Origin of the sequence: Streptomyces sp. S186 (genome assembly GCF_051603415.1) — a bacterium.
Taxonomy (GTDB): domain Bacteria; phylum Actinomycetota; class Actinomycetes; order Streptomycetales; family Streptomycetaceae; genus Streptomyces.
In genome coordinates this window covers 4,960,977-5,422,349 of record NZ_CP193932.1, presented here as the reverse complement: position 1 = coordinate 5,422,349, position 461,373 = coordinate 4,960,977, and the positions used below count along the sequence as shown (strand labels likewise).

The following is a 461,373-nucleotide window of genomic DNA, read 5'->3' as shown; positions in this document are numbered from 1 at the left end:
GAGATCACCGTCGAGGACGCGGCCACCGCGGACTACTCCGGCCTGGACATCGTGCTCTTCTCGGCCGGTGGCGCGACCTCCCGGGCGCTGGCGGAGAAGGTCGCCGACGCCGGCCCGGTCGTGATCGACAACTCCTCGGCCTGGCGCCGCGACCCGCAGGTCCCGCTGGTCGTCGCCGAGGTCAACCCGCAGGCCATCACCGACCGGCCCAAGGGCATCATCGCCAACCCGAACTGCACCACCATGGCCGCCATGCCGGTGCTGCGCCCGCTGCACGAGGAGGCCGGACTGGTCTCCCTGGTGGTCGCCACCTACCAGGCGGTCTCCGGCAGCGGCCTGGCCGGCGTCGCCGAGCTGGACGGACAGGCCCGCAAGGTCATCGAGCAGGACGCCACCAAGCTGACGCACGACGGGTCGGCCGTGGAGTTCCCGGCCCCGGACACCTACGTCCGCCCCATCGCCTTCAACGTCCTCCCCATGGCCGGCTCGATCGTCGACGACGGACTGAACGAGACCGACGAGGAGCAGAAGCTCCGCCACGAGAGCCGCAAGATCCTGGACATCCCGGAGCTGAAGGTCTCCGGCACCTGCGTCCGCGTCCCGGTCTTCACCGGCCACTCCCTCCAGGTCAACGCCCGCTTCGCGCGCCCGATCGCGCCCGAGCGCGCCCAGGAGTTGCTGGCCGCCGCCCCCGGCGTGGCGCTCTCCGACGTCCCCACCCCGCTCCAGGCCGCCGGCCAGGACGCCTCCTTCGTGGGCCGGATCCGCCGCGACGAAACCGTCGACAACGGCCTCGCGCTGTTCGTCTCCAACGACAACCTCCGCAAGGGCGCGGCCCTCAACGCCGTCCAGATCGCCGAACTGGTCGCCGCGGAACTGCGCGACTGACCGGACCGCGCCCCGACGCGCGGCGGCCGGTGCCGGTACGGACCAGATCCGTACCGGCACCGGCCGCTGATCTCGAAGCCGGCCGCAGCGTCCTCACGGCATCTTCGTTCTCACGGCGCCTTCGGCGGGTAGAGCAGGAACGCCGACGTGTCGACGGAGAAACCGAAGGGCTCCGGCAGCTGAATCGGCTCGCCGAACCGGAACGGGGCGACCCGGCGGTAGGTCAGCTGCTCCGGATCGGAGTGCAACTCGATGACGCCGTCGTTCGGATCGACGAGCAGGTAGAGCGGGATCCCGTTCATCGCATACCAGAAGCGCTTCTTGACGTAGTCGCTGTCCCGGTCGGAAGAGACCACCTCGACAACCAGGTCGACCCGGTCTACGGGGAGCGGGTTGCGGTTGTCCTGGATCGCCTCGGTGGTGGTGACGGTGAGATCCGGCTTAGGCTCAAAGCCGGACATATCGGAGATGAGCGCTTGTTCAGACAACGCCTCCCAGCCACGTGCGTCGAACTGCGTGGCGGTCTTGATGACGATGCGATTGTGAAACGGTGCGGCCGATGCCTGCATCACGATCTTTCCATCGATGAGCTCGATCTTGAGCTGATCGAGCTCGGGGAGCCCCTCCAGAAAGCGCAGCAGGTCGTGCCCGGTCTTGCCTCGCACGGCGTCCTCGGCAGTGTCGTGATGGGTCAGCAGTGTCATCGCGGCGCCTCCTCTCCTGTCGGCCTCAGCCTGGTGGAAAGCGCCGCCCTGCACAGCACGATAGTCAGCGCCGCCCACGATCGGGTGACACACGCCGTGGAAGGATGGCCCGACGCTGCGACAACCGTTGACTGTGAAGGAGAGGCACGGGTGCCTGGTACGAATCTGACCCGGGAAGAGGCCCAGGAGCGGGCGCGTCTGCTGACCGTGGACGCGTACGAGATCGAGCTGGATCTGAGCGGGGCGCAGGAGGGGGGCACGTTCCGGTCGGTGACGACGGTGCGGTTCGATGCCGCGGAGGAGGGCGCGGGGTCGTTCATCGATCTGGTGGCGCCGAGCGTGCGCGAGGTGGTGCTCAACGGTACGGCGCTCGACGTGGCGGCGGTGTTCGCGGACTCGCGGATCGCGCTGTCCGGGCTGCGGGCCGGGCGCAACGAGCTGAGGGTCGTTGCCGACTGTGCGTACACCAACACCGGTGAGGGGCTGCACCGGTTCGTCGATCCGGTGGACCAACAGGCGTATCTCTACACGCAGTTCGAGGTGCCGGATGCCCGGCGGGTGTTCGCGTCGTTCGAGCAGCCGGATTTGAAGGCGACGTTCCGGTTCACCGTGAAGGCCCCGGCGGGCTGGACGGTGATCTCCAATTCCCCGACGCCGGAGCCGGCGGACAACGTCTGGCGCTTCGAGCCGACGCCGCGGATCTCGACGTACGTCACCGCGTTGATCGCCGGCCCATACCACAGCGTGCACAGCAGCTGGGAGGGCGCGGATGGCCGGTCGGTGCCGCTGGGGATCTACTGCCGGCCGTCGCTGGCCGAGCACCTGGACGCGGACGAGATCTTCGCGGTGACCCGGCAGGGCTTCGACTGGTTCCAGGAGAAGTTCGACTACGCCTACCCGTTCGCCAAGTACGACCAGCTCTTCGTGCCGGAGTTCAACGCCGGCGCCATGGAGAACGCGGGCGCGGTGACCATCCGCGACCAGTACGTCTTCCGCTCGAAGGTGACGGACGCGGCCTACGAGGTGCGTGCCGAGACGATCCTGCACGAGCTGGCGCACATGTGGTTCGGCGACCTGGTCACCATGGAGTGGTGGAACGACCTGTGGCTGAACGAGTCGTTCGCCACCTACACCTCGATCGCCTGCCAGGCGTACGCGCCGGGCAGCAAGTGGCCGCACTCGTGGACCACCTTCGCCAACTCCATGAAGACCTGGGCCTACCGGCAGGACCAGCTGCCGTCCACCCACCCGATCATGGCGGAGATCCGCGACCTGGACGACGTCCTGGTCAACTTCGACGGGATCACCTACGCCAAGGGCGCCAGCGTCCTCAAGCAGCTGGTGGCGTATGTCGGCATGGACGAGTTCTTCACCGGTGTGCAGGCGTACTTCAAGGCGCACGCCTTCGGCAACACCCGGCTGTCGGACCTGCTGGGCGCGCTGGAGGCGACCAGCGGCCGGGACCTGGCGACCTGGTCGAAGAAGTGGCTGGAGACGGCCGGCATCAACGTCCTGCGCCCGGAGATCGAGGTGGCCGGGGACGGCACCGTCACCGCGTTCGCGGTGCGGCAGGAAGCCCCCGCACTGCCCGCCGGGGCGACCGGCGAGCCGGTGCTGCGCCCGCACCGCATCGCGATCGGCTACTACGACCTGACCGACGGCAAGCTGGTCCGCACCGGCGGCATCGAGCTGGACGTGGACGGCGAGCGCACCGAGGTGCCCTTCCCGGAAGGCTTCCGCCGCCCGGACGTGATCCTGCTCAACGACGGCGACCTGTCCTACGCCAAGGTCCGCCTCGACGAGGAGTCGCTGAAGGTCGTCACCGCGCACCTCGGCGACTTCACCGACTCCCTGCCGCGGGCCCTGTGCTGGGCCTCGGCCTGGGACATGACCCGCGACGGCGAACTGCCCACCCGCGACTACCTCGCACTGGTCCTGTCCGGCATCGGCAAGGAATCCGACATCGGCGTCGTGCAGTCGCTGCACCGCCAGGTGAAGCTGGCGCTGGACCTGTACGCGGCGCCCGAGTGGCGCGAGAGCGGCCTGGCGCAGTGGACCGAGGCGGCGCTGGCACATCTGCGGGCGGCCGAGCCGGGCAGCGACCACCAGCTGGCCTGGGCGCGGGCGTTCGCCGCGTCGGCCCGCACCGGCGAGCAGCTGGACCTCCTCGCCGGCCTGCTGGACGGTACCGAGGAGATCCCCGGACTGGCCGTGGACACCGAGCTGCGCTGGACGCTGCTGGAGCGGCTGGCGGCCACCGGCCGGGCCGACGAGCCGGAGATCGCCGCCGAGCTGGAGCGGGACGCGACCTCGGCGGGCGAACGGCACGCGGCGACCGCACGCGCCGCGCGACCCACCGCGGAGGCGAAGGCCGCGGCCTGGGCCTCGGTCGTGGAGTCCGACAAGCTCCCCAACGCCGTCCAGGAAGCGGTGATCGCCGGCTTCGTCCAGCCCGACCAGCGGGAGCTGCTGGCGCCCTACACCGCGAAGTACTTCGAGGCGGTCAAGGGCGTCTGGGACAGCCGCAGCCACGAGATGGCGCAGCAGATCGTGGTGGGCCACTACCCGGCCCTCCAGGTCTCCCAGGAGACCCTGGACGCCACCGACGCGTGGCTGGCCTCCGCCGACCCGAGCCCGGCGCTGCGCCGGCTGGTCACGGAGTCCCGGGCCGGCGTCGAGCGGGCACTGAGGGCCCGCGCGGCGGACGCGGCCGCCGGGGCCTGACCGGCCGCGGCACCACCAAGGGGCGTGCCCCGGAACGGATGTGGTTCCGGGGCACGCCCCTTGTCACGGGTACTGACCCGCGTCAGCCGCTCAACTCGTCGAAGCGGCGGACCAGTTCGGCCCGGCCGGCCTCGGTGAGCTCGCCGTGCACCCGCATACGGGCCAGGCCGCCGTCGGGGTAGACATCCAGGCGGACGTGGGTGGCGGTGACCCGGCGGGGCAGCACGAAGCGGTGCGGGGTGTCGGGCTGGAGCCGGGTCCTGGGCAGGATCTCGAACCACGCGGACGCGTCGTCCGGGTTCCCGTCGCAGCCCGAAAGCCGGGCCCAGCCGGCCGAGTTGCCCTTGAGGTAGGCGGTGTCGATCTCGACGGCGCGGATCTCGCCCTGCGCGGCGAGCCGGAAGCGCACCCAGTCGTTGGTGCCGCGGACCCGGCGGCGGCGGTTCTCCCAGCCGTCGTCCATCTTGCGCGAGAGGTCCGGCCGGATGATCTGGGTGGGCGAGGAGTAGAAGCGGTCCGAGGTGTCCTCGACGGTGCCGCCGTGCATCACCGACGCCAGGTCGAGGGTGCCGAGCACGTCCAGCCACGCGGGGTCGGGGACCACCTCGCCGTGGACCCGGAGGCGGGCTATGCCGCCGTCGGGGTGCTGCTTGAGGCGGAGGTGGGTGAAGCGGCGCTCGGCGGTGACCTCGAAGCCGTTGGCGGCGTGGCCGCGTACGGGGGTGCGGGGGACGATCTCCTCCCACTTCACGTCGTCGGCGAGCAGCTCCTCGGGGCCGGGGCTGCCGGGCAGCGCGGTGGCCTCGACGGTGACCTGCTGCGGGTAGTTGCCGCGGAAGTGGGCGGTGTCGACGACGACGCCGCGGATCACGCCGGGGGCGGCGAGGCGGATCAGCGCCCAGTCGTGCTCGTCCTCGGAGGGGAAGGGGTGGTCGCCGTCGGCGCCCCGGCGGCGCCGGGTCTCCCAGCCGTCCATGATCTTGCCCTTGTGCCCGAAGTGCTCGGGGTCGAAGACCGCCGGGCCCGGCTTCAGCAGGTTCTCCCGCTCGGCGAAGAACTCGTCGTTGGCCGCGATCACACCGGCCCCGAAGCGGCGGTCGGCCAGGTCGACGAGGGCGGTGAAGGGGAAGTCTCCGCCGCGGTAGTCGGCGTACGGATCGCCGCCGGTGTAGGGCTGGGCGTCGTTGGCGTGCGGATCGGTGGCATCGGCGGCCGGGGTGGCGGACATGCGTTTCCCTTCTGCTCCTGTGCGCGGTGCTGGGGACCGGTCCACCGTCGCAGCGGGACACCTCACAGGTCCATCGAAAGTTCGTGAGGAATATCTTCAGCAGGGCTGAAAGGTCCGACGGACTTGAAAGGTCAGTCGGACTGAAAGGTCAGCCGTCGTCGCCGGTGCGGCCCGTGGACGCCTGGGCGGCGGCCGCCTGGCGGAGCGCGGCCAGTACCCGGGCCAGGCCGGGCGCCGCCTCGGAGCCGCGTCGGGCGGCGGCGATCACATGGCGGCGCGGCTGGTCGGCGTGGAGCACCCGCAGTGCCACCCCGCCGCCGTGCCCGGGGGCCCGCAGCCCGCCCGCCCGCGCCATCCGGGGCACCAGCGCCACGCCCATACCGGCCGCGACCATCGCCCAGATCGCGTTCCAGTCGGCGGCGGAGTGCGCCTGTTCCGGGACGAACCCGGCGCTCTCGCAGGCGGCGCGGGTGATCTGCGACCACGGGCCGCTGCTGCCGAAGATCCACGGCTCGCCGGCCAGGTCGGCCAGCCGCAGGCCCGGCTCGGCGGCCAGCGGATGGCCGGCCGGCAGCGCCACGTCCAGCGGGTCGGCGAGCAGCGCGACCCGGCTGAACTTCGGGTCGCGCGGGGTGGGCGCGTGCGCCGCCAGCGACAGCGCCAGATCGACGCTGCCCTCGGCCAGCAGCTCGTACGCGGCCTCCGCCTCGGCCTCCCGTACCGTCACCGCCAGCCCCGGGTGACTGCGGCGCAACTCCTGGACGGCGGGCACCACCAGCGCCGGGATGGCGGTGGAGAACGCCCCGACCCGCACCGTGCCGGCCTCCCCCTGGAGGTAGCCGAGGAGGTCCGCGTCGGCCCGCTCCAGCTGCGCGAAGACCGCCTCGGCGTGCCGCAGCACCAGTTGGGCGGCGCCGGTGAGCCGGACCCGCCGGCCGTGCGCCTCCAGCAGCGTCACGCCGAGGGACCTGGCCAGCCCGGACAGCTGCTGCGAGACCGCCGAGGGCGTCATGTGCAGCGCCTCGGCGGTCGCGGTGACCGTGCCCCGCTCCTGGAGGGTGCGCAGGATGCGGAGCTTCTTGATGTCCCAGTCGGCCATGCGGGCAGCGTACGCACCCGGCGTGGCCGGCTCGTTCACCGTAGGCCGCATTCCTTTCAGGAAACCTGAAAGGAACTCTTCGCCCCGGTCAGCCCTGGGACGCCGCCCGGCGGGCCAGGATCGTGGCCTGTCGCTCGTCGAAGCGGCGGGCCTGCGCGTCCAGGCCGTCCAGGAAGGCGCCCAGCTCCTCCTGGGCGGCGAGCCCCTCGGGGCCCAGGCCGCCGCGCTCCAGCACCTTCAGGTGGCGCAGCACCGGCTGGAGCACCTCGTCGTGGTGGATGCGGAGGTTGTAGATCCCGCCGAGGGCCATCCGGGCGGCGGCCCGCTCGAAGCCGGGCATGCCGTGGCCGGGCATCCGGAAGCCGGTGACCACGTCCCGCACGGCGCACATCGTCCGGTCGGGGGCCAGCTCGAAGGCGGCACCGAGGAGGTTGCGGTAGAAGACCATGTGGAGGTTCTCGTCGGTGGCGATCCGGGCCAGCATCCGGTCGCACACCGGGTCGCCGGAGTGCCGGCCGGTGTTGCGGTGCGAGATCCGGGTGGCCAGCTCCTGGAAGGCGACGTACGCCACCGAGTGCAGCATGCCGTGCGCGTTGTCGGACTCGAAGCCCTCGGACATGTGGGCCATCCGGAACCGCTCCAGCTCGACCGGGTCCACCGCGCGGCTGGTGAGCAGGTAGTCGCGCATGACGATGCCGTGCCGGCCCTCCTCCGCCGTCCAGCGGTGGACCCAGGTGCCCCAGGCGCCGTCCCGGCCGAAGAGGGTGGCGATCTCGTGGTGGTAGCTGGGGAGGTTGTCCTCGGTGAGGAGGTTGACCACCAGCGCGGTGCGGCCGATGGGCGTGACCTTGGACTGGTCGGGGGCCCAGGGCTCGCCGTCCAGCACCCCGTCGAAGTTCCGTCCGTCGCTCCACGGCACGTACTCGTGCGGCATCCACTCCTTGGCGACCTTCAGATGCCGGTTGAGCTCCCGCTCCACGACCTCTTCGAGGGCGTAGAGCAGGCGGGTGTCGGTCCAGGCGGCGTGGCCGCGCGCTCCGTCGAGGCGGTCGGGGGCGATGGTCACGGGAACTCCTGGGGACGACGAACCTACGGGGCCGTAGGTGTGGACTTACGGCCCCGTAGGTTACGTCATCGTAGGTACGCTCCGGTTAAACATCTCCCCAAGGGGCATTTGCCCGGAAAGTCCCAACTGGCGCCCTGTGTCCGGCCTTTCGTGATCGTTTGCTCGTCGGCCCGCGCATGCGAACTCGTCGGCCCGCGCAGACGACCTCGTTGGCCCGTGCATGCGAAAAGGGGCGCCCACCGGTCCGGGAAGAACCGGTGGGCGCCCCTGTGAAGGCGTCCGCGTCGTGGTCGCGGGCAGCGGGCGGGCGGGCCCGCGCAGGGCTGGGGTCAGCCCTTGGACCGGGCCTGCTTGCGGGACTTGTCCGCCGCGATGACCAGTCCGGCGATGACCAGGAAGAGCACGATCGGCGCGGCGACGTAGAGGCCGAGCGTCTGGATCACGCTCAGGCCCGGACCCGGGTCGTCACCGTCGTCGCGGGTGAGCGCAAACGCGGGGGACGACATCAGCAGCATCAGCGCGGTGCCGGCGGTGACGGTTCCGGCGCGCAGGGCGGTGTTCTTGACCTTGTTGCTCACCCGTTCAACGTAGCGGACGGTGCTCCGCCCCGCGCGTCCGGGGTGGGGCGAGCGGCATACCGGCAGGCCGGACGGCCCGCCGCGGTCGGCCGCGGTCAGTCCGCCAGGGCCGCCACCTCGCGCATCAGGGCGTGCAGCCGGGGCGAGGCGGTCAGTTCCTCCAGGGTGTGCGGGCGGCCGTCGGGGCCGGCGATGGGCAGGCGCCAGTTGGGGTATTCCTGCCAGGTGCCGGGGAGGTTCTGCGGGCGGCGGTCGCCGATGGCGTCCGGGAGCCAGATGCCGACCATCCGCGCCGGGGTGCGCAGCAGGAAGCGGTGGACGGCCTTGATCACCGCCTCCTCGTCGCCGGCGCCCTCCGGCAGCAGGCCGTGGTGGGACAGCGCGCCGAGCCATTCGCGGAGCTCGTGGGCGGCCCGGGAGCGCTCCTGTGCCGCCGGGCCGGTGAGCAGGCCGAGGCGGGCGCGCAGGGCGACGTCGGCGCCGCTGAACCGGGCGGCGGTGGGCGGCAGGTCATGGGTGGTGACGGTGGCGAGGCAGCCGGCGCGCCACTCGGCGGGGGCCAGGATCCGGGCCTCCTCGGCGACGGCCGCCGCCGGCCCCGGGCCGTCCCCGTCCGCCGCCGTTCCCGCGTCGCCCGGCCCGTCCCCGTCGGCCCCGGAGCCGTTGCCGTAGTCCCGTTCGAACCACAGGACGGAGGTGCCGAGGACGCCGCGCTCCGCGAGGGCCTCGCGGACGCCGGGCTCGACGGTGCCCAGATCCTCGCCGATCACGGCGGCGCCGGCCCGGTGGGCCTCCAGGGCGAGCACCGAGAGCATCGCCTCGCCGTCGTAGCGGACGTAGGCGCCCTCGGTCGGCGGCCGGCCCTCGGGGACCCACCAGAGCCGGAACAGGCCCATCACGTGGTCGATGCGGAGCGCGCCGGCGTGCCGGAGCAGGCCGCGCAGCAGGTCGCGGTAGGGGGCGTAGCCGGCGGCGGCCAGGGCGTCCGGGCGCCAGGGCGGCAGACCCCAGTCCTGGCCGCGGGAGTTGAAGGCGTCCGGCGGCGCCCCGACGGACATCCCGGCGGCGAAAGCGCCCTGCTGGGCCCAGGTGTCGGCGCCGGAGGGGTGGACGCCGACGGCGAGGTCGTGGACGAGGCCGACGGCCATCCCGGCCTCGCGGGCGGCGCGTTGGGCGGCGGCGAGCTGCTGGTCGGTGAACCACGCGAGGCGGGAGTGGAAGTCGATGCGGTCCAGCAGGCGGTGGCGGACCCGGGCGGTCTCCGGGGAGCGGGGGTCGCGCAGGCCGGCCGGCCAGCCGCGCCAGTCGGGGCCGTGCCGTTCGGCGAGCGCGCACCAGGTGGCGTGGTCGTCCAGGGCCGAGCCCTGCTCGGCGAGGAAGTCGCAGTACGCGGCGCGGCGGCCGGGGCCGAGCGGGACGGCGCAGAGCAGCTCCAGGGCGCGGCGCTTGAGGTCCCAGACGGCGTCCCGGTCGATCAGTCCGCCGCGGTCGAGGACGTCGTCGCGCAACTCCCGTGCTCGGGCGGCCAGTTCGCCGGCCCGGGCGCGGGCGTCGCCGGCCAGGTGGGCGTACTCGGGGATCAGCTCGATCCGCAGGTGGACGGGGTCGGGGAAGCGGCGCGAGGAGGGGCGGTAGGGGGAGGGGTCGGTGGGCGGGCCGGGGACCGCCGCGTGCAGGGGGTTGAGCTGGACGAAGCCGGTGCCCAGGGTGCGGCCGGACCAGGCGGCGAGGTCGGCGAGGTCCCCGAGGTCGCCCATGCCCCAGGAGTGGCGGGAGAGCAGGGAGTAGAGCTGGACGAGGAAGCCGTGGCTGCGGCCGGGCGGGGCGGGCACGGTGCCGGGCGCGACGATCAGGTGGGCCCGGCCGGTGCGGCCGTCGGGGGCGGCGGCGCGGAGGTCGTGGACACCGAGGGGGAGGCCGGCGAGCGCGGCCGGGTCCCGGGCGCCGCCGTGCGGGGTGCCGTCCCGTACTTCCGCGCCGACGCGTGCGCCGTCCTCGGTGCGGACGCTCAGGACGGTGCCGTCGGGAAGGCCGTGCAGGCGCGGCGGGCGGCCGGCGCGGGCGGTGACGGTGGGCGGCAGCAGGGCGCGGCCGGTCTCCTCATGGGCGGCCAGGGCGGCGCGGACGGCCTCGGGGGTGGAGGCGTCGACGCCCAGTGCGGCGAGCACGGCGACGACGGTGCCCTCGGGGACGTGGACGGTGCGGCCCGGTGCGGGCTCGTAGGACGTGGCGACGCCGTGGAGCCGGGCGAGCCGGGCGCGGCCCATGGCGGCTCAGACCTCCATCGACTCCGTGCCCAGTCCGGTGGCCGTCGGTTCGCTGGTCAGCGGGAGTTCGGCGGTGATGGGGACCTCGCTGGTGAGCGGGGCGCTGTCGGCGAGCGGGGGCTCGCTGGTGAGCGGCGGCTCGGTGAAGCTGAACGAGCCGGAGCCCTCCAGGCCGGAGTCGGGGCCGGAGACCCCGTCGAAGAGCCCGGACTCGCCGCCGGGTTTCGCGGCCAGGGCGTCGAGGAGCAACTGAGCGGATGCGGCCACGAGGGGCCTCCCGTTCATCGGTAGTGGGACACGTCTGCCCTACCCAGTCGACACGGCCGCAGACGTCTTCACCCAGCAAACGTGAGTCACGTCACAATACGACCCGGACCGGCGATTTCGCGGCGGGGAGCGCCGCACGGCGCAGAGAACGGCGCGCGACGGGCCTCCGCGACGCAATTCCTGCGGTCACGAAGCGGTCGCCACCCGGCCGGACTTGGGGACGAAAGGGACGTTCCGACGGGGGGCCGGGGGCGCGCCCGAGGCCCGGTTGACACCCTCACCGCGACAATGGTGGGCTCACGGCCGAAGGTCTGTCCGAACTGGACCGAGGGGTGGCGACACCCCCGGTTCCGCACCGCGCGCATCACGACCACCACCCGCACCGCGGCTCCCGTCCGCCGGTCGGGCCCCCTGGCGCGCGGGGCGGGCGCGACGGCCGGACGACGGGACACACAGGGGGAGCCGGCGGAAGCCGGTGAGCACGAGAGACGGGGACGAGGAGCGACCGTGCGAATCCGGGGCGTATGGAGCGGAAGAGCCGGTACGGGCAGGGGCGGCGGCCGGGCGCGGGTGGCGGGCACCACCGCGCTGGCCGCGGCCGTCATAGGAGGACTGCTCGGCGGCGCACCGGCCGCCCAGGCGGCCCCCGCGGAGCCCGCCGCCGGCACTCCCGACCAGCCCGGCCGGCCGGCCGACGCGGGCACCCCGCCCGCGGTCTGGCCGCGCCCCCAGTCGATGCGGCAGCTCGGCGCGGCGGTGCCGCTCGGCCCGACGGCGGTACTGGTGGCCGCGCCCGACACCGACCCGTACACGCTCGACGTGCTGCGCGGGCTGCTGCGGGAGGCCGGGGTGCGCACCGTGCGGCAGGCCGCGCCCGGCGACCGGCTGCCCGCGGACGGGCCGGTGCTGCTGGCCGGCGGGCCGCCCGCGGACGACGCCCTGCGGGCGCTGCGGGTGCCGGCCCGCGGCGATCTGCCGTCCGGCGGCTACCGCCTGGCCGTGGGCCAGGTCGCCGGCCGGGACACCGTCGCGCTGGACGGCGTCGGCCCGGACGGTCTCTTCCACGCCGCGCAGACCCTGCGCCAGCTGGTCACCGAAGACCAGGACGGGGGCCGGCAGCTGGCCTCCGTGGCCGTCCGGGACTGGCCGGCCACCGGGGTGCGCGGCACCACCGAGGGCTTCTACGGGCAGCCGTGGAGCCGCGCGCAGCGGCTGGCCCAGCTGGACTTCATGGGCCGCACCAAGCAGAACCAGTACCTCTACGCCCCGGGCGACGACCCGTACCGGCAGGCGCGGTGGCGCGAACCGTACCCGGCCGAACAGCGGGCGGACTTCCGGGCGCTGGCCGAACGGGCCCGCGCCAACCACGTCACCCTCGGCTGGGCGGTGGCGCCCGGCCAGGCGATGTGCCTGTCCTCCGAGGACGACCTGCGGGCGCTGCGCCGCAAGGTGGACGCGATGTGGGCGCTGGGGGTGCGCTCCTTCCAGCTGCAGTTCCAGGACGTCAGCTACAGCGAGTGGCACTGCGCGGCCGACGCGGAGACCTTCGGGACCGGGCCGCAGGCCGCCGCCAAGGCGCAGGCCGGGGTCGCCAACGCGCTGGCCCGGCACCTCGCCGAGCGGTACCCAGGCGCCGCGCCGCTGTCCCTGATGCCGACCGAGTACTACCAGGACGGGGCCACCGCCTACCGCGGCGCGCTGGCCGCGGCGCTCAACGACCGGGTGACGGTGGCCTGGACGGGCGTCGGGGTGGTGCCGCGGACCATCACCGGCGGCGAACTGGCCGCCGCCCGCGCGGCGTTCCGCCACCCGCTGGTCACCATGGACAACTACCCCGTCAACGACTACGCCCGGGACCGGATCTTCCTCGGCCCCTACACCGGCCGCGAACCGGCCGTCGCCACCGGCTCGGCGGCACTGCTCGCCAACGCCATGGCGCAGCCGCTGGCGTCCCGGATCCCGCTGTTCACCGCCGCCGACTACGCCTGGAACCCACGCGACTACCGCCCCGCGCAGTCCTGGGCGGCGGCCGTCGACGACCTCGCCGGCGCCGACCCCGGGGCCCGTGCGGCGCTGCGCACGCTGGCCGGGAACACCGCGTCGTCACTGCTCGACGGCGAGGAGTCGGGGTACCTCCGGCCGCTGATCGACCGCTTCTGGCAGACCCGCGCGGCGGCCGTCAACGGCGGCCGGCCCGGGGACGACCCGGACTTCGCCAAGGCCGCGCAGGCGCTGCGGGCCGCGTTCCGCACCATGAGCGCCGCACCCCGGGGCCTGGCCTCCGACCTGCGGGCCGAAGTGGGGCCGTGGGCCGAGCAGTTGGCCCGCTTCGGCGACGCCGGGGCGCAGGCCGTGGACACCCTGCTGGCGCAGGCCCGGGACGACGGCGACGCGGCCTGGTCGGCACAGCGCGCGGTGCTGCGGCTGCGGACGCAGCTCGACGGCAGCCCGGCGACGGTCGGCAAGGGCGTCCTGGCGCCGTTCCTGGACCGTGCGATGACCGAGGCGGACGCCTGGACGGGGGCCCACGGCAAGGCCCCGGCACCGGACCGCGGCGACGGCCGCACGGCGCTGACCGTGCCCTTCCCGCGCGTGCGCCCGCTGGCCGCGGTCGGCGCGCTCACCGATCCGGGCCCGGCGGCCGGCGCGGTGTCCCTGGAGGCGCATGTGCCGGGGTCCGGCTGGCAGCGCCTGGGCCCGCTGTCGGCGACCGGCTGGACGGAGACCCGCACGGCCGGGCTGCGCGCCGACGCGGTGCGGCTGACCTGGGACGGCGGCACCCCGGCACCGTCCGTGCACGCGCTCACGCCGTGGTTCGACGACACCCCGCCGGCCGGCCTGGAACTGTCCCGGACCGAGACCGACGCCCAGACCGGCGGCCGGGCCGTGGTGGAGGCCCGGATCTCCTCCCGCCGCCCCGGCGAGGTGCACGGCCCGCTGACGGTCACCGCCCCCAAGGGCTTCACCGTCCACGCGCCGAAGGAGGTGACCGCCCCGCGGGGCGGCACCGCGCTCGTCCCGGTGACCGTGGACATCCCCAAGGACACCCCCTCCGGGACGTACGAGGTCCCGGTCGCCTTCGCCGGCCGGCAGCAGAAGCTGACCCTGCGGGTCTTCCCGCCCACCGGCGGCCCCGATCTGGCGCGCGGCGCCAACGCCTCCTCGTCAGGCGACGAGACCGACGACTTCCCGGCATCCGCGGCCACCGACGGCGACCCCAGGACCCGCTGGTCCTCCCCCGCCGAGGACGCCGCCTGGCTGCAGTTCACGCTGCCCCGCCCGACCCGGCTCGGCCTGGTGGTCCTGCACTGGCAGGACGCCTACGCGGCCGCCTACCGCGTCCAGGTCTCGTCCGACGGGCACACCTGGCGCACCGCCGCCACCGTCCGCGACGGCAAGGGCGGCAAGGAGGCGGTGCGGATGGACGCGAAGGACGCCCGCTACGTCCGTATCCAGGGCGACAAGCGGGCGACGCGGTTCGGCTACTCACTGTGGGGCGTGGAGGCGTACGCGGTGGCGGGCGGGTGACACGCCGTGGCGGGGGCCCCTCGGAACCCCCGCCACACCGGGACCGCCGTCCCGCATGACGCAGCAAAAACCCGGATCTACGCCGATACGGCATCGATCCGGGCCAACGCGTCGTCCGCGCCGTACGGCTGCAAGTAGGGCAGCCAGCGCGGGTCCCTATGCCCCGTGCCGATGATGCGCCAGGCCAGTCCGGACGGCGGGGCGGGCTGATGGCGCAGCCGCCAGCCGATCTCCGCGACATGGCGGTCGGCCTTGACGTGGTTGCAGCGCCGGCACGCGGCGACGACGTTCTCCCAGGTGTGCTGGCCGCCGCGGCTGCGCGGGATGACGTGGTCGACGCTGGTTGCGACGCCACCGCAGTACATACAACGCCCGCCGTCCCGGGCGAACAGCGCCCGTCGGGTCAGCGGGACGGGGCCCCGAAAGGGCACTCTCACAAACCGCTTCAAGCGAACCACGCTCGGAGCCGGTATGACACGGGTCGCGCTGTGCATCAGGGCGCCGGATTCCTCAAGGCTGACGGCCTTCTCATTGAGGACGAGGATGAGCGCGCGGCGGAGCGGTACGACGCCGAGCGGCTCGTACGACGCGTTGAGGACCAGGACATGCGGCACGGGTGCCTCCTTGTACGCCGGCGGCGCGTGGCTCGCGCCGGGACGATCTCCCCACAGTGTCCCCCGGTGCCTGGTCGGAGCGCCACCATGACCGGGTAACGGGCCGGAGGTGTTTTCGAGCACAGGGTCGCAGATCCCTCCAGATCCGGCTCATTCCACCCTTCCCGGAAGCTCCTTGATCGAACACAGGGGCGGACCGCCCGCGTTGCCCCGTTAGTGTGGTACGTCAGCCCGGCTTTCTCGGGTCCCAGAGCGGGCCGGGCCTGCTGTCCCTCACGGAAGGTTCCGCTGTGTACTGGTCCGCCCCGCCGGCCGCCGCCGCGCCCCTGCGCACCGCCGCGTCCGGCTCCACCGGTCCTAGCTCCCTCGACGAGGCCACCCAGAAGGCCACCAACGCCGCCGACTGGATACAGGCGAACTGGGGGACGTGGCTCACGTCCGGCCTGCAGATCGTCCTGATCATCGTGATCGCGGTGGTCCTGCGGCATGTGATACGCCGCACCATCACCAAGCTGATCGAGCGGATGAACCGCACCGCCGCTGCGGCCCAGCACACCGCGCTGGGCGGACTGCTGGTCAACGCCGAGCGGCGGCGGCAGCGTTCGGAGGCGATCGGCTCGGTGCTGCGCAGCGTCGCCTCGTTCGTGATCATGGGCACCGCCGCGCTGACCGTGCTCTCGGTGCTCCAGATCAACCTGGCGCCGCTGCTGGCCAGCGCCGGTGTGGCCGGTGTCGCGATCGGTTTCGGCGCCCGCAACCTCGTCACCGACTTCCTCTCCGGCGTCTTCATGATCCTGGAGGACCAGTACGGCGTCGGCGACGAGATCGACGCGGGCGTGGCCACCGGCACCGTCATCGAGGTCGGCCTGCGGGTCACCAAGCTGCGCGGCGCCAACGGCGCGATCTGGTACATCCGCAACGGCGAGGTCAAGCGGATCGGCAACCTCAGCCAGGGCTGGTCCACCGCGAGCGTGGACGTGCTGGTCGCCGCGGACCAGGACCTGGAGCGGGCCCGCACGGTGATCACCGACGCCGGCGAGGCGATGTCCAAGGCCGAGCCGTGGAACGAGCAGCTGTGGGAGCCGGTGCAGGTGCTGGGCCTGAGCGAGGTGTCGCTGGACACCGTCACGGTCAGCGTGTCGGCCAAGACCATGCCGGGCAAGGCGGCCGGCGTCGAGCGGGAACTGCGCTGGCGCATCAAGCACGCGCTGGACGCGGCGGGCATCCACCTCGCGCCGCGCCCGGCCGAGGAGGAGGACGAGACGGCGCCGGCCGACCCGTCCGCGGGGATCGCCGCCCCCTCGGTGCTCGGCAACCCGTCGTCGCCGCAGACCCAGGCGGCGACACCGATCCCGCCGCCACAGCTGGACAAGCAGTAGGGCCGCGCCCCCAGTGGGGCCACGGAGACGGACGACGAGGCGCATGTGACCCAGATCACATGCGCCTCTGTCATACGGGGCGCGGTCCCGCTTCGTGTCCTCGGTGTCGGCACCAACGACACCAAGGACGGAGAAGGAGACTTCACCATGAAGATCCGCAATCGCGTGGCCACGGGGGCCGTCGCTTCGGTTCTGATGCTCGGCAGCGCGGGGGTTCTGACCGCCGCGGCCCCCGCGTCCGCCGCGGCGCGGCCGCAGATCAAGAACGACCTCAACTGCACCACGACCACCGACGGACGCCGCGGCACCGCGGACTGCACCAACAACACCAACCGCACCATCGCCTTCCGGGCGACCGTGGTCTGCGGCTGGTGGCCCGACCAGACCGGCCCGTGGCGGACCCTGAACCCGGGCGCCCGGGACCACTCCGAGGCCACCTGCGACGGCGGCACCGGCGTCGGCAGCGTGGGCTGGGAAGAGGGCTGAGGCCCGGCGAAACACAGGACGGGGGATCGAAGAACCCAGAGAACACGGGGGACACGGGGGACACGGGGGACCACTGAGGGGCGCACCGGCCGACCGCCGGGCGCCCCTCTTTGCCTGCCCGGCCGCACCCGGCCCACCCCCGGGCGAGCGAAACCTCCGCCCGGCCCATTGACGCGCGCCCGACGGCCGCCCTACCTTCCTTCCAACAATTGGAAGGTTTCCTAACAGACGCCTTCCGGTTGGCTTCAGGCCGCTTCCGGTCGACGTCCGACCGGCTTCCGCACGGAACACGGGGTGGGCAGCAGTCATGGCCGCAGCAGGACCAGGACAGGGAACGCCGGGCACACCGAGGGTGCTGCGGGCGATGAACGACCGGGCCGCACTGGACCTGCTGGTCTCCCAGGGCCCCCTGACCCGCACCCAGATCGGCGAACTGACGGGGCTGTCCAAGCCGACCGCCTCCCAGCTGCTCGCCCGGCTCACCGCGGCCGGACTCGTCCGGACCACCGGCAACGTCACCGGCCGGCCGGGCCCCAACGCCCAGCTGTACGAGGTGAATCCGGCCGCCGCACACGTCGCCGCGCTCGCCGTGGACCAGCTGGGCATCACCGCGGCCGTCGCCGACATCACCGGACGGGTGCTCGGCGAGGAACGGATCAGCACCGAGGAACGGATCGGCACCGAGGCGGCCCCCGAGGACACGGCCGCCGAGGACGCCACCGCACGGACCGCCCGGCTGGTGGCGCGGGCCGTCGACGGGGCGCTGGCCAAGGCCGGACTGACGCGTGCGGCGCTGCACCGCGCGGTGATCGGCACCCCCGGCGCCCTGGACCCGCAGACCGGCCTGCTCCGGTACGCCCCCCACCTGCCCGGCTGGCAGTCGCGGACGCTGAAGGAGGAACTGGCCGAGGCCCTCGGCGTCCCCCTCGTCATCGAGAACGACGTGAACCTGGCCGCCGTGGCCGAGCAACACGACGGCGCCGCCCAGGACTTCGACGACTTCGTGCTGGTGTGGGTCGACGAGGGCGTGGGCGCCGCGATCGTGCTGGACGGGCGGCTGCTGCGCGGGGCCACCGGCGGCGCCGGCGAGATCGGCTACATGCCGCTGCCCGGCGCCCCGCCGGCCCGGGACGGTGACCGCGGCGCCGCCCGGCCGGACGCGGGCGGCGGCTTCCAACGGCTGGTCGGCGCGCCCAGCGTGCTCGCCCTCGCCCGGGCCGTCGGCGCCCCGGAGGTCCGCACCGTCGCCGAGGCGCTGGCCCGGGACGCCGTACGGACCGAGGTCGCACGGCGGCTGGCGACCGGCCTGGCCGCGGTGGTCGCGGTGGTCGACCCCCGGCTCGTGGTGCTCTCCGGCGAGGTGCCGCAGGCCGGCGGGGAGGCGCTGCGGGCCCTGGTCGAGGCGGAGTTCACCGGGCTCGCGCTGCCCCGCCCGGAGATCCGCATCAGCGACATCGCGGGCAACCCCATCCTCACCGGCGCGCTGCGCACGGCACTGGCCGAGGCCCGCGACGTGGTCTTCGACACCGGGTGAGCCCGCCGGCCCGGGCCCGTCCGGTGCGTCCGACCGGCCCGGCGGCCGCCACGGCCGGGAGCCCGCCCGGGCGCCCGGGAACCCCCGCGACGTAAGGAAGTCCGCATGCCGCTCGTGCCGTTCATGCCGCTCCCCCGCCCGGGTGCCCGACCGCGACCGCACGGCCGCCCGCGTCCCCGCGCCCGCCGCCGTGGCCGGACCGGCCGGCCGGCGGCGCTGCCCGTGGCGCTGGCCGCCGCCGGGCTGCTCGCCGCCGGCTGCGCCCACCCCGCCGTCGGCAGCGACCGCGACGACCCCACCCGGCCGGTCACCCTCACCTTCTGGCACGGCTGGTCCGACCCCGGCGAGGTCAAGGCCATCGACGACAGCATCGCGCGGTTCGAGAAACGCCACCCCAACATCACCGTGAAGGCCGTCGGGAACGTCACCGACGCCACCATGAACCAGGCGCTGCGGGCCGGCGGCAGCGACGCACCCGACGTGGTGTCGTCGTTCACCACCCACAACGTCGGCCAGTACTGCTCCTCCGGAATGTGGGCGGACCTCGACCCCTTTCTGCGCAAGAGCGGCGTGGTGAAGGAAAAGGTCTTCCCCCGACCCCTGCTCTCCTACACGCAGTACCGCGGCCGGCAGTGCGCACTGCCGCTGCTCGCCGACACCTACGGGCTGTACTACAACAAGGACGCCTTCCGGAAAGCCGGCATCACCCGGCCGCCGCGCACCATGTCGGAGCTGAAACGGGACGCCGGGAAACTCACCCGGCGCACCGAGGACGGCGGATACCGACAGGTCGGCTTCATGCCGGACTTCCGGCTCTACCAGAACAGCCCGGACCGGCTGTTCGCACAGTGGGGCCCACGCTATTTCGACCGGAACGGAAAGGCGCGGCTCGCCGCAGAACCGTCGACCCGGGACTTCTTCACCACCCAGCGCGAACTCCTCGACGCCCAGGGCGGATACGGCCCGCTGGAAAGGTTCCGCACCACGTTCGGCGACGAGATGTCGGCACAGAACGCCTTTCTGCGGCAGAAGGTGGCCATGCACATGGACGGTGAATGGCGCGGCCTGATGCTCAGGAAGGCGAAGGCGCCGTTCGACTGGGGCGTGGCGCCGATGCCGGTGCCCGACGACCGCGCCGGCACCTACGGCCGGGGCTATCTCACCGGCACCGTCGCCGGTATCGCGCACAGCAGCCGGCACCAGAACGCGGCCTGGGAACTGGTGAAATTCCTGACCGTCGACACCGACCAGGTGGTCGCCTTCGCCAACGCCCTCCACAACGTCCCGTCCACCAACGCCGCCCTCGTTTCCCCCCGGTTGGACGCCGATCCGGAATTCCGTACCTTCCTCGGCATCGTCCGCAATCCGCACAGCACCGCACTGCCCCCGTCCGACAACGGCGACATGTACGTCACCTCGCTCCAGGACTTCTCCTACGCCGTGGAAGCCGGAAAGGTCCCCGATCTCGACGCCGGACTGCGCGCACTCGACGCCCGGATCGACGCCGACAACCTCCAGTCCGAGAACTGACGGAGCCCCATGGCAGCCACCGCCTCCCGCACGCCGGCGCTGCGGCGCAAACACCTCCGCGCACGCCTGCGCATCCTGGGATTCCTCTCCCCCTGGCTCGTCGGATTCTCGGTCTTCTTCGGCTACCCGCTGATCGCCACCGGCTACTTCTCCTTCATGCACTACAACCAGATCGAGCAGCCCGCTTTCGTGGGCCTGCGGAACTGGAAATACGTACTGACCCAGATGCCGCTGTTCGGGCCGGCGCTGTGGAACACGCTCTGGCTGGTCGTGGTGATGGTGGCGCTGCGCGTCGTCTTCGGACTGGGCATCGGGCTGCTCGTCACCAAGGTGAAAGCCGGTGCCGGATTCTTCCGCACCGCGTTCTATCTGCCGTATCTGGCACCGCCGGTGGCCGCCACCGTCGCCTTCGTCTTCCTGCTCAACCCGGCCACCGGGCCCGTCAACGAGATCCTCGGTGCGGCCGGCATCCCCGGCCCGCAGTGGTTCAACGACCCGGCCTGGGCCAAGCCGTCGCTGGTCCTGCTGTCCCTGTGGGGCATCGGCGACCTGATGGTGATCTTCATGGCGGCGCTGCTGGACGTCCCGAAGGAGCAGTACGAGGCCGCCGAGCTGGACGGGGCCGGCGCCTGGGCGAGGTTCCGCTATGTGACCTGGCCGTCGATCACCCCGATCGTGCTGTTCGCGGTGGTCACCGGCGTCGTGCAGACCATGCAGTACTACACCCAGGCACTGGTCGCCGGGAAGCTCGCCTCCGGCGTCTCCCTCGGCCCCGGCACCGTCATCCAGCCCGGCTACCCGGACCACTCCACCCTGACCGTGCCGCAGCTCATCTACTCGCTGGGTTTCCAGAACTTCAACACCGGCGCCGCCTGCGCCCTGTCGCTGGTGCTGTTCGCCCTCGCCATGGCCGTCACCACCCTGCTGCTGCGCAAGCGCACCGGCCTGCTCCCGGCGGAGGACTGACCGTCGCCATGACGGAGGACCGAACCGAGGGCCGAACCGACGTGACGGAGGACCGAACCGACATGACCACCACGACGCTCACCCGGCGCCCCGCCCGCGCCCGCACACCCGGCACCACCGGCGCCCCGGCCGCCCGCGCCCGCCGCAGACGGCTGCTGCACTGGATCGCCGTGCACGCGGTGGCCGTCGCCGCCGCCCTGTTCTTCCTCCTCCCCTTCGTCTTCGTCTTCCTGACCTCCGTCATGAACGACGACCAGGCGATGAGCGGCGAACTGTGGCCGCACGAATGGAACTGGTCCAACTACGCCGCCGTGTTCACCACCCCCGGCTTCCTCGGCTGGTGGCGGAACTCGCTGCTCTACGCGGGCCTGGGCACCCTCTTCACGGTCTGCTCGGCGATCCCGGTCGCCTATGCGCTGGCCCGCTTCCGCTTCCGCGGCCGCCGCACGGCGATGCTGCTCGTCCTCGCCACGATGATGCTGCCGCCCCAGGTCGTCGTCATCCCGATGTACCTGGTGTGGGCGCAGCAGCTGCATCTGACCGGATCGGTCTGGCCGCTGATCATCCCGATGGCGTTCGGCGACGCCTACTCGATCTTCCTGCTCCGCCAGTTCCTGCTGACGATCCCTCAGGAATATGTGGAGTCCGCGAAGGTCGACGGCTGCGGCGAACTCCGCACCCTGCTGCGGATCATCGTCCCGATGGCCCGCCCCGGCATCGCCGCCGTCGCCCTCTTCCAGTTCTTCTTCTGCTGGAACGACTACTTCGGGCCGCAGATCTACACCGCGCAGAACCCGGCCGCCTGGACCCTCTCCTACGGCCTGGAGTCCTTCAAGAGCGCGCACAACGTCAACTGGAACCTCACCATGGCCGCGACGGTACTGGTCATGGCCCCCGTCATTCTCGTCTTCTTCTTCGCACAGAGGGCCTTCGTCGAAGGCGTCACACTCACCGGAGTGAAGGGCTGAAATCGCTCATGCTGGCAACGTCCGGGGGCCGCCCCCCGCACTCCCCCGTCAAGATCGCCGTGGTCGGCGGCGGCTCGACCTACACCCCCGAACTCATCGACGGCTTCGCGCGGTTGCGGAACGTGCTGCCGGTCGGCGAACTCGTCCTGATCGACCCGGCCACCGAGCGGCTGGAGCTGATCGGCGGACTGGCCCGCCGGATCTTCGCCCGGCAGGGCCACCCGGGCCGGATCACCTGGACCGACGACCTGGACGCCGGCCTCGACGGCGCGGACGCCGTCCTCCTCCAGCTCCGGGTCGGCGGGCAGGCGGCCCGCAACCAGGACGAGACCTGGCCGCTGGAGTGCGGCTGCGTGGGCCAGGAGACCACCGGCGCGGGCGGCCTCGCCAAGGCACTGCGCACCGTCCCGGTCGTCCTGGACATCGCCGAACGGGTCCGCCGCCGCTGCCCGGACGCCTGGATCGTGGACTTCACCAACCCGGTGGGCATCGTCACCCGGGCCCTGCTCACCCACGGGCACAAGGCCGTCGGGCTGTGCAACGTGGCCATCGGCTTCCAGCGGAAGTTCGCCGGGCTGCTCGGCGTGGCCCCCGGACGCGTCGAGCTGGAGCACATCGGCCTCAACCACCTCACCTGGGAACGGGCCGTCCGCGTCGACGGCCAGGACGTCCTGCCCCGCCTCCTCGCCGAGCACGGCGACGCCCTCGCCGCGGACCTCCGCATGCCCCGCGCGCTCCTCGACCACCTGGGCGTCGTCCCCTCGTACTACCTGCGCTACTACTACCAGCACGACGCGGTGGTGGCGGAGCTGCGCACCAAGCCCTCCCGCGCCGCCGAGGTCGCCGCCCTCGAACGCCAACTCCTCGACCTCTACGCCGACCCGGCCCTGGCCGAGAAACCCACCCTCCTCTCCCGCCGCGGCGGCGCCTACTACTCCGAGGCAGCGGCCGCCCTGACGTCGTCGTTGCTGGGGGGCGGGGGCGGGGGCGGCGTGACGGCTGCGGGCGGTGGCGAGCAGACGGCCGGCGACGTGCAGTCGTTCGCTGACGTGCAGCCGGTCGGTGACGTGCAGGTCGTCAACACCCTCAACAACGGGACGCTGCCGTTCCTGCCGGACGATGCGGTGATCGAGGTGCCGGCGGCGGTCGGCTCCCGGGGGGCCTCCCCCCTCCCCCTCCGCCCCCTCGCCCCCCTCTTCGCCGGGCTCGTCGCCCATGTCACGGCCTACGAGCACCTGGCGCTGGACGCGGCCCTCAAAGGCGGCCGCGACCGGGTCTTCTCCGCACTCCTCGCACACCCCCTCATCGGCCAGATCGACCACGCGGACCGGCTCGCCGACGCACTGATCGCACACAACCGGGAGCACCTCACGTGGGCCTGACCGGCACGGCGCTCGCCGTCGACGCGGGCAACAGCAAGACCGACGTGGTGCTCGTCGCCACCGACGGCAGGGTCCTCGGCCGGGCCCGCGGCGGCGGCTTCCCGCCGCATGTGGTCGGCCCCGCCCGGGCCGTGGACGTGCTCGCCCCCCTGATCGCCGAGGCCCGGCGCCAGGCCGGACTGCCCGCCGACGGCCCGGCCGCCCATCTCTCCGCCTTCCTCGCCAACGCCGACCTCCCCGTCGAAGTGACCCGCCTGACCACAGAGATCGCCACCCGCGGCTGGGCGGACACCGTCACCGTCCGCAACGACACCTTCGCTCTGCTCCGCACCGGACTCCCGGACGGCGCCGAGCAGTTGGGCGTCGCCGTGGTCTGCGGCGCCGGCATCAACTGCGTCGGCGTCGGCCGCGACGGTGCCACCGCCCGCTTCCCGGCCGTCGGACGGATCTCCGGCGACTGGGGCGGCGGCTCCTTCCTCGCCGACGAGGCCCTGTGGCACGCGGCCCGCGCCGAGGACGGCCGCGGCGCACCGAGCGAACTCGCCCGCGCGCTACCGGCCCACTTCGGCCTGACGACCATGGCGGAACTGATCGAAGCCCTGCACCTGCACCGGATCCCGGTCGACCGCCGGCACGAACTGTCCCCCCTTCTCTTCGCCGTCGCGGCGGACGGCGACACCGTCGCCCGCTCCCTCGTGGCCCGTCAGGCGGAGGAGATCGCCCTGATGGCCTCCGTCGCCCTCCAGCGCCTCGGCCTCCTCACCGAACCGACCCCGGTCATCCTCGGCGGCGGCATCCTCGCCGCCCGGCACCCCCTTCTCCAGGACCACGTCACCGAACTCCTCGCCGCCCGGGCGCCGAAGGCCGTCCCGCACCTCGTCACCGCGCCCCCGGTCCTCGGCGCCGCCCTGGACGCCCTGGACCGGGCAACCCCCAGACCGCCCCACCGGGCCTACGCACGCCTGCGGGCTGCATGGACGTAAGGGACGAAGGTGTCCGCCTCCGCCCGGACCGCGACCAGCGGCCCAGGGCCTGTCCAACGGATCTTTGATCAGTATGGTCGTGGGACCATGAAGGCTCTGATCTTGCTGTTCGCTGCGGTTGTCGTTTTCGTCATGCCAACCTCCCTGGTTTGGCTGCTGGGGCGGCGAGCGAGAGTCCCTCCCTGGATGCTGATCGTGTTCTTGCTGGCCGGGTGGCTGACAGTGTTCGTCGGCTGGACCCTCTCGCAGCGCGCGCAGCCGGGCCTGTTCCCCGAGACGTCGCCCTGCTACGGCATGCGCGGCACTCCCGTCTCGCAGTATTTCCCGCCCGACTCGTTCTGCCGCCACGCAGACGGGGAGTTGCGGACGGTCAATGGGCCGAACGCCAAGCTCGTGTTCTGGACCACCGCCAACACCACCTTGGCCATGGCGATTGCCGCCGCCTTTGCCCGGCGTCGTCAACGAACTTGATCGCGCTCGCCTCGTCAAAGGCGACCCGGGCCCCGACCGCCCCTATGGTCAGGTAGCCGGGTCACGCCGATGCGATCCGGCTACCGTCGCTCGGAGGTCGAGCCGGGCGAAGCCAGAGGCGGATCGAGGCGACGGTGACGGTGAGGGTGCCGTGGAAGACGTAGGCGCGCTTGTCGAACCTCATGGCCACGGCCCGGAAGTTCTTCAACGCGTTTATCGTCCGCTCCACTTCGTTCCTGCGCTTGTAGATCGTCTCGTCGAAGCCGGCGGGCGGCCGCAGCTGCGGGGGCGTCGCCCCATTGGCCCGGGTTGATCAGCAGGGCCAGGGGACGGCATCCGCCCTCACCGGAGATCCGCCGGACAGGCCCTGGCGGCCTCCGCCGCTCGGTCCGCGCGCGCCCGGTCACCGACCCGGCCACCGCCCGTCCGAGCCCCCGGCCGCAGGCGGCTCACCCCACCTGTACGCAGTTGCCTCTGCGGGTCTCGGTGCGTTCGCCCGGGGCGAGGACGAGGGCGGGCGGGGGCGGGGAATGGTCGCTTTCCGTGATGATGGTGATGGGTCGGTCGGTGTCGTTGACGATGGGAGTGAGGGCTCCGTCGGGTGCGTGGAGGAGGGGGTAGGTGCCGGTCGGATTGATGTAGGTCGTGCTGCCGATGGTGAGGAATCCGCTGGCCGGGGCGGCGGGAACGGGGGTGCTGGAGGCCCTGGTGGTGGCCTTGGCGAGAGGGGACAGGAGTTGGTTGATGCGGCGCATGACGTCGTTACCTCCGTTGGTTTCGTTGCTTCCGTTGGTTTCGTTGGTTTCGTTGGTTCTGTCGCGTCTATTGCGTCTGTTGCTTCTTGCTTCTGTTGCTTCGAGGGTTGGCTGGAGGGCCGACCTTTCGTCACTCAGCGTAGTCGGAGAGGGGTGGGGTCGTCAGCGGCGCGCAGGAGTGCGGCGGGGGTGCGAGGGGGAGAGTGCGCGCCCTGGGCGGCCGGCGGGGAACCAGGGGCGGCGGGCGGGCGTGATGACGGGTGGTGGGGCGCCGACGGGAGGCCGTGGGAGGGCCGCGGAGGGTTTGGCGTTCCGAACAAGATCGGGTCAAGTCCGGTGTGCTGACCGGGCGATGCGGACATACTGACGGCCGTGCGCCTCGTGCCCGCGGGCGCCGGGCGCCGGGCGCGGGACCGGCCCGCAGTCAGCGACCCAGGGGGTGGTTCGTCGGTGTCCTCGGTGTCGTCAATGTCCTCGGTTTCCTCTGTGCCGTCCGCCGCGCGCCGGCGCACCGCGTGGGCCGAGGGCGTGGACCGGCTGCGGGCGGCCGCGACGACCGAGCCGGGGCGGCTGCGCGCCCTCGGTGCGGTGCTGGCGCTGCTGGTCGTGGTGTTCGGGGCGGCCACCGCCTGGCAGGTGACGGACCGGTCGCGGGCCGCCGACGACGTGGTGCTGCGCAGTCAGCCGCTGACCGCGGACGCGGCGAGCGTCTACCGCTCGCTGGCGGACGCCGACACCACGGCCGCCGGCGGGTTCCTGGCGGGCGGCACGGAGTCCCCGGCGACCCGGACGCGCTACGAGCAGGACCTGGCGACCGCGTCGCGACTGCTGGTGAAGGCGGCGGCGCAGGCGCGGGTGCCGGGCCCGGAGGGCGGGCGGGCGGATCCGGCCGGGAGGCAGATCGCCCGGCTGAACACCCTGCTGCCGCGGTACACCGGGCTGATCGAGACGGCCCGTACCAACAACCGGCAGGGGCTGCCCCTGGGCGGCGCCTATCTGCGGTACGCCAACGAGCGGATGCGGACGGAACTCCTCCCGGCGGCCCGGGCGTTGTACGACGCGGAGCGACAGCGGCTCGCCGTCGACCTGCGGCGGGCCACCGCGCGGCCGTGGTGGGCGCTGGCCGCGGCGGTGGCGGCGCTGGCCGCTCTGGTGTGGGCGCAGTTCCGGCACTACCGCCGCACCAACCGGGTGTTCAGCCGCGGTCTGCTGGCGGCGACGGCGGCCTCGGTGGCGGTGCTGCTGTGGCTGGTGGCGGCGCACGTCGTGGCGCGGGCCGGGCTGACCGACGCGTATGCGCACGGCGCCCGGTCGCTGCAGGTGCTCAACACCGCCCGGATCGACGCCCTGCGGGCGCGGGCGGACGAGAATCTGACGCTGGTGGCGCGCGGCGCGGTGCTGACCGCCGACCAGAAGGACTTCTACGAGGTCGACTTCCAGGCGAAGATGGGGCGGCTGGCGGGCCCGGCGGACGGTCCGGGCCCGGTGGGCGGCGCGGGGGAGCTGGGGCGGGCGCTGGTGCTGGCGGGCGACGAGGCGGGGCGGCGGCCGGTGCGGGACGCGGTGGCGGCCCTGGGGCAGTGGCGGGTCCGGCACGCCGCGGCGCGGGCGGCGGACGACCGGGGCGACTACCACCGGGCGCTGGCGCAGGTGATCGGCGGGGACGGCTCGACGGGCGCGTCGTTCGACCGGGTCGACACGGGGCTGGGGCGGGCGCTCGTCCATGAGCAGGCGCGGTTCCGGTCGGCGGCGGAGCGCGGGCGGGCGGCGTTCGGCCTGCTGGCCGTGGGCGCCGGGGTGTTGGCCGTCGTGGCCGCGGTCGCGGCGGTGCTGGGGATCGGGCGCAGGCTGTCGGAGTACCGGTGAGGAGGTCAGGGGAGATGGGGACGCGCGGGCGGGGGCTGCGGAATCTGCGGGCCGTCCTGGCGCCGGTCGTGACGGGCATGGCCGTGATGGCGGCGACCGCGACGGTGCTGGTGCCCGCGCTGGGCCATGGGGCGCGTCCGGAGGGCCCGGGCCCGGTGGCGACGCACCGCGCGTACGGGCCCGGGACGCCGCACGCGACGCCGGCCGCGGCGCGGTGCACGCCGGGCACCGCGGCGGAGAGCCTGCGGCCCTCGCCCGTCGACGGTCCGGCGGTGGAGAGGATCAAGGAGAAGGGCCAACTGGTCGTCGGGGTGGACCAGAACACCTACCGGTGGGGGTACCGCGACCGGGACACCGGCCGGCTGGAGGGCTTCGACATCGACCTGGCGCGGGCGATCGCCCGGGACATCCTGGGGCCGGACGCCAAGGTCGTCTTCCAGGCGGTGCCGACCAACCAGCGGATCCCGGCGGTGCGGCAGCGCACGGTGGACATGGTGGTGCGGACGATGACGATCAACTGCGCGCGCAAGGAGCGGGTGGCGTTCTCGACGGCGTACTTCCAGGCGGGGCAGCAGGTGCTGGCGCCGAAGGAGTCGCCGATCACGGCGTTCGACGACTCGCTGCGCGGCAGGCGGGTGTGCACCGCGGCGGGTTCGACGGGCGAGGCGGAGCTGGCGCGGCGCAACCACGGCGCGCGGGTGCTGACCGCGCCCAACCAGCTGGACTGCCTGGTGCGGCTCCAGTTGGGCGAGGCGGACGCGGTGGTCACCGACAGTGCGCTGGCGGCGGCGCAGGCGGCGCAGGACCCGACGGTGGAGCTGAAGGGCCGGCCGTTCACCGACGAGTCGTACGGGGTGGCGATGAACAGGGACGACCCGGATCTGGTGCGCCGGGTCAACAAGGTCCTGGACGACTACCGCAGCGGCGGGGACGGCAGTGCCTGGATGCGGGCGTACCGCAAGTGGCTGCAGGCCGATCTGCCCGGCATATCGGGGCCGCCCGCGCCGGAGTACGGCGACTGAGGGCGGCCGGGCGAGCGGGGTCTCGTCTCACGGGGTGCCCCGCTCGAAGGGGAGGGGTACGGAGCCGGGAGCCTGTGGACAGTGCGCCACGGGGCGCCGGATGGGTTCACTATGGAGGGGCTGGAGCGGGGGACGAGGGAGCCGAAAGACCCGGCAGGCGACGCCGGGAGCGCCAACCGCCGTGCATGGTACGCGTATTGGAGAGGTGATATGGGGGTCCCTGGACCCTTCCCCGGCTCGGCGGGAAGGCCCGATGTCCCGGCTCTGGACCGGGAGGAGGTGGACCGCGCGCTGGCGCGGCTCGGCGCGGAGTACGAGGCGATCGAGACGTCGCTGCTGGCGTTGCAGGACCATGCCGGCCGCCGGCTTCTGGAGGGCGCCGAGCTGTCGGGCGTCAGCAAGGAGCGGTGGGCCGAGACGGAGCGGTCCCTGGCGGTGCTGTGGTCGCTGTTCGACGCCTATACGGACGTGTTGACGGCCGCCCGGGAGCTGCGGGCGCGGCGCCGCTGGCCGTCCGCCGAGGAGCTGGCGGAACTGTCCGGACTGCTGCACGGCTGCGAGGTGACGGTCCCGGCCGCGGCGGGCGGCGCCCCGGAGCGGATCGGGCTGGCGGAGCTGGTGGACCGGCTGAACGGGCTGTACGCGCGGTCGCTGGACGTCATCGTGGCGGCGGACGCGGTGTGGTCGGCGCTGCCAGCCCGGATAGACCTGCTGGCCGAGGAGTTGCGGCGGACGCGCTCCCTGGCGCATTCGGTGGGGGTGCGTCCGGGGGAGCATCCGGCCGGTGACGATCTGGAGCGGATCACCGAGGAGCTGACGCGGCTGCGGGCCCGGGTGATCGCCGATCCGCTGGCGTTCTGGGTGTCGTCGGGGGCGGGCAGCGCGGCGCCGGGCGGGGGCCGGCCGGACACCGCCCGCTACGACCGGGCGGCGCGGGCGCTGGAGGACATCCGGCGCGAGGTGGCGGCGGTGCTGGACGTGCGACAGGACGCGGAGCGGCGGCTGATGCTGCTGCGCGACGTGCTGTCGCGGGCGGACCGGACGCTGACCGAGGCGCGGCAGGCGCGGGGCGAGGTGCTGGCGAAGATCGCCGCGTCGGAGGTGCCGGCGGTCAGCGGCCCGTCGACGGCGCTGCACGAGCAGTTGGCGGCGGCCGCGGAGTACCGCCGCCGGTCGCAGTGGCACCGCTTGTCGCCGCTGCTGGACAGCCTGGAGGAGCGGGCGGAGGACGAACTCCAGCGGGCCCGGGCGTCGTTGACGGCGGTGACCGCGCCGCTGGCCGTCCGCGCCGAGCTGCGCGGCCGGCTGGACGCGTACCGGGCGCGGGTGGCGCGGCACGGTCTGGCGGAGGATCCGGTGCTGATGGAGCGCTATGACGTGGCGCGCCGGATGCTGTGGAGCGCGCCGTGCGATCTGCGGGCGGCGGAGCAGGCGGTGTGGCGCTATCAGGAGGCGGCGGCGGAGGCGATGGTTCCGCAGCCGCGGGACGGCAGGGCGGAGCCGTGACGGAGCGGGACGGGGGGCGCTGCCAGCGCCGGGAGTGCGACGGGCGATACGAAGACGTCAGCGACGCCGGCGACGGGGAGTTGTACTGCGACGCGTGCGGGCTGGCGCCGGTGGTGTCGGCCGAGGGGCTGCTGTCGGCGACCGCGACGGTGCTGACGCGACGGGTGGACGCGGACGCGGGCGGTGCGACGGTCGCGGCGCCGCCGCCGACCGGTGCCCGCGGGCGGCGGACGGCCGGGACGCACGTCCCGGGGCAGCGGGCCGGCGGCCGGTCCGGGAGCGGGCCGGACGGCCGGACGCCGCCGGTGGTGCGCGGCAGCGGCCGGGGAGCCGGCGACCCGGCCCCGGGGCCCGGGGGCGGTTCCGGTGCGTCGCGGGGGCGGCTGGGCGCCGGGCTGGTGGCGGTGCCGCAGGTGCCGGGGCGCGATCCGAGGTCGGCGGTGCTGGCGCGTCCGGAGGTGCCGGAACGGAAGCGGTTCTGCAGCCGGGGCGAGTGCGGGGCGCCGGTGGGGCGGGGCCGGGACGGCCGGCCGGGCCCTGCGGAGGGCTTCTGCACCAAGTGCGGCCATCCGTACAGCTTCGTACCGAAGTTGCGGGCCGGGGAGCTGGTGCACGGCCAGTACGAGGTCGCGGGATGCCTGGCGCACGGCGGGCTGGGCTGGATCTATCTGGCGCGGGACCGGGCGGTCGACGACCGGTGGGTGGTGCTCAAGGGCCTGCTGGACACCGGCGACGAGGAGGCGCTGGCGGCGGCGGTGTCCGAGCGGCGGTTCCTCGCCGCGATCGAGCACCCCAACATCGTGCGGATCTACAACTTCGTGGAGCATCTGGACCGTTCGACGGGCAGCCGGGACGGCTACATCGTCATGGAGTACGTCGACGGCACCTCCCTGAAGGACCTCGCCAACGAGCGGCGCACGCCCCAGGGGCGGCGCGACCCGATGCCGGTGGAGCAGGCGTGCGCGTACGGCATCGAGGCGCTGGAGGCGCTCGGCCATCTGCACGGCCGGGGGTTGCTCTACTGCGACTTCAAGGTCGACAACGCCCTCCAGCAGCACGACCGGCTGAAGCTGATCGACCTGGGCGCGGTACGGCGCATGGACGACCACGAGAGCCCCCTGTACGGCACGATCGGCTACCAGGCGCCGGAGGTCGCCGAGGTGGGCCCGTCGGTCGCCTCCGACCTCTACACCGTCGCCCGCACCCTCGCCGTCCTCACCTTCGACTTCCAGGGCTTCACCAACGTCTTCGCGGACTGCCTGCCGGATCCGGAGCACATCGAGGTGTTCCGCGCCTACGAGTCGTTCTACCGGCTGCTGGTGCGGGCCACCGATCCGGATCCGGGCCGGCGCTTCGGGTCGGCGGAGGAGATGGCCGAGCAGCTGACGGGGGTGCTGCGGGAGGTGGCGGCGCTCCGTACGGGCGAGCCGCGGCCGGCGCACTCCACCCTGTTCGGGCCCGAACTGCGGGTGGTGGGCACGGAGTTGCTGGGGCCGCCGGCCGGTGACGCCTCGCTGCTGGGCGGGCGGCACAGCGGCCGGCGGGCGGCGGCACCGGGGCCGGTGCGGGCGGGCGGCGGCCCGGAGCTGCGGCCCCTGGACGTGACCGCGGCGGCGCTGGCGCTGCCGGTGCCGCAGGCGGACCCGGGCGACCCCAACGCCGGGTTCCTGGCGGGTCTGCACGCCGCGACGCCGGCGGAGCTGCTGGCCGCCCTGCGCGCGGCGCCCGCCGACTCCCCGGAGCTGCGGCTGCGGACGCTGCGCGCCCGGCTGGAACTGGGCGAGACCGCGGCCGCCTTAGAGGACGACGGGACGGGACGGCCGGTATCCGGGCGGAGGCCGGACGGGGAACCCGGCGGCGGATGGGCGACGGACAGGGCCCCGGACGACTGGCGGGTGGTCTGGCACCGCGGACTGGCGGCGCTGGCGGCCGGCGACCGGGAGGGCGCCGCGCTGGCCTTCGACGCGGTCTACGACGCCTTCCCCGGTGAGCCCGCGCCGAAGCTGGCGCTGGGCATCAGCGCCGAACTCCTCGGCCAGTGGGAGAACGCCGCGGAGTACTACCGCCTCGTCTGGGCGACCGACCGCGGGTATGTGAGCGCCGCGTTCGGGCTGGCCCGGGTGCGGCTGGCGGCCGGCGACCGGGCGGGTGCGGTGGCGGCGCTGGAATCCGTACCGGAGGCATCCATTCACCACACCGCGGCCCGGATCGCGGCGGTCCGGGCCCGGCTGCGGCAGCGCTCGCCCCGGGAGCCGCTGCTGCCGGAGCTGCGGGCCGCCGCCCAACAGGTCGAGGCGCTGGCCGACTTCGGCCTGGACGACCGGCGCCGGGAGCTCCTGGCCACCGAAGTACTGGGCACCGCCCTGGACTGGGTACTCTCCGGGAGCCACGGCGACGGGCCCGGGGCGCCGGGCGGCGGGGAGCCGGCCGGTGCGGCGGGGGCGATGCTGCTCGGCAGTCCGCTGGACGAGCGCGGGCTGCGGTTCGGGCTGGAGCGCTCGTACCGCCTGCTGGCGCGGCTCGCGCGGCGTGGCGAGGAAAGGATCGAGCTGGTGGAGCGGGCCAACCGCTTCCGCCCCAGGACATGGGTGTGACATGGGTGTGACTGGGCCGTCCCGCTGCCGGAACTGCGGTGAGCCGCTCGCCGCGAGGGACAACTACTGCGGGCGGTGCGGCGCCGATCCCCTGATGTCGGGCGGCCACGGCCTGCCCTCGGGACTCGCGGCGCCCCCGGCGGTGTACGGGGCGGCGCCGGCGGGGCCGCCGCCGCCCGACCCCACGACCCGTCTCGCGTACGGGGATCACGGGGACGCGGTGGTGCCGTCGGCCGGGTCCGCCGTCCGGCCGGCCGACCCGCGGGTGGTCGGCTACGAGGCGGTCGCCGACGCCGCCGCCGGCGCCGGGGCGCGGCCCGAAGCGGAAGCCCCGGCAGCCGCGCAGGACGAGGCCGCCGCCGGCACGGAAGCGGAGCCCGCGGCGGGCACCGTGACGGACGCCGGGACGGCCGTCCTTCCGGGGCCCGCCGCGGACGCCGGGGAGCCGGGCGGAACGGTCTTCGACGCGCCCGCGGGGTCCACCACCACACCCCCCGTGACCGGAAGCGGAACCTCCCCGGACACCCCCGTCCGACCCGAACGCGACCATCTGGAGCGGGAGTTGCCGGGCGTCGCCGCGGTCAGCGACATCGGCCACCGGCACCACCGCAACGAGGACTTCTTCGCGCTGGCCGGCACCGCCCTGCCGGACGGCGCGCCGGCGGTGATCGCGGTGGTCTGCGACGGGGTCTCCTCGGCCACCCGCCCGGACGACGCCTCCCGGATCGCCGCCGAACGGGCCGCCGGGGCGCTGCGGATGGCGCTGCCGCGCGGCGCCCACCCGCAGCAGGCCATGCACGACGCGGTGCTGGCGGCCTCGACGGCGGTCGACGCGCTGGCCGCCGACCCGTCGCTGGCGCACGACGAGTTCCGCCAGCAGAACGCCCCGGCCTGCACCTTCGTCGGCGCCCTGGTCGGCGGGGGGCTGCTGACCATCGGCTGGGTCGGCGACAGCCGGGCGTACTGGATCCCCGACGACCGCACCGCGCCACCGGTCCGGCTCACCGAGGACGACTCCTGGGCGGCCCAGATGGTCGCCAACAACCTGATGACGGAGGCCGAGGCCAACGCCGACGAGCGGGCGCACGCCATCACCGGCTGGCTCGGCGCGGACGCGTACGAGGTCGAACCGCACATCGCGGCATTCCGGCCGGACGGGCCGGGCACGGTGGTGGTGTGCACCGACGGGCTGTGGAACTACGCCGAGCGGGCCGAGGCGATGGCCGCGGTGCTGCCGCCGGACGCGCCGGCCCGGCCGCTGGACGCCGCGCGGGAGCTGGTCGGCCACGCCCTGGCCGGCGGCGGGCACGACAACGTAACGGTCGCGGTGGTCCGTTTCCCGGCGCCCGCGGACGGGGCAGGATCGGTCTGAGCCCGCAACCGCACGCGCCGGACCCGGCCACCACCCACCGGGCCGTCCGACCCGCCGGTGGACCGGCCGGCGACGGCCGCAAGGAGCGGACGTAACCCATGGCCAACCTCGCCAAGTCGCGCGTGCCGCGCTTCACCGCCGAGGTGCACCACAACCCCTTCCTCCCCGAGGGCGGGCGCGGGCTGCACGCCGTCGTCACCGTCACCGCGACCGGGGGCGGTTCGACCGGCGGGCGGCCGGTGCCCGGGCCGCGGCCGGAGGGAAGCGTTCCGGTGGCGGGCGCCGCGGGCCCCGGCCCGGCGGCCGGCGTCGTCCTGCGGGTGCGGACGCCGCTGGGCGCCGAGGTCGGGTTCCTGCGCCAAGTGGCGCCCACCGCCGAGGACCTGACCGGGCACCGAAGAGCGTCGGGGCCGCGCTCGGGCGACTACCCGACCGGCCCCTGGGGCGACGAGTCCCGCGACTACCACCTCTTCCTCCGCGTCCCGGATCCCGGGCTCGGCCGGGAGATGCTGGCCGCGCGGCTCTCGGTGCTGCTGCCGGCACCGGACGGGGCCGCGCCCCGGGTCGTCGCGCAGGGCCTCGTCCGCGCCGTGTGGACGGACGATCCGGCCGCCGCCGTACGGATCGACCCACACGTGGCGCACCACACAGGACGGTCCGAACTGGCACAGGTCATCCAGCGGGGACTGGATGCGGCGAAGTGGGGAGATGCCGCCCGCGCGGTGTCCGAACTGCGCCGCGCGACCGGGCTCGCCGCCGGCCTGGGAAGCGGGGACACTGCGAAACTCCTTGCGAAGGTGGTGGGCGACGCCGATCCCGCGACCGGTACTGTGCGACAGGCGGCGCGGGCGGCCGAGGCCGGACGGGAGAACTCCCGGACGGCGCCCGGACCCCGCGCGACGCCCGGAGAAACCGCAATGAACGAGCACGTTCAGAACTGATCAGTACCACCCGGAAGTAACGGTACGGAGGGGGAAGAACCGACATGCCGACCTGCCCGAGCGGCCACCAGTCGGTGGCCGAAGACTGGTGCGAGGTGTGCGGCCAGCGCATGGCGGGTGCCGTCCCCCCGCCGCCCTCCCTGCCGGCGGGATTCCTGAACACGCCGCCGCCCGCCGAGCCGAACGGCCCCGCGGGCCCGCCGCCCGGCCAGCCCGGTCCGCCGCCCGGAGCACCGGGTCCCGGTCCGGCCGGTCAGCCCGGTCCGCCGCCGCCCGGCATGCCCGGCCCGGGTGGCCCCGGCGGCCAGGCCCCGCAGGGTGGTTACGGTTTTCCGCCGCCCGGCATGCCCGGCCCTGGGGGGCCGGGTAGTTCCGGCGGTCCGGGCGGTCCTGGTACGCCGGGTCCCGGCGCTCCCGGTATGGCGCCGCACGGTGCGCCCGCGGGCGGTCCCGGTGGTCCGGGCGGTCCCGGCAGTCCCGGTGGCCAGCCGCCACAGGGCGGCTACGGCTTCCCCCCACCGGCGCCCGGCCCGGGCGGTCCCGGCGGCCCGGGCGCCCCCGGCATGCCGGCCCCCGCTCCCGGCACGCCCCCGCACGGCACCCCGCCGCCCGGCGCGCCCGCACCCGGGATGCCCGCGCCCGGTGCCCCGGCTCCGGCGCCCGGTCCCGAGCAGTCCACCGAGTTCTGCCCGCAGTGCCGCACGCCGCGCGAGGGCATGGCGCCGTTCTGCACGGAGTGCCAGTACAACTTCCTCACCAACTCGCCGGCGTCGTTCGCCCCGCCGCCCGGCGCCCCCGCGCCCGGCCCCGGCGGCCAGCCGCCACAGGGCGGCTACGGCTTCCCCCCGCCGGCACCCGGCCCCGGTGGTCCCGGCGGCCCCGGTGCGCCCATGCCCGGCCCCGGCGGCCAGCCGCCGCAGGGCGGTTACGGATTCCCGCCGCCGCAGGCCCCGTTCGAGCAGCCGGCGCCCTACGAGCAGCAGGCACCGTTCGAGCAGCAGGCGCCCTACGAGCAGCAGGCACCGTTCGAGCAGCAGGCACCGCAGCAGTCGGGCCCGCCGCCCGGGATGCCCGGCCCCGGCGGCTACCCGGGCCAGCCCGGCCCGCCTCCCGGCATGCCCGGCCCCGGCCCGGCCGGCCGGCCCGGTCCGCCGCCCCCGCAGCAGGGCGGCGACGACTGGACGCTGACCCCGCCGCAGCAGGCGCAGGCCGCCCCCGCCGCCCCGCCGATGGCGCCCCCGCCGCCCGGACCCGGCCCGCAGGCCCCCTTCGAGCAGCAGCAGCCGCCGGCGCCGTTCCCGCCGCAGCAGCCCCAGCCGGGTCCCGACGGCCAGTGGGGCGGCGGCCCCGGCCAGGCTCCGGCGGCGCCGGAGCAGGGCCCGCCACCGGTGGTCGGTGACGGCTGGGTGGTGGCCATCGGGCCGGACCGCGAGTACTTCATGGCGATGATGAGCCGCAGCGGCCCGGAGGCCGCGGGGCTCAACCTCCCCGCGTACTCCCCCGAGCAGGTGCTGCCGCTCGCCGGCGGCCAGGTCTCGGTCGGCCGCCGCCGGAACAGCACCGGCGAGGCCCCGGACGTCGACCTGGGCCGGACCCCGGAGGACCCGGGCGTCTCGCACCAGCACGCCCTGCTCGTCCAGCAGCAGGACGGCAGCTGGGCCGTGGTGGACCAGAACTCCACCAACGGCACGACGGTCAACCTCGCCGAGGAGCCGATCCAGCCGTACGTCCCGGTGCCGCTCCACGAGGGCGACCGGGTGCACGTCGGCGCCTGGACGACCCTGACCGTCCGCCGCGGCTGACCGCCGCACGACACTCGCCAACTCCGGGGCGCGATCAGCCGATCACGCCCCGGAGTTGCGCCGGTTACGCCCCGGAGTCGCATCCAGCGGCAGCCGCCCGGGGAGACGTTCCAAGTCCGCCATCCCCGCTCGCGACGTCTGCCACCATGGACGGGTGAACGACATTCCGCACGGCACCCTTCAGGAGCAGACCTTCTACGAGCAGGTCGGTGGCGAGGACACCTTCCGCCGTCTGGTGCGCCGCTTCTACGAGGGCGTGGCCGAGGACCCGCTGCTGCGGCCGATGTACCCGGAGGAGGATCTGGGGCCGGCCGAGGAACGCCTCGCCCTCTTCCTCATGCAGTACTGGGGCGGCCCCCGCACCTACAGCGAGAACCGCGGCCACCCCCGGCTGCGGATGCGGCACGCTCCATTCACCGTCGACCGGGCCGCGCACGACGCCTGGCTCCGGCACATGCGGGACGCCGTGGACTCCCTCGGCCTGGCCGAGGACCACCGCACACAGCTGTGGAACTACCTCACGTACGCCGCCGCATCAATGATCAACACCGCGGGCTGAGAAACCGGCCGGCGAGCAACCACCGGTGAGAGAACGGTCACACCGCCCGGAACCCCACGGCCGGCCGCCTCCAAATCAATATCCAGCCCGCAATATCCAGCCCGTCCGGCGTTTGAGGACGAGCCCGCAGGGCGATACCGAGCCCGCAGGGCGAGAAGCGCAGGCGCGCGACCCGAGCGTCGCCACGGCACCCGCTCACACCGGCGTAACCGTAAGCCCCGACAACCCGGCCACCCCCGCCGCACGCGGCACCCGCACGGCAACCGACCCATACGGCGTGCTCAGCCGCAGCCATCCCCCGGCAGCCAGCAGCGCCGGCTCCGGCGCGGCACCCGACGCCCCGGCCGAACCCGCCGAGCCGGCCGAACCAACGGCCCCCGCCGCACCAACCCCGGCCCCCGCCGGCACCGCCCCCCGCAGAAACCCGAGCGCCTGCGCGGCATGCACCGCCCGCAACGGCAGCTCCGTGTCGCCCAGCGTCCGCGACCAGATCTCCCGGCCGATCCGGTCCCGCTCGTCCCGGGTGCGCCGCTGCGGCGGCAACGCCTCGTCCCGGGCACGGAACTCGGCGACCGCGGCGGCCACCGCACGCCGCAACGCGTCCGGGGACGGCAACCCGCGCACCCGCGTCCAGCCGCCCCGCGGCGGCAACACCCCGGCCCACGGCGGCCCGGTGACCGCGGCGGGCACGGTGACACTGCCCGCCGCCTCCGCGATGCCCTCAAGAAGCTCCCCGGCGGAAACGGTCACATCGAGGGCCGGACCACCGACGCGCCCCCGGCCGACCCCACCGCCGGCCACTGCCTCAGCACCGGCACCGCCGTCCCCCACCAGCCGCGCGGTGCGAATCGCCAGCACCTCGAAGGACGGCGGGCGGCCGAAGACGGCCAGCACCCCGCCGCCCGCCTGGAGCCGTACCGCCGCCCCGCGGTCGTAGTGGATCAGCCGGCCGAGGAAGGCCGCGAGATCCGCTGCCTCCCCGGCGTCGGCCAGCCGCAGCACCGTCATGCGCCGACGGCCCCTTCCTGATGCGCGGCTTGCTGATGCGCGGCGTCGTCCAGGTACTCCTTGAGGATCGCCTTCTCCTCCGCCGTGAGGCGGCGCGGCCGCTCCGCGGCGAAGTCGAACGGCACGACCACGGTCCGTGCCCGCAGGTAGACCCTGTCCTCGTCCTTCACCTCGAACGCCACCGTCACCGACGCCGCCCTGATCTCCGTCACCCACACCTCGACGGTCACCGGCTCGGGCCGGTACACCAACTGCCGCAGGTAGTCGACCTCGTGCCGGGCGACGACCGAGCCGCCCGTGAACGACGGGCTGCCGCCCCCCGGCGCCAGCCGGCGCATGAAGTCGATCCGCGCCTCTTCGAGGTAGCGGACGAACACCACGTTGTTGACATGGCCGTTCGCGTCCATGTCCGACCAGCGCAGGGGGCAGGAGTAGAGGTGCCGCACGGCGTCAGCCCCGGGTGAGCTTCTTGTACGTCGCACGGTGCGGACGGGCCGCGTCCGCGCCCAGCCGCTCGACCTTGTTCTTCTCGTACGACTCGAAGTTGCCCTCGAACCAGAACCACTTGGAGTTGCCCTCGTACGCCAGGATGTGCGTGGCGACGCGGTCGAGGAACCAGCGGTCGTGGGAGACGACCACGGCGCAGCCGGGGAACTCCAGCAGCGCGTTCTCCAGGGAAGACAGCGTCTCGACGTCGAGGTCGTTGGTCGGCTCGTCGAGGAGCAGGAGGTTGCCGCCCTGCTTGAGGGTGAGCGCGAGGTTCAGCCGGTTGCGCTCACCACCGGACAGGACACCCGCCGGCTTCTGCTGGTCCGGGCCCTTGAAGCCGAACGCGGAGACGTAGGCACGCGAGGGCATCTCGACGTGGCCGACGTTGATGTAGTCGAGCTCGTCGGAGACCACGGCCCACAGGGTCTTCTTGGGGTCGATGTTCTCGCGGCTCTGGTCGACGTAGGAGATCCGGACGGTCTCGCCGACCTTGATGTCGCCGGAGTCCGGGGTCTCCAGGCCCTGGATCATCTTGAACAGCGTGGTCTTGCCGGCGCCGTTCGGGCCGATGACGCCGACGATGCCGTTGCGCGGCAGCGTGAAGCTGAGGTCGTCGATGAGGACCTTCTCGCCGAACGCCTTACTGAGGTTGTTGACCTCGACGACGACGTTGCCCAGACGGGGGCCCGGCGGGATCTGGATCTCCTCGAAGTCCAGCTTCCGCATCCGGTCGGCCTCGGCGGCCATCTCCTCGTAACGCGCCAGACGGGCCTTGGACTTGGCCTGCCGCCCCTTGGCGTTGGAGCGGACCCACTCCAACTCTTCCTTCAGGCGCTTGGCGCGCTTGGCGTCCTTCTGGCCCTCGACCTTCAGACGGGTCTGCTTGGTCTCCAGGTACTTGGAGTAGTTGCCCTCGTAGCCGTGGAGGCGGCCGCGGTCGACCTCGCAGATCCAGCCGGCGACGTTGTCGAGGAAGTACCGGTCGTGGGTGACGGCGACGACGGTGCCGGGGTACTTCGCCAGGTGCTGCTCCAGCCACTGCACCGACTCGGCATCGAGGTGGTTGGTGGGCTCGTCGAGGAGCAGCAGGTCGGGGGCCTCCAGCAGCAGCTTGCACAGCGCGACGCGGCGGCGCTCACCACCGGAGAGGTTGGTGACCGGCCAGTCGCCGGGCGGGCAGCCGAGGGCGTCCATGGCCTGTTCGAGCTGGGTGTCGAGGTCCCAGGCGTTGGCGTGGTCCAGGTCCTCCTGGAGCTTGCCCATCTCCTCCATCAGCGCGTCGGAGTAGTCGGTCGCCATCAGCTCGGCGACCTCGTTGAAGCGCTTGAGCTTGTCCATGGTCTCGCGGGCGCCGTCCTGGACGTTCTCCAGGACCGTCTTGGACTCGTCCAGCGGCGGCTCCTGCATGAGCATGCCGACGGTGTAGCCCGGCGAGAGGAAGGCGTCACCGTTCGACGGCTGCTCAAGACCGGCCATGATCTTCAGCACCGTGGACTTACCGGCGCCGTTGGGACCCACGACGCCGATCTTCGCGCCGGGCAGGAAGGCGAGCGTCACGTCATCGAGGATGACCTTGTCGCCGTGCGCCTTGCGCGCCTTGCGCATCGTGTAGATGTACTCAGCCAAGAGAAACCGTCCGGCAGTTTGGATCTATCAGGTGGTCTGGGTGGCTCCGCCGCGTGGGCCGTGGTGCGGCGTGGCCGCGCGAGGGCAGATACACCCCATCTTGCCGTACGTCCATCCCAGGACGGAAACGGGTTCCGGAGGACGGACGGCGACGGACGGCGAAGGCCCCGGAGCGGACAGTACGCTCCGGGGCCTTCGACTTCTGGTGTCCGGTGACCGACTTCGGTGTCCGGTGACCGTCCGCTCACTGCGTGCCGACGGCACGCTCACCGGTGGTCACGGGGACCGCCTGCGGCCGGGACGACCGGCCCGCCTGCTCAGGCGGACTGCCCGGTCTTCTTCTTGCGCAGGAAGAACACCGCTCCGCCGCCGACCAGAACGAGGACGACCGCGATGCCCGCGATCACCGGGGTGGCGCTGCTGGAACCGGTCTCGGCGAGGTCGGTGCCGTGACCGCCGGTGGTGCTGCCGCCGGTGGTGCCGCCGGCCGAGGCCGGGCTCGGGTGCGGCGAAGGCTGGCCACCGTTGCCGGTGGTCTTGCAGTCCAGAACGCCGGAGAAGGTCTTCTTGAAGCCGCCGGCACCGGTGATCGTGATCTGGTACGGCTGGTCCTCGCCGACCGGAACGGTCACGGTCTTGGACGCGCCCGGCGCGACCTCGTAGTCCTTGCCGGACAGCTGGAAGCGGAACGCCTCATCGCCCTTGTTGCTCGCGGTGACGTCCACGCCGCCCTTGGCGCAGTTCTTCTCCGCGGTGATCGCCGGGATCGCGCCCTGCTTCTTCCAGGAGGCCGTGGCGGCCGCCGAGACCGTGGACTCGCTGGAGCCGGCCAGGATCTGGGTCTGGCTCCTGGCGTGCACGCCGATGCCGGTGAAGGCGCGGCCGACCGGGACCTTGGTCGCGGCCTGCGCGGTCAGCGAGGTGGTGCCGTCGGCGGCGCCCTTGGGGACGTCGAAGAACAGCTGGCTGCCGTCGTGGGCGCTCTTGACCGGCTTGCCGTCCTTGCCCACGATCTTCACACCGGCCGGCGTGCCCGCCGCCGGGGAGACGGTGACGCTGTCGGCGTTGGTGTGCACGGTGACCGGGCCGATCTTGCCGCCGGACTTGCCGGAGACCGCGGGCGGGTCGAGGGTCAGCGACGCCTTGGGCTCGGCGACACTCTGCGCGTTCTTCTCCAGGAAGTCGGCGAGCTTCTCGGCTGCCGGGTCGACCGCGTCCACCTTGACGTGGTCGGAGAAGCGCCAGATCGCGACCTGGGTGCCGGCCGCGGCGGTCTTCTCGCTCAGCTGCCCGGCACCGGCCTTGGCGGAGAGCGCGGCCAGGTCGTTCACCTGCGGGTAGGAGTTCTGCAGGATCCAGCGGATCTTGCCGGCGTCCGCGTTGTTGTGCAGCGACGAGGCGCTCCAGGGCACTTCCTGGTAGCGGGCCTGCTGCTGCGTCGGGTTGTGGATGTCGATGCAGTACGTCTGGAGCGTGCCGCCGTTGTCCACCGACATCTCGAAGAGGCCGGCGCCGACGCGCTGGTCCCCTCCGTCACCGTGCACCACGGCCTGGTCGAAGGTCTTCAGACCGCCGAGGGTCGCGGTGGCGCCCCCGTGCGATGCGGCCGGGTCGTCCGCCACGGCGGTCCCCGCGGTGGCTATCGTGCCCGCCGCGATGAGGCCGGAGGCCAAGACCGCGGCGGCAAGGCGGGCTGCGCCCCGCCCCTTCATCGAAAGCATGATTTCCCCTCTGGGCGAGGCGGTCGGCTGGAGAGCTCGCCTCACCGGAAAGATCCCAAGAACTCAACGGCCGAACTGGTCAGCCTGGTCGGCCCCCGTGAGTACTCGTCGGATCTTATGGAGCGGGCGCATCAAGGTCCCCGGCAATGGCGCCCCATAAGCGATCCGAATCGCAATCGTTACCGAATACGCGCAGGGTGTACCGACATTATCGATAAATCGCCGGGCGTTTTCAGGGCACAGATACCTTCTGGGGCGAATTGCCGGTCGGGGCCGCACTCCCCTCCGGAACACCCGTCGGCCGTTCCGACGCGCCCGCCAATACCACGGTCGTACCCGATTCAACTTCCTCCAACGTGCGCGGCTCCCCGCCCACTTCCCCCTCCGCCCGACTTCCCTCTCCCGCTTTCCGCACCTTCGCCACCCGGCGGAATGCCGAGGTGCCGCGCGCGAGATCGTGACCGATCGCAAGGGCGTCGACCTCCGCCGCGAACCAGCGCTGGCCGCCCTTCTCCGGCGACTGCTCCCCCTCCCGCAGACGCAACCGCCCCTGGACGACCAGGGGTTCCCCGACCGCCACCGAGGCCGCGACATTGTCCGCGAGCGCCCGCCAGGACCGCACCGTGTAGAAACTCGTCTCCCCGTCGGTCCAGCACTCCCGCGCCCTGTCCCACCGCCGCGAGGTCGCCGCCATACGGAACCGCGCCACCGACACCCCCGCCGCGGTCTCCCGGTGCTCCACCGCCGTGGCCACGTTCCCCACCAGCGTCACCATCGTGTCGTTCATGATTGACTCCCCCGTTCCCCTCTTTATGACGTCGCTTCAGTTCAGTACGTCGCCACGTTCACGTCTTGCGTCTTGCGTCTTCCGCCTTGCACGGTGCTTCGCCTCTTCGGCGCTTCACCTTCCGCGCTTCGGTATTCCGGCACTCCGGCCTTGCTTCTCCTCCGGTGCTTCTTTGTCATTACGCGACTTCGGTGCGTAACTTCCCGTGCGCGCCTTCCGCGCACGTCACGCGTGTCCTCCTATCGAGCCTTCATGGCGTCAATCTCCTTGCCACACATGACTGTTGATTCCGATCGCTTTACGCGGCATTGCGTCGGTCGGGCCCTTCCGCGCCGCGCCTCGCAGAACCCATCGTGCAGGGCCGCGGCGCCGGCCGCGGCGGGCTGTGGACGAAACAGCCGCCTACGGCCACCTGTGGAAAACTCCGTCACCCGGACGAGGGGCGGACGGCGTTCCGTCCGCCGCCCGCCCCTCCCGCTCCCGCCCGCCCCGGCTCACACGCCGGACGCCACCGCGTACCGCTCCCGCACCTCGCGGTACCGCAGCAGTTCGGCGGCCACCGGCTCCAGCACCCGCGCCCGGCCGCACCCGGCCGCCGCGCCCCGCAGCCGGCGCTCGGCCTCCTGCCCGTACCGCCGGGCCGGGCCGCGGGCCACCAGTCCGCACAACCAGGTCAGCACCGGGCCGCCCACCGAGCCCACGACCGCCGGCAACACCCCGGACAGCCACTCCGCCGCATCCGTCACTCCCGTCACGGCACCCAGCAGCCACAACACGCCGACCACCTGAAGGATGAACAGCAGCCCCTGCACCGCGGCCGCCACCGTCCACCACCGCGGTCTCGCGTCCGGCCCGTGCCGCAGCGCCTCCTCGGCCTCGGCCGCCACCGCGTCCAGCGCCTCCGGCAGCCCCTCGGCACCCCGCCCCGCAGCCTCCCGCACCGCCTGCGCCCAAGGCACCGGCAGCCCCAGCGCAGCCGCGCCCGCCACGGTCCGGACCGCCTGCTCCACCACCGGCCGCGCGGCCGCCCGCCCGTCCCCGCCCCGCACGGATCCGGCGGCCACCGAGCGTACGGGCACGGCCCCGGCGGCCTCGTCCCCGGAGCGGCCACGCCCGGAACGGGTGCGTCCGGAACGCATGCGTCCGGATTCGTCCGATCCTGATCCACCTTGCCCTGATCCATCCGGTCCTGCGCCCGCGGGCCCGGCCCCAACTCCCGTCCGCGGTGCGGCGATCCGGACCGCCCCCGGCCCCGCCCCGAGGCCGCCTCCGCCGGTCATCGCCGTCGTGCCCCGCCGCCGCGCCCGACGGGCCTTCCGCCGGGATCGCAGCCGCGACCACGGCGAGCCGCACGCCCGCGCGGCGTGCCGCAGCCAGTCCCGTTCCGCCGCCCGCCCGATGGCCGCCGCCCCCACCGCCTCGGCGAGCCGGTCGTCGAACTCCTCCCGGGCCCGTTCGGTCAGGCCCACCCGGCTGTCCGCGACATACGCCGTCCGCAGGCGCTCCGCCGCGGTGTCCACGTCCGCCGTCAGCCTGCGGTCCGCCGCGCCCCGTTCCGCGACGAACTGGCCCAGCGCCTCGCGCAGTTCCGCCACCCCCTCGCCGGTCGCCGCGGAGAGCGCCAGGACCGCCGCCCCCGGTTCCCCGTGCTCGCCCAGCGCCAGCCCGTCCTCGTCCAGCAGCCGGCGCAGGTCGTCCACCACCTGGTCGGCGGCGTCGCCGGGCAGCCGGTCCACCTGGTTGAGCACCACGAACGTGACCTCGGCGTAGCCCGCCAGGGGCCGCAGATAGCGCTCGTGGAGCACCGCGTCCGCGTACTTCTCCGGGTCGACCACCCAGATGACCGCGTCCACCAGCTTCAGCAGCCGGTCGACCTGTTCACGGTTCTCGACGGCCGACGAGTCGTGGTCGGGCAGGTCGAGCAGGACCAGCCCGGCCAGTTCGGGGCTGCCCTGCGCGGGGGTGTGGCGGCGGTGCACCGGGACCCCGAGGCGGCGCAGCAGCCCCTCCGCGCCCGGCCGGCCGCCCGACCAGACGCAGGCCACCGGTTCGGCGGTGGTGGGGCGGCGCGCACCGGCCTCCGAACAGGGCGCGCCGACAAGGGCGTTGAACAGCGAGGACTTGCCGCTGCCGGTCGCGCCCGCGAGGGCGACGACGGTGTGCTCCCCCGACAGCCGGTACCGCTCGTCGGCCGCCTCCAGCACCCGCCCGGCCTCGTCCAGCACCGTCCCGTCCAGTCGGCTCCGGGACAGCGCGATCAGCTCCCGCAACGCCTCCAACCGGGGACGCAGCCCCACCTCCGCGGCCCGCCGCGCCTCACCGGGCACCCACTTGTACCCGGGCCGGCACCCCATGATCTCGTCCTCGACGCCTACGACCGCCCCGGCTCGGTCCCCGGCCCCGCCGTCCCGCCCCGTCCCGGCAACCGCTCCCCCACCCGCCCCACGGGTCACTCGCCCACGGGCACCCCCGCCCGCCCCACTCATCCCACGGACGCCGCCCACCCCAGCACCAGCCACATCGCCCCCAACGACGTCAACACCATCAGCGCCAACCGTGCCCTCCGCACCAGCAGACGCACCGGCCTCGGCCATGACCATGGCCGTCAGCACAGCGTCCACCTCATCCACCTCGTCGATCTCGTCGCCCTCATCGACCTCCCCCGCCGCCGGCACACCGTCCTCCCGCACCCCCCTCTCCGATCCACCGCTCTCCCGCGCGTCATCCGTCCACTCCTCGCTCCGCACCCGCCGCGCGATCACCCCGTCATCCCAGGCCCCGTTGACGCGCACCACCCCCTCCCCGCCCTCATCGGTCCCCATCTCCACCCGTCGCCGCTCGGACTCCGTCACCCGGTCACTGCCTCTCTCCCACACCGATCCGCCTCCGCGCGCCCACGCGCGCGTTCCGTCTCCCACTCCGTCACCGGCTGTCGCCGGCGCTGCTCCCGCTGCACCACGGACAGCGCGGCGATCAGTTCCGCCTGCTGGTCCGGCGGCACCGTCAGCCGGTCCAACGGGGCCAGCCGGCGCTCCCGTTCACCGTCCAGGGCGTACCGCAGGTACCTGGTCAGCAACCGGGCGCCCTGGTCGCACAGCCGCAGCGCGCTCTGCGCCCCCAACAGGTCGGCGAGGTTCTCCCCGGCCGTACGGGCCCGGCGCCCGCCGAGCAGCGCGGTGGCCAGCAGGGCCGCCGGTTCCTCCACGTCCACCGGGTCGGCCCGTTCACCGGCCTGGCCGCCGCGCGTTTCCCGGGCCTCCTCCTCGGCGAGTTCCTCCAGGCAGCGCCGCCAGCGCCGGACGATCACACCGATCCGGCCGGCGGCGCCGGCGGCCCCGTCCGCCGCGTTCGCCGCCACGTCGGCCGCCGCGGGGTCCCGCCGCCAGGCGCCCGCGGCCCGCTCGTCCGCCTCCTCGACGGCGCAGGCCAGCAGCGCGGTGAGCCCGCGGGTGAGCGCGTCCAGCAGTTCGTCGGGGCGGCCGCCGAGCCCGTGCGCGTGCCAGTGGGCGCGCGCGTCGCCGGCCAGGACCTCGCCCGCCGCGACCTCGCGCCGCACCCGTTCCGCCGCCTCCTCGTACGCCTCCTCGACCCGGCCGGCCAGCCGCAGCGCCGCGGCGTGCTGTGCGGCGGCGGCGCCGGCCAGCGAGGGCATCCGGCTGCGGAGCGAGGCGATCACGCCCGTGGCGGTCCGGTCCGCGGCGGCGCTACGGGCGGCGGGGTCCTGGGCGTGCCGTTCGAGCCACTCGCGCAGGCCGGCGACGGCGGTGGCGGGCAGCAGTCCGCGGCCTCCGCCGGCGGACTCGGGCAGCTCGGGGATGGTGAAACGGGGTACGTGGCCGAGCCCGGCCCGGTGCAGGAGTTCCGCGTACCGCCCCGAGATCTCGGCGGCGATCGGGTGCGGTACCCGGTCCAGGACGGTGACCAGCGTGACGTCGTACTCCTTGGCGGTGCGCAGCAGGTGCCAGGGCACCGCGTCCGCGTACCGGGCGGCGGTGGTGACGAGTACCCAGACGTCGGCCGCGCAGATCAGCTCGGCGGCCAGTTCGCGGTTGCCGGCCACCAGGGAGTCGATGTCGGGGGCGTCGAGCAGTGCCAGCCCGCTGGGCAGCGCGGGCTCCGTCTCGATCCGCACGGTCGGCGCCGCCCCGGGCTCGTCCGCCGCCGGTCCGCGCCCCCCGCAGCACCCGTTCTCCCCGCCGTCGTCCCGCTCGCCGTCATCGCCGCCGTCCTGTTCGGGCACCCACACCCGGCTGAGGCCGGGCAGCACCCGCTGCCCGGCGAACCAGCGGTGGTCGTCGGGGTGGCACACCAGCACCGGCGTACGCGTGGTGGGCCGCAGCACCCCCGCCTCGGAGACCCGCCGCCCCACCAGCGAATTGACCAGGGTGGACTTGCCCGCCCCGGTGGAGCCGCCGACGACCGCGAGAAGAGGGGCCTTAGGGGTGCGCAGGCGGGGCATCACATAGTCGTCGAGCTGGGAGAGCAGCTCGGCCCGGTCCCGCCGGGCGCGGGCGGCACCCCCGAGCGGCAGGGGGAATCGGGCGGCATCGACGCGGTCACGCAGTACGGACAGTGCGTCGATCAGCCGGGGTCCTACATCCAAGGTCACCACATGTGAAGAATGCCCAATTTCGTTAGGTTTTTGAAGCGTATAGACCCTTGTGTGCGCCACAGGGATCTCCACAGGACAACAGAGGTGACATTTTGGATTTTCGTAACATCCAAGACGCAGGCATAACGAGTGCACAACACCCGCCTCACGAGGCGCCAAAAGCCGTGCAGGATTCGTACCTGCCTGCGATTATCGGGATCGCTTCACCGAACCTCCACAACGTGCCACGGAGGTGAAGCAACCGGGACGAGGCACCCGGACCTCTATCCTGGTCCGCGGTCCGTGATCCACACCCACCGGCCCCCGTAGCTCAGTGGATAGAGCAGGCGCCTTCTAAGCGCTTGGCCGCAGGTTCGAGTCCTGCCGGGGGCGCCAGAGCAGACCCTCCTTCGGGAGGGTCTTTTTGCTGGCCAGACTGCATGCTGACCAGCAAAAGGAAGCGCCGGACCTTCCCCCGACGTTCGAGGGAAGGTCCGGCGCTGTCCGGCTGTCACCGGGGGCCGACGGGTGGCCGTGTCGAATACGTGTCGAAGACGTCCGGCGCCCTCAGTGCTGGCCCTACATGAGGTGGGTCAGCTCGTGGTTGCCAGGGATGCAGACCTCCCGCAGCGGCTCGCACAGGTGCCAGGCCCGGTGCAGCGCCTCGCCTTTCTCGCCGTCGACCAACTCGATCTCCCAAGCGGCGGCAATCAGAGATCGGGTACTACCGCCGCCACGCTCCCCCACCCCACCCGGTGAAGAAGTCCCGGAGCCGGCGGCGGGGCGCCTCGTCCGCTGGGTAGTTGCCGTCGTCCTCGTCACGGTGGCTGATCACCGTCCAGCTCGCCGTGGGGACCGCGGGATCCAACGACAGTCGGCTGAAGGCCACTTCGAGAAGAGAGTCATCACGACGCTCGGTGGTGAGGTCCGCGGCGACGGTGGCGTTCCTCTCCTCGGCGTCGCGGCTGAACACGAGCGCAGTCGGAAGTCAGGCCGGGTGACGGCCTGGTCGAGCAAAGCCCTGATGTGTGCCTTCTCCGGCTCGGTGCAACCGCCTGGGCGTCGGCCGCTGGACGAGGTCGGCGAGGCGGTAGCCGTCCCTCTGGGCGGATTTGGCGTCGGGGGCCGGGGCGTCCTCGGTGGTCGGGCCCGTGGCTTTCGGTCCTGTGGGGGCGCGGTGGGGTGGGGAAGCCATGCGAGCCGTGCGAGGAGGGGCGCGTCAGCTCGTCCGTGCCTCGGTGTCGAACCGTGTGGGAGGCGGCCGTCGGGTCGAGCGTGACCGTCACGACCGTCTGTCCCAACTCGCGTACGGATTCCCGCAGGGAGCAGGGGGGAAGGGGGCAGGGAGACCAGGATCTTCGTGTGGAACGGGAGTCGGGGGTGCCGGGCAGCTCGTCCGCGGGGGCGGCCTCCGGTCGCCGAGGCCAGACGGCTCGGTGTTGCCGATCCGGGCCGAGCCCGTGGAGACGGAGTCGAGCCCTTGGCCGCGCCCGAACTCCATGAGTGCTCCTGGAAGGGATGCTTGGCCTCCCGACCAGCGTGGCCGCGGAGCACCGCGTCTTCGTCGCTCTCAGGGCGGGTGTTGGCGCCTGCCCATCGACGGACCCGCCTCGGACGTGTCCCTCTTACGGGCTGCCGCTCCTCTGCCTGAAGTCCCGAAGGCAGAGGAGCGGCACATAGCGGACCAGTGGCCGGCGTACACGGGGGTCGATGCCGCCACCCGGGCCAGGGGCCAGAACGCCGGCGGGCCTGCGGATGTGCGGCTGTCAGTCCGTGGCGCCGGGCTTCAGCGGCGTCACGTCGAACTGTCCGCCGCACACCCGCAGGCCGTCGGTGCCGGTGGTCAGCGCGTCCTTGGAGCCGGGCGGGTAGGCGCGGACCAGCTGCGCCGTGGACCAGCACGGTGTGTCCGAGACTCCGTCGTTGACGGTGTGCAGCACGGCGTGGGCGCTCTGTCCGGGCTTCAGGCGGACGGTGCCGCCCGCGGCGCCCGAGCGGGTGGCGGGCTTGCCGACGGGCGTGCCCTCCTTGAGGGTCAGCGAGACGCCGGGGAAGCCGCGCAGCGAACAGGTCTTCTTGCCGTTGTTGGTGAAGACCAGTGGTATGTGGATGTTGCCCGCGCCGATGTCCGTGCGGCCCAGGCGCAGCGACAGGTTGTCGGCGGTGCAGCGGTCCGGGGCGGTCATCGTCGAGGTGTGGGCCTGGAGCGCGCTCGGTGCGTGGGCCGCCTTGCCGTTGGCTGCTGTCTTGCCGTTGGCGGATTTCGCTCCGGCGCCGGACGGGGAGCCGTCGGCGTCGGTGGAATCCCCCTGAGTGGGGTTCCCCTGAGTGCCGGCCGCGGTTGCGGGCGTGGAGGCCGGTGAGGAGTGGGACGCGGAGTTCTTCCCGGTCTGGCAGGCGGACAGCGTGAGCGCCGTGACGGCGATCAGCGATCCGGCGGCGATCCGGCGGCCGCGGCGGAGGGTCTTGGCGGCGAGCGACATCTTTCCGTCTCTTTCTCGTCTGCTGGGGAGGGTCTTTCTCGTCTGCTGGGGCGAGCCCATCCCGGGGTGGGGCGTGCACGGTCGGTCCGTTGTGCTGCTTCCAGCGTGATCCGAGGCGCTGCCGGATCACTAACGAGGAGCTAATGCACCGCTAGCGCCCCAGCCCCATCCGGTCGGGGTCGCTGCATGGTGGACGGTCGACGGTTGCACCGTCGCCGCGCCGGCGGGTGTCCCTCTGCCTTCCGGTAGAGGGACAGTCCCCCGTAGGTCGCAGGATCCGGGTGCTGGCGGCCCTGACAATCGGGGGTATGTCGTTCAGTGCTCCACCAGCCTCCACCTCCGCACCGCGTCCGTCTGTCCGGGGTCCCTTCGCCGGGCCGGGGGAAGAGGGGTGGCGGCTGAGGCGGGCGGTGGGTGAGGGGATCCTCGGCGGGCTGATGGTGCTGCTCACCTACCTGGTGCTGGACTGGTACCGGGGTGTGCCGGCGATGCTCGGCATGACGCTCGACGGCTGGGTCATGGTGGTGCTGGCGCTCGCCGGGGTCGGGCTGGTGGTGGTGCGGCGCCGGTTCCCGGCGGCCGGCGTGCTCGGGCTGTCGGCGCTGATGGGCGTGCTGCCCGCCACGGGGCTGCTGACCGCGGTGGCCTCGTACACCGCGGCCCGGATGATGGAGGCGCGGCGGCGGCGGGCCGCGCTGCTGCTGGCGGGGCTTGCGCCGGCCATGCTGGTCTGCTTCGCGTCGGCTCCCGTCACCGGGCTCGGCAGCAGCCTGTACGGGCTCGCGCTCGGTGCGGTGCTCGCCGCGACCACGGTCCTGGTACCGGGCCTGGTCGGCACCGCGCGCGGGCAGCAGGACCAGCTGGTGCGGGCACTGCGGGAGCGTACGGCCGCCGCCGAGGAGGCGCGGCGGCTCGCCGACAGCGAGTCGCGGATACACGAGCGGTCGCGGATCGCGGCCGAGATGCACGATCTGGTCGGGCACCGGCTGAGTCTGATCTCGCTGCACGCGGGCGGCCTGGAGATGGCGCTGCAGGAGCAGGCCCCCGAGCTGCGGGAGGAGGCGTCGCTGGTGCGCGGCGCCACCCGTGACGCGATGCGCGAACTGCGCGAGGCGCTGGGGGTGTTGGGCCCGCTGGGGCGGGACACCGGCACGGACGCGCTGACCGACGCGACGGGTACTCGTTCGGACATCGAGGCGCTGGTGGCGGAGTCGCGTGGGGTCGGCGTTCCCGTCGAGTTCTCCTGGGAGGGGGACGACCTCGATGCGCTGCCGGCCCGGGTGCGGCGGGCGGTGCACCGGGTGGTGCGCGAGTCGCTCACCAACGTGCACCGGTACGCGGCCGGGGCCCATGTGAGCGTCAGCGTCCACCACGCCGGGGAGCGGGTGGAGGTGCGGGTGCGCAACGGCGCTCCGCCCGTACCGCCCACCGCCGCCACGGGGCTGGGCTCCGGGCGCGGGCTGACCGGCCTGCGGGAGCGGGTGGCCCTGCTCGGCGGCACCTTCGAGGCGGGCGCGACACCGGGCGGCGGGTTCAGCGTGACGGCCGGCATCCCCGCCGCCCCGGCAGACACCGCGGGCCCGGCTCCGGGGGCGCGGGCGGCGGACGCGGCGCCGGACGAGGAAGGGATGCCGGGCGCGGCCGGCCGGCCCTGGCCGGGGCGACGACTGTGGCACGTTCAGCGGGGCCTGACGCGGGCGGCCACCGGGCTGCTCGGCGTGGTGGGTGTGGGGGCGATGATGCTGTTCGGGGTCATCCTCGTCGACAAGGCAAAGCCACCATCCGAATACTCTCGCTTCGAGCCCCGGGTGGGGATGACGCGGGAGCAGCTGCAGAGCAACTGGATCATCGACAACGACCTGGTGCGGGCGGCCGCCGCCGGCCGGGAACCGCGGCGCCCTCGGTCCGCCCAGGACTGCATCTATCCGTCTGTCGACGAGAGCGCCAAGGGCGGGCGGCTGGCGATCGTCCGCTACTGCTTCCGCTCCGACATCCTGATCTCGATCACCCACTTCACCGTGCCTGTGGCCACCGAACCGCAACCGTAACCGCAACCGCCCCACGGGAGCAGGACACATGACTGACGAGCCCGACTCCACCGCCTCCGCGGCCGCCTCCGAGGCCGGCTCCGCGATCCGGGTGCTGCTCGCCGACGACGAGCAGATGATCCGGCACGGCGTCCGGCTGATCCTCCGGCACGCCGAAGGCATCGACGTGGTCGGCGAAGCCGCCAACGGCGCCGAGGCCGTCCGGCTCGCCGCCGAGCACCGGCCCGACGTGGTGCTCCTCGACATCCGCATGCCGGTACTCGACGGGCTCGCCGCCATCGAACGGCTGCGGGTGCTCGACCCTGCCCCGCAGGTCGTCATGCTCACCACGTTCGGCGACGAGGAGAACGTCCTGCGCGCTCTGGCGGCCGGCGCCACCGGCTTCCTGCTCAAGGACGAGGGTCCGCAGGAGCTGATCAGCGCGGTACGGGCGGCCGCCGCCGGGGACGCGGTCCTCTCGCCCGGAGTCACCGGGACCGTCATCCAGCGGATGCTGCGCGGCGGCGCAGCGGGTATCACGAACCGCACAAAGAGCCTGGACAGCCTGGGCAACCTGGAGGGCCCGGAGAGTCCGAACAGCCCAACGGGCCGGCGGCTGGCGGGACTTACCGCCCGGGAGCGCGAGGTGCTGACCATGCTGGGTGAGGGACTGTCCAACCTCGACATCGGCAAGCGGCTGGGCATCGGCGTCGGGACGGTCAAGACGCACGTCCGGTCCATCCTGGACAAGACCGGGTCGGACAGCCGCGTCCAGGCGGCGCTGCTCGCACACCAGGCGGGCTTGATGGGCTAGGGGACACCGCTGTGGCTCGACGAGGACAAGCTCTGTAGCTCGGCCGTGGCCGCCCACACGAAACCGACGGGGCCCGCCGGCATGCTGACGGGCCCCCGGCCGGTTCGCGGCTGACGAGCGGTGGAGCAGTAGCTCTTCGTCCACGTCTTCCTTTCGGCAGAGGCGCTGTCTCCCCAGGGGCATACGCACGTCCGGCGGCTCTGCCCTTCGGCAGGCCGCCGATTCAGGACCTGAGGGCGACGGATCCGGGCCACCTGCGCGACCACGATGGAAGCGAGTCGAGCACCCCTTCCAGGAGTCCCCGGAGTCCCCATGTCGCAGCCCTCCATGTCGCAGCCCTCCATGTCGTACGCAGCCGCCGCCCAGGCACCCCGGCACGCCCCGGTACCCCCGCACGCCCCGGCATCCGCCCCGGCCGCCGCACGCGCCGGCGGACTGAGCAAGGTCTACGGCGAGGGCGAGACCCGCGTCGTGGCGTTGGACTCGGTCTCCGTGGAGTTCGGGCGCGGCCGGTTCACCGCGATCATGGGCCCGTCCGGCTCGGGCAAGTCGACCCTGATGCACTGCATGGCGGGGCTCGACTCGCTCTCCGCGGGCTCCGCCCGGATCGGTGACACCGAGCTCTCCCACCTGGGCGACCGGCAGCTCACCAGGCTCCGCCGGGACAAGATCGGATTCATCTTCCAGGCGTTCAACCTGCTGCCCACGCTGACCGCCATCGAGAACATCACGCTGCCGATGGACATCGCCGGCCGCAAGCCCGACCAGCAGTGGCTGGACCTGGTCGTGGGGACCGTCGGCCTGGCCGAACGGCTCCAGCACCGCCCCTCGCAGCTCTCCGGCGGCCAGCAGCAGCGGGTCGCCGTGGCCCGCGCGCTGGCGAGCCGGCCGGAGATCATCTTCGCGGACGAGCCGACCGGCAACCTCGACTCCCGCTCCGGCGCCGAAGTCCTGGGCTTCCTGCGGGACTCCGTACGGGAGTTGGGGCAGACCATCGTCATGGTGACCCACGACCCGGTGGCCGCCTCCTATGCCGACCGCGTCATCTTCCTCGCCGACGGACGTCTCATCGACGAGCTGCCCGCCCCCACCGCCGAAGCCGTCCTCGACCGGATGCGGCGCTTCGAGGCCAAGGGCCGGACGAGCTGACGCCCCGCCCCACGCCCAACCGCCCGCATCCGTCTCGCGATTCCACCGGCGCGAACCTCCACCGCGCACTTCCCACCGCGTCCCACCCGCCCGCGTACCTCCAGGACTGACACCACCATGCTGCGTACCGCCCTGCGCAACGTCCTTGCGCACAAAGCCCGATTGATGATGACCGCGCTCGCGGTCCTGCTCGGCGTCGCCTTCGTCTCCGGCACCCTCGTCTTCGGCGACACCACCGCGAACGCCTTCCGCAACGCCTCCGCCCAGAGCCTCAAGGGCGTCGCCGTCGCCGTCCAGGCGGGGGAGTCGCCCGGCGACGGGGCACAGACATCCCCCGGCGCCGGCGGCGAGGACGGCGGGAGCACCTCTGTCCTCGACGCCGCGCTGGCACAGAAGATCCGCGCGCTGCCGGGCGTCGATTCGGTACGTCCCACCGTCGACGGCCAGGCCACACTGGCCGGCAAGGACGGCCGCCCGGTCAACGGCGACAGCGCCTCGCAGAACCTGGCCACCAACTACCTGCCCGGCAAGGACGGCAAGGACAGCCACTTCCCGCTGAAGGAGGGCCGCGCCCCCACCGCCGGGGGTGAGCTGGCCCTGGACGCCAAGACCGCCGAGAAGGCCGGCTACCACGTCGGTGACACCGTCCGCTTCGCCACCGACGGGCCCGCGCTGACCAAGAAGCTGGTCGGCATCGTCACCACCGACGACCCGCGCGTCACCGCCGGCGGCACCCTCACCCTCTTCGACACCGCCACCGCGCAGAAGCTGTTCCACATCCCCGGCCACTTCCACAAGATCGACATCGCCGCACGGCCCGGCACCGACGACCGCGCGCTGACCGCCCGGGTGCAGTCCCTGCTGCCCGCCAAGGGCGCCCACGCCACCAGCGGCGCCCAACTGGCCGCCGAACAGGCCCAGCAGATCGACGAAAGCACCACACGGATCACCAAGACGCTGCTGGCCTTCGCGGGCATCGCACTGTTCGTCGGGGTGTTCATCATCGTCAACACCTTCACCATGCTGATCGCCCAGCGCAGCCGTGAGATCGCCCTGCTGCGGGCGGTGGGTGCCTCGCGCCGCCAGGTCGTCCGCTCCGTCCTCATCGAGGCCGCCCTCGTCGGACTCGGCGCCTCCGCCGCCGGCTTCGCGCTCGGCCTCGGCATCGCCACCGCCCTGCACCCCCTGCTCAGCACCGGCGGCGCCGAGCTGCCCGACGGCCCCCTGGTCATCTCGCCCACCGCCCCGCTGGCCTCGCTGGCGGTCGGCGTCGCCGTGACCGTCCTGGCCGCCTGGCTCCCGTCCCGCAAGGCCGCCAGGATCGCCCCGGTCGCGGCACTCAGCAGCGCCGGCCTGGCGCCGCCCGCCCGCACCCTGAGGGTCCGCAACGTCCTCGGCACCCTCCTGGCCGGGCTCGGTGTCGCGGTCATGCTGTACGTCTCCACGCTGAAGACCAGCAAGGAGTCGAACCTGATGACCGCCATGCTCGGCGGCGCCCTGACCCTGTGCGGCATGATCGTCCTGGCCCCGCTGCTCTCCCGCCCCCTGATCACGCTGGCCGGCAAGGTCACCGCGCGCTTCTTCGGCGTCAGCGGCAAGCTGGCCAAGGAGAACGCCCTGCGCAACCCGCGGCGCACCGCCGCCACCGCCTCGGCCCTGATGATCGGCCTCACCCTCATCACCGGCCTCACCGTGGGCGGATACTCCACCCAGCAGGCCCTCGACAAGCAGGCGACCCAGGGCCTGGCCGCCGACTACAAGGTTTCCAACAGCGCCTCCCGCGGCCTCGACACCACCGCGGCCGACGACCTCGCCAAGCTGCCGGGCGTCGCGGCGTCCGCCCCCGTCACCTCCGCGAATTTCGACGCCAACGGCGTCTTCGCCAGGATCACGGGCACGGACCCGAAGGCGTTCGGTAAGGCAGCGGACCTGACATTCCAGACCGGCTCGCTGCGTGACATAGGCCCCGGGAGGATCGCGGTCTCCGACGAGTTCGCACGGCAGGCCGGACTGCACGTAGGCGACACGCTCGACGCCGGCATGAACGCCGGCATGAACGCCGGCGAGGGCGACCCGAACGCCAAGGGCGCGGGGAGCGCAAAGAACACGAAGAGCACGAAGAAGCTGAAGGTCGTCGCCGTCTACGCCAAGTCCCGTGCCGCGTCCGACGCGCTGGGCACCGTGGCCGACGTCCTCCCCTACGCCGACGCCCACAAGCTCGACAACGTCCTGGTCAAGGCCGAGCCCGGCAAGGCCGCAGGACTGGAGCAGCAGATCCGCCAGGCGCTCGACAACAGCCCGCTGCTGAAGGTCCAGACCAAGGAGCAGGTCATCAAGGACAAGAGCGGCTCCCTCACCGTCGTCCTCAACATGCTGTACGGGCTGCTCGCCATGGCCGTCGTCATCGCCGTACTCGGCGTCATCAACACCCTCGCCATGTCGGTCTTCGAACGCACCCGGGAGATCGGAATGCTGCGGGCCATCGGCCTGGACCGCTCCGGGATCAGGCAGATGGTCCGGCTCGAATCGGTGGTCATCTCCCTCTTCGGCGCCCTCCTCGGGATCGGCACGGGCACCTTCCTCGCGTGGGCCGCGGGCGGCCTGACAACGGCGTCGATGCCGATGTACGAGACGGTCCTGCCCTGGGCCAAGCTCGGGCTCTTCCTCGCGCTGGCCGTGCCGATCGGAGTGCTCGCGGCCATCTGGCCGGCCGCCAGGGCCGCCCGGCTGAACATGCTCCGCGCGATCCAGGCGCACTAGGGACCCGCAACGCCATGGCCTACCCGCACCTGCCTGCACACGCCCGCCCGGCGGATACGAAACCGACTGAGACCACATGAACTCCACGTACCTTCTGCCGGTCCGTACGGCCGCACTGCTCTTCCCCGCACTGGCCCTGCTGATGTTCATGCCGACGGCGATCGTCCTCTACCGCCGGCACGGCGTGCTGACCCGCTGGCGGGCGCTCTCGCTGTACGGCGGCGTGTACTACGCGCTCACCGCCTTCTGCATGACGATCGTGCCCCTGCCGAAACCCTCGGTGGACGTCTGCACGGCGTATCCGGCCTTCGCCCACCCCCAGCTCACACCGGGCGTCGCCTTCGCCGACATCTGGAAGGAGGCACACCACCACGCCACCTTCGACGCACTGGTACTGCACAACCCGGCCTTCTGGTCGAACTTCTACAACGTGCTCCTGCTGCTGCCGCTCGGGGTCTTCGTACGGATCCACTTCCGGCGTGGCCTCACCGCCGCCACGGCGGCCGGGTTCCTCGCCTCACTCTTCTTCGAGCTGACCCAGTACACCGGGCTCTGGGGTCTCTACGCCTGCCCCTACCGCCTCTTCGCCGTCGACGACCTCATCGCCAACACGGCGGGCGCCGCACTCGGCTGGGCCGTCGCCGCACCGCTCGCCCGTGCACTGCCCGCGCTGGACACCCTCGACGACCGGGCCCTCGCCTCCGGCCCAGTCCCCTTCGGCCGCCGTCTGGTCGCCCTCCTCCTGGACACGACGGGCGTCACCATACTGAGCTGGCTGACCGCAGGCATCACGTACCACGAACTCGGCGGGGGCGCGGTGCTGTTCGCGCCGCCGTTCGCCTTCGCGCTCTGGTTCGTCGTCATCCCCTGGCTGACGGGCGCGACACCGGGCAAACACGTACTGCTGCTCCGGCTGGTCACGCCGGACGGCGGACGGCCGAGCCCGGCCAGGCTCGCCCTGCGCGCCCTGGTGCTGAGCCCTCCCCTCGTGCTCGCATGTCTCGCCACGGGCGCGGCTCTCGCCGTCGCCGCCGATCCCTCCCTGCTGATCAAGATCGCCGACGGGATCGTCCATCGAGCCCTCTCGGCAGACCCGGCGTCAGCGTTCGTCCTGCTGCTGCCCCCGGCCGTCTGCCTGCTCCTGATCGCCGCATACGTGAAATCCGTCCGCCGTCACCCGCAGGGCCTGGGTCCGCACGAAACCCGCTCCGGCGTCCGCAACCACGCCCTCCCCCACAGCCGAGCACGCACCCCTGCCACACCGTCCACGCCGTCCACACCGTCCACGCCGCCGCGCGCAGGAGCCCGTACGCAGGTCGGGTAACGGCGGTCGATGGACGACTGTTACATGGCCGACAGGCCACCGAGAGCCGTCGCTCCTAACTTCAGTAGCCGACCGGTCCCCACAAAACGGGATCCACACGAAACGGGAGCGAAAGCTATGCAGCGCACCACGAACGCGCCTCGGCGCCGCATGACGACCGTCATGGCGACCGCGCTGGCCGGAGTCGCCGCCGTCGGCATGCTCGCCACCGCCCAGGCGGCCCACGCCTCCACGGGCCCCGGGCACACCGCGGGCGTCGCTCGTACCGGCGCCACGCCCTACGTGATCAACCACTACGGCGAGGAGAACGCCGACAAGGGCCGCGCCGAGCGCAGCCCCAAGCACCTGGTGCTCTCCGAGTTCACCTCGATACACGGTCTGCAGTGGAAGGAGTGGGGCGCGAAGAAGGCGGTCGCCACCGGGAAGGTCACCGGCACCTGGTGCCTCGACACCTGCCTGGACAAGCCGCTGAAGGCGACCGTCACGCTCTCGGACCCCAAGACCGTGAACGGCAGGAAGGTCTTCTCCGCCTTTACCCTGAAGCTGGCGAAGGACAGCGGAGCGTACGATTCCGAGGACCTGAAGGGCAAGCGTCCGCTCGCCACCAGCTGACGAGAAGGGCCGCCTCGCCGATGAACAAGTCCACGGCCGTGGCCGCCATAGCCATCGCGGCCCTGGCGGCCGTGGGCACCGTCGGATGCGGCGGCCCCGCCAAACCCCACGTCGAGGGCGCCGCCCCCAGCTGCGCAGGACCGTCACCGAGCAGCCCGTGCGCGCCACCCTCCTCCAAGAACACGACCGCTCCGGAAAGCCGGTGATGTGGGCGGCCACCCGCAGCGGCGGCGACATCCTCGCGGTGCGGCGCTCCTACGCCCCACAGGCCCGCACCCTGGCCGATCTCGACCGGGTGCTGCTCCTCTCCGGCGGGTTGGTGACCGCGCTCAGCTGTGTGCTGGGCATCGTCGCGGCGGCCGGTGCGGGACGGCGGATCGCCGCGTCCGCGGACACCGCTCAGCGCATCGCGGACGGCGACCTGACAAACCGGGTGCGGCCCAGGGGCAAGGACGAGATCGCCCGGCTCGGCGCCGCGGTCAACACCATGGCCGACGCCCTCAGCGCCCGGCTGGAGGCCGAACGGCGGGTCACCGCCGACATCGCCCACGAGCTCCGCACCCCGGTGGCCGGCCTCGTGACCGCCGTCGGACTGCTGCCGCCCGGCCGCCCGACCGAACTGGTCCGCGGAGGTGTGGACGCCCTGCGCAACCTGGTCGAGGACGTCCTGGAAGTGGCCCGGCTGGACGTGCCGGGCGTCGAGCGGGCACAGCGCGAAGCGGTACTGCTGAGCGAACTGGCCCGCCAGTCCGTGGCCCGCACCGGCGTGGACGTCCACCTGCGGGTACACCGCGATGCGGAGGTGTCGACCGACCCCCGCCGCGTCGAACGGATCCTGGCCAACCTGATCACCAACGCCCGCCGGCACGGCGCCCCGCCCGTGGCCGTCGACATCGACGGGACGGTGATCCGCGTACGCGACCACGGCTCCGGCTTCCCCGCCGAACTGCTGGCACAGGGACCGCAGCGGTTCCGTACCGGGGCCCGCGAGCGGGGCGGCGGCACCGGCCTGGGCCTGACCATCGTCGACGGCCAGGCACGCGTCCTGGGCGCACGGGTGCGCTACGAAAACCCACCGGACGGCGGCGCCCAGGCCACCCTCGACCTCACGCCGGACCACGGCAACGAGCAGCGCGACCGCTGAGAGGAGCACCGCATCGCCCCTGTCCCGGGCCTTGTCTCGGAAGCTCTGTGGCCTGACGGCTCCTCTGCGCCCTCGTGGAACCGGTGGAACCATCCGGCCGGTCGGTCGCCTCCTTTAAGATCAGTTGACCAAGGGGGGTGCGTTTTCGCATGGGTGTGGTGCTGCCTGGGTGGGCGGACGAAATTCTCGACATCATCGGCGTCTCATGGCCGAACGTGGACGAGGACGACTACCGCGACATGGCGGATGCCATGCGGGAGTTCGCGGACGACATCGACAGCGGCGCGAACGAAGCACACACCGCCATCCAGGGCTTGGTGGGGTCGGCCGGCGGCTCACTGGCCGTGGAGGCGCTGAACGCCCACTGGGGAAAGATCAACGGCACCCATCTGAAGAACCTGGGCGAGTGCGGTCGACTGGCGGCCACGGCCCTGGACGGCGTCGCCGTCCTGATCGAAGGCGCCAAGATCGGCGCCATCGTCCAACTCGGCATCCTGGCCGCGGAAGTGATCGCCGCTCAGGCTGCCGCCCCCTTCACCTTCGGCCTGTCCGAACTGGGCGCGCTTGCCGGTACCCAGGCAACGCGGCTGGCGGTCCGGCGGATCTTCAAGGAGGTCTGTCAGCAGGTCGCCGAGCAGGTCATCAGCATCGCGCTGACCCCCGTCGAAGAGGCGCTCGGCGCGATGGTCGGCGACCTCGTGGTCCAGCTGGGGGCCAACGCCCTGGGAGTGCAGCACGGTGTGGACCTCGGGCATGCCGCCCAGGCCGGCAAGGACGGCTTCAGGCAGGGCGTGCAGGACGCCAAGGACTCGGCGAAGTCGGCGGCCGGCAGTCCCATGCAGCTCCTGAGTGCCGGCGGCGGTAGCGGAGGTGGGGGCGGCGGAGGGGCCGGTGGCTTCAGCTTCGACCCGAACGAGCACGACCGGGTGGTGACCGGCCTGCAGAGCGCCGGCGGAACCTTCCGCAACAAGGCCGGCGGCAAAATCGGGCGGGCCAGGAGCCACCACGGCCGTACCCGCGGCAAGGACGCCATCGCCGACGCGGCCAACGCGCTCCTGGACAAGGTCATCGACGGCATCGAGGACGGCGTCAGGAAGACCGCCAGGCACCTCGACGAGAACATGACCCGCGGCGTCAAGCAGATGGCCAAGAACCATCACGAGAACGACAAGGGTCTGGCCGACCACTTCAAGGGCCTCGGCAAGGACGGCAAGAAGGACCCCAAGGCCCTCGGCGGCAGCGGTGGAAGCGGCCTGCGGAGCATGCACGGCAAGGGCGGCAGGCCCGTCGGCAAGGGCCGTCAGCAGCTCGGCAAGGACCATCCCAACAACAGCACGCGGCCCGGCGACAGCGTGTGTTCCGGCGGCAGTGACCCGGTCGACATGGCGAGCGGCAAGATGTATCTGCCGCAGACCGATGTCTCGCTGCCCGGCAGGCTTCCGCTGGACTTCTCACGCCGAGCCGAATCGGGTTACCGCATCGGCCGGTGGCTGGGCCCCTCATGGTCGAGCACCGCCGATCAGCGGCTGGAGATCGACGACCAGGGCATCGTCTTCGTGACGCACGACGGTCTGTTGCTCTCCTATCCCCACCCCGCCGGCGACACACCGGTGTTGCCCGAGTACGGCCCACGCCGGCCCCTGAGCCGGGACGGGAACGGCGACTACGCCGTCTCCGATCCGGCCACCGGGCTCGTATGGCACTTCACCGCGCACGACGACGCTCTCGCACTGCTCGATGAGATCTCGGACCGTAACGGCCAGTGGATCGGCTTCGATTACGACGAGGCCGGCACCCCGACGGACATCCGCCACGGTGCGGGCTACCACCTCAAACTGACGACGACCGACGGGCGCATCACCGAGCTGCACTTGGCCGGTGCCGGACCCGAAGGATCCGACCAGCTGTTGGTGCGCTACGGCTACACCGACGGCAACCTCACCGAGGTCGCCGACTCCGCCGGTCGCGCCACCCGCTTCGGGTACGACGAGGCCGGCCGGATCGTCTCCTGGACCGACAGCAACGGCAGCCGGTACGACTACTCCTACGACGACCGGAACCGGTGCGTCGCGCAGGGCGGCGTCGACGGCCACGTCAGTATGCGGCTGTCCTACGACCAGACCGACCCCGCCACCGGTCTGCGCGTCACCACGGCCATCGACTCGCTCGGGCACGCGAGCCGCTACCTGGTCAACGACGCCCTTCAAGTGGTCGCCGAGATCGACCCGTTGGGCGGCACCGTCCGTACGGAACGCGATCGCTACGACCGCGTGCTCGCGACCACCGACGCGCTGGGACGCGTCACCCGCTTCGCCTACGACGAGGCGGGGAACGTCGTCTCGCTCATACGCCCTGACGGCCTGGTGACCACCGCCACCTACAACGCCCTCAACCTCCCGGTCGAAATCACCGACCCGGACGGGGGCATCTGCCGGCAGACGTACGACGAGCGCGGTAACCGCACCTCGGTGACGGATCCCGGTGGTGCCACGACTCACTACCGTTATGACAGCCGTGGTTTTCTCACGAGCGTCACGAACGCCATGGGCCAAACGGCCTTCTTCGAGAACGATCCGGCCGGATTGCCCACCGCCGTCACCGGTCCGCAGGGTGTGCTCACCCGGTGCCGGCGCGATGCTTTCGGCAACGTCGTCGAGGCGACCGATGCGCTGGGCCGCACGACACGATTCTCCTGGACCGTCGAAGGCCACCTTTCCTCCCGGACCGAGGCCGACGGCACCAGCGAGTCGTGGACATACGACGGGGAAGGCAACTGCCTCACCTCTACCGACGCCATGGGCAGGACGACGGAGTACGAGTACACGCACTTCGACCGGATGACCGCCCGGACCGACCCTTCGGGAGTACGTTACGAGTTCACCCACGACACCAATCTCCAGCTCACCAAGGTCGCCAACCCACAGGGCCTGGAGTGGAGTTATGTGTACAACCCGGCCGGCCGCCTGATATCCGAGACCGACTTCGACGGCCGGACGCTCACCTATGCGCGGGACGCCGCGGGCCGGCTGGTCGGCCGGACGAATGCCCTCGGCGAGGAAATCCGCTTCCAGCACGACCTTCTCGGCCGGGTCATCGGAAAGACAACGCCGGAAGGACGAACCTCCTTCACCTACGACGTGTCAGGAAGACTCCTTCAGGCCGCCGGCCCCGATGCGACCGTCACCCTGGAACGCGACGCACTTGGCCGCGTCCTGTCCGAGACCGTCAACGGCCGTACGCTCACGCACACATACGACGTGCTCGGCCGCCGCACCCACCGGCGTACACCCAGCGGCGCCGAATCGGCACAGGTATATGACGCCGCGGGAAACCGCGCCAAGTTGCTCGCATTCGGCCATGACATCGACTTCACCCATGACATGACCGGCCGCGAAGTTCTGCGGTCCTTGGGGGACGACGTTGCCCTCTCCCACACCTGGGACGCCGTCGGCAATCTGACGGACCAGTCGCTGACGACCGCCGGCCGCACCGTCCAGCGCAGGACCTTCACCTATCGCCCCGACGGCCATCTCGTGGGAATCGACGACCAGCTCAACGGGCCCCGCAGCTTCGCACTCGATGCCACCGGGCGGATCACCACGGTGCGCGCCCACAACTGGGCCGAGGAATACGCGTACGACGCCGCCGGAAACCAAACGTCCGCCGGCTGGCCCGCTCGGCACGCCGGGGCGGAAGCACTCGGGCCCCGCACCTACAACGGAACCCGCATCGTCGGCGCGGGTCGTATCAGGTACGAACACGACGCCCAAGGCCGCATCACCCTCCGCCAGAAGGCCCATCTTTCGCGGAAACCCGAAACCTGGCGCTTTTCCTGGAACTCCGAAGACCGTCTCACCGCCGTCACCACTCCTGACGGCCAGCTCTGGCGCTACCTCTACGACCCCCTCGGCCGCCGCATCGCCAAGCAGAAGACCGCCGATGACGGCACCATCCTGGAACAGGTCGACTTCACCTGGGACGGCACGAACCTCGCGGAACAGACCACCCGTTCCGGCGGCCCGACCCACGCCCTCACTCTCACCTGGGAGCACGACGGGCTGCAGCCGATAGCCCAGTACGAACAGAAAACGGCGGCGGCCGACGCACCGCAACAGGAAACAGACCGGCGATTCTTCGCGATCGTCACCGATCTGGTCGGCACCCCCACCGAACTCGTGGACACGGCGGGCGACATCGCCTGGCGGACCCGCGCCACCGTCTGGGGCACCACCACCTGGGCCGCCGACAGCACGGCGTACACCCCGCTGCGGTTCCCCGGACAGTACTTCGACCCGGAAACGGGCCTGCACTACAACTTCCATCGCTATTACGACCCGGAGACGGCCCGTTACGCGAGTTGCGACCCGCTCGGTCTTGCCGCTGCCCCCAACCCGGTCGCCTACGTCGGCAACCCGCATTCATGGACGGACCCACTCGGACTTGCGCCCAAGTGCAAGCCGCGACCACGAGACGGATACTCGTCCGCCCCGTTCGTGGAGGACGACCCCTATTCACCGGAATCGGTCAACAAGCGCAGCGACGCCAACCGCGCGTATTATGAGACGCCGCAGGACATTCATGACCTGGTGGGCAGAATCGTCGCGGATCCCAACTATCCGCAGCGGGAAACCGGGCCGCGCCATGACCGGCGACCCGACTTCTACGAAGCATCCGGGGGCATTCGAGGCACCCATCGATGGCGGGGGGCGCCGATTTACGACAACGGTGACCCGTTCAGCCAGGCGCGAGTCGTCGTCCATCCCAATACCGGCGAAATAGCCTACTTCGGCAGACACAAAAAAACCGGCGAGCACAACTACAACCAACTTGTTCCTTACCCCTGGGCGAGGAGAAGGTAGGGTATAAAACATGGATGAATCCAGACTGGCCGATGCACTCGCCGAAGCAGGGCTGAAGTACTCGAGCCTGATCGACTCGACAACTCCCCTCATCCCCCCGAATCTCGCCGGATTCGCCAATAGCTGCCCTGCCGAGGGCGTAGCCGATGTCGAATATCTGATGTCCGACGATCCGCAGCTCTTGGAAAAGGCGAATTCCGGATGGTATCGCCTGGCGAGGGAGGGTGGGCTCTTCGCGGCGGAGGATCCAGAATTCCTCATGGCGGTCAATTGCGCAGAACCCGACGAGCCACGCGTCTGGCGCTGGGCGAGGGTTTCACTTTCGGAACAGTGGGACATCGCGGGCACCGGTGCGGCCACCGGAATCCTCGGAAACGGGTTCGGCCATCCGGCATTTGTCATGCTGTCTCTCGACGGAAACGCGATTGTACGAGCGCAACAAGGGGAAAAATCCACCGAGTTCGTGCTCGTGCGCGAGCCGCACCACGTCCAGTTCTTCCGGAATCTCGCTGTGCAGATGTCCCGATGGCCTGACACCACGGAGCCGACCAAGACCGCCATCGAACGCTGGCTGACCGCCACTGCGGAATGACGCTCACCGGAAACGTCCGCCCCATGGGGAGTGCCCGGGTCACGACATGCCCCCGGAGAACGCTCGGAGATACCCCAGGAGGAACGCCGCTCATAGGCCGGAGGGGGCGCCAACCCGTGGTCAGCTCTGCCTGGGCAACGTCGCAGGTCAGCGTCGTGTTGCAGCCGTCAGCGGCATGTGTGGTCGGGTGCCCTTGGGGAGCGGGAAAGAGCCGAGTCGGCGGGGCTGCGTCCAGGGCGAGAAGGAATCACAGGTTGCGGCCCCTCATCCACGTTTGGAGGGTGAGCGGGCAGCCGCCGGTTCGAGCGCTGCGGGGGCGCCCGAAGCGGCATTCTCGACCTTCCGTTGCCGGATCCGGGGCCCGGAGGGGCTGAGTGAGTCGAGGTCTACTGGCGCTGGGGCCGTGAGGCACGCCGGTCAGTGGTCGCCCGGCGGCGCCGACCGGTAGCCCTGATCGGCGAGCCAGGCCCGAGCCCGGCCGTACTGCCGCTCCGCGGCGAACAGCCGGTACCGCCACAGCTGCGCCGGTGAGGTGGCCAGCATGTCCTTGCAGCGGCGGAACGCTCCTGGGCCCTGGAGCGCGATACCGAGGGAACGGGCAAGGTCATGGTCATGGTCATGGTCATCGACGGTGGTGATGAAGTCCTCCATGTCGCGGTAGGCGTCGCGCGATCCGGCACACGGGACGTGGAGCCACCGCTCGGTACCGTCCGGTTCGTCTTCGTCCCATGGCTCCTCGGCATCCGCGAGGGCGGGCCGGCACTCGCCGGTGTCCAGGCCCATGCGGCCGCCGCCCCAGGCCGCGTCGCCTTCGAGCAGGCCGGAAAGCTCCTCCAGATCAACCGGCAGTGGCCGCAACCCGCGGACGGCACCGCTGCCCGCCGTATCGAGCTGTTCGGCGAGGAGTTCGTCTCCGGGCCAGCGCCGTTTGCGCAGGGCGGACGTGCACACCATCGACGTCTCCCGGGCGCCGGGCACACCCCGAAAGACAGCTGCGGCGAGTGCGTCTCCGCACTGCTGCAGCACGCCGGCGGGGTGATGTGTACGCAGCAGGGCGAGCAGGGACGGGCCGTCCGCGGTGCGGCAGGCGGCGCGGAGCGTCTTCAGCGCGTGGTCAGTCCATGCCTCGGTCATGGCCGCGAGGCTACTCCCCGCATGTTCTCCGGCCGCGCTCGAACGGGAGACCTCCGTGGCGCGCAGCGAGCGCCGTCGTCCCCGGTGCGCACCGGGTGTAGCGATGCGTTCGTGAGCACAGCGGACAAGGTCACTGGCCTCGCGTATCGCGAGCGCCGCCGCTCCGTCCTCTCCCGCACCTCCCCCGGCCGTGCGCCGTCCTCATCGCGCTCCGCGTACCTGCCCACGTCACGCGGACCACTCCCTGGGCGTGGCCCTCCCGCTCAGAGCCGGACTCAGAGCCGAGCGGGCAGTACGCAACCGAGCTTCAGCAGCGCGGCGCGGAAGGCCGGCAGGTCGCCGGGGCCGTCATGAGGTGCCTGGGGCCGATCCGGGAGCACAGCGCACCCGCCCTGCGGCCCTTCGCGATCACCACGGCCTGCGCCTCGTCCACGCACTCCAACAGGTGGCACGGTCCCCGATCCCGTACCTTCTCGGTGCGGGAGGCCGCGTCCGCCAGCAAAACCGCGACAGTCTGCGGCAGTCCCTCCCCTGTGCCCCTCCCGGCGAGGAAGGGGAGGGCAGCGTCCGTCATGAGGAAGCTCACCACGGCCGAACTCGGCGCCATGGTCGACGAGACAACCATGGACGCCGTCGCGAAGGAGACCGTCCTCGACTCCCTGGGTGGGCGATCCCCTTGCGGGCCCGGCGGATGGTCGGGGTGGGGGGCTTCGGAGGGTGGGCGGCTGGCTAGGGTGATCGGGAAGTGTGGTGGAGGTCGTCCGGGCAGCAGGAGGTGACAGGTGGGGCCGTCTGGTTCCCCCGTGATACGTGTGCCGGTCGGGGAGGGGGCCGATCGCTGGGTCAGCCGGGCGGTGCGGCGCCGGGTCCTGCTCGTGGTGCACAACGTGACTTCCGCCGGGCGGCTGCTGGACGTGCTGCCGCTGTTCCATGACGACTTCCGGGTGCAACTGCTGGTCACCGCCACGGAGTCGTCGGCGTTCCAGGGCGGGATACGGGAGCTGTTCGAGGAGTTGGGGCTGCCCGTGGTGCCGTGGGAGCAGGCACTGAGGACGCCGGTGGACCTTGCGATATCTGCCAGTTTTGGCGGGGAACTGCACCTGATTGATGGCAAATTGGCCATCTTGTCGCATGGGGTTGGCTACACTAAGAGGCTGGCCACGCCGGGAGCCGGGAGCCGGGAGCCGGGAGCCGGGAGCCGGGAGCCGGGAGCCGGGAGCCGGGAGCCGGGAGCCGGGAGCCGGGAGCCGGGAGCCGGGAGCCGGGAGCCGGGAGCCGGGAGCCGGGAGCCGGGAGCCGGGAGCCGGGAGCCGGGAGCCGGGAGCCGGGAGCCGGGAGCCGGGAGCCGGGAGCCGGGAGCCGGGAGCCGGGAGCCGGGAGCCGGGAGCCGGGAGCCGGGAGCCGGGAGCCGGGAGCCGACGTTCGGGTTGTCGCGGGAGTGGCTGCTGGCCGGGGGCCGGCCGTTCGTGGACGGGCTGGTGCTGTCCCACCCGGAGCAGTTGGCCCGGCTGCGCCGCGCGTGCCCGGAGGCCGAGAAGGCCGCGGTACTCGCCGGCGACCCGTGTTTCGACCGCATGGTGGCCGCCCAGCCCTATCGGGAACGGTTCCGGCGCGCCCTGGGGGTGCGCCGGGGTCAGCGGCTCGTTGTCCTGAACTCGACCTGGAATCCAGAAGGGCTGTTCGGCAACGGCGGCGACCATGACCTGCTGCCGGGTCTGCTGCCCCGGCTCGCCGCCGAACTTCCGGCCGACGACTACAGGTTGGCGGCCGTTCTGCACCCGAACATCTGGTACGGGCACGGCCCGGGCCAGATCCGGGTGTGGCTGGACCGGGCCCGCCGCGCCGGGCTGACCCTCATCGACCCGGTGCACGCGTGGCGGCAGGCACTCCTGGCGGCGGACGCCGTCGTGGGGGACTTCGGTGCGGTCTCCTACTATGCCGCGGCGCTGGGCACACCCGTGCTGCTGGCGGCCGCCGGGGAGGAGAAGCTGGATCCGGAGGCGCCGCTCGCGGCGTTCGTCCGGCGGGCTCCGCGGCTCGACCCGTACGGACCGCTGCCCGGTCAGCTGGCGGAACTGCTGGCGCGGCACCGGCCGTTCACCGGGCCCGCGGAGTTCACCACCTCGGCGCCGGGTGCCTCGGCGGAACTGCTGCGGCGGCACTTCTACGCGCTGATGGATCTCGCCGAGCCCACCGCCCCCGCGCGGCTGGAGCCACTGCCGCTGCCACCGTACGAGCCGCCGCGGCGGACCGGGCCACTGGACGTCCGTGCGTGTGTCCGCGGTGCGGAGGTCACGATCGAGCGCTCCGTGGGGCATCCGTACGGCGCGGACGGCGAGACGCATCGCGCCGTGCACGAGGACACCGTGCACCCCGCGGACCTGGCGACGGCCGATGTGATCCTGCGCGACGGGCCGCCGGACGACCCACGATTCGGCAGCCCGGAGGAGTGGGCCGCGGAGGTACTCGACCGGTATCCGCACTGTTCGGTCGCTGCTTATGTGAGTGGACCGGACCGCTGCACCGTGCGTACCCGGGACCTTGGCGTGCTATGGCTGTCGGCGGGGCCGGGCGCGGATGCCGACCCGGCGGTCTACGCGTCGGCGTTGCACGCGTGGCTGGTGTGGGGCGGCGCCACCCCGTCCCGGGGCGGGCCGGTGGCCCGGGGTGAGGTGGTGCCCGAGGTTCTTCGGGTGCGGGTGGCTGGTGGCGTGCATCCGGTGGAGGTGGCACGCCCCGGCCACGGCGCTGCTCCCGTTCCCCAGGCCGTCTCCTAGGCCGTTCCCTAAGCCGTTCCCCAGGCGCTTTCTGCCCCGGCCGCGGCCGTTGCTCCGGCTATGGCGCTTACATCGGCCGGGGCTCTGCCCTCGGTGGGGCTCTTGCCTCGGCCGGGGCGCTGGCCTCGGTGGGGGCTCTTGGTTTCGGTTGTTGGGGGCCGGTGTTGTTACTGGTTCTGGTGTTGTTGGTGGTTTCGGTGTCGTCACTGGGTCCGGTGTTGCTATGGGTTCCAGCGTTGGTACTGGTTGCGGTGTCGTTACTGGTTCTGGTGCGGGGGCTCGTAGCGTTGGCGGAGGTGGGTGAGGTACTCCAGGTGGGGAGTGGCTCCCTCGGGGCGGAGGAGGCGTTCGGCCTCGGTGATCGCGGCCAGTGCCGCGTCGGCCTCGCCCGCGTCGTGCAGTGTCTCGGCGAGGTCGGTGAGGACCCGGCCCTGGTTGTACGCCTCGCCCTGTGCCGCGAAGAAGTCCCGCGCGTGCTCCAGGCTGGTGCGGGATTCCGCCAGCCGACCCATACCGCGCAGGGCCCGGCCCTGGTGGCGCTCGGCCAGGGCGAGGGCGCGCGGGAGATCGTCCGCGCCGTCCTGTCCGGGTGAGATCCGCCGGTACAGCCGCTCGGCCTCGACGAACCGCTCGTACGCCTCGTCGTAGCGCCACCGTTGAAGCTCCAGCAGGCCCAGGAGTTCCACGGATGACGCCTCACCCAGGAGGTGGCCCGCCGCGCGCTCGGCGGTGACGGCGAGGTGGGCCTGGCGCCCGGCCTCTTCTTCTTGCCTCAACTCTCCCAGGCAGTGGGCGAGTTGAAAGTGGAGGGCGGCTGCCGTGCGGGCGTCCGTGTGGTGTTCGGCGGCGCAACGGGCCGCGAGCTGGAGCGTGGGCAGCACCTCGTCCCAGTAGCCGGCCTTCAGCTGGAGGGGCCACAGTGCGCGGGCCAGGTGCAGCGCCCGGTCGATGTGCCCGTATTCCTGGGCCAACGAGACCGCCCGGATGACATTGGCGGCCTCGGCCCGCAGGGCCGCCATGCCCGCGGCTTCGTCGCCGTACGGCGTCCCGTCGGCCGGAGCCGGCTCGACCCGCCAACTCCGCGGCAGTGCCGCATGGGCGGCGTGCCGCGCGCGGTTCAGGACGCAGTCGAGCGCGCGGGACACCGCCGCGGCAGACTCCGCTATTCCGTGCTCCGGCCCCGCGGCGTCGGCCAGGAAGCGTTGCACCTCGGGGCGGAAGCGGTAGCGGTCGTCGTGCAGCGGCTCCAGCAGTCGTGCCTCCACCGCTTCGGCCAGCATCCGGGATGCGTCCTCCGGCGTGACGTCCGCGGTGGCGCCGGCCAGGCCCGCGTCCAGTGCGGGCCAGCCGCCCACGGCGGCCAGCCGGCACAGCCGGGCCGTCGCCGGGTCCAGCCGACGGCAGGCGGCCTGGGCCATGCCGTGCACCGGTGAGGGCACTATCGGCCCGTCCGCCGACTCCAGTGCGGGCGGTTCCGTCGTCAGCAGCCGGTACGCCGCCGCCTTCAGGGCGAAGGCGTTGCCCGCGCAGTGGCCCAGCAGTGTCGGCAGCTCCGCCCTGACCCGCGAGATCTTCTCCGGCCCGGCGATCTTCCGCAGCATCTTGACCGCGTCCCGGTCCTTGAGCGGGGGCACGGCGATCCGCTCCGCCTCCAGCGCGAAGACCGGGCCGGGCGCGATCACCAGGAGGAAGACCTCCGGGGTGGCGGGAACGAGAGTGCGGACCTGTGCGACGGACGTGGCGTGGTCGATCACGATCAGCGCCCGGAGACCGGCCGTCAGGCGCCGGTAGCGCTCTTCGCGCCCGGCCTCCGTGGGCGGGATCTTCTCCCGTGGGACTCCCATCGCGAGCAACAGATGCAGCAGAACGGCCGACGGGCCCGGGCCGTTCTCCGCGGTGACGTTGCGGAGGTCGACATAGAACTGCCCGTCGGGGTACCGCGCGAGCTGGTTGGCACCCCAGTGCAGGCCGACGGCGGTGGTGCCGATGCCCGGCGGGCCGTGGAGCAGAGCGACCCGCGGGCGCCCGGCCGCCGGTCGCGTCGCCTCGCGTGTGAGCTGCTTCAGTACCCGCTCGCGGTCGGTGAACTCCCGGGTGGCGGGCGGCAGTCCGACCCCGGGGCGCAGGAACTCGCCCGGTTCCGGCAGGCTGCGCAGGAGCTGGGCCCAGGCGCCGTTCCGCTCCCGATCACCGGCCATGCGCGCGTACAGCTCGCGTGCCAGCGCCTCCCGACCCTCAGGAGTGGCAGGCAGCGGTGTCTCGCGCCCCAGGGTCCGCCTCACCAGCGCGCCCGTCGACAGCAGCGCCTGCTTGCCCATCTCGCCGCCGGCGCCGTTCCCCACCGCGCTGAGGAACGCGGTGAGCGCTCCCGCGGTCACGATCTCGAACACGCCAACCCCCTCCCCTGGTCCGTTGCTCCGTTGGTCCGTTGCTTCGTCCGCTCCCTGGCCGGACTGTATCCCTGCCCCGGCTGCCCGGGGAAACGATCTGGCCTTCGTTGTGGACGGCTTGGCCTTCGTTGTGTGCGGCGGGGCCGTGTCGGGCGGGGCACGGAGGTGGCGCCCCGTCGGTGCCCGGCTGCGGCGCCACGTCCGTGCCCGCCGCAGGGCCGCGGCGCCGCGGCCCTGCGGCTCTGCGGACCCGTGTCGCTCGTGGTGCTGTGGTGCGCTGCGGCGCTGCGACTAGGCCGCCGCGGTGGCGATGAGTGACGGGTAGTCGTCGAGGGTTATGTCTGCGGAGATGTCGTGGCCCTCCTGGAGCATGGCGGTGAGGACGGCCGGGTCGTTGAGGGCGGAGTTGCGGGCGGTGAGTGCCTCCTGGGTGGGCGGGGCCAGGAATTCACCGGTGCCCCGGCCGCCTTCCTGGCAGCGGGAGACATACGGGCGCAGCTTCTCCTCGTAGCGGGCGAAGGCACGGCGGTGGTCGCCGGCCGCGACGGCCAGTTCGCCGGCGAGGACATAGGCGCCGACGATCGCCGAGCCCGTGCCCATCCCGCCGACGGTGGCACCGTAGGCGGCGTCGCCGAGCAGTGCTATCCGGCCCGTCGACCACGTCGGTACGTCGACGCGGCTGATGGAGTCGAAGTAGAGGTCGTCGGCGTCCCAGACGGTGTCGATGAGTTCCGCGGTGCGCCAGCCCGCGCCCTCGAAGGCCGCGGCGAGGGCCCTTCTCTGGGCGTGCGGGTCCCGGCGGTCGTAGCGCAGCGGCTCGGAGGCGAAGACACAGAAGGTCTCGCCGCCGTAGGACGGGTCGTCGGCGCGGCGGGGGACGCGGCCGACCGTCACCAGCCGGCCGGGCTCGTTGTAGCCGACCGCGCGGGCGGTGAGGTCCGGGGGCGCGCTCTTCGGCAGGTCCCAGCCGGCCACGTAGTAGCCGAGGTGGCTGATGAAGTCCTCTTCGGGGCCGAAGGCGAGCCGGCGCACCGTGGAGTGCAGGCCGTCGGCACCGATGACGAGGTCGAAGCTGCGTGGCGCGCCGCGCTCGAAGGTGACCTGGACGCCGTCGGCGGTTTCGGTGAGGGAGGTGATGGAGTCACCGAAGAGGTATTCGGTGGAGGGCGGAGCGGCGGTGGTGATGGCGGTCGCGGTGGTCGCGGTGGTGACCGCGTCGTCGTGGGGTGTGGGGCCGGGGTGGCTGTGCTCGTAGAGGATGCGGGAGAGTTCGGAGCGGAGGATCTCCACATCGCCGCCGGCGAACTCGGGTGGCAGAGCGGCCACTTGCTCCCCCTGGGCGTCGATGAAGGTCATCGGGCTGCCACCTGTGTGGCGCCGCCTGATCCTTTCCAGGAGGCCCATCCGCTGGAGCACCGCCAGATGCGCGGCACCGCGGAAGTCGACCGCGAAGCCGCCGCCCCGGAGGGCCGGAGCCAGCTCGATCACGGTGGGGCGGTAGCCGTAGCGGGCGAGCCAGTAGGCGAGGGCGGGGCCGGCGACGCTGGCGCCGGAGATCAGCACCGTCCGCGCCGTCCCTGCCTCCTGCGATGCCTGCGTGGTCGATGTCAACGCTGATGCCGGTGCCAATGCTGATGTCGACGCCGATGCGTGCGTCATGGGACCCCCCTTATGTCGATCCAGTCAGTCCAGTACATCCGGTCGGTCCAGTGATCCGGATGTAGCGACAGAGCAACTGTATCCCCCGGACACAGAAATGTATACCTCGGGACACAGTTTTAAAATGCGGACGTGGCTGGAGACGAGAAGAACCGTGCGTTCGGGGATCAGGCAGGCAGTGTCGAGCTGCTGTGGGGCGGGCGCGAGCGGCGGAGCCGTGGCCCCAAGCCGGCGTTGAGCCTGGAGCGGATCACGCGGACGGCCATCGCCCTCGCCGACGCCGGCGGGCTCGGCGCGGTCTCCATGCAGCGGGTCGCGGCGGAGCTGGACTTCACCAAGATGTCCCTCTACCGCTATGTGCCCGGCAAGTCGGAGCTGGTCGCGCTGATGATCGACAGCGCGATGGGCGAACCGCCGGAGCCGGCGGGCACCGCGGCCGGCGACTGGCGGGGCGCGCTGCGGGAGTGGGCGGAGCGGCTCGCTGCGGTCTTCGAACGACATCCGTGGCTGCTGAACGCCCTCGTCGGGCCGCGGGTCATGGGCCCCAACGAACTCGGCTGGACGGAGCGGGCGCTGGCCGCGCTCGCGGACACCGGGCTGACCGGGGGCGAGCAGCTGGACGCCGTCGTGGTGGTGAGCGGGCACATCCGGGCCATCGCGCAGGTGTCGGCGTCCATGGGGCTGGGCAGCGCCCACGCGAAGGAGCCGGAGGCGGTGATGAGCGCCGCACTCAACGAGCTGCTCGTCGGGCGGTCCGAGCGGTTCCCCGCGGTGGCGGCGGCGGTGGCGGACGCCGCCGAGGGCCAATCCCGGGACCAGGCGTGGGAGTTCGGGCTGGAGCGGATCCTGGATGGGCTGGAGGCGTACGTAGGACGACGGGCGTGAGCACGACGAGGGCGGCGCCGCCGACGGACCGATGATGCCGCGGCGGCCGCCCTCCGGGCTGCCAGGCCCGCCCTGCGTACCCCGGGGGCCGGAGCCCCCGTCGTAGCGCTACAGCCCCAGGCGCACCGTCTTGCGCGGCTGTTCCTTCGCGCCCGTCAGCAGGCCGTGCAGGGTGGCGAACTCGTCGACGCACTTGGCGGTGCCGTTGACCACACAGTCCAGCGGGTCCTCGGCGACCACGACGGGCACGCCCATCTCCTGACGGAGCCGGCGGTCCAGGCCGCGCAGCAGGGCGCCACCGCCGGTGAGGGCGATACCGCGCTCGATGATGTCGCCGGAGAGCTCCGGCGGGCACTCGTCGAGGGTGCGGTGGACGGCGCGGACGATCGCCTCGACGGGTTCGGCGAGGGCGGAGCGGATCTCCTCGGCGGTGATCTCCTGGAGGCGGGGGAGGCCGCTGAGGTGGTCGCGGCCGCGGACGGTGTAGGAGTACGGGGAGGTGCGGTCGGCGAGCCCGTCGGTGTCGGATGCCTCGGCGTCGGACGCGTCGGCCTCCGCGGCGGAGCCGGCGCGGGCGCCCAGGGAGCGCGCGTCGAGGCCGTCCTCCTCCGGGGTCCAGACCGCCGAGCCGATGGCGATCTTGATCTCCTCGGCGGTGCGTTCGCCGATGGCCAGGCCGTGTTCCTTCTTGATGTACGTGGAGATGGCGACGTCCATCGCGTCGCCGGCGACCCGTACGGAGTGGGCGGTGACCAGGCCGCCCATGGAGACGACGGCGACCTCTGTGGTGCCGCCGCCGATGTCGACGACCATGCAGCCGACCGGTTCGGCAACCGGGAGACCGGCGCCGATCGCGGCGGCCATCGGCTCTTCGATGAGGTGCACCTCGCGGGCGCCGGCGCCGCGCGCGGAGTCGATGACGGCGCGGCGTTCGACGCCGGTGATGCCGGAGGGGACACAGATGACGACCCGGGGGCGGGCGAAGCGGCGGCTGGGGAGGGCCTTCTTCATCAGGGCGCGGAGCATCTGCTCGGCGGCGTCGAAGTCGGCGATGACGCCCTCCCGCAGGGGGCGCATCGCGGTGATCCCGGAGGGCGTGCGGCCGATGGTGCGTTTGGCCTCCGAGCCGACGGCGACGACCTCGCCGGCGGCGTTGACGGCGACCACGGACGGCTCGTTCAGCACCACGCCTTTGCCGCGGGCGTAGACGAGGGTGTTGGCGGTGCCGAGGTCGATGCCTATGTCGTACGTTCCGGACGAAGTGCTGGACGCCATGGGGAGTTCGCTTGCTCTCTCTCGGGAGGACATTGCGCCGCAGAGAGCGTCATTGGCCGACCAATGACGGTAATTGCGGGCAATTATCTAGACTACTGGGGCTGCTGAATGGTTCCTGCGGGGCGGGGACGGTCACGGTGACGGAGCGGTGGAGGGCCGGTCGTCAGGGGTCGGGGGGCAACGCCTCGGCGAGGTCGTCGAGGGCGTCCAGGAGGAGTTCGGCGGCGCGGACGGCGACGCCGGCGGGCTCGCCCTCACCGTGCCAGCGTTCCCAGGCCGCGCGGGGTGCGCTCCAGTCCAGGCGGGTCCCGTCGCGGACGGCCCGGCCCGCGCCGTCCAGGGCGGGGCGCAGGGCGTCCGCGAACGCGGCGGCACCGGGGGTGGGTTGGGCGTCCTTGCCGGGCAGGTGGGCCTCCAGGATCATCGTGACCCGGCCCATGGTGGCGAGCACCGTACTGGCGGAGTGGGCGGCGTGGAGCGAGAGGCCGCGGTGGCGGACCGGTTCCTTCTCGGCGCGGGCCTCGCTGACCTCCCAGGCGGCGCGGGCCGCGCGGGCGTCCAGCAGGGCCTCGCGGACCTGCCGGGGGCGGCGTTCGGCGGGCCGGGCGTAGCCGTCGAGGACGGCGAGGGCGTAGCGGCCGTTGGCGGTGAGCCAGTCGGCGAGGCGGTCGCGGAGCCGGGGCGTCTCCCAGGCGGGGAACAGCGCGTAGGACAGCATCGCGAGGACCCCGCCGACGAGGGTGAGGACGAGGCGTTCCTGAACGGTCTGTTCCCAGCCGGCGCCGGCGATGCCGAGCAGGAAGACGACATAGCCGGTGACGCAGGCCGAGGTGACGGAGAAGCCGGTGCGCATCGACAGGTACATCAGGAAGACGCAGAAGAGCGCGAGGGCGGCGCTGATGTAGGCGCCGGGGTGGGCCAGGGCCATCAGGGCGCCGGCGAGGGTGACGCCGACGACGGTGCCGGCGAAGCGGGCGACGCCGCGGGAGTAGGTCTGGGCGAAGTCGGGGCGCATCACCATGACGGAGGCGAGCGGCGCCCAGTAGCCGTGGCCGAAGTGGAGCGCGTGGCCCAGCAAATAGCCGGCGTCGGCGACCGCGGTGACGCGCAGCGCGTGCCGGAAGATGTGGGAGGACCAGCGGGCCTCACGGCGCAGCGCGCGCACGGCGACCGGGACGAGTCTGGGGACGCTGGGGCGCAGCAGGTGTCCGCGTTCGGCCGCGGTGGTGGGGCGGGTGGCCTCGACGGGCTCGTCGGTGAGCTCGACGGCGTCGGCGAGGAGCGAGATCAGGCGGTAGGCGGCGCGGCGGGCGGGGCCGGTGAGCATGGGGCCGGTGGCCGGGACCTCCAGGGCGGCCATCGCCTCCGGGGGCAGCCGGACCGGCCTGGCGTGCCGTACGGCGTGGGCGACGGCGTCCAGGACGGTGGCGGCGGCGCCCAGCAGTTCACGGGCGCGGTCGCGTTCGGGTCCTTCCAGGGGGGCGCCGACGACCGGGTCGGCCAGGGAGGCGAGGACCGGGCGGACGCGCTCGGCGAGGCCGCGCGGGCCGTGCAGCTGTACGGGGCGGCGCCTGGCCTGGCGGGCCGTCACGGTGGAGGCGAGCCGGGCGTCCATCAGGGGCGCGGGGTCGAAGGGGGCCACCGGGTCGTGCCGCAGCCGGCGGGCGTAGTCGGCCTCGGCGGCCAGGGCGTCGGCGAGGGCGTCGCGCTGGACGCCCCAGGGGCGCACCGGGAAGACGACGATGAGAACGGCCTGGACGAGGCCGCCGAAGGCGATCAGCGCGGCGTGCTCCAGGGCGCCCGGGACGGACGTCGGCAGGGTGACGGTGATCAGCATGATCGCCACGGTCTGGGTGCCGATGAGGCCGGAGACCGGGCCGATCGCCCAGGCCATGCCGGCGACGAAGGTCCAGCCGGTGAGCAGCAGCACGAACCCGAGAAGATGGGCGGCGGCCAGATAGCCGAGGAAGGTGGAGACCGCCAGGGCGCCGGCGACGGCCAGCGCGAGGACGGGGCGGGGCCGCATGCTGCGCTGGAAGGTGACGATGCCGGCGGAGAAGGCGCCGAAGGCGGAGGAGACCGCGAGGGCCGGGCTGCCGCGCCACAGGCACAGGCCGATGACGAGGGCCACGCCGGCGGTGCCGCGGATCGCGATCACCGGGGTGAGCTTGGCCCGTTCGATGGTCAGCCCGGAGCGAGCGGCCTCCTTCAGCGCACGCGACCAGGTCATAGCGAGAGGATACGGGCCGGGTGCCGGGTGACGCGGTGTCGGAAGGCGGGTGCGGGAGGGCCGACCCGGATGCCGCCGCGGCGGGTTCCGGAGGGGATCGTTCCGGCGTGGTGGGGCGCGGCGGGGGCGTCGGGCCCGCGGCGGGGCGCCGGGCGCGGACGTGTACGGAAGGTGGCGGGGCGGGGGCGTGCGGGGGGCCATCTGGCGCCGACGTTGCGCCCCCACCAGGAAAATCACGGTAAACCAGATCCCCGTTGACCGTAAACACCACAGGTCAGAGCAGGTCAGGGGCATTTCGATGGGAGCGCTGCGAGCAAGCTGACACCGCGGGAGGGAAACCTGTCCCCGCCCCGTCCCCTCTTGCTGGCCGGCCGGGACAACTCCCGGCCGCTTCGCCAAGGAGAAGGTCCCGTGCGCAAATCCCTTTTCAAACCGGTGGTCGCGTTGATCGCCCTGACCGTCCTCGGTGCCACGGCCGGCTGCGGCACGAGCGACGACTCCCAGGGCGCCCCCGTACGGTTCAGCGGCCCCAAGTCGGGTGCCGCCATGCAGACCGCACCGGCCAACCCGAACTCGCTGGTGCAGATGCCCACCCACCCGATCAACTTCCAGGAGACCAGCAAGGTCGGCGGGGCAGGGGAGAACACTCCGATAGCCGTGACCACCTACCACGGGAAGAAGTCCGGCTTCACGGGGAAGGTGTGGGTCTGGGCGCCGCCGGAGTACTACGAGAAAAAGAACGCGAACAAGGGCTTCCCGGTGATGGAGGCGCTGCCCGGCGCCTACGGCTATCCGGTGAACTACTGGATCGGCTCCGACCTCAAGCTGGAGGAGAGCCTCGCCACCTGGTCGAAGGCCGGCAAGAGCCTGCCCTTCATCGTGGTGATGCCGGTGCTCAACCCCAACGACAAGCAGTACTACGACGGCAGTGACATCCCGGGCCAGCCGAAGATCGGCACCTGGCTGAGCAAGGACGTCCCCGACCTCGTCCGGGAGAACTTCCGCACCCTGAAGACCCGCAACGCCTGGTGCATCATGGGCTCCTCGTCCGGTGGCTTCTCGGCGCTGAAGAACGTGCTGCAGAACCCGAACGACTTCAAGGTGGCGATCCCCAACGGGCCGGACATCGTGCCGGACTCGCCGCTGTGGCGGGGCCACCTCAAGGAGATGCGGGAGAACAACCCGGAGGTGCTGGCGCGCCGGCTGAACGCCCGCGGCGGGCCGGACGTCTACCTGGCTTTCCAGGACGGTTCCAAGGAGTACACCGTGCTGCCGAAGGTCCGGAAGTTCCTCGCGAAGTACGGCCACGGGCACGTGAAGACGCGGCTGCAGATCGTGCCGAACGGCACACACAGCGGCGACACCTACGTCAAGGGCATGAGCATGGGCACGATGCAGTGGGTCAGCGCCCATATGCAGGGGCCGACCGGCTGAGGCCGGAGCGGGGCGGAGGGCGGCCGCGGCGGACACCGGTCCGTCGCGGCCGCCCTTGTCGTGTGCCGACCCGGGGCGGAACCGCGCGGCCTCCCTGGGCAGTAGAACGCCTTCGGGCCCGTACCGCGTGCGTGGTACGGGCCCGAAGGCGTTTGTCGCGCTCAGTACTGCGGCGGGCCGAAGCCGCCGTGCGGGGCCTGCGGCGGGCCGGGCGGCATGGGCGGGCCGCCGGCCGGGGGCATGGGCGGCGGGCCGGGCTGCTGCCAGCCGGCCGGCGGCGGCATTACGGGGCCCGGCACGAAGCCGGGGCCGGCGAAGGCGACGGCCGGGGGCTGCGGCGGCTGCCAGGCGGGCGCGACCGGCTCGCCACGGACCATCAGCGCCGCCAGCGTCAGCGAACCGAACAGGTCGAGCGCCAGCTGGACGTAGACGAGGACGCTCAGGCCCGGCATCTCCTTGCTCATCTGCAGGAACGAACCGGAGCCGAGGAGCGAGACGACCGTCAGCACGGCGTTGGGCAGCAGGGCGACGGCCAGGCCGAGGGCAAGGCCGCGGGCGGCACAGCCGCGCATCAGGGAGTTCAGGGCGGCGATCGCGGTCAGCGCGAGGAAGACCGACGCGTACCAGCCCGGTGCGAGCCCCAGCAGCGAGGTCAGCACGCCCTTGCCGAGGTAGAGCGCGGTGAAGACGCCGGAACCGCCCTGCACCAGCATGTAGAGCTGGTAGGCGACGTAGCACAGTGCCATCGCGCCGAGCACCAGTCCGCCGACGACGCCGGCGGCCCTGGCGGGACGGGCCGGCGGCCCGCTGGGCGCCGGGCGCGGCCAGGAGCGCATCCCGGCCAGCAGCACCACGCCGGCGACCAGGGTCAGCAGGAACAGCGGCAGCGCGCTGAGGAAGACCCCGTCGAAGGTGGCGGTGCCGGTCTCGGCGCTGCGGAACCAGCGCTCGTCGCTGGTGTGGTTGCCGACGCTGATCAGCGCCTGGAGGGCGGTGGCGAAGGTGACGGTGGTGGCCACGGCCAGCAGCCCGCCGGCCGAGCGGCGGCCCGCGAACGCCGCGCCGGCGGCGGTGAGTTGGACGAGGGCGAAGCCCAGCTGGACGGGGTTGGTGACCTCGTTGACGCCCGGTGGACGGCTGCCGGTCCAGCTGTCCCAGACGCCGGCGATGCCGAACGCGCCGATGTCGACGGCCAGCCAGTACGCCGTCCACAAGAAGAACAGCAGAGACAGGACGCCCCCGGTGATCCGGGCGCCCTTGGCCAGCGCCATGCCGTGTGCCATCTCATCCCCCGTGTGCTCGATGCCGCAACGCCCGCGTCGTGCGGCGCGACCAGCACCGTAGCAACGCCCGCCCGCGGGGTCTCCCCCTGGGCCGCACCCCGTCGCCCCGCCCGCGGGCGGACGGGCTCCCTGCCGGCGGGGGTCCGGCAGGGAGCCCGGACGGAAGCGCCCGTGAGGGGAGCGCCCCGTCGGCCCCGGGCGTGGCTCAGTGGTTGCTCGGGAAGCCGAGGTTGATGCCGCCGTCGGCCGGGTCGGGCCAGCGGGTGGTGACGACCTTGCCGCGGGTGTAGAAGTGCACGCCGTCGTTGCCGTAGATGTGGTGGTCGCCGAAGAGCGAGTCCTTCCAGCCGCCGAAGGAGTGGTAGCCCACCGGGACCGGGATCGGGACGTTCACCCCGACCATGCCGGCCTCGACCTCCAGCTGGAAGCGGCGGGCCGCGCCGCCGTCCCGGGTGAAGATCGCGGTGCCGTTGCCCCACGGCGAGGAGTTCATCAGCTCGATGGCCTGCTCGTAGGTCTCGACGCGGACGACCGACAGCACCGGGCCGAAGATCTCGTCGCGATAGGCGTCCATCTCCGGGGTGACGTGGTCCAGCAGCGAGACGCCGAGCCAGTGGCCGTCCTCGTAGCCCTCGACGGTGTAGCCGGTGCCGTCGATGACGACGTCGGCGCCCTGGGCGGCGGCACCGCTGACGTAGGAGGCGACCTTGTCGCGGTGGGCCTTGGTGATCAGCGGGCCCATCTCGGAGGCCGGGTCGTCGCCGGGGCCGATGCGCAGCCGGTCGGCGCGCTCCTTGATCTTGCCGATCAGCGGGTCGGCGGTGTCGCCGACGGCGACGACCACGGAGATCGCCATGCAGCGCTCGCCGGCCGAGCCGTACGCGGCGTTGATCGCGGAGTCGGCGGCCAGGTCGAGGTCGGCGTCCGGGAGGACCAGCATGTGGTTCTTGGCGCCGCCCAGCGCCTGCACCCGCTTGCCGTTGGCGGTGCCGGTGGTGTGGATGTAGCGGGCGATGGGGGTGGAGCCGACGAAGGAGACGGCGGCGACGTCCGGGTGCGCGAGGAGGGCGTCGACGGCCACCTTGTCGCCGTTGACGACGTTCAGCACGCCGTCGGGCAGGCCCGCCTCGGCGGCCAACTCGGCCAGCTTCAGGGCGGCGCCGGGGTCCTTCTCGCTCGGCTTCAGCACGAAGGTGTTGCCGCAGGCGATGGCGAGCGGGAACATCCACATCGGCACCATGGCAGGGAAGTTGAACGGCGTGATGCCGGCGACCACGCCCAGCGACTGGCGGATCGAGGCCACGTCCACCCGCGTCGACACCTGGGTGGACAGCTCGCCCTTGAGCTTCTCCGGGATGCCGCAGGCCAGCTCGACGATCTCCAGGCCGCGGGCGACCTCGCCGAGCGCGTCGGAGTGCACCTTGCCGTGCTCGGCGGTGATCAGCCGGGCCAGCTCTTCACGGTGCGCGTCGACCAGCGCGCGGTACTTGAAGAGCACCGCGGTGCGCGTCGCCAGCGAGCTGGTGCCCCAGCTGCGGTACGCCTCCTTGGCCGCGGCGACCGCGGCGTCCACCTCCTCGACGGAGGCGAAGGCGACCTGCTTCTCCTGGGCGCCGGTGGCCGGGTTGTAGACCGGGCCGTAGTTGCCGGAGACGCCCTCGACGGGCTTCCCGCCGATCCAGTGGTTGATGGTCTTCATGCCAGGGGCCTTTCGTGTGGTGCGGGCGGAGGTCAGAGGTGGCGGCGGCGGGCGGCGGCGTGCTCCTCGTACGCCTTGCGGGCGGCGCGGGCCGCCGGACGCGTCGCGGTCTCGGCAACGGGTACATCCCACCAGGCCTGGGCGGGTGGCGCGCCCGGCACAGTGTCAGTCGTTGTGGTCTCCACGTAGACACATGTGGGCGTTTTCGCCCCGCGCGCCTCGGCGAGCGCGGTGCGCAGTTCGGCGACGGTCGCGGCGCGCAGCACCCGCATGCCCAGCGAGGCGGCGTTGGCGGCGAGGTCGACGGGCAGCGGGGCGCCGGTGTACGTGCCGTCGGCGGCGCGGAAGCGGTAGTCGGTACCGAAGCGCTCGCCGCCGGTCTGCTGGGAGAGGCCGCCGATGGAGGCGTAGCCGTGGTTCTGGACGAGGACGAGGGTGATGTTGATGCCCTCCTGCACCGCGGTGACGATTTCGGTGGGGTTCATCAGGTATGTACCGTCGCCGACGAGCGCCCACACCGGCCGGTCCGGGGCGGCCATCCGGACCCCGATCGCGGCCGGGATCTCATAGCCCATGCAGGAGTAGCCGTATTCGAGGTGGTACTGCCTGCGGGATCGGGCGCGCCAGAGTTTGTGCAGGTCACCGGGGAGGGAACCGGCGGCGTTGAGGATGATGTCGGAGTCGTCGACGAGGGCGTCCAGCGCCCCGAGGACCTGGGTCTGGGACGGCCGCGCGGCGGGGTCGCCGGCCGCGTAGGCGGCGTCCACCCGCCGCTCCCACTCCTCCTTGGCGGCGGCGTACCCGGCCTCGTAGGCCGCGTCGACCCGGTGGCCGGCGAGCGCCTCGCGGAGCGCGTCGAGTCCGGCGCGGGCGTCCGCGACCAGGGCGAGCGCGCCGAGCTTGTGGGAGTCGAAGGCGGCGATGTTGAGGTTGACGAAGCGGACCCCGGGCTCGGCGAAGAGGGTGGCGGAGGCCGTGGTGAAGTCGGTGTAGCGGGTGCCGACGCCGAGCACCAGATCGGCCCGCCGGGCCAGTTCGTCGGCGGTGGCGGTGCCGGTGTGGCCGATGCCGCCGACGTCCGCCGGGTGGTCGTACGCCAGCGAGCCCTTGCCCGCCTGGGTGGACGCCACGGGGATGCCGGTGGCCTCGGCGAAGGCCCGCAGCGACTCCTCCGCCTCGCTGTGGTGGACGCCGCCGCCCGCGACGATCAGCGGCCGGCGGGCCGCCCGGACGGCGCGGACGGCCTCGGCCAGGGCCTCGGCGTCGGGCGCGGGCCGCGGCACCCGCCACACCCGGTCGGCGAAGAACTCCGCCGGCCAGTCGTACGCCTCGGCCTGCACGTCCTGCGGCAGGGCGAGGGTGACCGCGCCGGTCTCGACCGGGTCGGCGAGCACCCGCATGGCCTGGAGGGCGGCCGGGATCAGCGCCTCGGGCCGGGTGATCCGGTCGAAGTAGCGGGAGACCGGGCGCAGCGCGTCGTTGACCGACACATCGCCCGCGGTGGGGACTTCGAGCTGCTGGAGCACCGGGTCGGCGGGGCGGGTGGCGAAGACGTCGCCGGGCAGCAGCAGCACCGGGATGCGGTTGACGGTGGCAAGCGCGGCGCCGGTGACGAGGTTGGTGGCGCCCGGCCCGATGGACGTCGTCACCGCCTGCGCGGAGAGCCGGTCGCACTGCCGGGCGTAGCCCACCGCGGCGTGCACCATGGCCTGCTCGTTGCGCCCCTGGAGGTAGGGGAGCCGCGGCGGCCCGTCGGCCGGGCCCAGGGGGGCCGCGCTGCCGGACTCCAGCAGCGCCTGCCCGATGCCGGCGACGTTGCCGTGCCCGAAGATGCCCCAGCAGGCGGTGATCAGGCGGTGCCGGCGGCCGTCCCGCTCGGTGTACTGGTGGGCGAGGAACTCCACCAGGGCCTGCGCCACGGTGAGCCGGCGGGTGCCGGTCGCCCCGCGCGTCACGTCGGTCGTCGGTTCGTGGGTGGGCGCGGTCATCGCGGGTCTCCTGCCGGTGCTTGGTACAGAGGGAGTCGGGGGTCGACCGGCTGCTGCGGCCAGGTCGTGCGGATCCAGCCGTGGTCGGGGTGGTCGCAGATCAGCCACTCGCGCTTCTCGCCCGGCCCCGCCATGACGTTGAGGTAGTACATGTCGTGCCCGGGCGCGGCGATGGACGGGCCGTGCCAGCCGTCGGGGATCAGCACCGCGTCGCCGGTGCGGACCTCGGCGAGGACATCCGTGCCGCGCCCGTGCCCGGAGGGCGTCACCCGCTGGTAGCCCAGCCCCTCCGTGCCGTGCGCGTCGGCGATCTCGAAGTAGTAGATCTCCTCCAGCTCGGACTCCTCCCCGGGGCGGCACTCGTCGTGCTTGTGCGGCGGATACGACGACCAGTTGCCGCCGGGGGTGAGCACTTCCACCGCGATCAGCCGGTCGCAGGCGAACACGCCTGCCGCGCCGAAGTTGTTGACCTGCCGGGAGCAGGTGCCGGTGCCGCGCAGCTCCACGGGCACGTCGGAGGCGGCGCCGTAACGGGCCGGCAGCCGGCGCTCGCAGCGCGCCCCGGTGAGCGCGAACCGCCCGCCGGCCGGGCTGTCGATCCGGACCCGGGCGTCCCGCGGCACATACGCGAAGTCCGTCACTCCGCTGAACACGCTCTCCCGCCCGGCCAGTTCGAACGTCCCGCCGCCGTCCGCGGCTCCTTCGACGGCCTCTTCTACGGCCTCTGCGTCGGCGTCCGTCCGGACCGTGCAGCCGCCGGAGAGCGGCAGCACGATCCACTCGCTGTCGCCGGTGGCGAAGGAGTGGTGGCCGCCCGGCGGGAGTTCGAGGATCCGCAGCGAGGAGTGGGCCCAGCCGGCCTTCTCGGGCGAGATGTCGAGGGCGTACGGTCCGTCGGCGGCCCGGCCGGCCGCGAGGTGGAAGCCGCCGGCGGACGCGGGACCGGCGGGCCGGCCGGCGCCCCCGCGGGCGGTGCGGGCGTCCGCGGCGACCGCGGTGTCTGCAAACTCAGCACTCATGACTGCAAGTCTCCTACTCACCACTGACAGTGAAGTTCTCCGGCGGTGCGGCGCCCGGGCCGGAGCGGCCGCGGCACGTGCCCGTGCGGGCCGCGCCGGCGCCGCGGCGCGCCGGCGCTACAGCAGCCCCACGGCCGTGTCGACCGCGGCCGCCACATCGCCGTCCGCCGGGTAGAGCAGCGAACGGCCGACGACCAGGCCGTGCACGGTCGGCAGCCGGAGCGCCTTGCGCCACTTCTCGTAGGCGGCCTCCTGCTCCTCCACCGTGCCACCGACCTCGCCGCCGAGGAGAACGGTGGGCAGCGTGGAGGTCTCGCAGACCCGGGCCATCGCGTCGGGGTCGTCGGTGACCGGGAGCTTCAGCCAGGTGTAGGCGGAGGTGCCGCCGAGGCCGGAGGCGATGGCGACGGAGCGGGTGACGGCCTCCGGACCGAGGTCGTTGCGGACCACCCCGTCTATCCGCCGGGAGAGGAACGGCTCGACGAACGTGGGCAGTTCGCGCTCCGCCATCGCGTCGATGGCCCGGGCGGTGGACTCCAGGGTGGTCAGCGACCCGGGGTCGTCGTAGTCGATGCGCAGCAGGAGCTTGCCCGCGTCGAAGCGGAGCCGGGCGATGTCCTGGGGGCGGTGGCCGGTGAACCGGTCGTCCATCTCGAAGGCGGCGCCCGCGAGGCCGCCCCGGTTCATCGAGCCCATGACGACCTTGCCTTCGAGGGCGCCGAGCAGCAGCAGGTCCTCCAGGATGTCGGCGGTGGCCAGCACCCCGTCGACGCCGGGCCGGGACAGCGCCAGGACCAGCCGTTCGAGCAGGTCGAGGCGGTTGGCCATGGCCATCCGGCGGTCGCCGACGGCGAGCGCGCCCCGGGCCGGATGGTCGGCGGCGACGATCATCAGCCGGCCGCTCTCGCCGAGCAGCGGGCGCCGCGCGCGGCGGGCGGCGGCCTCCGCGACGGCTTCGGGATGCCGGGCCCGCAGCGCCGGGAGGTCACTGATCCGAGGGGTCAAGGCTCAACTCACCTTCTTGAGGACACGAGTGGGGGTGGTGGGGCGGGACGGGCGGGCGGCGGGGTCGCGGACGCGCTCCGGGCCCGCCCCGCCGCAGGCCGCTCAGCGCTCAGCGCTCAGCGCTCAGCGAGGAACGCCTCGACCTCGCCGGCCGTCGGCATCGCGGACGAACACGCCAGCCGGGAGGCGACGATCGCCCCGGCGGCGTTGGCGTACCGCATCATCGGCTCCAACTCCCGGCCGGCCAGCAGCCCGTGGCACAGCGCCCCGCCGAACGCGTCGCCGGCCCCCAGCCCGTTGACGACCTCGACGGGGGTCGGCGGCACCTCGGCGGTGCGCCCGTCCCGGTGGACGGCGAGCACCCCCTTCGGCCCCTGTTTGACGACGGCCAGTTCGACGCCCATGTCGAGCAGCGCCTCGGCGCACGCCTTCGGGTCGCGCAGGCCGGTGGCGACCTCGGCCTCGTCGACGTTGCCGACCGCGACCGTCGCGTGCCGCAGCGCGGCCTCGTAGTACGGCCGGGCGGCGGCCCGCGCGGCGGCACCGGTCGCCCCGCCGTCCCCGGAGGCGCCGCCCTCCCCGCCCCAGAACATCGGCCGCCAGTCCAGGTCGAAGACGGTGATGCCCCGGCGGTCACGGGCCTCCAGCGCGGCCAGGGTGGCGCCGCGGCTCGGCTCCTCGCACAGTCCGGTGCCGGTGATCCAGAAGATCCGGGCCGCGGCGATCGCCTCCCGGTCCAGTTCCTCGGGGTGGATGACCAGGTCGGGGGCCTTGGGGCGGCGGTAGAAGTAGAGCGGGAAGTCGTCCGGCGGAAAGATCTCGCAGAAGGTCACGGGGGTGGGGAGGTCCGCCACCGGGGTCACCCAGCGGTCGTCGACGCCGAAGTCGCGCAGCGCCTGGTGGACGTAGTCCCCGAACGGGTCCCGCCCGGTACGGCTGACGACGGCGCAGCGGCGCCCCAACCGGGCGGCCGCCACCGCCACGTTGGTGGCGGACCCGCCGAGGAACTTCCCGAACGTCTCCACCTGGGCGAGCGGCACCCCGGTCTGCAACGGGTAGAGGTCCACCCCGATGCGCCCCATGGTGATCAGGTCGTACGGCTCGGTCATAGACGCCCCTTCGGGTCGCCCGGCGCGGCAGTGGGCCCCTGCTCGGACGGGGCCGAGAGCTGGGGAGGCCGGCGCGGCGGGTCGGTCGATCGGAACCGGCGGTTCTGCCCGCCGGTTCCCGCTCCGACCAAAGGTCTAACGGCCACCCGCAAAGCCTGTCAACACTTTGTCCTTACATTATGACGTCAACCACCTCATCCCGGCCACGAACCCCGCCATACTGGCCACAACCGCCCGCTCGCCACCACCCCTCCCGCCCCAAGTCCTTAAGTCCTTATGTCAGGACGAAGTCTTGACACTCCCCAGGGCGGCAGAGAGGCTGTGCCCCACAACCCACCCCAGCGCCTCCCGGTCACCGCCGACCGGCGAGAGGAGAGCCGCAGCATGTCCGCACCCCGTGCCGCCTCGCCCGCCCTGGACCGCCTCCGCATCGGTTCCGCCCCCGACTCCTGGGGCGTCTGGTTCCCCGACGACGAGCAGCAGGTCCCCTGGCAGCGCTTCCTGGACGAGGTCGCCGAGGCCGGCTACGAATGGATCGAACTCGGCCCGTACGGCTACCTGCCCACCGACCCCGCCACCCTGCGCGAGGAGACCACCCGCCGCGGCCTCAAGGTCTCGGCCGGCACCATCTTCACCTCGATGCACCACGGCCCGGCCGTCTGGGACAAGACCTGGGCCCATGTCACCGAGGTCGCCACCCTCGCCCGGGCGATGGACGCCCAACACCTCGTCGTCATCCCGTCCTTCTGGCGGGACGACAAGACCGCCGAGATCATCGAGCCGCCCGAGCTGACCGTCGAGCAGTGGAAGCACCTGACCACCGGCATGGAGCGCCTGGGCAGGCGGGTCCGCGACGAGTTCGGCCTGGACATCGTCGTCCACCCGCACGCCGACACCCACATCGACACCGAGGAGCACGTCGAGCGTTTCCTCGACGTCACCGACTCCGGCCTGGTGAACCTCTGCCTGGACACCGGCCACTACGCCTACTGCGGCGGCGACAGCGTCAAGCTGATCCGCACCTACGGCGAACGGATCGGGTACCTCCACCTCAAGCAGGTGGACCCCGACATCCTCAAAGATGTCGTCGCCAAGGGCACCCCGTTCGGCCCCGCCGTCCAGCAGGGCGTGATGTGCGAGCCGCCGCTGGGCGTCCCGGCGCTGCCGCCCGTACTGGAGGCCGCCCAGGAGCTGAACGTCGACCTCTTCGCCATCGTCGAGCAGGACATGTACCCCTGCCCGCCCGACCGGCCGTTCCCCATCGCCCAGCGGACCCGCCGCTTCCTGCGGTCCTGCGGCGCGTGAGTCGGCCGGCGGAACGCGTGGCACACGGGACGGAGAGCCGGGAGGCACCAGAGATGGCCGAGACGGACGACACGGGAGAGAGGCAACAGGTGAACGGGATGGACGAGAGGGACGAGGTGCGCGCGAAGGGCCCCCGCGGGACGCTGGGCGTGGCGGTCATCGGCACCGGACGCATGGGAGCCGACCACGTACGGCGCCTCAACGACGTGATCAGCGGGGCCAGGGTGGCGGCCGTGGCCGACCTCGACGCCGAACGGGCGGGCCGGCTCGCCGACGGCATCGAGGGCGCCACCGCGTACACCGACCCGGCCGCCGCCATGGACGACCCCGGCGTGGACGCGGTACTGATCGCCTCGCCGGGCCCGGCCCACGAGGCGACACTGCTCGACGCCTTCGCCCGCGACCTGCCGGTGCTCTGCGAGAAGCCGCTGACCCCCGACGCCGCCTCCGCGCTGCGCGTCCTGGAGGCCGAGCAGAAGCTGGGCCACCGACGCGTCCAGGTCGGCTTCATGCGCCGCTACGACGCCGGCTACCGCACCCTGAAGTCCCTGCTGGACGCCGGCACTTACGGCCGCCCGCTGATGCTGCACAACAAGCACCGCAACGCCGACACCCCGCCCGGCTTCACCAACGCCATGATGATCAACGACTCGGTGGTGCACGAGATCGATGTGACGCGCTGGCTGCTGGACGAGGAGATCACCGCCGTACGCGTACTGCGGCCGGCACCGACCGGCAACGCGCCGGACGGGCTGAGCGACCCGCAGCTGATCCTCTTCGAGACCGCGGGCGGCCAGGTCGTGGACACCGAGCTGTTCGTCAACTGCGGCTTCGGCTATCAGGTCGGCTGCGAGGCGGTCTGCGAGAACGGAACCGCCCGGATCGGCGACGACCACGGGGTGTTCGTCAACACCGCCGGCCACTGGGGCGGCACCATCACCCCCGGTTTCGTGGAGCGCTTCGAGGACGCCTACGACCGGCAGGTGCAGCGCTGGGTGGACGCCACCCGGCGCGGCGAGGTCGAGGGCCCCAGCTGCTGGGACGGCTATGCGGCCGCCGCGGTGTGCGAAGCGGGCGTGCGGGCACAGGCCACCGGTGAACGGGTCGCCGTCGAACTGATCGAGCGACCGGACCTCTACCGATGAACGCGACGAACCCCCGGCCGAACGCACCGCAAGCGCACGGAACCCGGCCCCCAGGCCCCCAGGGGGCCCGCGGCGCCAAACGCTTCATCGTCGCCATCGCCGCCATCGCGGCACTCGGCGGAGCCCTGTTCGGATACGACACCGGGGTGGTGTCCGGCGCGCTGCCCTTCATGGAGCAGCACTTCGGACTCACCTCCCTCAGTGAGGGCGTCATCACCAGCGCGCTCCTGATAGGCGCGGCGTTCGGCTCGCTGGCCGGCGGCCGGATGTCCGACACACTGGGGCGGCGCAACTCGCTGCTGTGGTCGGGCGTGGTCTTCATCGGCGGGGCACTGGCGGTCGCGCTGGCGCCGACCGTGCCGTTCATGACCGTCGCACGCTTCGTACTGGGCCTCGCGGTGGGCAGCGCGTCCGTCATCACCCCGCTCTACCTGTCCGAGATCGCGCCGTCGCACATCCGCGGCCGGCTGGTGTCGTTCAACTCCCTGATGATCGTCAGCGGTCAGCTGCTGGCCTACCTCGTCAACGCCGTGCTGGCCCACTGGGAGGCGTGGCGCTGGATGCTGGGACTGGCCGCGCTGCCCGCGGTGGCACTGTTCCTCGGCGTCCTCTTCCTCCCCGACACACCGCGCTGGTACATCAGCCGGGGCCGGCAGAGCGAGGCCGCCGCGGTGCTGCGCCGTACGCTGGCCGCCGACGACGTCCCGGACGAGCTGGCCCGTATCGACCAGGCCCGCAGCCTGGAGGCCGACGCCCGACGCGGCGCCTGGCGGGAACTCCAACTCCCCTGGGTGCGGCGGCTGTTGCTGGTCGGCATCGGGCTGGCGATCGTCCAGCAGATCACCGGGGTCAACGCGGTCATCTACTTCGCCCCCAAGATCCTTGCGACGACCGGTCTGGGCACCGGCGCCGCGATCACCGCCACCATCGCGGTGGGCGCCGTCTCCGTCATCGCCACCGCGATCGGCATGTCCCTGATCGACCGGGTCGGCCGCCGCCCGATGCTCCAGTGGGGACTCTCCGGCATGGCGGTGTCGCTGCTCCTGCTGGGAGCGGCGTTCCGTCTGCCGCACTCCACCACCGTCAGCTACCTGGTCCTCGGCCTGATGGTCCTGTACATGGGCTTCATGCAGGCCACCCTCAACACCGGCGTCTGGCTGCTGCTGGCCGAAATGTTCCCGTTGAAGGTGCGCGGACTGGCCATGGGCGCCGCGGTGTTCGTGATGTGGCTGGTCAACTTCGGGGTCGCACTGTGCTTCCCGGTGCTGCTCGACGCGGTCGGCGCCGGCGTCACGTTCTGGCTCTTCAGCGCGATGTGCCTGCTCTCGCTGCTCTTCTGCCGGCGGTACGCACCGGAGACGAAGGGGCTGGCCCTGGAGGACCTGGAAGAGGAACTGCGGCGGAGCGCGACGGGGGCCGGGGAGCCGGCCGCGGACGAAGCCGCCCCGGAGACCGTCCCCACCGGGCCGTCCGAGCACGTCTGACGGGCCCGACGGCCACGGCCGGGTGGAACCGACGGCTCCGCGGCCACTTCCGGCCAACCCCGCGACTCCCGGAACCGCCCCCGCTCTCCCCTCGTGCAAACAGGTGCGCTCGCATCCAACGCGTCCAACGGGGGGAAGCAATGGAATCCGTGAAAACCAACACAACGGGCTTCGAACAAGCCACGGACACGGACACGGACACGGAGACCGGTATGGACATGGGCACAGGACGGGCAACAGGAACAGGAACAGGAACCGGAGTCGTACGGGGCGCCGGCCGGGCAGTTCGGCGGGCGGGCGCCCTCGCGGCGACCGCGGGGCTGCTCACCGCCGGTCTCCTCACCGGCCCGGCGTCGGCCGCCGCACCGGCCCGGCCGGACGCCGCACGGACCACCGCACTGGCCGCCTGCGCCTACTACAAGGGGACCGCGCTCACGGTCCCCGGCCAGCACGGCAACCGCGTCAAGCAGGTGCAGTGCCTCCTGGCGAACCGCCACTACCTCACCTGGGACGACCTCACCGGCTACTTCGGCGACAAGACCCGCACCGCCGTGCAGAAAGTCCAGTCCAGGTACCACCTGCCCGCCAACGGCAAGGTCGACAGGAAAACCTGGCACGCCCTGTACTCCTGAAACCCGGGTACTCCTGATCCCCGACACAGCCGGGGCCGGCCGAACACGGCGTGGCGGGGCGACCCGACCGGGAGCGCCCCGCCACACCCTCGCGTGGACGTGACACCGCGGACGTGGCATCGACGTGACATCCCGGACTCCCGGCGCCCGTCCGGCTCGTCTCGCACGCCCGTCCGTCCCTCCCCCGTCACGGCTGTCACCATTGCGCGCGCCTTCCGTCACAGCCCCTCAACAGCCCCTCGCGGGTGATCGGACAGTGCCGTCGCCCAGGCCCAGGGTGAGTGACGCCCGCCGTACGCAGCCCCCCGCCGGCTCGCCGGGCCGACCCTGCGTGCGGTGCCAAGGAGGTGCGCAAGATGACCGACCGAAGGCTCTGGTCGTACAAGGAGATCGCCGCCCATATCCAGGTGCAGCCGGACACCGTGCGTTCCTATCGCAAGCACGGTCTGCTGCCGGATCCCGATCTGGTGGAGGGCGGCAGACCGTACTGGTTCGCCGACACCGTAAGAGCCTGGGTGGCACAGCGCCCCCGCCAGCGCGGCCGGTGGTGAACGTCTGAGCCGGGCTCGGCACGCCGCTACGGCGCCGCCGCCTCCCCCTCCCGCGGCGGTGCCGTGGAGCCCCTGATCTCCAGTTCCGGAGCGACGAGTTGGTGGTCGGCGGGCGCGTCGGGGTGTGCCATCCGGTCCAGCAGACAACGGGCGGCGCGGCGGCCGACCTCGTGGCTGGCGTTGTTGACCGAGTTCAGCCAGAGGTGGCGGATGCGGGAGAGGTAGGTGTTGTCGTAGCCGACGAGGGAGAGGTCGGCGGGCACGTCGAGCCCCAGTTCCCCGGCGGCGGACAACGCGCCGATCCCGGAGAGGTCGTTGAACGCGAAGACGGCGGTGGGCCGGCGGCCGCCGCCCCCGGCCGGGCTGAGCAGCCGTACCGCGGCGCGGTAGCCGCCCTCCTCCGTCCCGTCGCCGCTCACCACCCGGGCGTTCGCGGCCAGCCCGTGGTCGCGCATCGCCGCCTCGAAGCCGCGCCGGCGCAGCTCGCCGACGAGGCCCTGCCCGGCGATATGGGCGATCCGGCGGTGCCCGAGGCCGATGAGGTGCTCGGTGGCGAGACGGGCGCCCCGCTCGTCGTCGTTGGCGACGATGTCGGCCCGCGGCAACCGGGGTTCGTGGTTGCCGGCGATGACGGTCGGCACCCGCTCGGCGACCTCGGCGAGACCGGTGGTGTCCGGGAGGGTGCCGACGACGACCAGTCCGTCGACCCGCAGTTCCTGGAACGTGCGGGCGAACTCCTGGCCGGCACGCCGGTCCAGGCGGCCGTCGGCCATCAGCATGCGCAGACCATGGGCGTGCAACAGGGAGTTGAGGCCGTCGAGGACGTCCACGAACCAGGGGTTGCGCATGTCGTTCAGCAGGACGCCGACGGTGTGGGTGCGGCGGGCCACCAGGCTGCGGGCGGCGGCGTTGGGCCGGTAGCCCAGTTCGTCGATGGCGGCCAGGACGGCCTGCCGCTTGGCGTCGCTGACCCGCGGCGAGCCCTGGAGCACGAGCGAGACCAGCGATTTGGAGACACCGGCGTGCTCGGCGACGCCGCGAATCGTCGGAGGCCGGTCTGCGCCGGGCCGCTCCGCGAGGGGCTCGCCCGGCGTCTTGTTGGACCGTTCCATGGGCGGGATCCTTCCATCGGCGCAGGTCGGCGTCAATGCGCGCACGAACGCGCCGCCACGTTCGCGCAGTTGACCCCCACCAAAGGGTTGACATGCAGACATACGGACATGCAGGGTTCCGGAGAAGCAACGATTGGACCGTTCCAATCCCGCAATCGCGTCTGCGATCCCGACATCCCACCCACATCGCGGTGCCTCCCCCGCGCCCCTCCGGAACTCCGCCGCCCCTCCGGACCTCCCGCCTCCACTCCCTCCCCCTCCCCGTCCCTCCCCGCCTCCCGAAGGGAACCCCATGAAGATCGGCCTCATCGGCACCGGGCGTATCGGTGCGTTCCATGCCGCGACTCTGCAGAACGTGCCCGGCGTCACCGGCCTCGTCGTCGCCGACGCGGATCCTGCGCGGGCCGTCGCACTCGCCGACACCCTGGGCGTACGGGCCGCCGGCGACATCGGGGCGATGTACGCGGAGGGCGTGGACGGCGTGGTGATCACCGCCGCGACCGGCGCGCACGCCACGCTGATCCATCAGGCCCTGGACGCCGGCGTGCCGGTGTTCTGCGAGAAGCCGGTGGCACTGGACGTGCCGGGCACCCGCGCCGTCGTCGAACGCGTCGAAGCCGGCACCGTGCCCGTGCAGATCGGTTTCCAGCGGCGGTTCGACGCCGGGTACCGCGCGGCCCGTGCGGCGTTCCGCTCGGGCGAGCTGGGTTGGCTGCACACCCTGCGCGCCTGCACCAGCGACCAGTCTCCGCCGCCGGCGGCCTTCATCCCCACCTCCGGCGGACTGTTCCGGGACTGCAGCATCCACGACTTCGACATCATGCGCTGGCTGACCGGCCGCGAGGTGGTCTCCGTCTACGCCCAGGGCGCCAACCGCGGCGCGGACTTCTTCGCCGACGGCGACGACGTCGACACCTGCGCCGCGCTGCTGCGCTTCGACGACGACACCCTGGCCACGGTCACCGCGACCCGCTACAACGGCGCGGGCCACGACGTCCGGCTGGAGGTCTGCGGTTCCCAGGGCGCCCGGTTCGTCGGCCTGGACGACCGGGCACCGATGCCGTCCGCCGAGGCGAAGCTGTCCTGGCCGCGGGCCGATGCCCCGTACGCCACGTTCATGGAGCGCTTCCACGACGCGTACGTGACCGAGCTGGGGGTCTTCGTCGAGGTGGCCGCGGGCCGTACGCCCAGCCCCTGCACCCCCGCCGAGGCGCTGGAGGCGCTGTACGTCGCGGAGGCGTGCGACCGCTCGCGGCGGACCGGTCAGCCGGTGACCGTCGCGGACGTCCGGGCCGCCGCGGGCGGCGGGGCGGCCCCCGACGCGTGACCGGCGCAGGAGCCGGCGCCAGCACCGGGGCCGGGGCCGGGGCCGGGGCCGGGGCCGGGGCCGGGGCCGGGGCCGGGGCCGTCGGCATGGTGGAACATCTCGCGGCCACCCCCGGAACGGAGTTGGGCATGCTGTCGTTGGGCGCGCTGCCGTTGGTCACGCTGGTGCTCGCCGCGCTGCTGGTGGGGGTCTCCAAGACCGCCGTCAGCGGCGTGGGGGCGCTGAGCGTGGCACTCTTCGCGGCCGTGCTCCCGGCCAGGGAATCCACCGGTGTCCTCCTTCCGCTGCTGCTCGTAGGTGATGTGCTGGCCGTCCGTGCCTATCGGGGGCACGCCGACCGGGCCGTGCTGCTCCGGCTGCTGCCGTCGGTGGCGGCCGGGGTGCTGCTCGGCGTGGTGTTCGTCGCGCGGACCGATGACGTCGTCACGCGGCGCACCATCGGCGTGCTCCTGCTGACGGTGGCGGTGCACCACGGGTGGCAACGGGCCCGCGCCGGCTCCCGGTCCCGGTCTCCGTCCCGGTCCGGCACCAACTCCCGCGCCCTGGCCCGGACCTGGACCCGGGCCAGGCATCCCGCCCGGGCGCCCGCCCAGAAGGGAGCCCAAGCGGGACCAGAGAGCCCCGACGACATCGGGGCCGGCCCGACGACCCGTCAACTTCGCCTGCGAGAACTGCTCTTCGGACTGATCGCCGGCTTCGCCACCATGGTTGCCAACGCCGGGGGTCCGGCGATGTCGCTGTACCTCCTCTCGTCCGGTTTCGGGATGCTCGGGTTTCTGGGGACGGGGGCGTGGTTCTTCCTGATCGTCAATCTCGTCAAGGTGCCGTTCAGCGTGGGGCTGGGGCTGGTCACGGCGGACGGGCTCGCGCTGGATGCGTTGCTGTCGCTCGCCGTGGTCGTCGGTGCGGGTACCGGGCGGGCGCTGGTGCACCGCATCGACCAGGGCGCCTTCGAGCGGCTGGCGCTCGCCTTCACGGCCCTCGCCAGCATCGGGCTGTTGCGCTGAGGCGAGGCAGGCTCGCACGGGGACGCCTCGGGCACGGTCTCGGTCTTCGGCCGCCCAAGTACCGGGTCATCTCCGGGGCGTTGGCCTTGCGGAGCAGGTCGAGGCCGGCTTCCGTCCATCGCTCGATCCGTACCCGCCCTTCGGCCCTGCCCGCTGCCTTGCCTGCCCGCTTGCCTGCTGCGATTTCCCGTTCCGTCGTCATGACCCCAACGTTACGGGCGACCACTGACAGTCACGCCGTGGCGTTGGAGGATGCCTGGTCGCCGCCCTCCTCGCGGTCGGTTTCGTGACCGGTCCCGCGCTCCGGCCCGCGGGTTATCTCGTGGTCGGCGAGGGGGAGTTCGCCGGCCACCGGGCGCTCGCCCCGGGCGTGCAGGGCATGGCGGCGGGCGGCCCATTGGACGGCGGTGCCCGCCATGGCGACGACGGCGGAGACGCCGAGGCCGATGCCCGCGGCGTAGAGGCGGTTTCCGGCGGCGGCGCTGCCGAGGTAGCCGAGGCCGACGGAGTAGGCCGCCCACAGGGATTCGGCGAGACCGGCGCCGATCAGGTACTTGCGCAGGGGGTAGCGCAGCACCCCGGAGGCCAGCGGGCCGACGATCCGCCCACTGGGCAGGAACCGCACGGCGATCACGAAGGGCACGCCGTAGCGCCGGATCCGCCGACTGGTCCATTCGAGTGCCGCGCGGCGGCGCGGGCGGCGGAGCATCCAGGCGCGGACCGGACCGCCGAACCGCCGGGCGGCGAGGTACATCAGCGCGTCGCCGAGCAGGGCGCTGCCCGCGACGACGGCCAGGACGAGCGGCAGCGTGAGGTGCCCTTCGGAGGCGAGGATGCCGGCGGAGACCAGCAGGGCGGAGTTGGGGACCAGTGGCGGCAGGGTGGTGAGCGCCAGCAGGCCGTAGAGGGCGAGTGTGCCGTCCATCCGGCCGCCTCCTCGGATCCGCGCCCCGAGTCCGTAGCCCCAGGCTGGCGCGTGGCGGGGTGGGCGGCAACGCGTGCGGTCCGGGGGTCCCGAGCTGGATTCATACCCCTAGGGGGTATAGTGTGAGGAAAGTCAGGCGGACGACACCGGCCGTCACCGCGCCCTCCCGTGCCACGCGGGCACCACACTGAGCGCAACGGCCACATCGCCCGTACCGGCGCATGTCGGCACACACGGCACCACGAGGAGAATCCCATGACTGAGAACAGCTCCTGCTGCACCCCTGACGGCTCCCGCCGGTCCGGCGGCGGCACCGCCGTCCAGTCCGGCACGGTGACCACCACCTACAAGGTCACGGGCATGACCTGCGGGCACTGCGAGGGCGCGGTGTCGTCCGAGATCGGCGAGATCGCCGGGGTGAGCGCGGTGCAGGCGGTCGCGTCGACCGGCCTGGTGACCGTCACCTCGGAAGCGCCGCTGGACGAGGCGGCGGTGCGCGCGGCGGTGGACGAGGCGGGCTACGAGCTCGTGGCGCAGGTCTGATTCCGGGCCGACGCCGTCACGCCCGTTCACGAGGCGCAGGACGCACCCGCTCCGGCGGCGCGGCCTGCGCCTCGCGCGTATCGGGGAACGCTCCCCCAACCGGACACCCACGGTAATCGCCGCAGACCGGGACGATCAGCGTCGAATGGTCACAACGCCAGGATGCGGCCACGAAAATTCACACGGCCTTTACAACTGACACAACACCCATACCTTGGGGCGCCGATCTCCAAATGGAAGCCCTTGACCGTATTCGCCCCCATATGGCATGAGACCCAGATCACACTCTTCGGAACGTAACCATCGAGGGGGGTCGCGAGTCTAACCGGGCAGTGCAGGCACCCCGGCGGGGCTTGCACTGCGACAGCCGTGCAAGGTCTTGGGGGACCGCGCCCGGCTCCGCGTTGGCCGGGGCGACGCGCCCGGGGAGCTTTGAGCGGCCCTCCCGTATGTGCGCGTCCCGGCAGAGCGCGGTGCAACCCGGAACGCCCGGCCGGATCCCGTGGGGGGAATCCGCACCGGGACATGGGAAGCGCCCCGCACTCTGGACCCGTGGGGGGATCCGGAGGCGGGGCGCTTTCGTTTTGCCTGCACGCGCTCGCGCAACGGCCGGACCGGCACCGGGCGCTTCGCGTTTACGCGATTATCGATCACCAGTGCGTAACAGTCGGCGCCGGTCCGGCCGCCGCGCGAGAACCGGACTCAGCGCTCCTGGACGGGCACGAAGTCGCGCTCGACCACACCGGTGTAGACCTGGCGCGGACGGCCGATCCGGGAACCGGGCTCGGTGATCATCTCGTGCCACTGGGCGATCCAGCCGGGCAGCCGGCCGAGCGCGAAGAGCACGGTGAACATCTCGGTCGGGAAGCCCATGGCCCGGTAGATCAGGCCGGTGTAGAAGTCGACGTTCGGGTAGAGCTTGCGCTCGACGAAGTAGTCGTCGGCCAGCGCGTGCTCCTCCAGCTTCAGGGCGATGTCGAGGAGCTCGTCCTCCTTGCCCAGCGCCGAGAGGACGTCGTGCGCCGCGGCCTTGATGATCTTCGCCCGGGGGTCGAAGTTCTTGTAGACGCGGTGCCCGAAGCCCATGAGCTTCACGCCGTCTTCCTTGTTCTTCACCTTGCGGATGAAGGTGTCGACGTCGCCGCCGGCGTCCCGGATGCCCTCCAGCATCTCCAGCACCGACTGGTTGGCGCCACCGTGCAGGGGGCCCCAGAGGGCGTTGATACCCGCCGAGATCGAGGCGAAGAGGTTGGCCTGCGAGGAGCCGACCAGGCGCACGGTGGAGGTCGAGCAGTTCTGCTCGTGGTCCGCGTGCAGAATCAGCAGCTTGTCGAGCGCGCTGACCACGACCGGGTCCAGCTCGTACTCGGCGGCGGGGACCGAGAAGGTCATCCGCAGGAAGTTCTCCACGTAACCGAGGTCGTTGCTCGGGTAGACGACCGGGTGGCCGGCCATTTTCTTGTAGGCGTAGGCCGCGATCGTCGGGAGCTTGGCCAGCAGGCGGATCGTGGAGATGTGCCGCTGCCGCTCGTCGAACGGGTTGTGGCTGTCCTGGTAGAACGTCGACAGCGCGCTGACCACGGAGGACAGCATCGCCATCGGGTGGGCGTCCCGGGGGAAGCCGTCGTAGAAGCGCTTGACGTCCTCGTGGAGCAGGGTGTGGTAGGTGATGTCCTGCTTGAAATTCGCCAGCTCGTCGACGGTGGGCAGCTCACCGTTGATGAGGAGGTAGGCGGTCTCCACGAACGTGCTGCGCTCGGCGAGCTGCTCGATCGGGTAACCGCGGTAACGCAGGATGCCCTTTTCACCGTCGAGGTAGGTGATCGCGGACTTATACGCCGCGGTGTTGCCGTAACCGGAATCCAGGGTCACCAGACCGGTCTGGGCGCGCAGCTTCGAGATGTCGAAGCCCTTGTCGCCGACCGTGCTGTCGACGACCGGGTAGCTGTATTCGCCGTCCCCGTAACGCAGTACTACAGAGTTGTCGCTCACGTCATCCCTCACCGACGTTGTGCCTCTTCTTCGAGGTGCCCTGACTGCCTATACCTTCCCCCATTTGGACCTTGGATGTGCACTCGGGGTCGGCCATAGGGCCTCATCGCGGCACTCAGTGCCGCATTGGAGTCCATCCTGCTCCCGTTCGCCCCGATTGGGAAAGAGGGGAGACCTCACATCGCTCCGGCGAGCCGGTGATCCAGCGCGGTGTGCCTCCGACCGGCGGATACCGTGCGTACGGCCTGGCCGAGGGCCCTGCGGGAGCCGACCAGCACCACCAGGCGCTTCGCCCGGGTGACGGCGGTATAGAGCAGATTGCGCTGGAGCATCATCCAGGCGCTGGTGGTGACCGGAATCACCACGGCCGGATACTCGCTCCCCTGGGAGCGATGGATCGTCACCGCGTAGGCATGGGCGAGTTCGTCCAGTTCGTCGAAGTCGTACGGCACCTCCTCGTCCTCGTCCGTCAGGACCGTCAACTGCTGCTCGACGGCGTCCAGGGCCGTGACCACCCCCACCGTGCCGTTGAAGACGCCGTTGCGGCCCTTCTCGTAGTTGTTCCTGATCTGGGTGACCTTGTCGCCGACGCGGAAGACCCGGCCGCCGAAGCGGCGCTCGGGCAGATCCGGGCGCGCCGGGGTCACCGCCTGCTGGAGCAGGCCGTTGAGCGCCCCCGCACCCGCCGGGCCGCGGTGCATGGGGGCCAGCACCTGCACGTCCCGGCGCGGATCGAGACCGAACTTCGCCGGGATACGGTGCGCCACCACGTCCACCGTCAACCGGGCGGCCTCCTCCGCGTCCTCCTCGGGGAACAGGAAGAAGTCCTTCAGGCCGCTGGTCAGCGGGGGGACACCGGAATTGATGCGGTGCGCATTGGTGACCACACCGGACTCCTGGGCCTGCCGGAAGATCTTCGTCAGCCGGACCGCGGGCACCGTGCCCGATTCGGCCAGGAGATCCCGCAGGACCTCGCCGGCACCCACCGACGGCAACTGGTCCACGTCGCCCACCAGGAGCAGATGGGCGCCCGGCGGGACCGCCTTGACGAGCTTGTTCGCCAACAGCAGATCCAGCATCGACGCCTCGTCGACCACCACCAGATCGGCGTCCAGCGGGCGGTCCGCGTCATAGGCGGCGTCCCCGCCCGGCTTGAGCTCCAGCAGGCGGTGAACGGTGGAGGCGTCCGCACCCGTCAGCTCCGCCAGCCGCTTGGCCGCCCGGCCCGTGGGCGCCGCCAGCACCACCCTGGCCTGCTTGGCACGGGCCAGCTCCACCACCGAACGGACCGTGAAGGACTTGCCGCAGCCCGGACCGCCCGTGAGCACCGCCACCTTGCTCGTCAGCGCCAGGCGGACCGCCGCCTGCTGCTCGGGGGCCAGCTGCGCCCCGGTACGCCGCGCCAGCCAGGCCAGCGCCCGGTCCCAGTCGACGCCCTGGAAGGCCGGCATCCGGTCGTCGCCGGTGCGCAGCAGACGGGTCAGCCGCCCGGCCAGGGAGAGCTCCGCGCGGTGGAACGGCACCAGATACACGCCGGTGACCGGATCGCCGTCCTCCGCACCGGGGACCTTCTCGCGGACCACGCCCTCCGGGTCCTCGGCCAGCTCGGCCAGGCAGTCGATGACCAGGCCGGTGTCCACCTGGAGCAACTTCACCGCGTCCGCGATCAGTTGCTCCTCGGGCAGGAAGCAGTGGCCCTGGTCCGTGGACTGCGACAGGGCGTACTGGAGGCCGCTCTTGACCCGCTCCGGGCTGTCGTGCGGGATGCCCACCGACTGGGCGATCCGGTCGGCGGTCAGGAAACCGATGCCCCATACGTCGGCGGCGAGACGGTAGGGCTGGTTCTTCACCACGGAGATCGACGCGTCGCCGTACTTCTTGTAGATCCGCACCGCGATGGAGGTGGACACGCCGACGCCCTGGAGGAAGACCATGACCTCCTTGATGGCCTTCTGCTCCTCCCAGGCGGCGCCGATCAGCCTGGTGCGCTTGGGGCCCAGGCCGGGCACCTCGATCAGGCGCCCGGGGTCCTTCTCGATGACGTCGAGGGTCTCGATGCCGAAGTGCTCGGTGATGCGGTCGGCGATACGGGGGCCGATGCCCTTGATGAGGCCCGAGCCCAGATAGCGGCGGATGCCCTGGACGGTCGCCGGCAGGACGGTGGTGTAGTTCTCCACCGTGAACTGCTTGCCGTACTGGGGGTGGGAGCCCCAGCGGCCCTCCATCCGGAGCGACTCCCCCGGCTGCGCGCCCAGGAGGGCACCGACGACGGTCAGCAGCTCACCGGAGCCACGGCCGGTGTCGACCCTGGCGACGGTGTAACCGTTGTCCTCGTTGGCGTAGGTGATCCGCTCCAGGACCCCTTCCACCACGGCTGCGTTGACCATGCCTCGACGGTACCGCCGGGCGCTGACAGCGCGGCGCCGGCGGTGCGGGAGCCGGGCGGCCGACGGCGGCGGACGGGGCGCTGCCGGCCCCGGTCGGCGAGCGCTCGGCGGGCGCCGGCCGGATCGCCGGCCGCGCCGGGTCAGGCGACATGGGTGGTGAAGCGGGCGACGACCTCCGCAAGGACCTCGGCGCCGTCGCGGGACCACAGCGCGGGGTTGAAGATCTCCACCTCGATGGGGCCCCGGTAGCCGGCCGCGTCGACCCGTTCGCGGAACCAGCGCAGATCCACCGCGCCGTCGCCCAACTGCCCCCGGCCCAGCAGGACGCCCTCCGGGAGCGGGGTGATCCAGTCGGCGAGCTGGAAGGCGGCGATACGGCAGGGGCGGGCGGCGCGGTCGAGCTGGGCGGCGAGCGTGTCGTCCCACCACAGGTGGTAGCTGTCCACCACCACGCCCACCTGGCCGGCGGGGAACCGCTCCGCCAGATCCAGGGCCTGGGCGAGCGTGGAGACCACGCACCGGTCCGCCGCGTACATCGGGTGGAGCGGTTCCAGCGCCAGCCGGACGCCCCGCTCGGCGGCGTACGGGGCCAGTTCGGCGAGCGCGTCGGCGACCCGCTCCCGGGCGCCGGGCAGATCCCGGCTGCCCGGCGGCAGTCCGCCGGACACCAGGACCAGGGTGCCGGTCCCCAGGGCCGCGGCCTCCTCGACGGCCGCCCGGTTGTCCGCCAAAGCCGCCCGGCGCTCCACAGGATCCTCTGCGGTGAAGAAGCCGCCCCGGCAGAGACTGCTGACGGCCAGCCCGGCGTCCCGTACGAGACGGGCGGCGGCCCGCACCCCGTAGGCGCGCACCGGAGCCCGCCACAGGCCGACGCCCCGCAGCCCCGCCCGGGCGCAGCCGTCGGCGAGTTCGGGCAGCGACCACTGCCGGACGGTCTCCTGGTTGAGGCTCAGACGGGACAGCAGGGGCAGCGGCTCGGCATGCGTCACGGGGTGCCCGCCTCCTCGGCACCATGGACGGCCAGGAGGGCGTGCATTCTCGCGGCGGCCAGGTCCGGGTCGGGGAACAGGCCCAGCGCGGCGGCGAGTTCATGGACGCGGCGCAGATGCGGGAGGGAACGGGCGGACTGCAGGCCGCCGACCATGGTGAAGTGCGACTGGTGCCCGGCCAACCAGGCGAGCAGGACCACACCGGTCTTGTAGTAGCGGGTGGGCGGCGCGAAGAGATGCCGGGCCAGGGGCAGCGTCGGGTCGAGGACGGCGCGGAAGCCGGCCGGGTCGCCGGCGTCGAGACGGCGGAGGGCCTCGGCGGCCAGTGGGGCGAGCGGGTCGAAGACACCCAGCAGGGCGTCGCTGAAGCCGTGCGCGTCACCGGCGATCAGCTCCGGATAGTGGAGGTCGTCGCCCGTGTAGCAGCGCACGCCCCCGCCCTTCTTCTTGCCCGAGGTCCCCGCCACCGCCCCCATGGCCGCGAGCCTGCGGCGCAGCCGTACTTCCCGGGAGGCGTCCAGGAGGGAGACCTTGACACCGTCCACCGCGCCGGGATGGTCGGCGATGATGCCGAGGAGGGTCTCCGTGGCGGCGTCGAGGTCCGGGCTGCCCCAGTAGCCGGCCAGCGCCGGGTCGAACATCGGGCCGAGCCAGTGCAGGATCACCGGACGGGTGATCTGGCGCAGCAGGTGGCCGTAGAGGTCGCGGTAGGCGTCCGGGCCGGCACCGAGCGCGGCGAGTTGGCGGGACGCCATCAGGACGGGCCGGGCGCCGGCGTCCTCGGCTACCGCGAGCTGCTCCTCGTAGGCGGCCCGGACATCGGCCAACGTGGCGCTGCCCGGCGGAAGTTGGTCGGTTCCGACGCCGCAGGCCAGACGGCCGCCGACGGCGCGCGCCTCGGCGGCCGTACGGCGGATCAGCTCGGCGGCGCGCGGCCAGTCCAGGCCCGCACCGCGCTGGGCGGTGTCCATCGCCTCGGCCACGCCCAGCCCGTGTGCCCACAGGTGGTGGCGGAAGGCGAGGGTGGCGTCCCAGTCGAGGGCGGCCGGACCCTCCGGTGTGGTGTCGGCGCGCGGGTCGGCGACCACATGGGCGGCGGCGAAGACCGTACGGGAACGCGGCCGCGGCGGCGTCCCGGAGGGGAACGCGGGCCCGGGCGCGGTCACCGGGACAGCTCCGGGACGGGCAGCCGGCGGCCCTCGGCGGAGGAGCGCAGGCCCAGTTCGGCGAGCTGGACGCCGCGGGCGCCCGACCAGAGGTCCCAGTGCCAGGGCCCGTCGGCCACCACATGCCGGAGGAAGCGCTCCCACTGGGCCTTGAAGGCGTTGTCGAACTCCCCGTTGTCGGGGACCTCCTGCCACTGGTCGCGGAACGGCTCGGTGGACGGGAGGTCGGGGTTCCAGACGGGTTTGGGGGTGGTGGTGCGGTGCTGGACGCGGCAGCGGCGCAGTCCGGCGACGGCGGAGCCCTCGGTGCCGTCGACCTGCAACTCCAGCAGTTCGTCACGGTGCACCCGGACCGCCCAGGAGGAGTTGATCTGGGCGAGGACGCCGCCGTCCAGTTCGAAGAGGGCGTACGCCGCGTCGTCGGCGGTGGCCTCGTAGGGGGTGCCGGACTCGTCCCAGCGGCGCGGGAGGTGGGTGGCGACCCGAGCCTGGACGGCGCGGACCGGCCCGAACAGCTCGTGCAGCACGTACTCCCAGTGCGGGAACATGTCGGAGGCGATGCCGCCGCCGTCCTCGGCGCGGTAGTTCCAGGAGGGGCGCTGGGCCGGCTGCCAGTCGCCCTCGAAGACCCAGTAGCCGAACTCGCCCCGCACGGACAGGACCCGGCCGAAGAAGCCGACGTCCAGGAGGCGCCGCAGTTTGCGCAGCCCCGGGAGGAAGAGCTTGTCCTGGACGACGCCGTGCTTGACGCCGGCTTCCTGGGCGAGCCGGGCGAGTTCCAGGGCTTCGGCCGTGCCGGTGGCGGTGGGCTTTTCCACGTAGACGTGCTTGGCGGCGGCAATCGCTTTCTTCACGGCCGGTGCGCGGGCGGCGGTTACCTGGGCGTCGAAGTAGATCTCGACGGTGTCGTCGGCGAGGACGGTGTCGAGATCGGTGCTCCAGGCGAGGCCGTGCCGGTCGGCCAGCGCCCGGACCCGCGGCCCGGAACGGCCGACCAGCACCGGTTCCGGCCAGATCACCGTGGAGTCGTCAAGCGGGAGTCCGCCCTGGTCACGCAGGGCGAGGAGGGAGCGGACCAGGTGCTGGCGGTGGCCCATGCGCCCGGTCACGCCGTTCATGGCGATGCGTACGGTCCTGCGTGTCACGGCCCGGCCTCTCTCGCGCTCGGTGGGCGGAGTGGGTGCGGAGTGATTTCGGAGTGGGGGTGTGCAGAGGGGCGCCTGTGGACAGTAAGCGCTTTCTCCGAGAGGGGACGCTAGCCTGCGTGGCAGGTCGCCAACAAGGGTGTGTTCGGCGGATGTCGAGACGTGCGGGAGGGTGTGATGGCGGTGACGCTGACGGATGTGGCGGCGCGCGCGGGGGTGTCGCCGGCGACCGTCTCGCGGGTGCTCAGCGGGCGCTATCGGGTGACGGAGGGCACCCGCGGCCGGGTGCTGCGGGCGGTGGCGGAGCTGGAATATGTCGTCGACGGCCCGGCGAGCGCGCTGGCCGGCGCCGGTTCGGACCTGGTGGGCATCCTGGTCAACGACATCGCCGACCCGTTCTTCGGGGTGCTGGCGAGCGCCGTCCAGGGGGAGTTGGGCGGGGCCGCCGGCCCCGGAGGCGAGAAGCTGGCCGTGGTGTGCAGTACGGGCGGCTCCCCCGCGCGCGAGCTGGACTATCTCACCCACCTCCAGCGGCAGCGGGCGGCCGCGGTGGTGCTGACCGGCGGCGCCCCGGCCGATCCGGGCCATGCGCGGGCGCTCGCCGCCCGGTTGGCACGGCTGACGGAGGCGGGCACCAGAGTGGTGCTGTGCGGGCGGCCCCGGCCGGATCCGCCCGGGACGCAGAAAGGGGCAGAGCAGGAAGGGGACGAGGCGGAGGAGACGCCTCCACAGCTCGCCGGACGCCCCCCGGCCGCCATGCCACCCGTCACCCTGACGTTCGACAACCGCGGCGGCGCCCGACGGCTGACGGGGCATCTGCTGGCGCTGGGACACCGCCGGATCGGCTGCGTGACGGGCCCGGCCGGCCGCACCACCACCGCCGAGCGCCTGGCCGGCCACCGCGACGCGCTCGCCGCGCACGGCATAGCGGACGTGCCGGAGCGCACGGTCCCCGGGGCCTACGACCGCGGCTCCGGCTATGACGCGGCCCTGGAGCTGCTGCGCCGGGAGCCGGCACTGACGGCCGTCGTGGCGGCCAACGACACCGCCGCGCTGGGCGTGTGCGCGGCGCTGCGCGACCGGGGACTGCGCATACCCGAGGACGTCTCGGTCACCGGCTTCGACGATCTGCCGTTCAGCGCGGACGCCACGCCCGCGCTCACCACCGTGCGACTGCCGCTGCGGGAGGCCGGGGCGCGAGCCGGGCGGCTGGCGGTGGGACGGGCGACGGCGCCGCCGGGCGGGGTGGCGACGCTGCCCGCGGAGCTGCTGGTACGTGAGTCGACGGAGCCGGCGCGGTCCGGAACGGCGACGGTCGGGGGCGGCCGCGGCGCGGTTTCGGGCAGAACCGGCTCGGGCAGGTCTGGCGGCTGACGTGGGATGAAGGCCAACGGGGGGGACGGAACGCGGACGAGCACACCGGGAGACGGGGCGGACAGCCGGAGACGACCGGAGGCAGGGCGAACGGGGACAACCGGAGGCAGGACGGACAGAGACGAAAGGAGGCAGGGTAGTGGACGGCGACGGCGCATCGGTCAGTATGCGGCCGGCGTTCTCGACGCTCGGGGTGCCGGGAATGCCGATCGACGAGGTGGTACGGCTGGCCGCGGAGTGCGGCTATCAGGGTGTGGAGTTGCGGGCGCACCCCGAGGAGCCGGTCCATCCGCTGCTGGGCATACGGGAGCGGGCAGCGGTACGCGGCCGATTCGCGGACGCGGGTGTGGAGGTCCTGGCCGTCGCCGGGTACGCCAAGGTCGCGGCGGAGTGCCCCGGGGCGGCGGCCGAGGCGGCACTGGCGCACGAACTCACCGAACTGGTGCTGCTGGCAGCCGACTTGGGGGCCCGGTACGTCCGGGTCTTCCCCGGCGGCGGCGACCGTCCGGCGGAGCGCGCGACTGCGGACGCGGTCCGCCGGCTGGCCGCGGTGGCACCGCTGGCCGCGGAGCGCGGGGTGCGGGTGCTGCTGGAGACCCACGACTCACACCGCACCGGAGCGGCGGCGGCCCGGATCCTGGAAGCGGTGAACGATCCGCAGATGGGCGCGCTGTGGGATGTGCTGCACAGCTGGCTCGGCGGGGAGACACCCGCCGCGACCCGCGCCGCACTGGGCCGACACCTGGGACGACATCTGGGGTACGTACAGGTCAAGGACGTGGCATCGGCTCAAGACCTGACGCCGCTTCAACTGGGCGCGGGGGTACTGCCGCTGCCGGAGGTGGTGGCAGCACTCGGCCCGAGGCCCGTCGGCTGGTGGTGCTGGGAATACGAGAAGCGGTGGCACCCGGCCGCGGCGGAACTCCCCGGCCTACTGAGGCAGGGCCGGACACACCTGGAGCGACTGATCGAGGAAGCGAACAACATCGAGGAAGCAAACAACTGAGGCAACTGGGGCTGAGTCAGGGGCGGGATCGGTGCGCGAGGGGCGGGACCGGTGCGTGCGTGCCCGGTCGATGCGCGCACACGCCGGAGCGCAACGCCGCGAAAAGCCCCACCGTAAGGGCCCCACCGTAAGGAACAAATCACTCTCCGTAATCGTTGCGAGTATAAGGAAGCACGCGCGAGCCCAACCCCGCCCCTCACCACCCCTTCCCGCAGTGCTCCGCATCACCCCGCAACCCACGCAGCACCCACACCACCCAACCCACCCCTCACTCCACACCCACCAACACCCCGTCACACCACTCCCCCACCCACCGCCCCACCGACCCACCACCCTGCCAAGCCGCCGACCCGCCCCAACCCCACCACCCCCTCGACGCCCCACCCGCCCCCACCACACCCCGCCCCCCACCGCAATCGCTGAACGACGCCGAGCTTCACCGTCATTGACCGGCAGTTGTTTTCCGGCTATCCGTGTCTCCTTGGAAGTTTCCTTCACGCGTTCGAGGAAGCCCCCCGGAAGGAGCGCAGATGCACTCCAGACGTACCGTCCTGACCACCGCCGCCGCAGCCGCCGCGACCGCCGCCCTGGGCGCCGGCCCCGCGCACGCCGTCCCTTCCCCCGCCCCGCCGCCCTCGCCCGCCGACCTGGACCGGCTGCGCCGGATCATCGCCCGTATGACGCCGGAGGAGAAGGCCGGGCAGCTCTTCGTGATGCGGGTGTACGGGGAGTCCGCGACCGATCCGGACCCCGCCGACGTCGCGGCCAACCGCAAGGAGATCGGGGTCGACAACGCCGCCGAGCTGATCGCCACGTACCACGTCGGCGGCATCATCTACTTCGGCTGGGCGCACAACACCCGCGACCCGCACCAGATCGCCGAGCTGTCCAACGGCATCCAGGATGCCGCCGCCGACCTGCGCGTGCCCGTCCCGGTGCTGATCTCCACGGACCAGGAGCACGGCATAGTGGCGAGGATCGGGGCGCCGGCGACGCTGCTGCCCGGGGCGATGGCGCTGGGTGCGGGCGGGTCCGTGGAGGACGCCACGACGGCCGGGCGAATCTCCGGGCAGGAGTTGCGGGCGATGGGCCTCCGGCAGGACTACGCGCCGGACGCGGACGTCAATGTGAACCCCGCCAACCCGGTCATCGGCGTCCGCTCCTTCGGGGCCGACCCGGAGGCGGTGGCCCGTATGGTCGCGGCCCAGGTGGGCGGCTATCAGGGCGCGGGGGTGGCGGCCTGCGCCAAGCACTTTCCCGGGCACGGCGACACCGATACCGACAGCCATGTCGGGCTGCCGTACATCCACCACACCGCCGAGGAGTGGGAGCGGCTGGACGCGCCGCCCTTCAAGGCGGCGATCGCCGCCGGGATCGACTCGGTGATGACGGCGCACATCGTGGTGCCGGCCCTCGACCCCAGCGGCGATCCGGCAACGCTCTCCCGGCCGATCGTCACCGGCATCCTGCGGGAGCGGCTGGGCTACGACGGGGTGGTGGTGACCGATTCGCTCGGCATGGAGGGCGTCCGGGTGAAATACGGGGACGATCGGGTGCCGGTGCTGGCCCTGAAGGCCGGCGTCGACCAGCTGCTGAACCCGCCGGATCTGTCGGTCGCGCACACCGCGGTCGTCCGGGCGCTGCGGGACGGCGAGCTGAGCGAGCGGGAGATCGACGCCAAGCTGCTGCGGATCCTGCTGCTGAAGGAGCGCCGGGGGCTGTTCGCCGACCCGTACACCTCGCGGCAGCAGGTGGACCGGGTGGTGGGGGCTCGGGCGCATCGGGGGGCCGCGGACCGGATCGCGGACCGCACCACGACGCTGCTGCGGAACGACGGCGGGGTGCTGCCGCTGTCGCGGCGGCGGACCCGCCGGCTGCTGGTGGCCGGGGTGGACCCGGCCGCGCCGTCCGGCACCGGCGGCCCGCCGACCGAGGTCCTGGCCCGGGAGCTGACCGGGCTGGGGTTCGAGGCCACCGCGCTGTCCACCGGGACGGCGCCGTCCCGGCAGGTGATCGCCCGGGCGCGGGCGGCGCTGGGCCGGCGGGACGCGGCGGTGGTGGCGACGTACGACGTCACCCCGTCGTCGGCGCAGCGGACGCTGGTCGCGGAGCTGCTGGCCACGGGGAAGCCGGTGGTGCAGCTGGCGATCCGCAATCCGTACGACATCGCCCTGTTGGACGGGGTGGAGGCGGGGCTGGCGAGCTATTCGTGGACGGATGTGGAGTTGCGGGCGGCGGCGCGGGTGATCGCCGGGCGGCGGGATCCGGTGGGCCGGCTGCCGGTGCCGATAATGCGCGCGGACGCGCCGCAGACCGCGCTGTATCAGATCGGGCACGGTCTGCGGTACTGAACCGGACTGCGGTACTGAACGGGCTGCGGTACTGAGGGGTGTTGAGGTGGCGGGCCGGTGGGTGCGTGTCCTCCCGAGGTGAGGGCACGCACCCGCCGCGCGTCCGGGCATCGGCACCGGACGTGTGTGTCTGTGCCGCCCGGCACGGCGCGGGCCTACAGCCGCGTCAGGGTCGCGTTCACGGCTGGCCGCGTCGCGGCCGCGTCATGGCCGGCCGCGTCATGACCGGGTCACGGCCGCAGGGTCGTGCTGCGGGAGAGCTGCGAGCGGTCGAGGCGGCTGTCGGCCGGGGCCTGGGGGACGGCGTGGCCGTCGGCGGGCACCGGGAGCCCGGCCCAGGTGAGCAGTTCGGCGGTGGCCTTGGTGCGGTCGGCGTCCTTGAGCTGGGCGATGTTGGCGCCGTGGTTGCCGCCGGGCACGGTGAAGAGGTACGAGTCCCGGGCGCCGCGGCCGAGTTCGAAGTGCTTGGCGCTCCACGGGTCGTACTGGCCGTTGACGAACATCATGTGGTTGGCGTGGTGCCGGACCCAGCGGTCGACGTCGGGCATGGCGCGCTTGTCGAACCGCATGGGGAGGGAACGGGGCACGAAGCTGCGGGAGTTGTTGATGCCGGGGTAGCGCAGCAGACCGCGGAGGTTGGGGTAGTGGTACTTGGGCTCACCGAGCTGGGTGCCCGCCTGGTAGTAGTACGGCTGGAACTTCGTCAGGCCCTGGTCGGTGTAGGAGTCGAAGCCGCCGACCTTGTCGATCCAGGTCCACAGGGTGTCGGTGGAGGCGGTGGGTTCGGGCACCTGGGCGCAGGCGGTCTTGGCGGGCTGGTACTGCCAGAAGCCGAAGACCAGGTCGGTGACGAGGACTTCGTAAGCGCGGTCCGCGGTGCCGATGAGGGTGAAGGTGCGCTTGTTCTCACCGGCCCACTTCTCGTAGCGGTTGACCATCTCGTCGCGGCGGAGCAGGGCCTCGCGCTCGATCTTTCCGACGGCGGCGCGGCACTCGGGGGTGCCGACGGTGGCGAAGAAGCGGTCGTAGGGGGCGGTGTCGTCGCGGTCGGTGTTGTTGGGGGCGACGTAGGCGACGGTGCCGTTCATGTCGTGCGGGAAGAAGCGGCGGTAGTAGGTGGCGGTCATGCCGCCCTTGCTGCCGCCGGTGGCGATCCAGTTGTTGGGGTAGATCGCGTGCAGGGCCTGGAAGATGCGGTGCTGGTCGGTGGCGGCCTGCCGGATGTCGAGCTTCTTCCAGTCGGTGGGCACCGGGCGGGACGGGGTGAAGTAGCGGTATTCCAGGGAGACCTGGTTACCGTCGATGATCTTGGTGGGTTCGCTGCGGGACGGGGTGGTGCTGACGTTGTAGCCGGAGGTGAAGAACACCGTCGGGCGGTCCACGGACTTGTGGAGGAGGGTCAGCCGCTGCTGGAACGTGCCCTTCTCCGGGTGCCGGTGGTCGATCGGCTGGGTGTAGTCGAGGACGAAGTAGCGGTAGTCGTCGACCGGTTTCTCCTCGATGAGGTGCATGCCGGGGATCGCGAGGATCCGGTCCTTGATGTCGGTGGTGTCCGCTCCGGCGGCGGTGGCTGCTCCGGCCGGTGCGCCGACGCTCGCCGCACTTATGAGTACGGCGAGCGTCAGCAGCCGTCTTCTGCCCTTGCGCATGGGCCCTCCCCTTGGGGTGACTTGGGGTGACAGAGGTCGGGCCGAACCTATCCGCGCGGCGGGGGCGCCACCAGCCCCCATTGGGGCGCCGTGATCACACTGTGAGGGACGCTCCCGCGGTCTTCGAGGGGGGTGCCGACGCCTCGCCGGTGAAAGTGCGCCACAGCTGCGCGTAGCGGCCGTCGCGGGCGAGGAGTTGGGCGTGGGTGCCGTCCTCGGCGATCCGGCCGTGGTCGAGGACCACGACCCGGTCGGCGCGGGCGGCGGTGGTGAGGCGGTGGGCGACGATCAGGGTGGTGCGCGGGGAGGGGACGGGGGTCTCTCCTGCTGCGGTCGTGCGGCCGGTGAGGCGTTCGGTGGCTTGGTTGACGACGGCTTCGGTGGCCAGGTCCAGGGCGGCGGTGGCCTCGTCGAGCAGCAGGACGTCGGGGTCGGTGAGTTCGGCGCGGGCCAGGGCGAGGAGTTGGCGCTGTCCGGCGGAGAGGTTGCGGCCGCGTTCGGCGATCCGGTGGAGGTAGCCGCCCTCGAGGGTGGCGATCATGGGGTGTGCGCCGACGGCCCGGGCGGCGGCCTCCACCTCGGCGTCGGTGGCGTCGGGGCGGCCGTAGGCGATGGCGTCGCGGACCGTGCCGGGGAAGAGGTAGGACTCCTGGGGGACGACGCCGAGCCGGCGGCGGTAGCCGGTCAGGTCGAGTTCGCGCAGGTCGGTGCCGTCGATGCGGACGGCGCCGGTGGTCGGGTCGTAGAAGCGGGCGACGAGTTTGACGAGGGTGGACTTGCCGGCGCCGGTCTCGCCGACGAAGGCGACGGTCTGGCCGGCGGGGATGGTGAGGTCGATGCCGGTCAGGGCCGGTTCGTCGTGGTCGCCGTAGTGGAAGTGGACGTTCTCGAAGGTGAGGTCGCCGCGGAGCGCGGGGACGGGGCGGGGGTGCTCGGCGGGCGGGGTGGAGGTGGGCTGGGCGAGCAGTTCGCGGATCCGGCCGAGCGAGACGGACGCCTGCTGGTAGCCGTCGAAGACCTGGGAGAGCTGCTGGACGGGGGCGAAGAACAGGTCGATGTAGAGGAGGTAGGCGACCAGGGCGCCGGCGGTGAGGGTGTGTGTGCCGACGCGGTCGGCGCCGACGATCAGGACGAGGGCGGCCGCCACGGAGGACAGCAGCTGGACGAACGGGAAGTAGACGGATATCAGGAACTGGCCGCGCACCCGGGCCCGTCGATAGGCGTCGCTGTGTGCGGCGTACCGCTCGGCGCCGTGGCCCTCGCGGCGGAACGCCTGGACGATCCGCAGTCCGGCGACGCTCTCCTGGAGGTCGCCGTTGACGGTGCTGATCCTTTCGCGGGCGAGTTCGTACGCCTTGACGCTGCGCTTGCGGAAGACGTACGTGGCCAGGGCCAGCGGGGGCAGGGTGGCGAAGACGACCAGGGCGAGCTGGACGTCGATGGCGAGGAGGGCGACGAGTATGCCGAAGAAGGTGAGGACCGAGACGACGGCGGTGACCAGGCCGGTCTGGAGGAACGAGCTCAACGCGTCGACGTCGGTGGTCATGCGCGTCATGATCTTGCCGGTCAGTTCGCGCTCGTAGTAGTCGAGGCCGAGGCGCTGGAGCTGGGCGAAGATCTTCAGGCGGAGGGAGTACAGGACGCGTTCGCCGGTGCGGCCGGTCATGCGGTTGGCGCCGATCTGGGCGGCCCACTGGACGGCGACGACGGCGAGGGCGAGCCCGGCGGCGGTCCAGACGCCGGCGAGGATGCCGCGGCGGACGCCGTCGTCGATGCCCTGCCGGATGAGGACCGGCAGCAGCAGGGAGGCGACCGCGTCCACGGCGACGAGGAGGAGGGCCACCAGGAGCGGGCGGCCGAAGCCGTGCAGCAGGCGGCGCAGGCCGTAGGAGGGCTCGGGGCGGACGGCGGCGGCCTCGTCGATGTCGGGGGTGTCGGCGGCCGGGGGCAACGCGGCGACCTGGGCGAGGAGTTCGGGGGTGGCGGGGCTGCCGGCCATGGTGGCGGCGGCGGGGGTGCCGCGGGGGGCGGGGCCGGCGGCGCCCGCCTCGGCTTCTTCCTCGCGGCGGAGCCAGAGTTCGGGGGTGATGCCGCCGGTGGCGGCCGCGGCGTCGGGGTCGGCGGGCGCGTCCGGGGTGGCGTCGATCAGGGCTTCCGGGCGGCGGGGGGTGGTGTCGGGGTGCGGCCGGTCGCCGTCGGTGGCGGGCTCCAGCAGCGTGGCCGTGCCGGATGCCGCGTACTCGCCGTCGAAGGCGCCGCGGGTGCCGTCGGCGGCGGCCGCGGTGCCCGCCGGGTCGTGGGGGACGCCGCCGAGTTCCTCGGGGTCGGTCAGCAGCCGGCGGTAGAGGGCGCAGCGGCCGGCCAGTTCCTCCTGGGTGCCGACGTCGACGAGGCGGCCGCCGTCGAGGACGGCGATCCGGTCGGCGAGTGCCAGGGTGGAGGCGCGGTGGGCGATCAGGAGGGTGGTGCGGCCGGCCATGACGCCGCGCAGTGCCTCGTGGATCTCGTGCTCGACGCGGGCGTCGACGGCGGAGGTGGCGTCGTCGAGGACCAGCAGCCGGGGGTCGGTGAGGATGGCGCGGGCCAGGGCGATGCGCTGCCGCTGGCCGCCGGAGAGGGTCAGGCCCTGTTCGCCGACTTCCGTGTCGTAGCCGTGGGGCAGTGCGGTGATGAAGCCGTCGGCCCGGGCGGCGTGGGCGGCGGCGCGGATCTGTTCGTCGGTGGCCTCGGGGTGGCCGTAGGCGATGTTGTTCCGCAGGGAGTCGGAGAAGAGGAAGCTGCTCTCGGGGACGAGGCCGATGGCGGCGCGCAGGGATTCCAGGGTGAGGTCGCGGACGTCGTGGCCGCCGACGAGGACGCGGCCGGCGGTGGCGTCGTAGAAGCGGGGCAGCAGCAGGGAGACGGTGGACTTGCCGCTGCCGGAGGCGCCGATGACGGCGACGGTCTCGCCGGCGTCGATGTGCAGGGAGAAGTCGTCGAGCACGGGGCGGGCGGGGCGGGCCGGGCCGGCGGCGGCGTCGGCGGCCGGGTCGTGGTGCGGGCCGTAGCCGAAGGTGACGTGGTCGAAGACGACGGTCGCGGGGGCGTCGGCGGGCAGGGCGTGGGCGTCCGGGTGCTCCTCTATGGTCGGCTCGGTGTCGATGAGTTCGTAGACCCGCTCGACGCCGGCGCGGGCCTGCTGGCCGACGGTGAGCATCATGGCGAGCATCCGGACGGGGCCGACCAGTTGCGCGAGGTAGGTGGAGAAGGCGACGAAGGTGCCGAGGGTGATGTGGCCGCGGGTGGCCATCCAGCCGCCGAGCGCCAGCATCGCGACCTGGCCGAGGGAGGGGACGGCCTGGAGGGCGGGGGTGTAGCGGGCGTTGAGGCGGACGGTGCGCAGCCGGGCGGCGAACAGCCGGCGGCCGGCCTCGCGGAGCTTGCCGGTCTCCTGCTCCTCCTGGCCGAAGCCCTTGACGACCCGGACGCCGGAGACCGCGCCGTCCACGACGGAGGCGACGGCGGCGGCCTGGCCCTGGGCGTACCAGGTGGCGGGGAAGAGGCGGGTGCGGCTGCGGCGGGCGATGAACCACAGGGCGGGGGCGACGGCCAGCGCGATGACCGTCAGCAGCGGGGAGAGGACGGCCATGACGGCGAGCGAGACGGCGAAGAGGAGGACGTTCCCGATCATCATCGGGAGCATGAAGAGCAGGCTCTGGATGAGCTGGAGGTCGCTGGTGGCGCGGCCGACCACCTGGCCGGTGCTGAGTTCGTCCTGGCGGCGGCCGTCGAGCCGGGCTATCGCGTCGAACATGCGGGTGCGCAGGTCGTGCTGGACGTCGAGGGCGAGGCGGCCGCCGTAGAAGCGGCGGAGGTAGGTGAGGGCGTAGACGACGAGGGCGGCGGCGACGAGGAGGGTGGCCCAGGGTGCGAGGGGCTGCTCGTGCCGGACGATCACGTCGTCGATGATCAGCTTGGGGATGAGCGGGACGAGGCCCATGACGGCCATCCCGGCGAGTGAGGCGCCGAGCGCCAGCAGGACGTCCTTGCGGTGGTGCCGGCAGTCCCGGCCCAGCCGCCGTGCCCAGCCCTTGTGTGTCGTGTCCGTCCCCGCCACCCGATGCCTCCCATGCGTCGTCTGCCGCACGGGCCAACGCCGGGGGCCCCGGATTTCATCCCGCCGTAACAGTCCGGCGCGAGAAATCCGGGAGATCCCGCAGGGCGGGCCCGGGACCCCTTACGGGATCCCGGGCTCCGGTCCCTGCGGTCACTGCGCCCGGGTCACCGTCAGCTCGCTGATCCCGGGGCGCGGGGCGGGCTTGCCGCCGGGCGCGGGGCGGTGGTCGCCGTGGACGACGACGCGGACGTAGCGGGCGGTACTGCGCCCCTCGTCGGTGCCGGTGCCGGTCCAGTGGCGGCCGTCGCGCGAGATCTGGACGGCGTAGGACACCGGGCGGGTGGCGGTCCAGTGCGGGGTGATCCGGCCGACGGTGACGGTGCGGCCGAGGTCGACGGTGAGGGTGCCGTCGGCGGCGTCCGGGACCCAGGCGGTGGTGGTGTTGCCGTCGACGGCGGCGCCGGCGTACATGCCGGGTTCCTCGGAGGTGGCGGTGGCGGTGGTGCACCGGGCGGCGTCGGTGGTGGCGGCGAGGTCGGGCCGGCGGGTCTTGAGGACGGCGGGGACGCCGCGGCTGACGAGCTTGTCGCCCTCGGGGGTGGCGAGCGGCAGGGCGGGGCCGGAGGTGAGGCGGACCGTGGTCCGGTGGGCGCCGAGGGCGACGTCGAAGGTGCGGCCCTGCCAGTGCAGTCCGCGCAGGGTGACGCCGGCGGAGAGCTGTGGCGGCAGCGTCGGGTCCAGGCGTACCCGGTCCTCGGTCATCCGCAGGCCGGTCAGGCCGTTGGTGAAGACCTGCAGGAAGCCGCCCTTGCCGGTGAGGAAGTCCTGGGCGGGGCGGCCGGCGTGCGGGTCGCCGGCGCCGGCCTTGTTGCCGCGGGCCTCGGAGAGTCGGGGTGGGTGGCCAGGAGTCCGGGGTACATCCAGGTCTCGGCGTCCCAGAAGATCTCGCCGGCGTAGTTGTCGCTGGTCAGGCCGGTGGGGCCGATGCTGTTGGCGCTGCCGTCGCGGGTCGCGGCCAGGAGTCCGTACTGGGCGGAGCGGATCCAGGACTGGAGCTCGGGCTGTCCGGTGACCTCGATGTCGCTGCGCCAGAGCTTCTGCCAGGCGGCGCGGTGCCGGGCGGTCAGGTCGGCCCAGCCGGCGTCGGCGGCGCGGCGGGAGGCGGTCTCGGCGGCGGTACGGGGGCCGCGGGAGGTGAGCGCGGTGTCCACGCCGACGTACTTGGTCAGTTCGTAGGTGCGGCCGCGGTCGACGGGGAAGGTCAGGCGCTGGTGGGCGCTGAGCTGTTCGGCGGTGGTGGCGGCGGAGCCGGTGGCCTTGGCGGGCGGCTCGGGGCGGGCGTCGGGTATGCCGTGGCCGGCGCGCAGGGTGGAGGCGACGGCGCCCTCGGTGCCGGTGCCGTCGGTGCGGAAGCCGACGGAGACGGTGCCGGGGTGGGCGGGGCGGTCGCCGGGGGCCGGTCCGGCAGGTTGCATGCGGCGGGCGCCGCGGCCGTCGAGGGTGTCGGTGACGGTCGTCCGGCCGCTCCAGTGCGGGGTCATCCGCAGCCGGACCGCGGCGGTGTGCGCGTCGGCGCGGTCGGCGAGCACGTCGTAGACCAGGTCGGTGGCCCGGCCGTCGGCGGCGGTCCAGGTGAGCGAGGTGCGGACGAAGCCGCAGCGCAGGGAGAGGGTCTGGCGGTAGTTGCTGATGCGGCCGGGCGCGGTGGCCGAGGAGAAGGTCTCGGGGTGCGGGCCGCCGGTGGTGACGTCGAGGGTGGTCCAGGTGGGCAGGGCGGCTATCGCCTGGCGTCCCTGGAGGTTCGCGGGGCCCTTGGCGTAGAGGCCGGAGACGAACGACCCGTCGTACTCGGGGGTCTTCAGGGGCCAGCCGGTGGTGCCCCCGGGGGCCGCGTAGCCCATGCCGTTGGGCGGGACCCGCTGGCCGAGGTAGCCGTTGCCGACGTAGGCGTGGTGGCTGTCCTTGGGGTCGATGGCGGTGGCGGTGGCGGCCCAGCCGTCGGCGGTGCAGGAGGCGGACGGGGCGGCGTCCGGTGTGGCGGTCCCGGCGGTGGCGGCGGTCGCCGGGGCGAGGGCCGCGACGAGGGTGCCGGCTATCAGGGCGGCGAGTGTCCCGTGTCGCCTACGGGGTGCCCGTGCGGGGGCGGTTGCCCGTGGCGGGGCGGTCGGCGGCTCCGGGCGCGCCCTGTCGTCGTTCCGCGCGCCCTGCGGCGCCGTCGGTTCCCTGTGGTCCATGTCGCTCCGTCCCTGCGGCCGGTACGCGCCCTGGGGCACGGACCCAGCCTCGGCTCTGCCCAACGTCAGCGCACCCTACGAGCCGCCGGTGACGGCGGTCACCGTTAAATGCACGATCCATCGATTTCCGGCCGCGACCGATGTTTTCCGGCCCCGTGTGCGGCCCCGGATTGGTCAAGACGGCCCGCGTACGGCACACTTTTAGACTGACCAGTCAGATCAAAAGGAGGGGTTGTGGAGACCACCCGCCAGGGCGCGGCCGTCAACGCCCGGGGAATAGGAGTGAAGGGCCCACGCGGGTGGGCCTTTCGAGGCGTCGACATCACCGCCGACCCGGGGTCGCTGATCGCGGTGCAGGGTCCCTCGGGCTCCGGCCGCACCTGCCTGCTGCTCGCGCTCACCGGACGGATGCGGATCGCCGAGGGCCAGGCCACGGTCGCCGGCTTCCCGCTGCCCAAGCGCATGGGGACGGTCCGCGGCCGTACCGCCATCGCGCACGTGCCCGGCATCGCCGACCTCGAACCCGCCCTCACCGTCGCCGAACACCTCCGGGAACAGGCCCTCCTGGGCCACCGGGGCGCCGCGCTCCTCTTCGGCCGCCGCCGCAAGGAGGCCACCAAGGCGCTGGTGGACGCCGCGCTGGCGGCCGCCGGACTCGACCCGGAGACCCTGCCGAAGGGCCTGCGGACCTGCGTCCGCGACCTGGAACGGCTGGAGGCGCTGCGGCTGTCGGTGGCGCTCGCGGTGATGCACCGGCCGCACCTGCTGGCCGTCGACGACCTCGACCTCAAGCTCTCCTCCGACGAGCGCGCCGCCGCCTGGCAGATGCTGCGGGACCTGGCGATGGGCGGCACCACCGTGGTCGCGGTCGCCTCCGACGCGCCGGCGGACGCCCTGCGCGTCTCCACCGCCGCAGCACCCGCGACCACCCCCGACACCCACCGGCCCGACACCCACGAGGAGGAAGCGGCGCATGCGTTCGCCGAGACTGGCCGCGCTTGAGCTGCGGCGGTTCAGCCGGGGCAAGCTCCCCCGGCTGGGCCTGGTCGCCCTGATGCTCATCCCGCTGCTGTACGGAGCGCTCTACCTCTGCTCCTTCTGGGACCCCTACAGCCGCCTGGACAAGATCCCGGTCGCGCTCGTCAACGAGGACCAGGGCGCCACCGCCAACGGCAAGAAGCTGACCGCCGGCGCCGACCTGGCCCGCAACGTCAAGGACAGCAAGACCTTCGACTGGGAGGAGGTCAGCGCCGCCGACGCCGCCAAGGGCCTGGAGAAGGGCGACTACTACCTGTCGCTGACGGTCCCCAAGGACTTCAGCGAGCGGATCGCCTCCAGCGGCGGCGACGACCCGCAGACCGGTGCCCTGCAGGTCCACACCAACGACGCCAACAACTACATCGTCGGCTCGATCTCCAAGACGGTGTTCTCCGAGATCCGCGCCAAGACCTCGGCGAAGTCCAGCCGGGCCTTCCTCGACAAGATCTTCGTGTCGTTCTCCGACCTGCACGACGAGACCGCCAAGGCCGCCGACGGCGCCGGCAAGGTCAACGACGGGCTGGGAACCGCCAAGGAGAAGACGGGCGAACTGGCCGATGGGCTGGGGAAGTTGAACGACGGGGCCGGGAAGCTGGACAAGGGGGCCGGGGCACTCGACAACGGGCTCGGGAAGCTGGGCAAGGGGGCCGGGGACCTCAACAACGGCCTCGGCAAGCTGCAGAACGGCGTCTCGCAGGCCGCCACCAAGTCCAAGGAGCTCAGCCAGGGCGCGAGCCAGGTCGCGGACGGCACCCAGCTGCTCGTCGACAAGGTCGACGGCCTCGCCAAGAAGGACCTGCCCTACCTCAAGCAGCACGGCAAGGAGATCGCCGACGGCGCACGGTTCGTCGTCAAGGTGACCGAGGACGTGGACGACTTCCTGTCCAAGCTCCCCGCGAACTCGTCCAAGGCCGCCGCCCAGACGCGCAAGAGCGCCGACGACGCCCAGGCGCTGTACGAGGCGCGGTGCACCGGTGGGAACACCGACGCCGACTGCGCGCGCCTGAAGGGGATCGCGGCCGGCACCGCCGACGGGGCCGACCTGGCGAAGAAGGTCGACAACGCCATCGCCCAGGCGGACTTCGGCCAGCTGCGCGCCAAGCTCCGCGAGGTGCACCAGGGCGCGCAGATGGTCGCCGACCAGGTGCCGGACCTCGTCAAGAACGCCGACGGTCAGCTCGCCCAGCTCAACAAGCTCAACGCCGGTGCGCACCAGGTCGCCCAGGGCGCCGGGCAGTTCGCCGGCGGTCTCGGCACCCTCGTCAACGGCGCCGGCCGGCTCCAGAACGGCGCCGGCGACCTTGAGAACGGCGCGGGCAAGCTGCAGAACGGCGCCGGCGACCTCGCCAACGGCATGGGGCAGCTGCACGACAAGCTCGGCACCGCCCACGACGGCGCCGAAAAGCTCAGCGGCGGTCTCTACAAGCTCAAGGACGGCGCCAACCAGCTGGCCACCGGGCTGCACGGCGGTGTCGCCAAGATCCCGGACTACGACAAGAAGGACCGGGACACCCGCACCGACGTGATGTCCGACCCGGTCAAGCTGGCCGCCAAGTCGATGCACAAGGCGCCCAACTACGGCACCGGCCTCGCCCCGTACTTCATCCCGCTCTCCCTCTGGGTCGGCGCGATGGTCGCGTTCATGCTGCTGGCGCCGCTCGGCAAGCGGGCGCTGGCCGCGGGCGCGCCCGGCTGGCGGATCGCGCTCGGCTCCTGGCTGCCGGCGTTCGCCATCGGCGTCGTCCAGGTGCTGGCCCTGATGGCCGTACTGCACTGGGCGCTGGGCCTGGAGATGGAGCGCGCGGGTGCCACGATCGGCTTCCTGATGCTGGCCACCGCCTGCTTCACCGCCTTCATCCAGCTGCTGAGCGCCTTCTTCGGGCCGGCTGGCCGGGTGCTGACGCTGGTCATCCTGATGCTCCAGCTGACGTCGGCGGGCGGCACCTACCCGGTGCAGACCAGCCCGGGCTTCTTCTCGGCCATCCACCCGTTCCTGCCGATGAGTTACGTCGTCGACGGCCTTCGCCGGCTGATCACCGGCGGCGACCTGGACATCGTCTGGCAGGGAAGCGTGGTGCTCGCCGCCTTCACGGTGGGCGCGCTGGCCCTCACCGCCCTCGCGGCCCGCAGCCGCCAGGTCGTGCGGATGAAGGACCTGCACCCGGAGCTCAGCCTGTGAGCACCCGCTCCGGCAACGGGGGCGGCGCCATCGCCGGCGCCGCCCCCCGCCGTACGCCGCCCCCGCGCCGCGCGCCGGCTCCCCGCCGCACCCCGACCCGCCGCCGGCTCTTCGACGCCGCCGTCACGCTCATCGCCGAACAGGGCTTCTCCGCCACCACGGTCGAGGAGATCGCCGAGCGCGCGGGCGTCGCCAAGGGCACCGTCTACTACAACTTCAGCAGCAAGAACGTCCTCTACGAGGAGCTGCTGCGGGACGGCGTCGACCTGCTCGCCGGCTCGCTGCGCACCGCCGCCGACGACACCGTGGCCCGCGGCGGCAGCCGGGTCGACGCCCTCGACGCGATGATCCGCGCCGGCCTGGACTTCATCGCCGGCTCCCCCGCCCTCACCCAGCTCTACGTCGCCGAGCTGTGGCGCACCAACCGCACCTGGCGCGCCACCCTCACCTCCGTCCGGGGCCGCGCCCTGGCGGTCGTGGAGTCGGTGCTGCGGGACGCGGTGCGCGCCGGGGAGCTGAGCGACGAACTCGATGTGCCGCTCACCGCCTCCGCGCTGCTGGGGATGGTGCTGGTCGCCGCGCTGGACTGGCAGTCGTTCCAGCCCCAGCGGTCGGTCGAGGAGGTGCACGCCGCCCTGTCCCAGCTGGTGCAGGGACGGGTGGGGGCGTGAGCACGGGGCCGTTGAGTGGTGTGCGGGAGGGCGTGCCCCGGACGCGACACGTGAAAAGACCGCCGGCGGGCTCGGATCGGAGGATCGGAGCCCGCCGGCGGTCTTTGCCGTACGCGCGGGTCAGCCCCGGGCGTCCGCGATCTGCCGCGACATGATCGTCGTCAGCTCGTACGCGGTGTGCGAGGCGGCCACCGCCGTGATCTCGGCGTGGTCGTAGGCGGGAGCCACCTCCACCACGTCCGCGGAGACCAGGTTGCAGGACGCCAGCCCGCGCAGGATCTCCAGCAGTTCGCGGGAGGTCATGCCGCCGGCCTCGGGGGTGCCGGTGCCGGGGGCGTGCGCCGGGTCCAGGCAGTCGATGTCGATGGAGATGTACAGCGGCCGGTCGCCGATGCGCTGCCGCAGCTGGTCGGCGACCTCGTCGGCACCGCGCCGGTAGATGTCCGAGGACGTGACGATGCCGAAGCCCATCTTCTCGTCGTCGGTGAGGTCCTTCTTGCCGTACAGCGGGCCGCGCGTGCCCACGTGGGACAGCGCCGAGGTGTCGAGGATGCCCTCCTCGACGGCCCGGCGGAACGGCGTGCCGTGGGTGTACTCGGCGCCGAAGTAGGTGTCCCAGGTGTCCAGGTGCGCGTCGAAGTGCAGCAGCGCGACCGGCCCGTGCTTCTTGGCGACGGACCGCAGCAGCGGCAGCGCGATGGTGTGGTCGCCGCCGAGCGTCATCATGCGGGCGCCGGTGCCGAGGATGTCGTCCGCGGCGGCCTCGATGGTCTCCACGGCCTCGTTGATGTTGAACGGGTTGGCCGCGATGTCCCCGGCGTCGGCGACCTGCGCCAGCGCGAACGGCGAGGCGTCCTGCGCCGGGTTGTACGGCCGCAGCAGCCGTGACGCCTCACGGATCGCGTTGCCGCCGAAGCGGGCGCCGGGGCGGTAGGAGACGCCGGTGTCGAAGGGGACACCGACGACGGCGACATCGGTCCGGCCGCCGACCTCGTCGAGGCGGGGCAGCCGGGCGAAGGTCGCGGGCCCGGCGTAGCGCGGAATGCGGGAGGAGTCGACGGGGCCCACGGGCTCGTGCGATGCGGTGGTCATGGCGCCGAGCGTAGGGACCGCCCGACCACCCCGCACATGGACATTTACGACCCTCACCGCACCGCCGTTCGACATTCTGTCCAGCGCTGCGGCGCGCTCGGGGGCCCGCCGCGGTGGGCCCGGCGAGGTGCCGAGGAGGTATCCGGGCTCCGGGGAGGTGGTCCGGGCTGTGGACCGCCCCGCCCCGCCGGGGCCGGCCGGGCACAATGTCGCTATGCCGATAGCCGCAGTGGCCCCCTCGCGTGCCGAACTCATCGACCATCTCGTCCGGACCAGGATCGCGGGGGCCGTCGCCACCCCCCGCGAGAACAACCTCCTGCACTACCGCCGGCTCGCGAACGGTGACCGCCACTACTGGTTCGGCCTGGAGCTGGGCGACCGCTGGACGGACGAGCAGGACGTACTGGCCGTGATGGCGGAGCGCTGCGGCGTCGACGACGACCCGGACCACCGGCAGGGCCAGGACACCATCGACCCGGAGCTGACGGTGGACGCCCTGGAGCGCGCCGCCGCGCTGCTGCGCAAGGCGGCCGCCGACCGGCAGCGCGTGCTGTTCGCCACCGGCCACCCGGGCGGCCTGCTGGACGTCCACCGCGCCACCGCCCAGGCCCTGCGCGAGCGCGACTGCGAGATCATGGTCGTCCCCGACGGGCTGCGGGCCGACGACGGGATGGTCTTCCAGTTCGGCGACGTGGCGATGCTGGAGCGCGGGGCGACGCTGTGGCACACCCACTCCCCGGAGCCGATGGCCGCGGTCCTGGACGGCCTGGAGCGCGCCGGCCGCCCGCTGCCGGACCTCGTCATGGCCGACCACGGCTGGGCCGGCTGCGCGGGCCAGCGCGGCATCCCCACGATCGGCTTCGCCGACTGCAACGACCCGGCCCTCTTCCTCGCCGAATCCGAGGGCACCGTCCACGTCACCGTCCCCCTCGACGACCACGTCCTGAGCCCCCGCCACTACGATCCGCTGACCCACTACCTCCTGGCGGCTGCGGACCTGCTCTGACGCCGTGACGCCGGCAACGGCCAGTCGGCGTAGCACCGAACGGCGCGCGAGCTGAACGGCGGAGACGCATCGGGCTGCTCCCAAGGGCGCGGGGTGCGGGGTGCCGGCCACAGGGCCGGAGGGACGGTGAACTACCGTCAACTCTCCACGGACCGGCACCAGATGACATCAGGGATCAACCCTGACCGACCCCGGGGACACCCCTGAAAACCCCTGACACCCGCCACCCGCCGCGCGCCGCCCGCCAGCCCCACCACACCCCTACACCGCCTACACCCGCGGCACCCGCGGCACCCGCACAACCCCCTCCTGGATCACCGTGGCCGCCAGTTGGCCGTCGGCGGTGAAGATGCGGCCCTGGCCGAGGCCGCGGCCGGAGCGGGATGTGGGGGACTCCTGGTCGTAGAGGAGCCACTCGTCGGCGCGCAGGGGGCGGTGGAACCACATCGCGTGGTCCAGGGATGCGCCGACGACGTCGCCGACGGCCCAGCCGCCGCGGCCGTGCGCCAGCAGGATCGAGTCCAGCAGCGTCATGTCGGAGACGTAGGTGACCAGGCAGATGTCGAGGAGGGGGCGGGGGATGGCGTCGTCGCCGGCCTCGTCGAGCTTGCCCTGGGTGCGGAACCAGACCTGGGAGCGGGGTTCGCGCGGCCGGCCGACGGTGGCGTAGGGCGGCTCGTCGGCGTACCGCAGATCGATCGCGGCCCGGGCCTCCAGCAGCCGCTCGGCGACCTCCGGCGGGAGGTACCGCTCGGCGTGGCGGGTCAGCATCTCGGCGGCGGTGGGCAGTTCCAGTGGATCGGGCGCGGCCGGCATCGGCTCCTGGTGCTCCAGCGCCCCCGCTTCCTCCTCGTACCCCTGAAATGACGCGGTCAGGTGGAAGATCTGCTGGCCGTGCTGGACGGCGACGACCCGGCGGGTGGTGAAGGACCGGCCGTCGCGGATCCGGTCGACGGTGTAGACGATGGGCGCGCCGGGGTCTCCCGGGCGCAGGAAGTAGGCGTGGAGCGAGTGCGGAGGGCGGTCCGCGGGGACCGTGCGGCCGGCCGCGACCAGGGCCTGGGCGGCGACCTGGCCGCCGAAGACCCGGGGCACGACGGAGGGGCGGCTCTGGCCGCGGAAGATGTCCTGCTCGATCCGTTCCAGGGCGAGGAGAGCGAGCAGCGACCGGAGTGCGTCGTTCACGTGCGTGGGCCCTTGCGTCCTCGTCTGTGCCGTGTCCTGGTCCTTGTGTGTCCTCGTCCCTACAGGCCCATGGACTTGGCGATGATGGACTTCATGACCTCGCTGGTGCCGCCGTAGATGCGGTTGACGCGGTTGTCGGCGTAGAGGCGGGCGATGGGGTACTCGTTCATGAAGCCGTAGCCGCCGTGGAGTTGGAGGCAGCGGTCGATGACGCGGTGGGCGACCTCGGTGCAGAAGAGCTTGGCGGAGGCGGCCTCGGCGGCGGTCAGCTCGCCGGCGTCCAGGGCCTCCAGGGCGCGGTCGGCGACCGCCTCGGCGGCGTCCACCTCGGCCTGGCAGGCGGCCAGTTCGAACTTGGTGTTCTGGAAGGAGGCGACGGTCTTCCCGAAGACGGTGCGCTCCTGGACGTAACTCTGGGCGAAGCGAACGGCGGCCTTGGCCTGCGCGTAGGCGCCGAAGGCGATGCCCCAGCGCTCGGAGGGGAGGTTGCGGCCGAGGTAGGAGAAGCCCTTGTTCTCCTCGCCGAGCAGGTCCTCGACCGGGACCTTGACGTCGACGAAGGCCAGCTCGGCGGTGTCGGAGACCTTCAAGCCGAGCTTGTCGAGCTTGCGGCCGACGGAGTAGCCGGCGGAGGTGGTGTCGACGGCGAAGAGGGAGATGCCGAAGCGGCGGTCGTCCTCGCGCGGCGCGGACGTGCGGGCGCAGACGATGACGCGGTCGGCATGCACACCGCCGGTGATGAAGGTCTTGGCGCCGTTGAGGACGTAGTGGGTGCCGTCTCCCGACAGCCTGGCGGTGGTCTTCATGCCGGCGAGGTCGGAGCCGGTGCCGGGCTCGGTCATCGCCAGGGCCCACATCTCCTCGCCGGAGACGAACTTGGGCAGGTAGCGCTTCTTCTGCTCCTCGGTGGCGAGCATCTCGATGTACGGCAGGCCGAGCAGCACATGGACGCCGGAGCCGCCGAAGGTGACGCCGGCGCGGGCGGTCTCCTCGTACATCACGGCCTCGAACTTGTGCGAGTCGATGCCGGCGCCGCCGTACTCCTCGGGGACGCGGATGCCGAAGACGCCCAGTTCGGCGAGCTTGTAGTAGAAGTCGCGGGGCACCTGGCCGGCGGCGTACCAGTCGTCGTAGACCGGTACGACCTCGGCCTCGACGAAGGCGCGTATGGTCGCGCGGAACGCCTCGTGATCCTCGTTGAACACCGTCCGGCGCATGCCCTTGGCCCCCTTCAGCCACCACACTAAGCGTTTGCTCAGCGAAAGCTACCGGGCGGTCACCTTCACTGTCCAGAGGTGGGACGGGCACCGTCCAGAGGCGGGACGGGCCCGCCGCCGGCCCGTGGGACGGGCCCGCTGCCGGCCGGCGGGAGCCCCGCCGTCAGCCCGCCCGGTGCGCGGACACGACTCCCTCAGCGGCCGCCCCCGCCGCCCCCGTTCCCGTCCACCCCGTCCGTGTCCACCGCCGCGAACGCGCCCAGCGCCAGCCGGTGCAGCAGCCGCGCCATCTCCGTGCGGCCCGGCAGCGAGCCGGGGCGGCCCAGGTGCGGGGTGGAGTTCAGCAGCCCGAAGACCGCGTGCACCGCCGCGCGCACCTCGGACTCCGCCGGCGCGGGGTGGACCTGCCGGACGACCTCCACCCACAGCTCGACGTACTGCCGCTGGAGCTGGCGGACCCGCTTGCGGTCGGCCTCCCGCAGCCGGTCCAGCTCGCGGTCGTGCAGGGTGATCAGGGGCCGGTCGTCGAGCGCGAAGTCGATGTGCCCGTCGATCAGCGCGTCGAGCACCGCCGCGGGACTCTCCCCGCCCTCCTCGACCCGCATCCGGCCGCCGGCCAGCAGCCGCTCGCTGATCCCGACGAGCAGCTCGGCGAGCATCGCGTCCTTGCCGGCGAAGTGCCGGTAGAGCCCGGGGCCGGAGATGCCCACGGCCGCCCCTATCTCGTCCACGCCGACACCGTGGAAGCCGCGCTCCGCGAAGAGCCGGGCGGCCTCCTTGAGGATCTGCTCGCGGCGGCTGGTCGGGGCGGGGGCGTGCGCGTTACTCATGCGGTCGATTCTAGACAGGCGGGTTAGTGGTCGTTAACCTGAGAGGGAAGAGGTTAACGACCATTAACGCGGATGGCCCCGGAGTACGCCCCGCGGCGCTCCGCGGGCAGCCGACCGAGCGAGGGGGCCCATGGCGATGGAGGCCATCGAGCAGGCACCGGTGCTGGCGGGCACCGACGACCCGGCGTCCGACGCCTGGCGGGCCAACGAGGCCGCGCACCGCGAGCTGGCCGGGCAGCTCCGCGAGAAGCTGGCCACGGCCCGGCTGGGCGGCGGCGAGCAGGCCCGGGCGCGGCACACCGCCCGCGGCAAGCTGCTGCCCCGCGACCGCGTCGACGCCCTGCTGGACCCCGGCTCCCCGTTCCTGGAGCTGGCGCCGCTGGCCGCGGACGGGATGTACGGCGGGGACGCGCCGGCCGCCGGGGTGATCGCCGGTATCGGCCGGGTCAGCGGCCGGGAGACCGTGATCGTCGCCAACGACGCCACCGTCAAGGGCGGCACGTACTACCCGATGACGGTCAAGAAGCACCTGCGCGCCCAGGAGGTCGCGCTGGAGAACCGCCTCCCGTGCCTGTATCTCGTCGACTCCGGCGGCGCGTTCCTGCCGATGCAGGACGAGGTCTTCCCCGACCGCGAGCACTTCGGGCGGATCTTCTACAACCAGGCGCGGATGTCCGCCGCCCGCATCCCGCAGATCGCCGCGGTCCTCGGCTCCTGCACGGCCGGCGGCGCCTACGTCCCGGCGATGAGCGACGAGGCGGTCATCGTGCGCAACCAGGGCACGATCTTCCTCGGCGGGCCCCCGCTGGTGAAGGCCGCCACCGGCGAGGTCGTCAGCGCCGAGGAGCTGGGCGGCGGCGAGGTGCACTCCCGCACCTCCGGCGTCACCGACCACCTCGCCGAGGACGACGCGCACGCCCTGCGGATCGTCCGCACCCTCGTCGCCACCCTCGGCGACCGCCCGCCGCTCCCCTGGGCGGTCCGTCCCGTCGAGGAGCCCAAGGCCGACCCGGCCGGGCTCTACGGCGCGGTGCCGGTGGACTCCCGCACGCCCTACGACGTCCGCGAGGTGATCGCCCGGATCACCGACGGCTCCCGCTTCGCCGAGTTCAAGGCCGAGTACGGCACCACCCTGATCACCGGCTTCGCCCATATCCACGGGCACCCGGTGGGGATCGTCGCCAACAACGGCATCCTGTTCTCCGAATCCGCCCAGAAGGGCGCCCACTTCATCGAGCTGTGCGACCAGCGCGGCATCCCCCTGCTCTTCCTGCAGAACATCTCCGGCTTCATGGTCGGCCGCGACTACGAGGCGGGCGGCATCGCCAAGCACGGCGCGAAGATGGTCACGGCCGTGGCCTGCACCCGCGTCCCCAAGCTGACCGTCGTCATCGGCGGTTCCTACGGCGCGGGCAACTACTCGATGTGCGGCCGCGCCTACTCCCCCCGCTTCCTGTGGATGTGGCCCAACGCCAAGATCTCGGTGATGGGCGGCGAGCAGGCCGCCTCCGTCCTCGCCACCGTCAAGCGCGACCAGTTGGAGGCGCGCGGCGAGGAGTGGAGCGCCGAGGACGAGGCCGCCTTCAAGGACCCGATCCGCGCCCAGTACGAGACCCAGGGCAACGCCTACTACGCGACCGCCCGGCTGTGGGACGACGGCGTCATCGACCCGCTGGAGACCCGCCAGGTGCTGGGCCTGGCGCTGACCGCCTGCGCCAACGCGCCCCTGGCCGAACCGCACTTCGGCGTCTTCCGGATGTGAGCACGGACGTGAGAGGACCTATGACCAGCTTCGACACCGGCCTGTTCGACACCGTCCTGGTCGCCAACCGCGGGGAGATCGCGGTCCGCGTCATCCGGACGCTGCGCGCCCTCGGCATCCGCTCGGTCGCGGTGTTCAGCGACGCGGACGCCGACGCCCGGCACGTCCGCGAGGCCGACATCGCGGTCCGGATCGGCCCGGCCCCGGCCGCCGAGAGCTATCTGTCGGTCGAGCGGCTGCTGGACGCCGCCGCCCGCACCGGCGCCCGGGCCGTCCACCCCGGCTACGGCTTCCTCGCCGAGAACGCCGCGTTCGCGCGCGCCTGCGCCGACGCCGGGCTGGTGTTCATCGGGCCGCCGGCGGACGCCATCGAGCTGATGGGCGACAAGATCCGGGCCAAGGAGACGGTCCGCGCGGCCGGCGTCCCGGTCGTCCCCGGCTCCTCCGGCAGCGGCCTGAGCGACGCCCAACTGGCCGCCGCGGCCCGGGAGATCGGCCTGCCGGTGCTCCTGAAGCCGTCGGCGGGCGGCGGCGGCAAGGGCATGCGCCTGATCCGGGACGCCGCCGGCCTGGCCGACGGCATCGCCGCCGCCCGCCGCGAGGCCCGCTCGTCCTTCGGGGACGACACCCTCCTCGTCGAACGGTGGATCGACCGCCCCCGGCACATCGAGATTCAGGTACTGGCCGACGGCCACGGCACCGTCCTCCACCTCGGCGAGCGCGAGTGTTCCCTCCAGCGCCGCCACCAGAAGATCATCGAGGAGGCCCCCTCGGTACTGCTGGACGAGGCCACCCGGGCCGCGATGGGCGCGGCGGCCGTCCAGGCGGCCCGTTCCTGCGGCTACCGCGGCGCCGGCACCGTCGAGTTCATCGTCCCCGGCAAGGACCCCGCCGGCTACTGCTTCATGGAGATGAACACCCGCCTCCAGGTGGAGCACCCCGTCACCGAGCTCATCACGGGACTGGACCTCGTCGAGTGGCAGCTGCGGGTCGCCGCCGGCGAGCGCCTCCCCTACGCCCAGGAGGACCTCACCTTCACCGGGCACGCCGTGGAGGCCCGTATCTGCGCCGAGACCCTGTCCGTCAAGGCGGGGACCTGCGACTTCCTGCCGACCGGCGGCACGGTCCACACCCTGCGCGAAGCGTCCGGGGACGGCATCCGCACCGACTCCGGCCTCACCGAGGGCACCGAGGTCGGCAGCCGCTACGACCCGATGCTCGCCAAGGTCGTCGCGCACGGCCCGGACCGCGCGAGCGCCCTGCGCAGGCTGCGGGCCGCGCTGGCCGCCACGGTCACCCTGGGCGTGCCCACCAACGCCGGCTTCCTGCGCCGGCTGCTGGCCCACCCGGACGTGGTCTCCGGCGAGCTGGACACCGGCCTCGTCGAGCGGGTGGCGGCCGGCCTCGTCGACACCGCGGTGCCGGACGAGGTCTACGCGGCGGCCGCCGCGGTGCGCCAGGCGGCCCTGGAGCCGGCGGCCGACGAGCGCGGCTGGCGCGACCCGTTCGCCGCCCCCACCGGCTTCCGGCTCGGCGGCGAGCCCGCCCCGGTGCGCCACTGGCTGCGCGTCCCCGGCCACGACCCGGTGGCGTACGACGTCCGGCCCGGCGTCACCCCCGACCACTTCGAGGTCAGCGACGACGAGGTGCGGGTCACCGTCGACGGCGTCCGGCACACCTTCCACCGGGGCGGCGACTGGCTGGGCCGGGACGGCGACGCCTGGCACGTCACCGATCACGACCCGGTGGCCGAGGCACTGCGCGCGGCGGCCCGCGGGCACGGCGTGGACACCCTCGCCGCCCCGATGCCCGGCACCGTCACCGTCGTCAAGGTCGCGGTCGGCGACGAGGTCGCCGCCGGGCAGGGCCTGCTGGTGGTGGAGGCGATGAAGATGGAGCACGTGATCTCCGCGCCGCACGCCGGCACGGTCACCGAACTGGACGTCGCCCCCGGCAGCACGGTCGCCATGGACCAGGTGCTGGCCGTCGTCGCCCCCCACGAGGACGCCGCGCCCCCGGACGGCACCGCCCCGCGCAGCGACGAGGAGGCCACCGCATGAGCGAGCCGACCGCGACCCCGGCGACCGGACGCCCCGTGACCGGGCTCCCCATGGAGGTACCCGCGGAGGGCCTGCCCACCCGCGTGCGGATCCACGAGGTCGGCCCCCGCGACGGCCTGCAGAACGAGCAGGCGGTCGTCCCCACCGAGATCAAGGCCGAGTTCATCCGCAGACTGGCCGCGGCCGGCCTGCCGGTGATCGAGGCCACCAGCTTCGTCCACCCCAAGTGGGTGCCCCAACTCGCCGACGCCGAGCGGCTGTTCCCGCTGCTGGACGGCCTGGACCCGCGGCGCCTGCCCGTCCTGGTGCCCAACGAGCGGGGCCTGGACCGCGCCCTGGCTCTGGGCGCCCGCCGGATCGCGGTGATCGGCAGCGCCACCGAGTCCTTCGCCAGGGCCAACCTCAACCGCACCGTCGACGAGGCACTGGCGATGTTCGAACCGGTCGTCCACCGGGCCCGCGACGAGAAGCTCCACGTCCGCGGCTACCTCTCCATGTGCTTCGGCGACCCCTGGGAGGGCCCGGTGCCGGTCGACCGGGTCGTCCGGGTCTGCCGGGCCCTGCTCGACCTGGGCTGCGACGAGCTGAGCCTGGGCGACACCATCGGCGTGGCCACCCCCGGCCAGGTCCAGCACCTGCTGGCCGCCCTCAACGAGTCCGGCGTCCCCACCTCCCGGCTCGGCGTGCACTTCCACGACACCTACGGCCAGGCCCTCGCCAACACCTTCGCCGCGCTCCAGCACGGCGTCACCACCGTCGACGCCTCGGCGGGCGGCCTGGGCGGCTGCCCGTACGCCAGGAGCGCCACCGGCAACCTCGCCACCGAAGACCTCGTGTGGATGCTGCACGGCCTCGGCATCGAGACCGGCGTCGACCTGGAACGGCTGATCGAGACCAGCGTCTGGCTGGCCGGAGTCCTGGGCCGTCCCAGCCCCTCGCGCACCGTCCGCGCCCGCACGCCGGCACAGTCCCACAAGGAGTGACCATGTCCCTGGACCACCGCCTGCCCGACGAGCTGGAAGAACTCCGGCGCACGGTCGAGGCGTTCGCACACGACGTCGTCGCCCCGCAGATCGGCGACTACTACGAGCAGCACACCTTCCCCTACGACATCGTCCGCCAGATGGGCCAGATGGGGCTGTTCGGCCTGCCGTTCCCCGAGGAGTACGGCGGGATGGGCGGCGACTACCTCGCGCTCGGCATCGCTCTGGAGGAGCTGGCCCGGGTCGACTCCTCGGTGGCCATCACCCTGGAGGCCGCGGTCTCGCTCGGCGCCATGCCCCTCTACCGCTACGGCACCGAGGAGCAGAAGCGCGCCTGGCTCCCGAAGCTGTGCAGCGGCGAGACGCTCGGCGCCTTCGGCCTCACCGAGCCGGACGGCGGCTCGGACGCCGGCGCCACCCGCACCACCGCCGTCCGCGACGGCGACCACTGGGTGATCAACGGCACCAAGTGCTTCATCACCAACTCCGGCACCGACCTCACCGGCCTGGTGACGGTCACCGCCGTCACCGGCCGCAAGCCCGACGGCTCCCCCCTGATCTCCACGCTCATCGTCCCCTCCGGCACCCCCGGCTTCACGGTCGCCGCCCCGTACTCCAAGGTCGGCTGGAACGCCTCCGACACCCGCGAGCTGTCCTTCTCCGACGTCCGCGTCCCGGCCGCCAACCTCCTGGGCGAGGAGGGCCGCGGCTACGCCCAGTTCCTGCGCGTCCTCGACGAGGGCCGGATCGCCATCGCCGCGGTGGCGACGGGCCTGGCCCAGGGCTGCGTCGACGAGTCGGTGAAGTACGCCAGGGAGCGCCACGCCTTCGGCCGCCCGATCGGCGCCAACCAGGCCATCCAGTTCAAGCTCGCCGACATGGAGATGCGCGCCCACACCGCCCGCCTGGCCTGGCGCGACGCCGCCTCCCGCCTCGTCCACGGCGAACCGTTCAAGAAGGAGGCCGCCCTCGCCAAGCTCTACTCCTCCGAGATCGCGGTGGACAACGCCCGCGAGGGCACCCAGATCCACGGCGGCTATGGCTTCATGAACGAGTACCCCATCGCCCGCATGTGGCGCGACGCCAAGATCCTCGAAATCGGCGAGGGCACCAGCGAGGTCCAACGGATACTGATCGCCCGCGAGTTGGGGTTCTGACGGCATCCGGCGACATCCCGTCCAGGGTTCGCCCGCCCGGTGGGCGAACCCTCCGCGGGAGCGAAAACGTACTTGCCGCCGGTCAGCGGGTGGCCCCCTCCGGCCACAGAACCCGTACCGGCGTACCGCTCCGCTCGGCGTGGGCGACCACATCGGCGTTACCTCCGTACCCACGCGCCGGCTTCCCGTCCCAGACCGCCAGCACTTCGTCCGAGATGCCGACGAGGATCTCGGAGCCTGCCATGTGCGCACCGGAATCAGAGGCGGCGAGCCCGGTTTCGTGGACGTGGACGGCCCGGCCGAGCAGCGCATCGTAGGTGGCGTGGTGCCATACCGGGAGGCCGGCGCGGTATTCACCGGCTGGGACGATCACCTCAAGGCGCCCGCCGTGCCGGAGCACGGCCTCGGCGAACCAGGCGTCGGGGCCGTCCGCGATACAGGAGACCCCGACGAGCTCCGCCGCGTCATACGCGCTCACGGCCGCCTCCAGCATGGCCCGCACTCGCTGTTCAACGTCCGGACCGAGTCCGCGGTGCCCGGTGATCCCTACCCGCATCGCTGCTCTCCCTACAGGTGGACGCCGGCTCTCCGCTACGCCGCTTTCAGGCGGGACACCTCTCGAACCCGTCCGGAGAGTGCCTGGACGGCGGGCAGCTTGCCGAACGGGCGCAGTCCGCTCCTCAGGGTGTCGAAGTGCTCGTCCCCTCGGGCGCTCGACACGGTGGCGTAGTCGTCCAAGAAGTGACCCCACTCCGCACAGGCTTCTTCAACGTGGCGCATATCCATGAGGCGTGCTGCGAGCAGCCCGTTGGCGTGGACTCGACCTTGGCGTTCGTGGACGGGCCGGGCTTGATTGGAGCGGCGCAGGGCTTTGACTGATCCGGGGCGGTCGCCAAGTTCCCACAGCACGTGGGCGACGTGGAACTCGTAGGCCGCGCGGTCGTAGCCGCCCAGGGCCTCATTGCGTCCGTCCGCGCGGGACAGCGCCTGTTCCGTCTCGCGGAGTCGCTGGAACGCCTGCCTGCGGTCTTTGACCATGGCTGCTCCGTGGGCCTGTTGGCCACGGAGGAAGGCGACCAGTCGGGGGCCGGCTACCGGTGCTGCCTCGGCGGCGGCGTCGGCGAGTTCGAGTGCCTTGGAACCGTGTCGGAGGTGGGACGCTTGCAGCGCCATGCCGCGGAGGGTACGGCAGTAGGTGATGTGGTCCTCGCCTTCGCCGGCGAGTTGGAGCGCACTCACGTAGTACCGCTGCCCGAGCCCTTGCCGTCGTTCGTACATGGCCATCCAGCCGGTGAGGTACACCAGATCGGCTGCGGCCGAGCGCATCGCCTTTTGCACCTCCCCTGTGCCGGCTGCCCTTAGACAGGGCTCGACGGAGTTCACGAGGAACGAAGCGGCCATCGGACGAGCATGGCCGCCGCCGAGTTCATCCAGGATGCCGGCGATCCTCTCCGTCATGATGCGGACGGTGGCAACGTCGCTCATCCCGATACGAGTGGTTCGCCCGGCAGCCGCCTTCTCCAACCGGCCGGCGACATCCTGGTAGACGGGAGCCATCAGCATCGCGGAATACAGAGCCGCGCTGAGAACGGCACGGCGTGAGGGATCCATGTCTGCCTTCCCGAGTTCCATCAAACCGGATACCACGTCCGACGGGGAGTGCGGTTCCGTCGCCCCGCCCAGCCCGGCTTCCGCGGAAGTCACCGTTCGGCCGAGGAGCCGGCACAGCGCCTCGGTGATCGCAGGCCGCACTTCGGGCTTCGGCTTCGAGCCCTTCAGCCAGTGCGAGACGGAGGACTTGTCGTAGTGAAGGACCATGCCGGCCTCTTGGCCGAGGCGGTTGACGGCACGCGCCAGTTGCGCGTTCTCGATGCGTCCTTCCTGCATCAGGGCCGCAAGCGCGGTGTTCGGTGTCCTCGATCGGCTTGCCATCACGTACCCCAGGTGCGTTCAACCGGTTCAACCGCCTCCTCACTGTGCCCCCTTACTCCGCCTCGCGTAAGGGGGTTGGCTGGATGTCAGCCGCCCGAGTTCACCGACACCGGTAGTGACCCACCCTCGCGGTCATCCTTGCGACAAAGAGCGGGCATTCCGACCGAGTCAGGGCTGGTCTCTCCCCGGGGCGTGTGGGCGGCTGACGCCTTTCCCCAGCCCACCGCGAGCGAACCGAGGCCGCGATGACCACACACAGGACCGTTCAGGACCAGCAGAGCGTCGTCACCTACCCACCGGGCACCGTCGTCTACGACGTCGTCGGCAGAGTGGCGAATCCGGAGGCATACCTGGCTAGCTGCCCGGGCTGCGTCTGCATTCTGGTGGTGCCGCTCGTCGGGTCCGCCCCGGCGTGGCAGGCCGAGCCGGGCGCGTTGCGCGCGGCGGCCGATGAGGAAATCGAGGCCGCGCTCACCGAGGTGGCGACACGGTGAACGGTCCGCATCCCGAGGTCGGCGATCTCGTCGTCGCGGTCATGACCGGCACGAAGTGGATGTGCACGGACATCGCCGGCCTGAAGACCCGGCAACCGGTCTGGCTGCTGCGCCCGTTGTACGGCGCTGCCGGCCGGGGGCATCTACGCGTCGGCCGGAGCGACCTCGTGTCGTACCCGGTGGTCGCCCGCCGCGGCGAGTGGACCCGGCCGTGAACGGCCGCCACGCCGCACCGAGGACGACGTCCTCGGATTCAGTCTGACGCCTGTTCGCAAGCCTACGAAGGGAATCGCATGTTCGCTCATTCCGACCGGCTCCCGACCGGGACGCCGCTCCCGTCCGGTCATGTCACACCCGCCCCGTGGGGCCTGCGCAGCATGGCTCCGTACCCGGCGTTCGCCCCAGGCTACGCCCGTGTCGAACTCGACCCCGTCACCCAGACCGGCCGCTACTTCGACGCCGCCGGGCGGCCGATGATGATGCCGGGGCACGGGACGAGCACCGGCACCAATCCACCCACCAACACCGGCAATCCGTCCGACGGTTCGGGCCCCGGTGGTGCCGGTGGCGGTGACCAGGACACCGGGAACGACGGCGACCAGTGACGCACCCGGCACCGGTTCTGGTCGTCACCAACCTGGACGATCCCACAACCGACCTGGTGATCGACGAGCTGCACGGCCGGGGCGTCCCGGTCGTGCGGTTCGACTCCGGGGACTTCCCCGCCACCCTGTCGGTCGCGGCCACCCTCACCAGCGACGGCCTCACAGGCACCCTGACCACACCGTCGCGCACCGCCGACCTCGGGCGCGTGCGATCGCTGTACTACCGCCGCCCCTCCGGCTTCGCCTTCCCGCACCTGGACGAGCAGACCGCGCGGTTCGCCGTCACCCAGGCCCGCTACGGGATCGGTGGCGTCCTCGCCGCCCTGCCCGGCTGCCTGTACGTCAACCACCCCCACCGCATCGGCGACGCGGAGTTCAAACCGTCCGGTCTGGCCGCCGCCGCGGCAGCCGGGTTCCACCTCCCGCCCACCCTGATCACCTCGACCCCCGACGCGGCCAAAAGCTTCATCCAGCGGCACAGGCGGGTGATCTACAAACCACTCTCCGCACCCCTCTACCGCGACGACAATGGCGTTTCCTGCACGGTCAAGGTCGCCGAAGTCACAACAGACGAGATCCACGACGCCGTCAGCGGCACCGCCCACCTGTTCCAGCAGCGCATCGACAAGGCCACCGACATCCGCGTGACCGTCATCGGCGACCGGATCTTCGCCGTGCGCATCGACTCGGACCTGTTGGACTGGCGCACCGACTACAGCCGGCTCGCCTACTCGGTCGTAGCTCCGCCCCCGGGCATCACCACGTCCCTGCGCACCTACCTCTCCCACTTCCGGCTCGTCTTCGGCGCTTTCGACTTCGCCGTGGATCGCGAAGGCCAATGGTGGTTCCTGGAGTGCAACCCGTCCGGGCAGTGGGCGTGGCTGGAGCCGGAGACCGGCTTGCCCATGGTCGCGGCCATGGCCGATCTGCTGGAAAGGAAGACCGCGTGAACGACGACGACAAGGCCCTCCGCATGGCCCTCGCCAACCAACTGGCCGCCGGCGGATACCTTCGCACCGCACCATGGCAGGCCGCCGTCGAAGCGGTACCCCGCCACGCATTCCTCCGAGGCGGCTTCTTCGAGCAGGTAACCGGCTCGACGCCGACGGCATGGCGACCGGTCATGCCTCATGACCCGAACTGGCTGAGGCGCTGCTACGACGACGACTCGCTCGTCACCCAGATCGCCGGAACGATCGTTCCTCGGGACATCCGAGGCGAGATCCTCCGCGCCCCCACCTCATCCAGCACCATGCCCGGCCTGGTGGTGCGAATGCTCGAAGAGCTGCAAGTGGACTACGGTCACCGCGTGTTGGAGATCGGCACCGGCACCGGCTACTCCACCGGGCTCCTGTGCCACCGGCTCGGCGACGACCACGTGACCTCCGTGGATGTCGACGAGGACGTAGCCGGCCGCGCCCGGATCGCTCTTGGTGACACTGGCTTCCACCCCCGCATCCTCACGGGAGACGGCCTCACCGGCGATCCCGACGGCACCCCCTACGACCGGCTGATCGCCACGTGCGGCGTGGTCGATCTGCCGTACGCCTGGGTCGAGCAGACCCGGCCCGGCGGGATCATCCTCGCCACCCTGTGCGGCTGGCTGCACTCGTCCGAACTCGCCCGGCTCACCGTGGGCGAAGACGGTACAGCTCGCGGACGATTCCTCGGCGGACAGATCTCCTTCATGCTCGCCCGACCCCAACTCCCCCCACCGCTCGGGATGTTGCCCGACCTGGACGACGGAGACGCACATCCCACCTCACTCGCGCCGGATATACTGGACGACTGGAACACCCGCTTCGTCGCCCAGCTCGCCGCTCCCAAGGCGCAGCACATCAGCCTGGACCGCAACGGGCGTACCGAGCACGTCCTCATCGACGTATCCGCCGGTGCGTGGGCGTCCCTTTTCCAGGACAGGGACAGGTACGGGGACGGCTGGACTGTTCGGCAGGGTGGACCGGCCCGTCTCTGGGATGCGGTGGAGGCACACGTCGCCCGCTGGCGCGCCGATGGTGCGCCCGCACTCGAACGATTCGAGGTCGTCGTCACCTCCGAGGGACAGACCGTCACCTGGCCCAAGGGCTGACCGCGACGACCACCAGGGCTCGCCACCGCCGCGACCCCGTCGTCACCGCGCCGGCCAAGGCACCCCCGCCGCCCGGTAGTAACGGACCCCCTGCGCCTCCCACCGCGCCCCCTGGGCGCCCAGTCGTTCGCGGTAGGACGACCAGTCGTGTGTACGGGCCGGGGACCAGCCCAGTTCGGCGATGCCGGGCAGTCTGGGGAAGGCCATGTATTCGATGTCGGCGGAGGTCGTGAGGGTTTCCGACCACAGGGGTGCCTCGACGCCGGCGATCGCCGCGGCGGGCACGCCCTCCAAGTACCGCCCCGGGTCCCAGTCGTAGGCGCGCCGCACGTCCACATAGCCGGCCCAGTCCAGGCCCAGCGGGGTGTCCTTGTCGTACTTCATGTCGAGGTAGGCACGGTCGGCGGGCGAGAGGATCAGGCCGGTGCCGTGCCGGGCGGCGTCGACGACCTGTGCGCGCTCCGCCGCGCCCGTCCTGTCGTAGCCCCAGTACTGGGCGAGCGCGCCCCTGGCCGGGTGCGCCCCGGTCAGCTGGTGCCAGCCGATCACGGTCTTGCCGTACTTGGCGACCACCGGCTGCACCCTGTCCATGAAGGCGACGTAGTCCGCGTGGCTGGTGGAGTGCGCCTCGTCGCCGCCGATGTGGAGGTAGCGGCCGGGGGTGAGGGCGGCGATCTCCCGGACGACGTCGTCGACGAAGTCGTAGGTGATCTTCTTGGGGACGCAGAGCGAGCTGAAGCCGACCTTGGTGCCGGTGTAGAGGGGCGGCGCGTGGCCGTCGCAGTTGAGGTCGGCGTAGGAGGCGAGCGCGGCGTTGGTGTGGCCGGGCAGGTCGATCTCGGGGACGACGGTCAGATAGCGGGCGGCGGCGTAGCGGACGATCTCGCGGTAGTCGTCCTTGGTGTAGTGGCCGCCGGGTCCGCCGCCGACCTGGGTGGAGCCGCCGTAGGTCGCCAGCCGCGGCCAGGAGTCGATCGCGATCCGCCAGCCCTGGTCGTCGGAGAGGTGCAGATGCAGCTGGTTGATCTTGTACTGGGCGAGCTGGTCGATGTAGCGCTTGACCTGCGCGACGGTGAAGAAGTGCCGGGAGACGTCCAGCATCGCGCCGCGGTAGGCGTAGCGCGGGGTGTCGGTGATGGTGCCGCCGGCGACGCGCCAGGGGCCGGACTGGCGGGTGCGCCGCTCGACGGCGGCCGGCAGCAGCTGGCGGAGGGTCTGGACACCGTGGAAGAGGCCGGCCGGGCCGGCGGCGCTGATGGTGACCGCGCGGCCGCCGGAGGTCAGCCGGTAGCCCTCCGCGCCGAGGCCGCGGGTGTCCCGGCCGCCGAGCCGCAGCACGATGCCGTCCGGGCCGCCGCGGGTGGTGACCGGCAGCGGGAGGCCGGTGGCCGGCCGCAGCAGGTCCGCGAGGTAGCCGCCGATCCGGCGGGCCTCGCCGGAGTTGCCGGGCACCCGGATCCGGGTGCGCTCGCCGAGGGTGTAGGCGCCGCCGGCCGGGCGGACGGAGGCGGGCGCCGGGATGACCCGGTCGAGCGGGACGGGGGCGGCGGCCGCGGCGTACCGCTGCGGTACGGCCGCGGTGGTCACCGTCCCGGCCGCCGCGACCAGCAGCAGCGAGAACAGGAGTCTGCGTCGTCTCATGGACGGTCCCTTCGGCGAGCTGGGTCGGCGGCGGGTGCCGCGGGGCGTGCGTCGGGCGGCGCGTCCCGGCGCGGGCGCGCGGTCCGCCTGGCATGGAGCGACCGGACGGTGACCATGCGTACCGCGGGGCCGGGGACCGGTCAAGGTGCAGACCAGTTTCCGGCATGATCCGCGATTTCTGCCCGATATCGGGCAGATTTCTTGCACATGCCGGGACGGACCGGAGCCGGCCGGGAGACGGCCGGGCACCCATGAACGCCAACGAGAAGAGGGTCACCACCGGCATCGCGCACACCCGCTGGGCCACCCTGGACGGGCGCCCCCACCACGCGACGACCGAAGGCGCCCACCCCGCACCTCGACACCGAGGCACACCCGCAAGGTCGCGAGAACGCCCACCCGCACCTCGTCCGCGGTCGTCCACAACGGCATCATCGACAACGCCGCCGACCTGCGCGCCCGGCTGACCGCCGACGGCGTGGTCTTCGCCTCCGAGACCGACACCGAGGTCCTGGCCCACCTCGTCGGCCGCTCCACCGCCCCCACGCTGGAGGAGAAGGTCCGCGAGGCGCTCCGCCACATCGAGGGCACCTACGGCATCGCCGTCCTGCACGCCGACTTCGCCGACCGCATCGTGGTCGCCCGCAACGGCTCCCCGGTCGTCCTGGGCATCGGCGAGCACGAGATGTTCGTCTCCTCCGACGTCGCCGCGCTGGTCTCGCACACCCGCCAGGTCGTCACCCTCGACGACGGCGAGATGGCCACCCTCAAGGCCGACGACTACCGCACGTACACCACCGAGGGCTCGCGGACGACGGCGACGCCGGAGACCGTCGAGTACGCGGCCGAGTCGTACGACCTGGGCGGCCACGACACCTACATGCACAAGGAGATCTCCGAGCAGGCGGAGGCGGTGGACCGGGCGCTGCGCGGCCGGATCGACGACCGCTTCTCCACCGTCCACCTCGGCGGTCTCAACCTCGACGCCCGCGAGGCCCGCGCGGTGCGCCGGGTGAAGATCCTGGGCTGCGGCACCTCGTACCACGCCGGCCAGATCGGCGCCCAGATGATCGAGGAGCTGGCCCGCATCCCCTCGGACGCCGAGCCGGCCTCCGAGTTCCGCTACCGCGACCCGGTCGTGGACCCCGACACCCTGTACGTCGCCGTCTCCCAGTCCGGTGAGACCTACGACGTGCTGGCCGCCGTCCAGGAGCTCAAGCGCAAGGGCGCCCGGGTCCTGGGCCTGGTGAACGTGGTCGGCTCGGCGATCGCCCGGGAGACCGACGGCGGCATCTACGTGCACGCAGGACCCGAGGTCTGCGTGGTCTCCACCAAGTGCTTCACCAACATGGTGGTCTCCTTCGCGCTGCTCGCCCTGCACCTGGGCCGGATCCGGGACCTGTCGGTCGCCGACGGCAAGCGGATCATCGAGGGCCTGCGCAAGCTGCCGGAGGCGTACCCGGCCTCGGAGCTCAAGCACGGCCCGCTGGCGCTCATCGAGCCGGCGATGCCGACGGTCGCGATCGTGCCGGACGACGATCTGCTGGAGAAGAACCGCGCCGCCCTGGAGGAGATCAAGGCCCGCAGCGGCCGCATCCTGGCTGTCGCGCACCAGGACCAGGAGAAGGCGGACGACACCATCATCGTCCCGAAGAACGAGCCCGAGCTGGACCCGATCCTGATGGGCATCCCGCTCCAACTCCTCGCCTACCACACCGCGTTGGCCCTCGGCCGGGACATCGACAAGCCCCGCAACCTGGCCAAGTCGGTGACGGTGGAGTAGTCCCCCAACGGGTAATCCCCGCAAGCGCCGGCTCCGCGTGCGTGCCACCATACGCGCGCGGAGCCGGCGCCTCCCCTTCGCCGGCGTCGCCCATTACGCCGGCGGGATGCCACCGCCCCGGGATCCGTCACTTCCCGGCCGGCGGCACATCGTGGTGACCGTTTTCTACCCGTCACCCGCACATGGCCAACCTCCGGGCGGCAACCGGGCGTCCGCTGCCCACAATCCCCATGACGCCCCCTCAACTGTGGACATGGCGAGAAGAGCCGATCAACGAGGGCCGCGCACAGGGGAGTTCGGGTCCGCCTCTGCCGGGGGCGGGGCCGGTGCGGGCGTCAGGGAATGACCATGACCGGGCGCTGGGCGCGGCGCGCCAGCCGGCCGGCCACCGAGCCGAAGATCCGCCCGACGAGGCCGTGCGTGGAGCCGACCACGATGGCGTCGGCCTCGTACTCGCGGCCGACCTCCTCCAGCTCGTGGCAGATGTCGCCGCCGCGCTCGACGAGGATCCAGGGGACCTCGGAGAGGTGGTCGGCGCAGGCGAGCTCCAGCCCGAGCACCTCGGTGCGGTGGTCGGGGACGTCGACGAAGACCGGGGGCTCGCAGCCCGCCCACACCGTCGTCGGCAGCCGGTTGGCCACGTGGACGAGGATCAGGCCGGAGCCCAGGCGCCGCGCCATACCGATTGCATACGCCAATGCGCGTTCGCTCGACATGGAGCCGTCGAAGCCGACGACGACGCCGTGCCGGAAGGCGGGATCGCAGGAGTGGCGCTTCTGTTCCGCCGCTTCGAGGTCCGCCGTCGGATCGGCGACCTGCTTGCGGTCCGCTGGTTCGGGGGATTCGTGACCGGCCATGGGTGTCTCGGCGAGAACGTCCTCTTTGCGGAGGGGCGAACGGGGAACGGCGATTGACTTGATCCGGCAGTTGACCTGGGCGGCTCGATCAAGGAGCGGGAGCCATAGTTCAAAGAGGAACGATACGACTGGGAATCATCTTTCCAAGCCGATACCCCAAGAGTACGGCGCTACTCCTCCACTGCCCAGAACGCCCACGGGCCATCGGGCACCCGCACAGGACGGTCCGGGGCCGCAAGCGTTCCCCGGAGCATGCCGGAGCGTGGCGCGGATGGCAATGCCCCGTCCTGCCCCCGTACGTACCCCCGGTGGCCCCCGTGATCGCCGACGGCGTTGCGGCGGCTGCCCGTCCGGGGTGATCCCCACCGCGCCGGCGCCGCACCGTAGATCACCCGACCCGGTGAGCCGCGCCGTACCCCCGGACGCGTCCGGCCGCGCACCGTCGGCCGGCTCCGCGAGCGCCGGGCGGGCCCGTCCGCACGGGCCCGCCGCGGACCGCCGCCGACCCCGCGGCGGCGGTCCGCGCACGACGCGGGGTGGTGCGGGTCCGGGCGCACAGGCCCGCGGCCCGGTGCCGGAGGCATGGGACACAGAGGGGGCAGAACGGGGCGTACCGGGACGGGAGTGCAGGGGGGCGGACGCCTCTACAAGGGGCGTACGCCCGCCGGTTGAGGCGTCCGCAAGTCTGCGCACGACCGTTTTCAGCCAACTTCCGGTCCGGATCCCCACGGTGCCCCCGACCCCCCACAACCCAGGTGTGAGCAGGGAGGAAAGGACCGGCGGGCATGGTTGTGCCCTATTGCGAACGGGCAGAGCCGAGACGCGCACTTCCCATGCAGGCCCGACGAGTGGAACGCTTCGTGATCGAATGCTTCGCGCCAAGTTGCCATATCGACATACCAGCGGGTGGTGAACTTGGCACTCCATCCTCACGGGACACAGTAGATTCGATCTTGGTCAGTGACGGCGGGGGAACTGTGCAGGACCGAGAGGGCGAGACGACCGAGGGGGGCTTAAGCGCCATGAGCCAGGACTCCGCTGCCGTACCAGATGCCGCACGCAAGCTCGCCGCCCGACGACGCCGCGAAATAGTCGCGGTGCTCCTCTTCAGCGGCGGACCCATTTTCGAGAGCTCCATTCCGCTCTCGGTCTTCGGCATCGACCGACAGGACGCCGGCGTTCCGAGGTACCGGCTGCTTGTGTGCGCCGGCGAAGATGCGCCTTTGCGCACGACCGGGGGGCTCGAACTTTCCGCCCCCTACGGGCTGGAGGCGATCTCCCGTGCCGGGACGGTCGTCGTACCGGCCTGGCGTTCCATCACCCAGGCCCCGCCGCCCGCGGCGCTCGACGCACTGCGCCGGGCGCACGAGGAAGGGGCCAGGATCGTCGGGCTGTGCACGGGGGCGTTCGTCCTCGCCGCGGCCGGACTGCTCGACGGCCGCCCGGCCACCACCCACTGGATGTACGCGCCGACGCTCGCCAAGCGCTACCCGTCCGTCCATGTGGACCCGCGCGAGCTCTTCGTCGACGACGGGGACGTGCTCACCTCCGCGGGCACCGCCGCCGGCATCGACCTGTGCCTGCACATTGTGCGCACCGACCACGGCGCCGACGCGGCCAACGCGCTGGCCCGCAGGCTGGTCGTCCCGCCCCGGCGGACCGCGTCCGACCTCGGGCACCAGCGCTACCTGGACAGGTCGTTACCAGAGGAGATCGGCGCCGACCCGCTCGCCGAGGTCGTCGCCTGGGCACTGGAGCACCTCCACGAGCAGTTCGACGTGGAGACGCTGGCCGCGCGGGCGTACATGAGCCGGCGCACCTTCGACCGGCGGTTCCGCTCCCTCACGGGCAGCGCTCCGCTCCAGTGGCTGATCACCCAGCGGGTCCTCCAGGCCCAGCGGCTGCTGGAGACCTCCGACTACTCCGTGGACGAGGTCGCCGGCCGCTGCGGGTTCCGCTCGCCGGTCGCGCTGCGCGGCCACTTCCGGCGGCAGCTGGGCGCCTCGCCCGCGGCCTACCGGGCGGCCTACCGCGCCCGCCGGCCGCAGAACGGCGCACCGGAGCCCGCGCTGCGCCCGGAGCGGGCCGAGCGTCCCGAGCGCGAGCGGGCGACGCTGGGCGGCGAGCGGTTCTCCGCCGCGGCGCTGGGGGGCGCGCACGCGCTGGCCGAGGTGGCCGACGCGGGCAAGCCGGCGCCGGAGGGGTATGCCGCGCGGCTCCCGGAGACCCCCGTCGGGCGGGGGGCCGCCCGGCCCGTACTCCCCGGTCAGCGGGAGCGCCCCGTAGGGTGAGAAGTATGAACGACCGCATGGTGTGGATCGACTGCGAGATGACCGGACTCTCGCTGGCGAACGACGCGCTCATCGAGGTGGCCGCCCTGGTCACCGACTCGGAACTGAACGTGCTGGGTGACGGGGTGGATGTGGTGATCCGTCCCCCGGCCGAGGCGCTGACCACCATGCCGGAGGTGGTGCGGCAGATGCACACCGCCTCCGGGCTGCTGGCCGAGCTGGATGCCGGGACGACGCTGGAGGCGGCCGAGGCACAGGTGCTGGAGTACATCCGGCAGCATGTGCCGGAGCCGGGGAAGGCGCCGCTGTGCGGAAACTCCGTCGGCACCGACCGTGGCTTCCTGCTGCGCGACATGCCGGCGCTGGAGAGCTACCTGCACTACCGGATCGTCGATGTGTCGTCCGTGAAGGAACTGGCCCGCCGCTGGTTCCCGCGGGCGTACTTCAACAGTCCGGACAAGAACGGCAACCACCGGGCGCTGGCCGACATCCGCGAATCCATCGCGGAGTTGCGCTACTACCGGGAGGCCGTGTTCGTGCCGCAGCCGGGGCCGGACTCGGAGACCGCGAAGGCCATCGCGGCCAAGTACAAGCTGCCCGCCGAACCGGAGTCGGCGGCACAGTGACGCAGCTCGCTCCCAGGGGCGTGAAACCTGGGAGCGAGCACCCCTCCGGAACCTGTACACTTTTTCTCAGCCGGTGGGGAAAAGGAACCACACAGCACCGGTCTTGGTGGGTATAGCTCAGCTGGTAGAGCACCTGGTTGTGGTCCAGGATGTCGCGGGTTCGAGTCCCGTTACTCACCCCATGTCGAGGCCCCCGATCTCCGGATCGGGGGCCTCGGGTGTTTCCGGGTCAGGTGCCGCCTCGGGGCGGCGCGCCGGTGCTCAGTAGCCGACGGTGAAGCGCTCGCCGAGGTGGGCGGGCTGCTCGATCTCGTCGACGAGCGCGACGGCGTAGTCCTCGGTGGAGATCCGGCTGCTGCCGTCGGCCGCGACCACCAGGTCCTCGGCGGCGGTGCGGTAGGTGCCGGTGCGCTCGCCGGGCTCGATGGAGGCGGCCGGGCTGAGGTTGGTCCAGCGGACGTCGGAGACGGTGCGGTAGAAGTCCAGCGCGTCGCCGTGCGCGTGCATGATCTGCAGCAGCGGGACCGGGAGGCCCTCGGTGTCCCAGACCTGGACGCCGTCGGGCTTGCGGAGCGAGCCGGCGCCGCCGACCGTGATCAGGCGGGGCGCGTCCTGGCCGAGCGTCCGCAGCCCCTCGACCAGTGCCTCGGCGGCGGGCCGGATGGTGGCGATGTGGCCCGGGCCGTCGCCGCCGCCGACCGCGGAGACCACCACGTCCTGGCCCTTGGCGACCTCCGCGACGGACTCCGGATCGAGCGCGTCGCCGTAGAGCACGGTGAGGGCCGGGTGGGTCGTGGTGACCTTGGCCGGGTCGCGGACGACCGCGGTGACCTGGTGGCCGCGGCGCAGGGCCTCGTCGAGGATGCGGCTGCCGATGGTGCCGGTGGCCCCGAAGAGCGCGATCTTGGACATGGTGGGTTCTCCCGGTGGTTCGATGCGGGCGAGGTGCGCCCGGGTGCGGAGCGCGGTGTTCCGGCCGCCGGATGCGGCTGCCGTTTTCCGCCATCAGCCGTGCTGACGTCTCCTACGCTAGGGGTATCAGCGGGAGATTCCGGGGTAGCGAGGCGACGGGTCATGGTGAGAAAGCGACAGGACCCCCGAGAGGACGCAGAGGCGATCCGTGCGGTGGCGTTCTCCGCGCCGGCCGGGCGGCCCGCCGGGGTGGAGGTGCTGACCCTCGCCGAGCTGCGCGAGCGCGCGGACGCCTGCGGGCTGGCGGCCCCGCACCGGCCCGACTTCCACCATCTGCTGCTCCTGGACCGCGGGCGCCTGGTGCACTGCGTCGACTTCCGGGAGCATGCGCTGGCCCCCGGCGACCTGCTGTGGTCGCGGCCCGGGCAGGTGCAGCACTTCGGGGACCTGACGGGCGCGGAGGGGCGGCTGGTGCTCTTCGAGTCCGGGTTCGTGGACCCGGCGACCGCGGCCGCGGCCCGGATCGAGGACTGGTACGGGCCGGCGGTGCGGCACCCCGAGGGCGCCGCGGCCCGGGCGCTGGACGAGGCGCTGACGCAACTGCACCGGGAGTTCGGGGCGCTGGGCGGGCTGCCGCTGGAGGTGCACCTGGAGGTGCTGCGGCACCTCCTGGCCGTTCTGGTGCTGCGGGCCGCGTATCCGGGCGGCCCGGCGGACGGCCCGGAGGACGGGATGTGCGAGGCGAGCGAGACGTATCTGCGGTTCCGGGACGCGGTGGAGCGGGGGTTCGCCCGCAGCCGCCGGGTCGCGGACTACGCGCGGTCGCTGGGCTATGCGCCGCGGACCCTGTCGCGGGCCACGGAGGCGGCGGCCGGGGTCGGGGCGAAGGAGTTCATCGACCGGCGGGTGGTGCTGGAGGCCAAGCGGCTGCTGGCGCACGGCGACCAGCCGGCGTCGCGGATCGCGGTCCGGCTGGGCTTCGCGGACGCCACCAACTTCAGCAAGTTCTTCCAACGGCAGGCCGGGATCACGCCGATCGCGTTCCGGGACGCCGTGCGGGGCGGCGGCTGAACTGCCGCCGCCGGGCACGGCGAGGAGAGGCGGCGGGGCGCGACGGGTGGGGGGTGGTGCCGTCGCGCCCCGCCTCGGGGGCAGTCCGGGGCGCCCGAGGGCCCGGACCGGTGGGGGGTCAGCCGGTGTAGGCGCCGAACGCCCTGGTGAAGGCCAGCGGGGCCTGGTCGATCGAACTGCACGTCGGCTGGGCGGAGTTGGACGGGCCGCCGGGGCAGGGACGGTCGCGGGTGGCGGACCACATGGCCAGCCACGCCAGGTGCCTGCCCTGTGCGAACTTCACCAGGGCGGCGGCGTCGGCGGGCCTGAACACCTCGCCCTGGACGTCGTTGACGCCGATCATCGGGGTGACCGCCACGGTCCGCCAGGCGTCCGCGTCGTTCAGGCCGAGGGCCTTCTTCAGCTGGGCCTGGGTGGCGGTGGCGGCCTGGGTGGCGTAGGTGGCCATGTTGCCGTGGTACGAGGCGCCGTAGTCCATCGCCATGATGTTGACGGCGGAGATCCGCGCGCCGTTCTGCCTGGCGTTGGCGAGGAGGTTGACGCCGTCCTGGGTGAGGCCCTCGGGCATCACGGGGAGGGTGAAGGAGACGTCGAGGCCCGGATGCTGCTTCTGCAGTTGCGCGATGGCCTGGGCGCGGCGGGTGTTGGCGGCCGTGTCGGGCAGCGCGCCGCCCTCGATGTCGAAGTCCACCTTGGTGAGCTTGAACTGGTCGACGGCCTTGCCGTACGCGGCGGCGAGGTCGGACACCGAGGAGCAGGCGGCGGCCAGTTCGGTGCCGTTGGCGCCGCCGAAGGAGACCCGGACGTCGCCGCCGGCCTTGCGCAGCGCCGGGATCTGCCGGGCGACCGCGTCGCCGCCGAGGTCGCCGGTGCCGCCCCACTTGGGGACGCAGCCGCCGCCGGAGGTGAGGAAGGCGAGGGTGAAGTGCTTCACCCCGGTCTTCTGCGCGGTGCCGGTCAGGTCGTAGGCGGGGGTGAGGGAGGTGTCGACGAACGGGGCGAAGCCGGCCTTGGCGGCGGCGGTGCCGGCGGGGGCGCCGGTGGCGGTGCCGGGCCGGGGTGCCTTGGTGGCCGTCGCGACGCCGGCGACGGCGAACCCGCCGCCGGCCGCCAGCGCGCCGGCCACCGCCGCGCCGATCAGCTTGGTCCGGCGGCTCAACCGGCGCCGGTGTGCCGAGGAACTCATGTCGTCCTGCCTGTCGTCACATGGGGGCGGGGGCGCACCGAGGGGGAGGTGCGTTCCCGCACGCTAGCGGCAGCGAAACGGACAAATGCCGGGTTCCGTACGGCGGTTGGCGGAATTATGGCCGCCTTAAGGAAACGGAAGGGGCCGGTTAAGAGCGGGCGCCCCGGGCCGGGGTGCCGCCGCCCGGCGCGGCGGCACGGGCGGCCCGCCGGCCCCGGGTGCCGAACACCCGGGCACCGATCCGGCGCCGCAGCCGGTGGGCGCGCCGGCCGCCGAGCCGGTCCCGCCGCCCGCCCAGGGCCAGCCAGACCCGCACCTCGGTGCCGCCCAGCACCGAGCGCCCGATCCGGACGTCGCCGCCGGTGGACTCCGCCAGCCGCCGCACGATGTCCAGGCCGAGCCCGGTGGAGCCGTCCCCTCCGCCGCCGTGGCCGCGGCGCAGCGCGGCGGCCGGGTCGGCGATGCCCGGGCCGGCGTCCGAGACCAGCACGATCACCGCGTCGTCGGCGTGGTGCACGTCGACGGCGAAGGCGGTGCCCTCGGGGGTGTGCCGGAAGACGTTGCCGAGCATGGCGTCCAGGGCCGCCGCGAGGTCGGCGCGGGCGACCGGCACCCGCACCGGGCGGTCCGCGCCGGCGACCCGGGCGGTGCGGCCCTCGTCCTCGGCCAGCGCCGACCAGAAGTCCATCCGCTCGCGGATCACCTCGGCCGCGTCGCAGCCGACCGCGGCGGCGGCCTGCGCGGCATGCTCCCGCTGGGCGCGGGCGGTGCGGATGATCTGGTCGACCTCGCGCTCCAGTTGCTCGACGGCGGCGCGGGTCTGCTCGGCGGCCGGGCCGTCGCCGAGGGAGGCGGCGTTGAGCCGGAGCACGGTCAGCGGGGTGCGCAGCCGGTGCGAGAGGTCGGCGGCCAGTTCGCGTTCGTTGGAAAGGAGTTGGACGACCTGGTCGGCCATGGAGTTGAAGGCGCTGGCCGCCGAGCGCAGTTCCTTCGGACCGTCCTCCGGGACGCGGACGCCGAGGTCGCCCCGGCCCAGGTCGTGGGCGGCCGCGGAGAGCCGTTCGGCGGGGCGCACCATCCGGGTGCCGAGCCGGTCGGCGACCGCGACCGAGCCGACGACCAGCGCCAGGCCGACGCCGGCCAGCACCGCCCAGGAGGTGGCCACGCCGTTGGTGAGCGCGTCGTCGGGGACGTACACCTCGACGACGGCGATGCCGGAGGCGACCGCGGTGGGCTGGAGCAGCGAAGTGCCGCCGGGAACCTCGGCGATGGAGGCCCGGCCGAGGCGGACGGCGGCGGCGACATCGGCCGGGGCGGCCCGGCGGGCGCCGATCCCGGCGGGGCCGCCGCCCGCGCCGCCGGCCGGCACGTGGATGCCGATCCGGTCGCCGGGGCCGGTCTCCGCGCTGGCCAGGGCGCGTTCCAGCTGGGTGCGGTCGGTGGTGATGGCGAGGACGGGGCCGAGGGCGGCGGCCTGCCGCTCGGCGTTGGAATAGGCGCGGTCGGACGCCATCTCCCTGACCACCAGCCCCAACGGGACCGCGAACGCGACCACGACCATCGTGGTGACCGCCAGGGCCACCTTGACCAGGGCCCACCTCACGGCGTCTCACACCGCGGCGGCTCCAGTTTCACGCCGACGCCGCGCAGGGTGTGCAGGTACCGGGGGCGGGCGGCGGTCTCGCCCAGTTTGCGGCGCAGCCAGGACAGGTGGACGTCGATGGTCTGGTCGTCCCCGTAGGACTGCCGCCAGACCTCGGCGAGGAGCTCGCGGCGGGGGACGACCACGCCGGGGCGCTGGGCGAGGAAGGCCAGCAGGTCGAACTCGCGGCGGGTGAGGTCGAGGGCGGCGCCGTCCAACTCGGCCTGGCGGCGCAGCGGGTCGATGGCGAGCCCGCCGACCCGGATCACCCGTGAGGGCGGTTCCGCGCCGGGCGCCGCGCCCCGGGAGCGGCGCAGCACGGCCGCCATCCGGGCCGAGAGGTGCTCGACCGAGAACGGCTTGGTGAGGTAGTCGTCGGCGCCGTCGTTGAGCAGCCGGACGATCTCGGCCTCGTCGTCCCGGGCGGTGGCGATGATCACCGGGACGTCGGTGAGGCCGCGCAGCATCTTCAGCGCCTCGCCGCCGTCCAGGTCGGGCAGACCGAGATCGAGGACGACCAGGTCGAAGCCGACCTGCGCCACCTCGCGCAGCGCCTCCAGGGCCGTCCCGACGCTGCGCACCGCGTGCCCGGCGTCAGTCAGGTGCCGGATGAGAGCGGAGCGTACGAACTGGTCGTCCTCGACCACGAGCACTCGTGCCATGGGCGGCACCGTACGCCATACAGGGGAGTTGCCCCGCGCACGGTTGACAACCGGACGGCGCGGGGCCGGAGGTACGGGGTGCCGGCGGCGGCTAGTGCGGCATCACCATGCTGGTGTCGCCGGCCTGCTGGTCGATGAGCTGGGTGCCGTACGAGCCGTTCCCCGCCATGGGGTCCGGGTCGGCGCTCGCCGGTGCGGTGAACACCCCCAGCGCGATGAGCGTTCCGACAACGACGGCTGCGATACGGCGCATCTCAGGAGCCTCCCGGCGACGAGGGTGATGGTGCGCTCACTGTGCCCCGGATTCTCCGCGTATATACGCCCCATCCCTCTTGTGGCGGTTGCCGTGGTGGCGCCGCGGGCCGGGGAAGCGGCGCGGCGCTCCCGCCCGCCGGCCGTCAAGCCCGTGTGCAACGGGGTTGCCGTTCCGCCCGGCGGGCGTGGTCCCATAGGGCGCATGGAGCGAGGGAGTTCGGGACGAGGCCGGGGTCTGGTCCATGCGGCGGCCTGGACGCTGGCGACCGGCGCCGCGGTCGCCCTGTCGTGGTTCGGGGTGCACACCGTGCTGTCCGGCACGGCGTACGACGCGCCGCGGGCGCTGCCGCTGTCCGACCAGGTGGCGGCCTCGGCCCTGCCGCAGGTCTCCTCCACCCACCGGCCCAGGCCCTCCGACCCGCCGTCCGCGAGCCCCTCCCCCTCCGGCGACGACCGGCCGCCGCGGACCAGCCCCCCGTCCAGCCCCGCCGGCAGCCCCTCCGCCACCCCCACCGACAGCGCCGGCGGCGCCCCGGCGTCCACCGGCGACCGGGTCCGCAGCTATGCCACGGCCGGCGGCCGGGTGGTGCTCTCCCTGGGCGCCGACTCCGCCGAGCTGGTGTCGGCGACGCCCAACGCGGGCTGGCAGATGCAGGTGTGGAAGCAGGAGGGCTGGCTCCGGGTCGACTTCACCGGCGGCGGCGCGCACTCCTCGGTGATCTGCTCCTGGAACGGCCACCCGCCGTTCGTGCAGATCACCAACCGCGCGATGCAGCAGGGAAAATGACGGCCAGTCAGGCGGCCGGGCGGGCGCCCGTCAGGTGAAGACGCCGGCGGGCGGGGCCGGGGAGGCGACCGCGACGGCGTCGGTGACCGGGGCCGCGCCGCCGGTGAAGTCCCGCAGCGCCCGGCCGTGTTCGACCCGGCCGGCGTGCGGGTCGCCGGCCGCCCGCCGGGTCAGCTCGGCGACCGGCAGCGGCCCGTCGGCGGCGAGCAGCACGGCGTTGCCGAACCGCCGGCCGCGCAGCACGGCCGGCTCGGCGGTCAGCGCCAGCTCCGGGAAGACGGTGTGGACGGTGGCGATCTGGCCGCGCAGGAACGACAGCGGCGGCCCGTCGGCGAGATTGGCCGCGTACCAGCCGCCCGGCCGCAGCGCCCGGCGGACCTCCGCCACGAACTCGACGCTGGTCAGATGCGCGGGCGTACGGGCGCCGGCGAAGACATCGGCGATGACCAGGTCCGCCCAGCCGTCCGGGACCCTGGCCAGGCCGGCGCGGGCGTCCGCGCCGCGCACCCGTATCCGCCAGGTCCGCTCCAGCGGCAGCCGCGCGCGGACGAGGTCGACCAGCGGGGCGTCGATCTCCACCACCTGCTGGGTGGAGCGCGGCCGGGTCGCGGCGACGTACCGCGCCAGGGTCAGCGCGCCGCCGCCGAGGTGGACGACGCGCAGCGGCGCGCCGGCCGGGGCGGCCAGGTCGGCGATGTGGCCGAGCCGCCGCTGGTAGGAGAACTCCAGGTGCGCCGGGTCGTCGAGGTCGACATGGGACTGCGGGGCGCCGTCGATCAGCAGCGTCCAACCGCGCGGCCGGTCCCGGTCGGGCCGCAGTTCCGCGACCCCGCCGCCGACCGTCCCGGTGACGGATTCCGGGCCGCCGCGCCCGCGTCTGCTTCTCGCCATGACTCCAGTATGGCGTCCCGCCGTCGGACGGTATCCGCAGGTCAGAGGGGGCGGGACAGCAGGCGGCGGACCGCCCGGCGGCCGGAGCCGCAGGCAGTCCGCCTGATGTGCCGGGGCCCGGGCCGGTCCGATGTCCCCTCGGACCGGCACCGGGTCACTTGTTGACGCAGATGTTTCCGAACCCGGGGTTCAGCAGCCCGATGACATCGATGCTGTTGCCGCACGCGTTGATCGGAATGTCGATCGGGATCTGGATGACGTTGCCGCTGAGGACGCCCGGCGACTTCACCGCGAAGCCCTTGGCGTGCGCGCCGTGGCCGTGGTGGTGGCGGCCGCCCTCGTCGAACCGTCCGTGGTGGCTACGGCCGTGGTTACCGCCCTCGTAGGCGGACGCGATGCCCGCGCCGCCCAGCACCAGGGCTGAGGAGGCCGCAGCCATCGCGGCGGTCTTGACGAACCGCTTCATCCCATTCTCCTTTTCAGTTCGCGTATGGGGCATCGGACACAACGAACAATATGGGTTACGGATACGGGCGTTACCACTTAAGCGGATTCATTAGGCTGACTGGCTGGCCGACGGCCCACGGAAAACCCGGGCAGCGCTGCGGCGCGCCTGCCGCGATTTCCAACATGATTTCTGCCAGAGTGCTCTCCTGTTTGACTGATTGAAGTCGGAGTCGGAGTCGGACGCCGGAGAGGACGACATGCCGAAGTCGAGGGAGCTGGCCGGGCGCGGCGCCGTATGCGCGCTCGCGGCCCTGGCTTTGTCGGCCGCGCTGACTTCGGCCGCGGCCGCCCCGGTGCCCGGGGAATCCTCCCGAATTCCTTTCGCCGAGCGCTTCCACCTCACCGGGCACGGCGGTATCGCGCGGACCGGCCGTGCCGCGGTGCTCTGCCGGCCGGCGGCGCACCGCGCGGGGCCGGCCTGCGCGGCGCCCCGGCCCGCCCGGCTGCGGCTGCCGGCCGGCTCTCGGGTGCGCTACGCCCGGCTCTACTGGGGCGGTGACCTGCGGGCCGACGGCCACCGCGCGGCCGAGGACGCCGCTGAGGTGCTGCTCGCCGGGCCCCGCGGCCGCTACGAGCAGGTCCGCGCGGATGCCCCGGTCGGCCGCCGCACCACCGCCCGCAGCGACGACTACCAGGCCGGTGCCGACGTCACCGCCCTGGTGCGGCGCGGTGGCGCCGGCACCTACACGGTGGCGCGGACGGCCACCGGAAGCTCCCGGGCGCGGGCTCGGACCCGGGGCGGCTGGGTGCTGGTCGTCGCCTACGAGAACCCCAGGGAGCCGCTGCGGCGGCTGGCACTGTGGGACGGATTCGAGCCGCTGGGCGGCCGCCGCCGGACGTTCGCGGTGGAACTGGCCGGGCTGGGCATTCCGGCGCATTCCCGGGGACGGGCCGGCGTCGTGGCATACCACGGAACTCGGGAAAAGCACGGGAAAGTCTCGGTCCGGCCCGGCCGTATTACTCCGGTCGCGCGGCGCGATTCCGCCGGTCCGGCGAATCGCGCGGTCCGTTCGGCCGATCCGGATTTCGGTCGGCGGGCGCCCCGCGCACCCGCTTACCGGCACGGCCTCGGTTTCGGTTCCGAGGTCTTCGACCTGACGCCGGCGCTCCGGTCCGGGGGCGATCGGCTGGCATTCCGCTTCACCACCCGAAAGGCGGGTTATTTGCTCGGCGCGCTCTTCGTCCAGGCCGATCTCGGGCGCTGAGCGGCGGCGTCGGCAATTCCCGCGGAGATCTGACAGCTCGGTAATCAGGGGAGCAGTGCGCGTGCCGCCACAAGACCCGCCGTCCCAGGAGCGGCTCACGGTCCTGCATGTGTCCCAGCCGGTCGACGGCGGGATCGCCCGGGTGGTCGCCGGCCTGGCGCGGTCCCAGGTCGCGGCCGGACTGCGGGTGGTGGTGGCCGCGCCGCCCGGCGGCATCCTGCACGCCGAGGCCGCGACCGCCGGCGCCGAGGTGGTGCTGTGGCCCGCCCGCGGCAGCCTGGCGACGGCGCTGTCCGCGTCGCGGCGGCTGGCCCGGCTGGTCCGGCACACCGGCCCGCACCTCGTGCACGTCCACGGCGCCCGGGCCGGGTTCGCCGTCCGGCGCGCGGTGCGCGGACGCATCCCGACCGTCCACCAGCCGCACTGCTGGCCGTTCGAGGCGGTCGGCGGGCTGATCGCCCGGGCGGCGCCGGTCTGGGAGCGGCGCGCGGCGCGCTGGACGCACCGGATGCTGTGCGTCAGCGAGGCACAGCGGACCCGCGGCACGGCCGCCGGGGTCGCCGGCCGGATGGTGGTGATCCCCAACGGCGTGGACCTGCGGCGCTTCTCGCCCGCCGACGACGAGGCCCGGGAGGCCCTGCGGACCTCGCTGCCCGCGCTGCGCGACACGGTGCCGGCCGGCGCGCCGCTGGTGGTGTGCGTGGCGCGGCTGTGCCCCCAGAAGGGCCAGGCGACGCTGCTGCGGGCCTGGCCCGCGGTGACCACCAAGGTGCCGGACGCCCGTCTGGTGCTGGTCGGCGACGGGCCGGACCTGGCGGCGCTGCGCCGGACCGCGCCGCCCGGGGTGCTCTTCGCGGGCGCCGCCGACAGCCCCGTCACCTGGTACCGGGCGGCGGACCTGGTGGTGGTGCCGTCCCGGTGGGAGGGGATGGCGCTGGTCCCCCTGGAGGCGATGGCCTGCGGCCGGGCCGTGGTGCTCAGCGACGTCGGCGGGGCCCGCGAGTGCCTGCCGGGCGGCGCCGCGGACGACTGCCTGGTGCCGCCGGACGACCCGGCCGCGCTGGCCCGGGCCGTCGCCGCCCTGCTGACCGACGCGGACCGGCGCACCGCGCTCGGCGAGCGGCTGCGGGACCACGTACGGCTGGCCCATGACGGGCGGCGCACGGCGGGCGCGGTGCTGAACCTGTACCGGGAACTGCTCGCCGTGCCGCCCGCCCTGGCCCTGGCACGGGACGGACGATGACGGCCGAGCCCGCGGGCGCTCCCCCGGCCGGCACGGGGAGCCCGGGCAGCCGCCCCGGTCCGCCGGCCGGCGCACTGCCCCGCCCCGCCGCCCCGGCCCCCGTCCCGGTGCCCCCGGCCCCGCCCGTCCTCCGCGCCCGGACCGCACCGCGCCGGGCCGCCCCCGCCCTGCTGGCCACGGCCGACGCCCTGGCCGCCGCCGGCGCCGCTCTCCTCGTAGGCGCCGACCCGGTGCTGCTCGCCGGACTGGTACCGCTCCTGCTGCTGCTCACCTTCCGCGCCGGACACCACCGCCCGGGCCCGGCGCCGGCCGCCCTCGACGAGCTGGGGCCGCTGCTCGGCCGGGCCGCCACCACCTGGTGCGCGGCGGCCGCGGCGCTGGCCGCGCTCCGCCCCGGACAGGCGCTCGGCCCGGTCGCCCTGCCGGCCGCGGTGGCCGCCCAGACCGCGCTGGCCGCGGCCGGGCGGGCCGCGGTGTACCGGGTACGGCGCGCCGCCGCCCGGCGCCGGCCCCGGGCGGCCCTCCTCGTCGGCCCCGAACCGGCCGCCCGGCAGCTGGCCGCGGCGCTGCGGTCGCATCCGGAGTACGGGCTGTGCCCGGTGGGCGTGGTGCCGACCGGACCGGCCGCCCCGCGCACCGACCCGGCGGGCGCGACGCCGCCGGCGCTCCGCTCGTCCGAGGCGGTCACCCGCGCCGTCATCCGCCACACCGTCCGCGACGCGGTCTTCCTTCAGCCGCCGCAGAGCGACCCGTACACCGCGGCGCTGCTCCGCCGGTTCCTCGGCCAGGGCACGGCCGTCTGGCTGGCCGGCGCCGCCGCGGCCCGCGACGGACGGCCGGCCGGACCGGGCACCGGCCACCTGTGGGGCTTCGCCTGCCGGCCGTGGGAGGCCGCCGGGGCCCGGCCGGGCGGACCCGCCAAGCGGGCCATGGACCTCGTCCTGGCGTCGGCGGCACTGTCGCTGGCGGCGCCGCTGCTGCTCGGCTGCGCGCTGGCCCTGCGGCTCGCGGACGGGCCCGGTGTGATCCGCCGGCTGGAGCGCGTGGGCCGGGACGGCCGCCGCTGCGCCGTGCTGCGGTTCCGCACCGCCCGCCCCGGGGCCCGGCCCGGCCGCCTCGGACGGTGGCTGCGCCGCACCTCCCTGGACGGGCTGCCGCAGCTGTGGAACGTCCTGCGCGGCGACCTGAGTCTGGTCGGGCCGCGCCCCGAACGGCCCGCCCGGGCCGCGGAGTTCGCCCGCCGCCACCCCGAGTACGCCGCCCGGTACCGGATGCCGCCCGGCCTCACCGGCCTGGCACAGGTGCACGGGCTGCACGACGGCGCCCCCGCCGAGGAACGGGCCCGCTTCGACAACCTCTACATCGACGGCTGGTCGCCGGGAGTGGACCTGCGGATCCTGCTGCGGGCCGCGGCCCGGCCGCGTCCGCGCCGGGAGGCCCGATGACCGCCCCGGCCGCCCGCACCCCGCACCCGCCGCACCGCCGGGCGCCCGCCCCCGACGAGGCCGACCCGGCCGCTGACCAGGCCACCCTGGCCGCTACCCCTGGAGGGATCCGGTGAAAGTCCTGCACGTCATCACCGGCCTCGAAGTGGGCGGCGCCGCACAGCAGCTGCGGCTGCTGCTGCGCCGGCTGCCCGCCCACTGCGAGGTCGTCACCCTGACCACCCCCGGCCCGCTCGCCGAGGCCATCGAGGCGGACGGCACCCCCGTCACCCACCTCGCCATGACCGGCAACCGGGACCTGTCCGCACTCACCCGCCTGACCGACCTGATCCGCGACGCCGCCCCCGACGTCGTCCACACCCACCTCTACCGGGCCTGCGTCTACGGCCGGATCGCCGCCCGGAGGGCCGGCGTCCGCGCGATCGTCGCCACCGAGCACTCGCTGGGCGACACCGTCATCGAGGGCCGCCGGCTGACCCGCGGCGTCCGCACCCTGTACCGGGCCACCGAGCGGCTGGGCTCGGCGACCGTCGCGGTCTCCGACACCGTCGCCGCCCGGCTCCGCCGCTGGGGCGTCCCCGAGCGGCGGATCCACGTGGTGCCCCACGGCATCGAGGCACACCGCTTCGCCTACGACCCGGACGCCCGGGCCACCCTCCGGGCCCGGCTCGGCCTGTCGCCCGACACCTTCGTGGTCGGCGGCGCCGGCCGGCTGGTGCCCGGCAAGCGGTTCGACGTCCTGGTCCGGGCGGTGACCCAGCTCCCCGGCGTCCACCTGCTGCTGGCCGGCGACGGGCCCGAGCTGGAGCCGCTGCGGCGGATGGCCGGGCAGTTCGGCTCCGGCGACCGGATCCACCTGCTCGGCGCCGACGGCGGCGAGCCCGGTCCGGTCCCCGGCGACGGGCCCGGCGTCCCCCGCATGCTGTCGGCCGTCGACGTCTTCGTCTCGCCCGCCCCCGACCAGGCGTTCGGCCTGGCCGCCCTGGAAGCCCTGGCGTCCGGACTGCACGTCCTCCACGCCAGCTGCCCGGCCGTCGACGACCTCCCCGAGGAGCAGGCCCCCGGCGCCCGCCGCTTCGGCCACGGCGTCCACGAACTGACCGCCGCGCTCAGGGAGTTGCGGCGCACCGAACCGGGCCGCCTGCCGGTGCCGCCGGTGGTGCACCGCTACGACATCGACCGCAGCGCCCAGGAGCTGACGGCCGTCTACGAGCAGGCCCTGGCCACGGCCCGCCGGAACCGCCCGGCGCCGGAACCCGCCGCCCGGCCCGCCGGGCCCCCGGGCCTGCCCCCGGGCATCTCACTGCCCGACCCCTCCCCGGCGCCGGCCCCGGACGGGCACTCGCTCTCCCAGCGCTGACCGGACGGCAGCGATACGCGGCGGCGGGACGACCCGAGATCGTCCCGCCGCCGCGCACCGCGCCACCGCCGCCTCACTGGCAGCGGTCGACCGCCTCGATCGTGCGGGCCGCCTCGCCCAGCGCCGCCCGCAGCACCACCGGGTCGGTGGCGTCGGCGTAGGCCCCCTCCGGCGGCACCAGCCAGCCGGTCCCCTGTACCGGCGGCTCCGGCACCGCCCCGCCGTCCGGCCCGGCCAGGGAGATCCCGCGCCCGGACGTCCGGGTGCAGGCGCTGCCCGGCACGTCCCAGCCGTCGGCCGTCCCCGGCGGGACCAGGAAACCGAGGGTGTCGCAGGCACCGTCGTGCAGGACCGGGCCGACGCCGTCCCGCAGCCGCAGGATGTCCACCGCCTCCAGCCCCTGCCGGGCCGGGACCGTGACCAGGTCACAGGGCCGGGGGACGGTCCCCGGGGCGGTGCGCCCCTCGCGGGCCGCTGCCCGGCCCGCGGACTCCTTGCCGCCCCTGCTGACGCCGGTCTCCCACACGGAGAACCCCTCCTCCTGCACGCGCCACACCCTTTACACCGACTTCAACGGAGAAACGCGTCAACAGCTACGGCGGCGGAACGCTGCAAAGGATGGCACTTCATGGCGGATCGCGGGTGAGATATTCCGGTTTGTAGCCAAACTCAGGGTGGCGAAGCCGTCACAGCCGGTACCGTCGTCCCGCCGCACCGCCAGGACGCGGCAAGGGCGCTTCTGACGGATCTCCGTGGCGTCCACGGAGATCCGTCAGAAGCGCCCTGGGTCACACGATGGCACGGAGGAGGGCCTGCCGGTGGATCGGGGTCGGACCCGGCCGTGAAACCACCGGGTGGGCCCTGGGGCACGGAGAGGTCCGCCATGACGTCGCAAGCTCAGCGTTCAGCGTCGTCCCGCACCGTACCCGCCCGCCCGAACTCCGCCTTCCGACAGCTGCGCGGCCGGCTGTCCCCCGGCGAGTTCGCGGCGGCGGTCCGACGGGCCGCCCGTGAGATCGGCGAGCAGGTCTCGTGCGACGCCCGCTATGTGGGCCGCGTCGAGTCCGGGGAGATCCGGTGCCCGAACTACGCCTACGAACGGGTGTTCCGGCACATGTTCCCCGGGCTGACGCTGCCCGACATGGGGTTCGCGCCGCGGGAGACGGTACGCGGACGGGGGGCGCGTACAGGCGCCGCGTCCCTGGCGATCGACCCCGACCACCGCGATACCCGTATCCAGAACTGCGAGGAGAGCGACGTGCTACGTCGCGCGTTCATCACCGGCGGCCCGGCGGCCGCCCTGGGCCTGGCCGGCCTCTGTCCCCCGGCGCACGCACCGTTCCCCCCGTCGGCGACCGTGCCCGGACCCCGTACCGCCCGCCCGTCGCCCGACCTCCACCCCCAGAAGACGGCGCTTCGCGCCGACCGCCCGCCCAGCGCCCGGGCCGGCGCCACCGAGGCCACCGCCGTCGAGGAAGCCGTCCGCCGGATCCGCCTGCTCGACGACCGGCACGGCGCCGACGGCCTCTACCACCGCGCCGTCCAACCCCTGCGCGCCGCCTACGAACTGCTCGACGCCGGCGTCCAACGCCGGGCCGTCTACGACCGGCTGCACGCCGGCGCCGGCGAACTCGCCATCTCCGTCGGCTGGTTGGCGCACGACTCCGGCCGCTTCGACGACGCCCGCTCGCACTACGCCGAGGCGCTGTCCACCGCCCGGGTCTGCGGCGACGCCGCCCTGGAGGCACACGCGTTCTGCAACACCGCCTTCCTGGCCCGCGACGCCGGCCGGCCGCGCGAGGCCGTACGGGCCGCACAGGCCGCCCAGCAGGCGGCCAAACGGCTCGGCTCGCCGCGGCTGCGGTCGCTGCTCGCGCTGCGCGAGGCCGGCGGCTGGGCCGGGCTCGGTGACCGCACCGGCTGCACCCAGGCACTGACCCGCGCCGAGCAGCTCTTCGCCGCCGGCCCCGGCGACCACGACCCCGAGTGGATGAGCTTCTACGGCGAGGCCGAACTCGCCGGCCTCACCGCCCAGTGCTGGTCGGCACTGGGCGAGCACGGGCGCGCGGCGGACCACGCCCGGCGCGCGGTGGCCCGGCAGGACCCGCACTTCACCCGCAACATCGCGCTGTTCAGCACCGAGCTGGCCGGCAACCTCGCGGCCGGCGGCGCCGCCGAGGAGGCCGCCGCGGCCGCCCTGCGCACCCTCGCCCTGCTGGAGCAGGTCCGCTCGACCCGGATCCGGACGATGCTCGACGGCGTCGCGGCCGCGCTCCGCCCGTACCGCAGCTGCGGCCCGGTCGCCGACTTCCTGCGCCGGCACCGGGCGGCCGCGGCGAGCGGGTCCACGGGCCGCCGGCCGGTCTGAACCCCCGGTGCGGCCGCCGCCGCGCCCCGCCGGGCGCGCCGTCGGCTCAGTCCAGGTGGCCGGTCTCGTTCCAGCTCACCACGGCCGGCTCGCCGTAGGCCCAGCCGAGCACCGACAGCGACGTCGGCGCCAGCCGGAGCCGCGCCGCGAAGGAGACGTCCAGCCCCAGCCAGCGCGCGCCCAGCACCCGCAGGATGTGGCCGTGCGCGAAGACCAGCACATCGCGGTCGGCCGAGCGCGCCCAGTCGACCACCGCGTCGGCCCGCGCCGAGACCTCGGCGAGCGTCTCGCCCGCCGGCACCCCGTCCCGCCACATCAGCCAGTCCGGCCGGTCCGCCTTGATCTGCGCCGGCGTCAGCCCCTCGTACGCGCCGTAGTCGACCTCCAGCAGCGCGTCCCATTCCTCGGCCCGCCCCCCGAAGCCCGCCAGCTCGCAGGTCTCCTTGGCGCGCGCCAGGGGACTGGTGCGGACCTCGGCGTCCGGCAGGCCGTCGAAGGGGGCGCGGTGCAGCCGCTCGCCCAGCAGCTTGGCGCCCCGCCGCCCCTCGTCCAGCAGGGGGATGTCGGTGCGTCCGGTGTGCCGGCCGGAGACGGACCACTCCGTCTGTCCGTGCCGGGCCAGGAATATGCGCGGTGCCATGGGTCGTACCTCTCGCCGGGATCGATGCCGGCTGCTCGTCGTGCTTGGCTGGACGCGGGCGGCGCTGACCGCGGCTCGTCCATCATCGCGCACCCGCCGCGGAGCCCGCCGGGGGCCCGCGGCGGGGTCGGGGGACCGTGCCCGCGCTAGATGAGTGAGTCCGAAGTCCCGTCGTCCGCCCGAAGGGCGGGCCTCACGGCGTCTGGGGAAGGGGGTACCTCCCGTGCCCGTTCAGGGCATGGGGGAGCATCGCAAGGCGCCGGAGCGGCCTGATAGCGGAGCTATCGGGACGTTTCGGCAACGCCGCGAGGTGCCGTGCCAGACGCCGCGGGGCAGGCGGGACTTCGGACTCGCTCATCTAGGGGTCCCGGATGCCAGACTTCGGCGGGTGAACGTTTCCCGCGAAAGCCGGCCCGCGGCGGCCACGGCCAAGGTCCCCAGTCTGCGGCAGCGCCTGACCGAACTGCGCGGCCCCGGCGTGCGCCCCCGGTCGCTGGACGCCCGCGCACTCGCCGCGCTCGCCGCCAACCCGGGCTGCCGACGCCGGGCACTCCTGGACGGCGCGGGCGTCGACAAGGGCGCCCTGGCCCGCGCGCTGGGCTCGCCCGCCGCCTACGGCCAGTCGCAGTTCGCCCTGGTCCGCGGCAACTCCTTCGAGGCGCGGGTGAAGGCCGACGGCGGCACGGAACTGCTGCGGCTGGTGTGCGAGCGGCTCGCCCCGGGCACCGCCGTCCCGGAGGACGACGCGGTGGCCCGCCCCGATCTGTCCGCGGCCGGGCCCGAGGGCCGGGCGGCCCGCACCGCGCTGGCGCTGCGCGAGGCGGCCGCCGCCGGCGGCTGGGCGCTGCTGGACCACCCGCTGCTGGCCATGGACGTCGCCGGCTCCCCCGCCTACGTCGAGCCGGACGCCGTGGTGGTGCACCCGGACGGCACCTGGACCGTCGTCGAGATCAAGTCCTTCCCCCTGATCGACGGCGCAGCGGACCCCGCCAAGGTCGGCGCCGCGGCCCGGCAGGCGGCCGTGTACGTCCTCGCCCTGGAGGCGGTCGCGGAGCACGCCGCGGCGCACACCGGCCGCCCCGTCCGGGTCCGCGACCGGATGCTGCTGATCTGCCCCAAGGACTTCTCCAACCTCCCCACGGCCGCCCCCGTCGACGTCCGCAAGCAGCTCGCCACCACCCGCCGCCAGCTGGCCCGGCTCACCCGCGTCGAGGAGATCGCCGCCGCGCTCCCCGCGGGCACCACCTTCGACCTCCGGCTCGCCGACGACGGCCGGACCGCGACCCGCCCGGCCCCGGAACTGACCGAGGCCGTCGAAGCGGTCCCCGCCGCCTACGCCCCCGAGTGCCTGGCCGCCTGCGAACTGGCCTTCCACTGCCGCCAACGGGCCCGCCAGGACGGCGCGGTGGAGACCCTGGGCCGCTCCGTACGGGGCGAGCTGGGCGGACTGCGCACCATCGAGGAGGCCCTGGCGGCCGCCGCCGGCGCACCGGAAGCCGACCCGGACGACCCCGCCGTCCAGGCCCTCCGCACCGCCGCCGCACTGCGCGCCGAGGCACTGTCCGGCGCCGTTCCCCCCGGTGCAGGCACCGGCTCCACCGGAGCGGCTGACGCCGCGCCCCTACCTGGACCCCGGGACGGGAACGGGAAGGGGAAGGACGCATGACGCTCATCGAGACACTGGCCCGGATGGAGGCGGTGGCCGCCGGCCGCGCCCGGCCGCTGACCACGGTCCGCCACCGCCACCTCGCCGAACACCCCCTGGTCCTCGTCCCGTTGACCACCGCCGGTGAGGCCGGTGCCCCGCTGGGCGCACTCGTCGGCACCGACCGGGACAAGCCCCTGCTGCTGACCGTCCCCCAGCCCCGCGACCGCGACCTGCGGTTCACCTTCCTCGCCGACCTGGCCGAGGCGGTGCTGCCCTACGTGGAGGGCTTCGCCGACGACGTCGAGTACGAGGAGCGCAAGGAGACCGACGCCGAGACCGGCAAGAAGGTCCCGGTGCAGGTCGAACTGTGCGCCGACGCCCCGCAGTTGCTCGTGCCCAGCGCCGCCGGCATCGAGTACGTCCGGCTGCTGGGCCGCTCGATGCGGTTCCGGCGGACGGCCGAGCAGGACCCCGAGACGCCCTACCCGGCGCCGCCGCACGTCCCGCTGCTGGGCCGCTGGTTCACCCACCTCGGCGAGCGCGCCCGAGTGCCGGGGGCCTGCCTGCTGCAGTCCATGACGGGCCTGCTGACCCGCCACTGGGCGACCGGCCAGAGCGCCCTGGAGGACCAGCACCTGGGCGCACTGCTCGCCTGGATCGCGCCCGCCCGTCACCCGACCTCCACCCCCAGAGGACGGCGCGACGCGCCGACCCCTCAACGCGTACCGGCCCAGGAGGCCGCCGCGTTCGCCGAGGCGGCCCGCGACGCGAACGGCCAACTGCACTGCCCGCCCGCCGGACCCGCCACCGACCCGGCCTTCGACAACCGGCTGCTGGCCCCCGCCATGGCCCGTTACGACGCCGGACAGCCCGGCGCCGGGGACGAGATCCGCGCCCTCGTCGAGAGCCGGCTGCGGCCCACCTGGGACGCCGTCTGGCAGGGCCTCGACCTGCTCCGCGCGCTCCCCGAGGGCGCCCGCGTCCCCGACCGGTGGAAGCGCGACCGCTGGTCGTACACCGCCCACCGCGACCGGATCCGCGCCGGCGAACCCCCGCAGCCCACCCGGGACGACGCGGTCACCGCCGCCCGGAAACTCGCCTCCCGCGAGGCCGCACAGGCCCAACTGGACGCCCAGGAAGCCCTGGACGACCCCCTGGTGATGGCCGCCCGGCGGCTGACCGGCGAGGCGCTGCAGGGCACGGTCACCGCCGTCGAGATGGCCTTCTCCGAGGGCGCCCGGCCGATGCCGCGCCCCCTGGTGACCCTGCACACCGGCGACCGGGCCCCGCTGGCCGAGGGCGTCAGGCTCCACCGCGCCCTCGCAGACGGCCGCACCCAGACCGCCGAGTTCGTCGCGCGCGCCGACGGCGACCCGGGCGCGCCGGTGCTCCGGCTCACCGGCGGCATGGGCCGCGCCCGCACCCCCGAGCCGGGCACGGTCCCGGAACCCGGCGACACCGTGTGCTGGACCCTCTTCGAACACGCCCCGCGCGGCGGCCCCGCCCTCCCGGAACCGGAGGACACCCCCTGGACGCACGGCGGCCCGCCGGCCGTCACCGACGACGCGCCACCGCCGGCCGCGGACGCGGTGACCGCGGAGGACTTCCTGTGAGGGGCGGTCCTGCTGTGCACCAACCACCGACCACCGAGACCACCAACTCCCCGGAGAACGCCCCGGTATGACGCCTCCTCCGCCCCCTCCGCCGCTGTCCGCGCCGCCGCCGGCCGACCCCGCCGCGGTGGCCGCCGCGGCCACCGACGCGATCCTCCGCGACACGCTGCACAGCACCCGCCGCGGCGTGGTCGTGGACTCCCCGCCGGGCGCCGGGAAGTCCACCCTGGTCGTCCGCGCCGCCCGCGAACTGGCCGCCGCGGGCCGCCGCCTGATGATCGTCGCGCAGACCAATGCCCAGGTGGACGACCTCGTCCTGCGCCTCGCCGCGAAGGACCCCGACCTCCCCGTGGGCCGGCTCCACTCCAGCGAACCCGGCGCCCACGACCCCGCCCTCGCGGAGCTCCCCGCCGTCCGCACCTCCGCCCGGATCGCCGACCTCGCCGCCATGGACGTCGTCGTCTCCACCGCCGCCAAGTGGGCCTGGACCAAGGTCGAGGAGCCCTGGCGGCACGCCATCGTGGACGAGGCGTACCAGATGCGCTCGGACGCGCTGCTGAGCGTCGCCGGGCTCTTCGAGCGGGCGCTCTTCGTCGGCGACCCGGGGCAGCTGGACCCGTTCAGCGTGGTCGGCGCCGACCAGTGGGCCGGCCTCTCCTACGACCCCTCCGCCAGCGCGGTCGCCACCCTCCTCGCCCACAACCCGGACCTGCCGCAGCACCGCCTCCCCGTCTCCTGGCGGCTGCCGGCCTCCGCCGCGCCCCTGGTGTCCGGCGCGTTCTACCCGTACACCCCGTTCCGCAGCGGTACCGGGCCCGGCGACCGGCGGCTGGCGTTCGGCGTGGCGGGCGACGGCTCGGCCGTGGACCGCGTCCTGGACGAGGCCGCGGAGTCCGGCTGGGGGCTGCTGGAACTGCCCGCCCGGCACACCCCGCGCACCGACCCGGAGGCGGTGCACGCCCTCGCCCTGGTCGTCCGCCGTCTCCTGGACCGCGGCGGCGCCGCCACCAGCGAGCAGTCCGACGCGCCCGCGCCCCTGACCGCCGCCCGGATCGCGGTCGGCACCGCCCACCGCGACCAGGCCGCGGCCGTCCGCGCCGCCCTCGCCGGCCTCGGCGTGACCGGCGTGACCGTCGACACCGCCAACCGCCTCCAGGGCCGCGAGTTCGACGTCACCGTCGTCCTGCACCCGCTGTCCGGCCGCCCCGACGCGACCGCCTTCCACCTGGAGACCGGACGGCTGTGCGTGCTCGCCTCCCGGCACCGGCACGCCTGCGTCGTCGTCTGCCGCGCCGGCGTCGCCGAACTCCTCGACGAACACCCCGCGACGGAACCGGTCCAGCTGGGCGTCACGGTGAAGTTCCCGGACGGGTGGGAAGCGAACCACGCCGTCCTGTCCCACCTGGCCGAACACCGGGTCCCGCTGCGCCCGTAGGCGGGCGCAGGGCACCTCAGCGCGGGCAGCGCCCACCCGCCCCCTTGCGCCGGGCGGGACAATGGAATGCGGCAGACAACGATGGAGGTAGGTACATGTCCGAGCCGCAGCCGGCTCCCGATCCCCGCGGTACGGCGCCCGCCCCCCGCCGCATGAGGCCCGCGCAGTTGCTGTTCGAGCCGCCCGAGGCCACCGCCGACCCCGAGCACTTCTTCGGGCTGGAGTCGATGGAGGATCCCGGCGCCCTCCTCGGCCGCGCGACCGAGCTCACGCTCGCCTTCCGGGCGGCCGCCGACCGCGCCACGGAGTTCCAGGCGATGGCCGCGGCCCAGCTGAGCGACCCCCGTCGTTTCGACCGGCTGCCGCTGGCGGAGGTCGCCGAGCGGGCCGACTGGACCGAGGACTACGCGCAGAAGATGGTCGAGTTCGGCCGGAGCCTGCTGCGCAGCGGCAGCACGGTACCGCCCGACGTCGACTGAGCCGCGTGCCTGGTTGCCTGTGCGGCCGCCCCCTTTCCCATAAGCCGCCCCCTTCCCGTAACAGGAGTCACACGAGGCTCAGGGGTAGCTCCCGTCTCTCGGATCAAGATCATGAGCCCCTGGCATATGCAGGGAGGGGAAGATACTCCCCGCCGCGCGGCGCTGTCCCGGTTTCCGGCAATCAGCTCTGGCGGGGCGCGGGGAGTCGATAGACCCGTCCCATGAGCGAATGGCTGCCTGAGACTCCCCGGAACCTCGCCTTCCCCACCACGGCGTACGTCACGCTCGCCGGAGCCGACTGGCTCGCCTCCGCCAGCCCGCATCCGGAGGGCCTGCACCGGCTGTGGGCGGAGTGCCCCAGCGCGCCGAGCACGCTGCCGTGCGGCACGGTCTTCGACGTGATCAACGCCCCGGCGCTCTTCGGGCGGCGCATGGTGGACCGGCTGTGGTCGGCCGGCCCCGGGTCGGGCCCGGTGGCCATGCACCGCGGCCGGATCCTGCTGTTCGCGGCCCCCGGCACCGCCCACCGGCTGCCCGCGCTGCTGGCCTGGGAGGAGTGGGGCAGCGCGGTGCCGCCCCTGTTGTGCCACGGCAGCGGGGACGCGGTGACGGTGCCGCCGCTGCATCCCCGCGCCGCGGACAGGGCGGGGGCGGGTGGGGCGGGTGGTCGGCGGGGGCCGATGACCGGACGCGGGTTCCCCGAGGGCGGCGTCGGCTTCGCCGGTTCCGGGTTCGCCGGGGTCGGCGGGGTCGGCGGGGTCGGCGGCGGGTGGGGGTACGGGTGGACGGCGTCGGGGGTGGGGTGGCCGATCGACGCCGCGGCTCCGGCTCGTACAGGCGAGGCGGGTACGACGGCCGCCGCGGCCACCGCCGGAGAGCCGGCCCCCACCGACGACCCGGGCACCCCCGCCGCCTCGCGCTGGCTGGTGGCGCCGGATGTGCGGGAGCCGTGGCTGCCGGGGCCCGAGGTGTTGTTGTGGGCCTGTGTGCGGGCCGCGCGGGGTGGGCTGGGAGCCGATCGGGAGACCGCCCGCGAGCACCACGAATTGGCTGTTCAGAGCGCGGATACGGGGCCGGCGGGCGGCTGAGGGGAAGCGATTTTTGCCCTCCCCGGCCAGGATGCTAATGTTTTCCCCGTCAGCAGGCGCCGCTAGCTCAGTTGGTTAGAGCAGCTGACTCTTAATCAGCGGGTCCGGGGTTCGAGTCCCTGGCGGCGCACAGACGGTCGAAGGCCCTCACTCCGGTGAGGGCCTTCGGCGTGCGTGGGGTCCCGCTGCCGTGCGCTAGGCCGCGCTGCGGGTGACCTTGACCGCCCACTCGCCGTCGGTGGACCGGCCCTCGACCTGGATGCGTACGCCGTCCTCGGTGTCGTTGAGGCTCTCCCCCACTCCGAGCGGGGCGTCGGCGAGCGGCGGGTAGACGGAGGTGCCCCAGCAGGCGGAGGTGCCGGGGTGGCCGTCGAGCACCCGGACGGGGCCGGAGCCGGACGCGGTGGAGCTGCGGACGCGGTAGACGAGGACGCCCTCGGTGCACAGGGAGCGGTCGTTGCCCTCGGCGGCACGGGCTTCCATGACGAGGGCGGTCTCGGGCCCGGTGCGGACCACCAGGAGGCGGGGGCGGTGGCGGTCGGCGGGGTCGTCGGGCGCGGAGAGGGGGCGCAGTGCGTGCATCCGGGGGCGGTCCAGGGAGACGCAGTCGACCTGGCTGTCGGTGATCCAGCCCAGGCGCCACTTGTGCCAGCCGAAGGGGTCGGGGGCCAGTCCGAACTGGCTGCCCATGAGGTCCCAGTCGCCCACGTAGGTGTCCCAGTCGCCGTGGCCGTTCTCGGGGCGGTGGTAGAGGTCCGGCAGGTCGAAGACGTGGCCGGTTTCGTGGGCGAGGACGTTGCGGTCCGGTGGGCTGTGTTCGAAGACGGTGACGAAGCGGCTGAGGTCGGCGCCGTCGGCGTGCATCGGCTGGTCGAGATTGACGACTTTGGTGGCGTCGGAGTCGACGCCGGGGGCGCCGGGGTCGGCGGCGAGGTAGACGAGGTCGTAACGGCTGAAGTCGATGACGGGGTCGGCGGCGGCGACCGCGTCGCGGAGGTAGGCGGAGCGGCGCCCGGAGTCCCAGTCCCGCTGTATGCCGTACCAGGTGGCGGGGTGCGGCATGCGGACCCAGTGGGGGTGGACGTGGGTGCGCAGGCGGAACCTGCCGTAGGAGGCACGGGTGAAGAAGCGGTCGGTGGCGGGGAAGTAGTCGCCGGAGAGCTGCTGGGGGGTGGTGGTGGGGCGGGCGTCGGGGAAGGAGAGGTAGATCATCACCGCGTCGAGGCGGTGGTCGGGGCGCGGGTAGGCGCCGTTCCAGCTGTCGACGCCTTCGGAGTGGTGGGCGTCGGTGCGTCCCAGGGCGCAGGAGAGGGCGGCTTCGGAGGCGGTGGCGGGGCCGGTGACGATCGAGGTGGCGAGGAGCGCGCTCAGGGAGGTGGCCACGGCTGCGACGCGCCGCATGCGTCGGCTGTCCACCCCGTGGGGTGTTCGGGCGCGCGGCACGTGGACCTCCAGGGGTGGATTCGGGACACCCACTTACCCTGAGGTGATTTCATGCTCTTCGTCCTGATATGGCAGCCCGAAGGGGTGACCCGCACGCCTCCCTCGTCTCGTAACGGAAAGTCACAAGCGACTAAAGGTGCAATAGGGGCGAACAGAGCCGGGCAGATTTGGCTGAACTTCCGTCATGCCTGCGGATGGTCACGGCTTCGTCGCTGGATCGGCCCTCGTGCCAGCCTCTATGATCGCCACACTTTCCAGCGCGAGGTCCCCCCTCCGTCACGAGACAAGCGCCATGCGGGAGCGAGCAGTGAGCGGACACCCCGACAGCACGGGCCGCACGTCCGGAGCAACACTGCCTACGGTGACGGAGCGTGATGGTTCGACCAAAGACCCGACCGACCGGTCCGCTTCTCCCCCCTGCGACGCCTCGGCGCGCTGCGACGGCACCGCCGCCTCCCTCGGCGACTACCGTGCCGCCTTCCTCGCCGCGAGCCTGCCGATGGCCGTCCTCAATCGCGACGGGCTGGTGCTCGCCGCCAATCCCGCACTGGGCGCCCTGGTGGGCACCGACCCGGACGAGCTGGTCGCCGCCACCGCCGCCGACCTCACCGACCTGGGCGCCGACCCGCGGGTGTGGAGCGCGTACCGCGAGGTGCTGTGCGGCCGCAGCGAGCGGCTGCGCTGCACCCGGCGGCTGAAACGCTCCGACGGGAGCTCGGTGTGGGTGGAGGTGACCGTCGAGCCGGTGACCGAGGGGCCGCTGGGCGGCGAGGAGCGGGTGCTGCTGTCGGCGGCGGACATCAGCGACCGGCACGATCTGCTGGCCCGGCTGCGGCATCTGCAGATGCACGATCCGGTGACCCGGCTGCCCAACCGCACGCTGTTCTTCGAGCGGCTCTCCGCGGCGCTGGAGGCGGCCTCGTTCGAGCGGTCCGGCACCGGCCGGATCGGGCTGTGCTATCTGGACCTGGACGGCTTCAAGGCGGTCAACGACACCCTGGGGCACCGGGTCGGCGACCGGCTGCTGAGCGCGGTGGCGCAGCGGCTGACGCGCTGTGCGGAGCGGGCCGCGGAGCGCGGGCCGGGCCGTGCCGGGCATCTGGTGGCGCGGCTGGGCGGGGACGAGTTCGCGTTGCTGGTGGAGGACTCCACCGGCACCGACCAGCTGGCGGAACTGGCGCAGTCGGTGCTGGACGCGCTCCAGCGGCCGTTCGACCTGGCCGGGCAGCGGATGTCGGTGTCGGCGAGCATCGGCGTGGTGGAGCGGGCGGCCGGCGGGACCACCGCGACGGGGCTGATGCAGGCCGCGGACACCACGCTGTACTGGGCGAAGGAGGACGGCAAGGCCCGGTGGACGCTCTTCGACCCGGAGCGCAACGCCCACCGGATGACCCGGCAGGCGCTGTCCAGCACGCTGCGGCCGGCGGTGGACCGCGGGGAGTTCACGCTGGAGTACCAGCCGCTGGTCGGACTGGGCGACGGCCGGGCGCAGGGGGTGGAGGCGCTGGTGCGGTGGCGGCACCCGCAGTTCGGGGTGCTGTCGCCGAATCGGTTCATCGCGCTGGCCGAGGAGAACGGCGCGATCGTGGAGCTGGGCCGCTGGGTGCTGGAGCGCGCCTGCTATCAGGCGCGGGCCTGGCAGCTGGCGCACCCCGGGGGCCAGCCGCTGTTCGTCAGCGTGAATGTGGCCGTGCGTCAGGTCTGGGACTCCGACCTGGTCGCGGACGTCGCCGGCATCCTGGCGGAGACCGGACTGCCGCCGCGGCTGCTCCAGCTGGAGCTGACCGAGTCCGCGGTGATGGGGTCGGCGGGCCGGCCGCTGCAGGCGCTGCAGGCACTCAGCGACATGGGAGTGCGGATCGCCATCGACGACTTCGGCACCGGCTACTCCAACCTCGCCTACCTGAGCCGGCTGCCGGTGTCGGTGCTGAAGCTGGACGGGTCGTTCGTGCACGGCTTCCGGTCGCAGGAGCACCCGAATCCGGCGGACGAGGTGATCGTGGAGGCGCTGGTCGCGCTGGCGCACCGGCTGGGGCTGACGGTGACGGCGGAGTGTGTGGAGAGCGCCGAGCAGGCCGAGCGGCTGCGCCGGATCGGCTGCGACACCGGGCAGGGCTGGCTGTACTCCCGGCCGGTGGCCCCGGACCGGGTGGAGGCACTGCTGGACGCGGGGCGCGCCTGCGGCTGAGCCGCGGCGCGCCCCGTGCCGTGTGCCGGGCGAGCGGAGGTCAGCCCTGAGGAAGCCCGTAGGCGTCGGCTATGAGGTCGTAGGAGCGGCGGCGGACCTCGCCGGTGTGGGCGTTGGCGGTGATCATCAGCTCGTCGGCGCCGGTGCGCTTGGCGAGGTCGTCGAGGCCCTGGCGGACGGCGTCCGGGGTGCCGTGGATGACGTTGCCGAGCCAGCTGTCGGCGAAGTCCCGCTCGACGGCGCTGAAGTGGTGGGCGGCGGCCTCCTCGGGGGTGGGGACGAGGCCGGGGCGGCCGGTGCGCAGCCGGATCATGGCGAGGGCGCCGGTGCGGACCTGGCGGAGCGCCTCCTGTTCGTCCTCGGTGGCCAGTGCGGAGACGCCGATCAGGGCGTAGGGCTCGGCGAGCCCCTCGGAGGGGCGGAACGAGGAGCGGTAGAGGTCGAGGGCGGGGACGGTGTTGGCCGCGGAGAAGTGGTGGGCGAAGGCGAACGGCAGGCCGAGCGTGCCGGCCAGGCGGGCGCTGAAGCCGGAGGAGCCGAGCAGCCACAGGGGCGGGCGGTGCGGGGACTGGACGCCGCCGGGCGAGGTCGACTGGATCGGGCCGGGGACGGCGTGGATGCGCGCGTAGGGGTGGCCGTCGGGGAAGTCGTCGTCGAGGAAACGGGTCAACTCGGCGAGCTGCTGCGGGAATTCGTCGGCGCCCTCGTGGAGGTGTTCGGTGCGGCGGAGGGCTGCGGCGGTGGCGCCGTCCGTGCCGGGGGCGCGGCCCAGGCCCAGGTCGACGCGGCCGGGGGCCATCGCCTCCAGGGTGCCGAACTGCTCGGCGATGACCAGGGGGGCGTGGTTGGGCAGCATCACGCCCCCGGAGCCGAGGCGGATGCGGTCGGTGTGCGCGGCGAGGTGGGCGAGGAGCACCGCGGGCGAGGAGGAGGCGACGCCGGGCATGGAGTGGTGCTCGGCGACCCAGTAGCGGTGGTAGCCGCGGCGTTCGGCGGTGCGGGCGAGGTCGACGGCGGTACGGACCGCGGCGGTGGCGGTGCTGCCGGCGCCGACCGTCACCAGGTCGAGCACGGACAGGGGGACGGGTGCGGTGCCCAGGGCGGTGCCCCGTATGCCGTCGCCCCCGGGGCTGCCGTCGGTGCCCGGGGTCTGCTGGTCTTCGCCGCTCACGGTGCGGGTCCTCCTCGCGTCGCGCTTCTGACGTCGGTGGTCTGCGGGTCTGCGAGGAGGGTAACCGGAGCAGTTCTCCGGTTATTCCCGGTGGGGCGCGTTATTCCCGGTGGGGCGGGGCGTCCGAACGAGGGACGGGCGGGAGGACGGGACGGGGCGGGCCCGTGCGGGCCCGTCCGTCAGGGCCTACTCGCCTGCCGGCCGGGAGACTGCCGGCCGGGAGAAGAGCGTGCCCAGTTCCGGGCAGGCGAGGGGGCGGTCCAGCAGCCGCAGGCCCTCCCAGACCGTGACCTGATTGGCGGTGAGGACCGGTTTGCCGAGCGCGGCTTCGAGGGCGGGCAGATGGGCGGCGGTGTGCAGGGCGGTGTCGGGCAGCAGAACGGCCTCGGCGTCGGGGTGGTCGCCGGCCCGGGCCAGCTCCAGGACCTCGTCACGGCCCCAGGTGCCGACCTCGGCGGCGGTGATGATGCCACTGCCGCGCGTGGCGACGACCTCGGTGCCGGCGGACTTGAGGAACGCGCGGAAGTACTCGGCGACGTCGGCCGGATAGGTGGCGGCGATCGCGACCCGCCGGGCGCCGAGGGCCCGGACGGCGTGCGCGAAGGCGAAGGAGGTGCTGGAGGCGGGCAGCCCGGCGGTGGCCGACAGCTCCCGCACCTGCTCCTGGGCGCCCTCCCAGCCGTAGACGAAGCTGGCGCTCGTACAGGCCCAGACGACGGCCTCGGCGCCGCGGTCCCGCAGCGCGCCGACGCCGGCCGCGAGGCGGGCCGCGGAGCCCATCTCCAGCAGCGCGTCGGCGCGGTGGGCGTCCTCGCCGATGTCGGTGTGGACGAGCGGCAGGCGGACCGCGCCGCCCAGGAGCGCCTCCAGCCGGGGGTAGTCGTCCTCGGCGGAGTGGCCGGGGTAGAGGAAGCCGACCGATGCCATGCAGGTCTCCCTTGCGGGTGGTGGGTGCGGTGTGCGGTGGTGCGGCGGGGCGGGCTCAGAGCGGGGGCTGGCGGCCCGGGTCGTCGGGGAGGTACGGGGGCGGCTCGGGGCCGTCGCCGGGATCGTCGGGCGGGACGGGCGGGCCGGCCAGGGCGGCCTCGGGAGTGGGTCTCGGTTCGCTCCGCGGCGGCGGCTGGGTGCCGGTCATGGCCGCCGGGCCGCTGCGCGCCACGGGATCGAGCAGCGCCTGGTACGGGCCGACGGCGCGGACGCCGATGGCGCGCAGCGCGGCCCACATCGTCACCTGGTTGGCGGAGAGCACGGGCATCCGCAGCTCGGCCTCCAGTTGGGGGATGACGTCGTAGGTGGGGAGGTTGGTGCAGCTGATGAAGAGGGCGTCGGCGGCTCCGACGACGGCCGCGCGGGCCATGTCGACGACATCGCGGTAGGGAACCTTCCAGATGTGCCGGGTGAGTCCGAGATAGGCACGGCCGGTGACGGTGACGCCCGCCTCGGCGAGGTACTCCTCCAGGGACCGGGTGACGGACTTGGTGTACGGGGTGACGACGGCGATGCGCCGGGCGCCGATCTCGTGGAGGGCCTCGATCGCGGCGCCCGAGGTCGTCAGGGCGGGCACCTCCCCCGCCTGGGTCATGGCCGCGCACATCGCGCGTTCGCCCGCCGTGCCGCCGACGAAACTGCCGGACGTACACGCGTAGGCGATGACCTGCGGCGACACCGCGCACAGCGCCTGGACGGCGGCGTGCAGGGTCTCGTGCTCGCTGACCAGGCGGGCCAGGTCGAGGCTGACCTCGACGGGCACGAAGGGAGTTCGGGTCAGGTGGAGGGATACGTCGTCGGGGACCCAGCGCCACAGCTCGCGGTCGAGAGCGAAGTCGAAGGGGGCGACAACGCCCACGCCGAGCTGAGGCTGTGGGCCACCCAGGAAGGAGACGTCCATGAAGGCCCCTAGAAGGCACGAAGGGCTGGAATGGCACGGCCAGTGGCCGGAGAGGTGATGCAGCCGGACAAGCCGGGGACGTCGGGACAGAGCCGTTGTTGACACGGTAGATACGACTTCTTAGCGTGGTCAATCCTCGCATCTCCGGCACTTCTCAGGCATCTGTCGGCGCCCCTTCCTCCGTCATACGGGGCACACGTTTCAGAACGGTTTCTGGCCTATGTCCGAAAGCACCGGCGGCATCAACGGCGCCGGCACCACCGACAGCACCGGCACTACCGACGGCACTGGCATCACCGACAACACTGGCGCCACCGGCCCTACCAGCACCACCCGCCCCACCCTCCTCGTGTTGGGCTCCGAGCCGCCCCCGCGGCTGGACCGCCTCGCCGGCCGGGCCGAGATCGTCTTCGCCGACGAGAAGTCCCTGGCCGCCCTACTCCCCACCGCCGACGCGCTGTTGGCCTGGGATTTCACCTCCGACGCGATCCGGGAGAGCTGGCCGGCCCACGGCCCGCGGCCCCGCTGGGTGCACACCGCCAGCGCCGGCGTGGACCGGCTGCTGTGCCCGGCGCTGATCGCCGACGACACCGTCGTCACCAACGCCCGCGGGGTCTTCGAGCAGCCGATCGCCGAGTACGTCGCCGGACTGGTGATCGCCATGGCCAAGGACTTCTACGGGAGTTGGGAGCTGCAGCGGCAGCGGCGCTGGCAGCACCGCGAGACGCTGCGGCTGGCCGGGACCCGCGCGGTGGTGGTCGGGTCGGGGCCGATCGGCCGGGCCATCGGCAGCACCCTGCTGGCACTGGGTGTCGGGGTCGACCTGGTCGGGCGCCGGGAGCGGACCGGCGATCCGGAGTTCGGCCGGGTGCACGCCGCGGGGGCCCTGAACGGGCTGCTGCCGCACGCGGATTGGGTGGTGTGCGCGGCACCGCTGACGGAGGAGACGCGGGGGATGTTCGGGGCCGCGGCGTTCGCCCTGATGCCGCGGCGGGCCCGCTTCGTCAACGTCGCCCGCGGGCCGCTGGTCGACGAGGAGGCGCTGGTCGCGGCGCTGCGGGAGTGGCGGATCGCGGCGGCGGCGCTGGACGTCTTCGCGGCCGAGCCGCTGGGCGCGGACAGCCCGCTGTGGGACGTGCCGCATCTGATCGTCTCGCCGCACATGAGCGGCGACACGCTGGGCTGGCGGGACGCGCTCGCCGAGCAGTTCCAGGACAACTTCGACCGGTGGGCGGCCGGCGAGCCACTGCGCAACGTGGTCGACAAACGCCTCGGATACGTACCGGTGACCTGACCGCGCGGGCCGTCCGGGCCCGGCCCGCGGCGGACCGTGCCCCGCCCGCCGCCCCGCCCGGGGCGGCCGACGCTCGGAGGACGCATGACCAACGGACCGACCCGCCTCGCCGACCTCACCGCCACCCGTCTGCTCGCCGGCTACGCCTCGGGCGAGTTCTCCCCCGTCGAGGCGACCCGGGCCGTGCTGGAGCGCGCCGAGACCGCCCGGGCCGCCGTCAACGCCTTCGTCCGGATCGACGCCGAGCAGGCGCTGGCGCAGGCCGCGGAGTCGGCGGAGCGCTGGCGGCGCGGCGCGCCGGCCGGGCCGGTGGACGGGGTACCGGTCACCGTCAAGGACGTGCTGCTGATGCGGGGCGCGCCGACGCTGCGCGGCTCACACACCGTCCGGGCCGAGGGCGCGACATGGGACGAGGACGCGCCGGCGGTGGCCCGGCTGCGGGAGGCCGGGGCGGTGTTCGTCGGCAAGACCACCACCCCGGAGTTCGGCTGGAAGGGTGTCACCGACAGTCCGCGGCACGGGGTGACGGGCAATCCGTACGACCCGGGGCGCACCGCGGGCGGCTCCAGCGGGGGCGGTGCGGCGGCGGTGGCGCTGGGCGCCGGGCCGCTGAGTCTGGGGACGGACGGCGGCGGGTCGGTGCGGATCCCGGCGTCGTTCTGCGGGATCTTCGCGCTGAAGGCGACGTACGGGCGGGTGCCGCACTATCCGGCGAGCCCGTTCGGGACGCTGGCGCATGTGGGGCCGATGACGCGGGACGCGGCGGACGCGGCGCTGATGATGGACGTGATCTGCGGCCCGGACTGGCGGGACTGGTCGCAGCTGGCGCCGGTGGCGGAGTCGTTCCGGGAGGCGCTGGCCGGGAAGGTGACGGGGCTGCGGGTGGCGTACAGCCCGTCGCTGGGCTGGGACGTGCCGGTGGCGCCGGCGGTGGCGGCCGCGGTGCGCCGGGCGGTGGACACGCTGGCGGAGCTGGGCGCGGACGTGGAGGAGATCGATCCGGGGGTGGCGGATCCCGTGGCGGCGTTCCACACGCTGTGGTTCAGCGGCGCGGCCCGGCTGGTGCAGCCCCTGGGGGCGGCCGACCGGGAGCTGCTGGACCCGGGGCTGCTGGAGATCTGCGAGGAGGGGGCCCGTTACAGCGCGCTGGACTATCTGGCGGCGGTGGACGTGCGGATGGCGCTGGGGCGGGCGATGGGCCGTTTCCACAGCGTGTACGACCTGTTGGTGACGCCGACGGAGCCGATCACCGCGTTCGCGGCCGGCCGGGAAGTGCCGCCTGGTTCCGGCCATGCGCGGTGGACGGGCTGGACGCCGTTCACCTATCCGTTCAACCTCACCCAGCAGCCCGCCGCGACCGTGCCCTGCGGGGTGGACGGCGACGGGCTGCCGATCGGGGTGCAGCTGGTGGGCGCGCGGCACGCGGACGCGCTGGTGCTGCGCGCCGCGCACGCGCTGTACGAGGCGGGGGCGGCGGAGATTCCGGCGCCGGCGGTTCCGTAGGGGCGGGCGGGTCGCCTAAGCGCGTCGGAAGTTGAGCGTCTCCCCCAGGGCGCCGGCGCGCCAGAGGTCCTGGCAGGCGTCGGCCATCCGGTCCAGGCCGTCGACGACCGCGCCCCAGACGATGCCGGGCACCCAGCCCGCGTCGCCGTTGATCAGCAGGTTGTTGCGCTCGTAGAAGAGCGCGAGGTCGACGACGGTGGCGCGGCCGCGGTGCCCGGCATCGCGCTCGTAGCCGTAGGAGGCGGTGCCCAACTGGGTGTCGCTGAAGGTGAAGTAGCACAGGTCGCCGGGGATCGGGGTGATGGTGGGGTTCTCCAGCGGCGGCTCCTCGGGAGCGAACGGCGGCACCAGGGCGTAGATCTCGTTACGGGCGTACTTGGCGTGGTAGACGTCGCCGCCCAGGGGGAGCGCGTCCCAGACGGCGGCACAGGTGAGCGGGGCACGATCGTCGAGCAACTTGGCCGTGCAGCTGACGCCGCGCTTGTCCAGGGAGACTTCGATGAAGCGATCGGTCATATCCCGAGCGTAGGGGGCATTACCGGCGTACGGAACATCTCCTGCGGCGGTGTGAAGGGCTCGAAACGATCGGCATAGGCGTGAACGCTTCGGGTAGCCGCGCGCCCATGGCTCCACCACAGAGCACGGCCTCAGACAATCAAGGACCACACCACGGACGACTCACCCCCCGGAGACGCGAGATAACCGGACACCGGACCAGCGGTCTTCGCCGCCGGTCGCTGCTCGCGGGGGTGGCGGCGCTCGGCGCAGCGGGGGCGATCGGCGCGGCGAGCGGCTGCAGCCGGGTCCCGACCACCGCGGCGGCGGGCGGCGGCCAGCTGCTGGAGCGGCTGCGCAGGAAGGGCTCGGTCACCCTCGGCCTGGCCGGCGAGCAGCCGTACGGCTACATCGGCACCGACGGCAGGATGACCGGGTCGGCGCCCACCCTCGCCCGGGTGATCTTCAAGCGGCTCGGCGTCCCGCGCGTCGAGCCCTTCCCCACCGACTTCGGCTCACTGATCGTGGGGCTGAACTCCCAGCAGTTCGACGTGGTCGCGGCCGGGATGTACATCAACCCCGAGCGCTGCGCGCAGGTGATCTTCGCCGATCCCGAGTACCAGATGCTGGACGCCTTCATCGTCCCCAAGGGCAATCCGCTGAAGCTGCGCACCTACAAGGACATCGCGCGGACCGGAGCGCGGATGGCGACCGGTGTCGGCTACGCCGAGATCGACTACGCCAAGGCGGCGGGGATCACGAGAATGACCACGCTGCCCGACCAGTTGGCGGGGCTGCTGGCGGTCGAGCAGGGGCGGGTGGACGTCTTCGCCGGCACCGCGGTGACGGTGCGGAACGTCGTCCGGCAGTCGCGGACCACCCGGGCGGAGGCCACGCCGGAGGTCACCCCGTACGTGAACGGGAAACCGGTGATCGACGTCGGCGGCTTCGCGTTCCGGACGCCGGAGACCAATCTGCGCGACGCGTTCAACCGCGAGCTGCACAAGATGAAGCGCTCCGGGGAACTCCTGGACCTCATGCGGCCCTTCGGCTTCACCGCGCAGCAGATGACGGAGATCACCGCCAAGGAGAAGTGCCGGCCATGACTGACATCACCTGGGGCCTGTGGGAACTCCTCCTCAAGGGCGTGTGGGTCACCGTCCAGCTGACCGTCTACAGCGCGGCGCTGGCCGCCGTCGTGGCCTTCGTCATCGGGCTCGCGCGCACCCACCGGCGGTGGATCGTGCGGTTCCTGTCCGGGGCCTATTTCGAGATCTTCCGCGGGACCTCCGCGCTGATCCTGATGTTCTGGATGTTCTTCGTGCTGCCCATGGGGTTCGGCTGGCAGCTGGCCCCGATGTGGGCCGCGGTGCTGACGCTGGGCCTGACGTACGGCGCGTACGGTTCCGAGGTCGTACGGGGCGCGATCGCCGCGGTGCCGCCGGGCCAGCGCGAGGCCGGCATCGCGCTGAGCTTCTCGCCGGCCCAGCAGCTGCGGAAGGTCGTCCTGCCGCAGGCATGGCCGGGCATGGTCCCGCCGTTCAACAACCTGCTGATCGAGCTGCTCAAGGGCACCGCGCTGGTGTCGATCCTGGGCGTCGGCGACATCGCCTTCGGCGCCTCCCTGGTGCGCAACGCCACCGCGCAGAGCGCCCCCGTCTACACGGTCATCCTGGTGATGTACTTCGTCCTGGCGTTCGTCCTGACCCGCGGGATGCGGGCGGTGGAGCGGCACGCCAAGGCGGGCGTCGGGCAGGCGCCGGCCGGGCGGTCGCCGCTGCGGCTGCGACTGCGACAACGGCCCGGCCCCGTCACCGGTCCGGCGGTCACCGGTGCCGCCGCTCCCGCGGAAGGTGAGGCCCGATGAAGTTCGACTGGTCCGCGGTCGGCGCCTTTCTGCCGACGTTCTGGAAGGGCGTCCTGGTCACCCTCCAGGCCCTGGCGCTCGGGTCGCTGATCGCCTTCGGGCTCGGCCTGGTATGGGCGCTGGCGCAGCGCTCGTCCCTGAAGGTGGTGCGCTGGCCGGTGACCGTGGTCACCGAGTTCGTGCGCAACACCCCGCTGCTGGTGCAGCTGTTCTTCCTGTTCTACGTGATGCCCGAGTGGGGCGTCACGCTCAGCGCCCTGGCCACCGGCGTGATCGGACTGGGCCTGCACTACTCGACGTACACCGCCGAGGTCTACCGCGCCGGGATCGACGGCGTGCCGGCCGGCCAGTGGGAGGCGGCGATCGCGCTCAGCCTGCCGCGCCGCCGCACCTGGACGGCGGTGATCCTGCCGCAGGCGATCCGCCGGGTGGTGCCCGCGCTCGGCAACTACGTCATCGCGATGCTGAAGGACTCGCCGATGCTCTTCGCCATCGGGGTGCTGGAGATGCTGGGCGAGGCCCGGCAGTTCTCCTCCCAGACCTTCCAGACCGTGGAGCCGTACACGGTCGTCGGGGTCGCCTTCATCGCCATCGCCTACCCCGCCTCTCTTGCCCTGCGAGCCCTGGAGCGCCGCCTTGTCCGCTGACCGCGACACCCCGAACACCCCGCCCACCGCCGGCGAGCCCGCGTCCTCCGGGGAGACCGAGCTGATCCGCTTCGACAAGGTCACCAAGCGGTTCGGCACGCACACCGTCCTGGACGCGCTCGACATGAAGGTCTATCCGGGCAAGCACGTCACGCTGATCGGCCCGTCCGGCTCCGGCAAGACCACGATCCTGCGGCTGATGATGACGCTGCTCAAGCCGGACGAGGGCACCATCAGGCTGGGCGACCGGTATCTGACCCACGAGGAGAAGGGCGGCCGGCTCGTCCCGGCGAGCGACCGCTACAGCCGGGAGATCCGCAAGAACATCGGCATGGTCTTCCAGCAGTTCAACCTCTTCCCCAACATGAAGGTGCTGCGGAACATCACCGAGGCCCCGGTGCACGTCCTCGGCCTGGACAAGGACGCGGCCGAGCAGCGCGCCCGCGAACTGCTGGACCTGGTGGGCCTCACCGCCCACCTCGACAAGTACCCCTCGCAGCTCTCCGGCGGCCAGCAGCAGCGGGTCGCCATCGCCCGGGCGCTGGCCATGCGCCCGCAGGTGCTGCTGCTGGACGAGGTGACCTCGGCCCTGGACCCGGAGCTGGTGGCCGGCGTGCTGGACCTGCTGCGGGACATCGCGCACAGCACGGACATCACCATGCTCTGCGTCACGCACGAGATGAACTTCGCCCGGGACGTCTCCGACTGCGTGATGATGTTCGACGCCGGGCGGGTCATCGAGTTCGGCCCGCCGGAGCAGATCTTCACCGCCCCGGAGCAGGAGCGGACCCGGGAGTTCCTGAGCGCGGTGCTGTAGGCGGCGCGGCGGGCGGCGGCCCCGGGTGTGCAGGCCGTCCGGGGCGTGCGGGAGCGCGGCATGTGGTGCGCGCTCCCGCACGCCCCGCCCGCCTTCCCGCCCTCCCCGGCGGCGACGTGCGGGCCCACCCACCGCGCGTTTTGAGACATCTGCGACCACTGCGGCGGATGTGACGGATGCGATGGATGAGGCGTACGACGCTCAGGCGGAAAGACGAACAGCAGACGGAAGAACGGGGCGTGCGAGCCCCCGGACGGATGCCCGACAGTGCGTCAACTCCGCACGTCACCAAGGGCCGTCAACCCCCGTCCTCGGCCGGACGGCCACCCGCCTTCCGTACGCCGTTGTCGCCGGTCCGGGGGAGATTCCCCGACCAGCTCATGACCTGGGCATATGCCAGAGTGTAGGGCGCCTGCACAGACGCGTGAACCAATCCGGTTTTCGGTCAAGACCCCCTCCATCGGGGCTCGTTGACCGCTATCGTGATACGAGCCCGTTGTCCGGAAGCGGCCCGCGTTCCCCGCGGTCGCACCCGCCACGACGGTCACAACGCAAGCGGTACCAACCTCCTAGGGGGACACCGTGGCGCTGAAGCCCGAGCCGACCGCGCCGTTCCATTCGGTGCAGTACGCCCTGCGCGTACTCGAGACGATCTCCCGGCACGCCAACGGCGTGACCGACGCACAGGTCGCCCGCGAGACCGGCATCCCGGCAGCCCACCTCACCCAGCTGCTGTCGATGCTGCGCCGCGAAGGCTACGCGCAACAGCTCGCCGACGGCGCGTATGTCGTCGGCGAGTCGCTGCTCCTGCTGGGATCCGGCGCCGACCGCAGCCGCGCCCTGCGCGACAAGCTGCAGCGCACGCTGGACCAGCTGCGCGACTCGGTCGGGGCGGCGGTCTACATCAGCCGTTACATCGACGGCGAGGTGAAGATCCTCCACTACGCCGACGGGCCGCTGGCGCCCAAGGTCAACGAGTGGGCCGAGTTCCGCCGCACGGCCCACGCCAGCGCGGTCGGCAAGTGCCTGCTGGCCCAGCTCGACCACGACGGGCGGATGGACCACCTCTCACGCCACAAGACCGCCCGGCTCACCTCCCGGGCGATCACCAACGAGAAGGTGCTGTTCCACAAGCTCGACAGCCAGCCGCCGACCGTCCCCGTCCTGGACCTCCAGGAGTACGCGGTCGGCACGGTCTGCGCCGCCGTCCCGATCACCGCCGGCAAGACGGTCGGCTGCCTGGCGCTGTCCATGCCGCTGGAGCACGCCCACCGCCTGCGGCAGGCCGCCGACACCCTCAACCGCAAGGCCGCGCCGGTCCTGCTGTCCCTGGCGATCTGAGGGCGGGCGCGGCCCCGGACGGGGCCCCGCGGGGCATGATCACGAGGGTGGTCATGAGCACCCCTCTCGACCAGGTAGTATTTCTTTCGTCAGCAGGCGCCGCTAGCTCAGTTGGTTAGAGCAGCTGACTCTTAATCAGCGGGTCCGGGGTTCGAGTCCCTGGCGGCGCACAGACGGTCGAAGGCCCCCACTCCGGTGGGGGCCTTCGGCGTGCGTGGGGCCCGTGCGTGGGGCCCTTTTCGCCTGCCCTCGGGTCACCTGGCCTCGGGCGGTTTCTTTCGCGTGACTCGATCGCGTGTCTCGATCAAACCGTGGGTCCATCCCCGGCCCCCTCGGCCCGGCAGAAGACCAACCCGTGGTGTGACGTCGCCGACTCCCGCCGCCCGTAGCGTTCTTAGTGACGAGAACGACGAGAACGGTGAGACCGGCAAGAACGGCGAGAACGGTGAGGGTGGTGGGAACGGTGGGAGGGACGAGAACGGCGGCCGCGGGGCCGCCCCCCGCCTCGGGGTCAGGCTGCTTCGGGGAGGGGGCTCGGGCTGGGGGCGGCGGCGGTTTGGACGAGGGCGGTGTAGGTGCGGCGCAGGGCGATGAGGGATTCCTGAGCCTCGCGGTAGACGGCGGCGTCGGGGCCGCCGCGGTGGGCGAGGGTGCGCACGGGGGCGCAGTGCCGGTCCATGGCGCTGAGCCAGGCGCGGTGCTGGGCCGGGAGGTGGCGGCGCAGGTGCTGGCGGCGGCCCTCGCCGAGACGGCGGCCGCCGATGCCCAGGACGGCGTCCGCGGCCTGGAGGACCGGCGGTTCCAGGGCGCCCTGCTCGGCGAGCGCGCCGAGTACCGCGCGCTGCTGGCCGTTGACCGGGGCGGCCGCCAACTCCGCCGCCTCGGAGTGGAGTTGGGCGCGCAGGGCGTGCTGGATGCGGACCAGGCGGCGCAGCGCCGTCGGGGTGGACGAGTCGTCGGGGGCGCGGCCGGCCAGGGTGTCGGCCAGGCGGAAGAGCCAGATGCCGTGTGCCTCCAGCCGGGTGGCGGCGAGCATCAGCCGGTCCAGGCGGCTGAGCGGCTGGTCCTCCGGGGCCCACCGCACGATCGGCACCAGCTGTTCGGTGCGGGCCAGCTGGTCGATGGGGATGTGGCGGCGTGGCTTGCGTTCCGGGGCCCAGTTGTGGAGCGCCAGGGTGGGCAGGGCGACGAACTGGTCGTGGTCGATGCGGTGCGCGACGGCCGCCCAGAGTTCCAGGAACGCCTCGTTGGCGACCTCCCGGGCAGCCGGCGCCTGCGGGTCGAGGGCGCCCCAGCCGCAGGACACCGCGATGACCGCGACGCGCATCGCGGCGGCCTCCGCGTTGCGCGGCGAGAGACGGGAGACGCGCTGCCGCAGTGCGGTCAACTCCTCGGCGCGGTCGGCGCGTTCGACGACCTCGACGGCGGCCCCGCGGCCGGTCGCGACGGCCGCCTCGCGGGCCATGGCGTCCAGCCGGGTCCAGGTGCCGATCATGGACCGCACAGGAGGCCGTTCCGGGAGGAAGCCGTGCGCACAGGGGTCGTGCGCGGCCGGGGCGCCGGAGGGGTCGCCGTCGGCGCAGGCGGACGCGGCGTCGGCGGCACCGGGCGAGCCGGCCTGCGCCGGGATGTGGACGGCCGGGTCGGCGGTCGCGGTGGCGACCGGCCCGCCCGTTCCGGCGGCGGCACTCGCGGGTATGGCGAGGCGGGTGTCGGGCGTCGTCGTCATGGGAGTGGGAGTCATCAGCACTTCCCCGCCAGCAGGCGGGCCAGATGGGCGTCCATATCGAAAGAGCGGGCCTCGTGGCCGGGCGGGACGATCGCCGCGGTCTGCTCCAGCCAGGCGGTGAGCTCCGCGGCGCGCACCGCCAGTTCGCAGAAGCCGGCGTCGGTGGCGAGTTCGATGCGCACGTGGCGCGCGCCGCCCGCACGGCCGGCGGGCCGCACCCGCACATCCCCTTCGCCGGCCTCCCCGTGCAGCCCGGCGAACAGCAGATCACGGGCGAACAGCCAGGTGGCGACGGTCTCGCCGCGACTGAGGAACGCGACCTCGACCTCGTAGGGGCGGTCGCTGCGGTAGCTGAACCGGCCGGCCACCGGAACCGTTTCGTCCGGCCCGAGGAGGAGCTGCATCTCAAGGGTGCGCTTGGCTGTCGACACCACGACGATCAACCTTTCCGAAGAGGGGCGAGTCCCGGGGCCCCGGGTCGGGGCTCGCGTCCTAGCAGACGTCGGCTCGCGGGATGGGGTTGCAGACGAGGGCGCAGTAGTGATGGACGCCATGATCCGCGGGAGGCCGGCGGGGGCGGTCGACGGGCCGTCGTGCGGACCGGTCGGCGGGCCGTCGCCCAGGCCGGCCGGAGGGCGGAGTTCACGGCGGCGTGGGCGGCGCTTGCCGGGACCGTCATTCCCGTTCACCTCCGGGATTCCCGTTCACCTCCGGGGCGGCTGCTCGTGGAGTACGCGCGCCCCGGCACGGCCCCGCCGCGCCCCCGGCGCCGATCCCAGCCTCTCAACGGGCGGGCGGCACCGCATGCTGACGGGGCGGCGACCGGCGCACTGCGGGCGACGAAGCCCCGCTCCGCGGTAGTCGTCCGCAGTCGATCTTCACAGACCGGTGCGGGCGCACCCGTAGGCGAAGGTCCCGATGCCGCGGGACCTTGGCCCCGGGCCGGGCGGCCTCGTGATGCGGTAGGGGAGGGCGGGGTTGGGCCGGAGCGGCTGGAGAGTCAGGCGAGGCGGGGAGGCGGGAGAGGCACGGTCGGCCGGACCAGGCCGGGACGGGAAGGGACGAGCCGGACCGGGAAGGGACGAGCCCGGCCGAGCCAGGCTGGGCCAGGCCGGGCCGGCGGTCGGTGGGCGGCGGCCCGCGACGCCATCCACCGGGGCGCCACCGACCGCGGGGCCACCCACCGCGACGCCATCCGCCGGGACGCCGTCCGCTGGGGCGCCACCCGCCAAGCCGGTGACGGGGATCACAGGCCCCTGAGGCGTGGGGAGGGTATGCGTGGGTACGGACCACCCTCGGAGTTCGTGTAGAGTTTTCCACGTCAGCGCGCGCCGCTAGCTCAGTTGGTTAGAGCAGCTGACTCTTAATCAGCGGGTCCGGGGTTCGAGTCCCTGGCGGCGCACGTAGGACTGAGGCCCCTCGCATCGCGGGGGGCCTCAGTCGTGTTGCGGTACGGGGCCGCGGTCCACCGGGGTTCCGGGGTGCGGCGCCGACGCGTGGGCGAAGGGGCGGCCGACGGCGGCGGCGTCGCCGGTCACCGGGAGCCGGGCCGGGCCGCCGTCCGGCAGGTCGGGGCCGCCGCCGCAGAGCCAGCACGCCACCAGCAGCGCGGCACCGGCGATGCCCGCCAGGAGGCGGGGGCCGGCGGGTGCCGGGGGCGCGGGACGTCGCGGCCCCTCCCCCGCGGCGTCCTCCCCCACGGCATGCTCCGGGGCCGCCGTCTCCTCACTCGTCGTCGGCACCGCCGCTCCCCTGGCGTTCGCGGCGGAGCCGGAGTCTGAGGCGGAGCAGCTGGCCGGCGATGACCAGGACCGCGCCGCCCGCCAGGACGAGGGCGACGGCGGAGGTGCTGCTCAGTTCGCGGTGGGCGGTGACGCGGTCGGGGGTGAGGCGGGACCGGGCGACCGGGGCGGGCGCGAGGTGCACGGCGGGTACCGTCCCGGCGGGGTCCGCGGCCCGGCCGGCGTCGAGGCCGGCGGGTGCGAAGCGGGCCGAGCCGGGGACGGCCGGGACGGGGGCGAGCGGGTGGTGGGCGGCCGGGGCGGGGGCGACGGCGGTCTGGGCGGTGCGGGTGCCGGGTCCGTCGGCGGCGGCGTAGGCGGGTGCCGTCGTCACCGCGCACGCCGCGAGGGCGGCACAGAGTGTGAGCTGCGGTGAGCGCATGGTGTACCTCCGGTTACCTCCGAAGGTCCGCCGCCCCGCCGCCGGGCGCATCCGGGGCGGGGCGGGGCTGCGCCGTCCGGGTGGGCGGTGCGGCGCCGCACCACGGCTCGGACCAGGTCGGCTCAGACCAGGTCGACGAGGTCCGCGATGGAGTCGACGACGCGGGAGGGGCGGTAGGGGTGACGCTCGACGTCCTCGGGGCGGGTGAGGCCGGTGAGGACGAGGAAGGTCCGCATGCCCGCCTCCAGGCCGGCGACCACGTCGGTGTCCATCCGGTCGCCGATCATGGCGGAGGTCTCGGAGTGGGCGCCGATGGCGTTGAGCGCGTGGCGCATCATCAGCGGGTTGGGCTTGCCGACGAAGTACGGTTCGACGCCGGTGGCCTTGGTGATCAGCGCGGCCACCGAGCCGGTCGCGGGCAGCGCGCCCTCCCGCGAGGGACCGGTCTCGTCGGGGTTGGTGGCGATGAAGCGGGCGCCGTCGTTGATCAGCCGGATGGCCTTGGTGAGCGCCTCGAAGCTGTAGGTGCGGGTCTCGCCGAGGACGACGTAGTCGGGGGCGTGGTCGGTGAGGATGTAGCCGATGTCGTGCAGGGCGGTGGTCAGGCCGGCCTCGCCGATGACGTAGGCGGTGCCGCCGGGCCGCTGGTCGGCGAGGAACTGCGCGGTGGCCAGCGCCGAGGTCCAGATCGACTCCCAGGGGACGTCCAGGCCGATGCGGTTGAGGCGGGCGTGCAGGTCGCGGGGGGTGTAGATGGAGTTGTTGGTCAGGACGAGGAAGGGCTTGCCGGACTCCCGGAGCCGCTTGATGAAGGCGTCCGCGCCGGGGACCGGTACGCCCTCGTGCATGAGGACGCCGTCCATGTCGGTGAGCCAGGACTCGATCGGCTTGCGCTCTGCCACTGCCACTCCCGCGGTGCGTGTCGACCAGGGCCGGCCGCTTGGCCAGGCCGTCGGCCGGTCCCCCGGAGGGCGGCCGACGGCCCCAGCCTAAGTCAGCGGCGGCCCGTCGGTCCTGGTCGGCGGCGGTCAGCTTCCGGTTGCGGTCTTCCAGGCAGCGAGGTAGGCGTCGAGGTTCTTGTCGATGTCGTTCCAGTCGGGCTGGAAGACGTCGACCCCGTTCATGATCTTGGCGAGGGCGGTGGCGTTCGGGTCGGTGGCCTTGACGTCCTTGCGGGAGGTGAAGCCGCCGCCGGCGGCGGAGACCTGTTCCTGGACGGGCTTGCTGAGCAGGTAGTCGAGGAACTTCCGGGCGTTGGCGGCGTGCGGGGCGTCCTTGACCAGGCCGGCGGCGTAGGGGAGGGCGAAGGTGGCAGGGCGGGCACCGGGCTTGGCCGCGGGGAAGAAGATGCCCTGGTGGGGCATGGTCTTCATGTTGGCGTAGTTCATCTGGACGTCGCCGTTGGCGACCAGGAGTTCGCCCTTGTCGGTCTTGGGGGCGAGCTGGCCGGTGGAGGAGGACGGACCGACGTTGTTGGCCTGGAGCTTCTTGAGGAAGGCCATGGCCGGGCCCTGCCCGCCGAAGTCGTGCAGGGCCTTGATGAGGACGGCGGTGCCGTCGCCGGCGACGCCGGGGGTGGAGTACTGGAGCTTGCCCGCGAAGCGGTGGTCGGTGAGCTCCTGCCAGGTGGCCGGGGGCTGCTTGAGCTCCTTCTTGTTGTAGATGAAGCAGAAGTAGTTGTTGACGATGGAGACCCACTTGCCGTTGGGGTCCTTGTCGGCGGCGGCGACCGCTTCCGAGCCGTGCGGACGGTAGATGCCCAACAGGCCCTTGTCGTCGGCCTGTTGGATGAACGGCGGCAGGGTGACGATGACGTCGGCCTTGGTGTTGGCGCGTTCCCGGGCCAGGCGCTGGACGGCGGCGCCGGAGCCGGACTCCACGTAGTCGACCTTGATGCCGGTCTGTTTCTCGAAGTCCTTGAAGACCTTGTCGTAGAAGCCGTCGCCCTTTTCGCTCTTGAGGCCGTCGGCGCTGTAGACGGTGATCTCCTTGGCGTTCGGGTCGGCGGCGGAGGCGCCGCAGGCGGTACCGGTGGCGGCGAGGACGAGGACGGCGGCGCCGGCGGTCAGGAGGCGGTGCGGGCGGCTGGGCATGGCGGGTGCTCCTGGGGAACGGGGGCAGGCGGCGGGGAGTCGGGGGTGGCGCGGGATCAGCGGTAGGTGGCCCTGGTGCGGACGCGGGAGACGCCGAGCAGGACGAGGAGGGTGGCGGCCATGAGGGCCACGGCCAGGGCGGCGCCGGTGAAGAGGGCGCCGCGGTCGGTGGCGGCGAAGATCTGGACCGGCAGCGGCATCCAGTCCGGCGGGTAGAGCATCATCGTGGCGCTCAGCTCGCCCATGGAAAGGGCGAAGCACAGGCCCGCGGCCGCGGTCAGCGACGGCAGCAGCAGCGGGAGTCTGACCCGCCACAGCACGTACGCGGGGCGGGCGCCGAGGCCGGCGGCGCACTGTTCGTAGGCCGGGTCGAGGCGGGCCAGGGCGGCGGTCACGGACTGGTAGGCGAAGGCGGTGACCAGCACGGCGTGGGCGGTGATCACGATCTGCGGGGTGCCGTTGAGGAGGAACGGGGGGCGGGAGAAGGCGACGAGGAGGGCGAGGCCGACGACGACGGAGGGGACGGCGACCGGCAGGAGGAAGAGGGCGTCGAGGAGCCGGCGGCCGCGCCGGCCGAGCTTTTCGGCGGCCAGGGCGGCCCAGGTGCCGGCGGTCAGCGCGGCGGCGCTCGCGGCGAGGGCGGTGAGCACGCTGGTGGTGAGGGCGGTCAGGGCGTCGCCCCGCGCGATGTCCTGATAGTGCGTCAGGGTCGGGCCGGAGGGGAGGGCGCCGCTCCAGCCGTCGGCGAAGGAGGCGGCGACGATCACCAGCAGCGGGAGCGCGAAGACCGGGACGAAGAGGAGGAGGAACACCGCCTGGACGATCCGGCGGGCGGCTGCGCTATGAACGAGCACGGTCGGCGCCTCCTGCGGCGAGGGCGGGGGTCGGGGCGGGGGCGTTTCCGGTGGAGACGTCGGCGGGGGCGGCGCTCGCTGCCGGGGCGGGCCGGCGGCGGGCGGCGGTGCGGGCCGTGCGGGCCATCACGGTGCGGTAGAGGGCGTAAAGGGCGACCGACAGGACGATGTTGACGACCGCGACGACGCAGGCGCCGGTGTAGTCGCCGTCCAGGATCGCCTTGGAGTAGACGAGCACCGGCAGGGTGACGACGTCCTTGGCGCCGGTGAACAGCACGATCCCGAACTCGTTCAGGCACAGCACGAGGACCAGCGCGCCGCCGGCCGCGAGCGAGGGCAGCGCCTCGGGCAGGATCACCGTCCGCACGATCCGCCACGGCCCGGCGCCCAGCGATCCGGCGGCCTCCAGCTGCGCGGTCTCCACCTGCGCGAACGCGGCCAGGAGGGGGCGCATCACGAACGGCGTGAAGTAGGTGACCTCGGCCAGCAGCACGCCCCAGGGGGTGTGCAGGAAGTCCAGCGGCCCGTGGGCGGCGCCGGTGACGTCCGTCCACAGTCCGTTGGCGATGCCGGCGGTGCCGTAGAGGAACAGCAGGGCGAGGGTGATCAGGAAGGACGGGAAGGCCAGGAAGAGGTCGACGAAACGGGCCAGCGCCCGGCCGCCGGGGAACGGGACGAAGGCGATGACCAGGGAGAGCAGCAGGCCGAGGAGGAGCGCGCCGAGAGTGGCGCCGGCGGCGATCAGCACGGTGTTGGCCAGCGCGTCCCGGAAGGAGGCGGTGGCCAGGACGACGGTGTACGGGGCGGTGGACGGTCCGCCGCCGTTCTCCGGGGTGACGGACTGGCGGACGACCAGGGCGAGCGGGTAGAGGAAGACCAGCGCGAGGGCGGCGACGGGCGGCAGGGCCCACAGGGCGGCGGTCCGGGCGCGGCGCGGCCCGGCGGCCGCCGGGGTCCGGTCAGCCATGGCGCGCCCCGCCGTCGGGAATGCCCGCCGGGATGCCGTCCGGAATGCCCTTCGGGACGGCCGCCGGGATGACATCCGGGACGTCCGCCGGGATGCCCGCCGGGTCGTCCGCCCGGAGGCCGGCCGGGACGAGGACCGCGTCCTGCGGGGCGAAGTGCAGGGCGAGTTCGCCGCCCGGCGGCGGGGGCTCGCGCAGCTCCCGCAGGTCGGCCATGACGCGGTGGCCCGCCACCTCGACGTACAGGCGGTGGGTGGCGCCGCGCCACTGGACCTCGGTGACGGTGCCGCGCAGGGTGTTGCCGTCCGGGTCGGGGCTCGCGCCGAGGCCGAGCAGGTGCGGGCGGACGCAGAGCGTCGCGGTGGCGCCCGGGGCCGCGTCCCCGGTGCGGGCGGCCAGCGGGCGGCCGGCGAACTCCACGCCGCCGGGCCGGCGCACGGTGACCGGCAGGAGGTTGGCGGTCCCGACGAACGACGCGGTGAACGCGGTGCGCGGGCTGCGGTAGAGCTGTTGCGGGGTGCCGCACTCGCGCAGCCGGGCCGACTCCAGGACGGCGATCCGGTCGGCGAGGGTCAGCGCCTCGATCTGGTCGTGGGTGACGTAGAGGATCGAGACGTCCGGCAACTCGCGGTGCAGGCGGGCGAGTTCGGTGAGCATGCCGGAGCGCAGCCGGGCGTCGAGTGCGGACAGCGGCTCGTCCAGCAGCAGCACACCGGGGCGGAATGCGAGCGCGCGGGCGAGGGCGACCCGCTGCTGCTGGCCGCCGGACAGTTCGCGGGGGTGCCGGCCGGCGTAGGCGGCCATGCCGGTCAGCTCCAGGGCCGCGGCGACCCGGCCGGGGATCTCGGCGCGCGGGACCTTCTGCGCCTTCAGGCCGAAGGCGACGTTGTCGGCGACCTTCATGTGCGGGAAGAGCGCGTACTGCTGGACGACCATGCCGATGCCGCGCTTGTGGGGCGGCAGGTCGGTCACGTCCCGGCCGCCGATCAGGACGCGTCCGGAGGCCGGGCGGACGAATCCGGCGACCGCCCGCAGCGCGGTGGTCTTGCCGGAGCCGGACGGGCCGAGCAGGGCCAGCACCTCGCCCGGTTCGACGGTGAGGCCGAGGGAGTCCAGGACGGTGTGCTCGCCGTGCCGCCCGTAGGCGACGGTGACGTGGTCGAAGCGGATGCCGGAGGCCGGGGGCGGGGCGGCCGACGCGGCGGCGGGGACCGTGGCCGAGGGGGCCGGCATCTCACACCACTCCCAGCAGCGCGGGCAGTTCGGCGACCGAGCCGAGGACGTGGGTGGCGCCGGCGGCCGTCAGCCGCGCGGCGTCGTGGGCGCCGGTGCGCACCCCGGCGACCACCGAGGCGCCGCTGCGGCGTCCGGCGATCATGTCGTAGGAGGTGTCGCCGGCCACCGCGAGCTGCGCGACGTCATCGGCGGCGCCGGTGCGCAGCAGGGCGGCCAGCACCATGTCCGGGTACGGGCGGCCGCGGCCGCCGGCGTCGGCCGGGCAGAGGGTGAGCCGGACCAGGTCGCGCCAGCCGAGCGCGTCGAGGATGGCGTCCTGGGTGACGCGGGCGAAGCCGGTGGTGAGGACGACGGTGCGGCCGGCGGCCTGGAGGGCCTCGATCGCGGCGCGGGCGCCGGGGACGGGGGCGATCCGGCCGTCGTCGACGAGGTCGCCGTAGGCCGCCTCGAAGGCGCGGTTGGCGCGCCGGGCGGCCTCCTCGGTGGCGTGCGGGTCGCCGTCGGGGGCGGCGAACAGATGCCGGAAGACGGAGATCTTGGACTCGCCCATGGTGGCGCGGACGTAGGCGAGTTGCCCGGCATGCGCGGGGCTGCCGGGCTCGACGCCCATGTGGCGGGCGGCGGCGTCGAAGGCCCGCTCCACCAGGCCGTCGTCGGCGACGGTGGTGCCGGCCATGTCGAGGACGACGAGCCGGATGTCCTCGGGGCGGAAGGTGCTGGAGGTGTTGGTGGTGCCGGTGGTGTGGTCGGGGTGCGTCAACGGGCTCACCATCCCAGTGCGTTCGCGGTGGTCTCGGCGATGGCCGGGGAGCAGGTCATCCCGCGTCCGCCGGGCCCGGTGACCAGCCAGACGCCGTCGCGCACCTGCTGGCGGTGGACGACCCGGCCGGTGTCGGTGCACTGGGCGTAGACGCCGGCCCAGCGGTGGCGGATACGGGGCAGCGGGCGGCCCAGGAGCGCCTCGACGACGTCGGTGAGGTGCTCGTAGGGCTCCTCGACGGTGTCGAAGGCGAACGGGGTCTCGTACTCGTGGGTGTCGCCGATGGTCAGGCCGCCGTCGGCGCGCTGGACCATCAGCAGTTGCATCTTGTGGGCGGCGGCGGTCGGGGCCTGCGGCTGGCCGGCGTTGAGGGCGTCCAGGGCGTCGCCCCGGTAGGCGGGGTAGTAGCGGAAGCTGTCGGCGTCCGCGACGGAGGTGGTCAGTGCCTCGCCGAGCGGGTCGGTCTGCATCATCTGCAGGCGCACCCGGCGTACCGGCAGGTCGGGGACGAGCTCGCGGACCAGCCCGCCGAGCCAGGCGCCGGTGCACAGGACCACCGTGTCGCCGTGGTGGGTGGTGCCGTGGTCGTCGCGGACCGCGCGCTCGCCGACCACGTCGCGGACCTCCCGGCCGCCGAGGTAGGTGTACCGCCCGGACGCCAACAGGGCTTCCTTCAGGGCGCGTTGGGCGACCCGTGGTTCCACCGCGGCGTCCCGTTCGCACCACAGGGCGCCGGCGAACCCGCCGCGCAGGGCGGGGTTGAGGGCGCGGGCCTGCGCCGCGTCGAGGAGGCGGTAGCCGCGGGCGGCGGCGTCCGGGCGGCGGGCGGCGGCCTCGGCGACGGCGCGCTCGGCGTCGTTGCGGACGACGGTCAGCGAACCGATGGCGCGGAAGCCGATGCCGGGGACGCGGGCGCCGATGCCCTCCCAGAGTTCGCGGGCGCGCAGCGCGGTGTCCAGCTCCTCGCCGCCGGCCCGGCCGCTGACCCAGATCTGTCCGAAGTTGCGGACCGAGGCGCCGCGGGCCTCGGCCTCCCGCTCGAAGTGCAGGACCTCGTGGCCCCGTTCGACTGCGTGCCAGGCGTGCATGGTCCCCAGCACGCCGGCTCCTACGACGATGACTCGCATGCCCCAGACGGTCGCGGCGCCGGGTGGCGCGGAGGGGACAGTTCGGCGACGGGACGGTTAACACGCCTTCAAACTTGGCCTAGACCCGTTATCTTTCCGTAACATCTAGCCGAACGAGCCGACCAGCCGAACGAGCCGAACTGCCCACCGCTGCCCACCGGGTAGGGATCCGTGCTCACCGGGTAGGGATCAGCAAGGGGGCCACGCACCCCCTACGGGCCCCCGCCCCCAGCCCCCTACGGGCCGTCACCCCGCCCCCGCGCACCACCCGCACCGCCGCCGCCCAGATGCGTGGTGAACGAGAACCGGTCGCCCCGGTAGAGGGACCGGACCCGCTCCAGCGGACGGCCCTCGGTGTCCCGGGACAGCCGGTGGATGAGGAGCATCGGCAGCGCGCCCGGGGTGCCGATCAGCAACGCCTCGCGCGGAGTGGCCAGTACGGTCTCCAGGCGCTCGTCCGCGTCCCCGAAGGCGACGCCGAGCCGCTCGCGGAGGTACGCGTAGAAGGACGAGTCCGGCTCGAAGTCGGCCGCCAGGTCCGGGACCCGGGACACCGCGACATAGGTGCTCTCCAGGCCGACCCGCTCGTCGTCGGCGAGCAGCACCCGCTCCATGTGCCACACCGCGTCGCCCGCGGCGAGCCCCAGGTCGCGGGCGAGCGCCGGCGGCGCGGGGAAGCGGTCCAGCGAGACGAGGTGCCGGCCGGGCCTGCGGCCCTGGCGGCGGACGCCCTCGGTGTAGCTGGCGAGCGAGAGCGGCTGCGCCATCTTGGGGCCGGCGACGACGGTGCCGCGCCCCATCCGACGCAGCCGCCCCTCCAGCACCAGCTCCCGGAGCGCCTGGCGCAGCGTCTCCCGGGACACCTCGAAGCGCAGGGCCAGTTCGCGCTCGGCGGGCAGCGGTTCGCCCTCTCCCAACTCCTCCAGCAGGGCGGCGAGGTCGACCTTCGCCGCGTAGTACTTGGGGATGCGTCCGTGCTCGGGAATGCCGGACCGGACGGGTGCGCCAGGATCCTGGCCGTACGGGAACTCCACCCGGGGATCTTCGCATCAGGGCGGCCGGATGGGCGCGGGGGCCCTCGGACAGGAGCGGAACGCCCCTAGCGGAACAGACCCTTCAGTACCAGCTCCGCCGCGCCGTCCGCGACCGTGCGGGAGCCGCCGCGGGCCGGCGTCACCGGTATCGGGGACGCGCCCCCGGGGCCGCCGCCGGAGGTCGCGCCCGGCCGGCCGCGCAGCGCCGCGTGGTCGGCCAGGACCCGGGCCACGCCGTCCCGGAACACCTCCGGGTGGGCCAGGACGGTGCGGCCGCCGAGCAGCACCCGGTCGATGTCGAGCAGTTCGACGAGGTTGGCCGCGGCCACGCCCAGCACCCGGGCCGCCGCCGCCAGGTCGCCGCGCGCCACCGCCGCCAGGCACAGCGCCTCGACGCAGCCGCGCCGCCCGCAGCCGCACCGCGGCCCGTCCAGCTGCACCACCTGGTGGCCGAACTCGCCCGCCCCGGTGTGCGGCCCGCGGTAGAGGCCGCCGTCGAGGACGAGCCCGGCGCCGAGCCCCGTCCCCAGGTGGAGGTAGGCGAACGAGGCACCGCCGTCCTCCTCGGGCATCCGGCTGAGGCCGAGGGCCGCCGCGTTGGTGTCCTTGTCGAGGACGACGGGCAGGCCGAGGCGGGCGGCGAGCGCGTCCCGCAGCGGGAAGCCGTCCCACTGGGGGGCGCCGGTGACCTGGCGCAGGACGCCGGTCGCGTGGTCCAGCGGCCCCGGGCAGGCCACGCCCGCGCCGAGCACCGGCGGCCCGCCCGCCGCCTGCCGCAGCGCCGCGACCTCCCGGGCGGCGATGGCCAGGACGGGTCCGGCACCGGCGCCGAAGTCCAGGGGCGCGCGGCGGACGGCGGCCGGCCGGCCGGTGAGGTCGGCCAGGACGCAGATGATCTCGTCGCGATCGAGGTGGACACCGACTGCGTGCCGCGCCCCGGGGACCAGCCGCAGCACGGTACGGGGCTTGCCGCCCGTGGACGCGCGGCGGCCCGCCTCGGCAACCAGGCCGTCGGCGCGCAGCCGCGCGGTGATCTTGCTGACCGCCTGCGGGGTGAGCCCGGTCCGCTCGGCCAGCTCCAGCCGGCTCGCGCCCGCCTCCCCCGCGGTGCGCAGCAGCCCCAGCACCAGGGCGGTGTTGTGCCCGCGCAGGGCGAGGAGGTTGGCGCCGGGCGGGGCGGGTGCCGCGGGGCCGGCCGCGGCGGGCGGGACGACCGACGGCCCCGGCGTGCCCTGCCGCCGCTCGCCGCCGTCCGGGTGATCGGGATCGTTGCTGCTCACCCTCCCATTCTCCGCACTGCTTGCGCTTTGGCAACAGCGTTGCGAAAGTGGAGGGCATGAGCGACCCCGAAGCACCCGGCGCCCCCGCCACCGCCGCCGCCACCGCGGCCGCGGTCTCGGCCCGCACCGCCCCGTTCCGCGTCGGCCTGATCGGTTACGGCCTGGCGGGTTCGGTCTTCCACGCCCCGCTGATCGCCGCCACCGACGGCCTGCTGCTCGACACCGTCTCGACCGGCAGCCCCGAGCGGCAGGCCCAGGCCCGCGCCGAGCACCCGCAGGTCCGCACGGTGGCCGCCGCCCAGGAGGTCCTGGACCGGGCCGCCGCCGGGGACCTCGACCTGATCGTGCTGGCCTCGCCGAACAAGACGCATGTGCCGCTCGCCACCGCCGCCCTGGAGGCCGGCGCCGCGGTCGTCGTCGACAAACCGCTGGCCGCCACCGCCGCCGAGGCCGAACGGCTCGCCGCGCTCGCCGACCGCCGAGGCCTGCTGCTCTCGGTCTTCCAGAACCGCCGCTGGGACAACGACTTCCGCACGGTGCGCCAGCTCCTCGCGGACGGCGCGCTCGGCGAGGTGCAGCGCTTCGAGTCCCGCTTCGAACGCTGGCGGCCGCAGCCCAAGGGCGGCTGGCGCGAGTCCGGCGACCCGGCCGAGCTGGGCGGACTCCTCTACGACCTCGGCAGCCACCTCGTCGACCAGGCGCTGACCCTCTTCGGCCCGGCGGTCTCGGTCTACGCCGAGTCCGACGTCCGCCGCCCGGGCGCGGAGGCCGACGACGACACGTTCCTCGCCGTCACCCATGCGAACGGCGTCCGCTCCCACCTCTGGGCGAGCGCCACCGCCCCCCTGCTCGGCCCCCGCTTCCGCGTACTGGGCGACAAGGCCGGCTACACCAAGCACGGCCTGGACCCGCAGGAGGCGGCGCTGCGCGAGGGCCGTCGCCCCGGCGACGGGGACACGGAGTGGGGCGTGGAGCCGAGGGCCTGCTGGGGCCGGCTCGGCGCCGGGGCGTCCCCGCGGATGGGCGGCGGCGACCCGGTGCCGACCCTGCCGGGCGACTATCCCGCGTACTACGCCGCGATCGTCCGCGCCCTGCGGGACGGCGGCGACCCGCCGGTGACCGCCACCGAGGCCGCGGCCGCGCTCCGCGTCCTGGAGGCCGCGCGGACGTCGGCGGCCGAGGGCCGCACGGTCCGCATCGGGGACGGCGCATGAACGGTTCCTGGCGGGGCCGCGCCCCACGTAGCCGACTGTCCCGCCGTAGGAGTTCGCCTTTTTGCGCCTGACGGCGCTTGCCTGTCGCCCCTGCGGCGCATTGCTTATCCGCTGCGCGGGCCCTTCCGCTGCGCTTGGCTGGCTTCCCACGTTGCCGGGTGCGGCGCCGTGTCGCCTGGCGGCGGGCTGGTCCGCTGCGCGGGGCTGTTGGGTGCGGTGCCGGGCCTCCGGGGCAGGGGGTGTGTCCGGACTGCTGCGCTTTACGTCCGGACACACCCCCTGCCCCTCCGACCCGTCCCCTCCCGTGGGTGGTCATGGAAGACGGTGGGTGGGGGCTCGCGTGAGTGGTCCCGTGCCGGTCGCGCTCATCAGTTGACGGCCACCCATCAGTCCAGAGCCTGCACCGGCCCACAGACGGCTGGCCCAACTCACCTGAAATCCGACCCTCAACGGGAGGGGACGGGTCGGAGGGGGTGGTGTGCCGGACGTAAAGCGCAGCAGTCCGGCACACCACCCCCGGAGGCCCGTCACCGCACCCGACAGCCCCGCGCAGCGGACAACAAGCCCGCGAAGCGGGCCGGGAAACGCGCCGTCAGGCGCAAGGGCGAACCCCTACGGCGGGAACGCCGACAACGTGGGGGGATCAAGCCAGTCGCAGCGCCTGACATTGACGGCCCAAGCCGTCAATCTCCAGTTCCACCACATCGCCGGCCCGAAGATACGGCTTGGGGTCGGGCCGGCCCATCGCCACTCCCGCCGGGGTGCCGGTGTTGATCACATCGCCGGGGTACAGGGTCATGAACTGGCTTACGTAACGGACCACTTCGGCCACCGGGAAGATCTGCTCGGCGGTCGTGCCGTCCTGTTTCAGCTCGCCGTTGACCCACAGCCGGATGCCCAGTGCCTGCGGGTCCGGTACCTCGTCGGCGGTCACCAGCCACGGGCCCAGCGGGTTGAACGTCTCGCAGTTCTTGCCCTTGTCCCACTGGCCGCCGCGCTCGATCTGGAAGGCGCGCTCGGACACGTCGTGCGCCACCGCGTAACCGGCCACCGCCGCCCGCGCCTGCTCGTCGCTCTCCAGATAGCGGGCGGTCCGGCCGATGACCACCGCCAGCTCGACCTCCCAGTCGGTCTTCACGCTGCCGCGCGGGATGAGCACGGTGTCGTCGGGGCCGACGACGGTGTCCGGGGCCTTGAGGAAGACGATCGGCTCCTCGGGGGTGGCGGCCCCTGTCTCCCGGGCGTGGTCGTGGTAGTTCAGCCCGATGCACACGACCTTGCCGATCCGGGCGACCGGCGGGCCGATGCGGAGCCCGGCGCCGTCCAGTACGGGCAGGTCGCCGGCGGTCGCGGAGGCCCGGATCCGGGCGAGGGCCGCGTCGTCCGCGAGCAGTGCGCCGTCGATGTCCGTGACCAGGCCCGAGAGGTCCCGCAGCACGCCGGTCTCGTCGAGCAGCGCCGGGCGTTCCGCCCCCACCGGTCCGACACGCAGCAGCTTCATCGTCACAACTCCCGTCGTCAAAGGGTCGGTCCGGGAGGGTGCTCCCGGACCGGCCGATGGGGGACGGCCATCGAGCGATTGGCTGATCCTCCAAGAACGAGGGCCCCTCCACAAGACCCCCGTCCACGGAGTGGACGGGGTGGACAATGTGCGCAGCCGCGGACTGGACCGTTACTGAGGGGTGGTGACGATCGGGGTGCCGTCGGGCCGTCGGCGCACGGCGCCGGTGGTGGTCGGCTCGCCCTGGGCGCCCGCCGCGTCCGACCCGCCCGTCCGCGCCGCGGCATTGGCCCTGGCCCGGGCCGCCTTCTTCCGCGCGGCCCGGGACTTGGGCCCACCCCGCCGCACCGCCCGCGGCGCCTGGGAGGCGGGGGTGGGGGTCGAGGTGGAAGTGGGCTGCGCTTCCGGCTTCGGCTGCGACTGCCCAGTGGTGCTCGCCGCCGCCTTACGGCCCCCGGTCACCTTTCCGGCCGCCGCCGGATCACCGTCGTCCGCCCGCTTCCGGTCGCGGTGGAGGAGGGCGCGTTCGCAGGCCGTCCAGGTCGTGGTCGTCACCATGTAGAGGCCGGCCGCCAGCGGGACCACCGCGACCGTGATCAGCGTGCCGAAGGAGAGCAGCGGCATCAGCTTGCCGAGCGCGCCCAGGCCCGGGGTGGTGGTGCCCGCGGCGGGGGTCGGGGCGGCGGCCGCCGCTGCCCGGGCGCGGCGGTAGTTCCAGGTGGCGACCGCCGCGATCAGGGCGAAGAGCGCGAGGTAGACCAGGCCCTGCGGGCCGGTCGGCCCGCCGTCGGCGAGGGCCTGGCGCCAGGTGCCGCCGAGCGGCGCGCCCAGCAGCGTGTGGTTGAGCAGGGTGCCGCTGCCGGTGGAGAAGAGGTGGTACATCACGAAGAAGACCGGGATCTGGAGCAGGCTCGGCAGGCAGCCGGCCAGCGGCGAGGAGCCGGTCTTGGCGTAGAGGTCGCTCGTCGCCTGCTGGAGGCGCTCCCGGTCGCTGCCGTATTTGCGCTGGAGAGCGGCGATCTGGGGGGCGAGGGCGGCGCGGGCCTTCTCGCCGCGGGCCGCGGCGCGGGCGAGCGGATGCAGGGCGGCGCGGACGCCGAGGGTGAACAGGACGATGGCGGCGGCGGTGGCCGCGGTGCCGAAGAGCGGTTCGATGAGCTGGGCGCCGCGCGCCAGCGCCGCGCCGAGGATGTCGAAAACGGACATGTGTGAGCCCTCCACGGGTCTCGTCGTGCCGGAATGGAGAGACGGCGTGACGAGCCGCGCGGGCACGCACCGGCGCAGCGGTGGGACAGGTCGAGGCCGGGCTATGGCTGATCAGGGCACGGGCCGGGGCAGGGTGAGGGCCGGCCAGGGCAGGTGCCGGAGAACAGCTGGGCGTCGGGAGGTGCGCCGGAGCGGCTACGCGGCCGCCGGGAGGGCGCGGCCCGGTGCTCGCGGGCGCGGGCGGCCGGCGGCGTCGGGGTCGCGTTGCGGCAGGAAGGCCGTACGGCGCTCGCGGTCGCGGATGGCCGTGCGTATGCGGCCCGGTGGGACCGGGCGGGCGGTGGCGGCCAGGGCGAGGGCACTGCACAGCAGCAGCACCGCGGCAGTGGTCGCGGCGGCGGCGAGGGACGTCGTCAGACCGCTCTGGGCGAGCAGGAGTCCGACGAGCAGGAAGAACAGCGCGCTGGTGTAGAGCCGCCAGGCATCGGCGATGCGGTACATCCGGCGTCCCCCCTTTCGCGCTCCCCCGCGCGTGCGTTGTTCTTCGGTGTTCTCGGTTTGATGTTCCCGGTCGGCGGTCCGATTCCGGTCCGACCGTCCGTTCCAGGGTAACCGCCCCCGCGACCGCCCGCGACAACCAGTTCGAGAATTCACTCTCAGCAGTGAACAGTGCAGTGAAGAGTGTAGTGAACGGCAGTGGACGGCCGCGAGCCGCGGTGAGGTGCGGGCGGCGGGCGGCGCGGGCCTCAGCGGGTGCCGGTCGCCTCCGCCGTCCCGGACCCGGCCCCGGCCGCCCCAGCCGCGTCCCCGGCCCGCGGGAACTCGTCGTCCAGCGCCAGCACTTCGGCGTCCGGGCGGTCGTCGCCGCGTTCGCGCGGGCCGAGCCACGTGACCGCCAGGGCCACCACGACGTTCACCGCCAGCCCGACGATGCCGGCGTTCACGCCCCGGACGGGATCGTGCCCGCCGAAGACCAGGACGCACACCACGGTGAAGCCCGCCGCCAGGCCGCTCACCGCCGCGTACATCGTCAGCCGCCGCCACACCAGCCCCAGGAGGAGCATCGGCACCAGCTGGGCCATGCCCTCGTAGGAGATCAGGGAGAGCCGGACGAGGGTGTTGGGCGCGGTGTAGGTGAGCGCCAGCGCGAGCGCCCCGGCGACCACCACGACCACCTGCGCCCAGAGCTTCTGACGGGACGCCAGCCGTGGCACCGCGCCGAGCACGCTCCTCCCCCACATCGTGCCGATGACCAGCATGAAGACCGCCATCGGCACGATCGACGAGAGCGCCGCGGCCGCCCCGATCACGCCGACCGCCCAGGCCGGCAGCGAGTCCACGACGAGTTTGAACAGCGCGAGGTTGGAATCGGCGCCGGTCAGGCCCGGGACGACGAACAGCGCCGCCAGCCCCAGCAGCATCGGTACGAACAACAGGACGTTGTAGAAGGGCAGGTACATCGCGTTGCGGCGGAGCGCGTCGGCGTCGCGGGCGCCCAGGTAGCCGGCCACGGTCGTCGGGAAGATCACCACCGTCAGGGAGTTGATCACGGTGGTGGTGACGAACCACGTCTGGCCCAGGCCGTGGGAGGCATGGCCGGGGAAGGTCAGCCACTCCGGCTTCTCGGCGACGAGGCGGTCCAGGAAGGGACCGTAGCCGCCGAAGTAGTGCAGCGGGACGTACACCGCGAGGAAGCCGAGGGTGACGACGACCAGGATGTCCTTGAGGACCGACACCCAGGCGCTGCCGCGCAGTCCGCTGACGACGACGAAGCCGGTGGTCACCGCGAAGCCGATGAAATAGGCCCAGTTGAGACTGATCGTGCCGTAGGAGAGGGTCGAGACGACCACGCCCATGCCGGTGATCTGGAGCTGGATGTAGGGCAGCAGGCAGACGGTGGCGAGGACCGCGACGGCGGCGCCGAGCCAGGGCCGGCGGTAGCGGTGGGCGACGATGTCGGTGATGCCGACCAGGCCGTGCCGGCGGGCGTAGGCCCACAGCATCGGGCCGACGACGTAACCGACGGCGTAGCCGCAGGACATGTAGGCCACGACGTAGAGCACGGGGGCGCCGAAGTTGTAGCCCCAGCCGGCCGCGCCGAGGTAGCTGAAGCTGGTGTAGCTCTCGCCGGCCATCAGCACCCAGATGAAGACGGTGCCCAGGCTGCGGCCGCCCACCGACCACTCGGTGAGCCCGCCGCCGGCCACCCGGCCGCGGAGCGCGAGCAGCCCCAGGACGACGGTCAGCAGCATGAACGCGGCGAAGACCGCGGTGGCTACGGTGGCGTTCACGCGCGGCCCCCGGTCGTTCCGCCGCCGCCCCGGCCGTGACCGCGCCGGAGGTCGCCGCGGCGCGCCAACCACACCGACACCGGGGTCAGCAGGATCGCGAGCAGCATCCAGAAGAAGAGGAACGGCAGGCCGAGCACGGTCGGGGTGACGCGGTTGACGGCCGGCAACGCGAGCAGGAACAGCGCGTAGGGGCACAGCAGCCAAAGCGCTGCGCTACGCCTGCGCCCCACGTTTTCGGCTTTCCCGCCGTGGGTCGGTTTTCGCACGTCTGCCGAGACTAGTCGTTGCACTTGGCTTGGCTCTCACGTTGTCGGGTTTTCCGCCGTGCGGGCCTTTGTCTTTTGCGCCTGCGGCGCGGGGCCGATCCGCTGCGCGGGGCTGTTGGGTGCGGTGCCGGGCCTCCGGGGCAGGGGGTGTGTCCGGACTGCTGTCGCTTTACGTCCGGACACACCCCCTGCCCCTCCGACCCGTCCCCTCCCGTGGGTGGTCATGGAAGACGGTGGGTGGGGGCTCGCGTGAGTGGTCCCGTGCCGGTTGGGCTCATCAGTTGACGGCCACCCATCAGTCCAGAGCCTGCACCGGCCCACAGACGGCTGGCCCAACTGGCCTGAAATCCGACCCTCAACGGGAGGGGACGGGTCGGAGGGGGTGGTGTGCCGGACGTAAAGCGCAGCAGTCCGGCACACCACCCCCGGAGGCCCGTCACCGCACCCGAAAGCCCCCGCGCAGCGGCCAAGAGCAATGCGCCGCAGGCGCGACAGGCAAGCGGCGAACCCCGGCGGCTTTCAGCCGCCCAGGGCCTGGGACACCGCGTAGATACACAGCCCCGCCAGGGCCCCCACCACCGTGCCGTTGATGCGGATGAACTGCAGGTCGCGGCCGATGTGGGCCTCGATCTTCCGGGAGGTGTGTTCGGCGTCCCAGCCGGCGACGGTGTCGGTGATCAGGGCGGTGATCTCGCCCTGGTACGTCGTCACGACGTAGACCGCGGCGCCCTCCAGCCAGCCGTCGACCTTGTCGCGGAGCCGGGCGTCGGTGGCCAGCCGGCCACCCAGGGAGAGCAGTGCGGCGCGTACCCGCAGCCGCAGCTCGCTCCGTTCGTCCTCGGCGGCGGCCACGATCATCGCGCGGACCGCGCCCCAGGCGGAGGCGATCAGGTCCTGCACCTCGCCGCGGCCCAGCACCTCGGACTTGAGCCGTTCGACCTTCTCGCGGGTGTCGGGGTCGGAGCGGAGGTCGGCGGCGAAGTCGGTCAGGAAGCGGTCCACGGCGCCGCGTGCCGGGTGGTCGGGCATGTCCCGCATCTCGGTGATGAAGCGGAGCAGTTCCTTGTAGACGCGGTCGCCCACCCTGCGGTCGACGAACCGGGGGGTCCATCCGGGGGCGCCGCCGGAAACCGCGGCGAGCACCGCGTCGCCGTGGTCGACCAGCCAGTCGTGGGCGCGGGCGCAGACCAGGTCCACGACTCGGGTGTGGCCTCCCTCGGCGACGATCTTCTCCAGCAGGGCGCCGATGCCGGGCGCGATTTCCTGGGCGTCGGCGCGGCGGGTGATGGCCTCGCCGACCACCGCCTGGACGTCGGAGTCGCGCAGTACGGTCAGCGCGCCGCGCAGCGCGGTGGACAGTTCGGCGGTGACCCGGTCGGCGTTGCCCGGCTCGGCGAGCCAGCGGCCGAGCCGGGCGCCGATGCCGACCGAGCGCAGCCGGCGGCGGACCACCTCGCCGGAGAGGAAGTTCTCCCCCACGAAGTCGCCCAGGCTCTGCCCGAGCTGGTCCTTCTTGGTGGGGATGATCGCGGTGTGCGGGATCGGCAGGCCCATGGGCCGTTTGAACAGCGCGGTGACCGCGAACCAGTCGGCCAGCGCGCCGACCATGCCGGCCTCGGCGGCCGCCGCCACGAACCCCGTCCAGCCGCCGGCGCCGGCCGCCCCGGCCCACTTCGCCAGGGCGTAGACCGCGGCGACGGCCAGCAGCAGCCCGGTGGCCAGGGCCTTCATCCGGCGGACGGCCTGCCGCTTCTCGGCGTCGGCGGCGCTGTAGCGGAAGCCGCCGGGCACCGTGCGGCCACCCGGGGCGCCGCCCGCCACGGGCAGCGGCGCCGCGGACCGCGCCCCCTCGGTCGTCGTGTCGTCCATCCGTTCCACCGCTCCCGCCGTGTCCCCCGCCGGCCGTACCGGCCGTACGCCCGTATGTGTCCCACAGTGCCCTACTCCCGGAACCCGCCACGAGTTCCCGGCGTCCGGGACACCGGTGCGGAGCAGGGCGCCGGGCGGCCTGTGGGGGGTACGTGGGATCATGAACCACCGGCCGGACCGCGACGTCGCCGTTCACCGGGCGTCCGCGGCCCGCCGCCCTCCCCCGGCCACCGCCGGGCGGGAGTGCCCCCAGTCCGCCCGGAGCGCGCAGCTCCGCCAGCCCCTGGAGACCCCTCCGGCATGACCAGACGCGTGGGATACACCCTGCTCGCCGGCCTGGCGTCGGTGGTGGTGCTGATCTCGGCGGCGATATTCGCCGGTTTCGACGGCACCCCCGGCCTGCCGGGCGGCGCGCCGCGGGAGCCGCACACCTCGGCGGCGCCGGCGGGCTCCGGGCAGTGGGTCGGCACCTGGTCGGCGGCGGTCGCCTCGGCGGAGCCCGGCACGCAGGACGGCTACGCGCAGATGTCGATCCGGAACGTCGTCCACACCAGCGTCGGCGGCTCCAGCGCCCGGATCCGGCTGTCCAATCTCTACGGCACCCGCCCGCTGCCGCTCAGCCACGCCTCGCTGGCCCTGTCGGCCGGCAGCGGCAGCCCGATCGCCTCGGCCGGCAGCATGCGCCGGCTGACCTTCGGCGGCAAGCCGTCGGTGACGCTCCCGATCGGCGGCGAGCTGACCAGCGACCCGGTCCGGCTGGCCGTCCCCGGCGACGCCGACCTGCTGGTCACCACGTACTCCCCGGCCCCCTCGGGACCGGCCACCTACCACCCGTACGCCCGGCAGACGTCCTACCTGGCGCGCGGCGACCGCACGGAGGACTCCGCGGGCACCGCCTATACGGAGCAGAGCCCGTACTGGCGCTATCTGACCGGCGTGGACGTGTGGACCACCAAGGCACGCGGCGCGGTGGTGGCGATCGGCGACTCGATCACCGACGGCATCACCTCCACGCCCGGCGCCAACCACCGCTGGACGGACTTCCTGGCGGCCCGGCTGCGCGACGAGCCGGGCGCGCCCCGCTACGGCGTCCTCAACACCGGCATCAGCGGCAACCGCTTGCTCACCGACAGCAGCCGCCTCGCCCCCACCAACGGGCCCAGCCTGCTCTCCCGTCTGGAGCGTGACGCGCTGTCCCGTACGGGCGTGCAGGCGGTGGTGGTCGAGATCGGCGTGAACGACCTGTTCAAGGCGCCGCGCCAGCTCGACCCGGAGAAGGTCGTGGCGGGCATGCGGGAGGTGGTGCGGCAGGCGCACGCCCGTGGGCTGCGGGTCACCGGCGGCACCCTCACGCCGTTCGGCGGGCACCGCGGCTACTCCCGACGGCTCAACGCGGTACGCGAACGGGTCAACCGCCTGATCCGCTCCGGCGCCGTCTACGACGACGTCGTCGACTTCGACCGGGCGCTGTGCGATCCGGAGCACCCGCTGCGGCTGCTGCCGGAGTACGACTCCGGCGACCATCTGCACCCCAGCGACGAGGGCTACCAGGCGATGGCCGACGCGGTGGACCTGGGCGGCCTGCGGCAGGCCGCACCCGCCGCGCTCTAGGGCGCTCCTTCCTCCACGGAGATCCGTCAGAAGCGCCCTAGCCCGGCGGCCGCCGGTCAGTCCAGTTCGCGGCGCCGCCGGCGCTCCTCCTTGAGCCGCCGCTGCTCCTCCTTGCGTTCGGCCTTCAGGCGCCGCTGCTCCTCCTTGAGCAGCTTGCGCTCCACGCCGACGCCGCCCATCAGGGCCAGCCCCGAGACGATCACCCGGGGCGCCCCGGGCTCGCCCGGCACCCCGTCCTCCTGGGAGTCGAAGCCGCCCATGATGCCCAGTCCGCGCACCTCGACCTCGACGCCCGGCGGCACGATGACGTTGACCCCGCCCATCACCGCCCAGACGTCGATCCGGACCTCCCGGTCGGCGAAGTCCGCCTCGCGCAGGTCGAGTTCGCCGCCGCCCATGAGGCAGACCGCGGTGAACCGACGCCCGATCGTCCACCGGCCCTTACGCTCGAAGCCGCCCATGACGGCGATGCCCGTCGTGGAGCCCTGGGCGCCCTCGCGGATCCGCTCGGACCAGGCCGTCACCGCGCCGCCGGGTGCCTGGTCCTTGCGGAGCGACACGGGGGACGTGGACTGCGGGGCCGCGGGCCGCGCGGCCGCCGGCAGGTCGGCGGTGATCCGCTCCAACTCCCCGTACGTGCGGGCCTGGTAGGTGGCGTCGAACCGCTCGTCGAACTCCGCCATGTCCAGCCGGCCCTCGGCGAGGGCGTCCCGCAGGATCTCGGCGACCCGCTCGCGGTCGGCGTCGGAGGCACGCAGCTGGGGGAGCCGTTCGTCAGTCATACGAACAGACTAAACAGTTCGGGGCGCCGCCGGGTGCGCCGCGCCGAGGTCGTGGCGGACCGTGCCGCCGCCCGCGTAGAGCTCGGCGATCAGGGTCTCGATGTCGGGTTCGCGCACCGCGAGATCCACCAGCGGATAGCGGGCGGCGACCGCCGTCACCAAAGGTGCCGCGCTGCGCTCCGCGGGGAAGGCCAGCCACTGCCGCGGGCCCTCCACCTTCACCGTGCGGGCGCCGGGAACGCCCTCGATGGGCGGGAGTTCCTCGGCCAGGTCCACCACCAGCGTGCGCTCGCCGTCCGCGGCGGCCCGCAGCCCGGCCAGGTCCCCGTCGAAGACCAGCCGGCCGTGGTCGATGACCATCACCCGGCGGCACAACTGCTCGATGTCGGTGAGATCGTGGGTGGTCAGCAGGACCGTGACCCCGCGTTCGGCGTTGACCTCGCGCAGGAACGAGCGGACCCTGGCCTTGCTGACGACGTCCAGGCCGATGGTCGGCTCGTCGAGGTAGAGCACGTCGGGGTCGGGCAGCAGCGCCGCGGCGAGGTCGCCGCGCATCCGCTGGCCGAGCGAGAGCTGGCGGACCGGCACCGCCAACAGGGGCGCGAGGTCGAGGAGTTCGACGCAGCGGTCCAGGTTGGCGCGGAAGACGGCGGCCGGGACGCGGTACATCCGGCGCACCAGCTCGTAGGAGTCCTTCAGCGGCAGGTCCCACCACAGGGTGGTGCGCTGGCCGAAGACGACGCCGACGCGGCGGGCGAGGCGGGCGCGCTCCCGGGAGGGGTCGAGGCCGGCGACCCGCAGCCGGCCGCCGCTGGGCACCAGGATGCCGGTGAGCATCTTGATGGTGGTGGACTTCCCGGCGCCGTTGGGCCCGATGAAGCCGACCATCTCGCCGCGCGGCACCTGGAAGGTGAGGCCGTCGACGGCGCGGACCTGGTGCCGGGTCCGGCGCCAGCGGCCCGCCCGGCGGCGGACGGTGAAGACCTTCTCGACGTCCGCCAGCTCGATCAGCGGATCCCCGTCCACCGCGTCCATGGCCGCAACTCCCTTGCTTTTCGGTGCTTTTCTGTGCTTTACGGGCGACTTGGTGTTGTCGTTCTTCCTTGCGTGTTGTCGTGCCTGCTTGCTTCGTGTCGTAGTGCTTGCTTCGTGTCGTGGCGTCAGCTGCCGGTGCTGCGGTAGGCGCGGATGCCGTGCCGCCAGGCCAGTGCGGCGCCCGCGACCATCAGCGCGGCCACCGCGGGGCCCAGGAAAGCCGTCCAGACCGGCAGGCCGAGGGGATAGGGGCGGCCCAGCAGCCACAGGGCGGGCAGCCAGTTGATGAAAGCCAGCGGGACGATGAAGGTGACGCCCCGGACCAGGTCGCGGGCGAACACCGTCGGCGGGTACTGGAGCAGGGTGTTGCCGCCGTAGGTGAGGGAGTTCTGGAGCTCGGCGGCGTCCTGCGCCCAGAACTGGAAGGCCGCCCCGGCGGTGTAGACCGCACCGAAGATCACCGCGCCGCACACCGCCATCAGCGGCACCATCAGGATCCGGCCCGGCGTCCAGTCCACCTCGATCCGGTCGACCGACCACAGCAGCACCAGCAGCCCCTGGGCGGTGCGGCCCAGCCGGCGCAGCGCGAAGCGGTCCGCGGCGATCTGGGCGTAGACCGGGGCGGGGCGCAGCAGCAGGGTGTCGAGGGTGCCGTCGCGGATCCGGGCGCCCAGCCGCTCCACGTTGCCGACGGCCAGGTCCGCGAGTCCCAGGGCGAGGCTGCAGGTGCCGTAGAGGAAGGCGACCTCGGGGAGGGTGAAGCCGCCGAGCGCGCGGACGCGGGAGAACATCAGCAGGATCGCGGCGAAGTCCAGTGCGCTGCCGGCGAAGTTGCCGAACGCCATCAGGGCGAACGAGGTCCGGTAGGCGAGCGTGGAGCGCACCCACATCCAGGCGATCAGCCCGTACGCGTACAGCCCGTGCCCGAGGGCGCGCAGCCGGCCGTCCGGTGCGCCGGGGCCGCCGTCGTCCCTAGCCACCCTGGACCACCACCTTGCGGGTGGCGGCCGACTGCACCAGGCGCCCCAGGGTCAGCAGCGCCGCCGCCCAGGCCGCCTGGAACACCAGCCCGCGCAGCAGCGCACCGCCGGTCCGGGCGCCGATCAGGATGTCGGCCGGCACCTGGAGCAGCGCGGCCCACGGCAGCAGCTGGGCGGCGTCGGCCAGCCCGCCGGGGAAGACCCGCAGCGGCAGCACCATCCCGGAGAAGAACATGCAGGACAGCCCGCTGACGAGGGCCAGTCCGGAGCTGTCCAGCAGCCAGAACGCCGACAGCGCGACGAGGTAGCGCAGCGCGAAGCTGACGACGACGCCCAGCAGCGCCGACAGCAGGAACCAGCCCCAGGTCAGCGGGTCGCCGGGGAGCGCGAGCGGGAAGACCAGGGCGCCCACCGCGAGCGGTGCGGCGCCGCGGCCGAGCAGTTGGAGGCCGGCCCGGCCCAGGTCCGCGGCGAGCCACCACAGCTGGAGGTCGGCGGGCCGGTGGAGGTCCACCGCGATGTCGCCGCTGCGGATCCGCTCCTGTAACTCGTCCAGGCCGCCGGTGGCGATCAGGGCGACGGCCAGCAGGGCCTGTCCGGCCCAGACGAAGGTCAGCGCCTGCGCCGGGCCGTAGCCGCCCAGGTGCGGCCGCTGGTCCCACAGGGCGAGGTAGGTGTAGGCGATGATGAAGCCGAAGACGGTGTTGGTGACGATGCCGGCGACGGTGGCGGCGCGGTAGGTGGCGTACCGCCGGAAGCTGCCGGCCGCCACCGCGACGTACAACACGCCCTGCTCCCCCCGCTCGTGGTCGTGCCGTCCGGGACGGTGCGGACGGCGGCATCGGAGCCTAGGGTCCGCCCGCGGTGGGCACCATCGATTTATCACTCGTCCGGGTGAGGCAGGGGCGCATTCGGCCGCTCACCGGGCGGACGCCGGTGCGTGCCACCCCCGGTGTACGGGACGGATGATGCGAAAGTTTTCTACCGGGTGTCAGCTGACTTTTCCGGCATAGCGCACGAACCCTCGCACGGCGCACCGCACCGCCGCCCGCACCGCGGTCCGTACGACCCGCAGCCCGGTACCGCACCCGCCTGGCACCACACCGGTCCTGACACGACACCGCTCCGCCGCGGTACAACCTCCGGCGGCGGCCGAGGAGTCACACAGACATGAGCGACGACGCGCGGCACGACGGCACGGGCAGCGAGCACGGCGAGACCGACGAGGCAGCCGCCGCCCGTCCCCGGCGCACGGGCTGGCGCCGGCTCCTGCCTACCTGGCGGATGACGGTGGGCGGCGTGCTGCTGCTCCTCCTGCTGGTCATGGGCGGCCTGATCGCCGGCTACCTCCTCGTCGGCATCCCGCCCGCCAACAGCGCCGCGAAGGCGCAGAGCAACGTCTACCTCTACTCCGACGGCACGGAACTGGCCCGCGACGGCGACGTCAACCGCGAGAACGTCCCGCTCGGCCAGGTGCCCAGGACCGTCCAGCGGGCCGTACTGGCCGCCGAGGACCGGGACTTCTACTCCGAGTCCGCCGTCGCCCCGGCCGCGATGCTGCGGGCCGCCTGGAACACCGTGACCGGCAAGGGCAGACAGTCCGGCTCCACCATCACCCAGCAGTACGTCAAGAACTACTACCTGGGCCAGGAACAGACCCTCACCCGCAAGGCCAAGGAGTTCTTCATCGCCATCAAGCTGGACCGCGAGGAGTCCAAGGACGAGATCCTCCAGGGCTACCTCAACACCAGCTACTACGGCCGCAACGCCTACGGCATCCAGGCCGCCGCCCAGGCGTACTACGGCAAGAACGTCGGCGACCTCACCACCGCCGAGGGCGCCTACCTCGCCGCGCTCCTCAACGCCCCCAGCGCGTACGACATCACCGCCCACCCCGAGAACCGCCCGCGCGCCGTGGCCCGCTGGAACTACGTGCTGGACGGCATGGTCAAGCAGAAGTGGCTGGGCCGCGCCGAACGCGCCGCGATGACCTTCCCCGCCCTCGTCCAGGCCCGCGCCTCCGCCGGCCTCTCCGGGCAGCGCGGCTATCTCGTCGAAGCGGTCCGGGACTACCTCACCGAGCACGACGTCGTCGACGAGACCACCCTCCGGGCCGGCGGCTACCGCATCACCACCACCATCGACCGCAAGCGGCAGAACGCCTTCGTGAACTCCGTCCGCACCCAGCTGATGGACCGGCTCGACGCCGGCCGCGCGGTGGACCGCGCCGTCCGGGCCGGCGGCGCCTCCATCGACCCCGCCACCGGCCGGGTCGTCGCCCTCTACGGCGGCATCGACTACGCCAGGCAGTACGTCAACAGCGCCACCCGGCGCGACTACCAGGTCGGCTCCACCTTCAAGCCGCTGGTCTTCGCCGCCGCCGTCCAGCACCACTCCGTCACCCAGGACGGCTCCCCGATCACCCCCCGCACCGTCTACGACGGCACCGACAAGCGGATGACGATCAGTCACGGCCGACCCACCGGCTTCGCCCCCGCCAACGAGGACGACCGTTCCTACGGCCCGATCACCGTCACCGAGGCCACCGACAAGTCCGTCAACGCGGTCTACGCCCAGATGGGCATCGACGTCGGCCCGGGCACCGTCCGCAAGACCGCGGTCGCCCTCGGGGTCCCCGCCGACGCCCCCGGCCTCGCCGCCTCCCGGGGCGCCATCTCCCTGGGCACCGCGACACCCAGCGTGCTGGACATGACCGAGGTCTACGCGACCCTGGCGCGGCACGGCCGGAAGCTCCCGTACACCCTGGTCGACCGCGTCACCAAGGCCGGTGAGGAGATCGACCTGCCGCGGCGCGCGCAGACCACCGCCGTCGGGCGGGCCGCCGCCGACACCACCACCCACATCCTGCGCAGCGTCGTCGACGGCGGCACCGGCACCGCCGCCCAGGCCGCCGGGCGCCCGGCGGCCGGCAAGACCGGCACCGCGGAGCAGGACAAGGCCGCCTGGTTCGCCGGCTACACCCCCGACCTGGCCACCGTCGTGGCCGTGCTGGGCCAGCACCCGCAGACCGCGGCCCAGGAACCGCTCTACGGCGCGGCCGGCCTGGACCGCGTCAACGGCGGCGACTTCCCCGCCCGGATCTGGGCCGACTACACCGCGGCGGCGCTGGCCGACCGCCCCGTCCACGACTTCGACCTGCAACTCCAGGAGGGCGCCGAGCCGAGCCCGTCCGCCTCGCCGTCCGCCGACGAGTCGGCGTCCCCGAGCGACTCGGCGTCCCCGAGCGGCGGCCCGTCCGGCAGCCCCACCGCGAGCGGCACCGGGGCGCCGACCGGGACCGGCGCCCCCACCGGCACCGGCGAGCCGACCCTGCCCCCGACCCCCACCGACCTGCCCCCGACCACCGCACCCACCGAGGAGTTCCCGACCGTGGTCCCGCCCGAGGCCGACGACCTGGCCCAGCGGTGGGGCGGCGGCTAGCGGCGGGCGGTCGGAGGCGGCGGGCGCGGCGCCGTCAGTGGCCGGACGTGGCCTTCAGCCCGACCACCGCCACCAACAGCAGGCAGATGAAGAAGATCCGCGCGGCGGTGGCCGGTTCGCCGAGGACGAGCATGCCGACCACCGCCGCGCCGGCCGCGCCGATGCCGACCCAGACGCCGTAGGCAGTGCCGATCGGCAGCGTGCGGGCCGCGTAGGAGAGCAGCACCATGCTGGCGACGATGCCGGCGCCGGTGGCCACACTCGGCCACAGCCGGGTGAACCCGTCGGTGAACTTCATCCCGACCGACCAGCCGACCTCCAGCAGGCCGGCGACGAGCAGCAGGATCCATGCCATGACGGCACCTCCGTGAAAGGGCTTCAACAGGGGTGCGTCGTCTTGTCCTGACCCGGTACGGCGCGTCTCGTCGGGTTTCCCCGAGGCTAGCAAAGGGCTCCCCCGCCTGCGGTGACACGGATCACCGCCGACGGGGGAGCCCCCACAGCCACAGGAACGGCGCTACAGATACAGGCCGGTCGAGTCGTCGGCGCCCTCCAGGCGCTCCGCGGCCACCGCGTGCAGATCACGCTCGCGCATCAGCACGTACGCCACCCCGCGCACCTCGACCTCGGCCCGGTCCTCGGGGTCGTACAGCACCCGGTCGCCCACCTCGACGGTCCGTACGTTCTGCCCCACCGCGACCACCTCGGCCCAGGCCAGGCGGCGGCCGACCGCCGCGGTCGCGGGGATGACGATGCCGCCGGACGAACGGCGCTCGCCCTCGGGGATGTCCGTCCGGACCAGCACACGGTCGTGCAGCATCCGGATCGGCAGCTTGTCGTGGGTGTCCTTGGTGTTATTCGGGCTCACGGCATGACCGTACCTGCCCCGCGCCGGCGCACCTGCACCGCGGGCCGGATCCGGTGGGCCGGACGGGCCCCGGGGGCGCGCTACTTGCGCCGCTTCTTCGAACCCAGCGCCAGCAGACCGATCACGGCCACCCCGACCATGGCCACCGGAACGATCCGCTCCAGGCGCGGCGCCCCGTCCTCGGACACCAGCTGGCCGCGCACGTCCGAGACCAGGCGGTTGACGGCCACGTAGGCCCGCCCCGCCGTGCGGTCCACGGCCGCCGACGCCTTCGCCTTCGCGTCGCCCATGATCGTCTTCGGGTGCAGCCGGACGCCGATCTCGTCGAGCGTCACGGCGAGATCCTGCCGCCTGCGGACGATGTCCGCCTCGATCTGGGCAGGGGTCCTGGCTTCCGACACCGCGCCGCCTCCGTCATCTCGTGCCGATGCGTACGGGGGCCGGACGCGTACCGGGGCCGCCTCGTACGGAACCGGCCACTTCGATCATGTGCCGATTCGTGAAGGACAGTCTGTCAGCTCGCACCCGCGTACGCCCCACAGCACCCCCGTTTCGCGCCGCCGCGACGCCCCCGCCGCGCTCCGGGCGCCCCGCTGGCTAATGTCGGGGGCGTCCTACCATCCGCAGCACCACCGCAAGGAGACGGAGACCCACCATGAGTGAGCGACTCCAGCCCGGCGACACCGCGCCCGCCTTCACGCTCCCCGACGCCGACGGCAAGCAGGTCTCGCTCGCCGACCACAAGGGGCGCAAGGTCATCGTCTACTTCTACCCGGCGGCCCTGACCCCCGGCTGCACCAAGCAGGCCTGCGACTTCACCGACAACCTCGACCTCCTCGCCGGCCACGGCTACGACGTCATCGGCATCTCCCCCGACAAGCCGGAGAAGCTCGCAAAGTTCCGCGAGAAGGAAGACCTGAAGGTGACCCTGCTCGCCGACCCGGACAAGGAGGTGCTCACCGCCTACGGCGCCTTCGGCGAGAAGAAGCTCTACGGCAAGACCGTCACCGGCGTGATCCGCTCCACCGTCGTCGTCGACGAGGACGGCAAGGTCGAACGGGCCCTCTACAACGTCAAGGCCACCGGCCACGTTGCCAAGATCATCAAGGATCTGGGGCTGTAACACCGGCACCCCTGCCGGGCCGCGGCGGGCGGCGGCCGCACCGCTACGGTGCCGTCGCCGCCGCCTCCGGGACCGTCACCGTCGCCCGGTCCGGCAGCTCCAGCACCGCCTCGGCGCCGCCGCCCGCCGCGGCGCCGAACTCCAGCCGCGCCCCGAGCACCCCCGCCTGCCCCGCGGCGATCGTCAGCCCCAGCCCGTGCCCCGTACCGCGCTCCGGCGCCGCCGTACGGAACCGCCGGGGCCCCTCCGCACACAACTCCGCCGGATAGCCCGGCCCGTGGTCCCGCACCACGATCCGCGCCCCGGCCACCACCACCTCGATCGGCGGCTCCCCGTGCTTGGCCGCGTTCGCCAGCAGGTTCACCAGCACCCGCTCCACCCGCCGGCGGTCGGTCTCCACGATCCGCGGCTCGCCCTCGACCGTCACCGACACCGCCAGGTCGTCCACCCCGCGCTGCCGGGCCGCCCGCTGCACGATCCCCCGCACCAGCGACGGCAGTTCACAGGCGTCCAGATCGGCCCGCTCCACCCCCGCGTCCAGCCGCGACACCTCCAGCAGGTCCTCCACCAGACGCCGCATCGCCTGCGCCCGGTCCTGCACCAGCTCCACGGCCCGCGGCTCCGGCAGCAGCTCCGCCGCCGCCACCAGGCCCGCCACCGGCGTCCGCAGCTCATGCGCCACATCCGCGGTGAACTCCCGCTCCGCCTCCACCCGCGCCGCCAGCGACGTCGCCATGTGGTGCACACTGCGGCCCAGTTCGGCCACCTCGTCCCGGCCGTCACCGGCCAGCGCGTCCGCGTCCGGCGGCTCACCCGCCGCGATCCGCCGGGCCGCCGCCGCGCTCAGCCGCAGCCGCCGCGACAGCCGCTGCGCCACGAACCACGACACCACCGCCATCAGCAGGACCGTCCCGCACCCCGCGATCAGCAGCGCCCGGTCCAGCGCCACCTGCGCCGGATCGTTGTCCGGATACGCCGCCGACACCGACAGCGAACGCGTCGGCCGCTCCCCGTCCCCGCCGACCCCGGTCGCCGCCCACACCCGCGGATCGTCGCCACCGCTGACATACGTCCCCGAACGGTCATGGAAGACCGCCGCCCGCAGCGGCGACGGCAGCGTCGCGTCGTCCAGCTGCGCGCCCAGCGCCAGCGTCCCGTCCCGCTCGTAGATCTGCAGCGCCGAACTCAGCCGCTCGTCCTGATACGCCCGGGCCGACCTCTCCCGCTCGGCATCGGCGATGTGGTGCACGGCGAACCCGAGCACCACCACCGCAAGCGCCGTCATACCCGAAATGGCCAGGGCGATCCGGCCTCGAATGCCCATCACGCGAGGTTGTACATCTCCGTCGTGTCACCGAGCGGCGTCGAGCCTTCGTACGTCACCTCCAGGCCCGTGAAGGCCCGCGCCCCGTCGACCACCTTCGCGCCGTAGAGCCGGAACGTCGCCCGGTACCCGGCATCCGTGCCCACCCCGGCCGCCGTCTTCTCGACCTGCACCACGCCGTGCCCCTCGGCCTCGTCGGCGTCATAGCGCTCCCAGGTGATCCCGGTCGCCACCATCCCGGCATCCGCGCAGGTCAGCGTGATCACCCGGGGACGGATCTCGGGCTCCCCGATCCCGCAGTCCCGGACGCCCGGGAGACCGCCGGTCGGCCGCGCACCCGCCTTCACCTCGCCGTCGGACTTCACGTCCCGGACGGCCGAGGTCTTCGGCGCGGCATCCACCGCCGACGCGCGCTGCGACGCCTGGCTGAACCACACCCCGCCGGCCGCCAGCGCGGTCACCACGACAAAGGCCACCAGGGCGGCGCGCCCGCGCCTGAAGCGGGCCCCTTCGCGGTCGGTCATCACACACTCCTCCCGGGGCTCCCTCGCCCCGTCAACCCCACCAAGCAAACAACGACCGCCGCGGCGGCCCCACACCGGCCCCCGGAGCCCGCGCGCGGCACCGCCCGGCGGCTGCCACTTCCCTCACGTCCCGACGGTGAAAGGCCCCCTTCGACGGACCTGCGCCGGAAAAAGGGCTATTTCGCCACCGCCACTCTCCTCTCCCCCCGACACAGGCTGATTGCCCGAATGCTGCGATGACCACGCGGCTGTGTACCAGTCCTGTAACAAGCCACCCCCGTACGGCAACCCTCCACCCCTCCGACCTGCGCCGGACGGGCGGATTCCACGTGACATACCTCGCGAACACCCCCCACGGTGTTTCGACCCGCCTCCCAGCGGCCAGGCGCACACGTCGTAGTTCCCACGCCCGCGCAGCCGCATCGCGCACAGAACAACCGGGAGGACCACCGCGTGCCGCACCTCAGTTCCGAAGACCACCACTCCGCACCGGGGTCGGACCGGGACGCGCGCAGACGCCACCGGGTGCTCTTCCGCGCCATCGACCGGCGCCGCAACCCCCGGCTCCGCCGCACCGACATCACGGTCACCGACGAACCGACCGTCCGCCGCGCGGTCAAGGCCGCCGCACTCGGCAACGCCATGGAGTGGTTCGACTTCGGGATCTACAGCTACCTGGCGCTGACCATCGGCAAGGTCTTCTTCCCCACCGGCAGCTCCACCACCAGCCTGCTGTCCTCGTTCGCCACCTTCGCCGTGGCCTTCCTCGTACGGCCGCTGGGCGGCGCCTACTTCGGCCCCCTCGGCGACCGCATCGGCCGCAAGAAGGTCCTCGCCCTCACCATGATCATGATGGCGCTGGGCACCCTGTGCATCGGGCTCATCCCCTCCTACGCGGCCATCGGCCTGTGGTCCCCCGCCCTGCTCATCCTCTTCCGGCTCATCCAGGGCTTCTCCACCGGCGGCGAATACGGCGGCGCCTCCACGTTCATCGCCGAGTACGCCCCCGACAAGAAACGCGGCTACTTCGGCAGCTTCCTGGAGATGGGCACCCTCATCGGCTACACCGGGGCGGCCGGCATCGTCCTCGCCCTCAACACCGCGCTGAGCCCGGACGCCATGCTCGCCTGGGGCTGGCGCGTCCCGTTCCTCATCGCCGGCCCCCTCGGCCTCGTCGGCCTCTACCTGCGGCTGCGGCTCGACGAGACCCCGGCCTTCCAGAAGTTCGAGTCGGCACAGACCCACGCCCCGGCCGACACCCCCGGCCGCACCGAGGAGGAGTTCGCCCACCAACCCGCCAACTCCGCGGGCAGAAAACTGAGCGAGATCCTCACCCACCACTGGCCCGCACTCATCCTGTGCATCGCCCTCGTCGGCGCCTACAACATCACCGACTACATGCTGCTGTCGTACATGCCGACGTACCTCACCGACACCCTCAAGTACGACGAGACCCACGGCCTGCTGATCCTGCTCGTCACCATGGTCGTCCTGATCTGCCTGCTCCCCACCGTCGGCAGGCTCAACGACCGCTACGGCCGCAAACCGCTCCTGATGACCGGGATGCTCGGCTTCCTCGTCCTCGCCGTCCCGGCGTTCCTCCTGGTCAAGCGGGGCTCCCTGATCGGGGTCGGCTGCGGGATGGCCCTGCTCGGCCTCTCCCTTCTCTGCCTGCTGGGTACCATGTCCGCCGCCCTGCCCGCCCTCTTCCCCACCAGCGTCCGCTACGGCTCCCTGTCCATCGGCTACAACCTCGCGGTCTCCCTCTTCGGCGGCACCACCCCCCTGGTCATCACCGCCCTGATGGGCGCCTTCCACAAGAACGTCATGGTCCCCGCCTACTACACGATGGGCGCCGCCCTCATCGGCGTCATCGCCGTCGCCTGCATGAAGGAGACCGCCCAACAGCCCCTCGAAGGCTCCCCACCCTCCGTCGCCACCAAGGAAGAGGCCCTCGCCCTCATCGCGGAACGCACCCACGAACCACGCTTCTGACGGCCCCGCGTCCGCCCACTCACCCACCGTAACCACCCCTGCGTTCGATCGTTGTTCAGTTCGAAATCTGACAGAGCGCACGGGGTGGGCCTGGTGCGCCACTACTGAGGGGGCATCATGCCGGTGAGTCCGTACACCCGGGAGCGACTGGAGGCCGCGGCGTCGACGTCGCGGACGTTGCCGGAGGCGCTGGGGAAGCTGGGAGTGGATCCGGGGAGCGGTGCGAAGCGGAATTACCTCAGGGAGCGGATGAGGAAGCTGGGGGTGGACACGTCGCACTTCGAGCGGGAGGGGGTCAAGTGGACCAGGGAGACCCTCCAGGCCGCGGTGTCCGTCTCGACGAACATGTGCGAAGTGCTGCGCCATCTCGGGCTTGAGGTTGTCGGCGGGCACCATACGCACATCAGCCGCCGCATCAGGGCCTACGGCATTGACACTTCGCACTTCACGCCTGCGGCCCGCACGGAGAACATGAGGTGCAACCAGCGTCGCCGAACGGCCGAAGAGATCCTGGTGGAGGCCACGTCAGCGCACGCCACACGCGTCCCGAACAGCCGACTCAAGAGGGCGATGCGCGAGCTGGGCGTTGCGGAGCGCTGCTCCCTGTGCGGGATCGAAGCGGTCTGGCAGGGGGAGTCGCTCCCCCTGGAGGTCGACCACATCGACGGCAACTGGCGCGACAACCGGATCGGAAACCTTCGACTCCTCTGCCCCAACTGCCATTCGACGACGGATAGTTACCGGGGACGGGGCAAGGGTCGCGCGAGGGCTGGCGCTGCATGAGCAGTGGCGTGCAGTACACCCGCGAGCGACTGACCGAAGCCGCTGCACGGTGTTCCGACATCGACGAGGTCATCGCGTTCCTTGGAACCCGCCCATACAAGTCCCTCCGCCGCTACCTCTGCCGGCGCTTCGAGCACTTCGGGATCGACACCGCGCATTTCCGTCACTGTGGCAATATGACCCGGCGCAAAACTCGCCCCACACCCGACGCACTGCGCACAGCAGTAGCCGAGTCGGATTCCCTCGCTGAAGCACTCCGCCGCTTAGGACGACCCGGCAACGCGCGCCAGCGCACGCTGTTGCGCGAGTGGATCGCAGAAGAGCAACTCTCGACGGCACACTTCCTGGGGCAGGCACATCTGCGCGGAAAGCCCGGACCCGTGCCCGCCAAGCGCCCCGAAGACATCCTGGTTCAGCACGACCGCAAGCAGCGCACGCCAACCCGCCAGCTGCGGCGGGCACTCCGGGAGGTCGGTGTGCCCGAGCGGTGTGCCAGGTGCGGTGTCGGCTCCGCATGGCTGGGGAAGCCCATGACATTGGAGATCGATCACGTCAGCGGGGACTGGAACGACGACCGCAGGGAGAACCTCCGGTTGCTGTGCCCCAACTGCCACGCGATTACCAGTACCTGGTGCAGGGGAGGGCGACGAGCGGACCGTAGCGCCCAGTAGAGTAGGCAGCGCTGCGGGCCCGTATCCCAGCTGGCAAGAGGATGCCGGTTTAGATCCGGTATGTCGTGGGTTCGAGTCCCACCGGGCCCACAGGAAGATCAGGCCTCGTACCTTCAGATCGAAGGCACGAGGCCTGATTCATTGGCTCAGCCCACCAACTCCCGTACCGCCGGTGCCAGGGCGCGGAATGCCTTGCCGCGGTGGCTGATGGCGTTCTTTTCGGCGGGGGTCAGTTCGGCGCAGGTGCGGGTCTCGCCGAGGGGCTGGAGGACGGGGTCGTAGCCGAAGCCGCCGGTGCCGGCGGGGGTGCGGCGGAGGACGCCCTCCAGGGTGCCCTCGACGACGCGTTCGGTGCCGTCGGGGAGGGCGAGGGCCGCGGCGCAGGCGAAGCGGGCGGTGCGGTGGGCGTCGTCGATGTCGGAGAGCTGGGCGAGCAGCAGGTCGAGGTTGGCCTGGTCGTCGCCGTGCCGGCCGGCCCAGCGGGCGGAGAAGATGCCGGGGGCGCCGCCGAGGACGTCGACGCAGAGTCCGGAGTCGTCGGCGACGGCGGGCAGGCCGGTGGCCCGGGCCAGGGCGTGTGCCTTGAGGAGGGCGTTCTCGGCGAAGGTGACGCCGGTCTCCTTGACGTCGGGGACGTCGGGGTAGGCGTCGGCGCCGACGAGTTCGACGTCGAGGCCGGCCGCGTCGAGGATGGCGCGGAGCTCGGTGATCTTGCCGGTGTTGCGGGTGGCGAGGACGAGGCGGCGGGGGGCTGCCGGGCGGCCGGTCTGTGACTCCATGAGGGGTGATTATTCCTTTGCGGCCCGGGCGGGCGGCGGGGTGGTGGTGTGCCGCCGCCCGCCCCGGTGGCCGGGTGCGTCAGAGGGTGCGGGCCAGCGCTTCCTGCTGGGCGGTGTCAAGGGTGGCGCAGCCGGTGACGGCGAGGTCGAGGAGCGCGTCGAGTTCGGTGCGGGCGAAGGGGGCGGCTTCGGCGGTGCCCTGGACCTCGACGAAGCGGCCGTCGCCGGTGCACACGACGTTCATGTCGGTCTCGGCGCGGACGTCCTCCTCGTAGCAGAGGTCGAGGAGGGGGACGCCGTCGACGATGCCGACGCTGACCGCGCTGACGGTGCCGGTGAGGGGGCGGCGGCCGTGCTTGACGAGCTTCTTGTGCTGGGCCCAGGCGATGGCGTCGGCCAGTGCGACGTAGGCGCCGGTGATGGCGGCGGTGCGGGTGCCGCCGTCGGCCTGGAGGACGTCGCAGTCCAGGACGACGGTGTTCTCGCCGAGGGCCTTGAAGTCGACGACAGCGCGCAGGGAGCGGCCGATGAGGCGGGAGATCTCGTGGGTGCGGCCGCCGATCTTGCCGCGGACGGACTCGCGGTCGCCGCGGGTGTTGGTGGAGCGCGGCAGCATCGCGTACTCGGCGGTGACCCAGCCCTCGCCGGTGCCCTTGCGCCAGCGGGGGACGCCTTCGGTGACGCTGGCGGTGCAGAAGACCTTGGTGTCGCCGAAGGAGACGAGGACGGAGCCTTCGGCGTGCTTGCTCCAGCCGCGTTCGATGGTGACGGGGCGGAGCTGTTCGGGGGTGCGGCCGTCGATGCGAGACATGGCCACGACCCTATCGGCTGTGCCGAGGGCCCCGTTCCGGTGCGTCGGGGTGCACGGGATGCGGGGCCCTCGGGGGGTGATCCGTGGGGGGATCAGCTCACATCATGTCTTCGATCTCGGAAGCGATGGGGTCCGCGTCGGTGCCGATGACGACCTGGATCGCGGTGCCCATCTTGACGACGCCGTGGGCGCCGGCGGCCTTGAGAGCGTCCTCATCGACGAGGGAGGCGTCGGCGACCTCAGTGCGGAGGCGGGTGATGCAGCCCTCGACCTCTTCGATGTTGTCGAGTCCGCCGAGCCCGGCGACGATCTTCTCAGCCTTGCTGGCCATGTCCACTCCTGCTTGTCTCGGCCGTCGGCGCTTCCGCCGCGCGGATTTCACACGGTAACGCACGTTCAGCCCCCTTCCAGGGGCGCTCGTCCGCTCCATGGCGAAAGATGGCGAACGTCGGAGGGGGTTTCCGGAAGTGCCCCCTCCGACAAGTGGTCTACACCACCAGTATGCGGCAAGCGGCGGGCCGGGCGGGGGCGGGGCGGCGCCGGGCGGACCCGGAGGGCGCGGATGAGTGCGGACGCGGCGGGCGCGGCGCCCGGGAAGAAGCCGGCCGGGCCGCTCGGGAACCGGGCGGCGGGCCTGTTCCAGGGCCTGCAGAAGATGGGCCGCAGCCTGCAGTTGCCGATCGCGGTGCTGCCGGCGGCGGGCATCCTGAACCGGCTCGGCCAGCCGGATGTCTTCGGCGCCAAGGGGCTCGGCTGGGACGCGGTGGCCAGGGTGTTCGCGGGGGCGGGCGGGGCGCTGCTGGACTCCGGGCTGGGGCTGCCGCTGCTGTTCAGCGTCGGGGTGGCCATCGGGATGGCGAAGAAGGCGGACGGGTCGACGGCGCTGGCCGCGGTGGTGGGTTTCCTCGTCTACTACTCGGTGCTGCACGCGTTCCCGGCGGGCTGTGCGGCGGGGCAGACGTACACCCAGGCCGGCCTGTGGAACGGGGTGTGTGTGGACACCTCGGCGAAGGTGACGCAGGCGGCGTTCCAGAATCCGGGGGTGTTCGGCGGCATCGTGATGGGGCTCTGCTCGGCCTGGCTGTGGCAGCGGTTGCACCGGGTGCGGCTGGTGGACTGGCTGGGTTTCTTCAACGGCCGCCGGCTGGTCCCGATCGTCATGGCGTTCGTGGGGCTGGTCTTCGCGGTGTGCTGCCTGTTCGTGTGGCCGCCGGTCGGTGCGGGGCTGATGCGTTTCAGCGAGTGGCTGACGGCGCTGAGTGCGTGGGGTGCGGGGATTTTCGGGGTGGCGAACCGTGCGCTGCTGGTGGTGGGGCTGCATCAGTTCCTGAATATTCCGCTGTGGTTCCAGTTCGGGAGTTTCACCAAGCCGGACGGGACGGTGGTCCACGGCGACATCAACCGTTTTCTGGCGGGTGATCCGGCGGCGGGCCAGTTCACCACCGGATTCTTTCCGATCATGATGTTCGCGCTGCCGGCGGCGGCGCTGGCGATCACGCACTGCGCGCGGCCGCACCGCCGCAAGGAGATCGCGGGGATGATGCTGTCGGTGGGTCTGACCTCGTGCGTCACGGGCGTCACCGAGCCGATCGAGTACGGGTTCATGTTCGTGGCGCCGGCGCTCTATGTGCTGCACGCGGTGCTGACGGGGGTGTCGATGGCGGTGAGCTGGGCGCTGGGGGTGCACGACAGTTTCAGTTTCTCGGCCGGCCTGATCGATTACGTCATCAACTGGGGACTGGCGACCCGGCCGTGGCTGATCATTCCGATCGGTCTGTGTTTCGCCGGGCTCTACTACGCGGTGTTCCGTTTCGCGATCACGAAATTCGATCTGCAGACGCCGGGGCGGGAGCCGGACGAGGTGGGGGATGCGATGGAGCGCGAGAACGTGAAATAGCGCCGGTCCGGGAGCGGGCCGGCGGGTTTTGCGGGTGCCGTGGCGGGGGCCGGGTATTCCGCGGGTTCCTCGCGGCGGCTTCGCCGTGCTACAACAGGTCTACACCACTTGATTGGTGTGGATCATGCGGCCGCTCTGCCGCGTCCCCGAGACGCCGCCATCCCCCACCCCATTTGCCCGGGCGGCGCCTTGCCCACTGGAGGAAGTTGTGTCCACGGCCAGTGCCGCCCCCGCGGCCGACAAGAAGAAGGGTGCCGGCGCGATGGCTGTCATGCAGCGCATCGGCCGCAGCCTGATGCTGCCGGTCGCCGTGCTGCCCGCAGCCGCCCTGCTCGTCCGTCTCGGCCACGACGACATGCTCGGCCGGGAGTCGTTCCCGACCGTCATCACCAAGATCGCCGGCTATATGGCGGCCGGCGGCGGCGCGATCCTCGACAACATGCCGCTGCTGTTCGCCGTCGGCATCGCGATCGGCTACGCCAAGAAGTCGGACGGCTCGACCGCGCTGGCCGCCGTGACGGGCTACCTCGTCTTCCAGAAGGTGCTGGCGACCTTCACCGACAAGAACCTGCCGAAGGTCGCGTCGGTCGTGGACGGCAAGATCGTCATGAACGAGGCGCCGGTCAACGCCGGTGTGCTCGGCGGTGTGGTGATGGGCCTCGTCGTGGCCCTGCTCTACCAGCGCTTCTACCGGACCAAGCTGCCCGACTGGCTGGGCTTCTTCGGCGGCCGCCGGCTGGTGCCGATCCTGTCGGCCTTCTCCGGCCTGGTCATAGGCATCGTCTTCGGTCTGATCTGGCCGGTGCTCGGCGCGGGTCTGCACAACTTCGGCGAGTGGCTGGTCGGCTCGGGCGCCGCGGGCGCGGGCATCTTCGGTGTCGCCAACCGCGCGCTGATTCCCGTCGGCATGCACCACCTGCTGAACTCCTTCCCGTGGCTCCAGGCGGGCGACTTCCACGACAAGCACGGCGACATCGCGCGCTTCCTCGCCGGCGACCCGAGCGCCGGCCAGTTCATGACCGGCTTCTTCCCGATCATGATGTTCGCGCTGCCGGCCGCGTGCCTGGCCATCGTGCACTGCGCCCGCCCCGAGCGCCGCAAGGTCGTCGGCGGCATGATGCTCTCGCTCGCGCTCACCGCGTTCATCACCGGTGTGACCGAGCCGATCGAGTTCACGTTCATGTTCATCGCCCCGGTGCTGTACGCGATCCACGCGGTGCTCACCGGTGTCTCCATGGCGCTGACGTGGGCGCTGGGCATGAAGGACGGCTTCGGCTTCTCGGCCGGCGCGATCGACTTCCTGCTCAACCTGGGCATCGCCTCCAACCCGTGGGGCCTGGCCCTGGTGGGCCTGTGCTTCGCCGCGGTCTACTACGCGGTCTTCCGCTTCGCCATCACCAAGTTCAACCTTCCGACGCCGGGCCGCGAGTCCGACGAGGAGCTGGCGGAGCTGCAGAAGGCCGAGTCCAAGTAACAAGTAGTCAGTAGTTCCCGTCGGTTGACCCCGGGTTTCCCTTCCTCGCCGGAAGGGGGACCCGGGGTTTTCCGGTTCTCGGGTGACAACTTCCCGACGGCTGCCGGAATGCGGCGCAGGACGGGCGTTCAGACCTCGTAGACCGCGCCGGCCTTGGCGACCTCGACCGGGCCGTCGTAGACCTTCTGGGCGTCGCGGACGCTGATGTCCGGGTCGGTCCACGGCGGGATGTGGGTCAGCACCAGCCGGCCGGCGCCGGCCCGCCGGGCGTGCTCGCCGGCCTCCCGGCCGTTGAGGTGGAGGTCCGGGATGTCCTCCTTGCCGTGGGTGAACGACGCCTCGCACAGGAAGAGGTCGGCGCCCTCGGCGAGCCGGTCCAGCGCCGCGCAGGGCCCGGTGTCGCCGGAGTACGTCAGGGTGCGGCCGCCGTGCTCGATGCGGAAGCCGTACGCCTCGACGGGGTGGCTGACCTGTTCGGTGCGGACGGTGAACGGGCCGATGGCGGTGGTGCCGGCGGTCAGCGTGCGGAAGTCGAAGACCTCGCTCATCGCCGCGTCGTGCGGCAGGTCGCCGTGGGCGGCGGTCAGCCGGCGCTCGGTGCCGGCCGGGCCGTAGACCGGCATCGGCGCGCAGCGGCCGCCGTCCGGGCGGTAGTAGCGGACGACGAAGTAGCCGCACAGGTCGATGCAGTGGTCGGCGTGCAGATGCGACAGCAGCACGGCGTCCAGGTCGTAGAGGCCGCAGTGGCGCTGCAGCTCGCCGAGGGCGCCGTTGCCCATGTCGACGAGCAGCCTGAAGCCGTCGGCCTCCAGGAGGTAGCTCGAACAGGCCGATTCCACGGAGGGGAACGACCCCGAGCATCCGACGACGGTGAGCTTCATGCGGGCGTGAACCTCCATGGGCGGCCGGCGGTGCCGAAAGGGGCGGTCCCGACGGTGCCGTGCGGGCTGCTGCCGGGTCCTTGGCGGTCGGTGCGGTGCCCACGAGCGTAAGGCGCAAAAGGGCGTGAGGCGCCTTTGGTGGGGCGAGCTGTGGGCGGAATCACCAGTCCGGGTGGGGGTTCGGCGGGCCGCCGCGCGCCGGCTTCCGGTGGGCGGAAGTCCGAGGCCCGCGGGGCGGGTGCCGGCGGCGGGCGGTGCGCGAAGAGGTGGCCCCGGCGGACGCCGGCGGCCACCCCTGGGGTCGCGGGGCCCTCAGGCCCAGAGCTGGCCGTGCAGCGCCGCAATCGCCGCCTCGGTCGACTCGGCGGTGTAGACGCCGGTGGAGAGGTACTTCCAGCCGCCGTCGGCGACCACGAAGACGATGTCGGCGGACTCGCCGGCGCGGACCGCCTTGCGGGCGACGCCGAGGGCGGCGTGCAGCGCCGCGCCGGTGGAGATGCCGGCGAAGATGCCCTCGGTCGCGAGGAGTTCACGGGTGCGGCGGACCGCGTCCTCGGAGCCGACGGAGAAGCGGGTGGTGAGGACGGACTCGTCGTACAGCTCGGGGATGAAGCCCTCGTCGAGGTTGCGCAGGCCGTAGACGACGTCGTCGTAGCGGGGTTCGGCGGCGACGATCCGCACGCCGGGGACGTGCTCGCGCAGATAGCGGCCGACGCCCATCAGGGTGCCGGTGGTGCCCAGGCCCGCCACGAAGTGGGTGACCGAGGGCAGGTCGGCGAGGATCTCGGGGCCGGTGGTGGCGTAGTGCGCGCCGGCGTTGTCGGGGTTCCCGTACTGGTAGAGCATCACCCAGTCGGGGTGCTCGGCGGCGAGCTCCTTGGCGACCTTCACGGCGGTGTTGGAGCCGCCCGCGGCGGGCGAGGAGATGATCTCGGCGCCCCACATGGCGAGCAGCTCGCGGCGCTCGGCGGAGGTGTTCTCCGGCATCACGCAGACGATGCGGTAGCCCTTGAGCTTGGCCGCCATGGCCAGCGAGATGCCGGTGTTGCCGCTGGTGGGCTCCAGGATCGTGCAGCCCGGGGTGAGCCGGCCATCCTTCTCGGCCTGCTCGATCATGTGGAGCGCGGGCCGGTCCTTGACCGAGCCCGTGGGGTTGCGGTCCTCCAGCTTCGCCCAGATGCGGACGTCCTCGGAGGGCGAGAGGCGCGGGAGGCGGACGAGGGGGGTGTTCCCGACCGCCGCCAGCGGGGAGTCGTACCGCACGGTCCTCAGACCCTTCCGCCCGCTACCGCCGGCAGGATCGTCACGCTGTCGCCGTCGCCGAGCTCGGTGCCGATGCCGCCGAGGAAGCGCACGTCCTCGTCGTTGAGGTAGACGTTCACGAAGCGGCGCAGCTCCCCGCCGTCGTCGACCAGGCGCTCGCGGATGCCGGTGTGCCGGCCGTCCAGGTCCTTGAAGAGTTCGTCGAGAGTGGCCCCGCTGCCCTCGACGGCCTTCTGGCCGTCGGTGTAGCTGCGCAGGATGGTCGGGATGCGGACCTCGATGGCCATGGGAGTGCTCCTGTCGGAGTTCGGGATGCGGTGGCGGGTGCGGTGCGGTGCGGGCGGGCGCGAGGCACCGTGGCGGTGTGCGTGCGGTGGGGTGCGCCAGGGGCGCGGGCCCGCGGGGGCGCGGCGCGGCGCCGCGGCAGGCGGCGGTCAGCTCGCGGCGCAGCGCGGACAGATGGCGCTGGAGAGGCGGCAGAGGTCGACGTGCAGTCGGGCGGCTCCGCAGCCGAAGGCGCCCAGGAGGGCGGATGCGGAGCGGCGCACGGCGAGCGGGGCGTGCGGCTGCACGCCCGGCCTCCGCTCGCTCGTTCCGCACACGACACGCTCAACCATGCGGTCATCGTATCGATTCCCGGTCCGGCTTCTGGAAGCCCGTCTCAGGATGCGGTCGGCCGCTGTACGGCAGGTGGGACGCGGGCTCGGCGCCGTTCTCCGTACGCGCCGCGTCCGGGGGTGAACGCCCAGGTCACGGGGTGTACGAAGAACGACGGGGCGCCGGCATGAGGTCGGCCACGCGTCAGGCGTAGCTCTCGACTATCCGGACCTCTTCCTCGGTGACCTCACCGTCCAGGATGCGGAACGAGCGGAACTGGAAGGGGCCGGCGTCGTCGGTGTCGGCGGTGGAGACCAGGACGTAGTGCGCGCCGGGCTCGTTGGCGTAGGAGATGTCGGTGCGCGAGGGGTACGCCTCGGTGGCGGTGTGCGAGTGGTAGATGATGACCGGTTCCTCGTCCCGGTCGTCCATCTCGCGGTAGAGCTTGAGCAGGTCGGCGGAGTCGAACTCGTAGAACGTGGGCGAGCGGGCGGCGTTGAGCATCGGGACGAACCGCTCGGGGCGGCCGCTGCCGGCCGGGCCCGCGACCACGCCGCACGCCTCGTCGGGGTGGTCCTGCCGGGCGTGCGCGACGATCTGGTCGTGGAGGGCCTTGGTGAGGGTCAGCATGCGGCCAAGGATAAGAGGGGCGCGCGAAGCGCTCGGTTGAGGGTGGTGGCGGGCGACGGGCGGGCAAACAGCAGGCCCGCGTGTACCGAGGAGTGGTACACGCGGGCCCGCATGCTGGACGGCCGGCGGTTTCCGGCCGGTCTTCCGTGGGGTGTCAGCCCTTCTTGGCCGGGGCCGTGGGCGTCCCGTTCAGCTGGGCGGCGTCCCGGCGCTTGATCGCCAGGTAGCCGACGCCCATGATGACGGCCCACAGCGGGGCCGCGTAGAGCGAGATCCGGGTGTCGGGGTCGACGCCCATCATCACGATCACCATGGCGATGAAGGCCAGCGCGAAGAGCGAGGTGTACGGGGCGCCGGGGGCCTTGAAGTCGGACTGCGGCAGCTCGCCGCGGTTGGCCTTGGCCCGGTAGCGCAGGTGGGACAGGAGGATGACGATCCAGGCCCACATGCCGGAGATGGTGGCGAAGGAGACGACGTAGTTGAACGCGTCGCCCGGCCACTGGTAGTTGATGTAGACGCCGAACAGCATCAGCGCGACCGAGGTGCCGGTGCCCCAGGTGGGCAGGCCGCGCTTGCTGAGCCTGGTGAAGAGCTTTGGGCCCTGGCCGTTGAGCGCGAGGTCGCGCAGCATCCGGCCGGTGGAGTACATCCCGGAGTTGGCCGAGGACAGCGCGGCGGTCAGCACGACGAAGTTGACGATGCCCGCGCCGGCCGGCAGGCCGATCTGCTGGAAGGCGGCGACGAAGGGGCTGACGCCCGGCTTGAAGACCGTCCAGCTGACGACGGACAGGATGATGAGGAGCGCACCGACGTAGAAGAGGCCGATCCGCCACGGCACGGTGTTGATCGCCTTGGGCAGGACCTTCTTGGGGTTGCTCGCCTCGCCCGCGGTGACGCCGACGAGTTCGACGGCGAGGAAGGCGAACATCACGATCTGGAGCGTCATCAGCGTGCCGCCGATGCCCTTGGGGAAGAAGCCGCCGTGGGACCAGAGCAGGGAGAACGAGGCGGTGTCGCCGGCCTTGGAGAAGCCGAGCGTGATGACGCCGAGGCCGATCAGGATCATGCCCATGATCGCGGTGACCTTGACCATCGAGAACCAGAATTCCAGTTCACCGAAGATCTTCACCGAGATCAGGTTGATGCCGAAGAGCGCGACGGTGAAGACCAGCGCCGAGACCCATTGCGGTATGCCTTCGTTCCAGTACTGGACATAGGTGGCCGCGGCGGTCACTTCGGTGATGCCGGTGACGACCCAGAAGAGCCAGTACGTCCAGCCCGTGACGAACCCGATGAACGGGCCGAGGAATTCCCGGCCGTACTCGGAGAACGAGCCGGAAACGGGCCGGTACATGAGCAGTTCGCCCAGGGCCCGCATGATCAGGAAAATGACCAGACCGACGATGGCATACGCCAGGATGATGCTCGGTCCGGCCTTGGAAATGGCCTTGCCTGCTCCGAGGAACAGACCGGTACCGATGGCGCCACCAATGGCGATCATCTGGATCTGGCGATTGCCCAGACCCCGCTGGTAGCCCTCTTCGGGGGCCTCGCCAGCGGCCTCGTTGCCGTCGCGATTCTTGTCGACCTGCACAGAGGTCATGAGTGGTGCGCCTTTCTCCATACCGATCCGGTTCATTCCGGATCGGGTCCCGATCCCCCCGGATGGAGTCCTGCACGCCGACGGTCGGCCGGCTCAGCGCTCCCGCAGCGACAGGGGTGGCGTCGCAGACGGCAGGTCGAGAACTTTTATCACGGCTCACTGGAAACCGACCAGGGAGAATGCGAATCGTCACGCGAGGAAAACGGGACAAAGAGCGGAAACCGCACCAGAGTGCACGGGTGTGGTGACGCGATCGTTATCCGGATTTGAGCCTCCGCTGAGCGAACACGGACGGGGAGCGGAAGGGGACCGGGCGAGAGCGCCCCGATGCGCGCCGGAGCCGCCCCGCCGGCCCCGCGATCAGCCGGTCAGCGCCTCGACGAGCGTCTCCTGGAGGCCGCCCAGCCAGAAGTAGGCCAGCACCATCGGCTTGCGCGGATCGCTGTCCGGCAGCCGCAGCAGCTCCCCGCCGTCTTCCTCGTCGGTGACCTCCAGCCGGGTGCCGATGGCGAGCCGGAGGTCGTTGAGCGCGCCGAGCCACTGCCGGCACTCGTCCGGCTTGAGCCGCAGCACCGCGCCGCCGCTCTCGCCCGTCAGCGCGTCCAGCGCGCGCACCAGCGCCAGCGCGTCCTCACGCTTGCGGGCCCGCAGGTCGTTCTCGGTGTAGCGGCGGAACTCCGCGGCGGCGGCGCGCACATCGTCGTCCGGGACGAGGTCGGGGCCGCCGTAGGCGTCGGGGAAGAGGCGGGCGAGGACCGGGTCGGACGGCGGCTCGCTGGGGCCCTCGGCGAACAGCGCGGCCAGCGGGTCGTCCCCGCCGGCGGGCTCGTCGCCCGGGCCGATCAGCTCCAGCAACTGGACGGCGAGGCTGCGCAGGATGGAGATCTCGACCTCGTCGAGCGGGGCGGCGGCACCGCCTCCGGGCAGCGGTTCGAACTGGCCGGTCATCCGCGGTCCTGCTGCAGCGTGGCCCACAGGCCGTAGCCGTGCATGGCCTGCACGTCGCGTTCCATTTCCTCGCGGGTGCCGCTGGAGACGATCGCGCGGCCCTTGTGGTGGACGTCGAGCATCAGCCGGTGCGCCTTGTCCTTGGAGTAGCCGAAGTACGTCTGGAAGACGTAGGAGACATAGCTCATGAGATTGACGGGGTCGTTGTGCACGACCGTGACCCACGGGACGTCCGGCTCCGGCACCGCGAAAGCGGCCTCCTCGGCCTCCGGGCGCTCGATCTCGACCGGGACGCTGAGGGTGGCATGGTGCGGTCGGAGGGTGCTCATGGGTGACGGGTGGGCGCTCACAGGGCCCATGCTGCCACCCGGGGGCGGGGGACGCACAAACGCCCCCGCGCACGGGCCGCGGCGGGCGTGGCGCCGACGGGCGCCGGGTGGACGCCGGGTGGGCCCACCCCACTATCGTCAAAGTGACGAGTACGAGGGGTAGCATCGTCGTCATGCCGTGTCCCCCGGGGGCTGTCCCCCGGACCGCCGGCCGGTGCCGGATGCGGCGTATCGAATTGCGAGGGATGCCGAAGTGAACGTTGCAGACCTGGGGCTGCCGGTGACCGTGCCGTCGACGGCGCTCTTCACCGACCAGTACGAACTCACCATGCTGCAGGCCGCGTTGCGGTCCGGGACCGCGGACCGGCGGTCGGTGTTCGAGGTCTTCACCCGGCGGCTGCCGGAGGGGCGCCGCTACGGCGTGGTGGCCGGCACCGGGCGGGTGCTGGACGCGGTGGAGAACTTCCGCTTCGACGACACCATCCTGGGCTTCCTGCGGGAGCGCGGCATCCTCGACGGGCCGACCCTGGACTGGCTGGCCGACTACCGCTTCCGCGGCGACATCTGGGGCTACCCGGAGGGCGAGGTCTACTTCCCCGGCTCGCCCATCATGCGGGTGGAGGGCACCTTCGCGGAGGCGGTGGTGCTGGAGACGGTGATCCTGTCGATCCTCAACCACGACTCGGCGGTGGCCGCGGCCGCCTCCCGGATGGCGGTGGCGGCCGGCGACCGGCCGCTGATGGAGATGGGCGCCCGGCGCACCCACGAACTCTCGGCGGTGGCCGCGGCCCGCGCCGCATACGTCGGCGGCTTCCACGTCACCTCCGACCTGGCCGCCGGCTTCCGCTACAACATCCCCACCGTCGGCACCAGCGCGCACGCCTTCACCCTGCTCCACGACAGCGAGCGGGACGCCTTCACCGCGCAGGTCGACACCCTGGGCAGCGGGACCACGCTGCTGGTGGACACCTTCGACGTCACCGAGGCGGTGCGGACTGCCGTGGAGGTGGCCGGACCGGGCCTCGGCGCGGTGCGGATCGACTCCGGCGACCTGCTGCTGATCGCGCACCGGGTGCGCCAGCAGCTGGACGAGCTGGGCGCCACCAAGACCAGGATCGTGGTCACCAGCGACCTGGACGAGTACGCCATCGCCTCGCTGGCCGCCGCGCCGGTGGACGCGTACGGCGTCGGCACCCAGCTGGTGACCGGCAGCGGGCACCCGACCTGCTCCATGGTCTACAAGCTGGTGGCGCGGGCCGACAGCGACGAGCCGGGCGCGCCGCTGCGGCCGGTGGCGAAGAAGTCGATGGGCGCCAAGTCCTCGGCCGGCGGCCGCAAGTGGGCGGCGCGCCGGCCGGACGAGGAGGGGGTGGCGGAGGCCGAGGTGGTGGGCACCGGGCCGGTGCCGGCCGGGCTGACCGACCGGCTGCTCCAGGTGCCGCTGATCAGCGGCGGCAAGGTGGTGGCCCGGGAGCCGCTGGACGCCGCCCGGAGCCGCCACATCGCGGCCCGCGCCGGGCTGCCGCTGTCGGCCACCCAGCTGTCCCGTGGGGAGCCGGTGCTGCCCACCGAGTTCGTCTGAGCCGCGCGGGCGGCGGGCGGGGCCGCGCCACCCCTCCCGCGGCACGCCCGCAGTGGCTACCCTCGGTCACACCAGACCTCGCGCCCCCTTCGAACCCCAGCCGGAAGGCACGCACCATGCACCGGGCACTGATCGTCGTCGACGTACAGAACGACTTCTGCGAGGGCGGCAGCCTCGCGGTCGCGGGCGGCGCGGACGTCGCGGCGGCCATCACCGACCTGGTGGGCGACGCGGCCGGCAGCGGCTACCGCCATGTCGTGGCCACCCGCGACCACCACCTCGACCCGGGCGACCACTTCTCCGACCACCCCGACTACCGCACCTCCTGGCCGGCGCACTGCGTGGCCGGCACCGAGGGCAGCGGCTTCCACCCGAACTTCGCGCCGGCGATCGCCTCCGGAGCGATCGACGCGGTGTTCTCCAAGGGCGCCCACCAGGCCGCGTACAGCGGCTTCGAAGGCACGGACGAGAACGGCGTCCCGCTGGCGGAATGGCTGCGCGAGCGGGGGGTCACCGAGGTCGATGTGGTGGGGATCGCCACGGATCACTGTGTGCGGGCGACGGCGCTGGACGCGGTGGCCGAGGGCCTGCGCGTCCGGGTCCTGCTGGACCTGACCGCCGGGGTGGCGGCCGAGACCACCGAGGCGGCGCTCTCGGAGCTTCGGGCGGCGGGGGTGGAGCTCAGCGGCAAGCCGGTGGTGGCCGGCGGCTGAGCGTCCCGTATCGCGGCCTGGCGGACGCTCGTCCTCAAACGCCGGACGGGCTGGGGTGTGCGGACGCGCTGGAGGATGCGAACGGGCTGGGTTTTTTCAGCAGCGCGCGTATCGGGTGCCAGGACTCGGTGTCGTCGTCGGGGGTTTCGCGCCAGACGAGGCCGTCGGGGTGGTGGAGGACCGCGGTGATCTCGTCGGGGGTCGGCGGCTCGGTGTTGCCGCGCAGGTAGACGGCCCGCAGTCCGAGGTTGCGCAGCCTGGTCAGGGCGCGCTGGCGGTTCACGGCGTGCACCAGGACCCGGATGCGGCAGCCGCCGTCGTAGGGCCCGCAGAGCGGTCCGTGGTCCGGTCTGGGCAGTGAGAGGGCGACCACCACGCTTCCGCCGGGAAGCCTGCTGAATCCGCCTCTGGTCCTCGTCATATCTCCCCCGTGAGACTCGGCGTCAACAAGGAACGTTCAGGACGCATCTAAACCGAATCGGCCGCCGCCCGCTAGGGGGCGGCGGCCGATATCGCTGTGACCTGCGGTTTTTACTTTCTACTTGCCGGCAGGGCCCACCGTGAGGATCACCGTGGAGCCGTCCCGGGCCTCCTTGCTGATCGCGATCTTGGTGTTGGTGTCAGGAACGATCACCCCGCCGGTCGGGTTCGCCTTGTCGTAGTAGACGCCGTGGCGGTCGTCGAAGACCCGGACCCCGGGCTTCGACTTGATCTTCACCTCGGCGCCGTCCTTGTGGAGCGTGAGGGCGTCCGTCCGGGCGCCGGTGAAGGTCGCGTCGTAGGTCTGGAAGCGGTTGCGCATCAGGGTGCCGTCGGCCCAGCGCTCGGCCGCCGGGTGGGCGTCGACCGGGAGGATCCGCCCGACGCCGGGGTGCACACCGACGTTGTTGTCCCGCTGCGAGGTGTCCCAGAGCCAGATCAGCACACCGTTCTGGAACGGGAAGTGCTCGACCCAGCCCGGCCGGGAGGTCTTCCAACCGAAGTTGTACGGGCCGGACTTGAGGGTCTTGTCGTAGGACACGTACTGGCGGTTCTCGGCGAGGTAGTACTGCGGGTAGTCCTTGGTGAAGGACGAGCCGATCCGCGAGAAGCCCTTGCTGGTCCAGCCGTTGTCGCCGTGCTCGGCGTCGTCGGTGAACAGCGGGGCGCCGTCGGCGGTGAGCGTCAGGGCGTCGGCGGTGAAGCCCTTGAGGGCGACGCCGCCGTCGGTCTGGTAGCGGAAGCGCAGGCCGATCTTCTTGCCGGCGTAGACGTCCAGCGGGAAGGCGAGGTCCTGCGGGGCGGTGACGGTGCCGGTCAGCGCGGGCTTGCCGGAGGCGTCGCGGGGCAGCGGCGCGCCGTTCGCGGTGCCGTCCAGGGGCGTCCAGTTGGCGCCGCCGTCGGTGGAGACCTCGGTGTAGACGGAGTCGTAGTCCTTCTCGGTGTCCCACCAGCCCTTGAGGGTGAGCGCGGCGCGGGACTTCCCGGTGAGGTCCACGGTCCGGGTCAGGGTGTTGGAGAGGTCGTCGCCCATGCCGCTCCACCACTGCGTGGCGCCCTCGGCGGGCTTGACGATCTCGGTGGTGACCTTCTTGGCGGGCAGGTTGACGACCAGCGCCTGCTTGTTCCTGGTGTTGTACTCGGCGACGCCCAGGGTGTGCCGGGACGGCGTGGCGGCCTTGGCGGTGGCGTAGTTGAGCCAGCCGAGCTGGAGCTTGTCCCAGGCGCTCATGTCGCCGGGCAGGTCGCCGATGGCGTCCTTGCCCCGGCCGAGCCAGGAGCCGGCCGACATCAACGACCAGAAGTCCACCGAGGATTCGCCCTTGCCGGTGGTGTCGTACTCGTCCGGCAGGCCCAGGTCGTGGCCGTACTCGTGGGCGAAGACGCCGAGTCCGCCGTTCTCGGGCTGCATGGTGTAGTCGCCGACCCAGAAGCCGGTGTCGCCGATCTGGGTGCCGCCGGCCTTGTTGCCCGCGGGGCCCGTCTTGCCGGCGTCCGTGCCGTACGCGTACCAGCGGTGCGCCCAGATGGCGTCGGTCTTCTGGGCGCCGCCGCCGGCCGACTCGTCCTCACCGGCGTGCACGATCTGGAAGTGGTCGATGTAGCCGTCGGGCTCGTTGAAGTTGCCGTTGTGGTTGTAGTCGTTGCGGTCCCACTGGTCGTACTGGGCCAGGTCGGCCTTGATCTGGGCGTCGGTGCGGCCCTTGGCCTTCTGGTCGGTGACCCACTGGTTGACCGCGTCACGGATCAGGTCCCAGGCGCTGGGGCAGTTGGTGGAGCCGCAGTAGTTGGAGCCGTAGCGGGCCTCGTTCCACGGGACCCGGACCCAGTCGGAGACCTGGCCGTTGACGGAGTAGCGGCCCGAGGACTGCTTCTCGTAGTACTTGGCCAGCGACTCCTTCTTCTTGTCGTGCGAGAAGTAGAGGTCCTGGTAGTGCTGGCGGTTGAAGTCCGCCTGCCATGCGGTGCTGTTGTCCTTGGTGCGGTCCGGCTTCGCTATCTGGTTGTGCGCCGGGCCGGGGGTGCCGCCGTACTTCTTCACCGGCGGCAGCGGACCGTCGCCGTCCGGGTCGTACATCGTGGTGTCGTCGACCTTGTCGCCGAAGTCCACGAGGATGGTGAAGATCTTGTCGGTCTTCTCCCGGGCCAGCTCGACGTACTTGCCCTTGCCGAGCTTGACGACCTTGGAGCCGCCGCGCTCGGTCGCCTCGGCGTCGCCGGATATGACCTGCTGGAGCGCCTCGGTGCGCTGGGCCCGCTGGCGGTCGCTGAACGGGCCCTTGAGGTCGTGGGCGTCGGCCCGCTCGGGGGCCGGGTCCTGGCGGACGGCGGACGCGGCGGGCGGGACCGACGACGGGGCGGCGGCCGCGGCCACCCCGGTCGAGAGAACGGCCGCCCCGGTGGCGGCGATTGCCGTGGCCAGGGCGGCCGCTCCGAACAGTCTTCGGTGGTGTCTCACTTGACGAAGTCCTCCCCATCAACTGGCCAATGCTGGAGGGCATTCGACCGGATGTGGGGAAGAAAAGACAGATCTTGACGTGTGTGTGCCCGCCCAAGTACGTTATCCGGCTTGCTTTTCACAGCTATCGGACAGCGGACGCACAGCTTCCGGAAGGTCCGACGGTCGGCCGGCAACCCGGGGGATATGCCCGACGGGCATGCGCCCCCGCACCCAGCAGGCCGGATGCCGCCCGGGGCGACCACGCCTGACCCCTTCGCGACCGTGCTGTGCGCCCCCGTGCTCCGGGACGGTGTGTTAGGTCACGCTTACCTTCCGTTCCGCCCGGGCACAAGGAATCGTAGGCTCGTTCGGCGGCGCGCCGCCGAGCGTCCCACACCCCCGCCGACCCTCCGAGGACGGATTCCGCCATGCCTCGTCCGACCGCCACCCAGCTCGTCTACGGTTCGGCCACGGTCTTTCTCTCCACCCTCGCGATGCTGCTGCTCTCGCAGACGCAGACCGGGATCGGGGTCGCGGTCATCGCCCTGGCCGGCCTCGGGCTCGGGCTGCTGGTCGCCATGACGGTGCCCATGCCGGGGATGTCGCGGGTGGTGCGCCGCGGCGGCGCGGGCGCCGCGGCCCCCGAGGGCGCCGCCCCGCTGCGGGCCGTGCCGCCCCCGGCCGGCCACCTGCCGCGGCCGCACGCCGGGGCCCGGGTCGGCGAACACACCCGCTGAGCCGGATATTTGACCTGACGTCAGATATCTGCTGCGCCAGGTCAACTGCCTTTCCCCGTAACGGAATCAGTCCGTCGCGACCACCACCGTCCGGGCCGCCTTGTCGTGCAGGCACTGCTGGTACGGCTTGTCCCACGTGCACCACAGGACGTTGACCAGCCAGAAGATGAAGCCGCAGCACGGGACGATCTCCGGCAGGGTGTAGACCGCGGCCCGGGTCCAGCCGGCCTGCGGGGTCGGGATCGAGCCGTCGGCGAGCATCGCGACCCGGATCCGCATCGCCATCTTGCCGAGCGTCTGGCCGCGGGCGGTCAGCATCAGTCCCTCGTAGATCAGATACGCCAGCATCGTCACGCCGGACACCGTCGCCTGCTTGCTGGTCTCCACGTTGCTGGTGCTGAAGTAGTCCACCCAGCCGACGATCGCGTTCATGATCAGGGTGACCGGGACGCCGATGATGATCGCGTCGATGATCCGGGCCAGCAGCCGCTTGCCGCGGTGGGCCAGCGGCGGCATCCCGGCCAGCGGATCGGCCCCGTACTCCCCGGAGCCGTAGCCGTAGGGTCCGCCCGCCGGGGGCCCGCCGTACGGGCCGCCGCCGTGGGGGCCGCCATAAGGGCCGCCGCCGTGGGGCCCGCCCCCGTAGGACGGCGGGGGGCCGGCGCCGGGGGGCGGCGGGCCGCCGGGCGGAGGAGCGCCGCCGGGTGGAGGCGGGCCGCCGGGCGGGGTGCCGTTGCGCGGGGCGCCGTGGTCCGGAGCGCCGCCCGCCGGGGGCTGCTGCGGCTGCTTCCGGAACGGGTCGTTCTCGGGCGGTTCACCGGGGCCGGGCCGGGGCTGGTCGGTACTCATGGCCCGAGTCGACCGCTTGCGGACGGGCGCCGCATCCGGCGGAGTCCGATCGGGGTACCCGGGCCGTCAGGGCGGGTGACGGCCCGGGGAACGAGGGGGTGACGACCGGGTGACGGTCAGTCGGACGGCGCGTCGGAGGCGACGAAGGTACGGGCCGCCTTGTCGTGCCAGCACTGCCGCCACGGCTTGTCGAACACGCACCACAGGACGTTGGCCACGCCGACCACGACGACCCCGAGCACGCCGTAGACCAGCCAGCGCTTGACCGCCTGCGCGGTCTCCGGCGTGTCATGGCTCTCGATGTCCAGCACCTTCAGGCCGCAGAGCTTCTTGCCCAGCGTGCGGCCCCACTTGAGGGTCGGCAGCACCTCGTAGAGGCCGCCGCCGATCAGGACGACGGCCAGGATCGTCAGGAAGACGGGGGCGGTGGTGCCGTCGACCAGATACACCGTCACCTGGCGGCCGGACTGCCTGGCCGCCTCGACCTTGGCGTCGATGTGGTGGGTGACCGTGGACCACAGGGGCAGCGCCACCGCGAGGGTGACCAGGGCCAGCACCGCGGAGTCGATCAGCCGGGCGGCCAGCCGGCGGCCGAGCGGCGCCGGGTGGCCCTGCGCGGCCTGGGCGGCGGCGAAGAAGACGTCGGCGGCCGGCGGCTTCCACGGGATGACGCCGTCGTCGCCGGCGGCGCCCTGCGCCGGGAACGCGGGCGAGGGCGCCGGGGCGGCGGCCGGGGGCTGCTGCGCGGCCTGCGGCGGGGCCGGGCGGGCCGCCTGCGGAGCCGGCGGCTGCTGCGCGGGCTGCTGCTGGGCCGGCGTCCCGGTGGCGGGCAGGGACTGCGGCGCGCCGCCGGCCGGGCCGGCCGCGGGCCGCTCGCCCGCCGGCAGCCGGAAGGCCATCGTCTCGTTCCGGGCCGCCGGGCGGCCGCCCTCGCCCGCGTCCGGCCGGACCGCGCGGAAGGCGGTGGTGCCGTGGTCCGCGGCGGGCGCGCTGCCGGCGGCGTTCCCGCTCCCGGAGGCGTCGTTCCCGGAGGGCGCGTTCCCGGGACGGACCGCGCGGATCGCGGTGGTCCCCTGATCGCCGGAACCGCGGCGGGCCCCGGGGTTGACGGCGCGGATCGTGACCGTCCCGTCGGCCGGGGCGTCCGGCGCGGACGGGGCGGCGCCGGGCGCCTCGCCGGAGGCGGCCGGGGCGGACTCCGCGGTGCGCTGCGGCGGGAGCGTGCCCCAGGAGGCGCCGGCGGGGGCCTGGCCGGGCGCGCCCCAGGCGACCCGGCCGTCCTCGCCGAAGCCGGACTGCCGGGAGGCGTCGGCGTGCCAGCCCGCCCCCTCCGGGCCCGCCGGGGCCTCCCCGCTCGCGCCGGGGGCCTCGGCGTCGTCGTGCGGGCGCACGACCGGGTGCGCGGCGCCGGACGGGCCGGCCTCGTCCAGGAACACCGGGCCGGTCTCCTCGACGGCGGCGGGCGCGGCGGCCGCCGGGGCCGTGCCGGGCGGCGGCGCCGGCATCGGCTCGCCCTCGGCGGGGGCCGGGCGGCTGGTGCCCGGCACCCATGCGGCACCGTTCCAGTACCGGATGTAGCCGGGGATGGACGGGTCCGGGTAGAAGCCTGGCGTGGGGCTGCCGCCGGCGGATCCTGAGGTAGGGGCGCTCATGTCCGAAGTCCCGTATCTGTTCTCGGCCTGGTGGGTGTCGGGGTGCAGTCTGCCGCAACGCGGCGTCCACATCTATCAGACCCCGGGTCGCAACCGTGTTCTTCCCCTGCCCCGGCAACCCCGGGGAACGCACGGGGAACTCGCGGGAAAAAACTTCCGCGAAGTCGTGTAAGAGTCCGGCCGCCGGCCGCTCTCTCCGGGTGCGGGTCCGCGTACGGGGCCCGCGCAGGGAGCCGGAGAGAGGCGGAGAACGATGCACACCGTGGTGGAACGCGAACTGGAACTGAACATGGTCCTGTCGCCGGAGCGAAGCATTCCGGTGCCGGCCCGGCTGATCTACCGGACGGACGACCCGTATGCCGTCCACGTCACCTTCCACGTCGGGTCGGACTCCCCCGTCCACTGGACGTTCGCCCGCGAGCTGCTCGTCGAGGGCGTGTTCCGGCCGTCCGGCGAGGGCGACGTACGGGTCTGGCCGACGAAGCTCGACGGCCGCAGCCTGGTCTGTATAGCGCTGTCCTCGCCGGACGGCGACGCGCTGCTGGAGGCGCCGGCCGCCGCGGTCTCGGCCTGGCTGGAGCGCACCCTGCGGATCGTGCCGCCGGGCTCGGAGGGCCGGCACCTCGGCCTCGACAAAGGGCTGAGCGCGCTGCTGACGCTGACCTCCCGGGACGACGCCGGGGCGGACGGCCCCTGGCCGGCGGACGGGGCCGAGCCGGGGGCGTGACGGTGGCGCCGCGCCGCGGCGGGAGGACGGAGAGGAAGGAGCCCGGCCCCCGTTCAGTCGCCGCGGTACGTCTCCAGCAGCCGCAGCCAGATCTCGCTGATCGTCGGGTAGGCGGGGACCGCGTGCCAGAGGCGTTCGATCGGGACCTCGCCGGCGACCGCGACGGTGGCCGAGTGCAGCAGCTCGCCGACGCCCGGCCCGACGAAGGTGGCGCCCAGCAGCACCTCGCGGTCCAGGTCGACGACCATCCGGGCGCGGCCGCGGTAGCCGTCGGCGTACAGCGACGCGCCGGCCACCGCGCCCAGGTCGTGGTCGACGACGCGGATCCGGTGCCCGGCGCGCTCGGCCTCGGCGGCGCTCAGGCCCACCGCGGCGGCCTCGGGGTCGCTGAAGACGACCTGGGGGACGGCGTGCCGGTCCGCGCTGGCGCTGTGCGCGCCCCAGCGGTCGGTCTCCAGGATCGGCACCCCGCGGGCCCGGGCGGCGATCGCGGCGCCGGCGATCCGGGCCTGGTACTTGCCCTGGTGGGTCAGGAGGGCGCGGTGGTTGACGTCGCCGGCGCCGTAGAGCCAGCCGCCGGTCACGCCGTTGACCCGCAGGGTCTCGTCCACGTCCAGCCAGTCGCCCGGCGTCAGACCGACGGTCTCCAGCCCCAGGTCCTCGGTGCGCGGGGCGCGGCCGGTCGCGATCAGCAGCTCGTCGGCGATGAGCGCGTCGCCCGTGTCGAGGTGGACGGTGAGCGGCCGGCCCGGTGCCTCCCGGCGCACCTCGCGCACCTGGACGCCGGTCCGCAGGGTCACCCCCGCCCCGGCCAGCGACTCGGCGACCAACTCCCCGGCGAACGGCTCCATACGGGGCAGCAGTCCGTGGCCGCGCACCAGGAGCGTCACCGCCGCGCCCAGCGCCCGCCAGGCCGTCGCCATCTCGACGCCCACCACCCCGCCGCCGACGACCACCAGCCGGCCCGGTACGGACGTGGCGCTGGTGGCGTCCCTGCTGGTCCACGGCGCGGCCTCGGCCAGCCCGGGGACGTCCGGCAGCACCGGCCGGCTGCCGGTGCAGACCGCGACCGCGTGCCGGGCGAGCAGCGTCCGTCCGCCGTCGACGGCCACCCGCCGCGGCCCGACCAGCCGCCCCCGGCCGCGGACGAGGTCGATGCCGGCGGAGTCCAGCCAGCGGACCTGCCCGTCGTCCTTCCAGTAGGAGGCGAACGCGTCGCGGTGGGCGAGGACGGCGGGCGCGTCCAGCGGCCCGGCCGCCGCGTCCTTCAGCCCCGGCACCCGGCGCGCCTCGGAGCGGGCGGTGACCGGACGCAGCAGCGCCTTGCTGGGCATGCAGGCCCAGTAGGAGCACTCGCCGCCGACGAGTTCGTGCTCCACCAGTACCGCGCTCAGACCGGCGGCGTGCACCCGGTCGGCGAGGTTCTCGCCGGTCGGCCCGCCGCCCAGCACGATGACGTCGTAGGTGTCGGCGGCGGCCCGGTCTCCGTCCGCCGCCCCGCCGCCGGCCGCCTCGGTGGCTCCGGCCGCTGCCGTCGCTCCGGCCGTTTCCGCCGCTTCGCTCGCTCGGTTCGCTGACATCGGCGCTCGCTCCCTGCTACGCGGGGTGGGCCGGGCCCGGGGCCCTCACCGACATCCTCTTCCCGGCGCGGGCTCAGCGCATCCGGCGTTCGATCTCCTCCTTGGCCTCCGCGAGCCCGGCACCGGTCACCTCGCGGTAGATCTTCATCGCCGCGATCTTCTTGTTCTGCGCCAGCAGCGCGTCGACCTCGGCCATCCGCGGATCCGCCTCCTCCTCCACCCCGAGGTGGGCCATCAGCAGGTCCACCTTCCGTTCCAGCCGCGCCATCCGCCGCTCCAGCGGCTTCGTACGGCGGTCGGTGGCGGAGGCGAGCACGGCAACGGCCAGCACGAAGACGGCGAGCGCGGAAAAGGTGGTGTCCATGCCAGAAAGCCTAAGGCCCGGTGACCTGCGCGAAGAGCCACGCCTCCGCCGCCCGGCCACTCCGCCGCCCCGACTCCCGGGAAAGTCAACGGACTTGGCCGCACGGGAAGGGGCTCGCTCCTCTAGGGTCGGTCACTGTCACTGTCTGTACGGGGGAACGCCATGGATGACCACATACGGGACGACGCCGACACGGGGACGGCCGACGCCCCTGCCTACATGGCGGGCCGCCACGCCCCGGACGGCTCTCCCGCCCACCGGCTCTACCTCTGGATCGAGCGTCTCCACGACCTCATGACCCTCTTCCACGACCAGTTCGCCCACGAGGACTGGGAGCACGAATACAGCGCCCGTTCACTGCCGGAGCTGGAGCAGGCACTGCTCGACTTCTGCTCCGTCGACGACGGCGCCGACGACACCCCGCTCCATATCGAGGCCGCGGCGGCCTATCTGGGCGAGACCCTGATCGCGGAGGCGGGCGGTCGCTGGGACTGGGACGAGACCGCGGGCACCGACGGCCTGCCCGTCGTCCGCCCGGACCCGGTCCTCGGCTGCGCGCCGGTCGTGCCGCTGCTCGTCGTCGGCCAGGCGCTGCGCGAGGCGTCCGGCCAGGTCCTCGCCACGGCGGCGCGGCTGCTGCGCCGGGCGGTCAGGGACCGTCAGCGGCAGCATCCGGAGTGGTGGCCACAGCGGATCCGCACACCGTGGGTGCGCGCCGGGACGATCATCTCGGCCTGCCGCGCTCCGGAGCGCTGGCGGAACCAGTGCATGATCGACTACCTCCACTGGTGGGCCGAGCAGGCCGGCGGCCGCGACCGCTGGCTCTTCACCCCCGCCTCCCTGGACGCCATGGAGGCGCTGCTGCGCAGGCACTTCCGCACGGTCGAGGACTACGACCGGGTCGCCGACGAGCCCTTCTGGCTCATGGCCGCCTGGTACGTGGGCCAGTACGTCGTCCACAACAAGGGCGCCCTGTGGCAGTACCGCGAGGTCAACCCCGACGCCCCACCGGGCACGTGGTACGCGGCGGACAACTACTGGACCGGCAGCGTCTTCGTCAGCCAGCGGCTGCGCTACGACGGCCACGCCGAACACCCCTGGGTGATGCTGCGCGAGGCGGTCGCCGGCAAGGACCTGCGCGAGATCGTGGACCGCTTCCCGGACCCCCTCCCCCACCGCGCAGCCGTCACCGGGCGCGCGACCTGGCCCGAGCAACTGTGGCCGCAGGCCCGCCCGGAACACCTGACGCCGCCGGCCCTGCCGCCGCTCACGGACGCGGAGTCGGCGGAACTGACCGCGGCCGACGACCTTCAGGGCCCGGACTGGTACGACAACCACCGGCTCAACACCTGGCTCACCGAACGGCGGGACGCCTTCCCCGCCTGGGCCGCGGCCGCCGGCGGCACCACCGCGACCTGGGACTTCTCCCCCGCCTCCCTCGACCGGCTCGAAGCCCTGGTGCGCGCCCGCTTCACCACCTACGAGGAGATGGTCGCCGCCAAGGACGACCCGTTCCTGACCGGCGCCGCCTGGTACTTCGGCGAGGTCCAGGTAAGAACCTGCGGCGCCGTATGGCGCTACCGCCCGCAGCCCCCCGAGGACCCCGACGCCCCCTGCGACCCCTACGACGTCCCCATGGTCCAGGCCCCCGAACGCACCCGGGACGAGGAGGCGTACGGGGACGAGGACGACAAGGAGCAACAGGACTGGGAGAACGACGAGGAGGAGGACGAGGACTACGTCCACCTCTGCGACCCGGCGGGCACCCTGCGCGCACTACTGCTGAAGGGCGACGGCCCGGAGACACACCTACGGGACGCGCTCGCGGCGTACAACTGAGGGACGCAGGGCCGGCCGAGAGGTGAGCGAGGGGCTCGGCCGGCGTCGGGCGGTGAGGACGACGGCCAGGGTGGCCACCACCGCGAACAGGGCCACCACGACGAAGGCGATGACGGTCGGGGTGTCCGGGTGGATCAGGGACTGGCCGCGCGCGGCCTGCGTCGCCACGGTGGCCAGCAGTCCGGCGTAGGCGAGGGCGACGACGCCGACCAGCCGGGCGCGCGTCCGGTCGTCCCGCAGCCAGGGGCGGCGCGCCGCGAGCGCGGACAGCGCGACCGTGACCAGCAGCAGCACATGGATGGCGTGCAGGCCGACGAAGTGCGGTACGCGCATGTCGCCGCCGGTGACGCTCCAGTTGGTGAGGGGCATGCCGGTGCCGTCGGGGTCGCCGATGCCGTGGCCGCCGAGCAGCGTCACCACGGAGCCGTTGGCGTCGGTGGCGGGATGGGGCTTGGCGCCCTGGGCGGCCTGCAGCCAGACCGGTACGGACATGGCGACGACGGCCAGCCCCAGGCCGGCGCGCAGCGCCCGGGTCAGGGCCCGGTCGCCGGGGCGCTGGAAGAGCAGCAGGACCGCGATGACCAGGTTGGAGAGGAGCAACGGCGGTACGCCGTAGGTGATGACGGCCAGGGCCACGGCGTCCAGGGGGCCGTGCACGGTGGAGTTGAAGTGACTGAAGGTGCCGCGCGCCGCCTGTAACGTGATGGCGGCGACTTCGAGCGTGCCGAAGAGCGCGTGCGCGGTGCCCAGCCACCAGCCGAAGCGGCGGGCCCTGTGCAGTCGGGTGAGCAGCCAGGCCAGGGTGCCGCTGTAGAGCGCGAAGGCGAATCCGAACTTCAGGGGTTTGACCCACACCGATTCGTTCAGCAGCGTCCGGCCGTCCACGAGCACGCCCACGGCGGAGGCCACGACGACTGCCGTCATCAGGGTCACGTTCAGCATCAGCGGCCGGTGCCAAGCCCGCCAGGCGCCACGGACGGCCCCGCTCACCCCCGCCATCACCGGCCCTCCGCGGAGGATGTCTTCCGGTCGTAAAAAGCAAGATCCATTACTTCAGGATGGCACGCGGGCCAAAGCCGCCGCGAGGGTTATTACTCACGACGATCAACCATCACGGCCGGCACCGCACCCCGGCGCGCCGGCGCGCGTTGCTGCCCCTTTTGCCTTGGGAATAAGGCAAGTTGAGCCCGAGGGGGCAGGGCTCGTCCGGTGGATCCGCCTCGGAGCGGTCCCGGCTCGGAGAGGTCCTAGTGCACGCAGAACTCGTTCCCCTCCGGGTCCGTCATGACCACCCACTCACCGGCCGGTTCCTTGACGTGGCTCTGGAGCCGGGCACCGAGGACGCGGAGACGTTCAACCTCCGTGTCCCGTCCGCCCGCGGGGCCGTGCAGGTCGATGTGCAGACGATTCTTGGCAGTCTTCTTCTCCGATCGCGGTACGCGGTTGAAGAGCAGCCGCCGCCCACGTCCCGTGCCGCTGTCCGGGTCGTACGGGTCGTCGGGGTGACGTACCGCCGCCGCGTCCCGCCAGGCGCGCCGGTCGTGGTGGTCGACCAGCAGCTCGGACGTCACGGCACCAATGCCGAGGAGCCTGCCGATGAGGGCACTGTGGTCCTCGACCTCGTAACCGAGTGCGGCCGCCCAGAAATCGGCCTGGGCATGCGGGTCATGAGCGTCGACGACGATTTTCCAGTGCAGCGGTGCCGGAGGCATGGGAGTTGAAGTCATGGTCACCACTTATAGCCGCTGGCACTGACACCGGGCTCCGCCACCCGCGCCCAGCCGATTGGCCCGGAGGTGTTGCTCCCCGGTCGGCGGCATCATTCACGCTCCGTTTCACGGCTCCATATCCGGTACCGGATTTCCAGGGGAATCCAGCCAACAGCGGGTACCGGATTCCGTCGCCGTCACCCCGAACCGTTCCCGCTTCGGGCACCCGCGGCCGTTCCACCAGCCGTAGGCACGCTCCACGGCGTCCCACAGGCAGCGCGGCCCGGCCTGGCCGACCTCCTTTCCCTGGACACGGGCCCACGACCCGTCACGCGCCCACAGCCGGCACCCGGTCCGCGCACCGTCCATACCGGCCTCGTGTGCCCACGCGATTTCCGGCAGTACCAGCGACAGCACAAACCACATGCCGTCATCCTCGATGTCCAGGTAATTGACGCGCGCTTCCCGTGTGTTGATCTCTGCCGGGTCTCCCGGGTAGGGAATCCGACCGTTGCTCCCTTCCGATCGGACTCCCATGAAATACGATCCCCCGGGAAGGAATCGCCCCTCGGCTCGCCCGTCGTCACCGACAATCAGCCGGGCATTCCCCCGCCCCAGCGGGCACACGATGATTCCACCGGGCCGCACTTGCGGAATCCACGCAGGTGGCACCGACGTGAAACCGCACGTCGCGATCAACCGGTCGTACGGGGCCCCGCCGGTTAGTCCCTTCCGGCCGTCGCCGGCCACCACCACCGGCTCGTATCCGCAGCTGTCGAGACGAGCCCGGGCGTCGCGGACCAGTTCCCGGTCCACGTCCATCGTGTACACGCGGCCACTTCCCAGACGTTCGCTCAGCAGTGCGGCGTTGTACCCAGTGCCGGTCGCGATTTCCAGCACGCGGTTTCCGTCCTGCACGTCCAGTGCGTCCAGCATGTGGAGCATGAGCGACGGTTGCGAAGATGACGACGTCGGAATGCCCTCAGTGACTTGCGTGGTGAGCGCGGTATCCGAGTAAACCGCAGCGAAGAAACCCGGATCTTCCGAGGTGATCCGACGCCATTCTCCGCTACCGTCCTGACGGTAGAAGAACGGCACCAGGACATGGCGGGGGACCGCTTCCACGACAATCCGCCATTCGGCATTCAGCTCTCCGGACTCGAAGAGGCTCCGGGCGAGAGCCGTTCTCAGATCTCGCCCCGGGTCGGCGCCCAACGCGCTCACATCATCACCCCTTCCAAGAGTTCAGCGTGCGCTTCCGCGATCGGAAGTTTCGTAGCGGCAGCGATGAACTGCCATTGCCCGGCCGGGTTGCACTCGAAAAACACCCATTCGCCATGCGGTGTCACCGCGAAGTCCAGCGCACCATAATTCAGTCCATAGCCGGTCAGGAACCGGCGTACTCCCTGCGCCACATCGTCGGGAATCGAAACAGGCTCGTATTCAAGCGAGTCGTAATCGGTACGCCAGTCCACCCGAGCCGCGTCACTCCCCGCGTGAATCGCCACAGGAAACAGGCGATTTCCTACTACGGTGAGGCGTACCTCGTACGCTTTCGGGATCCACTCCTGCAAGTAGTGGGCCGTGAGCTCCAGCGAGTCGTCCAGGTCCGCCAATGCGACCCGTCGTGTCGGCAGCATCATCGGCTCCCCGTCGAACACATCCAGGGACGCCGACGCGATCGGTTTGCACACCAGATCGCCGCCGACCCGCGCACCCCAATTCTGGGCACAAGCCAGAGAATTCGTCACCAGTGACCGGGGAACCCGCAAACCAGCGCGCGTCGCGGCAGCGAGTTGCCCCGGTTTATGGGCGCTCGCCCGGTACACATCGGGATGGTGCAGCCACGTCACAGGAAGCGAGGAAAGCACCTGAACCATCCCGACCACGGCTTGAGACTGAGCCCACGCGCGATATCGGCGGTCCACGCCAGCATGAATACGGGGAAGCCCGGGCCGCCTTTAGTACACGGCCCGGACTTCCTCCAGCGATGCCGCACGGTCACCTCGGGATACCTCCCCTGACCAACCAGGAACACGTCCGCCATGTTCAGCGGAAAGCGTCACTGACTGCGGGAAGTCGGCGAGATCGAATCTCAGTACCGGCACGCGGCGCTCCGTCAAGGAATGCACCACTAAGTCGGCACTCGGATCCGTGTCTTCCGCCAGAATCAGAACATGCCCGCGCGGCATGATCCGCCCCCTTTACGCCGCCATGTCGCCCGGAAAGGCGTACGGGTCCGCCTGCTCGTCCGGGGGATTGCCCGGAGTCGTGTCGTTGTTGGTCGCGGTACTGGACGCCGCCATCGGCGTTTCCGCCCACAGGGAGCCGTCCTGCATCACGTTGAGCTGGCGTTCGCGGTCATACCGGAATTCTCGGGGATCGATGCTCACTACGTAGGCAGGCGCCCGCACCCGGGCGCCGAACGGCACCCGTGGCGCGTCAATCATCGCAGCCATACCCCATCCTCTCGTCTCCGAACGGTCGGAGCCCCCGCCCAGCCCATACGGGATACGCAGGCACGGGCAGCGGGCACGCCGCCCAACAGACCACCGTGGAACCCGAGTTGACGGCCCGTCGGACAACGCAGGGTGACCGTAGCGCTACACCAACGACGACCGCAAGGGTGCTCCGGGGCACCTGTGTACATCGGCGCACACGGAAGCCCCCGCCCGCCGGAGGCCAGCAGGGGCGGCCGCGACGAACGTGGCGTCAGACCAGGTGGTCAAACTCTCCCGCCCTGACGCCCAGTATGAACGCCCGAAGCTTTTCCGGAGTAGTGGTAACGACAGTATCGGGGTCGTCACTTTCCCGCATGAGGATCAGTCCGTCATGCGGTGCCAACTCGACGCAGTTCATGTTTTCGTTGGAGTAAGAGGACTTCTGCCAGCAAATTCCCTCGACCATGGTGCTAATTTTCTCACATTTCCTGTGCGATGCAGTAAAAGAGATTTCTCGACTCTTCGGCGTTGAGCGCCAGCGATTCCAGCACTTCCCAAAGATTTCGGAATGCTTTGAGTTGCGTATCCGCGTCCAGGATTCCGCCACCCACGTAAGCGTCGACCTGAACGGAGTCCAATTTCGAAACTGGGCCGCCTGCATAGGTCAGGGGTTGAGCGGAGGCGACCATCTTTTCCACATCGAACGGGATGACTCTAACGGATGTGGATTCAGCATCGGATGCTTCGGCGAGTGTTTCGAGTTGTTCACGCAGGATCTTCCTCCCGCCATACCGCATGCGTAGCGCACCCTCGTGAATGATGGCGTCATACGGAGTGGGAGTGCCACGTTCAAGGATCTGCTTCCGCTTCATGCGATGCTCTACCCGGGCATCGAGATCATCGTCCGAAAGCGGCAGAATGCTGTTTTGGAACACTGCCCGCGCGTAACCCTCGGTTTGCAGGACACCTGGAATCACCGACAGCTCATACGCGCGAATATATGCGGCGTGATGCTCAAGCTCTGCCATATCAAGGAAGGCGGGCGGAAGAACACCCCGGTATTCATCCCACCAGAACTGCCCTCGATGCTCGCGCGACATAGCACACAACGCATCAACGTACGCATCGTCATCACACGCGTAGAAGGTCGCCAAACGTCGGATACGTTCCTCGCTGACACCGCTACGACCCGCTTCGATATGGCTGATCCGGGCCCGGTCCGACGCGAGCAGACCGGCAGCATCCAATGCCGTTTTCCCGGCCCGCTCCCGCATCTTCCGCAACTCCGCGCCCAAACGCGCCTGACGTGCGGTCGGGACCTCTCTCGGCGGCATCCCTCTCCCTCCCCGTCCTGTCGCCGGCCAGTCTCCCGCGCAAGAGGGCCACGGGTCCACCCAATCGAGGGGCACCCAGCCCGCACCCTTACACCGGAGCACGTGTGCACCTATGGTCGGACCCGCTCCTTCGGCACGCGACCAACCCGAAGTGGGCTCGCAGGAAAGGGACTTGACGGGAGATCGTGCCGCGATCAGCCACGGCCACAGAAGGGCCACCAAACCGCGGGCGCCGGCCCGAACGATGGTGAAACCGGAAAGCCCCCTTTCGGGGCGGCGGAATCTCGCCGAGCCCACTGGCTGCATGTAAGAGATCCCCGCGACCGCGCAACCGGTCCGGGGCATGGCCACCAACGTCAGGGAGTTGACAACGCGATGAACCGTATCGCGAGCCTGTTCACACCGCTGCTGCGGCTGTTATTTCCAGCCGCCGGGCGGCATCGGGTCACCGCCCCGCCGCTCGCCGTCGCGCTTCGCGAGGCCGTCACGCCAGCGGCTGTCGCGCCACTCCGGACACCCGTCCGACCCGCGGCACCGCTGCGCGGCGAGGACGTCGCCCTCGTCCGGCCGTACGTCCTCAGCGCGGCGGAGCGCAGGGAGTGCCGGGAGCGCCGGGAACGGCGGCTCCAGCGCGGGCGTCGCCGGGCGTTGTGGCTCGCGGTGCACGGCGTCGATGTCGGTCCGCGCCGCATCCATGGGGTGGAGGTGGCCGCATGACGGAGTACGCCGACGGCAGGCCACGGTTGCTGCCCTGGACGACGCCGGACGGGAACCCGTGCTTCCTGCTGCCCGGCGACGGCACCGGGTACGTCTCCCGCCTCGCCGACCGCATGGAGGCCGAGCAGCTCGGCTCGGCCGACGTCCTCATCGAGGAGGCGGAGCGGGTCCTGTCCGGCCGGGCCTGGACCGCGGGGGAAATTCAGCTGCTCGCCGTGCAGTTGAAGGACTCCCTCGTCGTCGTCCGTCGGGTCGCGGAGAGCCGGGGAGCCCGCCTGCCCGTGCCCGACGACCCCGACGAGACCGGCGACCGGCCCACCCGGGGCGGCGCCCCCGAACCCTCTGGGTGGGCTCCCTAGGCGGCGGCCCGGCGCTTGCGTCGCCCGCGGCGTACGGCGACGGAAGCGAGCACCACCAGCGCGACGGCGCCGCCCCCGATCAGCCAGGGCAGGCGGCTGTGCGGGACGGGCGGGCCGGCCACGGTCACCTGCCGGGTGGTGGTTTCCTGCCCGTGGTGGCTGACGACCGTCATCGGGTACCTGCCCGCCGGTATGTCGTCCCGTACGGCGGTGTGCCCTCCATAGAGCGTGCTCCCGTCATCGCACTTGCAGCCGGGGTCGTCCTCGCCTTTGCTGAGTGTCAACGGTCCGTCGAAGAGCGGGGACTTGACCGTCAGCTGCGTCTCGCCCGCGGCGGGCTGCCGATCGGTCAGGACCACGATGACGTCGCCGCCCGGACGCACGGCGCTTCGGTCCCCTTCGGCCGGCAAAGGGCGCTTCGCGTCACCGATGACGAACCGGCCTATCATCGCCGATCCCTCGGCGACGACCGGTATCCGGGCGGTGGCGACGGTGCGGCCGTGGCTGGTCGCGGTGACGGGGTACGTGCCCGGCGCGATGGCACCGCGGATGCGGTGCCGGGTTCCCGGCGCGTCGGTCTGGACGAACTCGACGGACCCTTTCCTCAGCGGGGTGAGCGGAACAGGCTCGACGAGGGCCGGCGAGGTGACGGTCACCTCGTCCGTCCCGGCGGGCATCCCGACGATGTCGAACTTGACCGGCCCGTTCACCTCGATCCTGGCCCCGGGCACGGCGCCGGCATACAACAGGTGAGGGCCTCCGGCCGCGGCTGTGCCCGGCGCCGCCGACAGGACCAGCGCACCGGCCGCGGCCAGGACCGGGGCCCACCGGCGCAGGGACGGGGGAGAGAACACGGCGGGCTCCTTGCGGGGTCGGATCACCAACCGGCGGTGACGGCGCGGCACGTGCCTGGTGCCGGTGGCGAACACGTTGACGCGTGTCATCCTCGATGACGTTCGACCGCCCGCAAGGGTTGCCCGGCACGGCCCCGGTCCAGCGGACACCACACCTGGCTGGGACCTGTCCGGTGAGTCTTCTGAGTCTTCGTGGATCAGGCCACGACGTGGCGGTGCCGTAGACCGCGAGGGGCTCGGCCTAGAACACCTTCCCCGGGTTCAGGATCCCCAGCGGGTCGAAGACCTGCTTGATGCCGCGGTGGAGGGCGACGGTGTCGGGGCCGAGTTCGCGGGCCAGCCAGTCCTTCTTCAGGACGCCGACGCCATGTTCGCCGGTGATGGTGCCGCCGAGGCGGAGGCCGAGCGCCATGATCTCGTCGAAGGACTCGCGGGCGCGCCGCTCCTCGTCCGGGTCGGCCGGGTCGAAGCAGACCAGCGGGTGGGTGTTGCCGTCGCCGGCGTGCGCGCAGACGCCGATGGTGAGGTCGTGCTTCTCGGCGATGGCGGCGGCGCCCGCCAGCATCGTGGCGAGCTGCGAACGCGGCACGCAGACGTCGTCGATGAGCATCGCGGGCTTGATCCGCTCCAGGGCGGTGAAGGCCAGCCGCCGTGCCTGGAGGAGGAGTTCGGACTCGGCGGCGTCGTCGGCGGGGACGACCTGGGTGGCGCCGGCCGCCTCGCACAGCGCGCCGACCGCGGCCAGGTCGGCCGCCGGGTCGGGGGTGTCGAAGGCGGCCAGCAGCAGCACCTCGGTGGTCTCCGGCAGGCCCATCTGCGCCATGGCGTTGACGGCGCGGACGCTGGTGCGGTCCATGAGTTCGAGGAGGGAGGGGGTGTGGCCCTGGGCCATGATCCGGCAGACCGCGTCGCCGGCCGCCGTCACCGAGTCGAACTCGGCGACCAGGGCGAGCTGTTGGGGCGGCGCGGGCTTCAGTGCCAGGGTGGCGCGGACGACGACGCCGAGGCTGCCCTCGGAGCCGACGAAGAGGCGGGTGAGGTCGTAGCCGGCGACGCCCTTGGCGGTGCGGCGGCCGGTCGTGATCAGGCGGCCGTCGGCGAGGACGACGTCCAGGCCGAGGACGTACTCGGCCGTCACGCCGTACTTGACGCAGCACAGGCCGCCGGCGGCGGTGCCGATGTTGCCGCCGATGGTGCAGGACTCCCAACTGGAGGGGTCGGGAGGGTAGTAGAGGCCGTGCTCGTTGACGGCGCGGGAGAGGACGGCGTTGACGACGCCCGGTTCGACGACCGCGATCCGGTCGACGGGGTTGATTTCGAGGATGCGGTCCATCTTGACGAGGGACAGGACGATGCAGCCGTCGGTGGCGTTGGCGGCGCCGGAGACGCCGGTGCGGGCGCCCTGGGGGACGACCGGGACGCGCAGCTCGGTGGCCGTCCGCAGCACGTGCTGGACCTGCTCGACGGTGCGCGGCAGGACGACCACCGCGGGGGTGCCGGCGGCACAGAAGTTGGCCATGTCCCGGGCGTAGGAGCCGGTGACGTCGGGGTCGGTGAGCAGCGCTTCCGCCGGGAGCCCGGCGCTCAGGCGTTCGATGAGGTCCATGTCCTCAGCGTCGCACCCGCAGGCCGTGCACGGAAGATCGTGTACGGCCCACGGAGTGGCCGGGAAGCGCCCTACGGAGCGGCCGGGAACAGGCGCCGCGTTCAGAGGTTGCCGCGCCGGTCCTGTTCGCGCTCGATGGCCTCGAAGAGGGCCTTGAAGTTGCCCTTGCCGAAGCCGAGGGAGCCGTGCCGCTCGATCATCTCGAAGAAGACGGTCGGGCGGTCCTGGACCGGCTTGGTGAAGATCTGGAGCAGGTAGCCGTCCTCGTCGCGGTCGGCGAGGATCTTCAGCTCGCGCAGCTCGTCGAGGGGGACGCGGGTCTCGCCGACCCACTCGCCGAGGGTGTCGTAGTAGGTGTCGGGGACGTCGAGGAACTCGACGCCGGCGGCTCGCATCCGGCGCACGGACGCGACGATGTCGTTGGTGGCCAGCGCGATGTGCTGGACGCCGGGGCCGCCGTAGAACTCCAGGTACTCGTCGATCTGGGACTTCTTCTTGGCGATGGCCGGCTCGTTGAGCGGGAACTTCACCTTCTTGGTGCCGTCCGCGACGACCTTGGACATCAGCGCCGAGTACTCGGTGGCGATGTCGTCGCCGACGAACTCCTTCATGTTGGTGAAGTGCATGACCTTGTTGTAGAAGGCCACCCACTCGTCCATCTTGCCGAGCTCGACGTTGCCGACGCAGTGGTCGATCGCCTGGAAGAAGCGCTTCGCCGGAGGGGCGACCAGCGGCTCGGTGGCGACGAAGCCCGGCAGGTACGGGCCGTCGTAGCCGGAGCGCTCCACCAGGGTGTGCCGGGTCCGGCCGTAGGTGGCGATGGCGGCGCGGACGACCGTGCCGTGCTCGTCCTTGGTCTCGTAGGGCTCCGTGAGGCCCCGCGCGCCGTGCTCGACGGCGTAGGCGTACGCCGCGCGGGCGTCCGGCACCTCGATGGCCAGGTCGATGACGCCGTCGCCGTGCGCGGCCACGTGGTCGGCGAGGAAGCGGCCCCACTCGGTGGCCGGCTTGACCACGGAGGTGAAGACGAAACGGGCCCCGCCGGACTCCAGGACGTAACTGGCCGTCTCGCGGCTGCCGGTCTCCGGGCCCTGGTAGGCGACGCGCTTCATACCGAAGGCGGTGGAGTAGTAGTGCGCGGCCTGCTTGGCGTTGCCGACGGCGAAGACGACCGCGTCCATCCCCTTGACCGGGAAGGGGTCCGCCTGCCGGGCCGTGGCGGGGGTGGTGGGCTGGGTGTGCATCGTGGTCTCTGCCATGTCCGCAGAGTCCCGCCGATCCACAAGGTGCGCAATAGTTTGTGTAATCGCTGGGCATTGTGTACAGCGCTCCGGCGGTTCGGCCGGGCGTTCTGTGCATGATGACCATCGGAATCGGAGGTGGCGGCCGTGGCGATCGATCATTTGGACGGGGCGCTGCTGGAACTGCTCGCCCGGGAACCGCGGATCGGCGTGCTGGAGGCGTCCCGCCGGCTGGGGGTGGCCCGCGGGACGGTGCAGGCGCGGCTCGACCGGCTTCAGTCGAATGGCGTGATCAGGGGGTTCGGGCCGGACGTGGACCCGGCGGCGCTGGGCTATCCGGTGACCGCGTTCGCGACCCTGGAGATCAAACAGGGCCAAGGCAGCGACGTACGGGCCCACTTGGCGTCCGTACCGGAAGTGCTGGAGCTGCATACAACGACCGGACACGGGGACATGCTCTGCAGGCTCGTCGCGCGGTCGAACGCCGATCTCCAGAGGGTTATCGACCTGGTCGTGGGCTTTGATGGGATTGTGCGGGCATCGACGGCGATTGTCATGGAAAATCCGGTTCCGCTCCGGATCATCCCGCTGGTGAAGCAGGCCGCGGGAGGCTGACGGCGGCGGGCGCCCCGGCCGCTCGCGGCCGCTCACGGGGCGGCCGGGAGCGGGCAACGGACGGCAGGAGGCGACGGGTGAGCTTCTGGGAGTACGTCGGCAGCCGGCACACCCAGCTGCTGACGGACACGTTCCAGCACGCCAGCGCGGTCTTCCAGTGCATGGTGATCGCGACGGTGCTGGGCGTCGTCATCGGCGTCGCCACCTACCGCAGCGAGTGGGCCGGGGCGCTGGCGACGACGGCCACCGCGACGGTCCTGACCGTCCCGTCGCTGGCCCTGATCGGCCTGCTGATCCCGGTCGTCGGCCTGGGCGTCGCGCCGACCGTCGTCGCGCTGACCCTGTACGGGCTGCTGCCGGTGGTGCGCAACGCCATCGTGGGACTACGCGGCGTGGATCCGGCGCTGGTGGACGCGGCCAAGGGGATCGGGATGTCGCGGGCCGCCCGGCTGCTGCGGGTCGAACTCCCGCTGGCCTGGCCGCCGATCCTCACCGGCATCCGGGTCGCCACCCAGATGCTGATGGGCATCGCGGCCGTCGCCGCCTTCGCCTCGGGCCCCGGCCTGGGCAACGAGATCTTCCGCGGGATCGCCTCGCTGGGCAGCGCCAACGCGCTCAACCAGGTGCTCGCCGGCACGCTCGGCATCGCCGTCCTGGCCCTCCTCTTCGACGCCGCCTACGTCCTGATCGGACGCCTGACCATTCCCAGGGGGATCCGTGCCTGAGCCGAACGGGAGCTACGGGAGCAACACCGCTGCTACGGAGCGGGCCGCGCGCCCGGCCGGCTCGACGGGCGCCGCCATCCGGCTGGAACACCTGACGAAGGTCTATCCCGGCAGCCCCGCCCCGGCCGTGGACGACGTCAGCATGGAGATCGGGGCCGGCGAGACGGTGGTCTTCGTGGGGCCGTCCGGCTGCGGCAAGTCCACCACGCTCAAGATGATCAACCGGCTGATCGAGCCGACCTCGGGGCGGATCCGGATCGGCGACGAGGACGTCACCGCGATCGACCCGGTCGGGCTGCGCCGCAAGGTCGGCTACGCCATCCAGGCGTCCGGGCTCTTCCCGCACATGACGGTGGCGCAGAACATCGCGCTGGTGCCGCGGATGACGGGCTGGTCCAAGGCGCGGACCCGGGAGCGGGTCGAGGAGATGCTCGACCTCGTCGGGCTGGACCCGGGCGAGTTCCACCACCGCTATCCGCGGCAGCTCTCCGGCGGCCAGCAGCAGCGGGTGGGGGTGGCCCGGGCGCTCGCCGCCGACCCGCCGGTGCTGCTGATGGACGAGCCGTTCGGTGCCGTGGACCCGATCACCCGCGACCACCTCCAGGACGAGCTGATCCGGCTCCAGCACGAGCTGCACAAGACCATCGTCTTCGTCACCCACGACTTCGACGAGGCGATCAAGCTCGGCGACCGGATCGCGGTGCTCCGCGAGCGCTCGCACATCGCCCAGTTCGACACCCCGGAGGCCATCCTCACCAACCCGGCGGACGACTTCGTCTCCGGCTTCGTGGGCGCCGGGGCGGCGCTGAAGCGGCTGAACCTGACGCGGGTGCGGGATGTGGGGGTGGTCGACTTCCCCACCGCGCAGCTCGACGACCCGCTGGAGTCGATCTTCGACCTGGTGCGGGACGGCGGCACCAACGAGGTGCTGCTGCTGGACCGGCACCGCCGCCCGTACAAGTGGCTGCGCCGCGGCGACCTCTCACGGGCCAAGCAGTCGCTGGCCCGGGCCGGCACCCTCGTCACCGACACGGTGACGCGGGACGCGACGCTGCGCGACGCCCTGGAGGCGGTGCTGACCGACAGCGCGGGCCGGGTCGCGGTCACCGGCCGGCGCGGCGAGTACACCGGTGTGGTCGACATGGAGACGCTGATGAACAACGTCCACGAACTGCTGGAGGCGGACCGGCTGGAGGCCCTGGAGCAGCAGCACCGGCTCCGGGCACAGCGCGCCCACCGGACCCAGCTCGCCCAGGAGGGCCTGGACGGCGCCGGCGGGCCCGAGGGCGGCGCGGGAGGGCGGGCGTGACGCCGGGCGCGGGCGGATCGGAGAGCGCGGGGCGGGAGGGCGCGGAGCGGGAGACGGCGTCCGGGACGGCGCCCGTCGGGGCCGCCGGGCCCGCCGCGCCCGGCGGGCGCCGGATCGGCTGGCGGAAGTGGACGTTCATGCCGGCCTTCCTGACCGCCGTGCTGCTGGCGACCTGGCTGTGGTTCCGCGGCGCCCGTCTGGACTCCATCGCGCACCAGGCGGTGGACCACGGCAAGGTGTGGCTGGCGCTGCGCCAGCACCTGGAACTGACCGGCCTGTCCACGCTGTTCGTGCTGGTGATCGCGATTCCGCTGGGCGTCGCGCTGACCCGGCCGCGGCTGCGCCGGGCCACCCCGCCGGCGATGGCGTTCGCCAACCTCGGGCAGGCGGTCCCGGCGCTCGGTCTGCTGGTGCTGCTGGTCATCTGGCTCGGCATCGGGGCGCGTTCGGCGCTCGTCGGCATGGTCGTCTACGCCGTGCTGCCGGTGCTGGCCAACACCCTCGCCGGGCTGCGCGGCATCGATCCGACGCTGACCGAGGCGGCCCGCGGGATCGGGATGTCCTCGCTGGGCGTGCTGGCCAGGGTCGAACTCCCGCTGGCCGTCCCGCTGATCCTCGCCGGGGTGCGGACGGCGCTGGCGCTGAACGTGGGCACCGCGACGCTGGCGACGTTCGGCGGGGGCGGCGGGCTGGGGGACCTGATCTCGGCGGGCATCATCACCCAGCGGATGCCGGTGCTGATCCTGGGCTCGGTGCTGACGGTGGCGCTGGCGCTGCTGGTCGAGTGGCTGGCCTCGCTGGCCGAACTGCTGCTGCGGCCGCGCGGGTTGGAGGTGGCGACGTGAGGGGGCGGGCGCGGGGGCGCCGGGGCGGGGCCGCGGCGGCCGGCGCCGTGCTGCTGGCCGCGGCGCTGCTCGGCGGCTGCGGGCTGGTCAGCGGCAGCCCGATGTCCGACGACGTCCGGCCCGGCACGGTGGGCCGGGGGCTGCCGCTGAAGGGCGCCCAACTCACCGTCACCTCCAAGGAGTTCACCGAGAACATCATCCTCGGCCAGATCATGGGGCTGGTGTTCAGGGCGGCCGGCGCCACCGTCGTCGACAAGACCAACATCCAGGGCACCATCGGCGCCCGGGAGGCGGTCCGCACCGGCACCGCGGACGGGATGTACGAGTACACCGGCACCGGCTGGATCACCCACCTCGGGCACGTCAAGCCCATCCCGGACCCGCGGCGGCAGTGGGCGGCGGTGCGGGACGCCGACCGCCGCAACGGCATCGCCTGGCTGCCGCAGTCCCGGCTGGACAACACCTACGCGCTGGCGCTGAACACCGCCAACGAGAGGAAGTACCGGCTGCGCACCCTCTCCGACGTCGCCGCGCTGCTGAGGAAGGACCCCGGCGCGGTCACCCTGTGCGTGGAGAACGAGTTCGCCACCCGCAACGACGGCCTGCCCGGCATGGCGCGGGCGTACGGCATGAACATCCCGTCCGGCAACATCCGCAAGATGACCGGCGGCGTGGTCTACACCGAGACGGCGAAGGGGACGTCCTGCACCTTCGGCGAGGTGTTCACCACCGACGGCCGGATCAAGGCGATGGGGCTGACGGTGCTGGCGGACGACCGGCACTTCTTCCCCAACTACAACGCCGCGCCGGAGATCAACGCCCGCAGCCTCGCGCGCCATCCGCGGATCGCCGAGGTCCTGGCCCCGGTCACCGCCGCCCTGGACAACGCCGTCGCCCAGCGGCTCAACGCCGAGGTGGACGTCAAGGGCCGGGACCCGCACCAGGTCGCCAAGGACTGGCTGCTGAAGGAGGGGTTCATCAGGGAGGGCGGCGGCTAGGGCCGGTCGTCGGACTTCCGTCGTCCGCCCAGTGAGGCGGGCGTGCGAAAAAGGACCCGGATTCCCGCAAGATCACGTATGGTGGCGCCACCCGAAAACGAACAAGTGTCGCAGTCGTCGCAGGGGCGGCCGCGACAGGGGGAAAGGGCAGAAAACTCCATGAAGGCATCCCGTATCCGGCGCGGCGTCGCCGGTGCCGCCGCCGTCGTCGCCCTGGCCGGGGCCGGCGTCCTGGCCGGCGCGCCGATGGCCGCGGCCAAGGCCAACCTGATCCACATCGACAAGGTCGCGCTGGACGGGGCGGGCCTGAAGGTGAACGTCACGTACTCCTGCGACACCGGCATGCACCACGAGCTGGTCGCCAACGCAGAACAGCTCACCTCGTCCAAGCTGGCGACGCGCGGCGCGGGCACGGTCAAGGGCGACAAGCTCGTCTGCGACTACGCCGACCACGTCGCACAGGTGCGGCTCAAGACGGCCGACACCCAGGGCTTCAAGAAGGGCGACGAGGTGAAGGTCACCGTCTTCTACTTCGACGAGGACGGCTTCCGCTACGCCGACCGTGAGGTCATCGCCACCGTCTGAGCGCGGCGCCGGCCGCCTTCGGGCCCTTGACTCAGTCGCCGGTGCAACTGGGCACCTTCCCGCCGGAGTTGAGGGCCTTGAGGGCGTCCACCGCGCCGTCGAGGGTGGCGACGGGGATCAGCCGCATCCCGGCGGGGAGTTCGGCGCGGGCGTCCGAGCACTCCGCGCGCGGCACGAGGAAGACGGTCGCCCCGTCGCGGCGCGCGGCCTGGGTCTTCAGGGCCACCCCGCCGACCGCGCCGACCGCGCCGTCGGCGTCGATGGTGCCGGTCCCCGAGATGATCCGGCCGCCGGTGAGGTCGTGCCCGGCGCCGTCGCCGTCCAGCTTGTCGATGATGCCCAGCGCGAACAGCAGGCCCGCGCTGGGCCCGCCGATGTCCGCCAGGCTCAGGGTGACCTTGACGTCCTTGGGGGACTTGCCCAGCCGGCCCAGCGCGGCCCGGGTGGCGCTGTCCTGCGACTGCTTCATCTGCTCGGCGTTGTGCTCGGCGATCTCCTCGGTGTTGTTGCCCACCGGGTAGACCGAGTCGCGCGGCATCACCGCCTCGTTGGTGCGGAACCACGCCCGGACGACGTCCGGCAGGTGGACGGAGGCGTCCGGCCCGGTGGCGGTGATGGAGGTCATCCGCAGCTGCCCGCTGGTGTCGCGGGTACGGGCACCGGAGACGGTGATCACCGGCTTGCCCTTGTCGTCGCCGAGGACGTTGGCCGTGACGCCCGGATAGGCGACCGAGTACGGCAGCGGCGCCAGGGCCGCGGTCACGAGGACGGCGAGGACGAGGGCGGTGCAGACCAGCAGGGCACGGGCGCGTGAAGACACCCCGCCACCCTAAATGACCCCCGCCCCGTCCGCCCCGAGCGGCGCCCTGGCCACACGGCAGCGCCACAGGGTCCCCACACGGGCCGCGTACGTGCCGCGGTTCAGCGCGGCGCGCCGGCCCAGCACAGCGCCGCCGGCTCAGCGCAGCGCCTCCGAGACCTCCCGGGCCGCGTCCACCACCCGCGGCCCGATCCGCTCCCCGACGTCGTCCGTCAGCAGCACCACGCCGACGCTGCCCTCTATGCCGCTGACCCCGAGCAGCGGCGCCGCGGCACCGCTGGCGCCGGCCTCCAACTCCCCGTGCGTCAGGGCGAGTCCGCCGTCGTGGAGGCGGCCCTGGCGGGCCTTGAGGATGGCCCGGCCGGCGGCCCCGCGGTCCAGCGGGTGGCGGAACCCGGCGCGGTAGGCGACGTGGTAGTCGGTCCAGGTCGGCTCGACGACCGCGACCGCCAGCGCCTCGGCGCCGTCGACGAGGGTGAGGTGCGCGGTGGCGCCGACGTCCTCGGCGAGCGAGCGCAGCGCCGGCAGCGCGGCCTCTCTGACCAGCGGGTGGACCTGGCGGCCCAGGCGCAGCACGCCCAGCCCGACCCGGGCCCGGCCGCCGGCGTCCCGGCGCACCAGGGCGTGCTGCTCCAGTGTGGCCAGCAGGCGGTAGACCACGGTGCGGTTGACGCCGAGCTTCTGCGAGAGCTCGGTGACGGTCAGCCCGTGGTCGGTGTCGGCGAGCAGTTTGAGGACGCGCAGTCCTCGGTCGAGCGTCTGGGAGGTCTCTGCGGTCACGACGCCCCTCCTGGAGTGAGTGGCGGCGTCCGTACGCGGAGCGCTGTTCGTCCCGGAAACAGCGCCCTGGAGCCGCCGGCCGCTGTGCACCGGCTGTGCTCCGCGGCGGCGCTGCCACGGGGCGTGTGCGTGTCCGGGACAGTAGCGAGCTGCTCCGGTCAGCGGAAGAGTCCGTCCAGAATCCGGGCGTCGCCGCCCGGAATATCCGGGCTCGTCCGCACCGTGGGCCGCCCTCGGAGGCACCAGGATGCGCCACCCCGCTGCGGGGTGGCAGTGCTGCCCCTTAGAACCCGCGGCACGCCGCTCAGCGCATCCGCGTCGCCCACTCCCGCACCTTCCGGATGCGCTCGTTGAGCTGCCCGGCCGTGGCCTCCGCGCTCGGCGGGCCGCCGCACACCCGGCGCAGCTCGGTGTGGATCACCCCGTGTGGCTTGCCGCTCTGGTGGACGTAGGCGCCGACCAGCGTGTTGAGCTGCTTGCGGAGCTCCAGCAGCTCCTTGTGCGTGACCACCGGCCGCCGCTCGGCGGGGATTTCCAGCAGGTCCGCCTCGCTGTCCGGCTTCTTCCGGCTGTGCGCTATCTGCCGGGCCTGCCGCTTCTGGAGCAGCAGCTGCACCTGGTCGGGCTCCAGCAGCCCGGGGATGCCGAGGTAGTCCTGCTCCTCCTCGCTGCCCGCGTGCGCCTGCATGCCGAACTCGGCGCCGTCGTAGAGCACCCGGTCGAAGACCGCCTCCGACTCCAGCGCCTCGAAGGAGAACTGCTCCTGTTCGCCGGTGTCCTCGTCCTGCTGCTTGTTCGCCTCGTCCATCTCCTTCTCGGACTCGGCGTACGGGTCCTCCTCGCCGTCCTTCTTCGGCTTGTCGAGGACGTGGTCGCGCTCGACCTCCATCTCGTTGGCGAAGCCGAGCAGCATCGGGACGGTGGGCAGGAAGACCGACGCGGTCTCGCCGCGCTTGCGGGACCGCACGAAGCGGCCGACGGCCTGCGCGAAGAACAGCGGGGTGGAGATCGTGGTGGCGTACACCCCGACCGCCAGCCGGGGCACGTCCACGCCCTCGGACACCATCCGGACCGCGACCATCCAGCGGTCGTCGGAGTGCGAGAAGTCGTCGATCCGCTGCGAGGCGCCCGCGTCGTCGGAGAGGACGAGGGTGGCGCCCTCCCCGGTGATCTCCCGGATGAGTTTGGCGTAGGCCCGGGCCTGCTCCTGGTCGGACGCGATGACCAGGGCACCCGCGTCCGGGATCCCCTTCCTGACCTCGGTCAGCCGCCGGTCGGCGGCCCGCAGCACGTTCGGAATCCACTCGCCGCGCGGGTCCAGCGCGGTGCGCCACGCCTGGGAGACGGCGTCCTTGGTCATCGGCTCGCCGAGCCGGGCCGCGATCTCGTCGCCGGCCTTGGTGCGCCAGCGCATGTTGCCGCTGTAGGAGAGGAAGATCACCGGGCGGACGACGCCGTCGGCGAGCGCGTTGCCGTAGCCGTAGGTGTAGTCCGCGGACGACCGGCGGATCCCGTCGTTGCCCTCCTCGTACTGGACGAAGGGGATGGGGTTGGTGTCGGAGCGGAACGGGGTGCCGGTCAGCGCCAGCCGCCGGGTCGCCGGCTCGAACGCCTCCAGGCACGCCTCGCCCCACGACTTGGAGTCGCCGGCGTGGTGGATCTCGTCCAGGATCACCAGGGTCTTGCGCTGCTCGATGCGGTTGCGGTGCAGCATCGGGCGGACCCCGACACCGGCGTAGGTGATCGCGATGCCGTGGTACTCGCGGCCCAGCGGGCCGGCGCTGTACTCCGGGTCGAGCTTGATGCCGATCCGGGCCGCGGCCTCCGCCCACTGCTTCTTCAGGTGCTCGGTCGGCGCGACCACCGTGACCTGCTGCACGACGTGGTGGTGCAGCAGCCACGAGGCGAGGGTGAGCGCGAAGGTGGTCTTGCCCGCGCCGGGCGTGGCCACGGCGAGGAAGTCCCTGGGCTGGGTCTGGATGTACCGGTCCATGGCCGCCTGCTGCCAGGCACGCAGCTTGTTCGCGGTACCCCACGGGGCCCGCCCCGGGAAGGCCGGGGACAGGTGATGACTGTTGGTGGCGCTGGTGGTAGTCACGGTCTCCGTCGGCTGAGGTCGGCGATCGGCAACCGCGTCAGCCTACCGGTGCGCCGTCGGCCGTCCGGGGCGTACGACCCCCTCCCACCCGGGGGTGGGAGGGAGGTCACATCGGCCCGCCGGGCGGTCACCGGCCCCCGGCCCGGCCGGTCTTCGGGCGCAGCCGGGCGGAGACCAGCGCACCGGCCGCCGCCACCGCCGCCATCGCGGCGAAGACGGCCAGGAAGGCCGCGGGGTGGGTCGTCGGATCGTCGGCCGCGGTGGCCGCCGACGCGGCGCCGGCCGAGGCGATCGAGCCCCCGCCGAAGGCCGCGAACAGCACCCCGCTGACACCGACGAACGTCACATTGCCCAGCGCGTCGGACATCTGCAGCGAGGCGGAGTTGCTGCCCGCCTCCTCCGGCCGGGAGAGCTTGAGCAGCAGCACGCCGCCGCTGGAGATGTTCAGCCCCATGCCGAAGCCGCCTATCGTCCACGCCGCGGCCACCGTCCAGACCGGCACCCCGTCGACCAGCACCAGCGGCACCAGCACGATCGCCGTCGCCAACAGGGCCATGCCCAGGCCCATCAGCCGCTCGCGGTGGGCGTCCAGCCCCGGGCGGCTCTGCACGTACGAGCCGAGCGCCCAGGTCAGACCGCCGCCGGTCAGGGAGAGACCGGCGAGAGTGGCGGACAGCCCGCGCTGGGTGACCAGCAGCAGCGGGATGAAGCTCTCGGCGGCGACCAGCGCCCCGGCGGCCAGACCGCGCATCAGCACCACCGTCGGCAGCCCGCGGCCGGCCCGGAACGTGCCGCGCGGCAGCAGCCGCACGATCGCCGGGGCCAGCAGCGCCAGCCCGACGGCGGCCGGCAGCAGCGCGATCCAGGCCGGGTGCTGGCCCGCGTACTGCAGCAGCGACGCGCCCACCGCGACGGCCAGCGCCAGCCGGCAGCGGCGGCTGCCCAGGATCTGCCGGAGGCCGCCGTCCGGCGCCGGGGCCGTGCGCGGCAGCTTGCGCAGCGCCGGCAGCATCACCCCGAGCGGCAGGAGTATCAGCACGGGTATGGAGAGGAACACCCAGCGCCAGCCGAGCTGTTCGGTGACCGTCCCGGCGACCAGCGGGCCGACGATCACCGGCACCACCCAGGCCGCCGAGAACGACGCCATGACCGCCGGCCGCAACCTCTCGGGATAGCCGCGGCCGACGACGACGTACAGCGCCACCACCGCCAGACCGCCGCCCAGACCCTGCACACCGCGTCCGGCTACGAACATCCCCATGCTCTGCGCCCCGCCGGCGATCACCAGCCCCGCGCCGAACGCCGCTATCCCGCTGAACAGCGGAGCCAGCGGCCCGCGCCGGTCGCTCCACACCCCCGAGAGCGCCATCGCGAACAGGCTGGCCGTGAAGAACGCCGAGAAGGCGAAGGCGTAGAGCCCGATGCCGTCGAGGGCCCGGGCCGCCACCGGCATGGCGGTGTTCACCGCGCTCGCCTCGAAGGCGATGAGGGAGACGACGGAGATGATGCCGAGGGTCAGGGCACGGTGCTCCCGGCCGAGGACGCCTCCGGAGCCCTCCGCCGGCGGAGCCGCGGGCGGGGTCCGTTCCCCGGCCCCGGGCACACGGTCCGCTTCCGGGGCCGTGGTGGTGAGGTCGGTGGCAGGTGCGGAGGTGCCGGCGGTGGCGGGTGCGGCGGTGCTGGCGGTGGCGGGTGCGGCGGTGCTGGCGGTGGCGGGTGCGGCGGTGCTGCCCGGCGCGGCCGCGGGGGCCGCGTCCGCCGGGCTGGAGGGGTCAGCGGTCATCGGGCCAGCGTAAGGGCCGTACCGGCGCTGTGCCCCTGTCCGGAGTCGGGGATTCCCTCGGCCATCGGTCCTACGCCGCGGTCCGTGGCCGCCCCCGCATCCGCCCCCGCCACGGCGCTCCGGTCGCCGGGCGGCAGCGCACCCTCCGGCAAGCTGTCCGTATGCCGCACTTCCGCACCTACGACGCCGCCGAGCTGCACTACCGCGTGCTGGGCCCCGCCGACTCATCGCTGCCTCCCCTGGTGTGCCTGGCCGGCGGCCCGGGCCGGGACGCCGCCTACCTGGGAGACCTCGGCGGCCTGGCGGAGCACCGGAGGCTGATCGTCCCGGACAGCCGCGGCACCGGCGCCTCCCCCGCCGCCGCGGACCCCGGGCGGTACGCCTTCCCGCACCTCGCCGAGGACGTCGAGGCCCTCCGCGCCCACCTGGGCCTGGCCCGCTTCGCCCTGCTGGGCCACGACGCCGGGGCCACGGTGGCGCAGGCGTACGCCGCGGCCCATCCGGAGCGGCTGACCCGCCTGGTGCTGGTCTGCCCCGGCTCCCGGCTCCAGGGCGAACTCCCCGACGACGCACGGGAGATCTTCGAGGCCCGCCGGCACGAGGAGTGGTGGCCGCGGGCCGCGGCGGCGGTCCGGGAACTGACCGAGGCGTCCGACCTGGCACAGGTCCGCGCGCTGCGGTACGACGCGGCACCGCTGGCCTACGGGCGCTGGGACGCGCCGCAGCGGGCCCACGCGGCCACCGAGGGCGCGCAGTTGGGGCCCGTACCGCGCGCCGGCTTCTGGCAGGGCGTGGACGAAGCCACCCGGCGGGCACTGCTGGCGGGGCTGCGGCACGCCGGCTGTCCGGTCCTGGTGGTCACCGGCGACCGGGACGCCGTCGCCGGGATGCGCGCGGGCGAACTCGTCGCCGCCTCCTTCCCCGACGCCCGGCTGCGCCCGCTGCACCTCGTGGGCCACTACCCCTGGGTCGACGAACCGGACCTCTTCCGCCCGCTCGTCGAGGAGTTCCTCCACTCCCCCTGAGCCGGCCGGCCCACCGGCCACCGCCCTTACGTGAACCGCGTGTTGCAGCCTCATGGCAGCCCGCCCGCCACCCTTGCCCGGCCCCCCACCCGGCCGCCTACAGTCGGAGACGCACCGCATCCCGGCCGTGTGCCCGAGTGGTTCAGGGACTCGCCTGCAAAGCGAGTTACGTGGGTTCGAATCCCGCCACGGCCTCTGACAGCCTGACCCCGCCGCGCCCCGGCCGGGGGTCCGGGGGTTGGCCCCCGGGAAAGCACAGCGCGGGTTCGATCCCCGCCACGGCCTCCCTTCGCCTAGCGCCTTGGCACAGCGTGCGCGGGCGCTTCGGCGTAGTCGTCCGGCGGCGGCACCGACCACCGCGGGGACCGCCGTCAGGCGCGCCGGCAGGCTCCGGACCGCGGCGACTCCCCTGTCGCGCCCGCGAGTTCGGGCCCTGTCGGCTCCCGTGCCGCCGTGTCCCCATCCCCCGTGCAGTGCACGCATTTCGATCTCCCCCTCGCATCCGGCGGCACCTGCCGCCGGTCGACCGTCCGCCGGTCGCCGGCAACGTCGCTCTCGCCCTCGACGTCGTCGCCGTCACCGCTCACCGGCGCCGCGCGCGGATTCGCACGCTGAAAACAACCGTAAGTGACAGCACTGACAATCGCCGTGACGGAGAGTGAAATCGCAGGTCGCGGGAGGTGCGCCGATGCGCTCAGGTCGACGAGACCGCGCGGCGCGGGGCCGTGGCCGCCCCCGCGCCGCGCGGCGAGGTCACTGCGGCTGCGACATCGCCGGCGTCTGCACCGGCTGCGCCACCGCCGCCTGGGGCCGGATCGGCAACCGGCCGATCGGCCGGCCGGTGGCGGCGCGGACCGCCGACGCGACCGCGGCCGGCGCGGTCACCACCGGCACCGCGCTGGCCGCCTTGGCGCCGAACGGCGCGACCACGTCACGCTCCTCGACGAGCTTGACGATCCGGATGTCCGGGGCGTCCAGCGCGGTCGGCAGCGCATAGCCGGTCAGATCGGGGTGGCGGACCTGGCCGCGGGTGGTGCGGAGGTTCTCCATCAGCGCGGCACCCAGCCCCTGCGTCACCCCGGCCTCGATACGGGCCCGCAGCTGACGGGGGTTGAGCACCCGTCCCACGTCCTGGGCCACGGCCATCTCCACCACCCGGACGGTGCCCAGCTCGATGTCCACGTCGGCGACACAGCGGATGGCGCAGAAGGCGAGGCCGACGAACGCGTCGCCCTGCCCGGTCTCGTCCAGCGGCTCGGTGGGATGCGGCCGGCACTGGGCGGTGGCCCACAGTTCCTTGCCGTCCAGCGCCTCGGCCACGGTGGTGCTGAGCACCCCGTCGTACGAGGTGATCTTGCCGTCGGCGATCTGGAGCAGCTCGGTGGACATCCCGAACTTGTGGGCCAGCGGCTGGAGGAGCTGGGTGCGGACCATCTTCGCGGCCCGCTCGACGGCGCCGCCGGAGACCCAGGTGTGCCGGCCGTGGCAGGCCCGCCCGGCCGGGGGCTGGTCGGTGTCCACGCCCGCGACGTGCACCTCGTCGACGCCCAGGGTCTCCTGGACGATCTGCCGCGCCAGCGTGGAGAACCCCGAACCGGTCTCCACCGCCGCGCAGATGACGGTCGCGACCGAGCCGCTGACCTTGACCGTCGCCGTGGACACCTCGTCGGCGCCCTCCGCACCCAGCATGTGCACCATGCCCAGGGCGTAGCCGACCCCGCGCCGGACCGCGCCCGGTTCGCCGGCGCCCTCGGGGCCGCCCGGCAGCAGCCACTCCGCCTCGGGGGTGTCCTTGGGCAGCTCGGGCAGCGGCTCCTCGGTGACGGCGCGCAGCAGCTCGGCGACCGGGGCGGGGCAGGTGACGGTCTGCCCCGTGGGCAGCAGGTCGCCGGTGGCCATGACGTTGCGCCGGCGGATCTCGTCCGGCTCCAGTCCCAGCTGGGCGGCGAGCTTGTCCATCTGGCCCTCGTAGGCGGCGCAGACCTGCAACGCGCCCTCGCCGCGCATGTGCCCGGACGGCGGGTTGTTGGTGCGCACCGCCCAGCCCTCGACGACGGCGTGCGGGACGACGTACGGGCCGCAGGCGAACGAGACCGCGGCCGCCAGCGCCTCGGCGGAGGTGTCCGCGTAGGCCCCCGCGTCCATCAGGATCTGCGCCTCCACCTTGACCAGCTTGCCCTCGGCGTCGGCGTGGTGGCGGTAGCGCAGCAGCGTCGGGTGCCGGTGGGCATGCGCGAGGAAGGACTCCTCCCGGGTGGCGGCCAGCTTCACCGGGCATCCCGTACGGAGCGCCAGCAGCCCCAGGGACAGCTGGATGCCGGGGTCCTCACGGTCCGCGGTGGCGCCGGGCACACCGGTCACCACGACCTTGACCTGCTCCCGCTCCAGGCCGAAGGAGGCCGCGGCCAGATCGCGGTCGCCGTGCGGGTCCGTGGAGGCCGTGTAGATCTCCACCCCGCCGTCCGGGCGCGGCACGGCGAGGCCGGCCTCGGCCCCGATGGGCGCCGGGTCCTGGCGGCCGATCCGGTAGAAGCCCTCGACCATCACCTCGCCCACTGCCTCGGCATCGCCGAAACGGAGCGGGATGTGCCGGACAAGGTTGCCGTCCGGGTGCAACGGCTCGGCCTCGAAGGCGAGTTGGGGGTCGGTGACGGCCTCCAGGACCTCGTACTCGACCATGATGGCGGCGGCGGCCAGCCGGGCCGTGTCGGGGTGGTCGGCGGCCACCGCGGCGATCGGCTCGCCGTGGTAGCGGACCTCGTCCCGGGCGAACACCGGCCGGTCGGCGGTGCCGCGGCCGTACCCCTTGTCGCCGGGCACGTCCTCGTGGGTGACGACGGCGTGCACGCCCGGCATCTCCGTGGCGTGCCGGGTGTCCACGGAGCGGATCCGCGCCCGGGGGTGCGGGGAGCGCAGCACCGCCGCCCACAGCAGGCCCTCGGCCCACAGGTCGGCGGCGTACGGGAAGGTGCCCTCCGTCTTGGCCCCCGCGTCGGCGGGCATCAGGGAGACGCCGAGCCCGTGCGGCGGCGGCTCGACGGGGATCTGGACGCCCGCCGCGGGCGTCGCGGTCACCGCGCCGTCAGTCGTTCCGCTGCTCATGCCGAGACCTCGCTCCGCTCGCCCCGGCCTGCGCGGGGCGCGCACCCGTCGACGGTCCTCACCCGGCTGCCGGCCGGGGGGAATCCGATGCCGCGCTCACTCATCCAGCGCCTCCCGGCTGCGGATCCTGGTTGTGCGGTGCCCCGTCCATCGGGTCGGCGGGTCCCGCCTGGTGGGGGATGCGGGCGGTCTCGGCCGGTGCCTCCGCGGCGACGGCCTCGGCCGCCTCGGCGGCCTCCGCACGGGACTTCACGACGTCGGCGACGGCGTCCAGGACACCGCGGTAGCCCGAGCAGCGGCAGAGGTTGCCGCAGAGCGCCTTGCGGGTCTCCAGCTCCGTGGGAGCGTGGTTGCCCTCCAGGAGGTCGTGCACCGTCATCGCCATGCCCGGTACGCAGTAGCCGCACTGCACCGCCCCGGAGGCGGCCAGGGCCTGCTGGACGTCGGAGGGCACGCCGTTCTGCGCGAGCCCCTCGACTGTGCGGACCTCGCTGCCGGCCGTGGTGGCGGCGGGCACCAGGCAGGAGGCGACCAACCGCCCGTCCACCTGGACCGAGCAGGCCCCGCACTCCCCTTGGGAGCAGCCGTCCTTGGCCCCGGCCAGGCCGAGCCGCTCGCGCAGCACGTACAGCAGCGACTCGCCGATCCAGGCGTCCTTGACCGGGCGGTCGATGCCGTTGACGCGCAGCATGTAGGAGGCCGACGGGTGTTCGTCGTGGCTGTCGTGGCCGTCGAGGACGGCCGGGGCCTCCGCGGCCTCCGGGACGTCCGGCGCGGCGGCACCCTCCGGGGCGGCGGGGGGCGGCTCGGGCGCGGGGGGCGCCGTGGCGGCGGCCGCGGCGTCCTCGGTGTCGTGGGCGGGCGAGCCGGCCGGCGCTTCGGCCGTGGCGGGGGCCGGGCCGGCGGCGGGCGCGCCGAGTTCCGCGGCGGGCTCCGCCGGGTGGTCGGCCTGCGCGGCGTCCGGCGCGGGCGCCTCGGGGGCCTCCGCGGGCCCGGGCGGGCCCGCCGGCTCCGGGCCGCCGTCCGGGGCGTCCTGAGCGGCCATGGCCGCGGCAGGGGCCGGCGCAGGGGCCTCCGGCGCCGTGAGGGCGCCGTGGGCGTCGGGCGTCGCGGGCCCGTCGGCGGCGCGCTCCCCGGCCGGCGTGCCGGGGTCGGCAGCTGGAGCGGCGGGAGCACCGGATCCGGCACCGTGGTCGACGACACCGAGGTCGGCGACACCGAGGGCGAACTCCCCCGTGGTGTCGTGCTGTTCGCCCTGCACCACCGGGACCGACCAGCCCTCGGCGCCCGCCGGGGCGGGCACCTCGGTGGCGGTGTCCTGGCCGGCGGTCCCGTCCTGCGGATGGGTCCCCCGGGCCGGCGGCCACTGGGCCAGCGCGTCGGCGGGCAGCGACCAGTGGCCGGTCGCACCGCCCGTGGGCGCCGCCGTGGCAGCCGGTGCGTACGGGTCGTCGGCGGGCGCGGGGAACGGCTCCTCCGCGGCGCCGCCCTCCTGGGCACCGGTGGCACCGTCCGCGTCGACGGTCCCGGTGGCCCCGGCGGTCCCGCCGGTGGCGTCGAGGCCGGCGGTGAAGTGCCAGTGGCCGGTGGCGCCGGTCTCCCCGGAGCCGGTCCGGCCGGCGGCCCCGTCGCCGCTCTCGTAGGGCACGCCGGGGTAGCCGCCGCCCTGGTAGGCCGCGGCGCCGCCGTGGCCGGCCAGGCGGTCGTCGCCGACCCGGTACTCGCCGGACTCCTCCAGGACGTCGTCGGCCGCCGGGACGCTCCACGTGCCACCGGCCGCCTCCGGGCTGCCGGCGACCGGCCAGTGCACCTGCTCGCCGCCCCACGGCTGGGCGCCCTCGGGGGCGTTGGCCTGATAGGCCGCGGCGGAGTCCTGGTGCGGCGCGGCCTCCTGCCGTCCCGCGGGATCGGAGTAGCCCGCCGCGGGGTCGGCGTAGCCGGTGGACGGGTCGGCGAACGGCATCGTCCACTGCCCCGTGGCCGCCGGGTCGGTGCCCGCGCCCGGTACCGGGGGCACGGCGGAGTGCGCGGGGAACGAGGCCGGCGGGGTGTAGCCGTGGCCGGGCGCGGCCAGCGGCTCGGCGCCCGGCGTGCGGTAACCGGCGCCGTACGCGCCGGTGGTGAAGCCTTCGGGGAGCTGGACGAAGGCGGTGGCCTCCGACTCGTACTCGCCGCCCGGGGGCAGCGGCTGCCAGCCCTGCTCGGGGTGCGGCGGCTGCTGCTGATGGCGGTTGTCTGGATCGCTCACGAGAGCGCCCTCCCAAGTGCGCGGCGGGCCAGTGCTGCCACCGTACGGCGCAGGTGCAGGGCGGCCGGCGGCAGGGTCGCCGGTTCGGTGCCGTCCTGCGGCGGCGCCGGGTCGGGGATGCAGGCGGCGGCCACGTAGTCGCCGAAGGCGGCCAGCGCCTCGGGGACCAGGCCGCGTTCACCGTCCCAGTCGATGAGCGAGGCCACCCACTGCTCGGCCTCCAGGGGGCGCAGCGGCATCGCGGCGACCGCGCCGACCGCGCAGCGCACCGAGCGCCGGGCCGGGTCCAGGACCAGCGCGACGGAGGCGGTGGCGCGGCCGGGGCCGGTGCGCCCGGTGGCCTTGAGGAACGTCTGCGGGGCGTGCAGCAGCGGAACCCGTACGAAGCCGACGAGTTCGCCGGGGCTCAGCATCTCGCGGCCGGTGAGCAGATGGCTGACCGGGATCTCGCGGCGGGCGCCCCCGGGTCCGGCGATGATCACCGTGGCCTCCAGGGCGGCCAGCACCGGGAGGGTGTCGCCCGTGGGGGCGCAGCTGACGATGTTGCCGCCGAGGGTCCCGGCGTTGCGGATCTGCGGCGGGCCGGCCGCGCGGGCGGCGGCGGCCAGACCGGGAATCAGGGCGGCGAAGTCGGGGCGCCCCATACGGGCGAGGGTGAGGCCGGCGCCGAGCAGCGCATGGCCGTCGAGGTACTGCCAGCCGCGGATCTCGCTGATCCGGCCGAGGCCCACCAGGCCCGCGGGTCTGAGGAGTCCGGCGTTGACCGCCGCCATGAGATCCGTGCCGCCCGCGACGGGCACGGCGGCGGGCATGGCGGTGAGTGCCGCCACCGCCTCGTCGAGCGAGGCCGGCAACGTCACCGATTGCGACGCGTGCGGTGCGTGCGTGGTCAACCCAGCTGCCCCTTCCCCGGTGTCCCGGCAGTTCCGCTCCGCCGTACGGTACGTGCTCACGGCCCGGACGTGGCAACTCTGGCACATCTTCGCGGACCCGGTACGCGAGGGTGCGCGAAGCGGTGTTCCGTCCCCTAAGAGGGCGCCGGGCCCTGTCCCGTTTCGTCCGCCGGTTCCGGTGAACGTGCTCCACCGTTGCAGGGTCCGGCCGGACGGGCGCCCCGCTTGCCGGGGGGCTCACACGTTTGGGGGCGACCCGTCGAAGGGGCGTCCGAGGATGCCGGGGCGACGCTGCCAGGGGCGGGGGCCGCCGGGCGGGCGGTAGTCCACGCCGAGGGCGTCGAGGCGGGCGTAGTGGTCGGTCATCCGGCGGGTGAAGTCCTGGTAGTCGCGGGCGGACGGGACGGGCAGCCGGGACCAGGCGACCTCGGCGAACGCGGCCAGCCGCGGGAAGACCTGGTAGTCGAGGCGCTGCGGGCTGTCCATGACCTCGGTCCAGGCGTTGGCCTGGGTGCCGAGGATCCGCGCGGCCTGTTCGCCCGTCAGCTCCGGTGGCACCGGCTCGAAGCGGTAGACGTCCTCCAGGGTCCGCACGTACCCGATCGGCACCGGCTCGTCCGGGGAGGGGTCCTGACGGTGGTCCAGGTACACCTGCTGCTCGGGGCACATGACGACGTCGTGGCCGGCCTTGGCCGCGGCGATCCCGCCGGCGTAGCCGCGCCAGGAGGAGACCGTCGCGCCTTCGGCCAGGCCCCCTTCGAGGATCTCGTCCCAGCCGACGAGCCGCCGGCCGCGGGCGGTGAGCCAGCGGTCGAAGTGCCGCATGAACCAGCTCTGCAGGCCGTCCTCGCCGTCCAGGCCCAGTGCCGCGATCCGGTCCTGGGCGGTCGGCGAGGCGCGCCACTGGTCCTTGGGGCACTCGTCGCCGCCGAGGTGCACGAACGTCGACGGGAAGAGCCCGAGGACCTCCTCCAGCACGTGCTCGTAGAAGCGCAGGGTGTTGTCGGTGGGTGCCAGTACGTTGGGGTTGACGCCCCAGGTGTCCCAGACCTTCAGGGAGGTGGTGTCGATGACGTCGGTGTTGCCCAGTTCGGGGTATGCCGCGATGGCGGCCTGGGAGTGGCCGGGGATATCGATCTCGGGGACGACGGTGATCTGCCGCGCGGCGGCGTAGGCGACGATCTCGCGGATGTCGTCCTGGGTGTAGTGGCCGCCGTGCGGGCGCGGGTCCCACAGCGGCGAGTCGCGGTGGCCGAGCCGGCTGCGCTCGCGCCAGGCACCGATCGCGGTCAGCCGCGGATACCGCAGGATCTCGATCCGCCAGCCCTGGTCGTCGGTGAGGTGGAGGTGCAGGACGTTCAGCTTGTGGGCGGCCATCAGGTCGAGGTAGCGCAGCACGCCGTCCTTGGGGAGGAAGTGCCGGGCGACGTCCAGCATCAGGCCGCGCCAGCGGAAGCGGGGGGCGTCCTCGACGGTCTGCTCGGGCAGGCCCGGTGTGTGCCGCGGGCCGAGCGGGGCGCGCCGGAAGGCGGCGGGGCCGAGGAGCTGACGGAGCGTCTGGGCGCCCCAGAAGACGCCGGCCGGGCCGCCGCCGGTGAGGCGCACGCCCCAGCGGGCGTCGGCGTCGAGCCGGTAGCCCTCGTCGGGCAGGGCCGGGTCGAGGGCGAGCGCCAGGGTGTCCGGTGCCTCGGCGGAGCCGGGCGGCAGCGGCAGGGCGAAGGCGGCGCCCAGCGTGGCGCGCAGCCAGCGGGCGGTGTCCTCGGTGCCGGGGGCGGCGGCCAGCGCGGTCTGCGCGCCGAGCCGCACGGTCCGGGGGCAGGCTCCGGCGTCGCCCAGGTCGCGGCTGAGCGGGGCCGGGATCAGACCCGTGGGGGGTGCGGTCTCCAGATCTGTCACGACGTCAGTCTTCACCGCGCCGCCGCGCGGAGAAACCCGCGCCGGAGGGCCCGCGCCGGCGTCCGGTCCGCCCCGGTCCGCCCCGGTCCGCCCCGGGCCGGCCGGGGCGGCGGAGGTGCCGGGCACGGCGACGGGCCCTGGTCCCCACCAGGGACCCGGGCCCGTGCCGACTTCGCGCGCGGGGCGGCGGGCCGGGGCGCCGCGCCTCCTCGGCGCGCGCCGCGGCCGGCCGTTACTTCTTGCCGCCGTCCTTGTCCTTGTCGCCGCCGGCGCCCATGGATTCGAAGATCTCCTTGCACAGCGGGCAGACCGGGTACTTCTTCGGGTCGCGGCCCGGGACCCAGACCTTGCCGCAGAGCGCCACGACGGGAGTGCCGTCGAGCGCGCTCGCCATGATCTTGTCTTTCTGGACGTAGTGGGCGAAGCGCTCGTGGTCGCCGTCGCCGTGCGACACCTGCGGTGTCGGCTCTACGAGGGTCCCCGTACCTGCCCCGCGCTCGGGCTCAAGAGTGCTCATAAGTGCCAAGGGTACTCACGCGCGGCGCGGGCCGGGAGCGTCGGCCCGCCGCCAGATGTACCAGCAGTCCCAGGGCCGCGACCCCGGCCGCCGCCCAGGGGAGCGCGGCCGGCGACAGCCCCGCCGCCAGGGCCAGCCCGCCGAGCGCCGAGCCGACCGCGCTGCCCAGATAGAGCGCCGAGTTGTTCAGCGCGAGGGCGACGGTGCCGCGCTGCTCGCTCGCCCGGAGCAGCCGGTGCTGCTGCGGCACCTGGAACGCCCAGCCGGCCGCGCCCCAGGCGACCAGCGCGGCCACCGCGCCGGGCAGCGCCACGTCCGCCAGGGTGGGCAGCAGGGCCTGGGCCGCGGCGACCACCAGCAGCACCCCGCCGGCCAGCGTCCGCGCCCGCCCGGTGCGGTCCACCAGCGGCCCGGCCAGCACGCTTCCCAGCACGCCGCCGGCGCCCCAGGCCCACAGGTACGGGGCGACCTCGTGGACGCCGCCCGCCGCGGCCAGCACCGGCGCGAGATAGGTGTAGAGGCCGAGGCTGGCCACCGCGGCGAGGAAGGAGACGGTGACGACGGGCGCCACCTTGCGGTCGGCGATGGCGGCCAGCCGGGCCCGTACGGGGACGGCGGGCGCCGCCGGCACCTGCGGCAGCAGCGCCGCCAGTCCGCCGAGCGCGACCGCGCCCAGCGCGGTGACCAGCCAGAGCGTGGCCCGCCAGCCGGTGTGCTCGGCCAGCAGCACCCCGACCGGCACGCCCAGCACGGTGCCCGCGCTCATCCCGCCCATGACGAGCGCCAGTGCCCGGCCGCGCTTCTCCTCGGGGACGAGCGCGGCGGCGGCCGCGGTGGACAGCGCGGAGTAGACCCCGGCGCCGGCGCCCGCGACGACCCGGGCGGCCAGCAGCGTGCCCAGCGACGGGGCCAGCGCGGTCAGGCCGTTGCCGAGGGTGAAGACGGCCAGCGCGGCCAGGATCAGCAGCCGGGGCCGCACCCCGGAGAGCAGTCCGGCGACCAGTGGCGCGGCGATCGCGTAGGCCAGGGTGAAGACCGTCACCAGCTGGCCGGCGAGGGACACCCGGGTGCCCACGTCCGCGGCGATGACCGGCAGCAGTCCCGCCATCACGTACGCGTCCAGGCCGAGGGTGAAAGCCCCCAGCGTCAGCAGCCAGACCTTGCGCACCGCGCTCATCTCCCCTGGTGGTCCGGCGGGCCGGGGACCTTCCCCGGCCCGGGGCGGACCGCTCGGGGGAAACGTAGGCAGTCTCCGGATGGCCGGGGAAATGCCCGTACGGAGCACTTATGCTGGGGCGGCATGAATGGTCTCCGCGGTATCCAGGACGGCGCCGGCACCGCGACGGCGCCGGCCCCCGGCGACCCCGACGAGCCCGCCCCCGGCACCGACGACCGGCTCGCCGACCCGGCCCTCGACGGGGTCGAACTGCGGCATCTGCGGGGCTTCCTCGCCGTCGCGGAGGAGCGCAGCTTCACCCACGCCGCGGACCGGCTGCGGATCGGCCAGCCCGCGCTGACCCGGTCCGTGCGGGCCCTGGAGACTGCGCTCGGCGTGCGGCTGCTGGACCGGACCACCCGCCGGGTCGCCCTCACCGACGCCGGCCGCCGCCTCTACGCCGACCTCGCGCCCCTGCTGCCCCGGCTCGCGGCCGCGCTGCGCTCCCCCGCCGGGCCGGCGGTGCTGCGGCTGGGCTTCACCTCGCTGCTGCCCGCCGCCTGCCGCGCGCTGATCGCCGGCTTCGAGGCGGAGACCGGGGCCGGCGTCCGGCTCGTCCGCCGGGACTCCCCGCTGGCCGGACTGGAGACCGGGGAGTCGGACGTGGTGGTGCTCCGCGGCGAGATGCCGCGGGACGCCGGGCTGCGCACCGCGCTCCTGCTGCGGGAGCCGCGGGTGGCCGCCGTGCCGCGGGCCGCCGCCCCGGGGAGCCTGGCCCGCCGACGGGTGCTGGACTGGGCCGAGCTAGCGGAGCTGCCGCTGGTGGTCAACACCGTCACCGGCACCACCCGGCCCGAGCTGTGGCCGGCCGGGCGGCGCCCCCAACTCGCCTGCACCGCGGACAACTTCGACGAGTGGCTGGAGGCCGTGGCGGCCGGGCACGGGATCGGGGTGGCCCCGGAGGGGGTGGCCGAACGGCACCCGCACCCCGGGATCCGCTACGTCCGGCTGAAGAACGCACCGCCGGTGCCGGTGCGGCTCGCCCTCCCGGCCCGGGACGCCCACCCCCTGGCCGAGCGCTTCTTCACCCTGGGCGGCCGGCACCACCGCTGACGGCTCCCGTCGTTCGCCCGTAGGGCGGGCCGACCGACGGACAGCAGGCGGGAATTCGGCGACAGGCCCTACGAGGCCACCACCGGCACCACCTCCCGCTCTCCGGCCGTCAGCCCCAGCTCCGCGGCGAACGCCAGCGCGGCCGCCGGACGGACCTCGTACCAGCAGTCCGGGCCGCAGACCGCGTCCAGCAGCGCGGAGACGTCCGCCGCGCGGACCGTGCGGGCCGCGGCGGCCCCGATGAACGCGCGGACCGTCTCCGCGGGATGCACATCGGTCTCGGTGCGAGCCACCAGACGCCCGGTGATCTCCTTCACCGCCGCATCACCGGGCGCCGCCCAGCCCATCGCCATCTCCAGGCCGTCGTCCGGCATCGCCGCGGGATACGGGGCACGGGCCCAGGCGCCGTCCTCGTACCAGTAGGCGAAGCCGAGGAGATTGCCCCGGGCGTCGTCCCGCAGCCGCTCCCAGGGCAGCCACGCGGGGCCGCCCGCCAGGAAGTCGATCTGCCGGTCGCCGCTGTGGGTGTAGCTGCCGTCGGAGTCCTGGCCGCAGAGCAGGGCACGGCCGCCGTCGTAGAGCGCGAGCCGCCACCAGTACGAGCCACCGCAGTTCCAGCAGGCCAGGCCGTCCGGGCCGAAGGAGTACTCGTCGCCGTCGCGCATGGCCGCGGCCACCACCGCCAGCGTCGCGGCCCGCGCCCACACCTGCTCCGGATGGTCCAGATCCCCGGGCACGCTCGGCCTGTGCATGGTGCTCTCCCCCGTCCCTTCGGCGCGGCCGCGACCATGCGACCACGCAGCGTTCCTGGCACTGCGAACGATAGCGACGGGGTCCGACAACGCCCCATGACAAAGCCGTCACAAAGCCCCGGCACGCGCCCGGGCACACCACCCGGCGCACAGGGCACTACAGCGCCCTCAACACAAACCGGCAGGCAACCGCTCACGCACGCCCCCACCCACCGAAATCCACCCCACAACGGGAGGTGACGGGCCGGAGGGGCAGGGGTGTGCCGGACGTAAAGCGACAGCAGTCCGGCACACCCCTGCCCCGCAGGCCCGTCACCGCACCCAACAGCCCCGCGCAGCGGAATCGCGCCGCAGGCGCAAAAGCAGCGGCGAACCCCTACGGCGGGACAGCCGACAACGTGGGAAGCCAGCCAAGCGCCGCGGTCAATTCAGCGACGGATCATCCGGATAAGTAGCCACCATCGCCAACTCATTCCGCTGCCGCCGCAGCACCGCCCGCCACAGCCGCTCCGGATCGGGCGAGGAGACGTCGCCCGGCTCGGACTCGACGACGTACCAGGCCCCCTCCACCAGCTCGTCCTCCAGCTGGCCGGGGCCCCAGCCGGCGTACCCGGCGAAGATCCGCAGGCTGCCGAGGACCGTGGCGAGGAGCTCCGGCGGGGCCTCCAGGTCCACCAGGCCGATCGCGCCGTGCACCCGGCGCCAGCCCAGCGGCTCGTCCCCGGGCCCGGCGCCGTCGGCCGGGTCCGCGGCCGGCGCGCCGGCCGTCCCGCCGCCCGCGCCGCCGGCGTGGCTCGCGCTACCCGTGGAGGGGGCGCTCTCGCCGGGCGTCCCGCCACCGGGCACCACCGCCACCCCGAGCGCAGAGTCCAGGGAGACCGGGCCGCCCTGGAAGACCACTCCCGGCTCCCCGGCCAGCTCGGCCCAGGGGGCGAGGATGTCGGCGACGCCGACCGGGGTGGGGCGGTTGAGGATCACACCGAGGGACCCCTCCTCGTCGTGGTCGAGGAGGAGCACCACCGCCCGGTCGAAGTTCGGGTCGGCGAGCGCGGGTGTGGCGACGAGCAGCCGCCCTGTGAGCGAGGACACCTCGGTCATGGCCACATGATCCCGCACTTCCGGCCCGAAGGGGGAGTCAACGCCCGGACCCGCCGGGAGAACAGGGCGGGCGTACGGCGGCAGGCCCCGGCGCACGCGTCCGGCACCGAATGATGCATTCGCGACATTCACCGCGTACGCCGCAAATAGCGATGACGCATCACAGGCGGCCTGTAGCGGAGCGTGTTGTGACAAAGCCATTACATGGCCGGACCCGGTCCATCGCCACGGGCACCCCCTCGGCCGCCCTTACCATTTCTCGTGGCCCAGACCGACTCCAGGAACGCGAGATCCATGACCGTCTCCACTGACGACGTACTGATTGTCCACGGCGGCACCCCGCTGGAGGGCGAGATCCGGGTTCGCGGTGCGAAGAACCTTGTACCCAAGGCCATGGTCGCCGCCCTCCTGGGAAGCGGTCCGAGCCGGCTGCGCAACGTCCCCGACATCCGGGACGTCCGCGTGGTGCGCGGGCTGCTCCAGCTGCACGGCGTCACGGTGCGCCCGGGCGACGAGTCCGGCGAGCTGGTCCTGGACCCCTCGCACGTGGAGAGCGCCAACGTCGCGGACATCGACGCGCACGCCGGCTCCTCGCGGATCCCGATCCTGTTCTGCGGCCCGCTGCTGCACCGGCTGGGCCACGCCTTCATCCCGGGCCTGGGCGGCTGCGACATCGGCGGCCGGCCGGTCGACTTCCACTTCGACGTGCTGCGGCAGTTCGGCGCGAAGATCGAGAAGCGCGCCGACGGGCAGTACCTGGAGGCCCCGCAGCGGCTGCGCGGCTGCAAGATCCGGCTGCCGTACCCGTCGGTCGGCTCGACCGAGCAGGTGCTGCTGACGGCCGTCCTGGCCGAGGGCGTCACCGAACTGTCGAACGCCGCCGTGGAGCCGGAGATCGAGGACCTGATCTGCGTGCTGCAGAAGATGGGCGCGATCATCTCCATGGACACCGACCGGACGATCCGGATCACCGGTGTCGACAAGCTCGACGGCTACACCCACCGCGCCCTCCCGGACCGCCTGGAGGCCGCCTCCTGGGCGTCCGCGGCGCTGGCCACCGAGGGCAACATCTACGTCCGGGGTGCCCAGCAGCGCTCCATGATGACGTTCCTCAACACCTTCCGTAAGGTCGGCGGCGCCTTCGAGATCGACGACGAGGGCATCCGCTTCTGGCACCCGGGCGGCTCGCTCGACGCCATCGCCCTGGAGACCGACGTCCATCCCGGTTTCCAGACCGACTGGCAGCAGCCCCTGGTGGTCGCGCTGACCCAGGCGTCGGGCCTGTCGATCGTCCACGAGACGGTCTACGAGTCCCGTCTCGGCTTCACCTCCGCCCTCAACCAGATGGGCGCCCACATCCAGCTCTACCGCGAGTGCCTGGGCGGCTCCGCCTGCCGCTTCGGCCAGCGCAACTTCCTGCACTCCGCGGTCGTCTCCGGGCCCACCCGGCTCCAGGGCGCCGACCTGGTCATCCCCGACCTGCGCGGCGGCTTCTCGTACCTGATCGCGGCGCTGGCGGCGCAGGGCACCTCTCGGGTGCACGGCATCGACCTGATCAACCGCGGCTACGAGAACTTCATGGAGAAGCTCGTCGAGCTGGGCGCCAAGGTGGAGCTGCCGAACGGCGGCCCGCGGGGCTGATCCCCCGCCCGTACGCGCCAGGAGGCGCCGCGCCGGTCGCACCGCGACGACCGCGCGGCGCCTTCGCGTTTCCCGGCCCCGGGTCCCCGGCCTCCGCGGATGCCCCGCGAGGGCCCTGAGCGGCGCGTACGCGGGCATACGCAAGGGCGGCCACCCTCCGGGAAGGGTGACCGCCCGACATGCCGTGGGAAGGGCCTTACTTGCCCTTGGCGGCTTCCTTGAGCTTCGAGCCCGCGGAGACCTTCACGCTGTAGCCGGCCGCGATCTGGATCGGCTCACCCGTCTGCGGGTTCCGCGCGGTGCGAGCGGCACGGTGGGTGCGCTCGAAGGTCAGGAAGCCGGGGATGGTGACCTTCTCGTCGCCCTTGGCGACGACCTCGCCGACGGTCTCGGCGAGCGCGGCCAGAACGGCGTCGGCGTCCTTGCGAGTCACCTCGGCGCGGTCGGCCAGAGCGGCCACCAGCTCACTGCGGTTCATGTATGTACTCCCGTGTTCTTCTTGCCAATGCGGCGTGCCACGCGGCAGAGCCGCATGTTTGGGCTCAGCGAAGCCGATGCTGCCAGGGCCCTCGGACAGTCTCCGGACCCGGGTCTGCGTGCCAGACCCTCGCGCCCGAATACGCATCCTGCCCCCACCTGCGGCGGTAAAGCCAATCCGGCACCCTGGAGGGTCACCCGCCACCCTATGGGTGGCCTGCTGGGGGCACGTCCTGCGACGCGCCGTCTCAGACCCCCGTGGCGGCCGTCACAGCCTCGCCCGCGGCCTTCGCCGCGTCGCGCACCGCGCCGGCCACCGCGCCCGCGACCTTCTCGTTGAAGACGCTGGGGATGATGTAGTTCGCGTTGAGCTCGTCGTCCAGGACGACGTCGGCGAGGGCGCGGGCCGCGGCCAGCATCATCTCGGTGTTCACCGTACGCGAGGCGGCGTCGAGCAGGCCGCGGAAGACCCCGGGGAACACCAGGACGTTGTTGATCTGGTTGGGGAAGTCGGAGCGGCCGGTGGCGACGACGGCGGCGGTCTGCCGGGCGAGGGCCGGGTCGACCTCCGGGTCCGGGTTGGCCAGCGCGAAGACGATCGCGCCGTCGGCCATGCGGGCCACGTCGTCGCCGTCGAGGACGTTGGGGGCGGAGACCCCGATGAAGACGTCGGCGCCGTCCACGGCCTCCTTGAGGGTGCCGGTGACGCCGTCGGGGTTGGTGTTGTCGGCGATCCAGCGCAGCGCCGAGTCGGGGTCGGCGTCGACGAGGTCGGCGCGGGCGGCGTGCACCACGCCGTGGATGTCGGCGACCACGGCGTGCCCGACGCCGGCGGCCAGCAGCAGCTTGAGGATGGCGGTGCCGGCCGCGCCGGCGCCGGACATCACGACCCGGACGTCCTCCATCTTCTTGCCGACGACGCGCAGCGCGTTGGTGAGGGCGGCGAGCACCACGATGGCGGTGCCATGCTGGTCGTCGTGGAAGACCGGGATGTCCAGGGCCTCGCGCAGCCGGGCCTCGATCTCGAAGCAGCGGGGCGCGGAGATGTCCTCCAGGTTGATGCCCGCGAAGCCGGGGGCGATGGCCTTGACGATCTCGACGATCGCGTCGGGGTCCTGGGTGTCCAGGCAGAGCGGCCAGGCGTCGATGCCGGCGAAGCGCTTGAAGAGGGCCGCCTTGCCCTCCATGACGGGCAGGGCGGCCTTCGGGCCGATGTTGCCGAGGCCGAGGACGGCGGAGCCGTCGGTGACCACCGCGACGCTGTTGCGCTTGATGGTGAGCCGGCGGGCGTCCTCGGGGTTGTCGGCGATGGCCTGGCAGACCCGGGCGACGCCGGGGGTGTAGACCATGGACAGGTCGTCGCGGTTCCGGATCGGGTGCTTGGACGACATCTCGATCTTGCCGCCGAGGTGCATCAGGAAGGTCCGGTCGGAGACCTTGCCGAGCGTGACGCCCTCGATGCCGCGCAGCTTGGCGACGATCTCCTGGGCGTGGTCGGTGGAGGTGGCTGCGATCGTGACGTCGATCCGGAGTTTCTCGTGGCCGGACGCGGTCACGTCGAGGCCGGTGACCGACCCGCCGGAGGACTCCACGGCCGTGGTGAGCTGGCTGACGGCGGTGCCGCTCGCCGGCACCTCCAGTCGCACCGTCATCGAATACGAGACGCTAGGCGCCGTTGCCATGGCCGACTTCCTCTGCTTTCCCTGGTTTGGCTCTGAGCGGCTCCGGATCTCAGGGGTTGCCGAGCCGGAGCGCGTCGTTCGATCGTCCCACCTACCAGCCGGTACACGGTAACCAGCTACGAATTACGGAAAGACTCTTCCACCATACGAGAACTGATCGCCCGAGCGGAACCCTCCCGCCGGACGGGAATCAGCCAGACACGCGTCAGCCGCCGCGCACACGCGGGCGCGACCGAGCGGAAACGGCGGCCGGGCGGAAACGACCGCGGGCGCCCCTCCCGGAGGAGGGGCGCCCGCGCCGCTGCTTGATGACACCGACCCGCCATGCTCGCCTCGCGGCAAGTGGTCGCTCGTAGCGACGATGGTTGGGCCCGGGGGCTTGGATCGAGCCGGTGCCGCCACCAAGGCTAACAAACCATCCCGGCAAGCGAATCCCGTCCCGCGCAGCCGATTTCACAACCCCTCGGATGGCAGCACACCGGCCCCGGGCCGGGCCCGTTCACCCAAGCGTGTCCTAGTCGCGGAGCAGGTCCGGGACGCCCTCCTCGTCCGGGTCGTCCGGGGCGGCGGAGAGCACGGTCAGCTGCTGGGTGGCGCGGGTCAGGGCGACGTAGAGGACCCGCAGGCCGGCCGGGGACTCGTCGGCGATCTCGGCGGGCGAGACCACCAGGGTCGCGTCGTACTCCAGGCCCTTGGCCTCCAGGGAGCCCAGCGCCACCACGCGGTCGCCGAGGCCGGCCAGCCAGTCGCGGGCCTGTGCGCGGCGGCGCATCGCCACCACGACGCCGACCGTGCCCTCGACCTCGGCCAGCAGGCGTTCGGCCTCGGCGGTCACGGCCCGGGCCAGCTCCGCGTCGGCGGCATCGTCCGTATCGCGGGCGGCGACCGCCCCGGTAACCGCGAACCGCGGCTCCAGGCCGGTCGAGCGGACCGCCCTGGGCGCCGGGGTGCCGGGCATGGCCAGGGCCAGCACCCGGGACGCCAGCTCGGCGATCTCGGCCGGGTTGCGGTAGTTCACGGTGAGGGTGAAGCGGCGGCGCGGGCGGGTGCCGAGCGCCTCGTCGCGGGCCTCGGCGGCCTCGTCCGGGTCCGACCAGGAGGACTGCGCCGGGTCGCCGACCACCGTCCAGGTGGCGTGCCGGCCGCGGCGGCCGACCATCCGCCACTGCATCGGCGTCAGGTCCTGGGCCTCGTCGACGATGACGTGCGCGTAGTCGGTGCGCTCCTCCTCCAGGCGCTCCCTGCGCCCCCGGCCGGCGGAGAGCCGGTCCGCGTACGTGGTCAGCTCCTCCAGGCCGGTCAGCTGGTCCAGCGGGTCGGCCTCGCGGGGGCGGGCCGGCCGGGCCGGGGCGCCCAGGATCTGCTGGAGCTCGTCCAGCAGCGCGACGTCGTGCACCGACAGCGGGCCCCGGCCGTCGTCGCCCAACCGCCGCAGCGAGCGGGCGAGTTGGCGGACCTCACGGGGGTTGAGGAGGCGGCGTGCCCAGCGGCCGAGGCGGCGCTCGTCGGCCATCGCGGCCAGGACGCCGCGCGGGGTGAGCTCCGGCCACCAGGCGTCGAGGAACGCCTGGAAGTCGGGCTCGGTGACGAGGTCCTCGTCGAAGCCCTGGCGGGCCTCGGCGGCCAACTCCGGGTCGGAGTAGCGGCGGGCGGCGCCGGACTTGGCCCACAGGGCGTCCAGGATCAGCCGGCGGGCGCGCGGGCGCAGCAGGTTGACCGGGGCGGTGCCGCCCAGCGCGGACTGGCGGACGGCACGCAGCTCGGCCTCGTCCAGTTCGAGCCGGGCGCCGAAGGCGACGACCCGGAGGCGGGTGGGCGGGGCCGGGGTGTCGCCGGCTCCGGCGGCGAGGTCCTCCAGGGACAGCTGGGTGTCCTCGGCGGTGCGGGCGCGCGGCGCGGCCGCCTCCAGGGCCCCGCGGGCCGCCTTGCGCAGCAGCTTCTGCATCCGCGCCGAGCCCTTGATGCGGGAGACGGCAGGGGGGTCGTAGGCGGTCGCCTCGGCGCCGTCGACGAGCGAGCCGAGCGCCCGGATGGCGACCTGGCCCTCCTCGCCCAGGGAGGGCAGCACGCCCTCGGTGTAGGCGACCAGGAGCGGGGTCGGGGAGACGATCAGGATGCCGCCGGCGTAGCGGCGGCGGTCCTGGTAGAGGAGGTAGGCGGCGCGGTGCAGGGCGACCGCGGTCTTGCCGGTGCCGGGTCCGCCCTCGACCTCGGTGACGGAGGCGGCGGGGGCCCGGATCACCATGTCCTGCTCGGCCTGGATGGAGGCGACGATGTCCCGCATGGTGTGGCTGCGGGCCCGGCCCAGCGCGGCCATCAGCGCGCCGTCGCCGACCGCCGGCAGCTCCTCGCCGTCCAGGGTGGCGGTGACCTCCGGGCGCATCAGGTCGTCCTCGACGCCCAGCACCCGGCGGCCCTTGGAGCGGATCACCCGGCGGCGGACGACCCGGCCGGGGGCGACCGGGGTGGCGCGGTAGAAGGGCGCGGCGGCCGGCGCCCGCCAGTCGATGACCAGCGGGGAGTAGTCCGCGTCCAGGACGCCGAGGCGGCCGATGTGCAGGGTCTCGGCGATGGCGGCGCGGCCGTCCCGGATGACGCCGTCGGCCGGCTCCACGGAGGTGTAGGCGCCGTCCGGGCCCTTCTGGCCGTCCTTGCCCAGGAGCAGATCGATCCGGCCGAAGAGGAAGTCCTCGTACTCGGAGTTGAGCCGGTGGAGGTGGACGCCGGCCTGGAAGACCTGGGCGTCGCGTTCGGCGAGCGCGCCGGGCGTGCCCACCTGGCCGCGCTTGGCGGCGTCGTCCATCAGGAACTCGGCCTCGTGGATCTTCTCCTCGAGGCGCCGGTAGACGCGGTCGAGATGCGCCTGCTCGGCCTCGATCTCGCGGTCCCGAACGGAATCCGGTGCGTGGTCCGGTGCGTGCGTGGCGTTGTGCGCGGCCACCCAAGCCCCCTTCTGCTGTGCGTAGGGCAGCCGTCAACCGTACGCGAACCCGGCACGGTGCGCACCTGGAGGTATGGACAAAACCGGACGTCGGCGGTCGGATGTCGATTCGGAAGGCGGTTCGGTCGGGCAGACCCGGCCAAAGCGGTCGGATACGGGGGCGCGGTCACCGGATCCGGTGACGGGGAGGCCGGACCCGGCCGCGCGTCACGCGGCCCCCGCGGTCCGCCGCCGGTGCCGGGCCACCCGGGCGCGGTTGCCGCAGACCTCGCTGGAGCACCAGCGGCGGCGCCGGCCGCGCGAGGTGTCCAGGTAGACCAGCGGGCAGCCGTCGCCGGCGCACTGGCGCAGCCGGCCGCGCGCCGCCGGGTCGGTGAGCAGCGCGACGGCGTCCCGGGCCACCGCCGCCAGCAGCCCGGCGCAGTCGGGCGGACCGGCCAGGGCGCCGGCCAGCGCGCCGTCCGGGCCGCGGACCGCGCGCACGGCGGGCGGTGCGGCGCTCTCGGCGGCGGTGTTGAGCAACGCCAGGTCGGCCGCGGCGGCCCGGTCGCGCACTTCGGCCCGGACCACCCGGCCCAGCAGCTCGCGCAGCGCCCGGAAACGGGCGACCCAGCCGGCGTCGACGGCGTCGAGCGGGGCGCCGGGCGGCACCACTCCCGCGCCGGTCAGCCAGGCGGCCAGCGACGCCGGGCCGGTGAGCCGCTCGCCGGCGGCCGGGGCGCCGCCGGCGGTGGCCACCAGGTCCAGGCAGATCCGCCCGCAGTCGAACCGGAGGTCGTAGGGGGCTGCCATGGCTGCCATGTGCCTGTCACTCCTTGCGAACGGACACGGGGACGCGGGAAAGGGGGCGCCGGGGGCGTACGGGAGCGTTCCCAGGGTGCCCGCCCGCGCCGCCCGCCGGAAGGCCGCGGGCGGGCGGCAGCGGAGCGAAATGGTCCGCGGCGCGCCAAGTGGCCGCCCGGCGCGGGCACTTCGCCCGGCACCAGCAGGGACCCGCACGCAACATCCCGCGTAGACACCACGCGTAGACACTGCGCGTATACATGTGTTGTATAGTCCGCGGCATGTCGTCCTCCCCGCTGCTCAAGAACCGCTCCACGCTGACCCACAAGCTCGGCTACGCGGTCCGCAACCCGGCCCGGATCGCCCCCTACGTCAAGCGCACCGCCCGCGACACCTGGCTGCGCCTGAAGCACCCCGACCACGTCGCGTACTACCGCGCGGTGATGGCCTCGGACACCGGCCGCGACCCGGAGGCCGCGGTCGGCAGCCGCAGCCACGAACGCTGGCTGGCACTGGGCGAGATGCAGTTCGACTACCTCGTGGAGCACGGGCTGCGCCCCGGGCACCGGATGCTCGACATCGGCTGCGGCAACCTCCGGGCCGGCTGGCGCTTCATCGCCCACCTGGACACCGGCGACTACTACGGGATCGACATCTCCCCGGACATCCTGATAGCCGCCAAGCGGACCCTCGCCACCTACGAACTCCAGGACAAACTCCCGCATCTGACGCTCACGCAGGACCTGAAGCTGGACTTCCTGCCGGCCGCGCACTTCGACGTCGTCCACGCGCACAGCGTCTTCTCGCACTCGCCGCTGCCCGTCATCGACGAGTGCCTGGCGCACGTCGGCCGGATCCTGGCCCCCGGCGGCTTCTTCGACTTCACCTTCGACCGCACCGAGGGCGCCGAACACCAGGTCCTGCGCGAGGACTTCTACTACCGGACCGAGACCCTGCTGCGGCTGGCCCGCGGGCACGGGCTGGCGGCGCGCTTCATGGAGGACTGGGAGGCCCGGCCGCACGGGCAGTCCAAGATCCGGGTGAGCAACCCGGCCTGAGGGGCGCGGCGGCCCGTCAGTCCCGGGTCAGGCCCACCTCAGAGACCGTCGCCTCAGCGGCCGTTCCCGTACTCCCCGGAGTACTTCCCGGATTCCGCCGCCGCGTCCAGCGCCAGCCGGTAGCCGCGCTTGACCACCGTCTGGATCAGCCGGGGCTCCCCCAGCGCCGTCCGCAGCCGCGCCATCGCGGTCTCCACCGCGTGCTCGTCCCGGCCCGTGCCCGGCAGCGCCCGCAGCAGTTCGGCGCGGGCCACCACCCAGCCGGGGCGGCGGGCCAGGGTCCGCAGCAGCGCCATCCCGGCGGGCGGCACCGGGCGCAGCGCGCCGTCCACCACGGCGGCCCGGCCGCGGATCTCCAGCCGCCGGCCGGCGACCGGCAACGGCGGTATGCGGCCCGGGAGTTCCCGGCACAGCAGCTGCACCAGCGGGCCCAGCCGGAACCGCTCCGGCTGCCGGGTGGGCACCTCCAGCGCCTCCAGCGGGAGCGCCGTCACCGGCCCGACGCACGCCACCAGCACGTCCTGCCGCAGCGCGGCCAGCAGCTCCGGCTGGATGCCGCGCTCGGCGGCCCGGCGCAGCAGCGAGGCGGCGGCCGGCGCGCTGGTGAACGTCACCGCGTCCAGGCCGCGCGCCAGGACGGCGTCCAGCAGCCGGTCCACCGGCCCGAGGTCGGCCGGCGGCATCCAGCGGTAGACGGGCACCCCGACCACCTCCGCGCCGCCGGCCCGCAGCGCCTCGACGAACCCCGGCAGCGGCTCCCCGTGCAGCTGGAGGGCGATCCGCCGGCCGTCGACGCCCGCCGCCATCAGATGGTCGAGCACCTCGGCCATCGACTCCGAGGCCGGTGACCACTTCTCGGTCAGACCGGCCGCCCGGATCGCGCCGCGCACCTTGGGGCCGCGGGCCAGCAGCTCCGTCCCGGCCAGCCGGCCCAGCAGCGCCTCGCCCAGCCCCCAGCCCTCCGCCGCCTCGATCCAGCCGCGGAACCCGATGGCGGTGGTGGCCACCACCACGTCCGGCGGGTCGTCGGTCAACGCGCGGGTGACGGCGAGCAGTTCGGCGTCGTCCGACAGCGGCACGATGCGCAGCGCCGGGGCGTGCACCACCTGGGCGCCGCGGCGCTCCAGCAGCGCGCCCAGCTCCTCGGCCCGGCGGGCCGCCGTCACCCCGACGGTGAAGCCCTCCAACGGGCGCAGCCCCCGGCCCTGTTCGACGGGCTCCCGCCCGGCCTCCTCCTGCTGCTGATCGTGCATCGGTCCGTCCCGCTCCGCCGAGTGGTTCTGTTGCGCCGTGCGCTCCGTCCGTGGCACGCACGGGTGCCGCCGCGGTTCCGGCGCACCCGCGCCGGATGTCGAGCCTGCCAACGGCACGTGACAGGCCCGGTGCGCCAGTATTTCCCCGCTGTTACGGAAGCGCCTCCCGGGCCGTGGTTCTCAGACGTCCGCGTATACGGTCCGGCGCGTCCCGTCCGGCTCCTCAGCGGCCGTCCCGCGCTCCGGCCGGCGCACGTACACCGCCCAGGTGACCGCCCCGCACACCGCGTAGAACACCAGGAACGCGGCGAACGCGGCCGCCCCGGAGCCGGTGGCGGCGAACGCCTCCCGGAAGGCGAGGTTGATGCCCAGCCCGCCGAGCGCACCGACCGCCCCGATCAGTCCCATCGCGGCCCCCGAGAGCCGCCGCCCGTGGGCCGCCGCCTCCTCCCCGGCCAGCCCCCGGCGCACCGCCCGGTCCAGGAAGATGCCCGGGATCATCTTGTAGGTGGCGCCGTTGCCCAGGCCGGTGAGCAGGAACAGCGCGGTGAAGCCGGCGAGGAACAGCGGCAGCGAGTGCCCCGCCGAGGCGGCCAGTACCACCCCGGTGGCCAGGCCCATCGCCGCGAAGCCGCCCAGGGTGATCCGCGCGCCGCCGTACCGGTCCGCCAGCCATCCGCCGGCCGGCCGGGCCAGCGACCCCAGCAGCGGCCCGAGGAAGGTCAGCGACGCCGCCTGGAGCGGGGTGCGCGCGAACTGGCTCTGGAGGACCAGCCCGAAGGCGAAGCTGTAGCCGATGAACGACCCGAAGGTGCCGACGTAGAGCAGCGCGATGACCCAGGTGTGCCGGTCCCGGGCCGCCGCCACGGCCGCCCCGGTGTCGTTGGCCACCGGCGCGAGGTTGTCCATGAACAGCGCGGCCAGCACCGCCCCCAGCACGATCAGCGGCAGGTACACGGCGAGCACCAGCCGCGGCTGCGCGGCCCCGGCCGTGCCGATCACCAGCAGCCCCAGCAGCTGCACCACCGGCACCCCGAGGTTGCCGCCGCCGGCGTTCAGCCCCAGCGCCCAGCCCTTCCTGCGCAGCGGGAAGAAGGCGTTGATGTTGGTCATCGACGAGGCGAAGTTGCCGCCCCCGACACCGGCCAGCGCGGCCACCGCCAGGAACACCCCGTACGGCGTCCCCGGCCGCATCACCACCGCCGCGGCCGCCGCCGGCACCACCAGCAGCAGCGCGCTGAAGACCGTCCAGTTGCGCCCGCCGAACCGCGCCACGGCGAAGGTGTACGGGACCCGCAGCACCGCGCCCACCGCCGTCGCCACCGCCACCAGGAAGAACTTCCCGGCCGGGTCGATCCCGTACTCCGGCCCCATGAACAGCACCATCACCGACCACAGGCTCCACACGGAGAAGCCGATGTGCTCGGTCAGCACCGACAGGACGAGGTTGCGCCGGGCGATCCGCTCCCCGGACTCCCGCCAGAACACCTCGTCCTCCGGGTCCCAGCGCTCGATCCAGCGCCGCCCCTTCCTCACCCGGCCACCCGTGCTGCGGGTGGCCGCGGTCTCCGTCGCGGTCTGGGCCGTCATGGCGCCTCCCAAGGTCGGTGCGGTCCGCGGACCGGGTCCGATGCGGCGGACCGGGTCCGGTACGACGCTAGGGACGGCGGGTTACCGCCCTGTGGCAGCACGTCACCGGCGCGAAACCTTGCGCTCACGCGGGGCGGGTGCACGCGGTGAGCCGCCGCGGCACATCCGCGGCGTACGGAGCGGGGGCGGTGCGCCGCCGTGCACCACGCGCCCCTGCCTTCACCCGAACGGGGTAATGGCACGTGCCGCGGACACTGCCAGCCTTCTTATCGGACGCACCGTAATCAGCCCACCACGCTCCGTCGCGAGAGGCGTCGGGCCCGCCCGTGGCCCGCCGTCCGGCGGCGGTCCTCGCCTCTGCCAGGGCGCCACACCCCGCCCCCGCAGGGATGCCGGGCCCCGGACACCGGAAGGAAAGGGATGCCATGCACCGACCCCCGCAGCGGATCACCGGCGGACGGCGCGGCTCCTGACGTCCCCGCCGCCGCACGATCCCCCTGCCGGGGCACCTCCCCGCCCCGGCAGCACCGAGGCCGGTCCGGCCGCCCGCGGCCGGACCGCCCCGCGCCCCGCCGTCCCGCCCGTCTCCCGACCGCGGCCCGCACCGTCACGCCCAGAGGCCAAGGAGTGGCAACCCCCCGTGGATTTCCTGGTGTTCCCCGACCACCCCGTCACCGACCGGCTCGCCGCCTGCCTGCCCAGCACCCCCGCCACCCGCACCATCACCCACCTCTCCGGACGCCCCTGGATCGTCGGCCACTGGCGGCCCGAGGAGCTGGTGACCGAACGGGTCGGCCCGCGCTGCGCGGTGCTGCTCGGCGCGACCTCGGCCACCCCCGGCGCCCTGGCCCGGCTGCTCCGCCGGCTGCGTTCCCTCGACGACCTCGCCGGGCTGCGGCACGAACTCCCCGGCAGCTTCTTCCTGCTGGCCTGCATGGGCGCCGAGATCCGCGCCCAGGGCAGCCTCTCCGCGGTCCGCCGGCTGCACCGCACGGAACTCGGCGGCCTCACCGTGCTGGGCAGCCGCCCCCAGGACCTCGCCGCGCTGGCGCACGCCGCGGCCGCCGCCGGGCTGCCCGGCGCGCCCGGAGCCGGCACCGTCGACGAGGAGGCACTGGCCGCCCAACTCCTCGCGCCCGGCGCCCCGTTACCCCTCGCGCTGCGCACCCCCTGGCGCGCGGTGCACGCCGTACCGCCCGGCCACTGCGCCGCGCACGACCCGGCCGGCCGGTACCGCGAGGACCGCTGGTGGAGCCCGCCGGAGCCGGACCTCCCGCTTCCGGACGCCGCCGAGGCGGTACGGGAGGCGCTCAGCGCCGCCGTCCACGCCCGCACGCACCGCGCCACGCTCAGCGCCGACCTCTCCGGCGGCCTGGACTCCACCAGCCTGTGCTTCCTGGCCGCCCGCGACGGCACCGAACTGATCACCACCGGCTGGGAGGGCCGCGACCCGGCCGACGACGGCCCCCTGTGGAGCGCCCACAGCGCCTACCGCCTCAGCCGCGTCCGCCACGAGGGCCGCCACCTCTCCCTCCCGTACACCGACGCCCCCACCTGGTACACCCCGCCCGCGCAGCCCGCGCACACCGACCCCGCCGGCCCGCTGGCCGCCGTCCGGGACGCGGCCCGGCTGCTCCACCAGGCCCGCCTGGTCGCGAAGTTCGGCTCCCGGATGCACCTGGCCGGCGTCGGCGGCGACGAGCTGTTCGCACTGCGGCCGGTGGCCCTGAACTCCCTCGCCCGCGGCGACCTCCGCACCGCCGTGCGCCTGGCCCGCCGGGCCCGCAGGATCGCCCCCTGGACGCTGCCGGCCACCATCCGCACCCTGCTCGGCGGCCGCTGCTACCCCCGCTGGCTGGCCGCCGGCGCCGACCGGATCACCCCCGGCGCGCGCCGCCGCCCCGCCGGCACGGACTGGGAGGACGTCCCGGCGATGCCGCCCTGGGCGCACCCGGACGCGGTCGCCACGGTCCGCCGGCTGCTGCGCGAGGCGGCCGCCGCGGCGCCCGAGCCGTTCGACCCGCTGCGCGCCCAGCACGAGACGGCCGCCGCCGCGGTCCGGGCCGGCGAGCGGGTACGCGGCATCGACGCCCTGACCTCGGCCTACGGCGTGGCCTACGAGGCGCCGTTCCTGGACGACGCGGTGATCGAGGCGGCGCTGGCCGTCCGGCTCGCGGACCGGGTGCCGGGCGCCGGCGGAAAGCCGGTGCTGGCGGCCGCGATGCGCGGCACCGTGCCCGGCCCGGTCCTGGGCCGCGGCGGCCGGCGCGCGCACAGCGCGGAGTTGCACGCGGGGTTGCGCCGCAACCGCCGGGCGCTGGCCGCGCTGTGCGCGGACTCCCGGCTGGCGGCGCTGGGCCTGATCCGCCCGGAGGCGCTGCGCCCGGTCCTGACGTCCCTCCAGCCGGACACCGGCGCACTGCGGCCGCTGGACCCGACGCTGGCCGCCGAGTTCTGGCTGCGGGCCCTGCCGGCCCGCCCGGCGTACGGCACCGTCCCGGCGCCCGCCGTGCCGACGTCCGCCCCGGCCGCGGAGAGCGGCTGAGCCGCCCGCGCCGGGACGGCTCAGCCGTTCCGCTCGACGGGCGGGCCCATCCAGACGGTCTGCTCGCAGATGTTCATCCGGGTCTTCTTGCCCTTCTCGTCCCGGACCTTTATCACCTTCTGGTGGCGGTCACGGGGCGCGCCCACCACGACCTCGTCATTGCTGACCAGGCAGTCGGCGGGCGTCATACCGGGCGCATGGTCCTTGTAGCGCAGGTCGGTGGTGACCGTGCCACCGCGCCGGAGGTCTATCGGCATGATCCGGCCCTGCCCCTTGCCGTCCGACGACGGTCCCTTGCCGACGTGGACGGCGAACGTGGGAAAGCCGTTGAAGACGCACGGCTGCGAGCCCTTGTTGACGACCGACAGCCGGGCCTGCCGCTGGGCGCTGTGCGGCGCCGCCTTGAGGACGGTGACCCGCCAGCTCAGGCCCTTGGTCTTGCAGTTGGCGTGCAGCGCCGCCATCCGCCCCGAGCCGCAGCCGGTCACGGTGAAGGCGGCAGTGACGGTCAAGGCGAGTGCGGCCATCGTCGTCGCGAGTACGGAACGTCGCTGCACGACTCCCCCCTGTTCATTCCGTTTGTCCAATTCGCACGCATCGTTCGCGCGCGGTGTCCGTCCGTAAGGAAGGATTTCCGGCGCCGCGGGTTGCCTGCTCGCAGGCACGGATACGCCCCGCATAAAGAGACATCGATCACGTGACGCCGACCCGCGCGGCCGCCACCCTCCCGGCCCCTCGCGGGATCCTAGGCCCTGTCGGCGCCCGCCGCGGACACGCCCCCGGCCACGCCCATCGCCGCGGCGTCCGCCTCCGGCAGCCACCACTCACCCTCGGGGAGCGTCAACCAGCCCTCCCGGGCGCCCAGTTCCCGGGCGGCGGCACACAGCGCGTCCAGGCCCGGATGCCGCAGCCCCCGCCGCCACACCATCCCCACCGGCGACAGCGGTACCGGATCCACCACCGGCCGCAGCACCATCCCCGACACCTCGATGAACTCCACACTCGCCAGCACCGACCAGCCGCGCCGGTGCACCACCCGGACGAACTCCTCCGCCCCCTCGATCTCCGGGAACGGCTCCGCCATCGCGATCCCCCGCCCCGCGAAGAGCCGCGCCGCCAGCTCCGTCCACTCCGCGGTGCGCGGGTTGCCGGCGGCCGCATAGAGCGTCTCGCCGGCCAGCCGGGCCAGCGGCACGGCCGGAGCGGCGGCCAGCGGATGGTCCGCGCGCAGCAGCACCGCCATCGGCTCCAGCCGGACCGGCCGGTGGCAGAGCCCGGCCCGGGCCGCGGCCGGCAGCCCCGCGAACCGCCCGAAGGAGACGTCCAGCCGCCCGGCCGCCAGCTCCGCGGCCGCCCCCGTCAGCCCGCTGTGGAAACGGGCGACCAGCTCACAGCTGTCCGGCAGCCGCCGCCGGGCCTCCGCCAGCAGCCGGTACGCCGTCCCGACCGGCGCCGCCACGTCCACCACCAGCGGCCGCTCCGGCTCCGCCCGGAAGGCCGCGGCCAGCTCCTCGTGCGCCGCCAACACCCGCCGCGCGTACGGCAGCAGCCGCTCGCCCGCCGCGGTCAGCGCCACCTGCCGGGTGGTCCGCACGAACAGCGGGGCCCCCAACTCCCGCTCCAGCCGCCGGACATCGCGGCTGAGCGCCTGCTGGGCGACGTAGAGCCGGGCGGCGGCCCGGGTGAAGTGCAGCTCTTCGGCGACGGCGGTGAACGCCCGCAGCAGCCGGGGATCGATGTCGTACGGCACCGCCCCATCCTCACACCGCCACCCACCGCCCACACCCGCCTTCCCGCACCCCGCCCGCACTCCCCCGTGCCACCGACGCGCAGGCCACCCCACATTCACACCACAGACGCGTGAATGGTCCCGGCCAGGTGTTGGACGGCGGGCGGCCGCCGCCGCGACCGTGGACGGCATGATCCTCTTCCTCGCCGCCCGCCCCGTCGCCCCCGCCCCCGTACGCCCCGCCCGCCGCCGCTCCCCCTACGCCCGGCTCTTCGCCGTCCCCGGCACCCGGGCCTTCACCGCCGCGGGCCTCCTGGCGCGGCTGCCTACGGGGATGCTCAGCGTCAGCGCGGTCCTGATGATCGCCGGCACCCGCGGCTCCTACGCGCTGGCCGGGGCGGTCACCGCCACCGGGCTCGCCGCGACCGCGCTGGCCGGCCCCTGGACGGCCCGGCTCGTCGACCGCCACGGCCAGGCCCGGACAGCCGTCCCGGCCACCGCCGTCGCCGTCCTCGGCTCGCTCTCCCTGCTGCTGTGCGTCCACTCCGGCGCCCCCGACTGGACGCTCTTCGCCTCCTACGCCGCGACCGCCACCACCCCCAACACCGGCGGGCTGTGCCGCGCCCGCTGGGCACACCTGCTCCGCGCCGACCCGGCCGCCCGGCACACCGCCAACTCCTTCGAGCAGGCCGTCGACGAACTGTGCTTCCTGCTCGGCCCGGTCCTGGCGACGCTGCTGTGCACCTCCGTCGCCCCGGAGGCCGGCACCGCCGTGGCCGCCGCCCTGCTGCTCGCCGGCGTCCTGCTCCTCGCGGCCCAGCGCCGCACCGAGCCGCCCGCGATCCCGCCCCCGCCCGGCCCCGCCGGCTCCCCGCTGCGCGCCCCCGGCCTGCCGCCACTGCTGCTCACGTTCCTCGCCACCGGCGCGGTCTTCGGCTCCCTGGAGGTGGTCACGCTCGCCTACGCGGACGCGCACGGCTTCCGGCCCGCGGCGGGCGGGCTGCTCGCCCTCCAGGCGGCCGGCTCCGGCGCGGCCGGGCTGCTGTGCGGACTGCTGCCGCCGGCGGCCCGGCCCGCCCGGCGCTTCCTGAGATGCCTCGCCGCGATGGCCGCACTGCTGACGCTGCCCCTGGCGGCCGCCGCGACCGGCACCGCGCCGCTGCTCGCCGCGGCCCTGCTGACGGCCGGCACGGCCACCGCCCCGGCGATGGTCACCGGCATGGGCCTGGTCCAGTCCCGCACCCCGGCGGGCCGGCTCAACGAGGGGATGACGCTGGCGGTGACCGCGCTGCTGGCCGGCATCGCGGCCGGCTCGGCGGCCGGCGGCTGGGCCGCCGAACACCTGCCGTCCCCCGCCGCCGGCTACGCCGTACCGGCCGCGGCGGCCGCCCTGGCCCTCACCGTCACGGCGGCCGCCACGGCCCGCACCGCCCGGCGGACAGCCTGAGGGGCGGGCCCCGGCCAGGAGCTGAGGCCCGGCCAGGAGCCGCGGACGGCCCCCGCCCGCGGGAACCTCACCACAGCGGCCCGCCCAGGACACGGGGGGGTGCGGGTGGCAAAGCCCCCGCCCCGCGCGGCACAGCCGCGCAAAAACGACGAAGGCGACGCGGCCCGCGCTTTTCGCGGGCACACGTCGCCTGTCGTCTTCGTGGAGATGGCGGGAATCGAACCCGCGTCCAACGGTGCGGAATCAGGGCTTCTCCGAGTGCAGTCCGCTGCGCTTTTCTCGGCCCCGGAGATCACGCGGACAAGTCTCCGACGGGCTCAGTCACTGTTAGATGTCCTTCTGGACCCCGTGACCGGGCTCAGAAGTGGAGTCCCCTAGCTGATGCCAGGATCCGGGTCGGGAACATCCCCGGGCTGACACTTCGCAGGTCGCTACTTAGGCAGCGAGGGCGAAGGAATCGCGCTTGGTGTTGGCGATTATTGGTTTCGGCATATGGTTTACGAGATCATTGCCGCTTCCTCGACTCGCTTCCCCTGCTTCGACATCCGCTGTCGAAACCGATCATCCCCATGTTTTCTTTTCAAGGTGGTGCCTCGCACCCTCGCGGGGTGCGTGCCCATCGTACGTGACCAACGCACGCGGGTGCCAGCATATTCCCGACGGCCTGCGCGGAGCCCGGCCCGGCCGCCGGTGTCTCAGGCCCGCTGCCGGCGCCGGGCCGCCGACACCGCCCGCTCCGCCTCGCGGCGGTCCTGCTTCTCGCGCAGCGTCTGCCGCTTGTCGTACTCCTTCTTGCCCTTGGCCAGCGCGATCTCGACCTTGGCCCGGCCGTCCTTGAAGTACAGGGACAGCGGCACGATCGTGTGACCCGCGTCCTGGGCCTTGACCTCCAGCTTGTCGATCTCGGCGCGGTGGAGCAGCAGCTTCCGCTTCCGCCGTGCGCTGTGATTCGTCCAGGTGCCCTGCGCGTATTCGGGGATATGGACGTTGTGCAGCCACGCTTCCTGGCCGTCGATCTGGACAAATCCGTCCACCAGCGACGCGCGGCCCTGGCGCAGCGACTTCACCTCGGTGCCGGTCAGCACCAGACCACACTCATAGGTGTCCAGAATGTGGTAGTCGTGCCGTGCCTTCTTGTGCTGCGCGACGAGCTTGCGCCCGTCGTTCTTCTCTTTGCCCTTGCCCTTGGTAGCCATAGTGCGGCCATTTTCGCACTACGTACCGGTGCCGAGGCCACTCAATACCGTGCGGGCCCGTTTTTCCGCGTGGTCCTCGACGATCAGGTCCGGAGTGATGCCGGCGCCGTCCACGGCCCGGCCGGCCGGGGTGCGGTAGTGGCCGACGGTCAGCTCCGCGACCGAGCCGTCCGGGAACGCGCTGGGCATCTGCACCGACCCCTTGCCGAACGTCGGCGAGCCCACCACGACCGCCCGGCCGCGGTCCTGGAGCGCACCGGACAGCAGCTCGGCGGCGCTCATCGTGCCGCCGTCCACCAGCACGACCAGCGGGATCCGGGTGTCACCGGCACCCTCGGCGTACAGGGCGCGCTGGCTGCCGTGCACGTCGTAGGTGGCGACCAGGCCGCCGTCGAGGAAGACCGAGGCGGTGGCGACGGCCTCGGTGACCAGGCCGCCCGTATTGCCGCGCAGGTCCAGCAGCAGACCGTCCCGCGGGTCGGCGGCGCGCACCGCGCGGCGGACGGCGGCCCCGGTGCCCCTGGCGAACGCGGTGATCCTGATGCGGGTCGGGGAGCCGGCGCCGGCCGGGCGGTCCACGAGGACGTTCCGGGTGTGCAGCCGGGTCCGGTGCAGGGTCACGCTCCAGTGGCGGGCGCCGTGCCCGAGGTCCAGCCGGACGGGCGTGCCGGCGGCCGAGCCGGAGCCGCCGGGGCTCTCGCCGCGCAGCCGGGCGACGGTCTCGGTGACCGGCCGTCCCCGGACGGGCCGGCCGTCGACGGCGTCGAGGCGGTCGCCCACCAGGACGCCGGCGCAGGCGGCGGGGCCGCCGGACTGCACCCGGGAGACCGTGACCCGGCCGTCGTCCCGCTGCCGTACCCACAGTCCGACGCCGACGTAGGTGCCGTCCAACTGGGCCTGGAAGGCGTCGAATTCACCGGGGGCGTAGACCGCCGACCAGCGGTCGCCGCTGCGGCTGACGACCTCGGCGGCCTGCGCACCGGACTTGCCGTCCCCGGCGGCCGGGCGGGCGGCCCGCTCGGCGGGTGCCCGGCCGTCGGCCGCGCCCTCGGCGGGCCGGCCCGCGGCGGCGGGCTCCACGGTGTCCCCGGCGGCTCCGGCGTCGTCCCAGGTGCCGGTGGCGGCGCCCGCGGCGAGCACCCCGGCGAGGAACAGCGTCAGGGCCGCCCCGCGGCGGATGCGACGGGGCCGGTCGTACCAACACGGGCCCGGCATGCCGGTGAGTCTAGGCGACGGAAGGGCGCCGTACGGGGAGTTGACCGTACGGCGCCCTTGGCGAAGCTCACACCTTGAGGTACTTGCGCAGCGCGAAGAACGCGGCGAGCGCGGGCATCAGCAGCCCGATGAGCAGGACCAGCGGCAGTACCGCCAGGACGGAGTCCCAGCCGATGAAGTTGACCACCTGGATCTGCTTCGCCAGCCACTTGTTGATCATGAAGTACTTGCCGCCGACGAGCAGGACGCAGGCGAACGCGGCACCGATGAGGCCGGCGATCGCGGCCTCCATGATGAACGGCAGCTGGATGTAGAAGCTGGACGCGCCGACCAGCCGCATGATGCCGGTCTCCCGGCGGCGGCTGAACGCCGAGACCCGCACGGTGTTGACGATCAGCATCAGCGCCACCACCAGCATCAGGCCCATCACGCCCAGCGCCGCGTACCGCATACCGTCCAGAAGCCGGAACAGCGGCTCGACGGTGTCCCGTTGGTCCTGCACCTGCTCGACACCGGGCCGCTCGGAGAACGCCGACTTGATGACGTCGAACTTCGTCGGGTCCTTGAGCTTGACCCGGAAGGACTCCGGCAGCTGGTCCGGCGTGACCAGACCGGCCACGGGCGTGTCGCCGAACTGCTCCTTGTAGTGCTTGTACGCCTGGTCGCTGGTCTCGTGCTGCACGTCCTGCACCAGCGGCAGCCGGTGCAGCTCGGCGAGGATGTCGTCCTTCTGCTGCTGGGTCGCCGCGCCCTTGGCGCAGTTGGCGGCCGTCTCGGCGTCGTTCTTGTTGCAGAAGAAGATGGAGACGTTGACCTTGTCGTACCAGTAGCCCTTCATCGTGCTGACCTGGTCGCGCATCAGCAGCGAGGCGCCGAACAGGCCGAGCGAGAGGGCTACGGAGACGATGACGGCGAAGGTCATCGTGAGATTTCGGCGGAGACCGACGCCGATCTCCGACAGGACGAACTGGGCGCGCATGGCGTCCTTTCAGTGCTTGGGGCCGTACACGCTTAGTGCTGGTAGCCGTACACGCCGCGCGACTGGTCGCGTACGAGCCGGCCCTTCTCGAGTTCCATGACCCGCTTGCGCATCTGGTCGACGATCTGCTGGTCGTGGGTGGCCATGACCACCGTCGTCCCGGTGCGGTTGATCCGGTCCAGCAGCTTCATGATGCCGACGGAGGTCTGCGGGTCGAGGTTGCCGGTGGGCTCGTCGGCGATGAGCAGCAACGGGCGGTTGACGAAGGCCCGCGCGATGGCGACGCGCTGCTGCTCACCACCGGACAGCTCGCCCGGCATACGGTCCTCCTTGCCGCCGAGGCCGACGAGTTCGAGGACTTCCGGCACGGTCTTGCGAATCTGTCCGCGCGGTTTGCCGATGACCTCCAGGGCGAAGGCGACGTTCTGCCCCACCGTCTTGTTGGGGAGCAGCCGGAAGTCCTGGAAGACCGTGCCCACCTGGCGGCGCATCGCCGGCACCTTCCAGTTGGAGAGCTTGGCCAGATCCTTCCCCAGTACGTGGACGGCGCCATGGCTGGCGCGCTCCTCGCGCAGGAGCAGCCGCAGGAAGGTGGACTTACCGGAGCCCGAGGAGCCCACCAGGAAGACGAACTCGCCGCGCTCGATCTCCAGGGAGACGTCCCTGAGAGCGGGGCGGTTCTGCTTCGGGTAGGTCTTGGAGACGTTGTCGAATCGGATCACTGATGCACCACGGTCGACCTGGGTAGGGGCACGGGTGGCCGGTGACGGCTCCCGTCGGTGAGCGTGACCCTACGCGAACCTCGTGTGCGGGCGAAGTCGCCGTGGGAGGTTGGTGCGTTTCTTCACGGCGCCTACGGGACAAAAGGCGCACATCACAAAGGGGCGCGCGGGAACGGCGCGGTGCGCGCGGAACGGAGCGATCCGCGGGGCGCGCCGTACGGCGGCGGAACTGGCACAGTGGTAGAGGGAACCAATGCGCCTCCCGGTGCGTTGGAGCGGTGAGTAAGGAGGTCGCATGACGTACGACCGATTGGTGTGCGCCAGCTGCGCGGCCCCTGTGAGCGAGGGCCGCTGCCCTGTGTGCCGGGCCAGCAGGGAACGCCTCCAGCGCGAGGCGGGCATTTTCGGCCAGCTCAATCCGGCGGTGCTGGCGGCCCTGCTGATCGTGCTGATCGCGGTCGCGGTGCTGCTCCGCCAGGCCGTCTGACGGGCCCGGCCCGGCCGCGGCGCCGCTGCGCGACGGCGCCGCCGCGCAGCGTGTCCGGACGCCGCCGAAAACCCTTCCGTGAACGCCCGAGGGGCCCGGGACGCTGTGTGCGTCCCGGGCCCCTCGTCATGTGCCGCGTCGGCGTCAGGCAGCCGCCGCGCCGCCGCCCTTGTTGATCAGGCGCGGCAGGACCCGGAAGCCCACGCCGCCGGCGATCATCGTGGCCGCACCGATCAGCAGGAAGGTGGTGCCGGACGAACCGGTCTCCGCCAGCTGACCGCCCTTGGCCTGCTGCTTGGCCTGGCCCGGGGTGTCGACGACCTGCTCCTTGCCCTGGCCGGGCTGCTCGATCGGCTTGGAGCCCTCGTTGTCGGTGCCGGTACCGGTGCTGTCGCCGCCGGTGCTGCTGCCGCCACCGGTGCTGCTGCCACCGGAGTGACCGCCGGTGCTGCTGCCGCCGGTCTGGCCGCCGGAGGTCTGGCCGCCCGACGTCTGGCCGCCGGAGGTCTGACCACCGGAGTTCTGACCGCCGGTGGTCTCGCCGCCGGAGGTCTGGCCACCCGAGGTCTGACCGCCGCTGTTCTGGCCACCGGTGGTCTCACCGCCGGTCGTCTGACCGCCGGAGTTCTGGCCACCGGTCGTCTGACCGCCGGTGGTCTCGCCACCGGTGGTCTGGCCACCGCTGCTCTGGCCGCCCGTGGTCTCGCCACCGGTGGTCTGACCACCGCTGTTCTGGCCACCGGTCGTCTGACCGCCGGAGTTCTGACCGCCCGTGGTCTCACCGCCGGTGGTCTCACCACCGGAGTTCTGGCCGCCCGAGGTCTGGCTGCCGATCTCGCCGCCGGTGGTCTCACCGCCGGTGGTCTGGCCACCGGAGTTCTGGCCGCCGGTGGTCTCGCCGCCGGAGCTGTCGCCACCGCCGATGATCCCGCCGATAATGCCGCCGATGATCCCGCCGTTCGAGCCGCCGGCCTCACCCGGGCTGGCCGCGGAGGCCGCACCGGCCGCCGTGAGCGACGCACCGGCCGCGATCACCGCACCGGCCGCAATGCGCGCCACGCGCAGCCGCGTCTTCTTCGTCATGTACTGCTACCCCCAGTAGCTGAACTCGTCATTGGAGCACCGCCGCACGGGGCCACGACCGATGGGGGTGTGTACGCCTCGGCCCGGCACTGCCGGCGGGCCGTTCGTCTCCCCGTTCCTACACGCGCCCCATGACACACGCATGCCGCGCTCAGCCTTCCCAGTTCTCCGAACATCGTCAAGGCCGAATAAAGGCTTGATGCCTGAATTGCCATGAGTTGGGCGATACATGGACGTACGACTGTGACCTAACCGCCACGCAAAAAACAACTGCCCCCCTCAAGGAGGCAGTTGTCCAGACCTTTCGCGGGCGTTTGTCCGCTTGCGGCGGTGGCCGTCCGCGGCTGGCTGCGGCTACTTCGCCTGCTGCTCCTGCTGCTTGCGCCAGCGGATGCCGGCTTCCAGGAAACCGTCGATGTCGCCGTCCAGCACGGCCTGCGGGTTGCCGACCTCGAACTCCGTCCGCAGGTCCTTGACCATCTGGTACGGGTGCAGGACGTACGAACGCATCTGGTTGCCCCAGGAGTTGCCGCCGTCGCCCTTGAGGGCGTCCATCTTGGCCTGCTCCTCCTGGCGGCGCCGCTCCAGCAGCTTCGCCTGGAGGACGTTCATGGCGGTGGCCTTGTTCTGGATCTGGGAGCGCTCGTTCTGGCAGGAGACGACGATGCCGGTGGGGAGGTGCGTCAGCCGGACCGCGGAGTCCGTGGTGTTGACGCCCTGGCCGCCGGGGCCGGAGGAGCGGTAGACGTCCACCCGCAGATCGCTCTCGTCGATCTCGATGTGGTCGGTCTGCTCGACGACCGGCAGCACCTCGACGCCCGCGAAGGACGTCTGGCGGCGGCCCTGGTTGTCGAACGGCGAGATGCGCACCAGGCGGTGGGTGCCCTGCTCCACCGAGAGCGTGCCGTAGGCGTAGGGCACCTGGACGGCGAAGGTGGTCGACTTGATGCCGGCCTCTTCGGCGTACGAGGTCTCGTACAGCTCGGTCTTGTAGCCGTGGCGCTCGGCCCAGCGCAGGTACATCCGCTGGAGCTTCTCGGCGAAGTCCGCGGCGTCCACCCCGCCGGCCTCGGCGCGGATGCTCACCACGGCCTCGCGGGAGTCGTACTCGCCCGACAGCAGCGTGCGGACCTCCAGCTCGTCCACCGCCTTGCGGACGTCGGTCAGCTCGCGCTCGGCCTCGGCGCGGGTCTCCTCGTCGCCCTCGGCCTCGGCGAGCTCGAAGAGCACCTCGAGGTCGTCGACGCGGCCGCGCAGCTCCTCGGCCCGGCGCAGCTGGCCCTGGAGGAAGGACAGCTGGCTGGTGATCTTCTGGGCGCTGGCCGGGTCGTCCCACAGGGACGGCGCGGCGGCCTGCTCCTCGAGCACGGCGATATCTGCCCTCATCCTGTCGAGGTCCAGGACGGCCTCGATCGACCCCATGGTCGAGGAGAGGGACTTCAGCTCTTCGGATACATCGACGACTGCCACGCACCCAGCCTAACGGCTGCCGCCGACAATCTGTCCCGGCGCGTGCCCGGTCCCGGCGGCCCGGAAAGGCCCGGAACGGGGCGTGCCGGCCCGCCGCCGGATCCGCCCATGGTGCCCGCGCCGGCCCTTCAGGGGACTCCCGCGCAGGTCACGGGGCCTGCCGCGGCTGATGCACGCCCGGCGTGGCGCCGCCCGGCTCCGTACCGCCGTCGCCCGAGGCGAGCAGCCCGCCGACCGCGGCCGCCACGACGACCAGCGCGGCCGCCACGCCCACCTTGAGCCGCCGGCGCCGCACCGCCTCCGGCACCGAGCGGTGCCGCGCCGAGCCCGCCCGGCGCTCCCCCGGCGCCCGTGGGGCGCGGGCGGTGCCGTGTGCGCCGCCGGCCAGCTCGTCCGGCCCGGGGACCCGCATGCTGGTGTGCGTCTCCCGGTTGGAGTCCGGCTTCGCACCGTGGACCAGAGGGACCGCGCCGCGCGGCGGGCCCTCGGGCGCCACCGCCGGGTAACCGGCCTCCGGGCGCGATCCCGCGGAAGCGCCCTCGGGGTCGTCGGCCGGCTGTTCGTCGTCGGGCTCGTCGATGTCCAGCGGCGGGATGCCGGCCAGGCCGGGCAGGATCTCCCGCAGCCGGGCGGCCAGCTCCGGGGCGCGCAGCCGGGACGCGGGCGCCTTGGCCAGGCACTGGACGAGCAGCTGCCACAGCTCGTCCGGGATGCCCGGCAGCGGGGCGACGCTCTCGGTGACATGGCGGCGCAGCACCGCGCCGGGGTGGCCGCCCCCGAAGGGCGTGAAGCCGGCGAGCATCTCGTACAGGACCGTCGCCAGCGCGTAGACGTCCACCGAGGCGCGCGGCGGCAGGCCCTCGATGATCTCCGGGGCGAGGTAGTCGGGGGTGCCGATGACCTTCGTCGCCCGGGTGCGGCGCGGGGAGTCCACCAGGCGCGCGATGCCGAAGTCGGTGAGCAGCGCGGGGTGCGCGCCACCGGGGCCGAGCGGCCCCTGCATGTCCAGCAGGACGTTCTCCGGCTTGACGTCGCGGTGCACGATCCGGGCGGCGTGCGCGGCGGCGAGGCCGTCGGCTACATCGGCGGCGATGGCGACGGCGGCCTCCGGGGCCAGCCGCCGCTCGCGCTCCAGACGGGTGCGCAGGTCCGTGCCGCGGACCAGGTCCATCACGAGCGCGAGGTCGGCGCCGTCGACGACGAGGTCGCGGACGCCGACGACACGCGGGTGCGCAAGGCTCAGCAGCGCCGCCCGCTCCTGCACGAAGCGACCGACGAGCTCCTGGTCGGAGGCGAGATCCTCCCGCAACAGCTTGATGGCCACGGCCCCTTCGGGACCCTCGCCCAGCCATACCGTGCCGGCACTGCCGCGCCCCAGGATCTGGTGGGCGGTGTACCGGCTGCCGATCTTCCGTGCCAAGACTGCTCCGACGTGTCGGGCCCCCGAGCGTCCTGCGAGGGCTGAGGTTGGCGTCAAAGCTACGCGGGCGCCACAGGGTTCAGTGCCCCCAATGGCGGCAACCGTCACTTCTGTACGGGAATTCACCGGCCGGAAGTCGACAAAGCGACGATGCCGCCGGTGCTCCGTCCGTACGGACCGTCAGCCGCCGAGCTTCTGTACGAAGTCCTTCACGCTGGTGATGACATCGCCGACCTGCTGGAAGAAGCCCTTGGTCGTCCCGATCCACTCCTGGAGCGGGGTGAACTCCCAGACCAACCAGGCCGCCACGAACAGCAGCAGCACCGTGAAGAGGCAGCCCTTCAGACAGCCCAGGCCGGGGATCCGCATCGGGTTGGCGCTGCGCCGCCGCGGCTCGCGCGGCGGCCGGGGCTCCCGGGCGGGCGGCGGGGCCGGCTCGTAACGCTGCGGCGGCGGCTCCTGACGGCGCTGCGGGGCCGGCGGCCGCTGCGCGGCATAGCCGGCCGGCGGGGCGTCGTACCGGGGCTGCTGCGGGGCCGGGGCGGGCGCCGGGCGGCGCTGCGGACGGCGCCGCAGCGGGTCGTCCTGCGGCGCCAGGTACTGCACCTGGGTCTGCTCGTTGCGGTCGCGGGCGGCCCGCATCTGGGACTCCCACGGGTGGGGGCCCTCGGGCTCCGCCGGAGAGGCCATGGGGGCGCCGGCCGGCATCGGGGGCACCGGCGGCATGGCGCGCGTCGGGGCCGGTCCCTGGCCGGCGGGGCCGCCGGTGGACGGCAGCACGCTGGTCGGCGCGCCCGGGTCGTAGGAGGACGCGTTGGTGGGCAGCACCTGCGTGGGCGCCGCGGCGTCCGTCCCCTGGGAGCCGCCGGTGCCCGTACCGGGGACGGTGGCCGGATCCGGGTCGGGGGCGAGCAGTGCGGCGACGCCCAGGGCCGCCTCGGCCTGCTGCGGGGTGGCCTGCGCGCCGATGCCGGCCGCGACGGTGCGCAGCCCGCGCGCCAGGCTCTCCGCGCTGGGGCGCTCCTCGGGCCGCTTGCGCAGACAGCGCTCGATGACCGTCCACAGCGGCTCGGGGACCGAGGGCGGGCGCTGCGGGTCGTCGGCCAGGTGCTTGTGCAGCACCTCCAGGGCGGTCGCCCCGGCGAACGGCGGGCGGCCGGTGAGGAGTTCGTAGAGCAGGATGCCGGCGCCGTAGACGTCCACCGCGGAGGTCTGCGGGCGGCCCTCGGCGGACTCCGGCGCCACATAGGCGGGGGTGCCGACGAACTCGTGTGTACGGGTCAGGCCCGGGGAGTCGGCCAGCCGGGCGATGCCGAAGTCGGTCAGCATCGGGTGCATCGCGCCGTCCCCGTCCGAACCGGCGAGCAGCACGTTGGCGGGCTTGAGGTCGCGGTGGACGACGCCGTCGGCGTGGCTGGCGGCCAGCGCGTCGGCGATCTGCGCGGTGAGCAGGGCGGCCGCCACCGGGCTGAACGGGCCGTTGTCGCGGAGGTAGCGGTGCAGATCGGGGCCGTCGACGAGGTCCATGACCAGCGCCAGCAGATCACCCTCGACGACCAGGTCGCGGGTCCGGACGATGTTGGGGTGGGTGAGCCGCAGCAGGACCGAGCGCTCCCGCAGGAAGCGCATCACCACGTCCGCGTCGGACGCCAGCTCCTCCTTGAGGACCTTGATCGCGACCGTTTCGCCGGGCTCCCCCGCGACGGCGGCCTCGGCACCGGCCGTCTCCCTCTGGCGGGCACGCCAGACGGTGCCCGTGGCGCCGCGCCCCAGAGGCTCCTCAAGCAGGTACTTGCTGCCTACCGGCCGCACGTCATGCGCTCCCTGGTCGTGGTGGATCCTTGCCTGGCCCGCTGGGTCAGCTCGCGGCCCGTCCGCCCACTGTAGTGCCGTCGCACAAACATCTCGGCGCGGCGGACGGGGCGGTGCTCCTCGGGAAGACGCCACTCCGGCGCCGTTGGTTGCCCGGATTCCGGACGCCTCCCACCGCGGCCGGAACGGGCCGGGAGGCGTCCGCGTCAACACGGCCGGGTCCCGCGTCAGCGGTCCGGGTGCCGTCCGCCACTGACCGGTTCTGCGGCGCCCGGTGATCGAAATCGGCCGGTTCGATGGCCGTAAGCAGGCGGTTTCCCGGCGGGCGCCGACCAATCAAGATCATTGAAGGGCGGTCGGCGGGCGTGTTGTCAGTGGCAGGTGCGAGGATGCATCCCAGCACGCACGCGGCGGGGGCGCGCGGTCACCGCCGCGACGTGCGTGGGACATGTCCGTGCCGACGTGCCCGGGGTGCGGTGGGGGCCGAGCGGAGCTCCTGCCGCGTTCCCGGCAGAAGGGACCGTTGACGGCGATGCAGATCCGGCTGACCGTCCTCGGGCCGCGCAGCGGCCACACCACGCGGGCCTGCGACGTCCTCGTGACGGCCCCCGCCGGCACCGCCCTGGCCACCGTGACCGGCTCACTCGCGGCCGCCGTCGCGGGCTCCGGCGCGGACGTCGGCGCCGGCGGCAGCAGCGCCCCCGTCGTCCTCTACGCCGGCACCGAGCGGCTCGACCCGCAGCGCGCCGCCCTCGGCGAGCCGCCCCTGATCGACGGCGCGGTGCTCTCCCTCCAGGGCCCCGGCCCGGCCCCCGCCCACGGCCTGCCGCACGGCTCCGCCCGGCTCCGCGTCGTCTCCGGCCCCGACGCCGGCGGCGTCCACCTCCTGCACGGCGGTCAGGTCCGCATCGGCCGCTCCGCCGACGCCGACGTCCCCCTGGACGACCCGGACGTCTCCCGCCTGCACTGCGCCGTCACCGTCGAGCCCGACGGCTCCGTCTACGTCGCCGACCTGCGCTCCACCAACGGCACCGCCGTCGACGGCACCGAACTCGGCGACCACGCCGTCCCCCTGCCGCCCGGCGCCCTGCTACGCGTCGGCGAATCGGCGCTCCGCCTGCAGTCCCCGCCCCGCACCCCGGACCCGGCCCTGAGCGCCACCCCCGACGGGGAGGGGCACCTCCGCGTCACCTCCGCAGGGACCGGCCCCGGGGCGACGACCACCGGGGCATCCCCGTCGGCCACCGGGGAGACCGTGTCGGGCTCGCTGTACGCGAGGGCGGGGCAGATCGGCGTCGGTGGACGGGGGCCGGCGGGCGGCGAGCCCTACGGGACCACGGCCGCCACCGGTACCCCGGCGTCCGACGGGCCGGGCCGCCGCCGGGACACGCCGCTGCGCGGCATTCCCGCCCCGGCCGACGGGGAACGGGACGGCGGGGTACCGGACGACAGGGTGACGTCCGTCGGCGCGACCGGCGTCCCGGCGCCGCCGACGGGCGGCCTCTTCCCGGTCGCCGCGCCCGGGCCGGGCGCAGAGAGGCTGGGCGCACAGGGGGCGGCTGCCCCCGGCTCAGCCGCGGCCGGCACCGGGGCGGCCGGAGCGCACGGAGCTGGTTCGGCACATGGCGCCCCCGTTCAAGCGGACCCCGCGGCGGGCCGGCCGGCGGCGGAGTACGGGGCTGCCGAGTACGGAGCAGCGGCGTACGGGGCCGCGGAGTACGGAGCGGCGCGGGCCGGTCATGCCCCCGGCCAGGACGCGCCGGCCGGGCACGAGGCGCTCGCCGGCCGGGGCGCCGCGCCCACGGACGGCCGGACGCACGGCGGACAACAGTCCCTGGCCCCCGGCCAGCAGTCCCTGGCCCCCGCCGATCCGGTGACCCGTAAGGCGGGCCGGCGCGGCGGCCTCGGCGCCTGGGCGCGACGCCTGGCCGGCGGCCGCCCCACCACGGAGCACACGGAGCAGCAGGCCCCCGCCCCGGCGGCCCGGTCCGACGCCGCCGCGGACGGCGACCACGGTGACGGGACGCCCCTGGCCGGCGGCCCGTCCGACACGGCCGACGGAAGCCTCCCGTTCCCCGCCGGCCCGGCCGCCGACGAACGCTGGCCGGACGCCGCCGCCATCCTGCTCACCGCGCTCGGCCCGGGCCCGCGGCTCTGGGAGCGCGGCCCGGAGCACCCGGACGCGCTCACCGTCCGCCTGGGGACGGCCGAGCGGGACGGCGGCCGCACCGCCGCGCCCGTCACCGTCGAGATGCGCCGGGCCGGCGCCCTCGGGCTGGCCGGGCCGCGGGAACGGCTCGTCGGGCTGGCCCGGTCCGCGGCCGCGCAGCTGGCCGCGCTGCACTCCCCCGGGGCGCTGGAGATCGTGCTCGTCAGCTCCGACCGGGCGCGCCCCCTGGAGGAGCGGGTGGCCGACTGGTCCTGGCTGGGCTGGCTGCCGCACGTCCGCCCGGCCCGCGGCCAGGACTGCCGGCTGCTGCTCGCCTACGACAAGGAGCAGGCCGCGGCCCGTACGGCAGAGCTCGTGCGGCGGCTGGACGACGGCCCTCTGGGCCCCGGCTGGCCCAGCGCCGACCGCGCCGAGGTGGCGACCGCCGCCACCCGCCACCCGGGCCCGTACACCCTGCTGATCGTGGACGGCGACCCCGGCTCGTCGGCGCTGCGCGAGACCACCGCCCGGCTGGCCGCGGGCGGCCCGGCGGCCGGCATCCACGTGCTCTGCCTGGCCGAGACCCCGGCCGCCTCCCCCGCCTTCCCGCTGGCCGCGACCTACGAGGCGGCGCGCGCCGGCTCGCCCGCGTTCGGCGAGTGCGGGGCGGTGGCGGTGCTCAGCGGCGACGTGGCCACGGCCCTGCGCGTCGTCCAGCCGGGCTCCGGGCCGAACGGCACGGTCGCGACCGTGGACGCGGTCTCCGCGGCCTGGGCAGAGCGGTTCGCCCGGGCGCTGGCACCGCTGCGCGAGGCCGAGACGGGCGGCGGCGCGGGCGGGCCGGCGGCAGCGCGCGCCGCCATACCGCTCCCGGAGTCGACGCGCCTGCTGGACGAACTGGGCCTGGCCCGCGCCACCCCCGCGTCCCTGATGGCCCGTTGGGCGGCCGCTCAGGACACCGACCGGCCGCACGCCGCCGCGGTCCTGGGCGCCGGTCCGCACGGGCCGGTGACCGCCGACCTCGCGGCCGACGGCGCGCATCTGCTCGTCGAGGGCGCGCCGGCCAGCGGCAAGACGGAGCTGCTGCGGTCCCTCGCCGCGTCGCTGGCCGCCGCCGACCGGCCGGACCGGCTGGCACTGGTGCTGGTGGACGGCGCAGGCACCGAGCGCGGCGAGGGCCTGCGGATCTGCACGGACCTGCCGCACGTCACGACGTACCTGGCCGCCTCGGACCCGCTGCGGATGCGGGAGTTCGCCCAGGCGCTGTCCTCCGAACTCAAGCGCCGCGCCGAAATACTGGCTGGCACCTCCTTCTCCGAATGGCGCACCAAACACCTCCCGGCCCCCCGCATCATCGCCCCCCGCCGCTCCACAGAGGGCACAGCCACACCCCCCGCCTCCACCCCCCAGCCCGGCGCCGCCACTTCGCCCGGCACACCCTTGCCCTCCGGCGCGCCCCCGTCGCCCGCCACGTCCATGACCTCCAGGCCATCCTGGGCATCCAGCGCCTCCATGACGTCCGCCGGGTCGATGACGTCTGACGCCAGGTCGATGACGTCTGACGCCTCCCCGTCCGCGCCGCCGCCCCACGAGCCGCTGCCCCACGACGAGGCCCCCGCCCCCCTCTCCTCAAAGTCGTCGACATCCGTCACTCCCGCCACACCCCCCTCCCCCACCCCCGACACTCCACCCATCCCCTCCGCCCCTTCCACCTCTTTCACAACGAGTGACGAATCCAGGGAACGAATCACTCTCCGTAATTGTTGCCGTAATGAGGAAGAAGGCAGCGGCACCCCGGCAGGCCAGACGGACCCCACCCACACGGGCACCCTGCGCCTCCGCGCCCGCCCCGGCGCCACCCCCCAAGAACACAGCCACCCGGACCACCCCAACCACCACGATCCCCGCACTCCCGCCGACCACCGCGACCGCCCGGAGGCCACCGAGCCCCACCGGCAGGCCACCGAGCCCCACCGACCCGGCGCCCCGGCCCAGGCAGCGGCGTCGGCCGCCACCCCGGCCCCGCCGACCGCCGCCCCGATGCCCCGCCTGTTCGTCCTGGTCGACGACTTCGACGCACTGGTCTCCCCGGCCCTGGGCAGCACGGGCCGCCCGGCCGCCGGCTCCGTGGTGCGCGCTCTGGAGGCGGTCGCCCGGGACGGCGCCGCCCTGGGCGTACACCTGGTGGCCGCCACCGGCCACCCGGACCGCACCGACGGCACCGCGGCCGCCGAACGGGCCTCTCTGCGAGTCCAGTTGGGCTCCTTGGGCTTGGGTTCCTTGGGCGGCGCCACCGCGTCGGCCGAGGCGTCGGCGCAGGCCGGGGCCGAGCCGACGCCGCCCGGCCGCGGGCGGCTGCACCGCGCGGCGGACGGCACGTCCACGCCGTTCCAGGCGGGCCGGGTCACCGGGCGGATACCGCGCACCTCCACGCTGCGGCCCACCGTCGTGCCCCTGGAATGGGCGCGGATGGGCGACCCGCCGGCCCGGCGCCCGCTGCGCGAGCTGGGCAACGGGCCCACGGACCTGGCCCTGCTGGCCAGCGCGCTGCAACGAGCCGCACAGTCCTCGGGGGCGACGGCGGGGCCACCGCTGGTGTGACGGTGAGCCACTGCTGATGTGACGGCAGGGCCACCGCTGGTGTTGGCCGCGGGGCCACCGCTGGTGTGGCGGCGGGGTCGCCGTTGGCGCGAGGCGGGCGCCGGGTCGGGGCGGGAGGCGCGCTGTGGCCAGGGCAGCCCAGGAGGGCGGGTGCCCCCTCTCGGGATGGCCGCGGCTGGGGCCCGCGTCCTGAGGCTCGCGCCCTGGGGCCTGTGGTCTGGCTGGCGGGGCCTGTGTCCTGGCTGGTTTTGCGCGGGGGCTGGGTGATCTGGCCTGACTTGGGGCTTGTGGTGGGGGCGGGCCCGTGGAGTGGCGGGGGTCCGTGGGGTGGTTGGGGCTGGTGGTGGCTGGGGCTGGTGGTGGGGTGTGGTCTGGGGTGTAACGGGGCCATTACGAATGGGGAGTTGGCGTGGGGAGCGGTATTGCGGAGCCGGTGGTGGGGGCGTAGGACTGTCGCACGTGCCGCGGTCACGGGGTAAGCGGGTGAGCGCGGGCGCGACCGGGGCAGCGGGCAGGTGGGCGCGCCAGGGCAGGGCCGCAGCAGCGGCGACACGGCGACAGCAGCGGCGACACGGTGGCCGTACCAGGCCCACACGGCGGCGCACCAGGCCCAGCAGCAGGACGCAGCAGGTACAGCGCCAAGCAGGACGCACCAAGTCAGGTACAGCAACCAGGTACAGCAGGACGCAGCGCCAGGCACGGACGCACCAGGACACCAGGGCACCAGGTAGAGCGACGCGCCGCGTGGGGCAAGTACGGCAAGTCGGTAGGTACGGCGCCATCGCAGCACGGCACCCAGCACGAGCACACCCATCACCACACCCATCACCGCATCGCTGCGCGCATCGCGGCACCGGTGTCTTCGAGCTGTGGTGCGGGTGCGGGTCGCTCTACCTGCGGTGGGTGGTCGGCTGGGGGCGGAAGTTGACGTGGAGGGGGCAGGAGGGCTGTGGGGATGCGTAGGAGAGTTGATCGGGTGGTGGCCGGTGTTGTGGTGGTGGCGTTCGGGGTGGCCGGGTGTGGGAGTGGGGGCGGAAGTGGGAGCGGGGGCGGAAGTGGGAGTAGTGGTGGTGAGGGGGGTGGGGGTGCGGCGGTCACGGTGGTGTTGCCGAGGCTTGATGGGCAGCGGTTGCAGGTGACGGCGGTGTGGACGGGGGCCGAGCGGGACAACTTCGGCAAGGTGCTGGCGGAGTTCGAGAAGCGCACCGGGGCGAAGGTCGACTTCGTGCCGAGCGGGGACGACATGGCCGGTTTCATCGGGTCCAAGATCGCGGGCGGTGGGCCGCCGGACGTGGCGCTGCTGCAGCAGGTCGGGGTGCTGAACGAGTTCGCGGAGAAGGGGTGGCTCAAGCCGCTCGGGGCGGACGCCAAGGCGCAGTTGGCGAAGAATTTCAGTGCGGGGTGGCGGGAGTTGGGTGCCCACAAGGGCACCGAGTACGGAGTGTATTTCAAGGCCAGTAACAAGTCGTTGGTGTGGTACAACGCCAGGGTTTTCGAGAATGCCGGGGTGGGTGAGCCGAAAACCTGGCCGGAGTTCCTGAAGGCGGCGCGGACGGTTTCCGAGTCGGGTGTGGAGCCGGTGTCGGTGGGCGGGTCGGACGGCTGGACGCTGACCGACTGGTTCGAGAACGTCTATCTCTCGCAGGCCGGTCCGGAGAAGTACGACCGGCTGGCCAGGCACGCGCTCAAGTGGACCGATCCGTCGGTCAGGCAGGCGCTGACGACGCTTGCCCAGCTGTTCGGGCACAAGGAACTGCTGTCGGGCGGCAATGCGGGGGCGTTGCAGACGGATTTCCCGACGTCGGTGACGCAGACGTTCAGCGGGGGTGACGCTCCGAAGGCGGCGATGGTGTCGTCGGCCGATTTCGCGGCGGCCGATATCGCGCAGACGAAAGCGAAGGTGGGGACGGACGCGAAGGTGTTCCCGTTCCCCGCGGTGGGGGCGAAGTCGCCGGTGGTGACCGGTGGGGATGTGGCGGTGGCGCTCAAGGACGGCCAGGCCAAGGACGGCAAGGACGGCAAGGCTGCGCAGGTGCTGCTGACGTTCCTGGCGTCGACGGACGCGGCCGGGATCTGGGCGCAGGCGGGCGGTTTCCTCTCGCCGAACAAGGCGCTGGACCCGTCGGTGTACGGGGACGACGTGATGCGGAAGATCGCCAGGGCGCTGATCGCGGCGGGGGACGACTTCCGGTTCGACATGTCCGACCAGGCGCCCGCGTCGTTCGGCGGCAAGCCGGGGCAGGGCGAGTGGAAGGACCTCCAGGACTTCCTGAAGAACCCCACGGATGTCGCGGGCGCCCAGCAGCGGTTGGAGCAGGACGCGGCCAAGGCGTTCGGGCACTGAGGGTCGTCACGATGAGCGGTGCGCAGACGGACGAGGGCGGAGGCGCGGGCAGAGGCGAGGGCGCAGGCGCAGGCAGCGCCACCGCGGGGGCCCGGCCACGTCGGCGCCGTCCGTCCGGTTCCCGGTGGTGGGTGGCCGCGCTCTTTCTGCTGCCGGCGCTCGTGTTGCTGGGGGCGCTGGTGGTGTATCCCATCGGGTTCTCGGTGTACCGGAGTCTGTTCGACGCGTCGGGCAACGGCTTTGTGGGGCTGGGGAATTACGGGGCGCTGTTCTCCGACGACGGTATGCGGACGGCGTTGAGGAACACCGTGGTGTGGGTGGTGGTGGCGCCGGCGGTGTCCACCGCGCTGGGGTTGGTCTTCGCGGTACTGACCGAGCGGGTGCGCTGGGGCACCGCGTTCAAGCTGGTGGTGTTCATGCCGATGGCGATCTCGATGCTGGCGGCGGGGATCATCTTCCGGCTGGTCTACGACCAGGATCCGCGGCGCGGGGTGGCCGACGCGGTGTGGGTGGCGGTGCACGACACGTTCGCGGAGCCGGCGCCGTTCCCGGGGGCGAAGCCGCGGCCGGACGCGGATCTGCGGCCGTCGGGCGGCGGGGCGTTCACCACGCGGTCGGTGGTGCGTGCGGGGTCGCCGGTGGGGCTGCCGCTGGTGGCGGTGCAGCCGCGGGACGTGCGGGCGGCGAAGCCGGCGGTGGCCGCGCGGCCGCGGCCGGGGAAGGTCACCGGTACCGCGTGGCTGGATTTCACCCGTGGTGGCGGGGGGCGGCCGAACGTCGTCGATCCGGGTGAGAAGGCGCTGGCCGGGCTGACGGTGGAGGCGTTGAAGGGCGGCCGGGTGGTGGCGTCGGCGGTGACGGCGGCGGACGGGACGTACGAGCTGCCGGCGGAGGCGGTGGGCGCGCACCTCCGGCTGCCGGCGGCGGACTTCGCGGTGGCGTACAACGGGGTGGACTGGCTGGGTCCGGCGCTGGTCACGCCGGCCATCATCGGCAGTTATGTGTGGATGTGGGCCGGTTTCGCGATGGTGTTGATCGCGGCGGGGCTGGCGGGGGTGGAGCGGGAGCTGCTGGAGGCGGCGCGGGTGGACGGGGCCGGCGAGTGGCAGGTGTTCCGCCGGATCACGGTGCCGCTGCTGGCGCCGGTGCTGGTGGTGGTGCTGGTGACGCTGGTGATCAATGTGCTGAAGATCTTCGACCTGGTGTACGTCATCGCGCCGGGTTCCAGTCTGCGGTCGGCGAATGTGCTGGCGTTGCAGTTGTTCCAGTCGTCGTTCGGCACGGATGTGGACGAGGGGCTGGGGAGTGCGATCGCGGTGTTCCTGCTGGTGCTGGTGGCGCCGGTGATGTACGTGAATCTGCGCCGGATACGGAAGGAGCGCCGTCGATGACGCCGTCGATGATGTCGCCGGTCCCGGCCGTGCGGGAGCCGGTGGCCGCGCGGGAGCCGGTGGCCGCGCGGCTGGCGGCGCGCGCCGGGGGCGGCGCGGTGCGGGTGTTCCTGGTGCTGGTGGCGCTGTTCTGGCTGATGCCGTCGGTGGGGCTGCTGGTGTCGTCGTTGCGCAGTCCGGCGCAGATCGCCGAGTCGGGCTGGTGGCAGGTGTTCGCCCGGCCCGCGCAGCTGACGTTCGACAACTACAGCCGGCTGCTGTCGAACGGGAAGGTGATGGGGTCGCTGGGGACGACGGCGGCGATCACGGTGCCGTCGACGGTGCTGGTGGTGGTGATCGGGTCGCTGGCGGGTTATGCGTTCGCGTGGCTGGAGTTCCCGGGGCGGGACATCTGGTTCATGGTGGTGGTGGGGCTGCTGGTGGTGCCGGTGCAGGTGGCGCTGATTCCGGTGGCGAAGCTGTTCGGTGCGGTGGGGCTGTTCGAGACGACGGCCGGGGTGGTGCTGTTCCACACGGCGTTCGGGCTGCCGTTCGCGGTGTTCCTGCTGCGGAACTTCTTCGCGGAGATTCCGCGGGAGCTGCTGGAGGCGGCGCGGCTGGACGGGGCGGGTGAACTGCGGCTGTTCACGCGGGTGGTGCTGCCGCTGGGCGGTCCGGCGATCGCGTCGCTGGGGATCTTCCAGTTCCTGTGGGTGTGGAACGACATGCTAATCGCGTTGATCTTCGCGGACAGCGGGCATCCGCCGATCACGGTGGCGCTGCAGCAGGAGGTGCGGCAGTTCGGCAACAACATCGATGTGCTGGCGCCGGGGGCGTTCCTGTCGATGGTGGTGCCGCTGGTCGTCTTCTTCGCCTTCCAGCGGCAGTTCGTGTCGGGGGTGATGGCGGGCGCGGTGAAGTGAGGGCGGGCGCGGTGAAGTGACCGCGTCCGGAGTGGGGGCGGTGCTCACCTTCCGTTCATGTTGCTGCTCCACGATGGCGGCCGTTCCGTGCACCGCGTGGTGCGGCCGGGACTTTCCGCGGTGTGCCGCCGGACCCCGGTGCCGTGCCGCGTCCTCGTGTCGTACCTCGCCATCGAACCCCGACATCGACATCGATACAGCCGATACATCGCCATCGCTTCCCGACCGTCTGGAGACGGATCGCACATGACTGCCGTGACCGCAGACCACAGTGCCGACCACCTGCCGCGCCCGACCCGGCTGTCCGAGGTCAAGGGCTGGTTCTTCACCGCCGATCAGTTGCTCTTCGACTGGTTCCTGCGCCATCAGCAGGACCGGTCGGTGACGGGTGACCTGCTGGAGCTGGGCGCGTACCTGGGCAAGAGCGCGATCTTCCTGGGGGCGCGGCTGCGTCCGGGCGAGCGCTTCACGGTCTGCGACCTGTTCGACTCGCCGGCGGAGGACGACCTCAACTCCAGGGAGATGGCGAAGTCGTACGCGACGCTGACGCGCCGGGCGTTCGAGGCCAACTACCTCGCGTTCCACGAGGAGTTGCCGGTGATCGTGCAGGGGCTGAGCTCGTCGGTGGTGGAGCATGTCGCGGCGGACAGTGTGCGGTTCGCGCATATCGACGCCTCGCATCTGTACGAGCATGTGCACGGCGACATCCTGGCGGTGCGGGAGCTGCTGGCCGACCGCGGGGTGGTGGTGATGGACGACTACCGTGCCGAGCACTGCCCGGGGGTGGCCGCGGCCACCTGGCAGGCGGTGACCGGCCACGGGCTGCGGCCGATCTGTGTGACGGGCACGAAGTTCTACGGCACGTGGGGCGATCCGGAGCCGTACCGGGGGGCGCTGCTGGCGTGGCTGGCCGGGCGCGATGACGTGTGGCACGAGGTGCAGCAGGTGAACGGCGGGCCGCTGGTGCGGCTGAGCGCCAAGGGGGCGCGGGAGCCGGCGCATCCGGTGTCGCGGTACGCGGCGGCGCCGGAGCGGCCGGCGGAGCGGGTGCCGGTGGCCGGCGGCAGCACGACGGAGCCGGCGGGCGCGGCCGGGGCGGCCCGGCCGGCCGCCGGGCGTCCGGCGCCGCGCCCGCCGCGCGGTGTGCTGCGGCGGGTGGCGCGGGACGTACTGCCGCCGATCGTGACCCGGGCGCTGGTGCGGGCCCGTAAGCGGGCCCGTAAGCGGGCCCGTAAGCGGGCCCGTAAGCGGTAGCGGGCGGCGGCGGGCGGTCGGCGGGGGGTGCGGGTCCGCCCGGTTCGGCCGGGAGGGCGCCCGGTTCAGCCCGGGGGCACCTGGCCGACGAGGACGAAGGAGTTGGCGCGCAGCACCCGTCCGGCGCTCCGGGGCAGGGGGTGGGAGTAGGTGCGCCGGACGGCCAGCCCGGCGGAGGCGGCGAAGGCCCGCAGCAGGGTGAAGTCGGTGAAGCGGACGGGGTCGGGTCCGGCGCGGTGGCCGGCCTCCTGGGCGGTGATCAGCAGGACGCCGCCGCCGGGCCGGACGTAGGGGACGTAGGCGCGCAGGAGTTCCTCGACCTGTTCGTCGTCGAGGTGTTGCAGGACGTGGGCGGTGAGCAGCGCGTCGAAGGCGCCGGGGCGGGCGTGCGGGCCGGCCAGGAAGGCGTCGGCGGTGTAGGCGGCGAGGCCGCGGGCGCGGCAGTGGGCGACGGCGCGCGGGTCGTGGTCGATGCCGACGCTGCCGGGGGCGCAGGCGGCGAGGGTGTCGCCGTCGCCGCAGCCGATCTCCAGGACGCGGCCGGGGCCGATCCGGCGCAGTTGCCGGGCGAAGGGGGGCCGGGCGGGCAGGAGCCGGGGCAGGGCGGTGCGGCGGCGGTGGGCGGAGCGGCGGACGGTGGAGGCGGCCGGGGTGGTGCCGGCGGGGTGCGGGGGGCGGGCGGCGGGGGTGCCGGGGGCGGGGGCCGCGGTGTCGGGGCGGTCGGTGGCGGCGGAGCTGTCGGTTCGTCCGGGCATCGCGGGGCGGTCACCTTCCTGGGCGGCGGGCGGTTGCCGGTGTCCGGTGCACGGGGCGCCGGGCACGCTGTCCCACGGTCTACGCCATCGCGCGGTCCGGGCCGTTCCGCCGCACCTTCGCCTCACCCTTTCAGCGCAGCGCCGGTGACCGGGCCGCCGATGGACGAGTTGAGGGTCGAGTCGGCCGCATCGTCCCGTGTGCGCCCGGGGGTTGTTGTCTCCCGTGGTCCGCCCGTCCGGAAAGGCTCGTTACGCCCATGAAGCCTCGGCTCACCGTCGTCGTCCCGGTCCCGCGCGGTGCGGGGTCCGCGCGCCATGTGGAGGAGTGTCTGGAGTCGGTGGCGGCCCAGACGCTGGCGGAGCTGGACGTGGTGCTGGTGGCCGACGGGCCGGCGGAGGGGCCGGAGGGGCCGTGGCGGCGGCCGGCGGAGCGGGATCCGCGGTTCCGGGTGGTGCACCATGTGGGCGGGGGCCGGGGCGGGGCGTGGAACGCCGGTGCCCGGCACGCGTTTCCGCACACCGCGTATCTGGCGTTCCTGGCGCCGGACGATGTGCTGCTGCCGCGGGCGTACGAGGATCTGACGGGGCTGCTGGACGAGTCGGGCTCGGATCTGGCGACCGGCGGCGTCTACCGGCTGGGGGCGGCGGGCCGGAGCCGGCCGGCGGACCGTCCGGTGGTGCGGGAGACGGTGCTGCGGACCCATGTCGCGGAGGATCCGGCGCTGCTGGGCGACCACTTCGTGCGGAACAAGGTGTTCCGGCGGGCGTTCTGGGACCGGCACGGCTTCGTCTTTCCCGAGGGGGAGTGGTGCGACGGGGCGGCGGTGGCGCTGCCGGCGCACGTCCTGGCGGAGGCGGTGGACGTGCTGGGCGAGCATGTCTGTTACCGGCGGCTGCCGGAGGGGCCGGGCGGGCGCGGACGGCCGGGTGCGCAGGGGGTGCGGGACCGGTTCGCGGCGGTGGCGCGGATGCGGGCGCTGCTGGCGGATCCGGTGCGTCCGGCGTGCGGGCGGCTGCGGGCGGAGTACGACCGGGCGCAGCTGACCGGGGGGCTGCTGGATCTGGTGGCGGCGCTGCCGGGGGCGGCGCCGGAGGTGCGGACGGCGTTCCTGGACTGTGCCCGGGACTTTCTGTCGCGGACCGATCCGCGGTTGTTGCGGGCGCTGCCGGTGGAGCTGCGGATGCGGTGGTATCTGGTGCGGGCGGGGCGGCTGTCGGATCTGGTGGCGCTGCTGGGGCACGAGGCGCGTAATCCGGGGGGTTTCGTGGTGGCGGGGGCGCCGCTGCGGCGGCGGGCGGTGCTGCCGGCGGAGCCGTCGGTGGTGTTGCCGGCGGGGGTGGTGCGGCTGGGGCGGGCGGACTTCCCGGTGCGGGCGCAGGTGCGGGAGGCGGTGTGGCGGGGCGGGGAGCTGTTGTTGCGGGGCTGGGCGTATCTGCGGAATCTGCCGGCGGGGACGCGGCACGGGTATCTGCGGACGGCGGTGCTGTCGTGCGGGCGGCGGCGGATCGTGCTGCCGCTGCGGACGGTGGCGATGCCGGAGGCGACCGCGGCGTCCGGGCAGGAGTTGCACTGTTACGACTGGGCGGGGTTCGAGCTGCGGGTGGATCCGGCGCGGTTGCGGCGTGGGGGGCGGCTGGTGCCGGGCGAGTGGCGGGTGGAGGTGCTGCTGGCGTCGGCGGGGGTGGTGCGGTCCGGGGAGCTGGGCGCGCCGGAGAGCGGGTCGGGGGCGGCGCCAGCGGCGTACGAGGGGGTGGACGGGATGCGGGTGACACCGCGGTATGTGGACGGGCGGCTGCGGATCGCGGTGGAGCGGCGGGTGTGGCGGCTGGCGGGGCCGCCGGTGGTGGCGGGCGGGGCGCTGGAGTTGACGGTGGCGGCGCCGGGTCCGGCGCCGGTGGCGCTGCGGCTGACGCACCGGGGGACAGGGACGGTGGTGTCGTTCCCGGTGGAGGGCGCGGCGGACGGCGGCGGGGACGGAACGGGCAGCGGGGACGGCACGGACGGCGCGGGCGCGGCGGTCCCGGAGGAACGCGGTGCGGAGGGGGACGGGGACGCCGGCGGCGGGCGGTGTGTGGTGCGGGTGCGGCCGGACGTGTGGGACGCGGCGGCGCGGCCGGTGCGGGACGGCGGGCCGGCCGCGGTCCCGCCGCCGCACACCGAGGTCTGGCTGCCGGAGCTGGTGCTGCCGGACGGCGGCACCGAGCCGGTGGGCTGTCCGGCGGGGATGGTGCCGGTGGCCCATCCGCTGCCGCACGGGCGGGAGTTGGTGGCGTCGGCGTCGCCGGCGGGGGATCTGGTGCTGCACGACCGGGTGCCGCAGGCGTATGTGGACCGGGTGGTGTGGCGGACGGACGGGACGCTGCTGCTGGCGGGGGTGCTGCCGGACGCGGCGCCGCCGGTGCCGGAGCTGGTCCTCAAGCACACCGCGCACGCCGCCGAGGCGGTGTTCCCGGCGGTGCACGACGCGGGGCGGTTCCACTGTTCGCTGCCGCTGGCGGCGCTGCCGTCGCTGGCCGGGGAGGTGCCGTTGCGGGAGGGCCGCTGGACGGTGCATCTGCGGGAGCGGGGGGCGGCGGCCTCGCCGCCGGCCGCGCCGGTGCGGTTCGCGCCGTCGGTGTTCGACGGGCTGCCGGTGTCGCGGACGGTGCGCGGCAAGCCGTTCACGCTGGACCGGGTGGGGCACGACGAGGTGTTCGTGGCGGCCGGTCCCGCGCTGCCGCCGGTGGACCGGGGCCCGTACCGGCGGCGGGTGCTGCGCGAGCAGCACTATCCGCTGCACCGCTCCCGGCCGCTGCGGGACGCGGTGCTGTACAGCAGTTTCGGCGGCCGGGCGTACGGGGACTCGCCGCGGGCGGTGCACGAGGAGCTGGTGCGGCGAGGGCTGGACGTGACGCATCTGTGGGCGGTGCGGGACGCGCAGACCGAGGTGCCGCCGACGGCCCGGCCGGTGCTGGTGGGCAGTGCGGCCTGGCACGGGGCGCTGGCGCACAGCCACTGGATCGTCACCAACACGCATCTGCCGCGCTGGTTCGTGCGGCGGGCCGGGCAGCGGGTGATCCAGACCTGGCACGGGACGCCGCTGAAGCGGATCGGCGCGGATCTGGCGGGGACGCTGTGCGGGGGGCTGGCGCATCTGGCGCCGCGGCCGCGGCTGGGCCGGCAGTGGAGTGTGCTGCTGTCGCCGAACGCGGCGAGCACGCCGGTGCTGCGGTCGGCGCTGGGTTACGCCGGGAAGATGCTGGAGACGGGGCTGCCGCGGACCGACGCGCTGCACGCCGCGGACCGTGAGGAGGTGGCGGCCGCGGTCCGGGCCCGGCTGGGGGTGCGGCCGGAGCAGCGGGTGGTGCTGTACGCGCCGACGCCGCGCGACGACGTGGCGTACGACGCCTCGCACCACCGGCTGCATCTGCCGCTGGACCTGGACGCGGCGCGGTCGGCGCTGGAGGGGGACCATGTGCTGCTGGTGCGCAGCCATCCGCAGGTGCCCGACCGGCTGCCGGCGCACCATGCGCCGTTCGCGGTGGACGTGTCGTCGTACCCGGACGCGACGGAGCTGCTGCTGGCCGCGGACGTGCTGGTCACCGACTACTCGTCGCTGGCCGTGGACTTCGCCAACACCGGCCGGCCGATGCTGTTCCTCACTCCTGATCTGGCGCACTACCGTGACACGCTGCGGGGTTTCAGTCTGGACTTCGAGGCGCGGGTGCCGGGTCCGCTGCTGTCGTCGACGGAGGAGCTGGTCGAGGCCCTGGGGGAGCTGCCGGCGGTGGCGCGGGCGAGTGCGCCGGCGTATGCGGAGTTCCGGCGGATGTTCTGTCATCTCGACGACGGCGGGGCGGCGGGGCGGGTCGCGGATCTGGTCATGGAGTGAGCGGGCCGGCGGCGCGGTGAGGGCGCTGGGGGCCCGGCCCCGGGCCCCGGCTGGTTACGGGACAGCAGTGAGGCGGAGAATGCGGGCGGCTGGCGCAACCGCTGGGCAGTCTTCGCCCTCTGACCCTGGAGAACAGGGTCCGATCCCGCTCACGCCGAGAGCTGCTGTCGACACGAAATGTAGTTTAGTGACTGTGAATGACGCCCTTGAGTCACAGCCTGGGCCCACCCTGTCGCCCGCCGCGCAGGTCAGCGTCGTCGTCATCGCGTTCAACGACGCCGTGCACGTCGCCGACGCGGTGCGGTCGGCGCTCGCGCAGGGGGACGCGGTCGCGGAGGTGATCGCGGTGGACGACGCCTCCACCGACGGCACCGGCGCGGCGCTGGACGCCCTGGCCCGCACCGAGCCGCGGCTGCGGGTCCTGCACCGCGGCGAGAACAGCGGCGGCTGCGGTTCGCCCCGCAACGACGGGCTGCGGGCCGCCGCCGGCCGCTATGTGATGTTCCTCGACAGCGACGACGTGCTGCCGCCGGGCGCGGTGGCGGCGCTGCTGTCCGCGGCGCTGGAGCACGGGGCGCCGGTCACCGCGGGCGCCTGCGTCCGCCGGGAGCTGCCGGCCCGCCGCGATGTGCCCTGGCAGCCGGAGCTGTACCGCGAGCCGGCCGTGTACGACGGGCCGGACGCCGCGCCCCAGCTGGTCCGCGACACGCTCTGCGTCAACAAGCTCTACGCCCGGGAGTTCCTCACCGGCCACGGCATCGCCTTCCCCGAAGGCCGCTACCACTACGAGGACTTCGTCTTCACCGCCCGGGTGCTGGCGGCCGCCCCGAAGATCGCGACGGTGCCCGACACGGTCTACGTCTGGCATGTGCGCCGCGCCGCCGCCAAGCAGTCGATCTCCCTGGACCGCAAGGACGTCGCCAATTGGCGACAGCGCATCGAGGCGCACCGCACCGTGCTGCGGATCCTCGGCGACGCCGGGCACAAGACGCTGGTGGCGGCGGCGGCCACCAAGTTCCTCGACCACGATCTGCGGATGTACGTCCGGGAGCTGCACACCCGCGGCGCGGACTACCGCGCCGAGTGGTGGCGGCTGACCCGCGACCATCTGGCCTCCTTCGAGGACGCCGAGGTGCGGGCCGCGCACGCCCCGGCCCGCTGGCTGGCCCGGGTGGTGCTGGCCTCCGCCGCCCCCCGCGACCTGGAGCGGCTGACGCAGCTGGCGGCCCGTCCCGGCCGTCTGCTGCCGCCGTACGCGACGGGCCCCGACGGCGCCCCGGTCTGGTCGGCGGAGCTGCCCGAGGTGCGGCTGGAGGGCCTGGCGCCCGGCGACGCGGTGGACGCCGCCGACGAGGAGGTGCCCGGCACCGGTGCCGTCCCCCTCCTCCCGGTGACCATCGACGCCGATCCGGTGCTGGGCGCGGCCCGCGGGGTGCTGCGGCTGCGGGTCCACGACCTGTACGGGCGGCTGGCGGCGGCCGGGCCGGTCAGCGTCGACGTCGCGCTGCACCGCCGCCGGGACGGCCGCCCCGGCCCGGTGCTGACCGCCGCGCTCGCGCCCACCGCCGACGGCACCGCCTGGACGGCCGCCGCGGCGCTGGACCTCGCCCCGCTGACCGAGCTGCCCGGCTCCCGGCCCGACGAGCCCGAACCGTGGGACGTCACGGCCCGGCTGACCTGCGCGGACGGCACCGTCGTCGGGGCCGGGCTGCGGGCCGTGGGCGACGGTCTGCGGCGGCGGGTGCTGCCCAGCCGGCGCCGGCTGGTGCTGCTCGCCCAGCCGTACACCACCACCGGCGGTGCGCTGGCGTTCCGGGTGGCGTCCGGGCCGCGCAGCGTGTGGCGGATCGCCGCCCGCCGGCTGCGGCACTGACCCGCGGCACCGTCCCCCTGTCCCCTTCCCTAGGATTGGCGCTATGTCTTACCTGATCACGGGTGGTGCCGGTTACATCGGCTCCCATGTCGTAAGGGCCCTGCGGCAGGCCGGCGAGTCGGTCGTCGTCCTCGATGACCTGACCACGGGCGTCCGCGCCCGGGTCCCCGAGGACGTGCCCCTGATCGTCGGCTCGACGCTCGACCGCGCTGTGCTGGACGCCACGATCGCCGAGCACGGCATCACCGACGTCGTCCACCTGGCCGCGAAGAAGCAGGTCGGCGAGTCGGTGGAGCTGCCGCTGCACTACTACCGCGAGAACGTCCACGGCCTGCAGAACCTCCTGGAGGCGATGGCCGCCGGCGGCGTCCCGCGCTTCGTCTTCTCCTCCTCCGCCGCCGTCTACGGCATGCCGGACGTGGACCTCGTCACGGAGGAGACGCCCTGCGTCCCGATCAACCCGTACGGCGAGACCAAGCTCATCGGCGAGTGGATGGCCCGCGCCGCGGGGAAGGCCCACGGCATCAGCACCGCCTGCCTGCGGTACTTCAACGTGGCCGGCACGGCCACGCCCGAGCTGGCCGACACCGGTGTCTTCAACATCGTCCCGATGGTCTTCGAGCGGCTGACCCAGGGGGAGGCGCCGCGGATCTTCGGTGACGACTACGACACCCCCGACGGCACCTGCATCCGTGACTACATCCACGTCGCGGACCTCGCCGACGCGCATGTCGCGGCCGCCCGCAAGCTCGCCGAGCCGGGCCCGGTCCGCGATCTGACCCTCAACATCGGCCGGGGCGAGGGGGTTTCGGTCCGCGAGATGGTCGATCTGATCGAGGAGATCACCGGCTACGAGGGCGTGGTGCCCGAGGTCACCCCGCGCCGCGCCGGCGACCCGGCCCGGGTGGTGGCCGCCGCCGACCGCATCGCCAAGGAACTGGGCTGGGAGGCCCGCCACGACGTCCGCGACATGATCACGTCGGCGTGGGCGGGGTGGCAGCACCATCATCCGGAGTCCCGGGAGGGCTGACGACGGCCGTACCCGCGTGCTGAATCCGGGCCGCCTGCTCCTCTTGGGGAGTGGGCGGTTCGGTGTTTCCGCGGCAGCGTCGTCTGCGGTCAGGCCGGCAGGTCCAGGGCCGAGCCGGGGTGGAGGGTGACGCGTACGGGCGCGCCGGGCACGCCGTCGTCGTCCGGGCCGCCGGCCGGGAGCGCGTACCGCGGGAACGCGCCGCCGCTGAGCTGCAACCGCACCCGGTGCCCGGCGGCGAACCGGTGGGCCGCCGCGCTCATCGGCACCACCACCTCCAGCGGGCCCGCCGCCCCGTCCGGCGCGACCACCCGCACCAGCCCGTCGCACACGTTCACCGATCGGCCCCGCCCGTCCACGTCGCAGAGCCGCGCGAAGACGTCGACGGGCCGGCCGGCGGGCGCGCCCTCTGCCCCGGCCGCCGTGACCCGCATCCGGGCCGCGACCGGCCCGAGCACCTCCAGCGGCTCGGTCAGCACCGGCCCGGTGAACGTCAGCACGTCCGGCCGGGCCTCCAGCGCCCGGTTGTCGCGACGGCCCGCACCGCCGGAGAGCACCGGCCCGCCGAGCGACGGAGTGGGTTCGGCCGGGTCGTGCCGGAACTCCCCCATCGGGCCGGTGCCGCCGGCTCGCCGCCGCTCCAGCCGTCCGCCCGGGTGCAGATACCAGGGCTCCCCGGCCCCGGCCGACGGTGGCCACTCCGCGAGATCCCGCCACCCGTCCCCGGTGCCGTCCCCGTTGCCGTTGGCGTCCCCTCCGACGTGCACCCGTACGGGCGTGGGCCGCAGCCCGGCCCGTTCCCCGTACAGGTGGGCCCGCAGCCACGCCAGGCTCTCCGTGAACACCTCGGGCCATCCCTGCTGGAGCACCGAGTGGTGCGTCCAGGGCCCGACGAGCAGCGCGGTCTCGCGGCCGGCCCGGCGCAGCCGCCGGTACTGCGCGAGGTTCTGGTCGAGGAAGACGTCCTGCCAGCCGGCGATCAGGCAGGTGGGCACCGCCGGATGCTCCGCCGCCGCCTCCGTCGACGCGCCCCGCCAGTACGGATCACTGCCGTCCGTCCGCCCCAACGCCTCGGCGAGCCAGGGCAGTTCGGCGGCCGGGCCGGACGCGTACGGCACCGGCTCCCGGTGCGCACCGGACAGCCAACGCCGCAGCCGCAGCGCCGCCCGCAGGAACGGCCACCACCCCTGGTGCTGGTAGGCCAGGCCGACGCCCGACACCAGCGCGTTCTCCAGATGGACCGCGCCCCCGGCGTGGAAGTACGCGTGCGGGTCGTGCAGCCCGACCTGGACCACCATCGCCCGCAGCTCCGGCGGCGGCTCCAGCCCGAGGGCCCACTGCGTGTACCCCAGGTAGCTGGCTCCGATCGTCCCCAACGCACCGTTGAACCAGGGCTGTTGGCGCAGCCATGCGACGGTGGCCCGCCCGTCCGCCGCCTCGTTCCGCCACAGATGAAAGGCGCCGCCCGACCCGCCCGTCCCCCGACAGCTCTGTATCACCACATGGAAGCCGTGCTCCGCGAGGGGAATCCCGTACAGCGACGCCCAGGGCACGCCCCGCCCGTAGGGCGAGCGCACCAGCACCGTCGGGAACTCCCCGGATGGTCGCGAGAACTCCCCGTCCGCCCGCGGAAAGTAGTGATCGGTCACCAGCGGCGCCCCGTCCCCGCCCGGCACCGACAGCCCCGTCTCGCACCCGACCCGGTACGGCCCCGCCGGCACCTTCCGTGCCATCGCCCGCATCCACCGCGCTGCCCGCGCCGGCCGCCCGTCCGGTGCCGCCCACTCCGTCACGCTCACGCCCCCACCCCGCCATTCCAGCCGTTCCGCTATTCCCGTACGACGTACGAGAATAACGGATGCTTGGATTGACCGGTGTTCCCTCCCTGATTGACGGATGTTCCCTCCCTGACATCCGTCCTTGACATCCACCCCCGAGAGGAGACCCCGTGCCCGCGCCCGCATCCCCCGGCGACCGGCCCGGCGCGCCGGGCGCCGACGACCCCCACGGGCTCTGGCTGACGCCCGACCGGCCCCGCCGCGGCCGCCGCCCCGCCTTCACCCGCGAGGCGATCACCGCCGCGGCCGTCGCCCTCGCCGACGCCGACGGGCTCGACGCCGTCACCATGCGCGCGGTCGCCGCCCGGGTCGGCGCCGGGGTGATGTCCCTCTACAGCTACGCCCCGGACAAGGAGACCCTGCTGGAGCTGATGGTCGACCACGTCAGCGGCGAACTCCTGCCTCCCGCCCCGCTCACCGGCGACTGGCGCGCCGACCTCAAGGCGCTCGCCCACCAGCAGCGCGCCCTGATGCTCCGCCACCCCTGGCTGCCCGCCGCCCTGACCGCCCGCCGGACCCTGGGCCCGCACACCCTGGCCTTCCTGGAACACGCCCTCGCCGCGCTCCGCCCGCTCCCCCTGGACGGCGCCGCGAAACTGGAGATCTTCAGCCTCCTCACCGGCTTCGTGGCCTCCCACGTCGGCCATGAACTCACCCGCGCCGCGGCCGCCGACTCCCCCGGCCGCGCCACCGCCGAGGCCCGCTACCTCGCCACCGTCGCCGCCGACGGCCACCACCCCGAACTCGCCCGCGCCCTCGCCTCCCCCGGCCGCCCCCTCACCCCCGACGCCGCCTTCACCCGCTTCCTCAACCGCCTGGTGGACGGCCTGGAGACCGACCACCCGCACACCGACCGCCCGCATGCGGAAACGGGCCCTCCGGCGGAGCCGGCGAGCCCGTGACGCACGAAGAGGGGCGCGGGCCTCAGCCGGCCGCCCCCTGCCGCCAGGGCCGGACGAACGCGTGCAGGGCCCGCCGCGCCGCCGGGGCGATCACCGGCTCGTCGGCCGGCGTTCCCGCCGGGTGCAGCAGATGGTCCACACCGGGCAGCACCCGCGGCCCGGGTCCGGTGGTGCGGGCCGCGGCGAGGCCGGACAGCAGCGCCGGCACAGTCCGGCACGGCACGTTGGCGTCCGCCGTGCCACAGGTGACGAGCGTCCGCGTGCCGGGCGCGACGCCCCGGGCCACGGCCGGCGGGTAGAGCGCGTCGTCGGTGCGCACGAAGTCCGCGTTGACCGGCCCGAACATGCCGTTGAGGAGGGCGGCGACGGACGGCAGCAGCCCTGACGTGTCCACCGGCCGTCCGCCCCGGAAGTCCGCGACGGCCCCGGCCACCCCCTTCTTGTTCAACTCGGCCTGTTCCGCGCTCAGTTGGCCGGCCCGGACCGCCCGGTCCAGACCGTCCGCCAACTGGAACTCGAACGAGTCCAGCAGCCGCACGTCCTGCGGCGCGAGCAGCGCGAGCCCGGCGGGCTTCGCCCGCACCGCGCGGTCGACGAGCAGCGCCTGCAGGCCGCCCTCGCTGTGCCCGACCACGAGCAGCGCGCGCGGGTCGGCCTCCGGCTGGGCGCGCAGGGTGTCGTAGGCGGCCACGGCCTGGCGGGTGTAGGCGGCCATGTCGGGTGCGCGGTGCCGGCCGCCGAGCCCCGTCCGCCCGGTGCCGTACTTGTCGAACCGCAGGGTCATCACCCCGTCCTCGCCGAGCGCGCCCGCGAGGAGGGCCAGGGTGTGCGGGGTGAGGCCGGGCGGCTCGTCGCCGTTGCGGTCGGTCGGCCCGCTGCCGGGTATCAGCAGCGCCGCGGCCAGCCTGCGGCCGGGCCGGTGGGCGGGGATGTGCACCGTGCCGTACGCCGTGGTGCCGTCCGCGGCGAACCGGACCTCGCGGTCCACGGCGGGCACGACCGCGGCGGCGGCCCGCGGAGCGGCGACCGCCCCGGCCGCGTTCCCCACCGGCCCGGCCGCGACGACGACCGCCGCCGCCAGCCCGGCCGCCACCCTGCTACGCCGACAAGAGCGCGAACGCATGGAAACCCCCAGTGAGTTGATCCCTCTACTTGTTCTAGCAGTTATAGAACAAGTAGAGGGCTCGGCGCACGGCTGTCAGGCTGTTTTCGGCCAGGTGACCGGGAGTTCGTGGACGCCGTAGATGTTCATGTCGGTCCGGAGCCTCACCTCGTGGGCGGGGACGGCGAGTTCGAGGGCCGGGAAGCGGCGCAGCAGGCCGCCGAGACCGGCGCGCATCTCGATGCGGGCCAGCTGCTGGCCGAGGCACTGGTGGATGCCGTGGCCGAAGGAGAGGTGACCGCGGGCCTTGCGGTGGAGGTCCAGGGTGTCGGGGTTCTCGAAGCGCCGGGGGTCGCGGTTGGCGGCCAGCAGCGAGACGACGACGGTCGATCCCTTGCCGATCGTTTCGCCGCCGAGTTCGATGTCCTCCGTGGCGTAGCGGTAGAAGATGTCGCCGACGGAGAGATAGCGCAGGAGTTCCTCGACGGCGTCGGGGAGCAGTTCCGGATCGGCGCGCAGTTCGGCGAGTTGCCCGGGGTGCTCCAGGAGCGCGAAGGTGCCCAGGGCCAGCATGTTGGCGGTGGTCTCGTGGCCGGCGAGCAGCAGCAGGAAGGCGGCGCCGGTCAACTCCTCGATGGTGAGGTCCTCATGGCGGGCCAGGTCGGAGAGGATGTCCTCGCCGGGTGCGGCGCGTTTGCGGGTGACCAGTTCGGCGAGGTACGAGGTCAGTGCGCCGTACGCGGCCATCTTCTCGTCGAGGGCGATGTCCTTCTCCATGAACTTCGCGGAGTTGACCTGGAAGGTGTCGCGGTCCTCGTAGGGGACACCGAGCAGTGCGCAGATCACCAGCGAGGGCACCGGCAGCGCGAACTCCTTGACGAGGTCGACCGGCGGGGCGAGGCGCGCCAGTTCGTCCAGTTGCCGCTCGGTGATCTCGGTGATGTGGTCTTCGAGCTGCTTCATGCGTTTGACGGTGAAGGCGCCGGTGAGCCTGCGCCGCAGCCGGGTGTGGTCCGGCGGGTCCATGGCGACGAACAGGCCCGGCACCTGCGGGGACGGTTCGGTGGGGGTGGGCATGCCGGGGGTCTCGTACGGCACATGGAGAACGCCGAGGTCCTGGCGGGAGCTGAACCGGGTGTCGGCCAGGAGCCGGCGGACCTCCTCGTAGCCGGTGACGAGCCAGCCCTGGTGCCCGTCGGGGAAGGCCAGGGGGCTGACGGGGCGGGCCTCGCGCAGCCGGGTGATCTCGCGGGGCGGGTCGAAGGGGCCCGCGTCGCGGTCCATGGGGAGGCCCTGCGGGACGGGAGGCGGCTGGCTCATGGGAGGTCCTTTCGCGGCGGTCGTTGCGGCCACGGTCGCCTGGGGACCTGACATGCGGCTGACACGGCTCTGACACGGAGGGGCCGGCTCTGACACGGAGGGGCCGTCAGCCCTCCGTCGCCGGCACGGTGAGTGTCAACGGGCCCCGGCCGTCGGCGGATCGGACCGGGAGTTCGCGGTGCAGGCCGCCCGCGGTGAGACGGAGGGCGACCCGCCAGGTGCCCGGGGGGCCGCTGCGGAGGCGGGAGCGGGCGCGGTAGCGGTCGCCGGCGCCGCGTTCGACGGTGGTGCGCAGGGCCACGCAGCGGGTGGCGTCGCGCAGGACGAACTGGAGGCCGGCGTCGGCGGGGCAGCCGGGGAGGGTGACGCGGGCGGCGACCGTGGCGCGGCCGGCGCGGGTGCAGGCGGCCTCGCCCCGGAGGTCGGTGCCGAGCGGGCGGCGGGCGCCGTCGTGGTCGAGGTCGAGGTGGAGGTGGCCGTGCGGGGAGGAGAGGAAGAGGGCGGCGACGGTGGGGCCTTCGGGGCCGTGGCTGACGACACGGGGCGTGGTGTCGGTGACCGGTGCGCCGCCCTCGGGGACGAGCCAGGCTTCGCGGCGGAGACCGGCGGCGCCCACCGCGATCTTCAGGCCCCAGATGCCGTCCGCCAGCGGGGTGCCGTGGGCGGCGGTGGCCGGGTCGAGGGCGGCGTGCCAGGTGTCGTCGGGGCCGTGCGAGGCGGGGACGCGGAGGTGCGCGCCGCTGCGGTGGAGGACGAGTTCCACCCGATCGGCGCCGATGGGGCCGGTGGCGCGGAGGGTGGCGGTGCCGTGGAGGTGGAGGACGCCGCCGACCCACTGGAGTTCGGTGAGGCGCTGGCGGACGGCGATCCGGTCGGTGAGGTCGTAGAGGGCGTCCGGCAGTGGGTGGTCCGGGTCGCGGAAGTGCGGATAGGCGGCGTAGGCGCGGCCGTTGTCGAGGTGGGGGCGGCCGGGCGCTTCGGCGCCGGGGGCGGAGTCGGCCCGGACGACGTCGGTCAGTTCGGTGTCGAGGCCGGCGCGGAGGCAGTGGGCGCGGAGCCGGAGGCCGGGCGGGAGGGCGGCGGAGACCCGGTCGGTCAGATAGCGGTCGACGAGGGGGCGGGCGGCCTCGCGCATCGCGCGGCGGCCGGCCTCGTCCCGGGCGAGGTAGGGGGCCGCGAACGGCATGAGTATCTCGCCGTGGAAGTGGCGGACCATGAGTTTGTCGCGGTCGGGGCCGGGCGGGACCTCGGCGGCGAGGCCGGCCAGGACGGTGTCGATGTAGGCGAGGTAGGCGGGCCAGTCCATGTCCTGACGGGAGGCGTTGCTGTCGTCCGCGCGGCCGTGCAGGTAGTAGCAGTCGTAGTCGGCGAGGACGGAGACGGTGCCGGCGCGCAGCAGGGCGGTGATGCCGAAGGGGAGGTCCTCGGCGAGCAGCCGGCCCTCGACGAAGCGCAGGTGGTGGCGTTCGACGAAGGAGCGGCGGAAGAGCTTGTAGGCGGCCAGCGACCAGTAGACGGGTGAGTCGAAGACCGAGACGCGGGGGCTGGTGGTGCGCAGGTCGACGGGGGCGGCGCGGCCGTCGGTGCCGACGATGCGGCCGTAGACGATGTCGGAGCCGTGCTCCTCGGCCATCCGGGTGAGGCGGTCCAGTGCCTCGGGGCCGAGGTGGTCGTCGGAGTCGAGGAAGAAGACGTAGTCGCCGGTGGCGCGGTCCAGGCCGGCGTTGCGGGGTCTGCCGGCGCCGCCGGAGGCGGGCTGGTGGACGACGGTGAGGCGGGGGTGGGTGGCGGCGGCCTCGTCGAGCCAGGCGGCGCTGCCGTCGGTGGAGCCGTCGTCGACGGCGATGATCTCGATGCGGTCCGGGTCGAGGGTCTGGGCGAAGACCGAGCCGAGGCTGCGCTCCAGGTAGCGGCGGGTGTCGTGGACCGGCACGATCACAGTGACGGTCGGGCCGCCGGGGTTGTCCTCAGGACGAGCGGAGTTGCGGGACACGGAACAGTGGCCTCCGTTCCTTTCTGCGGGTCCCCGCTCTACCCCGCCCCCTCCGGGGTAAAACGGACTACAAGCCATCAAGCCATATAAATCGCTGCTGCTGATGCGTGCGTTGCTGAATCGTTCGCTGCCTGTCCGTGCGCGGGGGACCGCGCCGACCTCGGAGGAGCGCCGGTGAGCCCGACACCTTCCGCCCCCGAAGAGGGGGTCCGGGACCGGGAGGTTGCCCGGAGTCCGTCCGGCGCGACGCGTGCCAGGCCCGCGGGGCGGGCCCGGCGCCGGGCGGCCGCGCCCGGGCTCGCGGCGCTGCTGTCCATGGGCGCGTACTGCCTGGCGCTGGCCGTCCACGGAAGCTATCCGCTCGGGCCGCGGGCCCGTTCGGTGAACGACCTGGGCAACCAGTTCGTGCCCTTCCACGCCCGGCTGTGGGACCTGCTGCACGGCGGCGCCCACGGGGACCTGTTCTTCAACTGGGGCAGCGGATACGGCGTCCCGTTCCTGGCGGACTTCGTCACGTATCTGATGAACCCGTTCTCGCTGCTGGTGGGTGTGTTCCCGCGGGCGCTGGTGGATCTGCCGGTGTTCCTGGTGACGCTGCTGAGCATCGGGCTGGGCGCGGCGCTGATGACCGTGCTGCTGGGGCGGCTGCGGGCCGGTCCCGGCGGGCTGCGGGCGCTGCTGGCGGTGGGGTACGGGCTGTGCGGGTGGGTGCTGCACGACGGGCACGCCGATCCGATGTGGATGTGGGGGCTGGTGTCGCTGCCGCTGCTGGGGATCGCGGCGGACTGGTGCCTGTGGCGGGTGCGGTGGGTGGCGGGGACGCTGCTGGTGGCGGTGGCGTGGGCCGGGAACTTCTACACCGCGGCGATGGCGACGCTGGCGACGGGGCTGGTGCTGGCGGTGCGGCTGCTGGTGGAGGAGCCGCGGGGCGGGCGGCTGCGGGTGGTGGGCCGGGCGGCCGGCATGGCGGCGGCCGGGATCGCGCTGGCCGCGCCGGTGCTGACGGTGACGCTGCGGGCCAGCCGGGTGGCGCAGCAGCCGCCGCCGGCGGTGTACGAGGGGCGGCCGCCGCTGCTGGACCAGCTGGCGAAGCTGCTGCCGCCCGGGCACGGCACGGTGCCGGCGCCGAACGTCTCCGTGGGGGTGGCGGCGCTGCTGCTGGTGGCGGCCTTCCCGTTCGTCCGGGCGGTGCCGGTACGGGCCCGGGTGGGCTGGACGCTGCTGGCGGTGGGGATGGGCGCGTCGTTCGTGTGGCGGCCGACGATCCTGCTGTGGCACGGCCTGGCGCTGCCCAACGGGAGCCCGTACCGGGCCGCGTTCGTGCTGTGCGGGGTGCTGGTGATGATCGCCTGGCTGGCGCTGGCGCACCGCCCGCGGCCGCGGGAGCTGGCCGCGGGGGCGGGGCTGGTCGCGGTGCTGCTGCTGTGCTGCCGGAACCGGAGCGCGGTGAGCGGCGCGACCTGGCTCATGGTGGCGGGCGGCGGGGCGGTGGTCCTGGCGGCGCTGGCGGCGCAGGACCGCCTCCGGGCGCGGCGGCGGGGCCGGGCGGCGGTCACCGCGGCGCTGACCGCCGCGGTGACGCTGACCGCGGCCGGCACGGCGGTCTCGGTGACCGCCGCGCGGGACGCGATCCCGTTCTTCCGGCCGAAACCCACCATGTCCGGGGGGGCACTGGCCGTCCGGCGGGGGCTGGCCGAGCGGGACGACTGGCCGCGGTCCCGTACGGACCCGGGCCCGCACGAGTTCGCCGACAACGATCCGCTGCTGCTCGGCGGCGAGGGCGGCGCGTACTACAGCAGCTACATGCCGGCGGCGGCCGCGCGGACGCTGCGCGGGCTGGGCGCCGGCTGGTACATCCGGGGGCGGCACACGCTCAGCTTCCAGGACCCGGTGGGGCGGGCCCTGATGGGGGTGAGCAGTGCGCTGGTGCCGCCGGCGCCGGGCGCGCCGCGCGGCCGGCTCAGGGTGGTGCGCGGGCGGCCGGCGCCGCTGCTGACCGTGCGGCGCGGGCCGCTGCCGGGGCCCGCCACCGGCCCGGACACCGTCTTCGCCCGCCAGGAACGGGTGCTGGGCGCCCGGGTCTACGAGGTGCCGCGGCTGGTGCCCGGCACCGGCCCGGCCCCGCAGCGGGCACCCGGCGGCTGGCTGCTGCCGGACCGCCCGCTGCCCGGCCCGGACACCGGTGTGCCGGTCGGGCCGGGCGCGGCCGACGGCGGGGCGGCTTTCACCGCGCGGTGCACCCCGGGCAGCCTGGCGCTGTGGTACGCGCCGTGGTTCGCGGGCGAGGTCGCCGGGCCGGGCGGGGCCGCCCGGGCGGTGGGCCGGTGGGACGGCACCGCCAACCCGCTGCGGCGGCTGGGCACCGTTCCGGCGGACGGGGTGGTGCGGGTGCGGTTCGCCGGGCAGCACCGCGCGTTCGTGCCGGAGCGGGCCGTGGGCTGCCTCGACAGGGGGCGGCTGGCGGCGGCGGTGCGGGCGCTGGAGGGGCCGGTGCGGCTCACCGTGGGCGGCCACGACCTGACGGCGCGGCTGCGTCCGGGGGCGGCGGGGACCGCGGTGCTCGCCCTGCCGGCGGTGTCCGGATGGGGCTGTTCGGTGGACGGCGGGCCGGTCCGGGAGCCCGGGTCGTTCGGCGGTCTGACGGCCGTTCCGCTGGGCCCCGGGGCGACCCGGCTGAGCTGTGCGTACGAGCCTCCGGGGCTGGCCGCGGGGCTTGCGGTGAGCGGGGCGGGGGCGCTGGCGGTGGGGGCGGTGGCCGGCACGGCGGCCCTCCGCCGGAGGCGGCGCCGCCTCCCTCCACCCGCCTTCCCGAATAGTGCGTTTCGTCCCGATTCGTAAAATGGCCTTTCAGGGGCCGGCCGCGCGGGCCGTCCCCTGAAACCCGGCGAACTCCGGCGAACGGCCCGCTCATGAAGCTCTCCATCGTCGTCCCCTGCTACAACGAAGAGGCCGTCATAGGCCGCTTCGACGACCAGCTGCGCGCGGTCCTCGACGGCCTCGCGGTGGAGTACGAGCTGTGCTACGTGGACGACGGCAGCCTCGACGGGACCCTGCCCCGGATCCGCGCCCTGGCCCAGCAGCACCGCCGCACCACCCGCTACCTCTCCTTCAGCCGCAACTTCGGCAAGGAACCGGCGATGCTGGCCGGGCTGCGGGCGGCCACCGGCGACGCGGTGGTCCTCATGGACGCCGACCTCCAGCACCCGCCGGAGCTGATCGAGAAGATGCTCGACCTCTACCAGCTCGGCCACGACCAGGTCATCGCCCGGCGCAGCCGGGACGGCGACCGGCGGCTGCGCACCACCCTCAGCCGCCTCTACTACCGCGCCGTCAACACCTGGATCGACGTCGAACTCGTCGACGGCGCGGGCGACTTCCGGCTGCTGTCCCGCAAGGCCGTGGACGCGCTGGTCTCGCTGCCCGAGTACAACCGCTTCTCCAAGGGCCTGTTCTCCTGGATCGGCTTCGACACCGTCAGCTTCGACTACCGCAACGCCGCCCGGGCGGACGGCGAGACCAAGTGGCGCTTCGGCGCGCTGGTCAACTACGGCATCGACGGCATGATCTCCTTCAACTGCCGTCCGCTGCGCGCCGCCATCTACGCCGGCCTCGGCCTGGCGCTGCTCGCCACCCTCTACGCCCTGTGGGTCGTCGGCGCGGCCGTCGTCGGCGGGGTCACCGCGCCCGGCTATGTGACGCTGGTGGCCATCATCGTGGGGCTGGGCGGCCTGCAGATGGTGATGCTCGGGCTGATCGGCGAGTACATCGGGCGGATCTACTACGAGACCAAGCGGCGGCCGCACTTCCTGGTCAAGGAGAGCGACGGCGCCACGCCGCCGCCCGACCCGGTGACCGCGTCCGCCCCGCCCGGGACCGCCGCCGTCGGCCCGCGGTCCCGCTGATGCGCGGTCCGGCCGCGGCGCTCCCCTGGGGCCAGGTCGTCCGGTTCACGGCGGTCGGCGTCGTCAACACCGCGACGTTCTACGCCTGTTACCTGCCGCTGCACCGGCTGCTGCCGTACTTCGCGGCCTACACGGCGGGCTTCGTCCTCAGCCTGGTCGGCTCGTTCTTCCTCAACACCTACTTCACCTACCGCACCCGCCCCACCTGGCGGAAGTTCCTGCTCTTCCCGCTGACCCAGGCCACCAACTACGCGGTGCAGAGCGCCGGTCTGGTGGCGCTGGTGAGCTGGCTGGGGATGGACAGCGTGGCGGCGCCGCTGGCCGCGGCCCTGCTGGCACTGCCGGTCACCTTCCTCGTCTCCCGCCGGATCCTGCGCCCGCCGGCCCGCCCGGACGCCACCGGCCCCGACCGGCCCGAGCCGCCGGCGGTGCGCCCGGGGCGGGCGGCCTGACGGGGCAGCGAGGTCCGCGAAGTCCCGTCACCGGCCCTGCGCGCGCCAGGCCAGGAACGGCGCGGTCTGCCCGGCCCTGTCCTGCCGGGCCGCGTACAGCCGGCCGTCGTTGCCGAGGGCGACCAGCACCGCCCGGCCGGCCGGGTCGCCGGCCACCCCGGCCGCCGCCGAGTGCGCCAGCCGGCACCGCTGCCAGGGCTTGGGCGCGGCCTCGGCCATCGCCACCCGGACGTCGCCGGCGTCGTCCCGGGCGGCCAGCACCATCCGGTCGCCGCGGCCGGCCGGGGCCAGCGCCACCCGCCCGAAGCCGCCGGCCCGTTCGCACTGCCCGGAGACCCGCCAGCTGCCCATCGCCCGCTGCCGCTCGGCGATCACCACCCGCGCGGTCCTCGACTCCCGGTAGGCGATCCGCACCACACCGCCGGCCAGCGGGGCGATGCTGACCGGGCCGCCCGGCACCGGCAGCCCGGTGGCCGCGCCCGGCCGCGGCGTCTCCCCCGGCTCCTTGGACACCCAGTGCTGCACGGTCCGCACGCTGGGCGCGACCAGGTGGAGCAGCCCCTCAGAATCCACACAGGCGTCGATCCCGTCGACGACCTGCGGCGACGCCTTCAGGGTGCCGACGCCGGCCGGGCCCTCCAGCCGGTCCCACGGCGACCACCGGACGCCGTGCGGCCCGCTGCGGTGGCCGACCCCGCCGTCCCAGGTCTTCACGAAGAGGTGCACCGTGCCGTCCGGGGCGGCCACCGCGGCGGGGAACCCGACCTCCAGCGACCGGACCGGGTCCCGTTCCGGGGAGCCCAGCGACTCCCACGCCCCGAAGGCCGGCCGCCCGCCCCGGCCGGTGCCGGTCTGCCGCGCGGTGACCAGCTCGCGCCGGTGCGCCGTGCCCGGCCCCGGCAGCACCGTCCGGGACGCGAACAGCTGAAGGGTCCCGTCGGGGTGGCGCACCGCGTGGATCTGCCCCTCCAGCAGCTCCCCGCCGACCCGGTCCGGCGCGCCGAACCGGCCGCTGCCCGGCCCGGTCTCCGCCCAGCAGTACGCGGCCCCGCCGAGCACCGCGAAGGCGGTCAGTCGCCCGTCCCGGGCCGGCCGCACCCAGGCGTTGGAGCCGGGGGCGCGCAGCCGGGTGCTGCGGGTCCAGTTCCGCGGGCTGCCGTTGAGGGCGGTGCCGCCGACCTTGCGGTCACCGCAGCCGGCCGGGTCGCCGCACGGGCGGTGGTCGGCCCAGCCGTAGACGTTCAGCGTGCCGGCCTTGCGGCGGGCAGTGGACAGGTCGAGGTCGTTGGGCAGCACCCCGAGCTCGTAGCCGAGGTAGCTCTCCACGATGGCCGGGGCGGGCCGGCCGCGCCCCCAGTAGCGGGCCAGCGCCGCCTGGGTGAAGTGGGCGGAGGCGGTGTGGTCCTGGTGGTCGAAGTAGCGCAGGCCGGCCAGCCGGGGGTCGGGGGCGGGCAGCGGCGGCTTGTCGGAGTGCACCGCGTCGGGGTCCAGGGTGCGGACGACGGTGGGCCGCACCCAGTCGAGGACCGCCGCCAGGGTGTCGGTGACCTGGTCGCGGGTGTAGCGGAACTGCCGCTGGACGGGGCTGCCCTCGGGCCGCAGGGTGGGCAGCGAGTCGGCCACCCCGAGCCAGAGGGCGCGCAGACTGGTGACGCGCGGCTGGCAGACCGAGCGGGCCTCGACCAGCTCCACGAAGACCAGCTGGTGCTGGGGGGCGGCGCGCAGCGTCTGGATCTCCACCTGGAAGCCGGGCAGCAGGGTGCGGGCCTCGCCGTCCCAGACGCTGCCGCGGTCGCCGGTGGCCATCTGGGCGTGCGCGGCGAGCAGTCCGTTGACCCGGGCCCGGGCGAAGGCCGGCCGGTCGGGGACCACCCGGTCGTGCAGGGCGCTGCCGCGGGGGGCGTTGCGGCCGTCGGACTCACCACCCGTCAGGCACACCGTCACCACCCGCGCGCCGCTGCGGATGGCCTGGTACAGCCCCGGGTTCATGAAGAACAGGCCGTCGTCGGGGTGCGCGATGACATGCAGGAACACCTGCTCGGCCAGCTCCTCGGGAGGCTGCTGCTCGCGGGCCGGCGGAGCCGGGCGGGCCGCGTCGGGGGACACCCAGGCCCACACACCGGCACCCGCGGTGGCCACGAGAACGGCACCGCCGGTCGCCTGGAGCAACCGGCGGCGGGAGACGAACGGTCCTGACGGTCCTGACCGGGGCACCTCCCCAGTATTTGCGGGCCCCGGCCATCCCGCGCGACCAGCCGGGCGCGCCGCACTTCTGGCCCTGTCCACTCACCCGTTCGGCGCCACCCGCCGTCGCGGACGACGGCCTCAGGGGCGGACTCCCCTCACCCGGAGCCGAGTTGACGGACCGCCTGCCGAACGAGCGTCGCGGACCGCTGGTTCCCGTCGTCCAGGGTCTGCTCGACGTGCGGTGCGGTGAAAGCCGAACTGCCGCTGCACGTTCGAGTCTTCACCTGCGACGCCTGCGACCTGGCCGCCCTCGCGGCCGGCGACGCGGCGCGGCGCTACTGCTCCGCGCCCAGCGCCGCCGCCACCGACCCGGCCAGCGCGTCGAGATAGCCCGCGGGCACCTCGTCGCGGACCACCAGCAGCCGCCAGTACAGCGGCCCGGTCAGCAGGTCCAGCGCCAGCCGGGGATCGACGTCCGCGGGCAGCTCGCCGCGCTCCACCGCCCGGGCCACCACCGCCGTCGCGACCCCCTCCTGACTGTCGTGCAACGCCGTCTTGAGCGCCTCGGCCAGCTCCGGGCTGCGCGCCGCCTCGGCCAGCAGGTCCGGGATGATCTGCGAGGCCATCGGGTGCCGCAGCGCCCGGGCCGCGACCTCCAGCACCATCCGCACGTCGCCGCGCAGCGTCCCGGTGTCCGGGGCCGGCAGCCCCGCCGCGGCGACCGCGGAGACCACGTCCAGGACCAGGTGCAGCTTGGAGCGCCAGCGCCGGTAGACGGCGGTCTTGCCGACCCCGGCCCGGCGGGCGATGCCCTCGATGGACATCCGGGCGAAGCCGACCGCGGCCAGCTCCTCGAAGACCGCCGCGCGGATCGCGGCGGTCTTGTCCTCCCGCAGCACGGCGGCGCCGGCCGGGGTCCGGCGCGCCCCGGGCGCCGCCGGGCCTCTCTCGCTCTCGGTGCCGTCTTTTGCCATGCCTTGATCCTAGCGGCACGACGCTACGGTTGCGTTTCGACGTACGTCCGCCCTAGTCTCGACGTCGCGACGATACGGACCCGTTCCGTCGTTGCCCGTTCCGCCCGACGCCCCGTACGACAGCGCGCCCCGCACAAAAGCGCACCCGTCTACGAAAGACATCGCCGCATGCCCCAGACCCTCGCGCCCCCGACCCCCACCCCCGGCGGCCCGGCACCCGCCCGCCCGGCCGGCCCCGGCGCCGCACCCGACCCCGAGCTGCGCGCCCTGGCCGAACGCCACGGCCTCACGGTGAGCGGCGCCCGCCCCTCGCTGTCCGAGTACACCCGCCGGCTGTGGCACCGGCGGCACTTCATCACCTCGTTCGCCACCGCCAAGCTCACCGCGATGTACACCACCGCCAAGCTCGGCCAGCTGTGGCAGGTGATCACCCCGCTGCTCAACGCCGGCGTCTACTACTTGATCTTCGGCGTGCTGATCGGCACCCGGAAGGGCGTCCCGGACTACATCCCGTACCTGGTCACCGGCGTGTTCGTCTTCACCTTCCTGCAGAACTCGGTGATGGCCGGCACCCGGGCGATCTCCGGCAACCTCGGCCTGGTGCGCGCGCTGCACTTCCCGCGGGCCTGCCTGCCGATCTCGTTCTGCCTGGCCCAGCTGCAGCAGCTGCTCTACTCCATGGCCGTGCTGGTCGTCATCCTGCTGGCCTTCGGGCAGGTGCCCACCTGGTCCTGGCTGCTGGTGTTCCCGGCGCTGACCCTGCAGTTCGTCTTCAACACCGGCCTGGCGATGGTCATGGCGCGGCTCGGCAGCAAGACCCCGGACCTGGCGCAGCTGATGCCCTTCATCCTGCGGACGTGGATGTACGCGTCCGGCGTGATGTTCAGCATCAGCGTGATCCTCAAGGGCAAGCACCTGCCGCAGATCGTGGTGGTGCTGCTGAACGGCAACCCCGCCGCGGTCTACATCGACCTGATGCGCTTCTCACTCATCGACAGCTTCACCAAACACCAACTCCCGCCGCACGTATGGGCGTTCGCGGCCGGCTGGGCGCTGCTCGCGGGGGTCGTCGGGTATGTGTACTTCTGGAAGGCGGAGGAGCGGTACGGACGTGGCTGAGCACATGGACGACACCCGGCCGACGGCGGCGGACGAGACCCGCGTCCCGACCGTCATCGCGGACGACCTGCACATCGTCTACCGCGTCTACGGCACCGGTGCGGGCAAGGGCAGCGCGACCGCGGCGCTCAACCGGATCATCCGGCGGCGCCCCTCGGCGGGCGTGCGCGAGGTGCACGCGGTCAAGGGGGTCTCCTTCACCGCCTACCGCGGCGAGTCGATCGGCCTGATCGGTTCGAACGGCTCCGGCAAGTCGACCCTCCTCAAGGCGGTCGCCGGCCTGCTCCCCGCCGAGCGCGGCAAGGTCTACACCCACGGCCAGCCCTCCCTGCTCGGCGTCAACGCGGCCCTGATGAACGACCTCACCGGCGAGAAGAACGTCCTCCTCGGCGGCCTGGCGATGGGCATGAGCCGCGAACAGGTCCGCGAGCGCTACGACGCCATCGTCGACTTCTCCGGCATCAACGAGAAGGGCGACTTCATCTCACTGCCGATGCGCACCTATTCGTCCGGTATGGCGGCCCGGCTGCGGTTCTCCATCGCGGCCGCCAAGGACCACGACGTGCTGCTGATCGACGAGGCGCTGGCCACCGGCGACCGCGCCTTCCAGAAGCGCTCCGAGGCCCGCATCCGCGAACTGCGCGAGGAAGCCGGCACCGTCTTCCTCGTCAGCCACAACAACAACTCCATCCGCGACACCTGCGACCGCGTCCTGTGGCTCGAAAAAGGCGTCCTCCGCATGGACGGCCCCACCGAACAAGTCCTCACCGCCTACGAAAACTTCACCCAGGGCTAGACCACTCTCCAGCCCCAAATTCGGCGTTTGAGGACGAGCGCAGCGATACCCCCGGCCGGCGCATCTCCAGCCCGTCCGACAAATACCAGCCCGGCCCGCAATTCCCAGCCCGGCCAGCAATTCCCAGCCCGTCCGGCGTTTGAGGACGAGCGAAGCGATACCCCGGCCCGCACGGGCCCACCACAGCCACCCCGGAAGCCCCGGCCCCGGAAACGCCAAGCGCCGGACAGGCACAATCAGCCCGTCCGGCGCTTGAGGACAAAGGGCCGGCGCCCCAAGGGCGCCGCCCCACCGCCTCAGCTATGCGTCCGCAGCAACGTCCGCATAGTCCGCATGGCCACCGAAAGATTCGCCAGATCAAACCCCTCGGACCCGTGGATCTCCTCCAACGTGGACCGCGCCCGCGACAGAATCGCCACGTTCGCCTCCTCCCACGCCTTGAACCGCTCCTCCGGCGTCGCCGACCCGTCACCCACCGACAGCACGTCCGAGGTGAGCGCGGCATGCGCCGCGAAGAGGTCCTCGCGGATCGAGGCCCGGGCCATCGACTGCCAGCGGTCGTTCCGCGGCAGCTCCAGGATCCGGTCCAGCAGCTGGTTGATCCGCAGCCGGTCGCCGAGGTCGTAGTAGACCTCCGCGACGGCCAGCGGCTCCTTGCCCGTCCGGTCCGCGATGGCGACGATGTCCAGCGCCGGGAAGACCGAGGAGAAGCCGGACACCTGGACGGCCAGCGGCTCCGGCACCCCGGCGTCGGTCAGCTCCTCCAGGATCGTCTGGTACCACTCCACGTCGCTGCCCTGCAGCAGCTTCGGCAGCTCAGCCCAGACCTGCGCCACCCGCTCCGCGAAGAAGTCGATCGTCCCGGACAGCTCCAGCGGCTGGCGGCGGTTGTTGAGCAGCCAGCGGGTGCCGCGCTCGACCAGCCGGCGCGAGTGCAGCCGGATCCGGGTCTGGACGTCGGCCGCCACGACGTTGTCGAGCGCTTCGACGTCGTCCCAGACCTGGTTGAGCCGGAAGATCGCACGGGCCGCGGTGTGCGCCCGGACGACCTCCTCCAGGGACGCCCCGGTCTCCTCCCGCATCCGGTGCAGGAAGCTCGTACCGCCGGTGTTGACGGTGTCGTTGACCAGCACCGTGGTGACGATCTCGCGGCGCAGCGCGTGCCCGTCGACCTGCTCGGTGAACTTCTCGCGCAGCGCGGTCGGGAAGTAGGCGTGCAGCAGGTGCTGGAGGTAGGGGTCGTCCGGCAGTGCCGTGTGGATCAGCTCGTCGGCCACCGTGATCTTGGTGTAGGCGAGCAGCACCGCGGTCTCCGGCTGGGTCAGGCCGCGCCCGGCGCTCAGCCGCTCCCGGATCTGCCGGTCGGTGGGCAGGAACTCCAGCGCGCGGTCCAGATGCCCGTCGCGCACCAGGCGGCGCATGAAGCGCTGCTGGGCGTGGAGCATGCTGGAGGACTGGGCGATGGCCAGCGCCAGCGCGGTGTTCTGCGCGTAGTTGTTGCGCAGCACCAGCGAGCCGACCTCGTCGGTCATCTCCGCCAGCAGCCGGTTGCGCTGCTTGACCGTCATGTCGCCGTCCGCGACGACGGAGTTGAGCAGGATCTTGATGTTGACCTCGTGGTCGGAGGTGTCCACACCGGCGCTGTTGTCGATCGCGTCGGTGTTGATCTTCCCGCCGGCCGCGGCGAACTCGATCCGGCCCAGCTGGGTCAGGCCGAGGTTGCCGCCCTCGCCGACGACCTTGACCCGCAGCTCCTCGCCGTCGACCCGGATCGCGTCGTTGGACTTGTCGCCCACGTCGGCGTGCGACTCCGTCGACGCCTTCACATACGTGCCGATGCCGCCGTTCCACAGCAGGTCGACCGGGGCCTTGAGGATGGCCCGCATCAGATCGGCCGGCGTCATCTTCTTCACGCCGGGCTCGATGCCCAGCGCCGCCCGCACCTGGGCGTTGATCGGGATGGACTTGGCCGACCGCGGGTGGATGCCGCCGCCCTGCGAGAGCAGTGCGGTGTCGTAGTCCGCCCATGAGGAGCGCGGCAGCTCGAACAGCCGGCGGCGCTCGGCGTACGAGGTCGCCGCGTCCGGCTTGGGGTCGAGGAAGATGTGCCGGTGGTCGAAGGCGGCGACCAGCCGGATGTGCTCGCTGAGCAGCATGCCGTTGCCGAAGACGTCACCGGACATGTCGCCGACGCCGACGACGGTGAAGTCCTGGGTCTGGGTGTCGTGGCCCAGCTCGCGGAAGTGCCGCTTGACCGACTCCCAGGCGCCGCGGGCGGTGATGCCCATGCCCTTGTGGTCGTAGCCGGCGCTGCCGCCGGAGGCGAACGCGTCGCCCAGCCAGAAGCCGTAGGACTCGGCGACCTCGTTGGCGATGTCGGAGAAGGTGGCGGTGCCCTTGTCGGCGGCGACCACGAGGTAGGTGTCGTCCTCGTCGTGCCGGACGACGTCCTTGGGCGGGACGACCTCGCCGGCGACGAGGTTGTCGGTGATGTCCAGCAGGCCCGAGATGAAGGTCCGGTAGCAGGCGATGCCCTCGGCCAGCCACGCGTCGCGGTCCTGCGCCGGGTCCGGCAGCTGCTTGCCGACGAAGCCGCCCTTGGCGCCGACCGGCACGATGACGGTGTTCTTGACCATCTGCGCCTTGACCAGGCCGAGGATCTCGGTGCGGAAGTCCTCCCGCCGGTCCGACCAGCGCAGACCACCGCGCGCCACCTTGCCGAACCGCAGGTGGACGCCCTCGACGCGGGGCGAGTACACCCAGATCTCGTACGCCGGGCGGGGCGCCGGCAGATCGGGGATGGCCTGCGGGTCCAGCTTCAGGGACAGGTAGGAGCGCGGCCGGCCGTCGCCGTCGTGCCGGTAGTGGTTGGTGCGCAAGGTCGCCTTGATGACGGTGAGGAAGGAGCGCAGGATGCGGTCCTCGTCGAGGGAGGCGACCTGGTCGAGGGCGCCGTCCAGCTCCTCCAGCAGTCCGTCGATCAGCTCGGTGCCGGCGCGCTGCCGCTCCGGCGACATCCGCGCCTCGAAGAGCGAGACCAGCAGCCGGGTGGTGTGGACGTTGTTGGAGAGGGTGTCCTCCATGTACGTCTGGCTGAAGGTCGAGCCGGCCTGCCGCAGGTACTTGGCGTAGGCGCGGAGCACCATCGCCTGGCGCCAGTCGAGGCCGGCCCGCAGCACCAGCTTGTTGAAGTTGTCGCTCTCGGCGGCGCCCGTCCACACCGCGGTGAACGCGGCCTGGAAGCGCTCGCGGGCGTCGTCGCCCGAGACGTGCTCGGGCATCCGCAGACCGAAGTCGTAGATCCAGGCGCGGGTGGCGTCGGCGCAGCGCAGCTCGTGCGGGCGCTCGTCGGTGACCTCGACGCCCAGGCAGTTCAGGCCGGGCAGCACCCGGGACAGCGAGACCGGCTCGCCCCGGCGGTAGATCTTGAAGCGGCGCTCGCCGGGCCCGGCGTTGACCGGCTCGTAGAGGCTGACCGAGAAGTCCCGGCCGGCCTCGCCGGTGAGCTTCTCCAGGTGCTGGAGGTCGGCGACCGCGCTGCGCGGGTTGTTGTCGGCCTTGTAGCCCTCGGGGAAGGCGTGGGCGTAGCGGCGCAGCAGCTCGGCGGCGCGCTCCTCGCCGACCTCGGCGGTCAGCGCCTCGGCGAAGCCGTCGGCCCAGGAGCGGGCGGCCTCCACCAGCCTGGCCTCGATGCGGTCCACGTCCGCGTCGGTGAGCTCGGACAGCGCGGTGCCGGGCTCGACCCGGATGAGGAAGTGCAGCCGGGAGAGCACCGACTCGGTGTTCCAGGCGGTGAAGTCGACGCTGGTGCCGCCCAGTTCCTCCTTGAGGATGTCGATCAGCCGCAGCCGGACGGCGGTGGTGTAGCGGTCCCGCGGGAGGTAGACGAGGGCGGAGTAGTAGCGGCCGTACTCGTCCTGGCGGAGGTAGAGCCGCAGCCGGCGGCGCTCCTGGAGGTAGAGCACGCTGGTGGCGATGGACCGCAGCTGGTCCGGCGGGGTCTGGAACAGCTCGTCGCGCGGGTAGGTCTCCAGGATCTGGAGCAGGTCGCGGCCGTCGTGGCTGTGGGGGCTGAATCCGGCGCCGTCGAGGACCTCGGCGACCTTGCGGCGGATCACCGGCACCCGGCGCACGGACTCGGTGTACGCGGCGGAGGAGAACAGGCCCAGGAAGCGCCGCTCCCCGATGACGTTGCCCTCCTTGTCGAACTTCTTCACGCCGACGTAGTCGAGGTAGGAGGGCCGGTGAACGGTGGCGCGGCTGTTGGCCTTGGTGAGGATCAGCAGCTTGGGCTCGCGGGCCTTGGCGCGGGCGTCCGCGGGCAGCCGGTTGAAGGACGGCGAGACGGGGTGGCCGGCGTCGCTCTCGCGGTGCGCCGGGTCGGAGCGCAGGATGCCCAGGCCGGTGCCGGGGACCGCGGTGAGGACGTCCTCCTCCCCGCCGTCCTCACAGGGCGCGGAGGCCAGCTCGTACTCGCGGTAGCCGAGGAAGGTGAAGTGGTCGTCGGAGAGCCAGCGCAGCAGCTCGCGGGCCTCCTCGACATCCTGTGCGCGGATGTCGTCGGCGATCGGCTCGCCGGGCAGGTCCTCGGCGATCCGCAGAGCGGCGGAGCGCATCTTGTCCCAGTCCTCGACGGCCTCGCGGACGTCGGACAGCACCCGCAGCAGATCCGCGGTGATCTGCTTGAGGTCGTCCTTGTCGGTCTCGCGGTCCATCTCGACGTGGATCCAGGACTCGGTGACCGCGTCGTGCGGCCGCTCGGCGGCCTTGCCGCCGCCGTTGGGCCCGTGCACGTCGCCGTTGACGTCCAGGACCTCGATCAGCTTGCCGGTGACGTCCCGCCGCACGGTCAACTGCGGGTGGATCACGACGTGGATGCCGCGGCCCTGTCGCGAGAGCTCGTTGGTGACCGAGTCGACCAGGAACGGCATGTCGTCGGTGACCACCTCGACGACGGAGTGGCTGCACGTCCAGCCGTTCTCCTCGACGGTGGGGGTGTGCACCCGGACGTTCGCGGTGCCCTGGGGCCGGTGCTCGGCGAGGCGGTAGTGGGAGAGTGCGGCGCCGAAGACGTCGACCGGGTCGCGGTCGGTGAGGTCCTCGGGGGCGGTGTGCAGGTAGTAGCGCTGGAGGTATCCCGCGAGGGTGTCCGGGTCCAGTCCGCGGGCCGGGGTCTTGCCCCCGGCCGGGCTCTCACCTACCCGGGCGGCCCTCGCGAGCAGCTCGTTCTTGGCTTCGTCCAGCTTGGTCTGCATGTCCTCTGGCTCCTGTCGCGCGCCGTTGCGTGACGTCGTGGAAAAACGTGGGAAGGGCTGCGAAAGCCGCACAACGCCCTCGCGACGCGGGGTGTCCGGTCGCTGTCGACGCTATGCCGCGATGGGGGGAGGCCGTGCCGTCGTCGACGGGATGTGACGGAGTCGACGCGGATCGGCGGCCGCAACGGTCAGCGGTCGCCCGGTCACGGTCGTGTCCCGGGCGCTCGGCGGGGGCCTTGCCGCCCCCGCGGACTATCGCGCTGATCACGGTGCCAAGGCTATCTCTCCCGGCGAGCGGCCCGTTATGCGCCGTGCACGTAAAACCACGCCCTTAACTTGGCCCTTCTGGACAAAGGGGCGCCGGGACGGCGTACGCGCGCTGCATGGTGACGGGCGTCCGCGGCGGCAGCCGGGCCGGACCGCTAGCTCGCGAGGTCCTCCGCGACCTGCACGGCCTCGGCGAGACTGTCCACCACCGGCACCCCGGCGGCCGTCAGACTGCTCCGGCTGTGCGACCCGCCCGTGTACAGCACCGCGTGCGCTCCGGCGTCCCGCGCGGCCACCGCATCGTCGACGGCGTCCCCGATCACCACCGTACGCCCCGGATCGACGCTCTCCAGCGCCGCCAGATGACGCACCATGGACGCGCTCTTCGACCCCCCGGACGGACCCGTGCGGCCCTCGACGCGTATGAACCGCGAGGCGATGCCCAGCCCGCGCACCAGGGGTATCAGCTCGTCGTGGCCGAACATGCTGAGGATCGACTGGCTCCGCCCGGCCCCCTGCCAGGCCGCGAGCAGCGCCTCGGCGCCCTCGGCGAGGCCGCACCCGACCCGCTGCTCGGTGTAGTGCCGGTGGAAGGCGGCGTCCATCACCAGCCACTCGGCCTCGGTGGGCCGCCGGCCCATCAGCCGCTCGTAGAACACCGGCACCGGCACGCAGTACAGCTCGCGGTACCGCTCCAGCGTGATCGGCTCCAGGCCGATCTCCGCGAAGGCGGAGTTGGTCGCCGCGATCACGGCGTCGATGTCGTGGAACAGGGTGCCGTTCCAGTCCCACACGATGTGTGCGTCGGGCTTCCTCATGCCGTCCCCCCGGTCCTTCCCCCGTGCGTCTGCCATGGGAAAAACCGTACCCGCCGCCACTGACAACGCCCGCCGGGGACGGGCCGCGGCCGCCGCGCCGGGCGTCACGCCAGCAGCTGCGGGATCTCCTGCACCCCGAACCACATCAGGTCGTGGTCCTCGGCGCCGTCCACCGTGAACTGCGCGTCGTCGTCGCCGAGATCGGCCGCGCCCAGCGCCGCCGCGGCCGCCGCCACGTCCTCCGCCGCGTCCACGGCGTCCACGTGCACCGCCGCCGCCTTCGACAGCGGCACCGGCCCGGCGAGCCGCACCTCGCCCAGGGCAGACTGGTCCAGCCCGCGGTCCGGGTCCACGGTCGCGCTCCGGTCCGGCACGTCCACCGCCACCACGACCCGCCGCCGGGGCGCCTCCGGGTGCCCGGCCAGGAGCCGCAGCGACGCCTGCGCCGCGCGGTTGAGCGCCGCGTACTCCAGCTCCTCGATGTCGTCCGAGACGTACCACTCCCGCAGCGCGGGCGTGACGGCGTACGCGAGCAGCGGGCCGGCCCCCAGCTCACCGCTCTTGTGTGCCTCAGCGAGCCCGGAAAGCGTCAGGGGGACGTAGACACGCATGGCAGCCGCTCTCGCTAGATCCAGAAGAATGCCCAGCCAGCATACGGCGGTGCGTCCCCCTTCGTGCCGCCCGGGAGCCGCCCGTCCCGCCGTCCGCCCGACCGGCCGGTGCCCCGCGCGCGGCCCGTGATCCCGGGCCGGTGCCACGGACGGGTGAAAATCTCCCGCCGCACCGCGGCCGGCCGGGCGCCTTGCCGCCTCCCGCACCCCGCCGACAAGATCGCACACCACAAGCTACCGCCCGGTAATGACTCCGGGCCCGGCACGAGGGGGCACCGCGATGACGGACACGACCAGCGACAGCACCGCCGCGACCGGCACGACGACCGGCACCACGACGGACGCCCGCCGGGCCCCGTCCGCCACCGCACCGCACGGCCCGCGCCCCGACCGCCCGGCCCCCGACACCGCCACCGGCACCCCGGCCCCCGCCCCGACCGTCCCCCACCCCCGCCGCTCCCCCGCCGACGCCGGCACCACCGACGCCTCCGATGCCTCCGACGTCTCCGACGCCCCGTACAGCGGTCCCACCACTCCCACCGCTCCCGCCCAACCGCCCGTGACACCGGCACCCACCCCGTCGCCCGGCGCCCCGCGACGCACCCCTCCCCCGCCCCGCCGCGGCACCCGGCGCCCCACCGGCCCCGCCGGCCGCGGCCCGGGCGCCGCCGGCAACCGCGGCCCCACCCGCACCCCGTACCTCTCCCGCACCACCCCACAGCACCGCCCCGCCCCGGGCCCGCTCCCCACCCCGGGCGCCCGGCTCCGCGCCCAGGAGAACCGGCCCCACCTCTGGTTCGCCCACCAGCTCCTGCTCGCCCTGAGCGGCCAGCGCCCCGTCCACGTCCTCCTCGGGCACGCCCTGCCCGCCGCCTACGACCGCCTCGCCGAGCTCGCCCCGCTGTCACCGCTGCGCCCCTACGTGGCCCCCGGCCTGCGCGCCCCCGTCCCGGCCCTGCGCCAGTGCGGCCTGTGCCGCCCCCGCGAGGGGGTCATCGAGGCGTTCGCCCGGATCACCACCGGCGCCCGCCTGCGCGCCCTGGCGTTCCGCCTGGAACGAGGCACCGACGCCCGCTGGCGCTGCGCCGCCCTCGACATCGGACCGCTGCCCTAGGACCCGACAGGTCCCGGCCACGCCCCGGCCACGCCGGCCGGCGCGCCCGGGCAACGCAAAGGGCGCCCCGGCCGGCCATGGCCAGGGCGCCCTCCGCTTCCGTCTCCGCCGCGGAGCGGACCGCCTACTTCTTGCGGCGGCGCCCCGCGCTCTTCTGCGCCTTGCGCCGCTCCGCACGCGTCAGCCCGTCGGACTCCGAACGCGCCGGGCCGTCGCCGTCCGCGTCACTGACGAAGTCGCCCTCGATGACGCTGCCGTCGCCGTCCACCTTGGGCGCGGTGAAGTGCAGCCGGTCGGGCCGCTGCGGCGCCTCCAGGCCCTTGGCGTGGATCTCCGGGCGACCCGCGCCGGCCGCCGCCGGAACAGCCTCCTCAGCCTGCTCCGCGGCCTCCTCCACCGGGACCTCCTCGACCTGCTGCTCCACCTGGACCTCCAGGTTGAACAGATAGCCGACGGACTCCTCCTTGATGCCCTCCATCATCGCGGTGAACATGTCGAAGCCCTCGCGCTGGTACTCCACCAGCGGGTCCTTCTGAGCCATCGCCCGCAGGCCGATGCCCTCCTGGAGGTAGTCCATCTCGTAGAGGTGCTCACGCCACTTGCGGTCCAGGACGGACAGCACCACGCGGCGCTCCAGCTCCCGCATGATCTCCGAGCCGAGCTGCTCCTCGCGGGCGGCGTACTGCTCGTGGATGTCCTCCTTGATGGCGTCGGCGATGAACTCGGCCGTCAGGCCCGCCCGGTCGCCGACCTCCTCCTCCAGCTCCTCGATGGTCGCCTTGACCGGGTAGAGCTGCTTGAACGCGCCCCACAGGCGGTCCAGATCCCACTCCTCGGCGAAGCCCTCGACGGTCTCCGCCTGGATGTAGGCGTCGATCGTGTCGTCCATGAAGTGCTTGATCTGCTCCTGGAGGTCCTCGCCCTCCAGGACGCGGCGGCGCTCGCCGTAGATGACCTCGCGCTGGCGGTTGAGGACCTCGTCGTACTTCAGGACGTTCTTGCGGGTCTCGAAGTTCTGCTGCTCGACCTGCGACTGGGCGGAGGCGATCGCCCGCGTCACCATCTTGTTCTCGATCGGCACGTCGTCGGGCACGTTGGCCATCGCCATGACCCGCTCGACCATCTGCGCCTTGAACAGCCGCATCAGGTCGTCGCCCAGGGAGAGGTAGAACCGCGACTCGCCCGGGTCGCCCTGCCGGCCGGACCGGCCGCGCAGCTGGTTGTCGATACGCCGCGACTCGTGCCGCTCGGTGCCCAGGACGTAGAGCCCGCCGAGCTCCTTGACCTCCTCGAACTCCGCCTTCACGGCCGCCTCGGCGCGCTCCAGGGCGGCGGGCAGCGCGGCCGCCCACTCCTCCACGTGCTCGACCGGGTCCAGCCCCATCTGGCGCAGCTCGGTCTCGGCGAGAGTGTCGGGGTTGCCGCCGAGCTTGATGTCCGTACCGCGGCCGGCCATGTTGGTGGCGACCGTCACGGCGCCCTTGCGGCCGGCCTGGGCGACGATCGACGCCTCCCGCTCGTGCTGCTTGGCGTTGAGCACCTCGTGCGCGATACCGCGCTTCCTGAGCTGCTGCGAGAGGTACTCGGACTTCTCGACCGAGGTGGTGCCGACCAGGATCGGCTGGCCCTTCTCGTGCTTCTCGGCGATGTCCTCGACGACCGCGTCGAACTTCGCGGGCTCGGTGCGGTAGATCAGGTCCGCCTGGTCCTTGCGGACCATCGGGCGGTTCGTCGGGATCGGGACCACGCCGAGCTTGTAGATCTGGTGGAACTCGGCGGCCTCGGTCATGGCCGTACCGGTCATGCCGGAGAGCTTGTCGTAGAGGCGGAAGAAGTTCTGCAGGGTGATCGTGGCGAGCGTCTGGTTCTCGTCCTTGATCTCCACGCCCTCCTTCGCCTCGATGGCCTGGTGCATGCCCTCGTTGTAGCGGCGGCCGGCGAGGATACGGCCGGTGTGCTCGTCGACGATCATGACCTCGCCGTCGATGACGACGTAGTCCTTGTCGAGCTTGAACAGCTCCTTGGCCTTGATCGCGTTGTTGAGGTACCCGACCAGGGGCGTGTTGACCGACTCGTAGAGGTTGTCGATGCCCAGCCAGTCCTCGACCTTGGCGACACCGGACTCGTGGATGCCGACGGTGCGCTTCTTCTCGTCGACGTCGTAGTCGCCGGTCTCCTCGATACCGCGCTGCGGGTTGGCCGGCTCGCCCCGCTTGAGGCGCAGCACCAACTTGGCGAAGTCGCCGTACCACTTGGTGGCCGAGTCCGCCGGGCCGGAGATGATCAGCGGCGTACGGGCCTCGTCGACCAGGATCGAGTCGACCTCGTCGACGATCGCGAAGTTGTGGCCGCGCTGGACCAGTTCGTCCTTCGACCACGCCATGTTGTCGCGCAGGTAGTCGAAGCCGAACTCGTTGTTGGTGCCGTAGGTGATGTCGCAGTTGTACTGCTCGCGGCGCTGGGCCGGCGTCATGTCGGCCAGGATGCAGCCGACGGTCAGGCCCAGGAACTTGTGGACCCGGCCCATCATCTCGGAGTCGCGCTCGGCGAGGTAGTCGTTGACCGTGATCAGGTGGACGCCCTTGCCGGACAGCGCGTTCAGATACGCCGGGAGGGTACCGACCAGGGTCTTGCCCTCACCGGTCTTCATCTCCGCGACATAGCCGAGGTGCAGGGCGGCGCCGCCCATGAGCTGGACGTCGTAGTGCCGCTGGCCGAGCACGCGCTTGGCGGCCTCACGGACCGTGGCGAACGCCTCGGGCAGCAGGTCGTCGAGGCTTTCGCCGTCGGCGAAGCGCTGCTTGTACTCGTCGGTGAGCGCGCGCAGCTCGGCGTCGGAGAGGGCCGCGAAGTCCTCCTCGATGGAGTTCACCTGGCCCGCGATGCGGTGCAGCTTGCGCAGGATCTTTCCTTCGCCTGCACGCATGATCTTCGTCAAGACGGACACTTGGGCTGGTCTCCTTGCCGGTCGGGCCTGCACGGTCGAGTGCGCGGGCGCGGCATGTTTCCAGGGGGCAGGCCCCGCCGCAACGGCCATCGTAAAGGAGGACGCTGTCCGGCCGGGAGGTCCGCCGCAGCCGATGCCCGCCGACCCCTCGCCACGTCAACGCACGAGCCCGCGAGAAGGTGCCGGAAAAGTTTCCGCCGAAGCGCCCGAACGGTACCCGCGAAAAGTTCCGGGAAAGATCCCGCCAACCGTCCCGTACACGGCTCCGGCGGTCGCCCCGGGAACACGGCGAAAACGGTTCGCAGCAGACCCCACGGCGCAGCAGACTCACCCTATGAAGCCCGTCACGCTCACCACCGACCGCCTCCTGCTGCGCCCCTTCGAGCCCGCCGACGCACCCGCGGTGCACGCCGCCTGCCAGGACCCCGACATCCCCCGCTGGACCGTCGTCCCCTCGCCGTACGGCCGCGACGACGCGGAGCAGTACGTCGGCACGGTCGTCCCCGACGGCTGGCGGGACGACACCGCCTACACCTTCGCGGTGGTCACCCGGGCCGACGGGACGCTCGTCGGCTCCATGGGCCTGGTGCGGCTGGACCGGCTGCGCACGGTGGAGCGGCAGGCCGAGCTCGGCTACTGGACCGTGAAGGAACAGCGCGGCAAGGGCTACACCGCGGAGGCGGCCGGCGCCGTGGTGCGCTGGGCCTTCCGCGAGCTGGGCGTGGAGCGCATGGAATGGCTCGCCGAGGCCGGCAACGCGGGCTCCTGGGCAGTCGCCCGCAAGGTCGGCTTCCAGCGGGAGGGCACCCTGCGCGCCAAACTGGTGCACGGCGGCATCCGCCGGGACCTGTGGATCGGCTCCCTGCTCCCGTCCGACCTGCCCCGGGAAACCGCCCCCGACGCCCCCGCCGGCCCGGCCACCATCCCGGCCCAGGAACCCACCCCCTACCTCCCCTACCCCCGCTGACCTGCACAAACACTCAAAGCCCAGGGCATTGTCAGTGGCCGCCCCTACGCTGTGCGACATGACCGGAGTGACGCAGCGCCAGCCCGCACCACGCCCCGTGACGACCCTGTCCGCCGACGACGCCCGGCGGATGGCCCTCCGCGCCCAGGGCCTGCTCGGCGCCCCGGACCGACGGGCGGGCATCCGCGGGATGCTCCGCCGGCTCGGGGCGGTCCAGCTCGACACGATCTCGGTGCTCGCCCGCTCCCACGAGCTGGTGCCGTACGCCCGCCTCGGCGCGGTCGGCCGCCCCGCCATCGAGGCCGCCTACTGGTCGGCCGCCCCCGAGGACGGTTCCCCGGCCCGGCCGCACAGCTTCGAGTACTGGTCGCACGCGGCCTGCGTCCTGCCCATCGAGGAGTGGCCGCACTTCGCCTTCCGCCGCCGCGCCCGGCGCGCCAGGGGCCACCGCTGGCACGTCATGAAGGACTCCGCCCGCTCCTGCGCCGCCGTCCTGGACCGCCTCCGCGCCGACGGCCCGCTCACCACGTCCCAGCTGGGCGGCGGCCGCAACGGCGGGGAGTGGTGGGACTGGTCCGAGACCAAGATCGCCGTGGAGTGGCTGCTGGACACCGGCGACGTGGTCTGCACCGAGCGCCGCGGCTGGAAGCGGATCTACGACCTCGCCGAGCGCGCCGTCCCCGAGCAGCTGTTCCACGACGACCTCGACGACGCCGAGTGCATACGGCGCCTGGTCGCCCAGGCCGGCACCGCGATGGGCGTGGCCACCCGCGCCGACCTCGCCGACTACCATCGCCTCAAGGCCGAGCAGGTGGACGCCGTCATCGAGGGCACCGGGCTGGTGCCGGTGGCGGTCGAGGGCTGGGCCAAACCCGCCTGGGCCGATCCGGCGGCGCTCGCCGCCCCGCCCCGCGGCCGGCACCGCACGACCCTGCTCTCCCCGTTCGACTCCCTGATCTGGGACCGCCCCCGGACGGAACGGATCTTCGGCTTCACCCACCGCCTGGAGGCCTACGTCCCCAAGGCCAAGCGGATACACGGCTATTTCGCGATGCCCCTGCTGGCCGGCGGCAAGCTGGTCGGCCGCGTCGATCCGGCCCGCGAGGGCAGCACCCTGGTCGCCCGCCAGCTCTCGCTCCAGGGCCCCCAGGCCGTACGCCCCATGGCCCGGGCCCTCCACGAGGCCGCGACATGGGTGGGCTGCGACACCGTCCGCGTCGAACGCTGCGACGACCCGCAGCTGGCCGCCGCCCTGCGCACGGAACTCATCCGCACCGCCGGCGACACCGGCACCAGGACCGGCAGCGAGGAGAAGGCCATGGCCTGACCCGCATCCGCAAAGGAGGGCACCCCGCCCCGCCGTCAGCGGGCGCGTACCCGGCCTCACCGGATTTCGAGAATCTTCTCCCGCATCGCATACACCACGGCTTCCATCCGGGAATGCAGCTGGAGCTTCTCCAGGATGTTGCGCACATGATTCTTGACGGTGTTCTCGGAGATGAACAACTCCTTGGCGATATCGCGGTTGTTCATGCCCGTGGCGACGAGTTTGAGGACCTCCAGCTCGCGGTCGGTGAGCCGGGGCGCCGGCACCAGACGGCGCTCGTCGGTGCGCTGGATCATCGATTTGAACTCCGTCAGGAGCTTCGACGCCATCGACGGACTGATCTGCGACTGCCCGTCCGCGACGGCCCGGATGGCGGTGGCCACCTCGTCGGTGGAGATCTCCTTGAGGAGGTAGCCGGTGGCACCGGCCTTGATCGCGTCGTAGAGATCGGCCTCTTCGTCGCTGATCGTGAGCATGATGATCTTCGCGCTGGGGGCCACCTCCTTGATGGAGGTACACGCCTCGATCCCGCCGCGCCGGGGCATCCGCACGTCCATCAGCACGATGTCGGGCAGCAGGTCGGCGGCCTTGTCGACCGCCTCCGCGCCGTCGCCCGCCTCGCCGACGACCTGGATGTCCTCCTCCTGCGCCAGCACGATCTCCAGGCCGCGACGGAAGAGCGCGTGATCGTCCACGACCAGGACACGGATCGGCTCCCTGCGCGGCACCCGCGCCGCGCCGTCCCCGTCATCGGCGCCCACTCCGCAGACACCGCCGTCCGCGTCACCCCGCACGGGCCCGAAACTCTCCCCCATGTTTCCTCCCCGTCAACCACTCGGCCGATGGCCAGAGCTTGGATATAAGGCTGGTTGACAACAGCCCTTTGCGGCCGGCCCGATCAATGCCATACGACGGTCTCCCCGGCATGTCGCCGTTTCGTGCCCACATACTCCCCGGCTGGCACAAACACTATACGGCTTCAACTCCAGCCCTCCGCAGGCACGATGGTGCCCCCGGGCGTGCGCCGGGGGCACCGAACGGGTGGGGGTCAGCCGCCCAGCGCGCCCCCTGCGCCGCCGGGCGATTCCTCTCCGAACGCGTCGGAATTCAAGTGGATGACTCCGTAGTCGTAAGCGTGCCGCCGGTAGACGACACTCGGCTGCTTGCTCTCGGCGTCGACAAAGAGATAGAAGTCGTGTCCGACCAACTCCATCTCGTAGAGCGCCTGGTCAAGCGTCATCGGCGCGGCCGAATGGGTCTTCTCGCGGACGACCACGGGCCCTTCGCCCTGGATCTCCAGTGATCCCATCCGGGTGGTCGGCACCTTCTCCCGCTCCGCGGCTTCCTCCGCGGCCGTCAGGCCGTGGCCGTTCAGCCGTGCCGCGTCGGGGACGGTGATCGCGACCTCGCTCGCCGGAATGCGTCCGTTGCCGCGGCGCGAGTGACGCTTGTCGTTCTGTTTCCGCAGGCGCGCCTCCAGCTTGGCTGTCGCCAGGTCCAGCGCGGCGTACGGGTCGGCTGCGGCCGCCTCGGCCCGGACCACCGGGCCACGGGAGCGGAGCGTGATCTCCACTCGGTCGGAACGGTCGGCCTGCCGCGGGTTGGGCTCCTTGGACACCTCGACGTCCAGGCTCATCGCCTTGCCATCGAGCTTCTGGACCTTGTCCAGCTTCAGCTTCTCGGCCACGTGCTTGCGGAACCGCTCGGGCACCTCGGTCTTGCGGCCCTTGACGACGATGTCCACGCAGAACTCCGTTCCCGGATCGCCCCGCTCAGCAAGCGGAGCAGCTCCTTCTTGCACCAGACTCCGGTGAGTGCCGGAGCCTCGGACTGGCGACTTTCACCTCCTTCTCCCCAAGGGGCGAGATCTCCATTCCCACGTTTTCAGGATCGCTGAAAAACCCCGAAAAGCATGCAACACGACATCCGAGGCAAAGCGTCCGCCAAGTCCTCACAACCGAACATAGCTCCACTGGACCGGTGTCGGCACCCCCTCGCCACGACCAGCTCCGTTTGAGTGAAAATCGGCGCTCACTACCAGCAACGACGCCTCACCCCGCCCAGTTCCCTTTACTCTCGGCCCCCGCCGCCCCCTGGCCCGGCCTCACGCGGCCAGGCATACGCCCGCCGGACACCGCGGAGCGGGCCGCCCGTCAACGGGTGAGCGCCACGATTAACCCGGGGGCTCGGGGGACCCGGCGGGCTTGGCGTCACCCGACGGCTCGGCGTACCGGACGATTCGGCGGCCTCGCTGCGCCGGACACGAGGGGCGGCCCGTCGGATACCTGGCGCAATCCCGTCGGGCATACGGCGCGGTCACGCCGGACTCGCGGCACGGCCCCGCCCGCGAGAGACGGCCGGCGGCCTCGCTTCCGCACTTCCGTTAAACCCGGCGCCCCACTTCTAAACCCGGCGCCCCACTTCCGTTGAAAACGAAAGAAAAGAACTGCGTGGTGCGGCCACCACGGCGGCTCCTGTCACCCGGCCACCGGCCTCTCTGACCGCCCGTGCGGCCTCGGCGAGCGTGGCCCCCGTCGTCACCAGATCGTCCGCCAGCACCACCGGCACCCCTGCCAACAGCCTCCTTGCCGCGCCCGGCACCTCCAGCGCGCCCGCGACGTTCGCCAACCGCTGCCGGGCGTCCAGCCCCGCTTGATCGGCCACGGCACGACGCTGCCGCAGCACCGCCAGCATCCGCACCCCCGTACCGGAACGCCGCAGCTCGGCGGAGGCCGCCAGCGCGATCCGGCGTACGGGATCGTGGCCGCGGCCGGCCACGGCGGAGCGCGCGGAGGGGACCGGCACCAGCAGGAGGGGGCCGCCCCCTCCCCCCACCCCCCGCACCGCCCCCGCCAGTACTGCTCCCAGCGGCGCGGCCAGTCGCAGCGCGCCGCGCTCCTTGTGGGCCAGCAGCACGGCGCGCACCTCGTCGGCGTACGGCGCGCCGGCCCACACCTGCGGCAGCCCCGCCGGCACGGGCCATGGCCGCACCCGCCCGGCACCACGACCACCGCGCCACAGCGCCCGGCAGCACGCCGCACACAGCTCCGTACGCGGCTGACCACACCCCGCACAGTCGACCGGCAGGACCAGACCCGCCAGCTCTCGCCACACCCCCCGCATGACTCCACTGTCGCGTCACGCGGCCCCGGCCACCACCCCTGTGGATAACTTCACCGGGACCGCCACGACCAGCGCGGATACGGAGGGGAATCCCCACCCGGACCCGGACCCAGAACAGGTACAGATCCGGACTCGATGACAGGCACGGGGCCTCATCCGGATACCGGCACAAAGACAGGGACAAGGGCATGGGCGGGGACAGTGCGGGAACGAGGCCGGCACGGGGCAGGGGCAGCGGCGGGGACCGCGACGGAAACGGAAACGGAGAACACCCCGACGCAGCCGACCACGTCACATCACGTCACGTCACGCCACATCAGTCACGGCGCCACACAACGTCCCAGACGCACGTCGCCCCTCTCGCGTCGCACGCACGCCGCACGTCCCCGTCAAGGACCGCCCCTCACCCCGGATAGACCGGTGCCGTCCCGTCCTTCGCCACCGTCTTCCAGTTGGCGTCGGGGGGCAGCCGCACTATGCCCTCCGTGGCGTCGGCGATCAGCGGACGGGTCTCGTCCTCGGAGGCCGCCACCGCCTTGACGCCGTTGACGCCGGGGAGCGTCTGCGTGTCCGAGGCGGAGCCGTCGGTCTCCATGAACTGCATCTGCTGCACCCCGCCGGCCTCCCGGCCCACGACCACCAGCCGGCTGCCGCCCGCCCAGGACGCCGCCACCACGTCCTCCAACTGGGGTGCGATCGGCCGCAGTTCCTGCACCGACAGTGTCGGATGGGGGGAGGTGCCGTTCCGTTCGACGCGGCCGAGTTGGAGCGTGGTGCGCCCCTTGTCCTCCACCAGGATCGCGATCCTTATGCCGTCCGCGGCCACCTTGATCGCCTTGATCCGCCGCCGGCCGAGGCCGGGCACCGCGACCTCCTCCGGATCGCCCTTCCCCTCGCGCATCCGCAGCAGCCGCGACCCGTGCGCGTCGCGGTCGGCGATCCACAGGTCGCCCAGGCCGTCCCAACTCGGCGCGGTCAGCCCCTCGTCGGCGCTCTTCCCCGAACCGGCGCTGGTCAGCAGCGGCCCGCCGCGCTCCGTACCGTCCTCCAGACCGGCGACGTAGAGATTCCGCCCGTCGGCCGACACCCCGGCCGCGGTGGTCTCCTTGCGCGAGATGGCGACCGAGCGCAGCGGGGTCCTGCCGGTGCCGAACGGGCCGCCCACCGGCGTCGGTTCGGTCGCCGAGTCGGACATCGTGACGACGCGGTGCTGGGCGTCGATGAAGTACTCCCGGTCGGAGCGCCCGTTGTGGCCGGGCGCGGCGAAGTCCCGCTCGGCCTGATCCTGCGTCAGCGCGCACAGCGAGTTGCCGCTCGGGTCCTGGAGCTCCACCTCGCTGATCTTCGAAGCCCGCGTCATGTCCTGGACGGTGAAGAAGAGCTGAGCGGCCATCCGCTTGCACTGCGCGGCGTCGGTGTTCACCGCCTGCTTGCTGAGCTTGACCTGGAGGGCGTTGGAGTCGTCCAGGGACAGGTCACGGGCGGCGAGCTTGGTGCCGGGCGGGAACGCCGAAGTCGTCACCCGGTCCAGCCAGTCGGTGGGCCCGGTGAGCAGCGCCTCCACACTGGAGGTGATCGGCTTTATCCGCTGCCGCAGATAGACCGGGTCGGCGACGAGGACGTTCTTGCCCGCCTTGGGGTCGTCCGACTCGGACTTGTAGGACGCGAAGTAGTACTTGTTGACGGAGCGGTAGATGCGCTGGAAGTCGGACTGCCCCAGGACCAGCCCGTCGGGCAGCCGGTCGATGCGCCACTGGTCCCCCTCCTTGGTGAGGTGGATCGTCTCGCGGTACGGCTTCTCCTCCGGGGTGTAGGCGTGGTTGGCGTCCACCATCGCCACCTGGCTGCCGGAGAGCGTGACGGTGTAGCCGTCGGCGTCCTCGCGGTCGGCCCGGGCCGCGGGTTCGGGCTGGGACTTGGGTCGCTCCTGGAGGACGTTGGTGACGAGGAAGGGCCGCCAGGTCTGCCGTGCCGACTTGGCCAGATACATCCTGGCGGTGCGGAAGTCCGCCTCGTCGCTGGTGGTCGCGTCGAGGAAGCTGCGCACGATGTTGGTGGGCTGGGCGCCGTCCTGCGGGGGGACGCCGTAGACCCGCACCTGTGATTCCCCGTCGGCTCGCGGGGGCTGGTCGACCGCGGTGACGTCGCCGCTGTCCGGCATGGACGCGCAGCCGGCCAGCAGCGCGCCGGCGCAGCCCAGCAGGACGGCCTTGCGTCCCGTGCGCGCGGCACCGGTGCCGATGCCGCTGCCCGTGCCGGTGTGGCGGCGCGTGGGCGTGCGGAACCGCGCGCTGCGCGCCGTGCGCTCGTCTCCGTGCTCAGCGCCCACGCCGTCCGCCTTCCCGTTCCACGTCGCCTCCGGTCTCCTGCTGCGTGCCGGCTGCGGCGGCCGCCGCACCGCCGGGTGCCCCCGGGCCGCCGGTCCGCACCGGCTCGTCGGTCGCGCCTGGGTCCGGTACGGCGTCGGCGCGGGTGCCTTCGCCGGTGCCGTCGTCGCGGGCGGCTTTCCCGGTCTTGCCGGCGGGGGCCTGCTGGGGCGGCACGCGGGTGCCGCCGGGGGGCAGCGCCGGCGGGGTCGCCGCGGGGCGGGCCGGTGCGTGCTGGGTGCCGGGGCGGGGCTGCGCCGGGATGGCGGGCGTCGCGCGGCCCGCGCCGGCGCGGGGCCGGCCGTGCTCGTCCAGGCCGCGGTTGCGCCGCGAGTCCTCCGGCTCCAGGGGGATCGGGGAGCCGCGCAGCGTCTCGCCGGCCGTGCGGGGCAGCGTCAGCCGGAACTGCGAGCCGCCGCCCGGCTCGCCCCACGCCTGCAGCCAGCCGCCGTGCAGCCGGGCGTCCTCTATGGCGATGGACAGGCCGAGACCGGTGCCGCCGGTCGTCCGGGCCCGTGCCGGGTCCGCGCGCCAGAAGCGGTTGAAGACCCGGGTCGCCTCGCCGGGCTTGAGGCCGACGCCGTAGTCCCGGACGGCGACGCCCACCGCGCCGTCGCTGCGGCCGCCGGCGGACGCCAGCCGGACCACGACGTCCCGGCCCTCGCCGTGCTCGACGGCGTTGACGACGAGGTTGCGCAGGATGCGCTCCACCCGCCGGGGGTCGGCCTCGGCCATGACGGGATGCTCGGCGCCGCGCACCACGATGCGGGTGCCCTTGCGTTCGGCGAGCGGCTCGGCGCCCTCGATGACGCGGTGGACCACGTCGCGCAGGTCGACCGGTTCGGCCTCCAGGGCCGCCGCGCCCGCGTCGAACCGGCTGATCTCCAGCAGCTCGGCGAGCAGCGACTCGAAGCGGTCGAGCTGGCCGCGCAGCAGCTCCGCGGAGCGCGCGGTGGCGGGGTCGAACTCGTCCCGGACCTCGTGGATGACATCGGCGGCCATCCGTACGGTCGTCAGCGGGGTGCGCAGCTCGTGCGAGACGTCGGAGACGAACCGCCGCTGCATCCGGGACAGCTCCTCCAGCTGCTGGATCTTGAGCTGGAGGTTCTGCGCCATCTTGTTGAAGGACTCGCCGAGGCGGGCGATGTCGTCCTCGCCGGTGACCTTCATCCGCTCCTGGAGGAGGCCGGCGGCCAGCCGCTCGGAGATCCCGGCGGCCATCCGTACGGGGGTGACGACCTGCCGCACGACCAGCCAGGCGATGGCGCCGAGCAGGATCACCACGAACACCCCGGCGGTGGCCAGCGTCCCGGTGACCAGCTTGAGGGACTCCGCTTCCTGGCTGAACGGGAAGAGGTAGTACAGCTGGTACTGGTTGCCGTTGATGTCGTTGAGGCGCTTGCCGATGATCAGCGCCGGCACCCCGTCGTTGGAGCCGATGCGCTTGATCTGGGTGTACTCACGGAACGTCCCGGACTTGCTGTCGAGCTTCCGCCGCAGTTCGAGGGGCACGCTGCGCTCGGGGTCGACGTCCCCGGAGGCGCGCGGTCCGCGGGTGCCGGGGGTGGCGTCGCCGAACGGCTCGTCGGTGTCGGAGCTGAGGGCGACGACCGAGAAGACGCCCTGCCCGCCGCTGGCGAGCTGCTCGACGAGGCTGGTCAGCCAGGTCGCGGAGTCCTGGGTGCCGCGGCTGGCGGTGCGGCTGGTGTCGTCGGTGTGGTTGTCGTCGCCGCCGTCGGCCAGTTTCCGGGCGACCTCGAAGCCGCCGACGGCCTGGCTCTGGGCGGCCTGCGCCTTGGCGGTGAGGAGGCCGTTGCGGACCTGCCCGACGACCACGACGCCGAGCAGCAGCACCACGGCCAGCGACATCAGCAGGGTGGTGGCGACGACCCGCAGCTGGATGTTGCGCCGCCACAGTCGCAGCGCGGGCAGCAGCGGCCGCCGCACCCAGCGGCTGAAGAGCCGCAGCAGGGGATGGACCGGCCCGCTCACCGCGCCGTCGGGCAACAGCTGCCCGCCGCGCAGCAACCACGCCGCCAACCTGCCCGAAAAGGACATATCGCCTGCCGGGCCGACGGTGCGCCCCCGCTGTCCCTCCGGGGCCGAACCGTCCCGGGTCATCTCAGCTGGGCCCGGCCTTGTAGCCGACGCCGCGCACGGTCACCACGATCTCCGGGCGCTCCGGGTCCCGCTCGACCTTGGAGCGCAGACGCTGCACATGGACGTTGACCAGCCGGGTGTCCGCGGCATGGCGGTAGCCCCAGACCTGCTCCAGCAGCACCTCGCGGGTGAACACCTGCCACGGCTTGCGCGCCAGCGCCACCAACAGGTCGAACTCCAGCGGGGTCAGCGCGATCGACTGGCCGTCCCGCTTCACGGAGTGCCCCGCCACATCGATGACCAGATCACCGATGGCCAGCTGCTCGGGCGCCGGCTCCTCCGAGCGCCGCAGCCGGGCCCGGATCCGCGCCACCAGCTCCTTGGGCTTGAACGGCTTGACGACGTAGTCATCCGCCCCCGACTCGAGGCCGACCACCACGTCCACCGTGTCGCTCTTGGCGGTCAGCATGACGATCGGCACACCCGACTCGGCCCGGATCAGCCGGCACACCTCTATGCCGTCCCGACCGGGCAGCATCAGGTCGAGCAGCACAAGATCGGGCTTGGTCTCGCGGAACGCAGCGAGCGCCTTGTCGCCGTCCGACACGAACGACGGTTCAAAGCCCTCGCCGCGCAGCACGATGCCGAGCATCTCTGCCAGTGCGGTGTCGTCGTCGACGACCAGGACGCGTCCCTTCATTCGGCCATCATCCCATTACCTGATCGTGACTTTCTCCATCGTGAGACGGAACACACGTCCGCCAGCCGCTCACGGGTCACCGGCGACACCACTCCGGCCTCCGTCACGATCGCCGTCACCAGCTCGGCGGGCGTGACATCGAAGGCCGGGTTGTATGCCTGCGCACCCAGCGGCGCCACCGGAATCCCGGAACCGCCCTCCACCCCGGCCCCCTGGAGGTGCGGCAGGGCGAACTCCGTCACTTCACGGCCGGGCCGCTGCTCCACCTCGATGGCGGCCCCTTCCGCCGTCTCCAGATCCACCGTGCTGGTCGGCGCCACCACGATGAAGGGGACACGGTGATGGTGGGCGAGCACCGCCAGCGGATAGCTGCCGACCTTGTTGGCGACCGCGCCGTCCGCGGCGATCCGGTCGGCCCCGATCAGCACCGCGTCCACCTCGCCGGCCGCGAACAGCGAGCCGGCGGCGCCGTCCGCCAGCACCGTGTACGCCATCCCGGCCCGCGCCGCCTCGTACGCGGTCAGCCGCGCCCCCTGCAGCAGCGGACGCGTCTCGTCCACCCACAGCCGCCGCAGCTCGCCGGCCCGGTGCGCCGCCAGCGCCACGGCCAGGGCGGTCCCCTCGCCGCCGGACACCAGGGCACCCGAGTTGCAGTGCGTGAGAATGCGGTGCCCGCCGCCCGGCAGCAGCTCGCCCAGAAGCTCCCGGCCGTGCCGCGCCATGCGCGCGCTGGCCTCGATGTCCTCCGCGTGGACGGCCCGCGCCTCGGCCAGCGCGGCCGCCGCCGCATCCTCCGGACCGGCACCGCCGGCCACCGCCTCCCGGAACGCCGCGGCCGCGCGCCGGACACCGTAACCAAGATTGACCGCGGTCGGCCGGGCCGTCGCCAGTGCCTGGGCTGCCTCCTCGACGTCGAATCCTCGTGCCGCGGCCAGCGCGACGCCGTATGCGCCCGCGATGCCCAGCAGCGGCGCACCCCGCACGGCCAGCGTCCGGATCGCCCGCACCAGCGCCGGAACATCCGTGCAGACCAGCTCGACCTCCTCCGCCGGCAGCCGCGTCTGGTCGAGAAGGACCACGACCGGCCCCTCGGGCAGCTCCTCCCAGCGCAGCGACGGGACCGCGAGCGACTGAGCGCCCGCCTCCGATACCTCGTGCCGATCAGCCATTCCCTCAGTCTGCCGCCGACCCCCCACCGAACAGAAGGTCCCCTTCCTCGAAGGGCCCGGGTACAGAGCGCCATCGGCCATGACACGATGACTGACACCGCGGATCCCGGACCCCGCCCGCCCCGGCGGACGGGCAGCAAGAAGGAGCGACGATGAACAACTCTCCGGGCTGGGCCTCGCCCGGATCCTCCCCCTCCGACGAGCCGGACCGCGGCGCCCCGGAGCAGCCCACCCAGCCGACCGCCCCGGAAGACCGCGCCGGCGCACCCCGGCAACCGGCCCCGCCGAGCTGGTCCAGCAACCAGCCGCCTCCCGGCCAGTGGACGACCCCGTCCGGCATCCCCGGCCAGGGCGGACCCGACGGCCGGAGCGACCGGGCCGCCGGGGACCGCACCCGCGCCGCGTCCGGAACGGCCCCGGGCGGCTGGGCCACCCCGCCGGGCCCCGGAACGCAGGGCGCCTGGGGCGGCGGTCCCGGTTGGAGCGGCGGCTGGGGTGGCATACCGCCCGTCGCCAAGCCGGGTGTCATCCCGCTGCGGCCGCTCGGCGTCGGCGAGATCCTCGACGGCGCCGTCGCCACCATGCGCGCCCACTGGCGCACCGTGCTCGGCATCTCGCTGATCGTCGCGGTCGTGTCGCAGACCACCGCCACCCTCGTCACCGGCGTGTGGTTCCAGGGGCCCCACCGCGCCACGGACCTCGACGACGGTGCCGGGCCGCCGCTGCGGCAGGTTCTGAGCGAGATGGGCAGCTCCCTGACCGGCTCGGCCCTCACCGCGCTCATCGGGTTGCTGGCCACGATCATCGCGACCGGCATGCTGACCATGGTCATCAGCCGGGCCGTCCTGGGCCGCTCGGTGACCGCCGGGGAAGCGTGGCACGACGCCCGCGGCCAGCTGCCGCGGCTGCTGGGCCTGCTCATCCTGCTGCCCCTGATCATCACCGCCATCTTCCTGGCCGGCCTGACCCCGGGCATCCTCGTCTCGGGCAGCGGTCCGCTCGACCTCGGTCTCGGCCTGATGCTGCTCGGCCTGTTCGCCGCCGGCGTCGTGGGCGTCTGGCTGTGGGTCCGCTACAGCCTCGCCTCCCCGGCACTGATGCTGGAGAAGCAGGGCGTCATCGCCTCGATGCGCCGCTCCGCCAAGCTCGTCCGCGGCGCCTGGTGGCGGGTGCTGGGCGTCCAGCTCCTCGCCTACCTGCTGATCTCCATCGTCCAGTTCATCATCCAGATCCCGACCACCTTCGTCGCCTTTCTCATAGGCGGGGAAAGCCTCATGGACTGGGCGAACGGCACCAGTGACGCCACCGGCTGGCCGTTCCTGATCGTGCTGGGCATCGGCGCGATCGTCAGCTCGGCGATCACCTTCCCGATCAGCGCCGGCGTCACCGCGCTCCTCTACGTCGACCAGCGCATCCGCCGCGAGGCACTCGACCTCGAACTCGCCCGCGCCGCCGGCCTCTCGGACCACGGCTCCGGCGCCCCCGCCACACCCCCGGCCACCGGCGGCGCCCCGGCCCCCCGGACCGCCCCCGACACAACGGCAGCCGCCACGGCCGCCGCTGACACCCCGTCCGGCCAGCCGGCCGCCCCGACAGGCGCTCAGCAGACGGCCCCTCAGGCGACGGCGGTTCAGCTGACGAAGCCCCAGGCCGCCGAGCCGGAGAGCGCAGCCCCGGAGAAGACCGAGTCGCCCGACGCCCCCGGCGCGTCCCCGGACGGCTCCCCCGACGTCCCCGGACCGCGCCCGACCGACACCGCACCCGGAAGCTGATGCGGTGACCACAGGGGGGAAGATCGCCGCGCTCGCCCACCTGGCCGCGCGCTCCGACGACGACATACCGGTACGGATCTCTCGCGTCCCCGCCCGTGAGGCGGCGGAACGCGAGCTGTCCGACCCCCGGTACCACCAGCACGACCCCAACCTCGTCCAGCGCGCCATGAACTGGCTCTCGCACCGGATCGGCGAACTCTTCAACGCCGCCGCCGGCGCCACTCCGGGCGGCTGGGTCGGGCTCATCGCCGTCGCCGTGTTCGTCCTGCTCCTGATCATCGCCCTCCGACTGCGGCTGGGGGCGGTGCGCCGCACCCCGACCACGACGGGCACCCTCTTCACCGACAAGCCCCGAACCGCCGCCGAACACCGCGCGGCCGCCGACCGGCACGCCGCCGAAGGCCACTGGAACGAGGCGATCCAGGACCGCATGCGCGCCATCGTCCTCGCCCTCGAAGAGCGCGCCCTCCTCACGCCCGGCCCCGGACGCACCGCCGACGAGGCCGCCACCGAAGCCGGCCTGGTCCTCCCCGCACACTCCGCACAACTCCGCATCGCGGCCCGCACCTTCGACGACGTCGCGTACGGCGGCCGCGCCGGCACGGAACGGGCACACGCCCTCCTGTCCGAACTCGACACCGAGCTCCAGCACGCCAAGCCCCACCTGGCCACCGCACCGACCAGGAGCCGCGGATGACCACGGCCACCCCGACCGTCACCACCGCCCCCGGCGCCACCGCGCGCCGCGTGTGGAACCGCTCCCGGGGCGTCCTGCTGGCACTGCTGCTGCTCGTCATCGGCGGACTGACCCTCGCCGCCCTGCAATCCGGTGAACGGCACGGCCGACTCGACCCCCGTTCCGCGGACCGGACCGGAAGCCGGGCACTCGCCCAGCTCCTCACCGCCCACGGCGTCACCACCCGTGTCGTGGCCACCGCCGACGAAGCCGCCGCCGCTGCCGGACCGCACACCACACTCCTCGTCACGGCCCCCGACATGCTGACCAACAGTCAGCTGACCGAACTCCGGACCACAACGTCCCGCACCCCGGGCCGCACCGTCCTGCTCGCCCCGCGAAGCGGCTCCCTCCAGGTCCTCGCCCCCGGCGTCCAGGCCGAACCCGAGATCAGCAACGCGCCGCGCCCGCCCGGCTGCCCCCTGCCCGCCGCCCGCACCGCGGGCGACGCCCTCCTCGGTGGCATCCGCTACACCACCTCCGCCACCGGCGCCGACCGCTGCTACCAGGCCGACGGCGGCCCCACGCTGCTGCGCCTCCCGGCCGACGCCCCCCAGGGACGCGACACCGTCCTCCTCGGCTCCGCCGACTTCCTCTACAACCACCACCTCGCCGAGCGCGGCAACGCCTCGCTGGCCCTCCAACTCCTCGGTGCGCACAAGCATCTGGTCTGGTACCTCCCCTCCGTCAGCGATCCGTCCTCGACCACACCGGACACCCGGCCCGGCCTCCTCGACCTCATCCCCTCCGGCTGGCGCTGGGCCCTGCTCCAACTCGCCCTCGCCGCCGCCTGCGCGGCCCTGTGGCGTGCCCGCCGGCTCGGCCTCCTGGTGCCCGAGCAACTCCCGGTCACCGTCCCGGCCGCCGAAACCACCGAGGGCCACGCCCGCCTCTACGAACAGGCCCACGCCCGCGACCGGGCCTCGGCCGTCCTCCGCTCCGCGACCCGCACCCGGCTCGCCCCCCTCATCGGCGTGCCCTCCGCACACGCCCACACCCCCGACATCCTGCTCCCGGCCATCCGTACCCATCTCGGCGCCGGCTCCCCGGCCGCGCCCGATCTCGACGCCCTCCTCTTCGGCCCCGCCCCGGCGGACGACAAGGCGCTGGTGCACCTGGCCGACCGACTCGACACACTTGAAAACTCGATCGTTTCCCAAGAGAGGCACGCACCCCGTGACCACCCCGACCGCTGACAGCGCCCGAGCCTCACTCGAGGAACTGCGCACCGAGATAGCCAAGGCAGTGGTAGGCCAGGACCCCGCCGTCACCGGCCTGGTCGTCGCACTGCTCTGCCGTGGTCATGTGCTCCTCGAAGGCGTCCCCGGCGTCGCCAAGACCCTCCTCGTACGCGCCCTCTCGACGGCCCTCGAACTCGACACCAAGCGCGTCCAGTTCACCCCCGATCTGATGCCCAGCGACGTCACCGGCTCGCTGGTCTACGACACCCGGAGCGCCGAGTTCTCCTTCCAGCCCGGCCCCGTCTTCACCAACCTCCTCCTCGCCGACGAAATCAACCGCACGCCCCCCAAGACCCAGGCGTCCCTGCTCGAAGCGATGGAAGAACGCCAGGTCACGGTCGACGGCACGCCCCGCCCGCTCCCCGAACCGTTCCTCGTCGCCGCCACGCAGAACCCCATGGAGTACGAGGGCACTTACCCTCTTCCCGAGGCCCAGCTCGACCGCTTCCTGCTCAAGCTGACGGTTTCCCTGCCCGCCCGCCAGGACGAGATCGACATCCTCACCCGTCACGCGGCCGGCTTCAGCCCACGCGACCTCAACGCCGCGGGGCTCCGTCCCGTCGCCTCCGCCGCCGACCTCGAAGCCGCCCGCGACGCGGTCGCCAAGACCGCCGTCTCGCCCGAAGTCACCGGCTACATCGTCGATATCTGCCGTGCCACTCGTGAATCCCCCTCGCTGTCTCTCGGCGTCTCCCCTCGCGGAGCCACCGCCCTGCTCTCCACCTCACGCGCCTGGGCCTGGCTGACCGGCCGCGACTACGTCACGCCCGACGACGTCAAAGCCCTGGCCCTCCCCACACTCCGGCACCGCGTACACCTCCGGCCCGAGGCCGAGATGGAAGGAGTCACCGCGGACTCCGTCATCAACGCCGTGCTCGCTCATCTCCCCGTACCCCGCTGAGGCAACACCGTGGCCCTCACCGGACGCACCGCTCTCCTCTCCGCACTCGGAGCCCTGGTCGTGGGCTTCGTGCTCCCCAGCTGGCTCGGGATCCTCGCCGTCCAACTCACCTTGCTGATAGCAATTTTGTGCGACCTGACGCTCGCCGCGCCAGTGCGAAAGCTCCACTTCACCCGAACTGGTGACACAAGCGTTCGACTAACAGGCGAAGCTCACATCCACCTCACCCTCACCAACCCGAGCCGCCGCCCCCTGCGCGCCCAACTCCGCGACGCCTGGCCCCCGAGCGCCTTCCGCCCCGGCGACGACATCTCCGCGTCCCGGCACACCCTCCGCATCCCCGGCGGCGAACGCCGCCGCTTTACCACCACGCTCCACCCCACCCGCCGCGGCGACCACCACGCCGTCCGCGTCACGGTCCGGTCCTACGGCCCCCTCGGCCTGGCCGCCCGCCAAGGAAGCCACCACGTCCCCTGGACCCTGCGCGTCCTGCCACCCTTCACCAGCCGCAAGCACCTCCCCGCCAAGCTCGCCCGCCTCCGCGAACTCGACGGCCGCACCAGCATCCTGACCCGCGGTGAGGGCACCGAATTCGACAGCCTCCGCGACTACACCCCCGGCGACGACACCCGCTCCATCGACTGGCGCGCCACCGCCCGCCGGAACACCGTCGCCGTCCGCACCTGGCGCCCCGAACGCGACCGCCGCATCCTCCTCGTCCTGGAGACCGGCCGTACCTCCGCCGGCCGCGTCGGCGACACCCCTCGCCTCGACGCCTCCATGGACGCCGCGCTGCTCCTCGCAGCACTCGCCGCCCGCGCCGGCGACCACGTGGACCTCCTCGCCTACGACCGCCGGGTACGAGCTTCGGTACAGGGCCGCACCGCCCGCGACCTCCTCCCGGCCCTCACCGACGCCCTCGCCCCCCTCGAACCCGAACTCATCGAGGCAGATGCCCGCGGCCTCACGGCGACCATCCACCGCCACACCTCACGCCGTTCTCTCATCGTGCTCTTCACCGGCCTCGACACCGCCCCCATGGAGGAGGCTCTGCTGCCCGCCCTCCCCACTCTCACCCAACGCAACGAACTGATCGTCGCGGCCGTCGCCGATCCCCGCATCGAAGAACTCGCCGCCGGCCGCCACACCCCGCAGGCCGTCTACGCAGCCGCCGCCGCGGAACAGACCCGCGCCGCCCGCCACCGCACCGCCGACCGCCTCCGCCGCCGCGGCATCACGGTCATCGACTCCACCCCCGACAACCTCGCCCCCGACCTCGCCGACGCCTACCTCTCCCTGAAGTCCGCCGGCCGCCTGTAACCACTTCACCCAGCCGCAAGATCGCGGACCCCGAAGCCCCTGAAAAGCCGGTGTCGCCAAGACGCCGGCTTTTCTACGGGCTCCACGCGCTCTCCCCCACTCACAGTCAGACATCCTGAGCAATGAAGGCCCCCGCACCCGCTGAGGAAGCAACAGCAGCACCGCTTCTCCTCCCGTCACCTCCCAAGACATGAGAGACGCACACGCATCAGGCCGCTCCCAGCCCACAAGCCAAATCAACCCAACACACAATGAGAAAGGGCCCCGTCCCCAAGCCAAAGCCTCCGGCCTTGCCTCTGGGAACGAAGCCCTGAAAACAGATAGACCCCGCACCATGAGGTGCGGGGTCTATCCCACAATTTGTTCGGCGGCGTCCTACTCTCCCACAGGGTCCCCCCTGCAGTACCATCGGCGCTGAAAGGCTTAGCTTCCGGGTTCGGAATGTAACCGGGCGTTTCCCTAACGCTATAACCACCGAAACACTATGAAACTTAGAACAACCGTTGGTCTGTTCGTGGCTTCAGAACCAACACAGTGGACGCGAGCAACTGAGGACAAGCCCTCGGCCTATTAGTACCAGTCAACTCCAACCGTTACCGGTCTTCCATATCTGGCCTATCAACCCAGTCATCTACTGGGAGCCTTACCCCATCAAGTGGGAGGGAGCCCTCATCTCGAAGCAGGCTTCCCGCTTAGATGCTTTCAGCGGTTATCCTTTCCGAACGTAGCCAACCAGCCATGCCCTTGGCAGAACAACTGGCACACCAGAGGTCCGTCCGTCCCGGTCCTCTCGTACTAGGGACAGCCCTTCTCAAGACTCCTACGCGCACAGCGGATAGGGACCGAACTGTCTCACGACGTTCTAAACCCAGCTCGCGTACCGCTTTAATGGGCGAACAGCCCAACCCTTGGGACCGACTCCAGCCCCAGGATGCGACGAGCCGACATCGAGGTGCCAAACCATCCCGTCGATATGGACTCTTGGGGAAGATCAGCCTGTTATCCCGGGTACCTTTTATCCGTTGAGCGACGGCGCTTCCACAAGCCACCGCCGGATCACTAGTCCCTACTTTCGTACCTGCTCGACCCGTCAGTCTCACAGTCAAGCTCCCTTGTGCACTTACACTCAACACCTGATTACCAACCAGGCTGAGGGAACCTTTGGGCGCCTCCGTTACCCTTTAGGAGGCAACCGCCCCAGTTAAACTACCCACCAGACACTGTCCCTGATCCGGATCACGGACCCAGGTTAGACATCCAGCACGACCAGAGTGGTATTTCAACAACGACTCCACACCAACTGGCGTTGGCGCTTCACAGTCTCCCACCTATCCTACACAAGCCGAACCGAACACCAATATCAAGCTATAGTAAAGGTCCCGGGGTCTTTCCGTCCTGCTGCGCGAAACGAGCATCTTTACTCGTAATGCAATTTCACCGGGCCTATGGTTGAGACAGTCGAGAAGTCGTTACGCCATTCGTGCAGGTCGGAACTTACCCGACAAGGAATTTCGCTACCTTAGGATGGTTATAGTTACCACCGCCGTTTACTGGCGCTTAAGTTCTCAGCTTCGCCCCACCGAAATGGAGCTAACCGGTCCCCTTAACGTTCCAGCACCGGGCAGGCGTCAGTCCGTATACATCGCCTTACGGCTTCGCACGGACCTGTGTTTTTAGTAAACAGTCGCTTCTCGCTGGTCTCTGCGGCCACCCCCAGCTCACACTGCAAGAGTGATCACCGGAAATGGCCCCCCTTCTCCCGAAGTTACGGGGGCATTTTGCCGAGTTCCTTAACCATAGTTCACCCGAACGCCTCGGTATTCTCTACCTGACCACCTGAGTCGGTTTAGGGTACGGGCCGCCTTGAAACTCACTAGAGGCTTTTCTCGACAGCATAGGATCATCCACTTCACCACAATCGGCTCGGCATCAGGTCTCAGCCTCAACGTGTGACGGATTTACCTACCACACGGCCTACACCCTTACCCCGGGACAACCACCGCCCGGGCTGGACTACCTTCCTGCGTCACCCCATCGCTTACCTACTACAAGTCTGGTCCGTCGGCTCCACCACTCCCCTTTGCCCGAAGGCTCCAGGGCGGCTTCACGGACTTAGCATCGCCTGATTCAGTACTGGGCGCTTCAAAGCGGGTACCGGAATATCAACCGGTTGTCCATCGACTACGCCTGTCGGCCTCGCCTTAGGTCCCGACTTACCCTGGGCAGATCAGCTTGACCCAGGAACCCTTAGTCAATCGGCGCAAGAGTTTCCCACTCTTGTATCGCTACTCATGCCTGCATTCTCACTCGTGAACCGTCCACAACTCGCTTCCACGGCTGCTTCACCCGGCACACGACGCTCCCCTACCCATCACAGCCTCCGTTAGGAGTAATGCTGCAATGACACGACTTCGGCGGTGTACTTGAGCCCCGCTACATTGTCGGCGCGGAATCACTTGACCAGTGAGCTATTACGCACTCTTTCAAGGATGGCTGCTTCTAAGCCAACCTCCTGGTTGTCTCTGCGACTCCACATCCTTTCCCACTTAGCACACGCTTAGGGGCCTTAGTCGATGCTCTGGGCTGTTTCCCTCTCGACCATGGAGCTTATCCCCCACAGTCTCACTGCCGCGCTCTCACTTACCGGCATTCGGAGTTTGGCTAAGGTCAGTAACCCGGTAGGGCCCATCGCCTATCCAGTGCTCTACCTCCGGCAAGAAACACACGACGCTGCACCTAAATGCATTTCGGGGAGAACCAGCTATCACGGAGTTTGATTGGCCTTTCACCCCTAACCACAGGTCATCCCCCAGGTTTTCAACCCTGGTGGGTTCGGTCCTCCACGAAGTCTTACCTCCGCTTCAACCTGCCCATGGCTAGATCACTCCGCTTCGGGTCTAGAGCGTGCAACTCAAATCGCCCTCTTCGGACTCGCTTTCGCTACGGCTTCCCCACACGGGTTAACCTCGCTACACACCGCTAACTCGCAGGCTCATTCTTCAAAAGGCACGCAGTCACGACGCAAGGACAAATCCTTGCGCGACGCTCCCACGGCTTGTAGGCACACGGTTTCAGGTACTATTTCACTCCGCTCCCGCGGTACTTTTCACCATTCCCTCACGGTACTATCCGCTATCGGTCACCAGGGAATATTTAGGCTTAACGGGTGGTCCCGCCAGATTCACACGGGATTTCTCGGGCCCCGTGCTACTTGGGTGTCTCTCAAACGAGCCGCTGACGTTTCAGCTACGGGGGTCTTACCCTCTACGCCGGACCTTTCGCATGTCCTTCGCCTACATCAACGGTTTCTGACTCGTCCCACAGCCGGCAGACTGCAGAAAAGAGATCCCACAACCCCGCACTGGCAACCCCTGCCGGGTATCACACCAATACGGTTTGGCCTCATCCAGTTTCGCTCGCCACTACTCCCGGAATCACGGTTGTTTTCTCTTCCTGCGGGTACTGAGATGTTTCACTTCCCCGCGTTCCCTCCACACTGCCTATGTGTTCAGCAGCGGGTGACAGCCCATGACGACTGCCGGGTTTCCCCATTCGGACACCCCCGGATCAAAGCTCGGTTGACAGCTCCCCGGGGCCTATCGCGGCCTCCCACGTCCTTCATCGGTTCCTGGTGCCAAGGCATCCACCGTGCGCCCTTAAAAACTTGGCCACAGATGCTCGCGTCCACTGTGCAGTTCTCAAGCAACGACCAGCCACCCGTCACAACCCACCAACGTGGATCTTCACCGGGGCCGGCATCGCGAAGGTCCAGACTCAAGTCCGTACCCTCAGACACCCAACAGCGTGCCCGACCCGACCAGCTGAGACCCTGCGTTCCACGCCGAAGCAGTACTAACAGTCCTCACACCAATCGTGCCGAGTAGTCAACGTTCCACCCATGAGCAACCAGCATCAGACACTCGCTGATGTACTGGCCTCTGACCCGAACCAAGTCCGAGTAAGAAGTGCTCCTTAGAAAGGAGGTGATCCAGCCGCACCTTCCGGTACGGCTACCTTGTTACGACTTCGTCCCAATCGCCAGTCCCACCTTCGACGATTCCCTCCCACAAGGGGTTGGGCCACCGGCTTCGGGTGTTACCGACTTTCGTGACGTGACGGGCGGTGTGTACAAGGCCCGGGAACGTATTCACCGCAGCAATGCTGATCTGCGATTACTAGCAACTCCGACTTCATGGGGTCGAGTTGCAGACCCCAATCCGAACTGAGACCGGCTTTTTGAGATTCGCTCCACCTCGCGGTATCGCAGCTCGTTGTACCGGCCATTGTAGCACGTGTGCAGCCCAAGACATAAGGGGCATGATGACTTGACGTCGTCCCCACCTTCCTCCGAGTTGACCCCGGCAGTCTCCTGTGAGTCCCCATCACCCCGAAAGGCATGCTGGCAACACAGAACAAGGGTTGCGCTCGTTGCGGGACTTAACCCAACATCTCACGACACGAGCTGACGACAGCCATGCACCACCTGTACACCGACCACGGGGCGCCTGTCTCCAGACGTTTCCGGTGTATGTCAAGCCTTGGTAAGGTTCTTCGCGTTGCGTCGAATTAAGCCACATGCTCCGCTGCTTGTGCGGGCCCCCGTCAATTCCTTTGAGTTTTAGCCTTGCGGCCGTACTCCCCAGGCGGGGAACTTAATGCGTTAGCTGCGGCACGGACGACGTGGAATGTCGCCCACACCTAGTTCCCAACGTTTACGGCGTGGACTACCAGGGTATCTAATCCTGTTCGCTCCCCACGCTTTCGCTCCTCAGCGTCAGTATCGGCCCAGAGATCCGCCTTCGCCACCGGTGTTCCTCCTGATATCTGCGCATTTCACCGCTACACCAGGAATTCCGATCTCCCCTACCGAACTCTAGCCTGCCCGTATCGAATGCAGACCCGGGGTTAAGCCCCGGGCTTTCACATCCGACGCGACAAGCCGCCTACGAGCTCTTTACGCCCAATAATTCCGGACAACGCTCGCGCCCTACGTATTACCGCGGCTGCTGGCACGTAGTTAGCCGGCGCTTCTTCTGCAGGTACCGTCACTTGCGCTTCTTCCCTGCTGAAAGAGGTTTACAACCCGAAGGCCGTCATCCCTCACGCGGCGTCGCTGCATCAGGCTTTCGCCCATTGTGCAATATTCCCCACTGCTGCCTCCCGTAGGAGTCTGGGCCGTGTCTCAGTCCCAGTGTGGCCGGTCGCCCTCTCAGGCCGGCTACCCGTCGTCGCCTTGGTGAGCCATTACCTCACCAACAAGCTGATAGGCCGCGGGCTCATCCTTCACCGCCGGAGCTTTCCACGCACAGACCATGCGGTCGCGCGTCATATCCGGTATTAGACCCCGTTTCCAGGGCTTGTCCCAGAGTGAAGGGCAGATTGCCCACGTGTTACTCACCCGTTCGCCACTAATCCCCGACCGAAGCCGGTTCATCGTTCGACTTGCATGTGTTAAGCACGCCGCCAGCGTTCGTCCTGAGCCAGGATCAAACTCTCCGTGAATGCTTACCGGTAATCCGGCAAAAAACACTCGCGTTGAGCGGAACCATGGGGAGGAATAATCCCCATGGTTCACAGCGTCCTCGCTGTGTGTGCCTCCCGAACAGGTCGAGAGGTCTTTCAAAGGAACCTCGTCCCAACGTGATGTTGGAGACGGGGTATCAACATATCTGGCGTTGACTTTTGGCACGCTGTTGAGTTCTCAAGGAACGGACGCTTCCTTCGGCCTGCCCTCGCGGGCTTCCTCCGGGCGCTTCCCTTCGGTCTTGCGTCTCCGACTCTATCAGATCCTTTCGGCTCTGATTTTCGCCGGTGCGATCCGGCCTTTCGGCTTTCTCGCGGTTCCAACCTTACCAGATCCGTTTCCGTCTCTGGCCCCCTGCTGGAGCGGGGTCGGCCGTTTCGCTTTCGCTTTCCGGCCTTTCCGACTTTATCAGATCTTCTTTCCGTTCCGAGCCGCTCGGCGGCCGGTTCGAATTCCGTTCTGAAATCCCGTCGGAGGGTTTTCGTCTCTCGACTTTTCCGACTTTATCAGAGGCATTCGATCCACATGACGGATCGAAGCTTCTGTCAGTGGTCGATGCGCTCCGTCGACTGTGCAGTCCAAACCGTGCAGTCCAACTGGAGCGGAGATGAAACTAACCGTTGCGATCGAACCTGTCCAGTTCCTTGCAACCGTTTGAATCTACCTCCCCCTGCCACCCGTGTCAACGGGTTGTGGGGCGAAGAGGAGATTAGCAGGTCAGGGAGGGTGGGTGCACATCAGGCGGCGGTGGGGAGGAGGGCGGCGCGGTCGGTTGCGTCGACGTCGCCGGTCTCCCCGGCGCGTACGGCGCGGCCGCCCAGTACGTAGACGTAGGTGAGGAACGCCAGCTCGGCGAGGACACCGATGGTGATGCGGGCCCAGGTGGGGAGACCGGAGGGGGTGACGAAGCCTTCGAGGACGCCGGAGACGAAGAGGACGGCGGCGAGGCCGACGGCGACTCCCAGGGCGGTGCGGCCCTCCTCGGCCAGGGCGGTGCGGCGGGTGCGGGGGCCCGGGTCGACGACGGTCCAGCCGAGGCGGAGGCCGATGCCGGCGGCGACGAAGACGGCGGTCAGTTCGAGGAGGCCGTGCGGAAGGATCAGGCCGAGGAAGGCGTCGAGGCGGCCCGCGGAGGACATCAGGCCCAGACCGGCGGCCAGGTTGAGCATGTTCTCCAGCAGGACCCAGAGGACGGGGAGGCCGAGGAAGGCGCCGAAGACCAGGCAGAGGGCCACGGCCTGGGCGTTGTTCGTCCATACCTGGGCGGCGAAGGCCGCGGCGGGGTGGTTGGAGTAGTAGGTCTCGTACTCGCCGCCGGGGCGGGTCATGTCGCGCAGTTCCTGGGGGGCGCCGAGGGCGGACTGGACCTCGGGGTGGGCGGCTATCCACCAGCCCAGGAGGGCGGCGGCGGTGAGGGAGAGCACCGCCGTGGGGATCCACCAGTGGCGCAGGCGGTAGACGGCGGCGGGGAACGAGGTGGTGAAGAAGCGGGCGGCGTCGCGCCAGGAGGACTTGCGGGCGCCGGTGACCTTGCTGCGGGCGCGGGCCACGAGGGAGGTGAGGCGGCCGGTCAGGGCCGGGTCGGGGGCGCTGGAGAGGAGGAGGGAGAGGTGGGTGGTGGTGCGCTGGTAGAGGGTGACGAGTTCGTCGGCCTCGGTGCCGGTGAGACGGCGTTTGTGGCGCAGCAGGGTTTCCAGGCGGTCCCATTCGGCACTGTGGGCCGTGACGAAGACATCGAGGTCCATACCGGGGTCGCTCCTCGCAGCGCGGTGGGTGGGTGCCGGGCCAGCTTGGCAGACTGGCCGGACGCGGGGCCCTGGACCTCAGGGAGGGACCGCGGTGTCACGAGCGGTCGCGCCATGGCGGGCCGGTGAGCAGGGCCGAGAGGGAGTGGGGCGTGTGAGTCAGCTGGTGACGGGTGAGGCGGTGGTGCTGGGGCTGCGGCCGGCCAGGCTGGCGAGCCGGGGACTGGCCGTGCTGGTCGATCTGGCGGTGGCCTGGGGGACGTACATCGCGGTGACGCTGGTGATGGTGAGCGCCGCGTCCTCGTTGGACGGTGCGGTGCTGGCGGCCCTGCAGGTGGCGACGCTGGTGCTGGTGCAGGTGGGGATTCCGATCGCGGTGGAGACGCTGAGCCACGGGCGGTCGTTGGGGAAGCTGATCTGCGGGTTGCGGGTGGTGCGGGAGGACGGCGGGCCGATCCGGTTCCGGCATGCGCTGGTGCGGGGTGCCATGGGGGCCGTCGAGATCGTGATGACGTTCGGGGTGGTGGCATCGATCGCGTCGTTGGTGTCCGCCCGGGGGCGGCGGCTGGGCGATGTGTTCGCCGGGACGCTGGTGATCCGGGAGCGGGTGCCCGAGGCGGAGGGCGGGGGCGTGCTGCTGCCGGCGCCGCCTCCGTGGCTGGCGGGGGAGGTCGGGGGGCTCGATCTGTCGCGGGTGCCGGACGGCTGGTGGCTGGCGGTGCGGCAGTACCTGGGGCGGCTGGGCGAGCTGGATCCGCAGGCCGGCGCGGTGCTGGCCGCGCGGCTCGCCGGGGATCTGCGGGGCTTCACGGGGGCGGAGATGCCGGCGGGGGTGGACCCGGCGGTGTACCTGGCCGCGGTGGTGCAGGAGCGGCAGGGGCGGGAGTCCCGGCGGGCGTTCGGGGAGAGCGGTGTGGCCGGGGTGGAGCCGGGAACGGCCCGGTCCGCGGGGGCGGCTGTGGGGGCGGCGCCTTCGGGTGGCGTCCCCGGGGGCGGTGCTTCCGCGGCCGGCGGGGCGTGGGTGGCGCCCGGGGGTACGGGGATGACCGAGCAGGGGGCGGCGGGTGGTGCGTCCGGTGGTGCCGGGGCGGGCGGGACCGCGGGGGTGGCCGGGCAGACGCCGGGGGTGTCGGGGGCTTCGGGCACGGGCGGTGGGCAGGCGCCGCGGAGCGGGACGGGATTCGCGCCGCCCGTGTGAGGCGGCCCTGGAGGGGGGCGGCAGCCGGGCCCGTCTCCGGTGTGCGGGGTCCGGCGCCGTCGGGGCGTCAACTGAACGTCGACGGCGGGGTGTCGAGGGATTCGAGTTCGATGCCGGGGGCGGAGAGGACGACGTCGCCGGCGAGGTGGACGGCGTGCTGTTCGCCGGTTTCGAGGTCGGTGACCTGGTACTCGTCGGCGACGAGCGGGGCGATGTCAGTGGCGTGTGGTGTGCTGGAGAGCAGAGCCCACGCCTGGTCGAGGGTGCGGGGCGCGAGGACGGGGGGTGTGAGGGCGACGAGGCGGACGCGGGTGGCGCCGGCGCCGAGCGTGGGGCGCAGCAGGCGGGCGGTGGCGACGAGAAAGGCCGGGGACGCGCCGGTGAAGGCGTGGGCGGCGGCGTTGCCCTCGGTGGCGTGGGTGCCGGTGGGGTCGGTGCGCACCCAGGTCACACCGTCCAGGGCGGCGCCGCGGACCTGCCAGGCGGCGCAGGTGAGTTGGAGGCGGATCGGGCGGCCGAGGTCGTCGAGGGTGAGGTCGACGGAGCCGGTGTGCTCGCCGGCGGTGTCGAGGATCTGGGAGACGTAGCGCCAGCCGGAGGGGCCGGTGGCGCAGTGGAAGTGTTCCTCGCCGAGGGGGGTGTGGTCGTGCGGGTCGTGGAGCGAGTAGTGGCCGCGGGGCATGGTGGTGCGGTCCTTGCGACGGGCGGGTGGGGCGGTGTGCCGGGGGCGCGGGGCTTTCCGGGGTTTCTGCGGGCCAGGCCCCCGCCGGGAGGGCGAGGGCCTGGTGCCAGCGGCTGCTGGAGGTGCCGGTTGCCGGCCCGCGGACGGGCCGGCGGCGGCTCAGTAGCGGTAGTGGTCGGGCTTGTAGGGGCCCTCGACCTCGACGCCGATGTAGGCGGCCTGCTCCGGGCGCAGGGTGGTGAGCTTGACGCCCAGCGCGTCCAGGTGGAGGCGGGCGACCTTCTCGTCCAGGTGCTTGGGCAGGACGTAGACGTCGGTCGGGTACTGCTCGGGCTTGGTGAAGAGCTCGATCTGGGCCAGGGTCTGGTCCGCGAAGGAGTTCGACATCACGAACGACGGGTGGCCGGTGGCGTTGCCGAGGTTGAGCAGGCGGCCCTCGGAGAGCACGATGAGGACCTTGCCGTCCGGGTGGGTCCAGGTGTGGACCTGCGGCTTGACCTCGTCCTTGACGATGCCCGGGAGCTTGGCCAGGCCGGCCATGTCGACCTCGTTGTCGAAGTGGCCGATGTTGCCGACGATCGCCTGGTGCTTCATCCGCGCCATGTCGGACGCCATGATGACGTCCTTGTTGCCGGTGGTGGTGATGAAGATGTCGGCGGTCTCGACGACCTCGTCGAGGGTGGTGACCTGGTAGCCGTCCATCGCCGCCTGCAGGGCGCAGATCGGGTCGATCTCGGTGATGATCACGCGGGCGCCCTGGCCGCGCAGCGACTCCGCGCAGCCCTTGCCGACGTCGCCGTAGCCGCAGACCACGGCGGTCTTGCCGCCGATCAGGACGTCGGTGGCGCGGTTGATGCCGTCGATCAGCGAGTGGCGGCAGCCGTACTTGTTGTCGAACTTCGACTTCGTCACCGCGTCGTTGACGTTGATCGCGGGGAAGAGCAGGACGCCGTCGCGCTGCATCTCGTAGAGGCGGTGCACGCCGGTGGTGGTCTCCTCCGTCACGCCGCGGATCTCCGAGGACAGACGGGTCCACTTCTGCGGGTTCTCGGCGAGGGTGCGGTTCAGGAGCTCCAGGATGGCGCGGTGCTCCTCGTTCTCCGCGGTCTCGACGGCGGGGGCCTGGCCGGCCTTCTCGTACTCGACGCCCTTGTGGACGAGGAGGGTGGCGTCACCACCGTCGTCGAGGATCATGTTCGGGCCGCCGGTGGGGGTGCCGGGCCAGGTCAGCGCCTGCTCCGTGCACCACCAGTACTCCTCCAGCGTCTCGCCCTTCCAGGCGAACACCGGGACGCCCCGGGGGTCCTCGGGGGTGCCGTGCGGGCCGACGGCGATGGCCGCGGCGGCGTGGTCCTGGGTGGAGAAGATGTTGCAGGAGGCCCAGCGGACCTGCGCGCCCAGCGCCACCAGGGTCTCGATCAGCACGGCGGTCTGCACGGTCATGTGCAGCGAGCCGGTGATCCGGGCGCCCTTGAGGGGCTGCTGGTCGGCGTACTCCTTGCGGATCGCCATCAGGCCGGGCATCTCGTGCTCGGCGAGGGTGATCTCCTTGCGGCCGAAGGCGGCGAGGGACAGGTCGGCGACCTTGAAGTCCTGGCCGGTGGCTGCTGTCGTCATTACGGGCTGCTCCTCGGATGTCGAGGTCGGTCGGGCAATTCGGGCAGTCTGCGGCGCGGGTCGGGGTCCCCGGCGCGTGACCGGGCGCACTTGAGCCTACGTGGAGGCTGCTACACCTCTCCCCTTGCCGCAGCGCAGTCCGTCGGAGGCCCTCTCTCCCTCGGCCGGTCCGCGGTAGCGGGCCGCCCGACCGCCATCAGCAGCGACGTCTGGCACTGCCCCCGAATCTACACCGATCGGCTCCGTGGCCCCAGACCGCGTCGGCTTGCGGGTTGGCTTGTTCTGTGCGCCGCGCGGGGTGCGGGGCCGGTGACGGGTGGGGCGTCAGGTGCCGCTGGGGGGCTGGGCCGCGGCGGCCTGCTCGTCGTAGATGTCGGGTTCGAGGTAGATGACGCGGGCGATCGGGACGGCTTCGCGGATGCGGGCCTCGGCGGCGTCGATGGCGCGGGCGATCTCGGTGGCGGTGTCGTCGTGCTCGACGGCGATCTTGGCGGCGACGAGGAGTTCCTCGGGGCCGAGGTGGAGGGTGCGCATGTGGATGACGCGGGTGACGACGTCGCCGTCGACGAGGGCTTCGCGGATCCTGGCGACCTGTTCGGGGCCGGCCGCCTCGCCGAGCAGCAGGGACTTGGTCTCGGCGGCGAGGACGAGGGCGATCAGCACCAGCAGGGTGCCGATGGCCATGGTGCCGATGCCGTCCCAGACGCTGTTGCCGGTGGCGAGGGTGAGCAGGACGCCGGCGAGGGCGAGGACGAGGCCGATCAGGGCGCCGAAGTCCTCCAGCAGGACGACGGGGAGTTCGGGGGCCTTGGCGCGGCGGATGAACTGTGTCCAGGACTGCGTGCCGCGCAGCTCGTTGGACTCCTTGACGGCGGTGCGGAAGGAGAAGCCCTCGGCGACGACGGCGAAGACCAGGACGCCGACCGGCCAGTACCAGGCGTCCAGGGGGTGCGGGTGCCGGATCTTCTCCCAGCCCTCGTAGAGGGCGAAGACGCCGCCGATGGTGAAGAGGACAATGGAGACCAGGAAGCCGTAGATGTAGCGCTCGCGGCCGTAGCCGAAGGGGTGTTCGGCGGTGGCGGCGCGCCGGGACTTCTTGCCGCCGAGCAGCAGCAGGCCCTGGTTGCCGGAGTCCGCGAGGGAGTGCACGCCTTCGGCCAGCATCGAGGACGAGCCGCTGAAGGCGAAGGCGACGAACTTGGCCGCGGCGATCGCCAGGTTGGCGCCGAGCGCCGCAACGATCGCCTTGGTACCGCCGGATGCGCTCATGGGGTGCGCCGTGTCCCTTCCGTAGACCGGGCCGCTGTGCCGCCCTTTCCCTGTCGTGCGGCGGTCATTGTCGCAGCCCGGCCCGGGGGTGTCGTGCGGTGGCCGGTTCGCGGGCGGGCGTCAGACGACGACGGTGGCGCGGAAGAGGGTGCCGTCGCCGGTGAGGGTGAGGTGTTCGCCGGCGGGGGCGAAGACGGCGGCGCCGGGGGTGAGGGTGAGGTCGCGGGTGGTGCCGGTGTCGCTGGTGAGGTGCACGGTGCCGGCGGTGCAGAGCAGGATCTGCGGGGTGCGGGCGGGCAGCGGGCGGGGGGCTCCGCCGGGGGCCGGGACGAAGCGGGAGAGCCGGAACTCGTCGATGGGGGTGTCGTAGACCTCCTCGCCGCCGGTGTCCTCGGGGCGCAGCACGCCGGGGGCGCGGGGGGTGAAGCGGACGACGCGCAGGAGTTCGGGGACGTCGACGTGCTTGGGGGTCAGGCCGCAGCGGAGCACGTTGTCGGAGTTGGCCATCAGCTCGACGCCGAGGCCGCCGAGGTAGGCGTGCGGGATGCCGGCGCCGAGGAAGAGGGCCTCGCCGGGTCGGAGGCGGACGTGGTTGAGGAGCAGGGCGGCGAGGACGCCGGGGTCGCCCGGGTAGTGGTGGGCTATGCCGGCGCAGGCGGCGTACGCGTCGGCGTGCGGTCCGCCCTTGGTGGCGAGCCGGGCGGCGGCCGTGGCGGTGCGGTCGACGGTCTCGGCGAGGGCGTGGGGTTCGGCGGAGAGGACGGCGGTGAGCACCTCGCGCAGGGCGGCCTCCTCGGGGCCGGCGCGCAGGATGTCGGCGTACGGCTTGAGGTCGGGGACGTCCAGGTTCTCCAGGAGCTCGGCGGCCTCGGCGGGGTGCCGGAAGCCGCAGAGGCCCTCGAAGGGGGTGAGGGCGCAGAGGAGTTCGGGCTTGTGGTTGGCGTCCTTGTAGTTGCGGTGCGGGGCGTCGAGGGGGATGCCGCGGGCCTCCTCGTCGGCGAAGCCGGCTTCGGCCCGGGCGCGGTCGGGGTGGACCTGGAGGGAGAGCGGGGCGCCGGCGGCGAGCACCTTGAAAAGGAACGGCAGTTGGGGGCCGAAGGCGCGGACGGTGTCGGCGCCCAGTTCGGCCTCGGGGTCGGCGTCGATCACCTCGGCGAGGGAGACGGGGCCGTGGCCGCGGTCCAGGCGGGAGGGGGCGCCGGGGTGGGCGCCGAGCCACATCTCGGCCTGCGGTTCGCCGGTGGGCGGGACGCCGAGCAGGTCGGGGAGGGCGGTGGTGGAGCCCCAGGCGTAGGGGCGCACGGTGTTGACGAGGCGGTCCATGCGGCGGCTGCTTCCTGACGTGGCGTGGGTGGTCCGGCGGGGCGCGGGGCGGCGGCCCCGGGCCCCATGATCACCCGGTGCCGGCGAGCGCCAGGTAAACGGCGCCGAAATCGGCGATGGCGAGGAGTTCCGCGGCGCGTTCCAGGTCGCTGCCGGGGGTCGGCTCCAGTTCGCTGAGGGGGGTGTCGCGTTCGTCGGCGAGCTGCTGGGCGGCGCGGGTGGCGGAGAGCGGGCCGGCTTCGGCCTCGCGGAGCAGGACGATCCTGGCGTGCAGGGCGGCGGGCTGTTCGACGCGGTCGCGGAAGAAGTCGTCCGGGTCGGCGCCGGCGGCCAGCGCGCCGGCCAGGAGGGTGCGGTGGGTGGTGAGCGCCTCGGGGAGCTCGGCGGGGAGGGCGGGGCGGCCGGCGAGTCCGGCGAGTTCGGTGGCGAAGTGGCGGCCGACGGCGCCGGCGACCGGGCCCTCGGTCCAGATCAGCGGGAGCGCGTCGGCGAGGTCGGCGGCGAGGGTCTTGCCGGGATTGGTGTAGGTGGGGATGGCCGGGCCGCAGCGTTCGGCGACCTGGTCGAGGCGGTCGGCGAGCTTGCCGACGGCGTGCGCGGGGGCGTTGATCAGGCCGATCCGGTCGGCGAGCACCAGCAGCGGGATGAGCACGGACCAGAGGGTGCCGGGGGCGGCGGGCGGGGCGCCCTCGACGTCGAACTCGGTGTCGTAAGCGGTGGTGGCGAGGGGGACGGGCAGGCCGCGGGCCTGGACGACGGCCTCGGCGAGCGGGCCGCCGGCGGGGGTGACGGCGACGACCGCGCAGCCCCGGCGGTAGGACTGCTCGACGAGTTCGGCCAGGCCCGGGTCGGCGGCGTCGGGGCCGGCGACGAGGAGGAGGTCCAGGGGGCCGGCCCAGCCGGGCAGCGTCCAGCGGAGGGCGCCGGGCACGGGCGCGACGCCGGTGGGCTGGACGAGGCTGACCGGGCAGCTGCCGCCGCTGAGGGCGCGCAGCAGGTCGGCGACGCCGGCGGCGGCAGGGCTGGGCCCGGCGACGAGGACGGCGCGCGGCCGCCCGTCGGGGCTCAGCTCGGGGATGCCGGACTCGGCGGCGCCGCGGGCGGCGGTGCGGACCCGGGCGCCGGATTCGGCGACGCCGCGCAGCAGGCCGAAGCGGTCGGCGCCGGCCAGCGCCTCGGGGGCGTCGAGCAGTGACTCGTCGAGCATGGTGGCGCGGCCTCCGATCGCCGGGTGGGCTGAGTGGCGCCGGTCAGGCGGGTCGGCGGGCTTCGTCGACGAGGAGGACCGGGATGCCGTCCGTGACGGGGTAGGCCAGGCCGCAGTCGGCGGAGGTGCAGATCAGCTCGGCCGGGTCGGCGGCGGTGCGGTCCTCCAGCGGGGCGTGGCAGGCCGGGCAGGCGAGGATCTGGATCAGGCTGGCGTCGACCGGCATCGGGGTGCTCCTTCGGCGTGGTTGCGGCGTGGCCAGCGTACCGCCGGAGCGGGGGGCCGGGCCTGCCCGGAGGGGTTTTCGGCGGGTGGGAGGGCCGCCGTGCGGGCGGCCCTCCCGGGGGGGGCGATCAGCCGCGGATGAGGGCGAGGACCTCGTCGCGGATCCGGTCGGCGGTGGCCCGGTCGCGGGCCTCGGCGTTGAGGCGCAGTAGCGGCTCGGTGTTGGAGGGGCGGACGTTGAACCACCAGTCGGCGGCGGTGGCGGTCAGGCCGTCGAGTTCGTCGAGGGTGATGCCGTCGCGGCCGGCGTAGGCGGCCTTGAGGGCGGCGAGGCGGCCGGCCTGGTCGTCGACGGTGCTGTTGATCTCGCCGGAGGCGGCGTAGCGGTCGTACTGCGCCACCAGCTCCGACAGCGGCCGGTCCTGTTCGCCGAGGGCGGCCAGGACGTGGAGGGCGGCGAGCATGCCGGTGTCGGCGTTCCAGAAGTCCCGGAAGTAGTAGTGGGCGGAGTGCTCGCCGCCGAAGATGGCGCCGGTGCGGGCCATTTCGGCCTTGATGAAGGAGTGGCCGACGCGGGTGCGGACGGGGGCGCCGCCGTGCTCCTTGACGACCTCCGGGACGGACCAGGAGGTGATGCAGTTGTGGATGACGGTGCCGCCGGGGTGCTTGGCCAGTTCGCGGGCGGCGACCAGCGCGGTGATGGCGGACGGGGAGACCGGGTCGCCGTGCTCGTCGACGACGAAGCAGCGGTCGGCGTCGCCGTCGAAGGCGAGGCCGAGGTCGGCGCCGGTCTCGCGGACCCGCTGCTGCAGGTCGACGAGGTTCTTCGGGTCGAGCGGGTTGGCCTCGTGGTTCGGGAAGGAGCCGTCCAGCTCGAAGTAGAGGGCGTCGAGGTCGAGGGGCAGGCCCTCGAAGACGGTGGGGACGGTGTGGCCGCCCATGCCGTTGCCTGCGTCGACGACGACCTTCAGGGGGCGGCTGCCGGTGAGGTCCACCAGGGAGCGCAGGTGGGCGGCGTAGTCCGTGAGGACGTCGCGGCGGGTGACGGTGCCGCGCGCCGCGGCCGGCTCGGGGGCGCCCTGCTCGGTCCAGCGCTCGACCAGGGCGCGGATGTCGGCGAGGCCGGTGTCCTGGCCCACGGGAGCGGCGCCGGCCCGGCACATCTTGATGCCGTTGTACCGGGCGGGGTTGTGCGAGGCGGTGAACATCGCGCCGGGCAGGTCCAGGGCGCCGCTGGCGTAGTAGAGCTCGTCGGTGGAGCACAGGCCGATCTCGGTGACGTCGGCGCCGCGGGCGGCCGCGCCGCGCCCGAAGGCGGCGGCCAGGCCGGGCGAGGAGGGGCGCATGTCGTGCCCGATGACGATCGCGCCGGCGGCGGTGACCTCGACGAAGGCCGCGCCGAAGAGTTCGGCCAGCGGCTCGTCCCACTGGTCGGGGACCACACCGCGCACGTCGTACGCCTTCACGATCTGCGACAGATCAGTCACAGCCAGCCCTCCTGGAGTCGCTACGGGTCCATAAACCTACCCGTAGGGTCCGCGCGGGGGCCGGGAAACGGCCGTGATCGGCAGCGGGCCGGGGGCGGCGGTCAGGAGTCGGGCGAGCGCAGGACCCTCAGGTGGCCGCGGCGGGCGACCTCCATGGGGTGGCCGTCGCGGCCGGAGGGAGCGGGGGTGTCCGTGCCGCCGGCGGCGCGCTCCTGGGGGCGGGCGGCCTCGCGGACGGCGTTGGCCAGCGCTTCGAGGTCGTCGCCGCTGGGGCGGGCCGGGCCGGAGTCGACGGCGAGGCGGACGACCTCCCAGCCGCGGGGGGCGGTCAGGCGCTCGGAGTGCTCGGCGCACAGGTCGTAGCAGTGCGGCTCGGCGTAGGTGGCGAGCGGACCGAGCACGGCGGTCGAATCCGCGTAGACGTACGTCAGCGTTGCGACGGCGGGGCGGCCGCACGCAGTGCGCGAACAGCGACGTACAGGGCTCACGACGTTGGACGGTACCGCACTCTTGAGCGGGCCGCGACGACTCTCCCCCGGCTCACCCAACCGTGTCGTCCCGCTTCGTCCGATGCGTCTGACCTGCACCCGTCGGCCGGGACCTCCCGGGAGCGGGGCCGGGGAGTGCGGGCCGGGAGCGGATTCCCGTCACCAGGTGGTGCATTTCGTGTCATTCCGCGGCACCGCGCGGGAGCGGGGCGATCCGATACGGGGTCGCAAACGAACCGAACCGGGGCCGGTCCGGTCACCCGACGACAAGTGGCGCGTTGTCGCACAACGCCGTACGGGTCGTGCCGGGAGGGCTACGCTCGATCTGATGGACAGCCCCGTACCTCCCCGTCCCGCGGAACCGCGGCCCCGCCGCCGCGACCGCCACGGCCGTGGCATGCGCGGCCCGATCGCGCCTCCCCAGGTACCGCTGTCGGTGACCCGCGCCGACGCGTTCGCGGATCTCGTCTACGACTCCCGGGACCGCCTGGAACGGCGCTGGCCGCAGCTGGCGCAGGTCGACTTCCTGGTGCTGGAGGTGCCCGGCTCCGGGCCCGACGGCGGGCCGGACGCGCTCACGGAGGAGGACGGCGTGCCGCTGGGCCGGGCGCTGCCGTCCGGCGGCGGATATCGCGACCGGATCGTGATCTACCGCCGGCCGGTGGAGATCCGCACCAAGGGCCACGACGAGCGGGCACTGCTCGTGCACGAGGTCGTGGTGGAGCAGGTCGCCGAACTCCTCGGGCTGGCCCCGGAGTCGGTGGACCCGCGCTACGGGCAGGAGTGAGACCGGAGCCCGGGTCCAGGGCGGGTCGACGGCGAAGCGGCCCGGGACGGGTCAGCGGGTGAGCAGGGACAGGTCCTGGCCGGCGGTGGGGACGAGGACCGAGCCGCGGTCGTCGGGCAGCGGCTGGATGGTGAAGGCCGGCACCCCGCCCTGCGGCAGCGCCAGCATCCGGGCCGCGTGGACGGGGCCACTGCCGGGCTGCGGCTCCACGGTCAGCGCGTAGGCGCCCTTGAGGCCGGACGGCTGCGGCGGCGGGACGGCGAGGCTGGTGCCGCCCTTGACGGTGTACGTCTTCGAGACGGGGGGGCCGCCGCCGCTCCCGGCCGACGCGGTGACCTTGACCTTGGCGTCCTTGCCCTTGGTGGGGGCGACGAGGGTGAGGGTGCCGCCCTTGGCGCGGTTGTCGGCGACCGTGCCGCGGGTCTCGACCGGCCGGGTGGCCGGGATGAACGCCGTCTCCTGGTTGTCGCCCTTGCCGCGGACGACCTTCAGGGCCGCGGTGACCGGGGCGCCGGCGGTGCCGTCGGCGGGCGTGAGGACCAGCGAGCCGGCCTCGCCCTTGGTGACGTCCTTGAGGTCGACGGTGGTGGTCATCCCGCTCTTGACGTGCAGGCTGTCGAGCCCGGTGGGGGTGATCAGGCCGGTGGGGGTGGCCAGTTGCACCGTGAGGTCGGCGTCGGAGTCGCCGGGGGCGACGGCCACCAGCTGGACGTCGGTGGCGTCGGCCGGGATGCCCGGGAGGACGACACTCGCGGACGGGTCGGCGGCGGGCGGCAGCCAGTCGCCGCCGGCCTTGGCGTCCGCGGCCTGGACGGCCGCCCCGATCCGGCCGGAGCGGACGCTGACGTGCAGCGCGGCGCCGTCGGCGGGGCTGCCGGTGAGGGTGGAGAGCAGCACCGGGACGGTGGTGTGCGGCGGCACGGTGATGTCCTCGCCGCCGCCGCCGGCCGTCAACGGGCCGTCCTTGCCGCGCATTTCGAGGTCCACGACGGCCGGGGCCGGGTCGGGGTTGGTGAGGTGGACGTAGTCGGTGCGGCCGGCCGCGGTGCTGACGCCGGGGAACCAGAACTGGGTGTCGGGGGCGGTGCAGCTCAGGCCCTGCAGGCCGCGGCCGGAGCCGGCGGCGACGGCGGTGGTCTGCTGGACCGTCCAGCCGGGGGCCGGCACGCCCTCGGCGGAGCCGGCCAGGGCGGGCGCGCCGGGGCTGTCGGTGGTCGCCACGACGGGCTTCCCGGCCTGCTGGAGCGGGACGACGGGCTTGGTGTCGGGCGGCGGGACGGTCCGCGGGCCACCGGAGTCCGCGGCACCGCCCTTGCCGCCCTTCCCCTTGGCGTCCTTGCCGCCCTTGCCGGCGGGGTTGCCGTGGCTGTCGGCGACGGTGCCGGTGGGCAGGAGCTGGGCGGTGCCCTTCCTGGTGTCCGCGCCGGCCGCGGCGCCCGGCGGCGAGAAGGCGGTGTAGGCGGTCTCGGCGACCTCCGAGGAGCTGGGCGCCGGGCAGACCAGCGTGGAGCGCTGGACGGGCAGCCAGGTGCCGCCCGCGGGGGCCGCGGCGCGCTCGCCGCCGGGGGCCGCGACCGCGGCGACGCCGGTGACGGCGGCCAGCGCGGCGGCCGTGGCGGTCAGGGACAGGATGGTGCGCTTCACTGCTGCTCGCTCCCGTCACGGCGCGGCTCGGGGAAGGCGCCGGGGTACGTCGTGCCGTCGTAGGGCTGCTGCGGGTGCTGGTCGTGCCCGGCGTCCGGGTACGGCTGCTGCCCGCCGTAGCCGTACGGGTCGTAGGCGCCCGCCTGGTACGGGTCGGCCGGGTAGCCGCCGTACTGGCCGGCCTGGTACGGGTCGGCCGGCGGGTAGGGCTGCTGCGGCACGCCGTACGGGTCGGGCTGGTACGGGTCGGCGGCCTGTGGAGCCTGCCGGCCCGGGGCGGGCTGCCAGTCCTCGTCCGGGGCGGGCTGCCAGTCCTCGTAGGCGGGCTGGGCGGGGACCGCGGCATACGGGTCGACGGCCGGGACGGGGTCCGGGACCGGGACCGGGGCGGCGGCCGGGGGCTCCTCGGTGCCGGCGGCCGGGATGCCGGCACCGGCATCGGCGTCGGCGGGCGGCGCGGCGGTGCCGGCGGCCTCCGCCTGGGCGCGCAGCCGGCGGGCCCGGCGGCCCTCCCCCGGGACCTGCGCGGCGGCGAGCACGGCGGCCTCCTCGGGCAGGTCGTCGTCGACCTCCCGGCGCCGGCCGGGCAGCGCCATCACGACCAGGACGAGCGCGAGCAGGCCCTGGGTCCACAGCCAGAGGGTGTGGCCGAGGGCGTTGTCGTGGGTGAGGTCGAGCCGGCCGCCGGAGGACGGCAGCTGGAACCCCTGGGCCCAGCCGTCGACGGTGACGGGCTTGAGCGGGGTGCCGTCGAGGGTGGCGTGCCAGCCGTCGTCGGCGGCGTCGGCGATCCGCAGGATCCGCCCGGCGGGCCCGGCGGGGACCTTGGCGCCGTGCGCCGCCACCGGGCCGGCCGCCACCGCGACGGGTGCCACGGCCTCGCCGCTGCCGGTGCCCTCCCTGGTCTGCCCGGAGACGATCGTGATCCGGGAGACCCGCCGGTCGACGCGCCACAGGGCGCTGCCGTCCTCCTGGCTGAGCCGGGTCAGCCCGGGGGTGGCGTCCAGGACGCGGCCCATCTCGCGCGGGGCGCCCTTGCGGACGAGGACGTAGCGGACCGCGTAGCCGCCCAGCCGGTCGGTCTGGTCGGCCCCGGAGCCGGCGACGAGGTGGGCGACGACGTCGTCCAGGCGGCTGTCCGGGCCGGCCCCGGCGGCCAGGTCGGCGTCCCCGAGCACGGCCCCGGAGCCGCGCACCAGGGAGTACGAGACGTGCCCGGCGGTGCCGTCCAGGACGAGGGTGCGGGCCCGGTCGGTGGTGGTGGACTCCTCGGCGACGAACGCCGGGACCTGAGTGGCGTCACGCCGCTGGAGCGGGCCGGAGGCACCGGTGATCATCCAGCTGACCGCGGCGTAGAGGGGAGCGATCAGGCAGGCCAGCGCGACCAGCACGGCGGCCGGCTGCTTCCATCCGAAGCCGAGCGCGGTCATCCGGGTGCGGATGCCCTCGGCGCCGACCGCGGCCGCGCACAGCAGCGCCAGGCCGTAGACGAGCATCGCCGGGCCGGTCCAGCCGGAGCCGTTGCCGAGCGCCGCGCTCAGCAGCCCGGTCAGGGCCACCGCCCAGGCGGTGCGGATCGTCCGCTGCCGAGTGTCGCGCAGGGTCGCGCCGAGGGCGGCCAGCACGATGCCGAGGAGCAGCAGCCCGCCGACGGCCTTGGGGCCGCCCGGGCTGAGCCCGACGAGGTCCAGCACGGAGGCCGAGCCGGCGCCGAAGTCGAGGCCGGCCTCGCGGAAGAACCCCGCCGGGTGCGCGAGCAGCGACAGCGACCAGGGCGCCAGCACCACCAGCGGCGCCAGCACCACGGCCAGGAACCGCAGCAGATACCCCGTGAGCATGCCGCGGCTGCCGTCCAGGAAGCGCAGCACCAGCAGCGCCACCCCGAGCACGACCGCGATCGGCCAGACGATCGGGGTGAAGGCGGTGGCGACGGTCACCAGCAGCGCGTACGCCCAGGCGGCGCGCCAGCCGGGCCGGGTGCCGGGCGCCAGCCGCAGCCCGGCGGCCGCGATGCCCGCGCGGGCCATCAGCGGCAGCAGGACGGCCAGCAGCGCGGTGCCCAGGCGGCCGCCGGCGAGCGCGCCGGTGGCGGCGGGCAGGAAGGCGTAGGCGATGCTGCCCCAGGCCCGCAGCAGCCGGGAGGCGACCAGCGGGCGGGACGCGAAGTAGGCGGTGAGGCCGGCCAGCGGGACGGAGCAGACCAGCAGCAGGGTGAGGGTGAAGCCGGTGCTGCCCAGGAAGAGCGTGGACAGCACGGCGAGCACCGCAAGGTAGGGCGGTGCGGAGGCGGTGTCGCCTACGCCGACCGGATGCCAGCTGTCGGCGTAGGAGGACCACAGGCCGCCGAGGCCGTCCGGCGCCGGCAGCAGTGCGCCGCCGACGAGCGAGCCGCCGCCGAGCAGGTCGCGGCAGGCGATCAGCGAGACGACCAGCAGGACGAGGAAGAGCACCGGCGCGGGGCGGCGGGCGATCCGCTTGAGCCGCGCGAACTGCTCGATCTCCAGGTAGTCGGCGTCGTCGCCGCCGGGCCCGGACTCCACGGCGCCGTGCCGGCCGGAGGAGGCGACGTCGGGGGCGGCACGGCCGGCGAGGTTGCCGGCGACCTGTTCGACGGTGGCGCGGACGGTGGCGCCGGGCGGCGGGAACAGCGCCCGCAGTTCGCCCGCGTCGACCGCCGGTTTCCCGCGCCGCCGGCGCGCGGCGAGGATCTTGCCGGGGCGGAGCAGGGTGCCGAAGAGTCCGGCGAGTTCGTCCAGCGCCTGCCCGGGGACCTTGCCGACGAGGTAGGCGACGACCCGCAGCAGGGTGCCGATCAGCAGCCGCAGCAGGGTGTACGGGACCAGCGCGCCACGGGTGTTGGCGAGCAGGGTGTAGACGGCGCCGGCCTTGTCGACGCGGTGCGGAGTCGAACCACGCAGCGCGAAGCGCTTCGATGAGGGGTGGCGGTCGGGCGACGGGCGGGCGACCGACCGGCCGACGCAGTCGATGGGGCGGCGCTCGCGGGCGGCGGCCTCGGCGTGCCGCAGCACGGCGTCGGGGGCGACCAGGACCTGGTGGCCGGCGGCCTGGGCGCGCCAGCACAGGTCGACGTCGTCGCGCATCAGCGGCAGCCGGCGGTCGAAGCCGCCCAGCTGCTCGTAGACGTCGCGGCGGATGAGCATGCCGGCGGTGGAGACGGACAGCACCGGGCGGACCTGGTCGTGCTGTCCCTGGTCCTGCTCGCGGCGGTCCAGGCCGGTCCAGCGGCGGCCGCTGCGGGCGATGCTGACGCCCGCCTCCAGGAGCTGCCGGCGGTCGTACCAGCTGCGGAGCTTGGGGCCGACGACGGCGGTGGAGGGGCTGGCGTCGGCGACCCGGAGGAGTTCGGCGAGCGCGTCCGGGGCGGGCGCGCAGTCGTCGTGCAGCAGCCACAGCCACTGGACCGGCTCCCCGTGCGGGAGTTCCGGCATGTCGTACGCCTCGTCGTGCCAGGTCCGGCTGACCGGGTCCCAGCCGCTGGGGCGGCGCAGATAGGCCAGGTCGTCGGGGCCGAGGACGGGGGCGGCGCGGACCGCCTCGTCGACGGCGGTGCCGAATCCGGAGCGCCGGGCGAGGTGGAGCACGCGGTCGTCGCCGATCGCCTCGGCGAGCAGCCGGGCGGAGTCGTCCGCGCTGCCGGTGTCGGCACCGATGACGTTCTGCACCGGACGCTCCTGGGAGAGCAGTCCGGCGAGTGCGTCGGGCAGCCAGCGGCCGCCGTCGTGCGAGACGATCACGGCCGTGACGACGTGCCGTGGGAACTCTGGTGTGGCGGCTGCGTACGGGGCGGACTGCGCCGCCGGCTGGCTGTGCACGGACATCGAGGTACGGGCCCTCCGGACCCGGGAGTCGGGGCCCGCGGCGAAGTCGCTGAAGGCCCCCGCCCCGGAAGACACTGCGACGGACTACGAGGGACACGCGCACGCCGCGCCGGCGGTGTGGGCGTGACCCGGACGGGGCCCCACACTAATGGTTCGCGCCGGCCCGCCGGTCGGCTCCGTACACAGCAGACCGCCTCCGGCGGGCAGTGCGCGGGAGGCGGTGCGTTCGCTATAGGGGGATATGGGGAGTTGGGGTGGTGCGGCGGCGTGGTCGGCGCGGCCGCGGGCGGCTGGTGCGGGGGGCTGGCCTGTCACGGTTCAGACGGCTGCCTTCTTGAGTCGGCGGCGCTCGCGTTCGGAGAGACCGCCCCAGATACCGAAGCGCTCGTCGTTGGCGAGGGCGTATTCGAGGCACTCGGACCGGACTTCGCAGGCGAGGCAGACCTTCTTCGCCTCGCGGGTGGAGCCACCCTTCTCCGGGAAGAAGGACTCGGGGTCGGTCTGGGCGCACAGTGCGCGCTCCTGCCAGCCGAGCTCCTCGTCCGCCTCCTCGACCAGCAATTCCTGGAACAGCTCGGTCATGTGCGCCCCTCGTCTGTCTTTACTTCCCCGTGATCAAGCCGTGATCGAAAACGGCTGAACGACACGAGTGAAATTACAAGTGTGCTGATCCGGGCCAGTCAAGCCGAGATCTGCTATTGGGCCTCTTATTCACTCTGCGGAACCAAGCGTATGCGGAAAGTGTTCAAATCATGCAAAACCAGGACACTTCCCCGGGCGGTTGACCCGTGGCCCCTTTCTCACCGAGTGAGACGCCGGCTGACGGCCTTCGCGTTGCACCCCGACCCTCGGAGCGGGGAAGATCACAGCCGGATCACAGGACCGCAACGGCCGCCCCGGGCGCGGTTGCTGACCGCATCTCCCCGCGATGGGCTGCACAAACCTTTCTCCGTACCGGGTAACCGGATGAGGTGAACGGACCCCGGCGCGCCGCTCCCCGTTTGACAGCGCACCACTGCCCCGTGTCTCCTTGACCGCATGCCAGCGACCTCCGCGCACCGACTGACCCGTTCCTACGGGTCGCTCTGCGCCGTGCAGGCCCGCTGTCGCTGTTCCAGCTGTCGCAGCCACTGAGCTCCAGCCCACCGCGCCCGCCTCATCCCGGCCGGCGCCCCCGCTCCACCCGCGTCCACCGCGCCGCGCCCCCACCGGGAACGCCCCGCGCCGTGCCGCACCCGTCCCCCGCCACCGCGGGCCGGGACCCCAGCGCGCCCCTTCGCACTTCCGCCGAGGAACCCCGTCATGAACAGCGACGTCCAGATCGCCGGCGACCCGCTCGCCATCCCCCACCTGCTGCCGCCCGTCCCCGCCCACCCCACCACCGTCGCCGGCTTCGCCGGCCTGGCCCGCGCGATCGCCGCCGACCGCGCCGCCTGGGCCCCGCTGGTCCGCTACGACGCCACCACCCGCTGGTACCACCGGCTGCGCACCGGGCCCGGCTACGAGGTGTGGCTGCTGTCCTGGGTCCCCGGGCAGGGCAGCGGCCGCCACGACCACGGCCCCTCCTCGGGCGTACTGACCGTCCTGGAAGGCGAGTTGACCGAACACGCCGGAGGCCGGCCGCGCACCCTGGCCGCCGGCGCCCAGCGGGTCTTCGCCCCCGGCTACGCCCACGAGGTCGTCAACGACGCGCTGGCGCCGGCCGTCAGCCTGCACGTGTACTTCCCCGGCCTCACCGAGATGCCGATGCTCCCGACGTCCCCGACGTCCCACTCCGACGCGGCCGGAACGGCGCCGCTCGCCCCGTACAGCGCCCGCTGCGCGGCCCCGTCCGGGGAGGCGGCGGCCCACTGACCCCGGCCGCTCGCCGGACCACCGCCCCTCGCGGATCGGCCCGCGGCCGACAGCCCACCCGTCGCCCGGCCACCGCCCCTCGTGGATCAGCCCGCGGCTGACAGACTTACCGCCATGCGCATTGTGGTTCTGGCCGGCGGTATCGGCGGCGCCCGCTTTCTGCGGGGACTGAAGGCAGCGGCTCCGGAAGCGGACATCACCGTCATCGGCAACACCGGTGACGACATCCACCTGTTCGGGCTGAAGGTGTGTCCCGACCTCGACACCGTGATGTACACGCTCGGCGGCGGCATCAACGAGGAGCAGGGCTGGGGCCGTACGGACGAGACGTTCCGGGTGAAGGAGGAGCTCGCCGCGTACGGCGTCGGGCCGGAGTGGTTCGGGCTGGGCGACCGGGACTTCGCCACCCACATCGTCCGGACCCAGATGCTGGGTGCAGGCTACCCGCTGAGCGCCGTCACCGAGGCGCTGTGCGCCCGCTGGCAGCCCGGGGTGCGGCTGCTGCCGATGTCCGACGACCGGGTCGAGACCCATGTGGCCGTCGAGGACGAGAACGGCGAGCGCAAGGCCGTGCACTTCCAGGAGTACTGGGTGCGGCTGCGGGCGTCGGTGCCGGCGCTGGCCGTGGTGCCGGTCGGCGCCGAGCAGGCCAAGCCGGCGCCCGGCGTGCTGGAGGCGCTCGCCGCGGCCGACGTGATCCTCTTCCCGCCGTCCAACCCGGTCGTCAGCGTCGGCACGATCCTGGCCGTACCGGGCATCCGGGAGGCCGTGGCGGAGGCGGCGGCTCCGGTCGTCGGCCTGTCGCCGATCGTCGGGGACGCCCCGGTGCGCGGAATGGCCGACAAGGTGCTGGCGGCGGTCGGCGTGGAGTCCACCGCGGCGGCGGTGGCCCGGCACTATGGCGCGGGCCTGCTGGACGGCTGGCTGGTCGACGGCGTGGACGCGGGCGCGGTGGCCGACGTCGAGGCGGCGGGAGTCCGCTGCCGGGCGGTGCCGCTGATGATGACGGACCTGGACGCCACCGCCGCGATGGCCCGCGAGGCGCTGGCGCTGGCCGAGGAGGTACGGGCATGACCCGAGGAGGTACGGGCACTACCGGGGCCATCATCGGGGCGGCGGAGGCGCCCGGATACCGGGAGGCGCCCGGATACCGGGTGTGGGCGCTGCCGGGCCTCCCCGAGGTGCGGCCCGGCGACGACCTCGTCAAGCTGATCGCGGCCGCGGCGAACGGTCCGGGGGCGACCCAACTGGCCGACGGCGACGTGGTGTTGGTCACCTCGAAGATCATCAGCAAGGCCGAGGGCCGGCTCGTCGAGGCGGCCGACCGGGAGGCGGCCATCGACGCCGAGACGGTGCGGGTGGTGGCCCGCCGCGGCACCCTGCGGATCGTGGAGAACCGCCGCGGACTGGTGATGGCCGCGGCCGGCGTGGACGCCTCCAACACCCCGTCCGGCACGATCCTGCTGCTGCCCGAGGACCCGGACGCGTCGGCCCGCGCGCTGCGGGCCGGGCTGCGCGAAGCGCTCGGCGTGAACGTCGGCGTCGTCGTCACCGACACCTTCGGGCGGCCCTGGCGCAGCGGACTGACCGACGTCGCCATCGGGGCGGCCGGGGTGCGGGTGCTGGACGACCTGCGCGGCGGCACCGACGCGTACGGCAATCCGCTGGTCGCCACCATCGTGGCCACCGCGGACGAACTCGCCGCCGCGGGCGACCTGGTGAAGGGCAAGGCCACGGGGCTGCCGGTGGCGGTGGTACGGGGGCTGCCGCATGTCGTGTTGCCGGTGGCCGGGAGCAGGCCGGTGTCGGGGGGTACGCCGGTGTCGGCGGGCATGCCGGCGGGGGACATGGCCGCGCTGGCTGCCGACTCGGCGTCGGTGTCTTCGGCGTCCATGCCTGATGTGTCCGGCTCGGCATCCGTATCCGGCTCGGCGCCAACACCATCGTCCACGTTTGACTCGGTCTCCGTGTCCGGCTCCGGGGACCGGGTCGGGGAGGCGGACGATCCGGGGGCGCGGGCGCTGGTGCGGAACGCGGCGGACGACATGTTCCGGCTGGGCACGTCGGAGGCGGTGCGGGAGGCGGTGACGCTGCGGCGCACGGTCCGGGAGTTCACCGACGATCCGGTGGACCCAGGGGCGGTGCGGCGCGCGGTCGCCGCGGCGCTGACCGCGCCGGCGCCGCACCACACCACGCCGTGGCGGTTCGTCCTCCTGGAGTCGGCGGAGGCCCGGACCCGCCTCCTGGACGCGATGCGGGACGCGTGGGTGGCCGACCTGCGGGCGGACGGGAAGTCGGAGGAGGCCATCGCCAAACGGGTGCGGCGCGGCGACGTGCTGCGCAACGCGCCGTATCTGGCGGTGCCGTGCATGGTGCTGGACGGCGCGCACGCCTACCCGGACGCGCGGCGCGGCGCCGCCGAGCGCGAGATGTTCGTCGTCGCGCACGGCGCGGGCATCCAGAACTTCCTGGTCGCGCTGGCCGGCGAGCGGCTGGGGTCGGCGTGGATCTCCTCGACGATGTTCTGCCGCGACGTGGTCCGCGAGGCGCTGGAACTGCCCACGGAGTGGGAGCCGATGGGGGCGGTGGCCATCGGCCGCCCGGCGTCGCCGCCGCGGGAGCGGCCGGCACGGCCGGTGGAGGACTTCGTCAGCGTCCGGTGACACCTTCGCGAGCTTCCGGTGACACCTTCGCGTGAGTGACAAAGTCGCGTGTCAGTTCCCTGACATGCACGCATGCACTCTCGTGCACTCTCGTGCGAATGTTCGGCGAGGCACTCGCGTGTCAGTGTCCGGTGACGCAGTCGACCGGTCTGCGGCGCCCCAGCCGGCCGGTCATAGTCGCGGGGCCGGCACCGTCGGCGACCTGCATCTGCCGGTCACAGTCGGCCGGTCAGAGTCGGGCGATGTCGCCCACCGGGAAGCGCGGGGCGCGGCGCGGCGGTACCAGGCCGGAGAGCAGGATCAGCCGGGCCGCGCGGTGCCGCTGCCCCTCGTAGGGCGCGAGGAGCTCCAGCATCTCCTCGTCGGTGGTGCCGCGCCGGCCGGTGAGCGCATAGCCGACGATCTTCGGCAGATGCAGGTCGCCGACGGTGATCGCGTCGGGGGCGCCCAGGGCGCGCTGGAGGGTCTCGGCGGCCGTCCAGGGGCCGATGCCCGGGATCGCGGTCAGCCGGCGGGTGGCGTCAGCGAGGTCCATCCGCGCGGCCTCCTCCATGCGGGCCGCGACCTGGACCGCCCGCAGGATCGCCGACGACCGCTTGGCGTCGACGCCCGCGCGGTGCCACTCCCAGGACGGGATCAGCGCCCAGCCGTGCGGGTCGGGCATCACCCGCAGCCGGTCCCAGGGGCCGGGCGCGGGCGTGCCGTGGCGCTGGAGCAGCAGCCGCCAGGCGCGGTACGCCTCGTCGCTGGTGACCTTCTGCTCCAGGATCGAGGGGATCAGCGACTCCAGGACCAGCCCGGTGCGGGCCAGCCGGACGCCGGGGTGGCGGCGGCGTGCCTCGTGGACGACGCGGTGGCGCGCCGTCAGGGCCTCCGGGGCGTCGGGCTCCCCCAGCAGCTCCGGCAGGCGGTCCAGTAGCCACTCGGCGCCGGGGCCCCAGGCCGTGGCCGCGACGTGGCCGTCGGCGGGGCGGGCCGCCAGGCGCAGGGTGCCGGGGCCGGCGGGGGTGCGGCAGGCCCGCCAGATCTCGTGGCCGCGGACCGCGAACGCCGGGTCGCCGGGACCGCGTCGCAGCACCCCGAGGGTGCGGTGCAGGTCGTACGGGCCGGGCGGGACCCAGGTGCGGGTGGCGGGCATGCGGCCAGGTTAGGCGAAGGTCAGGCGGTCGGGAGTGGGATACGGGGGTGGGACCCGGTCGGGCGCTGCGGGGCCTCGCTCGCTGCTTCCTTTTACTCGCAACGATTACGGAGAGTGATTTGTTCCTCGCGGAATCACTTTTCGTGGTGGGTGTGCTGCGGTGAGTGGTGGCGTTGCGTTGCGGGGGGGGACGGGGTTGGCGGGATTATGGGGCTTTTCTGCAGGTGGCCCGGGGGCAGGCGGCCCCGCAGGTGGCCCGGGGGCAGGTGGCCCCGCAGGTGGCCCGGGGTGTGGCGGCCGCCCGGCCGGTGGGGGCCGAGCGGGCGCCGTTGGAGCAGCCGTTGGGTTGTTGGGTCAACCGTTGGGTTGTTGGTCCGGTCGCTGGGTTGCTGGTCGGAGTTGGGTTACTGGTCGGAGGAGAAGCGGATGGAGGCGGCCGGGATGTGGGCGTCGCACCAGATGCGGATGCCGCCGCGGAGTTCGTTGTCGGGGCCGATCACCGCGCCGTCGCCGATCACCGCGCCGTCGAGGACCGTGTTGGCCCCGATCCGGGCGCCGGCGCCGATCAGCGAGTCGCGGACCTGGGCCCCCGGTTCGATCACCGCGCCGTCGAGGACGGTGCTGCCGTCCACCCGGGCGCCCGCGCCGACCCGGGCGGCCGCGCCGACGGCGGTGCCGCCGGTGAGCTTGGCATCCGGGGCGACCTCGGCGCCGTCCAGGACGAGGCGGTCGCCGCAGCGTCCGGGGACGGCCGGCGACGGGGCGCGGCCCATGACCAGGTCGGCGGAGCCACGGACGAACGCCTGCGGGGTGCCGAGGTCGAGCCAGTACGTGGAGTCGACCATGCCCTGGAGGTGGGCGCCGTCGGCGAGCAGGCCGGGGAAGGTCTCGCGTTCGACGGAGACCGGGCGGCCGGTGGGGATGGCGTCGATGACCGACCGGTTGAAGACGTAGGCACCGGCGTTGATCTGGTCGGTGACGATCTCCTCGGGGGTCTGCGGCTTCTCCAGGAAGGCGGTGACCCGGCCGGTGTCGTCGGTGGGGACGAGCCCGAAGGCGCGCGGGTCCTCGACCCGGGTGAGATGCAGGGAGACGTCGGCGCCGCTGGTGCGGTGGGTGTCGACGAGGGCGCGGATGTCCAGGCCGGTGAGGATGTCGCCGTTGAAGATCAGCACCGGGTCGCCGGGCGCGGAGTGCAGCCGGGAGGCGACGTTGCGGATGGCGCCGCCGGTGCCCAGCGGTTCCACCTCGGTGACGTACTCCAGGTGCAGGCCGAGCGCGGAGCCGTCGCCGAAGTACGGCTCGAAGACCTCGGCGAGGTAGGAGGTGGCCAGGACGACGTGCTCGACGCCTGCGGCACGGGCGCGGGCCAGTTGGTGGGTGAGGAACGGCACGCCGGCCGCCGGGACCATGGGCTTGGGCGTGTGCACTGTCAGCGGGCGCAGCCGGGTGCCCTTGCCGCCGACCAGGAGGATCGCTTCAGTCACTGTGTCCTCTGTTCGCTTCTCCGCCCGCGCAGCGCAGCGGTGCGGCACTCGACGTCCACCGCAGCCCGGTGGCTGCACGTGCGACGCTCACGTGTCCTCTGTTCGCTTCTCCGCCCGCGCAGCGCAGCGGTGCGGCACTCGACGTCCACCGCAGCCCGGTGGCTGCACGTGCGACGCTCACGTGTCCTCTGTTCGCTTCTCCGCCCGCGCAGTACAGCGGTGCGGCACTCGACGTCCACTGCGCGCGTGCGACGCTCACGTGGTCCTCTCTGCTTTCTGCTGGTTGCCGCTGGTTCGGGCGGTCGGCGGACCAGTGTAGGCAGACGGTCCGCCGGCCCTGGTCGCCGGGACGTGGCCGGGCCGGTGACGCCGGTGACGGGGCGACAGGGCACTTGCGGTCCTTAGGACGCGGCGGGGCCGGGAGAGGTTCAGCGGCCGCGCGGGCGGGGTCGGCGACGGGGGCGCGGCCCTGCGGCGGCCCGGCGGGCCGTAGGGAGCGGCTCGGCGGGCCGTGGGGTGGGGTTCAGCGGCCCTGGAGGTGGGCGGCGGCCTGGCGGACGGCGGGGAGGTCGGCGTAGAGGCGGGTGCCGGGGCATTCGGTCTTGAAGCCGTCGCGGTGGCCGGAGATGACGTGCTGTTGGACGGTCTTTCCCCGGCGGTAGAGGTTGCCGCCGCTGGAGGTCATGGGGGCGCGGCCGCGCGGGTCGGCGCCGTAGAGGCCGAGCTTCCAGGCCGTCAGGCGGCCCAGGGCCTCGACGGCTGCGCGCGAGGGGGCGGTCTTGTTGAAGGAGCCGAGGAGGGCGATGCCGGTGCTGTCGTTGTTGAAGCCGAGGGTGTGGGCGCCGAGTACGGGTTTGGCGACGCCGCCGGCGCGGCCCTCGTAGACGGTGCCGCACTTGTCGATGAGGAAGTTGTAGCCGATGTCGCGCCAGTGGCTGCTCTTGACGTGGTAGCGGTACAGGCCGCGGATCACCGAAGGGGCCTGTGCGCAGGTGTAGTTGTTGCCGGTGGCGCTGTGGTGGACGAAGGCGGCGCGGACGGTGTGGGTGTAGACGAAGCGGGACTCGCGCAGTCTCTCGTCGGCGCCCCAGCCGGCGCGGGTGACGATGCGCGGGCGGGCGCCGATGTGGGCCGGTCCGTTGGGGGGGCGGGTACCGGTGGCGGCGATGTCGGTCTGGGTGGCGGCCTGGTCGGCGGCGGGGATCTCGGTGGCGCCGGGCGGGGCGAGGGGGGCGTTGGCGGCGGCGCTGGCGGCGGCCGCGGGGGTGGGGGGCGGGGCCGCCGCGTACGGCGGGGGTGTCGGGTCCGGGGTCGACGAGTTCGAGGCGGAGGCCGTGCGGGAGGTCGCCGGCGGCGCGGTGCGGGTCGGTGACGGTGAGGCGCAGTTGGATGGCGTCGCTGCTGCCGACCCAGAGGGGCGCGGTGCTGCCGCGGGCGCGGGTGCCGCTGGGTTCGCCGCCCGGGTCGGGGGCGTCGTCGCTGTCGGTCTGGAGGTCCTGCCAGTCGGACCACTGGGCGCTGCCGCGGGCGCGGGTGCGGACCTGGGCGCGGCCGCGGAGGGCGAGGGCGGCGTCGTCCCAGACGACGCCGACGAGGGAGAACGGGCGGACGGCGCGGGGCGGGAGTTCGTGGACGGTGTTCTCCTGCGGTGGGACGGTGGCCCGGGCCCGGCCGTGCGGGGTGGTCAGGCCGAGGCCGTCCAGGGGCAGGGACTGGGTGGCGCCCGGCAGATCGCCGGCGCTCGCCGTGCCGGGCCCGGCGGCCGCCTGCGCGGGGTGCGCGGGCGGGGCGAGGGGCAGGGCGAGGGCGGCCGTGCACGCGGCGCCGAGGCAGGTGGCGAGGATGGGGCGCATGGGGAAATCCTGGGACGGCCCGGGGCGGCCCGCCATCGCTGGTGGGGCGGGGCTTCGGCCGAACCGGTGGCGGGTGCGGCCGTACCCGACTGCCCGTCAGGGTCCGTCGCGCGTACGCTGGCCGCGATGAACGCCATCGATCGCACCCCCGCCGACCTGCTGGGTTCCGCGCTGGCCGCGGACCCGGCCCGCCCGCTGGTGACCTTCTACGACGATGCCACCGGCGAGCGGGTGGAACTGTCCGTCGCGACCTTCGCCAATTGGGTGGCGAAGACCGCCAACTACCTCCAGGGCGATCTGGCCGCCGGGCCCGGCGACCGGCTCGCGCTGCTGTTGCCCGCGCACTGGCAGACCGCGGTGTGGCTGCTGGCGTGCGCGTCGGTGGGGGTGGTCGCGGAGGTGGGCGGTGATCCGGGCGCGGCGGATCTGGTCGTCAGCGGCCCGGACGCGCTCGATGCGGCGCGGGCCTGTTCCGGGGAGCGGGTGGCGTTGGCGCTGCGCCCGTTGGGGGGCCGGTTCCCGCAGCCGCCCGCGGGGTTCGCGGACTTCGCGGTGGAGGTGCCGGGCCAGGGTGACCGGTTCGTGCCGTTCGCCCCGGTGGATCCGGGGGCGCCGGCGCTGGTGGTCGGCGGCGAGGAGCTGACGGGCGCCGGGATCGGGGAGCGGGCGCTGGCGGATGCCGCGGCGGCCGGGATGCCGCCGGCGCCGCGGGTGTTGTCGGGGCTGGCGTACGACAGTTGGCGGGGGTTGTCGGCGGGGCTGTACGCGCCGCTGGCGGCGGGTGGTTCGGTGGTGCTCTGCCGGCATCTGGACCGTTTGGACGGGGCGGCGCTGGCCGGGCGGGAGGCCGCGGAGAAGGTCACGTTCACGGTGCCGCGTTCCTGAGGGCCGGTCACGAGCCCGTTCCTGCCGGCGGGGTGCCGGCTCCCCCGTCCGGCGGAGGGGCGTTCCCGTCCGGCGGAGGGTGGTTCCCGCCGGGCGGGCCGGTTCGTGCGGGCGGGGCCATGCTCGGGTTACGTACGCCCGGACGCCCGGTGCGTACGGACTCCCCGGCGCGGGGGCCGGCGGTCTTCCCGGCGGTGCCCGGCGCGGGGCGTCCCGTCGACTCCGAGGAGGCCCGCCCACGTGACCGAGAGCCCCGACACCCCGTCCGGCCGCCGGCGTCGTTCCGGGGGCGGTGGGCGGGCGCGGTTCGGGGGCTGGCCGGAGCGGCCCGCGGGGCTGCTGTGGACGGACCGGCCGGGGCCGCCGCGCACTCCGCCGCCGCGCCGTCGCCGCCGGCTGCGGGCGGCGGCGCTGGCGCTGACGGTGGCGGTGCTGGCCTCGGCGGGGCTGGGGTGGGCCGTCTGGGCGCGGTTGAACGGCAACATCCGTTCGGACAGCGCGACGGAGCGGGAGCTGGAGAAGTACGAGTCGGAGCGGCCGCCGGCGGGTCCGAAGGGCGCGCAGAACATCCTGCTGATCGGCTCGGACAACCGGGGTGGCGGGAACGGGGAGTACGGGGAGGACAGCGGCACCCAGCGGTCGGACACCACGATCCTGCTGCATCTGGCGGCGGACCGCCGGAGCGCCACCGCGGTGAGCGTGCCGCGCGATCTGATGGTGGAGGTGCCGCACTGCAAGCGGGCCGACGGGTCGGAGTCCGCGCCGCAGACGGTGCAGTTCAACTGGGCGTTCGCGTTCGGCGGGGCGGCGTGTGCGATCCGCACGGTGGAGCGGATGACGCGGATCCGGATCGACCACCACATCGTCGTGGACTTCACCGGTTTCAAGAACATGGTGGACGCGGTGCACGGGGTGCAGGTGTGTCTGCCGAGGCCGGTCCAGGACGAGGAGGCGCATGTGTCGTTGCCGGCCGGCCGGCAGACGCTGGACGGGGAGGGGGCGCTGGGTTATGTGCGGGCCCGGAAGAGTCTGGGGGACGGCAGCGACACCCAGCGGATGGCGCGGCAACAGCAGTTCCTGGCCGCTCTGGTGGAGAAAGTGCAGAGTAATGGTGTGCTGCTCAATCCGATGCGGCTGTATCCGGTGTTGGATGCCGCGACGAGTTCGCTGACGACGGATGCCGGGCTGGCGTCGCTTCGGGGTTTGTACGAATTGGTCCGCAGTATGCGGAGCATTCCCCCGGCACATGTGCAGTTCCTGACCGTGCCGCGTACCGCGTACCGTTACGACCCGAATCGCGATCAGCTGGTGCAGCCGGACGCGGATCGGCTCTTCGGGCGGTTGCGCGGTGATCAGCCGGTGGCGGTGGTGCCGCAGCCGCCCGCGGGGGCGGGGCTCGGCGGTGGGGACGGCAAGGCGGCGGGCCCGGGGCGCGGCGGGCGGCCGGCGCCCGGTGCGAGTTCCACACCGGCCTTTCCGGGGAGCACGGCGGAACACGGCGGCTGCGAATAAAAACGCCGCAAAGAGCGCCCGGAACCCGTGAAGGGAATGGGCGGATTGCCCAGTTGTAGGGAAGTGGAATTTGTCACGGGCGTCGCCCGAGGCTGAACTGGGCGGATAGTGTGAGCGATCCGGTCCGCTCGACCAGCCGACCGATCACCGTCGCCCGGCGACGGTTGACCCAGTACCGAACCACCTAACGCACGATCGACCGACCGAGCGCCTTGAGGGGATGGCGCCGCGTGGTACCGACGGAGGACTCAAGGCACCGTGGACGCGCAAGGCCGTGGGCAGGCGGACGACAACAACGTCGATCCCGCTGATCAGTGGGTGTTCAATCCGGACACCGGCAACTACGAGTTGCGGCTCGACCCGTCGGGTCAGGGCCCTGCTCGGCCCGCCGACCGCAAGGCGCCCGGCAGACGTTCCGCGGGGAGGCCGGGTGCGGGTGGCGGCGACAGTGACACCCGTCCACTGCCGGTGCAGCGGCGCGGCCGCGGTGACGGTGACGGTGACGCGGAGCCCGCGGAGGGCGGGCGGGCGGCGCGCCGGGCGGCCGGCCGGGCCGGGGCGGCGGCAGCGGCGGCCGGGGCTGCGGCGAGCCGCCGCAAGCCCAAGCCGAAGGCGTCGGGGCGGCGGAAGTTCCTGTACTGGACGGCCGGTGTGGTGGGCTTCGTGCTCGTCGCCGGCTGCGGTACCGCGTTCGTGATCTACCAGCAGCTCGACGGCAACATCAAGAAGGTCGACGTCGGTGAGGAGAACTCGGCGGTCACCGACGGTCCGGTGAACCTCCTGGTGATCGGCACGGACGCGCGTACCGGCAAGGGCGACACCGGCTACGGCGACTCCGGCAGCGTCGGGCACGCGGACACCACGATCCTGATGCATGTGTCGAAGGACCGGACCAATGCCACGGCGCTGAGCATTCCGCGTGACCTGGTCACCGACATCCCGGACTGCCCGACGAAGCAGCCGGACGGTTCGACGAAGGTCGTTCCGGGCCAGCGGCATGTGCGGTTCAACGAGAGTCTGGGCCAGGCGGGCCGGGATCCGGGGTGCACCTGGCGGACGGTGGAGAAGCTGACCGGCCTGAAGATCAACCACTTCATGATGGCGGACTTCAACGCCGTCAAGGACCTGTCGAACGCGGTGGACGGCGTCGAGGTGTGCGCCGCCAAGGCCATCGACGACCCCAAGTCGCACCTGAAGCTGTCGCCCGGCCGTCATGTGGTGAAGGGCGAGCAGGCGCTGGCATTCGTGCGGACCCGGCACTCGGTGGGCACCGGCAGCGACCTGAGCCGGATCAAGCTGCAGCAGCAGTTCGTCGGGTCGCTGATCCGGAAGCTGAAGTCGAGTGCGTTCAGCAGCCCGGGCAAGCTGCTGGACGTGGCGCAGGCGGCGACGAAGGCGCTGACGGTGGACACCGGTATCGGCACCGCGGGCAAGCTGATGGACTTCGGCGACGACCTGAAGAAGGTCGACCTCAACAAGATCACCTTCGCCACGGTGCCGGTGCTGGACAACCCGCGGGACAAGGCGACCGTCGTGCTGGACTCGGCGAAGGCCGAGCCGCTGTTCAAGATGGTGCAGCAGGACCACGCGCTGGCCAAGGGTGCCGGCAAGGGCGCGGGCGGCAAGCCCGGCGCGCCGGTCAAGAAGGCGCCTGCGGAGCTGGTCCGGGTCGATGTCACCAACGGGGGCGGGCCGTTCGGCGCGGCCCAGGAGACCGTGGACTGGCTGCAGAACACCAAGGGCGCGCGGCTGTCGACGAATGCCGGCAACGCGCCGGAGAAGCTGTCCGCGACGCGTCTGGAGTACGCGCCGAACCAGGCCGACCAGGCCGCGACGCTCGCCGAGTGGATGGGTCTGCCCAAGGGCGCGCTGAAGAAGACCGGTGCGGACGCCGGTCCGAAGGTCCCGATGAAGCTGGTGCTGGGCAAGGACTTCACCGCGCCGGGTTCGCCGATCGAGGCGCCGACCGAAACCCCGGAGGGCGTTCAGCACGTCAGTGCAGATGACAAGAACATCTGCGCGAAGTGAACGGGCCGGGCGCTGAGCCCGGGTACTGAGCGGACCTGAACGGAAAAACGGAAAACGGGGGAAGGGCGAATGCCGCAGAGCGGTGTGCGCGGTGCGGGGCGGCAGCAGGAGCCGCGCCGGCTGGGCTGGACGGGCAGTGCCTTCGAGGACAAGGGGCTGCCGCCGGACGCGCCGGACTGGGCGGCCGACGGGGCCGTCGGCGGCCCGGCCGGCGGTGCGGGCGACGCTCCGTCCGGCGGGACGGCCCAGGGACGCGCCGGGCGCCGCCGGGACCGCCGGGCCGCGCGGGCCGCGGGCGGCGGGAAGAAGGGCGGCACGGGTCGCCGGGTGCTGCGCTGGACGGCGCTGGGCCTGGGTGTGCTCCTGGTGGCCGGGGCCGCCGGCGGCTACCTCTACTACCAGCACCTGAACGCGAACCTCCGCAAGGAGGCGCTGGACCTCGGTCCTGGCGGGCTGAAGAAGCCGGAGCCGAACGCGTTCGGGCAGACGCCGATGAACATCCTGCTGCTGGGGTCGGACGGCCGGAACACCGAGAAGAACATCGAGCTGGGCGGGGCCCGCCAGGACGCGGACCGCAAGCCGCTGGCGGACGTCCAGATGCTGGTGCACGTCAGCGCCGACCGCAGCAACATGTCGGTGATCTCCATCCCGCGGGACACCCGGGTGACCATTCCGCAGTGCACCGACCCCAAGGACGGCCACGTCTATCCGGAGACCACCACCGAGATCAACGAGTCGCTGCAGCACGGCGGTCCGGGCTGCACCGTCGCCACCTGGAAGGCGCTGACCGGCGTCTACGTCGACCACTTCATGATGGTCGACTTCTCCGGGGTGGTGGACATGGCCGACGCGGTCGGCGGGGTGCCGGTCTGCGTCGACCGGAACGTCTACTCGCACGACAGCAGGGGCCACGGCAGCGGGCTGCGGCTGACCAAGGGCACCCACCCGGTCAAGGGCGTGCAGGCGCTGCAGTGGCTGCGCACCCGTTACGGCTTCGAGGACAACACCGACATCGGCCGGGCCAAGGCCCAGCACATGTACATGAACTCGATGATCCGTCAGCTCAAGCAGGGCACCAAACTCACCGACCCGGTGCAGCTGCGGGACCTGGCGGAGGCCGCGACCAGCGCGCTCACCGTCGACGAGGGGCTGGGCTCGGTCAAGAAGCTCTACGACCTGGGCGGCGATCTGCAGCGGGTGCCGACCGGGCGGATCACGATGATCACCATGCCCTGGCAGTACGGGCCCGGGGAGCGGTACGTCGAGCCGAAGCCCGGGGACGCGGAGGCCACCTTCGCGATGCTGCGCGACGACGTGGCGCTGGACGGCAAGGGCGCCAAGGGCGGCAAGGACGCGAAGGGCGGCGGGCCGCAGCCGGCGACCCCGTCCCCGTCAACTCCCAAGGAAAAGCTGGCCGTTGTCGTCCAGAACGGCACGGACGGGGCGCGCGGCCCGGCCGCCGGGCGGGCGAACGACCTCCAGGCCCGGCTGGTGGCGCTCGGCTACACGGGCACGCGCACGGATTCCCGGCTCGTCAGCCAGGCGGGGACCGCCGTGCTCTACAAGGACGCCGCGCGGCGCGGCGACGCCCTGGCGCTCGCCAAGGCGCTGGGGCTGCCGGCCGGTGCGGTGCGGGAGTCGCCGGAGGCCGGCACGGTGCGGCTGGTGGTCGGCAACGACTGGCGGACCGGCACGGACTACGCGGCGGCATCCGGCGCGGGCGGCGGGGCGCCGGCGCACCAAGCCCCGAAGAGCGCGGACGCGTTGAACGCGGAGAAGGACTCCTCGGCCTGCATGAAGGTCAATCCGCAGTACACGTTCTGACGTGCCGGGGCACGCGTACGGGGTGCGCGCCGCGGGGCGCGCACCCCGGGGGGGCTACTCCGCGGCCGGGGCGGGGGCCGGGGCCTTGACGGCCGGCCGCCGGCTGGCGATGACCTTCTTCGCGAGGGAGCGCGGGCTGGTGAGGAAGCCGACGCCCCAGGACATGTGCATGGTCGCCAGGGCGACGGGGATCTGGGCGCGGGCCTTCAGCGACAGGCCCTTGCCGGCCGGCAGCGAGCCCGCGGTGATCGCGGCGAGGTAGCCGGCCGGGACGACGAGGCCCCAGGGCGTGACGGCCGCGCCGACGACCAGGCCGGCGGCGATGGCGCAGACCGCGGCCGGCGGGGCGAGGTAGCGCAGGTTGATCGACCCGGAGTGGTAGCGGGCGACGACGTGCCGCCACTTGCCGTAGTCCTTGTACTGCTTGGCCAGGGCCTTGATGCTGGGGCGCGGCCGGTACTGGACCTTCAGCTCGGGCGAGAACCAGATCTGTCCGCCGGCCTCCCGGATGCGGAAGTTCAGCTCCCAGTCCTGGGCGCGGATGAACTCCTCGTTGTAGCCGCCCTGTTGCTCCAGCACCTCGCGGCGGAAGACGCCGAGGTAGACCGTTTCGGCGGGGCCGGCCGAGCCGCCGGTGTGGAAGGCGGCGTTGCCGACGCCGATCTTGGAGGTCATGGCGGCGGCCACGGCCTCCTCCCAGGCGTTCTCGCCCTCGGCGTGCATGATGCCGCCGACGTTGGCGGCGCCGGTCTCTTCCAGGAGGCGTACAGCGGTGGCGATGTAGTTCGGCGAGAGCATGCCGTGGCCGTCGACACGGACGACGACGGGGTGCCGGGACGCCTTGATGGCGGCGTTCAGGGCGGCGGGGGTGCGGCCGGTGGGGTTGGGGACGGTGTGCACCCGGGGGTCCTCGCGGACCAGTTCCGCGGCGATCTCGTCGGTGCGGTCCGTGGAGGGGCCGAGGGCGATCACCACCTCCATCTCGCCGGCGTACTCCTGGGCCAGGATGTGCCGGACGGCGTTGCGCAGGTGACGTTCCTCGTTGAGCACCGGCATGATCACGGAGACGGCCGGGAGCTGCTGCTGGGGCATGGTTCCTCGGGGGTACGGCCCGCGGCGAGCCGCCATGGGGGCGGCAGCGCCCGCCGGGAGACTGCGGTGTTCCGCCTCACGGTACCGCGAACGGGGGATCGCTTCGGACGGCAACCGGGTGGCCGGCCGCCGACCGCCCGGTGTGTGTGGTTTTGATGCAGATCGTACGGGTTTACGGTGACCGGGTCCGTTCCGTGACGGGCTCCGCACCGTACCGGCCCGCGCCCCGCGCGGACCTGTCGGCCGGCCCCGCCGCCCCTGTCCCCGTCCACCGCGGAGGTGGCCCGTGCCCGTCCCCGCGCCGTCGACGTCCGCGCGCACCGTCCCGGGCCGGCGCCCCCGGCGGTCCCGGTGGCGCCGCCCGCGCCGGGGCCCCCGGGGGCCGCGCTGGGGACTGCGGATCAGCGCCGCGGCGACCGCCCTGCTGCTGTCCGCGAGCGGGGTGGGGCACGCCATGGTCACCGACGTGGAGACCGGGATCGGCCGGGTGGACGCCTTCCAGGGGATCAACGACCGGCCCGGGGTCGGCGCGGGGCTGACCTTCCTGGTCGTCGGCACCGACGGGCGGGACAAGCTGACCGACGAGGAGAAGGAGCGCTACCACCTGGGCGGCGACCCCTGCCACTGCACCGACACGCTGATGCTGGTGCACCTCTCCGGCGACCGGAGCCGCGCCAGCGTGGTGAGCCTGCCCCGCGACTCGTACGCCGAGGTGCCCGCCCACCAGGACGCCGACGGCCGGCGGCACCCCCGGCACGCGGTCAAGCTGAACGCGGCCTACGCCGAGGGCGGCCCCAACCTGACCGTGCGCACCGTCGAGCACATGACCGGGGTGCACATCGACCACTACCTGGAGGTCGACTTCACCAGCTTCATGCGGACCGTGGACGCGGTCGGCGGGGTGGAGGTCTGCTCCGTGCGGCCGCTGCGGGACCGCTATTCGGGGCTGGACCTGCCCGCCGGGACCTCGCGGCTCAACGGCGGCCAGGCCCTGCAGTACGTCCGCTCGCGCCATGTGGACGGCTCGGCTGACCTGGGCCGGATGCAGCGCCAGCAGCGTTTCCTGGCCGCGCTGCTGGACCGGATCACCTCGTCCGGGGTGCTGATGAACCCGGTCCGCTTCAAGGAGGTGGCGGACGCCATGCTGCGGTCCGTACGGGCCGACGACGGCTTCGGGGCGGGCGAGCTGGCCGATCTGGCACAGGCGATGCGCGGCTTCGGCCCGGCGTCGTCGGAGTTCGCGTCGGTGCCGCTGCGGGGCGAGGCGGAGAACGTGCCGGGGCTGGGCTCGACGGTGCGCTGGGACCCGGTGCAGGCGCCGAGGCTGTTCCGGGCGCTGCGCGAGGACCGGCCGTTCGCGGTGCACCGGCGTACGGCGGAGCCCGGCACGGTCGTGGACGTCCCGCCCGAGCAGGTACGGGTGCGGGTCGACAACGGCACCGGCCGCCGCGGGCTGGCCGCCCAGGTCACCCGGGAGCTGGCGGACACCGGCTTCGCCACCAGCGGCACGCCCGGCGACTCCGGGCACGGCGCGGCGCCGCGCACGGTGCTCTCCTACGACCCGCGCTGGGACCGTTCGGCGCGCTCGCTGGCCGCCGCGCTGCCCGGTGTCCGGCTGCGGCCGGTGGCCGGGCTGGGGCCGCTGATGCGGGTGACGGTCGGCGCGGACTTCCGGGCGGTGCGCCCGGTGCGGGCCGAGGAGCCGGCGCCGGCCCCCGGCACCCTGGCGGCGATCACCGGTGACCAGGCGGTGTGCCGATGACCGTGCCCGCGCCGCGCCGCACCGCCGGGGGGCCGCCGGCGGCCGGGCCGGACCGGCGGCGCCGGGCGGGCCGGGCCGCGGCCGCCGTCGCGGTGCTGGGCCTGCTGGCGGTGACCGCGGCGGCCGTCCCCTCGGCCCCGGCCGCGCCGACCGGCTGCGGGGTGCTGCTGCTCGGCCGGCTGTGCCTGCGCGGCCCGGTCGGCGCGACCGGCGTCTACACCGCCGTCTACCGGCGGGACGCGCCGGCGCCCGGCGAGATCCCGGTCCGGCTCGGCTACCAGCGCAAGAACTCCCGGATCACCGCGTTCCCCGGCTGGTTCGGCGCCGGGCGGACGCGGGGCGGGGTGCTCCGGTTGAGCGGGCGGGTGGAGATGCTGCCGGACGAATGCATCCGGGGCGTGATGGAGCACGCCGCGACGGTCTTCGTCACCAAGTGGAGCTGCGGCTGACGCCGGGCCGTGCGGCGTCCGGTGTCCGGAGGGTTTCGGAAAGGCGGTGCGGAGCATGTGGCGGGTCGTCCTGGCGATCACCCCGGCGACGGTGGTGCTCTTCCTGCTCGGGGCGCTGGCGCTGGCCCTGGGCCTGGCGCTGTGGGCGCTGCGGGCCCCGGGGCGGCGCGCCCCGCGCACGGCGGCCGGGGTGCTGCTGGCGGTCTGGCTGGTGCTGCTGCTGGGGGTCACCCTCGCCCCCGCGCAGCCGGTGGGCTCCGGCGACGCGACGTTCTGGTGGCGCCCCGGGGAGGGGCTGCTGGAGCTGGGCGCGCAGCTGGAGCCGGGCGAGGTGGCGATGCTGGTGCGGCGGCAGATCGCCGGGACGGCGCTGTTCGTCCCGGTGCCGCTGCTGCTGCGGTTCGCCGCGCCCCGCTGGTCGGCGGCCGGGGCGTTCCTGCTGGGGGTGGGGCTGGGCGTCGCCGTCGAGGTGGCGCAGCTGCTGATGCGGGCCGGGCGGGTGGCCGACATCGACGATGTGCTGTGCGCGGCGGCCGGGACCGTCACGGGGGCGGCGCTGGCGCTGCTGGCGAAGGGGACGGCGGCGGCGCTGCACCGCCGGGCGCTGCCCCGCCGGGCGGTCCGGCCGGCCGCGGCGCCCGCGCCGGAGGAGGCGTGAGGCGCCCGGGTCACTCATCTAGGCCCTCGGCGGCGCGCCGCTCGCGGAGTTCCCGGATGGCGCGGCGGCGGGCCAGCCGGTGCGTCCGGCGGATCTGGGCCTCCTGGTAGCGCCGCCTGTCGCGCTCGGTCTCGGGGAGGACCGGCGGCACCGTCCGGGGCTTGCCGTGCTCGTCGACGGCGGTGAAGACGAGGTAGGCGGAGCCGACCTGCTGGGCGGGGGTGGATTCGTTCCAGCGCTCGGCCAGCACCCGGACGCCGATCTCCATGGAGGACCGGCCGGTCCAGTTGACCTGGGCCTTGACGTGGACGAGGTCGCCCACCCGGACCGGCTCCAGGAACGCCATCTCGTCCATGGAGGCCGTCACCGCCGGGCCGCCGGAGTGCCGGCCCGCGACCGCGCCCGCGGCGTCGTCGACCAGCTTCATGATCACGCCGCCGTGCACCGTCCCGAGGAGGTTGGTGTCGGCCGCGGTCATGATGTGCGACAGCGTGGTGCGGGAGACGGAGGTGGGCTTGCCCGCGGGGGCGTCCTCCGGGGTGTGGGTGACGAGGTCGGTCATGGGGCCAAGGGTAAGCGGGGCCGTACGGTCCCGTACGGCGCGGGGCGGCGGGAGCGGGCCGGCGTGACGCGGGTCTCGCCGGCCGCGTGACGCGGGTCTCGTCGCGGGCGTGAGATGCCTCTCCCGCCCTCCGTCGGAAACCATCCGGAATGGATGCTTCCGTTGGTCGCGGCCGGAATCGCCGGGCCCTTCGCGGTATGGCCCGTTAGCGCTCCGCCGCTTTGCATCAGCTCTGCAACAGCCACGGCCCGATCCCGTACCCGCCCTATGGAGCGGACCCCCGTGGCGTGCACACTTCCCCGTATGAATGAGTGGCCCCAAGGACGGTCCGGCGACCAGAGCGGCAACCGGTACGGACGCGGCAGCAGCGGCGAGCCGGAGGGTGCGCGCGCCATGCCGCACGTACGGCGCGACGCAGGCCCCGGCTACGGGCGCAGCGAGCCCCCGCTGCCGCCCTCGCTCTCCCCGCGGCGCGGCGGCGGCAGCGCGCCGCGGCAGTCCCAGGGCTACTCCCAGGGCTACGACGACTACGACAGCGGCTACAACACCGGCCAGGTCTACGGGGGCGGCGGCCGGGGCGGCCGCGGCACCGGTGCCGGAGGCCACGACGGCGACGGCTACAGCTCCCGGCCGCGCCCGCGCTGGGGCCGCCGCATCAAGTGGACGCTGATCACCCTGGTCGTGGTGGTGCTGGCCGCCTCCGTCGGCACGTACTTCTGGGCGGACGGCAGGCTGCGCCGCGAGGTGGACCTGAGCAAGGTCATCGACCGTCCCGCGGCCGGCGACGGCACCAACTACCTCATCGTCGGGTCGGACAGCCGCGAGGGCATGACCGACGAGCAGAAGCAGAAGCTGCACACCGGGTCGGCCGAGGGCAAGCGCACCGACTCGATGATGATCCTGCACGACGGCAGCAACGGCCCGACCCTGATATCCCTGCCCCGCGACTCCAACGTCGAGATCCCCTCGTACGTCGGCTCCACCTCCGGCAAGCAGTACCCGGCGCGCGGGCGGCACACCAAGCTGAACGCGACCTACGCCGAGGACGGCGCCCCCCTGCTGGTCCGCACCGTCGAGCACAACACCCACCTGCGCATCGACCACTACGTCGAGATCGGCTTCGCCGGCTTCGCCAACATCGTCGACGCGATCGGCGGTGTGGAGATGGACATCCCCAAGGCCTTCAAGGACAAGGACTCCGGCGCCGACTTCAAGGCCGGCACGCAGACCCTCGACGGCCAGCAGGCGCTCGCCTTCGTCCGGACCCGGCACGCCTTCGCCTCCCAGGACCTGGAGCGCACCAAGAACCAGCAGAAGTTCCTGGCCACCCTGGCGAAGCAGACCGCCACGCCGGGCACCGTCCTGAACCCCTTCAAGCTCTACCCGACGCTCGGTGCCGGCCTGGACACCCTGATCGTCGACAAGGACATGAGCCTGTGGGACCTGGGCCAGATGTTCTTCGCGATGAAGGACGTCACCAGCGGCAACGGCAAGTCGATGAACATGCCGATCTCCGGCAGCGCCGGCGGCAACCTGGTCTGGGACCAGGCCAAGCTCAAGCAGCTCGTCCAGCAGCTCAACAACGACGAGCCGGTCACCGTCTCCGGCAACTGACCGGACCGGCCGCCACGCCACCACGAGGAGGGGCCCCGACCGCAACCGCGGCCGGGGCCCCTCCTCGTACCACCGCTCCTCGTAGCACCGCGCGGAGCGGACGCGCCCTACGGCAGGTTCCTGGCCATCACGATCCGCTGAACCTGATTCGTGCCTTCATAAATCTGCGTGATCTTGGCGTCCCGCATCATCCGCTCCAGCGGGTAGTCGCGGGTGTAGCCGTAGCCGCCGAGCAGCTGGACCGCGTCGGTGGTGATCTCCATGGCGGCGTCCGAGGCGTAGCACTTGGCCGCGGCGCCGAAGAACGTCAGGGCCTCGCCCTTGGCGCCGGCCGAGACGCGCTCGGAGCGGGCCGCCGCGGCGTAGGTGAGCTGGCGGGCCGCCTCCAGCTTCATCGCCATGTCGGCGAGCATGAACTGGACGCCCTGGAAGTCGCCGATCGGCTTGCCGAACTGCTTGCGCTCCTGGACGTAGCCCTTGGCGTAGTCCAGCGCGCCCTGGGCGATGCCGAGCGCCTGGGCCGCGATGGTGATGCGGGTGTGGTCCAGGGTCTTCATGGCGGTGGCGAAGCCGGTGCCCTCCGCGCCGATCATGCGGTCGGCGGGGATGCGGACGTTGTCGAGGTAGACCTCGCGGGTCGGGGAGCCCTTGATGCCGAGCTTCTTCTCCGGCGCGCCGAAGGAGACGCCCTCGTCGTCCTTCTCGACGACGAACGCCGATATGCCCCTGGAGCGCTTCTCCGGGTCGGTGACGGCCATGACGGTGTAGTAGTCCGACACCCCGGCGTTGGTGATCCAGCGCTTGACGCCGTTGAGGACGTAGAAGTCCCCGTCCCGCACCGCCTTCGTCTTCATCCCCGCCGCGTCGGAACCGGCGTCCGGCTCGCTCAGGCAGTACGAGAACATCGCGTCGCCCTTGGCCAGCGGCGCCAGGTACGTCTTCTTCAGCTCCTCGCTCCCGGAGAGGATCACCGGGAGCGAACCGAGCTTGTTGACCGCCGGGATCAGGGACGAGGAGGCGCAGACCCGGGCGACCTCCTCGATGACGATCACGGTCGCCAGCGCGTCGGCACCGGCGCCGCCGTACGACTCCGGTACGTGCACGGCGTGCAGGTCGTTGGCGACCAGCGCGTCCAGGGCCTCCTGCGGGAAGCGAGCCTCCTCGTCCACGGCGGCGGCGAACGGCGCGATCTTCGCCTCGGCGAGCGAGCGCACCGACTCGCGGAGCATGTCGTGCTCCTCGGACGGCCGGTACAGATCGAAATCAGCGGCCGCGTTCTTTCCCGATGGCGCCAAGGTCTCTCACTCCCCAGAGGTGCCGGCAGTGCTAACTACCGTTAAGTAACCCTTACTGAGAAGGGATTCTAGGGCGGAGGGCGGGGCCGCCGATAGGTGAGGTTGCCGACAGTCCGCCGGGGGCGCACCGCGTGCGGGAAGGGTCCGTTCCGTGCGCGGATATGCTCGGTCGGCATCGCTTTCCGTCAGACCCATGGAGCCCCGCAATGGCCCTCAAGATCACCGTGATCGGCACCGGCTACCTCGGTGCCACCCACGCCGCCGCCATGGCCGAGCTGGGCTTCGAGGTACTGGGCCTGGACGTGCAGCCCGAGAAGATCGAAATGCTCCGCCGGGGCGAGGTGCCGATGTACGAGCCGGGCCTGGAGGAGCTGCTGCGCCGCCATGTCGCCGGCTTCGACGGCTCCACCGGCCGGCTGCGCTTCACCACCTCCTACGAGGAGGCCGGAGCCTTCGGCGACGTCCACTTCGTCTGCGTGAACACCCCGCAGAAGCACGGCGAGTACGCCTGCGACATGTCCTACGTCGAGGCCGCCTTCGACTCCCTGGCACCGCATCTGACCCGCCCGGTGCTGGTGGTCGGCAAGTCGACGGTGCCGGTGGGCAGCGCGGCCCGGCTCGCGCAGCGGCTGGCGGCCGCCGCGCCCGCGGGCGCCGACGCCGAGCTGGCCTGGAACCCGGAGTTCCTGCGCGAGGGCTTCGCCGTCCAGGACACCCTGCACCCCGACCGGATCGTGGCCGGCGTCACCAGCGAGCGGGCCGAGGCGCTGCTGCGCGAGGTCTACGCCACCCCGATCGCCGAGGGCTCCCCGTTCATCGTCATGGACTACCCCACCGCCGAGCTGGTGAAGACCTCCGCCAACTCCTTCCTGGCCACCAAGATCTCGTTCATCAACGCCATGGCCGAGGTGTGCGAGGCCGCCGGCGGCGACGTGGTGAAGCTGGCCGAGGCGATCGGCCACGACGAGCGGATCGGCAAGAAGTTCCTGCGGGCCGGCATCGGCTTCGGCGGCGGCTGCTTGCCCAAGGACCTGCGGGCCTTCATGGCGCGCGCCGGTGAGCTGGGCGCCGACCAGGCCCTGACGTTCCTGCGCGAGATCGACTCGATCAACATGCGGCGCCGCGGCCACATGGTCGAACTGGCCCGGGACGCGGTGGGCGGCAGCTTCCTCGGCAAGCGGGTCGCGGTCCTCGGCGCGACCTTCAAGCCCGACTCGGACGACGTCCGCGACTCCCCCGCCCTCAACGTCGCCGGCCAGATCCACCTCCAGGGCGGCCAGGTCACGGTCTACGACCCCAAGGGCATGGCCAACGCGAAGAGGGTCTTCCCGACCCTCGGTTACGCGGAGAGTGCCCTGGAAGCGGTGCGCGGTGCGCATGTCGTCCTGCACCTGACGGAGTGGCGCGAGTTCCGGGAACTCGACCCCGGCGTGCTCGGCGAGGTTGTCGCCGAACGGAGCGTCCTGGACGGCCGCAACGCGCTGGATCCGGCGTTGTGGCGCAAGGCCGGGTGGCTCTACCGAGCCCTTGGACGTCCGTCCGCCTAGCGAAATTCCTTCCCTCGCTTTTCGGCTTTCCCGCCGTAGGGGTTCGCCGCGTCTTTTGCGCCTGCGGCGCATCGGGGTTCCGCTGCGCGGGGCTGTTCGGCCGCGGTGCCGGGCCTCCGGGGCAGGGGTGTGCCGGACTGCTTCGCTTTACGTCCGGCACACCCCTGCCCCTCCGACCCGTCCCCTCCCGTGGGTGGTCATGAAGACGGTGAGTGGGGGTCGACCTCACTGGTCCCCTGACGGCCACTCATCAAAGGGGCACCCCCTCGGCAACGGTCACCCATCAGTCCAGGGCCTGCACTGACCCACCGGGCAGGTAGCCCAACTGGCCTGAAAACCACCCCTCAACGGGAGGGGACGGGTCGGAGGGGGTGGTGTGCCGGACGTAAAGCGAAGCAGTCCGGCACACCACCCCCGGAGGCCCGTCACCGCACCCAACAGCCCCGCGCAGCGGACAACAAGCCCGCGAAGCGGGCCGGACACGCCCCGCGCAGCGGATCGGCGCCGCAGGCGCAAAGACAAAGACCCCCGCGGCGGGGAACCCAACAACGTGGGAACCCCTAGCGGAGCGTGGCGTTCGACGGCCCCCGTCGAGCCCCCTCGGCACGAGCGACATCCTCCGCGTCGCGGAGGACACGCACGGCGTTGCGCCACGTCAGCTTCGCCAGGTCGGCCTCCGACCACTTCCGGTCGAGGAGTTCCGCGACAAGTCGCGGATAGCTCGCGACATCCGCGAGATCGGACGGCGTGAACGCCGTGCCGTCGTAGTCGCCGCCGATGCCGACATGGTCGATGCCCGCGACCTCGCGCATGTGGTCGAGATGGTCGGCGACGGTCGCCGCGGTGGCCGCCGGGCGGGGGTTCGCGGCCTCGAAGGCGCGCTGGACGGCCATGCCACGCTCGGTGGTGTCGAGGTGGTGCAGGCCGTGGGCGCGCATGTTCGCGTCGGCGCGCAGGGTCCACTCGACCGCGGCGGGCAGGACGAACTTCGGGACGAAGGTGGCCATCGCGACGCCACCGTTGGCCGGGAGTTGGGCCAGGACGTCGTCGGGGATGTTGCGCGGGTGGTCGCAGACCGCGCGGGCGGAGGAGTGCGAGAAGATCACCGGCGCGGTGCTGACACGCAGGGCGTCGCGCATCGTGTCGGCCGAGACATGCGAGAGATCAACCAGCATCCCGCAGCGGTTCATCTCGCGGACGACCTCTTCGCCGAAGGCCGACAGGCCGTGGTGGCGGGGGGTGTCGGTCGCGGAGTCCGCCCAGTCGTTGTTGTCGTTGTGGGTGAGCGTCATGTAGCGGACGCCCAGGGCGTGGAAGGCCCGCAGGGTGGCCAGGGAGTTGTTGATCGAGTGGCCGCCCTCGGCGCCCATGAGGGAGGCGATGCGGCCCTCGGCGCGGGCCGCCTCCATGTCGTCGGCGGTGGCCGCCAGGCGTAGGTCGGCTGCGTAACGGGTGGTCAACTGCCGTACGGCGTCGATCTGTTCCAGGGTGGCGCTGACGGCGTGGTCGCCGGTGTAGTCGGAGCGTACGTACACCGACCAGAACTGTGCGCCGACCCCGCCGGCGCGCAGCCGGGGGATGTCGGTGTGCAGGTGGGTGCTCTGGTCGGTGGCGACGTCGCGCCGGTCGAGGTCGTAGCGGACCTGTTCGCGCAGGGCCCAGGGAAGGTCGTTGTGGCCGTCGACGACCGGCCAGCGGGCGAGCAGGTCCCGGGCGGCGTCCAGGGCGGCCGTCACTTGCCGCCCCCGAAGCCGAAGCCGGCCGTGCCCGCGACCTTGTTGCGCAGCCGCTTGCCCTTCTCGGTGGCCTGGTCGTTCAGCTCCTGCTGGAAGTCCCGCATGCGGGCGAGGAGTTCGGGGTCGTGGGCGGCGAGCATCCGGGCGGCGAGCAGTCCGGCGTTGCGCGCGCCGCCGACCGAGACGGTGGCGACCGGGACGCCGGCCGGCATCTGGACGATGGAGAGGAGGGAGTCCATGCCGTCGAGGTACTTGAGGGGGACGGGGACGCCGATGACCGGGAGGGGGGTGACGGAGGCGAGCATGCCCGGCAGGTGGGCGGCTCCCCCGGCGCCGGCGATGATCGCCTTCAGGCCGCGGCCGGCGGCCTGCTCGCCGTAGGCGATCATCTCGTGCGGCATGCGGTGGGCGGAGACGACGTCGACCTCGTAGCGGATCTCGAACTCCTCCAGGGCCTGGGCGGCGGCCTCCATGACGGGCCAGTCGGAGTCCGAGCCCATGACGATGCCGACGACAGGGGAACTCGCTGCGCTGCTCATTCGGTGATCGTTCCTCGCAGGTATCCGGCGGCGTGCGCGGCGCGCTCACGCACATCCGCCAGGTCGTCGCCGTAGGTGTTGACGTGCCCGACCTTGCGGCCCGGCTTCACGTCCTTGCCGTACATGTGAATCTTCAACTGCGGATCGCGTGCCATGCAATGGAGGTACGCCGCATACATGTCGGGGTAGTCGCCGCCGAGGACGTTGGCCATCACCGTCCAGCGGGCGCGCGGGCGCGGGTCGCCGAGCGGGAGGTCGAGGACGGCGCGGACGTGGTTGGCGAACTGCGAGGTGATCGCGCCGTCCTGGGTCCAGTGGCCGGAGTTGTGCGGGCGCATGGCCAGCTCGTTGACGAGGACGGCGGGGGCGCCGCCGGCGTCCCGGACCTCGAACAGCTCGACCGCGAGGTGCCCGACGACGCCGAGTTCGTCGGCGATCCGCAGGGCGAGCTGCTGGGCGTGGGTGGAGAGCTCGTCGGAGAGGCCGGGGGCCGGGGCGATCACGGTGTCGCAGACGCCGTCGACCTGGACGGACTCGACGACCGGGTAGGCGACGGCCTGGCCGTGCGGGGAGCGGACGACGTTGGCGGCCAGTTCGCGGACGAAGGGGACCTTCTCCTCGGCCAGGACGGGCACTCCGGCGAGGAATGGTTCCTGCGCCTCCTTGGAGGATCGCACCAGCCAGACGCCCTTGCCGTCGTAGCCCCCGCGGACGGTCTTGAGGATCACGGGGAAGCCCGCGCCCTCGGCCGCGAAGCGCTCCACGTCGGCGGGGTCGGAGACGATGCGGTGGCGCGGGCAGGGCACACCGATGGCGTCCAGCTTCGCCCGCATCACCCCCTTGTCCTGGGCGTGCACCAGCGCGTCCGGGCCGGGGCGGACGGGGATGCCGTCGGCCTCCAGGGCCCGCAAGTGCTCGGTGGGCACGTGCTCGTGGTCGAAGGTGAGCACATCGCAGCCGCGGGCGAACGCGCGGAGGGTGTCCAGATCGCGGTAGTCGCCGACGACGACTTCGCTGACCACCTGCGCCGCCGAGTCCTGCGGGGTGTCACTGAGGAGCTTGAACTTGATACCGAGGGGGATACCCGCCTCGTGGGTCATACGGGCGAGCTGACCGCCGCCGACCATGCCGACTACCGGGAACGTCACGCCCCCAGGGTAGCCGCCCGGCGGTCGTGCACCCGACCCGGAGTTGGAGGATCGTCCGAGAGGCGCGTTCGAGGGCGATCGGTCGACAGGGGGAGGCCGCATGGAGAGCGGCGGCATAACGAGGAACTCCCGGGCGCTGGTGACCGCCGTCGCGGTCACCGCCCTGCTGATCGCCCTGTACTCGGTGATCAGCCGGCTGTCAGGACCCGAGGTGTTCGGCCCCGGCGACACCGAGATCTCGGTCTCCGCCGGCGACCGCTTCACCATCGAGGTGCCCGACGATCCCGGCGACGGCTACCACTGGATCGTCGCCGCCCCGCGGCCGGATCCGGCCGTTCTGCGGGCCGCCGGGCAGCGGCGGACCGCACCGGACGACGGCGCCGGCCCGCCGTCCGCCGGCCAGCACTCCCTGGCGCTGGACTTCGAGGCGGGCCGCCCGGGCCGCACCGACCTGCGACTGCTGCGCTGCCTGCGGTGTACGGCGGGGGTGGCGGACGAGCCGGGCGCCGATGTCCTCAACTTCCGCGTGACGGTGGGGTGATGGCCGATCGCGGAACGTGATGGCCGATTCCGTACGGGGGTGTACGGGAGAGACCGTCCGGGTCTCGCGCTCCGGCGGGCGTGGTTAGCATGAGGGTGCCCGACCGGGTCGCCGGCCCGCCTACCGCCCACGACGGGGAGCTGAACGATCACCATGAGTGAACGGAGCGCGCTGCGCTCACGGCTGGAGGGCCTGGTCCGGGAAGTCGTGAAGTTCGGCGCCGTCGGCGGCGCGGGCGTCGTGGTGAACTTCGCGGTCTTCAACCTCGTCCGGCACCTGACCGAACTGCCCGTCGTCCGGGCGAGCATCGTGGCGACGGTGGTGGCCACCTTCACCAACTACGTCGGCTACCGCTACTTCGCCTACCGGGACCGCGACAAGCGCGGCCGGACCCGCGAGCTGACGCTGTTCCTGCTGTTCAGCGTGGTCGGCCTGGTCATCGAGAACGGCATCCTCTACGCCGCGACCTACGGCTTCGGCTGGGACGCCCCGCTGCAGAGCAACGTCTTCAAGTTCCTGGGCATCGGCATCGCCACGCTCTTCCGCTTCTGGTCGTACCGCACCTGGGTCTTCCGGGCGCTGCCCGCCCGGGAGGCGGTGCAGACCGCGGAGTCGTTCCTGGCGGACGACTCCCGGCTGCCGAGCGGCGCCGCCCGGAAGTAGCGCCCGGCTCACTCCTCGGTGAGCTCGCCCTCCCGGGCCAGGAACAGCGCGAAGACCGGCGGGTGCTGCTGGAGGAGCTCCAGCCGTCCGCCGTCCGCCTCGGCCAGGTCGCGGGCGACGGCGAGCCCGAGGCCGGTGGAGTTGCGGCCGGAGACGGTCCGTTCGAAGACCCGGGAGCCGAGGTCCGGCGGGACCCCGGGGCCGGCGTCGGTGACCTCGACGACGGCCTGATTGCCGGTGACGCGGGTGCGCAGGGCGACCGTACCGTCGCCGTGCATCAGGGAGTTCTCGATCAGGGTGGCCAGCACCTGGGCGACCGCGCCCGGGGTGCCGACGGCCCGCAGGCCCTTCTTGCCGGAGCGGACGATGGCCCGTCCGGCGCTGCGGTAGGCCGGGCGCCACTCCTCGATCTGCTGCTTGACGACCTCGTCGAGGTCGAAGGCGACGGCCGAGCCGGTCCGCGGGTCCCGGGAGTTGGTCAGCAGCCGCTGGACGACGTCCGTCAGCCGCTCCACCTGGGCCAGCGCGATGGTGGCCTCCTCCTTCACGGTGTCCGGGTCGTCGGTGAGGGTGATCTCCTCCAGCCGCATGGACAGCGCGGTCAGCGGGGTGCGCAGCTGGTGGGAGGCGTCGGCGGCCAGCCGCCGCTCGGCGGTGAGCATCCGCGCGATCCGCTCGGCGCTGGCGTCGAGAACGTCGGCGACCCGGTCGAGTTCCTGGACGCCGTAGCGGCGGTGGCGGGGCCGGGGGTCGCCGGAGCCCAGCCGCTCGGCGGTCTCGGCGAGGTCGGTGAGGGGGGCGGTGAGGCGGCGGGCCTGCCGGATGGCGAGCACCACGGCGGCCAGGATCGCCAGCAGGGCGACGGCGAGGATCACCAGCAGCGTCCGGCCGATCTCCGCGCTGACCGTGGCCCGGGACTCCTGGACGGTGACGGACTCGCCGCGGTCGCCGCGCACCTCGGACCGGATCACGTCGCCGGACGGACGCCGGCCGATCTCGATCTTCGGCTTGCCGGGCACCTTGATCTCGGCGTAGCGGTGGGCGGTGATCTGCTCCGAGAGGATCTCCGGGGTGATCTTCTCGTTGCTGCCGAGCCGGCTCTCGACTATCCCGACCAGCCGGACCGCCTCGGACGCCACGGACTCCTGCGCGCCGGACTGGATCGTGCGGGTCTCGACGATCACCAGGGAGACGCCGAAGACGGCGATGACGACGAGCACCACGGCGAGCGTGGAGTTGATCAGTCGGCGGCGCACGGGCCCCTAGCTCTTTTCGAAGCGGAAGCCGACCCCGCGGACGGTGGCGATGTACCGGGGGTTGGCGGCGTCGTCCCCGAGCTTCTTGCGGAGCCAGGAGATGTGCATGTCCAGCGTCTTGGTGGACGACCACCAGGTGGTGTCCCAGACCTCGCGCATCAGCTGGTCGCGGGTGACGACCCGGCCGGCGTCCCGCACCAGCACCCGCAGCAGGTCGAACTCCTTCGCCGTGAGCTGGAGTTCCTCGTCGCCCATCCAGGCGCGGTGCGACTCGACGTCGATCCGCACGCCGTGGGTGGCGGGCGGCTGCTGGGGCTCGGCGGTGGAGCCGCGGCGGAGCAGGGCCCGGACCCGGGCGAGGAGTTCGGCGAGCCGGAAGGGCTTGGTGACGTAGTCGTCGGCGCCGGCGTCGAGGCCGACGACGGTGTCCACCTCGTCGGCGCGGGCGGTCAGCACCAGGATGGGGAAGGAATGGCCTTCGTTGCGCAGGCGGCGGCAGACCTCAAGACCGTCCATACCGGGCAGCCCGAGATCCAGGACCACCAGGTCGATATTGCCCTGGAGACCGGCGTCGAGCGCCGTCGGGCCGTCCTCACGCACCTCGACGTCGTAACCCTCGCGGCGCAGGGCGCGGGCGAGCGGCTCCGAGATGGACGCGTCATCCTCGGCGAGCAGTACACGGGTCATGGGCCGATGGTAGTCCGATGTACCGAGGACGAGGGGCGGACCAGCACGGATGGGCGACAGCGGGGCCCGGTCCGCGCCCCGCTCATGCGCCCGGGACGCGGGCGCGCGGGCGCGGGCGTGGTCGCACAGAGGGCTGTAAAGGGTTCCCGGGCGGAGTGTGAGCGTTCTCTCACCACTCCCAACGGACTGCCGAGCGGACGTATGGTGTCCGGAACGTCCAACGCACTACCCGGGATCCGAGGCGCCGCACTGACGCCGTCGGTCCTTGTTGTGTGCGGGCCCGGCATCCCGGTTCCGTGCACGGTGCACGACCTGTCGACCGGGTCCGCCGGCCGCCTCGCCGCGGCACGGGGGGCGTGGATCCGGTGTTCGCCCTGCCCCGGCCCTCCTTGGGGAGCGCCGACCCTCCGGACGTGAGGGCGGGCAGGACGGCGACGGTGCCGGTCATCCCCCACCCGGGCGCCCACCGAGTCCTCGGAGGCGTCCCGAGAAGCATAGGAACCACCATGGCGTCCAGCCTGACGAAGGACGCCGCCCAGCAGGGAACCCCTGCGAACGGCGGCAAGACCTTCTTCGGCCACCCCCGCGGCCTGGCCACTCTCTTCATGACCGAGATGTGGGAGCGCTTCAGCTTCTACGGCATGCGTGCCCTGCTCGTCCTGTACCTGATCTCCGGTGGTGCGGACGCCAAGGTCGGCTCGCAGGGCGGCGGTCTCGCCATGACGGCGGTCTCCGCCTCGGCGATCTACGCGGTCTACATGGCCCTGGTGTACCTGCTCGCCATGCCCGGCGGCTGGTTCGGCGACCGGGTCTGGGGTCCCCGCAAGACGGTGATCGTCGGCTCGTGCGTGGTCATCGCGGGCCACATCGTCCTGGCCGTCCCCGGCCCGACGTTCTTCGCCGGTCTGGCGATGGTGGCATGCGGCTCCGGCCTGCTGAAGTCCAACATCTCCACGATGGTGGGCCACCTCTACGACGGCCCGCAGGACCCGCGCCGGGACGGCGGTTTCACCGTCTTCTACATGAGCATCAACATCGGGTCCATGGCCGCCCCGATCGTCATCGGCGGCATCGGCCAGGGCATCAACTGGCACCTGGGCTTCGCGACCGCGGCGCTGGGCATGGCGCTGGGTCTGGTCCAGTTCCTCATCGGCACCCGGAACCTCAGCCCGAGGAGCAGCCAGGTCCCGAGCCCGCTGGCCGCCCAGGAGCGCACCAGCTGGCTGCGCAAGGGCCTGATCTGGGCCGCGGTCGCCGCGGTCTTCTACGGGATCGTCGCCGGCACCGGCCACTTCACGCTCAACTGGGCGCTGATCCCGCTGGCCGTCATCGGCATCTGCGTCCCGTGCTTCGTGCTGCTGCGCATCAAGCGGGACAAGGAGCTGACGGCGGGCGAGCAGGCCAAGGTCAGCAGCTACGTGTGGTTCTTCGTCGCCGCCGCGGTCTTCTGGATGATCTTCGACCAGGCCGGTTCGACGCTGAACATCTTCGCCGAGAAGAACACCGCGGAGTCGGTCTTCGGCTGGGCCTACCCCTCCTCGTTCCTGCAGTCGGTCAACCCGATGTGGGTGTTGGTCCTGGCCCCGGTCTTCGCCTCGGCGTGGCTGGCGCTGGCCCGCCGCAACCGTGAGCCCAGCACGCCGGTGAAGTTCGCCATGGCGATGGTGCTGATCGGCGCCTCGTACTTCTTCTTCCTGGTGCCGATCGCCATGTCCTCGGACGGCACCAAGGTCAGCCCGATGTGGCTGATCACCGTCTACGGCCTGCAGACGATGGGCGAGCTGTGCCTGTCCCCGGTCGGCCTGTCGGTGACGACGAAGCTGGCGCCGCAGAAGTACGCCAGCCAGATGATGGGTGTCTGGTTCCTCGCCGTCACCGCGGGCGACAGCGTCATCTCCCTGGTGTCCATCGGGGGTGCGGACCTCAGCGGTGTGGGGGTGCTCGTCACCGAGGCCGCGCTGGCCGTCCTGGCCGGTTTCGCGGTCTTCATGTACCGCAAGAAGATCACCCCGCTCATGGGGGACGTGCACTGATTCGTTCCCGGTAGCGTCCGCTCCCGGTAGCGGAGATAACGGAGAAGGGGCCCGGCGCGCTGGTGCGTGCCGGGCCCTTTCGTATGCCAGTTCCCTCAGCGGCGCAGTCGCCGCGGGGTGAAGGTGAGGGCCGCGGCGCCGAGCAGGACGACGGTGCCGGCGAGCAGGCCGAGGGCGGTCAGCGCGCCGTGGTCGGCCGCGCCGGTCCGGGCCAGGCCGCCCGTACTGCCGCTGCCGCCGGAGACACTGGCCGGTCCGGCCGAGCCGCCGCCGGAGGACGTGCCGCCCCCGGTGGACGTGCCGCCCGAGGTGCCGCCGGGCTGCGCCGCGGTGTCCAGGGTGAGCGAGGCGCCGGGGTCCTTCTCCGGGGTGCAGGTGGTGGTCGTCCCGAGGGCGTTGACGGTCAGCACGCCCGGGGTGAGCGTGGCCCGTCCGGTGGCGCCGGGCTTGTAGCCGCCCTTGAGGTCGGGGATCGCGATGGGCTGGCCGGCCTTGATGGGCCGGGCGTTGGTGGGGCCCTCGACCTTGACGGTGCCCTTGTCGGCGCCGCCCACCTTCACGTCCATCGACGGCTTGACCGAGTTCGCGGGGATGTCCGCCGGGCTGTCCATGACGGACTTGGCGAAGTGCACCGTCAGGTCGTAGGCGCCGCCCTTCTTGACGCCGTTGATCTGGACCGGCGAGGTCGCCTTCTTGTCGCCGATGGGCGTCTTGCAGGCGTACGGGACCTGCACCTCCTTGCCCTTGTAGGCGGTGCCGTCGGGGTCGCCGCCGGAGCCGCCGGTGGAACCGGAGGTGCCGGAGCTGCCGCCGGTGCCGCCGGTGGAACCGGAACCTCCGCTGCTGCCGCCGGAGGTGGTGCTACCGGCGCTCGTCCCGCCGCTGCCCGTTCCCCCACCGGTCGTGCCGCCGCTGGTCGTCCCCCCGTTCGTGCCGCCGGAGGAGCCGCCGCCGTCCGTGACCTTGATGGTGACCGCCGGATGCACCGTCTCCTTGGGCGCGCACTTGGTGTCCGTGGAGATCGGCTTGCTGACGTTGATGTTGTACGCACCGGGCGTCAGCGTGACCTCCCCGGGCGCGGTGAGTTTCAGCGTGCCCTTCATGGCGGACAGTTTCATCGGGCTGTTCTTCGGGATCGGCGGGTTCTGCCGCGGGCCCTGTACCGCCAGGTCCCCGGTCTGCGCCCCGGCGACCTTGAGCGTGCCGGTCGGCTGGACGGTGTCCTTGTCCAGATCGAGGATGCCGGGGTTCTGCGAGGCCGCCTGGACCGTCGTCCAGACCACCTCGACCGCGTCGCCGACCTTGGCGGTCGCGGGCGCGCTCACCTCGACCCTGGTGGTGCCCTCGACGGGCGGCAGCCCCGATATCGGCGGCGGCTGACATTCCGTCAGGTACGCCACCTCGGCCGCCCGGGCGGGCCCGGCGGCGGTCACCACACCCACCCCGGCGAGCACCAGCGCGGCCGCCGCGGCGGCCGCCGCTCGTCTGTGCTGCCCGGTCGGCCCGGCGGGCCTGGTCAACCTCATCAGCGTCATCACGTCATCACGAACCTTTCGACGGGGGTCGTTCGGTTGCGGTGGTGGACGGTGCGGTGTCCGGGGTGAACCACGGCAGTACGGGGGCACCGTCCGGTGCGGCGCCCGTACCAGTGCCGGGATTCCTGTCGTACGCGTCGTCGTACTCGTAGGCGTCACCGCGCTCGTACGCATCGTCGTGCTCGTACGCGTCCCGCCGCCGGTGCCGCTGCGGACGGGGCGGGCGGACACGGTCGACGACCGCCATCCCGATCCGGAACACCGCCGCCGGGACGACGAGGCACAGCAGCAGCCAGAAGAGCGTCACGCCCCACGGCCGGCCGACCTCCCACGGCTGCTCGACCAGCAGCCTGCCGCCGTACTTGAGGGAGACCAGATAGTCCCCGTGCGCCCCGGCGGCCAGCTCCACCGGGAGCCGGACCTCGGCCTTCCGCCCGGCGGGGACCGTCCCCCGCCACCGCTGGTCGTCCCACCGGGGCGCGAAGACGCCGTGCGAGGTGCCGACCTGGAAGACCGGGTCCTTGGCCGGCACCGAGCCCAAGTTGCCGACGGTGACGGTCAGTTCGCGCTGCGGCGGGGCGCCGAACCAGGTGAGGAGTCCGCTGCTGCCGGTCAGCCGGGGCTGCGCCAGGACGGCCAGGCGGCCGGCGCTGACGTCCTGGGGCAGCGGCGCGACCGGGTGCCCGGCCACCTTGAACGCGGCGTCCGCGGCGGCCGCCGGGCCGGTCACGGCCGCCACGTGCACCACGCAGGGGCAGGGCTTGGGCGGTTCGGCGACCGGCAGCCGCGTGGCGAACGCGCCCCGGTCGTCGGTGGTGGCGGTCCGGCCGTCGCCGTTGGCACAGGAGTTGGTGCCGCCGATCATGTTCTGTCCGCAGATCAGCAGCGTCAGCAGGGTGTGCGGGCGCCAGCCGCGCCCGGTGACGGTGACGTTGCCGCCGGCGCCCGCCTGGCGCTGCGAGACCGCCGCGGTCGGCGGGTCGGCTGCCGTGGCGGCGTACGCGGCCGCCACGGCCGGACCGGGCGGGAGGACCGGGAGCAGCGCGAGGACGAGGGGGACGAGGGCGGCGAGCCGGGCGGGGGCACGGCGGCGGCGCCGGGCACCTGCCCCGCCCGTCCCACTGACCCCACCCACCTCGTGCTTCTCTCCACTCCCGCCCGCGTCGTGCCCCTCGCCGTTCACCTGCGCACCCCTGATCCCGTCCTCGTGACCGTCGCGCTTCCCGTCGTCGTGACATCCGGTGTCGGGGGTCCGTTCCTCGGGCCCGGTACGGCGGCCCCGGGCGTCCCGTCCGCCCGTCGCGCGCCGCCGGCCGCCTCGTCCGGCATTCCCCTGCCGTCGCCCGTACGGCCCGTACCACCCGCAGAGCCCGTACGGCCGGTGCGCCTGCGACGTCGTACGACCGCCCAGCCGACCCCGCCGGCGGCCAGGAGGACGAGCAGTGCGGCCCCGGCGCCCCAGGGGACGGGGACGTACGAGGCGGTCGCGGTGCCGTGTGCGCCGTCCGCCGCGGTGGCGGTGAGGCGGATGTCGGCCGCGTCCAGGGCCGGCGGATCGGGCCAGGTCTCGGTCCGGTCGGCGCGGGCGCCGGGCGGCAGGACGCCGGGCAGGGTGCGGGCGGTGCGGCGCAGCAGGGGCCCGAAGAGGCCGTCGGCGCGGACCGCCAGCCGCGGCCGGAGGGCGGTGTTGCCGCGGTTGACCAGGGTGTAGTGGATCAGCACGGCGCTCCCCCGCCGGGTCACCGACACCTGCTCGACGGTGAGCGCGGACAGCGTGGGCCCGGTCACCCGCAGCCGGACCGGGATACGGGTCCGTGCGCCGGGCGCGGTCCCGGTGACGGTGAGCGTGCCGGGGTGGCTGCCTGGGGCGGCGGTGCGTGGCACGGCCACCGTGAACGGGACACTGGCCCGCGTCCGCGGCGGAACCGTCAGCTCCGGAGTGCCGAAGGCGAGCCACGCCCCGGCGCCGTCCCCACCGTCCCCGCCGTCGCCGGCCAGGCGTACGGTGACCGGCCGGCCGGACGGGTTGCGGACGGCCAGCCGGTCGGTGAGGGCGGCGCCCGGCGGGCCCTCCAGATAGAAGGACGTCCGGGCGGTCCCGGTGGGCGCGGCGGACCAGCCCGGCGCGGCGGGGCCGGACGGCCCGGCCCGGGCGGCGGCGGGCGGTGCGGCCGCGGCCGCCGCGGGGGCCGGCAGGACGACGGCGGCCGCGAGGACCGCGCCGGTGGCCGCGGTGCGGGGACGGAACGGCATCGGCGGCTCCCGGTGCGGGTCAGGCGCGTTGGTGGCGGCGGGTCAGCCAGAGGACGCCGGCGGCGCCGGTGAGCAGCACGGTGCCGCCGAGAGTGCCCAGGGCGAGGGCGGAGTCCGCCGGTCCGGTCTGCGGCAGCCGGCCGCCGCCGGTCGAGCCGCCGGCCGCCGCGGCGCCCCCGCTGCCGCCCGAACTGCCGGAACCGCCGCCGCCTTTCACGTCCAGGGTCAGCGAGGGCTTGGGGTGGTTGCTCGGGGTGCAGGTGGTGGTGGTGCCCAGCGCCTTGATGGTGAGCGTGGCGGCGGTGAAGGTGACCTTCCCGCTCGCCTTCGGGGTGTAGGTACCGCTCAGGTCGCTTATCTTGATCGGCGTGTTGGCGGGTATCGCCTGGGCGTTGGGCGGTCCGGTGACCTGCACGGTGCCGTGCTCCGCGCCGCCGAGCTGGATCAGGGCGCTGGGCTTCATGGCGCCTTTGCCCAGTTCGACGGGGCTGGAGGAGACGCCCTTCTGGAAGGACATCACGAGTTGGTACGCCCCGCCGGCGGGCGTTCCCTTGATGTCTATGGGCGAGACCGCCCCCTTGTTGCCGATCGGCGTTTTGCACTGGTAGTTGACGTCGACGATCGCGGCGTGCGCGGCGGGCGCGGTGAACAGCACCGCGGAACCGGCCGCCGTCACCGCGGCCACGGCCAGCCCGGCCGCCCGCCGCGGCCGCCTGCCGTGCTGTGCGTGGAAGCGGGCCACCTCGAGTTCCCCTTCTCCCGGTTCGGCGCGCCGCCGGATGTTACTGACGGCACATCAGATTGGGCGCTCAAGGTACGCCCGGGAGGTTGCCGAGGGAAGGCACCGCACAGCCCCGATGCCGGGCGGCGGCCGGATCCGTCCGGAAGGGGGTTCGCCCCTGCCCCGAACGGCTCCGGGAACGCGGAAGCGCGGGCCCGCGGGCCCGCGCTCACTCTCTTCCCGTTCGCCGTCCTTTCAGGAGGGCGCGGCCAGTTCCGCCCAGACGGTCTTGCCCGCGCCGTCGGCGTTGCGCACCACGCCCCAGTCCAGGCACAGCCGTTGCACGATGAACATGCCGTGGCCGCCGGGCCGTCCGGGGCGGTGCGGGCTGCGCGGCGCCGGGGAGCCCGCGCCCAGGTCGCTGACCTCCAGGCGGATCACCTTGGCCGCGCAGCGCAGCCGCAGCTCCTCGGGGCCCTCGGCGTGCAGGCAGGCGTTGGTGACCAGCTCCGAGACGACGAGCAGGACGTCCTCGGCCGCGGCCCGCTGGTCGGCGGTCGCGGCCGGCAGCCAGCCCCAGTCGTGCAACGCCTCCCGGGCGAAGTCGCGGGCCCGTGCCACGGCGCCCCGGGCGCCCGCCAGGCGCAGCCGGCGGATCTGACCCGACGGGACGGCGGCGGAGGCTCCGGCGGCGGGAGCGCCGGCGCCGCCCGGCTCCGGGCCGAGATCGCCCGGCGGGTACGGCCGGGTGGTGCTCATCAGCGCTTCACCTCACCGATTCGCCTGTTCACGGACAACAGATAACTGACTGATTCAACGGATTCAGGTGTCTCCTGCCCGACCGGACCGTGAGAACACCCACTTCTTGGGTACGGAAGTTGTGACTCCGACTACGCGCCCGGAACGTATCCTTCCGGACATCGCGGCCGGTCAATCGGCCAGGGCCGCGTCGAGCGAGTCGTGCACGGTGAAAACCGCTTCCGCGCCGGTGATCTCGAATACCCGGGCCACCACGGGTTGCATCCGGGCCAGATGGACGCCGCCGCCGGCGGCCTCCGCTTTCAGCCGGGCACCGAGCAGGACGTTGAGTCCGGTGGAGTCCATGAATTCGAGCGGTGAGCAGTCCACCACGAGGCGTGCATATCCGTCGTCGACACAGCCTTCCAGCGATTCCCGCAGCAGATCCGCGGTGTGGTGATCCAACTCACCCGCGACGGTCACGACCGCGCTGGCGCCGTGATGGCGGATCTCGACGTGAAGCCGACCCCGGCTTGCACTGCCGACCGTCCCGCGGTCCATGCGAGCGCACCCCTCTTGCTGCCTAGACGACTGTTTTGGTGACGACCATTGCCCATGACTGCGCGCGTCGAACCCTACGCCTTCCTGACGCCCGTCGGTAGCCGTAGACCGGGCATAGCGCAGGATTGCGGACAAGACGCACTTGCCTTCTTCCATCGAAGCCAGGTAGGCGTAGAAGGACACATTCGAAACGGCCGGCTTTGGAGGCGCCGCACACCGCAGCTTCACGCAGAGGCTTCGGCAGCCATATGCCGAGAACGATGGAGGAGACACATGTCACCCCGGCTCGACGAATTGCGCATCGAGGACGAGCAGAGCCCCGCATCGTCGACACCTCGGTCCGATGTGACCGGACTCATTCCTTCCCAGTCGCACGCCGCGGCCGCAGAGCCGGTGAGCGTGCCCGACATCGACGGACTGCCCGAAATCCCACCGTTCGACGAAGTGGGTCCGGTGGACGCGCGGGCCCTGTCGAAAACCCTCTTCGAGCGCCTGGAATCGCTGGAAGAAGGCACCCACGAATTCGCGTACGTCCGCAACACCCTGGTCGAGCTCAACCTCGCGCTGGTGAAGTTCGCGGCCTCCCGGTTCCGCTCCCGCAGTGAGCCCATGGAGGACATCGTCCAGGTCGGCACGATCGGTCTGATCAAGGCCATCGACCGTTTCGAGCTCAGCCGCGGCGTGGAGTTCCCGACGTTCGCGATGCCGACCATCGTCGGCGAGATCAAGCGTTTCTTCCGCGACACCAGCTGGTCCGTGCGGGTTCCCCGGCGTCTTCAGGAACTCCGTCTGGATCTGGCCAAAGCGGGCGACGAACTGGCGCAGAAGCTGGACCGGGCACCCACGGTCGGCGAACTCGCCGAACGCCTCGGCATCACCAAGGACGAGGTCGTCGAAGGGATGGCCGCGAGCAACGCCTACACCGCGAGCTCGCTGGACGCCCAGCCCGAGGAGGACGACAGCGAGGGCGCGCTGGCCGACCGGATCGGTTATGAGGACAACGGCCTCGAAGGCATCGAATACGTCGAATCGCTGAAGCCGCTGATCGCCGAACTCCCCTCGCGCGACCGGAAGATCCTCTCGCTGCGATTCGTGGCCAATATGACGCAGTCCGAGATCGGCGAGGAACTGGGCATTTCCCAGATGCACGTCTCCCGGCTGCTCTCCCGCACCCTCGTCCGGCTCCGCAAGGGGCTGATGATCGAGGAATAGCCTCCGCGGTCGGGGCCGGTCCCCGAGGCCGGCGGACGCCCGTGCACACGAGGGCCCGCCCCGGAATCGTCCGGGACGGGCCCTCTGTGTGTCCGCGGCACCGCGCGCCGTCCTGTGCCCGCGGCTCCGCGCGCCGTCCTGTGCCCGCGGCTCCGCGCGCCGTCCTCAGAGGCGAACGCCCTTGTGCCAGACGTCCGTTACCAGCGGCACGCCCGGCCGGTAGGCGAGGTGGACGTGGGACGGGGCGTCCAGCAGGAGCAGGTCGGCGCGGGCGCCGGGGGCGATCCGGCCGACGTCGTCCCGGCGCAGCGCCCGGGCGCCGCCTGCGGTCGCCGCCCACACCGCCTCGTCGGGCGTCATCCGCATGTCGCGGACGGCCAGCGCGATGCAGAACGGCATCGAACTGGTGAAGGACGAGCCGGGGTTGCAGTCGGTGGAGAGCGCGACGGTGGCGCCGGCGTCGAGCAGCGGGCGGGCGTCGGGCCACTGGGCGCGGGTGGAGAACTCGGCGCCCGGGAGGAGCGTGGCGACGGTGCCGGACTGGGCCAGCGCGTCGATGTCGGCGGAGGTCAGGTGGGTGCAGTGGTCGGCGGAGGCGGCGCCCAGTTCGACGGCGAGCTGGACGCCGGGGCCGTGGCCGAGCTGGTTGGCGTGCACCCGCGGCACCAGGCCCCTGGCCTTGCCGGCGGTGAGGACGGCGCGGGCCTGGTCGCCGTCGAAGGCGCCGCGCTCGCAGAAGACGTCGACCCAACGGGCGTGCGGGGCACAGGCGTCGAGCATCGGTCCGGTGACCAGCTCGACGTAGCCGGCCGGGTCGTCGGCGTAGTCGGGCGGGACGATGTGGGCGCCGAGGAAGGTGACCTCATCGGTGTGGGCGGCGGCGATCCGCACCGCGCGGGCCTCGTCCTCGACGCTGAGGCCGTAGCCGGACTTGATCTCCTGGGTGGTGGTGCCCTGGCGGAGGCCCTCGGCGAGGTAGCGGGCGACGTTGGCGTGCAGGGCGTCGTCGGCGGCCGCGCGGGTGGCGGCGACGGTGGTGCGGATGCCGCCCGCGGAGTAAGGGCGGCCGGACATCCGGGCGTTGAACTCCTCGGTGCGGTCGCCGGCGAAGACCAGGTGGGAGTGGGAGTCGACGAAGCCGGGCAGGCCCGCCCGGCCGGCCGCGTCGACGGCGTTGTCGGTGGCGGGTGCTTTGCTTGAGGGACCGACCCAGGCGATGCGGTCGCCGTCGACGACGACCGCCGCGTCCTGGATCAGACCGAGGGGGCCTTCACCGAGGGAGGGGTCGTTGGTGACGAGCTGGGCGATGTGGGTGATGGCGGTGGTCGGCGCGGAGGTCGTCGTCATCGCGGGGGTGTTCTCCTTCGTCCGCGGGCGGCGCGGGCCGGATGTGGGGAGGGCGGGGATGGTCAGCCGCGCACTGCGGCGATGGCGTCGGCGAGGGCGGTGGGCACGTCGGGCACGCCGGTGTGCGTCCCTTCGCGGACGATCTGCCGGCCGGCCACGATGGTGTGCCGCACATCCGCCGCGGTGGCGGCGAATACGGCCGTCTCGGCGCCCAGCCGGGGCAGCGGTCCGGCGGTGCGTACGGAGTCCAGCCGGATCGTGGTGAGGTCGGCGAGGGCGCCCGGTGCGAGGGTGCCGGCGTCGTCCCAGCCGAGGGCGGCGTGCCCGTCGGCGGTGGCGGCGCGCAGCAGGGCGGCGGCCGTCCAGTGGCCCCGGGTGCGGGTGCGCAGCCGCTCGTTCAGCTCCATGGCGCGGGCCTCTTCGAGCAGGTCGACGACGGCGTGGCTGTCGCTGCCGAGGGAGAGCGGGCTGCCCTGCTCCTGGAGCGCCACGGCCGGGCCGATGCCGTCGGCGAGGTCCCGTTCGGTGGTGGGGCACATGCAGACGCCGGTGGTGCTGCCGCCGAGCAGCGCGATGTCCTGGTCGGTGAGGTGGGTGGCGTGCACGGCCGTGGTGCGCGGGCCCAGCACGCCGTGTTCGGCCAGCAGCTGGGTGGGGGTGCGGCCGTGGGCGGCCCGGCAGGCGTCGTTCTCGGCGGTCTGCTCGGAGAGGTGGACGTGCAGCGGCGCCTCCCGCCGCCGGGCCCAGTCGGCGACGGTGCCCAACTCCCCGGCGGGGACGGCGCGTACGGAGTGGACGGCGGCGCCGATCCGGGCGTGCTCGGAGCCCTTGAGGGCGTCGGCGCGCTCCGCCCAGGCGTCCGCGGTGCCGTCGGAGAAGCGCAGCTGGTGCCGGTTGGGCGGGTCGCCGAAGCCGGCGGAGAGGTAGGCGGTGTCGAGGAGGGTGATCCGGATGCCGGCGTCGGCGGCGGCCGCGAGCAGCGCCCGGCCCATCGCGTTGGGGTCGTCGTAGCGGGTGCCGCCGGGCGCGTGGTGGAGGTAGTGGAACTCCCCGACGCAGGTGATGCCGGCGAGCGCCATCTCGGCGTAGACGGCGCGGGCGAGCGCGTAGTAGCTGTCCGGGGTGAGCCGTTCGGCGACGCCGTACATCACCTCGCGCCAGGTCCAGAAAGTGCCGCTGCCGACCTGGACGGTGCCGCGCAGCGCGCGGTGGAAGGCATGCGAGTGGGCGTTGGCGAGGCCCGGGATCGTCAGCCCGTACAGCGCCTCGGCCCCCGGCGGCGGTGCGGGCACCCCCTGGCGGACGGCCGTGATCCGCCCGTCCGCCACCTCCACGGCCACGCCCGGCTCGACGTGCGCGCCGAGCCAGGCGTGTTCGAGCCAGTACGTCGTCGTGGTGGTCTGTGTCGGTGTTGCCTGCGGCGTCAGCGGCACGCCAGCCCCTCCAGTACGTCGGCGAGTGCGGTGACCCCGGCGACGCAGTCGTCCTCGGTGGCCGCTTCGGCGGGCGAGTGCGAGACACCGGTGGGGTTGCGGACGAACAGCATGGCCGTGGGGACGGTCGCGGACAAAATACCCGCGTCGTGTCCGGCGCCGGTGCCCAGGACCGGCACGGGCCGTTCGCCCTCCTTGGCGAGGAGGGCGCCCAGTTCGTCCCGCAGGGCGTGCTGGAACTCCACGACGGGCGTGAAGGATTCGCGGACGACGTCCAGGTCGACGCCGTCGCGGGCGGCCCGCTCGGCGGCGGCCCGCTCGATCCCGGCGATCACGGTGTCCAGGGTGTCCTGGCCCGCCGCGCGGGCGTCCAGCCAGCCGCGGACGAGCGAGGGGATGGCGTTGACGCCGTTCGGTTCGACGCTGACCTTCCCGAAGGTGGCCAGGGCGCCGGCCAGCCGGGCCTGCTCGCGGGCGGCGAGCACGGTCGCGGCGTAGGAGAGCATCGGGTCGCGGCGGTCCTCCAGGCGGGTGGTGCCGGCGTGGTTGGCCTCGCCGCGGAAGTCGAACCGCCAGCGGCCGTGCGGCCAGATCGCGGAGGCGATGCCGACCGGGGCGCCGGACCCCGCGGCGGAGCCGCTGTCGTACAGAGCCAGGGCGCGGCCCTGCTCGACGTGGAGTTCGACGAACGCGCCGATGGCGGCGAGCCGTTCAGGGTCGGGGCCGATCGTGTCGGGGTCGTGGCCGGCGCGCTCCATGGCCTGCGGGAGGGTGACGCCGTCGCCGTCCCGGAGGCGGTGCGCGGCCTCGGGGGTCAGCGCGCCGGCGGCGAGCCGGGAGCCGACGCAGGCGAGTCCGAAGCGGGCGCCCTCCTCGTCGCCGAAGTTGACGATGGCCAGCGGCTTGGTGAACTCCGTTCCGCGCCCGCGCAGTTCGTCGAGCGCGGCGAAGGAGGAGACCACGCCGAGCGGGCCGTCGAAGGCGCCGCCGTCGGGGACGGAGTCCAGGTGCGAGCCGGTGACGACGGCCTCGCCGGGGGCCACGTCCTGGTAGGTGGCGGCGCCGAGCCAGGCCCACTGGTTGCCGTTGCGGTCGACTTCGTAGGACAGGCCGCGGGCTTCGGCCTGGGCACGGAACCACGCGCGGCAGTCGGTGTCCGCGGCGGTCCAGGCGAAGCGGCGGTAGCCCCCGGAGGAGGAGTCGCGGCCGAGCGGCCGCAGCTCCTCCCACATCGCGTGGAAGGAGCTCGGCACAGGGGGTGTCACGCGCGCTCGCCCTCGCCCTCGCGCATCGGGATGCGGACGCCGCGTTCGGCGGCCACTTCCTCGGCGCGTTCGTAGCCGGCGTCGACGTGCCGGATGACGCCCATGCCGGGGTCGTTGGTGAGGACCCGGCGGATCTTCTCGCCGGCCAGCGGGGTGCCGTCGGCGACCGTGACCTGCCCGGCGTGGATCGAGCGGCCCATGCCGACGCCGCCGCCGTGGTGCAGCGAGACCCAGGAGGCGCCGGAGGCGACGTTGACCATGGCGTTGAGCAGCGGCCAGTCGGCGATCGCGTCGGAGCCGTCCTTCATGGCCTCGGTCTCGCGGTAGGGGGAGGCGACGGAGCCGCAGTCGAGGTGGTCGCGGCCGATGGCCAGGGGTGCCTTCAGGGTGCCGTCGGCGACCATCTCGTTGAACCGCTCGCCGGCCTTGTCGCGTTCGCCGTAGCCGAGCCAGCAGATCCGGGCGGGCAGGCCCTGGAAGTGGACGCGTTCGCCGGCCAGTTTGATCCAGCGGGCCAGCGACTCGTTCTCGGGGAAGAGGTCGAGGATGGCGCGGTCGGTGGCCGCGATGTCGGCCGGGTCGCCGGAGAGCGCCGCCCAGCGGAACGGGCCCTTGCCCTCGGCGAAGAGCGGCCGGATGTAGGCGGGGACGAAGCCGGGGAAGGCGAACGCGCGCTGGTATCCGGCGAGTTGCGCCTCGCCGCGGATGGAGTTGCCGTAGTCGAAGACCTCGGCGCCGGCGTCCATGAAGCCGACCATGGCCTCGACGTGCCGGGCCATGGACTCGCGGGCGCGCCGGGTGAAGTCGGCGGGCTTCTCGGCCGCGTAGGCCGCCATGTCGGCGAAGTCGATGCCGACGGGCAGGTAGGACAGCGGGTCGTGGGCGCTGGTCTGGTCGGTGACGATGTCGATCGGGGCGCCGTCGGCGAGCATCTGCGGCAGGAGTTCCGCGGCGTTGCCGAGGAGTCCGATGGAGAGCGGTTTGCGCTGGTCGCGGGCCTCGACGGCGAGCTGGAGGGCGTGCTGGAGGCTGTCCGCCCGCACGTCCAGGTAGCGGTGTTCGATGCGGCGCTCGATGGCGCGCGGGTCGCAGTCGACGCAGATCGCGACGCCGTCGTTCATGGTGACGGCGAGCGGCTGGGCGCCGCCCATGCCGCCGAGTCCGGCGGTGAGGGTGATGGTGCCGGCCAGCGATCCGCCGAACTTCCTGGCCGCGACCGCCGCGAAGGTCTCGTAGGTGCCCTGGAGGATGCCCTGGGTGCCGATGTAGATCCACGAGCCGGCGGTCATCTGGCCGTACATGGTGAGGCCGAGGGCCTCCAGGCGGCGGAACTCCTCCCAGTTGGCCCAGTCGCCGACGAGGTTGGAGTTGGCGATCAGGACGCGCGGGGCCCATTCGTGGGTCTGCATCACGCCGACCGGCCTGCCGGACTGGACGAGCATCGTCTCGTCCTGCTTGAGCGTGGTCAGGGTGCGCACCATCGCGTCGAAGGAGCGCCAGTCACGGGCGGCCTTGCCGGTGCCGCCGTAGACGACGAGCTGGTCCGGGTGCTCGGCCACCTCCGGATCGAGGTTGTTCTGCAGCATGCGCAGTGCGGCTTCCTGCTGCCATCCCCGTGCGCTCAGCTCCGTACCGCGCGGTGCCCGCACGGGTCGCGGTCCCGACATGGGCCGTGCCTCCCTGACTCCTGAATGGATTGACCTATTCACAGTCTTGCGCTCGTGAATACCGCTAGTCAACAGGGCGCGGCGGGCGGTTTCCCCAGCCCGGATTTTTCGACTTGCCGGGCGGGAAAGCCGAGTGCTAGCTTTCCTGGTGGGAAAGTTGAACGGGGCGCCGCCGGCGGGCCCGTTCCGTCCGTCCGACACGGACAGTCCGACACGTCTAACGGGGAGGCGAAGGACATGACGACAACGGTGGATGCCGAGCGGGCCTGGCAGGATCTCCAGCGGATCCGGGTCCCGCAGGAGCGGGTGTACGACGAGGTCGAGCGGCGCGCGGAAGCCGACCGGAGATCGACGTATCTGACGGCCGGCATCATGTGGCTCTTCCTCGCCAGCCACGGCCTCAAGCTCCCGCACTGGGGCGAGATCCTGATCCTCGCCGCCTATGTCGGCGTCCTGACCGCCCTGGCCGTGGTCTACAGCCGACGGTCCCGGGTGCGGCTGCACCGCTCGCGGTACACCTGGCGCAGCCTCGCCACCTTCCTCGCGGGCGCGGTCCTCAGCGGCGGCACGATCCTGCTCACCGGCTTCCTGGCCAAGTGGCTGGCCCTGCCCTACGGCAGCCTGATCCAGGCCACCCTCTCCGCCGGCGCCTTCGTGCTCTTCGTCGGGCCGGCCAACCGCTGGGCGGTCAGCCCGCTCCGGAGCCGCGGGCTGGGCGAACGCCCCCTGAGAACCGTCCATGAGGAGGTCCGCCCATGAGCACTCCCTCGGGCTTCGACGAACTGATCCACCCGTCCACCCGGCTGTCGGTCGTGGCCCTACTCGCCGCCACGGAATGGGCTGACTTCGCGTTCATCCGCGACAGTCTCTCGCTCAGCGACTCCGCGCTCTCCAAGCAGCTCCACACGCTGGAGGAGGCCGGATACCTGGAGATCCGCAAGGAGGGCGGCGGCCGCAAGCGGCGCACCAAGGTGCGGCTGACGGCCCGCGGCCGCACCGCCTTCGAAGGCCATGTCGCCGCGCTCCGCGCCATCGTCGAGGGCGCGGGCCCCACCGCGGCCCACGCGACGCCCCCACAGCACGCGGAGGCCGGCCGATGACCACCACCGCACGTCCGGAGACCAGCACGATGACCACCACACCCACCGCCCCGGCCGGCGCCCCGCCGGTCGTCGAGACCCGCGGCCTGCGGATGTCGTACGGCAGCCGCGACGTCCTGCGCGGCGTCGACCTGGACATCCGGCGCGGCGAGATCTTCGCCCTGCTCGGGCCCAACGGCGCCGGGAAGACCACCACCGTCGAGATCCTGGAGGGCTTCCGGGAGCGCTCCGCCGGCGAGGTGCGCGTCCTCGGGGCCGACCCGGCGCGCGCCGACGACGCCTGGCGCGGCCGGGTCGGACTGGTCCTGCAGTCCTGGCGGGACCACCGCCGCTGGCAGGTCGCCGAGCTGCTGACGCACTTCGCGACGTACTACGCCGACCCGCGCGACCCGGCCGAGCTGCTGGAGCTGGTCGGCCTCACCCAGCAGGCGCGGCAGCGGGTCGACCAGCTCTCCGGCGGCCAGCGCCGGCGGGTGGACGTCGCGCTCGGCATCGTCGGCCGCCCCGAACTCCTCTTCCTGGACGAGCCCACCACCGGCTTCGACCCCGAGGCGCGCCGCGACTTCCACGACCTGGTCGAGCGCCTGGCCCGCGAGGAGGGCGTCACGATCCTGCTGACCACGCACGACCTGGCCGAGGCCGAGCGGCTGGCCGACCGGATAGCGATGCTGGTGGACGGCCGGATCCGGGCCTGCGGCACCCCGACCGAGCTCGCCCGGCGGGCCGCCGCGCAGGCCGAGGTCCGCTGGACGGCGGCCGACGGCGGCCCGCGCCGCGAGCACACCGCGGACCCGTCCGGTCTGGTCTGGGAGCTCCACCGCGAGGCGGCCGGGCCGATCGCGGATCTGGAGGTGCGCCGGCCGACGCTGGAGGACACCTATCTGCACATGGTGCACCGGCGGGGCCAGGTCGACGACGAACAGCACGCCGGCTTCCCGGCCGGCAGCGCGACGGGGGAGGCAGCAGCATGAGGGGGACGGACATGACGACGGCGACCGACACCGGTCCGGGCACGACCACGGCGGCGCAGGAGCACGGCACGGCGGGACGGGGCCGCGGCGCGGCCGGCGGCGGCCGGGGCGGTGCCGTCCCCGGGCGGCTCCGCCCCTGGCAGGCGGGGGTGCGGCGCGGCGGCATAGAAGTCCGCCATCTGCTGCGCAACCGCAAGGAGTTGATGGGCTATGTCACCAACATCGTGGTGGCCCTGGGGCTCGCCGGCTTCATCAGCGACGACGTGCCCGGCACCAAGATCCCGATGGCACAGCTGACCCTCGCCGGCTTCTCCGCCTATCTGCTGTTCCAGATCGGCCTGATCAGCCTCCCGCAGATCCTGGTGACCGAGCGGGAGGAGGGCACCCTGCTGCGGCTGCGGGCCACCCCCGGCGGCATACCGGCGTATCTCATCGCCAAGTCGCTGCTGATCGTGGTCATGGCGCTGGCCACCCTGGTGGTCCTGCTGGGCGCCGCCGCAGTACTGGTGAACGGCCCGCTGCCGCACAGCCCGGCCGGCTGGCTGACGCTGCTGTGGGTCACCGCCCTGGGCCTGCTCGCCGTCGTCCCGCTGGGCGCGGCGATCGGCGCGGTGCTCCCCAACCCGCGCGAGGCCCTGGCGATGCTCATGCTGCCCGCGATGGCGCTGCTGATCACGTCGGGTGCGATGTTCCCGATATCCAAGATGCCGGTGGTGGTCCAGAACATCGCCTCGGTCTTCCCGCTGCGGTGGATGGCGCAGGGCCTGCGCGCGGCCCTGCTGCCGGACGCCGCCCGCGCCGCGGAATTGAGCGGCTCCTGGCAGCTGCCGACGGTCGCCCTCGTCCTGGTCGCCTGGGCCGTCCTGGGCTTCCTGCTGGCGGTCCCGCTCCTGCGCCGCACCGCCCGCCGCGAATCCGGCTCCCGCCTGACCGCCCGCCAGCACAAGGCCCAACTCAACGGGGCGCCGGCGGCGTAGGGACGAAGGGGGCGAGCGCGGGCGGTCTGACGGGTACGGGGAGAGCTGGGCGGCCCGGGGCCCACAGGCTCCGGCTGGGCGCCGGGGCATGTGGGCCGGCGCCCGGCTCGGGAACCGGCGCCCGCCCCGCTGACGCAGGCCCCGGTCCAGTGCCGGCGCGCGAAGCCGGGGCCGTTCGCCGCTTCGACGCCGGGGCCGTTCGCCGCTTCAGGGCCGCGAGGCCCCGGGACGGCCGGGACGGCCGGTGGCACAGAATCCGCACAACATGCGCACCGGATAGCCGCTGACCTCCCGCTTCGTCCGTGGCGCGAGGCCACCGCCGGATGATGAAGTTGAGCCATGACCTTCACGGACCGAGACCGTGCCGTTCAGGCCGCCCTCGCGCAGGGGCTGATCGGCTCCCGGCAGCCGGTTGCCGGGCTGCTGGACGTCGCCGGCATCCGCCGCTCTGCGGCCGAACTCCGCGCCGCCTTCGAGGAGTTCGCCGCCCCGGGCACCCAGGTGCTGCACGCGTTCGCGGTGAAGGCCGCCTCGCTGGTGCCCGTGCTGCGGCTGCTGGCACAGGAGGGCATCGGCTGCGAGGTCGCCAGCCCCGGCGAGCTGGCACTGGCCCGGGCCGCCGGCGTCCCGGCCCGGAGCACCGTGCTGGACTCCCCCGCCAAGACCCTCCCCGAGCTCCGCGAGGCACTGGCCCTGGGCATCGCCGTCAACGTCGACAACCATGAGGAACTCTCCCGTATCGACCGGATGATGGCCTCGGCCCCGTCCACCGCCCCGATCGGGCTGCGGGTCAACCCGCAGATCGGCGGCGGCAGCATCGGCGCGATGAGCACCGCCACCGACACCTCCAAGTTCGGGATCCCGCTGCGCGACCCGGGCGCCCGCGAGTGGGTCGTCCGGGCCTGCCTCGACCGCCCGTGGCTGACCCGGCTGCACGCCCACGTCGGCTCCCAGGGCATGCCGCTGGAGCGGATGGCGGAGGGCGTCCGGACGCTCCACGACCTCGCCGAGGAGATCAACGAGCAGGCCGGCGGCCGCCGGATCACCACCCTCGACATCGGCGGCGGCCTGCCCGTCAACTTCTCCTCGGACACCGTCACCCCGACCTACCGCGAGTACGCCGCGGTGCTCCGCTCGGCGGTCCCCGGACTGTTCTCCGGGCGGTACGGCCTGGTCACCGAGTTCGGACGGTCACTGCTGGCCAAGCACGGCATGGTCCTGGCCCGCGTCGAGTACGCGAAGTGGGCCGGCGGCCGGCCGATCGCCCTCACCCACGCCGGGGCGCAGGTCGCCACCCGCACGGTCTTCGCGCCGGCGTCCTGGCCGATCCGGGTGGCGGCGTACGACACCGCCGGCCGCCCCAAGACCGGGGCACCGGTCCCGCAGGACATCGCCGGCCCCTGCTGCTTCGCCGGCGACCTGGTCGCCGAGAACCGCCCGCTGCCCCTTCTGGAGTCCGGCGACCACGTCGCCCTCCTGGACACCGGTGCGTACTATTTCTCCACCCACTTCGCCTACAACTCCCTCCCCCGTCCCGGCGTTTACGGCTACGCCCCGGGCGCCGACGGCACGTTCGCCTTCGCGACCATCCGCACCCCGCAGACCCTGGAGGAACTCACCGCGGAAAGCGGCGCCGAACACGCCGACGCCCTGCGAAAGCTGGCCTTGGGCTGACAGACGGCGCCCCGTCAGGACCGGAGACGGCCTCGCCGGACGCACACCCACCCCGAGGCGCCGCCCCCACCCCGAGGCACCCACCCCCGCCCTCACTCCGCGAACAGCCCCCGTTCCGCCGCCTTGGTGTCGAATTCCTCCAGGCGGGACTGGGCGTCGGGGAGGTCGTCGCACATCGCTTCCAGGAGGACGCGCCCCAGGAGCATCGGGGCGCAGGCGGTGTCGAAGGCCAGGCCGGTGCCGACCGGCGCCGGGAGGAGCAGGTCGGTGTGGTGGGCGACCGGGGCGAAGGCGCTGTCGGCGACGGTGACGACGGTGAGCCCGGCGGCGCGGGCGTAGGCGAGGGCGTCGATGACCTCGCGGGGGTGGCGGGGCAGGGCGAAGCAGAGGAGGGCGGTGGCGCCGGCACGGACCGCGGCGTCGATGCGGTCGGCGAGCATGGTGCCGCCCTCGTCGAGCAGCCGGACGTCGGGGTGCACCTTCCGGGCGAAGTACGCGAAGCCGGCGGCCTGGGCGGTGGCGGCGCGCAGGCCGAGCACCGGGAGCGGGCGGGAGGCGGCCAGGAGCCGGCCGGCCTCGGTGACCGGGCCGGGGTCGGCGAGGGCCTCGGCCAGGTGCCGGAGATTGTCGATCTCCGCCTGGACGGCCTGCTGGTACTCGTTCTGCGCGCCGGGGCCGCCGGGCTTCCCGGCGGGCGCGACGCCCCGCAGGTGGCGGCGGAGCGCCGGGTAGCCGTCGAAGCCGAGCGCGACGGCGAAGCGGGTGACGGACGGCTGGCTGACGCCGGCCAGTTCGGCCAGTTCGACGCTGGAGAGGAACGGCGCGTCGGCGGCCCGCCGCACCATGCAGTGGGCGATCCGGCGCTGGGTGGGCGTCAGCCGATGCCCCTCGAAGAGCCGCTGAAGGCGGGCGGCGGTCCCGGTCCCGGACCCCGTACCGGCCCCGGCCCCACCGCTGACGCCCACGCCGACGGCATCTCCGCCGCCCACCCCCACGCTCTCGTGGCTGTCCTCGTCGCATCCCTCGTCGCTGCGGACGCCGTTGTCCCCGACCCCGCTCATCGCCACTTCTTCCCGGCGCTCATCGCCTCTTCTTCCCGGCCCGGTCCGGGGCCTTGACGTCGGTGCACCGACTGTACGGAATTCCTCGGCGGCGGCGGTTCCGGGCCGCGTCGCGGAGACCGACCCCGGAGCCCCCCGCCGACAGCCGAATCGCCACCGACCTATTGACCTTCCATTCAGCGACCCTGATTCTGCATGGATTCATGCATGTGGATTCATGCATACAGTACGGCGGAAGAGGCGGCGCCCATGGCAGGCATGGCAGGCATGATCGAGCAGCACTCGATCGATGCCGTCCCCGACGACGAACGGCACGGCAGTCCGGTCAGCCAGTTCACCCTCTGGCTCGGCGCCAACCTCCAGATCACCGCCGTCGTCACCGGCGCGCTGGCCGTGGTCTTCGGCGCCCACGCCTTCTGGGCCCTGATCGGGCTGCTGCTGGGCAACCTCGCGGGCGGGGCGGTGATGGCCCTGCACTCCGCGCAGGGGCCGCGGCTCGGACTGCCGCAGATGATCACCTCGCGGGCGCAGTTCGGGGTGCGCGGGGCGGTGGTGCCGCTGGCGCTGGTCGTCGTGATGTACATCGGCTTCTTCGCCAGCGGCAGCGTGCTGGCCGGGCAGGCCGTGGGTGAGCTGACGCACCTGGGCGGGACGGCCGGGATCGTGCTGTTCGCCGCGGTCACCGCGCTCGCCGCGGCCGTCGGCTACCGCCTCATCCATCTGCTCGGCAAGGTCGCCGGCCTGGTCTGCGCACTGGCCTTCGTCTACCTCGGCATCCGGCTGCTGCAGCGCGCCGACCTCGCCGCGCTGCTGCACGACCGCGGCTTCGGGCTGCCGGTCTTCCTGCTCGCGGTCTCGCTCTCGGCCTCCTGGCAGCTGGCGTTCGGCCCGTACGTGGCGGACTACTCCCGCTATCTGCCGCGGCACACCTCGCCCCGGGCGACCTTCTGGTGGACGCTGGGCGGCTCGGTGCTGGGCGCGCAGTGGTCGATGACCTTCGGGGCGCTGGCGGCCGCCGCGGCCCCGGGTGCGTTCGTCGGCCACGAGGTGGGCTATGTCGTCGGGCTGGGCGGCACCGGACTGATCGCCTCGTTCCTCTACTTCGTCATCGCCCTCGGCAAGCTCACCATCAACATCCTCAACACCTACGGCGGCTTCATGTCGCTGGTCACCAGCGTCAGCGGTTTCCGCGGGGCGGGGACGCGTCCGGCCGAAGGCGGGGGACGGACTCTCTCGGCGCGCGGCCGGTCCGCGTACATCGCCGGGATCATGGTGGCCGGCACCGCCGTCGCCCTGCTGGGCAAGGACTCCTTCCTCACCTCCTTCAAGGACTTCCTGCTCTTCCTGCTGACGTTTTTCACGCCCTGGTCGGCGATCAACCTCGTCGACTACTACCTGGTCTCCAAGGAGCGCTACGACCTGCCGGCGCTCAGCGACCCGGCCGGCCGGTACGGCGCCTGGAACGTCCGTACGCTGACCGTCTACGCCGTCGGCGTGCTCGCCCAAATCCCGTTCCTGGCCACGGCGTTCTACACCGGACCGCTGGTCGGCCCGCTCGGCGGCGCCGACGTCTCCTGGCTGATCGGGCTGGCGGTGCCGGCCGTCCTCTACCGGCTCACCGCCCGCCGCGACCCCGCACACCCCGCGCACCCCGCGCACCCCGCGCACCCGGCGGAACCGGCACCACGGTCCGGCGAGGGCCGGGCGCCCGCCGGATCGGGGGGCTAGCCCTACCGCGCCGGCGCCGGCCGCGCCGTACGCTCGGCACCATGGCGACACACGACCCTGAGCTGAAGAAGGAACTCGACGCCACCCTCCAGACCGGCAAGGAGCTGGGGCCGGAGTACGAGTCGGAGCTGGTGGAGTCCTTCCTGGAGAAGCTCGACAAGAACGTCGACCGGCGGGTGCGCCGACAACTGGCCGAGCAGCAGATGCAGGTGGCGCGCGGGACACTGCCGCCGCGCCGGGCGAGCGCCGGCACCGAGTTCTGGCAGCGGTTCGCGATCGCCGTGGTCTCGCTGGTGCTGGCCGTCCCGCTGTCCGCGATCGCCGTGGCCAACGCCGGACTGGTCGGCCTGGCGGTGTGCTGGGCCGGCGTCGTCGGGGTCAACGCCATGCACAGCCTGGGGCTCCAGCGGCTGCTGTCGGACCGCCTCGCACGGCGCGAGGAGCACTGGGACTAGGCGGTGTCTCTTCGATCACGCAGCTCGTTGTTCTGGTCATGCTCAGCGGGGGGGATCTGACGGACGACGAGTGGGCGGTCCTGGAGCCGCTGCTGCCGGTGAGCAACAACCGGTGCGGCCGGTGGCGGGACCACCGCCAAGTGATCAACGGGATCATTCACCGTCTCAGCACTGGCGTGCAGCGGCGTGAGCTGCCTGAACGCTTCGGCCCCTGGCAGACGGTCCATAAGCGGCACGCACCGTGGTCGGCCGACGGCACCTGGGAAAGACTGCTCCAGCACGTCCAGGCCGTTGCCGACGCCGCGGGCGACATCGACTGGGATGTGAACGTCGACTCCACCTCTGTGCGGGCCCACCAGCACGCGGCGGGAGCCCCCAAGAACCCACCGCCTGTTCCTCCCAGATCCTCAAAAGGGGCGCCACGAAGATCAGTTCACGTGCACGCACACCTCACCCTGCGGCTCCTGCTGGAGGAGGCGGTGCGGCAGGCGAAGCCCTCGGCCGCTCCCGCGGGGGACCGACTACCAAGATCCATCTTGTCGCGGAGGGCTGTTGCCGCCCCGCAGGATCCGCTCCTACCTCCGCAAGCGCGGTATCCGGCACGTGATCCCTGAGAAGATCACAAGGCCGCCCGCCTGCGCCGAGGTTCACGCGGCGGCCGGCCCGCGGACTTCGACAAAGAGCGGTACAAAGCCCGCAACACGGTGGAGCGAGCCATCGGACCTATCCGACCTCGGCGGTGACCGCCATAGCCGTATCAGCGTCCGCTTCCGCCAGGAGGCCGCCGCCCGGAGCCCACAGCGCGGAACGGCCGCAGCCGGTCCAAGCACCCGCCGGGCCGACATGGTTGGCCAGTACGACGTACAGGTTCGAGTCCTTGGCGATGCCCGGATAGACCGTTGCCCGCTCCTCAACCCCGCCGCCCGTGCCGTACAGCGAGCTGGCCAGGTGTACCTGGCAACCGTCAGCAGCACCGCGGCCGGTCAGCTCGGAGAAGTGGTTGTCGTAGCACGTAGCCAGAGCGAAACGCAGCCCGCCGAGCTCGAATCGCCCGTCCCGCTGCCCCGCCGCAAATACGCTCTGCTCCTGCTCATACAGGTGTTGCTTCCGGTAGGTGGTGATCAACCTGCCGTCGGCCCCGTAGACCAGCGTCTCGATGGCAGGACGCTCCCCGCCCGTGGCCACCGCACAGTTGACGACGGTGGCGACACCGCACTCCCGGATCGCGTCCAGACGCGGATCGTCGGCGTCCACCCATAGGCCGGGATCGGCGCTCAAAGCTGCGAGCTCGTACCCGGTCAGCGCCAGTTCGGGGAACACCACCAGCGCGGCATCCTGCGCACGGGCCTCGCCAGCAAGGGCGACCATCTGTCGAACGTTGGAAGGTATGTCGGCCGGGACGCAGGTGAGCTGGGTCGTCGCGATCTTCATGCAGCTCAGCATGACAGGCAAAAGCCCCGTCGCTCATAGCGGGTACGACCGGACAACTGCATGATCGGAGAGACACAGCCTGGGGACGGTCGTGTCCGACGGCCATGGCCGGGCCCGCGGAAAGGCCCTGAGCCCGCCGGAAGAAGATGCTCGCGGGGACCGCCGCACCCCGGCCGGAGCCGGGGGCGGGACGACGGCGGTCCCCGCACGAGACGCGCGCCGGGTCAGGGCCGGTCGTCGCATCCTGGCGATCATGGAGTCCGGGAGCCGCTCCGGAGGTCCGTATCGCCTGCACACCAAGGTGCCGGAAAAGTGTTAAGCCCGTGCTGCGCGCACGTGACGCATACGTACATCTTGCGCCGACGAGCCGTTTCCTGACGGACACTTGACACCGCGCCGAGCACCTGACACCGCGCCCGACGCGGCGACGGCTACTTCCCGGCCCCGTGCGCCAGGTATGCCAGCAGGTCCTGACGGCTCACCACGCCCTTGGGCTTGCCCTCGACGAGCACGATCGCCGCGTCGGCGCCCTCCAGCACCGCCATCAGGTCGGCGACCGGCTCGCCCGAGCCGACCTGCGGCAGCGGCGGGCACATGTGCTTCTCCAGCGGGTCGGACAGCGAGGCGCGCTGGGTGAACAGCGCGTCCAGCAGCTCCCGTTCGACGACCGAGCCGACGACCTCGGCGGCCATCACGTCGGGATGCCCGGCGCCCGGCTTGACGATCGGCATCTGCGAGACGCCGTACTCGCGCAGCACCTCGATCGCCTCGCCGACGGTCTCCTCCGGGTGCATGTGGACGAGCGAGGGCAGCGCGCCGCCCTCCTTGTACCGGAGGACCTCGCCGACCCGGGCGGCGGTGCCGCCCTCCTCCAGGAAGCCGTAGTCGGCCATCCACTCGTCGTTGAAGATCTTCGAGAGGTAGCCGCGGCCGCTGTCGGGAAGCAGGATGACCATCACGTCGTCCGGCCCTAGCCGCTCGGCGACCCGCAGACCGGCCACCACGGCCATCCCACAGGAGCCGCCGACCAGCAGCCCCTCCTCCTTGGCCAGCCGCCGGGTCATCTGGAAGGCGTCCTTGTCGGAGACCGCCACGATCTCGTCGGCGACCGTGCGGTCGTAGGCGGTCGGCCAGAAGTCCTCGCCGACGCCCTCGATCAGGTACGGCCGGCCGGAGCCGCCGCTGTAGACGGAGCCCTCCGGGTCGGCGCCGACGACCCTGACCCGGCCCTCACTGACGTCCTTCAGATAGCGGCCGGTGCCGCTGATGGTGCCGCCGGTGCCGACGCCCGCCACGAAGTGGGTGATCCGCCCGTCGGTCTGCTCCCACAGCTCGGGACCGGTGGTCTCGTAGTGCGAGCGCGGGTTGTTGGGGTTGCTGTACTGGTCGGGCTTCCAGGCACCGGGCGTCTCGCGCACCAGCCGGTCGGAGACGTTGTAGTACGAGTCGGGGTGCTCGGGGTCCACCGCGGTCGGGCAGACCACCACCTCCGCACCGTAGGCCCGCAGCACGTTGATCTTGTCCGTCGACACCTTGTCGGGGCAGACGAAGATGCACTTGTAGCCCTTCTGCTGGGCCACGATCGCCAGCCCGACACCCGTGTTGCCGGACGTCGGCTCCACGATGGTGCCGCCCGGCTGCAACTCGCCCGACTCCTCGGCGGCCTCGATCATCCGCACCGCGATCCGGTCCTTGACCGATCCGCCGGGGTTGAAGTACTCGACCTTCACCAGGACGGTTGCCTGGATCCCTTGAGTGACGTTGTTGAGCCGCACGAGCGGGGTGTTGCCGACGAGCTCAATCATCGATTCGTAAAACTGCACGGTGGTCTCCGCGGTCGGGGGCACGCTCTCCTGCGCCCGTGCAGCCAGCCTATTGCCCTGGTGGAGCTGGGGCCCCCGGGTTCTCGTACGGCTTGATCGGGGCCCGGCGGTTGCGTTCCGGGCCGGAACGGGCACCTAACCAATGTAAGGAGTTCTTGTCCTTTCAAGAGCGCGTCGGGCCCCCGGGCCGCGGCGCGCCCGCGCTGCACGGGGAGGTGCCGGCCGATGGCGACGACGGTGTCCAGGGCGCGCGTAGCACGGCGGATCGCGACCGCGGCCGCGTTCGGCGGCGGCGGGATCGGGCTGCTGGGCGTGGCCGGGGTGGGGCTGCTGCTGACCGAGGTCCGGCTGGCCCGCCGCACGGTCGGCGGCTCCAGCGACATCCCGCCCTGCGCCGACGGCCGCTACGGCGCCGCCTTCGGCCACCGCACCGACCGGCCCCCGCTGCGGCTCGGCTTCCTCGGCGACTCCACCGCCGCCGGCCAGGGCGTCCACCGCCCCTCCCAGACGCCCGGCGCGCTGCTCGCCTCCGGCCTGGCCGCGCTCGCCGAACTCCCCGTCGACCTGCGCAACGTGGCGCTGCCCGGCGCCCGCTCCGACGACCTGCCCCGCCAGGTCGAGCTGCTGCTGGAGGACGGCGCGACCCCCGACCTGTGCGTCATCATGATCGGCGCCAACGACGTCACCCGCCGGCTGCCGCCCGCGGAGTCGGTGCGGCACCTGTCCGAGGCGGTACGGGTGCTGCGCGCGGCGGGCTGCGAGGTCGTCGTCGGCACCTGTCCCGACCTGGGCACCATCGAGCCCGTCTACCAGCCGCTGCGCTGGGTGGCCCGCCGGCTCTCCCGGCAGCTGGCGGCCGCGCAGACCATCGGCGTGGTCGAGAACGGCGGCCGGACGGTGTCGCTGGGCGCGCTGCTCGGCCCGGAGTTCGAGGCGCGGCCGCGGGAGCTGTTCGGTCCGGACAACTACCACCCGTCGGCGGAGGGTTACGCCACCGCCGCGATGGCGGTGTTCCCGACGCTGTGCGCGGCGCTGGGGCTGTGGCCCGAGGAGGAGCGGCCGGAGCCGGCCCGGCGCGAGGGCCTGCTCCCCGTCGAGCAGGCCGCGGCCCGGGCGGCCTCCGAGGGCGGCACGGAGGTCGCCGCCTCCCGCGCCCCGTGGGCCCTGCTCAAGCACCGCCGCCGGCGCCAGCTGCCGACCCCGGAGGATGCCCCGGAGGAGACCCCGGAGGACCGGCCGTCGGTCACGGGCTAGCCAGGGCGCACGCCCGGGGGGCGCCGCCGGCGCGGCCCGGCCTCGTACGCCAGGGGCGCGCGGACACCCCCGCATGCCCCCCGGCATGCCCCCTGCATGCCCCCTGCATGCCCTCGCGGGAATACCCGCCCCGCCCCTCCCGTTGCCGCCATCAGCACCCCCATAAGCGCTCGCTTAGAAAAGAGGCCCGCATCACAGCGCGCACCCCGTGACCTCTCGCCCTACGTGCAGGTAACTTCCCAGACGGTCCGCCCTGTTCCGCCGTCCGCCGCCCGGCCACCGCCGCGCGACGGGCCGCCGGGACGCAGCACCCACTCACCCCTTGGAGCCGTGATGCCCGAAGCCGTGATCGTCTCAGCCGCCCGCTCCCCGATCGGCCGCGCCTTCAAGGGCTCCCTCAAGGACCTGCGCCCCGACGACCTCACCGCGACGATCATCCAGGCGGCCCTCGCCAAGGTTCCCGAGCTGGACCCGACCGAGATCGACGACCTGATGCTCGGCTGCGGTCTGCCCGGCGGCGAGCAGGGCCACAACCTCGGCCGCATCGTGGCCGTCCAGATGGGGATGGACCACCTCCCGGGCTGCACCATCACCCGCTACTGCTCCTCCTCCCTCCAGACGACCCGGATGGCACTGCACGCCATCAAGGCCGGCGAGGGCGACGTCTTCCTCTCGGCGGGCGTCGAGACGGTCTCGCGCAGCGTCAAGGGCACCTCCGACGGCCTGCCGGAGACCCACAACCCGCTCTTCGCGGACGCCGAGGCGCGCACCGCGGCCCGCGCCGAGCAGGAGGGCGCCGACTGGCACGACCCGCGCGAGGACGGCCTGCTGCCGGACGCGTACATCGCGATGGGCCAGACCGCGGAGAACCTCGCCCGCCTCAAGGGCATCACCCGCCAGGACATGGACGAGTTCGGCGTCCGGTCCCAGAACCTCGCCGAGCAGGCCATCAAGAACGGCTTCTGGGAGCGGGAGATCACCCCGGTCACGCTGCCCGACGGCACGGTCGTCGCCAAGGACGACGGCCCGCGCGCCGGCGTCACCCTGGAGGGCGTGCAGGGCCTGAAGCCGGTGTTCCGCCCCGACGGCCTGGTCACCGCGGGCAACTGCTGCCCGCTCAACGACGGCGCCGCGGCGCTGGTGATCATGTCCGACACCAAGGCCCGCGAGCTGGGCCTGACCCCGCTGGCCCGGATCGTCTCCACCGGCGTCTCCGGCCTGTCCCCCGAGATCATGGGGTACGGCCCGGTGGAGGCCAGCAAGCAGGCCCTCCAGCGCGCCGGTCTGTCGGTCTCCGACATCGACCTGGTCGAGATCAACGAGGCGTTCGCCGCCCAGGTGATCCCCTCCTACCGCGACCTGGGCATCGACCTGGACCGGCTGAACGTCAACGGCGGCGCGATCGCCGTCGGCCACCCCTTCGGCATGACCGGCGCCCGGATCACCACCACCCTGATCAACTCCCTCCAGTGGCACGACAAGCAGTTCGGCCTGGAGACCATGTGCGTGGGCGGCGGCCAGGGCATGGCGATGGTCATCGAGCGACTGAGCTGAGCCGCAGCGGGCTCGGGGCGGCCGAGTCGGCCGCTCGCGCGGCGCCCGGAGGGTGCGTGGGGACAAAACGGGGCAACTCCCGTTCCCCGCGCACCCTTCGCCGCCGTTCGAACACGGAACGCGACGGCACGTGACCTGGGCCACTCGGTGACAAGATCGCGACCCAATCGCGCCCAGGATTGTGACCAACATCCCTGGGCGGCAGCGTTCTTGCAGCTCAACCCGGGGCCACCCCACCCCAGGAGGCCCCGGGTACACCCCATTTCAGGACATACCCCCCTGCGAACGGTCGCCGACGTCGGTCACGCTGTTGTAGGAAGTCGGAGAACAATCTGCTATCGGGAGTACGCCGGTGACCGGTCCGCGACAGGGTGTGCGTATGCCCGGAAGTGAGCGAACCACCGAGAGGTGCGCGCCTCGCGTCCGCGAGGCCGAGCGAAGCGAGGTTTCGGCATGACTGTCACCACCCTCGTCCTGCTGCTGACCGCTGCGGTCGCCGTGGTGCTGGGCGCCGTCGCCCTGTGCACCGCCCGTGCGCTGCGCCGCCAGATCACCGCGCTGCACGACGAGCTCGTCGCCGCCCGCGCCGATGCCACGGCCCGCGCCGAGGCCCTGCAGGCGGCCGCCGCGACGGTCCCCGCCGCCCGCGCGGTCCCGGCCGTCGAGGCGACCCCGCTCGCGGACATACGCGCCGCCGTCGCGGAGGCGCTCGCCGAGGAGCGGGAACGGGAGCTGGCCGAGGCGCGCGCCTTCTGGGCCGCGCAGGAGGCCCGGGACTCCCTGAACGGGACGGACGCCCCGTCGCTCTCCGGCCCGCTGCCCGGCCTGGGCGACAACGGCCCGCTCGACGGCCGCGAGGGGCGGCGGGAGCCCACCGAGCGGCTGGACCTGGACCGGTTCGACAGCCGGCCGTTCGTGCCGCGCCAGGCGGACCTGGCCGGGCTGGAGTCGCTGCTGGGCCCGGAGGCCCTGGAGCCGCTGCCCGCGCTGGAGTCGGTGGAGGCACTGGAGTCCGTCGAGGCACTGGAGGCCCTGGACGCGCCGGAGTTCGAGCCGGCGGAGCCCAACGAGCCGGCCGAGTCCGCCGAGCTGGCCGCCGCCCGCCGGCGCCACCCCTCGCACCCGGACTTCTCCCCCGCCCCGGCCGTCGCCGACCACGAGCGCACGGTGGCGCGCCTGGCGGAGCTGGCCCGTGAGGCCACCCCGCTGTCCGACGTCCGCCCGGGCCCGCTGGGCACCCTCGACGTGTACGTCTTCGCCGACGGCACCACGCTCTGCCTGACGCCGGGCCACCGGGAGACCGCCGAGAGCCTGGCCGGCGCGCTGCGGGACGGTCATGCGCCGGTGCTGCTGGGCGGCTCGGGCATCTCCGGCGCCTATGCGCTGACGTTCTCCTGGGGCGAGCGCCGCGACGAGAGCGTCTACATCCTCGCCGACCGGGTCATCGCCTCGCTCTGAGCCGCCTCCCGGACCCGGCGCACGGCCTCCGCCAGTTCCCCGGCGGGGGCCGCTTTCGCGTCAGCTTCCGCGCCGGCCGCACCGCCCGCCGGCCCGCCCGCGGCGGCGGACCGCAGCGCCTCGACGAGATCGTGGCCGGCCACCGCGAGCTGGTCGCCGACCGCGAAGATCCCGGCGTCGGGGAGTTCCCGGGGCGGCTCCCCGGGCCGTTCGATGAGCTGTGCGCGGGCCGCCAACTCCCGTGCCAGCGCCAGCCCTTCGGCCGCGGCGCCGCGCCGCAGGGCGCTCTGCGGCAGGGCCCTGAGGCGATCGGCGAGCGCGTCCACGGCGGTCTGCAAAGGCGTCACGTCAAGCACGGCGCGAGCCTAAGCGCAACACACGGGTGGTTGCCAACGGCGGAAGCCTCAGGCACGGTGAGCGGAAGAACGGAAGAACCAGCATCGACCGCGTCCGGAGGCGCCGATGTCCTTGTCCTTCTCGGAAGAAACCCACCGGAACCTTCTCTCCCGTATCCCGCACTGCACCGGGCGGGAGATCTCCGAATGGCTCCGCACCGTCGACGAGGGCCCCGCCCTCGTCCGCTTCGACGAAAAGGTCAGCTGGCTGCGCGGCGCGCACAACCTCTCCTACGGCTATGCCAAGGCGATCGTCCACGAACACGGTCTCCGGCGCGCCGCCCGCAAGTTCTGACCCGGATCCCGAAGGAGTCCTCGCACGCGCGCGAGGGGCCCGCGGGCGGTCGCCCACGGGCCCCTCGTCAGCTGTGCGGGGTGTCCCCCGCGCGTCAGTCGCGCAGGATCGAGATCAGCCGCAGCATCTCCCAGTAGATCCACACCAGGGTCGTGGTCAGGCCGAAGGCGGCCAGCCAGGACTCCTCGCGCGGCGCGCCGTAGGCGACGCCGTCCTCGACCTGCTTGAAGTCCATGGCGAGGAAGAGCGCGCCGAGCACCACGCCCACGATGCCGAAGACGATGCCCAGGCCGCCGCTGCGGAAGCCGAGGCCGTCACCGCCGGCGAAGACCATGAACAGCACGTTGACCAGCGACAGCAGCAGGAAGCCGAGCGCCGCGATCATCACGAAGCGGGTGAAGCGCGCGGTGACCCGGACGATCCGGGTCTTGTAGGCGACGAGCATGGCGACGAACACCGCCATCGTGCCCAGCACCGCCTGCATGGGGGCGCCGTTCATCTTCGGCAGGTCGTTGATGAAGCCGCTGAGCGCGCCGAGGAAGACGCCCTCCAGGGCCGCGTAGCCCAGGATCAGCGCCGGGACCGGCTTGCGCTTGAAGGACTGGACGAAGCCGAGCACCGTCGCGGCCAGGCCGGCGCCGAGGGCGAAGGCGAGGTGGCCGGTCAGGAACAGCCAGCCGACGGTGGCGCCGGCGATGACCGTACCGAGCGTCAGGCCCGTGCGCGTGACGACGTCGTCCATCGTCATGGGCCGGGTCTGCGGGGTGTACTGCGGCGCCTCGGTGGCGTACGGGTTGGTTCCGGCGTACGGGTTCGCTCCGGCGTATGCGGCTGCGGGGCCCCCGGCCTGCGGCGGCGCATTGAAGTCCGCATAGCCGGCACCGCGGCTGAACCCCCGTCGCGAGAAGACCGGGTTGCTGCTCCTCATCTCACTCCTCCATGGCCGCCCTGCGCGGCCTTGACGGCAAGCGTAATGGCTTGGCAAAGACGCGTCTCTCGTCCTTGGGCAGGATCTTCCCCCGCTCCGGGGCGGAGGACGTCCTCTGGAAGGAGGACGTTCGGGGGAGTGCGGAGGTGCCCGGCGGACGGTCCGGGAGCCGGATCGCGCCGTGTTCGTCACCTCTGCCTCTGTGTCATGTGCCACTCCGCGGGCCGGCCCGCGGACGGTGCGGGCCACCAGATAGTCCGGACAAAATCCGGGTAATCGATCTTTTCCCGCCGCCGTCGAACGGGCATTTCCCCGCCCCGTCAACTCCGGGACCCCGGGGTCACCGGCATGATCCGAATCCGATAAATGTCTGATCGAGCCGCACCCCCGCAACCGATTGACCGGAGGCGTCGTCATACTGGCTAGCCGGTACCTGCCCTTCAGCGGACAGCGCCCCGTCACCAGGTGTAGCGGTTCCGGTGCGGGTGGTCGTAAACCCCCTGTGCAGATGGGGCTATTCTGGCCGGAAACAGCAGCGAAAGAGGGTTGAGGTGCCTGTGCCTGACGTCTCAGTAGTCGTCATTGTCTACAACGACGCCGACCGGTTGCCGACCGCGGTCCAGTCCGTACTGGATCAGACACTCCGGGACGTCGAGGTGGTGATCGTCGACGATTGCAGCACCGACCGTTCTTTCGAGGTCGCGCAGGCGCTCGCGGCCACCCACCCGGAGCGCGTCAGAGCCTTCCAGCTGCCGGAGAACAGCGGCGCCGGCGGAGAGCCGAGGAACCTCGGCATTCAGCACACCCGCGGACAGTACGTCATGTTCCTGGACAGCGACGACGTCCTGGAGCACAACGCCTGCCGCAATTTGCTGGAGGCCGCCGAGGAAACCCGGGCGGACATCGTCTCGGGCCTGTGTGTCCGAATCCACAGGGACACCCGGAACCAGAAGCGCGACGAGTGGTACGCCTGGCTCTATTCCACGACCCGCACCCTCGAATCGGTCACGGAATTGCCGGACCTTTTCGTTTGGGACACCCTCTCCACCAACAAGTGCTATCGCCGCGAATTCCTCATCGAGAATAATCTCCGCTTCCCCAAGGGGATGTTCTACGAGGACCTGATGTTCATCGCCGACGCCTATCTCGCGGCGAACCGCATCACCCTGATTCCCAATCAGGTCTACTTCTGGAACGTCTTCGAGAAGGCCGCCGTGAAGTCGGTGACGAACCGGCGGCACGAGATGACCAATTACATCCACCGGCTGGAGGTCCACCGGCGGATCGACGCCGCACTGGCCGAGCGCGGGCTCACCGAGATGAAGCTCGCCAAGGACGTCAAGTTCCTCAAGCACGACCTGGTGCTCCACCTGCGGGACCTGCCGTTCCGCGACGAGGCGTACCGCCAGGAGTTCGCCGAGCTCTCCCGGGAGTACCTCGCCGGCCTCGCACCCGAGGCGTACGAGCGGGTCCTGCCGATACAGGCCATCTGCGCCTACCTGCTCCAGAAGGGCGACTGGGACAACCTCATCCCGGCGGTCGACACCCTCATCAACCGCACCAAGCTCTCCTCGCCGCTCGCCCAGCACGACGGCCGGATCTACTGGTGCGACGGCCACTTCGACGACGCGTTCGGCCGCCAGGTGCTGGACGTCACCGAGCTCGGCTACCACGAGAAGCCGGTCAACCAGCTGTTCCTGCGCAACCAGCTCACCCGGTTCTCCGAGGCGGGCAGCACCGTCTCGCTGGCCGGCCGGATCACCAACCCGCTCGGGGTGATCCCCGAGGGCGCCACGCTCCGCGGCGCGCTGGAGTTCAGCGCCCGCCGCCGCAGCCTGCAGTCCTTCACCTTCCCGGTGCAGACGGTGCGCCACGACGGCGACGGTGTGGTGTGGGAGACCTCCGCCGACCTCACCGCGCAGCTGCGCCCGCTGGGCATCGTCGACACCATCTGGGACGTCCGGCTGCGCCTGGACGTCGACGGGGTGCCCACCACCTCCCGGCTCACGGTGGCCGACACCGAACTGGCCGGCGGCCCGCTGCCGATCCGGCCGCGGCTGACCCGGATGGTCGCCGACCACATCGAGCCGCACGTCTCCTCCAAGGGGCACCTGGCGTTCCGCCTGATCAGCGAGAGCCCCAACGCCGAGCGCGTACAGGGCCTGATCACCAAGGGCATGCACGGCAAGCCGGGGGCGCTGGCCAAGACCGGCTACCGCAAGGCCAAGGCGCTGCGCAAGACGCTCACCTCCGGGGACACCAAGCTGCGGGCGTACCACGAGGTGTTCAGCCGGCTGCCGATCAAGAAGCGCACGGTGGTCTTCGAGAGCCACCTGGGCAAGCAGTACAGCGACAGCCCGCGCGCGATCTACGAGGAGATGCGCCGGCAGGGCCTTCAGTTCGAGGCGATCTGGTCGTACGCCGGGTCCCCGAAGGACTTCCCCAAGGACGCCACCCTGGTCAAGCGCTGGTCGCTGCAGTACCTCAAGGCGCTGGCGCAGGCCGAGTTCTGGGTGGACAACCAGAGCTACCCGCTGAAGCTGACCAAGCGCCCCGAGACCACCTACATCCAGACCTGGCACGGCTCGGCGCTGAAGAACATGGGCTTCGACCAGCCCACGCTCAAGGCGCAGACCCGCCGGCAGCAGGCCGAGCAGCAGCAGTCGCTGGACCGCTTCGACCGTTTCCTGTGCCGCACCGAGCACGATGCGCGGACGCTGGCCAAGGCGTTCCGGCTGAAGGAGAAGACCCTGCTGCGGGTGGGCTACCCGCGCAACGACGCGCTGGTGCGGGCCCGGCGGCGGGAGGCCGAGCTGGGCCACCGGGAGCGCGGTCCGCTCGCGGCGGAGCTGGGCATCCCCGCGGACAAGAAGGTGCTGCTGTACGCGCCGACGTTCCGCAAGGCGGGCGGGCGCCACGGCCGGTTCGCGCTCCCCTTCGACGTGGAGCGCTTCGCCGACGAGTTCGGCGACCGCTACGTCCTGCTGGTCCGCTCGCACTACCTCAACCACGTGGTGCTGCCGCCGACCGTGCAGGGCCGGGTGATCGACGTCTCGGCGCGGCACGACATCACCCCGATCCTGGAGCTGGCCGACGGCCTGGTCACGGATTATTCGTCGGTGATGTTCGACTACGCGCTGCTCGACCGGCCGCTGATGTTCTTCACCTACGACTACGACGAATATGTGCACGAGGGCCGCGGCACGTACTTCGATCTGCTGGAACACGCCCCGGGGCCGGTGGTGCGCACCGAGGACGATTTCCTCGAGGCCATGCGGTCTTTCGAGTCCCAGCAGCTGGAATACGCCAAGGACCGCGAGGAATTCGTCGCCAAGTTCGGGGAATACGACCAGGGCGACGCCGCTCAGAGCATCGTCGACCAGTTCTTTGCGCAGTGGAGCCGTTGATGACCAAGTCGAACGCAGCCGAGCCGCGGGACATCTTCTTCGTCTCCAACAGCGTCAACGAGCTGGGCGGCATCACCAGTTGGTCGCACCAGATGGCGCGCCTGTTCGCCGAGCGGGGCCACCGGGTGCACGTCGTCGGCATCGTGCCGCCCCCCGAGGGCCGGGTCCACGAGCTCGGCCCCGACCTGCCGTACGCGACCACCACGCTCTACGACGTGCACCCGCCGAGCGTCCGCCCGGTGCGCGGCCTGAAGGACCGGCTGAACGTCGTCGAGCAGCGGCGCCGGGCCGCCCGCGAGGCCGGGATGCACGAGCAGGCCGCCAAGATGAGCGCGCTGTTCCGGGCGGCCCGTCCGGGCGGCGTGGTGATCGTCACCCAGGTGTGGGCGATGGAGTGGGTGGCGCTGGCCGACACCGCCGGGCTGGCGGTCATCGGAATGAGCCACGAGTCGTTCGAGACCTGCCGCAAGTCGTCCCGGTTCGCCCGCGTCAAGCGGTTTTACCAGGACGTCGACCGGATGCTGCCGCTCACCCGGGAGGACGCGGACAAGTGGATCCGGCAGCGGATGGACAACGTCGGCTTCATGCCGAACCCGCTGCCGTTCTTCCCCGACGTCCCCTCGGACCGCTCCCGCAAGGTCGTGGCGAGCATCGGCCGGCTGCACGAGGAGAAGGGCGTCGACCTGCTCCTGGAGGCGTGGGCGAAGGTCGCGCCGCAGCACCCGGACTGGACGCTGCGGATCTACGGCTCCGGTGAGGAGGCCGAGGCGCTGCGCAAGCAGGCGGCCGAGCTGGGGGTGACGGATTCGGTCGAGTGGATGGGCCGGACCAGCGACGTCCCCGGGGCGCTGCGGGAGAGCGCGGTCTTCGCGCTGAGCTCGCGCGGCGAGGGCTTCCCGCTCGCGCCCATGGAGGCGATGGCCACCGCGGTGCCCTGTGTGGCCTTCGATGTGGCCCCGGGCGTCCGCGAGATCATCACGGACGGCACCGACGGCTTCCTGGCCCCGCCCGGCAACGTCACCGAATTCGCCCGCCATCTCGACACCCTGATGTCGGACGAGGAGCTGCGGAACCGGATGGGCGAGGCGGCCCGGGAGAACATCCAGCGGTTCTCCACCGACGAGATCGTCGGCCGCTGGGAGGCGTTGTTCGCGCTCGTGGAGCGCTGAGCCGACACCGCGCAATACGGAGGAGGGGCCGCCGGGTTTTCCCGGCGGCCCCTCCTCGTCGGGCTCGACAAGCGCCTCGACAAGCATGTTCAATATTCAGTCACTTACGGGTCTCAGTCCCGCTGCCCGCGGGAAGTGCCCGGAGCCGGACTTGAACCGGCACGGCCCGAAGGCCAGCGAGGTTTAAGCTCGCCGTGTCTGCATTCCACCATCCGGGCTTGGGGTCCCCCATGCCGCCTCATAGAAGGCAGCACGAGCGTAGCCCGCAGGGCACGTAGCAGATCGGCCGCTCATCCCGAGGTTGTCTTATTTTATTGGCAACTGAGGGTGCATCAGTGAGCGCCAGGGCCTCCGGCACATGCCTGGAGCCCATGTGCGCCGGTGGCCGCGAGGACGGAATTCGACCCCGAATTGACGAAAACTCGACGCCTCCGCGACGGCCTCGCCGCGCCCTTCCCGGCGCCTCCACCAGCGCCCGCGGGGCCCCTCCGGCAAGCGCGTCGGTCTCAGGGACGGCGTCATACCCAGGGATGAGGGAGGGGGGAGAGCTAATCCCTGGGGGTGGTCCGAGGACGGTCACACGGGTTGACGTCCGCAACGGTGCGCTGCCCGACGATGGAAACCGATGTCCCACCGCCCGCCGCGGCCGCCGAGCCGGCGCGGAGCGGCCCGTTCCTCGTCCGACAGGAGAACCCTTCCCGTGACCACCACCCACTCCGGCGTCACCGTCGCCGGCCGCAGCACCGCGGTGGCCGCCCGCGCCACGGATCTCACCAAGGTCTACGGGACCGGCGAGACCCAGGTGGTCGCCCTGGACGCGGTCTCCGTCGACTTCCGCCAGGCCCAGTTCACCGCGATCATGGGCCCCTCCGGGTCCGGCAAGTCCACGCTGATGCACTGCATGGCCGGCCTGGACGCCATCTCCGGCGGCTCCGCGCGGCTCGGCGACACCGAGCTGACCGGGCTGAAGGACAAGAAGCTCACCCAGCTCCGCCGCGACAAGATCGGCTTCATCTTCCAGGCGTTCAACCTCCTCCCGACGCTCACCGCGCTGGAGAACATCACGCTTCCCATGGACATCGCCGGCCGTAAGCCGGACCGTGCCTGGCTGGAGCAGGTGGTGGAGACCGTCGGCCTGTCCGGCCGGCTCAAGCACCGCCCGAGCCAGCTCTCCGGCGGTCAGCAGCAGCGCGTCGCGGTGGCCCGCGCCCTGGCCTCCCGACCCGAGATCATCTTCGCCGACGAGCCCACCGGCAACCTCGACTCCCGCTCCGGCGCCGAGGTCCTGGGCTTCCTGCGCAACTCCGTGCGCGAGCTGGGCCAGACGGTGGTGATGGTGACCCACGACCCGGTTGCGGCATCGTACGCGGACCGCGTCATCTTCCTCGCCGACGGCCGAATAGTCGACGACATGCCCGACCCCAGCGCCGACATGGTGCTGGAGCGCATGAAGGGCTTCGACGCCAAGGGCCGTACGAGCTGACCGACAGCAGCCGACTCCGCCACCCCGGACCACTCCTCCAGGACTGACCCCCATGTTCCGTACCGCCTTGCGCAATGTGCTCGCGCACAAGGCCCGGCTGCTGATGACCGTACTCGCCGTGATGCTCGGCGTGGCCTTCGTCTCCGGCACCCTGGTCTTCACCTCCACCCTCTCCGACGCCACCCAGGCCGCCTCCCGCAAGGGCTTCGACAATGTCGACGTGGCCATCCAGCGCGGTGGCTCCGACCACGCCGACGGCGCCCCGCGCCCGCGCTCGCCGCTCGACCAGAAGCTTCTCGACGCGGCCGCCCACCTGCCCGGCGCCGCCTCCGCCACCGGCACCGTCTCCGGCTTCACCGCCATCGCCGACAAGAGCGGCAAGCTGATCGGCGACGGCTTCTCCACCAGCGGCAGCAACTACTTCCCCGGCAAGGACGGCAGCGACGCGCGCTATCCGATGCGGGACGGCGCCGCCCCCAAGGGCCCGGACCAGTTCGCGCTGGACGCCCGCACCGCCGACCGGGCCGGCTACAAGGTCGGTGACACCGTCCGGATATCCGTCGACGGCCCGGTCCGGGAGCAGAAACTGACCGGCATCTTCACCACCGATGACGGTGCGGTCGGCGCCGGCGGCAGCCTGGCCCTGTTCGACACCGCCACCGCCCAGAAGCTGTTCGCGGCGCCCGGCGAGTTCAGCGAGATCGACATCAAGGCCGCGCCGGGCACGTCCCAGACGGCCCTGAAGGCCGCGGTCGAGAAGATCCTGCCCAAGGAAGGCGCCACGGCCACGACCGGCACCGAACTCGCCGACGAGCAGGCCAAGTTCATCGCCCAGAGCATGGACGGCATGAAGACCGGCCTGCTGGCCTTCGCCGGTATCGCCCTCTTCGTCGGCGTGTTCATCATCGCCAACACCTTCACCATGCTGGTCGCCCAGCGCACCAAGGAGCTGGCGCTGCTGCGCGCGGTCGGCGCCAGCCGCCGCCAGGTCACCCGCTCGGTGCTGACCGAGGCGTTCGTGGTCGGCGCGGTGGCCGCGGTGACGGGCCTGCTGGCCGGCATAGGCATCGGCGCCGGACTGCGTGCCCTGATGGGCGTCACCGGAGCCCGGATGCCC

363 protein-coding genes, 8 tRNA genes, 3 rRNA genes, 1 other RNA gene, 5 pseudogenes and 1 riboswitch (2 of these 381 running past the window's edge) are annotated in these 461,373 nt (G+C 73.0%); of the genes and pseudogenes, 171 read left to right on the top strand and 209 right to left on the bottom strand.

All coding sequences use genetic code 11. The features are described 5' to 3' along the window. Window positions 1-888 carry the 3' portion of an aspartate-semialdehyde dehydrogenase gene (locus ACRAS8_RS23365; RefSeq protein WP_438487952.1) on the top strand. 144 nt of this gene lie to the left of the window's left edge, so only the last 888 of its 1,032 coding nucleotides appear in the window; its start codon lies beyond the left edge, outside the window; it ends in the stop codon at window positions 886-888. A 110-nt stretch (window positions 889-998) separates the two neighbouring features. Here ACRAS8_RS23365 and ACRAS8_RS23360 read toward each other — a convergent pair whose 3' ends face one another. Further along, on the bottom strand, window positions 999-1,592 hold the full coding sequence (locus ACRAS8_RS23360) for a Uma2 family endonuclease (protein WP_438487951.1): 594 nt from the start codon (window positions 1,590-1,592) through the stop codon (window positions 999-1,001). Between the two features lie 150 nt (window positions 1,593-1,742). Here ACRAS8_RS23360 and pepN point away from each other — a divergent pair, with 150 nt between their 5' ends. Further along, window positions 1,743-4,316, top strand: coding sequence for an aminopeptidase N (gene pepN, locus ACRAS8_RS23355; protein WP_438487950.1), 2,574 nt, complete (start codon window positions 1,743-1,745; stop codon window positions 4,314-4,316). An 82-nt stretch (window positions 4,317-4,398) separates the two neighbouring features. Here pepN and alc read toward each other — a convergent pair whose 3' ends face one another. The 6 genes from alc to ACRAS8_RS23325 form a co-directional block, all read right to left on the bottom strand. After that, on the bottom strand, window positions 4,399-5,544 hold the full coding sequence (gene alc, locus ACRAS8_RS23350) for an allantoicase (RefSeq protein WP_438487949.1): 1,146 nt from the start codon (window positions 5,542-5,544) through the stop codon (window positions 4,399-4,401). Window positions 5,545-5,692: 148 nt separating this feature from the next. Then, window positions 5,693-6,643: a LysR family transcriptional regulator gene (locus tag ACRAS8_RS23345; RefSeq protein ID WP_438487948.1), complete on the bottom strand. Its 951-nt coding sequence runs from the start codon at window positions 6,641-6,643 to the stop codon at window positions 5,693-5,695. Between the two features lie 88 nt (window positions 6,644-6,731). Continuing rightward, a complete protein-coding gene (locus ACRAS8_RS23340; RefSeq protein WP_438487947.1) occupies window positions 6,732-7,709 on the bottom strand; it encodes an acyl-ACP desaturase in 978 nt (325 codons plus the stop codon). A gap of 329 nt (window positions 7,710-8,038) precedes the next feature. Continuing rightward, window positions 8,039-8,287 carry a hypothetical protein gene (locus ACRAS8_RS23335; RefSeq protein ID WP_438487946.1) on the bottom strand — a complete coding sequence of 83 codons (249 nt, stop codon included), beginning with the start codon at window positions 8,285-8,287 and terminating at the stop codon, window positions 8,039-8,041. A gap of 95 nt (window positions 8,288-8,382) precedes the next feature. Beyond that, complete coding sequence (malQ, locus tag ACRAS8_RS23330) at window positions 8,383-10,554, bottom strand: 4-alpha-glucanotransferase (RefSeq protein WP_438487945.1); 2,172 nt, start codon at window positions 10,552-10,554, stop codon at window positions 8,383-8,385. Window positions 10,555-10,560: 6 nt separating this feature from the next. Beyond that, window positions 10,561-10,821: a hypothetical protein gene (locus tag ACRAS8_RS23325; RefSeq protein ID WP_438487944.1), complete on the bottom strand. Its 261-nt coding sequence runs from the start codon at window positions 10,819-10,821 to the stop codon at window positions 10,561-10,563. Window positions 10,822-11,391: 570 nt separating this feature from the next. On the opposite strand from ACRAS8_RS23325, the gene ACRAS8_RS23320 reads away from it, so the two are divergent. Beyond that, window positions 11,392-14,349, top strand: a complete 2,958-nt coding sequence (locus tag ACRAS8_RS23320) for a beta-N-acetylglucosaminidase domain-containing protein (RefSeq protein ID WP_438490574.1) — start codon at window positions 11,392-11,394, stop codon at window positions 14,347-14,349. A 77-nt stretch (window positions 14,350-14,426) separates the two neighbouring features. On the opposite strand, the gene ACRAS8_RS23315 is transcribed toward ACRAS8_RS23320, so the two are convergent. Continuing rightward, the gene (locus ACRAS8_RS23315) at window positions 14,427-14,963 is read right to left on the bottom strand and encodes an HNH endonuclease (RefSeq protein WP_018088296.1); all 537 of its coding nucleotides are present in this window, start codon (window positions 14,961-14,963) and stop codon (window positions 14,427-14,429) included. 290 nt (window positions 14,964-15,253) lie between these two features. Here ACRAS8_RS23315 and ACRAS8_RS23310 point away from each other — a divergent pair, with 290 nt between their 5' ends. From ACRAS8_RS23310 to ACRAS8_RS23270, 9 genes are all read left to right on the top strand, one after another. Next, a complete protein-coding gene (locus ACRAS8_RS23310; RefSeq protein ID WP_438487943.1) occupies window positions 15,254-16,342 on the top strand; it encodes a mechanosensitive ion channel family protein in 1,089 nt (362 codons plus the stop codon). A 147-nt stretch (window positions 16,343-16,489) separates the two neighbouring features. After that, window positions 16,490-16,828 (top strand): hypothetical protein, encoded by a 339-nt coding sequence (locus ACRAS8_RS23305; RefSeq protein ID WP_438487942.1) that lies wholly within the window; start codon window positions 16,490-16,492, stop codon window positions 16,826-16,828. 364 nt (window positions 16,829-17,192) lie between these two features. Further along, window positions 17,193-18,362, top strand: a complete 1,170-nt coding sequence (locus ACRAS8_RS23300; RefSeq protein ID WP_438487941.1) for an ROK family protein — start codon at window positions 17,193-17,195, stop codon at window positions 18,360-18,362. Between the two features lie 123 nt (window positions 18,363-18,485). Then, entirely contained in the window at window positions 18,486-19,892 is a 1,407-nt protein-coding gene (locus ACRAS8_RS23295) for an ABC transporter substrate-binding protein (protein ID WP_438490573.1), read from the top strand. Between the two features lie 9 nt (window positions 19,893-19,901). Beyond that, on the top strand, window positions 19,902-20,858 hold the full coding sequence (locus ACRAS8_RS23290) for a carbohydrate ABC transporter permease (RefSeq protein WP_438487940.1): 957 nt from the start codon (window positions 19,902-19,904) through the stop codon (window positions 20,856-20,858). Between the two features lie 62 nt (window positions 20,859-20,920). Continuing rightward, the gene (locus ACRAS8_RS23285; protein WP_438487939.1) at window positions 20,921-21,826 is read left to right on the top strand and encodes a carbohydrate ABC transporter permease; all 906 of its coding nucleotides are present in this window, start codon (window positions 20,921-20,923) and stop codon (window positions 21,824-21,826) included. Window positions 21,827-21,834: 8 nt separating this feature from the next. Then, entirely contained in the window at window positions 21,835-23,208 is a 1,374-nt protein-coding gene (locus ACRAS8_RS23280) for a 6-phospho-beta-glucosidase (protein WP_438487938.1), read from the top strand. Further along, window positions 23,199-24,191 (top strand): N-acetylglucosamine kinase, encoded by a 993-nt coding sequence (locus ACRAS8_RS23275; RefSeq protein ID WP_438487937.1) that lies wholly within the window; start codon window positions 23,199-23,201, stop codon window positions 24,189-24,191. The genes ACRAS8_RS23280 and ACRAS8_RS23275 overlap by 10 nt, the downstream gene beginning before the upstream one ends. Before the next feature lie 186 nt (window positions 24,192-24,377). Then, complete coding sequence (locus ACRAS8_RS23270; protein ID WP_438487936.1) at window positions 24,378-24,662, top strand: hypothetical protein; 285 nt, start codon at window positions 24,378-24,380, stop codon at window positions 24,660-24,662. 61 nt (window positions 24,663-24,723) lie between these two features. Here the strand turns inward: ACRAS8_RS23270 and ACRAS8_RS23265 are convergent. Then, a pseudogene (locus tag ACRAS8_RS23265) lies at window positions 24,724-25,015 on the bottom strand (hypothetical protein); the annotation flags it as partial. 96 nt (window positions 25,016-25,111) lie between these two features. Further along, window positions 25,112-25,417 carry a hypothetical protein gene (locus tag ACRAS8_RS23260; protein ID WP_438487935.1) on the bottom strand — a complete coding sequence of 102 codons (306 nt, stop codon included), beginning with the start codon at window positions 25,415-25,417 and terminating at the stop codon, window positions 25,112-25,114. Window positions 25,418-25,885: 468 nt separating this feature from the next. Here ACRAS8_RS23260 and ACRAS8_RS23255 point away from each other — a divergent pair, with 468 nt between their 5' ends. The 8 genes from ACRAS8_RS23255 to ACRAS8_RS23220 all read left to right on the top strand — a co-directional run bounded on the left by ACRAS8_RS23255 (window position 25,886) and on the right by ACRAS8_RS23220 (window position 37,079). Then, entirely contained in the window at window positions 25,886-27,283 is a 1,398-nt protein-coding gene (locus ACRAS8_RS23255) for a hypothetical protein (RefSeq protein WP_438487934.1), read from the top strand. Window positions 27,284-27,297: 14 nt separating this feature from the next. Continuing rightward, window positions 27,298-28,305, top strand: coding sequence for a glutamate ABC transporter substrate-binding protein (locus tag ACRAS8_RS23250; protein ID WP_438487933.1), 1,008 nt, complete (start codon window positions 27,298-27,300; stop codon window positions 28,303-28,305). Between the two features lie 210 nt (window positions 28,306-28,515). After that, window positions 28,516-29,811, top strand: a complete 1,296-nt coding sequence (locus tag ACRAS8_RS23245; RefSeq protein WP_438487932.1) for a hypothetical protein — start codon at window positions 28,516-28,518, stop codon at window positions 29,809-29,811. After that, the gene (locus tag ACRAS8_RS23240) at window positions 29,808-32,405 is read left to right on the top strand and encodes a tetratricopeptide repeat protein (protein WP_438487931.1); all 2,598 of its coding nucleotides are present in this window, start codon (window positions 29,808-29,810) and stop codon (window positions 32,403-32,405) included. The genes ACRAS8_RS23245 and ACRAS8_RS23240 overlap by 4 nt, the downstream gene beginning before the upstream one ends. A gap of 1 nt (window position 32,406) precedes the next feature. Further along, entirely contained in the window at window positions 32,407-33,777 is a 1,371-nt protein-coding gene (locus ACRAS8_RS23235) for a protein phosphatase 2C domain-containing protein (RefSeq protein ID WP_438487930.1), read from the top strand. Window positions 33,778-33,875: 98 nt separating this feature from the next. Continuing rightward, window positions 33,876-34,718, top strand: coding sequence for a hypothetical protein (locus ACRAS8_RS23230; RefSeq protein WP_438487929.1), 843 nt, complete (start codon window positions 33,876-33,878; stop codon window positions 34,716-34,718). Window positions 34,719-34,762: 44 nt separating this feature from the next. Then, entirely contained in the window at window positions 34,763-36,520 is a 1,758-nt protein-coding gene (locus ACRAS8_RS23225) for an FHA domain-containing protein (protein ID WP_438487928.1), read from the top strand. A gap of 154 nt (window positions 36,521-36,674) precedes the next feature. After that, window positions 36,675-37,079: a globin gene (locus ACRAS8_RS23220; RefSeq protein WP_438487927.1), complete on the top strand. Its 405-nt coding sequence runs from the start codon at window positions 36,675-36,677 to the stop codon at window positions 37,077-37,079. 195 nt (window positions 37,080-37,274) lie between these two features. Here ACRAS8_RS23220 and ACRAS8_RS23215 read toward each other — a convergent pair whose 3' ends face one another. From ACRAS8_RS23215 to ACRAS8_RS23185, 7 genes are all read right to left on the bottom strand, one after another. Further along, on the bottom strand, window positions 37,275-38,087 hold the full coding sequence (locus ACRAS8_RS23215; protein ID WP_438487926.1) for a hypothetical protein: 813 nt from the start codon (window positions 38,085-38,087) through the stop codon (window positions 37,275-37,277). Beyond that, a complete protein-coding gene (locus ACRAS8_RS23210; RefSeq protein ID WP_438487925.1) occupies window positions 38,084-38,533 on the bottom strand; it encodes an acyl-CoA thioesterase in 450 nt (149 codons plus the stop codon). Before ACRAS8_RS23210 ends, ACRAS8_RS23215 begins: the two co-directional genes overlap by 4 nt. 4 nt (window positions 38,534-38,537) lie before the next feature. Further along, a complete protein-coding gene (gene ettA / locus ACRAS8_RS23205; protein ID WP_438487924.1) occupies window positions 38,538-40,202 on the bottom strand; it encodes an energy-dependent translational throttle protein EttA in 1,665 nt (554 codons plus the stop codon). Between the two features lie 317 nt (window positions 40,203-40,519). Further along, on the bottom strand, window positions 40,520-41,923 hold the full coding sequence (locus ACRAS8_RS23200; RefSeq protein ID WP_438487923.1) for an LAETG motif-containing sortase-dependent surface protein: 1,404 nt from the start codon (window positions 41,921-41,923) through the stop codon (window positions 40,520-40,522). 232 nt (window positions 41,924-42,155) lie between these two features. Further along, on the bottom strand, window positions 42,156-42,710 hold the full coding sequence (locus tag ACRAS8_RS23195) for a single-stranded DNA-binding protein (protein WP_438487922.1): 555 nt from the start codon (window positions 42,708-42,710) through the stop codon (window positions 42,156-42,158). Between the two features lie 494 nt (window positions 42,711-43,204). Then, window positions 43,205-45,064: a GTPase gene (locus ACRAS8_RS23190; RefSeq protein WP_438487921.1), complete on the bottom strand. Its 1,860-nt coding sequence runs from the start codon at window positions 45,062-45,064 to the stop codon at window positions 43,205-43,207. Window positions 45,065-45,558: 494 nt separating this feature from the next. Beyond that, window positions 45,559-47,313 carry a dynamin family protein gene (locus ACRAS8_RS23185; protein WP_438487920.1) on the bottom strand — a complete coding sequence of 585 codons (1,755 nt, stop codon included), beginning with the start codon at window positions 47,311-47,313 and terminating at the stop codon, window positions 45,559-45,561. A 308-nt stretch (window positions 47,314-47,621) separates the two neighbouring features. Between ACRAS8_RS23185 and ACRAS8_RS23180 the strand changes: the two genes are divergently transcribed. After that, a tRNA-Arg gene (locus ACRAS8_RS23180) sits at window positions 47,622-47,697 on the top strand. Window positions 47,698-48,025: 328 nt separating this feature from the next. Here the strand turns inward: ACRAS8_RS23180 and ACRAS8_RS23175 are convergent. After that, a complete protein-coding gene (locus ACRAS8_RS23175) occupies window positions 48,026-48,274 on the bottom strand; it encodes a hypothetical protein (protein ID WP_438487919.1) in 249 nt (82 codons plus the stop codon). A gap of 793 nt (window positions 48,275-49,067) precedes the next feature. After that, a complete protein-coding gene (locus ACRAS8_RS23170; protein ID WP_438487918.1) occupies window positions 49,068-49,784 on the bottom strand; it encodes a DUF4232 domain-containing protein in 717 nt (238 codons plus the stop codon). A gap of 410 nt (window positions 49,785-50,194) precedes the next feature. Between ACRAS8_RS23170 and ACRAS8_RS23165 the strand changes: the two genes are divergently transcribed. The 9 genes from ACRAS8_RS23165 to ACRAS8_RS23125 all read left to right on the top strand — a co-directional run bounded on the left by ACRAS8_RS23165 (window position 50,195) and on the right by ACRAS8_RS23125 (window position 65,065). Next, window positions 50,195-51,832, top strand: coding sequence for a sensor histidine kinase (locus ACRAS8_RS23165; RefSeq protein ID WP_438487917.1), 1,638 nt, complete (start codon window positions 50,195-50,197; stop codon window positions 51,830-51,832). Window positions 51,833-51,860: 28 nt separating this feature from the next. Then, complete coding sequence (locus ACRAS8_RS23160; RefSeq protein ID WP_438487916.1) at window positions 51,861-52,625, top strand: response regulator; 765 nt, start codon at window positions 51,861-51,863, stop codon at window positions 52,623-52,625. A gap of 342 nt (window positions 52,626-52,967) precedes the next feature. Next, window positions 52,968-53,774 (top strand): ABC transporter ATP-binding protein, encoded by an 807-nt coding sequence (locus ACRAS8_RS23155; protein WP_438490572.1) that lies wholly within the window; start codon window positions 52,968-52,970, stop codon window positions 53,772-53,774. A 117-nt stretch (window positions 53,775-53,891) separates the two neighbouring features. Further along, on the top strand, window positions 53,892-56,534 hold the full coding sequence (locus ACRAS8_RS23150) for an ABC transporter permease (protein WP_438487915.1): 2,643 nt from the start codon (window positions 53,892-53,894) through the stop codon (window positions 56,532-56,534). 76 nt (window positions 56,535-56,610) lie between these two features. After that, window positions 56,611-57,858 (top strand): VanZ family protein, encoded by a 1,248-nt coding sequence (locus ACRAS8_RS23145; RefSeq protein WP_438487914.1) that lies wholly within the window; start codon window positions 56,611-56,613, stop codon window positions 57,856-57,858. 117 nt (window positions 57,859-57,975) lie between these two features. After that, window positions 57,976-58,470 (top strand): hypothetical protein, encoded by a 495-nt coding sequence (locus ACRAS8_RS23140; RefSeq protein WP_438487913.1) that lies wholly within the window; start codon window positions 57,976-57,978, stop codon window positions 58,468-58,470. A gap of 157 nt (window positions 58,471-58,627) precedes the next feature. Beyond that, window positions 58,628-59,614, top strand: coding sequence for an ATP-binding protein (locus ACRAS8_RS23135; RefSeq protein WP_438487912.1), 987 nt, complete (start codon window positions 58,628-58,630; stop codon window positions 59,612-59,614). A gap of 149 nt (window positions 59,615-59,763) precedes the next feature. Then, entirely contained in the window at window positions 59,764-64,473 is a 4,710-nt protein-coding gene (locus ACRAS8_RS23130) for an RHS repeat-associated core domain-containing protein (RefSeq protein WP_438487911.1), read from the top strand. A 10-nt stretch (window positions 64,474-64,483) separates the two neighbouring features. Beyond that, entirely contained in the window at window positions 64,484-65,065 is a 582-nt protein-coding gene (locus ACRAS8_RS23125; RefSeq protein ID WP_438487910.1) for a hypothetical protein, read from the top strand. Between the two features lie 417 nt (window positions 65,066-65,482). Here the strand turns inward: ACRAS8_RS23125 and ACRAS8_RS23120 are convergent, their stop codons facing one another. Continuing rightward, window positions 65,483-66,199 (bottom strand): UPF0158 family protein, encoded by a 717-nt coding sequence (locus ACRAS8_RS23120; RefSeq protein ID WP_438487909.1) that lies wholly within the window; start codon window positions 66,197-66,199, stop codon window positions 65,483-65,485. Between the two features lie 307 nt (window positions 66,200-66,506). Continuing rightward, complete coding sequence (locus tag ACRAS8_RS23115) at window positions 66,507-66,773, bottom strand: hypothetical protein (RefSeq protein WP_438487908.1); 267 nt, start codon at window positions 66,771-66,773, stop codon at window positions 66,507-66,509. 853 nt (window positions 66,774-67,626) lie between these two features. On the opposite strand from ACRAS8_RS23115, the gene ACRAS8_RS23110 reads away from it, so the two are divergent. Next, window positions 67,627-68,976, top strand: coding sequence for a hypothetical protein (locus ACRAS8_RS23110; RefSeq protein ID WP_438487907.1), 1,350 nt, complete (start codon window positions 67,627-67,629; stop codon window positions 68,974-68,976). Window positions 68,977-69,233: 257 nt separating this feature from the next. Here the strand turns inward: ACRAS8_RS23110 and ACRAS8_RS23105 are convergent, their stop codons facing one another. Next, the gene (locus ACRAS8_RS23105) at window positions 69,234-71,366 is read right to left on the bottom strand and encodes an ATP-binding protein (protein WP_438487906.1); all 2,133 of its coding nucleotides are present in this window, start codon (window positions 71,364-71,366) and stop codon (window positions 69,234-69,236) included. Window positions 71,367-71,657: 291 nt separating this feature from the next. Further along, window positions 71,658-72,929: an FAD-dependent monooxygenase gene (locus tag ACRAS8_RS23100; protein ID WP_438490571.1), complete on the bottom strand. Its 1,272-nt coding sequence runs from the start codon at window positions 72,927-72,929 to the stop codon at window positions 71,658-71,660. 228 nt (window positions 72,930-73,157) lie between these two features. Between ACRAS8_RS23100 and ACRAS8_RS23095 the strand changes: the two genes are divergently transcribed. Continuing rightward, on the top strand, window positions 73,158-73,910 hold the full coding sequence (locus tag ACRAS8_RS23095; RefSeq protein ID WP_438487905.1) for a TetR/AcrR family transcriptional regulator: 753 nt from the start codon (window positions 73,158-73,160) through the stop codon (window positions 73,908-73,910). Window positions 73,911-74,018: 108 nt separating this feature from the next. Here ACRAS8_RS23095 and ACRAS8_RS23090 read toward each other — a convergent pair whose 3' ends face one another. Continuing rightward, window positions 74,019-75,185 carry a rod shape-determining protein gene (locus ACRAS8_RS23090; protein WP_438487904.1) on the bottom strand — a complete coding sequence of 389 codons (1,167 nt, stop codon included), beginning with the start codon at window positions 75,183-75,185 and terminating at the stop codon, window positions 74,019-74,021. Between the two features lie 163 nt (window positions 75,186-75,348). Then, window positions 75,349-77,415 (bottom strand): FUSC family protein, encoded by a 2,067-nt coding sequence (locus ACRAS8_RS23085; RefSeq protein WP_438487903.1) that lies wholly within the window; start codon window positions 77,413-77,415, stop codon window positions 75,349-75,351. Window positions 77,416-77,826: 411 nt separating this feature from the next. On the opposite strand from ACRAS8_RS23085, the gene ACRAS8_RS23080 reads away from it, so the two are divergent. Further along, entirely contained in the window at window positions 77,827-78,849 is a 1,023-nt protein-coding gene (locus ACRAS8_RS23080) for an alpha/beta hydrolase (protein WP_438487902.1), read from the top strand. Window positions 78,850-79,010: 161 nt separating this feature from the next. Here the strand turns inward: ACRAS8_RS23080 and ACRAS8_RS23075 are convergent, their stop codons facing one another. From ACRAS8_RS23075 to iolC, 6 genes are all read right to left on the bottom strand, one after another. After that, window positions 79,011-80,132: a hypothetical protein gene (locus ACRAS8_RS23075; RefSeq protein ID WP_438487901.1), complete on the bottom strand. Its 1,122-nt coding sequence runs from the start codon at window positions 80,130-80,132 to the stop codon at window positions 79,011-79,013. Window positions 80,133-80,337: 205 nt separating this feature from the next. Continuing rightward, window positions 80,338-81,831: a CoA-acylating methylmalonate-semialdehyde dehydrogenase gene (locus ACRAS8_RS23070; protein WP_438487900.1), complete on the bottom strand. Its 1,494-nt coding sequence runs from the start codon at window positions 81,829-81,831 to the stop codon at window positions 80,338-80,340. 32 nt (window positions 81,832-81,863) lie between these two features. Continuing rightward, window positions 81,864-83,819: a 3D-(3,5/4)-trihydroxycyclohexane-1,2-dione acylhydrolase (decyclizing) gene (gene iolD, locus ACRAS8_RS23065; protein WP_438487899.1), complete on the bottom strand. Its 1,956-nt coding sequence runs from the start codon at window positions 83,817-83,819 to the stop codon at window positions 81,864-81,866. Continuing rightward, window positions 83,816-84,838: a 5-deoxy-glucuronate isomerase gene (gene iolB, locus ACRAS8_RS23060; RefSeq protein ID WP_438487898.1), complete on the bottom strand. Its 1,023-nt coding sequence runs from the start codon at window positions 84,836-84,838 to the stop codon at window positions 83,816-83,818. Before iolB ends, iolD begins: the two co-directional genes overlap by 4 nt. A gap of 117 nt (window positions 84,839-84,955) precedes the next feature. Next, entirely contained in the window at window positions 84,956-85,843 is an 888-nt protein-coding gene (locus ACRAS8_RS23055; protein WP_438487897.1) for a Cgl0159 family (beta/alpha)8-fold protein, read from the bottom strand. A gap of 116 nt (window positions 85,844-85,959) precedes the next feature. Further along, window positions 85,960-86,952: a 5-dehydro-2-deoxygluconokinase gene (iolC, locus tag ACRAS8_RS23050; protein WP_438487896.1), complete on the bottom strand. Its 993-nt coding sequence runs from the start codon at window positions 86,950-86,952 to the stop codon at window positions 85,960-85,962. Window positions 86,953-87,336: 384 nt separating this feature from the next. Between iolC and ACRAS8_RS23045 the strand changes: the two genes are divergently transcribed. From ACRAS8_RS23045 to ACRAS8_RS23025, 5 genes are all read left to right on the top strand, one after another. Then, entirely contained in the window at window positions 87,337-88,257 is a 921-nt protein-coding gene (locus ACRAS8_RS23045) for a sugar phosphate isomerase/epimerase family protein (RefSeq protein ID WP_438487895.1), read from the top strand. A gap of 98 nt (window positions 88,258-88,355) precedes the next feature. Then, window positions 88,356-89,402, top strand: a complete 1,047-nt coding sequence (locus ACRAS8_RS23040; protein WP_438487894.1) for a Gfo/Idh/MocA family protein — start codon at window positions 88,356-88,358, stop codon at window positions 89,400-89,402. Then, window positions 89,399-90,886 carry a sugar porter family MFS transporter gene (locus tag ACRAS8_RS23035; RefSeq protein WP_438487893.1) on the top strand — a complete coding sequence of 496 codons (1,488 nt, stop codon included), beginning with the start codon at window positions 89,399-89,401 and terminating at the stop codon, window positions 90,884-90,886. The genes ACRAS8_RS23040 and ACRAS8_RS23035 overlap by 4 nt, the downstream gene beginning before the upstream one ends. 212 nt (window positions 90,887-91,098) lie before the next feature. Continuing rightward, window positions 91,099-91,518: a peptidoglycan-binding domain-containing protein gene (locus ACRAS8_RS23030; RefSeq protein WP_438487892.1), complete on the top strand. Its 420-nt coding sequence runs from the start codon at window positions 91,099-91,101 to the stop codon at window positions 91,516-91,518. Window positions 91,519-91,874: 356 nt separating this feature from the next. Then, window positions 91,875-92,069 (top strand): MerR family transcriptional regulator, encoded by a 195-nt coding sequence (locus ACRAS8_RS23025; protein ID WP_221904857.1) that lies wholly within the window; start codon window positions 91,875-91,877, stop codon window positions 92,067-92,069. 26 nt (window positions 92,070-92,095) lie between these two features. On the opposite strand, the gene ACRAS8_RS23020 is transcribed toward ACRAS8_RS23025, so the two are convergent. Beyond that, the gene (locus ACRAS8_RS23020; RefSeq protein ID WP_438487891.1) at window positions 92,096-93,181 is read right to left on the bottom strand and encodes a LacI family DNA-binding transcriptional regulator; all 1,086 of its coding nucleotides are present in this window, start codon (window positions 93,179-93,181) and stop codon (window positions 92,096-92,098) included. A 292-nt stretch (window positions 93,182-93,473) separates the two neighbouring features. On the opposite strand from ACRAS8_RS23020, the gene ACRAS8_RS23015 reads away from it, so the two are divergent. Both ACRAS8_RS23015 and ACRAS8_RS23010 read left to right on the top strand, forming a co-directional pair. Beyond that, window positions 93,474-94,508, top strand: a complete 1,035-nt coding sequence (locus tag ACRAS8_RS23015) for a Gfo/Idh/MocA family protein (RefSeq protein ID WP_438487890.1) — start codon at window positions 93,474-93,476, stop codon at window positions 94,506-94,508. A gap of 128 nt (window positions 94,509-94,636) precedes the next feature. Then, the gene (locus ACRAS8_RS23010; RefSeq protein WP_438490570.1) at window positions 94,637-95,515 is read left to right on the top strand and encodes a TSUP family transporter; all 879 of its coding nucleotides are present in this window, start codon (window positions 94,637-94,639) and stop codon (window positions 95,513-95,515) included. Window positions 95,516-95,747: 232 nt separating this feature from the next. Here ACRAS8_RS23010 and ACRAS8_RS23005 read toward each other — a convergent pair whose 3' ends face one another. Further along, a complete protein-coding gene (locus ACRAS8_RS23005) occupies window positions 95,748-96,440 on the bottom strand; it encodes a DedA family protein (RefSeq protein WP_438487889.1) in 693 nt (230 codons plus the stop codon). Between the two features lie 255 nt (window positions 96,441-96,695). Here ACRAS8_RS23005 and ACRAS8_RS23000 point away from each other — a divergent pair, with 255 nt between their 5' ends. Continuing rightward, window positions 96,696-96,983 (top strand): heavy-metal-associated domain-containing protein, encoded by a 288-nt coding sequence (locus ACRAS8_RS23000; protein WP_438487888.1) that lies wholly within the window; start codon window positions 96,696-96,698, stop codon window positions 96,981-96,983. Between the two features lie 702 nt (window positions 96,984-97,685). Here ACRAS8_RS23000 and ACRAS8_RS22995 read toward each other — a convergent pair. From ACRAS8_RS22995 to ACRAS8_RS22975, 5 genes are all read right to left on the bottom strand, one after another. Continuing rightward, window positions 97,686-98,975 carry a citrate synthase gene (locus ACRAS8_RS22995; RefSeq protein ID WP_438487887.1) on the bottom strand — a complete coding sequence of 430 codons (1,290 nt, stop codon included), beginning with the start codon at window positions 98,973-98,975 and terminating at the stop codon, window positions 97,686-97,688. A 176-nt stretch (window positions 98,976-99,151) separates the two neighbouring features. Further along, window positions 99,152-101,362: an SF1B family DNA helicase RecD2 gene (gene recD2, locus ACRAS8_RS22990; RefSeq protein ID WP_438487886.1), complete on the bottom strand. Its 2,211-nt coding sequence runs from the start codon at window positions 101,360-101,362 to the stop codon at window positions 99,152-99,154. A gap of 140 nt (window positions 101,363-101,502) precedes the next feature. Then, window positions 101,503-102,351 carry a sugar phosphate isomerase/epimerase family protein gene (locus ACRAS8_RS22985; RefSeq protein ID WP_438487885.1) on the bottom strand — a complete coding sequence of 283 codons (849 nt, stop codon included), beginning with the start codon at window positions 102,349-102,351 and terminating at the stop codon, window positions 101,503-101,505. Continuing rightward, the gene (locus ACRAS8_RS22980; RefSeq protein ID WP_438487884.1) at window positions 102,348-103,517 is read right to left on the bottom strand and encodes a dihydrodipicolinate synthase family protein; all 1,170 of its coding nucleotides are present in this window, start codon (window positions 103,515-103,517) and stop codon (window positions 102,348-102,350) included. The genes ACRAS8_RS22985 and ACRAS8_RS22980 overlap by 4 nt, the downstream gene beginning before the upstream one ends. Further along, window positions 103,514-104,662, bottom strand: coding sequence for a Gfo/Idh/MocA family protein (locus ACRAS8_RS22975; RefSeq protein ID WP_438487883.1), 1,149 nt, complete (start codon window positions 104,660-104,662; stop codon window positions 103,514-103,516). The genes ACRAS8_RS22980 and ACRAS8_RS22975 overlap by 4 nt, the downstream gene beginning before the upstream one ends. 177 nt (window positions 104,663-104,839) lie before the next feature. Here ACRAS8_RS22975 and ACRAS8_RS22970 point away from each other — a divergent pair, with 177 nt between their 5' ends. The 3 genes from ACRAS8_RS22970 (at window position 104,840) to ACRAS8_RS22960 (ending at window position 109,393) form a co-directional block, all read left to right on the top strand. Then, entirely contained in the window at window positions 104,840-106,036 is a 1,197-nt protein-coding gene (locus tag ACRAS8_RS22970) for a LacI family DNA-binding transcriptional regulator (protein WP_438487882.1), read from the top strand. A 166-nt stretch (window positions 106,037-106,202) separates the two neighbouring features. Further along, window positions 106,203-107,042, top strand: coding sequence for a sugar phosphate isomerase/epimerase family protein (locus tag ACRAS8_RS22965; protein ID WP_438490569.1), 840 nt, complete (start codon window positions 106,203-106,205; stop codon window positions 107,040-107,042). A gap of 530 nt (window positions 107,043-107,572) precedes the next feature. After that, window positions 107,573-109,393: a glycoside hydrolase family 3 N-terminal domain-containing protein gene (locus tag ACRAS8_RS22960; RefSeq protein WP_438487881.1), complete on the top strand. Its 1,821-nt coding sequence runs from the start codon at window positions 107,573-107,575 to the stop codon at window positions 109,391-109,393. A gap of 230 nt (window positions 109,394-109,623) precedes the next feature. Here ACRAS8_RS22960 and ACRAS8_RS22955 read toward each other — a convergent pair whose 3' ends face one another. From ACRAS8_RS22955 to ACRAS8_RS22945, 3 genes and pseudogenes are all read right to left on the bottom strand, one after another. Further along, window positions 109,624-111,042: a S28 family serine protease gene (locus ACRAS8_RS22955; protein ID WP_438487880.1), complete on the bottom strand. Its 1,419-nt coding sequence runs from the start codon at window positions 111,040-111,042 to the stop codon at window positions 109,624-109,626. Between the two features lie 94 nt (window positions 111,043-111,136). After that, the gene (locus ACRAS8_RS22950) at window positions 111,137-115,138 is read right to left on the bottom strand and encodes an ABC transporter ATP-binding protein (RefSeq protein WP_438487879.1); all 4,002 of its coding nucleotides are present in this window, start codon (window positions 115,136-115,138) and stop codon (window positions 111,137-111,139) included. Window positions 115,139-115,288: 150 nt separating this feature from the next. Further along, window positions 115,289-117,372, bottom strand: a pseudogene (locus tag ACRAS8_RS22945) (discoidin domain-containing protein). A gap of 234 nt (window positions 117,373-117,606) precedes the next feature. Between ACRAS8_RS22945 and ACRAS8_RS22940 the strand changes: the two are divergent. The 3 genes from ACRAS8_RS22940 to ACRAS8_RS22930 are packed head-to-tail and all read left to right on the top strand — an operon-like array spanning window position 117,607 to window position 121,260. Further along, on the top strand, window positions 117,607-118,374 hold the full coding sequence (locus tag ACRAS8_RS22940) for an ATP-binding cassette domain-containing protein (protein WP_438487878.1): 768 nt from the start codon (window positions 117,607-117,609) through the stop codon (window positions 118,372-118,374). After that, window positions 118,346-120,589, top strand: coding sequence for a YhgE/Pip family protein (locus ACRAS8_RS22935; protein ID WP_438487877.1), 2,244 nt, complete (start codon window positions 118,346-118,348; stop codon window positions 120,587-120,589). The genes ACRAS8_RS22940 and ACRAS8_RS22935 overlap by 29 nt, the downstream gene beginning before the upstream one ends. Beyond that, window positions 120,586-121,260: a TetR/AcrR family transcriptional regulator gene (locus ACRAS8_RS22930; RefSeq protein ID WP_438487876.1), complete on the top strand. Its 675-nt coding sequence runs from the start codon at window positions 120,586-120,588 to the stop codon at window positions 121,258-121,260. The genes ACRAS8_RS22935 and ACRAS8_RS22930 overlap by 4 nt, the downstream gene beginning before the upstream one ends. Window positions 121,261-121,380: 120 nt before the next feature. On the opposite strand, the gene speB is transcribed toward ACRAS8_RS22930, so the two are convergent. Further along, window positions 121,381-122,352, bottom strand: coding sequence for an agmatinase (speB, locus tag ACRAS8_RS22925; protein WP_438487875.1), 972 nt, complete (start codon window positions 122,350-122,352; stop codon window positions 121,381-121,383). A gap of 214 nt (window positions 122,353-122,566) precedes the next feature. On the opposite strand from speB, the gene ACRAS8_RS22920 reads away from it, so the two are divergent. Further along, the gene (locus ACRAS8_RS22920; protein WP_438487874.1) at window positions 122,567-123,358 is read left to right on the top strand and encodes a phosphatase; all 792 of its coding nucleotides are present in this window, start codon (window positions 122,567-122,569) and stop codon (window positions 123,356-123,358) included. Window positions 123,359-123,628: 270 nt separating this feature from the next. Here ACRAS8_RS22920 and ACRAS8_RS22915 read toward each other — a convergent pair whose 3' ends face one another. The 3 genes from ACRAS8_RS22915 to ACRAS8_RS22905 all read right to left on the bottom strand — a co-directional run bounded on the left by ACRAS8_RS22915 (window position 123,629) and on the right by ACRAS8_RS22905 (window position 126,590). After that, complete coding sequence (locus tag ACRAS8_RS22915) at window positions 123,629-124,543, bottom strand: acyl-CoA thioesterase (RefSeq protein ID WP_438487873.1); 915 nt, start codon at window positions 124,541-124,543, stop codon at window positions 123,629-123,631. A gap of 59 nt (window positions 124,544-124,602) precedes the next feature. Beyond that, the gene (locus tag ACRAS8_RS22910; RefSeq protein WP_438487872.1) at window positions 124,603-125,760 is read right to left on the bottom strand and encodes an acyl-CoA dehydrogenase family protein; all 1,158 of its coding nucleotides are present in this window, start codon (window positions 125,758-125,760) and stop codon (window positions 124,603-124,605) included. 194 nt (window positions 125,761-125,954) lie between these two features. Further along, window positions 125,955-126,590, bottom strand: a complete 636-nt coding sequence (locus ACRAS8_RS22905; RefSeq protein WP_438487871.1) for an SACE_7040 family transcriptional regulator — start codon at window positions 126,588-126,590, stop codon at window positions 125,955-125,957. 130 nt (window positions 126,591-126,720) lie between these two features. On the opposite strand from ACRAS8_RS22905, the gene ACRAS8_RS22900 reads away from it, so the two are divergent. From ACRAS8_RS22900 to ACRAS8_RS22885, 4 genes are read left to right on the top strand one after another with little or no spacing between them, the layout of a single operon-like run. After that, window positions 126,721-128,352, top strand: a complete 1,632-nt coding sequence (locus ACRAS8_RS22900; protein ID WP_438487870.1) for a carboxyl transferase domain-containing protein — start codon at window positions 126,721-126,723, stop codon at window positions 128,350-128,352. 20 nt (window positions 128,353-128,372) lie between these two features. Next, window positions 128,373-130,412 (top strand): biotin carboxylase N-terminal domain-containing protein, encoded by a 2,040-nt coding sequence (locus ACRAS8_RS22895; RefSeq protein ID WP_438487869.1) that lies wholly within the window; start codon window positions 128,373-128,375, stop codon window positions 130,410-130,412. Then, window positions 130,409-131,395 (top strand): hydroxymethylglutaryl-CoA lyase, encoded by a 987-nt coding sequence (locus tag ACRAS8_RS22890; protein ID WP_438487868.1) that lies wholly within the window; start codon window positions 130,409-130,411, stop codon window positions 131,393-131,395. The genes ACRAS8_RS22895 and ACRAS8_RS22890 overlap by 4 nt, the downstream gene beginning before the upstream one ends. Window positions 131,396-131,397: 2 nt before the next feature. Then, entirely contained in the window at window positions 131,398-132,552 is a 1,155-nt protein-coding gene (locus tag ACRAS8_RS22885) for an acyl-CoA dehydrogenase family protein (RefSeq protein ID WP_438487867.1), read from the top strand. An 82-nt stretch (window positions 132,553-132,634) separates the two neighbouring features. Here the strand turns inward: ACRAS8_RS22885 and ACRAS8_RS22880 are convergent, their stop codons facing one another. Both ACRAS8_RS22880 and ACRAS8_RS22875 read right to left on the bottom strand, forming a co-directional pair. Beyond that, complete coding sequence (locus tag ACRAS8_RS22880; RefSeq protein ID WP_438487866.1) at window positions 132,635-133,108, bottom strand: hypothetical protein; 474 nt, start codon at window positions 133,106-133,108, stop codon at window positions 132,635-132,637. Between the two features lie 35 nt (window positions 133,109-133,143). After that, window positions 133,144-134,484 carry a hypothetical protein gene (locus ACRAS8_RS22875; protein WP_438487865.1) on the bottom strand — a complete coding sequence of 447 codons (1,341 nt, stop codon included), beginning with the start codon at window positions 134,482-134,484 and terminating at the stop codon, window positions 133,144-133,146. Window positions 134,485-134,729: 245 nt separating this feature from the next. Here ACRAS8_RS22875 and ACRAS8_RS22870 point away from each other — a divergent pair, with 245 nt between their 5' ends. The 5 genes from ACRAS8_RS22870 to tgmC all read left to right on the top strand — a co-directional run bounded on the left by ACRAS8_RS22870 (window position 134,730) and on the right by tgmC (window position 137,672). Continuing rightward, window positions 134,730-134,978: a hypothetical protein gene (locus ACRAS8_RS22870; protein WP_438487864.1), complete on the top strand. Its 249-nt coding sequence runs from the start codon at window positions 134,730-134,732 to the stop codon at window positions 134,976-134,978. Then, on the top strand, window positions 134,975-135,193 hold the full coding sequence (locus ACRAS8_RS22865) for a hypothetical protein (RefSeq protein ID WP_438487863.1): 219 nt from the start codon (window positions 134,975-134,977) through the stop codon (window positions 135,191-135,193). Before ACRAS8_RS22870 ends, ACRAS8_RS22865 begins: the two co-directional genes overlap by 4 nt. Before the next feature lie 78 nt (window positions 135,194-135,271). Then, the gene (tgmA, locus tag ACRAS8_RS22860; RefSeq protein ID WP_438487862.1) at window positions 135,272-135,583 is read left to right on the top strand and encodes a putative ATP-grasp-modified RiPP; all 312 of its coding nucleotides are present in this window, start codon (window positions 135,272-135,274) and stop codon (window positions 135,581-135,583) included. Further along, window positions 135,580-136,533, top strand: coding sequence for an ATP-grasp ribosomal peptide maturase (tgmB, locus tag ACRAS8_RS22855; RefSeq protein ID WP_438487861.1), 954 nt, complete (start codon window positions 135,580-135,582; stop codon window positions 136,531-136,533). The genes tgmA (ACRAS8_RS22860) and tgmB overlap by 4 nt, the downstream gene beginning before the upstream one ends. Further along, window positions 136,530-137,672: an ATP-grasp peptide maturase system methyltransferase gene (tgmC, locus tag ACRAS8_RS22850; RefSeq protein WP_438487860.1), complete on the top strand. Its 1,143-nt coding sequence runs from the start codon at window positions 136,530-136,532 to the stop codon at window positions 137,670-137,672. The genes tgmB and tgmC overlap by 4 nt, the downstream gene beginning before the upstream one ends. Before the next feature lie 42 nt (window positions 137,673-137,714). On the opposite strand, the gene ACRAS8_RS22845 is transcribed toward tgmC, so the two are convergent. Beyond that, entirely contained in the window at window positions 137,715-139,313 is a 1,599-nt protein-coding gene (locus tag ACRAS8_RS22845) for a beta-N-acetylhexosaminidase (protein WP_438487859.1), read from the bottom strand. Between the two features lie 275 nt (window positions 139,314-139,588). On the opposite strand from ACRAS8_RS22845, the pseudogene ACRAS8_RS22840 reads away from it, so the two are divergent. Continuing rightward, window positions 139,589-141,096: pseudogene (locus tag ACRAS8_RS22840) on the top strand (glutamine--fructose-6-phosphate aminotransferase); the annotation flags it as partial. A 335-nt stretch (window positions 141,097-141,431) separates the two neighbouring features. Here ACRAS8_RS22840 and ACRAS8_RS22835 read toward each other — a convergent pair. Next, entirely contained in the window at window positions 141,432-141,953 is a 522-nt protein-coding gene (locus tag ACRAS8_RS22835; protein WP_438487858.1) for a universal stress protein, read from the bottom strand. Window positions 141,954-142,975: 1,022 nt separating this feature from the next. On the opposite strand from ACRAS8_RS22835, the gene ACRAS8_RS22830 reads away from it, so the two are divergent. The 3 genes from ACRAS8_RS22830 to ACRAS8_RS22820 all read left to right on the top strand — a co-directional run bounded on the left by ACRAS8_RS22830 (window position 142,976) and on the right by ACRAS8_RS22820 (window position 145,052). Beyond that, window positions 142,976-144,244, top strand: coding sequence for a GlxA family transcriptional regulator (locus ACRAS8_RS22830; RefSeq protein ID WP_438487857.1), 1,269 nt, complete (start codon window positions 142,976-142,978; stop codon window positions 144,242-144,244). A gap of 5 nt (window positions 144,245-144,249) precedes the next feature. Beyond that, the gene (gene orn, locus ACRAS8_RS22825; RefSeq protein WP_438487856.1) at window positions 144,250-144,870 is read left to right on the top strand and encodes an oligoribonuclease; all 621 of its coding nucleotides are present in this window, start codon (window positions 144,250-144,252) and stop codon (window positions 144,868-144,870) included. A gap of 106 nt (window positions 144,871-144,976) precedes the next feature. Then, window positions 144,977-145,052 (top strand) — tRNA-His (locus ACRAS8_RS22820). Between the two features lie 79 nt (window positions 145,053-145,131). Here the strand turns inward: ACRAS8_RS22820 and ACRAS8_RS22815 are convergent. Beyond that, window positions 145,132-145,782 carry an NAD(P)-dependent oxidoreductase gene (locus tag ACRAS8_RS22815; protein ID WP_438487855.1) on the bottom strand — a complete coding sequence of 217 codons (651 nt, stop codon included), beginning with the start codon at window positions 145,780-145,782 and terminating at the stop codon, window positions 145,132-145,134. 162 nt (window positions 145,783-145,944) lie between these two features. Here ACRAS8_RS22815 and ACRAS8_RS22810 point away from each other — a divergent pair, with 162 nt between their 5' ends. Beyond that, on the top strand, window positions 145,945-146,853 hold the full coding sequence (locus tag ACRAS8_RS22810) for an AraC family transcriptional regulator (protein WP_438487854.1): 909 nt from the start codon (window positions 145,945-145,947) through the stop codon (window positions 146,851-146,853). A gap of 118 nt (window positions 146,854-146,971) precedes the next feature. Here the strand turns inward: ACRAS8_RS22810 and ACRAS8_RS22805 are convergent, their stop codons facing one another. The 4 genes from ACRAS8_RS22805 to ACRAS8_RS22790 form a co-directional block, all read right to left on the bottom strand. Continuing rightward, on the bottom strand, window positions 146,972-148,039 hold the full coding sequence (locus tag ACRAS8_RS22805) for a chitinase (protein ID WP_438487853.1): 1,068 nt from the start codon (window positions 148,037-148,039) through the stop codon (window positions 146,972-146,974). A gap of 148 nt (window positions 148,040-148,187) precedes the next feature. Further along, on the bottom strand, window positions 148,188-149,642 hold the full coding sequence (locus ACRAS8_RS22800; protein WP_438487852.1) for a sensor histidine kinase: 1,455 nt from the start codon (window positions 149,640-149,642) through the stop codon (window positions 148,188-148,190). Then, window positions 149,639-150,343: a response regulator transcription factor gene (locus ACRAS8_RS22795; protein WP_438487851.1), complete on the bottom strand. Its 705-nt coding sequence runs from the start codon at window positions 150,341-150,343 to the stop codon at window positions 149,639-149,641. Before ACRAS8_RS22795 ends, ACRAS8_RS22800 begins: the two co-directional genes overlap by 4 nt. Before the next feature lie 91 nt (window positions 150,344-150,434). Further along, on the bottom strand, window positions 150,435-150,596 hold the full coding sequence (locus ACRAS8_RS22790; RefSeq protein ID WP_438487850.1) for a hypothetical protein: 162 nt from the start codon (window positions 150,594-150,596) through the stop codon (window positions 150,435-150,437). 204 nt (window positions 150,597-150,800) lie between these two features. On the opposite strand from ACRAS8_RS22790, the gene ACRAS8_RS22785 reads away from it, so the two are divergent. Then, entirely contained in the window at window positions 150,801-151,385 is a 585-nt protein-coding gene (locus ACRAS8_RS22785) for a hypothetical protein (RefSeq protein ID WP_438487849.1), read from the top strand. Window positions 151,386-151,415: 30 nt separating this feature from the next. Here ACRAS8_RS22785 and ACRAS8_RS22780 read toward each other — a convergent pair whose 3' ends face one another. Together ACRAS8_RS22780 and ACRAS8_RS22775 are read right to left on the bottom strand one after the other, a co-directional pair. Then, window positions 151,416-152,276 carry a spermidine synthase gene (locus ACRAS8_RS22780; protein WP_438487848.1) on the bottom strand — a complete coding sequence of 287 codons (861 nt, stop codon included), beginning with the start codon at window positions 152,274-152,276 and terminating at the stop codon, window positions 151,416-151,418. Window positions 152,277-152,430: 154 nt separating this feature from the next. Next, on the bottom strand, window positions 152,431-152,742 hold the full coding sequence (locus tag ACRAS8_RS22775) for a chaplin (RefSeq protein WP_438487847.1): 312 nt from the start codon (window positions 152,740-152,742) through the stop codon (window positions 152,431-152,433). A gap of 238 nt (window positions 152,743-152,980) precedes the next feature. On the opposite strand from ACRAS8_RS22775, the gene ACRAS8_RS22770 reads away from it, so the two are divergent. From ACRAS8_RS22770 to ACRAS8_RS22755, 4 genes are all read left to right on the top strand, one after another. After that, on the top strand, window positions 152,981-153,988 hold the full coding sequence (locus ACRAS8_RS22770; protein ID WP_438487846.1) for a hypothetical protein: 1,008 nt from the start codon (window positions 152,981-152,983) through the stop codon (window positions 153,986-153,988). 61 nt (window positions 153,989-154,049) lie between these two features. Continuing rightward, window positions 154,050-155,231: a glycosyltransferase family 4 protein gene (locus ACRAS8_RS22765; RefSeq protein WP_438487845.1), complete on the top strand. Its 1,182-nt coding sequence runs from the start codon at window positions 154,050-154,052 to the stop codon at window positions 155,229-155,231. Continuing rightward, window positions 155,228-156,676: a sugar transferase gene (locus tag ACRAS8_RS22760; RefSeq protein WP_438487844.1), complete on the top strand. Its 1,449-nt coding sequence runs from the start codon at window positions 155,228-155,230 to the stop codon at window positions 156,674-156,676. Before ACRAS8_RS22765 ends, ACRAS8_RS22760 begins: the two co-directional genes overlap by 4 nt. A 112-nt stretch (window positions 156,677-156,788) precedes the next feature. After that, complete coding sequence (locus ACRAS8_RS22755) at window positions 156,789-158,036, top strand: glycosyltransferase (protein WP_438487843.1); 1,248 nt, start codon at window positions 156,789-156,791, stop codon at window positions 158,034-158,036. Between the two features lie 73 nt (window positions 158,037-158,109). Here ACRAS8_RS22755 and ACRAS8_RS22750 read toward each other — a convergent pair whose 3' ends face one another. Beyond that, the gene (locus ACRAS8_RS22750; RefSeq protein WP_438487842.1) at window positions 158,110-158,583 is read right to left on the bottom strand and encodes a hypothetical protein; all 474 of its coding nucleotides are present in this window, start codon (window positions 158,581-158,583) and stop codon (window positions 158,110-158,112) included. 336 nt (window positions 158,584-158,919) lie between these two features. Between ACRAS8_RS22750 and ACRAS8_RS22745 the strand changes: the two genes are divergently transcribed. Then, a complete protein-coding gene (locus ACRAS8_RS22745) occupies window positions 158,920-160,404 on the top strand; it encodes a tetratricopeptide repeat protein (protein ID WP_438487841.1) in 1,485 nt (494 codons plus the stop codon). Window positions 160,405-160,450: 46 nt separating this feature from the next. Here the strand turns inward: ACRAS8_RS22745 and ACRAS8_RS22740 are convergent, their stop codons facing one another. Continuing rightward, window positions 160,451-161,044 carry a histidine phosphatase family protein gene (locus tag ACRAS8_RS22740; protein ID WP_438487840.1) on the bottom strand — a complete coding sequence of 198 codons (594 nt, stop codon included), beginning with the start codon at window positions 161,042-161,044 and terminating at the stop codon, window positions 160,451-160,453. A 388-nt stretch (window positions 161,045-161,432) separates the two neighbouring features. Between ACRAS8_RS22740 and ACRAS8_RS22735 the strand changes: the two genes are divergently transcribed. The 6 genes from ACRAS8_RS22735 to ACRAS8_RS22710 all read left to right on the top strand — a co-directional run bounded on the left by ACRAS8_RS22735 (window position 161,433) and on the right by ACRAS8_RS22710 (window position 167,437). Continuing rightward, window positions 161,433-162,710 (top strand): hypothetical protein, encoded by a 1,278-nt coding sequence (locus tag ACRAS8_RS22735; RefSeq protein WP_438487839.1) that lies wholly within the window; start codon window positions 161,433-161,435, stop codon window positions 162,708-162,710. After that, complete coding sequence (locus tag ACRAS8_RS22730; RefSeq protein ID WP_438487838.1) at window positions 162,707-164,305, top strand: hypothetical protein; 1,599 nt, start codon at window positions 162,707-162,709, stop codon at window positions 164,303-164,305. Before ACRAS8_RS22735 ends, ACRAS8_RS22730 begins: the two co-directional genes overlap by 4 nt. A gap of 67 nt (window positions 164,306-164,372) precedes the next feature. Further along, window positions 164,373-165,740, top strand: a complete 1,368-nt coding sequence (locus ACRAS8_RS22725; protein ID WP_438487837.1) for an AAA domain-containing protein — start codon at window positions 164,373-164,375, stop codon at window positions 165,738-165,740. Window positions 165,741-165,835: 95 nt separating this feature from the next. Beyond that, window positions 165,836-166,219 carry a hypothetical protein gene (locus ACRAS8_RS22720; protein WP_438487836.1) on the top strand — a complete coding sequence of 128 codons (384 nt, stop codon included), beginning with the start codon at window positions 165,836-165,838 and terminating at the stop codon, window positions 166,217-166,219. A gap of 221 nt (window positions 166,220-166,440) precedes the next feature. Next, window positions 166,441-167,307: a hypothetical protein gene (locus tag ACRAS8_RS22715; RefSeq protein ID WP_438487835.1), complete on the top strand. Its 867-nt coding sequence runs from the start codon at window positions 166,441-166,443 to the stop codon at window positions 167,305-167,307. Window positions 167,308-167,363: 56 nt separating this feature from the next. Next, window positions 167,364-167,437 (top strand) — tRNA-Lys (locus ACRAS8_RS22710). A gap of 65 nt (window positions 167,438-167,502) precedes the next feature. Here the strand turns inward: ACRAS8_RS22710 and ACRAS8_RS22705 are convergent. Continuing rightward, window positions 167,503-168,708, bottom strand: coding sequence for a M6 family metalloprotease domain-containing protein (locus ACRAS8_RS22705; protein ID WP_438487834.1), 1,206 nt, complete (start codon window positions 168,706-168,708; stop codon window positions 167,503-167,505). A 403-nt stretch (window positions 168,709-169,111) separates the two neighbouring features. Here ACRAS8_RS22705 and ACRAS8_RS22700 point away from each other — a divergent pair, with 403 nt between their 5' ends. Further along, window positions 169,112-170,938 (top strand): putative bifunctional diguanylate cyclase/phosphodiesterase, encoded by a 1,827-nt coding sequence (locus tag ACRAS8_RS22700; RefSeq protein ID WP_438487833.1) that lies wholly within the window; start codon window positions 169,112-169,114, stop codon window positions 170,936-170,938. A 40-nt stretch (window positions 170,939-170,978) separates the two neighbouring features. Here the strand turns inward: ACRAS8_RS22700 and ACRAS8_RS22695 are convergent, their stop codons facing one another. The 3 genes from ACRAS8_RS22695 to ACRAS8_RS22685 form a co-directional block, all read right to left on the bottom strand. Beyond that, a complete protein-coding gene (locus ACRAS8_RS22695) occupies window positions 170,979-172,109 on the bottom strand; it encodes an LLM class flavin-dependent oxidoreductase (RefSeq protein ID WP_438487832.1) in 1,131 nt (376 codons plus the stop codon). A gap of 186 nt (window positions 172,110-172,295) precedes the next feature. Then, window positions 172,296-173,036 carry a maleate cis-trans isomerase family protein gene (locus tag ACRAS8_RS22690; RefSeq protein ID WP_438487831.1) on the bottom strand — a complete coding sequence of 247 codons (741 nt, stop codon included), beginning with the start codon at window positions 173,034-173,036 and terminating at the stop codon, window positions 172,296-172,298. A 55-nt stretch (window positions 173,037-173,091) separates the two neighbouring features. Then, the gene (locus ACRAS8_RS22685) at window positions 173,092-173,997 is read right to left on the bottom strand and encodes a maleate cis-trans isomerase family protein (RefSeq protein ID WP_438487830.1); all 906 of its coding nucleotides are present in this window, start codon (window positions 173,995-173,997) and stop codon (window positions 173,092-173,094) included. A 220-nt stretch (window positions 173,998-174,217) separates the two neighbouring features. Here ACRAS8_RS22685 and ACRAS8_RS22680 point away from each other — a divergent pair, with 220 nt between their 5' ends. After that, window positions 174,218-175,291 carry a D-2-hydroxyacid dehydrogenase gene (locus tag ACRAS8_RS22680; protein WP_438487829.1) on the top strand — a complete coding sequence of 358 codons (1,074 nt, stop codon included), beginning with the start codon at window positions 174,218-174,220 and terminating at the stop codon, window positions 175,289-175,291. A gap of 84 nt (window positions 175,292-175,375) precedes the next feature. Next, entirely contained in the window at window positions 175,376-176,794 is a 1,419-nt protein-coding gene (locus ACRAS8_RS22675; protein ID WP_438487828.1) for an amidase, read from the top strand. 15 nt (window positions 176,795-176,809) lie between these two features. Here ACRAS8_RS22675 and ACRAS8_RS22670 read toward each other — a convergent pair whose 3' ends face one another. Beyond that, window positions 176,810-177,310 (bottom strand): DUF3830 family protein, encoded by a 501-nt coding sequence (locus ACRAS8_RS22670; RefSeq protein ID WP_438487827.1) that lies wholly within the window; start codon window positions 177,308-177,310, stop codon window positions 176,810-176,812. A gap of 107 nt (window positions 177,311-177,417) precedes the next feature. Here ACRAS8_RS22670 and ehuB point away from each other — a divergent pair, with 107 nt between their 5' ends. The 6 genes from ehuB (at window position 177,418) to ACRAS8_RS22640 (ending at window position 182,131) form a co-directional block, all read left to right on the top strand. Then, on the top strand, window positions 177,418-178,395 hold the full coding sequence (ehuB, locus tag ACRAS8_RS22665) for an ectoine/hydroxyectoine ABC transporter substrate-binding protein EhuB (RefSeq protein WP_438487826.1): 978 nt from the start codon (window positions 177,418-177,420) through the stop codon (window positions 178,393-178,395). Further along, a complete protein-coding gene (ehuC, locus tag ACRAS8_RS22660; protein ID WP_438487825.1) occupies window positions 178,392-179,156 on the top strand; it encodes an ectoine/hydroxyectoine ABC transporter permease subunit EhuC in 765 nt (254 codons plus the stop codon). Before ehuB ends, ehuC begins: the two co-directional genes overlap by 4 nt. Beyond that, complete coding sequence (gene ehuD, locus ACRAS8_RS22655) at window positions 179,153-179,803, top strand: ectoine/hydroxyectoine ABC transporter permease subunit EhuD (RefSeq protein WP_438487824.1); 651 nt, start codon at window positions 179,153-179,155, stop codon at window positions 179,801-179,803. The genes ehuC and ehuD overlap by 4 nt, the downstream gene beginning before the upstream one ends. After that, window positions 179,793-180,620, top strand: a complete 828-nt coding sequence (gene ehuA, locus ACRAS8_RS22650) for an ectoine/hydroxyectoine ABC transporter ATP-binding protein EhuA (protein ID WP_438487823.1) — start codon at window positions 179,793-179,795, stop codon at window positions 180,618-180,620. The genes ehuD and ehuA overlap by 11 nt, the downstream gene beginning before the upstream one ends. Before the next feature lie 582 nt (window positions 180,621-181,202). Further along, window positions 181,203-181,961, top strand: coding sequence for an IclR family transcriptional regulator (locus ACRAS8_RS22645; RefSeq protein ID WP_438487822.1), 759 nt, complete (start codon window positions 181,203-181,205; stop codon window positions 181,959-181,961). Window positions 181,962-182,057: 96 nt separating this feature from the next. After that, window positions 182,058-182,131: transfer RNA gene (locus tag ACRAS8_RS22640), tRNA-Lys, on the top strand. A gap of 341 nt (window positions 182,132-182,472) precedes the next feature. Here the strand turns inward: ACRAS8_RS22640 and ACRAS8_RS22635 are convergent. Both ACRAS8_RS22635 and ACRAS8_RS22630 read right to left on the bottom strand, forming a co-directional pair. Further along, window positions 182,473-183,705 (bottom strand): hypothetical protein, encoded by a 1,233-nt coding sequence (locus ACRAS8_RS22635; RefSeq protein WP_438487821.1) that lies wholly within the window; start codon window positions 183,703-183,705, stop codon window positions 182,473-182,475. Beyond that, window positions 183,705-184,124 carry an SsgA family sporulation/cell division regulator gene (locus ACRAS8_RS22630; RefSeq protein ID WP_438487820.1) on the bottom strand — a complete coding sequence of 140 codons (420 nt, stop codon included), beginning with the start codon at window positions 184,122-184,124 and terminating at the stop codon, window positions 183,705-183,707. Before ACRAS8_RS22630 ends, ACRAS8_RS22635 begins: the two co-directional genes overlap by 1 nt. Window positions 184,125-185,018: 894 nt before the next feature. On the opposite strand from ACRAS8_RS22630, the gene ACRAS8_RS22625 reads away from it, so the two are divergent. Continuing rightward, window positions 185,019-185,092 (top strand) — tRNA-Lys (locus ACRAS8_RS22625). Between the two features lie 34 nt (window positions 185,093-185,126). On the opposite strand, the gene ACRAS8_RS22620 is transcribed toward ACRAS8_RS22625, so the two are convergent. The 11 genes from ACRAS8_RS22620 to ACRAS8_RS22570 form a co-directional block, all read right to left on the bottom strand. Beyond that, a complete protein-coding gene (locus ACRAS8_RS22620) occupies window positions 185,127-185,432 on the bottom strand; it encodes a hypothetical protein (protein WP_438487819.1) in 306 nt (101 codons plus the stop codon). Next, window positions 185,416-185,853: a hypothetical protein gene (locus tag ACRAS8_RS22615; RefSeq protein WP_438487818.1), complete on the bottom strand. Its 438-nt coding sequence runs from the start codon at window positions 185,851-185,853 to the stop codon at window positions 185,416-185,418. The genes ACRAS8_RS22620 and ACRAS8_RS22615 overlap by 17 nt, the downstream gene beginning before the upstream one ends. 122 nt (window positions 185,854-185,975) lie before the next feature. Next, the gene (locus tag ACRAS8_RS22610; protein WP_438487817.1) at window positions 185,976-186,755 is read right to left on the bottom strand and encodes an HAD-IIA family hydrolase; all 780 of its coding nucleotides are present in this window, start codon (window positions 186,753-186,755) and stop codon (window positions 185,976-185,978) included. 126 nt (window positions 186,756-186,881) lie between these two features. Continuing rightward, window positions 186,882-187,946: a 2-aminoethylphosphonate ABC transporter substrate-binding protein gene (locus tag ACRAS8_RS22605; RefSeq protein WP_438487816.1), complete on the bottom strand. Its 1,065-nt coding sequence runs from the start codon at window positions 187,944-187,946 to the stop codon at window positions 186,882-186,884. A 56-nt stretch (window positions 187,947-188,002) separates the two neighbouring features. Further along, window positions 188,003-188,800 carry an ABC transporter permease gene (locus ACRAS8_RS22600; RefSeq protein ID WP_438487815.1) on the bottom strand — a complete coding sequence of 266 codons (798 nt, stop codon included), beginning with the start codon at window positions 188,798-188,800 and terminating at the stop codon, window positions 188,003-188,005. After that, a complete protein-coding gene (locus tag ACRAS8_RS22595; RefSeq protein WP_438487814.1) occupies window positions 188,787-189,767 on the bottom strand; it encodes a 2-aminoethylphosphonate ABC transporter permease subunit in 981 nt (326 codons plus the stop codon). Before ACRAS8_RS22595 ends, ACRAS8_RS22600 begins: the two co-directional genes overlap by 14 nt. Further along, window positions 189,760-190,998, bottom strand: coding sequence for an ABC transporter ATP-binding protein (locus tag ACRAS8_RS22590; RefSeq protein ID WP_438487813.1), 1,239 nt, complete (start codon window positions 190,996-190,998; stop codon window positions 189,760-189,762). Before ACRAS8_RS22590 ends, ACRAS8_RS22595 begins: the two co-directional genes overlap by 8 nt. A gap of 1 nt (window position 190,999) precedes the next feature. Continuing rightward, entirely contained in the window at window positions 191,000-191,773 is a 774-nt protein-coding gene (locus ACRAS8_RS22585; RefSeq protein ID WP_438487812.1) for a phosphonatase-like hydrolase, read from the bottom strand. After that, window positions 191,767-192,888 (bottom strand): TIGR03364 family FAD-dependent oxidoreductase, encoded by a 1,122-nt coding sequence (locus ACRAS8_RS22580; RefSeq protein WP_438487811.1) that lies wholly within the window; start codon window positions 192,886-192,888, stop codon window positions 191,767-191,769. Before ACRAS8_RS22580 ends, ACRAS8_RS22585 begins: the two co-directional genes overlap by 7 nt. A gap of 236 nt (window positions 192,889-193,124) precedes the next feature. Then, entirely contained in the window at window positions 193,125-193,922 is a 798-nt protein-coding gene (locus ACRAS8_RS22575; protein ID WP_438487810.1) for a GntR family transcriptional regulator, read from the bottom strand. Window positions 193,923-193,987: 65 nt separating this feature from the next. Then, the gene (locus tag ACRAS8_RS22570; RefSeq protein WP_438487809.1) at window positions 193,988-195,202 is read right to left on the bottom strand and encodes an ROK family transcriptional regulator; all 1,215 of its coding nucleotides are present in this window, start codon (window positions 195,200-195,202) and stop codon (window positions 193,988-193,990) included. A 56-nt stretch (window positions 195,203-195,258) separates the two neighbouring features. On the opposite strand from ACRAS8_RS22570, the gene ACRAS8_RS22565 reads away from it, so the two are divergent. Further along, entirely contained in the window at window positions 195,259-196,416 is a 1,158-nt protein-coding gene (locus ACRAS8_RS22565; protein WP_438487808.1) for a Gfo/Idh/MocA family oxidoreductase, read from the top strand. A gap of 643 nt (window positions 196,417-197,059) precedes the next feature. On the opposite strand, the gene ACRAS8_RS22560 is transcribed toward ACRAS8_RS22565, so the two are convergent. The 6 genes from ACRAS8_RS22560 to ACRAS8_RS22535 form a co-directional block, all read right to left on the bottom strand. Continuing rightward, on the bottom strand, window positions 197,060-197,917 hold the full coding sequence (locus ACRAS8_RS22560; protein WP_438487807.1) for a fumarylacetoacetate hydrolase family protein: 858 nt from the start codon (window positions 197,915-197,917) through the stop codon (window positions 197,060-197,062). A 171-nt stretch (window positions 197,918-198,088) separates the two neighbouring features. Beyond that, window positions 198,089-199,123 carry a YidC/Oxa1 family membrane protein insertase gene (locus ACRAS8_RS22555; protein ID WP_438487806.1) on the bottom strand — a complete coding sequence of 345 codons (1,035 nt, stop codon included), beginning with the start codon at window positions 199,121-199,123 and terminating at the stop codon, window positions 198,089-198,091. A 195-nt stretch (window positions 199,124-199,318) separates the two neighbouring features. Beyond that, window positions 199,319-199,624: a DUF6412 domain-containing protein gene (locus ACRAS8_RS22550; protein ID WP_438487805.1), complete on the bottom strand. Its 306-nt coding sequence runs from the start codon at window positions 199,622-199,624 to the stop codon at window positions 199,319-199,321. Window positions 199,625-199,869: 245 nt separating this feature from the next. Then, the gene (locus ACRAS8_RS22545) at window positions 199,870-201,414 is read right to left on the bottom strand and encodes a sodium:solute symporter family protein (protein WP_438487804.1); all 1,545 of its coding nucleotides are present in this window, start codon (window positions 201,412-201,414) and stop codon (window positions 199,870-199,872) included. Next, window positions 201,411-201,680, bottom strand: coding sequence for a DUF3311 domain-containing protein (locus ACRAS8_RS22540; protein WP_438487803.1), 270 nt, complete (start codon window positions 201,678-201,680; stop codon window positions 201,411-201,413). The genes ACRAS8_RS22545 and ACRAS8_RS22540 overlap by 4 nt, the downstream gene beginning before the upstream one ends. Window positions 201,681-202,199: 519 nt before the next feature. After that, window positions 202,200-203,549, bottom strand: coding sequence for a DUF445 domain-containing protein (locus tag ACRAS8_RS22535; protein ID WP_438487802.1), 1,350 nt, complete (start codon window positions 203,547-203,549; stop codon window positions 202,200-202,202). A 300-nt stretch (window positions 203,550-203,849) separates the two neighbouring features. Between ACRAS8_RS22535 and ACRAS8_RS22530 the strand changes: the two genes are divergently transcribed. Further along, complete coding sequence (locus ACRAS8_RS22530; RefSeq protein ID WP_438487801.1) at window positions 203,850-205,160, top strand: SGNH/GDSL hydrolase family protein; 1,311 nt, start codon at window positions 203,850-203,852, stop codon at window positions 205,158-205,160. Between the two features lie 56 nt (window positions 205,161-205,216). On the opposite strand, the gene ACRAS8_RS22525 is transcribed toward ACRAS8_RS22530, so the two are convergent. The 4 genes from ACRAS8_RS22525 to ACRAS8_RS22510 form a co-directional block, all read right to left on the bottom strand. Continuing rightward, window positions 205,217-205,942, bottom strand: coding sequence for a DUF1707 SHOCT-like domain-containing protein (locus ACRAS8_RS22525; RefSeq protein WP_438487800.1), 726 nt, complete (start codon window positions 205,940-205,942; stop codon window positions 205,217-205,219). A gap of 9 nt (window positions 205,943-205,951) precedes the next feature. Continuing rightward, complete coding sequence (locus ACRAS8_RS22520) at window positions 205,952-206,977, bottom strand: ABC transporter ATP-binding protein (RefSeq protein ID WP_438487799.1); 1,026 nt, start codon at window positions 206,975-206,977, stop codon at window positions 205,952-205,954. A gap of 125 nt (window positions 206,978-207,102) precedes the next feature. Beyond that, a complete protein-coding gene (locus ACRAS8_RS22515) occupies window positions 207,103-207,957 on the bottom strand; it encodes an ABC transporter permease (RefSeq protein WP_438487798.1) in 855 nt (284 codons plus the stop codon). Further along, window positions 207,950-208,744: an ABC transporter permease gene (locus tag ACRAS8_RS22510; RefSeq protein WP_438487797.1), complete on the bottom strand. Its 795-nt coding sequence runs from the start codon at window positions 208,742-208,744 to the stop codon at window positions 207,950-207,952. The genes ACRAS8_RS22515 and ACRAS8_RS22510 overlap by 8 nt, the downstream gene beginning before the upstream one ends. 383 nt (window positions 208,745-209,127) lie before the next feature. Between ACRAS8_RS22510 and ACRAS8_RS22505 the strand changes: the two genes are divergently transcribed. Further along, entirely contained in the window at window positions 209,128-211,398 is a 2,271-nt protein-coding gene (locus ACRAS8_RS22505; protein WP_438487796.1) for a transglycosylase domain-containing protein, read from the top strand. A 34-nt stretch (window positions 211,399-211,432) separates the two neighbouring features. Here ACRAS8_RS22505 and ACRAS8_RS22500 read toward each other — a convergent pair whose 3' ends face one another. The 3 genes from ACRAS8_RS22500 to ACRAS8_RS22490 all read right to left on the bottom strand — a co-directional run bounded on the left by ACRAS8_RS22500 (window position 211,433) and on the right by ACRAS8_RS22490 (window position 212,667). Then, complete coding sequence (locus tag ACRAS8_RS22500; protein WP_438487795.1) at window positions 211,433-211,753, bottom strand: DMT family transporter; 321 nt, start codon at window positions 211,751-211,753, stop codon at window positions 211,433-211,435. Window positions 211,754-211,784: 31 nt separating this feature from the next. Then, window positions 211,785-211,844, bottom strand: a riboswitch (guanidine-III (ykkC-III) riboswitch). A gap of 71 nt (window positions 211,845-211,915) precedes the next feature. After that, a complete protein-coding gene (locus ACRAS8_RS22495) occupies window positions 211,916-212,218 on the bottom strand; it encodes a GroES family chaperonin (protein WP_044363777.1) in 303 nt (100 codons plus the stop codon). 128 nt (window positions 212,219-212,346) lie between these two features. Continuing rightward, entirely contained in the window at window positions 212,347-212,667 is a 321-nt protein-coding gene (locus ACRAS8_RS22490; protein WP_438487794.1) for a DUF3618 domain-containing protein, read from the bottom strand. Window positions 212,668-212,921: 254 nt separating this feature from the next. Here ACRAS8_RS22490 and bcp point away from each other — a divergent pair, with 254 nt between their 5' ends. After that, complete coding sequence (gene bcp / locus ACRAS8_RS22485) at window positions 212,922-213,389, top strand: thioredoxin-dependent thiol peroxidase (RefSeq protein ID WP_438487793.1); 468 nt, start codon at window positions 212,922-212,924, stop codon at window positions 213,387-213,389. A gap of 43 nt (window positions 213,390-213,432) precedes the next feature. Here bcp and ACRAS8_RS22480 read toward each other — a convergent pair whose 3' ends face one another. Together ACRAS8_RS22480 and ACRAS8_RS22475 are read right to left on the bottom strand one after the other, a co-directional pair. Beyond that, window positions 213,433-214,713 (bottom strand): sensor histidine kinase, encoded by a 1,281-nt coding sequence (locus ACRAS8_RS22480; protein ID WP_438487792.1) that lies wholly within the window; start codon window positions 214,711-214,713, stop codon window positions 213,433-213,435. Continuing rightward, a complete protein-coding gene (locus ACRAS8_RS22475) occupies window positions 214,713-215,237 on the bottom strand; it encodes a hypothetical protein (RefSeq protein WP_438487791.1) in 525 nt (174 codons plus the stop codon). Before ACRAS8_RS22475 ends, ACRAS8_RS22480 begins: the two co-directional genes overlap by 1 nt. A gap of 453 nt (window positions 215,238-215,690) precedes the next feature. On the opposite strand from ACRAS8_RS22475, the gene ACRAS8_RS22470 reads away from it, so the two are divergent. The 4 genes from ACRAS8_RS22470 (at window position 215,691) to ACRAS8_RS22455 (ending at window position 218,776) form a co-directional block, all read left to right on the top strand. Further along, entirely contained in the window at window positions 215,691-217,232 is a 1,542-nt protein-coding gene (locus tag ACRAS8_RS22470) for an MFS transporter (protein ID WP_438487790.1), read from the top strand. A 117-nt stretch (window positions 217,233-217,349) separates the two neighbouring features. Continuing rightward, window positions 217,350-218,015: an HNH endonuclease gene (locus ACRAS8_RS22465; RefSeq protein ID WP_438487789.1), complete on the top strand. Its 666-nt coding sequence runs from the start codon at window positions 217,350-217,352 to the stop codon at window positions 218,013-218,015. Beyond that, a complete protein-coding gene (locus ACRAS8_RS22460) occupies window positions 218,012-218,686 on the top strand; it encodes an HNH endonuclease (protein WP_438487788.1) in 675 nt (224 codons plus the stop codon). The genes ACRAS8_RS22465 and ACRAS8_RS22460 overlap by 4 nt, the downstream gene beginning before the upstream one ends. A gap of 15 nt (window positions 218,687-218,701) precedes the next feature. Continuing rightward, a tRNA-Leu gene (locus tag ACRAS8_RS22455) sits at window positions 218,702-218,776 on the top strand. A 56-nt stretch (window positions 218,777-218,832) separates the two neighbouring features. Here the strand turns inward: ACRAS8_RS22455 and rdgB are convergent. The 3 genes from rdgB to ACRAS8_RS22440 form a co-directional block, all read right to left on the bottom strand. Next, the gene (rdgB, locus tag ACRAS8_RS22450) at window positions 218,833-219,465 is read right to left on the bottom strand and encodes an RdgB/HAM1 family non-canonical purine NTP pyrophosphatase (RefSeq protein ID WP_438487787.1); all 633 of its coding nucleotides are present in this window, start codon (window positions 219,463-219,465) and stop codon (window positions 218,833-218,835) included. A 79-nt stretch (window positions 219,466-219,544) separates the two neighbouring features. Continuing rightward, entirely contained in the window at window positions 219,545-220,276 is a 732-nt protein-coding gene (rph, locus tag ACRAS8_RS22445) for a ribonuclease PH (RefSeq protein ID WP_438487786.1), read from the bottom strand. Window positions 220,277-220,373: 97 nt separating this feature from the next. Next, window positions 220,374-220,706, bottom strand: coding sequence for a glucose PTS transporter subunit EIIB (locus tag ACRAS8_RS22440; protein WP_438487785.1), 333 nt, complete (start codon window positions 220,704-220,706; stop codon window positions 220,374-220,376). A gap of 132 nt (window positions 220,707-220,838) precedes the next feature. On the opposite strand from ACRAS8_RS22440, the gene ACRAS8_RS22435 reads away from it, so the two are divergent. Together ACRAS8_RS22435 and ACRAS8_RS22430 are read left to right on the top strand one after the other, a co-directional pair. Further along, window positions 220,839-222,173 carry a PTS transporter subunit EIIC gene (locus tag ACRAS8_RS22435; RefSeq protein ID WP_438487784.1) on the top strand — a complete coding sequence of 445 codons (1,335 nt, stop codon included), beginning with the start codon at window positions 220,839-220,841 and terminating at the stop codon, window positions 222,171-222,173. Between the two features lie 208 nt (window positions 222,174-222,381). After that, complete coding sequence (locus ACRAS8_RS22430; RefSeq protein WP_438487783.1) at window positions 222,382-223,647, top strand: PTS transporter subunit EIIC; 1,266 nt, start codon at window positions 222,382-222,384, stop codon at window positions 223,645-223,647. Between the two features lie 128 nt (window positions 223,648-223,775). Here ACRAS8_RS22430 and ACRAS8_RS22425 read toward each other — a convergent pair whose 3' ends face one another. The 8 genes from ACRAS8_RS22425 to clpS form a co-directional block, all read right to left on the bottom strand. Then, on the bottom strand, window positions 223,776-224,528 hold the full coding sequence (locus tag ACRAS8_RS22425) for an MBL fold metallo-hydrolase (RefSeq protein WP_438487782.1): 753 nt from the start codon (window positions 224,526-224,528) through the stop codon (window positions 223,776-223,778). A 312-nt stretch (window positions 224,529-224,840) separates the two neighbouring features. Continuing rightward, entirely contained in the window at window positions 224,841-225,791 is a 951-nt protein-coding gene (locus ACRAS8_RS22420; RefSeq protein WP_438487781.1) for a PLP-dependent cysteine synthase family protein, read from the bottom strand. Window positions 225,792-225,796: 5 nt separating this feature from the next. After that, window positions 225,797-226,078, bottom strand: coding sequence for a MoaD/ThiS family protein (locus ACRAS8_RS22415; protein WP_438487780.1), 282 nt, complete (start codon window positions 226,076-226,078; stop codon window positions 225,797-225,799). 147 nt (window positions 226,079-226,225) lie between these two features. Further along, complete coding sequence (locus ACRAS8_RS22410) at window positions 226,226-226,408, bottom strand: putative leader peptide (RefSeq protein WP_438487779.1); 183 nt, start codon at window positions 226,406-226,408, stop codon at window positions 226,226-226,228. 184 nt (window positions 226,409-226,592) lie between these two features. Next, window positions 226,593-227,018 carry a Mov34/MPN/PAD-1 family protein gene (locus ACRAS8_RS22405; RefSeq protein WP_438487778.1) on the bottom strand — a complete coding sequence of 142 codons (426 nt, stop codon included), beginning with the start codon at window positions 227,016-227,018 and terminating at the stop codon, window positions 226,593-226,595. Window positions 227,019-227,172: 154 nt separating this feature from the next. After that, the gene (locus tag ACRAS8_RS22400) at window positions 227,173-228,621 is read right to left on the bottom strand and encodes an amino acid permease (protein WP_438487777.1); all 1,449 of its coding nucleotides are present in this window, start codon (window positions 228,619-228,621) and stop codon (window positions 227,173-227,175) included. A gap of 360 nt (window positions 228,622-228,981) precedes the next feature. Then, on the bottom strand, window positions 228,982-229,569 hold the full coding sequence (locus tag ACRAS8_RS22395) for a DUF2017 domain-containing protein (protein WP_438487776.1): 588 nt from the start codon (window positions 229,567-229,569) through the stop codon (window positions 228,982-228,984). Next, the gene (gene clpS, locus ACRAS8_RS22390) at window positions 229,566-229,898 is read right to left on the bottom strand and encodes an ATP-dependent Clp protease adapter ClpS (RefSeq protein ID WP_438487775.1); all 333 of its coding nucleotides are present in this window, start codon (window positions 229,896-229,898) and stop codon (window positions 229,566-229,568) included. The genes ACRAS8_RS22395 and clpS overlap by 4 nt, the downstream gene beginning before the upstream one ends. 253 nt (window positions 229,899-230,151) lie before the next feature. Here clpS and ACRAS8_RS22385 point away from each other — a divergent pair, with 253 nt between their 5' ends. After that, on the top strand, window positions 230,152-231,480 hold the full coding sequence (locus ACRAS8_RS22385) for a nicotinate phosphoribosyltransferase (RefSeq protein ID WP_438487774.1): 1,329 nt from the start codon (window positions 230,152-230,154) through the stop codon (window positions 231,478-231,480). 116 nt (window positions 231,481-231,596) lie between these two features. Further along, entirely contained in the window at window positions 231,597-232,193 is a 597-nt protein-coding gene (locus tag ACRAS8_RS22380) for an isochorismatase family protein (RefSeq protein WP_438487773.1), read from the top strand. Window positions 232,194-232,227: 34 nt separating this feature from the next. Here the strand turns inward: ACRAS8_RS22380 and ACRAS8_RS22375 are convergent, their stop codons facing one another. Both ACRAS8_RS22375 and ACRAS8_RS22370 read right to left on the bottom strand, forming a co-directional pair. After that, a complete protein-coding gene (locus ACRAS8_RS22375) occupies window positions 232,228-232,614 on the bottom strand; it encodes a hypothetical protein (protein ID WP_438487772.1) in 387 nt (128 codons plus the stop codon). 117 nt (window positions 232,615-232,731) lie between these two features. Further along, window positions 232,732-235,131 (bottom strand): immune inhibitor A domain-containing protein, encoded by a 2,400-nt coding sequence (locus tag ACRAS8_RS22370; protein ID WP_438487771.1) that lies wholly within the window; start codon window positions 235,129-235,131, stop codon window positions 232,732-232,734. Window positions 235,132-235,541: 410 nt separating this feature from the next. Here ACRAS8_RS22370 and ACRAS8_RS22365 point away from each other — a divergent pair, with 410 nt between their 5' ends. Further along, a complete protein-coding gene (locus ACRAS8_RS22365; RefSeq protein ID WP_438487770.1) occupies window positions 235,542-235,850 on the top strand; it encodes a hypothetical protein in 309 nt (102 codons plus the stop codon). A gap of 66 nt (window positions 235,851-235,916) precedes the next feature. On the opposite strand, the gene ACRAS8_RS22360 is transcribed toward ACRAS8_RS22365, so the two are convergent. Then, entirely contained in the window at window positions 235,917-236,699 is a 783-nt protein-coding gene (locus ACRAS8_RS22360) for an RDD family protein (protein WP_438487769.1), read from the bottom strand. A gap of 116 nt (window positions 236,700-236,815) precedes the next feature. Next, window positions 236,816-238,351, bottom strand: coding sequence for an RDD family protein (locus tag ACRAS8_RS22355; protein WP_438487768.1), 1,536 nt, complete (start codon window positions 238,349-238,351; stop codon window positions 236,816-236,818). Between the two features lie 253 nt (window positions 238,352-238,604). Here ACRAS8_RS22355 and ACRAS8_RS22350 point away from each other — a divergent pair, with 253 nt between their 5' ends. After that, window positions 238,605-239,078 carry an SsgA family sporulation/cell division regulator gene (locus ACRAS8_RS22350; RefSeq protein WP_438487767.1) on the top strand — a complete coding sequence of 158 codons (474 nt, stop codon included), beginning with the start codon at window positions 238,605-238,607 and terminating at the stop codon, window positions 239,076-239,078. A 53-nt stretch (window positions 239,079-239,131) separates the two neighbouring features. On the opposite strand, the gene ACRAS8_RS22345 is transcribed toward ACRAS8_RS22350, so the two are convergent. Next, window positions 239,132-240,658 (bottom strand): dihydrolipoyl dehydrogenase family protein, encoded by a 1,527-nt coding sequence (locus ACRAS8_RS22345; protein ID WP_438487766.1) that lies wholly within the window; start codon window positions 240,656-240,658, stop codon window positions 239,132-239,134. A 73-nt stretch (window positions 240,659-240,731) separates the two neighbouring features. Further along, window positions 240,732-241,022 (bottom strand): hypothetical protein, encoded by a 291-nt coding sequence (locus ACRAS8_RS22340; protein ID WP_438487765.1) that lies wholly within the window; start codon window positions 241,020-241,022, stop codon window positions 240,732-240,734. Between the two features lie 162 nt (window positions 241,023-241,184). On the opposite strand from ACRAS8_RS22340, the gene ACRAS8_RS22335 reads away from it, so the two are divergent. Then, window positions 241,185-242,861, top strand: a complete 1,677-nt coding sequence (locus ACRAS8_RS22335) for a hypothetical protein (protein ID WP_438487764.1) — start codon at window positions 241,185-241,187, stop codon at window positions 242,859-242,861. Here the strand turns inward: ACRAS8_RS22335 and ACRAS8_RS22330 are convergent. The 8 genes from ACRAS8_RS22330 to ACRAS8_RS22295 all read right to left on the bottom strand — a co-directional run bounded on the left by ACRAS8_RS22330 (window position 242,832) and on the right by ACRAS8_RS22295 (window position 249,041). After that, window positions 242,832-243,803, bottom strand: coding sequence for a hypothetical protein (locus ACRAS8_RS22330; protein ID WP_438487763.1), 972 nt, complete (start codon window positions 243,801-243,803; stop codon window positions 242,832-242,834). The two genes, ACRAS8_RS22335 and ACRAS8_RS22330, sit on opposite strands and share 30 nt — an antisense overlap. Before the next feature lie 305 nt (window positions 243,804-244,108). Continuing rightward, entirely contained in the window at window positions 244,109-244,588 is a 480-nt protein-coding gene (locus ACRAS8_RS22325; protein ID WP_438487762.1) for a VOC family protein, read from the bottom strand. Between the two features lie 108 nt (window positions 244,589-244,696). Then, window positions 244,697-245,794 carry a methyltransferase domain-containing protein gene (locus ACRAS8_RS22320; RefSeq protein WP_438487761.1) on the bottom strand — a complete coding sequence of 366 codons (1,098 nt, stop codon included), beginning with the start codon at window positions 245,792-245,794 and terminating at the stop codon, window positions 244,697-244,699. After that, window positions 245,791-246,459: a hypothetical protein gene (locus ACRAS8_RS22315; protein WP_438487760.1), complete on the bottom strand. Its 669-nt coding sequence runs from the start codon at window positions 246,457-246,459 to the stop codon at window positions 245,791-245,793. The genes ACRAS8_RS22320 and ACRAS8_RS22315 overlap by 4 nt, the downstream gene beginning before the upstream one ends. Before the next feature lie 315 nt (window positions 246,460-246,774). Then, window positions 246,775-247,029: a putative ATP-grasp-modified RiPP gene (gene tgmA / locus ACRAS8_RS22310; RefSeq protein WP_438487759.1), complete on the bottom strand. Its 255-nt coding sequence runs from the start codon at window positions 247,027-247,029 to the stop codon at window positions 246,775-246,777. Window positions 247,030-247,282: 253 nt separating this feature from the next. After that, window positions 247,283-247,477, bottom strand: a complete 195-nt coding sequence (locus ACRAS8_RS22305) for a DUF397 domain-containing protein (RefSeq protein WP_438487758.1) — start codon at window positions 247,475-247,477, stop codon at window positions 247,283-247,285. 13 nt (window positions 247,478-247,490) lie between these two features. Continuing rightward, window positions 247,491-248,345 (bottom strand): helix-turn-helix domain-containing protein, encoded by an 855-nt coding sequence (locus tag ACRAS8_RS22300; protein WP_438487757.1) that lies wholly within the window; start codon window positions 248,343-248,345, stop codon window positions 247,491-247,493. A 417-nt stretch (window positions 248,346-248,762) separates the two neighbouring features. Beyond that, entirely contained in the window at window positions 248,763-249,041 is a 279-nt protein-coding gene (locus ACRAS8_RS22295) for a hypothetical protein (RefSeq protein ID WP_438487756.1), read from the bottom strand. 17 nt (window positions 249,042-249,058) lie between these two features. Between ACRAS8_RS22295 and ACRAS8_RS22290 the strand changes: the two genes are divergently transcribed. After that, window positions 249,059-249,421 carry a hypothetical protein gene (locus tag ACRAS8_RS22290; protein WP_438487755.1) on the top strand — a complete coding sequence of 121 codons (363 nt, stop codon included), beginning with the start codon at window positions 249,059-249,061 and terminating at the stop codon, window positions 249,419-249,421. On the opposite strand, the gene ACRAS8_RS22285 is transcribed toward ACRAS8_RS22290, so the two are convergent. The 3 genes from ACRAS8_RS22285 to hppD form a co-directional block, all read right to left on the bottom strand. After that, window positions 249,418-250,275, bottom strand: coding sequence for a hypothetical protein (locus tag ACRAS8_RS22285; protein WP_438487754.1), 858 nt, complete (start codon window positions 250,273-250,275; stop codon window positions 249,418-249,420). The genes ACRAS8_RS22290 and ACRAS8_RS22285 overlap by 4 nt on opposite strands. A 241-nt stretch (window positions 250,276-250,516) precedes the next feature. Then, the gene (locus ACRAS8_RS22280) at window positions 250,517-251,881 is read right to left on the bottom strand and encodes an FAD-binding oxidoreductase (RefSeq protein WP_438487753.1); all 1,365 of its coding nucleotides are present in this window, start codon (window positions 251,879-251,881) and stop codon (window positions 250,517-250,519) included. Between the two features lie 101 nt (window positions 251,882-251,982). Next, the gene (gene hppD / locus ACRAS8_RS22275) at window positions 251,983-253,140 is read right to left on the bottom strand and encodes a 4-hydroxyphenylpyruvate dioxygenase (protein ID WP_438487752.1); all 1,158 of its coding nucleotides are present in this window, start codon (window positions 253,138-253,140) and stop codon (window positions 251,983-251,985) included. A gap of 129 nt (window positions 253,141-253,269) precedes the next feature. On the opposite strand from hppD, the gene ACRAS8_RS22270 reads away from it, so the two are divergent. The 6 genes from ACRAS8_RS22270 to ACRAS8_RS22245 all read left to right on the top strand — a co-directional run bounded on the left by ACRAS8_RS22270 (window position 253,270) and on the right by ACRAS8_RS22245 (window position 258,199). After that, window positions 253,270-253,737 carry an Lrp/AsnC family transcriptional regulator gene (locus ACRAS8_RS22270; RefSeq protein ID WP_026247941.1) on the top strand — a complete coding sequence of 156 codons (468 nt, stop codon included), beginning with the start codon at window positions 253,270-253,272 and terminating at the stop codon, window positions 253,735-253,737. 77 nt (window positions 253,738-253,814) lie between these two features. Next, window positions 253,815-254,462, top strand: coding sequence for an ABC transporter permease (locus ACRAS8_RS22265; RefSeq protein ID WP_438487751.1), 648 nt, complete (start codon window positions 253,815-253,817; stop codon window positions 254,460-254,462). A 76-nt stretch (window positions 254,463-254,538) separates the two neighbouring features. Then, complete coding sequence (locus ACRAS8_RS22260; protein WP_438490568.1) at window positions 254,539-255,771, top strand: ABC transporter ATP-binding protein; 1,233 nt, start codon at window positions 254,539-254,541, stop codon at window positions 255,769-255,771. Continuing rightward, entirely contained in the window at window positions 255,768-256,616 is an 849-nt protein-coding gene (locus ACRAS8_RS22255) for an ABC transporter permease (RefSeq protein WP_438487750.1), read from the top strand. Before ACRAS8_RS22260 ends, ACRAS8_RS22255 begins: the two co-directional genes overlap by 4 nt. Then, window positions 256,613-257,614, top strand: coding sequence for a glycine betaine ABC transporter substrate-binding protein (locus ACRAS8_RS22250; protein ID WP_438487749.1), 1,002 nt, complete (start codon window positions 256,613-256,615; stop codon window positions 257,612-257,614). Before ACRAS8_RS22255 ends, ACRAS8_RS22250 begins: the two co-directional genes overlap by 4 nt. A 159-nt stretch (window positions 257,615-257,773) precedes the next feature. After that, window positions 257,774-258,199, top strand: a complete 426-nt coding sequence (locus ACRAS8_RS22245) for a hypothetical protein (RefSeq protein ID WP_438487748.1) — start codon at window positions 257,774-257,776, stop codon at window positions 258,197-258,199. Window positions 258,200-258,230: 31 nt separating this feature from the next. Here ACRAS8_RS22245 and ACRAS8_RS22240 read toward each other — a convergent pair whose 3' ends face one another. The 4 genes from ACRAS8_RS22240 to ACRAS8_RS22225 all read right to left on the bottom strand — a co-directional run bounded on the left by ACRAS8_RS22240 (window position 258,231) and on the right by ACRAS8_RS22225 (window position 263,680). Then, window positions 258,231-259,019, bottom strand: coding sequence for a S16 family serine protease (locus tag ACRAS8_RS22240; RefSeq protein WP_438487747.1), 789 nt, complete (start codon window positions 259,017-259,019; stop codon window positions 258,231-258,233). 138 nt (window positions 259,020-259,157) lie between these two features. Further along, a complete protein-coding gene (locus ACRAS8_RS22235; RefSeq protein ID WP_438487746.1) occupies window positions 259,158-259,799 on the bottom strand; it encodes an IclR family transcriptional regulator in 642 nt (213 codons plus the stop codon). Between the two features lie 304 nt (window positions 259,800-260,103). After that, window positions 260,104-261,897, bottom strand: a complete 1,794-nt coding sequence (locus ACRAS8_RS22230; protein ID WP_438487745.1) for a DEAD/DEAH box helicase — start codon at window positions 261,895-261,897, stop codon at window positions 260,104-260,106. 127 nt (window positions 261,898-262,024) lie between these two features. Then, the gene (locus ACRAS8_RS22225; protein ID WP_438487744.1) at window positions 262,025-263,680 is read right to left on the bottom strand and encodes an MFS transporter; all 1,656 of its coding nucleotides are present in this window, start codon (window positions 263,678-263,680) and stop codon (window positions 262,025-262,027) included. Window positions 263,681-263,841: 161 nt separating this feature from the next. On the opposite strand from ACRAS8_RS22225, the gene ACRAS8_RS22220 reads away from it, so the two are divergent. Together ACRAS8_RS22220 and ACRAS8_RS22215 are read left to right on the top strand one after the other, a co-directional pair. Then, the gene (locus ACRAS8_RS22220; RefSeq protein WP_438487743.1) at window positions 263,842-264,705 is read left to right on the top strand and encodes an alpha/beta fold hydrolase; all 864 of its coding nucleotides are present in this window, start codon (window positions 263,842-263,844) and stop codon (window positions 264,703-264,705) included. Window positions 264,706-264,828: 123 nt separating this feature from the next. After that, a tRNA-Cys gene (locus ACRAS8_RS22215) sits at window positions 264,829-264,900 on the top strand. A gap of 558 nt (window positions 264,901-265,458) precedes the next feature. Here ACRAS8_RS22215 and ACRAS8_RS22210 read toward each other — a convergent pair. The 6 genes from ACRAS8_RS22210 to ACRAS8_RS22185 all read right to left on the bottom strand — a co-directional run bounded on the left by ACRAS8_RS22210 (window position 265,459) and on the right by ACRAS8_RS22185 (window position 274,538). Next, window positions 265,459-267,807 (bottom strand): xanthine dehydrogenase family protein molybdopterin-binding subunit, encoded by a 2,349-nt coding sequence (locus tag ACRAS8_RS22210; RefSeq protein WP_438487742.1) that lies wholly within the window; start codon window positions 267,805-267,807, stop codon window positions 265,459-265,461. Window positions 267,808-267,907: 100 nt separating this feature from the next. Then, window positions 267,908-270,055 carry a 2Fe-2S iron-sulfur cluster-binding protein gene (locus tag ACRAS8_RS22205; protein ID WP_438487741.1) on the bottom strand — a complete coding sequence of 716 codons (2,148 nt, stop codon included), beginning with the start codon at window positions 270,053-270,055 and terminating at the stop codon, window positions 267,908-267,910. After that, window positions 270,052-270,948 (bottom strand): FAD binding domain-containing protein, encoded by an 897-nt coding sequence (locus tag ACRAS8_RS22200; RefSeq protein WP_438487740.1) that lies wholly within the window; start codon window positions 270,946-270,948, stop codon window positions 270,052-270,054. Before ACRAS8_RS22200 ends, ACRAS8_RS22205 begins: the two co-directional genes overlap by 4 nt. A 237-nt stretch (window positions 270,949-271,185) precedes the next feature. After that, complete coding sequence (locus ACRAS8_RS22195) at window positions 271,186-272,844, bottom strand: beta-N-acetylhexosaminidase (RefSeq protein WP_438487739.1); 1,659 nt, start codon at window positions 272,842-272,844, stop codon at window positions 271,186-271,188. Between the two features lie 232 nt (window positions 272,845-273,076). Then, window positions 273,077-273,361 (bottom strand): DUF3039 domain-containing protein, encoded by a 285-nt coding sequence (locus tag ACRAS8_RS22190; RefSeq protein WP_026247947.1) that lies wholly within the window; start codon window positions 273,359-273,361, stop codon window positions 273,077-273,079. Beyond that, window positions 273,348-274,538, bottom strand: coding sequence for an MFS transporter (locus ACRAS8_RS22185; RefSeq protein ID WP_438487738.1), 1,191 nt, complete (start codon window positions 274,536-274,538; stop codon window positions 273,348-273,350). The genes ACRAS8_RS22190 and ACRAS8_RS22185 overlap by 14 nt, the downstream gene beginning before the upstream one ends. A 123-nt stretch (window positions 274,539-274,661) precedes the next feature. On the opposite strand from ACRAS8_RS22185, the gene ACRAS8_RS22180 reads away from it, so the two are divergent. Further along, window positions 274,662-275,630: a LysR family transcriptional regulator gene (locus ACRAS8_RS22180; RefSeq protein WP_438487737.1), complete on the top strand. Its 969-nt coding sequence runs from the start codon at window positions 274,662-274,664 to the stop codon at window positions 275,628-275,630. Window positions 275,631-275,698: 68 nt separating this feature from the next. Here the strand turns inward: ACRAS8_RS22180 and ACRAS8_RS22175 are convergent, their stop codons facing one another. Then, complete coding sequence (locus ACRAS8_RS22175) at window positions 275,699-276,382, bottom strand: hypothetical protein (RefSeq protein ID WP_438487736.1); 684 nt, start codon at window positions 276,380-276,382, stop codon at window positions 275,699-275,701. A gap of 423 nt (window positions 276,383-276,805) precedes the next feature. Further along, window positions 276,806-277,480, bottom strand: a complete 675-nt coding sequence (locus ACRAS8_RS22170) for a YqgE/AlgH family protein (RefSeq protein WP_438487735.1) — start codon at window positions 277,478-277,480, stop codon at window positions 276,806-276,808. A gap of 294 nt (window positions 277,481-277,774) precedes the next feature. On the opposite strand from ACRAS8_RS22170, the gene murA reads away from it, so the two are divergent. Next, complete coding sequence (gene murA, locus ACRAS8_RS22165; RefSeq protein WP_438487734.1) at window positions 277,775-279,121, top strand: UDP-N-acetylglucosamine 1-carboxyvinyltransferase; 1,347 nt, start codon at window positions 277,775-277,777, stop codon at window positions 279,119-279,121. A 196-nt stretch (window positions 279,122-279,317) separates the two neighbouring features. On the opposite strand, the gene ACRAS8_RS22160 is transcribed toward murA, so the two are convergent. From ACRAS8_RS22160 to ACRAS8_RS22145, 4 genes are all read right to left on the bottom strand, one after another. Next, window positions 279,318-279,599, bottom strand: coding sequence for an HU family DNA-binding protein (locus ACRAS8_RS22160; RefSeq protein WP_004951951.1), 282 nt, complete (start codon window positions 279,597-279,599; stop codon window positions 279,318-279,320). A gap of 247 nt (window positions 279,600-279,846) precedes the next feature. After that, a complete protein-coding gene (locus tag ACRAS8_RS22155) occupies window positions 279,847-281,280 on the bottom strand; it encodes an NAD-dependent malic enzyme (RefSeq protein ID WP_438487733.1) in 1,434 nt (477 codons plus the stop codon). A 514-nt stretch (window positions 281,281-281,794) separates the two neighbouring features. After that, the gene (locus ACRAS8_RS22150; RefSeq protein ID WP_438487732.1) at window positions 281,795-284,221 is read right to left on the bottom strand and encodes a HelD family protein; all 2,427 of its coding nucleotides are present in this window, start codon (window positions 284,219-284,221) and stop codon (window positions 281,795-281,797) included. Window positions 284,222-284,428: 207 nt separating this feature from the next. Then, a complete protein-coding gene (locus ACRAS8_RS22145; protein ID WP_438490567.1) occupies window positions 284,429-285,013 on the bottom strand; it encodes a CGNR zinc finger domain-containing protein in 585 nt (194 codons plus the stop codon). 272 nt (window positions 285,014-285,285) lie between these two features. On the opposite strand from ACRAS8_RS22145, the gene ACRAS8_RS22140 reads away from it, so the two are divergent. Beyond that, window positions 285,286-286,062, top strand: coding sequence for a class I SAM-dependent methyltransferase (locus tag ACRAS8_RS22140; protein ID WP_438487731.1), 777 nt, complete (start codon window positions 285,286-285,288; stop codon window positions 286,060-286,062). A 53-nt stretch (window positions 286,063-286,115) separates the two neighbouring features. On the opposite strand, the gene ACRAS8_RS22135 is transcribed toward ACRAS8_RS22140, so the two are convergent. Together ACRAS8_RS22135 and ACRAS8_RS22130 are read right to left on the bottom strand one after the other, a co-directional pair. After that, the gene (locus ACRAS8_RS22135; protein ID WP_438487730.1) at window positions 286,116-287,315 is read right to left on the bottom strand and encodes a uroporphyrinogen-III synthase; all 1,200 of its coding nucleotides are present in this window, start codon (window positions 287,313-287,315) and stop codon (window positions 286,116-286,118) included. Between the two features lie 180 nt (window positions 287,316-287,495). Further along, a complete protein-coding gene (locus ACRAS8_RS22130; RefSeq protein ID WP_438487729.1) occupies window positions 287,496-288,905 on the bottom strand; it encodes an MFS transporter in 1,410 nt (469 codons plus the stop codon). A gap of 640 nt (window positions 288,906-289,545) precedes the next feature. Here ACRAS8_RS22130 and ACRAS8_RS22125 point away from each other — a divergent pair. Then, a complete protein-coding gene (locus tag ACRAS8_RS22125; protein ID WP_438487728.1) occupies window positions 289,546-291,450 on the top strand; it encodes an asparagine synthase-related protein in 1,905 nt (634 codons plus the stop codon). Between the two features lie 20 nt (window positions 291,451-291,470). On the opposite strand, the gene ACRAS8_RS22120 is transcribed toward ACRAS8_RS22125, so the two are convergent. After that, entirely contained in the window at window positions 291,471-292,007 is a 537-nt protein-coding gene (locus tag ACRAS8_RS22120) for a DUF4232 domain-containing protein (protein WP_438487727.1), read from the bottom strand. Window positions 292,008-292,195: 188 nt separating this feature from the next. Further along, on the bottom strand, window positions 292,196-293,200 hold the full coding sequence (locus ACRAS8_RS22115) for a LysR family transcriptional regulator (protein WP_438487726.1): 1,005 nt from the start codon (window positions 293,198-293,200) through the stop codon (window positions 292,196-292,198). Between the two features lie 169 nt (window positions 293,201-293,369). Here ACRAS8_RS22115 and ACRAS8_RS22110 point away from each other — a divergent pair, with 169 nt between their 5' ends. Continuing rightward, complete coding sequence (locus tag ACRAS8_RS22110) at window positions 293,370-294,626, top strand: MFS transporter (protein ID WP_438487725.1); 1,257 nt, start codon at window positions 293,370-293,372, stop codon at window positions 294,624-294,626. 199 nt (window positions 294,627-294,825) lie between these two features. On the opposite strand, the gene ssrA is transcribed toward ACRAS8_RS22110, so the two are convergent. The 5 genes from ssrA to ftsE all read right to left on the bottom strand — a co-directional run bounded on the left by ssrA (window position 294,826) and on the right by ftsE (window position 298,738). After that, window positions 294,826-295,195, bottom strand: a transfer-messenger RNA (tmRNA) gene (gene ssrA, locus ACRAS8_RS22105). 126 nt (window positions 295,196-295,321) lie between these two features. After that, window positions 295,322-295,822 (bottom strand): SsrA-binding protein SmpB, encoded by a 501-nt coding sequence (gene smpB, locus ACRAS8_RS22100; RefSeq protein WP_438487724.1) that lies wholly within the window; start codon window positions 295,820-295,822, stop codon window positions 295,322-295,324. Window positions 295,823-295,840: 18 nt separating this feature from the next. Beyond that, window positions 295,841-297,037, bottom strand: coding sequence for a S41 family peptidase (locus ACRAS8_RS22095; RefSeq protein WP_438487723.1), 1,197 nt, complete (start codon window positions 297,035-297,037; stop codon window positions 295,841-295,843). Between the two features lie 67 nt (window positions 297,038-297,104). Next, window positions 297,105-298,016, bottom strand: coding sequence for a permease-like cell division protein FtsX (ftsX, locus tag ACRAS8_RS22090; protein WP_438487722.1), 912 nt, complete (start codon window positions 298,014-298,016; stop codon window positions 297,105-297,107). A gap of 32 nt (window positions 298,017-298,048) precedes the next feature. After that, complete coding sequence (ftsE, locus tag ACRAS8_RS22085; RefSeq protein ID WP_018542343.1) at window positions 298,049-298,738, bottom strand: cell division ATP-binding protein FtsE; 690 nt, start codon at window positions 298,736-298,738, stop codon at window positions 298,049-298,051. A 295-nt stretch (window positions 298,739-299,033) separates the two neighbouring features. Between ftsE and ACRAS8_RS22080 the strand changes: the two genes are divergently transcribed. Further along, window positions 299,034-299,225, top strand: a complete 192-nt coding sequence (locus ACRAS8_RS22080; protein WP_438487721.1) for a hypothetical protein — start codon at window positions 299,034-299,036, stop codon at window positions 299,223-299,225. A gap of 144 nt (window positions 299,226-299,369) precedes the next feature. Here the strand turns inward: ACRAS8_RS22080 and ACRAS8_RS22075 are convergent, their stop codons facing one another. The 4 genes from ACRAS8_RS22075 to ACRAS8_RS22060 all read right to left on the bottom strand — a co-directional run bounded on the left by ACRAS8_RS22075 (window position 299,370) and on the right by ACRAS8_RS22060 (window position 305,010). After that, window positions 299,370-300,308 carry an LPXTG cell wall anchor domain-containing protein gene (locus tag ACRAS8_RS22075; RefSeq protein ID WP_438487720.1) on the bottom strand — a complete coding sequence of 313 codons (939 nt, stop codon included), beginning with the start codon at window positions 300,306-300,308 and terminating at the stop codon, window positions 299,370-299,372. A 354-nt stretch (window positions 300,309-300,662) separates the two neighbouring features. Next, a complete protein-coding gene (gene prfB, locus ACRAS8_RS22070) occupies window positions 300,663-301,778 on the bottom strand; it encodes a peptide chain release factor 2 (RefSeq protein ID WP_438487719.1) in 1,116 nt (371 codons plus the stop codon). Window positions 301,779-301,926: 148 nt separating this feature from the next. Continuing rightward, a complete protein-coding gene (locus ACRAS8_RS22065; RefSeq protein ID WP_438487718.1) occupies window positions 301,927-303,198 on the bottom strand; it encodes a serine/threonine-protein kinase in 1,272 nt (423 codons plus the stop codon). Window positions 303,199-303,378: 180 nt separating this feature from the next. Continuing rightward, the gene (locus tag ACRAS8_RS22060; RefSeq protein WP_438487717.1) at window positions 303,379-305,010 is read right to left on the bottom strand and encodes a protein kinase domain-containing protein; all 1,632 of its coding nucleotides are present in this window, start codon (window positions 305,008-305,010) and stop codon (window positions 303,379-303,381) included. A 532-nt stretch (window positions 305,011-305,542) separates the two neighbouring features. Between ACRAS8_RS22060 and ACRAS8_RS22055 the strand changes: the two genes are divergently transcribed. From ACRAS8_RS22055 to ACRAS8_RS22035, 5 genes are all read left to right on the top strand, one after another. Continuing rightward, window positions 305,543-309,760, top strand: coding sequence for an FtsK/SpoIIIE domain-containing protein (locus tag ACRAS8_RS22055; protein WP_438490566.1), 4,218 nt, complete (start codon window positions 305,543-305,545; stop codon window positions 309,758-309,760). 955 nt (window positions 309,761-310,715) lie between these two features. Beyond that, window positions 310,716-312,104, top strand: coding sequence for an ABC transporter substrate-binding protein (locus tag ACRAS8_RS22050; protein WP_438487716.1), 1,389 nt, complete (start codon window positions 310,716-310,718; stop codon window positions 312,102-312,104). A gap of 11 nt (window positions 312,105-312,115) precedes the next feature. Then, window positions 312,116-313,495 carry a carbohydrate ABC transporter permease gene (locus tag ACRAS8_RS22045; RefSeq protein WP_438487715.1) on the top strand — a complete coding sequence of 460 codons (1,380 nt, stop codon included), beginning with the start codon at window positions 312,116-312,118 and terminating at the stop codon, window positions 313,493-313,495. A gap of 8 nt (window positions 313,496-313,503) precedes the next feature. Continuing rightward, complete coding sequence (locus ACRAS8_RS22040; RefSeq protein ID WP_438490565.1) at window positions 313,504-314,397, top strand: carbohydrate ABC transporter permease; 894 nt, start codon at window positions 313,504-313,506, stop codon at window positions 314,395-314,397. A 246-nt stretch (window positions 314,398-314,643) separates the two neighbouring features. Next, window positions 314,644-315,651 (top strand): class I SAM-dependent methyltransferase, encoded by a 1,008-nt coding sequence (locus ACRAS8_RS22035; protein WP_438487714.1) that lies wholly within the window; start codon window positions 314,644-314,646, stop codon window positions 315,649-315,651. A gap of 65 nt (window positions 315,652-315,716) precedes the next feature. Here the strand turns inward: ACRAS8_RS22035 and ACRAS8_RS22030 are convergent, their stop codons facing one another. Then, window positions 315,717-316,406 carry a class I SAM-dependent methyltransferase gene (locus ACRAS8_RS22030; RefSeq protein ID WP_438487713.1) on the bottom strand — a complete coding sequence of 230 codons (690 nt, stop codon included), beginning with the start codon at window positions 316,404-316,406 and terminating at the stop codon, window positions 315,717-315,719. A gap of 257 nt (window positions 316,407-316,663) precedes the next feature. Between ACRAS8_RS22030 and ACRAS8_RS22025 the strand changes: the two genes are divergently transcribed. The 3 genes from ACRAS8_RS22025 (at window position 316,664) to galE (ending at window position 323,181) form a co-directional block, all read left to right on the top strand. Beyond that, window positions 316,664-320,278 carry a CDP-glycerol glycerophosphotransferase family protein gene (locus ACRAS8_RS22025; RefSeq protein WP_438487712.1) on the top strand — a complete coding sequence of 1,205 codons (3,615 nt, stop codon included), beginning with the start codon at window positions 316,664-316,666 and terminating at the stop codon, window positions 320,276-320,278. A gap of 193 nt (window positions 320,279-320,471) precedes the next feature. Then, a complete protein-coding gene (locus tag ACRAS8_RS22020; RefSeq protein ID WP_438487711.1) occupies window positions 320,472-322,151 on the top strand; it encodes a glycosyltransferase family 2 protein in 1,680 nt (559 codons plus the stop codon). 43 nt (window positions 322,152-322,194) lie between these two features. Further along, window positions 322,195-323,181: a UDP-glucose 4-epimerase GalE gene (gene galE, locus ACRAS8_RS22015; protein WP_438487710.1), complete on the top strand. Its 987-nt coding sequence runs from the start codon at window positions 322,195-322,197 to the stop codon at window positions 323,179-323,181. An 89-nt stretch (window positions 323,182-323,270) separates the two neighbouring features. Here galE and ACRAS8_RS22010 read toward each other — a convergent pair whose 3' ends face one another. Continuing rightward, on the bottom strand, window positions 323,271-324,923 hold the full coding sequence (locus ACRAS8_RS22010; RefSeq protein WP_438490564.1) for a CocE/NonD family hydrolase: 1,653 nt from the start codon (window positions 324,921-324,923) through the stop codon (window positions 323,271-323,273). 206 nt (window positions 324,924-325,129) lie between these two features. Here ACRAS8_RS22010 and ACRAS8_RS22005 point away from each other — a divergent pair, with 206 nt between their 5' ends. Continuing rightward, window positions 325,130-325,921 carry a TetR/AcrR family transcriptional regulator C-terminal domain-containing protein gene (locus ACRAS8_RS22005; protein ID WP_438487709.1) on the top strand — a complete coding sequence of 264 codons (792 nt, stop codon included), beginning with the start codon at window positions 325,130-325,132 and terminating at the stop codon, window positions 325,919-325,921. A gap of 22 nt (window positions 325,922-325,943) precedes the next feature. Here ACRAS8_RS22005 and ACRAS8_RS22000 read toward each other — a convergent pair whose 3' ends face one another. From ACRAS8_RS22000 to ACRAS8_RS21990, 3 genes are all read right to left on the bottom strand, one after another. Then, window positions 325,944-327,014 carry an alpha/beta fold hydrolase gene (locus tag ACRAS8_RS22000; protein WP_438487708.1) on the bottom strand — a complete coding sequence of 357 codons (1,071 nt, stop codon included), beginning with the start codon at window positions 327,012-327,014 and terminating at the stop codon, window positions 325,944-325,946. A 105-nt stretch (window positions 327,015-327,119) separates the two neighbouring features. Then, entirely contained in the window at window positions 327,120-328,343 is a 1,224-nt protein-coding gene (locus ACRAS8_RS21995) for a cytochrome P450 (RefSeq protein WP_438487707.1), read from the bottom strand. Between the two features lie 106 nt (window positions 328,344-328,449). After that, complete coding sequence (locus tag ACRAS8_RS21990) at window positions 328,450-330,336, bottom strand: glycosyltransferase family 2 protein (protein WP_438487706.1); 1,887 nt, start codon at window positions 330,334-330,336, stop codon at window positions 328,450-328,452. Window positions 330,337-330,510: 174 nt separating this feature from the next. Between ACRAS8_RS21990 and ACRAS8_RS21985 the strand changes: the two genes are divergently transcribed. The 3 genes from ACRAS8_RS21985 to ACRAS8_RS21975 all read left to right on the top strand — a co-directional run bounded on the left by ACRAS8_RS21985 (window position 330,511) and on the right by ACRAS8_RS21975 (window position 334,690). Further along, window positions 330,511-333,174, top strand: coding sequence for a YfhO family protein (locus tag ACRAS8_RS21985; protein ID WP_438487705.1), 2,664 nt, complete (start codon window positions 330,511-330,513; stop codon window positions 333,172-333,174). Between the two features lie 71 nt (window positions 333,175-333,245). Beyond that, entirely contained in the window at window positions 333,246-334,238 is a 993-nt protein-coding gene (locus tag ACRAS8_RS21980) for a glycosyltransferase family 2 protein (protein ID WP_438487704.1), read from the top strand. Further along, on the top strand, window positions 334,238-334,690 hold the full coding sequence (locus tag ACRAS8_RS21975; protein WP_438487703.1) for a GtrA family protein: 453 nt from the start codon (window positions 334,238-334,240) through the stop codon (window positions 334,688-334,690). Before ACRAS8_RS21980 ends, ACRAS8_RS21975 begins: the two co-directional genes overlap by 1 nt. A 27-nt stretch (window positions 334,691-334,717) precedes the next feature. On the opposite strand, the gene ACRAS8_RS21970 is transcribed toward ACRAS8_RS21975, so the two are convergent. Further along, window positions 334,718-336,904, bottom strand: coding sequence for a PIG-L family deacetylase (locus tag ACRAS8_RS21970; RefSeq protein WP_438487702.1), 2,187 nt, complete (start codon window positions 336,902-336,904; stop codon window positions 334,718-334,720). A gap of 128 nt (window positions 336,905-337,032) precedes the next feature. After that, complete coding sequence (locus ACRAS8_RS21965) at window positions 337,033-337,161, bottom strand: hypothetical protein (RefSeq protein ID WP_438487701.1); 129 nt, start codon at window positions 337,159-337,161, stop codon at window positions 337,033-337,035. Here ACRAS8_RS21965 and ACRAS8_RS21960 point away from each other — a divergent pair. Further along, window positions 337,112-337,267: pseudogene (locus ACRAS8_RS21960) on the top strand (hypothetical protein); the annotation flags it as partial. The gene ACRAS8_RS21965 and the pseudogene ACRAS8_RS21960 overlap by 50 nt on opposite strands. On the opposite strand, the gene ACRAS8_RS21955 reads toward ACRAS8_RS21960, so the two are convergent. Beyond that, on the bottom strand, window positions 337,213-337,851 hold the full coding sequence (locus ACRAS8_RS21955) for a TetR/AcrR family transcriptional regulator (protein WP_438487700.1): 639 nt from the start codon (window positions 337,849-337,851) through the stop codon (window positions 337,213-337,215). The pseudogene ACRAS8_RS21960 and the gene ACRAS8_RS21955 sit on opposite strands and share 55 nt — an antisense overlap. 168 nt (window positions 337,852-338,019) lie before the next feature. On the opposite strand from ACRAS8_RS21955, the gene ACRAS8_RS21950 reads away from it, so the two are divergent. Together ACRAS8_RS21950 and ACRAS8_RS21945 are read left to right on the top strand one after the other, a co-directional pair. Next, on the top strand, window positions 338,020-338,970 hold the full coding sequence (locus tag ACRAS8_RS21950; RefSeq protein WP_438487699.1) for an ABC transporter permease: 951 nt from the start codon (window positions 338,020-338,022) through the stop codon (window positions 338,968-338,970). Between the two features lie 4 nt (window positions 338,971-338,974). Continuing rightward, window positions 338,975-339,766: an ABC transporter ATP-binding protein gene (locus ACRAS8_RS21945; RefSeq protein ID WP_438490563.1), complete on the top strand. Its 792-nt coding sequence runs from the start codon at window positions 338,975-338,977 to the stop codon at window positions 339,764-339,766. Between the two features lie 296 nt (window positions 339,767-340,062). Here ACRAS8_RS21945 and ACRAS8_RS21940 read toward each other — a convergent pair whose 3' ends face one another. The 3 genes from ACRAS8_RS21940 to ACRAS8_RS21930 form a co-directional block, all read right to left on the bottom strand. After that, window positions 340,063-345,021 (bottom strand): NAD-glutamate dehydrogenase, encoded by a 4,959-nt coding sequence (locus ACRAS8_RS21940; RefSeq protein WP_438487698.1) that lies wholly within the window; start codon window positions 345,019-345,021, stop codon window positions 340,063-340,065. Window positions 345,022-345,443: 422 nt separating this feature from the next. After that, window positions 345,444-346,106: an HAD family hydrolase gene (locus ACRAS8_RS21935; RefSeq protein ID WP_438490562.1), complete on the bottom strand. Its 663-nt coding sequence runs from the start codon at window positions 346,104-346,106 to the stop codon at window positions 345,444-345,446. A gap of 104 nt (window positions 346,107-346,210) precedes the next feature. Beyond that, complete coding sequence (locus ACRAS8_RS21930) at window positions 346,211-346,717, bottom strand: DUF6912 family protein (RefSeq protein ID WP_438487697.1); 507 nt, start codon at window positions 346,715-346,717, stop codon at window positions 346,211-346,213. Between the two features lie 280 nt (window positions 346,718-346,997). Here ACRAS8_RS21930 and ACRAS8_RS21925 point away from each other — a divergent pair, with 280 nt between their 5' ends. Continuing rightward, window positions 346,998-347,831 carry an Rv3235 family protein gene (locus ACRAS8_RS21925; RefSeq protein WP_438487696.1) on the top strand — a complete coding sequence of 278 codons (834 nt, stop codon included), beginning with the start codon at window positions 346,998-347,000 and terminating at the stop codon, window positions 347,829-347,831. Window positions 347,832-347,955: 124 nt separating this feature from the next. Here ACRAS8_RS21925 and secA read toward each other — a convergent pair whose 3' ends face one another. Further along, the gene (gene secA / locus ACRAS8_RS21920) at window positions 347,956-350,778 is read right to left on the bottom strand and encodes a preprotein translocase subunit SecA (protein WP_438487695.1); all 2,823 of its coding nucleotides are present in this window, start codon (window positions 350,776-350,778) and stop codon (window positions 347,956-347,958) included. Between the two features lie 334 nt (window positions 350,779-351,112). Between secA and ACRAS8_RS21915 the strand changes: the two genes are divergently transcribed. Further along, window positions 351,113-351,745 carry a GNAT family N-acetyltransferase gene (locus ACRAS8_RS21915; protein ID WP_438487694.1) on the top strand — a complete coding sequence of 211 codons (633 nt, stop codon included), beginning with the start codon at window positions 351,113-351,115 and terminating at the stop codon, window positions 351,743-351,745. Between the two features lie 58 nt (window positions 351,746-351,803). After that, the gene (locus ACRAS8_RS21910; protein WP_438487693.1) at window positions 351,804-353,072 is read left to right on the top strand and encodes a winged helix-turn-helix domain-containing protein; all 1,269 of its coding nucleotides are present in this window, start codon (window positions 351,804-351,806) and stop codon (window positions 353,070-353,072) included. A gap of 56 nt (window positions 353,073-353,128) precedes the next feature. On the opposite strand, the gene ACRAS8_RS21905 is transcribed toward ACRAS8_RS21910, so the two are convergent. From ACRAS8_RS21905 to mtnA, 7 genes are all read right to left on the bottom strand, one after another. Then, the gene (locus tag ACRAS8_RS21905; protein ID WP_438487692.1) at window positions 353,129-353,887 is read right to left on the bottom strand and encodes a response regulator; all 759 of its coding nucleotides are present in this window, start codon (window positions 353,885-353,887) and stop codon (window positions 353,129-353,131) included. A 233-nt stretch (window positions 353,888-354,120) separates the two neighbouring features. Beyond that, on the bottom strand, window positions 354,121-354,816 hold the full coding sequence (gene hpf / locus ACRAS8_RS21900; RefSeq protein ID WP_018542121.1) for a ribosome hibernation-promoting factor, HPF/YfiA family: 696 nt from the start codon (window positions 354,814-354,816) through the stop codon (window positions 354,121-354,123). A gap of 659 nt (window positions 354,817-355,475) precedes the next feature. Further along, window positions 355,476-356,195 (bottom strand): ComF family protein, encoded by a 720-nt coding sequence (locus ACRAS8_RS21895; RefSeq protein WP_438487691.1) that lies wholly within the window; start codon window positions 356,193-356,195, stop codon window positions 355,476-355,478. Between the two features lie 403 nt (window positions 356,196-356,598). Continuing rightward, entirely contained in the window at window positions 356,599-358,524 is a 1,926-nt protein-coding gene (locus ACRAS8_RS21890; RefSeq protein WP_438487690.1) for an LpqB family beta-propeller domain-containing protein, read from the bottom strand. Beyond that, the gene (gene mtrB, locus ACRAS8_RS21885) at window positions 358,514-360,682 is read right to left on the bottom strand and encodes an MtrAB system histidine kinase MtrB (RefSeq protein ID WP_438487689.1); all 2,169 of its coding nucleotides are present in this window, start codon (window positions 360,680-360,682) and stop codon (window positions 358,514-358,516) included. Before mtrB ends, ACRAS8_RS21890 begins: the two co-directional genes overlap by 11 nt. A 1-nt stretch (window position 360,683) precedes the next feature. Continuing rightward, window positions 360,684-361,361: a two-component system response regulator MtrA gene (gene mtrA, locus ACRAS8_RS21880; protein ID WP_018542117.1), complete on the bottom strand. Its 678-nt coding sequence runs from the start codon at window positions 361,359-361,361 to the stop codon at window positions 360,684-360,686. Further along, window positions 361,358-362,530, bottom strand: coding sequence for an S-methyl-5-thioribose-1-phosphate isomerase (mtnA, locus tag ACRAS8_RS21875; protein ID WP_438487688.1), 1,173 nt, complete (start codon window positions 362,528-362,530; stop codon window positions 361,358-361,360). Before mtnA ends, mtrA begins: the two co-directional genes overlap by 4 nt. 152 nt (window positions 362,531-362,682) lie before the next feature. On the opposite strand from mtnA, the gene ACRAS8_RS21870 reads away from it, so the two are divergent. From ACRAS8_RS21870 to ACRAS8_RS21850, 5 genes are read left to right on the top strand one after another with little or no spacing between them, the layout of a single operon-like run. Then, a complete protein-coding gene (locus ACRAS8_RS21870) occupies window positions 362,683-364,302 on the top strand; it encodes a DUF7544 domain-containing protein (RefSeq protein ID WP_438487687.1) in 1,620 nt (539 codons plus the stop codon). A 4-nt stretch (window positions 364,303-364,306) separates the two neighbouring features. Then, window positions 364,307-364,999, top strand: a complete 693-nt coding sequence (locus ACRAS8_RS21865; RefSeq protein ID WP_438487686.1) for a DUF4129 domain-containing protein — start codon at window positions 364,307-364,309, stop codon at window positions 364,997-364,999. Further along, window positions 364,996-366,234: a DUF4350 domain-containing protein gene (locus ACRAS8_RS21860; protein ID WP_438487685.1), complete on the top strand. Its 1,239-nt coding sequence runs from the start codon at window positions 364,996-364,998 to the stop codon at window positions 366,232-366,234. Before ACRAS8_RS21865 ends, ACRAS8_RS21860 begins: the two co-directional genes overlap by 4 nt. Further along, complete coding sequence (locus ACRAS8_RS21855) at window positions 366,215-367,180, top strand: AAA family ATPase (protein ID WP_438487684.1); 966 nt, start codon at window positions 366,215-366,217, stop codon at window positions 367,178-367,180. Before ACRAS8_RS21860 ends, ACRAS8_RS21855 begins: the two co-directional genes overlap by 20 nt. Before the next feature lie 9 nt (window positions 367,181-367,189). Further along, the gene (locus ACRAS8_RS21850; protein ID WP_438487683.1) at window positions 367,190-368,500 is read left to right on the top strand and encodes a DUF58 domain-containing protein; all 1,311 of its coding nucleotides are present in this window, start codon (window positions 367,190-367,192) and stop codon (window positions 368,498-368,500) included. A 362-nt stretch (window positions 368,501-368,862) separates the two neighbouring features. Here ACRAS8_RS21850 and rrf read toward each other — a convergent pair. The 4 genes from rrf to ACRAS8_RS21830 form a co-directional block, all read right to left on the bottom strand. Continuing rightward, window positions 368,863-368,979, bottom strand: a 5S ribosomal RNA gene (gene rrf / locus ACRAS8_RS21845). 71 nt (window positions 368,980-369,050) lie between these two features. Then, a 23S ribosomal RNA gene (locus ACRAS8_RS21840) occupies window positions 369,051-372,170 on the bottom strand. A gap of 306 nt (window positions 372,171-372,476) precedes the next feature. Then, window positions 372,477-374,002 (bottom strand): 16S ribosomal RNA (locus ACRAS8_RS21835). The 16S, 23S and 5S rRNA genes sit together here, the layout of an rRNA operon. Window positions 374,003-374,761: 759 nt before the next feature. Next, the gene (locus ACRAS8_RS21830; RefSeq protein WP_438487682.1) at window positions 374,762-375,769 is read right to left on the bottom strand and encodes a stage II sporulation protein M; all 1,008 of its coding nucleotides are present in this window, start codon (window positions 375,767-375,769) and stop codon (window positions 374,762-374,764) included. A 154-nt stretch (window positions 375,770-375,923) separates the two neighbouring features. Here ACRAS8_RS21830 and ACRAS8_RS21825 point away from each other — a divergent pair, with 154 nt between their 5' ends. Continuing rightward, window positions 375,924-376,967, top strand: coding sequence for an RDD family protein (locus ACRAS8_RS21825; RefSeq protein WP_438487681.1), 1,044 nt, complete (start codon window positions 375,924-375,926; stop codon window positions 376,965-376,967). A 67-nt stretch (window positions 376,968-377,034) separates the two neighbouring features. Here the strand turns inward: ACRAS8_RS21825 and ACRAS8_RS21820 are convergent, their stop codons facing one another. The 8 genes from ACRAS8_RS21820 to ACRAS8_RS21785 form a co-directional block, all read right to left on the bottom strand. Then, window positions 377,035-377,649, bottom strand: a complete 615-nt coding sequence (locus ACRAS8_RS21820) for a hypothetical protein (protein WP_438487680.1) — start codon at window positions 377,647-377,649, stop codon at window positions 377,035-377,037. Between the two features lie 159 nt (window positions 377,650-377,808). After that, window positions 377,809-379,266, bottom strand: a complete 1,458-nt coding sequence (gene ahcY, locus ACRAS8_RS21815) for an adenosylhomocysteinase (RefSeq protein WP_438487679.1) — start codon at window positions 379,264-379,266, stop codon at window positions 377,809-377,811. A gap of 324 nt (window positions 379,267-379,590) precedes the next feature. Next, the gene (locus ACRAS8_RS21810; RefSeq protein ID WP_438487678.1) at window positions 379,591-380,535 is read right to left on the bottom strand and encodes a cation diffusion facilitator family transporter; all 945 of its coding nucleotides are present in this window, start codon (window positions 380,533-380,535) and stop codon (window positions 379,591-379,593) included. A gap of 120 nt (window positions 380,536-380,655) precedes the next feature. Beyond that, a complete protein-coding gene (gene manA / locus ACRAS8_RS21805) occupies window positions 380,656-381,858 on the bottom strand; it encodes a mannose-6-phosphate isomerase, class I (protein WP_438487677.1) in 1,203 nt (400 codons plus the stop codon). Between the two features lie 70 nt (window positions 381,859-381,928). Next, on the bottom strand, window positions 381,929-383,065 hold the full coding sequence (locus ACRAS8_RS21800) for an SIS domain-containing protein (RefSeq protein ID WP_438487676.1): 1,137 nt from the start codon (window positions 383,063-383,065) through the stop codon (window positions 381,929-381,931). A gap of 43 nt (window positions 383,066-383,108) precedes the next feature. Then, window positions 383,109-383,291, bottom strand: a complete 183-nt coding sequence (locus ACRAS8_RS21795) for a Trm112 family protein (protein ID WP_438487675.1) — start codon at window positions 383,289-383,291, stop codon at window positions 383,109-383,111. Between the two features lie 127 nt (window positions 383,292-383,418). Further along, on the bottom strand, window positions 383,419-384,777 hold the full coding sequence (locus tag ACRAS8_RS21790) for a phosphomannomutase/phosphoglucomutase (protein WP_438487674.1): 1,359 nt from the start codon (window positions 384,775-384,777) through the stop codon (window positions 383,419-383,421). A 101-nt stretch (window positions 384,778-384,878) separates the two neighbouring features. Continuing rightward, window positions 384,879-385,325 carry a DUF3499 domain-containing protein gene (locus ACRAS8_RS21785; protein ID WP_438487673.1) on the bottom strand — a complete coding sequence of 149 codons (447 nt, stop codon included), beginning with the start codon at window positions 385,323-385,325 and terminating at the stop codon, window positions 384,879-384,881. A 268-nt stretch (window positions 385,326-385,593) separates the two neighbouring features. Here ACRAS8_RS21785 and ACRAS8_RS21780 point away from each other — a divergent pair, with 268 nt between their 5' ends. Further along, entirely contained in the window at window positions 385,594-386,052 is a 459-nt protein-coding gene (locus ACRAS8_RS21780; protein WP_438487672.1) for a metallopeptidase family protein, read from the top strand. 51 nt (window positions 386,053-386,103) lie between these two features. Here ACRAS8_RS21780 and ACRAS8_RS21775 read toward each other — a convergent pair whose 3' ends face one another. The 3 genes from ACRAS8_RS21775 to ACRAS8_RS21765 all read right to left on the bottom strand — a co-directional run bounded on the left by ACRAS8_RS21775 (window position 386,104) and on the right by ACRAS8_RS21765 (window position 392,117). Continuing rightward, on the bottom strand, window positions 386,104-387,696 hold the full coding sequence (locus tag ACRAS8_RS21775) for a DUF5719 family protein (RefSeq protein ID WP_438487671.1): 1,593 nt from the start codon (window positions 387,694-387,696) through the stop codon (window positions 386,104-386,106). Further along, entirely contained in the window at window positions 387,693-391,535 is a 3,843-nt protein-coding gene (locus tag ACRAS8_RS21770; RefSeq protein ID WP_438487670.1) for a glycosyltransferase, read from the bottom strand. Before ACRAS8_RS21770 ends, ACRAS8_RS21775 begins: the two co-directional genes overlap by 4 nt. A gap of 318 nt (window positions 391,536-391,853) precedes the next feature. After that, window positions 391,854-392,117: a WhiB family transcriptional regulator gene (locus ACRAS8_RS21765; protein WP_003983763.1), complete on the bottom strand. Its 264-nt coding sequence runs from the start codon at window positions 392,115-392,117 to the stop codon at window positions 391,854-391,856. A 720-nt stretch (window positions 392,118-392,837) separates the two neighbouring features. Here ACRAS8_RS21765 and ACRAS8_RS21760 point away from each other — a divergent pair. From ACRAS8_RS21760 to ACRAS8_RS21750, 3 genes are all read left to right on the top strand, one after another. Further along, window positions 392,838-393,389: a cysteine dioxygenase gene (locus ACRAS8_RS21760; RefSeq protein ID WP_438487669.1), complete on the top strand. Its 552-nt coding sequence runs from the start codon at window positions 392,838-392,840 to the stop codon at window positions 393,387-393,389. 114 nt (window positions 393,390-393,503) lie between these two features. Then, window positions 393,504-394,463 (top strand): 2-phospho-L-lactate transferase, encoded by a 960-nt coding sequence (gene cofD, locus ACRAS8_RS21755; RefSeq protein ID WP_438487668.1) that lies wholly within the window; start codon window positions 393,504-393,506, stop codon window positions 394,461-394,463. Beyond that, window positions 394,460-396,052: a coenzyme F420-0:L-glutamate ligase gene (locus tag ACRAS8_RS21750; protein ID WP_438487667.1), complete on the top strand. Its 1,593-nt coding sequence runs from the start codon at window positions 394,460-394,462 to the stop codon at window positions 396,050-396,052. The genes cofD and ACRAS8_RS21750 overlap by 4 nt, the downstream gene beginning before the upstream one ends. Before the next feature lie 229 nt (window positions 396,053-396,281). Here the strand turns inward: ACRAS8_RS21750 and ACRAS8_RS21745 are convergent, their stop codons facing one another. From ACRAS8_RS21745 to ACRAS8_RS21735, 3 genes and pseudogenes are all read right to left on the bottom strand, one after another. Then, window positions 396,282-397,190 (bottom strand): DNA-3-methyladenine glycosylase family protein, encoded by a 909-nt coding sequence (locus tag ACRAS8_RS21745; protein WP_438487666.1) that lies wholly within the window; start codon window positions 397,188-397,190, stop codon window positions 396,282-396,284. 404 nt (window positions 397,191-397,594) lie between these two features. Then, window positions 397,595-398,677, bottom strand: a complete 1,083-nt coding sequence (locus ACRAS8_RS21740; RefSeq protein ID WP_438487665.1) for a sugar phosphate nucleotidyltransferase — start codon at window positions 398,675-398,677, stop codon at window positions 397,595-397,597. A gap of 523 nt (window positions 398,678-399,200) precedes the next feature. Next, window positions 399,201-400,530 (bottom strand): annotated as a pseudogene (locus ACRAS8_RS21735) (peptidoglycan recognition protein family protein). 126 nt (window positions 400,531-400,656) lie between these two features. On the opposite strand from ACRAS8_RS21735, the gene ACRAS8_RS21730 reads away from it, so the two are divergent. The 4 genes from ACRAS8_RS21730 (at window position 400,657) to ACRAS8_RS21715 (ending at window position 406,779) form a co-directional block, all read left to right on the top strand. Then, entirely contained in the window at window positions 400,657-401,415 is a 759-nt protein-coding gene (locus ACRAS8_RS21730; protein WP_438487664.1) for a TIGR03089 family protein, read from the top strand. A gap of 240 nt (window positions 401,416-401,655) precedes the next feature. Next, complete coding sequence (locus ACRAS8_RS21725; protein ID WP_438487663.1) at window positions 401,656-402,927, top strand: LCP family protein; 1,272 nt, start codon at window positions 401,656-401,658, stop codon at window positions 402,925-402,927. A 258-nt stretch (window positions 402,928-403,185) separates the two neighbouring features. Next, a complete protein-coding gene (locus ACRAS8_RS21720) occupies window positions 403,186-404,955 on the top strand; it encodes an LCP family protein (RefSeq protein WP_438487662.1) in 1,770 nt (589 codons plus the stop codon). 69 nt (window positions 404,956-405,024) lie between these two features. Beyond that, complete coding sequence (locus ACRAS8_RS21715) at window positions 405,025-406,779, top strand: LCP family protein (RefSeq protein WP_438487661.1); 1,755 nt, start codon at window positions 405,025-405,027, stop codon at window positions 406,777-406,779. A 54-nt stretch (window positions 406,780-406,833) separates the two neighbouring features. Here ACRAS8_RS21715 and ACRAS8_RS21710 read toward each other — a convergent pair whose 3' ends face one another. Then, window positions 406,834-407,871, bottom strand: a complete 1,038-nt coding sequence (locus ACRAS8_RS21710; RefSeq protein WP_438487660.1) for a glycosyltransferase family 2 protein — start codon at window positions 407,869-407,871, stop codon at window positions 406,834-406,836. Between the two features lie 286 nt (window positions 407,872-408,157). On the opposite strand from ACRAS8_RS21710, the gene ACRAS8_RS21705 reads away from it, so the two are divergent. From ACRAS8_RS21705 to ACRAS8_RS21695, 3 genes are read left to right on the top strand one after another with little or no spacing between them, the layout of a single operon-like run. After that, window positions 408,158-409,633, top strand: a complete 1,476-nt coding sequence (locus tag ACRAS8_RS21705) for an LCP family protein (RefSeq protein ID WP_438487659.1) — start codon at window positions 408,158-408,160, stop codon at window positions 409,631-409,633. Next, window positions 409,630-410,082 (top strand): hypothetical protein, encoded by a 453-nt coding sequence (locus ACRAS8_RS21700; protein ID WP_438487658.1) that lies wholly within the window; start codon window positions 409,630-409,632, stop codon window positions 410,080-410,082. The genes ACRAS8_RS21705 and ACRAS8_RS21700 overlap by 4 nt, the downstream gene beginning before the upstream one ends. A gap of 55 nt (window positions 410,083-410,137) precedes the next feature. After that, window positions 410,138-410,740: a VanZ family protein gene (locus ACRAS8_RS21695; protein ID WP_438487657.1), complete on the top strand. Its 603-nt coding sequence runs from the start codon at window positions 410,138-410,140 to the stop codon at window positions 410,738-410,740. Between the two features lie 10 nt (window positions 410,741-410,750). On the opposite strand, the gene ACRAS8_RS21690 is transcribed toward ACRAS8_RS21695, so the two are convergent. Beyond that, window positions 410,751-411,302, bottom strand: coding sequence for an acyl-CoA thioesterase (locus ACRAS8_RS21690; protein ID WP_438487656.1), 552 nt, complete (start codon window positions 411,300-411,302; stop codon window positions 410,751-410,753). A 303-nt stretch (window positions 411,303-411,605) separates the two neighbouring features. On the opposite strand from ACRAS8_RS21690, the gene ACRAS8_RS21685 reads away from it, so the two are divergent. Further along, a complete protein-coding gene (locus ACRAS8_RS21685; protein ID WP_438487655.1) occupies window positions 411,606-412,916 on the top strand; it encodes an LCP family protein in 1,311 nt (436 codons plus the stop codon). Window positions 412,917-413,023: 107 nt separating this feature from the next. Here ACRAS8_RS21685 and ACRAS8_RS21680 read toward each other — a convergent pair whose 3' ends face one another. Continuing rightward, window positions 413,024-414,211 carry an acyl-CoA dehydrogenase family protein gene (locus tag ACRAS8_RS21680; RefSeq protein ID WP_438487654.1) on the bottom strand — a complete coding sequence of 396 codons (1,188 nt, stop codon included), beginning with the start codon at window positions 414,209-414,211 and terminating at the stop codon, window positions 413,024-413,026. Window positions 414,212-414,417: 206 nt separating this feature from the next. On the opposite strand from ACRAS8_RS21680, the gene ACRAS8_RS21675 reads away from it, so the two are divergent. Further along, the gene (locus ACRAS8_RS21675) at window positions 414,418-415,758 is read left to right on the top strand and encodes a UDP-glucose dehydrogenase family protein (RefSeq protein WP_438487653.1); all 1,341 of its coding nucleotides are present in this window, start codon (window positions 414,418-414,420) and stop codon (window positions 415,756-415,758) included. 560 nt (window positions 415,759-416,318) lie between these two features. On the opposite strand, the gene ACRAS8_RS21670 is transcribed toward ACRAS8_RS21675, so the two are convergent. The 3 genes from ACRAS8_RS21670 to ACRAS8_RS21660 are packed head-to-tail and all read right to left on the bottom strand — an operon-like array spanning window position 416,319 to window position 419,181. After that, on the bottom strand, window positions 416,319-417,494 hold the full coding sequence (locus ACRAS8_RS21670; RefSeq protein WP_438487652.1) for a dipeptidase: 1,176 nt from the start codon (window positions 417,492-417,494) through the stop codon (window positions 416,319-416,321). Next, entirely contained in the window at window positions 417,491-418,033 is a 543-nt protein-coding gene (purE, locus tag ACRAS8_RS21665) for a 5-(carboxyamino)imidazole ribonucleotide mutase (RefSeq protein WP_438487651.1), read from the bottom strand. Before purE ends, ACRAS8_RS21670 begins: the two co-directional genes overlap by 4 nt. Then, window positions 418,030-419,181, bottom strand: coding sequence for a 5-(carboxyamino)imidazole ribonucleotide synthase (locus ACRAS8_RS21660; RefSeq protein WP_438487650.1), 1,152 nt, complete (start codon window positions 419,179-419,181; stop codon window positions 418,030-418,032). The genes purE and ACRAS8_RS21660 overlap by 4 nt, the downstream gene beginning before the upstream one ends. A 100-nt stretch (window positions 419,182-419,281) precedes the next feature. On the opposite strand from ACRAS8_RS21660, the gene ACRAS8_RS21655 reads away from it, so the two are divergent. Continuing rightward, entirely contained in the window at window positions 419,282-419,722 is a 441-nt protein-coding gene (locus ACRAS8_RS21655; RefSeq protein ID WP_438487649.1) for a protease inhibitor I42 family protein, read from the top strand. A gap of 153 nt (window positions 419,723-419,875) precedes the next feature. Then, the gene (locus tag ACRAS8_RS21650; protein WP_438487648.1) at window positions 419,876-420,385 is read left to right on the top strand and encodes a GtrA family protein; all 510 of its coding nucleotides are present in this window, start codon (window positions 419,876-419,878) and stop codon (window positions 420,383-420,385) included. A gap of 8 nt (window positions 420,386-420,393) precedes the next feature. Here ACRAS8_RS21650 and ACRAS8_RS21645 read toward each other — a convergent pair whose 3' ends face one another. Beyond that, complete coding sequence (locus tag ACRAS8_RS21645; RefSeq protein ID WP_438487647.1) at window positions 420,394-421,641, bottom strand: ATP-binding protein; 1,248 nt, start codon at window positions 421,639-421,641, stop codon at window positions 420,394-420,396. 6 nt (window positions 421,642-421,647) lie between these two features. Beyond that, window positions 421,648-422,328: a response regulator transcription factor gene (locus ACRAS8_RS21640; protein ID WP_016575659.1), complete on the bottom strand. Its 681-nt coding sequence runs from the start codon at window positions 422,326-422,328 to the stop codon at window positions 421,648-421,650. A gap of 506 nt (window positions 422,329-422,834) precedes the next feature. Here ACRAS8_RS21640 and ACRAS8_RS21635 point away from each other — a divergent pair. After that, window positions 422,835-424,361: a peptide MFS transporter gene (locus tag ACRAS8_RS21635; protein ID WP_438487646.1), complete on the top strand. Its 1,527-nt coding sequence runs from the start codon at window positions 422,835-422,837 to the stop codon at window positions 424,359-424,361. 95 nt (window positions 424,362-424,456) lie between these two features. Here the strand turns inward: ACRAS8_RS21635 and ACRAS8_RS21630 are convergent, their stop codons facing one another. The 6 genes from ACRAS8_RS21630 to ACRAS8_RS21605 all read right to left on the bottom strand — a co-directional run bounded on the left by ACRAS8_RS21630 (window position 424,457) and on the right by ACRAS8_RS21605 (window position 430,169). Beyond that, on the bottom strand, window positions 424,457-425,896 hold the full coding sequence (locus tag ACRAS8_RS21630) for a hypothetical protein (RefSeq protein ID WP_438487645.1): 1,440 nt from the start codon (window positions 425,894-425,896) through the stop codon (window positions 424,457-424,459). A 7-nt stretch (window positions 425,897-425,903) separates the two neighbouring features. Beyond that, window positions 425,904-427,031, bottom strand: coding sequence for a hypothetical protein (locus ACRAS8_RS21625; protein ID WP_438487644.1), 1,128 nt, complete (start codon window positions 427,029-427,031; stop codon window positions 425,904-425,906). Window positions 427,032-427,075: 44 nt separating this feature from the next. Then, on the bottom strand, window positions 427,076-428,149 hold the full coding sequence (locus ACRAS8_RS21620) for a COG1470 family protein (RefSeq protein ID WP_438487643.1): 1,074 nt from the start codon (window positions 428,147-428,149) through the stop codon (window positions 427,076-427,078). Window positions 428,150-428,168: 19 nt separating this feature from the next. After that, window positions 428,169-428,891, bottom strand: a complete 723-nt coding sequence (locus ACRAS8_RS21615; protein WP_438487642.1) for an LPXTG cell wall anchor domain-containing protein — start codon at window positions 428,889-428,891, stop codon at window positions 428,169-428,171. Window positions 428,892-429,125: 234 nt separating this feature from the next. Continuing rightward, window positions 429,126-429,629, bottom strand: a complete 504-nt coding sequence (locus ACRAS8_RS21610) for an ATP-binding protein (RefSeq protein ID WP_438487641.1) — start codon at window positions 429,627-429,629, stop codon at window positions 429,126-429,128. A gap of 171 nt (window positions 429,630-429,800) precedes the next feature. Next, window positions 429,801-430,169 carry an STAS domain-containing protein gene (locus tag ACRAS8_RS21605; protein WP_438487640.1) on the bottom strand — a complete coding sequence of 123 codons (369 nt, stop codon included), beginning with the start codon at window positions 430,167-430,169 and terminating at the stop codon, window positions 429,801-429,803. Window positions 430,170-430,442: 273 nt separating this feature from the next. On the opposite strand from ACRAS8_RS21605, the gene ACRAS8_RS21600 reads away from it, so the two are divergent. Then, entirely contained in the window at window positions 430,443-431,381 is a 939-nt protein-coding gene (locus ACRAS8_RS21600) for an RNA polymerase sigma factor SigF (protein WP_438487639.1), read from the top strand. A 165-nt stretch (window positions 431,382-431,546) separates the two neighbouring features. Here ACRAS8_RS21600 and hutI read toward each other — a convergent pair whose 3' ends face one another. The 4 genes from hutI to hutU form a co-directional block, all read right to left on the bottom strand. After that, window positions 431,547-432,728 carry an imidazolonepropionase gene (gene hutI / locus ACRAS8_RS21595; RefSeq protein ID WP_438487638.1) on the bottom strand — a complete coding sequence of 394 codons (1,182 nt, stop codon included), beginning with the start codon at window positions 432,726-432,728 and terminating at the stop codon, window positions 431,547-431,549. A gap of 62 nt (window positions 432,729-432,790) precedes the next feature. Next, the gene (locus tag ACRAS8_RS21590; RefSeq protein WP_438487637.1) at window positions 432,791-434,161 is read right to left on the bottom strand and encodes a formimidoylglutamate deiminase; all 1,371 of its coding nucleotides are present in this window, start codon (window positions 434,159-434,161) and stop codon (window positions 432,791-432,793) included. Continuing rightward, window positions 434,152-435,393 (bottom strand): allantoate amidohydrolase, encoded by a 1,242-nt coding sequence (locus ACRAS8_RS21585; protein WP_438490561.1) that lies wholly within the window; start codon window positions 435,391-435,393, stop codon window positions 434,152-434,154. The genes ACRAS8_RS21590 and ACRAS8_RS21585 overlap by 10 nt, the downstream gene beginning before the upstream one ends. 29 nt (window positions 435,394-435,422) lie before the next feature. Next, complete coding sequence (hutU, locus tag ACRAS8_RS21580) at window positions 435,423-437,093, bottom strand: urocanate hydratase (RefSeq protein WP_438487636.1); 1,671 nt, start codon at window positions 437,091-437,093, stop codon at window positions 435,423-435,425. Window positions 437,094-437,330: 237 nt separating this feature from the next. Here hutU and ACRAS8_RS21575 point away from each other — a divergent pair, with 237 nt between their 5' ends. The 5 genes from ACRAS8_RS21575 to ACRAS8_RS21555 all read left to right on the top strand — a co-directional run bounded on the left by ACRAS8_RS21575 (window position 437,331) and on the right by ACRAS8_RS21555 (window position 441,815). Then, window positions 437,331-437,852: a hypothetical protein gene (locus tag ACRAS8_RS21575; RefSeq protein WP_438487635.1), complete on the top strand. Its 522-nt coding sequence runs from the start codon at window positions 437,331-437,333 to the stop codon at window positions 437,850-437,852. Then, window positions 437,849-438,193, top strand: a complete 345-nt coding sequence (locus ACRAS8_RS21570) for a transcriptional regulator (protein WP_438487634.1) — start codon at window positions 437,849-437,851, stop codon at window positions 438,191-438,193. The genes ACRAS8_RS21575 and ACRAS8_RS21570 overlap by 4 nt, the downstream gene beginning before the upstream one ends. Further along, window positions 438,190-439,164: an ABC transporter ATP-binding protein gene (locus tag ACRAS8_RS21565; RefSeq protein ID WP_438487633.1), complete on the top strand. Its 975-nt coding sequence runs from the start codon at window positions 438,190-438,192 to the stop codon at window positions 439,162-439,164. The genes ACRAS8_RS21570 and ACRAS8_RS21565 overlap by 4 nt, the downstream gene beginning before the upstream one ends. A gap of 11 nt (window positions 439,165-439,175) precedes the next feature. After that, on the top strand, window positions 439,176-440,141 hold the full coding sequence (locus tag ACRAS8_RS21560) for an ABC transporter permease (RefSeq protein WP_438487632.1): 966 nt from the start codon (window positions 439,176-439,178) through the stop codon (window positions 440,139-440,141). 339 nt (window positions 440,142-440,480) lie between these two features. After that, window positions 440,481-441,815: a diaminopimelate decarboxylase gene (locus ACRAS8_RS21555; RefSeq protein WP_438487631.1), complete on the top strand. Its 1,335-nt coding sequence runs from the start codon at window positions 440,481-440,483 to the stop codon at window positions 441,813-441,815. A 92-nt stretch (window positions 441,816-441,907) separates the two neighbouring features. On the opposite strand, the gene ACRAS8_RS21550 is transcribed toward ACRAS8_RS21555, so the two are convergent. Then, window positions 441,908-442,876 (bottom strand): MurR/RpiR family transcriptional regulator, encoded by a 969-nt coding sequence (locus ACRAS8_RS21550; RefSeq protein WP_438487630.1) that lies wholly within the window; start codon window positions 442,874-442,876, stop codon window positions 441,908-441,910. A gap of 258 nt (window positions 442,877-443,134) precedes the next feature. On the opposite strand from ACRAS8_RS21550, the gene ACRAS8_RS21545 reads away from it, so the two are divergent. Genes ACRAS8_RS21545 through ACRAS8_RS21535 form a run of 3 tightly spaced genes read left to right on the top strand, consistent with a single transcriptional unit; the run spans window position 443,135 to window position 445,673 of the window. Further along, complete coding sequence (locus tag ACRAS8_RS21545) at window positions 443,135-444,604, top strand: purine-cytosine permease family protein (RefSeq protein ID WP_438490560.1); 1,470 nt, start codon at window positions 443,135-443,137, stop codon at window positions 444,602-444,604. Window positions 444,605-444,645: 41 nt separating this feature from the next. Continuing rightward, window positions 444,646-445,059 (top strand): hypothetical protein, encoded by a 414-nt coding sequence (locus ACRAS8_RS21540; protein WP_438487629.1) that lies wholly within the window; start codon window positions 444,646-444,648, stop codon window positions 445,057-445,059. A 38-nt stretch (window positions 445,060-445,097) separates the two neighbouring features. Next, window positions 445,098-445,673, top strand: coding sequence for an IS5 family transposase (locus ACRAS8_RS21535; protein ID WP_438487628.1), 576 nt, complete (start codon window positions 445,098-445,100; stop codon window positions 445,671-445,673). Between the two features lie 109 nt (window positions 445,674-445,782). On the opposite strand, the gene ACRAS8_RS21530 is transcribed toward ACRAS8_RS21535, so the two are convergent. Then, window positions 445,783-446,490, bottom strand: coding sequence for a carbon-nitrogen hydrolase family protein (locus tag ACRAS8_RS21530; RefSeq protein WP_438487627.1), 708 nt, complete (start codon window positions 446,488-446,490; stop codon window positions 445,783-445,785). 431 nt (window positions 446,491-446,921) lie between these two features. Next, the gene (locus tag ACRAS8_RS21525; RefSeq protein WP_438487626.1) at window positions 446,922-448,313 is read right to left on the bottom strand and encodes a cystathionine beta-synthase; all 1,392 of its coding nucleotides are present in this window, start codon (window positions 448,311-448,313) and stop codon (window positions 446,922-446,924) included. A gap of 225 nt (window positions 448,314-448,538) precedes the next feature. Here ACRAS8_RS21525 and ACRAS8_RS21520 point away from each other — a divergent pair, with 225 nt between their 5' ends. The 3 genes from ACRAS8_RS21520 (at window position 448,539) to ACRAS8_RS21510 (ending at window position 452,579) form a co-directional block, all read left to right on the top strand. Beyond that, window positions 448,539-449,567, top strand: a complete 1,029-nt coding sequence (locus tag ACRAS8_RS21520; protein ID WP_438487625.1) for an SGNH/GDSL hydrolase family protein — start codon at window positions 448,539-448,541, stop codon at window positions 449,565-449,567. A 333-nt stretch (window positions 449,568-449,900) separates the two neighbouring features. Then, the gene (locus ACRAS8_RS21515) at window positions 449,901-451,121 is read left to right on the top strand and encodes an acetyl-CoA C-acetyltransferase (RefSeq protein WP_438487624.1); all 1,221 of its coding nucleotides are present in this window, start codon (window positions 449,901-449,903) and stop codon (window positions 451,119-451,121) included. A gap of 453 nt (window positions 451,122-451,574) precedes the next feature. Continuing rightward, window positions 451,575-452,579: a hypothetical protein gene (locus tag ACRAS8_RS21510; RefSeq protein WP_438487623.1), complete on the top strand. Its 1,005-nt coding sequence runs from the start codon at window positions 451,575-451,577 to the stop codon at window positions 452,577-452,579. Here ACRAS8_RS21510 and ACRAS8_RS21505 read toward each other — a convergent pair. Continuing rightward, window positions 452,543-452,935, bottom strand: a complete 393-nt coding sequence (locus tag ACRAS8_RS21505; protein WP_438487622.1) for a hypothetical protein — start codon at window positions 452,933-452,935, stop codon at window positions 452,543-452,545. The genes ACRAS8_RS21510 and ACRAS8_RS21505 overlap by 37 nt on opposite strands. A gap of 106 nt (window positions 452,936-453,041) precedes the next feature. Between ACRAS8_RS21505 and ACRAS8_RS21500 the strand changes: the two genes are divergently transcribed. Beyond that, window positions 453,042-453,269, top strand: coding sequence for a DUF4287 domain-containing protein (locus ACRAS8_RS21500; protein WP_438487621.1), 228 nt, complete (start codon window positions 453,042-453,044; stop codon window positions 453,267-453,269). Between the two features lie 94 nt (window positions 453,270-453,363). On the opposite strand, the gene ACRAS8_RS21495 is transcribed toward ACRAS8_RS21500, so the two are convergent. Then, entirely contained in the window at window positions 453,364-454,197 is an 834-nt protein-coding gene (locus ACRAS8_RS21495) for a Bax inhibitor-1/YccA family protein (protein WP_438487620.1), read from the bottom strand. Between the two features lie 557 nt (window positions 454,198-454,754). Here ACRAS8_RS21495 and ACRAS8_RS21490 point away from each other — a divergent pair. After that, window positions 454,755-457,604, top strand: a complete 2,850-nt coding sequence (locus tag ACRAS8_RS21490; RefSeq protein ID WP_438490559.1) for a bifunctional glycosyltransferase/CDP-glycerol:glycerophosphate glycerophosphotransferase — start codon at window positions 454,755-454,757, stop codon at window positions 457,602-457,604. Continuing rightward, window positions 457,604-458,773 carry a glycosyltransferase family 4 protein gene (locus tag ACRAS8_RS21485; protein ID WP_438487619.1) on the top strand — a complete coding sequence of 390 codons (1,170 nt, stop codon included), beginning with the start codon at window positions 457,604-457,606 and terminating at the stop codon, window positions 458,771-458,773. Before ACRAS8_RS21490 ends, ACRAS8_RS21485 begins: the two co-directional genes overlap by 1 nt. Before the next feature lie 136 nt (window positions 458,774-458,909). On the opposite strand, the gene ACRAS8_RS21480 is transcribed toward ACRAS8_RS21485, so the two are convergent. Further along, window positions 458,910-458,991, bottom strand: a tRNA-Leu gene (locus ACRAS8_RS21480). A 482-nt stretch (window positions 458,992-459,473) separates the two neighbouring features. On the opposite strand from ACRAS8_RS21480, the gene ACRAS8_RS21475 reads away from it, so the two are divergent. Further along, complete coding sequence (locus tag ACRAS8_RS21475) at window positions 459,474-460,256, top strand: ABC transporter ATP-binding protein (RefSeq protein ID WP_438487618.1); 783 nt, start codon at window positions 459,474-459,476, stop codon at window positions 460,254-460,256. Window positions 460,257-460,308: 52 nt separating this feature from the next. Beyond that, window positions 460,309-461,373: the 5' portion of an ABC transporter permease gene (locus ACRAS8_RS21470; protein WP_438487617.1), read on the top strand. It continues 1,470 nt past the right edge of the window; the window shows 1,065 of its 2,535 coding nt (coding positions 1-1,065); the start codon lies at window positions 460,309-460,311; its stop codon lies off the right edge, out of view.

What these genes read in the sequence shown, in the direction of transcription:
- ACRAS8_RS22780 (WP_438487848.1), bottom strand. Translation starts at nt 152,276, where the DNA reads ATGGCGAGAAGCAGACGCGGGCGCGGCGGCCCGGAATCCGTCACCGGG.
- ACRAS8_RS23245 (WP_438487932.1), top strand. Translation starts at nt 28,516, where the DNA reads ATGGGGGTCCCTGGACCCTTCCCCGGCTCGGCGGGAAGGCCCGATGTC.
- ACRAS8_RS22325 (WP_438487762.1), bottom strand. Translation starts at nt 244,588, where the DNA reads ATGACTTCAACTCCCATGCCTCCGGCACCGCTGCACTGGAAAATCGTC.
- galE (WP_438487710.1), top strand. Translation starts at nt 322,195, where the DNA reads ATGTCTTACCTGATCACGGGTGGTGCCGGTTACATCGGCTCCCATGTC.
- ACRAS8_RS21560 (WP_438487632.1), top strand. Translation starts at nt 439,176, where the DNA reads ATGACGACGGCGACCGACACCGGTCCGGGCACGACCACGGCGGCGCAG.
- ACRAS8_RS21770 (WP_438487670.1), bottom strand. Translation starts at nt 391,535, where the DNA reads ATGTCCGTGCACAGCCAGCCGGCGGCGCAGTCCGCCCCGTACGCAGCC.
- ACRAS8_RS22130 (WP_438487729.1), bottom strand. Translation starts at nt 288,905, where the DNA reads ATGACGGCCCAGACCGCGACGGAGACCGCGGCCACCCGCAGCACGGGT.
- ACRAS8_RS22245 (WP_438487748.1), top strand. Translation starts at nt 257,774, where the DNA reads ATGAAGGCATCCCGTATCCGGCGCGGCGTCGCCGGTGCCGCCGCCGTC.
- ACRAS8_RS21910 (WP_438487693.1), top strand. Translation starts at nt 351,804, where the DNA reads ATGACCGGAGTGACGCAGCGCCAGCCCGCACCACGCCCCGTGACGACC.
- ACRAS8_RS21550 (WP_438487630.1), bottom strand. Translation starts at nt 442,876, where the DNA reads ATGAGCGGGGTCGGGGACAACGGCGTCCGCAGCGACGAGGGATGCGAC.
- ACRAS8_RS21950 (WP_438487699.1), top strand. Translation starts at nt 338,020, where the DNA reads ATGCCCCAGACCCTCGCGCCCCCGACCCCCACCCCCGGCGGCCCGGCA.
- ACRAS8_RS22170 (WP_438487735.1), bottom strand. Translation starts at nt 277,480, where the DNA reads ATGACCGAGGTGTCCTCGCTCACAGGGCGGCTGCTCGTCGCCACACCC.
- ACRAS8_RS22040 (WP_438490565.1), top strand. Translation starts at nt 313,504, where the DNA reads ATGATGTCGCCGGTCCCGGCCGTGCGGGAGCCGGTGGCCGCGCGGGAG.
- ACRAS8_RS23040 (WP_438487894.1), top strand. Translation starts at nt 88,356, where the DNA reads ATGGACGAGAGGGACGAGGTGCGCGCGAAGGGCCCCCGCGGGACGCTG.
- ACRAS8_RS21795 (WP_438487675.1), bottom strand. Translation starts at nt 383,291, where the DNA reads ATGCCGGTCGACGCCAGCCTGATCCAGATCCTCGCCTGCCCGGCCTGC.
- ACRAS8_RS22715 (WP_438487835.1), top strand. Translation starts at nt 166,441, where the DNA reads ATGAGCGAATGGCTGCCTGAGACTCCCCGGAACCTCGCCTTCCCCACC.
- ACRAS8_RS21540 (WP_438487629.1), top strand. Translation starts at nt 444,646, where the DNA reads ATGGCGACACACGACCCTGAGCTGAAGAAGGAACTCGACGCCACCCTC.
- ACRAS8_RS22845 (WP_438487859.1), bottom strand. Translation starts at nt 139,313, where the DNA reads ATGAGACGACGCAGACTCCTGTTCTCGCTGCTGCTGGTCGCGGCGGCC.
- ACRAS8_RS23285 (WP_438487939.1), top strand. Translation starts at nt 20,921, where the DNA reads ATGACCACCACGACGCTCACCCGGCGCCCCGCCCGCGCCCGCACACCC.
- ACRAS8_RS23015 (WP_438487890.1), top strand. Translation starts at nt 93,474, where the DNA reads ATGAAGATCGGCCTCATCGGCACCGGGCGTATCGGTGCGTTCCATGCC.
- ACRAS8_RS22185 (WP_438487738.1), bottom strand. Translation starts at nt 274,538, where the DNA reads ATGAGCGCGGTGCGCAAGGTCTGGCTGCTGACGCTGGGGGCTTTCACC.
- ACRAS8_RS22795 (WP_438487851.1), bottom strand. Translation starts at nt 150,343, where the DNA reads ATGGCACGAGTGCTCGTGGTCGAGGACGACCAGTTCGTACGCTCCGCT.
- ACRAS8_RS21955 (WP_438487700.1), bottom strand. Translation starts at nt 337,851, where the DNA reads ATGGCAAAAGACGGCACCGAGAGCGAGAGAGGCCCGGCGGCGCCCGGG.
- ACRAS8_RS21980 (WP_438487704.1), top strand. Translation starts at nt 333,246, where the DNA reads ATGAAGCTCTCCATCGTCGTCCCCTGCTACAACGAAGAGGCCGTCATA.
- ACRAS8_RS22440 (WP_438487785.1), bottom strand. Translation starts at nt 220,706, where the DNA reads ATGGAGCGGACGAGCGCCCCTGGAAGGGGGCTGAACGTGCGTTACCGT.
- ACRAS8_RS22360 (WP_438487769.1), bottom strand. Translation starts at nt 236,699, where the DNA reads ATGAGTACCGACCAGCCCCGGCCCGGCCCCGGTGAACCGCCCGAGAAC.
- ACRAS8_RS23020 (WP_438487891.1), bottom strand. Translation starts at nt 93,181, where the DNA reads ATGGAACGGTCCAACAAGACGCCGGGCGAGCCCCTCGCGGAGCGGCCC.
- ACRAS8_RS21940 (WP_438487698.1), bottom strand. Translation starts at nt 345,021, where the DNA reads ATGCAGACCAAGCTGGACGAAGCCAAGAACGAGCTGCTCGCGAGGGCC.
- ACRAS8_RS22805 (WP_438487853.1), bottom strand. Translation starts at nt 148,039, where the DNA reads ATGAGTTCCTCGGCACACCGGCGCCGGTTGAGCCGCCGGACCAAGCTG.
- ACRAS8_RS21710 (WP_438487660.1), bottom strand. Translation starts at nt 407,871, where the DNA reads ATGCCCCAGCAGCAGCTCCCGGCCGTCTCCGTGATCATGCCGGTGCTC.
- ACRAS8_RS23190 (WP_438487921.1), bottom strand. Translation starts at nt 45,064, where the DNA reads ATGGGGTGCCGGCCCGGGTACAAGTGGGTGCCCGGTGAGGCGCGGCGG.
- ACRAS8_RS23270 (WP_438487936.1), top strand. Translation starts at nt 24,378, where the DNA reads ATGCTGATCGTGTTCTTGCTGGCCGGGTGGCTGACAGTGTTCGTCGGC.
- ACRAS8_RS22560 (WP_438487807.1), bottom strand. Translation starts at nt 197,917, where the DNA reads ATGAAGCTGCTGCGTGTCGGACCGGTGGGGGCGGAACGCCCGGCGCTG.
- ACRAS8_RS21545 (WP_438490560.1), top strand. Translation starts at nt 443,135, where the DNA reads ATGGCAGGCATGATCGAGCAGCACTCGATCGATGCCGTCCCCGACGAC.
- manA (WP_438487677.1), bottom strand. Translation starts at nt 381,858, where the DNA reads ATGGACCGCCTCGTCAACACCGTGCGCCCCTACGCCTGGGGCTCCACC.
- ACRAS8_RS21635 (WP_438487646.1), top strand. Translation starts at nt 422,835, where the DNA reads ATGGCGTCCAGCCTGACGAAGGACGCCGCCCAGCAGGGAACCCCTGCG.
- ACRAS8_RS22380 (WP_438487773.1), top strand. Translation starts at nt 231,597, where the DNA reads ATGCACCGGGCACTGATCGTCGTCGACGTACAGAACGACTTCTGCGAG.
- ACRAS8_RS22775 (WP_438487847.1), bottom strand. Translation starts at nt 152,742, where the DNA reads ATGAAGCGGTTCGTCAAGACCGCCGCGATGGCTGCGGCCTCCTCAGCC.
- ACRAS8_RS23010 (WP_438490570.1), top strand. Translation starts at nt 94,637, where the DNA reads ATGCTGTCGTTGGGCGCGCTGCCGTTGGTCACGCTGGTGCTCGCCGCG.
- ACRAS8_RS22720 (WP_438487836.1), top strand. Translation starts at nt 165,836, where the DNA reads ATGTCCGAGCCGCAGCCGGCTCCCGATCCCCGCGGTACGGCGCCCGCC.
- ACRAS8_RS23155 (WP_438490572.1), top strand. Translation starts at nt 52,968, where the DNA reads ATGTCGTACGCAGCCGCCGCCCAGGCACCCCGGCACGCCCCGGTACCC.
- ACRAS8_RS23000 (WP_438487888.1), top strand. Translation starts at nt 96,696, where the DNA reads ATGACTGAGAACAGCTCCTGCTGCACCCCTGACGGCTCCCGCCGGTCC.
- ACRAS8_RS22415 (WP_438487780.1), bottom strand. Translation starts at nt 226,078, where the DNA reads ATGGCCATCGAGGTCCGCATCCCGACCATCCTGCGCAGCTACACCGAC.
- ACRAS8_RS23360 (WP_438487951.1), bottom strand. Translation starts at nt 1,592, where the DNA reads ATGACACTGCTGACCCATCACGACACTGCCGAGGACGCCGTGCGAGGC.
- ACRAS8_RS22435 (WP_438487784.1), top strand. Translation starts at nt 220,839, where the DNA reads ATGAGTGCGGACGCGGCGGGCGCGGCGCCCGGGAAGAAGCCGGCCGGG.
- ACRAS8_RS23090 (WP_438487904.1), bottom strand. Translation starts at nt 75,185, where the DNA reads ATGGCGTCCAGCACTTCGTCCGGAACGTACGACATAGGCATCGACCTC.
- ACRAS8_RS22730 (WP_438487838.1), top strand. Translation starts at nt 162,707, where the DNA reads ATGACGCTCATCGAGACACTGGCCCGGATGGAGGCGGTGGCCGCCGGC.
- ACRAS8_RS22565 (WP_438487808.1), top strand. Translation starts at nt 195,259, where the DNA reads ATGAGCGACCCCGAAGCACCCGGCGCCCCCGCCACCGCCGCCGCCACC.
- ACRAS8_RS22965 (WP_438490569.1), top strand. Translation starts at nt 106,203, where the DNA reads ATGCGGCCGGCGTTCTCGACGCTCGGGGTGCCGGGAATGCCGATCGAC.
- ACRAS8_RS21510 (WP_438487623.1), top strand. Translation starts at nt 451,575, where the DNA reads ATGACTGTCACCACCCTCGTCCTGCTGCTGACCGCTGCGGTCGCCGTG.
- ACRAS8_RS21555 (WP_438487631.1), top strand. Translation starts at nt 440,481, where the DNA reads ATGACCTTCACGGACCGAGACCGTGCCGTTCAGGCCGCCCTCGCGCAG.
- ACRAS8_RS21760 (WP_438487669.1), top strand. Translation starts at nt 392,838, where the DNA reads ATGAACAGCGACGTCCAGATCGCCGGCGACCCGCTCGCCATCCCCCAC.
- ACRAS8_RS22280 (WP_438487753.1), bottom strand. Translation starts at nt 251,881, where the DNA reads ATGGACCTCATCGAACGCCTGAGCGCCGGGCTCCCGGCGGAAGCGCTG.
- ACRAS8_RS21730 (WP_438487664.1), top strand. Translation starts at nt 400,657, where the DNA reads ATGAACGCCATCGATCGCACCCCCGCCGACCTGCTGGGTTCCGCGCTG.
- ACRAS8_RS22760 (WP_438487844.1), top strand. Translation starts at nt 155,228, where the DNA reads ATGACGGCCGAGCCCGCGGGCGCTCCCCCGGCCGGCACGGGGAGCCCG.
- ACRAS8_RS22885 (WP_438487867.1), top strand. Translation starts at nt 131,398, where the DNA reads ATGTCCCTGGACCACCGCCTGCCCGACGAGCTGGAAGAACTCCGGCGC.
- hutI (WP_438487638.1), bottom strand. Translation starts at nt 432,728, where the DNA reads ATGACGACGACCTCCGCGCCGACCACCGCCATCACCCACATCGCCCAG.
- ehuD (WP_438487824.1), top strand. Translation starts at nt 179,153, where the DNA reads ATGAAGTTCGACTGGTCCGCGGTCGGCGCCTTTCTGCCGACGTTCTGG.
- ACRAS8_RS21610 (WP_438487641.1), bottom strand. Translation starts at nt 429,629, where the DNA reads ATGAGCACCACCCGGCCGTACCCGCCGGGCGATCTCGGCCCGGAGCCG.
- ACRAS8_RS22525 (WP_438487800.1), bottom strand. Translation starts at nt 205,942, where the DNA reads ATGACTGACGAACGGCTCCCCCAGCTGCGTGCCTCCGACGCCGACCGC.
- ACRAS8_RS21520 (WP_438487625.1), top strand. Translation starts at nt 448,539, where the DNA reads ATGGCGACGACGGTGTCCAGGGCGCGCGTAGCACGGCGGATCGCGACC.
- ACRAS8_RS22745 (WP_438487841.1), top strand. Translation starts at nt 158,920, where the DNA reads ATGACGTCGCAAGCTCAGCGTTCAGCGTCGTCCCGCACCGTACCCGCC.
- ACRAS8_RS21690 (WP_438487656.1), bottom strand. Translation starts at nt 411,302, where the DNA reads ATGACCGACCTCGTCACCCACACCCCGGAGGACGCCCCCGCGGGCAAG.
- mtrB (WP_438487689.1), bottom strand. Translation starts at nt 360,682, where the DNA reads ATGACCCGGGACGGTTCGGCCCCGGAGGGACAGCGGGGGCGCACCGTC.
- ACRAS8_RS23130 (WP_438487911.1), top strand. Translation starts at nt 59,764, where the DNA reads ATGGGTGTGGTGCTGCCTGGGTGGGCGGACGAAATTCTCGACATCATC.
- ACRAS8_RS21535 (WP_438487628.1), top strand. Translation starts at nt 445,098, where the DNA reads ATGCTCAGCGGGGGGGATCTGACGGACGACGAGTGGGCGGTCCTGGAG.
- ACRAS8_RS23070 (WP_438487900.1), bottom strand. Translation starts at nt 81,831, where the DNA reads ATGAAGACCATCAACCACTGGATCGGCGGGAAGCCCGTCGAGGGCGTC.
- recD2 (WP_438487886.1), bottom strand. Translation starts at nt 101,362, where the DNA reads ATGGTCAACGCAGCCGTGGTGGAAGGGGTCCTGGAGCGGATCACCTAC.
- ACRAS8_RS22160 (WP_004951951.1), bottom strand. Translation starts at nt 279,599, where the DNA reads ATGAACCGCAGTGAGCTGGTGGCCGCTCTGGCCGACCGCGCCGAGGTG.
- ACRAS8_RS23300 (WP_438487941.1), top strand. Translation starts at nt 17,193, where the DNA reads ATGAACGACCGGGCCGCACTGGACCTGCTGGTCTCCCAGGGCCCCCTG.
- ACRAS8_RS22880 (WP_438487866.1), bottom strand. Translation starts at nt 133,108, where the DNA reads ATGCGGGTAGGGATCACCGGGCACCGCGGACTCGGTCCGGACGTTGAA.
- ACRAS8_RS23290 (WP_438487940.1), top strand. Translation starts at nt 19,902, where the DNA reads ATGGCAGCCACCGCCTCCCGCACGCCGGCGCTGCGGCGCAAACACCTC.
- ACRAS8_RS21685 (WP_438487655.1), top strand. Translation starts at nt 411,606, where the DNA reads ATGAATGAGTGGCCCCAAGGACGGTCCGGCGACCAGAGCGGCAACCGG.
- ACRAS8_RS22875 (WP_438487865.1), bottom strand. Translation starts at nt 134,484, where the DNA reads ATGGCAAGCCGATCGAGGACACCGAACACCGCGCTTGCGGCCCTGATG.
- ACRAS8_RS21500 (WP_438487621.1), top strand. Translation starts at nt 453,042, where the DNA reads ATGTCCTTGTCCTTCTCGGAAGAAACCCACCGGAACCTTCTCTCCCGT.
- ACRAS8_RS23150 (WP_438487915.1), top strand. Translation starts at nt 53,892, where the DNA reads ATGCTGCGTACCGCCCTGCGCAACGTCCTTGCGCACAAAGCCCGATTG.
- ACRAS8_RS23230 (WP_438487929.1), top strand. Translation starts at nt 33,876, where the DNA reads ATGGCCAACCTCGCCAAGTCGCGCGTGCCGCGCTTCACCGCCGAGGTG.
- ACRAS8_RS23145 (WP_438487914.1), top strand. Translation starts at nt 56,611, where the DNA reads ATGAACTCCACGTACCTTCTGCCGGTCCGTACGGCCGCACTGCTCTTC.
- ACRAS8_RS22110 (WP_438487725.1), top strand. Translation starts at nt 293,370, where the DNA reads ATGATCCTCTTCCTCGCCGCCCGCCCCGTCGCCCCCGCCCCCGTACGC.
- ACRAS8_RS21600 (WP_438487639.1), top strand. Translation starts at nt 430,443, where the DNA reads ATGTCACCCCGGCTCGACGAATTGCGCATCGAGGACGAGCAGAGCCCC.
- alc (WP_438487949.1), bottom strand. Translation starts at nt 5,544, where the DNA reads ATGTCCGCCACCCCGGCCGCCGATGCCACCGATCCGCACGCCAACGAC.
- ACRAS8_RS22050 (WP_438487716.1), top strand. Translation starts at nt 310,716, where the DNA reads ATGCGTAGGAGAGTTGATCGGGTGGTGGCCGGTGTTGTGGTGGTGGCG.
- ACRAS8_RS22785 (WP_438487849.1), top strand. Translation starts at nt 150,801, where the DNA reads ATGGAGCGAGGGAGTTCGGGACGAGGCCGGGGTCTGGTCCATGCGGCG.
- ACRAS8_RS22830 (WP_438487857.1), top strand. Translation starts at nt 142,976, where the DNA reads ATGAGCCAGGACTCCGCTGCCGTACCAGATGCCGCACGCAAGCTCGCC.
- ACRAS8_RS21485 (WP_438487619.1), top strand. Translation starts at nt 457,604, where the DNA reads ATGACCAAGTCGAACGCAGCCGAGCCGCGGGACATCTTCTTCGTCTCC.
- ACRAS8_RS23215 (WP_438487926.1), bottom strand. Translation starts at nt 38,087, where the DNA reads ATGACGGTGCTGCGGCTGGCCGACGCCGGGGAGGCAGCGGATCTCGCG.
- orn (WP_438487856.1), top strand. Translation starts at nt 144,250, where the DNA reads ATGAACGACCGCATGGTGTGGATCGACTGCGAGATGACCGGACTCTCG.
- ACRAS8_RS22045 (WP_438487715.1), top strand. Translation starts at nt 312,116, where the DNA reads ATGAGCGGTGCGCAGACGGACGAGGGCGGAGGCGCGGGCAGAGGCGAG.
- ahcY (WP_438487679.1), bottom strand. Translation starts at nt 379,266, where the DNA reads ATGACGACAGCAGCCACCGGCCAGGACTTCAAGGTCGCCGACCTGTCC.
- ACRAS8_RS22025 (WP_438487712.1), top strand. Translation starts at nt 316,664, where the DNA reads ATGAAGCCTCGGCTCACCGTCGTCGTCCCGGTCCCGCGCGGTGCGGGG.
- ACRAS8_RS21895 (WP_438487691.1), bottom strand. Translation starts at nt 356,195, where the DNA reads ATGCGGGGGGTGTGGCGAGAGCTGGCGGGTCTGGTCCTGCCGGTCGAC.
- ACRAS8_RS21945 (WP_438490563.1), top strand. Translation starts at nt 338,975, where the DNA reads ATGGACGACACCCGGCCGACGGCGGCGGACGAGACCCGCGTCCCGACC.
- ACRAS8_RS22740 (WP_438487840.1), bottom strand. Translation starts at nt 161,044, where the DNA reads ATGGCACCGCGCATATTCCTGGCCCGGCACGGACAGACGGAGTGGTCC.
- ACRAS8_RS22335 (WP_438487764.1), top strand. Translation starts at nt 241,185, where the DNA reads ATGGATGACCACATACGGGACGACGCCGACACGGGGACGGCCGACGCC.
- ACRAS8_RS21585 (WP_438490561.1), bottom strand. Translation starts at nt 435,393, where the DNA reads ATGTGGGAGGAGCTGCGGCCGCTCGGCCGCGACTCCTCCTCCGGGGGC.
- ACRAS8_RS22475 (WP_438487791.1), bottom strand. Translation starts at nt 215,237, where the DNA reads ATGACCGACCGCGAAGGGGCCCGCTTCAGGCGCGGGCGCGCCGCCCTG.
- ACRAS8_RS23260 (WP_438487935.1), bottom strand. Translation starts at nt 25,417, where the DNA reads ATGCGCCGCATCAACCAACTCCTGTCCCCTCTCGCCAAGGCCACCACC.
- ACRAS8_RS22460 (WP_438487788.1), top strand. Translation starts at nt 218,012, where the DNA reads ATGAGCAGTGGCGTGCAGTACACCCGCGAGCGACTGACCGAAGCCGCT.
- ehuB (WP_438487826.1), top strand. Translation starts at nt 177,418, where the DNA reads ATGGCTCCACCACAGAGCACGGCCTCAGACAATCAAGGACCACACCAC.
- ACRAS8_RS21765 (WP_003983763.1), bottom strand. Translation starts at nt 392,117, where the DNA reads ATGACCGAGCTGTTCCAGGAATTGCTGGTCGAGGAGGCGGACGAGGAG.
- ACRAS8_RS23045 (WP_438487895.1), top strand. Translation starts at nt 87,337, where the DNA reads ATGTCCGCACCCCGTGCCGCCTCGCCCGCCCTGGACCGCCTCCGCATC.
- ACRAS8_RS23140 (WP_438487913.1), top strand. Translation starts at nt 57,976, where the DNA reads ATGCAGCGCACCACGAACGCGCCTCGGCGCCGCATGACGACCGTCATG.
- ACRAS8_RS21640 (WP_016575659.1), bottom strand. Translation starts at nt 422,328, where the DNA reads ATGACCCGTGTACTGCTCGCCGAGGATGACGCGTCCATCTCGGAGCCG.
- ACRAS8_RS21750 (WP_438487667.1), top strand. Translation starts at nt 394,460, where the DNA reads ATGACCCGAGGAGGTACGGGCACTACCGGGGCCATCATCGGGGCGGCG.
- ehuC (WP_438487825.1), top strand. Translation starts at nt 178,392, where the DNA reads ATGACTGACATCACCTGGGGCCTGTGGGAACTCCTCCTCAAGGGCGTG.
- ACRAS8_RS22375 (WP_438487772.1), bottom strand. Translation starts at nt 232,614, where the DNA reads ATGACGAGGACCAGAGGCGGATTCAGCAGGCTTCCCGGCGGAAGCGTG.
- ACRAS8_RS22725 (WP_438487837.1), top strand. Translation starts at nt 164,373, where the DNA reads ATGACGCCTCCTCCGCCCCCTCCGCCGCTGTCCGCGCCGCCGCCGGCC.
- ACRAS8_RS22010 (WP_438490564.1), bottom strand. Translation starts at nt 324,923, where the DNA reads ATGCGGGCGATGGCACGGAAGGTGCCGGCGGGGCCGTACCGGGTCGGG.
- ACRAS8_RS22290 (WP_438487755.1), top strand. Translation starts at nt 249,059, where the DNA reads ATGACGGAGTACGCCGACGGCAGGCCACGGTTGCTGCCCTGGACGACG.
- ACRAS8_RS23295 (WP_438490573.1), top strand. Translation starts at nt 18,486, where the DNA reads ATGCCGCTCCCCCGCCCGGGTGCCCGACCGCGACCGCACGGCCGCCCG.
- ACRAS8_RS22535 (WP_438487802.1), bottom strand. Translation starts at nt 203,549, where the DNA reads ATGGACGACACGACGACCGAGGGGGCGCGGTCCGCGGCGCCGCTGCCC.
- ACRAS8_RS22550 (WP_438487805.1), bottom strand. Translation starts at nt 199,624, where the DNA reads ATGTACCGCATCGCCGATGCCTGGCGGCTCTACACCAGCGCGCTGTTC.
- ACRAS8_RS22500 (WP_438487795.1), bottom strand. Translation starts at nt 211,753, where the DNA reads ATGGCATGGATCCTGCTGCTCGTCGCCGGCCTGCTGGAGGTCGGCTGG.
- ACRAS8_RS22605 (WP_438487816.1), bottom strand. Translation starts at nt 187,946, where the DNA reads ATGCCCAGCCGCCCGCACCGCCTCCTGACCGCCGGCGCCGCCGTCCTC.
- ACRAS8_RS23160 (WP_438487916.1), top strand. Translation starts at nt 51,861, where the DNA reads ATGACTGACGAGCCCGACTCCACCGCCTCCGCGGCCGCCTCCGAGGCC.
- ACRAS8_RS22295 (WP_438487756.1), bottom strand. Translation starts at nt 249,041, where the DNA reads ATGGATGCGGCGCGGACCGACATCGACGCCGTGCACCGCGAGCCACAA.
- ACRAS8_RS23250 (WP_438487933.1), top strand. Translation starts at nt 27,298, where the DNA reads ATGGGGACGCGCGGGCGGGGGCTGCGGAATCTGCGGGCCGTCCTGGCG.
- malQ (WP_438487945.1), bottom strand. Translation starts at nt 10,554, where the DNA reads ATGGGCCGCGCCCGGCTCGCCCGGCTCCACGGCGTCGCCACGTCCTAC.
- ACRAS8_RS21870 (WP_438487687.1), top strand. Translation starts at nt 362,683, where the DNA reads ATGAACAACTCTCCGGGCTGGGCCTCGCCCGGATCCTCCCCCTCCGAC.
- ACRAS8_RS22305 (WP_438487758.1), bottom strand. Translation starts at nt 247,477, where the DNA reads ATGGTCGAGGGAATTTGCTGGCAGAAGTCCTCTTACTCCAACGAAAAC.
- ACRAS8_RS21495 (WP_438487620.1), bottom strand. Translation starts at nt 454,197, where the DNA reads ATGAGGAGCAGCAACCCGGTCTTCTCGCGACGGGGGTTCAGCCGCGGT.
- rdgB (WP_438487787.1), bottom strand. Translation starts at nt 219,465, where the DNA reads ATGGAGTCACAGACCGGCCGCCCGGCAGCCCCCCGCCGCCTCGTCCTC.
- ACRAS8_RS21700 (WP_438487658.1), top strand. Translation starts at nt 409,630, where the DNA reads ATGACCGTGCCCGCGCCGCGCCGCACCGCCGGGGGGCCGCCGGCGGCC.
- ACRAS8_RS22175 (WP_438487736.1), bottom strand. Translation starts at nt 276,382, where the DNA reads ATGCACAGGCCGAGCGTGCCCGGGGATCTGGACCATCCGGAGCAGGTG.
- ACRAS8_RS22400 (WP_438487777.1), bottom strand. Translation starts at nt 228,621, where the DNA reads ATGACCTCTGTGCAGGTCGACAAGAATCGCGACGGCAACGAGGCCGCT.
- ACRAS8_RS21620 (WP_438487643.1), bottom strand. Translation starts at nt 428,149, where the DNA reads ATGCCGTTCCGTCCCCGCACCGCGGCCACCGGCGCGGTCCTCGCGGCC.
- ACRAS8_RS22555 (WP_438487806.1), bottom strand. Translation starts at nt 199,123, where the DNA reads ATGTCCGTTTTCGACATCCTCGGCGCGGCGCTGGCGCGCGGCGCCCAG.
- ACRAS8_RS22790 (WP_438487850.1), bottom strand. Translation starts at nt 150,596, where the DNA reads ATGCGCCGTATCGCAGCCGTCGTTGTCGGAACGCTCATCGCGCTGGGG.
- ACRAS8_RS22190 (WP_026247947.1), bottom strand. Translation starts at nt 273,361, where the DNA reads ATGAGCACTCTTGAGCCCGAGCGCGGGGCAGGTACGGGGACCCTCGTA.
- ACRAS8_RS22670 (WP_438487827.1), bottom strand. Translation starts at nt 177,310, where the DNA reads ATGACCGATCGCTTCATCGAAGTCTCCCTGGACAAGCGCGGCGTCAGC.
- ACRAS8_RS21695 (WP_438487657.1), top strand. Translation starts at nt 410,138, where the DNA reads ATGTGGCGGGTCGTCCTGGCGATCACCCCGGCGACGGTGGTGCTCTTC.
- clpS (WP_438487775.1), bottom strand. Translation starts at nt 229,898, where the DNA reads ATGAGCACCCTCCGACCGCACCATGCCACCCTCAGCGTCCCGGTCGAG.
- tgmA (WP_438487862.1), top strand. Translation starts at nt 135,272, where the DNA reads ATGTTCGCTCATTCCGACCGGCTCCCGACCGGGACGCCGCTCCCGTCC.
- ACRAS8_RS21925 (WP_438487696.1), top strand. Translation starts at nt 346,998, where the DNA reads ATGACGGACACGACCAGCGACAGCACCGCCGCGACCGGCACGACGACC.
- hppD (WP_438487752.1), bottom strand. Translation starts at nt 253,140, where the DNA reads ATGGCAGAGACCACGATGCACACCCAGCCCACCACCCCCGCCACGGCC.
- hutU (WP_438487636.1), bottom strand. Translation starts at nt 437,093, where the DNA reads ATGTCGGGACCGCGACCCGTGCGGGCACCGCGCGGTACGGAGCTGAGC.
- ftsX (WP_438487722.1), bottom strand. Translation starts at nt 298,016, where the DNA reads ATGCGCGCCCAGTTCGTCCTGTCGGAGATCGGCGTCGGTCTCCGCCGA.
- ACRAS8_RS21915 (WP_438487694.1), top strand. Translation starts at nt 351,113, where the DNA reads ATGAAGCCCGTCACGCTCACCACCGACCGCCTCCTGCTGCGCCCCTTC.
- ACRAS8_RS22690 (WP_438487831.1), bottom strand. Translation starts at nt 173,036, where the DNA reads ATGGCATCGGTCGGCTTCCTCTACCCCGGCCACTCCGCCGAGGACGAC.
- purE (WP_438487651.1), bottom strand. Translation starts at nt 418,033, where the DNA reads ATGAGCAGCGCAGCGAGTTCCCCTGTCGTCGGCATCGTCATGGGCTCG.
- ACRAS8_RS22680 (WP_438487829.1), top strand. Translation starts at nt 174,218, where the DNA reads ATGTCCGAAAGCACCGGCGGCATCAACGGCGCCGGCACCACCGACAGC.
- ACRAS8_RS22935 (WP_438487877.1), top strand. Translation starts at nt 118,346, where the DNA reads ATGCGTTCGCCGAGACTGGCCGCGCTTGAGCTGCGGCGGTTCAGCCGG.
- iolC (WP_438487896.1), bottom strand. Translation starts at nt 86,952, where the DNA reads ATGACCGAGCCGTACGACCTGATCACCATGGGGCGCATCGGGGTGGAC.
- cofD (WP_438487668.1), top strand. Translation starts at nt 393,504, where the DNA reads ATGCGCATTGTGGTTCTGGCCGGCGGTATCGGCGGCGCCCGCTTTCTG.
- ACRAS8_RS21605 (WP_438487640.1), bottom strand. Translation starts at nt 430,169, where the DNA reads ATGGACCGCGGGACGGTCGGCAGTGCAAGCCGGGGTCGGCTTCACGTC.
- ACRAS8_RS22905 (WP_438487871.1), bottom strand. Translation starts at nt 126,590, where the DNA reads ATGAGTAACGCGCACGCCCCCGCCCCGACCAGCCGCCGCGAGCAGATC.
- ACRAS8_RS22405 (WP_438487778.1), bottom strand. Translation starts at nt 227,018, where the DNA reads ATGCTGACCCTCACCAAGGCCCTCCACGACCAGATCGTCGCGCACGCC.
- ACRAS8_RS23200 (WP_438487923.1), bottom strand. Translation starts at nt 41,923, where the DNA reads ATGCTTTCGATGAAGGGGCGGGGCGCAGCCCGCCTTGCCGCCGCGGTC.
- ACRAS8_RS22910 (WP_438487872.1), bottom strand. Translation starts at nt 125,760, where the DNA reads ATGCGCCGGACGGTGTTCAACGAGGATCACGAGGCGTTCCGCGCGACC.
- ACRAS8_RS23305 (WP_438487942.1), top strand. Translation starts at nt 16,490, where the DNA reads ATGAAGATCCGCAATCGCGTGGCCACGGGGGCCGTCGCTTCGGTTCTG.
- iolB (WP_438487898.1), bottom strand. Translation starts at nt 84,838, where the DNA reads ATGAGTGCTGAGTTTGCAGACACCGCGGTCGCCGCGGACGCCCGCACC.
- ACRAS8_RS21745 (WP_438487666.1), bottom strand. Translation starts at nt 397,190, where the DNA reads ATGCCCGCCACCCGCACCTGGGTCCCGCCCGGCCCGTACGACCTGCAC.
- ACRAS8_RS22035 (WP_438487714.1), top strand. Translation starts at nt 314,644, where the DNA reads ATGACTGCCGTGACCGCAGACCACAGTGCCGACCACCTGCCGCGCCCG.
- ACRAS8_RS23075 (WP_438487901.1), bottom strand. Translation starts at nt 80,132, where the DNA reads ATGGCACACGGCATGGCGCTGGCCAAGGGCGCCCGGATCACCGGGGGC.
- speB (WP_438487875.1), bottom strand. Translation starts at nt 122,352, where the DNA reads ATGACCACCGCATCGCACGAGCCCGTGGGCCCCGTCGACTCCTCCCGC.
- ACRAS8_RS22615 (WP_438487818.1), bottom strand. Translation starts at nt 185,853, where the DNA reads ATGCGCTCACCGCAGCTCACACTCTGTGCCGCCCTCGCGGCGTGCGCG.
- ACRAS8_RS22480 (WP_438487792.1), bottom strand. Translation starts at nt 214,713, where the DNA reads ATGGGCATTCGAGGCCGGATCGCCCTGGCCATTTCGGGTATGACGGCG.
- ACRAS8_RS22675 (WP_438487828.1), top strand. Translation starts at nt 175,376, where the DNA reads ATGACCAACGGACCGACCCGCCTCGCCGACCTCACCGCCACCCGTCTG.
- ACRAS8_RS22145 (WP_438490567.1), bottom strand. Translation starts at nt 285,013, where the DNA reads ATGGCAGCCCCCTACGACCTCCGGTTCGACTGCGGGCGGATCTGCCTG.
- ACRAS8_RS22075 (WP_438487720.1), bottom strand. Translation starts at nt 300,308, where the DNA reads ATGACGAAGAAGACGCGGCTGCGCGTGGCGCGCATTGCGGCCGGTGCG.
- ACRAS8_RS22340 (WP_438487765.1), bottom strand. Translation starts at nt 241,022, where the DNA reads ATGGACACCACCTTTTCCGCGCTCGCCGTCTTCGTGCTGGCCGTTGCC.
- ACRAS8_RS22080 (WP_438487721.1), top strand. Translation starts at nt 299,034, where the DNA reads ATGACGTACGACCGATTGGTGTGCGCCAGCTGCGCGGCCCCTGTGAGC.
- ACRAS8_RS23345 (WP_438487948.1), bottom strand. Translation starts at nt 6,643, where the DNA reads ATGGCCGACTGGGACATCAAGAAGCTCCGCATCCTGCGCACCCTCCAG.
- ACRAS8_RS21800 (WP_438487676.1), bottom strand. Translation starts at nt 383,065, where the DNA reads ATGCTCGACGAGTCACTGCTCGACGCCCCCGAGGCGCTGGCCGGCGCC.
- smpB (WP_438487724.1), bottom strand. Translation starts at nt 295,822, where the DNA reads ATGGCTACCAAGGGCAAGGGCAAAGAGAAGAACGACGGGCGCAAGCTC.
- ACRAS8_RS22590 (WP_438487813.1), bottom strand. Translation starts at nt 190,998, where the DNA reads ATGCCGGCCCCCTCGGCCACGGTCCCCGCCGCCGCGTCGGCCGCCCCG.
- rph (WP_438487786.1), bottom strand. Translation starts at nt 220,276, where the DNA reads ATGTCTCGCATCGACGGCCGCACCCCCGAACAGCTCCGCCCCGTCACC.
- ACRAS8_RS23195 (WP_438487922.1), bottom strand. Translation starts at nt 42,710, where the DNA reads ATGAACGACACGATGGTGACGCTGGTGGGGAACGTGGCCACGGCGGTG.
- ACRAS8_RS22870 (WP_438487864.1), top strand. Translation starts at nt 134,730, where the DNA reads ATGACCACACACAGGACCGTTCAGGACCAGCAGAGCGTCGTCACCTAC.
- ACRAS8_RS23125 (WP_438487910.1), top strand. Translation starts at nt 64,484, where the DNA reads ATGGATGAATCCAGACTGGCCGATGCACTCGCCGAAGCAGGGCTGAAG.
- ACRAS8_RS21530 (WP_438487627.1), bottom strand. Translation starts at nt 446,490, where the DNA reads ATGAAGATCGCGACGACCCAGCTCACCTGCGTCCCGGCCGACATACCT.
- ACRAS8_RS23030 (WP_438487892.1), top strand. Translation starts at nt 91,099, where the DNA reads ATGGACATGGGCACAGGACGGGCAACAGGAACAGGAACAGGAACCGGA.
- ACRAS8_RS23005 (WP_438487889.1), bottom strand. Translation starts at nt 96,440, where the DNA reads ATGGACGGCACACTCGCCCTCTACGGCCTGCTGGCGCTCACCACCCTG.
- ACRAS8_RS22030 (WP_438487713.1), bottom strand. Translation starts at nt 316,406, where the DNA reads ATGCCCGGACGAACCGACAGCTCCGCCGCCACCGACCGCCCCGACACC.
- ACRAS8_RS21675 (WP_438487653.1), top strand. Translation starts at nt 414,418, where the DNA reads ATGGCCCTCAAGATCACCGTGATCGGCACCGGCTACCTCGGTGCCACC.
- ACRAS8_RS22970 (WP_438487882.1), top strand. Translation starts at nt 104,840, where the DNA reads ATGGCGGTGACGCTGACGGATGTGGCGGCGCGCGCGGGGGTGTCGCCG.
- ACRAS8_RS21810 (WP_438487678.1), bottom strand. Translation starts at nt 380,535, where the DNA reads ATGAGCGCATCCGGCGGTACCAAGGCGATCGTTGCGGCGCTCGGCGCC.
- ACRAS8_RS22530 (WP_438487801.1), top strand. Translation starts at nt 203,850, where the DNA reads ATGACCAGACGCGTGGGATACACCCTGCTCGCCGGCCTGGCGTCGGTG.
- mtnA (WP_438487688.1), bottom strand. Translation starts at nt 362,530, where the DNA reads ATGGCTGATCGGCACGAGGTATCGGAGGCGGGCGCTCAGTCGCTCGCG.
- ACRAS8_RS22155 (WP_438487733.1), bottom strand. Translation starts at nt 281,280, where the DNA reads ATGGCAACGGCGCCTAGCGTCTCGTATTCGATGACGGTGCGACTGGAG.
- ACRAS8_RS21575 (WP_438487635.1), top strand. Translation starts at nt 437,331, where the DNA reads ATGACGACAACGGTGGATGCCGAGCGGGCCTGGCAGGATCTCCAGCGG.
- ACRAS8_RS23085 (WP_438487903.1), bottom strand. Translation starts at nt 77,415, where the DNA reads ATGACCTGGTCGCGTGCGCTGAAGGAGGCCGCTCGCTCCGGGCTGACC.
- ACRAS8_RS22395 (WP_438487776.1), bottom strand. Translation starts at nt 229,569, where the DNA reads ATGACCGGCCAGTTCGAACCGCTGCCCGGAGGCGGTGCCGCCGCCCCG.
- ACRAS8_RS22520 (WP_438487799.1), bottom strand. Translation starts at nt 206,977, where the DNA reads ATGGACGCGGTGGACGGGGATCCGCTGATCGAGCTGGCGGACGTCGAG.
- ACRAS8_RS22140 (WP_438487731.1), top strand. Translation starts at nt 285,286, where the DNA reads ATGTCGTCCTCCCCGCTGCTCAAGAACCGCTCCACGCTGACCCACAAG.
- ACRAS8_RS21905 (WP_438487692.1), bottom strand. Translation starts at nt 353,887, where the DNA reads ATGGGGGAGAGTTTCGGGCCCGTGCGGGGTGACGCGGACGGCGGTGTC.
- ACRAS8_RS21570 (WP_438487634.1), top strand. Translation starts at nt 437,849, where the DNA reads ATGAGCACTCCCTCGGGCTTCGACGAACTGATCCACCCGTCCACCCGG.
- ACRAS8_RS22410 (WP_438487779.1), bottom strand. Translation starts at nt 226,408, where the DNA reads ATGGTTGAGCGTGTCGTGTGCGGAACGAGCGAGCGGAGGCCGGGCGTG.
- ACRAS8_RS23280 (WP_438487938.1), top strand. Translation starts at nt 21,835, where the DNA reads ATGCTGGCAACGTCCGGGGGCCGCCCCCCGCACTCCCCCGTCAAGATC.
- ACRAS8_RS22835 (WP_438487858.1), bottom strand. Translation starts at nt 141,953, where the DNA reads ATGGCCGGTCACGAATCCCCCGAACCAGCGGACCGCAAGCAGGTCGCC.
- ACRAS8_RS22465 (WP_438487789.1), top strand. Translation starts at nt 217,350, where the DNA reads ATGCCGGTGAGTCCGTACACCCGGGAGCGACTGGAGGCCGCGGCGTCG.
- ACRAS8_RS21630 (WP_438487645.1), bottom strand. Translation starts at nt 425,896, where the DNA reads ATGACGCTGATGAGGTTGACCAGGCCCGCCGGGCCGACCGGGCAGCAC.
- ACRAS8_RS21820 (WP_438487680.1), bottom strand. Translation starts at nt 377,649, where the DNA reads ATGCCCCGCGGCCACTACTCGCTCCACGACCCGCACGACCACACCCCC.
- ACRAS8_RS22365 (WP_438487770.1), top strand. Translation starts at nt 235,542, where the DNA reads ATGCCTCGTCCGACCGCCACCCAGCTCGTCTACGGTTCGGCCACGGTC.
- ACRAS8_RS22955 (WP_438487880.1), bottom strand. Translation starts at nt 111,042, where the DNA reads ATGCGCAAGGGCAGAAGACGGCTGCTGACGCTCGCCGTACTCATAAGT.
- ACRAS8_RS23035 (WP_438487893.1), top strand. Translation starts at nt 89,399, where the DNA reads ATGAACGCGACGAACCCCCGGCCGAACGCACCGCAAGCGCACGGAACC.
- ACRAS8_RS22095 (WP_438487723.1), bottom strand. Translation starts at nt 297,037, where the DNA reads ATGCCGGGCCCGTGTTGGTACGACCGGCCCCGTCGCATCCGCCGCGGG.
- tgmA (WP_438487759.1), bottom strand. Translation starts at nt 247,029, where the DNA reads ATGGCTGCGATGATTGACGCGCCACGGGTGCCGTTCGGCGCCCGGGTG.
- ACRAS8_RS22960 (WP_438487881.1), top strand. Translation starts at nt 107,573, where the DNA reads ATGCACTCCAGACGTACCGTCCTGACCACCGCCGCCGCAGCCGCCGCG.
- ACRAS8_RS21515 (WP_438487624.1), top strand. Translation starts at nt 449,901, where the DNA reads ATGCCCGAAGCCGTGATCGTCTCAGCCGCCCGCTCCCCGATCGGCCGC.
- ACRAS8_RS22815 (WP_438487855.1), bottom strand. Translation starts at nt 145,782, where the DNA reads ATGTCCAAGATCGCGCTCTTCGGGGCCACCGGCACCATCGGCAGCCGC.
- ACRAS8_RS22770 (WP_438487846.1), top strand. Translation starts at nt 152,981, where the DNA reads ATGCCGAAGTCGAGGGAGCTGGCCGGGCGCGGCGCCGTATGCGCGCTC.
- ACRAS8_RS22350 (WP_438487767.1), top strand. Translation starts at nt 238,605, where the DNA reads ATGCACACCGTGGTGGAACGCGAACTGGAACTGAACATGGTCCTGTCG.
- ACRAS8_RS22220 (WP_438487743.1), top strand. Translation starts at nt 263,842, where the DNA reads ATGCCGCACTTCCGCACCTACGACGCCGCCGAGCTGCACTACCGCGTG.
- ACRAS8_RS22595 (WP_438487814.1), bottom strand. Translation starts at nt 189,767, where the DNA reads ATGGCTGACCGGACCCCGGCGGCCGCCGGGCCGCGCCGCGCCCGGACC.
- ACRAS8_RS22900 (WP_438487870.1), top strand. Translation starts at nt 126,721, where the DNA reads ATGGCGATGGAGGCCATCGAGCAGGCACCGGTGCTGGCGGGCACCGAC.
- ACRAS8_RS22580 (WP_438487811.1), bottom strand. Translation starts at nt 192,888, where the DNA reads ATGCGAGTCATCGTCGTAGGAGCCGGCGTGCTGGGGACCATGCACGCC.
- bcp (WP_438487793.1), top strand. Translation starts at nt 212,922, where the DNA reads ATGAGTGAGCGACTCCAGCCCGGCGACACCGCGCCCGCCTTCACGCTC.
- ACRAS8_RS22210 (WP_438487742.1), bottom strand. Translation starts at nt 267,807, where the DNA reads ATGAGCAGCGGAACGACTGACGGCGCGGTGACCGCGACGCCCGCGGCG.
- ACRAS8_RS22895 (WP_438487869.1), top strand. Translation starts at nt 128,373, where the DNA reads ATGACCAGCTTCGACACCGGCCTGTTCGACACCGTCCTGGTCGCCAAC.
- ACRAS8_RS21565 (WP_438487633.1), top strand. Translation starts at nt 438,190, where the DNA reads ATGACCACCACCGCACGTCCGGAGACCAGCACGATGACCACCACACCC.
- ACRAS8_RS21780 (WP_438487672.1), top strand. Translation starts at nt 385,594, where the DNA reads ATGGACAGCCCCGTACCTCCCCGTCCCGCGGAACCGCGGCCCCGCCGC.
- murA (WP_438487734.1), top strand. Translation starts at nt 277,775, where the DNA reads ATGACCGTCTCCACTGACGACGTACTGATTGTCCACGGCGGCACCCCG.
- ACRAS8_RS22330 (WP_438487763.1), bottom strand. Translation starts at nt 243,803, where the DNA reads ATGCTGAACGTGACCCTGATGACGGCAGTCGTCGTGGCCTCCGCCGTG.
- ACRAS8_RS23025 (WP_221904857.1), top strand. Translation starts at nt 91,875, where the DNA reads ATGACCGACCGAAGGCTCTGGTCGTACAAGGAGATCGCCGCCCATATC.
- ACRAS8_RS21935 (WP_438490562.1), bottom strand. Translation starts at nt 346,106, where the DNA reads ATGAGGAAGCCCGACGCACACATCGTGTGGGACTGGAACGGCACCCTG.
- ACRAS8_RS22300 (WP_438487757.1), bottom strand. Translation starts at nt 248,345, where the DNA reads ATGCCGCCGAGAGAGGTCCCGACCGCACGTCAGGCGCGTTTGGGCGCG.
- ACRAS8_RS23255 (WP_438487934.1), top strand. Translation starts at nt 25,886, where the DNA reads ATGTCCTCGGTTTCCTCTGTGCCGTCCGCCGCGCGCCGGCGCACCGCG.
- ACRAS8_RS22890 (WP_438487868.1), top strand. Translation starts at nt 130,409, where the DNA reads ATGAGCGAGCCGACCGCGACCCCGGCGACCGGACGCCCCGTGACCGGG.
- ACRAS8_RS23170 (WP_438487918.1), bottom strand. Translation starts at nt 49,784, where the DNA reads ATGTCGCTCGCCGCCAAGACCCTCCGCCGCGGCCGCCGGATCGCCGCC.
- ACRAS8_RS22685 (WP_438487830.1), bottom strand. Translation starts at nt 173,997, where the DNA reads ATGGACGTCTCCTTCCTGGGTGGCCCACAGCCTCAGCTCGGCGTGGGC.
- ACRAS8_RS22810 (WP_438487854.1), top strand. Translation starts at nt 145,945, where the DNA reads ATGGTGAGAAAGCGACAGGACCCCCGAGAGGACGCAGAGGCGATCCGT.
- ACRAS8_RS21995 (WP_438487707.1), bottom strand. Translation starts at nt 328,343, where the DNA reads ATGAGCCAGCCGCCTCCCGTCCCGCAGGGCCTCCCCATGGACCGCGAC.
- ACRAS8_RS22225 (WP_438487744.1), bottom strand. Translation starts at nt 263,680, where the DNA reads ATGACCGCTGACCCCTCCAGCCCGGCGGACGCGGCCCCCGCGGCCGCG.
- ACRAS8_RS22635 (WP_438487821.1), bottom strand. Translation starts at nt 183,705, where the DNA reads ATGACTCCCACTCCCATGACGACGACGCCCGACACCCGCCTCGCCATA.
- ACRAS8_RS21650 (WP_438487648.1), top strand. Translation starts at nt 419,876, where the DNA reads ATGAGTGAACGGAGCGCGCTGCGCTCACGGCTGGAGGGCCTGGTCCGG.
- ACRAS8_RS21655 (WP_438487649.1), top strand. Translation starts at nt 419,282, where the DNA reads ATGGAGAGCGGCGGCATAACGAGGAACTCCCGGGCGCTGGTGACCGCC.
- ACRAS8_RS22585 (WP_438487812.1), bottom strand. Translation starts at nt 191,773, where the DNA reads ATGGTGAGCCCGTTGACGCACCCCGACCACACCACCGGCACCACCAAC.
- ACRAS8_RS21715 (WP_438487661.1), top strand. Translation starts at nt 405,025, where the DNA reads ATGCCGCAGAGCGGTGTGCGCGGTGCGGGGCGGCAGCAGGAGCCGCGC.
- ACRAS8_RS23225 (WP_438487928.1), top strand. Translation starts at nt 34,763, where the DNA reads ATGCCGACCTGCCCGAGCGGCCACCAGTCGGTGGCCGAAGACTGGTGC.
- ACRAS8_RS22135 (WP_438487730.1), bottom strand. Translation starts at nt 287,315, where the DNA reads ATGCACGATCAGCAGCAGGAGGAGGCCGGGCGGGAGCCCGTCGAACAG.
- ACRAS8_RS21930 (WP_438487697.1), bottom strand. Translation starts at nt 346,717, where the DNA reads ATGCGTGTCTACGTCCCCCTGACGCTTTCCGGGCTCGCTGAGGCACAC.
- ACRAS8_RS22055 (WP_438490566.1), top strand. Translation starts at nt 305,543, where the DNA reads ATGCAGATCCGGCTGACCGTCCTCGGGCCGCGCAGCGGCCACACCACG.
- ACRAS8_RS22355 (WP_438487768.1), bottom strand. Translation starts at nt 238,351, where the DNA reads ATGAGCGCCCCTACCTCAGGATCCGCCGGCGGCAGCCCCACGCCAGGC.
- ACRAS8_RS22425 (WP_438487782.1), bottom strand. Translation starts at nt 224,528, where the DNA reads ATGAAGCTCACCGTCGTCGGATGCTCGGGGTCGTTCCCCTCCGTGGAA.
- ACRAS8_RS22705 (WP_438487834.1), bottom strand. Translation starts at nt 168,708, where the DNA reads ATGCGGCGCGTCGCAGCCGTGGCCACCTCCCTGAGCGCGCTCCTCGCC.
- ACRAS8_RS21830 (WP_438487682.1), bottom strand. Translation starts at nt 375,769, where the DNA reads ATGGACCTCGATGTCTTCGTCACGGCCCACAGTGCCGAATGGGACCGC.
- ACRAS8_RS21975 (WP_438487703.1), top strand. Translation starts at nt 334,238, where the DNA reads ATGCGCGGTCCGGCCGCGGCGCTCCCCTGGGGCCAGGTCGTCCGGTTC.
- ACRAS8_RS23120 (WP_438487909.1), bottom strand. Translation starts at nt 66,199, where the DNA reads ATGACCGAGGCATGGACTGACCACGCGCTGAAGACGCTCCGCGCCGCC.
- iolD (WP_438487899.1), bottom strand. Translation starts at nt 83,819, where the DNA reads ATGACCGCGCCCACCCACGAACCGACGACCGACGTGACGCGCGGGGCG.
- ACRAS8_RS21860 (WP_438487685.1), top strand. Translation starts at nt 364,996, where the DNA reads ATGACCACGGCCACCCCGACCGTCACCACCGCCCCCGGCGCCACCGCG.
- ACRAS8_RS23235 (WP_438487930.1), top strand. Translation starts at nt 32,407, where the DNA reads ATGGGTGTGACTGGGCCGTCCCGCTGCCGGAACTGCGGTGAGCCGCTC.
- ACRAS8_RS22180 (WP_438487737.1), top strand. Translation starts at nt 274,662, where the DNA reads ATGAATGGTCTCCGCGGTATCCAGGACGGCGCCGGCACCGCGACGGCG.
- ACRAS8_RS22920 (WP_438487874.1), top strand. Translation starts at nt 122,567, where the DNA reads ATGCCGATAGCCGCAGTGGCCCCCTCGCGTGCCGAACTCATCGACCAT.
- ACRAS8_RS22345 (WP_438487766.1), bottom strand. Translation starts at nt 240,658, where the DNA reads ATGTCAGCGAACCGAGCGAGCGAAGCGGCGGAAACGGCCGGAGCGACG.
- ACRAS8_RS22505 (WP_438487796.1), top strand. Translation starts at nt 209,128, where the DNA reads ATGAGCGACGACGCGCGGCACGACGGCACGGGCAGCGAGCACGGCGAG.
- ACRAS8_RS22495 (WP_044363777.1), bottom strand. Translation starts at nt 212,218, where the DNA reads ATGCTGCACGACCGTGTGCTGGTCCGGACGGACATCCCCGAGGGCGAG.
- ACRAS8_RS23115 (WP_438487908.1), bottom strand. Translation starts at nt 66,773, where the DNA reads ATGACGGACGCTGCCCTCCCCTTCCTCGCCGGGAGGGGCACAGGGGAG.
- mtrA (WP_018542117.1), bottom strand. Translation starts at nt 361,361, where the DNA reads ATGAAGGGACGCGTCCTGGTCGTCGACGACGACACCGCACTGGCAGAG.